The organism is Bacillus sp. CCB-MMP212, assembly GCF_022748145.1.
GTDB lineage: Bacteria > Bacillota > Bacilli > Bacillales > Bacillaceae_G > Bacillus_A > Bacillus_A cereus.
In genome coordinates, this window is the sequence record NZ_JALDQE010000003.1 from 172116 (window position 1) to 633488 (window position 461373).

The following is a 461373-nucleotide window of genomic DNA, read 5'->3' on the forward strand; positions in this document are numbered from 1 at the left end:
ATCTGGAAGCGGGAAGAGTGTAATGGCGAAGTCTGTTATGTCTCTCGTTACGTCACCAGGAAAAGTGAAAGAAGGGGAAATCCTTTTTCATAATGAAAACATACTTTCTAAATCTGAAAAAGAATTGCGTTCTATTAGAGGAAATCAAATTTCACTTATCTCTCAAGACCCAATGTCAGCGCTAAATCCAGTCGTAAAAATTGGGAAACAAATGACGGAAGTAATTATAAGGCATCAAAAAGTGAAAAAGAAAGAAGCTGAGCAAATCGCAGTTAACTTGTTAAAACAAGTCGGCCTTTCGTCGCCAGAAGAAAGGGTAAAACAATATCCGCATGAACTAAGCGGTGGTATGAAGCAGCGGGTTATGATCGCAATGGCTATGTCGTGTAACCCAGACCTTCTCATTGCGGACGAACCGACGACTGCACTTGACGTAACGATACAAGCACAAATACTAGATTTAATGAAAAACTTAAAAAACGAAACGAATATGGCGTTACTTCTTATTACGCACGACTTAGGAATAGTCGCGCAAAACTGTACGCGCGTTATCGTTATGTATGGCGGACTTATTATGGAAGAAGGACCTGTACTTGATATTTTCCAATCGCCGAATCATCCATATACGAAAGGGTTATTAAACTCTTTGCCAAAAATATCGAACGGCGTAAAAGAAAGACTTGCTCCTATTCAAGGTGTAACACCAAACTTATTAAACCCGCCACAAGGTTGCCCATTCGCAGAGCGTTGCCCGCATGCGATGGATATTTGTGAAAAAGAACGTCCACCATATTTTGAAATCGGAAACGAAAGACGTTCCATGTGTTGGTTAAATGATAGGGCGGTAGGTGATTTCCATGCATGAAGAAAACTTAATTGAAGTTCGGAACTTAAAAAAGTATTTTCCTATTAAAAAAGGACTATTTGGTAGAAAAACAGAGCAATTAAAAGCAGTCGATGACCTAAGCTTCACAATTAAAAAGGGTGAAACATTCGGGTTAGTAGGAGAATCAGGTTGCGGAAAATCTACGACAGGAAGAAGCATCATTCGTTTACACGATGTCACTTCAGGTAACGTTTTATTCGACGGAAAAGATATCGCAAGTTTAAAAGAAAGTGAACTAAAAGAATATAGAAAACGAATGCAAATTATTTTCCAAGATCCATACGCATCATTAAACCCGGCAATGAACGTATTCCAAATTATTAGCGAACCGATGAACATTCACGGTTCCTACGAAAAAGAAGAACAAAAAGAAATCATTTTAGACCTTCTGAAAAAGGTAGGATTAAAAGAAGAACATTTATATCGCTACCCGCACGAATTTAGTGGAGGCCAGCGCCAGCGCATTAGCATCGCGCGCGCACTATCTGTAAAACCAGACTTTATCCTATGTGACGAACCAATCTCAGCACTCGATGTCTCAGTCCAAGCACAAGTCGTAAACATGCTGCAAGACATCCAAGAAGAAACAGGCGTCACATATTTATTCATCGCGCATGACCTATCCATGGTAAGACACATATCAGACCGAATCGGAGTCATGTACCTAGGAAACATAGTAGAAATTGCCGATAGTGAAGACCTATACACAAAACCGGCACATCCATACACACAAGCACTACTCTCATCTATGCCAGAACCAGATCCAACAAACACAGGCAAAGAACGGATCATCCTAGAGGGAGAAGTACCAAGCCCACTAAACTCACCATCCGGCTGCAAATTCAGAACGCGCTGCAAATTCGCCACTGAAAAATGCGCACAGGAAGTACCGAAGATGGTTGAGATTGCGAAGGGGCATGAGGTGGCTTGTCATTTGTTTTAGAGGGAGAGCACTAGGGGGACCTGGTGCTTTTTTTCTTTGCAGGTGAACGTGATGTGGGATTGGTTGTTAGTTTAGGAGATAACGCGCTCGAAATTTGTCGGTAAATCGATATGTTGTGTCGAAACGTTGATATATTCGGAGTTACGATCGATATAATCGAATAATCGTTGATATATTTTTTTAAAGAGTGGGATTGGTTGTAGATTAATGTAGAAATTTAATGTTTTCGAAAAAAAGAATTGACTTCTATATTAGTTGTAACTAAAATAGTTACATAAAGATGTAATCAATTTAGTTACAACTAATATCTGCTAAAAATATGATTTATATATTTAATTAAGGATGGTGGTCCATACGTTGCCACCCGGTGTAGAAAGTTACTAACACATTCAAATCAATGCATATTCTAAGCTTTAGTATTTTCTGTTACGGGGCAATAAGGTGCAACGTTATCTTTTGTTAAAAACCTTGGTGGATCTTTCTTTGGAAATATTAGTTTTGGGGAAATCTAGTAAGGTATCTAAAAAAAGAACAAGGTATAAAAAGGTGTACTTATATAAACCAAAAATTTAGTTGAGCTGGATAATAAAAAAAAGGTAGGAGATTTAAATGGAGACGAAACAAGATAACCTTATTTACGTATGGGATGCATATTGTGGATGGTGCTATGGTTTTTCAGAAAGTATTAAAGGATTTTACAAAAACCACACTGAAGTGCCATTAACGGTTTTATGTGGAGGGTTATTTTTAGATAATTTACCAATGAAAAACTTCTCATATATAGAAGAAGGAAATAAAAGAATTAATCAACTTACAGGTGCTGAATTTGGTCCTTCATATCAAAAATTGGTGGAGGAAGGGACTTTTAAAATGAATTCGAAAGATGCTGCAATTGGTTTTTCAGCTTTACGCTCATTAGCGCCAGACCGTTTATTAGAATTCACTTCGGCTATGCAAAAAGCGTTTTATTATGAGGGCCAAAGTCTGAGTGATCCTGAAACATATCGCAAAATTGCAATCGAGCATGGTTTGGACCCTGAACAAGTATTAGAACGTTTAAACGCTCAAGAAACAATAATAGATGTCCAAAATGATTTCAATAAAGTTCGACAGCTTGGTGTTAATAGCTATCCTTCCTTACTTTTACAAAAGGATAATCAAATTATTCCTATTGGTGGTGGCGTAATGACGCCGGATAAAATTGAAGCGCGTTTTAAAAATTTATATTAAGAAAATTTAGGATATAGTAGCAAACATATTATCTTAGGCCACCTGACATTCATCTCCGGAATATTCGCCAGTACTATTACACTTTCAGATGAATGGGAGTGGGAGATTTTATCCCGCTTTAACGGGCAGTAAGACCCCCACCTCAAAATTCAGTGGAAGCAAAGAAGTTAGGTGGGGGATCAATTGTCCGTAAAAGTCCGATTGGTGTGGGCTAATAATCAGTGGGGGATGAACAAAACCCCCACTGATTAAAGTTTCACTTTATCGGAACAAGATAAAAATATGATAATTAGTTAATAACTTTAACAAAAGGAGAATAACATACTATGTTTAAAACAATCGATACAAATCAACAAGATGTGAAATTAACGGTGTTTAGTTCGGATGAAAAAAGCTTTATGGTCACAGCAACATTAGTTGAGAAAGCAGGACATGCATTTTTAATAAACTCAAAATTTACTCAATCTGATTCGAAAGAAATTGTTGAGTATCTGAAAAAAAACGACTTATCTTTAGATAAAATCTTTATTATTCATGGGGATCCAGACTACTACTTTGGATTAGAGAGCATTAAAGCTGTTTACCCAGAAGCTATAGCGTATGCAACAGAGTCCACTGTTGAACATATCGTTCATTCTGTCTTAGGAAAATTAAAAGTTTGGAAAGACGCTCTTGGAGAAAATGCACCAAGTAACGTGGTATTACCTCAAGTGTTTAAAGAAAAAGCGATTGATTTTCAGGGGTTAACATTTGAACTAGTAGGCTTAGATCATTACAGAACTAGCCTATTTAATAAAGAACTAAAAGTATTAATTGGTGGTATTGATGTATTTAACGAAATACATGTATTCTTAGCGGATACTAGCTCAAAAGTGGCTATGGAGGCGTGGATTGAGAACTTGAAAGTATTACAAGCATTACATGCTGACATAATTGTACCTAGCCATGGATCAATCGAAAAATCCCTAAATAATCAAGCACTTACTGCGACAATGGATTATTTAAGAACTGCGATTCAAGCTTCTGAGGAAAGTGGAACTTCAAAAGATTTTGTGGCAAAACTTGAAGCAGCATATCCAGGCTATGCAAATAAAGGTGTATTAGAATTAAGTGCAAAAGTTGTAACAAAAGAAATGCCTTGGGGTTAATGATATGAATAAATATCAAAAACTATTACATGAAACGTATGTGTTAACTGGCGAAGGGAAATTGGATGCGTTCAAAACGTATTTAAGTGAAAATGTATCTTGGACAGAAGCTGTTGGGTTTCCATATGCAGGTACTTATATAGGTCCAGATGAAGTAGTGAAAAACGTACATGAACGTCTTGGCACGGAATGGGATGACTATAGCGCTAAAGATGAAATTTATACTTTTAATAACAATACTGTTATTGTGTATGGAAAATATAGTGGAACATATAAAGCTACAGGTAAGTCATTTGTAGCAGATTTTTGTCATCTTTATAAGTTTGATGAGAACGATAAGGTTAAGAAGTTTATTCAAATTGTGGACAGTGCAACTGTTAATGAGGTATTAAGTTAGAGTTAATCGTTTCTAATATGCTTTGTATAGGGGGAGGTTAGGATAAATGAAATTCCTAACATTACCCCTGACATTACATTTTGGGGAAGGTTTCTCCTTCTTCAAACTTTTTATAGAAGAAAACTTATTTAAGTAGAAGAGGTAGGTATATATGAAATTAGAGAAAAGTTTAATCATAACAATTATTTCTGTATTTATTTTAGGAGTAGTTTCGACTTTGGTATATCAAGCTTCCACCGGTAATAACAAAGGGAACTCAATAAAGAGCGAGAATGTTGCTTCTGTATCAAAAGAAGTGAAAGAAAATGAAAAGAATAAAAAGATGGTAGTTGATTTCTATAATGAAGTTTTTAACAAACATAATATCGATATTATCCCTAAATATGTTAGCGAAGATTATAAGCAACATAATCCTTTTGTTGCTGATGGACGAAAAGCCTTCATGGATTTCTTTAAGGAGGATTTTGTTAAAAATCCTAATTCCTCTGCAGAGATTAAACGTGTAGTAGCTGAAGGGGATACAGTTGCTCTTCATGTACATTCTCGTACTAATTCTCAAGATAAGGGAGTTGCTATAGTGGATATATTTCGTATCAAGGATGGAAAGATTGTCGAACACTGGGATGTAATTCAAGAGATTCCAAGTGAAGCAGCTAATGATAATACGATGTTTTAGATAGAAGATATATTTAATAATTGTCTAATTGATAGTGCGGTATAGAATTTAGAAATTTAGATAATTAGTTATCAAATTTGGAAATCATTTAAAAATAGCATATTAAATGATGGCACAAATTAATACGAAATAGCTCTTTAATAAAAAATCCGACTCATTAAAAAATGAGTCGGATTTTTTATTAAAGAATAGTGCTAATTTTGTGGTTCGGCACCATCTAAATTTGGAAACCATGAAAGTATAGGTACTCTATATCCACGTAAAGTAAAATCGTAATTTTTTCCTTCTTTTATGTTTGCTTGCAGATTCACTGAATTAAACTTCATCATAAGAAGGCTATCCTCATTAGAAATAACTTTTTCGGTTCCATTTTTTTGCTCAACCTAGTACAATCTCACCAGTATAAAAAAGACCACCATTACTGGCAGTCCTTTTTTGGTAGTTTTAGAAATTAAATTATAACATATTAATATACAAATTATAAATGTACTTTTCCCAAAGATACTATAAGTTTTTTATAATTCTTGATTTCTCAATTTTCATTGCATGATGAATTTTTCTATAAGTATTAACAACTAACATTAAAATTATCAATCCGCTAAATTATTAGAAAAAACTGGTTATCTATATAATTATTTGGTAAAATATAGATATAATTAAGAGGGTAAAGTTAATATAGATCAACTAAGTAATGCTAAGAAAATGTTTTATTGCATAAAAAAAGGCTCCATTGCTGGAGCACTCAAAATAAACAAACGAATTAAAACAAGAAACAGACAATTTAACTATATATATAAAACATAAATAAATCCATATATATGTAAAAATGCATATAAAAACTCTATTTATTGATGCTATAATAGGTTTACTCGATGATTGTTATATTTTTTTATGGTTTTTAAGCAATAAATACCTTCTTAACACCAAGTGTACAAGTAAAAGAAGACATCTTAGGCGATGTCTTCTTTTCTTATATAATAACAACACAATAAAATTAAGATGGTTTAAGTCGGAGGAAGGCACCTTTGGGTGTCTTTTCTTTGTCGAATTTGCCTAATAGGGGCAGCACCACATTGCTATCAAGTTCAAACATAATTTTCATCCAAAACAAAAAAACGAGCTGAATTCACATAAATAACTGTAGAGAGCTAACAATTTTATTTTGGGAGTACTTTAAAATATTAGCTTGATGGTGATGGGAGAGTACCCCTAAAATGTGAATTTACTATATTAATTTGTTTCTAGTCTTAAAAATGAATAAATTTAACATCAATAGGGATTTTGAGACAAGTCATACGAGATACTTGTAAGCCTTAGCTGAAGTGTAAAATTAATTAAATATCTATCAATAGAATAAATCATATTGATAGATATTTAATATTGTAAATCTGCAAGTTCTTGATGCTATTTTAGTTTTTTATTAATTTCAATATATTTTAGGTTCATGAGTACTTACTGGGGATATTATTAGAAATATGTATTGAATTAAATACAAAGTGTATCTAGTATATTGTCTTTTTCTACCTTGTTGATACCAATATATTTCAGTGTAATTTGTAGGGTGCTATAATTGAGTATTTCTTGCACCATCGCCATATCTTTTGTTTATAGAACCAATATCCAAAGGTTTTTAAATTATATATTAATAAATTATGCCTTCTTAGATAAAGTAAATCGAGTTCAGAGAAACGAAGAACATAGAATACATAAATTTTAACTAGACTTATTATTAACTAAACTATCCCCACCACCAAGCTCCGCCTCAATCTGCGAAGTTTTAGATGACTCATCCATACGCCAATACGTAATAAAGCTTATAGCGATACATCCAGCTACGTAGAAGTAGAACAGTGATTCCACTCCGATACTCTTTAGCCATAATGCGATGAACTCAGCTGTTCCGCCGAATATCGCAACGGTTAGTGCATATGGTAAACCTACGCCAAGTGCGCGAATTTCAGTTGGGAAGAGTTCTGCTTTTACAATTGCGTTAATGGAAGTGTAACCAGTAACGATAATGAGACCGACCATCATGAGTAAAAATGCTACGATTGGTTCTGTCGTTTTTTCCATGAAGAAGAAGATCGGCGCTGTTAGTAATGTTCCGAGAATACCGAATGCCATTAATAGTGGGCGTCGTCCGATTTTATCGGATAGTAGCCCTGCAATCGGTTGAAGTACGACGAAAATAAGTAGTGCGACAAAGTTAATCCAGCTTACAACTTCTTTCGGAAGGCCGACTGTGTTTACCATGAACTTTTGTAAATATGTTGTGTACGTATAAAATGCAACAGTGCCTCCTAGTGTTAGGCCGACTACTGTTAATACTGCTTTCGGGTGTTTCATAAGTGCACGAACGGTTCCTGCGCTTTCGCGTTTTTGTGATTTTATGTTTGAGAACTGCTCCGACTCATCCATCGTACGGCGAAGCCATAATACAGCTACTGCACCCATCGCTCCAATAATGAATGGAATACGCCATCCCCAAGCTTTCATATCTGGTTCGCTTAGTAATTGCTGAAGAACAATTTGAACTCCTAACGCAACCATCTGTCCGGCAACGAGCGTTACATATTGGAAGCTTGAATAAAAACCACGGCGTCCACTACTAGCCATTTCAGATAAATATGTTGCGGAAGTTCCATATTCTCCGCCGAGTGACAACCCTTGAAGTAACCGAGCAAGAACTAAAATAATTGGCGCCATAATACCGATACTTTCGTAACTCGGTGTACAGGCGATAATTAAAGAACCACCGGCCATAACTGTAATGGAAAGCGTTAAGGCTGCCCGGCGTCCGTGCCGATCCGCATAGCGTCCCATTAATAAACTTCCGATAGGGCGCATTAAAAATCCAACTGCGAAAATAGCTGCTGTGTTCAGTAACTGACTCGTTGGATCTCCTTTAGGAAAGAACTCTGCTGAAAAATAAACAGCGAAAGCAGAGTAAACGTACCAGTCGTACCATTCAATTAAATTGCCGACAGAACCTTTGAAAATATTGCCGGCGACTCGGTTTGATTTTACTTGAGCCATACTAATTCCTCCTCTTGCTTATAAATAAAACAATAATTATGAAAGCGCGTTCATTGTAGTTGAATTGTACTGTTCTTTATTTGAAATCTCAATATTATGACAATTTTATTCTTTTTGTACTTTATGTACATGGATATTTTTAATAGTTGCTTCATTTTCAGTTTTGTCATAATAATAGAAAAAGGAGATTGATAGTTTTGAATATTTTATCAAAGGGTATGGGGTATGAAAAAATCACGCAAAGTGTCATTACAAACGAAAATAGTAAGCTTAATTATCGCGTTAATTTTATTTGTCGTTCTCCTATTAGCGGGAATATTTGTTTACATTCAGTCCGTTGATACGAAGCGCCAAGTAGAACAGTTAGCGCTGCAAACGGCTAAATCTCTTTCTTTTATGCCAGCGATAAAAGAGGCTTTTCAATATAACGAGCATAAAAGTACCATTCAATCCATTGCGGAACAAGTTCGTGAGCAAGCTGTTGCGGATTATGTCATTATAGAAGATCGCTATGGGGTTATGTATTCACATGCTAATTCGGAGTTGATTGGAACAAAGAGTAACAACCCGTATAACTATGAGGCACTTACTTTTGGTGGTTATTATACACTCGAAGGAAATGGTACAAGTGGTCCAGCTTTAATGGCGAAGGCACCTATTATTGTTCATAACGGAGACTACGATCAAGTAGTAGGCGTTGTGACAGTAGAGTTTTCAATAAAAGGTATTGAATCTAACATACTGAGCAGAACGAAAGAAATTATGCTCTTTTCATTAGCAGTATTATTAGTCGGCATTGTTGGTGGCATTCTTTTAGCGCGTAGCATCAGGAAAGATACACTCGGTTTAGAACCGAATGAAATCGCAGCGTTATACCGTGAAAGAAGTGCGATACTACTATCTATAAAAGAAGGAATTATAGCTATTGATCAAAACGGTTTTATTACGATGATGAACACCTCGGCAGAAGAAATGCTTTATGTAAATGGCGATTATATGCAGCAGCACATTTCAAAAGTTTTACCGGAATTTAATATGGAGAGAGTGTTAGAAAGCGATCAAGAAATCGCGTTTCAAGATAAAGTGTTTATTTTAAACATGACGCCGATACTCGAAAATAATAGTACGGTAGGCGTTGTATGTAGTTTTAGAGATAAAACAGAACTGCAAAACTTAGTGAATACGATATCTGAGGTAAGAAAGTATTCAGAGGACTTACGTGCTCAAACGCATGAATTTACAAATAAACTTTTCGTCTTATCAGGATTACTTCAGTTAGGACATTACAAGGAAGCGATTGAATTTATCCAACAAGAATCTAACATTCATCAAAGCCAAAACCATATTTTATTCCATCAAATTCACGATGCGAAAGTACAAGCTATTTTATTAGGAAAAATCGGAACAGCATCTGAGAAGAAAATTGATTTTCATATTGAAGGAGATAGTGCGCTTCATCCGTTACCAGACCATATAAAAGTTTCACACCTTATTACGATCCTTGGAAACATAATCGATAATGCGTTTGATGCGGTGAGTGGGCAAGAGGAGAATAGAGTTTCCTTCTTCGTTACGGATATAGGACACGATATTGTATTTGAAGTGATAGATAGTGGGATAGGAATACCGGTAGAAAAAATTACGACCATTTTTCAAAAAGGATTTTCAACGAAAGGAACTGATCGTGGTTACGGGCTAGCAAACGTGAAAGAAATGGTAGATCTACTAGAAGGAACAGTTGAAATTCAAAACGAGAAAAATGGGGGAGCTATTTTTACAATTTACCTTCCGAAAACATTGAGAGAAAGTACATGACAAACAGGGGGATGGACATATGTTGAAGGTTGCAATTGCAGAAGATGATTTTCGCGTAGCGCAAATTCAGGAAGAGTTTTTATTGAAAATAAAGGATGTAAAAGTGATCGGAAAAGCATTGAACGCGAAAGAAACGATGGAACTACTACAAAAGGAAGAAATTGATTTACTTCTATTAGATAATTACTTACCAGATGGAATTGGAACTGACTTATTACCACAAATTCATGCTGACTTTCCAAGCGTTGACGTCATTATGGTAACGGCGGCGAATGAAAACTATATGCTAGAAAAAGCAATTCGAAACGGAGTAAGCAATTACCTTATAAAACCAGTCACGTTAGAAAAATTTGTTCGCACAATTGAAGACTATAAAAGAAAGAAGCAACTATTACATAGTAACAATGAAGTAAATCAAGCATTCATCGATAACTTCTTCGGGACTTCGCAAACACAAGACATAAAAAACTTACCGACAGGTGTTGATCCGTTAACACTGCAAAAAGTGAAAGGCATTATAAAAGGATTCGAAGAGGGCATTACAATAGAAGAAATGGGAGAACAAATGGGGGCCTCCAGAACAACCGCAAGAAGATATTTAGAATACTTAGTAGCGACCGGCGAATGCACAGTAGAGTACACATACGGCATTATCGGACGACCAGAACGAAAATACCGAATAGGACGAGGGCTATGAAAAAACGATTATTACTATGTATATGGATCATGACAGGAGCAATAACTGGTTGTTCCTCGGAAAAATCCCATACGAATAAAGTGAACATCGACAAAGTAGAAATCGTTGCGCCAAACGTTCCAGGAGCAGGCTGGGACTTAACAGCACGGGCGATGCAAAAAACGCTGGCAGAAGAAAAAATCTTCACAAAACCAATCACAGTCACAAACAAAGTAGGTGGCAGTGGTGATGTCGGATGGAAATATACGAAACAAAAAGGCGGTCACGTACTGGCGATTAACTCAAGCTTACTCATAACAAACAACCTACTAGGCCACAGTAAATTAACATATAAAGACTTCACGCCGCTCGCGACACTTGCATCGGACTGGGAAGTGGTTGTCGTATCAAAAGACTCAAACATAGAAAACGCAAACGAACTAATGAAACAACTAAAACAAAACAAGGAAAACTTCAAAATCGGCGTTGCCCCCGGCTTAGGAAACGACGATCACTTATCCTTCGTACAAGTAAGCAAAGCCTTCGGCATAAACCCTGCCGAACTACAATTCTTCGTCTACGAAAACAAAGAAAAAATCATAAACGCCCTAACGAACAGACAAATAAACGCCGCAACCATGACCCTATCCGAAGCCGAAAAACAATACAAAGCCGGCAAAATAAAAATACTAGCCGTATCAGCACCAAAACGACTAGACCGACTACCAGAAATCCCAACGTGGAAAGAACAAGGGATCGACGTCATCTTCCAGCACTGGAAAGGAATTATGGGGCCAAAGGATATGACGGAGGAAGAGGTTGCTTATTGGGATGGTGTTATTAAGAAGATGGTAGAGAGTGAGAGTTGGAAGGGGATTTTGAGGGAGCGGGGTTGGGAGGGGTTTTATAAGGATAGTGGGGAGAGTAGGGGGTTTTTGGAGGAGAGTAATTTTAGGTATGAAGAGATGGTGAAAAAAGAGGCTTAAGAGGGAAGTATTCAATCATGCTTTATTTTTGTAGTTACTTCTATATAATATAAAAGAGATGAGAGTGTTAGGCTAATTACATTAAAAGGGCTAGATAGGGTTAGATAAAATCTAGCTTACTGATTAAAAATATATTAGTCGTTAAAAGATATAAAAGGCATTTTTCAGTCTATAAAGTGTGGAAACATAAAGTATAGAGTTTCTGTGAGATTTAAGGAGGACATAATGAAGAAAAATATTTATGTTGTTGGAGCAGTAATTGTCCAAGAAGAGAAAGTTTTATGTGCGCAAAGAGGACCATCTAAATCGCTACCTCTTATGTGGGAATTTCCAGGTGGGAAAATAGAAGAGGGAGAAACACCTCAAGAGGCGTTAAAGCGTGAAATTGATGAAGAAATGCATTGTAGCGTGCAGATTGGTGAACAAATTGATTATACAGCCTATGAGTATGATTTTGGTATTGTTCATTTGAAAACTTTTTATTGTAAACTTGTTGAGGGAAGTCCGGTTTTAACTGAGCATGTAGCAATTAAATGGTTACATCCGAATGAGCTATCAGCTTTAGAATGGGCACCTGCGGATATCCCAACTATTGAGAAATTATCAAAAGAATCGATTGTAAAGTAATCTTAAAAAAACTATTCGTTTTATACGGATAGTTTTTTATGTTTGTAATAAATTTGCACTTTAAATCAGTGAGTAATACAATTAATATAAAAAATTGTCATAAATGGTGATCATATGGAGAATTTTATTCAAAAATTAGAGGGGTCTTTATATAAAGGGTTTATTGATCAAAAACATAATCATCCCGGAATATATAAACCTAAGTTATTAGTAAATAATACGAAAAAAAATGAAAATGTTTTAAGCTCATTGTTGGAGGAGCTTGAAAACAGTACATCCTTTATTTTCTCAGTGGCTTTTATTACAGAAAGTGGACTGGCGACTTTAAAATCACATTTCCTTGATCTTAAACAAAAAGGGGTTAAAGGACGTATATTAACATCTACATTTTTAAATTTTAATACACCAAAAGTGTTTAGAGAATTAATGAAACTTGAAAATGTAGAAGTAAGATTAACAAACTTATCTGGTTTTCATTCAAAGGGATACATATTTGATAATAAAACACATTGTTCATTAATTGTCGGTAGTTCAAATCTAACTGCACATGCTTTGAAGGTAAACTATGAATGGAACGTTAAGTTAACATCGCATGAAGATGGAGAGATTGTACAGCATTTTAAAAACCAATTTGAAGAAGTTTGGGAGCATTCTCAAGTATTAACCGAAGAGTTGATTGCAAATTACGAAACAATATATGAGCAAGCTGCAGAAAATAAGTTACTAGATCGAGTTATAGAATTACCTGGTCAATATCACAATTCAATTGAAGAAGCTTTGAAAATTACCCCAAATAAAATGCAACAAGCTGCGTTACAAGAAATACAAGCTATTCGAGACGCCGGAAAAGAAAAAGGCTTAGTTATCTCTGCAACAGGAACGGGGAAGACATATCTTTCAGCATTTGATGTCAGAAATTTTGCACCTAAACGGATGTTATTTATTGTTCACCGAGAGCAAATATTAAATAAAGCGAAATCTGATTTTCAAAAAGTTCTTGGTGGGATAGATGAGGACTTTGGAATTTTATCAGGGTCAAATAAACAAATAAATGCTAAATATTTATTTGCGACGATCCAAACCATTTCAAAAGAAGAAAATTTACAGCAATTTGATCCTGGGTTATTTGATTATATTTTAATAGATGAAGTTCATAAAGCAGGTGCTGGTTCTTATCATAGAGTTATTGATTATTTTAAACCGAAATTTTTAATGGGAATGACCGCTACACCTGAACGTACAGATAATTTTAATATTTATGAGCTATTTGATTACAACATTGCTTATGAAATTCGATTGCAAGAAGCACTTGAAGAAGATATGCTTTGTCCTTTCCATTATTTTGGAGTAACTGATTTTGAATATAATGGTGAAAAGATAGATGACACTACTGTTTTATCTAAACTTGTTACGGAAGAACGAGTAGATCACATAGTTGAAAAAGTAAATATTATGGTTTTTCTGGTGAGAAAGTAACAGGACTAATGTTTTGCAGCCGAAAAGATGAAGCAGAACAATTATCACATGCCTTAAATAATAGAGGTTTTCGCACATTTGCATTAACAGGAGATCATTCCCAAGAGGAAAGAGAATTGCGCGTGAATCAATTAGAAAATGGCATACTTGATTATATTTTAACGGTAGATATATTTAATGAAGGAATTGATATTCCGAGTGTGAATCAAGTTGTTATGTTAAGACAAACTCAATCAAGTATTATCTTTATACAGCAACTGGGGCGTGGACTTCGGAAACATGATTCGAAAGATTTTGTTACGATTATTGATTTCATTGGAAACTATAAAAACAACTATTTAATTCCAATTGCCCTTTCAGGAGATAGATCACAAAATAAAGATAATATACGCAGATATACAAATGACACGAGTTATATTAAAGGTATTTCAACAGTTAACTTTGAGGAGATAGCGAAAAAACAAATCTTTAAAGCTATTAATAATAGTAATTTAACAGCAATGAAAGTATTAAAGGAAGCGTTTGGTGAGTTGAAAAATAGAATAGGAAGAATTCCATATTTATATGACTTTATAGTAAACCATTCTATTGATCCAGTTGTACTTGTAGATGGATATTCGAACTATTATCAGTTCCTATTGAAAATGAAAGAAGATGTGCCTACATTAACAGAGTACGAAAACAAAGTTTTAACAATGCTTTCATTGGAAGTATTAAATGGAAAACGTAAAAACGAAATCGTTTTGTTAGACTTATTATTAAAGAAAGAAAAAGTTGATAAGGATGGGTATGTAAAACAACTTGAACAATCTAATTGCTTAACAGATGATGAAACGATTACTTCAGTACAACGAATTTTTGAATTAGAGTTTTTCTCACAAAACAGTCAAAAGAAATATGGAGAAAAGCCAATTCTCTCTTTACAAAACAATAAGATATATATGTTTAATGATTCTATTCGAAAAAGCTTAGAACAAAATGAATACTTTAAGTATATGGTTATGGACATCGTTAGAAGTTCGAAGGAAAAGGGCAAAAACTATGAGTGTGATAGTAACCTTACTGTATATAAAAAATACTCAAGAAAAGATGTGTGTAAACTTTTAAATTGGCATAATGATGAGAGCTCAACTATGTATGGTTATAAGACAAAATATTATACTTGTCCAATATTTATCACATACCATAAAAATGATGAGGTAGAATCCAGTGTGGACTACGGTGATGAATTCCTTAATCAAGATGTTCTTAAATGGTATACAAGAAGTAATAGAACATTAAAATCGAAGGAAGTTCAAACAATTATTGACGCTAAAGAAAATAATATTGATGTTCATATTTTTGTGAAAAAAGATGATGACGAGGGGAGCGACTTTTACTATTTAGGAAAAGCGAGACCTGATAAAGCAAGTGTAGAACAAACTGAAATGCAAGATAAAAATGGAAAAGAACTACCGGTTGTTACGATGAATATGATTATGGAGAAATCGGTTGATAATAAGCTTTATGATTATTTAAAGGATAGTAATGTTTTGTAGGTAGATTGAATTTTTAATGCTTGTATAGCTCAAAAATGCTTAGTGTGATAGTAGTATTAGTAGATAAGATAAGGCTGTATCAAAATGACATCGTAGTATGTTTTTGATACAGCCTTATTTATTGGATTAAAATGTATGGTTTAAGTAGCTATCCCATGTAAACAGAAAGAAAAGGACTAAATCTTATATGGTATAATTAGAGCATTAAAACCCTAATCCTGGAGGGATTCAAATGCCAACCTACAACAAACTAATCAGAAACAAAATCCCACAAATAATAAAATCCAACGGAAAAACACCCACAACAAGAATCTTACCCGAAGAAGAATACATAAAAGAAATCTGCAACAAAACACAAGAAGAACTAACCGAATACCTAGAAGCAGACACAAAAGAACATAAACTAGAAGAACTATCCGACCTACTAGAACTAATAAACGCCCTAGCCGAACACGAAGGCACAACACTAGAAGAAATCAACAACATCCGTAAAAAGAAAGCAGAAGAACGAGGCGGCTTTTCGGATCGAGTCTTCCTAATCGAAGTAACTGATAACTAGCCCCTCCTAAGCCCCTTACAAGCCCCTACCAAGTAATAAATCACTAAGAAAAAACATAACAAAACAAAAACAACAACAAACACCGTAGTAGTAGTCAAAAAAAATTTAAAATAACACGCCAAAAACCCGACTAACCTCCCATATATATTATGAAGAGGTTTTTATTTTGAACGGAGACGGGAGGAATTAGGATGGCGGTGTATCGTAATGTGCAGGTGAATTTTTGGCAGGATGATTTTGTTTTGGATTTGACGCCGGAGGAGCGGTATTTTTATGTTTACTTATTAACTTGTTCGAAGACGACGCAGTGTGGGATTTTTCCTTTTCCGAAGCGATTAGCTGAGATGGAGACGGGTTATAATCGGGAGACTGTTGATAAGCTTGTGCAGCGCTTTGTTGATTATGGGAAGATTCTGTATGATGTGGATACGCGAGAGTTATTCGTTTTAAATTGGCTTCGTTATAATCCTGTGACGAATATGAATGTGGAGAAGTGTGTACTTCGTGAGCTGAAGGGTGTGAAGAATAAGGAGTTTGTACATATGTTTCTTCAGAAGTGCGTTGAGGAAGAGATGAATGTTCCGATGCTTTTAGCGCATTTCGGTATGCCGAGTGATTTGGCTGTGGATGATGTTGATCCAGTTTGTGAGGAGACAGAGGCGGAAGAAGAGGTTATAGAGGAAGAAACGGGAAGTCGTGTGTTTTCTTTTTATGAGCAACATTTCGGTAGTTTGTCTCCTCATACTGTGGAGGAACTGAGTGCGTGGATGGAAGATTTGTCAGAGGAGCTTGTGCTGAAGGCTCTTCAAATTGCGTTTGAGAATAATAAGCGGACGGTTGCTTATGTGAAGGGGATTTTGAGAGGATGGCACGGGAAAGGATTTACGAAAGTGTGTGAGGTTGAGGCTGATACGGCGAGCTTTAGGAAGAAGGAGTCGTCTGTTAGTACCGGGGAGACGGAGGAGTTTTTGGCGAGGTGTGAGGAGTGGGAGAAGAATGCGCCGTCTGAGGAAGAGTTGCAGCGCTTTTTAGCGGAGCGCGGGTGGCGTCCATGAGTATTCAAAATGTGGAGGCGGAAAAGACGGTATTAGGTTCTCTATTAATTGATGGAGAGCTTATTAAGGAGTGCCGTTTGACGGAGCAGTATTTTTCTCTGTCGGTGCACAAGTCTATATTTCAGTTAATGCGAAAAATGGAAGAAGAGGGGCAACCGATTGATCTTGTGACGTTCATTTCTAGGGTAGATCCGAAGTTTTTAGAGGGGATCGGGGGAATGGAGTATTTTATAGGGTTAATGGATGGTGTGCCTACAATTGCCAACTTCTCTTATTATGAGGGGCTTGTTCGAGGTGCGTGGAAAATGTATCAGGCTGGTGTTCTCGGGCACAAGATGGGAGAGCGTCTTATTGCGGAGAAGAGTGAGAAAGTTATCGGTGAGACGATTACGGCACTTTGTGAATTAGAGGAGAAAGACTCTGTATGTGAGTTTGATTTGAAGGATGCGTTAGTTGATTTGTATGAGGAGCTTCATCAAGATGTGAAAGAGATTACTGGTATTGAGACTGGTTATACATCGTTAAATAAAATGACGTGCGGATTGCAGGAAGGTGATTTTGTCGTTCTTGGTGCGCGTCCTTCTATGGGGAAGACTGCGTTTGCGCTTAATGTTGGATTGCATGCGGCGAAGTCTGGAGTAGCGGTTGGATTGTTTTCGTTAGAGATGAGTAGTAAGCAATTGTTAAAAAGAATGGCATCTTGTGTAGGTGAAGTGTCAGGAGGTAGGCTGAAAAATCCGAAGCATCGTTTTGCGATGGAAGATTGGGAGAAGGTAAGTAAGGCGTTTGCGGAGATTGGTGAGTTGCCATTTGAGATTTACGACAATGCAGGCGTTACGGTGCAAGATATTTGGATGCAAACGCGTAAGTTAAAGAGGAAGCACGGTGATAAAAAGATTTTAATTATTGTAGATTACTTGCAGCTGATTACGGGTGATCCGAAGCATAAGGGAAATCGATTTCAAGAGATTAGTGAGATTTCTCGTACGCTTAAGTTATTAGCACGTGAGTTAAATGTTTGTGTAGTAGCGTTATCGCAATTGTCTCGTTCTGTAGAGTCACGTCAAGATAAACGCCCTCTTTTATCTGATTTAAGAGAAACAGGACAAATTGAGCAAGATGCGGATGTCATTATGCTTATGTATCGCGAGGATTATTACGATAAGGAAACGATGCAGAAAGAGATGACGGAGATTCATGTGGCGAAGCATCGGAATGGGCCTGTGGGGAGTTTTAAGTTGAGGTTTTTGAAGGAGTTTGGGCGGTTTGTGGAGATTGGATGATAAAATAGAAGAAGGCATATAAAAAGGTAAAGGAGTGGTTACGGATGACAAAAGTAGGTCGTTTATATGAACAAGAGAAGCAAGAAGAAATTGATAAAGCACTTTCGGCAGCTGGAATGCTCTTTAAAGGAATGAGTGTAGAAGAAATAGCTAAAAAATTAGATGTAACAATTGAAAAGGTGAAAGAATGGGAGAAGCGTTTATCTCATTAATCGCCGGGGTAATGGCAGCGTCTGTATAAATTTATACAAAAATAGCCGAATATTTACTATATAATAGTCGGCTATTTTTGTACGGAGAAGTTGTTAGGTTTAATACGCAAATCTTTTGGTTTGCTCTTGAATATATTCCTCATTTCCCCATAAAGAAAGATCTTCTCTCTGCAGTAATCCATTGCTGCAAGTCATCTTGGCTACGTCGGACAAGTCGATTTACTAAAACATCATGCCATACATAATCCTCTAATAAGTATATATGAACGGGGTCATCTGTATAAAAAGCAATATTACGCTCTTCAAGTGATGGTCCATAAATCATCTCTTTAGAATCTATCGATAAAATAAACCAATGTTCTGTAGACAAGGTTTCTGTATAAGGTGTTATGCGATGGGCTTCTAGATTTTTAATGGGATTTTCAACATGCAGGGTAATACCTTGTATTGTAACTTTATCAGCTACTTCAGATAGATCTTCTTTTAATGCTTCATACATCTCATCCCACATTGAAATGACAATACGTCGTTCTGCTTTTTTTATTAATGCCTGACAATAGCTAATGATTGTTTGATTGTCTTTTAAAGTAATCACTCGATTATCCGTTTTTTCCTCGGAAGTTTCTAGTGTTTTTAATGAATCACTTATTCCTTCATAAGTAGATTGCCATTCTGATTGCGCCTTCTGTAAAAAGATTTCAACAGGTAGAGGTGAATAGCGAGTGGTGTCATTTATTTCTTCCTTCATGACAATTCCTTTTTCTACAAGGTTACCTAAAATCTCATAAATTCGCGCTCTTGGGACACCCGAATCCTTACTCACTTGGTAGGCTGTGACAGGCCCTTGTTTAACAAGAGATACATAAGATTTAGCTTCATATTCATTGAAACCAATTTTTTTAAGCTGTTGCACTATGTAGTCCACTTTTTTCGTCCTCCGATGTTTGCATTTATATTTCAACGTTACAATAACTGTTTACATTTAGCAAATTATTAGTTACTATTCGAATAGTGACTAAAGGGGAGGTTAATAGTATGGATTTTTATTTAGACCCATCTGTATTAATGATTTTGATTGTTTTTGGATTTGTAGCTGCATTTATTGATTCAGTTGTAGGTGGTGGTGGACTCATTGCTTTACCAGCTTTATTATTTACAGGACTGAATCCAGCAAGTGCAGTAGCTACGAATAAACTAGCGTCGACAATGGGAAGTGCAACTAGTAATATTGTGTTTTATCGTTCTGGTAATCTTGATTTGAAATCGGCGTTTAAATTAGTTCCGCTCACTTTCATAGGTTCCATAATAGGGGCATGGACCGTTCATTTAATGAATCCAGAAGTACTGAAGCCATTGATGTTGATTATGCTTGGTGCGGTCGCTATTTATACGATATTCAAAAAGGATTGGGGTAGTATTTCCACTCATAAGAAATTGTCTGGTCGACACGTCATTATTTTTACCTTTTTTATTTTTGCTATTGGTTTTTATGATGGATTTCTAGGTCCTGGAACAGGTTCGTTTTTAATGTTCTCTCTTTTATTTATTGGGTATGATTTTTTAAAAGCAGCAGGTAATGCGAAGCTTCTTAATTTAGGAAGTAATGTTGGTGCATTGTTGATGTTTATGTATGTAGGGCAAGTAAACTATGCATATGGTTTTATAATGGGGATTGCTCAAATTGCTGGAGGGATTGTTGGCTCCAAATTTGCTATAAAAAAAGGAAGCGGGTATGTTCGTGCCCTTTTCATTACAGTAACTAGTTTATTGTTAGCGAAAAATCTGTATGACTATATTCAGTAAGTAATTAAAGAACGTAGAAAAGGTCAAGTATGCAAACTACATCAAGTATAAGAAGATACTAAGGAGAGATTCCTTTTAACATTTTTTAGATGCTACCTTGTTTGAAGATAGCATCTAAAAAGAAAATCTAAGTGAAGAGAATGAAAATAATATAAACTCATATTTTTCTGGGGTATGTTTATTGATTATATTGAAATGTTTACTCTATATTCTTCTTATAATTAGGCCTCAACAAACTCTTAAAATCCAACTCAGCAATTAACACACTCAATAATATAAGCGTAGCCCCTAAGTATCCTTTTCCTGTCAGCGTTTCACCTGTGAAAACGAAAGCAAAGCCTGCGGAAAAGACAGGTTCTAATGAAAAAATAAGACCTGTATGGGTAGGTGTAGTGTATTGCTGGGCAATTACTTGCACGATGAATGCGACTGCGGTGCAAAATATGCTTAAAGCTAATATGATTAGCCATGAGTCGATCGTGCTAGGAAGTTTTGGTGTTTCTATAATGAATGAGAAAATAAGACTAAATAGGCCGACGAAACCGAGTTGCACTACTCCAAGTGCAATGGAATTCACATGTTTCGTTACGCTTCCAGTAATGATGACGTGGATCGCATAAAACAGGGCAGACAGTATGCAAAATATATCGCCGTTACCGATTTTGAATTCGCTAGTTAATGTTAATAAGCCGATTCCTATTATCGTTAAAATGATTCCTACTATAACTTTCTTTTCTGGAATGTGTTTTAAAAATATAGCTGATAATATCGGAATGAAAATGACTGTGAGACATAGTAAGAAACCAGCATTAGAAACACTTGTATACTTTGTACCGAAAGTCGCGAAAATGTAAACGATAAATAAGACAGAAGCGAGTATAAATGCATATTTTACAGTTTTAAAATCGATCTTAAATAAATGTTTGTAAAATATTAAACCTGATAAAAGAAAAGCGATAATAAATCGTAATGCGATTAAATTATATTCTTCTATGCCATCAAGTCCAAGCTTTGTAAGTAGGATGGATGCACCCCAAAAGAATGTAACTAGTAGTAGCATTAAATCCGCTTTTAATTGCAGTTTCATTTTTATTCCCTCGTTATGTATAAAATTTATAATCCCATACCCCTATCCCCATTTTTTATTTTAATATTAATTCTGAATATTTGTAACTTAAATTTATCGACGTTTTATTTCATTGATTTAATGTTATCCGCCGCGAAAACATTAGCGGAGTTAAATCCAAACATGACGTTCATTTACGTATCTGGTAGCGGAACAGACAGTACAGAATCAAGACGTACGATGTGCGCGGAGTTTCAGCGTATTTTTTGCGGAAGCAACTTCTAGATAAGGACAACAAAAAACCCACTCCGCGCCGTCACAAGCAAAAGGGTGGGTTCCGCAAAAAGAAATAGCTTATAATAACCACCACCCTAAGCGGTAGCAGTTAGGGAAGAGATGTTAGCGCATCTCTTCTTTTTATTATATGCCATTTTATTTGATGTCATACTTATATAGTATTCTACGGAAAATATATCATATTCCTATTTTGTGGTCAATTTGATCCCGCTTTAACGGGCAGTAAGACCCCCACCTCAAAATTCAGTGGAAGCAAAGAAGTTAGGTGGGGGTCGGGCTGTCCGTAAAAGTCCGATTGGTGAGGGCTGATTAAAGTTTCACTTTATTGCATGATTGAAAAGGTGTAGTCTTATTCCTTTTCAAACTGAAAAATATCCCGATTAATAAGTTGGTGGAGATACCTATCCATTTCAGCAGCAGAAACTTTTCTTTCACTTTTAAACCACCATGCGCTTAATGAGGTGATTGCCCCTGAATAAAATTCAATGATTAAATCATTGGGCATCGTATGATTTTTGTGCAGTTGATTTAACGCTTCTATTTCTTGTTTTCTCGTTTCGTGACTTAAATGCTGTGCTCGGTTAATAAATTGTTCATCAGACATTTGCGTTTCTAATATTTTACCGATTTCTTCATGATGTAGAAATTGTTCCATTACTTGAAATGGTTTACTTAATCGATCTGAAACCGGTATTTCAGCAATCATCTTGCCGTATCGTTTAAATCCAAATGCTAATAAAGCATCTTTATCTTCGAAGTGTTTATAAAAGGTTGTTCGGTGTACCATTGCGCGGTCACATATTTGGTTAATCGTGATCGTACTATATTTCTGTTTTGATTGCGTCATTAATTCAAATAAGGAATCCCACAGTAATTTATGTGTACGTCTAATACGTAAATCAAGTTGTTTTTCATTATCATTCATCTACAATTCTCCTTTTTTGTAGATTAAATATACAGTGGCTGAAAATTGATTCTCCCTTTTTAATCTACATATGTATAGTATATTACATGTGTTCTGGTGTATTTAAAGTTTTTTAAGTAAGAAACAGGAGGAGAATCTGTAAATGAATATGACAACTAAGAGCCCTGCAAGTGGCAAAGTTGATACTTCTAATTTGAAACATACCCCCATTTTAATTGCATTACTTTTAGGTGCAATGGTTGCATTATTAAATGAAACATTACTTGGAAATGCGTTAACGGTATTAATGAAAGAATTTGACGTAACGGCTTCAACGATTCAATGGCTTTCTACAGCATACATGTTAGTAGTTGGGGTTTTAGTTCCAATTACAGCATTACTTCAGCAATGGCTCACAACGAGACAAATGTTTTTGATCGCTATGGTAACGTTTTTAGTCGGTACATTAATTGCGGGATTCGCACCGACATTTTCCGTTTTATTAATTGGCCGTATCGTCCAAGCTGTAGCGACGGGGTTAATTACACCGTTATTGATGAATACGATTTTAATCATTTGTCCGCCTGAAAAACGTGGTGCGACAATGGGATTAATCGCACTCGTGATGATGGCAGCTCCGGCAATTGGCCCTACATTATCTGGAGTAATTGTGGATTCATTAAATTGGCGCTGGTTATTCTATATTGTTATTCCTATCGTGATCATTTCCATTATGATTGGGATGAAGTACATTCAAAATGTTTCAGAGTTAACAAGGCCAAAAGTAGATTACCCATCTATCCTTTTATCGACATTAGGATTTGGCGGGCTTGTGTATAGCTTTAGTGCATCGGGTGATTTAGGATGGTCCGATGCAAAAGTATATGGCACTTTAATTGTTGGGCTTATCTCATTATGTATTTTTGCCGTTCGACAATTGAAAATTGAGAATCCAATTTTAGAATTACGAGCATTTAAAGTTCCGATGTTTACATTATCAGTTGGATTAATTGTCATTGTGATGATGTCGTTATTTTCAACGATGACTTTATTACCGATGTTCCTGCAAACCGTTTTACTCGTTACAGCTTTTAAATCAGGAATTATCATGCTTCCGGGAAGTGTTATTAGCGCCATAATGGGACCAATCGCAGGTAAACTATTTGATAAATTTAGTCCGAAAGTTATTATCGTTCCCGGCATTGTCTTAGTAGGAATTGCAATGTTCTTATTTAAAGGCATTACTCCTGATACATCAATGGTACAAATTATTGTCATGCATAGCGTATTAATGGTTGGACTCATGTTTGTCATGACAGCACAAACATACGGTTTAAATCAATTAACACCAGATTTATATCCGCACGGAACAGCACTATTTAGTACGTTGCAACAAGTAGCTGGTGCAATTGGTACAGCTATCTTTATTTCGAAAATGTCTTCAGGAACAACTAAGTATATGGAAAGCTCCGTAAATCCACTGGATCCAGTAGAGAAGTTAAACGGTTTAACGTCAGGGTTCCAAGGTGCATTTGCACTTGGGTTAATCTTTATTATTGTTGCATTTATCGTATCGTTATTCTTAAAAGAAGAGAAAGAAGGAGTAAAGGCAGCGAGGGTTTTACAGAACGAACATTAAGGTTTATATAAAAAAGACATCTTTCCCTAGAAAAGATGTCTTTTTTATATTTTTTTCGTAACACTTGTTTTGGGGTCTTCATACATAAGGATTGGTATGTACAATAATTATCCTTTTTGAGAATAACGATGCAAAGCCGTACTAATAACTAATAGTTCACCAGATGATTTAGTGACATCGTATATAGATCCTGTTATGAGAATAGGCATAGTCATGATTGTGAAGTTGTTATATTTATATTAAGCAATTTATACGGTTTTTATAGTGAAAATTAGAGACACTTCAATAAAAAGGAATTAAATATGGTACTCTTTAGTTAAGATATTTAAACGAAGACAGGGGAAATGAAGATGGACAAAAAGCTAACGTATTGGCTAGCATCTATTATAGGTGTAGTAGTACTTGCAACTGGTATGACTTATGGAATGTTACAGTTTGCTGAAGTCCCGCTTGAGAGTGAGGACCATGTTTTTGCAGAGGTTAATAAAGAAGACACACTATCGAATGAAGCAGAAGTGAAAGGCTCAAATGCACAACTTCACATTACAGTAACTTCTACTGAAGAAGAAGTTATTTCAGCTATGCATAGCATGACTCATCAAAAAGTAAAAGCGTGTGAAGGAAAGGGAGCAACCCCTATGTCCAAAAAGAATGCAGAGAAAGTAAGAAACATTCTAAACGGAAACAATTTCAAGAATAAAGAAGAGCTATTAGCAATTACTGAAAGATGGGCAAACAGAGATTTTAGTAAAATTTTAGAAGAACATAACTATTTTATTAAACTTCAAGGTGGCAAGATAGGTGAAGCTACAGTAATGGATAAGATAGACGAGAAAGTATTCTGTTTCAATACTTTCGGTGATGATGTAACGGCCGCATTAGTTAAATCAGGAGATCTTCAGCCACGTTAAAGTGTCTTTCTCAATTATAAGAAAAGCCTCAAGTATTCATATACTTGAGGCTTTTCCAATGGAAAGATAGGAATGATACGAATTCCTTACATTAAGAACAAAGTGGAATTACTCCTAAACCAATTAATAAAGCTGCAGCAACTGCTGGAATTGGTACAGGAATTTGAATACCTTCTACAAACAAGAAATACTGACCACTTACTATTTTAAAACAAACTAATTGCATGGCTATTCCTCCCTTCTTTTAGAATTAATACATTATATTAATTTATCTATTTATTGTTATAGTTTAATTATTCATTTTTAAAAATATAGTTAATATGTGAATAGTTTTCGAAAGGACCTGCTCAATCAATACGAAAAAACATAAGATGAAACGAATCCATTAAAATACATGAGTGAACCTTAGTTTTCCCCTCTTATCTAAAGGAGGAACTATTATGGGTTATGGTGGTAGTTGTGGCGGTTGTGGCTTCTCGGGAGGCTTTGCTTTATTAGTTGTGTTATTCATTTTATTAATCATCGTTGGAGCTTCTTGCTTCTGCTAAAAACTATTGGAAAAGACACTCATATGGAGTGTCTTTTCTTTCGTGCAAAATGATTCCTGATAATATCCAACTGTATGTAGTATACGGTATATTTTTTCCTCATTAGACATATAAAAATGTTGGAGGGATGTTATGAAACTAGTAGGGAAGCACATTTATATTCGGCTTTATAAAACTGCTGATGCTAACGAGTTAGCTAACTTACATATTAGAAATCGCGAATTTTTTCAACGAGTTTGCCCGTTGCTCCCAGAAGTTTTTTATACAGAAGAACATCAAAAAATACGTCTTGAACAAGCTCTAAAAAAGACAGCTGAAGGGCAAGTATACCCTTTCGGAATCTTTTTAAGAGAAAATGATAAACTGATTGGAGACATTTCATTAACTCAAATTGTTAGGGGAGACCTCCAAAGCTGTTATACGGGATTTACTTTAGATAAGGAGCATAATGCAAAGGGCTATACAACAGAGGCTCTTCAACTTGTTGTAGATTTTGCTTTTAGGGAATTAAAGCTACATAGAATTGAAGCAGGAGCGATGCTTGATAATTTAGCATCTATTCGTGTATTAGAAAAAGTGGGATTTAAAAAAGAAGGTATAGCGAAAGAAAATATAAGGATTAATGGCAAATGGACAGATCATCAAATATTAGCTATCATCAACAGCTTGGATGTGTAAGTTTATTTTGATTCCAATAAAGATAATCATGTAACTCTTCAAACTCTACCAACAGTTTTATAGGGACCTTTACAATTTTTGAATCAGAAACTAACCTTACAAGTCTTGAAATTCCACCTAACTCTACAATTACTCTATTTGAAAATTTTACAACTAACCACACTAAGACTCTTATTTGTTTTAGTTTTAGCTTTGTATTTGCTGCGTTCGTCACATTGACTAGTAGAACATTTAAATCCACAACTCCACAAACAATTAGATTAACACCAGGGAGATACAAGGACTTTCTTATTTGAGGATGTTAAATGCCACTTCAGTTAACGCCTCATCAAGGCCATTATTTATCCAACAAACAACATATATTTTTTGTGATAAACCAAATTCATATTACTGTGAGAATAGTGATTATGGTTATTAGTAGTTATTAAAGAGGGCCTTGGCTCTTTTTTTATTTTCTTTCGACATAATATGACAATATATGAATTAATAGTTTGGTATTATTATCTAGAAATCTTACATTTATCTACAAATTATTATTGTATTTTTAATTTTTTAAATGTAAAATATTTCAATGTAAATACATACCATTTAGGGGGATAAAGAAATTTATGAAAAAATTATTAGCTTCAGCAACAGCGGTAACACTATTAACAGTGGGGTACAGTTCTTCTGCATTTGCAGCTAAGAGTCCTAATGATACAAAAAACTGTGGCCATTTTAAAAGTCAACAAGATGCTCAAGCATTCTGGGATCAAAATGGATATGGTGTTGGAAATGATCCGCACCGTTTAGATAATGATAAAGACGGCATTCCATGTGAAGATTATAAATATCCAAAGAGCACAAATACTACAACAGAAAATAAAGAAACTACTAAACCTCAAGAACAACCTAAACAAGAAAATACTAAACAGGAAAACACTAAACAAGAACCTGTTAAACAAGAAAACACTAAGCAAGAGAATTCAAAACAAAACAACCAAACAACAAATAATAAACAAGAACAAACTAAGCCTCAAACAACTGCAAAAGAAACAAAGAAAAATACTAATACAGTTGTGAAAAAAGAAACAAAAAAACAAGGTGAAAAATTACCTAATACAGCATCAAACGGTGTTACAATGATGCTAGCAAGCTTAGGATTAGCATTAGCTGGATCTGTATTAATGTTCCGTCGTAAAAAGACAAACGCATAAAATAGTTCCTTAAAACGGCAGGAGAAATCCTGTCGTTTTCAAATGGAGTGATAAAAGTGAATAAAAAACAATGGATAGGCTTATGTTTAACTGTTATTGGACTTACTATCTTTTCCTATTATTTTCTGGAATGGTATAGTGCTAGACAATCAGCAGAGTCGTTAACAACTAGCGAGGCTAAACAATATGAGATCTCCACACCTTCTAAAGAAAATGAAACGCAAAACATCAATCAAACAGAGACAGCGATAAAGACTGACACTTCATTACAAGAAGAACCTGTACAAATTCCTGCTTCAAAGGTAAACCATCAGTTAGGAGATAAAGTAGCATATTTAATTATCCCTAAAATACAAAAGAAATACTCTATATATTGGGGAGCTGATGATAAAGTACTAAAAAAGGGTGTAGGTATGTTTGTTAGTGACTTAACTACTACACCATCTGGAAATGGTCATACAGTTTTAAGTGGACATAGAGATACTGTTTTTACCGAGCTTGGTCAATTAAAGGAAAATGACCAACTTATCGTGGAATATGAAAATAAAACATATACATATGAAATTAACAAGCATTGGATAACAGATTCAGAAGATCGAACAGTTATTGTAGAAAAAAGTGAGCCGACATTAACATTAACAACTTGTTATCCTTTTGACTATATAGGAGACGCTCCAGATCGGTACATAATTGAAGCATCTCTACTTTCCATTCATTGATGAGGATGGAAAGTCCAATACACATTAGTAAAATTAAAGTGGTTATCGAGTCGGAGAAAGGCACCTTAGAGTGTCTTTTTTTATGTAATTTAGTTGCCAATATGGAAAGTTTGTTATAGTTTTTTGTTTAGCGTGATTTTTTTCGAAATGCTGGCGGCACCCCATCGCTATCAACCTAACAGAACAGGTTGCTCCCAAAAGTTTTTTATACAAAATAACATCAAAAAATAGGTCTTGAACAAGCGTTAAAAAAGAAAGCTGAAGGGCAAGTATACCCTTTTGGAATCTTTTTAAGAGAAAATGATAAAATGAAGATAATATTAGGGAATTGTGAGGATGATTACGTTGCTTACTTTGATAAAATTTGTAGTTAGTTATGCTGCAAGTCTATTTGCTTTTATTTTTGGATGGTTCTTAATTTCATATATTTTTAACCCTAGCTTTATTCACCCAGACGTTTTACAGGGGTTTATAAAAACTATCGTCACTTATGGTAGTATACCAGCTCTTATAGCTTGCCTAATTGGGGAAGTTTTATATAGGAAAATTAAACGATGTCGAGAGTTTCAATTTGGAATTCCTTTATTTATAGGACTAGCAGTTATCTATACACTTATACCATTTCTTTTTCTTTTTACTTTTACTTTTTCATATTTCTTTGACTTCGTTGCACCTGTTATTATGGGTTCCTTAGCATTTTATTTAGTACGTAGAAAAATATAATTTTCGTTTTGATGCATTATAATAGCTATCTCTGAATCACCAGTTTCAAAAAGCCTTCACGCAATGATAATTGCATGAAGGTTTTTTGATGTTTTCTTATTTTTTTGTCTCGTTAACCCATGTAATAATGTCCTGGATGACGTATTCGGGAACGTTAGCAGGGATTTCGTATTCACTAGGAAGACTTAATTCTCCGTCACCCTCCGTGAAGAAATGATTCAATTTCGGGTATTTTTTGAACTGAACATTCCCGCGGTTTGCAAGCCCTTCTTGCCATTTTGTATATTCATTTTTTACTGTTACTTGATAATCGCGTGCTCCTTGCAAAATGAGTAAAGGCTCTTTTCGTGATTTTGCCTCTTCAACTGGACGCCACCTAGAAACATCATACATAAAATGAGGTGACCCAAAATTGTAGCCAGCTGGAGGATGGTCAGGATTGAAAGTAGGATCCTGAATAAAAGCAGCCTGTCTTTTTAATTCATCGATTTCTTCCTTTGACGCCCCAAGGTATTCATACTGATCAATGGCAATGTCAGTCAAAGGGCGTGCAGGTGGTGCGAGTAAGATACTTCCTCGGACAAGTGAGGAAGGCGCTTTGCTCAGTATACGTGGCATTGTACCGGCTCCTTGACTATGTCCAAGAATGAAAATATTATTTGGATCAATGCCTTCCTGCTGCGCTACGGATTTTGCTGCATAGATAGCATCATCTGTAGTATCACGGTCTAACGTAACGGGTTCTGCACTCATCTTTAATGCATGTTCTAAGGTACGTTTTTCATAGCGCAACACTGCAATTCCGTTGGATGAAAGGCCCACCGCAATGTCTCGTAAGATTTTTGTTCCCATGTATGTGCTGTCGCGATCATGGATGCCAGCACCATGAACAAGAACAACTACGGGCAGCTTTTCACTACGCTTATGTTTCGGAACTGTTAATGTCGCTGGTAACGGATAGGTAGAATTTCCAATGACGATTTCACGTTCTTGATAGGAGTCAGGTTGATCATAGCTAGGATGGGGGATGGTAAAAGATTCCTCGGGTGGCCTTTCTCCAATTTCATCTACTTTCCCGCCAGGTGTGAATTTAAGGAGTAGCGGTATGGTAGTTCCTTCGGTAGCTGCTGGAATTTCTACCGTCTGATGGACCAAGTTTCGTTCTTTTATCACGGGGGTTCCCATGCTTTTTATCCCGCTCCAGCCACTTTTTGTCCACCAGTTTTGTAATGTGGTTGCTGTAAATTTGGATTGAAAAGCAGCAGACGTCAACTGGAGTGCCTCTGCATACTTACCTTGCTGGAGATATTCAAAAAATAATGATGTACGCTCCGTTAAAGAGATTAGTTTCTTTTCAGCAGATTGTTCCTCGCGTGTATCTGCGTGAATAGTTGTTGTAAGCGGGAAAGATGAAATGCCTAAAGAAAAGAGTAGGGTAAAGGTAAGTACTGATCTTTGTATTTTCTTTTTTTTATTCATGTTTTAACCTCCAATATGTGATGGTAAAAAACAGGTATGGTAATTAGAATTCTGGTGCGAAAACTTCAAAATATTTGCAAGCAATCTCCAAAACTTGGACATACTCATATTATTATTCTAAAAAAACGTAGATTTCTTCTCTTGTCACATGCATATTAATCCCAGAAATAATCTTTCTTCCTTCACTTTATATTTTGATTATACGAAACAAAGCTCTCGTTTTTCTTACTTGATACTTACAAATTCCTTAAGTAGAGGATATTTTAAAATCTTAGCTTGATGAATATGTGGCGGTACTCTTATGTTAAGAGATAGCTTAAGGACCGAGGATTGTATTGTTTTTATAAAGAGTTGATGTTATGTTTATTTTGTAACATATGGTGTTTTATGTATGTAGGAGGATTTATTGAAGAAATTATTAATATTGTTTTTATTAGCTACATTTTGTCTACAGATTACAGGATGTTCTAATAAGATGGGTACACTAAGGGAGAAGTCTAAAACTTCAACACCTGTGAAGTCTAAACGCATCAATAAAGGGTGGTACAAACATATGTAATAGTTTGTATCACCCTTTGTTGATGATAGAAGTCATAAAGAAAAGACACCCTAAGGTGCCTTCCTTCGACTTGAACCATCTTAATTTTAATAATATATTGGACTCCCATCCAAATATTATTTTACCATGTTAAATTGTTTTATTCATTGAGAAATATGTTTTAAAACTATATTTTTAAAAATTATATAGATTTGAACAATATGTATACGAGCTACATATCAAAAAAAAGACACTCTCAAGAGTGCCTCTCCTTAGCAGCCGAATCCGCCGCCCCAACAGCTAGCGCCAACGATGATTAATAAGATGAAGAGCACAACAAGTAAGGCAAATCCGCCGCCGAAACCACAGCCTCCACCACAACTACCTCCATAGCCCATATTAACTCCTCCTTCCATAAAGACCATTTATTAATGGATTTAATTTAATTTATGTTTTTCAGGATGAATGGAGCAGGTCCTTAAAAAAATAAAAGGATTTTGGAAGTTAAAAAGAGTTGACGACCTTATTTTTGTCACCGGTATTTCGTCTGCTACATATTGTATTTTATTCTGTGTATTGGGGGAAGGAGGATCTTATGGCTAATTCTGAGATGATTTTACGTTTACTTACGGATTTAAAGATTGAACAACAATTGTTGAAAGAACAGTTAGAGAAAATGCAAACAGCTGTGACTATTCTTGAAGAAAAATCAGTGACGCTTAAAGAAAAACCAGCGACTCTTAAAGAAAAAACAATGACTCCTGAAGAAAAACCATCTGTTACAAAGCAAAGGGCTTTTTCTGGACGCCCAACATCTTTTCGTGATTGGAGAGCATCTAGTCAAAAAAATTAGGGAATGTTATGTGAAATGAAATGATAAAAAAAGTACAGTCTGCTGTAGAAAAGACTGTACTTTTTTATGTCGGTAGAGAATGTTAAGGGAGACGCATTTATTGGCCTATTCCACTTTTAATTGGAGTTCTTTATCTAACTTATCATTATTAATTTTTAAAGTTAATCCTTGCGTGTTTTTCGGTACATCAAATACAATGTTTCCTTCCGAACTTTCATTAGGATTAACAATATTAAATTTGAATGTGGAGATATTTGCAGCTTTAAGTACTGACTGATATTCATTGGAAATGTGATATTCTCTTCCAAATCCATCAATTAATTTAAAGTTGTTAATATCTAGTGTAATGGGTTCTTCTTTACGATTATAAACGGCGATGTCTAATACTTTAAAGACACCTTGTGCTTTAACTTCTCCAGTCCCTAGAACATCTAATGACTCGGCAGATCCCATTGACATGTATACATCAGAGGAATCTACATTGGTAGGAAGTTCTTTTTGCGGATCCTTGCTGCTAAGTTTGTCATTCTCTGTTTTTTTAGAAGTCGCCTGCTCATTTTTCGCAGGCGCATCATGTGAACTGCAAGCTGATACTCCAAACAAGAATGTGCTACATAATAATGATGCTAATAACTTTTTGTTCATCGTTTGTTTCTTCCTTCCAAAATAGAAGCACTTTTAATGAGTGCTATATATATTTGCCTTTATATGTATTACATTTTATATCTTATTATATTAATTTTGGAAGGAAAAGGGAAAGTGTTGTACATTTCTCTGATTCGAATTATTTATCTGTCTAAAAGTTGAAATTAAAATGAGCCCCATAAATGATAAACCATTCCACTAACAAAAAACACTAATCCTAAAAATAAAACAATTAAAGCAAGAATTCCATTTTTATTATGTTCCATAAAATAAGCTCCTTTTTCATTTACTTACATACAAAAAGCCTTTAGTCGTAATTATGGCTAAAGGCCTTAATCTTCATACTTTGTAGTTTATAAAAAAGTTGTACTTCTGTATTAATTTGGAATATGATTATTTAAAGAGAAGGTGATGAGTACATGCAGGAAACAAAACAATTCCCGCTTATATCGGGAAATCTCTCATTAGATTTAGTAAATACAGAGTTAGTTAGGCGTGGACAACGTTATGATTTATTAATAACAGATGAAGATGTATTAGAATGGCTACATGTAATAAAGGTTAATCTTCCTTTTTGGAATGAAAAAACACTTATAGGAATTCAGAAGCGAATGGATCAAGTTACATCTAGCATATTAGAGGTAAGAGAAGTATTGAGAAAACAGTTTGAGGCAATTGCTGATCAGCAAGAAATTTCTAATGATTTTATTACGTATTTAGAAAAACAAATTGAGAAGGCACCATTTACATATAAAATCATTGAACAGCAGCTAGTATCTATCCCAGTTGGAGAAATCGAGGATGTACTCGCATCGTTAATTGCATTTGACGCTTTAACGTTAATAGCAGAAAATAAGCTTATTTCCCTTAAAAGGTGTTCAAATCCTGACTGTGTTTTATTATTTATAGATAAGAGTGGAAAACGAAAATGGTGTTCTATGAAAATATGTGGGAACCGGAAAAAGGTAGCAAAATTTCAGGATCGAAAATTTGAGGAAGTTTAGAGAATCAACTTATAACAGTTGATTCTTTTTTTTTATTTTAAAACTAACCCCTTAAATTAATGTTTACAGGTTAGTTATGTCGGGTTATAATTGTTGGTAAATAAAGGAGGAGAACGATGGATAATATAACAGCAACTAAGCAGAAAGATCCTCAACCAATAAGTGTACGATATTTTACAAAAATGAAAGGGAAAGGAAGAAGTCCATTACAAGTAAATATAAAGGACTCTTTAACAGGACTATTAGGGGGATTTTTAACAATTCTTACCTTAACATATTTAACGAGCATAACCTCTACAGAATTATTAATGGCTCCATTTGGTGCGAGTTGTGTATTAGCGTTTGGAGTTTGGAATGCGCCATTATCTCAGCCGCGTAATATTATTGGAGGACATTTGATTTCAACTTTCATTGGTCTATCAATATATCATTTGTTTGGGAATGAATATTGGACAATTGCTTTAGCGGTGGGGATGGCAATAGCCGTTATGATGTTAACGAGAACGACGCATCCTCCGGCAGGCGCCGATCCGATTATCGTTATTTTAGGGGCAAATAGTTGGAGTTATTTAGTAACACCAGTTTTAATTGGCTCCGTTGTTATTGTAGTTATTGCTTTATTCATTAATAATATGAGTAGTAAAAGAAGCTATCCAACTTTTTGGATGTAGTTTGTGAAGTGAAAAATAATTTAAGTGAGTATTCTATTCTTAATATGTTTTATTTTTTATATAGTAAAAGCCTTAGTCGTAATTGCAGCTAATGACTTGGATCCTCATACTTTGTAGTTCATAAAGAAAAGACACTTTAAAGTGCCTTCTACAGATTTGAATTATTTAATTCATGTAATTAATATTCGTTAGCATAAAACTCTTTTATTAATTTTATTTCATTTGTATCTGGATTAAACTTAAATATTTTAATTTGATTCGATTCATCTTTGTATGCAAATGTATTCTCACCAACTTGGGTCATATTGCTGGTGTTTAAAATAGGATCGCTACCGTGATCAGTAATTTCCACAGTTTTCTCCCGGTCCCAGAATGCAATGACAATAATCAAAATGATAAGACATACCCGTATAAAACGTAATTCTCTTGCAACAGGATGTTCCATCTGTTTGTCTCCTTTACTGTTTGATAGAGTGTGTTTATAAAAGAGATAATTCCTAGGAATATAAATAAAAAAGACACCGTAAAGTGTCTTTTTTATTTTAGTTATGCGCATTACTTAATAAGACGCTAGTTCCTCAGTCTGGCTATGAGTAACTATGTAGGGTGATTTTATTATAACATTTTAACCAGTAATGGGTCTATATGGAATTTAATTGTTTTTATTTTTGATTATTCAGAATGACATACCGAGTATTTGGATGAGGAAAGCAGTGAGACAGAAGCGACTAAACTTGTTTTAGAAGAGTGTCTTCTTTTTTGTATCATTGTGAGTAAAGTGTAGAGTTATATTTCCCTTTACACGAACATAACGATATACTATAGTTAAGTTAATTAAACTTAACTATTTGACAAAACGAAATAAAAGCATGGAGGAATAACGCTATGACTAGAACGTATAAAGAAGTAATTAATGAAATGAACCGAGCTTATAATGAATTCTACATTTTACTATTTCAGGAGTTGAAAGATGAGTTCGGTCTTACAGGACAGCAAGAGAGCATGCTATTTCATATTAATTTAAATGAAAACACGACGGCAAATCACATTGCGACTACTTTTAATGTATCAAAAAGTGCCGTTAGCCAAGTTTTATCGAAATTGGAGAAACAGAAGATGATTTCAAAACAAGTAAACCCTAATAATAAACGGGAGTATTTTCTTACACTTGGTCCAAACGGTAGTAAGTATATAGAGCGGTTGTCTGAGTTAGATGATGTATTAATTGAGAAATATTTTTCTAAAATCGATATAAACGCCCTAGAGCAAATGACAGATACGTTAACGAAAATAAATAAAGTGATATTGGAAGAAAAGCAGAAGGATCTTGATTGTAATGAGTAAGAACGTAGATGAAGCAATTAGTAGAAAGGAGGAGAAGTGCATTATGAGTTTCATACCAAATATGATTACGATAGCAAATTTTGTATGTGGGCTTTTAGCTATTTACGCTGTTTTCGTTCACAATATTTATTTGGGAGCAGTTTTTATTATTACAGGTATGCTGTTTGACTTTTTTGATGGCATGGTTGCTCGGAAACTTGATTCTGTTTCAGAAATTGGTGGAGAGTTGGACTCATTTGCGGATTTAGTTACTTTTGGTGTGGCACCGTCTATTCTTGCATATAGTGCCTCGTTAAAAGATTTGCAGTTTATCGGGATGATATGTGCACTTGCGTACAGTATTTGCGGAATGCTTCGGCTTGCAAGATTTAACACACAGCAAAGCAAACTCCCGACATTTATCGGAATGCCGATTCCATTCGCGGCAATGTGTCTCCTCATTTTATGTTTTTTAAATAATCCAGTTTCCGTGGCGTTTGGTACATGCGTACTCGCTTATTTAATGGTGAGCAAAATCAAATTCCCTCATTTTAAAAAAGATATAGCTGAAAGCTTGAAGCCTGGAAGATTGGATTGATGATACGGAATTACAACGAGAAAGATAAAGGAGAATAACATGATTCGTATGGCATTAAGATCGTTCAACATACAAATGTATTGTTTGCTAGGCGTAATGTTATTGGGATGGTTAATGACACCTTTTTCAGCCCAGTTTGTCGGGATAAGCATTGGCCTTTTGGTGAGTATGTACTGCGCCTGGATTTTAGGAAGGCGTATTGAAAAGTTCGGAGATAGCATTGTAAAAAAAGAAAAAGCACCGATGCTCGGAATGATAAATCGGTTTGCAGCCGCAATACTAGGTGCGATTATTATGTATGAAATTGAACACCATGAATTCATGTGGACATTCGCTGCCGGAATTATGGGCGGGTATTTCTTGGTTATTATTAATTTGGGGTATTACAGTATGAGGGATGCGGAGGAATAAAGTTTCACTTTATTATAAAGAAAAGACACCCATATAAGAGTGTCTTTTCTGATAGTTTTTTAGCAGAAGCAAGAAGCTCCAACGATGATTAATAAAATAAACAGTACAACTAATAAAGCAAATCCTCCAGCAAAACCGCAGCCTTCGCCGCAACTACCACCAAAACCCATAATAGTTCCTCCTTTTAATAAGAGGGGAAAACAAGGGTACACTCATGTATTTTAACGGATTCAAATTACTTTATGTTATTTACGCAATAATTGAGCAGGTCCTTTGGAAAATAAAAAAGACACCCTAAGGTACCTTCTTCCGATTGGAATCATCTTAATTGTATTGCGTCGATATCATATAAGAAAAAAAGACATCAATTAAGATGTCTTTTTTCTTTGTAAAATTGGTGTTAAGAAGGTATAACCTATGAATAATATAACAATCATCGAGTAAGTTTATTATAGCAGCGATAAATAGGATTTTTATATGTAATATTACATATATATAGATTTAATTATGTTTTATTTGTATATTTTAATTGTCTGTTCCTTGTTTTAATTCGTTTAGTTATATTATTTTTTGAGTGCTCCAGCAATGGAGCCTTTTTTTAGTATTCTATTTTGATGATGTTCTATAAGATTAGCACCTTTTAAATTTGTTTTTATATAAAAAGCCTTTAACTTGTATTTATAGCTAAAGGCTCTGAGTGTCATACTTTATAGTTTATAAAATCTTATAAGAAGAATAACCAGTATTTTATATAGAATTTATCCCGCTATTTGCCGGGCTGCCCATAAACACCCGATTGGTGAGAGCTGATTAAAGTTTCACTTTATAATGTTTTTTATCCAATTTGGAACTGAAATGTACTAGCTTGATAATGAAGCTAGGTTATTAGAAGTGAAAAATTTTAGTTTTATTATAATTAATAGAAATGAAAGTAGTGTAAATATAAATCCACTCCAAATAAGTTGGTGAATACCTAAGTTTGAAATGAACCAGCCTCCAATAGTTGTTCCTAGAGTAATTCCGAGATTTGAGAATGAAACGAATAGGCTATTACCAAATTCGGGTGCTTCTCTTGCTTCACTTATTAACCATGTTTGACCAACAATTAATCCACCAGCATGCACGATTCCCCAAATGAATACCATAAAAATCATTGGAACAAGATAAGAACCTAAATAATAAACCAATATGTAAACAATAGAATATAAAATAGGGAACGATATTACTGTATTTACTATGCTTCTTTGCAGAAGACTACCAAATAAATGATTGCCTAAAATCATAACTATACCAAATATGAATAGCATGATACTGATGAGCGATCCATTCATGGAAGTTACTTTTGCAAGGTATTCGGCGAAGTAACTGTATACGGAAAACATGGCTGCAAAAAGGAATGTGACAGTTAAAATATTTAACCATAACCCTGGTTTGCCGAGTATACGAATTTGTTTGCCGAAAGACATTTTTTCTTTAACGGGCATAGAAGGAAGTGAGATTAGTATTCCAATGAATGCAAGGGCGTTAATAAACGCTCCGAATAAGAAAGCAATTTCTAATGAAAATTGATCTGCAAGGTAAGAGGTTAATGGTACACCTAGTGCAAAGCCAACCGTAATTCCCATGAAAACTTTTGTAACCGCTTGACCACTCTTTTCAGGAGGAACAAGTTTAGCAGCAGTTACAAGAGCGATTGAAAAGAAGAGTGGGTGAAGTGCTGCAGGTAAAATACGAAAAATAAGCATGATTTCAAATTGTGTTGTATAAGCGTAGATTATATTTGAAATAACAAAAATAAAGATTGCTATTAATAAAATTATTTTACGATTAATACTAGAGACGAGCAGAATTAAAAACGGACCAGAAATAGCAACGACTAGTGCGAATATACTTACTAAAAATCCTGCCTGTGCAGTTGAAATGTCAAATTTCTGAGTGATTTGTGGTAATACACCGACAATACCCATCTCGGTAGTAATAATTCCAAACACCCCTATTGCTAGTGTAAGAATAAGCAAAGGACTTACTTTTTTCATTTGTAAAACTCTCCATTCTTATTATTATTTTGAAAGTGAAATCGATTTATTAACAAAGAAATGAGCATGATTGGATGTCAATAGTATTAGAATTATGTAATGTTAAACACAAAAACAGATATCTAAATAACTAGATATGATATGTTAAAAAAATGCTCCTTTCTATGTTTCTTTCTTTTATAGGTAGCGAAGTTTTAAAAAGAATGTATTGGGCAGCTATATAAAAGCAGAATGTGTGAAAGCAAATAATCAATTGGTAGGTTGATTATTTGCTTTTACTTTATAATTCATTTTGAACGTATTCAGAAAACGCTTGTATTGTTTTTTCATTTCGACGATAATATGTCCATTTTCCAATTCGGTCAGAGTCTAGTAGTCCTGCCTTTTTCATAGTTAATAAATAACTAGAAATAACCGATTGGGCTAAGCCAGTTTTAAGCTGAATATCTCCTACACACACTCCAATCTGAAAATTAATCCCTTGTTCTAAATAAGGTTTTTCGTCGAAATGGTTTTCTGGATTTTTTAACCATGATAAAATTTGACATCTTGTTTCATTTGACAATGCTTTATAAATTAATGAAGGTTCCATAAGGATATTATATCTACTTTTATAGATTTGTAAATGGGTTTGTGTGATTTTAAGGGAAGAAGGTATAGTTGATCCCCTCGAATAGGAATAAGGTGCTCTTGATCTGTACCCTTTGTAAAGGACATTTTAAAAAAAGTTAGGCAACCTAAAAAAGATGATTTCTGTATGCAAACAGAAGTCATCTTTTTTAAATTCTATTGATAGCAAGAGTGATTATAGTACGTCATATATTTCTTAATTTCATGTTTTAACTGAACAAACGAGTCACATGATTTTATATATGCTTTATCGGTTAAAGTACTACGAGGATTACGTGCAAAAATGATAGTATTGTTAGGTTTAAGCATGTTGTTGCCTAGCTATCAATGGCGGATTCTTAAGAAGAGTAATAATAAAACCAAACTGAAGATTTAAGAAAAATTTTATGTTTACCCCACTCTTTATTTTAAAAGTTTTTCCTATCCTATAAATGAGTTACATCATGAAGGAGACTAAAAAAGACAAAGTCATAGATGAAAATGTAAAGTTAGGGGATTCTACATGGATACAGGAGTTTTGATTAGTTATTTGTATACTTATTTCTTTACTATTATGTTTTGTATTGTGTTTCAAATTGGAGTTTATTTTAAAGCGAAAAGAATTATATCTATTCGGCATTTTTTATGGGTGTATGTTTTTCTATTCTACCTTTCGTTAGTGTATAGGGTGACGCAGATCGCGACTGTATGGGATATAAGTAGATATGAAACGTGGATTCGTGTAAGTCAAATCAATTTGACTCTATTTGATACGGCAGGTAGTACTACGTATCTTTTGAATATTGTACTGTTTATGCCGTTAGGTTTTTTATTACCGATGATTTGGCCGCAGTTTAAAAAAATAAAAAACACCGTATGTGCAGGATTCTTTTTTTCACTGGCAATTGAGTTAAATCAATTACTAAATAATAGAATTACAGATATTGATGATTTATTTACGAATACCCTCGGGGCAGTTATTGGGTATGTATTATATAGAGCTTTTAAAATGATATTAAGAAGAGAGGGGAAAAAGCTTGATACCAACTCTTCTCTAGTTATAAAATACGAGGCTGTTTTTTGTTTAGTGTGTTCATTTGTAGGGGCGATGTTAATTTATCATCCAGCTTTATTTGGAAGACCTGTCATCATTCAGTGAGGTGATTACGAATTTCTTTTGAACGCTCGTGCGATATTTCAATTTGTAAAAAGCCTTTAACTTGTTATAGTTAAAGGCTTTTATCATCATGATTTTTACTTACCAATTACCCACTCTAACATCCGCCTTCAACCACTTCACCCAATCCAAATCCTCTACCTTAAGCAAACTGAGCGAAACACCCTTCATATCTAAAGAAGTTAACAACGTACCAACCTTTACGAATGTAACTTGTAAGCCTTCCAATTCACACAAACGGCGAATGTCATTTGCGAAAATGTATTGTTCCATTAATGGCGTTGCACCTAATCCATTAATGAGGATCGCAAAGTTGTTTCCTTTTCTCCAGCGGTAAATACTTTTTAGTTTGTTCATCAGTTCAATCGCTAATATTTCAGAAGAGGATAGTGCTTCTTTACGGTAACCTTTTTCTCCGTGAATGCCGACGCCATAAAACACTTCATCATCGTTTAATGTGAATGAAGCTTTTCCTTTTACTGGATCGTTGGCAGGGGAAAGGGCAACTCCTAATGTGTGTAAGTTTTTGATGACAGCTTGCCCGATTGTTGTTAGTTCTTCTAAAGAATGTCCACTCTCAGCGGCCGCACCTAATATTTTTTGGACGAAAACAGTGCCAGCTACGCCGCGTCTTCTTTTATTAAACGAAGCATCATCTTCAATTGAAACATCGTCATTTACGATGATATGGTCAACTTTTCTTCCTTCTTCTTGAGCAATTTGCTTTGCTGCTAGAAAGTTTTCTACGTCATCTTTAAAGTTTTTGATGATGAATAGTATACTTTTATCTTTTGGTATGAGGCGAGTTGCCGCCGCAATTTGTTCCACTGTAGGCGGAGTGAAAATATTGCCGTTTACTGCCGCTGTAAGCATACCTTTTCCTACATAACCAATATCAGCAGGTTCATGTCCGCTACCACCGCCGCTTATAATAGCGACGTCTTGCTTCATTTTTTCGATATCTTTTACATAAATGATGTTATTTGTTTCATCGTAATTTACTTTGTCGTTATGTTCAAAATAAAAGCCATGCAGCATATCTTGAACGATATTTTGTACATCATTCATAATCTTTTTCATTGCTTTTGCCACCCTTTAATTACTTTGCTGATTGCTCAAGTAATAGTAGTAATTGATTGTTTATCATATTTTTCATAAGAGAAGACATAACGGATGGATCTACTTCGCACTTGCTTTCAATCCAATCTTTTATCGTTCCAACGAAGCCGTGACTATAAAAGGAGGCAATCGTATTTTTGGTCTCATCAGAAAGGCTGAATCCACAGCTCACAGATAATTCATCAATAATCTTCATATATAAGTTTTTCGTATGCTCAAATAAATAGTGATTAAACGAGTTTTGCTCAATGACTTTAAAAGCATTTCGGTAAAATTTTTGATTTTCATAAAAGTAATCAAATAATAAATCGAAAATGTTTTCCCATTTTTCATAATCGAGAAAGTCTATAATATTTTCTTTCGTTTCTTCTCTATAAATCCAGCTTAATAGTTCAAATTTATCTTTAAAATGATAATAAAAAGTTTGCCTACGCATTTGACAGTGTAACATAATATCGCTCACTGATATTTTATGAAACGACTCTGTTTCCATTAAATATTTCAATGAGTTCGCGATTATCTTTTTAGAAATTATAGAAGAGGTCATCTAAATCATCCCTAGAATGTTATTAATATAAAAATCCTATCTATAAATGAGAGCGGTGTCTTTAGACAGATTGTCCATTTTGTCCGTTTACTATAAAACGCTTTCATTTTAACATGAGTAGTAAGAAGAAGATTTCAAATATATCACAATATATTAAAGGAATTGAGGGAGAACTACAATGAAAAAGATTATAAACAAACCAGAAACATTAGTAATGGAAATGTGTAACGGAATGGTTATGGCTCACCCAGAGCTTGAGCTTTTGAAAAAACATAAAGTAATTAAGAAGAAAGAAATGAACGAAAATAAAGTAACGTTAATTAGCGGCGGCGGTAGTGGTCATGAGCCGGCACATGCAGGATTAGTCGGAAAAGGAATGTTAGATGCGGCAGTGTGCGGAGATGTGTTTGCGTCACCTTCACAAATTCAGGTATATCAAGCAATTAAAGAAACAGCTAGTAAAAAAGGTACGTTATTAATTATTAAAAATTATAGCGGCGATATTATGAATTTCAAAAACGGTGCGCATTTAGCGACGGAAGATGGAATTGAAGTCGACTACGTAAAAGTGGACGATGATATTGCGGTAGAAGATAGCCTATATACAGTAGGACGCCGCGGCGTTGCGGGAGTTATTTTAGTTCATAAAATTGCCGGCGCAGCAGCGGAAGCAGGTATGGATTTAGGAGCGGTGAAAGCTGTAGCAGAAAAAGCAGCGGCTAACGTGCGCACAATCGGTTTAGCGTTAACGTCTTGTACAGTTCCAGCGAGCGGATCACCTACTTTCACACTTGCGGAAGATGAAATGGAATACGGCGTAGGTATTCACGGCGAACCAGGAATTAAGCGTGAAAAAATGCTGTCGGCGGATGAATTAGCTAACCGTATGACAAATGATTTAATGAAAGATTTAGGAGTAAAAGATGGCGAGGAAATCGCACTTCTAGTTAACGGTTTTGGCGGAACACCACTGCAAGAACTTTACTTATTTAACAACGCCGTTACGAGAGAACTAGCAGCTAGAAACATTAAAATTAATAGAGTATTCGTCGGTAACTATATGACAAGTATTGATATGGCTGGTATGTCTTTAACGGTAATGAAGTTAGATGAAGAGCTAAAAACATTACTATCAAAAGAATGTAATACACCTGCGTTTAAAGTAGATGGACCAGTTGAAAGTGTAGAGTACGTGAATGTACTTGAAGAGGCAGAAGAGAAGGAAGTTTCATTTGAAATAGAAACAGCGGAAGAGCACGCTGTTATTAAAAATAATGTCATTACATTAAACAACATGATTTATCTCGTTGATAAAATGAGCGATATTATTATTAAAAATGAAGTACCGTTTTGTGAGTTAGATACACATGCAGGTGACGGCGACTTCGGAATGAGTGTTGCAAAAGGATTTAAGCAATTAAAACGTGAGTGGCATTCTATTGTAGAACAAGAAAACGTAACGATCGGATCATTCCTTGACGGTTGCTCCATGATTATTATGGAACATTGCGGCGGCGCATCTGGTCCAATTTGGGGCGGAGCATTCCGCGCAGCTAGTAAAGCAGCAGGCGAAAAACGTGAGCTAACAGTGAAAGAATTCGCTGAAATGTTACAAGCAGCACTGCAAGGCATACAATCTATCGGTGAAAGATCATTCGGTAGAGGAGCGGTAGTTGGTGACAAAACATTAGTTGACGCACTTGCTCCATGTGTAGATTCTTGGTTAGATAGCGCCTCAAACGAAGTAGACGTAAAAACTGCCTTTGAAAAAGGTGCAGAAGCAGCCGTTAAAGGCGCAGAGTACACGAAAGAAATCGTAGCTCGCATGGGCCGCGCTGGTACAGTTGGCGAAAGAAGTTTAGGATATCCTGATGCAGGTGCACATGCGCTTGGAGTTATCTTTACGGAGATTGCGGGTAGTTTGAAATAGGAATTAGCAAGTCCCTCTGCCTTAAGGTGGAGGGATTTTTATATAGTTGATATGTAGAAGACTTCTTTCGGTTCTTTCTCAGTAAAATATGAGTTTGTTACTGTTTTTGATAAAATCTTATTTCAAAAATACAACTAATATTTCTCAACATTAATATATTGAAAATAGTTAGAATATTTAAGATAATCATTTGTGAAGAAGTAAATTATAAAAAAAGGGGGAATTTATTTTGTTACGTCGTTTATCTATTTGTACAGTACTAACAGCTTTTATATTTACTTTATTTACATTTAACGGCTCTGCTTTCGCGGCTACGAATGCTACTGAAAATGAAAATGTAGTAGCAGCTTGTGCAAAGGGAGGTACGGTAGGTGTATATGGTGCAAAGATGCGCAGTGGTTATACTGTCGATTCACCTGTCTTACATACATTTAATGATGGTACGAAAATTACTGGAACATGGGTAACTGGTGAATATGTTCAAGGTCATTACAGTAATTCTAAACAGTGGTTAAAAGTTACATATAAAGGGATGACAGGTTATGTATCCCATACAACATTATATAACGTTTGCTCATAAAACTATGTACCATAATAGCTTTGGATATATTGAGCTAATCTCTTCTAGAGATTAGTTCTTTTTTATCTCTTAGTTTTTAATGGGGCATTTTTTGAAAAAGACCAACGATTCATTAAATCGATGGTCTTACGTTTATATAGTATTCATTTGTATCTATATCAAATTTTTCATTGCTTTTTGCTTATTTTAGACTTAGTTTGTTTGTGATTGCAGCTTATCAATTTTCCAGTATGTTTGTAGAGGGTCTAAAGAGCTTTCAATATAAAACATATATTCATCTACGGTATGTGGTACTTCAAAAGCTATTTTCAATTCTACCGTTTCATTTGGTTTAACTTGTATATCAGAAGGGTTTTGATCAAGCACCTTTCCTTTATAGATTTTTCCGTCTTTTTCATCTTTTAAGTTATATTTTAATTCTGATAGTCCAATCGTTTGACCTCGTACATTTTTTACAGAGACATTAACAATGACGGAATCGTTGCTAGCATTTAAATATGCACTTTGAACAGCGGCCAAGTAATAGCCTCCCTTAACACTCTCGCCAACTAATAAAATACCTTGTTCCAAGCGGCTCATTTCTTCTTTTTCTTCAAAATTTATTAATTCTTCATTTTCATTTTTTGCGGTTGGTTCTTCTATTGGACCATTTTCAACGGCACTATCTGTTTTATCTTGTGTGCAAGCAGCCGTAACACTGACTAATACTAGAATGAAAGTAAGTAATATAGATAATTTTCTCATAAAATTTATCTGTCTCCTTAAGTTTCTCAATTTTGTGCAGCTATACATATAAGATTAACATAATGTCTCATTATTGGCTCAAAATAGGGGGTCTTTTAGACAACTTATTCTTTTTACTTTTAATATACATTCGATTGGTTCTCGCGATATTTGTTAATCTTTTAAAACATTGGCTTAGTAATACCGAGGGTTATTATAGATATATTAATCATGTAATTTGTCCCTATCAAAATGAACGTCTTTTGCATCTAATATATTGTAAATATATTTTATTTTGAAAGGATGTGATTATATGGCTCATAAATCTACTGGAGTGTTTCGAGTTCCAGTTTCTGAAAATGGGATTATTCCAACTGCTCTCAACATTATGTTAAACAATGATTCACGCTGCCATACTAGTAATGTAACGGTAACTGTTAAGAGAAGTCGAAACACTTTTTTCCCAACTCAAAATGAATTAGTTGAAATCTCTCGTACTTTTGTTTCTTTAGAACCAAACAGAACAACTAAGATTGTGTTATTTACTCCAGAATTCCAAATAGAAGATTTTCTTGATGTCATCATTAGTGGAAATAAAGAGGATGTTAAGGATGTTCTTGTATATTCTTTCTTAGCAGATTCAGTAGGTCATAATCTGCCATCTACTGTTTTCAGAAATGCAGAATACACTTTTGCTTGCTGACACAGTGATGATGTATTCTTTACTGTCGTATATCTGAATTGAAATGTTGCAAACAGCACTTCAAGGCATATAATCTATCGTTGAAAGATCATTCGGCAGAGGAGCGGTAGTTGGTGAAAGAAGTTTAGGATATCCAGATGCAGGGGCACATACGCTTGGGGTTATCTTTACAGAAATTTTAGGTAGTTTGAAATAGAAATTAGAAGATCCCTTCTACCTTAAGGTGGAGGGGGTTTTCTTAATATTGTTTTTTGATATATATTGCTAAATATGTTCCCATAATTCATTCTATTGTATTGAGAATAATGTCATCTACATCAAAAAACGGTTTATAAAAGGAACTAGTATTTGAAGAAGTTCCACCTCAAACATACTCCTATGCATATAAGTATGTTTGAGGTGGATTTATTAAAGAATTTTATATATAGCATGAATGAAAATGGGATAAATAAAACAATGTTTCTTAGTATGTTTTTAAGAATTAATTGAGCAGGTCCTTTTGAAAATAAAAAAAGAAACCCTAAGGTGCCTTCCTCTGAATTGAAACAATAATATGGTTCTAGGTTTAAAAACTATTGGGATTTTTCCTGTGAACTTTATAAGTAGTTTTTAAGAAATTATGAGTGGTTATTTTTGTTTTCAAAATATTCTTCTTTAATTATTTGTAATTTTTTTTCGTTTTTTGTTAATTCAAATATAAATAATGATTTTTGCATGTTATTAGCAACATCTTCTTCATTATATTGTTTAAGCTTTAATAAATTTGAACCTTTTCCATAATATAGTTCACCCAATAAGTAAAAAGTATTTAGATTAATAGCTAATTGGATACCCTTATCAATGTATTTTATTGCTTCTTCGTATTGATATGTGTAACTTAAATTTTTTGCTAAATTATAAATGATTTTCAATTTAATTTCTTTATCTCTAGGAAAATCTAATTTGTTAAAATTATTTAAACATCTTTTAAGGATAGTAATACTTTTTTTGTATTCTTTATTTTCTGCATGAAGTATAGCCATTGTATGTAGAATATCTATTTCTCTCTCTGATAAAAAATCAATATTGGTTACAGTTAGTTTTAGTGCATTATTTAAAAGAGTTAAAGCCACTTTTGTTGAGTTATTCACACAATATATAGCAATTGCTTCATGCCATAGTAGAAATTGTTTATCTTCTTTTGTTTGAAAATTATTTGTGTATTTTTCTCTTGTTACTATTTCATAAAGCTCTTTATATTGATGTTGCCTTATGCAATCCCTCATTACATATTTTACATTTTCTGTATATTTTAATTTCTTGTTTTGAGTTAGTGCAAATATATTATTTGGATCAACACCAAGTCTTTCAGATAATTGATATAATAATATGCTAGATGGATAAATCACACCTTTTTCGATCTTACTAATCTGACTTTGTGAACATATTCCGTGACATAAGTCGGATTGTGATATATTTTTTTTAATTCTAAGTTCTTTAATGGTAATACCCAAATCGTTAAATTCCATTTTCCCCACCTACTATTTAACACTTTATTAGTATGATATTCTCTAACCTTAATGTAATGTAAAATTAATATAGTTGCAATTATTGTTTTAAAGGGCTTATCGTTTCTATAAGATGGTGAGATTTTTTTATGTACAAAAAAAGACACCAAAAGTTCCTTTCGCCGATTTGAACCACATTCATTTAATATAAACCTATCTGTATTTTCACATGCTTTTCTAATCCCTCTATTATCCATTTGATAAAATAAAATCCTAATATTACCAATAATCAAATAAATATTTCTACATATTCAAGATATTTACATAAATTACAAAAGTGATACATTTAAGTTGTAAGCTATATAAACTATTAAAGGGGGATTTATTATGTTCAAGAAATTAGTAGTAGGGGCAGTAGCAACAGGTATTGCATTAACAGGGGGAATTGGTGCAGCTTCAGCTGATACGCAAAAAACTGTGAGCTCTCCGAAGCAAGCAACATGCTCAATTCCTTATGAGTATTCTAATGGTAAATTCAAAAGAACTCTTTATTACTCAAATGGAGTATATGCTAATAGTTTTAATGAAAATGTTTGTGGCGGGACGATTACGTGGTACTTAAAACATGTTCAAAATGGAGTTGCTTTTTACGAAGGTAATTTAAAATAGTGGATTTTTTGAACCTCATTTATTGAGGTTCTTTTATTTTTAGTTTTTAAACTGATTCTTTATAAAAAAGACACCCTAAGGTGCTTTTTGCGATTTGATCCATTGTAATATGGTATTAAATTCCAGTCTGATTATTATTTTACCAAGTTAAGTAGTTTCGGTTATTGAGAAAAAATACAACTCATTGTTTGAATGCAAAAAAGCCCTAGGGGGACTAGGACTTTTTGCTAGAATGAATAAGATTTAAAAAAAGGACTTATATAACGTAACATATGAATGTTTCGTAAATGTATCAAAAAAGTGAACAAAAGCGTTAATTTTAATAAAAAAAGCTCCGCGATAAAAGCTGCGGAGCTTCATAAGGTCGAGTTATGTCGTACTCACAAGGGATTTTAACATGAATGTTGTGGTAAAAATACTGGTAAATTTATCCCATAAAACTCCCGCTGATTAGAGTTTCACTTCATTCGAAGGAATTTATGTTTTATAAATTAGATTATAATAGTTGATATTCTCCATATTGACCAGAAAAGAACTAAAAATTCTAGTGAAATTCCAAGTGTTCGTTTCCTAGTTTTTTGAAATTCTTTTATTAAATAGCCAACAGCACTAATTGCTATAAGAATGAAAAGAATAAGTTCGAGTGTAACTGGCATTTTATCTACCCCTAATACATTAATTTGTTATATAGAGATTATAAGATATTTTTACAGCTAGTAGTGAAAAATTTAATAAAACTATCTCTAATGGAGTTTTGTTTGAACTTCTAAAAGTATTTGTGAAAACCATTGTACGTAAAGTTTCTGCGTATGTTTTTAGGAAACAAATTTTAGAAAAAGATAACAAAAAACCCGCTCCTCGTCGCCGTTGTAAGCAAAAGGGTGGGTTTTGTAAAAAATAAATGAGCCCTAATGGATATAATGTACAAAAGAAAAGAGGCTTTCTTATGAAAGGATAGACTTTCATGTGTCATCACTATTAATAATGATGTGTTATTTTTACATAGAAACGAATAAGGAACAGAACAAGTTATAGTTTAAAGGGGTAAAATGGTGGGATTGTATTGAGAATTTTTTTAAAACAATAATATTCAGAAAATTAAAATTTTCGCTGGAAGATTTTTGTTATTATGTTAGTAATCTATAGACAAAGGAGAAGGGGCTATATGAGTGTACATGTAATAAAAAAGGAAGAAATCAATTTACTTTTATATGAGTGGTATAGAGAAATTCGTTCACAGAATTTCTCTAAGGCAAAGGAATTAAAACAAAGTATTGATACAAAAGTTAATAGTATGGAAGAAGATCGAAAGAATACAGAGTTTTATTCACTTGTAGATTTTAGATTTAAAATGTTAAGTGCAGAGTTTTATCCTCATCAATCTGACATATCTAAGAATGATCTAAGAAAAATGAAGTTAGATGAAGCTCCATCAGATGAATCTTTATTATATTATTACCATTTCTTTAAGGCTTCTCATGCTACAGTAAACGGTGATTTTAAAGTGGCTGAAAAGCATTATGGAATAGCAGAATCTTTTTTGGGAAATATTCAGGATCCAATTGAAAAAGCAGAATTTAACTTTAAGCTATCAAGCTATTATTATCACGTTTGCCAGCCTATTTTAGTAATTCAATATGCAACTAGAGCAAGGAATACATTTGAAGGGCTGTACGGGTATAGCAGGAAGGTGGCAGCATGTGACAATGTTCTGGGTTTAGCATGTGTAAAGCTAAATGAATTTGAACAAGCAGAAGTTTATTTCATGTCGTCTCTGGATATTTTGAAAAAGGATTAATAATTTGTAATGAACTGGAACAAAAAGAATATGAACATCATTTTACAATTCTAAAAGAAATGAATGAGAATGTTTCTGCTGAAGAATTAGAGTTAGCCATTTCTAAAGGAATTTCTTTCTTTAATGAAGTAGGTTTATGGCAATATGTCCAGGAATATGCTGAAAAATTAGCGGTTAAATATCATGAAGAAGGAAATTCAATAAAATCTAGTGAATACTTCTATTTAGGATATAAAGAAAAAGAAAAAGGTTTTCAGAAAGGGGCTTTAAAATGAAAAGGATCATCAGCAGTTCAATTGGATTAATAATTACGGTCATACTATTAAATGGAGTAAATGTTTCAACGGACCAATCAAAGGTCAATACAACAAGTGTTATACAATATACGCATGGAGAGCCGTGGGGCTGAAGAAATATTGAAGTATAAAGAGTTGTTAGATCGAAGGATGATTACCGAAGAAGAGTTCTAAGTGAAGAAAAAGTAACTAATAAGTATATAGATGAAACGCTCAAATGAGCGTTTTTTTATTTATATATTCGCAAGTAAAATAACATAATATCACTATGAATCCTTATAACAATATGAATTTTTGCATATTTTAAAATTCAATATATCCCTTAAAAACTTTTAATTGTATAATATATTTTGTCATATTTTTAGATTTTTCGACATAAACCAACAAAAATAGAGAACGTATTGGGAGAAGACATTATGTATACAAAACTATTAAAATCAATTACATCATTATCACTTATTGGTGGTGCGTTGTTATATACAAATGGTAGCGATGTAAAAGCTGCTGAAGTGGGTGTTTTTTCTGATGTGCCGACATCACATTGGTCATATCCTGCGATTAAAGATTTAGCGAGTAAGAATATTATTTCCGGTTATGGGAATGGGATATTTGGTTTTGGAGATGTTGCGACAAGGGAGCAAGTTGCGGCTTTAATTTATCGAGTGTTAGTACCGAATAAACAAGGGGGTTCGTTTAGTAATGATGGAACTCGTTACGTATTAAAGGATGGGTCTACGTTTAAAAATCCTTACGGTGATATTAATCAAAGTTCTACAATGTTTCCAGAAGAGGTATTAACTTTAACGAATTTAGGAGTTTTTAAAGGTGATGAAAATGGCCAATTTAGACCGAAAGCTTCTGTGAGTCGTGCGGAAATGGCACAAATTCTTACAAATGCTTTCCATCTTGCGGCAAAACAAAAACATACCTTTAAGGATGTTCCAAATCCATTTTGGGCAGAAAACGCAATTAGTGCGGTGCAGTCAAATGGAATCGCAGATGGCACAGGGAACGGGAATTTTGAACCGTATGGCACAGTAACACGTGAACAGTATGCGCAGTTTTTATATAAAACTTTGAAGTATAAAAATGCTGATGTGAAAGACACAGGAGATGCGGCATTATTAACAGCTTTTAAAGAAGAAGTAAAAAAGCGTATTAATACATACGAGACAAATATTACACTTCCATATAAAACGAAAAACAATAATACAAACGAAGTGATGAATACACTTTTTAACGCATATAAAGAAGTTGCAAGTAAAAATGAGTATACAAATAATAATAGATCGAATGTTTCATATGGACTTTCTGGATCACCTGGAAATTATACATTTACGCTTAAGATTACATATCGTGAAACGAAAGAACAGACGGAATATGTCATGAAACAAGCGAAAGCAATCGTTTCTTCTATTACTCAAGTTGGAATGGATGATCACGAAAAAGTGAAGGCGATTCATGATTACGTAGTAAAACATGTTTCTTATGATACGTCTTATAAAGCTTACACAGCATATGAAGCACTAGTAAATCGTTCTGCGGTTTGCCAAGGTTACGCACTATTAACGTATCAATTATTAAAAGAAGCAGGAATTGAAAATCATTTCGTGACAGGAACTGGGGACGGACAACCTCATGCTTGGAATTTAGTGAAAATCGAAAATAAATGGTATCACCTTGATACAACATTCGATGATCCGGTTCCAGATGAACAGGGCCGCGTAACGTATTCGTATTTCAATTTATCAGATGAACAAATCGCAAGAAATCATGAGTGGAACCGCGGAGACTATCCGCAAGCTACAACAAATTATTATAGTACACTGACAAACAAAATTGCGGCAGGTAGTACGAAAACGCCTGCATATCAGCAAATATTAAAAGATACAAAGTTAAACTATTTAGGAACTGAATATATCGCAAACAACTATACCGAATTAAAAAATAAAATGCAGCAGCGCTATAGTGCGAAACCAGAGAAAATTGAAGTGCTGTACAAGCAATCAATGAATGGTGCACTGCAAGATGTGAAAAAGGCAATTGGCGAAATCGATTATCCGCAAGGGGCAAATCGAGTTTCTTATAAAGCGGAGCCTTACAATGCGAAAGAAGGGTATTCTTTAGTGACGATTACGTTTACGTATTAAGAATGAGAAAAAGCATCTGTTTCAGATGCTTTTTTTTATTATATTAATTCGACAAAATATGACAGATGAAAGCGAATTGGTCTGTTATGATAATTTTTGAAATTTTACATTTTGGAGGATTAATCATGGATAAAAAGAAGATTTTTGCTGCGTTAATAGGAATTGTAGCCTTATTTATAATTATTAATGTAGTTGTTACGAAAGAGAAAACGACATCAACCAGTGAAAAAATGTACTCTGAGAAAGAATATAATAAATTAGTAGATGAACATTTTGAAGAAACGCAAAAGTTGAAAAGTGATATGAGTGTGTTAGAAACTGAAAAAAAATCTCTTGATGAGCAAGTGAAGAAGTTAAAAGATGAGTTAGCGAAAAAAGAGCAACAAGTAGTACAGCAGCCGGTTCAGCAAGAACAACCAAAGCAAGAGCCACAACAACCAGCGCAGCAGCCGGAAAAGAAAGAAGAGCCAAAACCGGAACAACCTACTGGAGCATTCGAAAACCCTATGAAAAGCATAAACAAAACAGAGGCAATGAATAAAGTAAAAGAAAAAGCGAAGCAAGATTTCCAAGATGATTATATGACACAAAACTTTGTTGCGGAGGAACAATCAAAAGCATTTGATTTCTTAAACAGTATTGAAATTAAATCACAAGAAGAATTAAATGTAATGAAGAATGCATTGAAAGATTTTTCTAACGACTTTATGACCGCGAAGTTTGTTTATGAAGAGCAAATGAAGGCGAAGAATAAGCAAGGATAAAACAAAAACGCTATCTTTTAAAAAGGTAGCGTTTTTGTTTTGGGTTATAAAGTTATTCCTACATTTGACATATACAGTCTAACTGTATAAAATAAAACTATTCAGTTGAACTATATAGTTTAGCTATATACTTATCGTTACATTGGAGGTCTTTATGAATAGAGATAAAAATTTACCATTAACGGAAACAACGTATTACGTTCTTTTAGCTTTATTAGAACCAGCCCATGGTTATTTAATTATGCAAAAGGTAGAGGAACTGAGTAATCATCAAGTGAAAATCGCAGCGGGTACACTGTATGGCGCGGTTGAAAATTTATTAAAACAAGGATTAATAGAATCGGTAAAAAGCGAAGATAAACGAAGAAAAGTGTATGTCATTACGGAACGCGGGAAAGAAGTATTGCATTTAGACTTTATGAGAATGCAGCACATTATTACAGTTACAAAAAGTTTGTTACACGTATAATTAGGGGGAAACGATGATGTGGAGATTGAAATTCTTTTTAGACTTTGAGAAAGAGGAAAAATGGTTAGAAGAGATGGCTTGGAAAGGCTATCAACTAGAAAGCAATACATTTGGTTATACATTTAGATATACAGAACCGGAAGATGCGACGATTAAAATAGACCATAGAGTATTTAGTAGAAAAAGTGATTTTATTAATTACTGCACATTATTTGAAGATAGTGGCTGGGAGCATATAGCTGGTAATCGGTGGTCAGGTACGCAATATTTTAAAAAGGTAGATGAAGAAAGTGAAGATGACATTTTTTCAGATCCAATGTCACGGGCAGGGAAGTATAAGCGTCTATCTAAAACATTTTTAGAATTAGCGATATGCTCTATACCAATATTAATCCTATTTATGTTTAATAACACGATTAACTTAGGAGCACTTGTAAATCCGAAAGAACTATATTTTACGCCAGGACTATGGGATAAACAAGGCGTAGCATTTTTATGGTCATTTTTATTTGAAACGCCATTCGCATTAATGAGAGGGATTGCATGCTTGTTTATCCCTGTTGCGATTAGTATGTATTTAGTTTTCTCATATAAAGCGAATCTGTTGTATGAAGAGAGAAGATAATAGGAGAAATCCCCTTAAAGTAGATGCTTTGAGGGGGGGGATTTGTAAATGACTCTTTTTAAAATAGATATGAGCTTAGAGAAGGACAATGGTGTATTGGAGGTCACCATATCAAAAAAAGAAAATTGTACGTTTAGACGCATTTTAAATACAAAATAACCGATTCCTTATACGTTAAGAAACCGGTTATTTATTTCCCTACTTCTTTAGAGAGCTTTTTCTTATAATGGTCTTAAATCATAAATAAAAGATAGAGTAAAAACTATATAAGAAATAAATGTCACGAAAACAAGAAAACATATAAACTGAGAATTAGATACATATTGTTCTATTCTTTTTTTCATGTTAATTCGTATTATTTTTCAAATGTGAAGTATCAATTGGAATTTCAGCTTTCCAAGATCCAATTACTTTTCCAATTCTAGTTATATTTACATCTAAAGTAAGGGGCTGTTTAAAATCGTCTTTTCCTCCAGGAACTATAACAAATGTAGCGACACCTTCGGGTTTATCATTATCACGAATGCCCACTTCATTTAATTTTTTACCTGCTGCCATAAGTTCAAAAGGAAGACGATCATCTGAATCATGGATAAATGATAGTCTCCCATCATGCTTAATCTCAGGGTTTTCTTCTTGTTGCCCATTAATTTTACCATCACTTTCGAGATCTAATCCTGATGTATCAAATTCAAATGGTACTAAATTTCCGTCAGCTTTTTCCATTCTATAATGAATTGATATACGTGAATCTGCGATAAATAATTCTTTGAGATGTACAGTAATACCTTGATCTGTAATTTTTTCATCAATAGGAATATATTTACCATTCTTCATCATATCTTGTATGACACCATTTTCATCTCCTATTCCTTCATTTACAACTTTATCATTTGTAATTGCATCAGAAAAATATGAAGCAACATTTGTAGCCGCTACTTGTACTTGTGGAATCATTGCTGTTGTGAAAAGTGCTGCTGCAGCTACTGCTGTATAAATAAAACGTTTTGATTTTTTACTCATGTTTGTAAAAAGTCCCTTCTTTTGTTGTTTTTTGTGATTTATATTAGAAACATTGTCTAACTTGGAACGACTTTCAAATGTTTTCCATGCTTGTTCTATATCAATTTTGATTTCTTGTGGTGAATTTGCAGATTCTTCATCTAGCATTACGTTTTCCCATTGATTTAATTTACTAATTTCTATTAATAAATCTTGGCATGCTTCACATGTATCTAGGTGCTTTGTGAATTCCTTTCTTATATCATGAGAAAGTTCTCCATCAATATATGTTTGAATAAACCCGATATCATAACATTTCATTTGTTATGCCTCCTCCATTTGTTTATAAATCTTGCGAAATTTCATTTTGGCTCGGACCAATAATGTTCCAATAGAAGATATTTCAATTTGAAGTACTTCTGCAATTTCTTTATATTGAAAACCTGAGAATTTCATTAGTAAAAGGGTTCGTTCTCGATCATTCATTTTATTTAATATCGTTTGGACTTTTGTAATTTCTTCTTTTCTTATCCAATCATCGTCTAATGATGAAACATTTTGTACTTCATGGTATTGTATTTCTTTATCAATCTTCGCTTGCTGCCTTTTTTCAGATCGAAAATGGTTATAGGCTACATAAGTAGAAGATTTAATCAACCATCCAGGTATGTTTTCAATTCCTTTCCAATCGCTACGATATAATTGTAAAAATACTTCTTGTGCTAACTCTTCAGCGATAGATTGATCTTTAACGATCCAGATGATTTGTTTCACAGCGTAAGCATAGTACTGCTTAAATAAATCTTCAAAGGTCATATTAGAAGCATGACTTTCTTCATTTTCTATGGTTAACATGTTCGTTTAAACCTCACTTTCAATTTGATACCTGTACTATAGAGAAACCAGAAAAACAGATTTTGTGACAGTTTTTCTGGATATTTTTTTATATTTTTTATTATGTACTAAAAAAAGCATTCATCTGATTAAAAAGATAAATGAAAACATAAAAACTATAACTCTTACAGTAGTTGTTTATTAATGTACAAGAAAACAGTTAGTTTGTTGCCAAATTGTATCTAAACGTACGATTTTCTTTTTTCTAAATGAGAGTCTTGCCTTAAAGAAGATGAAAAGTTAATGGATGATTACCATGAATATATAGATAAAGTTCATCCATATATTTGTAGAAAGGAGGAATTCAAATGAAGAGAGATGATAATAAGATTGGTCACTTTATATCTGAAAAAGGAAAGGAAGATTTTCAAATTGCCTACGATGAATCAATGGCACTCCTTCCAAAACCTAACGAAACGAAAGATATAAAAACTAAATATGGCACAATTCGTGCTTATTACTTTACTAAAGAAGAAAACAAACATAAGGAACCCATACTCTTACTCCCTGGACGCGGTGCATCTACTCCAATGTGGGGCCCAAATTTAGAAGGGCTAAGGGAGAAAAGGCCTGTTTATACGATAGACTTACTCGGTGAACCTGGGATGAGTGTGCAAACGAAGGTGATTGAAAACCAAAAGCAACAAGCAGAATGGCTAAATGAAGTAATTGAAGGATTAGGTTTAGAAAAAGTGCATATCGTGGGTGTCTCCATTGGAGGCTGGACAACAATGAACTTGGCTAGATATAATCCTGAGCATATTGCTACGGCTAGTTTATTAGATCCAGTCTTTGTATTTGCGCAAATATCCATAAAAATGATTCTGGCATCTATTCCAGCTTCCGTTCCTATTGTACCTAAGTTTTTAAGAGAAAAGATGTTAAGCTATGTTTCTGGAGGAGCAGAAGCAAGTGACGATGAGCCTATCGCTAAGTTAATCGAGTCGGGTATGCGTAACTATAAACTGAAAACACCAGCGCCTGATTTATTTAGTAAAGAAGACTTAAAAAGTATTGATATTCCAGTGCTTGCACTTATGGCTGAAAAAAGTACAATGCACAATTCGGTAAAAGCAGTTGAAACTGGAAAAAAATACGTTAAAGATATTGATATAGTTAATTGGAAAAATGCATCTCACGCAATCAATGGTGAGTTCTCTAACGAGGTTAATGCTAGGATCCTTGATTTTGTAGAAAAGCATTCTAAGGATAACTAAATTGAAGGTGGAAAATATGTTGTCATAACAACTTCATCTCTATATAGCTATTTAGGGGGGGGGGTATTTTTGCACATGTTAAAATTTTAGCTTGATGGGCATGGAACATGCCCACAATGTATAGTTTCCTTCTTCTATTTTCATGAATATGTATAATTACATAAAATTTCAGTGAAAAAGAGAGTATACTTTCGTATTGTGTAATAAAGATAAAGCCCGCCTACGGAAATAGGTGGGCTTTTTTTACTTATAAAGAAAAGACAACCTGTAAGGTGTCTTTCTTCGATTTGAAACATTTTACTAGGTTAAGTTTTTGTGATAATGAACTCTTTTAATTGGAATGAACCTACGCAGTACATCACTTTATTCTTAAGCATCATTCTCAACAAAAGTGAAGATTTTCATTATCTTTTTAACTACAAAGGGTAATAATTTAGAAGCTAAAAATGCAAGTACGAAAGCAATTCCCCATGTTTTCATCCATGATTTGAGAAATAAAGCTGTATATCCAACATTCATTGAAACCATGACGAAAGAGATAATACTAGATATACCTAAAATCATAAAGATATTAAAAATTATTGGTTCGAATTTTTTATTGATTTTCAAAATTAACACCTATTTTCTATATATGCTTTGCTACCCGATTTCACCAACATCTAATCTTACAGTTTGAAATCTAGGTTGTCCAGTTTGTTTTACTTTTCTGCGATAGCAATATTATATGGAATAGAGTTTCACCATATTGCTATTAAACTAAAATTTTAAGATTGCACCTAAACGAAATTTATAGTATCGAAGTTCATTATGGAGGGGGATGTAATACTACATCTTACACTTAAACTGCACATTGCGTATTTTTTATGAAGAAAAGACACTCATATAAAAGTGTCTTTTCCGATAGTTTTTTAGCAGAAGCAAGCAGCTCCAACGATGATTAATAAAATGAACAATACAACTAATAAAGCAAATCCTCCAGCGAAGCCACAGCCACCACAACTACCACCAAAGCCCATAACAGTTCCTCCTTTTAATAGGAAGAGAAAACCAAGGGGTCACTCATGTGTTTTAACGGATTCCATTTACTTTATGCTTTTACGAATGAATGGAGCAGGTCCTTTTCAAAATAGATTTATCCCGCTATTTGTCGGGGAGTAAGACCTCGATTGATGAGGGCAGAATATATTCTTAGAAGGAATTCAAAGGCAAAATAGGAGAGTCTATATCATTCTTTAAAAGCGAATAAATGAAAAATAAAATATCCGAAAATATAGATAGAAATCCGCTTTTATACCTTTCAATAAAAGAATACTAGCATTATATATTATAAGGAATACTTGTCCTTAATTGTAAATGAAAGGGGGGAATTGGTATGAGTTATGGCTATGGTCACCCTCCAAAAAAATACTGTGAACATCATAATGAAACTTTATCAACGGGTATATTACGTAGACATTCCGCTACGTTATTTCTTACTGTGGATGCTATGAATGTTGATCCCGACGATACTCGTAGAGTAACTGTTGAAATGTTTGATTGGTCATCTGGTTCTCCGGTATTGTTACCATTAATAGACCCTTCAACGCAAACATTGCCACCTAATCGATATGTTACTTTTCGTTCAGCAGCTCTTCCTCCAGCACTTTTTGCTTATGAAGTAAGAATCATTCGTCCGAAAGATAGAGATGTTGTTACGAATGTTTTTGGTCTTAGTGCAATCGTATTTAACCCACAAGAAGGAAATAATGTTTTACAACATGATTTAGCAAAATTAGACCTTAAATAGCTTTTATAAAAGTCTATTTATTGAGCATGATTAAAAAAAGAGTAGGATGTAATCCTACTCTTTTTTTTACGTTAACTAGAATTTTAAAAGAAATCCTTCATCATTTTAGCATCTTTAATATTCACTATCACACCTTCTACCTTATCTTTCTTCTCATTTTTAGCGATTGTAATTTGTTCCTTATTATCAACCCATACAAGAAATTCTTCTTTTGAGTCATCTTTATATGTAACGGTAATAGTAGAATGTGCAGATTCTCTCTTTTTTTGATCTAAAGTGATTGTTTTAGGTGTTCCATTTTGAACTGCTGAAACGATAGATTTTATCATTTCTTCGTTATCTGTTTGAGATTTGGAAGTAGTATGATTTGTTGTTTTTAGTATTTCAATGTCTGAAATATTTGCGGAGTTTAATTGAAAGGTATGTTGTGTGTGTTCTTGCTTAACTTGTGAAGCTTTATCTGTAGCCGAGGTGCTTGTACAACCTATTAAAGTGAAAGATAGAGCGGTTAGAGCGCATATAGATATGATTTTTTTCATAGTATCCCTCCTTGAATTTAATTATAACAATTTTCTGTTAATTTAGGTAGTTATTGTAAGGGGGAGATGTTTTAAAGTGGTAAATGATGTTGTTCATTTTCTATTAAAATTAAAATTCACATAATTTTTTTCATATTTTATGTTTAACATTTCGAAAATAGGTGTACTACATATAATATAACAAATAATTCATTTTAAAGGAGGAAGTTAAAGATGGAAACGAAGTATAGTAAACCTTTTGTATATGAATTTATTACGGAGAAAGAGGTCATGAATGCGGCGAATGATCTAGTGAAGAAAGGAATAGAACAAAAAGATATTTACGTGTTAACACATGAGAAAGAGAGGACAGATAGAATCGCAGATAATGCAGACGTGAACACGATTGGAATAAAAGAGGAAGGACTTGGGACAAGCATTATTAACGTCTTTCAAAAAACAGGAGATCAGTTAAGAAATAAAATGCAAGAGTTAGGGCTTAATGAGGAAGAAGCGAACTTTTATGAAGAAAAGCTGGATGAAGGAAAAATCTTGTTATTCGTTAAGGATTTAGAAAGAGTCGGTGAATGGTTACAAGAAAGAAGATGCATGTATTCTATTTAATTTTGTACCCTTTACATCTATAAATCTATTACGAAAAGGAGATGGGAAATATGAGTGAGAGCGGGCTGAAAGAACAAATTACTGGTAAAGTTGAAAAGAAAAAAGGGCAATTAAAAGAAGGAATTGGTGAAGTTACAGAAGATAGAGAGTTGAAAAATGAAGGGAAGTGGGAGAAGACGAAGGGAACTATAAAAGAAAAAGTCGGAAAAGTGAAACAAAAGATAAGTGATGGATTGGATAATAAAGAATAATACATGTTTATCAAGCTTTGGTTAAACACCAAAGCTTGATAAATCCATTATAAAAATATATAGGGGGTCTAATTGTGGGACTTATTATTACGTGTATTGTAGGTGGACTTATTGGTGCGTTAGCTGGAATGATTACGGGAAAAGACTTTCCTTTAGGTATAGTTGGTAATGTGATTGCTGGTTTGATTGGATCTTGGGTAGGTAGTGCGTTATTTGGTCATTGGGGTCCTGAATGGGGAAGCATTTTTGTTCTTCCAGCGTTATTAGGTGCAATCGTCTTTATTTTAATCGTTACATTCTTCTCTAGAATGCTACGGAAAGCGTAAGTATGATAATGAATAGTAATCTTAAGTTTATTATATATAACTATAAAGTGAATGAACTGATAAATATACATAAAAAAGCATCCAATTAAACTAATTTGGATGCTTTTTTAATGTAATCTACATAGAAATGAGCGGGGGATGAAGAACCCCCGCTTATTAAAATTACACTTTCTATCATGTATTAAACCATCGTTACTTTTTCACAATTATTTATTCTTACGACTTGCCTCGGTTCTATATGATATAGGTCCTCGCTATTACCTATATCAACTACAATTGTATTTGTTAGTATGTTAATAATGGAACCAACTAACGTTGTAGCATGATCGTGTCGATAAGAAAATTGAACAAAATCTCCCTTTTTAAAGTTGTGCTCTTCCATAGATAGATCCCCCTGAAAATAATGTTTATACATTATACATACACAAATTTATAAGTTTTAAACATTCGGTAGTATTTTTTAGGTGTTAAGCCAAGAAAGGTGTAGAAAATTTATTTATAATGAAAATAAAAAAATATGTTTAAAACTAATTTTTATGGGTAATTAAATAGTAAATGTTTGAGATAAGGGGGCGGAAATGATGAATTTGGAAATAAATATTTTGCAAAATGATGTAGGTTATACGGTACAACTTAATGGTGAGATTGATGCGTATACAGCATCAGATTTAAAAAATAAGGTAATGCCTATTACAAGCGAAAAAGAGGTTCATATCGTAGTAGATTTTCATAACGTAGATTATATGGATAGTACTGGTTTAGGTGTTTTTATAGCGCTATTAAAAGCAGTTAAGAAAAATGATGGAAAACTAGAGTTTATCGGTGTATCTAAAAGATTAAAAAGATTATTCGATATTACAGGGTTAACAGAAATATTAAACTTGAATTCCGATTTTGAAAAAGTAGAAAGAAGGTGACTAGGGATGATGGAGAAATTTGAAAAGATAGAAATGAAAATTCCTGCAAAGGCAGAATATGTGGCTATTATTCGTTTAACAATGGCTGGTGTTGCGAACCGAATGGGCTTTGCTTATGACGATATAGAAGATATGAAAATTGCTATTAGTGAAGCTTGTACAAACATTGTACAACATGCATACAAAGAAGATGTTGGAGAAATTACAATTGTCTTCGGGCTATATGAAGATCGATTAGAAATTATAGTTGCGGATAATGGGGTTAGCTTTGATTTTAATAGCTTAAAAAGGAAAGTTGGTCCGTATGATATTAGTAAACCAGTAGAACATTTGCCGGAAAATGGTTTAGGTTTATATTTAATCAATACATTAATGGATGATATACAAATTATGCATGATGAGGGCATGACAGTTTTAATGACAAAATATATACAAAGAGAGCAGGTGGAGAATGATGGAAATCCAATCTCAACCTACAACTCTTACTAAAGAAGACGTTATTAAGCTAATTGCAGAATTCCAACAAAACCAATGTAATGAAGCGCAGGAAAGGTTAGTTGATCATTATAAAAATCTCGTATATTCCATTGCATATCGCTATTCAAAAGGCGGGCCGATGCATGAGGATATTATACAAGTAGGGATGTTAGGGCTCTTAGGTGCAATAAGAAGGTATGATTATTCGATAGGGAATGCTTTTGAGCCTTTTGCAATACCTACGATAGTAGGGGAAATAAAGAAGTATTTACGCGATAAAACTTGGGGCATTCACGTTCCAAGACGAATTAAAGATTTGGGTGGGAAAATTAAACTTGCGATAGAGGAACTAACAGATCACCTGCAACGTTCACCGAAGATAATAGAAATTGCAAATCATTTAGGACTATCGGAAGAGGAAGTTCTAGAGATTATGGATGCGAAAAATAATTATCGAGTATCTTCCTTAGATGATGTAGTTGAAAATTCATCTGATGGAAGTTCGGTAGCGAGAATTGAATCTGTAGGTGAAGTAGAGCAAGGATATGAAGAGACAGAAAGGCGTCTCGTTTTAAAGGATATTTTTAACGTATTAAATGATACGGAAAAGAGTGTTATTCATTATATATTTGGAGAAAATTTAAATCAAAAAGATACAGGGGAACGGTTAGGTATTTCACAAATGCACGTTTCTCGTATTAAAAGACAAGCGATAAGTAAATTGAAGCAAGCCGCATTTTTAGATACATAAAAATTTAAAATAATTATGTTTAAAACATGAGAAAAGGGGTACTTATTAAGTATAGGAGGAGATATGAAAATGTCACACGATGTGAAAGAACTAATCGAAGGATTGAATGAAGATTTAGCAGGAGAATACTCAGCAATTATTATGTATAACCATAATGCAGCTACAGTTTCTGGTATATATAGACAAGTGTTAAAACCTTTCTTTGAATCTGAAATTAGTGATGAACAAGGACATGCCCTATATTTAGCGGAGAAAATTAAGACGCTAGGTGGTACACCTACTACGATCCCTTTACCAGTGAAACAAGTAGAAGATGTTAGAGAAATGTTAGAATCCGCTAGACAATCAGAATATGAAACAATTAAGCGTTATGAAACGAGAAAAGAACAGGCAGCGAAATTAAATATGACAGAGTTAGTTGTAAAACTAGAAGATATGATTGCAGATGAAACTAATCATATGGAAGAATTAGATCGTCTTTTAAATGATAAAGCAATGGTGTTAAATTAAAAGTAGAAATTTATAGAGTGAAAGAACAAATTCCTATTTCTAGGGGTTTGTTCTTTTGTTGTATAAATATGTTTGAGTAAGAAATTTTCATTTTGTAACTGAGTATGTAATACTAGAAAAATAGAAAATGATAATAGATTTACATTTTAAATAAGAAAAGGGGAAATAACTTGTGTCCATTTTAATTGTTGATGATAATCCGGTTAACATATTTGTAATTGAAAAGATTTTAAAACAAGCCGGATATCATGATCTTGTATCGCTCAATTCTGCACAAGAGCTCTTCGAATACATACAGTTTGGAAAAGATTCTTCCAGGCATAATGAAATTGATTTAATACTATTAGATATTATGATGCCTGAAATTGATGGACTTGAAGTTTGTAGGCGATTACAAAAAGAGGAGAAGTTTAAAGATATCCCTATTATTTTTGTTACAGCTTTAGAGGATGCAAATAAATTGGCCGAAGCTCTTGATATGGGGGCAATGGATTATATTACGAAACCTATAAATAAAGTTGAACTATTAGCACGTATGCGTGTAGCGTTACGCTTGAAATCAGAATTAAATTGGCATAAAGAACAAGAAGAAAATCTTCGGAATGAACTAGATTTAGCTACGCAAGTACAAAGAAACTTATTAAGTAGCCCATTAAGAGAAGATCATATAAAAATTGAAGCAAGTTACTTACCTTCATTTAAACTAGCTGGAGATATGTATTATTGGTATAAAATCGATGAAAATCGCTACGGTATTATATTATTAGATGTGATGGGACATGGTGTATCTGCTTCATTAGTTTGTATGTTTATTTCGTCTGTATTACGTGAAACAATTAAATGTTTAATTGATCCAGAACTCGTTATTAAAGAATTAAATAAATATATGACCCTTTTACATAATGAAAATGATAATATTCCTTATTATTTTACGGCGATATACTTAGTTGTTAATACAGAAGATAGAACAGTTGAATATGTAAATGCAGGGCATCCTTCTGGATATGTTTTAGTTGATGAAACAAATGTAGTTGAACTAGATCGCGGGAGTTGTGCCGTAGGATTTTTTGATGAAATAAAAGTTAAAAAGACAGTTATACCTTTTGAGAAGAACGCTCAAATATTATTGTTTACAGATGGTGTTCTTGAAGCAATTGCAAATGATGAATTTGAGTCTGAAGAGAAATTACGTACTTTTACAGAAAGAAAATGGGGAGATTTAGAAGGCGAGATAGAAGGGTTTTACAAGGAAGAACAAAAGAAAGCGCAATCAGATGATATGTGTCTAATTATGATACAAACGAATGCGAAATAAAAAGCGTATGAAATCCAAACAGAGGATTTCATACGCTTTTTATCCCGCATTAACGGGCAGTAAGACTCCTACCAAAAAAATTAGTCTGAAGCAAAGAAGGTAGGTGGGAGTCAACTGCCCGTAAATGCCCGATTGGTGAGGGCTGATAATCAGTGGGGGATACCCCCACTGATTAAAGTTTCACTTTATTGTATTTTTTGATAAATTTGTTCACTAGGATTAAATTGGGTATAATGCGGCATTATATTTGAAAAACGAAGAGTTTCTTTATTTCCTAAACATAGAAATCCATTGTGACTTAAGCTTTCATAAAATAGTTGCTGCACTTGATTTTGAAGTTTACTTGTAAAGTAAATTAAAACGTTACGACAAAGTATAATATGAAACTCGTTAAAAGATTGATCGGTTACTAAATTATGCTGTGCAAAAATAATGTTTTGTAACAGTGAAGGATTAAAATAAGCAAAACGATTATCTGTTGAATAATAGTTAGAAAATGCTTGTGTACCGCCAGCTTGTAAATAGTTTTTCGTATAAGTTTGCATTTTATTTAAGGGGAGGATGCCTTGTTTTGCTTTTTCTAACACATTTGTATTCATATCTGTTGCGTAAATAACCGACTTTTCACTTAATCCTTCTTCGTGAAGTAAGATGGACATCGATAATACTTCTTCACCAGTTGCGCATCCAGCATGCCAAATTCTAATTTCAGGTTGCTTTTTCAATTCGGGAATAACATGCTCTCTTAGCGCTTTAAAAAAGGCAGGGTTACGGAACATCTCAGTTACATTAATCGAGAAATCATTTAATAATTGTTCTAAAACCCCTTCCTCGTGAATTACTTTTTCAATTAATTTTGAAATGGTTGGGATATTAGAGAGCTGCATTCGATTACAAATCCTTCTATAAATAGATGTGCGAGCATATTGGCGAAAATCAAATCCTGATAGTTTAAATACCGCTTCCAATAGTAATTCAATTTCTAAGTTCGTGCGCTCATCCGTATCTACTGATGGATCAAAATTATAATACTTATTTTCCACTCCAACTAAACCTCACTTATTTTATTAACCATACACTCATTACCGAATAGAGTTGATGTAGGTTTAATGGTTTACTTATATAATCTGAAGCGCCAGCAGATAAACATTTTTCCTTATCATTTGGCATTGCTTTAGCAGTTAATGCGATAATAGGTATTTCATGTAACCCTAAGTTCATTCGGATATTTTCCATCGTTTCATAACCGTCCATATTAGGCATCATAATATCCATTAAAATAAGGTCAATATTTGTATTGCTTTTTAGTATTTCTAAACACTCTATGCCGTTTTGGGCAGTAATAATGTTGGCATTTTGTTTTTTTAATGCATTTTGTAACGCAAATATATTTCGATGATCATCATCGACAATTAAAATGTTTTTCTCTTGGAAGACGTTATTTGTTTCGGTAGTAACGATAGTTTCTTCAACAACTTCAGCAGGAATAACATCTTCTATCGTTGCTGCGACTTCTAAATTGGAGAACTGTATATCATGTAATCCATTTGGAAGGTTAGGAATATATACCGTGAAAGTACTACCTTCTCCTACATTACTCTCTAACGTAATCCAACCACCTAACAATCTAGCAAACTCTTTACAAATAGATAAACCTAGTCCTGTACCACCATACTTTCGAATCGTTGCTCCATCTGCCTGTTGAAAGGCTTCGAAAATAAGTTGATGCTGTTCTTTAGCGATACCAATACCAGTATCTTTTACTGAAATTGTAATCCAATCTTTACTTATAGACTGCATATCATGACTTAAATTGGTTGTTTCTATTGAATCGAAATGTAAAGAAACGGATCCTTTTTCCGTGAATTTAAATGCATTGGATAATAAGTTTTTAATAATTTGCTCAATCCGTTTTGCATCTGTATAAAACAGATCAGGAATCGTATCACTGTCTTCAATAGTAAATTCGACATTTTTTTGTGCATCTATATGTAAAAAGTTTTGATGCATATTGGCTGCCATGTCACTTATGTTCGTTGCTTCAAAAATGATGTCTAGTTTGCCTGCTTCTACTTTAGATAAATCTAGTATGTCATTAATTAAAGTAAGTAAGTCTTTCCCTGATGAATGAATGACGGTTGCTAATTCAATTTCATCGTCGGATAAATTGTTATCATGATTTTCTCTTAACATTTCAGATAATAGTAAAATACTATTTAACGGTGTGCGTAATTCATGTGACATATTTGCTAGGAACTCAGATTTGTATTTTGAGCTGCGTAACAACTCGCTTGCTTTTTCTTCTAATTCTGATTTGGTAATTTGTAAGTCAGCTGTCTTCTGCTCAGCCTCTTCAGTTCTAGACTCTAATTGTTCATTCGTTGTTCGTAATTCTTCTGCTTGCATTTGTAGTTCTTCCGCTTGCGTTTGCAATTCTTCTGATTGAACTTGCAACTCTTCTGTCATTGCTTGTGATTCATGTAAAAGAGTTTGAATTCGCATACGTCCCATAATGCTATGAATTGTTAAACCTAGATTATCAACGGTTTGTTGAATTAAATCTTGATGTAAATCTGAAATCTCAGTTACACTTACTAACTCCATTACTGCGATCACTTCATCCTCAAATAAGATAGGGATGACTAGTAGATTTTTAGGACGTATTTCTAATACTCCACTAGTGACATAACGAAACTCTTCGGGTATGTCACTGAGAATAAAACTTTTCTTTTCTAAGGCAGACTGTCCAATGAAACCTTCACCCATTTTAATGGATTGTTTTCCAATATCAGCACCTTGATCGGCGAAAGAAGCTTTTTTCACATAGTAGACAGTTTCTTCATATTCTTCACGTACATAAAATGCACCGCAAGAAGTTTGCGTTTTTTGTATGATGCCACTAAGAATTTTTTTACCTAACATCTCAATAGAAGATACACCTTGATACATTAAAATTAATTCTGCAAGCTCAGTTTGTAACCACTCTCTTTTTGATATTTCGTCTAGTAGGTGATTTGTTGTATGAGCAAGATCTTTTATTTCATCATGTGTATTTACATGAATTCTTTCCGTAATTTTTTCTTTAGAAGAAATGGATTTAATAGCTTGAATTACATTTTTAATCGTTTTTGTAATGGAATTCGAAATATAGAGTGAAACGATAATAGAAATACAAGAAAGTAAGAACAATAAACTGTATAACCAAATCTCTAATTTATTATTTTCAATATCTAATTGTGCAGCTCTTTTTTTCGTTAGTTGCTCCTCAGTGCTCCGGAAGTTAGTTAGCTGCGACTGTAATGACTGAATTTGAGTCGTGTCAATTGTTTGTACATTATTACTATTATTATTTGTAATGAGTGGGTGAATCTCTTTATTAATCCAACTAGTAATGTTTTCGTTAATCTGTTTTAATTTTTCTTGCTGAGAGGGGTTATCCTCTAATAAAGAAAAAAGATCTTGATAATGTTTTTCGTAATCCTTTTCCGCAGAGTTAAGGGACTGCACGTAATTAGGGTTATTAGAAATGATAAACCCTTTCGCTTTATTTTCAATTGTTAGTAACTCTTTCTCCACTTGATTCGTTAAATTGAGAACTTTAAAATCATGATCAATAATAAAATTACGAGATTTTTGTAAGTTGGAAATCTCATTGTTTAACATAATGAAAGAAACAAGTAAGAACAAAATGATAACTAAATAACCAGCCATAATTTTGTAGCGAATACTAAATTTTGCTTTCGAGTTCATTAAAAATTCCTACCTTCAAGGTTATTAAAACTTTTCTATTTTAAAGAATGAAAAACGTAATATATATTATATCAGTTTTCATAAGGCCAAACTAGAAATCCCCCTATTGTATTAGGGGGTTCTTTTTTTATAGAGGAAATCATTTTGAAATATAAAAACATATATGAAAGGTAGTAAAAGAGGGAATAGAGGATAACAAACATTCTAAGAAGGGAAGAGTGTTCTTAAAGCTCTTTTTGCATCTATTCCTTCAAAAATAAATAATATAAGATCTTTCTTTTTTACAGTAAGGAAAAAGGATACTAGAGTGCTTAAATTTTTGATTGATGTCATTGTTCCATGTTTACTTATAAACAAATTAGCTTGAAATGTTGTCATTAAAGCATAAAAATGATGAATCTGAGTTATTGTAGGTGTTTCATTATAAGAAATAGTAGTAGAGTGAATGGCGTTCATCGTAATATTCCTTTCCATATAGTAAGCATAACAATATAAACATACCCGTTTTAAAAAATGTTAAACATATAAATAAGAAAAAATATAAGTATAGTTTTTTTACGTTTAGAAAAGGTTAGGAAGGGTATACATATACTACAAAGAGATTGACTGAAGATGAATTGTAAGATGTCTATGTTTAGTAGATTAGTCTATCAAAATATACTTTTACTTTAAATAAAAAGGAGCCTGGTATACATGAATGAAATGATGATTGATATTACATTTGATTTAATTTACTTGTTAAGTAGTTCACTTGTAGTGCTTTTACTATTCGCTTTCTTCGTAAATGGTTATGTTAATAAGAAGATTAGTGTATACAGAAATGAAGAAAAATAAAGATACATTATATAAAACTTTAGGAGGTTAATAGTTATGGATTTAGATAGAAAAATAGTAGGTGTTTTTAGAACAATTGATGATGCGGCACTCGTTATTAATGAATTAAATGATAAAGGATACTCAGCAGATAACATTTCAGCTATTGCGAAAGATCAAAAGGAAATTGAACATCTAGAAGAAAAATCGGGTGAAAAAGTGAATAGCGAAACTGCACATAAAGCAGATATCTTTTCAGCGACAGGGCTTGTAGCTGGAGGGGTAGCAGGCGGGCTTGGTGGTTTATTAACAGGTCTTGGTGTACTTGCCGTTTCTGGAATGGGTCCAATCGTAGCAGCAGGACCGATCGCAGCAGCTATTGGAGGAGCCGGTATTGGCGGTGGAGCTGGAAGTTTAATAGGGGCATTTATCGGCTTAGGAATCCCTGAAGACCATGCTAAGAAATATGAAGAGTATATTTACGATGGAAATATATTAATTTTAGTAGATGCAAAATTAGATGATAAGTTAGAAATCTATAAAATATTTGATAAGCATAATGCCTATAACTCTGATTTCTTTAAATAAAATATAAACAAAGTGAATATCGTTTTTTGATCTTACAACTTTGGCGCGGCCGAGGAGTCGTATGACTATAAGAGAGGAAGGGCTTATAGTAAAAGATCAAGTTCTATCATGTTATTTAAAAGGGAAGAGGTGCCTTTTCGTGATTGTAAAAATATTAAAGGATAGCAGTAATAGTTTCCTTTGTACAGTTCAAAACAAAAATGGAGACCAGTATGTGAAAAAATGGTTTAGTAAACATGAAAATAACAAAGAATTAGGGCGACCAACTTTTAAAGAAGTAGAAAAGGATTGGAAAGAAAATAGAGAATCGTTTATGTATCCCAATATTAAAGCACTTTATTAAAATTAAACATAATGCGCGCTTTATTATTACAAAACTGTCACATTCCTGTAAGGTAATTCAATGGATTAGATACTTTTTCCATGTCATAATAAAGACATAAGAAAGCTTATCAAAACTACAACTTATTAGGAGAGTGTCAGTCATGATTGTAACAACAACGTCTGGAATTCAAGGTAAAGAAATTATTGAGTATATCGATATTGTAAATGGTGAAGCTATTATGGGTGCAAATATTGTCCGCGATTTATTCGCTTCAGTTCGTGATGTTGTCGGTGGTCGTGCTGGTTCTTATGAAAGCAAGCTAAAAGAAGCTCGTGATATCGCAATGGATGAAATGAAAGAACTCGCAAAACAAAAAGGTGCGAACGCTATCGTAGGTATTGACGTAGACTACGAAGTTGTTCGTGATGGAATGTTAATGGTTGCTGTAAGCGGTACAGCTGTACGTATATAAGTAAATAAAAAACAGGCTCACCCCTTGAAGTTTATGCTTTGAGGGGTTTTTTTGTTTTTAAGTTGTAGAAGTAAACTCCAGTTGCAAGGGTAAAATGAAAAAGAGACAGTGATGCTACATATATGTAGTGTGAGTGCAAACTTTATAATAAATAATAAAGTTGTTATTTGAGATGATGGAAGAATTAGTGGTATAAATAACTTTATAGATAATAATCAAAATAGAGAAGACAGAATGTTCATGGATGGAATGGTTAAGGGAATTTTCCAATCTGTAATAAAAAACGGAGGTACTGAGAACGTTTTACAGATGTCTACTACATAAAATTTATAATGGATTGGGGGCAATTTTTATGTTTTGGTTAGGATGTTTTTTAGGATACATTGTAGGTTCTATTATTACATGTGCGCTACTTTACTTTGGATATAGATCCAATGAAAATAAAAAAGCGGATATGCAAAAGGTGGAGGAGAGGAAAATCAATAAAAAAGGTGTATAGTAGGCGAAAGGTAAGGTGATAGTGTTGATACAAAAATAAAGGACAGTACATATTGTATATGACTACTATGTACTGTTCCGCTTATTCTTTTTGGATTATGAGAGGTTGTTTCCTGTCTTGCTATAAAATTTATAGGCAAAAAAACCAAATAAATAGCCTATTCCGGATCCTAAACTAATTGAAAGTAGTGAGAAATCTGGGGAAAACATGCCGAAAATCAAACCAATTATACAGCCGACAAGCATTCCTATAGGTATGAAACTGTCTAATAACAGTTGAGCTTTTTGAGATTTTTTCTTACCTAATTTTCCGTTCTTATATTTATGTTCCAATCTTTTAATTACAAATACTACAATTCCACCAACTATTACAACAGGCGCGATTGCCGTGATTAGCCACATGTGAAAATCTCCTTTCACCTTTTAATAGGATTATACCAGATACTTACAATTAGGTGTTCCTAAACGTACTATCTAGTCTATTTAAATGGCCAATCAAAAAGACTCCTTCAATTGTAGTCAATAACCCGTCAAAAAAACTTTCCCTTTCGTTTTCTCCGCAGATTGCACAACATCAACCGCCGTTTTCACATCCACTAAGTCATATGTAGAATGTACTTTCATAAAACGTAATTGCTCATTTTCTACTAGACGAATTAAGTGACGAAAAGTCTCCTGCCATTTATATGCTGACACATCTTTATTCCAATGTCGTAAATGAAATATGTTCGCGTGCACTTTTGCTTTCGTGACAATCTCTGCCCAGTTTACTTGTATTCCTGACAAAAGTCCTATAGTTAAAAAGTGCCCATTGGGACGTAAGGAGAAAGCTAATTCATTTCCATCCGGTCCTCCAATAGAATCAATCGCAGCGTCTGCACCGATCCCGTTTGTTAACTCCATAACTGTTTCATAAAGCGGGGCAGTGGAAGTATCTATTACATGATGAGCGCCAAGCTGAAGTAATTTCTCTGTATGTTTATTATTTCTTGTCACCGCAATGAATCGGAAGTTTAAAATTTGAGATAACTGTGCAAATAGATGGCCAATAGCGGATCCGCAAGCATTTACTAATAAAACGTCATTCCGTTTTAAGTTTAGCGTTTCCGTACATGTAACCCACGCAGTAAGTGGATTAATATACATTTGTGCCGCTGTAAAATCATCAATGGAATCAGGAATAGGGACTACAAAATCAGCTAATGTCTTCACATATTCTTGCCAAGTACCTTCCCCGCGTAAAGGTAACACACGTTTACCGATAAGCTCTCTAGAAACAAAAGCGCCTACATCTTCTACAATACCAACACCTTCATAACCAGGTATGTTAGGCAAAGGGATTCTATGTGCGTATGCTCCAGTGATGGGAATTAAGTCAGATGGATTAATCGGTCTAACTAGCATACGAACGAAAACTTCATTATCTTTCAGTGGTTCTATATTTTTATATTCAACTTGTAATACGTCTTTTGGATTGCCAAACTTATGAAATTGAATGCATGTTCCAAGCAAAGTAATTTGCCCCCTTAGTTTCATTGGGTTTATTATAGCATTTTTGGTTAGGGTGGTTATTTTGTTAGTGATAAATAGGGTTTTTAATTTACGTATTTATCAGAATTTTATAAAATGTGTATATAACTATAAAATGGGGGGGATTTCTTCATGTGTACTAGTTTGACGTTACAAACTAAAAATTTCCAACATCTTTTTGCGAGAACAATGGATTTCACATTAGATATGAATCAAGAAGTAATAATCATTCCTCGGCGTTATCAGTGGAACAATATAACTGGTGAAACGATCCGAGCGAAAAAGGCTGTTGTCGGAATGGGAATTAATTTTGGAGGAAGGGTCATGATGGCGGACGGAGTAAATGAAACTGGTATGACATGTGCAACTCTCTATTTCCCAGGATTTGCTACTTATAGTAATCATATAGATAGCAATAAAACGAATGTAGCGCCATTTGATTTTGTGACTTGGAGCCTCACGCAGTTCAATTCTGTTGAAGAATTAAGAAAATATATTGATAACATTGCCTTTATAGATGTGCCATTACCAGTTTTAGGAATTACGCCACCGCTACATTGGATTTTAGCAGATAAATCGGGAGCGTGTATTGTACTTGAGCCGACAGTTGATGGAATAAAAGTGTATGACAATCCAATAGGAGTAATGACTAATAGTCCGGAGTTTAATTGGCATTTACAAAATTTAAGACAATATATTGGACTTAAATCGCAGCCATTTGCGCCAACTGAGTGGGGAGATGTACCATTAAGTGCTTTTGGCCAAGGTTCAGGAACGATGGGACTTCCTGGAGATTTCACCCCGCCATCAAGATTTGTACGGGCAGCATATGGCAAACAAAACATTCAAAGTATAGAGAACGAAGAAGAGGGGATATCGGCTATTTTTCATATCTTATCAAATTGTGAGGTTCCTAAGGGGGCAGTAATAACAGAAGACGGTATATTAGATAATACGATCTATACAAGTGCAATGTGTATGGAGTCTGGAACATATTATTACCATACTTACGATTGTAGACAAATTATAGCCATTCATTTATTCAATGAAGATTTAGATACAGCTGAGATTAAAACGTATCCGTTCCAGCGGAAGCAAAAAATCTTTTATGAAAACTGATAAAAACACCTCCATTGAATTTGCATACTTAGTATGCGAATTCGGGAGGTGTTTTTCTATTAAGCCGAAGCTTTCTTCATTCTCTCAAGTAAACTAGATAACACATGCGTACGATACGATTCTAGTTTTTTACCTTCATAAGTACGGATACCTAATTTTTTAAGTTCTTTTACATACCAACCTTTGCTTCCGAAATACATGTGATCGCTCCCCTTCAACTTTGTTTTTATTTGTTCTGATTGCATATGGAGGTACAGGTAATATAATGAAGGAAATGAATTTCGCGCGAAAATGGTTAACTTTGTTGCAAAAGACATATATACTAAAGATAGTATACAACGAGGTGGACAAGACGTGATTATAGAGAAGCACGAAATTCAAATTGACCAAATTACTAGCGGTAAAGTGAATATCTTTACTTTCTATAGAAATAGAAAGCAAATTGATGATCATTTTTTACGATTGCAAGAACCATCACTTACAGCAAACTACTTCTTCCATTTTCATTTTGATGCAGAGAGCTTGCATCTACTGCAGGAAGAGTTTCCAGGCGTATATCCGTACGACGGTAGTGAAACGATTCACGACTGGACGGAAAAGATGAAAGCTGAATTGCAACATCAGATCCAAACAGGTAAATGGAATAAACGCGTACGTATTGGTAATCGCATTCTAGATGTGGTGTTTACGTGGTGTGACGAAGATATAGTAGAGTGAAAAAGAAGCGGATGACGCTTCTTTTTTTTAGCGCTGGAATAAAACGAGCTTACCTGCAGTAGATGTACAGCGATGTGTTTTTTCATACAATCCTTTTTCTTGTAAAATAGATTCACCTTTTGCTTTCGCTTCTTTTTCAGTTGCCGCCTCGAATGATTCGTCTAATGCTTTTGAACCATCTTTTTCAAAGACTGTTAGAACGTATACTCCCATGAAAATTCCCTCCAATAATTAAAATCAGAATCTTATAATTATTTTGACATAAAACGCTACAATATGCAAAGAAATATATGACATTGCGTGGTAAAATAGAATGAAACTTTAATCATCGAGAATATTTTCATTCTCGATGATTATTAGTTTTCAGCGATGTTAATTTTAATAAAATGAAACTTTTGAAAGATAGAAAGGATCGTTATTTGTGAAACAAGTAAAGTTTATACATGCGGCTGATTTGCATTTGGATAGTCCGTTTAAAGGAATGGAGATGAATGTTGCGCAGTCTGTTTGGGAGAGAATGAAGCAAAGTACGTTTGAATCATTTGAGCGTATTGTTGATAAAGCGATTCAAGAGCGCGTTGATTTCGTATTACTAGCTGGGGATTTGTATGATGCGGAGACGAGAAGTTTGAGGGCGCAAGTGTTTGTGCGTGAGCAAATGAAGAGACTTTCGCAGTACGATATCCCTGTTTTTATTATTCACGGTAACCATGATCATTTAGGGGGAAGCTGGGCAGCAATTGAGTTTCCGGAAAATGTTCATGTATTTACTGAGCCTTATGTAGAAGAGAAATCATTTTATAAAAATGGTGAGCTATTAGCTTCTATTTATGGGTTTAGTTATTTGCAGCAAGCGGTAACGGATAATATGACAGCGCAGTATACGAAAATGAGTGATGCGCCTTTTCATATTGGCATGCTTCACGGAAGTGTGGAAGGAGATGCAGAGCATAATCGCTATGCACCGTTTCAAATTCGTGAGTTGAAAGAAAAACAGTTTGATTATTGGGCTCTTGGCCATATACATAAACGTGAAATTTTATCAGAAGAGCCATACATTATTTATCCAGGGAACATACAAGGTCGTCATCGTAAGGAAACAGGTGAGAAGGGTGCGTACCTTATTGAACTTACGAAACAAGGAACGCATTGCTCATTTTTCCATACGGCAGATGTTGTATGGGATGAGATCGAAGTTTGTATTGATGGACTTGAAACTGTTGATGAACTTATGACGAGCATGTCAACTGCGCTGAATGAGTGCCGAAGAGAAGAGGAAGGGACGCTTTTAACTGTCGTATTCACAGGGCAGGGCCCACTTTCTCCTTATTTGCGTGACGAAAAGCGTGTGGAAGAGATTTTTCACATTTTAGCATCTGGCGAAGAGCGAAAAGATTTCGTATATGCAATGAAGTGGAAAAATGAGACGGTTTCTTTTGCGGAAATCGAACGTTTGAAAGCGGAAAATCATTTCGTCGGTAGTGTGCTAAAGGAGCTAGAAGCTTTCACAAATATGGACGGCGTGTTGCGCACCATTTGGACATCTCCTGTAGCGCGTAATAGTATTGAATCTTTTACAGAAGACGAGAAGAAAGAGATTCAAAAGGAAGCAGAAAATATTATTTTAGAACAATTATTCCAGCAAGAGAGGGATAAAAAATGAGAATTGAAAAACTCCATATTTATGGGTACGGAAAATTAGAAAATGTGGAAATGGATCTTTCCTTGCTGACGGTGTTATACGGTGAAAATGAAGCGGGGAAATCGACAATTCGCTCGTTTATGAAAAGTATTCTGTTCGGTTTTCCGACGAGAGGACAGCGCCGTTATGAGCCGAAAGAAGGCGGGAAGTATGGCGGTGCGCTGACTGTGCAAACAGAGCAGTACGGCCGTTTGAAAATTGAACGATTGCCAAAGACGGCAACTGGCGAGGTGACCGTTTATTTTGAAGACGGGAAAACGGGCGGCGAGGAAATTTTAAACGATATATTAAGCGGGATGAATGAAAGTTTATTTGAATCGGTCTTTTCATTTGATATGCATGGTCTTCAAAATATTCATCAGCTCGGCGAAGCGGATATTGGCAATTATTTATTTTCAGCAAGTGCAGTCGGAAGCGATGCGCTATTACAGTTAGATAAAAAGCTAGAAAAAGAAATGGATCAGCGTTTTAAACCGAGTGGGCGTAAACCGGAAATTAACGTGTCACTGCAAGAGATGAAGAAGCTTGAAGAGAAGATGAAAGAGTGGCAAGGAAAAATTGGCACGTATGAAAAACAAGTGGAGCAGTTAAAAGAAAGTGAAGAGAAGCTTGCTTCTGTTCGCGTGGAAAAAGAGAATGCAGAAAAGCGAAAGCAAGATTATGAAATATTAGCAGCGCTTGAGCCCCTCGTTATTGAAAAGCGTGCGCATGAGAAAGTGTTAGAAAATGAGAGCGGGCAGTTTCCTGTAAACGGAATGGCGCGCTATGAAGCGATTAAGGCGAAGATGGAGCCGCTTCAGTTACAAGTTGATTCGCTCCATAAGAAAATCGAGACAGTGCAATCGGAAATTGCCTCGATTCAAATAGATGAAGAGTTTTTACAAAAAGAAAGTTATGTAGAAGAACTTCGTATGCAACATATGTCTTACGAAAATGCACGCCAAGAAATGCGTGATATGACAGGAAGTATTGCGAATATAAAAAAAGAAATTGCAGAACTAGAACAGCAAATTGGTGCTACTTTTGAAAAGGAAGCGGTTCTTGCGTTTGACATGAGTTTGGCAACGAAAGAATTAATTACGCAAACCGTGCAAAAGGCACGTGAATTAGAAACGCAAAAAGCACAGCTTGATGATCGTTTTAAAGTAGCGCAAGAGCAATTAGAAGAACAAGAAGAAAATATAAGACAGATTCAGAAACAAATGTTAGTTGATGAAGAGCGAAATACGTTAGTTGAGAAAGAGAAATCGTTCCAAGATGCGGCGTTTATCGGTATGGGCGCAGAGAGAATGAAGCGCAAGTATGAGGAAAAAGCAGGAGTAGCTATGCAAAAGAAAAAGCAGTGGCAAAGAGTTTGTCTTCTGTTACTTCTTATTAACACGCTTGTTTTATTCACAAGCTTATTTATAGACAACCGCCCGCTCTTATTTATTAGTGTTATTGTTTTTGTAGGGATTGTTCTTGCCCTTGTTTTATATAAAGATCCGTCAAGTGGATTACAAGAAGAGCTTCTTACTCTTCAGCAAAGTGCTGGCGGGAGACAAAGTGAAGAAGCGCTGTCTGTGCGCTATCAGTTAGAAAAAGATGAAGAGATTCGTAAGCTATTTGAGCGTGAGTCTTATAAATTGCAGCAAATGGAGCGAGCTTATGATAAAGTCGTTTCATCGTATGAGGAATGGGAGAGAGAAACGTTCCAGGCGGGAGAACAAGTAGATGCATATAAAACGCGCTATATGTTCCCTGATTTTTATACGTATGCGCACATATTGCCGGCGTTTGAGCGTATAGAAAAAATGCAGCAATTATATCGTGAATTAGAGAAGCAAGGCACACGAAAATCTTCATTATATGAAATGATTTCGCAATTTGAACATAAACTAGAAACTGTTATCGGTAGTGCGGAGTATAGTAAGTTGTATGAGGCGCAAAGGCTTATGCAAAATGAGAAAGAGAAGAGACAAACTTGTAAGCAGTTGAAAGAGAAACTAGCTGAATGGCAAGAAGAATATGAGTTCATGCAAGAGCAATTAAAGCAATTGCTAGTAGAACGAGACAGTTTATGGCATATTGCAGAGGCTACAGATGAAGAGATGTTTTTAGAAGCAGGTAAACTAGCGGGAAAACGTGAAGATGCTGAGAAACAAGTAGTGCGTTTATTACCGCAAATTGATCTGTTAGAACAGCGTTTAAAGAGTTTATCATTAGCTGAACATTACGAAGCTGACGGTTATGAAGAGAAATTAAAGAGAGAAATTACAGTCGTGCAAAACTGTCTGGCGCAAGAGAAAGAACTGACAGAGCGCATTGCGAAACATCGTATGGAAATTGTGAATTTAGAAGAAGGTAGTACGTACGGCGATTTAATGCATGAGTGGGAAATGAAAAAAGCGCAAGTACGTGAACAAGTGAAGAAGTGGGCTGCTTATGCGGCCGCAAAAACGGTGTTAACGAAAACGAAGCAATATTATCATGAAGTGCATCTGCCTCGTATTTTACAAAAATCAGAAGAGTATTTCGTCTATTTAACGGGCGGACGCTATAGTAAAATCTTTTCACCGTCAGAGGCGGAGCCGTTCGTTGTTGAACGTAACGACGGTATACGTTTTTACAGTCATGAACTAAGCCAAGCGACAGCGGAGCAGTTATATTTATCGCTGAGATTTGCACTTGCGAAAACATTTGAACACGATTATCCATTTATTATTGATGATAGTTTCGTGCACTTTGATGCGGTAAGGACGGACCGAACGATTGAACTAATAAAGGAAATCGCAAAAGATAGACAAGTCATCTTCTTTACATGTCATGCGCATTTACTCGCGTATTTTACAGAAAAACAGATTGTAAAATTAACACATAAGCGTAAAGAAAATGAGTTGTGATATGCTATACTAAAAGTAACTGATTTGGTGGAGGAATTCGAATGAAAAAGAAAATTGCAGAATATGAAGTTGGTGAACAAGTCGATGTTTTCTTGTTAATTAAAACAGCGACAAAAGGTCTAGCAAGTAATGGAAAGCCATTTTTAACAGTAATCTTACAAGATCCAAGTGGAGATATTGAAGCGAAGCTATGGGACGTATCACCAGAAGTTGAGAAACAATATGTAGCAGAAACAATCGTTAAAGTAGCTGGTGATATTTTAAACTACAAAGGACGTATTCAATTGCGTGTGAAACAAATCCGTGTTGCGAATGAAAATGAAGTAACAGACATCTCGGATTTCGTAGAAAAAGCACCAGTGAAAAAAGAAGATATGGTTGAGAAAATTACACAATACATATTTGAAATGAGAAATCCGAACATTCAACGTCTAACAAGACATTTGTTAAATAAGCATCAAAACGAATTTTTAGAATATCCAGCAGCGACAAAGAACCATCACGAATTCGTATCTGGACTAGCTTATCACGTCGTATCGATGCTAGATTTAGCGAAAGCTATTTCAAATCTATACCCATCATTAGATAAAGACTTACTATATGCAGGCGTTATTTTACATGACCTTGGTAAAGTAATTGAACTATCTGGCCCAATTTCTACAACGTATACGTTAGAAGGAAATTTACTAGGCCACATTTCTATCATGGTGAACGAAATCGGTAAAGCAGCAGACGAATTGCAAATCGATGCAGAAGAAGTATTAATTCTTCAACACATCGTCCTTTCTCATCACGGAAAAGCGGAATGGGGTAGCCCAAAACCACCATTAGTAAAAGAAGCAGAAATTCTGCATTACATCGATAACTTAGATGCAAAAATGAACATGATGGACCGCGCATTAGGACGTACAAAACCAGGTGAATACACAGAGCGTGTCTTCGCACTTGATAATCGTTCGTTCTATAAACCGACGTTCCATAATTAAAAGTGTGAATAAAGTGGCCTCATTAAGTTTTAAAAGCTTAGTGAGGCTGTTTTCTTTATTAAAAATTAAATGAAATAGTTAAGAAGTACGCATGGGATTAACGAAGAACGATTAAAACATATCTCACCACTAGAATGGGAGCATATCAACTTTAATATGGCAGATACTTAGAATCGCTTCAGCCTGTATAACAGGCCTAAAAATAAGAGTTGAAACTTGTTTAGCATCTATTTTTGTTAAAAGGTGGGAGAATTGTGCTATGATGTGGGCAAATATAAAACTATCTAAAGGAGGGATTTACATGCCGCATATTGTGTTTCGTGGAATTACTACTGAACAATTAAAACACATAAGCAAGCCATTAGTAGAAGAGCTCGCAGAGATTTGTGAGTGTGGTACGGATAATTTTACGTTGGAACTACCAAGTTCTACGTTTATATTCAATGGAGAAGAAATAGAAGCGTTTCCTCTTATTGAAGTGAAATGGTTCGAGCGTGGACAGGAAATTCGTAATCGATTTGCCAAGGCCATTACTACATATGTAATGGATTTTGGACTTCCAGAAGTAGAGATTGTATTTACGGTTTTCACAGAATCAGCGTATTATATTAACGGGAAGCATTGTGCAAGTTAGAGCTATTATAAATGTTTTTGTAACATTTATCCCGCATTAACGGGCAGTAAGACCCCGACCTCAAAATTCAGCGGAAGCAAAGAAGTTAGGTGGGGGATCAACTGTCCGTAAAAGCCCGATTGGTGTGGGCTAATAATCAGTGGGGATGAACAAAACCCCCACTGATTAAAGTTTCACTTTATAAGGGATAGAACCACATCGCTATCAAGCTAACTAGACAAAATACCCTCTAAAAAGAGCAAGGCGTTATTCTTTCTGAGAAATCATAGGAAAGGATAACGCCTTTATATCAATTTTAATATAATCGATTCACTTCTTTATAAAAAGTTTGGTTATTTTATTGAAGCTTATTCCACAAACACACCCGTTTGTTCACTTTTTACTGTTTGAAAGCCATACTTTTTATATTGATTCATTTATTGGAAAAACCGAAAGTTTTAAACGCTCTCTATTACATATTTATTTTTGGAAAAATAGCCTAACTCCAAATACTAATAATACTGTGCCAGTAATACCCTCTATTGTACGGTTCACCTTTTCTTTTCTTAAAAAAGTTCTTAATTGACGTATTAGAGAGATATAAAGTAAATACCATATTGCTGTCAAAGTCGTAAATGTGAATCCCAACAAAAGAAATTGGAAGAAATGACTTTGATTACTCACAATAAATTGGGGTAGAAAACTAAGGAAAAATACAGCCGTTTTTGGGTTTAAGATTGCCGTGGTAAATCCTTGTCTAAAACTTTTAACCGTTCCAATATCCTTAGAGTTTATTTCCACTGAACCTGACATCTCTTCTTTTTTAGAAAAGGCACTTTTAATTGACTTTACAGCTAAATAAATTAAATAAAATGCCCCAGCATATTTTATTAATGTAAATAGCATAGCAAATTTCATTAAGATAGCAGAGAGTCCTAGTGTAGCCATTATTGTATGAATCATCATTCCAGATACCGTTCCTAAGACGGTCTTTATCCCACCATTTCTACCATGAGAGATAGTGTTTTTTGTAACTAAAGCAAAACCGGGACCAGGCATCATTATAATAAGGAGTGCTGTAAGGATAAATAACATATAATTTTCCATGTTATGGTATTTCCTTTCTGATTTTTAGTTTCGCTTATAGTATAGCTTTTTTCCTTAAAACATTAAATATAAAAAGTGTGATCAGGATAGTATCATAAACTTTCAAGGAGTTGTAATTGAATTATAGAGGGCTTCACTTAAATAATGTTCTTCTGTAAATGAGCGTTTTTTAATTACTTTTTCTCGGAACACTCTTAATTTTCTTTCGTTTATCGAGGGTATTAGTATCAACTTGACCAAACATTATCCAAAAATTACATTTAACATTTACGAAAGCATATTCGAATAATCATTCATTAAATTTCTTATCAATCACCAAAAATTAATTATCATAAGGAAGAGGTACGTGAACTTTTATTTAAGAAATTACTTATTCTTGAAAAAAATGAATTAACTCCCCATAAATAATTGTAAAGATATAAAATTCTATAATTCCCTCGGAGCAAAAAAGTTGTCTTTTATAGCAACGAAGTTCATTTTTATCGTTTTGGGGTAGTGTATTCTTGTTAGCTTGATGGGCATGGAGAGCTTTGAGTCTTTAGCTTGATAGTGATGTGACGCTATCCAGAAATTAATGATTTTACACCCTAAATGTTATTTAACAAAAAAATCTTGAATTCGAGATTTTTTACTTGCTTTTCAATCACTTGAGGTGTAAAGTGATAGTAACGAAAGCGATTGAGTCATATGAAAAACATATACTCAGTTGTTTTCGATTAAAAAACAAAGTAACTTATACAGTAAAAACTAAGATGAATTTACAAAAACATAATTAAGAATAAATTGAAAAGCTAAAAACCATATTAGTTGTGGGAAATGTTATTTTTTTAGTTATCACTTGACTAGTAAAACGAAACGGAGGAATAACCAATGTATAAAATTAAAGGGCATCATCACATTTCAATGGTTACGAAAAATGCAAATGAAAATAATCACTTTTATAAAAACGTGCTTGGCTTGCGTCGTGTGAAAATGACAGTAAACCAAGATGATCCGTCAATGTACCACTTATTTTATGGAGATAAAACAGGAAGTCCAGGTACGGAATTATCATTTTTTGAAATTCCATTAGTAGGAAGAACATATCGCGGTACGAATGCGATTACTCGAATTGGATTACTTGTTCCTTCAGAGGATAGCTTGCATTACTGGAAAGAACGCTTTGAAAAATTTGATGTGAAACATAGTGAAATGACAACATATGCAAATCGTCCTGCTTTGCAATTTGAGGATGCTGAAGGTCTTCGCTTAGTACTACTCGTTTCAAACGGGGAAAAAGTAGAGCACTGGGAAACTTGGGAGAAATCAGAAGTTCCTGCAGAGCATCAAATTCAAGGAATGGGTTCTGTGGAAATGACCGTTCGTAGACTTGATAAAATGGCGAGTACACTTACAGAAATGTTTGGTTATACAGAGGTTAGCCGTAGCGAAGAGGAAGCAATTTTTCAATCCATTAAAGGAGAGGCTTTTGGAGAAATCGTTGTGAAATATTTAGATGGACCTACTGAAAAGCCGGGCCGAGGGAGCATTCACCATTTAGCAATTCGCGTGAAAAACGATGCAGAGCTTGCCTATTGGGAAGAACAGGTGAAACAAAGAGGCTTCCAGTCTTCAGGAATCATCGACCGTTTCTACTTTAAAAGCTTATATTTCCGTGAATCAAACGGAATCCTTTTTGAAATTGCGACAGATGGACCAGGATTTACAGTTGATGGAGATGTGGAACATTTAGGAGAAAAACTTGATTTACCACCGTTCTTAGAAGATCAGCGTGCAGAGATTGAAGCGAATTTAGCACCTATTGAAGAGAAGTAATAGGAGAGAAAATATAAATTAAAAACTATTGGAGGAATATAAAATGAACCAATTAAAAGGAATTCACCACGTTACAGCGATTACAAGTAGTGCAGAAAAGAACTATGAGTTTTTCACTCACGTTTTAGGAATGCGTTTAGTTAAGAAAACAGTAAACCAAGATGATATTCAAACGTATCATTTATTCTTTGCAGATGATAAAGGGAGTGCAGGAACAGATATGACATTCTTTGATTTCCCAGGTGTTCCGAAAGGAGTACACGGTACAAATGAAATTTCAAAAACTTCATTCCGTGTTCCGACTGATGCAGCATTAGAGTATTGGGTGAAACGATTTGACCGTCTTGAAGTAGAACATACAGGAATTAAAGAGCAATTTGGTAAGAAAACTCTTTCTTTCGTTGACTTTGATGACCAACAATATCAATTAATCTCAGATGAACTTGATAAAGGAATCGAATCAGGTACACCGTGGCAAAACGGGCCAGTACCATTAGAATATGCAATCACTGGTTTAGGACCTGTATTTATCCGTATTGCAAACTTTAGCTTCTTCAAAGAAGTGTTAGAAAAAGTTCTATTATTTAAAGAGGTTGCGCAAGAAGGGGAATTCTATTTATTTGAAGTGAACAAAGGCGGAAACGGTGCATCTGTTATTGTAGAACATAATACAGTTCTTCCTGAAGCACAACAAGGTTTTGGTACAGTGCATCATGCGGCATTCCGCGTAGAAGATCGCGCTGTATTAGAAGAATGGATTGAGAGAATCAGTAGCGTAGGACTTCCTTCATCTGGATATGTAAACCGTCACTTCTTCGAATCATTATATGCAAGAGTTGCACCACAAATTTTATTTGAATTCGCAACAGATGGCCCAGGATTTATGGGAGATGAGCCATACGAAACGCTTGGCGAAAAATTATCTTTACCTCCATTCCTAGAGCCAAAACGTGAAGAAATTGAAAAATTAGTTCGTCCAATTGATACAGTGAGAAGTACGAAGGAATTTATTAAAGAGTAAAAATAGAGATAATAAGTAGGAGAGCAAGTAGTTTTAGCGGAGTGCTGGAATTGCTTGCTTTTTATTTGTCCCGTTAAGTTTTCTGACAATTGTTTCTCAAGTTATTAAAAAGGAAAAGTTTGGTATAATTAATTAAAATATTTAATTTTCTGATAATTATTTTTCAATACATAGAAAAGGAGTGGTAATATACAATTTTGATAATTGTATAAAAATCCTAATTTTGTAATTTTGGAGAAAAGGGGATGCGAGTGTATGGGAGCAGATGTAGTAACGCGGGAGCAAATGAGACATTCTTTAGATGATTGGTATCGTGTAATGTTACAGCAAAATATAGAGAAGGCTACGGAAATGAAAGAGGAGATTGAAAGTAAGATTAGTGGGTTGGATGTGGATCAGGAGTTATCTTTGTATTTTACCTTATTAGATTTTAGATATAAAATGCTGACGGATTGGTTGAGTATAAAAGAAAATAGTTTTGAGAGAATAGAATCTTTTGAAATTCCAACTAAAGGGTTTTTAGCATATTATTATCATTTTTTTAAAGGAATATATTGTACTTCAATGTCTAAATATAGCGATGCAAAGGAAAGTTATGAAAAAGCAAATGAACTACTGAAATACGTTTCGAACTCTTTAGAAAATGCAGAGTTTGATTATCGTATGGGTAATTTTTACTATCAGACATATCAACAAGTTAATGCAATTGATTATTTGAGAAAAGCGAAAGAAGAGTTTAAAAAACATATAGGTTGCGAAATAAATATAGCGCTATGTGAAAATGCTTTTGGTCTGTGTTGTGTAGATTTGAAAAATTATGAACTCGCGGAAGAAAGCTTTAATGCTGCTATGGATATTTTCCAAAAGGTAAATTATGAAAAATATATTTTAATGGTGCGTCATAATTTAGCCTTTTTGTATGCTAGTCAAGATTTATCGGAACTTGCAGTTCGTCATGCATCCGAAGTTACAAAAAAACAGCCGAAATTTTTTAAAGCGCTATTTGTTGAAGCGCGTGAATGTTATAAATTAGGGCAATATCAATTGGTAGCAGATCTGGTTGAAAAAGGTTTGGATATTTGTAAAGAATTAAATAAGGAAGAGTTTCAATATCGTTTTATGATTTTGAAAAGCGTAAACGAAAAATCACCTACATTAAGCTTAGAGCAAGTAGTTTTAGAAGGTATTACTTATTTTGAAAAAGAAGAGCTATGGGAGTGTATACAGGAATACGCTGAAATGTTAGCTCTAAGGTTTTATAAAGAAGAGAATCACAATAAAGCAAGTTATTATTTTTACATGAGTCATAAAGCTCAGAAAAAATTATTAAAAAAAGGGGCGCTAAAATAATGAAAAAGATTCACTTTGGAATGTTAGGGATTGCGCTAGTAGGTGCGTTATCAATTGGAGTTAACAGTGCGTTTACAAATCAAGCATTAAATATAGGAGAAACAGGAGGAGCACCAGCAAGACCAGACTATGTTAGCTTCAATAAAGGCGACGGAGGAGCGCCAGTAAAACCGGACTATACTAGAGGCGACACAGGAGGAGCACCAGCAGATAATAAAGGCGACGGCGGCGGAGTAAGCCAACTATAATAACAAAGAAAGGGACTTCAACATGAAGTCCCTTTTTCTATTTTCAGGCCATGTAGAGAAAAGAATTGACTTACTTTAAATATGTAACTATAATGGTTACAGAATAACCATTAGTAATAGAAATGAGTTATATTTTTTTAGTATAATTGTAACCATTTCAGTTACAATTAAAAAGAGAACATAAAATAACCAAAAAATGTAAAAACTTTTAAATAGCAACAAGAGAAAGGAGACGGGAACTTTGAAACGGTTTAAGTTTTATATGATTAGTGGTATTGTGCTCGTTTTGTTAATTGTTTGTAACTTCGTTGAGAAGCCGATTGCGAAGGTTGGAGAAGTGAAAGATACTGTTATGATGAAGCTGAATACGAAAGAGAGTATGGCGCAAATTGATGGGCAAACGATTTATTTTAAACAAATTGGTGAGGGGAAACCTCCGTTACTTATGTTTCACGGGTTTGGTGGTTCTTCTGATGGGTTTAGTGATATTTATCCAGAACTAGCGCGAGACCATACGATTATAGCGGTTGATATTTTAGGGTTTGGGCGTTCTTCTAAGCCAGTTGATTTTCAGTATTCGTTTCCTGCGCAAGTGAATTTATATTATAAGTTAATGAAGAAGCTCGGATACGATCAGTTTGCGGTGCTCGGCCATTCAATGGGCGGAGAGATGTCCCTTAATTTAGCGTATTTATATCCGGATGCAGTGACGCATCTCATCTTGGCGGATGCTACAGGGATAGAGTCTTTCCAGCAAAAAGAAAGTTATGAAGTACCACCGCTATCGACGGACTTACAAACTGTAACTGAAATTACGAAGTATAATAAAAATGAAGTGAAAAATAGTCGGGATGATAAAGAGCATTATGATCAGCTTACGAAAATGAGAGAGCGCCGCATTGCGATGGAAGCTGATAAAATTAAGGTGCCGACTTTAATTATATGGGGACGACATGATAAAAGTGTTTCTTGGAAAAATGGTGAACTGTATCATGGGCTATTTGCGAATAGTACGTTTCATATTATTGAAAAAGGATACCACGCACCGTTTCGTCAGGAACCAATTGAGTTTATGGAATATGTACAAGCATTTTTCGCGAAGCATCCACAATAAAAATTTTAAGCATAAATCCACTTCTTTCCTCATAAAGTGAAACTAATAAGGCTTGTCTAAGGAAAGGAATGAAGTGATTTGGAAACTTTACCATGGTGGGTTTATCTTGTAATTGTCGGGATTGTACTAAGTGGCTACATGGTTTTATATACTTCGAAAAAAGAGCAAGATATGGATAATGAGTTTATTGAAAAAGAAGGCGAAGTATATATGAAGCGCTTAGAAGAAGAGCGTGAGAAACGTAATCAGGATAGTGATAAAGATTCGGTATTGCTTTAATAGATTACATTTAAAGAAGAGAAATATATTGTATTTCTCTTCTTTTTTATTATGTTAAATATTTGTATAAGAGAAAAGTATAGGTTTCGTTTGTTAGCTGTCATTTTAAAATTGAAGACTTATTAAATGAAAAAATTGATATTTGCTTGAGGGTATTTTATATTTAAAATAATGAATATATAGTTTTATTGTTGTTGGAGGAGATAAGAACTAACATGAATACAAAAAAATTTCAAACCTATGTGGCGTTGTCAACAAAAGACTGGAGTGCTGAAACATTTGTAAGAACCTTAGAAGAGATTGTATCTTCGGCAAAAGAATATGAAAATGATTATATTGAAGTCCATCAAGTACTAGAAATGGTAGTAACAGAAGTTGAAGTTGAGTATGTAATCATTCTAAATCATACGAGAAACTTAGATGATTTGGGGAAATACCTTAAATAATAATTTTTAAATACTGTTTATAAAAAGGAATGCTGTTCTATTTGGATAGAATGGTATTCCTTTTTATCGCTGTTAATAATATAAGGGATTTTGATATGGAATTTTAAAAAGAGAGTGTTAATATTGGCCCTCTAAAAAAGGGTGTAATCAGTATGACAAAGGAAAGACTTTTGGACACTTTACGTAAAAAAAAGAAAACGCCCTCTGTTAATCTTTCTGAAACAGAGGGCGTTTTTTGCATTTTACTTAAAGTCTTTGTTGTCCATCTTCTGTTTTAAATAGTAATGGGTAGTAGACTGTTAGAGCGAAAATTGCCGAATCTATAGTAAAAGTAACCATTCAAAGCCCAATTCATACACTATGATGGAGGATTTTTACTTCATAACCGGATGAAAAAGGAGTGTAATCATGAAGAAACGTACTGTTAATGAAGCAGGAAGGAATGTGCCACAACCAATCCGCAGCGACGGAGCAGGTGCAATTGATTCTGGACCTCGTAATGTTATGCGAGATATTCAAAATCCGAATATGCTTGTTCCACCTATAACGGATGCAGGATTAGTTCCTAACTTGAAGTTTTCATTCTCGGACACTTCTATGATTTTGAAACACGGCGGGTGGTCTCGGGAGATTACTGCTCGGGAACTACCAGTTTCGACGACGATTGCCGGGGTAAATATGAGCTTAACGGCCGGTGGAATACGAGAACTTCATTGGCATAAAGAAGCGGAATGGGCGTATATGCTTTTAGGACGGGCACGCATAACGGCTGTTGATCAAAATGGACGGAATTTTATTGCTGATGTTGGACCAGGTGATCTTTGGTATTTTCCGCCTGGTATTCCGCATTCCATTCAAGGATTGGAACATTGTGAATTTCTACTTGTTTTCGATGATGGACATTTTTCTGATTTATCTACTTTAGCTATTTCTGATTGGTTTGCGCATACGCCAAAAGAAGTGTTGTCGGCTAATTTTGGAGTACCTGAGAGTGCTTTTCATTCTATCCCTTCAGGTCAAGTTTATATTTATCAAGGAGAGGTGCCAGGTTCGCTTGAAAGTCAGGAAGTTCAATCACCGAAAGGGGAAGTTCCTTTAACATTTAAACATGAACTGTTAAAACAAAAGCCAATTAAGACTCCTGGTGGTAGCGTTCGAATTGTAGATTCTACAAATTTCCCTATTTCAAAAACGATCGCAGCAGCGCTCGTTGAGGTTGAGCCTGGTGGAATGAGAGAACTTCATTGGCACCCGAATAATGATGAATGGCAATATTATTTGACAGGGGAAGCGAGAATGAATGTGTTTCTTGGAAATGGTACCGCTCGTACATTTGATTATAGAGCTGGCGATGTCGGATATGTACCGTTTGCGACGGGGCATTATATTCAAAATACAGGTACCGAAACATTATGGTTTTTAGAGATGTTCAGAAGCAATCGTTTTGAAGATGTATCGTTAAATCAATGGATGGCACTGACTCCTAAAGAAATAGTGGAGAGTAATATACATGTTGGCCCGCAAGTAATGGATTCTCTGCGTAAGAAGAAGTGGCCTGTTGTGAAATACCCGGGGTTTTCATATAGTCCGAAAAATGATGAGTAAAAATGAAAATTTGCGTTATTCTTTCTGGAGACTGATAAGAAGGGATGGCGTATTTTTTATGCCTAATCTAGTCTTTATTAGTATCCGTTCTTTGTATTATTGTTCGGGAAATTATTATTGGAGCATAGTATAGGGAAGATCCATATTAAATAGCGCTATTATAAGCTGTAACGCATAAGTTGCGCAGGAAATGCAACGATAACTAGCTTTACTCTTCATCATTTATTTGAACATAATGGGCATAGAGAGGTGATAAACACAGTATGATTTTTAGTGAGCGTTTAAAAGAAGAAAGGGAAAAAAGAAATTGGTCGCAAAATGATTTGGCTGAAAAAATTCATGTAAGTAGGCAATCTGTTTCGAAATGGGAGACGGGAAAGAACTATCCGAGCATTGAAATTATTATTCATTTAAGCGATCTGTTCGGTATTACAATTGATGAACTGCTAAGGAGTGATGAAGAATTGACGCAGAAAATAATTGAAGATAGTAAGCAATTGGCGTATCCAAAATGGAAGGTGTTTTTTGATAGTCTATTTATGATAGGAGTATTTTTGTTTATTGCAAAAATCGTTGTATGGATGCTAAATAAGTTTGCTGGAGCAAGTATTACAATTGTAGCAGATGCGCCATATGTAATGAATCTTTTGCCCCTTGTATTCATGATTATAGGTGGTATAGGTTCCGATAAGTTGAAGAAAATATATAAATAGAGGAAAGATTTGAAAGAAATCCCCAACACTGGCTGTTCTTTTCACTTAAATTGTGTACTATAAAGGATAGGATGACATAAAGAAGGGGACATTTAGAATGGAATTTCATGAACAGAAAATTTTGCCGGCAGTGAGGCAAATTAAAGATTTGGAAAAGCTATTACATAGTTCGTATGAATATATCGTTATTTTAGATATTCATGTCGGCCAATTGAAGAGTGTTATATCACTTGCGAAGCAATATTGTAAAAAGGTGTTTTTACATGTGGATTTAATTCATGGCTTGCAGAGTGATGGGCATGCGACGGAATATTTATGTCAGGAGTTTAGACCGTACGGGTTACTTTCGACAAAGGCGAGCGTTATTATGAAGGCGAAGCAAAAAGGTGTTGTGGCAATACAACGCATCTTTTTAATCGATTCGAGTGCGATGGAGAAGAGCTGCAATCTTTTAGATAAGACAAAACCGGATTATATTGAGGTGCTTCCAGGAGCAATGACGGATATTATCGCTGAAGTGAAAGAGCGTACTGGTGTACCGATTTTAGCAGGTGGTTTTATTCGTACTGTAGAAGATGTGGAAAGAGCTTTAAACGCTGGTGCGACAGCGATTACGACGTCAAAACGCGAACTATGGAAACATTACCAAAAAAAGTGACAAAAATGTGAAAAAATTCTGTTGACACCGCTTTCATAAGAGGTTAACATTATAGACAAGTTAATAAACGTGACGGAGAAAAGAAGAGATCCACATTTCATTGTTTCTATATAAATTTATATAGAAGCATGCAAAGCTGTGGGTCTTTTTCTTTTGACAAAAACGAATGGCCATTCATTTTACCTCTATCACATTTGGAAGCGTTTAAATTGATTGTGGAGGGATACTATGTCAGCATTTTTAGGAGAGTTAATAGGGACTGCGTTGTTAATCGTACTTGGTGGCGGCGTTTGTGCTGGTGTAAGTTTAAAGAAATCGTTTGCGAAAGATTCAGGTTGGATTGTTATTACAATGGGCTGGGGCTTAGCAGTAGCGGTTGCAGCGTATGCGGTTGGATCAATTAGTGGGGCACATTTGAATCCAGCTTTAACGATAGGACTAGCATTTAAGGGAGCGTTCCCATGGAGTGACGTACCAGGTTATATCGTAGCACAAATGATTGGGGCAATTATCGGGGCAGTTATCGTATATTTACATTACTTACCACACTGGAAAGAAACGGAAGATCCAGGAACAAAGTTAGGCGTATTTGCAACAGGTCCAGCAATTCCGAACACATTTGCAAACCTTTTAAGTGAAATGATTGGAACATTCGTTTTAGTATTTGGTATATTAGCAATTGGTGCAAATAAATTTGCAGATGGATTAAATCCATTTATCGTAGGTTTCTTAATTGTAAGTATTGGTTTATCATTAGGTGGGACAACAGGATACGCAATTAACCCAGCACGTGATTTAGGTCCGCGTATCGCACACTTCTTCCTTCCGATTGCAGGAAAAGGCGGTTCAAACTGGAAGTATGCATGGATTCCAGTAGTAGGTCCAATTTTAGGTGGATCACTTGCAGGTTTATTCCATCAAGTTGTATTTGAAGGAAAACAAAATTCAGCACTTATTTATGTGATTATCGCAACTGTGATTGTACTAGCAATCTCTTATATGACAAGTAAAAAAAGCGGAAGCAATACAAATAGTAGAAAAGTAGCATAAGGGGGAAACCGATATGAAAAAATATATTCTTTCATTAGACCAAGGAACAACAAGCTCACGTGCAATTTTATTCAATAAAAAAGGTGAAATTGTTCATTCAGCTCAAAAAGAGTTTACACAACATTTTCCAAAGCCGGGCTGGGTAGAGCATAATGCACAAGAAATTTGGGGATCTATTTTAGCAGTTATCGCAACTTGCTTAAGCGAAGCAGATGTAAAACCAGAACAAATCGCTGGTATCGGTATTACGAACCAACGTGAAACAACGGTTGTATGGGATAAAACAACTAGTAAACCAATTTACAACGCAATCGTATGGCAATCTCGCCAAACAGCTGAAATTTGTGATGAGTTAAAAGAAAAAGGTTATAGCGAAATGGTTCGCGAAAAAACAGGTCTTTTAATTGATGCATACTTCTCTGGAACGAAAGTAAAGTGGATTTTAGATAACGTTGAAGGTGCAAGAGAGAAAGCAGAAAACGGGGATCTATTATTCGGAACAATTGATTCATGGCTTGTATGGAAACTATCTGGTGGTAAAGCACACGTAACAGATTACTCAAACGCATCACGTACGTTAATGTTTAACATTCACGACTTACAGTGGGATGATGAGCTTCTAGACATGTTAACAGTACCAAAGAGTATGCTTCCAGAAGTACGTCCATCATCTGAAATATATGGAGAAACAATTGATTACCACTTCTTCGGTCAAAATGTACCGATTGCAGGTGTAGCTGGTGACCAACAAGCAGCTTTATTTGGACAAGCTTGTTTCGGTGAAGGTATGGCGAAGAACACTTACGGAACTGGTTGCTTTATGTTAATGAACACAGGTGAAAAAGCAGTAGCTTCTGAGCACGGTCTATTAACAACAATTGCATGGGGAATAGATGGTAAAGTGAACTACGCATTAGAAGGAAGTATTTTCGTAGCAGGTTCTGCGATTCAGTGGTTACGTGACGGAATGCGCATGTTTAAAGATGCAAGTGAGAGTGAAGTATATGCCTCTCGCGTTGAATCAACTGACGGTGTATACGTTGTACCAGCATTCGTTGGACTAGGAACACCTTATTGGGATAGTGAAGTACGCGGCGCTATGTTTGGTGTAACACGCGGTACGACGAAAGAGCATTTCATTCGTGCAACGCTAGAATCTTTAGCTTACCAAACGAAAGATGTATTATGCGCAATGGAAGCAGATTCAGGTATTGAACTGAACACATTACGTGTTGATGGCGGAGCGGTTAAAAATAACTTCTTAATGAAGTTCCAAAGTGATATTCTAGATGTTCCTGTAGAGCGTCCAGTGATCAACGAAACAACGGCTCTAGGTGCAGCGTACTTAGCGGGTCTTGCGGTTGGATATTGGAAAAACCAAGATGAAATTAAATCACAGTGGCATATGGACAAACGCTTTGAACCAACGATGGAAGCGGAAACAAGCGAAGAGCTATATGCTGGATGGAAAAAGGCAATTGAAGCAACAAAAGCTTTCAAATAATCATAAACAGTGTTATAATGGTGACAAGTTAATAATTCGGTAGGAGATTTGGAGAGACCACAACGCGCTATAGAGGCGAAATCTATAGCGGAGTTTGTGGTCTCTTTTTTCGTTATCAAAGGGAGGAATTACCATGAAATTTTCAAGTAAACAACGTAAAGACGTATTAAACGGAGTAAATAAACAAGAGTTAGATGTGATCGTAATTGGTGGAGGTATTACTGGTTCTGGTATTGCATTAGATGGAGCAACACGCGGGTTATCAACAATTGTGTTTGAAATGCAGGACTTTGCAGCAGGTACATCAAGTCGTTCAACGAAGCTTGTACACGGTGGTCTACGTTATTTAAAACAACTTGAAGTGAAAATGGTAGCAGAGGTGGGTAAAGAGCGTGCGATCGTATATGAGAACGGTCCCCATGTAACAACACCAGAGTGGATGTTACTTCCGTTCCATACAGGCGGTACGTTCGGATCATTTAGTACATCAATTGGTCTTCGTGTATACGACTTCTTAGCAGGTGTAAAACGAAGCGAGCGCAGAAAGATGTTTAACCGTGAAGAAACGCTAAACAAAGAGCCTCTTGTAAAAAAAGAAGGATTAAAAGGCGGCGGTTACTACGTAGAATATCGTACAGACGATGCGCGTCTTACAATTGAAGTAATGAAAGAAGCAATTGAGCATGGTGCGAAAGCTGTTAACTACGCAAAAGTAGACAGTTTCTTATATAAAGATGGAAAAGTATGCGGTGTACGTGTAATCGATTTACTAGACGGTGAAGTATATGAAGTTTACGGTAAGAAAATTGTAAACGCAGCTGGTCCTTGGGTAGATACACTTCGTGAAAAAGATAACTCGAAAAAAGGAAAAGTACTTCAGTTATCAAAAGGTGTTCACTTAGTAATTGACCAAAAACGTTTCCCACTAGGGCAAGCAATTTACTTCGATACACCAGATAAACGTATGGTGTTCGCGATTCCTCGCGGAGGAAAAACATACGTAGGTACAACAGATACGTTCTATGATAAAGACGCAGCTGTACCACAAATGACAACAGAAGATCGCACATACATCATTAATGCGATTAACTACATGTTCCCAAGCGTGAAAATTACAGAGAAAGACATTGAATCAAGCTGGGCTGGTGTACGTCCGTTAATTTATGAAGAAGGTAAGAATGCATCTGAAATTTCTCGTAAAGATGAAATTTGGACTTCTGAATCTGGTTTAATTACAATCGCAGGTGGTAAATTAACAGGATACCGTAAAATGGCTGAAATGGTAGTAGATTACGTAACGAACTTATTACAAAAAGAAGGTCATAGCGCATATCCGAAGAGCGATACGAAACATATGCCAATCTCTGGTGGACATGTAGATGGTTCACACGGATTCCCAGCATTTGTTGCGAAAAAAGCAGACGAAGGTACAAAATCTGGTTTAACGAAAGTACAAGCAGAAGAGTTCGCGAAATTCTACGGCTCTAACGTTGATGTACTGTTCGACTTAGCGAAAAAACATAAAGAAGAAGCGAAAGAATACAACATGCCGCTTGACGTTCTAATCCCACTTGTATACGCAATGGATTACGAAATGACAGCAAAACCAGTTGACTTCTTCGTACGCCGCAGAGGCGCTGTATTCTTCAACATCCACTGGGTATACGAGTGGAAAGAAGCAGTAATCAACTACATGGCTGCGAAACTAGGCTGGAGCAAAGAAGAACAAATGAAATATACAGCTGAACTAGAAAAAGCACTAACAGACGCTGTAATTCCTGTAGATCAACAAGAACAGGCAGCTGCGTTAGCATAAAATAGAGAACCACCTGAAGGGGAGCCTTTAGGTGGTTTTTTTATGGGTTATTTTTCTAACTATGTTGTATAACGACATATGTTGTTATACTATGTATATAAGGTGGTGGTATTGTTGGACAAAGAAATCTTGAAGGGAAGTATAGATATTTTATTACTTTCTATCATTGCAAAACGTGATACATACGGATACGAAATAGCTCAAAGTTTAAAGGATGCAAGTGAAGATTTGTATAGTATGGGACAGGGAACTTTGTACCCTGCTTTAAAGAGATTAGAGAAAAAGGAGTTTCTTGAATCTTATTGGAATGAATCTGAGAATGGGATGAAAAGGAAATTCTATACTATTACAGATAAAGGGAAAAAAGAATTGCAGAAGAAAGTGAACTCTTGGGAGAGTGTAACAGCATTAATTCAAGCTTGTCAGAAAGGAGTTATTTATGAGTGAATTTGATGAGTATATTAAGTCTATTTTAGCCTATTCAGAACTTAGTGATATTGAACAGGATGAGTTATTTCTAGAAATGTATGATCACTTGAACAGCTTGAAAGAAGAATATATGGAACAAGGTATGAATGAAAAAGAAGCGATTTATAAAGCGATTCAAAGTTTTGGAGAATCAAAAGTTATTGGCGTAGAGATTAATAAATCGGTATACGAAGTTCCTAGGCCATTAAAGGTGTTATCAAAAGTTTTATGTATTCCTTATATAATCATTTGTTTTATTGTCTTTTTAGGAACGTTTATTTCAACTTCTACATTTGACTCTGTTCGCAGTTTGACAGGTGGTGGGACTGTCTATCATCCCATTGAATTTTGGCAGCAATTTTTACATATATCTGATTTAGAAACGTTATTACAACTTTTTGGAATAACACTTTGGCAAGTTAAAGATTTTATTGCACATCCAGGTCCTTGGGGAAACTCAACTTATTGGTTAAGCGTTTTACAACATATAATATTAGTAGTTCCATTCGGATTTTTCGTTCCAGTGCTGATTAATAAAGTGACTAACTATAAGAAAGCTCGTAAGTGGTATGTTATGACCTTTCTTGTTTGGGAGATATTACATTTACTAACTTTGTCTGATGTTTTTGATGTGTGGCGGATTGCTATAAATATGCTCGGTGCGTCGGTAGGATATCTTTTATTTATAATCATAATGCAAATGGATAATAAATTTAGGGTTATGCGAAAGAAGATATTTGAAAATTAGCTCGCTATTCTGTAGTTTAAATTATACAAACTTAATTTGATGGTAATAGAGTATCGCTGAAAACATAGGTACTATATAGTGAGAGGATTTTTTATATTCGTAATAGGTGTTGTTCCTTGTTTAATCCTACTGTTATGAAGCGGGTACATAATCCGTCTTTATTGGTGCTATAAATGATGAGAGCGGCACAGCTGAACTAGAAAAAGTCTAGATCAACAAGAGCAAGCAGCTGCGTTAGCATAAAATAGAGAACCACCTGAAGGAGAGCCTTTAGGTGGTTTTTCTCTTGACTAAAAATAAATAAAATGTGTTACAATGATGATAGAGTATATAGTATGAATTTTGCATAAAATAAAAAAGACAGAAGCCTGAGAAACTTCTGCCTTGTGTAACCTAACTTGCTATTGTGGTGGTAGTAGGTGCGGTTATAAGACAATTACATTAACGTTTTAGCCGAGAACCGCCCTTACCTTTTCCACGAAGTAGGGTGGTTCTCGCTTTTTTGTATACAGAAATTAGCCACGGACCGACGTATCTTCTACCGATGATAACGCCAGTTCCGGTTAGGATACCGTACACTAATTTAATTACAAACATCGCGATCATTTTATCACCTCCCCCCTTTTTTCAAAATGGAAGAGATGATTACCACACCTACTAGTTATAGCTTATTAAGTTACATTTCCATTGTATTATGTTTTAAAATAGGGAACAAGACATATGGATGAAAAGCCCTAGTTTTAAATGGTGGTTGTGTAAATTGTGGTTTATCATATATAACCTGTTTATGAGTTTCCTACAAGTTAAGGTTTTCATGCAATTGCGTTATGTATAGAAGTTTAAATACTACACTTGTATGAAGAATATATTAGTTTTGATATTTTCGATTCATCTTTGTATGGCCATGATATATTAGATTCTTTAAGTGAGCGTTAGAAAGAAGGAGGACTCGATTAAATCGGTTCTCTTTTTAATTTAGCGATGAGGGGAATCTTGATGATATAAAACTAAGACAAAATCCTTATTGTAAACTTAAAGAGCGCCTTGGGAGAAAGACGCTCTTTAGGTGAACGCATTGTAACGACTATTCGGTTTATTATATGTAATTTACTGAGGAAGTGCTTTATAAAAAATGTGATTGCCAATCGTATTTTTTTATACATTTATAAAACTTTTCCATACAGTGCGTCGTCTAATATATGGGAAGGAGGAAATGATGTGGATGAATTAACGATAGAAGCGTTTGAGATAGAAGATAAGGAACTCCTTATCGATGAAATAATGAACAAGTATGGACAAGAAGTCCTGCAGCTTGTGTATTCATATGTAAACAGTAAAGAGATTGCTGAGGATGTAACGCAAGATATATTTGTGAAATGTTATAAATCTCTTCATACATACAAAGGGAAGTCGAATGTGAAAACGTGGTTATGGAGAATTGCGATTAATCAATGTAAGGACTATATAAAAAGTTGGTATAACAAAAAGGTGATCGTGACAGAGGATGAATCTGCTTATATGGGGATTCAAAATGATAGTGTCGAACAAACTGTTATTCAAAATGCGGAGGACCGTGAGCTCGCTTCTGCGGTAATGGATTTACCGATAAAATATCGAGAAGTCATTTATCTATTTTATTATGAAGAATTATCAATTAAAGAGATTGCTACGGTAATAGACGTGAAAGAAAACACGATAAAAACGAGATTGAAAAAAGCGAAGGAGCTTTTGAAGGAAGGATTGGAGGAATAATCAAATGGAAGATCGATTAAAAGGCTTGCGAAAATCAATGGAGAACACAACGTTTAAACATTTGAGTTTTTCTGATCAACATCGAAAGCGGGTACGTGAAAAAATCAATCAATCGTCCGAAAAGGAAGAAGATATCCTTTTAGCGGTGTTGCAACTTCTTATGAATGAAAAAACAGGTTATGAATTGATGCAGTTGCTAAGAGGGAGAGGGATTCAAAAATTCGAAGGTGATGAAGGGTCTCTATACACTTTATTGCATCGTCTAGAACAGAATCGCTTTATCCAATCTAGCTGGGATCATGCGGGAGCTAAATATTATCAATTAAATGATAAAGGAAACAAGATGCTGCGAAAGGCAGAGAAGAATGCTACGAAGGCACGATTTATATTAAAAGGATTAGTACAGGAGTGAGGCGGAATTGAACAAAAAAGGGGAGCGTTTTTTAAAAGAAGTTACGAACCATATTAAATCAAAAGAAGCGATGGATTTGGTGGCGATGGAACTAGACTTTCACTTAAAACAGGCGAAGAATATGTGGATGGATAAAGGATTAAGTGAGGAAGTTGCTGAAGATAAGGCTGTTGAACAAATGGGAAGTCCAATTAAGCTTGGCCAGGAACTGAATAAATTACATAAGCCAAAGGTTGATTGGTTCTTAATTGGTTTATTAGTGGCTGCGATGGGGCTAGGGTTTTTACCAGTTTTAGCTTTTGGATATACGAATGATGTAATAATGAATAAGGTGATATTTGTTATTCTCGGTGTTGTAACAGCTTTTGGGATGATGCTGATTGATTATCGGAAATTAGAGAGAAGGGGAGGGTTGTTTTACACAATCGGAGTACTTATTCTGTTAATGCTATACTGTTTTCCGAACGCTTCGTTGACTGGAGAACCGTTAATAAAAATTGGTCCCATTGAAATTGATTGTTTAATAGCAGTACCGTTCTTTTTTCTAGCGTGGGCTTCTTTTTTCAATAATAGTAGGTTAAAGGTTATACATCTTGTGGTTTTATATTTATTTTCTTTGTATTTATTTTTGATTGTATCAACCCTTTCGTCAATTTTTGTTTATATGACAATGGTATTCGTTATGCTTTGGTGGAGTAAGTTAGGAAAGAAAACGGCGTTGATTATTACGATTGTACCCATTTGTTTATTTATTATCAGGGCATCGGTATCCTGGTCTTCAGGATACCACTTAGATAGAATTTTAGGGTATTTAAATCCGGAGAGTGATGCAGGTGGTGCAGGATTTATGTATATACGTTTAAAAGAGGTAATGTCATCGGCTAGTTGGTTTGGTACATCTGGAGATACAAAATTCATCCCTGCTGCGGATACTGATTTTGTATTTGCAAGTTTGACTTACTATTATGGGTATGTGCTTGCGCTAATTCTGGTTTCTGTTCTTTCTCTTTTTGTAGCAAGATTAGTAATCATATCTTATAAAATAAATGACCGATATGGTAAATTGCTTCTCATTGGAGGAATGACTCTTTTTGTAGTCCAGTTTATTTATAACGTGGGCATGATTTTAGGCTTATTGCCGATTGCTGCTATATCATTACCTTTTATTAGTTATGGATTAACACCGACTGTATTTCATGCGCTTTTAATGGGAATTGTGTTAAGTGTATATCGACGTAAAGATATTCCTTTTAGAATGAGAAAAACACCTTGATAATCATCAAGGTGTTTTCGTTATAAGTTCAAAACTATCCGAATCAGCCCCAAGCACAAAAGGACTAACCTCGCCAACACTATAAAGTTGCAACTCATGCATCGCGCGCGTACAAGCAGTGTAGAACAATCTACGTACGCTCTCATCACTGTATACATCTTCAGAAGCATCATAAATAATAACAGCGTCAAATTCAATACCCTTCGCTAAATAAGCAGGGATCACGACAATACCTTGCTCATACTCGGCTGAGTTACTCTTCACGAGTTTAATATTCTCGATATGACGGAGTGCTTCGTATGCAGCGGCGCTTTCAGTTGCGGATTTACATATAATTGCGATTGTATTGTGATTTTGTTTTTTTAGTTCGGTAACTTTTGTAGTAATATGCTCGTGCAGTTCGCTGTAATCAGCTACTTTCGTTACTGTAGGTTTCTCGCCGTCGCGTTCAAAGGCGTGAATGTTCTTCCCTTCCGGTACGAGAGCACGTGTAAATTCAATAATCGGTTTTGTTGAGCGGTAGCTACGAGTTAAGTTAATACCGTTCGTTTCATCTGGTCCGTATAAGCTAGTAAGTGTATTGAAATTCACTGCCTCACTCGCATGGGCAAATATCGCTTGGTTAAAGTCTCCGAGTACCGTCATTCTTGCAGCAGGGAAGAGACGTTTTAAGAACTCGAACTGAAACGGAGAATAATCTTGCGCTTCATCTACGAGTACGTGTTTAATCGATCTGTTCGTTTGGAAGCCTTCAATTAATTCTTTTAAAAGTAAAAATGGAGTCGCATCCTCGTAATATAGCTTTCCTTCATCAAGCATGTTCACCGTTAGAGAGCAAATGTCATCCCATTCTTTCGGTTTTTCTCCAGTAACCCATGATGCGTCTGTGAAGAGTTGTTTATAGATTCCTGTGAAATTGATGAAGCGCAGTGTTTGAACGCCTTTACGAAGCGGCTTCAATTTTTTGCGGACAATCATACGTCCCAGGACTTTCGTTTCTTTCTCATAGTCATTAAAAGAGTTGTCGTCAAACTCGCCTTTTTTCTGCAAGTATTTATAAGCCTTTTGATATTCATCTTTACTAAGTAATTCAATTTCTTCTTCTACCCAAGGCTTTTTCAGTTCTGCTTTTTCAAGTGCATCTATTTGTTTATTTAGCCAATCCGTTAACTTCTCAATTCGACTATGGAAGCGGAGGGAGGAGTCAGTATTGTAAAATTGCTCTGTAATTTCTTTAGCAGAGGCAATCAGTTTTCCTCTAAATTTCATTCCTCTAAATAGCATGCCTGAAGTTTCAAGAGATTGTCTGTACGCTCTAATCATTTCGAAAAATTGAGTGGATGCTTTAAATCGGATGCTCATATTTCTAATTTTGTAATTTGCGCTATTCGTTTCAGTTAACATATATTCCAATTGCTCATAAGGGTCTTCAACATCAAATGACTTACTTAGTCTATGATTTAAATACTCTTGGAATGTAACTTGCTGCATATTTTCTTCACCGAGTTCAGGTAGTACGTTAGATACGTAGCTATTGAACATAGAGTTTGGGGAGAAGAGAATAATTTGATCCGCTTTTAGCCATTCGCGATATTTATATAGTAAGTAGGCGATTCGCTGCAGGGCAGCTGATGTTTTACCACTACCAGCAGCTCCTTGAACGATAAGGAGTCGGCCTTCATCGTGACGGATAATTTCATTTTGCTCACGCTGAATCGTAGCGACGATGCTCTGCATATGTTTGTTTGTACCTTTTCCGAGCGCTTGTTGCAGAATTTCATCACCGATTGTGAGGCTCGTATCGAACATGGAATCAATCTCGCCATTTTGAATAATGTATTGTAATTTTTTCTCCACATTACCGCGAATTACGCCGCCTGGTGTGTTGTATTCAGCCGGTCCTGGTGGATAGTCGTAATAAACACTTGAAATTGGGGCGCGCCAGTCATAAATAAGAAAGTTTTCTCCGCTTGCATCAGTAAGGGTAGAAACACCGATATAGATTTGTTCTGCGGCAGGTTCGCCTTCTTCAGTAAAATCGATGCGTCCGAAGTAAGGTGCTTTTTGCATACGTCGCAGCGCGGCAAGTCGATTAAAGGTGTGTTTATGGGTGATTTGTGTAACAGCTAGTGACTGAGCTTGTTGTCTTAAGTTGATAACTGTTTCAAGGTAATCATCAAAAGTATCTGTATTCACTTTAACGTCATCCCAGAAGTGTTTACGGATGTTGATTACTTCTGCCCGGCGTCTGCCAGTTTCGTTTTCCAGCTTATCAATTTGCTGCGTAATCGTTTCGATTACGGTATCCAATCGTTTTTGCTCTAGATCAAGTTTTTTGTTCATACGTAAGCACTCCTTTAAAAGTGAAAAATAGAGGTTGACTGAAGAAAGGTTTTGTTGTACAATTAAGATACGGATAAATACGTTCTGTGTATTTTAGAAAACGTGTTTCTGTACTAATTTAACATAGTTTCTTAATTTAATCAATAATGATGAGATAAACCCTTGGTTCCACGCATTGTGAATCAAGGGTTTTTTGTTTTTCTGTAAGAAATAATTGCAATTTTGCCGAGGATGATCTAAGTAAAGTATAGCAACAATCAGGAATAGGGGGATACTGATGCAAAAATATTTTGAGGAAGCACATCGTTTTTGTTCTCGTAATAGAAAGCACTTAGAAAAGGATGTTATATGTGGTTGTTTCTATTGTTTAGAAATTTTTCATCCAGAAAAAATTACAGAGTGGTGGGATGATGATAACACAGCAGTTTGTCCGTATTGTGGGATTGACTCTATTATAGGGGAAAGTTCAGGATTTAGAATCACAGAAATGTTTTTAAGTGAAATGCATAAAAGGTGGTTTTAGTTAAACGAATGACAAAATAAACTTTCGGTAACGAAGATAGTGTAAAACTAGCTAAGATTGTACACTATCCATAAAATGAAAAAGACGTTATCCTTTCTATAGAATCGAAGAGTCAATCATGTAATTTCATTTACCCAATCTGTACACAATTTCCCCCTGGAAGAGGGGATATAAAAAAGCTCGGGCTAAGCCCGAGCTTTTCATTATTTCTTTTCGTCTTTTTTATCGTCAGCTTTTGGCTCTTTGAAAAGATCTTTTAAATCTTTATCGTCAACTTTTACGTCAGCTTTTTTGATTTCTTTCATCATAAGGTCGTTCATGAATTGTCCATCTTGTACTTTTTCTTGAGCTAGTGATTTTTTAATATCAGCTTTTGCTTTATCGAAAGTTGCATCTGCGTGATTATCAGTTACTTTAATAATATGGTAACCAAATTGTGTTTTTACAGGTTCGCTTACTTCACCTTTTTTCAACTTTTGAGCTGCTTCTTCAAATTCTTTTACCATTTTCCCTGGTCCGAAGAATCCTAAGTCGCCACCTTTTTCTTTTGAACCTGTATCTTCAGAGTATTGTTTTGCTAATTCTTCGAAAGATTTACCTTGAGCAAGTTCATCTTTCACTTTTTTAGCAGTTTCTTCATCTTTTACAAGGATATGACTTGCTTTCACTTCTTTTTTATAATCCTCGAATTTTGCTTTTACATCTTTATCGGTAATTGCTTGTTCAATCGCTTTTTCTTGAGCTAATGAGGCACGGATAGTATTTTTAAATGTTTCTTCTTTCATGCCTTGTTGTTTTAATAGTGTATCGAATTGATCACCAACTTGTTTTTTCGTTTCATCAAACTTTTTGTCTACTTCTTTTTCATCTACTTTGTAGTTTTTAATAAGTACTTTTTCCATAACCATGTTATTTAGTGTTTGTTTACCAGTTGGTGAATTTTTCATTTGTTCATAGAACTCTTCTTTTGTAATGTCACCAGCTTTAGATGTAACGATTTTGTCTGATGATGATGTTCCACATGCTGATAATGCGATTACACTTGTTGCGGCTAAGGCAAGCATAGCTTTCTTCATTCGATAAACACTCCTACTATTATGTATTTTTAATTTATCCTACACCGATGAATTTTAAATTCATAAGAGCCCGATTAAGTCTCACTGATACTTTTGCTTTTTTGTATTGGTAAAGCGCGCTTAACAGGGCTTACCGTGGCTGAGGATAAAGTTTTGATGAATGTTTTGTTCTATAGTATAAGCAATATGTACAAAATTTAATATATCATATTTCGACGCGTTTTCATATTGATAAAGAAAAATTAACCAGTACGTGTCAGATTTTGAAAGTGTGCCATATTGGGCGTATGCCGCATATACAGAATAGAGGAGGGGATGGGGATGAATTCTCAACTTATTTTATTACTTGTACTGTTTATTTTATTGGTTATTGTAGGTATAATTTGCTTATAGAGGAAAAAAGTGAGGAAGGGGCTTTCCTTCCTCACTTTCCATGAAATATAATTTCTATATAACTAGAAATTAATAAAATTGTTATACATACATTAATAACCCGAAAGACACCGGGCTGGCGGCTCGCAGCTATTTGTTTTCGTTCACACAGTGTATGTGTCATGAAATTCGTGTAAAATATAACAAGAAGTGCGAATGCGACAAAAACAACTGTTATAAGTGTCATGAGGCGAGACCTCCTTTTGGCTAAAATACATATACATATATTGTATCACACGATATTTTGTTCGTGTTACAAAATTCAGAAATAGAAGACTTTGTGTTAGAAAGTGAGGGAGAAAATGGACGTTGTTAGAAGATTAGAACAAGCTGAATACTACGTAGACCTACTATTTAAAATGATTGATGAAGAGAAGTGTCCATTTTATTCTTTGATCATAAAGAAAAAAGCTCGTAAAAAAGATATTGAACGTATACTAAATCTTTGTGAAAAACTGAACGAGCAATATGTAGTGGAGAAAGCAGAAGGGCTTCTTTTGTTCGATGCGCTGTTAGATAAATTTGAAAAAGCGCTTCCACATCAGCTCGAAGTACACGAAACTGCGGAAGCGCTAGCAAAACAAGGTTTATTTAAGCCGCTTATGAATGAATTCTTAAGCATGATTGCGAAAAAATAAATAGATTATTTCTTAACTAACTTTTGATCGGATTCTGTAAAGTTCTCTTCAATATCTTCTAATGATTTCTCAAAAATATCGATAAAGTCTTGTCCGTAAATATTACGCAGGATTGCAATCAGTTCGATATTTTCTGGGAACTTCCCATAAAAATTACGAAGTGCAAGAGCCCCATTAAACACTGAATTATTTTCAGGATCATACTCCTCCATTAAGCGAAGTAGTAATTCTTCCCCTTTGTCTGTAATTTCAATGTACGTATTTCGTTTATCATCTTCCTTTTTTGAGAATACAAGATAGCCGCGTTCTTCCAGCTTTTTCGAGAAGTTAAACGCCGTTGATACGTGCATAACTCCAAACTTAGCAATCTCAGAAATAGAAGCCCCTTTTAAATGATAAGCGATTGTTAAAATATGATGTTCATTAATATTTAAATCGTAAGGTTTAATCCACTGCTGCCAATCTTTCTCTACACATTTCCATAACGCTTTCGATAATTGAGCAATGCGTTGGCTGAAAATCATCGCTTCTTTTACCGAGTAATCTTTTTCTCCACTTTTCATTTACTCACCCACTTTAACATTCTTTTTCATTACTATCTATTATGCCAGTAAAATAAAAATTAATAAAGTCTTTTTGTAAGAATTGTGAAAATTTTTTAACAAAATGACATTCTATACAAATCATGCATAACTATGGAAGCGTTTTATGAGTCATGAATACATGCGTTGTCCTTACATGTTAATTGATAACATATATTGTAAATGCATAAAAACACGGCATATCTATACGATATGCCGTGTCAAGGTCAATTTATATAAAAAATATTTGTTATATGCAAAAAACTAAGCAGGAATTTGTTTACGCTTTTTCTGGAACAGCTTCTTGCAGTTTCTCAATTGACTTTTGGATGTCCAAAATTTCTTTCTCAATATGGCGCTTGTTTTGAGAAATATCTTGTTTCCAGTTAGAAAGCGTGTCTTGCATGTCATCTTTTAGTTCTTGAAACACTTCTTTACCTTCTGAAGCAGTTTCAACAATTTGACGCTTTAATAATTTCGTATCAGCTGTAATATCAGCTAAAGTCTTTTTAATATCATTTCCTTTTTCTTTTAACTTGCCGCGCATGTCTTTACCAGAAGAAGGAGTTGAGAAAAGAACGGCTAGTCCAGCAACTGCTCCCCCGCAAATAACACCTGTAATAAAGGATTTAGCTTTTGACATAAAAGGAGACCTCCTTATTTTTTGTTCGTATTCATGATGTAAAACAATATGCATATCTTTCTTATATGTGCTATGCACAAAAAAATCATCCCTGAGCATTTTAAGTGAAGAAACAAGCCATGCGGAATTTGATGACTTCAGGGAAGTGGCTTGTTATGTATTACGCCTTCTTATAGTGTCATTATTTCACACTATTTGCAATTGTACTTGCGATGTTTTGTAAATTTTCCATAGTGTATTCATTTTGGTGTGATTTCCAAACAGCACCGAAACCATCTTTTTCACCGTAGCGTGGAATTAAATGAAGGTGGAAGTGGAACACAGTTTGTCCAGCTTTTTCACCGTTATTGTTAAGTAGGTTAAAGCCAACTGGATTAAACTCTGCTTTAATCGCATTTGCGATTTTTGGAACGACAGAAAAAATGTGTGATGCGATTTCTGGCGTTAACGCAAAAATGTCTTGTTTGTGAACTTTCGGAATAACAAGAGTATGTCCTTTTGTTACTTGACTAATATCTAAAAATGCAAGCACATGTTCATCTTCGTATACTTTTGAGCAAGGGATTTGCCCGTCAATGATTTTACAAAAAATACAATTGTCTGCTGTATGATTCATTGATCTCATCCTTTCAAATATCCTTAGCCGTATTTTACCATAATTACATAAGAGAACAAACACGAAAAACAGGAAGCTGACTCAGCTTCCTGTTTTCTGAAGAGGGATTGAAAAAGCATTATCGTAATTTACGTTTCGCAGACACCTCATTTATTTAAGAAATGCACGGTAAATCGGCTAAAGTTTCTGCCGTAGACACCCCATTTTCAAGTGAAATGAATTGCAATCTTTTTTAAAATGAAATTGTTTATTTTTTAAAACAGTATATGCTCTTTCAGAGACACCCCGTTTCGAAAATGAAACAAATAATCTGGTTATGTGTAAATTTCATTGTCCAACATGGACACCCCATTTCATGATGACTTCACTATGTTGTTGTACTCATCAATTGGTGGTTGCTTTTTCAATGTGTTCCTTCTTCACTAATTATGATGTCCGCTTTCGGGAAAATATATGCTAATAAATTTAAAATTTTTTTTTGAGTACATGGATACTATGTAGTACAGCATAATTTTTGGTAAGATGAATATAGAATGAATACTAATGAAGAAAGTGGTGTCGTATGAGCGAGTTATTGCGTGTAGAAAATGTTACAGGAGGATATACGAAACGACCTGTATTAAAAGATGTTTCGTTCTCTGTTAATAAAGGCGAACTTGTCGGCTTAATCGGTTTAAATGGAGCTGGTAAAAGTACGACGATTAAACATATTATCGGTTTAATGGAACCGAAAAAAGGAACTGTCACAATTAATGGGAAAACAATTCGTGATGATATGACAGCGTACCGTTCTAGTTTTTCGTTCATCCCAGAAACACCTGTATTATATGATGAGCTAACGCTAGAAGAACATTTGAAGCTAACAGCGATGGCGTACGGTGTCGATGAAAAACAATATGAAGAACGTGTAGGACAACTATTACAAGAATTTCGCATGAAAAATCGTTTGAAATGGTTTCCGTCTCATTTCTCAAAAGGGATGAAACAAAAAGTAATGATTATGAGTGCATTTTTAGTGGAACCATCTCTTTACATTGTGGACGAACCTTTCGTAGGGCTTGATCCGTTAGCGATTCAATCACTTCTTCAAATGATGGATCAAATGAAAAAGAGTGGAGCCGGTATTTTAATGAGCACACATATTTTAGCGACGGCAGAGCGTTATTGTGATTCGTTCATTATTCTGCATCAAGGTGAAGTAAGAGCGAAGGGAACATTAGCTGAACTACAATCACAGTTTAATATGCCGGGTGCAACGTTAGATGATATTTATATTGCATTAACGAAGGAAGAAGATTATGAATAGCACAGCATTATGGAAAGAACGATTTCGTCACTTTCTAAAAGAAGTTCGTACATATAGTAAATACGTATTTAATGATCATTTGAAATTTATTTTTGTATTCATCATCGGCGCAGGAGCGTATTATTATCAGCAATGGTTACAAACGTTAACACCTTCGTTTCCGGCGGCGCTCGTTATGGCAGTGTTGCTAGGACTCGTATTAACGGCTGGATCAATCCAAACGTTATTAAAAGAAGCGGATCTCGTTTACTTACTGCCAGTTGAACAAAAATTAAAACCATACTTTACAAAGGCATTTCTTTTTACGTTTATGATTCAGTTATACATAATCGCAATCGTAGCGGCAGCGCTTGCCCCGTTATATTTCCAGCAAATGAAACAAACAGGAGCGGCTTACATATGGATTGTGCTCGCGTTTGTCATTGTAAAGGCGTGGAACTTATTCGTCGCGTGGGAAAAGTCATTTTTAACCGATCAAAATATACAAAGAGCAGATTGGTTCATTCGTTTTATTTTAAACGGCTTATTTGTATACTTCCTTGTAGAACGTACTTCCGTTATGTTTATTGGCGGAATCATACTTCTCATGGTGTTATACCTTGGGCTGCTGCATCAAATGGTGAAGGGAAAGCCGCTAAACTGGGAGTATTTAATTTCTGAAGAAGGTAAGAAGATGATGCTGCTGTACCGCATCGCGAACATGTTCGTTGATGTACCAGCATTAAAAGAAAGAGTATCTCGCCGAAAATGGCTGGATTTCATTCTGTCGATAATCGGCGAAAAGCGTACATATTTATACTTATATACGAGAACATTTTTAAGATCAGGTAACTATTTTGGATTATATGTGCGTCTGCTTGCACTTGGCGGAGTTATTCTTTACTTCATTCCGTTTTTATATGGCCGATTTATCGTAAGCCTTATTTTCCTATACTTGATCGGTTATCAGCTATTAACTTTATGGAAGCATCACCGCATGAAGATTTGGCTTGATTTGTATCCAGTAAAGGTAGATGAAAAGAAGAAAGATTTTCTTACTTTATTAAATGCGATTCTAATCATCGGGAGTATAATCTTTACAGTTATATTTGCACTTGCGACGAAAGATTTCATGATGACGGGAATTTTATTAGTCGTAAGCATAATATTTAGTATCGGTTTCGTTTATCAATACGGGGCGAAACGTATTGAGCGTTTAAATTGAAGGGAATGAACCTATGATTACATACGAAGAGAAGGTTATAAAAGAATTGGAGCAGTGGAAAGCTACATTCATGAAAGATTCTTCTATGATGACACGGTTCTCAAAGAAAGTGCAGACGAAAGTACAGCAGCTTATTCCGGCGAAAGTGCAAAAAGTATTAACAGAAACGATTCGGATGATGGTGCAAACGATTAGTGCCGGATCAAACTTTATAAAGCCGAAATTAAAAGAGACGAACTGGTCATTGCAAAGAAGAGACGACGAAGTACGTAAAAAAATGGATGAGTACAAAAAAATAGCAGCGGCAGAAGGAGCAGGGACGGGAGCTGGCGGTATTCTCCTTGGCCTTGCTGACTTTCCGCTGTTGCTCGGCATTAAAATTAAATTTTTATTCGATGCAGCAACATTGTACGGATTTGATACGAGCGATAAAGAAGAGCGCCTTTTTATCCTTCACGTTTTCCAGCTTGCCTTTTCAAGTGACGACCACCGAAAAGAAATATGGAAAGCAATCGAAACGTGGGATACAGAACAAGAAAATCATATGGACTGGGAAAAGTTTCAAACAGAGTACCGAGACTATATCGATTTAGCAAAAATGCTTCAGCTCGTACCCATAATCGGTGCCCCGGTCGGTGCATATGCGAACTATCAATTACTGCAACGACTTGGAGAAGTAACGATGAATTGTTATCGTATGCGATTGCTGAATAAGGATTAACAAGAAAGCATCCTAAATTTGTGATTTAGGATGCTTTTTTGTTTTAATGATTAATACTTCAAAAGAAGAAGGTATAATTCAGATTGTCTTTTCAGTGTTTTAGGCTGAAATTAGTAGTAGAGATAGAACCGATATTATAATCATCCTTATAATCAATTGAAGTAGTAAATTTCTTATTTGTATCATCTTTGATATGACCAGTTATAAAAATAGTTTCGATATCATTAGAAGGAAATCTATGATTCGTAATAGCCACTTCTAAATTCTCTTTTTCTTTAAAATATTGAATTGTAGTTTCTGTTGCTTTATTAACAATTTGTTGTTCCTCATTCTTTTGATCTATAGTACAACCTCCTAAAAGGATAAGTGTAAAAATAAAGAATAATCTTATAGCATATTTTTTCACGAATAATCACTCCGTTAATAGTGCGTTATATTCCTCTTCAATAAATTTTATATTCACTGGACATTGTGTGGTGAAGCATAAAGGAAAGGCAATCTAAAGTGCCCGGATTATTAGTTTTTAAGCTCTAAATTTTTTGAATGAGACATACAGCTTATATGCTAATCTCCTACATCATATTCTTCGTCCATAGAAAAAACCTTATTTTTGTTATCTTTAACATGTCCGTTTATAAAAACTATTTGAACATCATTGGGAGCATATAGGAATGCCTTAGATAAAAATTATGGGAAGTGTTAGTATTTTAATTTTAAACTTTTACTTTTAGAAATTGAACCTATCGTGTATTTCTCCCCGCTATATTTAATAGTTATATTAAATGTTTTGTCTTTATCATCTTTGACATGTCCAGAAATATAAATGGATTGTAAGTCTTTAGGACCAAACTCATGCCCAGTAATTACTACATCCAAATTTTGCTTTTCCTTAAAGTATGTAATGGTTGTCGCTTTTGCTTCTCTTACTACTTGTTCTTCATTGTTTTTTTGATCCATGGTACATCCCTCTAAAGTACTTAAAATAAGTATAAATAATAAACAAAAACTAAATTTTTTAATAATAATATCCATATGTATCCTCCGAAAATGTTATCTTAATTATAAGAATATATCAAATGTTGTAGGAGAAAAATGTTTTGAGTAATAAAAATGAAGTTTTAGATTCTACTTTTTATCAATTAGCAGAAACTACGTAGGAATCTGATAAATATATTGAAGAAGTTGTTATTACCAATAAAGATGGTCGAAGTTTACAAGTATAGGAAAAGGGAGGAACATTCCACGATAAATCGGAATGGACCCAGTGGTCTTTGAATGAGATATAAATGGGAAAAAGCAAGTTATGGTATCTTTCCGAGGGACAGAAGGGAATAAAATTATAGAGAAAAACTCTTTAGGCATTCCGATGAAACCAGGGGAAGGTATGAAGGATTTAAAAACAGATACTAATCATTTTGTTAAGAAAAAATTTCATATGCTAAAGTATTTTACGCAAAAAAGACACCTTAAGGTGTCTTCAATAGACTTGGTAACCAAACTCTATATATTATATTAATCTTAAGTATTATTAAAGTTTTTTAGATTTATTATTAATAATTTAATTTAAAGTTTTCAGAACGAGATATAGAACCGACCCTATAGTCCCCATTACCAAATTCTACATCTACTGAGAATTCTTTACTTTTATCATCTTTAACATAACCATCTATAAATACAGTTTGAAAATCATTTGGAGGAAAGCTATGCCCTGTAATTACTACATCTAAATTATGTTTTTCTTTAAAATATTGAATGGTTGTTTCTTTTGCTTTATTAACAATTTGTTGTTCCTCATTCTTTTGATCTATAGTACATCCTCCTAAAAGGATAAGTGTAAAAATAATGAATAACCTTATACTATATTTTTTCACGAATAATCACTCCGTTAATAGTGCGTTATATTCCTCTGCAATAAATTTTATATTCACTGAACATTGTGTGGTGAAGCATAAAGAAAAGGCACTCTAAAGTGCCCCGATTATTAGTTTTTAAGCTCTAAATTTTGGGTGGTTGAAATAGCGCCGATATGATAATTATTTGCGTATTCAACTGAAGCGGTAAATTCTTTCGTTTTATCATTAGTCACATAGCCTGATATAGAGATAGTTTGAAAGTCTTTTGGTCCAAATTCATGATCAGTAATTGTTACATCTAAGCCCTCTGTTTTTTTGAAATATTGAATGGTTTCTTCTTTTGCTTTATTAATGATTTCTTCCTCGGTATTATTTTCATTATTACAGCCTCCTAAGGTAGTAATAATGAAAACTAAATAAAAAAACAATCTTTTATGCAACATAATTCTCCTCCAATCATTGGTTCCTAAATTAGGGATATATCAAATGTTGCAGAAGAGAAACTTTAAAATGTTTTAATAGGTTCAAATCAATCTAGGTTTTTAAGAATTATTTGAGGGGCTCCTTTTGAAAATAAAAATAGACACCTTATTGTTAGGTGCCCAAAAGTTTGATACATTGCTTCTAAATTTTTAACGTTAGAAGTTGAGCTTATTGAATATTGATATCATCCTTTATATACATATGAAATAATTGGAATTAATATAAAGGGCCAACAAAAATATACTTTATTTTCATATTAATTTCAGTCATCATAACTAATACTTTCAACCTTATTTTTATAATTTATATCTGCAGTTATTTTACGGTTTGGATTATTTGTTACATGACCTGATACAAAAATCACCCAAAAATCTGAGGGGACGAATTCCACTCTTGTCACTGTGACACCTAGCTTTTTATCTTCTTTAAAATGTTGGATTGCGATTTTTTTTGCTTTTTCTTTTAATGCTATTTCCTCATTTTTTTATCCATATTGTATTATTTTTTTAGAGAAAAATTCGTTGAAACAGAACCAACATTATAATTATTATTGTAATCTATTGTAGCAGTGAATTCCTTGCTTTCATCATCTTTGATATGCCCAGTTATGAAGACTGATTCTAGATCATTAGAAGGGAACCTGTAATCAGTAATAGTTACATCTAAATTTTGTTTCTCTTTAAAGTAATTAATTGTTTTTTCTGTTGCTTTATCTACTATTTGTTTTTCTTTATTATTTTCCTGCATATTACATCCCCCAATTATTGTACTTACAAAGATAAAAAAGACAAAAAAGGTAAATTTTCGGATTTTAATTCTCATGTTTACCCTCCGTTAATGTTGTTCTATAATTTAGAATATACTAAATATCCCGAGGAGGGAATACTTTGGATAGCAAAAATACACAAGAAGTGTTAGATTTAAGCTTTTATCGAATGGCTAAAGATGCGTATAAATCAGATAAAGAGTTAAGAAATGAAATTACAGTGAATAATGCGAATGATGATACTTTACAAACATGGAAGGTCCGTGAAACATTCCACGACAAACAAACCGGAATGGATGCAGTAGCCTTTGAACGAGATGTCGATGGGAAAAAGCAAGTTATGGTAGCTTTCCGAGGAACAGAAGGGGATAAAATTATAGAGAAAAACTCTTTAGGCATTCCGATGAAGCCAGGGGAAGGTATGAAGGATTTAAAAACAGATACTAATCATTTTGTATTACGAGAAGGTGTTCATGAACCAGCAGCACCTCCTGTAGCAGGGACTGAGAATGAAGGTTCAAAGAAATATTGGAATGAAGAGAATCAGCGCTGGGAAACACATAATCAATTCGAACAAGCTGAAAGGGTCATGAAACAAGTAACGGATACATACAAGGACAGGGATGATGTAGAGATATATACGACGGGTCATTCGTTAGGGGGAGCTTTAGCGGAGTATGCAGCGGCATCTAATGATAATGTAAGATGTATGTCATGGAATGCGCCGAGTGCAAAACATTTGTTACCGCCTGATTTACAAGAAAGAGCAAATAATGGTGAGTTTAATAATAGAATTGTAAGTGTTGTTCACGGAAATGATTCAATTGGCTATGGACCATTTGGTGCATATGAAAGTCATATAGGCTCTACTTATGCGGTAACCCCACCAATTTCGAAAGAAGAAATGTCAAAGCTATCATTACAGCAAAAGCTTGGGATGGATGTTACTCGATTTTTAAATTCGATAAGTGGCCCTGGTTATCATTATCAAACAGATCAAAACTTCCAATTTGGAGAGAATGGGTCTTTATCAAATAAATACTTGTTAAATGTAGACACGAATGAAAGAGTTTATGATTCACCAGGCGCGTTATTAGGCGGGGGAGAGATTCGTGTAGTGGTAGAGAATTTAGAACAAGCTGTAAGAGATATGAAGCGAAACGCGCAAGAATTTCAAGATAGAGTACCGAGGTTAATTTCTAATATGATGACATTATTAGAAACGGCTGAAAGTAGACGGGTAGAAGCTAAAGTAAATAATATACGTGCACATGTAGAGCATTTAAGTTTTTGGTACATACGAACAGCAACGGAAATTTCAGATTTTATTGAGAAGAAAGCCGATGATTATAAGAAGACGGATCAACAATATTAAGGGAGAAGATTAAGATGCCGAGAATTTACTTAAATGAAGAAGTATTGAGCCAAGCTTTACAACAATTTGACCATATGATTCAAGATTTAAACCATAATAAAAGAGTGGTAAGTACTGTACATGATTTACTCTTATCAAGCTGGTCTCAACTTGGAGTAGGGAAAAAAGCCATTAGCGATTTAGAATCTTTTAAAAAAGATATTGAAAGAAGAATGGAAGAATTAGAGTCTGATAAAAGAGAGTTAAAGGGTGCGATTGATTTATTAAAAGCGCTAGATCAAAGTTATGATTACATGGGGCCTAAATATTAGATTACAAGAAGCACTCACAACGGTGCTTTTTGTGATTTAACTGGATTAAAGATTATTGTAGTAATTATTAAGGAATATGATCCAGATTCATAATATAGATTGAAAAAGTAATATATAGTTTTGAATCAAACTTGCAAACGATAATTTTTTATTTTACAATTTACTTACCGACCGGTAAGTAAAAATAAGTGAGGTACAGTATGACGAAGAATTTACAAACATCGCAGAACATTGTAGAGGCATCATTTAAACTTATGGCAGAACACGGCATTGAGAAGATGAGTCTTTCCATGATTGCGAAAGAGGTAGGTATTTCAAAACCGGCTATTTACTATCATTTTTCTTCTAAAGAAGCGTTAGTTGATTTTTTATTTGAAGAGATTTTTTCTGATTATCATTTTGCAAATTACTTCGATAAAGAGCAGTATACGAAAGAAAACTTTGCCGAAAAGCTAATCGCAGATGGTTTACATATGCTCTCTGAGTATGAAGGGCAAGAAGGAATACTACGCGTTATCAATGAATTTATCGTAACTGCATCGCGAAATGAAAAGTACCAGAAACGTTTATTTGAAATACAAGAGGATTTCTTACATGGTTTCCACGATTTATTGAAGAAAGGCGCGAGACTGGGCGTTGTGTCACAACATGAAACGGAAGAAAATGCTCATACGCTAGCGCTTGTGATCGATAATATGAGCAACTATATGCTCATGGGATTCCATTTAAAGTATAAAGAAATTTGGATTCGAAATGTGAAAAACGTCATGAAGGAGGAGTAAAGATGAAAATGCAAAAAAACTGGTGGCTCGGTTTTCTTGGATTTATTGGGATTTATAAAATACCAGGTATGATTGAAGCTTTTCAAGCGGATGGAAGTTGGCTAAAGTTAATCGGTTTCATTTGGTTACTTTGGTTCGGATATTTTATTCCGGAGAAGAAAGAAGATTAAATTTCAATTTTCTGTAAAGTTATGTAAAATATAGATTGGGAGTATTCATATATTAGATTACTAGATTTGGAGTGGTTACATGGATCCATTGAAAAATGAAATTCACCCTAACATGGTCAAGGTGTGGAAAGTTCGTGCTGTAATTGAAGAAGGGATTGGTATACTCGTCATTTTAGCTTACCTTTTCCTCATGATAAAGTTTGATTGGTGGGCGTGGATTTTGTATGTAATGATTGGGCTAACAGTTGTGTTCGCACCATTTTCGTACTTCTTATTCCCGAAACTACGTCAACGTTATTACAGCTACCAACTAAATGAAGAAGAGCTTGAAATTCAGCATGGTCTTTTTGTCGTAAAGCGCGTATTAGTACCGATGATTCGTGTGCAGCACGTAACGATTGAACAAGGACCAATTATGAGAAAATATTGCTTAGCAGAATTACACATTTCAACAGCAGCAACTTCTCATAGCATCCCAGGCTTAACGATGTATGAAGCAGAAATGTTGAAAACGAAAATCGCAGAATTAGCGAAAGTGAGTGATGAGGATGTATAAGAGGCAGCATCCAATCACGATGTTATTAGAATTAAAAATAACAGATTTTATACCACTCATTATTTTCATGTTTAGCTTAAACGGAAAATTCCCGTTTTGGTATTTAATTCCCGCAGCATTTGGTTTACTCACCGTTTTTTCAGCATTTGAAAAATGGTATTACACAACATATTGGGTTGAAAATAACGTATTACATGTGAAAAAAGGTCTCTTCGTGAAAAAGGAGAGCTACTTAAATAAAGAACGTGTTCAAACGATTAATACAAGTTCTAACGTGCTCTATCAAATGCTCGGTTTAAAGAAAATTCAAATCGAAACAGCTGGTGGGGGCGATGAAGCAGAAGTTAGCTTAGCTGGTATTACGGCAGAAGAAGCGGCGGAGCTTATTACTTTGCTAAATGAGCCAACTCCAGAAGTGAAAGCAGAAGGAACGTTAGACGAAGCAACAGAAAATGTAGTAGAAAAAGAAATTGTTACAGAAGAAAAACAAGCGACAGAATATAAATTAACTTGGAAAGAGATTTTATTAGCATCTGTTACATCTGGTCAATTTGGACTATTATTCTCTTTAATCTTTTTCGTCTATCACCAAGTAGATGAGTACATTCCGAAATGGATAGAGAATGGCGTAAAGTCGTATGTAATGGAACATGATATATATGGCTGGATTTTCATGGTAGCCATGTTACTCGTTCTTTCTTGGATTATATCTACAATCGGTTACGCGTTAAAACATGGCGATTTCACAGTGAATCGAAGAAATGACGAAGTCCGCATTTCGCAAGGATTACTTGAGAAAAAAGAGCTCGTACTAAAATTGCATCGTATTCAAGGTATTACGATAAAAGAAAGTATTTTACGCCAACCATTCGGTTATTGTGCTGTGCAAGTAGAAGTCATTCAAAGTAAAGGAATGGGTGACGAAAAAGAAAAGGTTACACTGCACCCAATCATTCGAAAAAATCGAGTACAACAGTTACTCGCCCATTTACAATTACCATACGAACTGAATGCAAACATTATTGCATTACCAAAAGCAGCATTACGCCGCTATCTCATTGATAGTTTCATTTTCTTCGCAATGCTAGCAATCCCGCTTTTTGGAATAAGTATATACTCTGAAAAGCACTTCATCATGTGGGCATTAATTCCGCTCGCAATCCTTATCTTTACACTTGGATACGCAACATTTAAAACAAATGGTTACAGTGTTAACGGAGAACAAATTACACTTGTCTATCGTAGCGTCGGAAAATATACAGGACTTATTAGAAGAAGACATGTCCAATCAATGGAGAAGACACAATCATATTTCCAGCGCCGAGCGGATTTATGTACGTATAAGTTTTCTAGTGCATCATCTAGTTATAAAATAGAGCATACGAGAGTAGAAGACGCGGAGAGAATGCAGGATTGGTATAAGAAGAGAATGAGTGAGGAATAATTTGAGAAAGCTTGCCTATTCTGAAGGGCAAGCTTTTTTGTTATGGGGAAAAGAGTCGTTTAATCCATATATTAGTACAACTACAGCACACATGTATCAATACGTATGAAAAAAGGTAATATGCTTCTGTTTTAGGAAAATATGTGGAATTTTTGATATAAATGGTATACTAAAATACAAATAGTATTAGGAGGTTATATATGATAAGTCAGTTGAAAAGAGAAGCACTTGATGCATTAAAAGGAAGATGGGGATTAGCGGTAGGGGCAACCTTATTAATTGGAATCCTTATTGGAGCTGTTGAAATGCTAACAACAGGTATTTTCTCGATATTTTGGGGTTGGGAAGAGGCAAGTGATTCACTTACAGTAAGTATTATAGTAATGCTTGTTATTGGTCCATTAACAATAGGTGCCTATTATCTTGTTTTAAATGCAATTCGTGGGACTGATGCTCGCATTGGTCATATATTTAGATGGTTTAGCGATGGAAGTAAGTTGATGAAGTCGTTTTTAACATATTTACTAATGTATGTATACTTGACTCTATGGACATTACTTCTTATTATTCCAGGTATTATTAAATCATTTTCTTATTCTATGACATATTTCATTTTGAATGATCATCCAGAATATACAGCGAATCAAGCGATTACTGAGAGTCGTCATATGATGAATGGACATAAAATGGATTACTTTTTACTATGCTTAAGTTTCTTAGGCTGGTTCATATTAAGTATTCTTACTATAGGAATCGGTTTCTTATGGTTAGCACCGTATTTCTACGCGACATCAGCCGCATTTTATGAAGAGGTTTCAAAAGAATATTATAAAAAAGAAGGCACTACTTTCTAATAACCACTTATCCCCTAAAGAATATAGGGCACAGATAGTTTAGATGTTCTGTTTAGGGGGGATTTCAGGATAAGGTATAGGTTTTTATATAAAAATTATGCCCTCTATGTTTTAGCATAGAGGGCTATTTTTTTTTTGGTGAAAGTAATGAATAATATATGTGAAACAAAAAAAGTGAGGTGAATGAGAGTGAGCAAATTTTTAATACCGTATTCGTTTTCTATATTAAGTTTCTTTATTTCAGTAACGGCACTTGATTTATATGATAGGATGGGAAACAATAGTGAGCTGGTTTCGCCGAACATAATCGGTAAGATAATTCAATCTACTGCGCAAATGGGAGTCCTTACATTATATTTCGGAGTACCTATCATTTTAGGTGGCTGTCTATTTGGTGAGCTATTGTTTAGAGGTATCATTTTACGATTTAAACTAAGCTATATTCTATCTTTATTATTATATTTACTTTTAGCTTTGAGTATTGTTTCTGTAACGGTTGGAATTCCAACTACATATGAGGATTCTAATACTACTTTCATGGTAATAACTATGATTTGCGCTGTTACATTCTTTATGGGCCGGAATATATGGGAGAAAAAAGAAATGAATAATGGAGTAACAGAATGAAATATACATGTCCGTGCTGCGGGTATAGAACAATAGAAGAAGAACCACCAGGTACATATGAAATTTGTAATATATGTTACTGGGAAGATGATGAGGTACAGTTTAACGATCCTGACTTTGAAGGCGGGGCAAATGAAGTCTCGTTAAGACAAGCACAGAAAAACTTCATTGCATTTGGTGCTTGCGAGGAATGTTTTGTGAAATCAGTTAGAAAGCCGACTAGCGAAGATGTGAAGGATACTAGTTGGAAGCAAATTAGTTAAATAGATTTAAATAAAAATGTTATTACTCGATGTAACAAGAGTAATAACATTTTTTTATGTAATGATGAAAGAATTAACGGCGTCTTATAAGGTAAAATAATAAAGATGATAACGTAATAGGTAGGCCTGTTTCCAAAAAGGCTTCTAAATTAAAGGATAGAAAATATCGGTCGTTAAACAACATAAAGAAGAAATGATTGTAGGAAATACCTAACACTATAAATAAAGGAATACCGATTTTTAATTCGTGACTTCCTTTTATTTTTCTATAACAAAATTCGCCTATTAAACAAGCGATAAGAACAGGAATACTTCCAAGAATTGAAAGCATAATAATAGATACCCAAATCGGCCCCCATGAATCCGCATAATTTGGAACGCTTGTATACTGTAAAACATTCACAATGATAGAAAAAACAGTAAGCATATTAAATAACTAATAGAAAATTTTTTCAATGGAATCATCCTTATAAAATTTCACTTTATTTTTATGAAAATATAAACCTCTTTAAATTATAGATTAGATGTATAAGGATAATCAATTTTTATACATTTCGTGTTTATGGATATATTTTCGATGAATATAAAAGTATAGATGTATAGTCAATGTTATGTATTTGATGTTATCATATTGAATGATATGGAAATTTTTAATAGAATAAGTAACTAAAAATTCAAAGGTAATGCAGCTTTTGTTGTATAAAGAAAATACTTAGTAGTAATCAACAATATTAAAAATAAGATTCGTATTTATATAAATTTAGTAGAAATGGGGTTTTAAAAAGGAATGAGTATCAGCATAACGCGGCAAAAGATTTTGGCGGCCGCTTCTCAAATTGTGCAATGTAAAGGGGTTGCTAAATTAACCTTAGAAGCAGTGGCAAAAGAGGCGGGTGTAAGTAAAGGTGGATTATTGTATCACTTTGCAAATAAAGAAGCTTTAATAGAAGGTATGATAGTCAGAGGGATAGAGGATAATGAGGGCGCTATTTACAATAAAGTAGCGGAAGACTCAGAGAGGAAAGGGAGATGGGTTCGCTCTTTTGTAGAGGAAAGATTAAGTAATGAGAGAAGAACAGAAGAGTTGTCTAGTAGTATGATGGCAGCATTCATGTTAAAACCTGAATTACTTGAGCCATTACAACAATCATTTCAGCAACTGCAAAAGAATATAGAAAACGATGAGATAGATTCAGTTTGTGCAACAATTATTAGATTAGCAGCAGATGGATTATGGTATTCGGAATATTTAGGGGTTGGCAGACTAAGCCCCGAGTTAAGAGAAAAAGTGATTCAAGCTCTTATTAGTAATTCATATAAATAGAATATACGAACTATATAATGCGAAAACAATTCACCATTACTTATTTAATGTAGTGGTGAATTGTTTTTTTTATTAGAAAAATAGAACAATTTTATAGAGTATTGAATTATAACCGTCCAGACGGTATAGTAATATTTGGTTTAAGAGGAAAATGAAACAAAAAAAGAATAAAAGATATTTTTAGCACACTATTCGAAAGGATAGGCCGCAAAGCTTAGAGTCTACGGTAATACATATTGGTTACTAAGATCGTCTGGTTGCACATTTTTGATGCAACCGGACGGTCTTTTTTTGTTATATAAATATAAAAAATAGGAGGGAACTATGCAAATGAAAAGTACTAAAAGGCATATTTCAATGGTTTCATTAGTTTTTCTAGTATTATTTTCAGTGCTGAATGTGTGGGCTCCAGTTATTCAAGCTGCTGTGATGAAAAGTCCAGTGGACGAAATTAATATTTCCCGTACTGATGGCACGACATCTGAACCGTATCAAGCCTCAGATGGTATGAAAGTAGAAGTGAAGTGGTCAGCTAAAGAAAGAATAAAAAGTGGAGATCAATTCACAATTGATATGCCAAAAGAGTTTCGAAAAGACCTTATGAATATGAGTTTTCCTTTAAAAGATGCTGAAGGAAAAACAGTTGGTACATGTGAGATGAAAAAGGGTCTATTAACGTGTACTATGGGTGATTACGTAGAAGGAAAGAATAACATTAAAGGTTCTTTATTCGTAGAATTCTACTTTGGTTTAGAAGCATATGATGGTGTTAAAGAAATTCCATTAGAATTTAACGTTGATGGTCAAATCGTTAATAAAGAAGTAAATGTAAGTAATACGACAGAGAGACCGAAGCCACAGCCCAATACAGATAATCTATTGAAATGGGGTTCTTATAATCAAGAAGATCCTTCGATTGCTGATTGGCTTGTATATGTAAATGCAACTGGAACAGAAATGCAAGATCTTAAATTAACAGATACATTAGGACCTGGACATGAGTTAATTACAGACAGCGTAGTATTAGAAGAGGCTGTATTTGAAGATGGTTATGCACCAACAAATATTAAGCCAGCAGATTTATCTAACATTAAAATTAATGCAACAAAGGCTGGATTTACAATTGAGTTTCCAGACAGTTCAAAAGGCTATATTTTAAGATATAAAACAAAGGTTACAAATCCTGCTGCGAAGCCTCATAAAAATACTGTGAAATTAGAAGGTAAAAATATTAAAACTGAAGAAAAAGTAGGACAAGTATTTGTAAGTGGTGGGGGAGGATCCGGTTCAGGTGACAATAATCCACCTAGCATTGAAAAAAATATAGTTGATGAGAATGGCAAGCTTGTAGAGAATGAGCAGTTAACAAAAATGGATCAAGTTATTCAATACCAAGTTGGTACACACATACCGAACGATCCTCCTAAATACACATCTATGGTAATTAGTGATGATTTAGAAGATGTTTTAGAAGTATTAGAGGCAAAAGTGTATGATCAAAATGGCCAAGATATTACTTCTAAAGGAACGTTAAATATAGATAAACAAAGAAGTGAAGTAACATTTACGTTTGGTGAGAGTTTTGACTATAAGTCGTATGAAGACCAGATAATTAATCTCAGTATCAAGGCGAAAATCAAAAATAATGCAGACTTATCTTCTTACGTAGATAAGAAGATTCCTAATAAAGCGGAATTACATTTTGATGATAAAACTTTAACATCAAAAGAAGTAACTATTACGCCGCCTGAAGCTCCAAAAGATGGTACAGTATCGCTTCATAAAATAGATTCTGAGAATCCGAACAAAGGGTTAAAAGCTGCCGAATTTGAAGTCCGAAATAGTGCAAATGAAGTTGTTGCAAAACTGAAAACGGACGAAAAAGGTTTTTCAGTACCTCAAACTTTAGCTCCTGGGACGTATAAAGTATATGAAACAGTAGCACCAGAAGGATATCAAAAATTAACAAGTCCAGTAGAGGTTACACTTCAAGCTGGAGAAACAAAAACAATTGAAATTAAAAATACTATGCAAAAGGGTCAAATTGAAGTAAAGAAAATTGATTCGGAAAATGGTGAGAAACCATTAGCAAATGCAGAGTTTGATATAGTAAAAGACGGTGTAGTAGTCGAACATATTGTTACAGATAAAGATGGTAAGGCAATCTCTAAACCGTTAGCACCAGGAAAATATATTTTAAAAGAAACAAAAGCACCTGAAGGCTACCAATTAAAAGAAACAGAGTTCGAAGTAAATGTAACAGGGGACGGCATATTCCCAATACAAGTGGAAAATGCAATGGTAGACAAAGGTAATATAGAAATTACAAAAGTGGACAAAGAAAACGGGGCAGTATTAGCCGGTGTCGAATTTGAAGTCCAATATGAGAAAGATGGCGTAGTAAGAAAAGTAGTAACAGATAAAGAAGGAAAAGCAAACGTTTCAGATCTATCAGTAGGAAAGTACAAATTAGTAGAGACGAAAAGCTTACCAGGTTACAAAAATCTAGCAGAACCAGTACCATTTGAAATTACAAAAGGTATGACAAAAGCTTTAGTAATAAAAGTAGAAAATGAGCAGTTAGACAAAGGCTCAGTAGAAATTACAAAAATAGATAAAGATAGTCAAAAAGTATTAGAAGGCGTAGTCTTCGAAGTGCAAGATGAGCAAGGAAAAGTAGTAACAGAAGTAAAAACAGATAAAGATGGTAAAGCAAAAATCTCAGATTTATCAGTAGGAAAGTACAAATTAGTAGAGACGAAAAGTTTACCAGGCTACAAAAAGCTAACAGAGCCAGTATCATTCGAAATTAAAAAGGGTATGACAGAAGTCTTATCATTGAAAGTAGAAAATGAACAGTTAGATAAAGGTTCAGTAGAAATTACAAAAGTAGATAAAGACAACAAAAAAGCATTAAAAGGCGTAGTCTTTGAAGTGCAAGATGAAGCTGGAACAGTAGTAAAGGAAGTAAAAACAGATAAAGATGGTAAAGCAAAAATCTCAGATCTATCAGTAGGAAAGTACAAATTAGTAGAGAAAGAAAGTTTACCAGGCTATAAGAAACTAACAGAACCAGTATTATTTGAAATCAAAAAAGGCATGACTGAAGTTCTATCATTAAAAATAGAAAATGAAATGGTAGATACGGGAAATGTAGAGATAACAAAGATAGATAAAGATAATAAAGCACCGTTAGCGGGAGTAATATTCATCATCCAAGATGAAAAGGGTAATGAAGTTACAAAAGTAACGACAGATAAAGATGGAAAAGCAAATGTTTCAGATTTACCTGTAGGAAAGTATGAATTAGTAGAGGTAGAAAGTTTGCCTGGTTATAAAAAACTAGAAAAACCAGTATCATTTGAAATCAAAAAAGGCATGACCGAGGTTCTATCATTAAAAGTAGAAAATGAAATGGTGAATACAGGGAATGTAGAGATAACAAAAATAGATAAAGATAGTAAAGCTCCATTAGAAAATGTTGTATTTGAAGTACGTGATTCAAAAGGAAAAGTAGTTGCGAAAGTAACGACGGATAAAGAAGGAAAAGCAAACGTTTCAGATTTATCTATTGGAAAGTATGAGTTGGTGGAAGTAGAAACACCGGCAGGATACAAACCACTAGAAAAGCCAGTTTCATTCGAAATTGAAAAGGGTAGAGTAACAGCGCTAAAGCTAACAGTAGAAAATGAATTAGTGGATACAGGAAATGTAGAAATTACAAAAGTAGATAAAGAAAATAAAGATGCTTTAGCTGATGCAGTATTTGAGATTCAAGATGCAGCAGGACAAGTAGTCGCTAAAATAACGACAGATAAAAAAGGACAAGCACAAGTTACTAATTTATCAGTCGGCACATACAAGTTAGTAGAAGTAAAGGCACCAAAAGGGTATAAACAATTAGTAGATCCGATTATTTTCCAAATTGAAAAAGGCATGACAAAATCTCTTGCTTTAACAGTAGAAAACGAAATGTTAGACAAGGGAAATGTGGAAGTAACAAAAGTAGATAAAGATAGTCAAAAAGTATTAGAAGGCGTAGTCTTCGAAGTTCAAGACGACAAAGGCAAAGTAGTAACCGAAGTAACGACAGATAAAGATGGAAAAGCAAACGTTTCAGATCTATCAGTAGGAAAATACAAATTAGTAGAGACGAAGAGCTTACCAGGTTATAAAAAATTAACGGAACCAGTATCATTCGAAATCAAAAAAGGTATGACGAAAGTTTTATCATTGAAAGTAGAGAACGAGCTGTTAGATAAAGGTTCAGTAGCGATTACAAAAGTAGACAAAGAAAGTGGCGCAGTATTAGCGGGCGTAACATTCGAAGTGCAAGATGAAAAAGATAAAGTAGTAACAAAAGTAACGACAGATAAAGAAGGAAAAGCAAACGTTTCCGATTTATCAGTAGGGAAATATAAGCTAGTAGAGGTAGAAAGCTTACCAGGATATAAAAAATTAGCAAAACCAGTATCGTTTGAAATTAAAAAAGGCATGACAGAAGTCTTATCACTAAAAGTAGAGAATGAACAGTTAGATAAAGGTTCAGTAGAAATTACAAAAGTGGACAAAGACAGCCAGAAGGCATTAGAAGGCGTAACATTCGAAGTGCAAGATGAAAAAGGCAAAGTAGTAACGAAAGTAACAACAGATAAAGAAGGAAAAGCAACAATTTCAGATCTATCTGTAGGAAGTTACAAACTAGTAGAAGTAGAGAATTTACCAGGCTACAAAAAATTAACAGAGCCAGTATCATTCGAAATTAAAAAGGGTATGACAGAAGTCTTATCATTAAAAGTAGAGAATGAACAGTTAGACAAAGGTTCAGTAGAAATTACAAAAGTAGATAAAGATAGTCAAAAAGTATTAGAAGGCGTAGTCTTCGAAGTACAAGATGAGCAAGGCAAAGTAGTAACGGAAGTAAAAACAGATAAAAATGGTAAAGCAAAAATCTCAGACTTATCTGTAGGAAAGTACAAATTAGTAGAGAAAGAAAGCTTACCAGGCTACAAAAAATTAACAGAGCCAGTATCATTCGAAATCAAAAAAGGCATGACAGAAGTTCTATCATTAAAAATAGAAAATGAAATGGTAGATACGGGAAATGTAGAAATTACAAAAATAGATAAAGATAATAAGGCACCTTTAGCAGGTGTAGTCTTTGAAGTTCAAGACGACAAAGGCAAGGTGGTAACGAAAGTAACGACAGATAAAGCTGGAAAAGCAACAGTTGCAGATTTATCAGTAGGAAAGTACAAGTTAGTAGAAGTAGAGAGTTTACCAGGATACAAAAAATTAGAAAAGCCTGTACCATTTGAAATTAAAAAAGGTATGACAAAATCTTTAACGTTCACTGTAGAAAATGAAATGGTAGATACGGGGAATGTAGAAATTACAAAAATAGATAAAGACAGTAAAGCACCATTAGAAAATGTTGTATTTGAAGTACGTGACTCAAAAGGAAAAGTAGTTGCAAAAGTAACAACGGATAAAGAAGGAAAAGCAAACGTTTCAGATTTATCTATTGGAAAGTATGAGTTAGTAGAAGTAGAAACACCGACAGGATACAAGCCACTAGAAAAGCCAGTTTCATTCGAAATTGAAAAAGGTAGAGTTACAGCATTACAATTGACTGTAGAAAATGAATTAGTGGATACAGGAAATATAGAAATTACAAAAGTAGATAAAGAAAATAAAGATGCTTTAGCTGATGCAGTCTTTGAAATTCAAGATGCAGCAGGACAAGTAGTCGCTAAAATAACGACAGATAAAAAAGGACAAGCACAAGTTACTAATTTATCAGTTGGAACATACAAGTTAGTAGAAGTAAAAGCACCAAAAGGATATAAGCAATTGGTAGATCCGATTACTTTCCAAATTGAAAAAGGCATGACAAAATCTCTTGCTTTAACAGTAGAAAATGAAATGTTAGACAAGGGAAATGTAGAAGTAACAAAAGTAGATAAAGATAGCCAAAAAGTATTAGAAGGCGTAGTCTTCGAAGTACAAGATGAGCAAGGCAAAGTAGTAACAGAAGTAACGACAGATAAAGAAGGAAAGGCAAAAGTTTCAGATCTATCAGTAGGAAAATACAAATTAGTAGAGACGAAGAGCTTACCAGGTTACAAGAAGTTAACGGAACCAGTATCATTCGAAATTAAAAAAGGTATGACAAAAGTCTTATCATTGAAAGTAGAGAATGAAAAGTTAGACAAAGGTTCAGTGGAGATTACAAAAATGGCCGCTGAAAGCAAGGAAGTCTTATCAGGAGCTGTGTTTGAAGTTCATGATGACAAGGGAAAAGTAGTAGTGAAAGTAACAACAGATAAAGATGGAAAGGCAAAAATCGCAGATCTATCTGTAGGTAACTACACACTAGTAGAAGTAGAAGCACCAAAAGGATATGAAAAATTAACTAATCCAATTCCATTTGAAATTACAAATGGAATGATAAATGCAGTTCAATTAGAAGTATTAAACAAATTGAATCATTTAGCACCACCAGGTCCAGAAACACCAGATCCAGAAAAGCCTGGAACACCAGATCCGGAGAAACCTGGAACACCAGATCCAGAAAAGCCTGGAACACCGAATCCAGAAAAGCCTGGAACACCAGATCCAGAGAAACCTGGAACACCGAATCCAGAAAAGCCTGGAACACCGAATCCAGAAAAGCCTGGAACACCAGATCCAGAGAAACCTGGAACACCAAATCCAGAAAAGTCTGAAAAAGAATTACCGAAGACAGGGCAGAAAATGCCTGTGGAACCATATATGGGAGCACTTCTTGTAATGATGAGTTTTGGGTTACTCGTATTAGGTAGAAAACAGCAGAGATAATAAAGGTGAAAAGGTATCCTCAAAGTATTTGAGGATACCTTTTTTATTTGACATAAAAAAGGTATTTAGCAAAAGAACTCGATACAAATAAAAACAAAAAGGAATACAAAGTTTACCCTATTTTCTTAATGTGGCTATATCAAAAAAGTTAGTTATATATATTTAATGTGAAAGTAAAAGATTAAAGGCCTTCTTAATGTTTGGATGAAAAAAGAGTTATCTTTGTAATTAATTTGAGTACTTTAGGAAAGAAGTCTATTTCCTAAAGTACTCAAAGGATGATAGTCCAATAGCAGGTGAGAGATGAAAATCGTTTTAGCACTGTAGTAGCACCTTAAAATGTAGATAGGGGAAAATAATGTAAAAAAAACTATTGTATGTTCAAAAACATTATGTTACATTTGTGTTACAGAAAGATCACTAACGATAACGTATGTTACAGTTTGTTTTCTTTTGTCTTTCGTTATGTTACAAAATGAGGTTCGTATCCGATCAATCGAGAATATGTAAAGTTAAAAAAATAGCAACCTAAAAATAGTTTTTCTATGTGTATAAGAGTGTGTGTAGTAAAGGGCCTGGTGAGATCTTTACGCACATTATTAAAAATCCTTTCTGTCTTACAAGAAGAAGAAACCAACTATTTAGGGGTTTTAAGTAATGATAGTAAATGAAATGTACTTCCTTTCCCACACACAACGTAGTACATATTTACTTTCAGTGTAATTACTACACAGACTTTTATACATATGCTGTTATTGTTTTAGGGATATATAGGAGGAGAGAAAATGAAAAAGTTATTAATGGTAATTGGACTTACGTTTTTAATGTTAGCTGGATGTAGTAATGGTAATTTTGAAAAAGCAATGGATGAAGGAAAGACCGCGTTAACAAATAAAGAATATAAAAATGCCTTATCATCATTTGAACAAGCGCTAGATGAGAAAAAAGATGATTCAGATGCAAAAGTTCTAGTAGAACAAACGAAAGCAATGATTGAAGCTGTAAAGTTAAAAGAAGAAACAAAGATAGAAGAATCAATCAAGTCATTTGAAAAAGTAGAGAACATGAAGAATGGAAATACTACGCTTATAAAACAAGCAAAGGAAGAACGAACAGCATTACTAGCCATCTTAGAACAAAAAAAGAAGTATAGCGAGCAACTGACGAAAAGTGAAGAGTTAATAAGTAAGAAAAATTATGCAGAAGCAAAAGATATATTAAATAAGCTAGTTGCAGAAACAAAAGATAACAAGAAACTTGAAGAATATAATAAAAAAGCGGTAGGATTAGTTACTAAAATTAATGAAGAAGAAAAAAATGCAAAAAGTGAAGCACCAGCGAAGGCACAAAAAAACACTGCAGTAACGACTCAAAAGGTAGCAACAGAAAAGAATCAAAAAGCAGAGACAGAAAAAAATCAAAAGGTAGCGACTGAAAAGAATCAAAAAGCAGAGACAGAAAAAAATCAAAAGGTAGCGACTGAAAAGAACCAAAAAACTGAGACAGAAAAGAATCAGAAGGTAGAGGCAGAAAAAAATCAAAATGCATTTACTTTTGAGAAAGCTAAAGAATATATTAAAAATGAATATAAAGAAGACTATGATTACACGCTAGAGAATACGCAAGTAGAGAATGGAAAGAAATATTATCAAATTAGAGTGCGTACGACATATAAAATAGAAGGCGCAGCTGGACCAGGATTTACTGGAGTATTCAAAGTATTCGAAGATGGTACAATTATTGAACTGCACTAAATTGATGGAAAAGGTATCCTCAAAGTATTTGAGGATACCTTTTTTAGCATAAAAAAAAGCATCTAGCAAAAGTACTAGATGCAAATAAAAACACAAGGGAAGACAAAATTCTTCCCTTTTCCCGTATGTAATTATATCAAAAAATTTATAAAAAACTAGCTATATTTAAAATATAATTTTTAAAAAAATTATATACATAAATAATTGCAATACTCGCAGTTTTATCTTTCTGAAAAATCCATTTCTTTAATTTTGAATATTAAGACTAATGTTGATAAATCTTCAGATAATTAGAAAATATATCCAAAAGGATATATAATATTGCTTAAGAGATAGTGTTAATGGATTACATATATTTCATTTGGTGTATTAATTGAATATCATAATTTTTAATTTTATTAAGCAAGAATCTCGGTTACTTATTGCATTTCTAACATAGGGTGAGATAGAAAAATACAATAGTGTGGAGGTTTTTATAATGACGTTTGTTCTTAGTAAAATGAGTGGATTTAGCATAGAAGAAAAGGTACATGAATTTGAATCTAAAGGATTCCTTGAAATCTCAAATGAAATCTTTTTACAAGAGGAAGAGAATCATCGCTTATTAACACAAGCACAGTTAGATTATTATAATTTGGAAGATGATGCGTACGGTGAATGCCGTGCTAGATCTTATTCAAGGTATATAAAGTATGTTGATTCACCAGATTATATTTTAGATAATAGTAATGATTACTTCCAATCTAAAGAATATAACTATGATGATGGCGGGAAAGTTAGACAGTTTAATAGCATAAATGATAGCTTTTTATATAATCCTTTAATTCAAAATATGGTGCGTTTCGATACTGAATTTGCATTTAAAACAAATATAATAGATACAAGTAAAGACTTAATTATAGGTTTACATCAAGTAAGATATAAAGCTACTAAAGAAAGACCATCTTTTAGTTCACCTATTTGGTTACATAAAGATGATGAACCAGTAGTGTTTTTACACCTTATGAATTTAAGTAATACAGCTATTGGTGGAGATAATTTAATAGCTAATTCTCCTCGGGAAATTAATCAGTTTATAAGTTTGAAGGAGCCGTTAGAAACTTTAGTATTTGGACAAAAGGTCTTCCATGCCGTAACGCCACTTGGAACAGAATGTAGTACGGAGGCTTTTCGTGATATTTTATTAGTAACATTTTCTTATAAGGAGACAAAATGAGAGAGAATAAAATAATTATGATTTCTGGAGCCAATAGCGGTATAGGTCATGCTTGTATAAAATACTTTTTAGAAAAATCATTTCATGTAATAGCTCTTGATATTAATAATAATAACTTAATAGATTATATGAAAACAGATATGCCTTTGAAAGTAGTGCAAATTGATTTAAGTAATAGCGAAGCGATTCATAATCTTTTTACTCAATTAGATTTAGAAAAGCTTTCTCCTGATATATTAATAAATGCAGCTGGTATTCGAGAGATAACACCTGTTTTACATTTATCCGATGATATGTTTAAAAAAGTAATTGATGTAAATTTAGTAGCCCCATTTATCCTTTCTAGGGAAGTAGCTAAGCGATGGTGTGAATCGAAAATAAAAGGTTGTATTGTGAATATAGCATCGGTTTCTGGATTAATGGCTGAACCAGAGCGAGCTGCTTATGTGGCATCAAAGCATGCCTTAATCGGATTGACTAAACAGATGGCTATGGAATTTGGGAAGCAAAATATAAGAGTAAATAGCATTTCTCCCGGTGTTATTAGAACTGAACTTACAGAAGAATACTTTAGTAATAAAGCCTTGATGTCTATGATAAAAAGTAATCAATCTTTAGATACTTGGGGGTTGCCGCAGGATATTGTTTCATGTATTGATTACTTGATTTCTGATCAGGCCCGCTTTATTACTGGTTCTAATTTTGTAATTGATGGTGGTTGGACTGCAGGGAAAAATTTGTAATTGAGTGTTTTTGAGGAAAAGCACCTGTCCTTTTTTAGGCTGGTGTTTTTCTCACTATAAACCGAGTTTTTATTGGAGGGGAATTAATTTGCTTCAAAAAAGTTTTAAGCAAGAGAAAACGGTACCGGCCTTAAAGATGATAGCATCAATGGTTATCTTTGGATCAGTTGGATTTTTTTCTGTTCAAACAAACTTACCTTCGTTTGAATTAGTGTTTGTAAGGTGTATTTTTGCGACAATATTTTTAAGTGTATGTTGGTTGCTTACAGGGCAATATAAACAAGATAAATGGGAACGAAAAGAAGTTATTCAAGTTTTAATATGTGGTTTTTTCTTAGTATTTAATTGGGTTTTCTTATTTAAAGCCTTTGAAAATATGTCAGTTACAATTGCTATCTCAGTTTATCATCTTGCACCAGTAATTGTACTGTTAATTGGAAGTATCGTCTTTAAAGAAAAATTAACATTAATATCTATCATTTCAATAGTTGTGTGTTTTGTGGGAGCTTTATTAATTGCTGGTATCGATGGAAGCTTTTCTTTCGGTTCATTAATGTCTTCAGGTATGATATGGGGATTTCTTGCAGCTCTCTTTTATGCATTTACAACTTTATTTGGTAAAGGGATTAACAAAATGAGTGCGTATGCAATGACATTTTTACAAACATTCTTGGGGATATTTCTTTTAATACCATTTATAGATTTAGATGCTTTTAGTGGCCTCACTCAAAGTAATTGGACATATATTATAGCTACTGGTTTTATTCACACAGGTATAGTGTATTATCTGTTTTTTGATAGTTTACGCCATTTATCTACAAAAACAATCTCAATATTAGTTTTTTTAGATCCGGCAGTGGCAATATTATTAGATACTGTACTTACTGGATTCCGTCCAACTTTAATGCAAATAACAGGAATTCTTTTTATTTTTATTGGCATGACTTTAACATTAAAAAAATCTAAAGATAAAAAACTGAGCCAAAAAGAAAAGCGAATTGAAAGCGATGCTAGTATATCTCAACAATAATGAAATATATTGTGTATAAAACGATAAACCTTGCATGAATCATGCAGGGTTTATTTGGTTCAATATAATTCATATTTATAATATGTAATTTTAAAAACTGAGGTATGTTTTTTAATATGCTTTTGATTCAACTATTTTTATTTGACTATAAATTTACAAAATTGTATATAAAACCTTGTTTTTGATAATATATAAGTAATAAATTCATAGAATTGGAGTGATGAGATGCAGCCGTTAGAAAGGGAGATTCATTCTAATATGCTGAAAGTGTGGAGGATTCACGCTTTAATTGGGGCGGCAGTCATACTAACAGTCGTAATTGCGTATTTCTTTTTTATGATTAACTTTAACTGGTGGGGCTGGTTGTTTGGACTATTAGTAACAGGAGCCATTATATTTATTCCACTTGATTATTTTGTGTTTCCAAATTTACGTCAGCGCTATTATAGTTACAGATTAAATGAAGAAGAGATTGAGATTCAAAAGGGAATGTTCGTTGTAAAACGCGTACTTATTCCGATGATCCGTGTGCAGCACGTAACGATTGAGCAAGGGCCGATTATGAGAAAGTATAATTTAGCAGAATTACACATTTCAACAGCCGCAACTTCTCATAGTATCCCAGGTTTAACGAAAGAAGAAGCAGAACAGCTGAAAAGACAAATTGGAGAACTTGCGAAAGTGAGTGATGAGGATGTATAAGAGGCAACATCCGATCACGATATTGTTAGGTATTAGGGTTGCGAGTTTGTTGCCACTTATTATTCTTGTTTTATTTAAACCTGATGAACAAGTGGAACCTTGGTATTTATTTTATCTTTTTCTTCTGGTTGTTTTATTCATCATGGCTATTTTTTCAGCAATTAAATGGTATTTTAAAGTGTACTGGATTGAGAATAATATTTTACATATAAAGCACGGTGTTTTTGTAAAGAAGGAAAGCTATTTAAATAAAGAGCGTGTACAAAATATTAGTACGTCTTCTAACATCATTTATCAAATGCTCGGACTTATGAAGTTAAATATAGAAGTAGCCGGTGGTGGTAATGAACCAGAAGTGATGTTGGCTGGTATTAAAGAAGACGAGGCAAAACATTTAATTTCTTTATTACATAAGAAAGAAACTACTGTAAAAGAAGAAATAGAAGAGGAAGAAAGCAAGACGGTTTATCAGTTAACAGCGAAAGAGGTTTTAGCCGCAGCGATTACATCTGGTCGGTTCGGACTAGTGTTCTCTGGGCTAGTACTTCTTTACACAAAGTTTGATTTTGTTCTTCCTGAAGGATTCACAAGTAAAGTAGAAGCGTATGTGATGGGAAACGGTGTTTATAAACTAATTGTAATTGCATTAATTTTAATGGCAATTTCGTGGATTATTTCCACGGCTGGATATGTGTTGAAATATGCAAACTTTAAAATTGAGCGAAAAGGGGAAGAGATTCGTATCGTTCAAGGATTATTTGAAAAGAAAGAGTTTGTCTTAAAATTGCACCGCATTCAAGCGATTACTGTAAAAGAAGGTATGCTTCGCCAGCCGTTTGGCTATTGTGCTGTTGAAGTGGAAGCAATTCAAAGTATTGGAGCAGCAAGTAACGAAGTAATGTTGCATCCATTTATGAAGAAAAAAGATGTACAGCACCTGATCACATATTTAGAGTTACCATATGAAATCGAAGCGGAGATCGTTCACTTACCCAAAACAGCGTTGCGTCGTTATTTCATTATGGGCTGGTTAATAAGTATCATACTCACAGTTCTAATTGCCAGCGTGAGTATATATTTTAAACAATATATTGCGTTGTTTGTTATTTTACCGTTATTTATCGTGTTTTCGTTACTTGCGTATGCTAGATATAAAAGTGGCGGTTATGAATTAAGAGAAAATCAACTAACGGTTGTATATCGTAATTTTTCGAAATATACAGGAATAATGCGAAGAAGACATGTTCAAGCAGTAGGTTATAATCAATCGTATTTTCAAAGAAAAGATGAATTATGTACAACTCTTGTAGCGGTAGCTGGGCGCGGTTATGAAGTAAAGCATATGAGAAAAAAAGATTCACTTCGTATATATAATTGGTACAAAGAAAAAGGAAACACCGGTGTGTAATGGTGTTTCCTTTTTGTTATTAAATGGATATCTTTAGTCGAATCGTTGATATATTTCAAGATGTGATAGATATATTCGGAAAATCGTTAATATAATTTCACGTACTGCTAGTGTTGTATTACTTTTTAATTAAACTAACACATCAAAAGTAGTCACAAAAGAAGGACGAGAGAAAATACTCTTTTGCTGTTCCGCATGTGGATGCGCTGGAGCTTGTCCTTCTGCTTGTGTGGGACGTTTTTTATGAGCATTTTCGAATGAACGTGATTCTGTCCAGTCTTTAAAGTTTTGCTCTGTTTCCCACATCGTTAAGATGACATATGTATCGTTACTTAATGGGCGTAAAACACGGATCGCTTGGAATCCTGGTTCGTTTTCAATAAGGCCTGCGCGGTTTTTAAAGCGGTTTTCAAATACTGGGCGACCTTCGTCTGTGACAGAAATGTTGTTACAAACGATATAGCCAGATTGTCCTTTAAATTCACCGACAGCATCTAGTACGTCATACTGAAGTGAGCCTTCTACAGATTCTTCTGTATTTTCTTTATAAAACATATTTTTCTCATCATTTTTTGCAGTGAAATGTGATTGTTCTAGAGGTGTTTCGTATGAAATAATCGCCTTCATTTTAATGCCCCCTTAATAGTTTGTTTCTATTATATCAACTCTCTTAAAAAACTTCGAAGATTATATACATAAAGATACTTCTTTTTCAAATAATAAATGTACCATCATTTGGAAAGAAGGACGATGTATGAAGAAAGTAAAGTGGACTTTATTAGGCGGCGTCGCAACGTTTGTAGTAGCAATTGTACTCTATAAACTTATCGTGTTAGCTGGTGGCTATATGATGGATGAAAAGCAGCTCGTTTTCCACTCTTCATCACGTATTGTTGACCAGAAAGGAAAAGAAATTACGAAATTATACGTAGAAAATAGGGAACTCGTACCAGTCGAGCAAATTCCGAAGTATGTGCAGCAAGCGTTTGTTGCGGTGGAAGATTCCCGTTTTTATGAGCATCAAGGAATTGATTATCCGTCTATATTCCGGGCTCTTTATAAAGATACGTTAGCTGGAGAAAAGGTAGAGGGCGGTAGTACCATTACGCAGCAACTCGCTAAAAATGTCTTTTTAACTCGTGAAAAAACATTTACGCGCAAATTGAAGGAAGTCGCAATTTCTCTTCAATTAGAGCAAAAATATACGAAGCAACAAATTCTTGAAATGTATATGAATCATATTTATTTTGGTCATGGGGCTTACGGTATTCAAGCGGCAGCAAAGTTGTATTTTAATAAAAATGTTGAGGATTTAACAGTAGAGGAAGGGGCAATGCTTGCAGGCCTTCCGAAGTCACCAAACGGATATTCACCGTACTACTCTGCAGAGAAGAGTAAGGAACGCCGCGATCTAGTGTTGTCACTTATGCATAAACAAGGCTATTTGACTGCAGAAGAAAGCGTTCGTTATCAAGGGAAGACAATTGCTCTATATAAAAATTTAGATGAGAATGAGCTTGCATATATGCCGTATATTGATATGGTCATAGATGAAGCCGCCCGTTTATACGGATTGTCTCATCAAGAAGTACTTCGCGGAGGATATACGTTTGTCGTACCTATGGATGAAAAGATTCAAAAGGTAGCATATAACCAGTTTCAAGATGCAAGGAATTTTCCTGGGAAAGAAGAAGGGGCGCAAGGTGCGTTCTTATTAATGGATAATCGTACGGGAGGGATTAAAGCGGCGATTGGGGGAAGAAAGTACGTCCCGAGAGGATTTAATCGTGTTTTTGCCAAAAGGCAGCCCGGATCTGTTTTAAAACCACTTATCGTTTATGCACCAGCACTAGAAACGAAAAAGTATAATCCGTATTCTTTATTAACAAATGAAAGAAATTCTTTTGAAGGGTATGAACCTCGAAATTATAATCATGAGTATTCAAAAGAAATGACGATGTATGATGCGATTTTAGAGTCGGCAAATGTACCGGCAGTTTCTTTATTAAATGAGTTAGGGGTAGAAGAAGGAAAGCAATATTTAGAAAAAGGGAATGTTCATATTGCAGATGCTGGTTTAAGTACAGCGCTTGGCGGATTGAAAAATGGTGTTTCAACATTTGATCTTGTAAAAATGTATCGTTCATTTTTAGCAAATGGAAATATTATCGAGCCGCACGTTATTGATAAAGTATTAAACAGACACGGTGCAGTCATTGGGGAATCTCCAAAAGTAGAGACGAAAATCTTTTCGAAGCAGACAGCATGGTATATGACGAAAATGTTAGAAGGAGTTGTGAAGGAAGGAACAGCGAGAGTTGGTGTATATAGCGGTGCGTTAGCTGGGAAAACAGGTACAACTTCATTGCCAAATGACGATAAGGGAGCAAGAGATATGTGGTTCGTCGGCTATACACCGAACTTAGTAGGCGCTGTTTGGATTGGTTATGACCGCACGGATAAGGAGCATCAGTTGCAAGGAGAAAGTGCATCTGCGACAAAATTATTTAAGAAAATTTTAACGAAGGCTAATGTAGAACATAAAGAGAAGTTTATGAAGCCTGAAGGTGTGGAAACAATCGGTGCTCCGATTCGGCTGCGAAGAATTGAAGATGTAAAAATGAAACTATCATTTAGTCCTTTCGGTTTATTTAAAGCAAAATTAAGCTGGACGCCACTTCCAGATAACAGAATTATGTACCGAATCTATAGAGTGGAGAATGGAATTCATACGCATGTTAGCACTGTAAACGGTGCTGGAGAATATGAGGAAAAGTTCGTTAACATATTTTCAAAACCGAGCTTTTACGTTGTACCATATAACACACAAACGAATCGCGAAGGAGAAAAGTCAAAAGTAGCTAAACCATAGTTTTTCTCTGTGTTATAATAAGAATGTTGTGAAAATAGTAAGCGTTTTTAAGAATGTTTGTGTCAATTTAATGAACAACGTACATAATATTATGCATTTTGTTTTTACAAGCTGTATAGTAAAAAAAGATAAATATCGAGCGTATTCGAAGCATTGGTAAGGAAGGGAGCAACGGTCTTGGTAAGAACTATAAATGAGACATTTTTAAAAGCATGTAGGGGGGAACGTACCGATTATGTACCAGCATGGTATATGCGTCAAGCAGGTCGTTCACAGCCGGAATATAGAAAGATTAAAGAAAAGTATTCTTTATTTGAAATTACACACAATCCAGAGTTATGTGCTTACGTTACAAAATTGCCGGTTGATCAATATAACGTAGACGCAGCAATTCTTTATAAAGATATTATGTCACCACTACCTGCAATTGGTGTGGACGTAGAAATTAAATCAGGTATTGGCCCAGTTATCGATAATCCAATCCGTTCTTTACAAGACGTAGAAAAACTAGGGGAAATCAATCCAGAAGATGACGTACCATACATACTAGATACAATTCGTTTATTAACGACAGAAATGTTAGACGTACCGTTAATCGGTTTTTCAGGAGCTCCATTTACATTAGCGAGCTATATGATTGAAGGCGGTCCATCTCGTAACTACCATAATACGAAAGCGTTCATGTATGCAGAGCCAAAAGCTTGGTTCGCTTTAATGGATAAACTAGCAGATATGGTTATTACATATTTAAAAGCGCAAATTAACGCAGGAGCAAAAGCAGTTCAAATTTTCGATTCTTGGGTTGGAACAGTAAATGTAGCAGATTATCGCGTATTTATTAAACCAGCAATGGAGCGTATTTTTGCAGAAGTTCGTAAGATGGGTGTACCGATGATTATGCACGGCGTAGGAGCTGCACACTTAGTGAATGAGTGGCACGACTTACCGCTTGATGTAGTCGGCTTAGACTGGCGCTTACCGATTGAAGAAGCACGTGCACGTGGCGTTCATAAGGCGGTACAAGGTAATATGGACCCTTCATTCTTACTTGCACCATGGTCTGTTATTGAAGAACATGTAAAAGGTATTTTAGATCAAGGGATGAAACAGCCGGGTTATATCTTTAACCTAGGTCACGGTGTATTCCCAGAAGTAAATCCAGATACATTAAAACGTTTAACTACATTTATTCATGAATACTCTAAAGGGCAGTTAGCGAAGTAAAGGAGCATTGCTGTATGAAAAAGAAAATTGGTTTGCTTGTAATGGCATACGGAACGCCATATAAAGAAGAAGATATTGAACGTTACTATACACATATTCGCAGAGGAAGAAAGCCAAGTCCTGAAATGCTGGAAGATTTAACAGAGCGTTACCGTGCAATTGGTGGTATTTCTCCTTTAGCTACTATTACATTAGAGCAAGCTAAGAAGTTAGAGAAGCGTTTAAATGAAGTACAAGATGAAGTAGAGTACCATATGTATCTTGGCTTAAAACATATTGAACCGTTTATTGAAGATGCGGTGAAAGATATGCATAACGACGGAATACAAGATGCAATCGCACTTGTTCTTGCACCTCACTATTCTACGTTTAGCGTGAAATCATACGTTGGACGAGCACAAGAAGAAGCTGAGAAACTTGGAAACTTAACAATTCACGGCATTGATAGCTGGTATAAAGAGCCGAAATTCATCCAGTACTGGGTTGATGCAGTGAAAGGCATATATAACGGTATGTCAGATGCAGAGCGTGAAAAAGCAGTATTAATCGTATCTGCACATAGCTTACCAGAGAAAATTATTGCAATGGGCGATCCATATCCAGATCAATTAAATGAAACAGCGGATTATATCGCGCGCGGAGCTGAAGTAGCAAACTATGCAGTAGGCTGGCAAAGTGCAGGAAACACACCAGATCCTTGGATTGGTCCAGATGTACAAGATTTAACGAGAGAACTAAATGAAAAGCACGGTTATACTTCATTCGTATATGCACCAGTTGGATTTGTTGCGGAACATTTAGAAGTTTTATATGACAACGACTTTGAGTGTAAAGTTGTAACGGATGAAATTGGTGCGAAATATTATCGTCCAGAAATGCCAAATGCATCGGACGCATTTATTGATTGTTTAACAGATGTTGTATTAAAGAAAAAAGAATCTGTACTGTAAGAAGAAAGGGGGAGCCTGCTTGAGGAAAAAAGTTGTGATCGTCGGCGGAGGCATCACTGGATTAACAGCAATGTATAACTTACAAAAAAATATTCATGAAAAAAACTTGCCGATTGATACATTACTTATAGAAGCATCGGGTAAACTTGGCGGAAAAATTCAAACCGTTCGAAAAGATGGATTTACAATTGAGCGCGGACCAGATTCTTTCTTAGCACGAAAAGAAAGTGCAGCTAGATTAGTGAAAGAATTAGGTCTCGGCGATGAAGTTGTAAATAATCAAGCCGGTCAATCATTTATCCTCGTAAACAATCGGTTACATAAAATGCCGAATGGATCAATGATGGGAATTCCAACGCAAATTACGCCGTTTCTATTTTCCGGGCTGTTCTCCCCAATTGGTAAACTAAGAGCTGGCTTTGATCTATTAATGCCGAGGTCAAAGCCAGTATCTGACCAATCACTCGGACAATTTTTCAGACATCGTCTTGGAAATGAAGTGGTTGAAAACTTAATAGAACCGTTACTATCGGGTATTTATGCAGGGGATATTGATGAAATGAGCTTAATGTCAACATTCCCGCAAATGTATCAAATTGAGCAGAAACATCGCAGTATTTCACTCGGTATGCGTACGCTCGCTCCGAAAGAAGAGAAAGCTGAACCGAAAAAGGGAATGTTCCAAACAGTGAAAACAGGTTTAGAATCTATCGTAAAATCTCTCGAAGCAAAGATGCATGAAGGTACGATAATAAAGGGAACTCGCATTGAAAAAATTGCAAAACAGGGTGATGGTTATACGATTACTCTTAGTAACGGAAAAGAAATAGAAGCGGACGCCATCGTAGTGGCAACTTCGCATAAAGTATTGCCGTCCATGTTTGCTCAGTACAAGCAGTTTCGTTTCTTCCGTAATATTCCATCCACATCCGTTGCGAATGTCGCACTTGCTTTCCAAAAGTCCGCAATCCAGCGCGATATTAATGGTACAGGATTTGTCGTATCACGAAATAGCGATTACACCATTACAGCATGTACGTGGACGCATAAAAAATGGCCACATACAACGCCAGAAGGAAAAACACTCCTTCGCTGTTACGTTGGACGTGCTGGTGATGAAGCGGTTGTAGAACAAACTGAAGAAGAACTCGTTCAGCTTGTACTAGAAGATTTAAGAAAGACGATGGATATTACAGAGGATCCAGAGTTTACAATCGTAAGTCGCTGGAAAGAAGCGATGCCCCAATATACAGTAGGTCATAACGAGCGAATGAAAAAGCTCACAACATTTATGGAGAAAGAGTTACCTGGTATATATTTGGCAGGTAGCTCCTATGCTGGTGCTGGACTTCCAGATTGTATTAATCAAGGTGAGGAAGCTGCAAAGCGTGTATTATCTCATTTGGAGAAAGTAATAGATGCTGAATTAATCGCACAATAAACTATAAGAAACGCCTTCAATCATATTGAAGGCGTTTCATTTATTATATAAAATATTTATTCGCCAATAAACATATATAAGTTATTTGGCTTTATAACGGCATCTCCTGCATAAATAACCCACTCTGTTAAGTTATCAAAATCTAAATGATAACTATTTCCTTCACTCATATCTTTTATAAAATATGGTTCATTAATGAGTATTCCTTGAATGAAATCTTCCGTAATGTTTTGCATTTCAAACCACATATGTTCACTTTTTCCTTCTTCGTAGGAGACACCAAACTTAGTAAGGAAACGAAAATCTTCATTTGATTGTTCAATATGAAAAATGTTGCTGAAATACCCGAAAGTATTTTTCGCATTGTAAGCCATACGAGCCGTTTCACTATTTGTTTTATAGAACATGAGCCCTGTAGCTTCCTCGTGTTCTTTGAAAAAACTTTCAATATATTCTTCTGAAGTATTAAATTTGAATAAGAGAACGGATGGAGATTGATGGTATTCATCTCGGGCATCCATTCCGCCTAAGAATGTATTTTGTGCATCTATTGGTTGTAGTTTCACTTCTTCATCCTCGATTGAAGATAATTGGTCCATACTCGTTTTATGCCCTATATAAGATAATCCTTTTTCCCACGGAACAGCGACTGTATGTATAGAACCTTGCTGACTATGCGCGATAACGATAGGCTCATTCATAGGGACTTGTCCATTCTCAACGGCATTATTAGCAAATGTTTGAAAGAGATCGCCAATGCCGTAGTAGGAAGAAATGCGATTTGGAATAATTAACTCTATTTCAGTTACGCCTGCTCTTAAAAGACCATGTGTATGAAACCAATATTGCGTAGGCTCATCATCTTTATCGTCTTCATAAACAGAATGAATAACGTACAAGTCAGGAATGTCAGGTAATAATTCATTTTCAACGTGATATTCAATATAGCTTCTAGATATCACTTTCATTGCTGCACTTGAATCGATTACAAATAACAAATCTGGGGCGAGATTCCATAAAAACTGTAACTGCTGGAAAAAGCAGTCCAGTACATCGCCTACAAATAGCGTACGAGTGAAAATTTCAGTGCCGAAAGCCACATCTTCAAAATTACGATCTACAATTGTAGAATCTTGTCTATTGTACATTTTATATTCTTCTGGGTCGTTCGCCTCATCAATATGCAGTTCATACGGTATGACTGTTTCACCCATATGTAATTCAACAATAAGGCTTGTCTCATCACTATAAACAATTTTTAACTCATCAACTTTAGTAGCGATAATTTCTAGTCGGTGTTTTAACTGCTCAATTGTAATTCTAGTTGGTATAACAGCAATCATATCTGAAAAATGACGTTCTAATGTTCCATTCATAGCTGCGCGGTATGTTTCTGTTTGCACTTCCATCCAATCACTCCTATTCAAATGAATCCATTTTACATGCCAATCAAATATCGATATTTTCTGTTTTCTCTCTCTAACATTATAGAGTGCATTTGTAGAAGGTGTAAAATTATTATTTTGTATTATAGTTTGAAAGCTTGTAAATTAAATAAATCTTTTGTAAAATTTGTCGAAATATAGTTCTATATAACGAATCATTTGTTATGATAGAAATGCTGAGAAAATATGAAATAGGGAGAGGAAAATGGCTGTGAAGAAATTGTTAAGCGTCTTTTTATCATTCTTGCTATTGCTTTCATTTACTGGAACTTTAGCGCAAGCAGAAGAAACTGCTTCTATGTCAGTAGAAAAAGCAATTCAAGTATTTAAGCAGCAAGGGAAAACGAAGGGGATTGTGGAAGGATATATTGTTGGATATACGCAAAGTTCTTCTAAATATACGAAGGATCCAGCTAAGTTTGATGATACAAACGTAGCAATTGCAGATTCGCCAAACGAAACGAATCCAGACAAAATCATGCCCGTTCAGTTGCCAAAAGGTGATGTGAGAACGGCAGTGAATGTAAAAGATCACCCTGAAAATATCGGGAAGAAAGTTAGTTTGACTGGGACTCTTGAATTATATTTTAGTAACCCAGGTCTAAAATCAGTAACAGCTTATAAGTTTCAAGGTGAAGGACAAAACCGTGTTAGCGATGTAGTAGCTTCACCGAACGGCGGAGAAGTTGCTAAAGGAACAGCGGTAACGTTAACGACGAATACAGAAGGGGCAACAATCTACTATACGTTAGATGGCTCTAATCCTACTAATAAAAGCGTTCGTTATAATGGACAAATTATAGTGAATGAAAATAGTGTAGTGAAAGCAATCGCAGAAAAAGAAGGACTTACTTCTTCAGCAATTTCGACATTTTCATTTATTATCGTAAATAATGAACAGGTTCGTATTCATGACATTCAAGGAAAATCACATATGTCTCCTTACAACAGGAAGAAAGTAAACAATGTGGAAGGCGTTGTCACAGCGCTTGATAAAAACGGCTTTTATATAGAAGATAATCAGCCGGATAATGATCCAGCTACTTCAGAAGGTATTTACGTATATAAAAAAGATGCGAATGTAGCAGTAGGAGATCTTATTCAAGTTGATGGAGTAGTAGAAGAATATGTTGGACCAGGATATGCAGAGCGATTTGAAACAGACTTAACGACGACAGAAATTAAGGCGAGTCGCGTTGCTGTAATCGCAAAAAATCAAACTTTGCCAGCACCGATTGTACTTGGAGAAAACGGTGTGAAAATCCCGGACCAGATTATTGATAATGATGCATTTGGTTTATTTGATCCAAATGAAGATGCAATCGACTTCTATGAAAGTATAGAAGGTATGCGTGTTACGATGCCAACACCAAAAATTATTACACCTCAGAAAAACGGGAATTTATATGTAACAGTAAAAAATGGTGGAGATAAAATAGTAACACAATATGGGACACCTCTATTAGATGAAAATCAATTAAACCCAGAGCGTCTTTCTGTAAAAGTACTTCGCGATTATGTAGCAAAAGTAGGAGATACTTTCACTGGAGATATAACAGGGGTAGTAGGATATGATTACGGTTCTTTCCGTATTTCGCCAATAACAGAACTGCCAGCTGTAGTGGATGGTGGATTTAAGCAAGTAGGCGCAAATATTCAGCCACGTCTTGATAAGTTAACGGTTGCTACATATAACATTGAAAACTTCTCAGCGAATAAAAAAGAAACAACAGATGAAAAGGTAAAAGCGTTAGCGTATTCTATTAAATACAACTTAAAAATGCCAGATATTATCGGTGTAGAGGAAATGCAAGATAATAACGGATCAATTAATGACGGTACAACAGATGCGTCATTAAGCGCAAAACGTATCATTGATGCAGTCCTAGAAATTCGTGGACCGAAGTACGAGTATGTAGAAATCGCTCCAAACAATAATCAAGACGGAGGAGCACCTGGAGCGAATATTCGCGTCGGCTTCTTCTATAATCCATCACGCGTGAAATTAGCGACGGTACCAAAGTTACTTGATAAAAATGTTGTTCGTATTGGAGACGAAAATCCATTATTTGAAAGTACCCGTAAACCGTTAGCGGCAGAATTTACGTTCCAAGGACAAAACATTGTTGTCGTTGCAAATCACTTAAACTCAAAACTAGGAGATGCAACGCCATTTGGAAAAGTGCAGCCGCTCGTATTAAAAAGTGAAGACAAACGAATTCAGTTAGCACAAGAAGTAAATCATTTCGTGCAAGGAATTCAGAAAAAGAATACGAATGCACCAGTTGTCGTGTTAGGTGATATGAACGATTTCGAGTTCTCTAAACCACTAAAAGCACTAGAGGGAACAATCTTAAAAGATATGTTAAACGCAGTGCCAAAAGAGAATCGTTACACTTACATTCACGAAGGAAATGCACAAGTGTTAGATCATATTTTAGTAACAAACAATATCGCACCGCACACAATTGTAGATCCAGTGCACTTAAACTCAAACATAATGAAAGAGCACGGACGTGTAAGCGACCATGACCCAGTACTTGCTCAAATTGATTTGAAGAAAGCTTCTTAAAGAAAGGAACGCTTAGGTGACTAAGCGTTCTTTTTTTTCATTGTTATAGAATAGTATAAAGAGATGATTCCTTTTTTTGTAATCTAATGATAAAATTGATTGAATATTTAGTTTTTTAAAGGGGGACATCAATGCAGTTACAAATAAATGGAAAGTTAATGAATCAGCTTGCAATTTTTTTTAGTACGATCGTCATGCTTCAGTTTGTAGCTGATGTAACAGGACTTACAAGCAATCTAGATATTACGTATAACTTAATTAATATAACAGCTTCTTATATAACATTTAGTTTGGCGGTTATTTTCACTTTAATAGGTGCAAGAAGAGAATTAAGTAAATATGCAATTGTTTCATTATGTTTAGTAGTAGCGATTAAAGCGATTTATTTTGTAGCGGTTGTTATTTTATGGGGATTGGCTGGTACACCGTAAGTGAATAGTAAATAAAACCCTAATTTCCAATATAGTAAGGAAATTAGGGTTTTATTATACTTGAAACGCCTTTCTACACCGCTCTCTTCTTTGCAACCTTCTTCTATATTTTTTTCTATCACGTTTTACTCCTTGTATATACATGATTAAGCTAACGAGGAGGAAGAAGGTACATTGTATTGTCAAAATATATGGCGACATGCCATGCAGCGGCTGCCTTGGATCATATAAATGAATAGGTGCTCCGCCTATTGTAGGGAGTACCGTATTTAGCAGGACGTAAGGAATAGAGGTAGTTGCAAATGGAAATAGAAGCGCCATATAGTCCTTTTGGGACCATGCAGATGCAGCAAGTCCTAAAAGAGCCATCAAACCTGCAAATAAAAAATTAATTCCGATATATACAGCAATGTAAGTGATGGGAGAAGTTTCATATAAGTTTGCGAACATCCCGTTATCATTTATAATGCCTGAACCAGCCGTTGGTACTCCGTCTGGAATGGTTAATTTGCAAAATAATAATGATAAGATGAATGGAAATGTATAAAGAAGTCCGCCGCAAAAAAATGTAACGATATATTTCGTTACTGAATAAGAAAATAAAGAAATTTCTTTACTGACAAACGGTTTAAAACCATCGGACTTATCCGAGTTATAACTTGTACTAAAGGGAAGACTCGCAATAACTGGCATTAATAATAAATAAACATCCATCTCATTACCACGAAATCCAATCCATTTAATATCCGTCGATATAGGTCCATTCGCAGCGTCTCCTAAATAACGAATTACATAATAATAATGATAAATACAAATAAGAACAAATCCACTGAACATAATAATTAAAGAAACACGATTACAAAAAGCTTGCTTTATATTTAAACGAAGCGCACGCATCATGACTGAAAAAGCCTCCACTATTTTGATAAACTTGTCTATTTTCTATATTACTATTAATTGTAAAGATTTTCTTGTTTTTTTATTTGATTATTTGAAAAAGAGGAATTTTGTTGTTGTGAAGTAAGGTTTAGCTGAAATTAATTTTTCTAAAATATGGTTGACAATTAAGTATTACATTTGTAATCTTAATTGTAGATTACAAATGTAATACTTAGGAGTGAAACATACGATGACAAATCAATTACCTAAAATATCTGAAGCGGAATTAGAAATTATGAAAGTACTTTGGTCGAATTCTCCACAAACAGCGAATGAAATTATAGAAGAACTGGAAGATGCAATGGACTGGAAACCGAAAACAATCCGCACATTAATTAATCGATTAGTACAAAAGGAAGCCGTTTCTTACCATCAAGATAAAGGGCGAATGTATGCTTATTATCCGTTAGTATCACAAGATAATTATTTGCAAGTGGAAACGAAATCTTTACTAAAGCGTTTTTGCGGTGCAGCGTTTAAACCGTTACTTGTTAATTTTTTAAAAGAGGAAAAATTGTCTTCAGAAGATATTAATGAATTAAAACGCATTTTAGATGAGAAGACAGAGGAGAATAAGAGGAAGGATCGATAAAAATGATAAACACGCTTATAAATGTACACCTTCCTCATTTTTTTGATTGGCTTATAGAAACGTCACTTATGGCCAGCATATTAGTTGGATTTATTTTATGTATAAAAGTTCTATTTAGAAATAAATTAACACCCCGGTGGCAATATATGCTGTGGATCGTATTAATGATAAGACTCCTTTTACCGTGGTCGCCAGATAGCTCTTATAGCATTTACTCATTACTTTCTTATAGTTCTAGCGTATCGGAAGTTATTCCAAAAAATATGCCGGCTACTGAGAATATAGTGAACATAGAAAGCGATCGAAAAGTGGAATTGGAATCAAATTCTGAAACTGTGACAAAAAATAGTGAACCTGAAGTGAACGCGAGTTCGGAACAACAGACTACATTGTCTTTATACAAAATTGCTTTGTATGTTTGGCTAGCTGGGGTAATCGTATTAGCAGCCATCACGTTTCTTACAAATAGACGTTTATATTCTTACATAAAGAAACAACCGGATATTACGGATGAACAGGCCATTACAGTGTTTAATCGCTGTAAGCAATCTATGAAAACGAAGAAGGCAGTTTCGTTACGTCTAGCGGGAAAGATTGCAAGTCCAACTGTGTTTAGTTTCTTCCGCCCAAAAGTATTACTATCAAAAAAACATATGAAAGTATTAAATGAGCAACAATTACAATATGTCTTTTACCATGAGTTAGCTCATATTAAAAGAAACGACGTAGCTGTAAATTGGATTATGTACAGTTTAATCCTATTAAATTGGTTCAATCCAATTCTTTGGTATGCCTATTTTTGTATGCGAGAAGATCAAGAATTAGCCTGTGATGCATATGCACTTACTTTTATTGATAAAGAGGAGCAAGTTGCATACGGTCATACAATTATTACCCTTTTAGAACATTATTCCTATCAAGTACCAAGCCTAGCAAATTTAAGTAGAAATAAACGAACACTAAAAAGGAGAATCGTTATGATTAAAAAATTCCAAAAGAAATCGTATCGTCTTTCTTTACTTGGGATTATTGCGATAGCAGCTATAGCAGGCGGATTTTTATTAAATGCAAAGATAACTGAGGGAGATGAAAGACAGGAAGAAAAGGTTGTAGAAAAAAAGCAATCTAAAGCAGCTTTTGAAAAAGCGATAGAAACAGTATTAGGTACACCAGAGAATGCAAGTAGAGAATGGGGTATGTCAATAAAGTCATATAAAAGGGATACAGATTTTTTGTATTTGGCAGAAAAGAATTTTACAAAAGAAGAATTTGAGCAGTATGTTCAATTATTTAAAGAAGCTAAAGAAATTCATAAAAAAGCAATGGTTAATAAAAAAGTACCTGAGAATTATGATAGAGATACAAAGGAATTTAAACGTGAACGTTTGAATAAAGCTGATCAAGAAAGATTAGCTAGTATTGAGAAGAAATTAGTTCCACTTTCGGAAAGGGTGGAGAAGTCTTTAACGTATACTATAGAAGAAGCGAAAGAACATGTACCGTATCAAATTAAGCAGCCGACTTATATACCTGAAGGTTATGAATTAAAGAGGGAATGGGCTGACTCATATTTTGGAAGAGATGTAGAATTAGTTGTTAAATCAGAATATACAAATGGAAAATATGGTTTTACAATTTACCAATCAAGGATTTATGCAGGTGGTAATAAGGATCCACTTCACTACATGATGCCTGGAGAAGAGAATCTAGAAAGTTATAATTTAGACGGGAAAGGAATGGTCTATAATAAATCTTCTCATGGAGAGGGTAAGTTAAAAGGGCTCAAAATGTTTGTACCAGAACACGGAAAGAATAGTGAGTATCAGATTGTCATAGTGAATGATATTTTTACAAGAGATACAAAGATATACGAAGAGATAATCGATGATGAGCTAACTAAGAAAGAAATGGAGAAAATATTACTTTCTATGTCAAAATAATAGACAGTGTTCTTAAAACTTTGGTTTTAAGAACACTGTCTATTTTATTAAGTTTCTAGTGGGATCTAGTCAGCAATTATTTACGAATATATTCTAGCTTTCCATACAAGTATACTTTTTGATAAACTATGGACAGTATGATATAACTTGACTGAAATTTTTTTATACTGGAAATAATAAAAAGAGAACTTGTATAGAATGTAAGCGTGTGGTAATATCAAAGATGTACTGATTGACTATATTATCCAATTGGTCATTTTTGGAGGTGACAATGTGGCGATAGATCGAAAACGTTCTATTATTGAAGCTGCAACAAAGTCTTTTTCAGCGTTCGGTTATAAAGCAACAACGATGGATCAAGTAGCGAAGTTAGCGAATGTAGGAAAAGGAACGATTTATACTTTTTTCAAAAATAAAGAAGAGCTATTTGGTGAAATTATTTCTAATTTAATTACAGAAATGAAGCAAGTTGCAGAAAGTGCAATTCGTTCAGATGTTTCATTTTTTGAAAATGTACATAGAGCATTATATAGCATCTTGGAATTTAGAAAAGAACATCAGCTTATGATTAAATTAATTCAAGAAGAGCGCGATATGGGAACGAAAGAAGTACAAGAAGTTATGCAACAAGTTGATGTGGAAATCGTTTCTGTTATTCAATCGTATTTAAAGATTGCGATTGAAAAAGGTGAAATTAGCAAATGTGATCCAGAAATTACAGCATTTATTATGCTTCGTCTATATGTATCGCTTATTTTTGATTGGGAAAAAAATCATGAACCGCTAGAAAAAGAAAAAATTGCAGAGTTATTTGAACTTTATTTACTAAAAGGATTGTCAAACTAAGATAATCCTTTTAATTTTATAAAAAAATGACCGAATGAACAATGTGGTCATATATTTAAGTTAAGGGGGGATATAGAAAAAATATAATCATAATGAGAAAAAGTTGCATAGTAATAAATTCGGGGATAAGGCATATGTATGAACAAGTATAGCCTTTTTGTTTGGGTAAAAATGACTATATGAACATTTTGGTCATTTTATAAAAGGGGGAGAAATTATGAAAGGGAATCAGTTACTTCGGAAAGAGTTCACGGAAATTATAAAAAGTAAAAAAATATTAATTCCAATTATTGCGGTCTTATTCGTACCGATTTTATATGCAGGGATGTTTTTGTGGGCCTTTTGGGATCCGTATAAACAGTTAGATGACTTACCAGTTGCAGTAGTCAATTTAGATAAAGGCGCAGTATTTGATGGGAAACCAATTGAGGTCGGAAAAGGGCTCGTTGATAATTTAAAAGATAATAAAAATTTTAAATGGGAGTTCGTAAGTGAAAAAGAAGCAAAGAAAGGAATGGAAGGTAGAAAGTATTACATGTTAGTGCGCATTCCAGATGACTTCTCAAGTAACGCTACAACGTTACTAAAAGACAATCCAAAGCCATTAAACTTAGAGTACATTCCAAACGAAAGTTTAAACTTCTTATCTTCACAAATTGGAGGAACAGCCATTGAAAAAATTAAAGGTGAAGTAGCAAGTACGTTAACGAAAACATATGCAGAGAAAATGTTTGATTCCATTCAAGACGTCTCAAAAGGATTAGCAGATGGGGCGGAAGGAGCAAATAAACTACACGACGGATCAAGTGAGCTGCATGATGGTTCAAGTAAAGTGACGGATGGCCTTCATACACTTCAAGGGAAATCTGGGGAGATGAAGGATGGAGTTCAGAAATTAGCAGATGGATCTAATAAATTAGTAGATGGATCAGGCAAAGTAACAAATGGTTTAAATACGTTAAATAGCAAAACAGGTGAAATGCAGATAGGTATTGGGAAATTAGTAGATGGGTCAGGCAAAGTAACAGATGGTTTACACGTATTAAATAGCAATGCAGGTATCGGAAAATTAGTAGATGGATCAGGCAAAGTAACAGATGGTTTACATGTATTAAATAGCAATGCAGGTATTGGGAAACTAGTAGATGGATCAGGCAAAGTAACAGATGGTTTACATGCATTAAATAGTAATACAGGTATCGGGAAATTAGTAGACGGCTCGGGCAAAGTAACAGATGGTTTAAATACGTTAAATAGTAAAACGGGTGAATTGCGTGATGGATCTGAGAAAGTGACCGGTGGCTTGAACAAATTAGTAAGTAAATCCGATGAATTAAAAACAGGAACAACTGACCTATCAAATGGTATGGGAAAACTTGTTGAAGGGCAAAGTCAATTAGAAAAAGGGTCTCGAGAAATTCAAAAGGGATTGCAAGATTTAAATAGTAACGTACAAAAGTCTGCTGCAGGCTTAGAGGAAATGCAGTCGAAAGTTCCTTCTATATTGAGTACAGTAAATGAGAAAATAGATGGAGCTGGGGCGAATGTAAATCAGTTAAATGAACTTACACAATCAACAGCAGGAGATGCTAAAAAAGCAGCGCAAGAGGTAGCGAATTTACAAAAGCAAATTGAAAGTTTACCAAAAGAATATCAAGAGCAGTTACAACCATTCATAACAAGTGCTGTAAAAAGTACAGCGACAGTTCAGCAAAAAGCTGCCGGAGTAGCAGGTGGAACAAATAAATTAAATGAAGAAGTAAAACAAGTAAAAGTCGAAATACATCAAACAACAAATGGATTGCAAAACAAATTACCAAACCCAGCAGGGATAAAAACTCTGGCAGGTGGTATTGAGAAACTAACGAACGCACAAAATGAATTTGTTAGTAAGTTTCATGGATTTGGTGAGGGATTAGATAATGCAAAAATAGGTGCCGATAAATTAAAAGATGGATCAGTTCAATTAATTGATGGAGTAACGCAACTCCAAAGCGGATCTGGAAAAGTGACAGCAGGATTAGGCCAATTATCTGCAGGAGTAAATCAATTAGCAGATGGATCTGGTCAAGTAACAGACGGTTTAGGAACATTATCTGTAGGAGTATCCAAATTAGCAGATGGATCTGGTCAAGTAACAGGCGGTTTAGGAACATTATCTGTAGGCGTAACGAAATTAGCGGATGGTTCGGGTCAAGTAACAGGTGGTTTAGGAACATTATCTGTAGGAGTATCCAAATTAGCAGATGGTTCGGGTCAAGTAACAGATGGTTTAGGGACATTATCTGTAGGAGCAAACCAAATGGCAGGTGGCGTAAATCAATTAGCAGATGGATCTGGTCAAGTAACAACGGGCTTAGGTACTCTAAATGGTGGCCTAAATCAAATGTCAAATGGCTCAACCCAGCTAATCGACGGCGTAAATAAACTAGCAGATGGCTCAGGAAAAGTAACAGATGGTCTCGTAAAAGTAAACGATGGTTCAGGTGAACTTGCTGAGAAACTTGGGGAAGGGGCAGAGAAAACTGGGGAAGTAAAAGGGACAGATAAAACGTATGATATGTTTGCAAGTCCTGTAAAAGTGAAGACAGAGAAAATGGCGGAAGTTCCTAACTACGGAACTGGATTTACGCCGTATTTCTTATCACTCGGTTTATTCGTTGGGGCTCTACTATTATCAATCGTATACCCATTACGTGATACAGTAGGCGTTCCAAAATCAGGATTTAGCTGGTTTATTAGTAAGTTCGGTGTTTTATTATCAGTCGGTATTATTCAAGCAATAGTAGCAGATGTCATATTACTGTTCGGATTGGGTGTAGAAGTACAAAGCATTCCATACTTCATACTCTTTAGCATCATTACAAGTTTAGCGTTTATCGCATTAATTCAATGTTTAGTAACAGCTTTTGGTGATGCAGGTCGTTTTATCGCCATCATTACATTAATTATGCAGCTTACAACAAGTGCTGGAACATTCCCGTTAGAGTTGATTCCGAAGTTTTTACAACCATTTCATGCTTGGTTACCGATGACATACTCTGTATCAGGATTTAAAGCAGTCGTATCAAGTGGAGACTTTAACTTCATGTGGCAAAACATAGGAATGCTCATGATCTTTATCGTTGTATTATCACTTGGAACAATCGCCTCCTTAACTTTGATGCACAAACGAAAATTTAAAAATGTGGTTGAAAATCAATCGGTTGAAGCGTAAAAAAAAGCACCTTTTTGGTGCTTTTTTATTTTAATAGAGGGCATTTTTTCCTTAGTTCATCTATAAATCTTTCTAAAAGCTATAGAAACGAAAGAAAAGGAATTACAACAATTTACAGAGAAACATAGGGTAGAGGAGTTGATATGATGAGAGGCAATCTTACTTATTATTTTATCGTAAATCCGCTAATCATCTTTCTTGTTTATGCCCTTTCACCTATATTGTTTGATAAAGAAGTATATACAAGTATGAAAGATGCATTTGGAATACTTACGTTCTACTATGTGTTAATGGGTGGATATTACTTTATTGATATTTTAAGTGAAAAGATAAAGAAAAAAAGTGATGGAGGATAAAAAATGACTGAAAGTGAAATGAAATTCCGCGATACGACCATTCGTAACTTTTTCGATAAAGAGGATCGTTTAAAATCGATTCCAGGTCAAAAGAAGAAAAAACTAGTATTGTTGGAGCATTTAATAAGCAAGTTAAATGCTGAAAATCAATATACAGAAAAAGAAATTAATACATTTATAAAACAATATCATGATGATTTTTGTACAATTAGACGTGAATTTATTGTACAGGGGTTTATGGATAGAGAGGATAATATGTACCGTATAAACGGGAGAGAAGTTTGGACGAAGTGGGAGGAGTTAAAATAATGAATCAGCGAGGGGATCCCCGCTGATTATAAGCCTGTGCTAGTCTTGCTGTTTCTTTGTAGTAAGTCTATGAACGCTTCAACATTCGAACTTGTAATGTATCCAAGCGTTATATATTCATCTTCATAGTAAAATATTATTTTTTTGTCAAAGATTCTTCTCTTCGTTTCTACGGATAATATTTTTTCATAATCAAATTCGGCAATGAATGTGTTTTTATATTGGCTAAAAAAGAGAAGTCTTCTATTAGTAGCAAGTAACATGCCAGGATACGGGACTTTATGCGTAATCATATAGCCAGTAAGTGAACATTTTAAAGTAGATAAAACCTTTTCTTCTTTATGTAATAGTTGTTTTGCAGCTGTTAAGATTGGATTCATTGCATACATTCCTTTTATTTTGATGTATGAATATTGTATCAAGAGTAAAAAGATTCTCAATATGTAATATTGCATATTGGACGTTTTATAGTTTTAATATTATTTTTAAAAAGAAAAAGTACGAGGTGATTCAATGATACGGTTAGTAAAAGCGACTGATGCAGAAGCAATTATGAATATTAGAAAAGAAATTATATTATCGGAAACTACTACAAAATTTTTCATAGTATCCCCAAAGAAGTTACCGAATGATAGTAATGCAGAAAGAGAAAAGATACGGAAAAGCAATGAGAAAGGTAATCTTTATATCGTGTATGAAGTAGATAGGAAGGTAGTTGGCTTTTTACTTTTCACCCGATATGAACTAGAACGGTTACAACACGCAGGCACAATGGGAATGGGGATTAAAGAGGCGTATTGTAATCAAGGCATCGGCACGAAATTAATTGAATTTCTTATTAGTTGGGCTAAAGGGCAGAAAGGTTTAGAGAAAATTTGCTTAGGTGTAGTTTCTGTTAATGATCGGGCAATTAAAGTGTACAAACGTATGGGTTTTGTAGAAGAAGGAAGACAAAGAAAGCAAATAAAGTATGAAGATGGATCATATGGAGATGACGTATTGATGGGGTTTTATATTGAATAAAGGATATATGGTATTAAGAAAAGGAATGTACATAACGTAAATTTCTAAAAGTAGTATATTGCCCCTGTATTAACAGACTTTTTCCTATGTATAATATTAATATAGTAAAATCATAACAACCGATATTGCAGTTTCCAATAATATACTATATAATCAATTTAAGAAAACGTTTTCATGCAAAGGGGGAGAATTTCGTGTCGACTATAGAGGACGTGGCGAAATTAGCGGGGTTATCAAGGACAACGGTTTCTAGGGTGATTAATAATCATCCATATGTTTCAGATGAGAAGAAAAAAAGGGTTCAATTAGCAATGAAGCATTTAGGCTTCGTTCCTAATTCTGCGGCGAGAAGGCTTCGTAAACAAAAAACGGAAACAATTGCGGTGCTAGTTCCAAGGATTACAAATCCTTTCTTCAGTAGATTTATTGAAGCAATCGAGATTGCTGCTTCTGAACATAAATATAAACTGATTATTTGTCAAACAAGATATTTACCGGAAAAAGAGATGGAGTATTTACAATTATTATCTACGAAACAAGTAGATGGGATTATTCTATGTTCACTAGAAAATCCGTGGGAAGATGTAGAGCCATACTTACAGCACGGTCCAATCGTGTTGTGTAATGAATATATTGAGGAAGCAAATATTCCAACAGTGAAGTTTGATCATGCGCAAGGAGCATACATAGCTGCGAAGCATGTGTTAGATCAAGGATATCGTAATCTTATTTTTTGCCGTGGTAACGAAACCAAAGTCGTTAGCCAGCAGCGAAAAATGGGCTTTTTACGTGCAATAACTGAGAAGAGCCGCCAAGTAGAAGCGATTGACTTTCTTGAAAACGCTTTCTCTTGGGAAGATGGAAAACGAATATTCCATGAAGTATTAAAGGACAAAAAAAATCCTACCGCGATTTTGGCAGGAGGCGATGAGGTAGCAGCTGGAATTATCTCAGAGGCGAAGCACCATAACTGGAGCATTCCAGATGATCTCGCTGTTATCGGTTTTGATAATCAAATATTATCGCAGATTACAGAACCAGGTATTACGACAATTGAACAGCCAATTGATGAAATGGCCCGAAAAGTTGTCGACCTGATGATGGATAAAATCCATACGAAAAATTATCGAAAAAAAGAATTGTATGAGTTTGAACTGGAGCTCTTGGTGAAAGGTTCAACGATGAAGGATAAGATGTTATTAGCCTAGTAGACTATGTCTGCTAGGTTTTTTATGTTCACAAACTACTATTCTTCGTGAACGCAATCGTCACATTTGTTATGGTATGCTTCGTGTTGCTCATCAATTTCTTTCCCACAGTGCGCACAAGTTTTCGTCGGTAAATTTCTGAAAAACTCCATTGGTTGATCGATCATGTCAATCCCTCCATTTCCATTTCTTACTATCATTGTATTAGTACAAAAAATAAAAGTCAACAACTGTTTTATAACAAAATTGAAAATTAATGAAAAAGTTTAGGAAATGGATTATAGTTAACAATGTAGGATGTAAGTAAAAAACTTTCTCAAGTACGGAGAAAAACTGCATTCCTACTCGGTTTTAGAAAGGATGGATACATATGAAAATGACTGTTGTCGGCTTTTGGGGCGGCTTTCCAGAAGCGGGAGAAGCAACGTCGGGGTATTTGTTTGAACACGATGGTTTTCGTTTACTTGTAGACTGTGGTAGTGGTGTACTAGCACAGCTTCAAAAATATATAACACCATCTGATATAGATGCAGTTGTACTGTCACACTATCATCACGATCATGTTGCGGACATTGGGGTATTGCAATATGCGAGATTAATTACGAGTGCGACAACAAGGCAACTACCGGAATTACCAATATACGGTCATACGTTTGACGAGAATGGATTCCATTCTTTAACACATGAACCACATACGAAAGGAATCGCGTACAATCCAGAAGAAACACTTCAAGTTGGACCGTTCTCGATTTCGTTCTTAAAAACTGTTCATCCTGTTACATGCTTTGCGATGCGTATTACAGCTGGAGATGATGCTGTAGTATACAGCGCTGATTCAAGTTATATTCCTGAATTCATTCCATTCACAAAAGATGCTGATCTTTTCATTTGTGAGTGTAATATGTATGCACATCAAGAGGTTGCAAAAGCAGGGCATATGAATAGTACAGAAGTAGCAAGTATTGCAAAACATGCGAATGTAAAAGAACTTTTATTAACGCACTTACCGCATACAGGCAACCCATCTGATTTAGTAACAGAAGCAAAACAAATTTTCAGTGGCCATATTACGCTAGCGCATAGTGGCTACGTATGGAACTCATGAGGTGATATGATGTTATTTATTGATAATAAAGGAATTACAGACCCTAGAATAAACTTAGCGATTGAAGAATATTGTGTGAAAAATTTAGATATTAACGAAACATATTTACTGTTCTACATTAACGAACCTTCGATTATCATTGGTAAAAACCAAAACACAGTAGAAGAAATTAATGCAGATTACGTAAAAGAAAAAGGTATTCATGTCGTTCGTCGTCTATCAGGCGGAGGTGCAGTATATCATGATTTAGGAAACTTAAACTTCAGTTTTATTACGAAAGATGATGGAGATAGTTTCAGCAACTTCAAAAAATTCACAGAGCCTGTAACGAAAGCGCTTGGTAAATTAGGTGTAAATGCAGAACTAAGTGGTCGTAACGACATTTTAGCTGAAGGTAGAAAAATTTCAGGTAACGCGCAGTTCTCAACGAAAGGTCGTATGTTCAGCCACGGTACGTTACTATTTGACTCTGAAATCGATCACGTCGTATCAGCGTTAAAAGTAAAAATGGATAAGATTCAATCAAAAGGTATTAAATCAATCCGTAGCCGCGTTGCGAACATTACAGAGTTTCTAAACGAAGAAATGACGACAGAAGAGTTTAGACAACTGCTTCTAGAAACAATTTTCGAAGGAGAAACAGAAATCCCAACGTACGAATTAACAGAAAATGATTGGAAAGAGATCCACAAACTTTCTGAAGAACGTTACCAAAATTGGGATTGGAACTACGGAAAATCACCGAAGTTCAACTTACAACATTCACACCGCTTCCCAGTTGGACAAGTTGATGTGCGTCTTGAAGTGAAAAAAGGAACAGTAACAGAATGTAAAATTTACGGGGACTTCTTTGGTTCACTAGATGTTCATGATATTGAAGAGCGTCTAACAGGCATTCAGTTCGATAAAGATGCATTCACTGCAGCTTTAGAAGGCGTAGATATCGCACGCTACTTCGGTAACATTACAACAGAAGATTTCTTACATTTATTCTTCTAAAAATGAGGGAGGCTGCCATAAAGGCAGCCTCTTTCTTTTTGTAGTTTTGTCGATATAATTCCATTTACCACAAAATGTATACTTACAGGACATCTGCCTCTTATAAAGGAATATATATATGAAAAGGAGGCGGATCGATATGAAAAGGGTCATACACATTGTAATATTGCTCGGATTCGTCATTGGGATTGCAGCGTGTAACAGTGAAACTTCCTCAAGTCGTACCCTTTTATCTATTGGAAAGCCAGCGCGGGATAATGTTATATATTTTACGCATACAGATAACAAACGAAAGATACAGGATATACAGGACAGGTTTCAAAATAAGGAATGGGAAAGAAATGAAACATTCAGCACTGTTAATAAAACGCCAGATGTCGTCTTATCAATAGATGAAGACAATACAGGGTTACCGACATTATATGTTACGGTGTATTTTCATGCAGATGGAGCGGACGCGATCAACTTGTTTGGAGAGCATACAACGTTAAATAAAGAGGAACTTAATAAACTTAGAGAAAAGATGAATGCATATTATCCTAAAATGATTTCTGGTCTAGTTTCATAAATTACTTGCGAATAAAATCCCCTTATTTTTCCAAAGTAAACTAAGAGAAGGTGATCTGTCTATATGCAGTTAATAGAATATCACTTGCTACTTTAATTTTCTTTTAATATAATTAATTTAGAATTTTTAAATATTCTAAATTTTATAAAGGTGGGGTTTTTGTGAATCTCGTTCAATCTTTGGCTGAAACGGCAAAAAAGAAGGGGGATAAACCGGCTTATATATTTATGGATCAGTCGGTCTCATATGACCAATTAAACAAAATGGTCACAAGGTTTTCTAGCAATTTAGCAGAAATGGGCATTGGAAAAGGGGACAATGTCGCATTAGTTGTTGGGAACTCACCACATTTTTTGGTCGGTTTATACGGAACAATGAAAGCTGGAGCAACTGTTATTCCAGTTAATCCAATTTATACAGCAGACGAAATGCATTACATTTTACAAAATGGAGATGTAAAAACAATCATCGTACTCGACGTCCTTCTACCTGTTATACAATCTCTTACAACAAGACTTCCTTCATTAGAAAACATCATCATATGCGAAACCTCATCAGATTTTAACCATACAGAAACCGAAAAAATGAAAACGTTTACTAGTTTTGTGGGGGCTGGAGACTTACAATACGAAGGCCCTGAACTAGATGAAGAAGATGTAGCGGTTATCCTATACACTTCAGGTACAACTGGAAAACCAAAAGGCGCTATGTTAACACATAAAAATTTATATAGTAATGCGAATGATGTTGCGTCTTATTTACAATTTACTGCTGACGATCGCGTCGTTGCGGCACTGCCAATGTTCCATGTGTTCTGTTTAACAGTTGCGGTAAATGCACCGATTGTGAACGGGGCAACAATTTTAATGTTACCGAAATTTAGTCCGAAAGAAGTATTCCGTATTTGTCGCACGTACGAACCAACGATTTTTGCTGGCGTACCGACGATGTACAATTATTTATATTTATTTGAAGAAGCAAGCGCAGAAGATGTGAAGACGCTTCGTCTTTGTATTTCTGGTGGTGCATCGATGCCTGTTGCTCTTCTGCAAAACTTTGAAAAACGTTTTAATGTTATTGTTTCAGAGGGATACGGTTTATCAGAAGCATCACCAGTTACTTGTTTCAATCCGCTAGATCGTCCTCGTAAACCAGGATCAATTGGCACAAATATTTGGCATGTAGAAAATAAAATTGTAAATGAACTTGGGGAAGAAGTACCTGTCGGCGCAGTCGGCGAATTAATCGTTCGTGGACCTAACGTTATGAAAGGATACTATAATGCACCAGAAGATACAGCTGCGACATTGAAAGACGGCTGGCTATATACAGGTGACTTAGCGAAAATGGATGAAGAAGGTTACTTCTATATCGTTGATCGTAAAAAAGATATCGTTTTAGTTGGCGGTTATAACGTATACCCTCGTGAAGTAGAAGAAGTATTATATACGCACGAATCAGTAGCGGAAGTTGTTGTAATCGGTGTTCCTGATGAAAACTTAGGAGAAGCAGTGCGAGCTTACGTCGTTCTGAAACAAACGAACGTAACAGAAGAAGAACTAATGCATTACTGTACGTTACATTTAGCGAAATATAAAGTGCCGAAAAGCATTGAGTTTTTAATAGAATTACCGAAGAATACGACTGGTAAGTTGTTAAGAAGAGCATTGAGAGAGAAAGCGATGCAAGTGTAAAAATGAGGCAACCATCTTTGAAGGTGGTTGCCTCATTTTTTTGTGCATTGATTAAGCTGTGGTGCCATATATTTAAAGCTTCATATGACCAACAAGGAGGAGATATACATAGAACAGAAGGGATTAACGCTTACGGCGAGTGCAATATCTTATTTGTGAAATTATGGATGAACTCTGAAAATGATAAGAACGGTAATTTTAATCAAAATGGAGTAATGAACCGTGAATCAATGGCTACGGTGTTAGTAAATGCATATAAATTAGAATGGAATGGAAATAGTAAGTTACCAAAAGAATTTGCTGATTTGAAAAATCATTGGGCTCGAAGTATGCCAATATTTTAGCTTAGTAAGAAAATCCAAATTCCAAGTTGACACATATGAATTACAGAATTAAAATGAAAAGAAATCGAATACAATACATTAGAAGCTAATCAGATAAACTGAAGGCGCACAATGTTCACGTTTGTGAATATATTGTGTGCCTTTTTCTATTGTATAAACTAGGGGGGCTTAACGATGAAAAAGTGGGGTAAGACAGCGTTTATGAAAAGTACAGGTGTTTTATTATCAGCAGTTGTACTTTTATCAGGGTGTGGTTCGGCAACATCCACTAGTAATTCTGAAGGAAGTGGAGATAAACAAACAGTTGAGCTTTTAAATGTTTCGTATGATCCAACGAGGGAGTTATATCAAGATTTCAATAAAGATTTTGCGAAGTATTGGAAAGAGAAGCATGGGCAAACAGTAAATGTAAAACAATCACACGGGGGATCTGGAAGTCAAGCGCGCTCTGTTATTGATGGCTTAGAAGCAGACGTTGTTACACTAGCACTTGCTTATGATATTGATGCGATTAGTAAGAAAAAACAATTAGCAGAAGATTGGCAGAAGCGACTTGCGAATAATTCCACTCCGTACACGTCAACAATTGTATTTCTTGTTCGAAAAGGAAACCCGAAAGGAATTAAAGACTGGGATGATTTAACGAAAAAAGATGTGTCTGTCATTACACCAAATCCAAAAACATCAGGCGGAGCACGTTGGAACTATTTAGCGGCGTGGGGATACGCATTGAAAAAATATAATAATAGTGAAGATAAGGCGAAAGAGTTTGTTAGCCAAATTTATAAAAACGTAGAAGTATTAGATTCAGGAGCGCGCGGAGCAACGACAACATTTGTTGAAAAAGGAATTGGTGACGTATTAATCGCATGGGAAAATGAAGCGTTATTATCTCAAAAAGAGCTTGGAAAAGATAAATTTGAAATTGTAACCCCTTCTATTAGTGTACTTGCAGAACCACCAGTAGCGGTTGTAGATAAAGTCGTTGATAAAAAAGGAACGAAAAAAGTAGCAGAAGGGTATCTTGAATATTTGTACTCAGAAAAAGGACAGGAAATTGCGGCGAAAAACTTTTATCGTCCGCGCAATGAAAAAGTAGCAGAAAAATATGCATCCCAATTTCCGAAAGTTCAATTATTTACAGTAGATGAACTATTTGGTGGCTGGAAAAAAGCACAAGAAAAACACTTTAATGACGGCGGCGTATTCGATAAAATTTATCAAAAATAATGCACTGCTAAAGGGGGATGAGGTGAAAGAGGATGAGGAAGAAGCGTGTTTTACCAGGGTTTGGATTATCGCTTGGATTTACAATGTTGTACATGAGTTTATTCGTACTTATACCACTTTCTATCGTATTTATTCAAACTTCACAGTTAGGTTGGAAGAAGTTCGCTGGGGTTATAACGAACGAGCGTGTGTTGCATTCCTATCAAGTTAGTTTTACAACTTCATTTGCAGCTGCTATTGTAAATGCCATTTTCGGTTTATTAATAGCTTGGGTGCTCGTACGCTACAAATTTCCAGGGAAACGACTATTAGACGGACTCATTGATTTACCGTTTGCACTTCCGACAGCTGTAGCTGGTATTACACTTACAACGCTTTATGCGGAAAATGGATGGATTGGGAAAATATTTAGTCTGTTTCACATAAAAGTAGCTTTTACACCACTCGGAATTATCGTTGCGCTTACTTTTATCGGTTTACCATTTGTCGTTCGAATGGTGCAACCAGTGCTGCAAAATATTGATAAAGAAGTAGAAGAGGCAGCTTCGAGTTTAGGTGCATCCCGCTTGCAAATATTTGTGAAAATCATTTTACCAGAGATCTTTCCCGCTCTTCTTGCAGGTTTTTCACTCGCATTTGCAAGAGCATTAGGAGAATACGGATCTGTCGTTTTCATCGCAGGTAATATGCCGATGAAAACAGAAATTGCACCACTGATGATTATGACGAAACTAGAACAATATGATTATGCGGGGGCAACAGCTGTAGCGACCGTGATGCTTATTATTTCTCTCCTTTTCCTTCTTCTTATTAATATGATTCAAAGCTGGAGTAGAAGGCATGAACTAAAAAGTGAATAGGAGGAGAGAAGATGGAACCAACAGTATTAGAAAAGAAAATAGTAAAAAGCGTATCAGCTAAAAAAGAATCTAAGCTTGTACCAGGCATATTAATTACGATTACAGTTTTATTTTTATCTCTCTTTCTATTACTGCCACTCATAACTATTTTTCTAAAAGCCTTTGAAAGAGGGATGGATGTATACATTGCCGCTATTACAGATCAAGAAGCATTTTCAGCAATTAGATTAACGCTTCTCGTTGCGTTAATCGTTGTGCCGCTTAATACGATATTTGGGGTAGCGGCCGCATGGCTTATTACAAAGTTTCAGTTTAAAGGAAAACAAGTATTACTCTCTCTTATTGAACTGCCGTTTGCTGTGTCACCAGTTATCGCAGGATTAGTATTCGTTTTACTTTTCACACCGAGGGGTGCTCTTGGCGAATGGTTACTTGAACATGGAGTGAAACTCATTTTCTCTGTACCAGGCATTATTATCGCAACAATCTTTGTAACCTTCCCGTTCGTTGCACGTGAATTAATTCCCATTATGCAGGCGCAAGGGAAAAGTGAAGAAGAGGCAGCTTTATCACTTGGCGCAAGTGGCTGGAAAATGTTTTGGCGCGTTACGCTTCCAAATATAAAATGGGGGCTTTTATACGGCATGATTCTATGTAATGCCCGTGCTATCGGTGAGTTTGGAGCCGTTTCTGTCGTATCAGGTCACGTGCGTGGCATTACAAACACGATGCCGCTTCATATTGAAATTTTGTACAATGAATATCAATTTTCAGCAGCATTTGCAGTAGCGACGTTAATGTCATTAATTGCAGTGTTTACACTCGTTATAAAAAACTGGATTGAATGGCGAATGGAAAAACGACAATAAGAGGGGGATTACGGTGAGTATTCAAATTCAAGGTGTATCAAAGCAATATGGTACATTTCAAGCACTAACAGACATTCATTTGGATATTCCAAAAGGTGAACTTGTTGCCTTATTAGGCCCGTCAGGTTCTGGGAAAACGACGTTATTACGCATTATTGCAGGATTAGAAGAAGCGGATGGAGGCTCTATTTCATTTGATGGGGAAGATCTAACAGACATTCACGTGAAAAACAGGCAAGTCGGTTTCGTCTTCCAGCACTATGCGCTCTTTAAGCATATGAATGTATTTGAGAATGTCGCTTTCGGTTTAAAAGTAAGAAAGAAAAGCTTAAGACCGTCAGCAGAAGCGATAGAAGAAAAGGTAACAGAATTATTAAAGCTCGTAAAAATGGATGGCTTTGCTAAACGTTATCCAGCGCAATTATCTGGTGGACAACGTCAACGTATTGCACTAGCCCGGGCACTTGCAGTCGAACCGAAAATTTTATTACTTGATGAACCGTTCGGTGCACTCGATGCGAAGGTGAGAAAAGAATTACGCAGATGGCTCCGAAAATTACATGACGAATTTCAAATTACGAGCGTATTCGTAACACATGATCAAGAAGAAGCGTTAGACGTTGCAGACCGCATCGTTGTAATGAATGAAGGCTGCATTGAACAAATGGGAACACCGGAAGAAGTATATGAAAACCCAGCAAGTCCGTTTGTATATGACTTTTTAGGAAATGTAAATTTATTTCACGGCCGCGTTCATAAAGGAAAGCTAAATGTAGGATCGATCGAACTAGAAGCACCAGAGCATAAGCACGTTTCCAACGTAGACGGAATAGCCTACGTAAGGCCGCATGACTTATCAATCTCTCGTACGAAACAAAGCGTAGATGCAATCCCGGCAAAAGTATCTTATTCTCACGCAGTCGGACCTGTCGTATATGTAGAATTAAAACGAGATGGAACAGATGAGTACTTAGAAGCAGAAATAAGTAAAGAACAGTTCAAGCATCTCAGCATTCAAGCGGGTGATTTCGTATACGTACAGCCGAAAGAAGTGAAAGTGTTTATTCCGGAGGATTTTGTGATTTAAGAGCGTTAACATTAATTAGAATTAACAATGAAAAACGACTATATTAACAACTTATTAATAACAGAAGGGTGTCTCAAAATATATCTTTTGAGCACCTTTTTTTGTTTGCTGTGATAGCGTAGTCTTATATGAAATATGGTTGAAGGTTTGACGCAGATTCAATCTCTTTCATGGGATAATTCTTTTTTGTTAAATTAGGTTGTGAATACTGATTTTTGGAATGATTTTCTTGTTAATCCATTATTTAATCATAATAAATTAGGTAGATATTACACTTTGTTAATTATTAATCCGTATAATTTGATATTATAATTCATTTTGTCGAATTATGTAATAATAACAAGTTAATTGTTGAAAAAAATTCGTAATTGGTATCTTTTTTGAAAATCTTACATTTTTTCAATTGAGTTTTATTCTAAAATTCATTAGATTCGTTATTGTATAAAATTAACCGATGCGAATCAGGGGTGAATGTATGGAAAAGAAGCAAGTTAAGAAGAAATGGTATAGGTACGTAATCCAACTTATCGTAGTTGCATTAATTGTTACTTCCATACCACTGAATGGATTGGCGGAAACAGCACCACCGTTTACACCATCTCCAAATTCAGAACAAAGTCCGGAAGTGGAAAAGAAAGAGGAAATCGAGCTACCGGATCCACATCCAGATCAATTAAAGAAGAACAAAGCTAGAGTGCAGGCGAGTCCGACTGAGATTGTAGAAGAAAGAACAGAGACAGAGAAAGTTTTTGACAATAATGATGGTACGTATACAAAAAGGGTATATACGGAACCAATTCATATTGAAAAGAATGGAAAGTTAGAAGAGGTTTCACCGAAATTAGTAGAAGCACCTAACGCAAAAATTGTAACGGAAAATACAACATTAGAACCAGAATTCGAGAAAACAGCACAAGATGGAAAGTACGTTCAATTCAAAGTAAAAAATCATAATATTCAGTACAAATTAATAAGTGCAAATGGTGAAAAAGGTGAAGTGAAGCCAGCACCGGTCACTGCGACACATGAAAATAATAAAGTATGGTATAAAGGGATCTTCCCAAATATTGATTTAAAGAGCACGACGTTTAACGAAAATGTAAAAGAAGATTTTGTATTACGTGAATATACAGGACATCATATTTTTACATTTGCATTAGAAACAGATTTAACACCGAGCTTACAGGAAGATGGTTCAATCGACTTCCAAAATGAGAAAAAAGAAAAAGTCTTCACATTACCGAAGCCGTATATGAATGATTCAAATGTGGATCAACAATCAGGTGAGGCTGTAACGTCAGATGCGGTTCGTTACAATATTGAGAAGACAGCTGAAAAAACATTTACATTAACTGTTACTGCAGACCCGCAGTGGTTACAGGCACCAGAGCGGAAATATCCAGTATATGTAGATCCTTCTGTTGAACTAGGTAACTTTGAAAATGCATACGCTGCAAGCGCCTATCCAACTGTCAATTATTCAGGAGGAAAACTGTGGGATTCAGGTCAAAATGCGTATACGTTAAAAGTTGGGTATTATGATGGATCAACTGGAACAAACTTTGCATTTGTTAAACCGAATGTTTCAAATTTAAAAGGTGCAAAGATTGAAGGTGCAACATTCCACGCCTATGCAGCTTGGCATTATTATGGAAATCAACCGAATGGTGTTTGGTTAGATGAAGTAACAGGTGGATGGAATGTTGGTGGAGTGAACTGGAATAATAAACCAGGTTCTAATAACATTGCACAAACTGATGTGGGACGCGGAAAATGGGCCCAGTTCAATGTAACGAATACAGTGAAAGCATGGGTAGATGGCGCGAGACCAAACAACGGTTTTAAGCTACATGCAAATGGAAACGGGCAAAGCCATTGGAAAAAGTTTATTGCAGCTGAAAATGGAGAAAATGCACCGTACTTGGAAGTGAAATATTCCTACGCAAAACCGAATAAGCCAAGAGTACAAGCTTATTCAAATGGGAGTGGGAGTGGTTCAGGTCACTTCAATCTACAATGGGATGCAGTTCCAGGAGCAACAGGTTATAATATTGCCATTTTTAATGGATATGATTATGAATATATTCCTGTTGGGAATGTGACAAGCTGGACGACGAAAGATAAAAAAATATTCCCGACGCCAGAAGAAATTGCACAAGGGCGTTACTGGATACATGATGATGGAAAAGGTGCAGAAGCGCCTACTAACCCAGGACAAATATATAAAAATGCTTACGAGTCAGGAGGTCCGTACGGGGATTATAGCGGAAGAAGTAGCTACTGGATTCGTATTGTAGCAGAGTATCCGTTTGGGGATAGTCCACTTTCAGATGAAATAGTTCCATTTATTCCATTAGAACAAGTGAAAAAGCCAGATGGATCGGCCTACATTAATGCGACAGATAAAGAAACAGGATATGTCACATTAAAGTGGGATGCAGTTCCAGCGGCTGCAGGCTATAAAGTTTGGATTTATAACGGAAAAGATTACGAAGCGTTCGACGTAGGAAATAAAACAAATTGGACAACGCAAAATGAGAAAATTTGGCCAACGAAAGATGAAATTGCAAAGGGTCAATATTTACTTCATCATGATAAAAAAGGTGCAGAATTAGCAGTTGATCCATCACCTGTGTATAAAAATTCTGGCGGAATTTATGCTGGCTTTAAAAATTATTGGTTCCGTGTAACAGCGTATAGTAAAGCCGGACATGCTGAAAGTGAAATTTCGCATGAGTTTGTACCTAAATTTGCTCAAGACTTTGGGTTTATAGGGATGTTTGATTATTGGGCATCAGTTCCGGTACTAAATGGTAAAGTAAATGCTACAAATGGTAACTTTATCATGAGTGAAAAAGATATTACGTTATCAGGGCGCGGACCGGATGTATCAGTAGAAAGAACGTATAATAGCCAAAGTAAAAAAGTAGGTTTATTTGGTACAGGTTGGTCTAGTGGATTAGAAGAAAGAATTTTGGCTGAAGGAAATGGAAACTTACTATTAATTTCTGCCGATGGCGCAAATATTACTTTTACTAGAACGGGAGATAATACGTATCAAGCCCCTACTGGTATATATTTAGAAATTAAACAAGTATCAGGCGGATATGAAATAAAAGATAAAGACCAAACGGTTACTTTCTATAAATCTGGAGATGCACAAGGTCGTATCCAGTATACAAAAGATAAATACGGAAATACGACGACATATGAGTATGATGGTGAATCACGTTTATCAAAAGTGAAAAATGCTTCTGGTAAAGAGTTAGTCGTACAATATGATGGAAATAATAAAAAAGCAGCAAGAGTAATCGGCCCAGATAGCAAGACGATTACATTTAAATATGATGGAGATTTACTCGTTTCTTCTACAACACCAGAAGGAAAAGTATATAAATACGGATATGATAATGGATTACTAACATCTATTTATGATCCGCAACATACAGATGCCAAACCATATAAAACATCATATGCATACGAGAATAATAGGTTAGTAAAAGTAACGGACCCATTAGGGAAAGCTACGACATTAACATATAATACAGATGCGAAAGAAGTTACGTTAACGAATCCTAAAGGGCGTAAAACTGTTTATACGTATAACGATGCTGGAAACCCAGTCAAAACAGTTGAAGATTCTGGGCGTCTAAATTTAACAACAACGTATGAATATAATGCAAATAACCTAGTAAAAACAACAACTCCTAAAAATCAAACAGAAACAGCGACCTATGATGGTAATGGGAATGTAACTTCTGTTACTGATGAAATGGGAACAGAAAAGTTTGAGTACAATAAAGACAACGGGCTTATAAAAGCGACAGATAACGAAAATCGTGAAACAACAGTTGCTTATAAGGCTGCAAATACAGAAGTATCTGAAACAGACCAAGCAGCAAATACATCATCTTTCATGCAGTATGATCAGTTTGGAAATCCAATTGCGACAACTAGAGAGCTGGGAACAGGAGAAAACCTGATTCAAAATCCAAGCTTTGAAATGAACGGTACGGAAAAATGGGTACCAGTAAATGTGAATAATTCCGGATCTATTACAAAAGATGCAACACCAGCACCAGGTGGTCTGGGCGGAGAATCATCACTTAAAATTTCAACAAAAGCAACGAATAATGATTGGGGCTATATTGCTGCAATTCAAGAAGTAACGTTAGAACCAAATACAACGTATACGTTAAGTGGTATGATGAAAACGGATTTAGCCAATGGTGCTGCTTTCTTCAATGTACAGTTATTAAATGAAAACGGTGCTGGTGTAGATGGTGGATGGCATGATACTCGTCACAATAAAGTTCAAGGAACGAGGGATTGGGTTAACCGTCAAGTTACTTTTAAAACAACAGAACAAACGAGAAAAGTACAAATCTATTTACAAGTAGAAAATGGCGGTTCTGCTACGAGTGGTTCTGTCTGGTTTGATAAGATTCAACTAGAAAAAGGTGAAGTTTCTTCTAGCTTTAACCCAATTGAAAATAGTAGTTTAGAAAATATGGCGGGAAATGGCTGTATGCCAGGTTGGATTCGAGGAGATGGAACAAGTTGTGATCCGAAAGATGTTTCTCAGCAAGAGAGCTTTACGGGACATTCATCTATTGTATTAGAGCGTAGCCAATATGGTGGTTCAGATGTAGGATATGGCAAGCATATCACTATAAATCAGAAAAAAGCAGAACCAATTACGCTAACAGGAATGTCTAAATCAGTAAATGTAGAAAATACTGCACCAGACAAACTCTCTCGAGATTACTCTATTTGGGCGGATGTACATTATCAAGATGGTAGTGGGGAAAATTTCCAAGCGAAATTCCCAAGTGGGACAAATGATTGGAATCGTAGTGCGGTTGTAATCCCTGCCACTAAACCAATTAAACGTATGGAAGTTTATCTGCTCTTTAGAAGAGAGAATAAAGGAAAAGTTTGGTTTGATGATATACGCCTATTAGAAGGAAACGCTCTTATAAAAAATGAGTACGACAACGATGGAAATGTTGTTGCTGCGTATGATGAAGAAGGACAGAAAAACACCTTCACATATGATACATCAGGAAATAAAAAGAGCGAGACAGATGAAAAAGGAAATACCAAACTATATGATTACAATAAAGATAATCTATTAACGAAGGTTACTTTGAAAAATGGTACCTCTGTAAATTATCGTTATGATCATAATGGAAATACAACAGAGAAATCTGTCATGTTTGGCGGGAAGACACAGACACACAAATATGAATATGATGTAGATAATAAAAACACGGTGTATATCGATGCGTTAAACCGTCGTATTGAAAATATGTACGATGAAAATGCAAACAAGATTAAAACAACAATGCCAAACGGCTCTATTTTAGAATCTGTATATGATACAGCAGATCGCGTCGTTGGTGAAAAGCGCAACGGAAAAGATTCATTTACATTCGAACGTGACCAAAATGGACAAGTTACGAAAGTAAAAGACCATGTCAACGGGGGAGAACGCACGAAAACATACGACAAGGCAGACCGTGTCACAAGTACAGCAGATAGCCGTGGCGGGAAAATTGACTGGGCATATCACGACAAAGCAAACAGTAAGACAGAAAAGTTAAAAGAACAAACAGTAACGCAAGGTGGATACACAAATAAAGTATCGTATGACTACAACACGCTAGATCAAAACATTCGTGTGACAGACGGTTCTCAAACGTATCGCTTTGATTATGACGATCAAGGAAATGTTCGTACGTATACAGCCGGAAATGGTTCAGGTTCTACCTTTAACTATGACCATGCGAATAAAATTAAAGATTTAGTAGTAGGTACATCGAGTGGTATTATTCTATCGGAACGATATGAATATGACCAAGCGGGTAACCGTACTACAATTAAACATGAGTCTCCAACAACTGGAAGAATAACGCAGACTCAATATGAATATGATGCGAATAATCAGCTGACGAAAGAAGTGTTCCCATTATTAAGGGGAACAAAAACATACACATATGATGGTTTTGGTAACCGTACATCTGTAACAACAAAGAGATTTAACAAAACGACAACAATTGAAGCGCAATTTAACGAGGGGAATCAGCTTGTTAAATTCGGAGAGGAATATCTGACGTATGATGCGAATGGTAATCGTACATCAGACGGAAAGTACAAGTATACATGGAATGAACATGACCAAATTATAGCTATCACAAAACAAGGTGAGAGTGATGCATTCGCAACGTATAAATATGATGAAAATAATCGCCGCATTGAAAAGAATATAAATGGTCAAGTAACACGTTATTTCTATGATGGAGATAGCATTAATCCGTTATATGAGACAGATGGTAGTGGAAATGTACTTCGTCAATATGTATACTCAACAAGTGGCGCGCGTCTAGCAATGAAGTCAAAAGGACAAACGTTATACTATCACTATAACCCTCGTGGTGATGTCGTTGCGATGACAGATCAAAATAGAGAAGTTGTAGCAACATATGAGTACGATTCGTGGGGTAACGTATTAAAGAGCGACACGAAAGGTATCGCAGCAGATAATCCATTTGGATATGCGGGATACATGTATGATAAAGAAATTGGGATGTATTACTTAATTGCGAGATACTATAATCCAGAGCATGGTGTGTTCTTATCGGTGGATCCTGATCCAGGTGATGAAGATGATCCGGTTACAATGAATGGGTATACGTATGCGGATAATAATCCGGTGATGAAAGTGGATCCAGATGGACATTTCCCTCTACCTTGGTGGGCTGTTTCTGGATTGGTAGGTGGCGCTGTTAACGGAGGTTCATATCTCATAGCTTATTATAAAAAGCACAAAACATTAAAAGGTATAAACAAATGGGAGTTAGCTAAAACCACAGGTCGCGGTGTTATTGGAGGAGTTATTGGTGGAACAGGTGGTAGATTAGCGTACGTTGCTGGATTAGGAAGAAAGAGTAAAGCATTCCTTAGTCTACATACAGGGGTTGCTGGGTATGCAGTAGCAAATTCTAGTAGGGATTATAGTGGAAAAGGTCTAGCAAGAGATCTTGCGTATTCTATGACTGGAAATAAAGGTTATATGGCACTAAATTATGCAACTACTTATCATGAAAACAGTTCTAAGAAAAAAAAGGTCCCAAAGAAAAAAACATCTCAAAAAAATCAAAGTTCAAAAAAAAGAAAAAAATAGTTTGGTTTTAAATAGGATTATGGTTCAAATGTTATCAGTTACAGAAGTAGAAAAATTATTTGCAAGTATACTAGATTGATAGTATGGGGGATTTTTTTCGTATAGTTCAACTTGCTAAAAATTTCAATATATAGAAAGGAGATGCTTAATTATAGTGGATTTTATTGTTGATGTATTTATTTTTGTAATGGGTATTCTTTTTATATGGGGAGGATTTAAAATAGATAAAGAGAGTTATAAAGAAAATCGTACGTTTATGGCACTCTTTAGTTTCACAGGCGCATTTTCAATCCTTCTAACTATAAGTTATTATTTATTTAGAGCCTTTATGATAGGAGTAGGTATTGTATTCTTGTATTTATTATTTACTGGGGGATTTGCGTAAAAAACGTGTAGTCTAGAAAAATATAGTTATGCGAGTATAATGCAGAGAAAGTGCATCCAACAATTCGGATGCACTTTTTATGTGTTTTTCCTCATCAATTCCTGAATCGTTGTTTTGGTTGTAGTGTATACAAATATGATGCGTGGAGGAACATATTAAAAAATGACGCAAAAGGTATCGCAACAGGTATCGCAACAGGTAATTCATTTGAATATACGGGATACATGTATGATAAAGAGATTGGAATGAAAATATATTTTGATTTAATGGATAAGGCCCTTTAAAAAATAAAAATAAAGTAGGAGAGATATATGGAAGATATGTTTTTTATGGTATTGTGTTTTTTTATAGCTTGTGGAATTGTAATTTTTGGAATTATAATAGATAAAGAAACTTTTAAAAAGCAGCGTGTTAACTCACTGTTATTTTCTTTATTAACACCATTCCCAATTGTATTGTCTTTCAGTTTTTATTTATTTAAGATATTTTCAATTGGTGTAGGAGCAGCTATATTATATTCGATTTTTTATGATGTATATAGTTATTTTAGATTATAATTTATTATAAGTTAGTGTGTAAGTATTTGAGAGACTCAGAAGAGAATAATTATTGATGATAATATAAGGATTTAAAAAGAAAGAAGAGTTTAAAGAGGCTCTTCTTTCTTTTTGGTTCGTGATTCAATGAATTAAATTTCAAATGAAATCTTACCAAACGAAACAAGTAAATCATACACATATGATGGACTTGGAAACCGTACATCTGTAACAACAAAGAGACTTAACAAAACGACAACAATTGAAGCACAATTTAACGAGGGGAATCAGCTTGTCAAATTCGGAAATGAATCATACACGTATGATGCGAATGGCAATCGTACATCAGATGGAAAGTACAAGTATACATGGAATGAAGATGACCAACTTGTAGCTATCACAAAGCAAGGTGAGAGCAATGCATTTGTGACTTATAAATACGATGAGAATAATCGTCGTATTGAAAAGAGTGTGAATGGTCAAGTAACACGCTACTTCTATTTTAAAGAGTGTATCAAAGAATTATTTATTTTTATAAATTAAATGGTTCAGAATTATTATTCGGATGATGAAAAAGAAGTATTATTATAAAATGCTAGAGAGACGCTTTTTATTAATTTAATTTATTTGAGTTCAATTATATTATGTGGAATAGGAGTGAGAATTTTGTTCCAAACAATAATTTACGATAAAGCTAAATATCATTATGAAGGAGATTTCCCACAAGAATTACCGATGGAGCAAGCATTTGTACATACTGGAATGTTCTTAGGTTGGGTTATTGATAATAATTTATTTAGTGATGAATTTTTAGAAGAGACCGAAGAGGAAATTAATAAATTTAAGCTTAGAAAAATGACTGGAACTCAAGTTTATATGTTCTGGGATGGGGTTTTAAGCGATGACATGTTAGATGATGAAGGGAATCAATTTGCAATAGATTATTTTGATTTTGAAAAAGGTTTATATTTAGATGATTATGATGATGTATTTTTAGAGTGTGATACATTATATCAAGTGCAAGATACTTGGGAAAATTACTTTAAATTAAAAGAAGTGATCGATATTAGGTATACAGAATGGAAAAAACTTAAAAATAACGGGTAAAGAGGACTTTAAGTAATGGAATATTTTTTGTTCCAAATGAAGGTTTATTATATGCTGTAGAAAAGGGGAGAAATAATGAAATTCCCAAAAGATGAAGATGGACAAGTGTTAAATATGTTATACAAGCAAGGGATAGATTTTAATAAAAAACATATACTAGATTTCTTTATTGCAATTCCTGATCAAGGTAATGGAGAAAAAATAATTGGCAGACTACAAGCGCTGGGCTTAAATGGTGAATTAGATTATAATGAAGAATTTGAAGATTGGACATGTACTTGTTCTAAAGAAATGTTCTTAATTTATGAGGATATCGTAGAGATGCAAAAGGAATTGAATAAACTGGGTGAAGAGTTTGGTGGATATACAGATGGTTGGGGTGCATTTGTATAATGTTGAATTTATTTATCGTGATAAAATAAATTAGACGGAGTAAAGAAACTATTTATGGAAAGAAGGGCTTGTATAAGTTCTTCTTTCTTTGTATATATTAAGATATCTTAGTGGTAGAAAGGTATATGATATGTGGGCGGGGGGCTACCGGTAAAAGCCCGATTGGTAAGGACTAATTAAAGTTTCACTTTATATAGGTTTTGAGAGAGTAAGATATAAGATATATTGTTTGTAGTGGAGATCTTGAATGAAGGGAGCGTGTGATAATTGGCAATGACGGATGAACAATTCGAGAATTATCTTGTTATGTGTTATGACAAATTAGAAAGTAAACAGCAAAAATTCATTTCGGATTATAATATCTATAACTTTGATGAGTATTGGTATGATCAAGATCGATGTATATTACAGGTTAAAAAAAATGGTCAAGTGTTACTTGAATTTAGTGTTGTTTTTATAGGGTCTTGGTCTGGAAAGAGTAACAGTTGGATGTGGTCTTGGGCTAATGAGAATGTGGCTGATTATGCAAGAAGTAAGTCTAACTGTTTGAAAGATTTACAAAACATTACAGGAAGTGAGGTTTTTATAAATCCACTTTTTGAATGCGATCAAGAAATGGCGTATGAGCTAGCAGCTTTTTCTATTGAATATTTAGATGCAGAAGGAATGTATATGGCACCAGGTGAGAGAAGTGATGTATTTATGGCTGTTATGTCACCGCGTGCATTGTGAGTAGAGGATATTAAAAATATAGATAAGGTAGAATGAAAAAGGAGTACAGTTTAATAAATTAATAAAAGGTATTATAGTGACCGAATACCATGGTGATAAATGTAAGGGGGATTATATTGCTTGAAGTAAAGTTTTACGATTGGAAAAAAAAACGTCCTAAAAAACATTATTTGCTTGTACATGAAATTAGAATTTTTGAGCTAATTTTCTCAAAGAAAGTTAGCGAGTTTGAGATGGGATTAAGAGAGATTGAAAAAGTAACTGTCTTTTGTTTAGCTAACGAAAACACTGATATTTCATATGAAGTGAATAGAGCTTCGGGTGAAATTCGTATATATGTTCCATATGATTTTATGGACTTTTTAGCATTAAATTTAGTTGAAGAGAAATACAAAGAGTTTTGCAAATTAGTACGCCAATATGTTGTCCCTGGACTTGAAGAAAACTCTACTCTTTCATCATCTGTTGTTAAAGGGTATATAGAGGAATCTTTAGATGAAATTGTGAAGCAAAACTATGAAGGAATATTTTTAGTTGGAAAGACACCTAAGAAAAGTCCAAGCCGTAAGAAGATAGCGATATTAAAAGGAATTCATCGTGTTAAAGGTTTCCAGCTACGATGTGAAGTGTATGATGAAAAGGGATTAAAGATTCGAGATCAACTATTGGTGGAAGAGGTAGGTAACGAAATGGTATATTCTAGATTCTTAGGGACATTAAAATGGGAAAGTGAAAATTTAATAGTAGTCAATTCTAAATCCAGTAGTTGGAAAGAAGAAATCTATCTTTAATAACAAGATAGCATTTTATAAAAAAGAATGTTTTTGTGTTGAAGAGATCGAGGATTTTACTTGTATTTGAAAGGAGTAATAATATGGATATTTATGAGTTGGCTAATGGTGTAGATTCAAAAGAAAAATTAGTAGAATTCCTATTTTATTTTCAAAAAGATTTCAAAGAAAATAAAGATGAGTGGGAGAATATAACATTAGAAGATTATTTAGAATCAAAGGAAGCATGGCTAAATGATTGTGATGGTGCTTTTCAAAATAAAGGTAAAGAGATGCCTAAAAATATATCATGGAATTTCATAGCGACGGTATTACTCGCGGGATCTTATTATGAATAAGTAAAAAAACGAAGAGTCTAAATAGTCCCTTCGTTTTTTTACTTATTTTTTCTCTACTAACTTTTTATTCTTCCAATCTAGTGTAAATGATTTATTAAATGTTTTTTGATCAACGTCTTTTACGTTGTTTCCAACCCAGTTTGCAGTTCCGAATGTGAAGCCTGGACGAAGTTGGTAGTCATCGGCGTGTTTTGTATAAGCGACTTGTAAGTTAGATTGATCTGTATTTTTTTCAGAGATAACAACAGCAATCATACCAGGAGAGAAACCGCTATTTGTTAATGCTGGAAGTTGATCCATCGGTATTAAATTACCTTTTGCATCAGATTCATATAAGTATGTGCGAGAGTACATGAAAAGTTGGTTTCCATATAAAGAATGATAGGAGTCACGTGTGTAAATACCCCAGTTTTGATTGTTATATCCGTTAAAGAATACGTTCCACTTTACGTTTTTGTTTGTTTGGTCAATTAAATTTGTTTTATAACTAGTTTGTTTATAGCTTACAGAGTCAGACCAAGTGACTTGACCAGTTGCACCAGCTTCACCGCTAGGGCCATTAGGCGTTACAGAAGCTTTAACAGAGCCACCAAGTTGATAAGATACGCTAGATGTTACAGTCGTTTCTTCTACAGCATTTGTAGGTGCTACGTTAAAGAAACGAGCGCTGTTATCTTGAAGGTTAAATGCAACATCATATTGTGAAGGATAACGTAATGTTGCACTAGCACCAGGGATTGGGTAGTTATCAATAGGTGCATCACTTATAGTAGGATTTGCTTTTAGAAAACTACCAGTTGTATTAATAACGGCAATCTGTTTATCAGCGCTTGGGTCATCGATAAAAGTTACCTTTAAAGACATTGTCATATTATCAGCTTGATCATTATTAAATGTATTATAGCTCGTATGTGTTTTTGCGTTTTGTCCGATATCTGTTACAACTTGTGATGTTGTTTGAGCATAAGCAGCAGGTGTTGAAAGAGTTACAGCGCTACTAGCAAAAACAGCGGATAATGCTAAACATTTTAAATATGTTTTAGAACGTTTCATACAATCACTTCCTTTTATCTTTGTCGATATATGTCGTATTTCATTCATATCGTAACATAAAAATAAAACGGAATAGATGTATATGCATAATTGCATAGATGAGTTTTGAAGGATAAAGATAATAGAATTTCATCCAACACTTAAGACTCTAAAATGCCCATTACAGCCGTTCCTAAAAATTTTAAGACGATATGTTTACCAATGTTTTTATTGGGAAGATTGAAGTGCTTAATATTTACGTTATAAGTGCATAACAAGTTATAATAGAAGAAATCAATAAGGAGGCTGGCTGTGAAGAATCTTCGTTATCTCAATATATTTACCATATTAATTATATACACACTACTTATGTTTTACATCGGCTGGAACGGATGGGTTTGGCTTCATGCGGTATTTGGCTGGAAATCTTGGGGATATTATGCTTTCATAGTCGCATTTATTTCATATGCGTACATTCTCGTGCAAGTGTTTAAGTTTCTGCCATTTCTGCGAACGATAGGTTCGATTTGGTTTGCGGTTATACAATATGCACTTATGTTGTTGCCATTAGCTGATATTATGGTCTTTCTTTTACAGTTTTCAGTGGAGAAAGAAGCAGCAATTATTTGGACAGGGGCGGCTGTGATAGCTGCATTTATCTTTATCTTTGCGTACGGAGTATTTAATGCGTATAGTCCGGTAGTAAGAAAGTACGAAGTGCACATACCGAAAAAAGTAGAGGGGCGTAAAAGTTTACGCATTGCGATGGCTTCTGATATGCATTTCGGTAAACTGTCTGGCGTTTCACATTTAAAAAGACTTGTTCGTCATGTAAATGAGATGGAACCTGATATTATTTTGCTGCCAGGTGATATTATCGATGATCATCCAGGTGTGTTCATTCAAAAGAATATGGGACCAATCATGAAACAAATGAAAGCACCATTAGGTGTATATGGCGTATTAGGAAACCATGAATACTACGGCAGAGCGGTTCCAGAGTTTTTACAAGAGATGGATAAGATTGATATTCGTATTCTTTTAGATGAAGTAATCACCATTGAAGATGATTTCTATCTCGTTGGAAGAAGAGATAAAACAGAGCGAGATCGCCAAAGCTTTGAAAAACTTATGAGTACAGTGGTTAAATCCATGCCAGTTATCGCAATGGATCATCAGCCATTTGAGTTGAAACAGGCAGCGGATGCTGGTGTAGACTTATTGTTATCCGGTCATACGCACCGCGGACAAATGGCGCCCAATCATATTGTAACGAGAAGAATGTACGAGCTAGACTGGGGATACGCACAAAAAGGCGCGTTCCACGCAATTGTTTCTTCTGGATTTGGATTTTGGGGACCACCGCTTAGACTTGGTAGTAGGTCGGAGATTGTGCAGGTAGAAGTTACGTTTGAATAAGGTTAAATAAAAGGGATTATACATATTAATCATGTATAATCCCTTTTATTTTTTATTTCTCAATCGCGCTCTTTACTTAAATATAATCTCAATTAGTTGTTGTGGATGTGCATTAATTAATCCATGAACAATAATAATTACCCATACCTTACGATAACGCGCCCACAAATATCCAAGGAATAGACCTACGATACCAAGGTTCACAATGACCGTAGCTGTATCAATATCCCAATGACCAGAGCCATGTAATGCGATATGCCAGCTTGCCCATAACAATGATGTAAGAAGAATAGCCGGCCAAGTACCTAGTAATAATTCCAAACGTGTTTGCAACCAAACTCTATAAAAAATCTCTTCAAGTACACTATTTATAAGAAACCCTACAAGTAAAATGGAGATTAAAATCGTCGGTTCCATTTTCATTGAAACAAATGGTGTAGAGAATATAGAAAAGAAGTTGAAGTAACCCCAGATTATAATGACAATAAGTGGTGTAAACTGATGCCATCTAATATCCCCTGTTGATTTTACTTGCTTTGGTCGTTCTTTTTTATAAAACAAAAGCAGCATTAATGGAGTGAATAATAATAAAATAATTTTAAATATCATAAACCACAATTGTAATGCCATTCCTTCAAAGTTCGTGGTGAGAAGACAAATCGTGAAGAGGGAGCCACTTAAGAATAAGATAGCAGTTTGAATTATGATGCGCCTTGGTTCAAATTGTTGAAGGGGATTATAGTTTTTATGATGAAATGGTAGGAAACGGACAAGGAGTATACCGACAATAACAGGGATCCACTTGTACCAAAAAGGGATTGTGCCCTTATGATCTCCACTGTAACGAATGTTCGTTTCTCCAATCCATATAAGCCAAAGAGATGAAAGCAAGATAATAAGCATAATGATACCGCCAATTAACTTCCCCGCTTTTGGAAAATAACTGTCCATAGTTATCCGACCTTTCATATTATAATTGTAAGTCAGTTTCTAATTGACTCTATTCGTTGCTTTTTTCTTTAATAAATATGTATGTATAAATCTATTAAAACAAAAAAGAGGGGGTGTGAAAATATTTTCTTTTTTATGATTGAACTTGATAAGAATAGGAGAACCTGCTTTTTTTATAAAAACAAAACGTTTATATTCAAATTGCAGAATAGTATATTTACGCTTCTTCAAAAAAGAGATAATATAAAAAGACTTTGCTTGAAAAGGGGGATTGTAAGTGATCATATCAGATGTACTATACGGAAAATTTGAAGTGGATGCAGTGCTAGAAGAATTATTTTTAAGTAAGCCTATGCAAAGACTAAAGGGAATTCATCAAGCAGGCGCAAGTTACTTAATGAACGAGAAATGGAATGTAACTCGTTTTGAGCATTCAGTGGGTGTTATGTTATTAGTGAAAAAACTAGGTGGTTCAGTAGAAGAACAGATTGCTGGTTTACTGCATGACATATCACATACTGCTTTTTCCCACGTGATTGATTATGTTTTTGATAATGAAGATGAAAGTTATCATGAAGAGATATTTAGTTCTGTTGTGAAAAACTCAGAAATTCCAGCGATCCTTGCGAAGCATGGTTATAACTATGAAGATATTTTATTAGATGATTCGAAGTGGACGTTACTGGAAAGGTCAGCGCCAGAATTATGCGCAGATCGAGTGGATTATACGTTACGAGATATGTATACATATGGGTATATTTCTTTAGAAGAAGTTCATAGTTTTTTAGAGGATGTCATCGAAGTAGAGGGGAAAATGGTTCTTCAAAATATCGAAATAGCGGAATGGTTTACAGAAACGTATTACAAAGAAGTAATCGATTTCTTTATGGAACCAATGAATATTTACGGAAATGATATGTTAGCGAAAACGTTAAAGGTAGCTCTTCATAAAAGGATTATTCATGCAGATGATTTTCTTCTTGAAGATGAGGAGCTTATTTCGAAATTGCAGCAATGTAATGACCCCGAAGTAGAAGCTTTATTAAGCAAAGTTCATCAAAATGTAAAAGTAAAAGAAGATAGAAATGATTATGATTTACATCAGAAAAATAAAGTGCGTCTTATTGATCCGCTGTTACTTCGTGAAGGGAAAATTGTTCAGTCGTCTGTTGTATCAGAAAAAATAAGACAGATGAGTGATATCGCTTATGAAAAAGCGGTGAGAGGGATGTATGTGAAAGTGATTGCGGATTAGCAAAAAGAAGGTATCATCACATAAGATGATACCTTCTTTTTATTCATCTAATATTTTCCACTCATTTCCCCAGTCCTTCATCGCGTCAAAAATAGGACGGAGTGTTTCGCCTTTTTTTGTTAGTGAATATTCCACGTGAGGTGGCATAGTTGAATAGATTTTTCTCTTTATAATATTTTCTTGTTCAAGTTCTTTTAAGCGAAGAGAGAGTGTGCGTGGGCTAATGCCACTTAGACGTCTTTCAAGCTCAGCAAAACGTTTAGGACTATAGAACAAATCTCTTAAAATTAAGAAAGTCCACTTTCCACCTATTACAGACATTGTTTTTTCAATGGGACATTTCAATAAAATTTCATCGTTTTTATTTTCCATATAAACACTCCTTACTATATAAAAGTATAGGTACTATATAAAAAATCAGTACTTTTATAATTAAAGTACTTTCTTTATTATAGTTCTAAAGGAATATATAGGTAAATTACTAATTTTTGAAAGGGGAGTTAGCAAGTGGGTGGGGTGGCTAGTAGAAATTCAGATGTTCAAACAAAAGAGAAATCGGGTATTATCATTTTATTCGCTTTGGCAATGGGATTTATTATGGCAACGTTAGATGTAACAGTAGTAAATGTTGCAGTGGTGAATATTCAAGAAACATTAGGACTGGCATTGTATAGTTCGACATGGATTGTCGACGGATATATTTTATCTTTTGCGGCATTATTATTGGCTGGGGGGTCATTAGCCAATCGATTTGGAGCAAAAAAAATATATATGATTGGTTTAATTATTTTTGTGTTCGCATCTCTTTTATGTGTGATTGCTACAACTGGGAACATTCTTGTTATGGGGCGGGTAATTCAAGGTGTTGGAGCGGCTTTATTTATGCCAAGTTCACTTAGTTTATTAGTAGTATCATTCCCGGATGAAAAGAAGAGAGCTAAAATGTTTGGTATATGGTCGGCAATTGTATCCATTGCTTCTGGTACGGGTCCTTTTATTGGTGGCCTTTTAGTAAATACATTTGGTTGGCGAAGCATTTTTATTATAAACCTTCCAATTGGGATGATTGGTATTGTAGTGGCTTTTGTAATTATTCCAAATGTTTTACCGGAAAAGGAGAAAATAAATGTAGTGAATCATTTAATCGGTATAATTGCAATAACATTATTGGCGTTTACTCTAATTGAAGGTCCAAGTTATGGATGGTCCTCGTCTCAAATTTTAGGAGGAATAGTAGGGACGGTATTAACCGCAATTCTCTTTGTTTATGCAGAACGAAAGTCAAAAAACTCGGTTGTGCCAAGAGTGTTGTTCCAAAACGAGACGTTTACCTCAGCGAATATAGTTGGGTTTCTAATAAACTTTGCTTTATTTGGCGGAATATTTATGTTTGGACTCTTTTTACAAAAAGCATACGGAGCAAGTCCATTTGTAGCAGGATTACAACTATTGCCGATGATGAGTGTATTTGTTATTGGAAATTTATTATTTGCAAAAATGGTGACTAAGTTTGGATCAAACTTGCTATTATTCATAGCGTTATTTATAGCTAGTATAGGATCTGTATTATTAATGTTTCTAGTGAAAAATGTGAGTTATATAGGAATTGCACTCATTTACAGTGTTGTTAATCTTGGAATCGGTATAGCAGTACCTGCCATGACTACAATTATAATGAAATCTGCCGGTCGTGAAAATGGCAATATGGCTGGAGCAACTTTAAATGTAAATCGTCAAATTGGTGCATTAGTCGGTATAGCGATTATGGGAATCATTTTAAATGAATCATCGAATTGGTACAGAGGGGCAAGCTATAGTTTTTTAGTTATTGGGCTTTCCTATCTATGTGCAGCATTTTTAGTTTGGAAGTTTGTGGAGAGGGAATAAAACAAGTAGAGCATCACTTCTAGATGCTCTACTTGTTTCACATTACTGGTCAAACCAATTCCAAATCTCAATATCTCCAAGAGTCGCATAACGTACGTGCGGGGAGTTTTGTAATTTTAATAACTCTTTCGACGGGCCAGTAATAACAATTCCGTATACTTTTACACCGTTCTCTTTTACATACTCATAACGCTTATCTAAGTTCAGCTCTTTTTCAAGAGTCCAAGTAGTTTTACTTACAGTTTTTTTATGCTCAGAAAGAATGCGCATCATTTCGAGTACTTCATCTTCTTTTGTCTTCGGTCGTTCTGCTTCACTATCAGGGAGGTTTATATGTTCTGGAAATCCGATAACCTCTCCGCCATGTAGGATGAAATCTTCCTCATCTATTCTCTCTTGTCCTGTGTCTAAAGCGTACCATACAGGAGTTGGTGGCATTTCTTGTGCTTCAAATGTGCTATATAGAATAGATTCTAATTCTTGTAAAGTGTAAAGTTTGTCAAAAGATATCGCTACTTCTGCAACGGTTCCCTCATGTACTTTTGCAAGTGTATCCCACACTTTTTTAGATGGTTCTTTCAAATGATCACCTTGCTTTATTTTCGGATGAACAAAGGAAAGTTTAGAGTAATTCAATTTGTTTGCCCAAGATTTATTTGTAACAGTTACAGACGATAAGAAGCTTTTCGTTGTTACTGTACCGAATTGAACTTCTTTTTTGCCGACAGTTTTAACTAAATTCATTTCATTTTCTGTACGGAAAAAGGGTTTGATTTTTGTACTGCCTCCAGTGGAACGAATATTTGGAATTGTTGCTTCTAGTGCGAGTGCTGGAATCTCATTTACTTCAGCTAACTTTTTCATATTATTGAAGTAAAGAGAAGATGAAAAATGATCGGCAAAATAGATTGCTATACAAACCGCAAGAACAAAACTAACAGTTTGCCAACGCTGTTTCCATTTTATTTTCCAAAATGGGACATTAAGATTTTGTGGTGGTAGTCTTTTCTTGATCGGTGCACTCTTCGTAAGCAATTCATCCAAATACACTTCACATTCCTCACAAGTCTCTATATGATTTTCTAATTCTTCTTGTTCATCACGTGTGAGTGTTCCGTTTTCGTACTTCTCCCATAGTGTTTTAAATTCTGCACATCCCATCTGTATCACTCCTCTATGTTTCTCGCTTCTTTCCGTCCGCGGTGTAATTCAATTTTCACTTTCGCTAATGAGAGACCGGTCATTTCTGCTATTTCTTTATACGAGAATCCATAGTAATCTCGTAGTAGTAGGACATTTCGTCTTTCGAGCGGAATAGAAGATAAACTTTCTAACCAACTAGCGATCTCAAATTTTACGAAATATTCATGGTCTGTACTTGGCACGTTTGGTAAATGGAATTCTTCCACTGTAGTTGTTTTATATTTTTTTTCTTTTCGATACCAATCGATAAAGGCGTTGTAGGCTATTGTAAATAACCACGGCCTAATTTCTTCACCTTTATAATAATCAATATGGACGAGCATGCGGTAAAAGGTTTCCTGCATGAGATCTTCAGCAAAATGAGAATCTCCGGTTAGGGAGAGAAGATAGCGAAATAAATCATGCATATGATCTGAATAAATGTCTTCTAATGATTGTTTGCGTTTCACTAATTTCCCTCCCTTCATACATAACAACGAAATACATATAAAAAAGTTACAATTTTTTATGGAATTATAGTAAAAAACGTCAAGAATTGGATTGCGTTCTCTTTTATCATAATACATATAAGGCGGGTGAACAGAGATGGAAAGCTATGAAACACAAATTCAAAGGTCAATTGATTATATTGAGGAAGATGTAATGGAAAAACAAACGCTGCGTAATTTAGCTCGCATGGCAGGTTTTTCTGAGTCGCATTTTCACCGTGTATTTCAGGCATTAGTAGGTGATACAGTAATGGAGTATGTTCGAAAGAGGAGGTTAGCCCGGGCAGCTTATCAACTTTCTCATACGGATGAAAAAGTTATTGATATCGCGTTTGAACATGGCTTTCAATCTCACGAAACGTTCACGAGAGCCTTTAAAAAATTATTTCAAATGACACCGAGTGAATATCGAAAACAAGAAATCGAAACACCGATGTATTACAGAGTGAATGTAAAGCAAAGAAAATTAAATCCGTATTTAGGGGGCATACAAATGGAATATCGTATTGTAAATAAACCAGAATTTTTAGTGGCGGGTTATGAATTGAAGACGACAAGTAAAGAAGGGAAAAACCATCAAGACATTCCAGTATTTTGGCAAGAATATTTACAAAAAAATCTTGGGACAACAATTCCCAACCGTAAAGATACGAGCCAATGGGTAGAGCTTGGATTATGTACTGATTTTAATTTAGAAACAGGGGACTTCACTTACATTATCGGAATGGAAGTTACAGACTTTGAAAATGTACCAAATGAAATTGCGAAGCGTACTTTCCCGGCAGCAACATATGCAGTATTTACAACGCCGAAAGTTCCTCATGAAGAAATGGTATCGTCTATTCACCAAACTTGGAATGCAGTATTCTCAGAATGGTTCCCGCATTCAGGATATGAACATTGCGGTGTTACGGAGTTTGAACTGTACGATGAGCGTTGCCACGAAGATAAGAGTGAGTTTGCACAAGTAGAGCTTTGGATACCGGTGAAGAAAAAATAATAGGGTAAGAGCGAATCGTTGGGAGATGGTTCGCTTTTTCATAAAAGGGGAAATGGGAAAATGTTCAAAAAACTAGAATGTGTATCTATACATACGAAAGATATAGAAAGATCAGTTTCTTTCTATAAAGAAATGGGAATGAAGCAAAACTGGATGATAGAAAGAGAATTAGAAGAAGGGGTTATTTGGACGTTAATAGGATTGAAGTTTCCAGATGAGAAAAGTTCGGAGTTAGTAATAAGCAATCATCCGGATATTAATTTTACGGAAGTCGAAGTATTAGTAGAAGATGTACAACAAACGTATGAAAGTTTAAAAGATAATAAAGATGTAAAATGGATTCGCGAACCATTTCCAACAGAATCAGGACATGTTGCAGTAATGGAAGCACCTGATGAGAATGTGTTTGTGTTAGTAGGGAAATAGCTGAAATATGGAGTGACCTTTCATAGTGAGTTATGAAGGGTTATTTTTAATTTGTATAGTAGTAGAGGAAGTAGGTTAGTATTGTCGTTTTTTTCGGTAAGTCGATATATCTAGAAAATCGCTGATATAATTCGAGTTGCGCTGATATAATTTCATATACCGCTAAAACACCTCAAAAAAACGATCCACATAATTTCAATTACCGAAAAATTCTCCCAGAAAAGAAAAAAAGACGCCACATAGCGTCTTTCCTACGAACGAAACGGAAATACAAGAATAATCGTCGTTCCTTTTCCGAGTGCACTATCAACGGAAATTGTCCCGTTATGAGCATGAACGAGCTGTTTTGTAATGGCTAGGCCAAGTCCAGTTCCGATGTTGCTTTCTTCTGTGTTTGTTCCGCGGTAATATCGTTCAAATAGAAGTTCTTTCGTTTTTTCATCCATTCCTTTTCCGTCATCTGAAATGGAGAGTGTAAAGGAATTAGCGTTTTGTGATAATTTTACGATGACAGTAGTTGTTTCGTTATTATGTTTTACAGCATTTACGAGTAAGTTTTCGATAATACGCTGGAACCATTTTTCTTCAATGAAATATTGAATTTTATTTGAGCTCGGTACGAATTCAATATTTTGATTTTGGAGTGTTGGATTGTTAATAAATTGCAATAATACTTTTTGAACGAACTGATTGATTTCAACGTTTACGTGTTGGGCAGGAAGGCTGTTATTTTTTAATTGATACGTTAAGCTTAAATCATCAATTAATGTCGTCATATATTGAGATTTCTCTTTCATAACACTACCAAATTGCTGAATATCACGATCAGTCCAGTTATATTGATTCGATTCGAGTAATAATGCGTAGCCATATATAGAGCTAAGTGGTGTTTTTAAATCATGCGTTAGACCGGTAATCCATTCTTCTCGTGTTTGCTGAAGTACTTGCCTCATCGCATCGTTTTTTTTGAGTGTAATAGAAAGGTGTTCTAGTGAACTTGTTACATCTCTAAACAAACGGAATGACCATTTTTCTTTACCAGATCGCCGGAACCTGACAGGTTTTCCTTTTTTACTAATGGGTTCTTCATACTTTCCACCAGCGATATTTTTAAGCCAGCGCATCGCATGTAATAACGGTTTCCCGAATTTATTACCGTACCAAATAGAAAGAATGACTAAATAAACAAATACGATAAGAAGGATTAATCCGCATCCGATGAGAAACTTCTTAGTAAATACATCTTCAATTTCGTCATCTGGATAGTAGTGATCATTTTTCGCAGTCACAACGAGAAGGTTGCCACTATTTGCATCGTAAAAGCTAGACGTGTTTTCTTTATGATTCCACGGTTCTTTTTCATTAAGGGCGATTTGTATTGCTGAAAATGTTTTTTTCTTTCCAGCTGGATAGGCAAAAACCTCTTCGCCATTTTGATTAAATATTTGAAGTGCTGCTTTTTCTTTAGACAGTAACTGTTTTTCTTGATCTGTTAATGTAAACGAATCCATCGTTAAAGAGGAGTGATCCTTTTGAATTGCTGTCAGTAACGCATTGCTTTTTAACATACCACCATAAATAACAAGTACTTTCTTTTCTTCTAATTCAATTTCCCAATATGTAAATTTATAATTACTTTCGATATGATGTTGTATATATGCGACTAAAGATGTCTTCGTATAAGCATTCGGAACATCATTTGGTGTATTAAAGTGGTAGAGGATTTTTCCGTTTTCATCTACAACTTGGAGCCAATCATTTTTCTCCTTTATTAAATCTTGCACTTCAGATTGTAACGAAATATGCCCATCTTCTGAAGAGATGTATCTTGAAATTGTAAAACTATCAGAATCTGGAATATTAGGTTCGTATAAAGTACTAGTAAGAAGAAAAATTAAATAAGTAAAAGCAGCAACTACAGCGATAAGTAATGTAACTAAAACAAAAACGTGTTGCATGATAAATTGAATAATAAGTCGTTTATTAAAATTCATATCGTCACCCTACTTTGTAACGAACTTATAACCAAGCCCGCGAACGGTTTTTATATATTCTGGTTTACTTGGATCGTGTTCAATTTTTTCACGTAGTTTTCGAATGTGGACCATAACAGTGTTGTCATCGCCATTATAGGCAGGTGCTCCCCAAACTTTTTCGTATATTTCCTCTTTCGAAAATACGTAGTTTGGATTCTCGCAAAAGAAGAGTAGTAGTTGAAAGAGTTGAGCGGAACATTCGACAATGTGACCATCCACTGTCAGTTCTGCAGAGTGCTGATCAATTTCAAATCTTCCAAATGAAATCGAGTGTGATTTTTGTTCGTGTGGTACGGTTTGTTTCATATGTCTCCGAAGCTGTGCTTTCATACGTGCTACTACTTCTAATGGATTAAAGGGCTTCGTAATATAATCATCCGCACCGTATGAAAATCCGGATATTTTATCTAAATCAGATGCTTTTGCTGATAGGAAGAAAATTGGACAATCTGTTTGTTGGCGAATGATTGGACAAATATCAAAACCGGATTGTCCAGGAAGCATTACATCTAAAATAATTAAATCGTAATTGTTTTGCTTAGTTAGAGATAAAGCTATTTCAGCTGATGTTGCAGTTGTAATATGAGAAAAACCTTCTTTTTCAAGAATGGTAGTTAGTAATTGTAAAATTGCTGTTTCATCATCAACAAGTAAAATATTTGCTTGGTACATAAAAATCCCTCCTAATTTTCTCGAATATCATATCATCATTTTGTAACTTATGGAATTTTTAAGGAAATTTTAAGGTTTTCTTTCGCAAAAAATTAAGAATCAAATGATATGATAAAAGTAACATAGGGGAGGAGATGAGTGTGAATCCGTTTCAAGTGATGCGAGCTAGATATTTTTTAATTGTATTTGCACTATTAATTTTAATAGCGAGAAGTAGTGGCGATTTGCTAACAAGTATATTTCATATACAAAATTCTTCTTTTATAAATATCCTTATATTCTATATCCTTCCGATCGTATGGATTTTTTATGAGTATAGAAAGCATCGCATTTCATTTTCATTGTTTGTTAATAAAAATGAAACATTTAACTTGGTGCAAGTTTTATACATTACGATTATGCTATGCATGTTTAGTTACGGGTATCTTATTTTGTATATGTATAGTTTTGCATGGATTACACCGGACTTTATTATGAATGCCCTGCATGAACCGATTATAGATAGTACTGGGGGATATGTATATCAAGTCATTAGGGTCGTATTCATCGCACCAATTATCGGGGAGTTTGTTTTTCGCGGATTTTTACTTCAACGTTTTGCAACAAAATGGGGAACGAGCATAGCGACCATCGTTGTAGCAATATTGTTTGCGTTGTTACATGTTGATTTCCTCGGTGCAGCCATATTCAGCATCGTATTATCAATCGTATATATTCGTACGAAAAGTTTACTCATGCCAATTGCAATACATATGTTAAACAATGCATTTGTAATGGGTGCGTCTTTTTTAATAAGTAGAGAAAAAATTATGAGTTTTGCCGATTTCTCAAATTACACGACATTCTTTCCTGGACTTATTATTTTTATAACAGGATTAAACTTAGTACTTATCTTTTTATTTGTTAATCGTAAATATTGGAGTAAAGAAGTGCCAGTTATATATGCAGAGCAGGAAAAGAGCTTTTCAGATGTAGTGGGGAGTAAATGAGATGAAGAAGACGGTTGAAAAAATATTAAAAGATATTATAGATGCTACGTCTATTACAGATATGTGTGATAAAAGCGTTTGTCATTGGCTTCAACCTGTAGTAGATACGATTGTGTTTCCAGAGTATTACTTATTTTCTAGTACTGATTTAAAAGAAAATATTATTTCTCTTCTTATTGTGTTCGGGGTTTTACTAATATTTGGTCTAATTGTAGAAGAAATGATGAAGCGCATCTTCAGAAAGAATGAAGAGAAGTATATGTGGATTCATAAAGTATTCGAGAAAGTAATGGTGGCTTTCCTTTTGTTTTATGGTATAAAAACAATCATTTACTTTATAGCTTTGAAACATCATTAATTCGAAATTTGAAAGGGATGTATAAAATTATATGAATGAAACGATATCATCAAATAAGTTTTTTTATTTGATTTTACTTAGTCTAGTGTTAATAACGACAGTGAATGTTATTTTGCGTTGGGAGGAAGCTTATTTTTTCATGTATTTAGCGCTCCATTTGTTGGGGATTTTATGTATAAGTGGTGGAGTCGTTACTGAAAAAAAGAATGAAGAAAGCGTTAACTATATGTGTGTGATCGGTCTTGTTTTACTTTTAGCTGTACAAGGTATTATGAAATATAGTTCTTTCTCTTTACAAGATTTTAGTTTATTAATAGATGTACTTCCTTAAAGAGGCTTTTTATGTTATCTAAAAAGCAAGTAGGGTACGTGTTGGTTTGCAAGTGCGATCCTTATTCCGGATTGTGAACCGAAGAAAGTGTTTAAAGATAGGTAAAACTCTTCTTATGTAGAAGAGTTTTTTTATGTAAATAAAAGGATTTCGAGCAATTCACATAATAAGCTTGTTCTAATTTAGCGTGTACGAACTTACAATAATAATAGACAGGCAGCATAGAGGAGGGAATAGCGTGAGGAAGGTTATTGGTTGGTCGCTTTTTTTGTACGTTGGATTTGCGTTACTTATATATTGGTATTTATTTGGATGGAATCATGAACTTATTCCGGACATGTATAAAGGAACAAGTGCAGATCCAGAAACGTTTATGAGTGCGAGAGAGCTTACGCTAAGCCAAGATTATTCGCGCGTGAAAAATTTACTATACTTTTTAGCGACGCCTCTTGAATGGATTATTTTATTGTTTGTACTTGTGCTAGGTATTTCAAGAAAGTTTGAGAAATGGTCGAAGGAAACGACTAAAATAAGTGTTTTGCAAGTTGCGATTTATTTCTTTTATTTATCATTACTGACAACAGTGCTTGCCTTACCGATGCAATGGATTGGCCGGAAAGTGTCCGTTGATTACGGCATTTCAACGCAAAGCACACAAAGCTGGATTAAAGATCATGTTATCGGTTTTTGGGAAAGTTATGCGACTATGTTAATTGTAGTGACCGTTCTATTATGGCTTATCCGTAAATTTCCGAAGAGATGGTGGCTAGCAGGGTGGGCGCTCTCTGTTCCATTTACAATCTTTTTAACATTCATACAGCCTGTCGTTATTGACCCACTGTATAACGACTTTTCGACGCTGAAAAATAAAGAATTAGAAACGAAAATTTTAGCGATAGCAGACAAAGCGGATATTCCTGCTAAACACGTATATGAAGTAAATATGTCAGAAAAAACGAATGCATTAAATGCTTACGTAACAGGAATTGGCCCTAACGCCCGTATTGTAATGTGGGATACAACGCTTAAGCAGTTAAAAGATAAAGAGATTTTATTTATCATGGCCCATGAAATGGGGCATTATGTTATGAAGCATATATATTTTGGCGTTGCAAGTTATGTATTGCTATCGTTTATAGGTATGTTTTTAATTAGTCGTATTATAAATATGTGTATTCGCAAATGGGGAGATACATTGCAAATTTCAAAAGTGGCATGTTTCTCCATTTTACCTTTATTTTTCTTAATTTCTTCTATACTCTCATTTGCAGTACAACCAGCAACAAACTATGTTTCACGTATAGAAGAAAGAGCGGCAGATCAATATGCTTTAAATATGACGAAGGATGGGAAATCTGGTGTGAAAACTTTTCAATATTTATCAAAAACAAGTTTAAGCCAAGTAAATCCGCCTGCGTTAGTGAAGTTTTTCTTATACACGCATCCACCAATTTTTGAAAGAATTCATGCATTTGAACAATATGAGAAACAAAGAAAAAAGGAGTAGCTATTATGCTACTTTTTTTTATAGAGATATAAGTTTCATATTGGGAATATTTATCATTGCTTTTTATTGCGATTTTGTAAATAATAAGCTATAAAATTCTAAAAATCTATATATAAAGGAATAAAGGTGAAAAAATGTATTTTTTACAAAATTTAAAAGTGAAATATAAATTATTAGCGCTTATTTCATTAGCAGTTTTAGGTATGGTAATTATGAGCAGTGTAGCAATTAATTCCATTAATAAGATTAAGCACGATACAGAGGTTGTAGTAGATGATTATCAAAATTCCGCAATTTTATTAGAAGGAATGCTTCGTACACAAAATTCACTAGAATATAACTTACTAGAATTAATTACGGCGTCACAAAATGAATTGGTAAATAAAGAGGGAATAATTGATAATATTGAAAAGGATCTTAAAAAATATGATTCTTTATTAAAAGAATATGATGATGGCGTTAATTTAAGTAAGCAAGAGGATGAGTTGTTTCAAAAGATGAAGAAATCTTTGCCAAGTTATATGGAGACATACAAGAAGTTGTTTGACAAAGCGAAGGTAACAAATGAATCTCAAATGGTAAACGAATTTCAAAAAAACTTAAAACCAAAGGGAGTAGAGTTAGCTGGTTATGCAGTGGATCTAGAATCGTATGTTTCAAACTTAGCTGATCAAGTGTTTAAAGATTCTCAAAAAATGATTGATCGATCCGTTATTACCTTTATCATTCTTGTAGTAGTTACTACAATCGTTATATGTATAGTAAGTTATATTATTAGTAAGCTTATAGTTGCACCTTTACAAACGGTTAGTCGTATGATGGAAAGAGCGAAAGAAGGAGATTTAACTGTACATGGTGATTATACTGCTAAGGATGAATTAGGTGTATTAGTAAGTAATTTTAATGAGATGATTGCAGGGCTAAGAACAAATATGCAAGAAGTAGAGAATAATATTCAGCTTCTATTCCAATATGCAGACGGAGTAGCATCTGCGTCAGAAGTATCTAGTAGTGCAGCAAAAAAAATCACTATGGATATTGAAGAAGTCGCAAATGGTGCAGAGAGTCAAATGCAAGCAATGGAACAAACTGCGGGTGCGATGGAAGAGTTGACACAAGGAATGCAGAGTATAGTCAATACATCATCCTCTGTAAATGAATTATCTGCTCAATCAGCATTAGATGCAGAGAGTGGTAACAAATTAATGAAACAAATGATTCAACAGATGGATACAATCCAAAATTCGGTACATAGCGGTGTGAAACAAGTAGAGACTATGAAAGAACAATCAGAAGAAATTGTTAAAATCATTGATGTAATGCAAGGTATTACCTCTCAGATTAACTTATTAGCATTAAACGCCGCAATTGAGGCTGCACGTGCTGGTGAAAGTGGTAGAGGATTTGCAATTGTGGCAGATGAAGTGCGGAAATTAGCAGAACAATCTAGTGATTCTGCAAAACAAATTGAGAATCTTATTACTCAAGTTATGGGAACAACGAACCATACGGTACATATGATGGGGAAAGTAGATAATGAGGTACAGGCAGGTACACAAGTAGTAATGCACACAGAAAAAGTATTTGGAACAATTACAGAAAAAGTACAACAAGTATCTGAGCAAATTCAAACGGTATCTATGTCTACAGATGAAATTGCAGCGAGTAGTGAGGAAATCTCGGCTTCTGCAGAAGACATGGCTCAAATTTCCCAAAGATCATCTGACCGAACTGATAGGGTAAAAGAGTCTATTCAACAGCAAGAAAAATCTGTTCAAGAGATTTCGGTTTCAATTGAACATATGCATAACGCAGCAGGAAAATTAAAACAAATAGTTGCCCAATTTACTCTTCAAAAGTAGTAGCATATTTGAGTGTTAATAAATATAAAAAAAGCATCCTCTTTTAATAAAAAAGGATGCTTTTTTTATTGCTACTATTCATAGACTTCGGGCATTTTCAAGGCGATGATTTATACATACTAGATTTGTATATTACTTGTTTTTTGACAGTTTAAGAGGTTTATCGATGAGAATTATTTCTGTATTAGTGTTTTTAGATCCTGCTGTTGCCAAACTATTAGACCGGATTTAGATGCAAGTAATAAGGATTATCCTTATATTTGTAGGGATGGCACTAACTTTTCGCGAGGGAAGAGAAGGCGAGTTATCAGTGAAGGGGAATGCTAACTCTGAAATATAAATCATGAATATAGTAACCTCCATTAGGTATTTCATTTACGCGCCAATAAAGGGAAGTTGTAAAGTGAAAAGGAGTTTATAAAGAGATTGTAGAATGTTTTAGTATATAACACCTTAGAGGTGACAACTTCCTTTTTGAAAAAGAAAGAAGGAGGCATAAAGCAGAAAGGTAGTGGAAATATTTCTTCTAGAAGATTTGCATTTTATCTTACATTCACCAAAAAAGAGTACTCCTGAAACAATGAAATTCATTTTATTTGAATGAAATAGGGAGAGAGGATAATGAAGAAAAAAATATTGGGTGTAATGATGATTGCGACAATGGCAGGAGGTATATTTGCAGGGACGAATGTGACGCCTGTAAAAGCGGAAGAGTATCCACAAATGATTGTGTTTGAAGATGTTCCATACGGATTTTGGGCATATGATGCTATTATGGATTTAGCATATCATAAAATTATATTAGGGTATGGAAACGGAAAGTATGGTGTTGGTGATCTTATAACACGTGAACAAGTAGCTGGGACTATTTACAGAACACTTGAGATAAAAGAAGAAGGGCCAGCAGCGAATCCATATAAAGATGTTTCTGATAGTACAACAACTTTTAAAAAGGAAATTTTGGCGTTAACAAAACGTGGTGTTTTTTCAGGGGATGGCCAAGGGAATTTTAGGCCGAAAGCACCAATCTCTAGAGCGGAAATGGCTGTCATTTTAAAACGAGCATTTAATTTTGAAACGAAACAAAAACATACATTTAAAGATATTCCAAAAGGCCACTGGGCAGAAGAGGCAATTAGTGCGTTACAATCTAATAATGTTGTGAGAGGAACTGGGAATGGCATGTATGAATTAAATCGCCCTGTACCTAGAGAACAATATGCTCAGTTTATTAATAATGCGATTATTAATTATCATTTGAAAGAGGATTGGAAATAGAGTGAAATATGAAAGCACAAATAGAAATATTTGTGCTTTTTTGTTTGTTTAAAAAAGAATTATTATTCGTTTATTTGTATTTTTAATGTTATACATAAGCTTTATAATCAACCCCATAAAAAAGACATGATGTGTAATATGATTCACAAAACCGTCACGAAATGTGTCGAAAAATATATTGTCGCTATACCATTTATTCTGTATATTTTTAAAAAAACATATACATATTGGGGAGATAATTTGATGAGCAAAAAATTATTAAAAACAGCTACAGCATTAACAATTATGGGTGGGGTGTTATTCTCAGCAGAGAGTAACAGTGTAAAAGCGGAAAGTGCACCGTTGCAAAAAACAAATACAATTGTATTTAAAGATGTACCAAAAGGACATTGGGCATATGAGGCAATTCATGAATTAGCGGAACAAGAAATTATTTTGGGATATGGCGATGGAATATTCGGTTTTGGGGATAATGTAACACGTGAGCAAGTTGCAGCTTTAATTTACCGTGTGTTTGATATGGAAGAACAAGATGAATATGAAAACCCATATGGAGATATTGATGAAAATTCAACAAGCTTTATCGAGGAGATATTGGCTTTAACGGAAATGGGAATTTTCCAGGGAGACGAGAATGGAAACTTTAGACCGAAGGCGACGTTAACGCGTGCGGAAATGGCACAAGTTCTTACGAATGCTTTTGACTTACAGGCCAAGGGATCTCATAACTTTAATGATGTTTCAGCAAATTCATGGGCAACGAATGCAATTAGTGCAGTACAAACAAATGGTATTACAATGGGAATCGGAGAAGGTAAATTCGGTCCGTCTATGAAGGTAACGAGAGAACAATACGCACAGTTTTTACATAGAGCAATATTGCATGATATGGAACAAGGGCAGTAATAAAGTTTAACTAGTCAAAGTGAAATTTAAAAATAATACAAAAAGGTCGTTGTTGTATAACAGCAGCCTTTTTTGTATGAAATAAAGCGCGAAAGAATGGCGTTTTGAAAAAAAACGAAATGAATTTTCAAAAAAAACTTCCTTTTCTGAAGATTTGTTATATAATATAAAACATGAAATCAAATCTGTTATAAAACAGTTTAAGAAGGGGATGCTAATATGTCGACGCAAACTTCACGGGTTACACTCGTTGGAGAAATGTTACCAGCGTACAACGAAATATTGACACCTGAGGTGCTTAGTTTTTTGAAGGAACTACATGAGAATTTTAATGAGCGCCGCATAGAACTTTTACAAAAACGTGTAGAAAAACAAAAAAGAATTGATGCAGGGGAGTTTCCGAAGTTTCTAGAAGAAACAAAACACATACGTGAAGCGGATTGGACAATTGCCAAGCTGCCAAAAGACTTAGAGGATCGCCGCGTAGAGATTACTGGACCGGTAGATAGAAAGATGGTCATTAACGCTTTAAATTCAGGAGCGCACCTTTTTATGGCGGATTTTGAAGATTCGAATTCACCAACTTGGGAAAATGCAGTTGAAGGTCAAATCAACTTACGAGATGCAGTAAAGGGAACGATTTCACATAAAAATGATAAAGGGAAAGAATATAGATTAAATGAGAAAACAGCTGTACTCATTGTACGTCCAAGAGGATGGCATTTAGAGGAAAAGCATATGCAAGTTGATGGGAAGAATATGTCGGGTAGCTTAGTAGATTTCGGCTTGTACTTTTTCCATAATGCGAAAGCTCTTTTAGCAAAAGGAAGCGGCCCATACTTTTACTTACCAAAAATGGAAAGTTATTTAGAAGCGAGATTATGGAATGATGTATTCGTATTTGCTCAAAAATATATCGGCATTCCAAATGGAACGATTAAAGCAACTGTGTTACTGGAAACGATTCACGCTTCGTTTGAAATGGATGAAATTTTATATGAGCTAAAAGATCATTCTGCTGGCTTAAACTGCGGAAGATGGGATTATATTTTTAGCTTTTTAAAGAGTTTCCGTAATCATAATAAATTCTTACTACCAGATAGAGCACAAGTCACGATGACGGCGCCATTTATGCGTTCGTATTCTTTGAAAGTAATTCAAACATGTCACCGCCGTAATGCACCAGCAATTGGAGGAATGGCGGCACAAATTCCGATTAAAAATAATCCAGAAGCAAATGAAGCAGCTTTTGAAAAAGTGCGTGCTGATAAGGAACGCGAAGCTTTAGACGGTCATGACGGGACTTGGGTTGCCCACCCTGGACTTGTACCGGTTGCAATGGAAGTGTTTAATCACATTATGAAAACACCGAATCAAATTTTTAGAAAACGTGAAGAAATATGTGTAACAGAAAACGATTTACTAGAGGTACCGGTGGGAACGATTACAGAAGAGGGCCTTCGCATGAATATTAGTGTAGGTATTCAATATATTGCATCTTGGTTAAGCGGACGGGGAGCAGCACCCATTTATAACTTAATGGAAGATGCGGCAACTGCTGAAATTTCAAGAGCACAAGTATGGCAATGGATTCGTCATGAAGGTGGAAAACTAAATGATGGTCGTAATATTACGCTTGAATTAATGGAAGAGCTAAAAGAAGAAGAATTAGCAAAAATAGAAAGAGAGATTGGTAAGGAAGCCTTTAAGAAAGGGAGATTCCAAGAGGCGACAACGTTGTTTACAGATCTCGTTCGAAATGATGAATTCGTACCATTTTTAACATTACCGGGTTATGAAATTTTATAAAAAATGAAAAGGGGATGGAACAAATGAAAAACGAAAGAATCGAGAAGTTACAAGAAAGCTGGGAATTAGATGAGCGTTGGAAAGGGATCACACGTCCATATTCGGCAGAAGATGTAATTCGCCTGCGCGGGTCAATTGATATTGAACATACGTTAGCGCGTCGCGGTGCTGAGAAGCTTTGGACATCGCTTCATACAGAAGACTATATTAACGCACTTGGCGCATTAACAGGAAACCAAGCGATGCAACAAGTAAAAGCTGGGTTACAAGCGATTTACTTAAGTGGTTGGCAAGTAGCAGCTGATGCAAACCTTTCTGGACATATGTATCCAGACCAAAGTTTATATCCAGCGAACAGCGTACCTGCTGTAGTAAAACGAATTAATCAAACGCTTCAACGTGCGGATCAAATTCAGCATATGGAAGGAAGTGATGATACAGACTATTTCGTACCGATTGTAGCAGATGCAGAAGCTGGATTTGGCGGACAATTAAACGTATTCGAACTGATGAAAGGTATGATTGAAGCAGGTGCATCAGGTGTGCATTTTGAAGATCAATTATCTTCAGAGAAAAAATGTGGCCATTTAGGCGGAAAAGTACTACTACCAACGCAAACAGCAGTACGCAATTTAATTTCTGCACGTCTTGCAGCAGATGTAATGGGAGTGCCGACAATTATCGTTGCAAGAACAGATGCGGATGCAGCTGATTTAATTACGAGCGATATCGATCCTGTTGATAAAGCATTTATTACAGGAGAAAGAACACCAGAAGGATTTTACCGTACGAATGCAGGTCTTGATCAAGCAATTGCGCGCGGTTTAGCGTATGCACCGTATGCAGACCTCGTTTGGTGTGAAACGTCAGAACCAAATTTAGAAGATGCAAAACGATTTGCGGACGCAATTCATAAGGAGCATCCAGGAAAGCTACTTGCATATAACTGCTCACCTTCATTCAACTGGAAACAAAAACTAGATGAAAAAACAATTGCAAGCTTCCAAAAGGAAATCGCATCTTATGGTTACAAGTTCCAATTCGTAACACTTGCTGGATTCCATTCATTAAATTACGGTATGTTTGAACTAGCACGTGGCTATAAAGAGCGCGGCATGGCAGCATACTCTGAACTACAACAAGCAGAATTCGCAGCTGAAAAACATGGCTACTCTGCAACACGTCATCAACGCGAAGTAGGAACAGGTTACTTTGATGAAGTTGCACAAGTGATTACAGGCGGAACTTCATCAACGACAGCGTTAAAAGGATCTACGGAAGAAGCACAGTTTACGAAATAAAAGGAAGGGGCACCTTTTTGAAGGGTGCCCCTTGTTATTTTCTAAACGATTCGAAAAGAGAGATTGAGTTGTCGGCAAAAAACGATACTTCCTTTTCTTTATTACTAAATCAACTCCACTCAGCCCTATGATCACGAATAAACTTCATATCTTTCTCATAATGCTCTAGATGTCCTTCATCAATCATTCTTTGGAAATTCAAGTCGCCTTCTTGCGCTTTTCGTTTCATATATGTACATAATCCTTCTAATCGAAGCAACACCATTCCTAAGTAATCTTCATCCATATTTTTATCATAGGACTGAACGAACAAATTCATTCTCTCTTTAATGCGATCTGCATGTTGCGATGAGTCATAATGAACGGCTTCACCGGATTCTGTATAATACACTCTACTTAAAGGCACACAAGTATAGAGTGTATAAGCGATATCCCATAGTCTTGGACCAGGAGCAACAACATCGAAATCAATAATCCCTACTGGCTTCTCATTATTAAAAATAATGTTATATATGGCAAAATCATTGTGACATAAAACCTCAATGTTATTTGGAGTGTGATCCATCGGTTTCCAATCATCTAATAACGGAAAATCACTTACAGCATCATGGTAAAGGCGAAGTATCTTTGCGATTTCTTTTAATACATCATTAGATCGCATATATTCTTTTAAAGGATAATTGCCAGCTTCTCCTTCAATAAAGGATAAAATCTCTCTATCCTTTTCATCTACACCTAAAAACTTTGGAGCATAATGAAATCCTTTGTTTTCTAAATGTTGCAATAGCTTATGAATCTTTTCACCGCCCGGCTTTAACTCTCGCCGAACAGTATTTTCAGAACGATATACGTTTGAGACGTTTCCCCCTGTTAGCCTTTCTTCTTTAGCGTAGTTTGACATGTGAAAATTCCCCCTGTGATTACAAAATCCAATTCCAAATAGTAAATAGACCAACAATGGCAGAAAAGAGAAGGCAAGTAAGGAATGCTAGACAGCCAAAAGGAACTAGCTTATCTTGCCATGTTTCTTTATACTCATAAATTAACTCCTCTGCTACTTTCTTCTGCACTGAAGATAAAGGTTGATCTTTATACAAACCTTTTAAATGGTTAGAATCACCTTTAAACTTTAAAGCACGTGCAATATGATGAGGATTATTTCCCATTGATTTTTCAAATAATAAACATGATTCATGCATAATATCTGTTTTATGCTCCTCTAGATACCAGTAACGTCCAGCCATTTCTGGATATTGTAATGTATAATAAATATCTCCGAGTTTTTTTCGAAGATGTAATTCATTTGGGTATGTAAAGATGAGGCCATGCAATCTATCTCTTGCTTTTCCAAGATTATTATTTTCAATATCCTCTTCAATTCTTTTTAATGTTTTTCTAGGAATTTTATTGGTCATAAACTCCTCCTTATTTGGAATAAAGATAATTATATTTTATAAGAAATACTAAAAATTAGAAATTCTATTTTCGAAAAAGATTGTACATTTTATTTTAATGTGCTATGATGATGTCAGTTGAATAGTTAAATTAAGCAATCCATATGTTATCAAGTGCTGAAAACGAACGAGAAAAAGTATGTGAGAACTAGTTTATGTTTCGTATTTGATAATGTGTGGATTCTTTTTTTAGACAGGAAGACTAAAAAAATTAAATTTGTATTTTCTTAGGAGGAAATAATCATGGCAGTAACAGGACAAGTAAAATGGTTTAACAACGAAAAAGGCTTCGGTTTCATCGAAGTTCCAGGCGAAAACGACGTATTCGTACACTTCTCTGCAATCGAAACTGAAGGTTTCAAATCTCTAGAAGAAGGCCAAAAAGTTAGCTTCGAAATCGAAGAAGGTAACCGTGGACCTCAAGCTAAAAACGTAATCAAACTATAATTTTATAGTTGATGATGGAAAAAAGGATGGCTAATGCCATCCTTTTTTTGTTGTGAGGAAAGTTTTTTCAGAGCCTGTTTTTATATCTAAATCTCTTTTTCTATGTTACAACGGGTGAAAAATTATCTGGAATGCGTATTAGTTTCTGTAGAAGAATTAGTTCAGCAAGAGCATTTGCTGCGTATGATAGTAAATAACTATAAATTTGTATTCTCTGTTGAAATGGGGAAATCTTTTCCAGATGGACCTTAAGTAACATCTTTTTTGTTAGTGTTGTTGTTGGAATTTTGTACGTTTTGAGATGATGTTTCTAACAGTTGTTCTTGTTCCTTACTAGGGGTATTCAGAGCATCTGAGGGGATGCTATTAACCTGCTGGCTTAATAGATTTTCTTTATCCATAGTATACAGCTCCTTTTTGGAATTCGATAAAAAGCAATGTAATTATAAAATGACCACTTATATATATTGTGTTTTTGAATGAAATTATATACAAAACTTATATTATAAAGTTAACTAATTAACGAATTGTTAGTGATGGATAAAGATGTACAAATTTGAATTGTTTAATAAAAATTAAAAGCGAGTAACAAGTACAAATACTATTTCTCATGTTTTAGATAAGGATCATATACAAATCAAAAAAGATGTAGAGAACCTTGGAAGAAAATATAGTTGTTTTTTAGGGTGAAGAAGAATAAATAAAATGATACTACAAATGTAAAAAGGCATTCCATAAAGGAAGGCCTTTTTATTGTTCTTGCCCTGATTTTTTCTTCTCACGTTTTTTACATTCTGGACATTTTGATTTACGAAACGGTTTAGCAAAGAATAGCAGAATGAAAAATAAACCGAATATAATGCTAGCTGAGTTTTTCACGATAATGACGCTGCTATTTTTCATTTGAATCGATGGTTGGATTTCTTTTTCTTCCATAGTAGCCCTCCATATATTGGATTTACATTTTAATTATAGCAAAGTTAGTTGTTGTAATGATGTGAAATGAGGAAGTGATTTCAAATATTTATAGTAGTATAAATGTTTTTTGTGTACATTATTATCTTTTTATTATTATATAGTTAATTTTAAATTTAAAGAATGGTTGATAAATAATAAATCTATGTAAAATAGTGGAATATGCAATCCGTTTTCTTTTCATAGGTGCTAAAATTATATATGCAGCTGCTAATATAAATGGAAAAAAGGAGATAATAGAGCATGGAAAGTAAAGTGGAACGCTATGTCGAAAATTATGTTGTAACGAAAAATACGATGGCCTTACTTCCTGTTATTCTAAGTGAAAAGAAAATTGTTACTCGAGTCGTTGAAATGAATGATTCTTTTTTCGTATTTCAAAAACCTCTAGATATTATAGAAAGAAGTTGCCGCAAGCATGGCTCTAGTTTCTTAGGCAGAAAAGAAGGAACGAAAGAGTTAACTCATATTACACATAAAGCACCGATTGCGATTAGTCCAGCAGATCAACTTTATTTTTTCCCTACCTATTCTTACTCTAGAAAAGAGTGCGCTTGGTTGTCTCATTTTTATATTGAAAGTAATAAAGAATTAAAAGATGGAAATCTTATTATTAGATTTATAAATGGCTTTGCTGTGAAATTAGAGATATCAAAAACTAGTTTTGAAAATCAACAAAATCGTACAGCGAAATTACGTACTGAATATGAAGATCGTAGGAAAAAACAAGGGAATCCTTGTTTTAAAGAGGTTGATAAAAAAGAGGAATCAACATTAAGACCCGCTTATGAGAGTGTGTATTTTGTGAAGGAAGGCGAAGTGTGAAAGGATGGGGGAATCCCCATTCTTTTTTGTTTATCCTGTTATTTGTGGGCAGTAAGACCCCCGCCTCAAAATTCAGCGAAAGCAAAGAAGTTAAGCGGGGGATCAACAAAATCCCCACTGATTAAAGTTTCACTTTATCAGTCTTTGTAGGTAAGGCGATATATTAGAAAAACCGAGTTGTAATTGTTATATTTAGAAAATCATCAGTGTAATTTCATTTAACGATAAAAATCGGAAAACCATCTAAATAACAAAACGAACGACATGTCCTGTCGAATATTGATAGATTATCATAGCTAAATAATGAAGGAATTCTTATGAAAGATATGGAAACTTTAATAAATGCATCTCCATATGTCGTATCTACCATTTCCTCTTTCATATAAGCGATGATACAGTAGGGATAGTATTTAGAGTAAAGGGGTAAAGTGTAGAATGGATTTTCAGACAATCAAAGAGTATTTTTCACCAGAAAATATGGATCATATTGTTGAGAGTTATAAAGCGTTCGGACCACTTCTTGGTATTGGTTTACCGATGATAGAGGCGTTGATTCCAGCATTACCGCTTATCGTATTTGTACTGGCGAATGCTGTTGCATTTGGCTTTTGGCTCGGTTTTCTTTATTCATGGCTTGGATCAGTAATGGGTGCATTACTTGTCTTTTTCATCATCCGCCATTTTGGTCGCAGTCGTTTCTTTTCGTTTGTAAATAAGCATGAGAGAGTACGAAAAGCAATGGGGTGGATTGAAAGGAAAGGATTCGCACCGATTTTTGTTATATTTTGTTTTCCGTTTACACCGTCAGCGCTCATAAATGTTGTCGCTGGTTTATCCCGAATTAGTGTAAAACAGTTTGGTCTAGCGTTAGCATTCGGAAAACTTGTGATGATTTTTATTTTAACGTATATCGGTCATGATTTAATGTCATTTATTCATAACCCGGTGAAATCAGTCATTGTAGCGATTGGTATTTTTATTTTATGGTATGTCGGTAAGAAAATCGAAGTAAAGTTAGAACTACATTAAGAATAGTCTTCTTTGTAAAGGAAAGCTTCAGTATTAAAGGATAAGGGGAGAAGCAGATGAAGAAAACTTTGAAAAAAGAAGGCATAGAGTGGATACGAACAATTTTAATTGGTGTATTATTAGCTGTATTTTTTCGAACGTTTTTCTTTTCAACGTATGTTGTAGAGGGGAAGTCAATGATGCCGACATTGCAAGATGGCAATATGCTCGTTGTAAATAAGGTGAGTTATCAAGTTGGGGACTTGAACAGATTTGATGTTGTGGTGTTTCATGCGAATAAAAAAGAGGACTATGTAAAGCGAATTATCGGTTTACCTGGAGATCATATTGAATATAAGCATGATAAGTTATATATAAATGGACAATTTATTGATGAGCCGTATCTAGAGAAGTATAAGAAAGAGATAAATGGAAGGCAACTAACAGGCGACTTTACATTAGAAGAGTTAACGAAAGAAAAGCTGGTGCCACCCGGGTTTATTTTTGTAGTAGGTGATAACCGGCTCGGGAGCTGGGATAGTAGACACTTTGGCTTTGTAAAAGCTGATACAGTCGTCGGTAAAGTTGATTTGCGATATTGGCCAATTCAAGAGGTACAAACGAATTTTTCAAAAGGTTGATATAATGAAGTAGAAGTATAGAAAAGACAAACAACTCAGTTTGTCTTTTTTCGTGTACTATAATACAATTATAGTAGCAAACTAACGTTCGTTATGTAAGTGAAAGGTGGGGTTACATGTCACTTCGATTTGTGATTGGTAGAGCGGGAAGTGGAAAAAGTACACTTTGTTTACGTGAAGTGCAAGAAGAGTTAAAACAGCGCCCGAGAGGGAAAACAATATTATATCTTGTGCCAGAACAGATGACATTCCAGACGCAGCAGGCGTTAATTGGAAGTGAGGATGTAAGAGGTTCTATTCGGGCACAAGTTTTTAGTTTTTCACGATTAGCGTGGAAGGTGCTGCAAGAAGTTGGCGGAGCGAGTCGTCTTCATATTGATGAAGCTGGTGTACATATGTTACTCCGTAAAATTGTAGAGTCTCGTAAAGATGGATTATCGGTGTTCCAAAAAGCAGCGGAGCAAAATGGTTTCTTTGAACATCTTGGCAGTATGATTGCAGAGTTTAAACGTTACAATGTAACGCCATCTAACGTATATGAAATGTGGCAACAATTAGATGCGCATAGTAGCAGTGCCGAACAAAAGTTACTAGCGAATAAAGTGTATGATTTACAGTTACTATACGATGATTTTGAACGTGCTTTAATTGGAAAATACTTAGATTCAGAAGACTACCTGCAATTGCTAGTGGAAAAGCTTCCGCAGTCTGAATATGTAAATGGTGCGGAAATTTATATAGATGGATTTCATTCATTCTCCCCGCAAGAGTTAGAGATTGTAAGACAGCTTATGATTTGCGGAGCGAGAGTTACGATCACGTTAACGATAGATGAAAAAACGTTAGCACAGCCAGTAAATGAACTCGATTTATTTTATGAAACGACGTTAACGTATGAAAAAATAAAACAAGTAGCGCGTGAAGAGAAAATAGAAATTGAAAAAACAATTCCACTTATGGAACAGCCGCGTTTTCATTCTCCGGCATTAGCGCATTTAGAAGCTCATTATGAAGCGCGTCCGAATGAAAAATTTAACGGTGAAGCGAGTGTAACGATTAGTACAGCTGCGAATTTACGAGCGGAGGTAGAAGGTGTTGCTCGTGAAATTCGTAAACTTGTTGCGGACGAAAAATATCGTTACCGAGATATTGCAGTGCTTCTTCGTAATGGGGAAAGTTATTACGATGTGATGCGAACGTTATTTACAGATTACAATATCCCGCACTTCATCGATGAAAAGCGCCCGATGTCACACCACCCATTGGTAGAATGTATTCGTTCTGCACTCGAGATTATTAGTGGGAATTGGCGTTATGATGCGGTGTTCCGTTGCGTGAAAACAGAGCTTTTATATCCATTAGACGTAAGAAAAGAAGCGATGCGTGAAGAAATGGATGAATTTGAAAATTACTGTTTAGCGTACGGTGTACAAGGAAAGAGATGGACTGCTGAAGATCCATGGATGTATCGCCGTTATCGTTCTCTTGATGATACGAACGGGATGATTACAGACAGTGAACGTGAAATGGAAGAGAAAATAAATAGGCTACGTGACGTTGTAAGAACACCTGTTATTCGCATGCAAAAAAGGTTAAAGCGTGCAGGAACAGTTATGCAAATGTGTGAAGCAGTTTACTTGTTTTTAGAAGAACTGGATGTTCCGAAGAAACTAGAAGAATTACGTATACGTGCAGAAGAAAGTGGAGATTTCTTATTTGCGACAGATCATGAACAAGTATGGGAAGAAGTAATGAACCTTCTTGATACATTTGTAGAGATGCTTGGGGAAGAGAAAATGTCTCTTTCTATGTTTACTGACGTTATGTCGACAGGTCTTGAGGCACTTCAATTTGCTAACATTCCGCCTTCATTAGACCAAGTGTTAATTGCTAATATTGATCACTCCAGATTATCTGATGTGAGAGCAACGTTTATTATAGGTGTAAATGAGGGTGTCATTCCAGCAGCACCTATGGATGAAGGTATGCTTTCTGATGAGGAAAGAGAAGTTCTTGGTGCGGCAGGGATTGAATTAGCGCCAACGACGAGACAAACTTTGTTAGAAGAACAGTTCGTTATGTATCAAATGGTAACGAGAGCATCTGAGAAGTTATACATTTCATGCCCGCTTGCAGATGAAGAAGGAAAGACGTTACTTGCGTCTAGCTTTATTAAGAAAATAAAAAGAATGTTCCCTAATGTGAAAGATTCATTTATTACGAATGACGTAAATGATTTATCACGTTCAGAACAAATTTCATATGTAGCAACGCCAGAAGTAACGTTATCTTACGTTATGCAGCAACTACAAACGTGGAAGCGATACGGATTTGAAGGGAATTTAGACTTTTGGTGGGACGTATATAATTTCTACGTAACTTCAGATGAATGGAAACAAAAAAGTAGCCGCGTCCTATCAAGTTTATTCTACCGAAATCGTGCGAAGAAACTAAGTACAGCAGTAAGTAGAGATTTATACGGAGATATAATTAAAGGAAGCGTCTCTCGTATGGAACTATTTAATCGTTGTGCATACGCTCATTTTGCGCAGCACGGTTTATCGCTTAGAGAGCGTGATATTTTCAAGCTTGATGCGCCAGACATCGGCGAATTATTCCATGCGGCATTAAAGAAAATTGCGGACAAGTTATTGCGTGAAAACCGTACTTGGGCGGATTTATCTATAAAAGAGTGTGAGCATCTTTCTGTTTTAGTAATAGAAGAAATTGCGCCGTTATTACAACGACAAATTTTATTAAGCTCAAACCGTCATTTCTATTTAAAACAAAAACTACAACAAATCATTTTCCGTACGTCAATCATTCTTCGTGAACATGCGAAGTCAAGCGGATTCGTACCAGTTGATTTAGAAGTGCCGTTCGGTATGGGTGGTACAGGATCACTTCCGCCAATGGAATTCTCATTACCAAATGGTGTAAAGATGGAAGTAGTCGGCCGTATTGACCGTGTTGATAAGGCAGAAGATGAAAACGGGACGTTCTTACGTATTATTGATTATAAATCAAGTTCAAAAGCGTTAGATTTAACGGAAGTTTATTACGGATTAGCACTTCAAATGTTAACGTATTTAGATGTTGTTACTTCGAATGCACAGACGTGGATGAAAAAAGGCCACGCAGCATCACCAGCTGGTGTATTGTATTTCCATATTCATAACCCAATCGTTGAGATGAAAGGTGACGCATCTGAAGCTGAAATTGAAAAAGAAATTTTAAAGAAATTTAAAATGAAAGGACTCGTATTAGGAGATGCTGACGTTGTTCGTTTAATGGATAACAAACTTTCAACAGGAAGCTCAGATATTATTTCTGCTGGCCTGAAAAAAGACGGTAGCTTTAGTGCGCGTTCAAGTATTGCAAGTGAGCAAGAGTTTAACGTACTGCAAAAATATGTACACCATACGTTTGAAAATATCGGAAAAGATATTACAGAAGGTGTTATCGATATTGCTCCTTATAAAATGGGAAATAAAGCAGCATGTACGTTCTGTAACTTCAAATCTGTTTGTCAATTTGATGAGTCACTTGAAGATAATCAGTTCCGATCGTTAAAAGATATGAAAGATAGCGAAGCGATGGAGAAAATAAGAGAGGAGGTTGGCGGAGAATGATAGAAAATTGGCCTAAAAAACCAGAAGGTAGTCAATGGACAGATGACCAGTGGAAAGCTGTTGTAGCGAACGGACGTGATATTTTAGTTGCGGCTGCAGCTGGATCAGGTAAAACAGCAGTATTAGTTGAACGTATTATTAAAAAGATTATTAATGAAGAGAACCCAGTCGATGTCGACCGCCTGCTCGTTGTAACATTTACGAATGCAGCAGCACAAGAGATGAAAAACCGAATCGGAGAAGCGTTAGAAAAGGTATTAATTGATGAACCAGGCTCTCAACACGTAAGAAAGCAGCTGAGCCTATTAAATAAAGCTTCCATTTCAACAATTCACTCATTCTGTTTACAAGTAATTAGAGGATATTACTACATGCTTGATGTTGATCCTCGTTTCCGTATTGCGAATCAAACAGAAAATGAATTGTTAAAAGAAGAAGTGCTAGATGACATATTAGAAGAAGAGTATGGCATCGAAGATAATACGATATTCTTTGAACTCGTTGATCGTTATACGAGTGACCGTAGTGATGATGACTTACAACGTATGATTTTAGCGCTTCATACAGAATCAAGAGCGCATCCAAATCCGGAAAAATGGCTTGATAAATTAGTAGAAGCATATGACGTAGAAGGAAAGACAATTGAGGATTTAGTATATGCTTCTTATTTATTAGAAGATGTGAAATTCCAGCTTGAAACAGCGGAACAGCATATTCGTAAGGCAACTGAACTCGCAATGCTTCCTGACGGTCCAGCGCCTCGCATTGAAACCCTGCAAGCAGATGTAGCTTTACTTGGAACGCTATCATCAGCTGCTCGTGAGTCGTGGACAAGTTTGTATGAAGCGATGCAAAACGTATCGTGGCAAACGTTAAAGCGTATTAAGAAAAGTGATTACAATGAAGATGTTGTAAAACAAGTAGACTCTCTTCGTAATAAAGCGAAAGATGAAGTGAAGAAATTACAGGAAGAGTTATTTAGCCGCAAACCTGAAAGTTTCTTACGAGATTTTCAAGATATGCACCCAGTATTAGAAAAGCTTGTTCAACTTGTAAAAGTATTTACAGAGCGTTTCCAAGCGATGAAGCGAGACAAAGGAATGGTCGATTTCACAGATTTAGAGCATTTCTGTTTACAAATTTTAAGTGAACAAAGTGAAAATGGTGAAATGAATCCTTCAGCAGTAGCGCTTCAATATCGTAATAAATTTGCTGAAGTGTTAGTCGATGAATATCAAGATACGAACTTTGTACAGGAATCCATTATTAAATTCGTAACGAAAGATTCTGAGAGTGAAGGAAACTTGTTCATGGTTGGCGACGTAAAGCAGTCAATTTATCGTTTCCGACTAGCCGAACCAGGCTTATTCCTAGGAAAGTATAAACGCTTTACGCAAGAAGGATCGGGCGGCGGAATGAAGATTGACTTAGCGAAAAATTTCCGTAGTCGTCATGAAGTGCTAGCAGGAACGAACTTCATCTTCAAACAAATTATGGGCGAAGAAGTTGGGGAAATCGATTACGATGCTGACGCTGAATTAAAGCTAGGTGCTAGCTATCCAGAAGGTGAAGATGTAGCGGCAGAGCTATTATGTATTCAGCAAACGGAAGAAGAAGTAATAGACGGTGAAGAAGGTGCAGAAGTCGAAAAAGCACAGCTAGAAGCTCGTCTTATGGCGCAGCGTATTAAAGCGATGGTTGATTCAGGTTATGAAGTGTATGATCGTAAAACGGATAGTATGCGCCCTGTACAATACCGTGATTTCGTTATTTTACTCCGCTCGATGCCGTGGGCGCCGCAAATTATGGAAGAGTTAAAATTGCAAGGAATTCCAGTATATGCTGACCTTGCGACTGGTTATTTTGAAGCGACAGAAGTAAATATTATGATGAACGTATTCCGCGTTATTGATAATCCGATGCAAGATATCCCGCTTGCAGCTGTACTTCGTTCACCGATTGTGGGACTAAATGATGAAGACCTTGCGACGCTTCGTGCTCATGGGAAGAAAGGGTCATTTTATGAAGTAATGAGCTCGTTCTTAAAAGGAGCACCGCTTGAAGAAGAGCAAGAACTTCATGATAAATTAGAGTGGTTTTATAATTTACTGCAAGGATGGCGTGAATTTGCCCGTCAACAATCCCTTTCTGATTTAATTTGGAAAGTGTACGGTGAGACAGGTTATTACGACTTCGTTGGCGGTTTACCAGCAGGAAAGCAAAGACAAGCAAACTTACGCGTACTATATGACCGTGCAAGACAATATGAAGCAACATCATTTAGAGGATTATTCCGCTTCTTGCGTTTTATTGAACGTATTTTAGAACGCGGTGATGATATGGGTACGGCAAGAGCTCTCGGTGAACAAGAAGACGTCGTTCGAATTATGACGATTCATAAAAGTAAAGGGCTAGAGTTCCCGGTCGTATTTGTAGCTGGACTCGGTCGTCGTTTTAATACACAAGACTTAATGAAGCGTTTCTTACTGCATAAAGATTTCGGTTTCGGTTCACAATTTATCGATCCGCGTAAACGAATTAAATATACTACATTATCGCAACTTGCAATTAAACGCAAAATGAAAATGGAATTAATCGCGGAAGAAATGCGTGTATTATATGTAGCATTAACGCGTGCGAAAGAGAAGTTAATTTTAATCGGAACAGTTAAGGATGCAAATAAGGAAATGGAAAAATGGCTTGATGCGAGGGAACATAATGAATGGTTATTACCAGATCACATACGTGCCGGAGCGTCTTGTTATTTAGACTGGATTGCACCTTCATTATATAGACATCGTGATAGTGAAATGCTTCTTGAATTAGGACAAGGAAGCATTCCGGATGAAATTTACGGGTATGACACTAGCTGGAAAGTAGAAGTTGTGGACGGTAACACGCTACTTGCACCAGAGCCAGTTCAAGAAGAGAAACAAGAATTGTTAGAAGCGCTTCGTGAGAAAAAGGCTGTTCCCCTGCAAAGTGAACGGAAAGAAGAAGTGTACGACAGATTAATGTGGAAGTACGGATATGAGGATGCGACATCTCATCGTGCGAAGCAATCTGTTACAGAAATAAAGAGAAATTATCAATCTGAAGAAGGTAGCGATAACGCCTTTATTAAAAAACTACGTGCACCAATTAAAACACGTCCGCGCTTTATGGAGAAAAAAGGGTTAACGTACGCAGAGCGTGGAACAGCAGTCCATGCCGTTATGCAGCATGTAGATTTGAAGAAACCGATTACGGCCGAAACGCTACAAGAACAAATCGCAGGAATGGTAAATAAGGAATTATTAACATTCGAGCAGGCGGAAGAAATAGCAATTGAAAAAGTAATTTCATTCTTTGACAGTGACTTAGGTAAAAGGGTATTAGCGGCAAAAAGTGTAGAGCGTGAAGTACCATTTACGATGATGCTTGCAGCAGAAGAAGCATATCAAGATTGGCAAGGGAAGAGTGAAGAAACGATTCTTGTCCAAGGGGTTATCGACTGCATGATTGAAGAGGAAGATGGCATTACGTTAATCGACTTCAAAACAGATACGATTGAAGGGAAATTCCCAGGCGGATTCCAACAAGCAAAACCAATTTTAGAAGATCGATATAAAGTGCAACTTTCGTTATATGCAAAAGCACTCGAGAAAAGCTTACAACATCCTGTCAAAGAGAAATGTTTATACTTCTTTGATGGGAATCACGTTGTAAATATTGAAGGATAGACGACAGAAAGGGGCTATAAAAAATGACAACGTTAAAAACTTGTGAACAGGGACACGAGTACTATAAAAGTAGCGATTGTCCAACTTGCCCAACCTGTGAGAAAGAGAGGAAACCAAAAGAAGGTTTTCTCTCTCTTCTTTCAGCGCCAGCAAGAAGGGCATTAGAACACCATGGAATTCAAACTGTAGAAGAACTCTCAAAATATAGTGAAAAAGAAATTTTAAAACTGCATGGTATGGGACCTGCGTCTTTGCCGAAGCTTAGACAAGCTTTGGAGGAGAGCGGATTATCATTTAAATAAAATGAAATAGTGCCTCTTCACTACTTACTTGTTTATACTACTATTTGTGAACAGTAAAGCTCTTGCTGATTAAAATTTCATTCTAATAATTTGAATTAGATAAAAGAAAAAAGTAGGAGAATATCTCCTACTTTTTTTACGCTGTTCCAATCTGATCTTGATCCGCCACATCAGAATCAAATGTATTTGTTGCACTAACACCGCTAAAAGTATTCACAACAAACCCAACATTGGAAGCTCCAGATCCGTTATAGGCTTTCGTGTTTTCTTTCGGAGACACGTTATAAAAATCTCCTAAGTTGAAAGAGCCGTTACTGTTTTGAACGACGAGATTTCCTACAACCGAAGGCATACCATCCACCTACTTTACTAAGCTTTTTAATTACTATATGAATTATTGTGCGGAAGGTTCATCTGTAATATATTGGCGGATTTGCATAATACGAGAGTTATTAAAAACATAATCAACATTTCCAATTTGAAAGCAACCAGAATTTAAAAGTGTCCGTAATTCAACGTTATTAACTTCAATAAAAGGGCATTCATTTACAATATTTAATTTTACATCTGTCGTTCGTTTTGGAATTGTAATGTGTTCATCTGTAAAGATTTCAAAAGCATCAAAACGACCTTCTCCCCTTATATAACAAGGAATTTCACGGTGGACGGCAAGAGCTCTACTTTTTAATTCCATTTGGTTTGCATCTCCAACTTGCAATACGGCAGTAATCCCTAAAGAAATAATAGAAACATTTTGGACAATGGACACATGATGCAACATAATTTCTCAGTCTCCTTAACCTGGAGTAGGAGGGACATCTGTTACTAATGGTACAAATGGACCCTCTGTAACTGTTTCAAATGGTGTATCGAGAATAGAAGATAGAATGAGGAGATTTGCATCTCCAATTAAAAAGAGTGCGGACGATGATACACCGTTCATTTTAATCTGTCCGACTTTTAACTCACGGTTTACAACGTTAAGGTTCATACATACTTACTCCTTTCGGAAATTTCCCGGTATGTGCTGAATAAAGGAGAGAAAGGCTTTGTCAATATCTTGTTTCATTGCCTGAATAATGATATCTCGTAAATAATCTGGATCTGTTGAAATACCTTCATATGATTGAACTTGTGATAAATAATAAGGGAGTCGATGCTCCATCTGTTTTTTTATGTCATCCACCATCATTTGTCGATACATTTCATCAAGCGGTGTTCTCTCTTCTTGTTCAAAATGTAGAATACGATTATATGCTTCTTCATCTAAGTATCGATGCATTTCTTGAAGGATACCTTGATAAAAGTCTGGGTTTGTTTCGGTTTCAGGATTTACCTTCAATGTTTCTGTATCCACTTGAAAATCTTCAATTTGTTGTCCTTTTGCTGAAAATGGATTTAAACCAATATTTAAAGTACCATTTAAGTTTTCGACTTTTAATTGATCGAATTTGTATTCCACTTTTCCTACAGAAGAGGAGGGGCGATTTTTTAATTCGTTAAGCTCTTCTTGGAGTTGTCGCACTTGATCTTCTAAATTCAGGATGGCTGCTTGTTGTGTTTGAAGAGCTTGTTGGAGTTGGTGTAAGTAAGTATATATATCTTGATTCATTTGTGAAACCTCCTTTTCAATAGGGAGGGTAAAAATATTCCTGCTATATATTTATGACAAGGATGTCTTAAGAAGAACTAGTTGATGGTTTGATAGAAATAATTTGTCCTTTTGCCTGTAATGGGCGAAGTGGCTCCGTAAATCCGCCTGTATTTGAAAATTTAGATAGGGCTTTAATACTTCCGGCAGTACCAATTTGGAATACAGAAGAGGTTGTGATGCTATCAATTTTAATACTGTTGATGATGATACTTTGGTTTACATAAAAATTCAATTCAATTGCCTCCTTTAAGTTGAGCCAATTATCGCTTGATCGATTACATCTGAATCGTTGACAGTCGTTGCACTTTGATAATTGTAGACAGAAACATTATCTCCAACGTTGAAAGAACCGGCCCCGGCGAAAGCACGTGAGTAACTAATAGGCCTAATCGCAAATACATCTCCAATATGAAAAATACCACTTGATCCAATATTGACGATACGAATATGTCCGACCATAGCTGGCATACAAAACACCCTTCGTTTTTAAAATTTTCTTTTCTACTATTGTATGGGCGTTTCCAATAAAATGTGTGTTTTTTTGAAATAAAAGAAACACACGCGTTATTGCGTGTGTGTGTTGAACGTTTGAGTAGGGTGTAAATCCGTATGTACATGACAAATTACATTTAAGAGCCTGTCCAGTTCTTGGCTACAATCCACTGTTCTTTGAGAAGTCATTCCATAGCGTTCAGCAAAATAGATCATTTTTTCACGTTTTTTTTCAATAGCTTGCTCAAACATTGAAATCGGCTCCATCTCTAAATGAAATTTTTAGTATATATGTAGTACATATTATACAAAAAAATCATAAAAAAGAAATGCCTTCGCTAAAAAAAGTAAAATTTCTACATTTTATGCTAAATAATGAATAAGTAACGAATAAGATGCGAGAAGAATATTGTAAAAATTAGCGTGCATGAGAAGGTTTTTTTCTTGCGGATGCGAATACAATTAAAGGGTATGAGTTTTAGGATGGAGAGTGGAAATATTGCGTTTTGTAACGGCGAAGAAAGAAGAAAAGGTATTTGTAGGTATTGTGGATGAAGAAGAAGAAAAGGTATTACACTTAAGAGAAGCGCAAAGACAAAAAGGGGAAAAGGTTACAATCCCTATTACAATGTTAGAGTGTATTGAAAGAGGGACTGAATGTTTTGAGAAAGTATGTGAAATTGTAAATTGGGCAAAAGAGAACGGGGAAGCGGCGTATTATCCGTTAACAGAGGTGAAAATATTAGCGCCGATTCCAAGGCCAAGAAAGAATATTTTGTGCGTTGGAAAAAACTATCGTGAGCATGCGGTAGAAATGGGCGGAGTAGAGTCTATTCCAGAAAATATAATGATCTTTACGAAAGCACCAACAACAGTTATTGGGATAAATGAGCAAATTAATGGTCACCCTCACGCAACGGACGAACTAGATTACGAAGGAGAACTAGCTATCATTATTGGTAAGCGAGGGAAGCAAATTAAAAAAGAAAAAGCGCTTGAGCATGTTTTTGGTTATACGATTATAAATGATGTAACAGCTCGAGACATTCAAAGAAAACATAAACAGTTTTTCCTTGGGAAAAGCTTCGATACATTTTGTCCGATGGGACCGTATTTAATTCATAAATCGGTGGTTGAAACGCCGAATGCATTACACATTGAAACGGTAGTAAATGGAGAAGTAAGGCAAACTTCCAACACAAATAAAATGATTTTTTCAATAGAAGAAATTATTTCAACGATAAGCAAAGGAATGACTTTAGAACCAGGCGATATTATCGCAACAGGAACGCCGGCTGGTGTCGGAAAAGGTTTTACACCACCGAGGTTTTTACATGCTGGTGATGAAGTGGTCATTACAGTGGAAAGAATTGGTACTTTGCGAAATGTAGTGAAATGAGAAAAGAGCTATCTTGTATAAAGATAGCTCTTTTCTATGGTCTCGGATTATAGAGATAATCTATAACGGCAAAAGTGTAAAGACCAATTAATGCAAGTGTACAAATGCCAAATAATATAACCGCAAGTGCGCTTTTTTCTCGTCCAAATCCAATAATAGTAAGAATAACAGCAGTCCAAAATGATGCTTTCAGTAGTGTGAGTGTAGTAGGAGTTGAGTAATGAAGCCATGTTGTGGAAAGTAGGAAACTAAAGAATGTAACTAAAATAAACGCTGTAGCTAAATAGTTAATATGTTTACCATATCTTAGTAGCATATCGCACCTCCTTTATGAATTTAAAATACAGAAAATTACAATTTAATCTTAATATAATTGAATATAAAAAGAAAGAGGTTGTCCCAACATGTTGGACAACCTCTCTATTATTACGATAATACAGCTTTAATTTTTTGGAATGCCCACTCTAAATCTTCTTCAGAGATTACTAGAGGTGGTGCGATACGAATTACGTTTTCGTGTGTTTCTTTACATAGTAGACCAGCTGCTTTTAGTTGTTCACAGTAAGGACGAGCTGGCTCGTTTAATTCGATACCGATGAATAAACCTTTACCGCGAACTTCAGTGATCATTGGGTTATCAATTTCTTTTAATTGCCCAACTAATTTTTCTCCTAATTGAAGAGAACGCTCTGTTAATTTTTCTTCTTCTAAAACTTCAAGAGCTGCGATAGAAACAGCACATGCAAGTGGGTTACCGCCGAATGTAGAACCATGAGAACCTGGCTCAAATACACCTAAAATGTCGCGGTTTGCTGCAACACAAGAGATCGGGAACACACCGCCACCAAGGGCTTTACCAAGTATGTACATGTCAGGAGTTACATCGTCCCAGTCACAAGCGAATACTTTACCAGTACGGCCTAAGCCTGTTTGGATTTCATCTGCTACGAATAAAACGTTTTCTTTTTTACATACTTCAAGAGCTTCTTTTAAGTAACCAGCTGGTGGGATATTAATTCCTGCTTCACCTTGAATTGGCTCTAAAATGAATGCTGCTGTGTTTGGTGTAATTGCGGCTTTTAATGCTTCTAAATCACCGTAAGGAATTACAACGATGCCAGGAAGCATTGGACCAAATCCACGCTTGTACTCTTCATTTGAAGACATAGAAACAGAACCCATTGTACGTCCGTGGAAGTTATCTTCACAAACGATGATTTCAGCACGGTTTGCTTCTACTTTCTTCACATCATAAGCCCAGCGACGAACTGTTTTAATTGCAGTTTCAACAGCTTCAGCACCTGTATTCATTGGAAGTACCATTTCTTTATTAGTTAGTTTCGCAACTTTTTCGTACCAAGGACCTAATTGATCGCTATGGAAAGCACGAGAAGTTAACGTAACACGATTAGCTTGGTCAATTAAAGCGTTAATAATTTTCGGGTGACGATGACCTTGGTTTACTGCAGAATATGCACTTAATAAGTCCATATAGCGGTTTCCTTCAGGATCTTCTACCCAAACACCTTCTGCTTTAGAAATAACGATTGGAAGTGGGTGATAGTTATTTGCTCCGTATGTGTCTGTAAGTTCGATAATATCCTTAGTTTGAATCATGATTGTTCCCCCTTTTGTTATTACAAGAAGTTTGTAAATACTCTAAATATTATAGCATTTAAATGTAAAAAAGCGAAACATTTCCTGAAAATAAATGAACATGTTATCATATAGAGTGAAAAAGTGTGAAAAGAGGAGGTAAGGGATACGATGGTACATATGCATATTACAGCATGGGCGTTAGGTTTAATTTTATTCTTCGTTGCGTATTCACTTTATTCAGCAGGAAGAAAAGGGAAAGGGGTACATATGGGGCTTCGCCTAATGTATATCATTATTATTGTGACAGGCTTCATGTTGTACATGAGTATTGTGAAGACAGCAACAGGTAGCATGCACATGTGGTATGGCTTAAAAATGTTAGCTGGTATTTTAGTTATCGGTGGAATGGAAATGGTTCTTGTGAAAATGAGCAAAAACAAACCAACAGGGGCGGTTTGGGGCTTATTTATTGTTGCGCTAGTAGCAGTATTTTACCTTGGGCTGAAATTACCGATTGGCTGGAAAGTATTCTAATAAAAAATAAAGCCACCTTATAATCTCAAAGACTTGGGAGATTATAAGGTGGTTTTTTACTTTATCCCGTAAACATCAGATTGGTGAAGGCTAATAATCAGTGGGCTCCCCCGCTGATTAAAGTTTCACTTTATATCGCATCGATATGCAACTCTTCTCCATTTACTTTCGTAAAACGGAACATATTTTTATTTGACGTAGTGTGACGGACGAAATGGTGCTGCAGTGTACAGATCATTTCTTCGTTATCAAACAAAAGAATATTTACTCCTTCGCGTGACTCCTCTTGCGGTAAGAAAGATAAATAATTATGACAATACATGCAATCATATAAAGAGTAGTGAAGTGATTGCAATGATTCGGTTAATAATGTGAAGACAGAGTCAGGTAATTCCTCCAGCCATTCATTATAGCTAAGAAGTAACTTTTTTCGAATACGTATCATTTCACCATTTTGCAAATGGTGTTGCTCGTTGGCGATTTGTAATACATCTTGTTCATAGAAACGGGCTGGTAGCCAATTGTTATTATACAAAATTTCAAACCCATCTTCGGCAATATCTTCTAATAAAAACGCTTCATCATTTTCATCATCAAAGAATACCCACTCATTGTTTATATATTCTACATTACCGACTGTATGAGCACGGGGCTGATTATATAAAATATGTTTACGTTGTATCATACACGATTTCTCCTTTATGAAAAGTAGTTATTCCTGTTATAGACAGTTCGTGCATTCTTTATAACTAGACACATATAGACATAGGTGGGCATACAATAAAACACGTTTTACTGAGTGAAAATGCTATTCCATATGTGGATAGTAGGTTATCGTCAAGTTTTTCATTTTTTTGATCCGCACTCTTAGGGTGGGGATTACTGCACGTTCAAGAAAAGAAATAAGATGGAAGGATGATTTATATGTGCGGGATTACAGGATGGGTGGATTATAAACGCTCATTAGAAGGAGAAAGAGATGTCGTTACGAAGATGGCTGAGACGTTAGCGAAACGGGGGCCGGATGATAATAAAGTTTGGATTAAAGGAAATGTCGCATTTGGGCATAAGCGGTTAATCGTTGTGGATCCTGAGGGCGGTAAACAGCCGATGACTTGTTTAAAAGATGAAACGAATTACGCCATTTGCTATAACGGTGAACTTTATAACACAGAAGACATTCGAAAGGAATTATTAAGAAGAGGATATACGTTCAAAGGTCATTCTGATACAGAAGTATTATTAGCTTCTTATATTGAATGGAAAGAAGAATGTGTCGATCATTTAAACGGTATATATGCGTTTGCTGTATGGGATGAACAGAAAGAACAAGTATTTATTGCGCGAGATCGACTAGGTGTAAAACCTCTATTTTATAAATATGATAGTGGGCGATTACTATTTGGTTCAGAGTTAAAAGCGATACTGGCTCATCCAGATGTGAAGGCGGAAGTAACGTTAGAAGGGTTATCCGAAATATTCGGCCTCGGACCGTCAAGAACGCCTGGCCATGGTATTTATGCTGGTATAAAAGAATTACGTCCAGGTCATGCGATGACATTTTCAAAGAACGGTTTATGTATATGGAGATATTGGAATGTAGAAAGTAAAAAACATGAAGACTCTTTTGAAGAAACAGTAGAGAAAACGCGCTTTTTATTACAAGATGCCATTACAAGACAGCTTGTTTCTGATGTGCCACTATGTACTTTTTTATCAGGTGGTGTAGATTCGAGCGCTATTACAGCTATCGCAGCGAAAGAATACGAGAGATCAGGAAAAGGGCAATTACACACGTATTCTATTGATTACGAAGATAATGACAAATACTTTAAAGCGAATGCGTTCCAGCCAAATTCAGATGCTCCGTTTATTAATTTAATGACTGAGACATTTCAAACAACCCATCATCGCTGCGTCATTTCGAATGAAAAATTAGCAGAGTATTTAACTGAAGCAGTACTCGTTCGTGATTTGCCTGGTATGGCAGATATCGATTCGTCATTATTATGGTTTTGCCGCGAAATTAAACAAGATTTTGTCGTCGGTTTATCTGGGGAATGTGCAGATGAAATATTTGGTGGATATCCGTGGTTTTATAGAGAAGATGATTTACAATCGAGTGCCTTTCCGTGGATGCGCTCTACAGAAGCACGTGAACAACTGCTAAAGAAAGAATGGAGAAATAAATTAAATTTACAACAATATGTACAAAGGCGCTATGAAGAGTCGATTCAAGAAGTTCCTATTTTAGAGGGAGAAAGTCCGCTAGAAGCAAAAAGACGCCAATTATTTTATTTAAATATGGTATGGTTTATGACAACATTATTAGACAGAAAAGACCGCATGAGTATGGGGGCAAGTTTAGAAGTACGTGTTCCATTTGCAGATCATCGCCTTGTCGAATATGCGTGGAATATTCCTTGGGAAATGAAAATGTATAAAAACCGCGAAAAAGGTCTATTACGTAAAGCGTTAGAAGATGTACTTCCACATGACATCTTATATAGAAAGAAGAGCCCTTATCCGAAAACGCACAATCCACACTATACAAAAGCAGTAACAGTATGGCTTCAAAATCTATTAACGGATAAAGGTTCAATTTTACACGAATTGTTTGATAAAGAGCAGTTGAACGGATTAATTCAGTCTGGTGGCAGTGCATTTCAAACACCATGGTTTGGTCAATTGATGACTGGGCCACAGCTTTTAGCTCATTTAGCACAAATTCACGTTTGGTTTAAAGAATATGGGGTAAATATTAAGGAATAAGGGAAAAGCGGCTTACAATTATGTAAGTCGCTTTTTATTAAATAAATTGTCATATAAAATTCAAAATCACCTTATAAATAATACTTAATTAGAATTATTATTTTGACGTATTTATTATTGCTTGTTATAATTGGAAACAAACGTTCTGAAAAGGATTCTCATTTATAAAATTGAGGTGTTATATAGATGACAAAGAAAAAAATAGGTTTACTCGTAATGGCGTATGGAACACCAGAATCATTAGACGATGTAGAGGCATATTATACACATATCCGTCACGGGCGTAAGCCGTCAGAAGAAGCGCTTGAAGATTTAATTGGGCGCTATAAAGCGATTGGTGGAATTTCGCCGCTTGCAAAAATTACGAAAGAGCAGGCGCATAAATTAACAGATTCAATGAATAACATATTTACAGAGTATGAATTTACTTGTTACTTAGGTTTAAAACATACTGCGCCATTTATAGAAGATGCTGTAGAGGAAATGAAGCGAGATGGAATTGAGCAGGCGATTAGTATCGTATTAGCGCCGCACTATTCTACATTTAGCATTAAAGCGTATAATGACCGTGCTATTCGTCTTTCAAAAGAAATCGGTGGTCCTGTTATTGAACCAATTGAACAATGGTACGATGAGCCGAAGTTTATTTCGTATTGGGCAGACCAAATAAAAGAAACGTTTACAGAAATTGATGATAAAGAGAAAGCAGTCGTAATTTTCTCAGCGCATAGTTTGCCAGAAAAGATTATTGCAGCAGGAGACCCATATGTAGAACAACTAAAGTATACGGCAGATTTAATTGCAGAAGCTGCAAATATTCAAAACTATACAATTGGTTGGCAAAGTGCTGGGAATACTCCCGATCCATGGATTGGTCCAGATGTGCAAGATTTAACGAAAGATTTATATGAAGAGCATGGGTACGAATCTTTCATATATTGCCCAGTTGGTTTTGTAGCGGAGCATTTAGAAGTTTTATATGACAACGATTATGAATGTAAAGTTGTAACTGATGAATTAAATGCCAAATATTTTAGACCAAATATGCCGAATGCACAATCAGCATTTATCGACTGTTTGGCTGAAATTGTTTCCAAAAAAGTGAAGGAAATAGTTGACAAAGATTTAGTTTTGAATAATAATTAGTTTATAATAATTTTAAATAAATAATAATTACTATTAAAAAAGAGGAGGATCCCCCTAGATGAATCCAAATAATCGCTTAACAACAAACCAAGGTGCTCCAGTTGGAGATAACCAAAATTCTCGTACAGCTGGTCGTCGTGGACCAGTATTATTAGAAGACTATCATTTAGTAGAAAAACTTGCGCACTTTGATCGTGAACGTATTCCGGAGCGTGTTGTGCATGCACGTGGTGCAGGTGCTCACGGTGTATTCGTAACGAAAAATAGTATGAAGCAATATACGAAAGCGGCATTTTTACAAAATGAAGGAACTGAAACGCCTGTATTTGTTCGTTTTTCAACGGTTATTCATGGTCAAGGTTCTCCTGAAACAGCACGTGACCCACGTGGGTTCGCTGTTAAATTTTATACAGAAGAAGGAAACTACGATATCGTAGGTAATCATTTACCGGTTTTCTTCATTCGTGATGCAATTAAATTCCCTGATATGGTACATTCTTTAAAACCAGCACCTGATACGAATATTCAAACGCCAGATCGTTACTGGGATTTCATGACGTTAACTCCAGAATCTACACACATGATGACATGGGTATTTTCTGATTACGGTACACCAGCAAGTTATCGTGAAATGGAAGGTTTCGGCGTCCATTCATTTAAATGGATTAATGAAGAAGGTAAAATTGTTTATATTAAATACCACTGGAAACCACAGCAAGGTGTACGTAACTTAAATGCGAAAGAAGTGCAAGAAGTACAAGGGAAAGACTTCAATCATGCAACTCGTGACTTGTTCGACGCAATCGAAAAAGGAAATCACCCGAAATGGGATTTACACGTACAAGTTATGCAATTAGATGAAATGGACTCTTTAGACTTTGATCCACTAGATCCAACGAAAGTGTGGCCAGAAGATCGCTTCCCATTAATGGAAGTAGGGACAATGACGTTAAATCGTAATCCGAAAAACTTCTTTGCAGAAGTAGAACAAGTAGCGTTCTCTCCAAGTGCAACTGTAAATGGTATTGAGCCATCGGAAGATAAATTATTACAAGGTCGTTTATTCTCTTACCCAGATACACAGCGTTATCGTCTTGGTGCAAATTACTTACAAATTCCTGTAAACTGCCCATACGCAGCTGTTCATAATCAACAACGTGATGGTGCGATGCAAGTGAATCAAAACCCATCTACAATCAACTACGAACCGAGCCGTCATGCAGAGAATTCAGTTGAAGACTCAGCTTACCGCGATTCAACTATGAAAGTAGAAGGCTATGTATCTCGTGAAAAAATCGAGAAACCAAATGACTTCAAACAAGCAGGTGAGCGTTACCGTTCATTCTCTAAAGAAGAGCAAGATAACTTAATTGCAAACTTAACAAATGATCTAAAAGACGTAAATGAACGCACAAAATTATTAGCTGTTTGTAACTTCTTCCGTGCAGATCAAGAATACGGTATGCGTTTAGCGCAGGCATTAAATGTTGATATTACGCAATATGTAGGAAATGCTCCGAAATAAATAGGAAAAGACGACCGTTATGAAACGGTCGTCTTTTTTATGTGTAAAGTTACACGCGGGTATTCTTCAGTTTCGTTATGTCGGAATTTGTTGGTAAATCGATATGTTGTGTCGAAACGTTGATATATTGAAAGAAACAATCGATATATTTGAAAAATCGTTGATATATCCAAAAAACCGTTAATATATTTCCAGTTATACTAGGTGGGGTATGTTGCCCGGTGCGCAAAAAAGAGATGCAATCTATTACTAATAGATTGCATCTCTTTTTTAGTTTGCTCGCTCTGCATGTTCATAAGCTTTCTCACCATGCATCGAAATATCAAGTCCCATATGTTCCTCGTGCTCATCTACCCGAACAGGGAGGAAGAAGTTAATCGCTTTAATAATGGCATACGTCATGATGATCGTGAATGCATATGTTGCGCCAATCGCTATAAGTTGTTTAAACAGTAAAGCGGCATTTCCGTAAAATAATCCGTTCGCACCATCCCCGTTTACGGTAGTAGTTGCAAATAGTCCTGTTGCAATACCGCCCCAAGTTCCACCGATGCCGTGACATCCGAATGCATCGAGTGTATCGTCGTATCCGAATTTTGTTTTTAAGAAAAAGACCGCTCCGAAGCATAATACGCCGCCAATTGCTCCGATAAGAAGAGCTGAGAAAGGTGTAACGAACCCGCAAGCTGGTGTAATAGCGACTAGACCAGCAACAACTCCGCAAGCAGCTCCCATCGCAGTCGGTTTTGATTGGAAGAACCATTCAGAAAGCATCCAAGTTAGAGCGGAGGCAGCAGCGGCTATATTTGTATTAATAAATGCAGTTAAAGCTACGTCGTTTAAGGATAATGCGCTGCCGACGTTAAAACCGAACCAGCCAAACCATAATAAGCCTGCGCCTAACATTGTAAATGGCAAATGGTGAGGAGAAGAACCATTTATGTTTTTTCGTTTTCCAAGGAAAATAGCTAATACAAGACCAGCAACTCCGGAAGTGATGTGAACGACGTTTCCGCCAGCGAAGTCTAGTGCCCCAAGTTCCCTTAGCCACCCGCCGACGCCCCATACCCAATGAGCGACAGGATTGTAAACGATCGTTGTCCATAGAAGGATAAAAATAAGAAAGGCAGAAAATCGCATTCTTTCAGCGAATGCACCTGAAATTAAAGCTGGAGTTAAAATGGCGAACATGAGTTGAAACATCATGAATAAATTGTGAGGAATAGTAGATGAGTAGTCTGGATTTGGTGCGTAGGTAACTCCGTTTAGCCCGAACCAATCAAGTGTACCGATAATCCCGTGCCAATCTGGTCCGAATGATAAAGAATAGCCGATAACAATCCATTGAATCGAAACGATAGCCATTGCGCTATAACTATGCATCGTTGTACTGAGTACATTTTTGCTGCGAACCATACCTCCATAAAAAAGTGCCAATCCTGGTGTCATCAACATGACCATTACTGTCGTCACAAACATAAAAACCGTATCTCCCATATTCATGATTTCCCCTCCTGTAATGTTATAAAAAATAACATCATTTTGTTATGTTTCATATCATATTCGAAATTGAACTAAAAATCAACTAAAAATTCAGAAAAATATATACGTGATGTTAGAAAACCTAACATGTATTATTTTGTGAGGGTTGAAATCGACATATGCGTTTCATTCGGAAAATTGGTATAATATTCTTACAATTAAAAAACTTGGGGGATGCGTGTGGGAAAAATACGGACTAGGAAACTATTCATTTGTTTTTGCTTAGCTGTTGTTTTGTTTGTACCAATACATACTTTTGCAGACGAAAAAAGAGAGTGGCGAGACGAAGTTATCTATTCCATTATGATTGATCGCTTCAATAATGGAGAACCGAAAAATGACAAACAGTTAGAAGTTGGTAATTTAGAAGGGTATCAAGGTGGGGATATAAGAGGAATTATAAAAAGGTTGGATTACATAAACGAAATGGGTTTTACTACCGTTATGCTTTCGCCGCTTTTTGAAAGTGGAAAGTACGATGGAGTAGACGTGCGAAATTTTAAAAAGGTAAATGAACATTTCGGGACAGAAAATGATGTGAAAGAACTTGTAAGAGAAGCTCATGCAAAAGGAATGAAAGTTGTATTTCAATTTCCGCTTGGAGAAAACGAACAACAGGTAATTGATGCAGTGAAATGGTGGATAAAAGAAGTTGATTTAGATGGAAGTTATGTTATACATAGTGAAAAAAAGCCGCGTTCCTTTTGGGATAACGCGCAAAAAGATATGCAAGTGATAAAGAAAGATTTTCGTATTATGACAAAGGAGGATAGTGAATACAACGAAAAAATAGTAGAATCGTTTTCCAAAGCGGATGTATCGGTGAAATCGTTATACGATGTGAGTAAAAAAGAAGGGGAATTTGTTACGTTTTTAGATGATCAAGAAACAAAAAGATATGCGCGTATTGCAAAAGAAAATATGTATTATCCGCCATCACGTTTAAAACTGGCGCTTACATATTTGTTAACATCACCTGGAATTCCGAATTTTTATTACGGAACTGAAATTGCATTAGATGGAGGAAGTGTACCCGATAATAGACGATTAATGGATTTTAAGTCAGACGAAAAATTTATGCAGCACATAACAAAACTAGGTGAACTTAGGCAGGCGAGACCGTCTTTACGACGTGGTACGTTTGAGCTTCTGTATGATAAGAGCGGGATGAGCATACTAACACGAAAATATAAAGATGAAGTAACTTTAGTAGCAATTAATAATACGAAAGAAACACAAAAAGTCTCCTTACCTGCAAGTGCAATTGGTGAAAAAAAAGAGTTAAGAGGATTGTTGCAGGATGAAATTATAAGAGAGGAAAACGGAAAATTTTATCTCGTTTTAAAGCGTGAAGAATCAAATGTGTATAAAGTTAACAGAGAAACAGGTGTGAATTGGTTATTTATCTCCTTAATCGTTGGTGTGAATGTATTATTTATTGCGTTTCTAATTGCAGTTAAAAGGAAGCGTAGATGAGATGAGAAATTATTCGCTCTATGTTCATGTCTTCTTATTGTATTTGTAAGTTTGTTCGGTGGGGCCAGGTTAGGGAGAAAGTTTCTTCCTAACCCGTTTTTGTTTCAATACGGATAGAGAAAGACCTTTGAAACAAACAATAATGTGTAATAAAAGATTGCTTAAAAAACAATATAAAGAACTGTATGGAATAGTGAAAAAAGAGAAAGATGAAAAAAATTTTCAGGCAAAAGAAGATAAACAATTTCTCCTATGGCATGAAGCAATTGCTGTATTTGAGGTGAACAGATCCATAAAAACTGCTTTAAAGCTTTTAAATAATGCATTAAAACTAACTTTAACCAATGTTGATTTTTTATCAGAAAGAGAAATAGATATTATGCAGACAATGTCTATATTTTATGCGGAAAATAAAGAATATGATAAAAGTATTACTATATTAGGAAGATGTTTAACTAATTTTAATAAGTTAGATTTTCCGAGAGATAAAGCGATTAAATTAAAAATCATTTTTAATTTAGCGAAATGTTTAGGTATGACCTATCAATATGAAGAAGCGGTAAAATACATTGATAAGGGCATCAAATTAGCTATTAATCTAAATACTCTATACTTATTAGGTGAACTTTACTATTTAAAAGGATGGAATTTATTAAGATTTAAACAACAGAATGAAGAAGATATTGCAAATAACATGAAAAAAGCATTATTTATATTTGAACTAACAGAAAAAGAAAATCTGATAAAAATGGTTAAAGAAAAATATTTTGAAAACCAAACTGAAAAAAGCCACTCATAATACATTTGGAAATTACTTGAAATATAATAAAACCTACAGGGGAAATCCCTGTAGGTTTTACACTTATAAACTTGCTTCTAAAATATTAGTGTTTAATATAAATTTTTGAATAAGAGTTTACTTAGTGTACTTTTTATTTTGAAGTCTGCATCTTTATTAACAATTTATGCTTCTTTTTAATTACATCCAAATATTGTTAAGATTGAGATGATTCAAGTCGGAGGAAGGCACTTTGAGGTGTCTTTTTTTTATGACCTTTATTATTAACTATTTAATGTTTTTTTAAATGATTACATGACATAGTTTTTTTGTACCAAGCTTTGCTGATACAGTTAGACTTATCCGTTAGTGTATTTGTATTATTAGAACATCCTACAGTATTTAGGGAGAATGTGGCCAATAAAAACCATAGTATTAATTTCTTCATATAACCACTTCTAACTCTTTTTTAATTAACATTTTTTAAGTTCCTTATTAATTTTACATTACATTAAAGGTTGGGAAATATTCTTATACTCATAAATTGTTACGTTTTGACGGGGAGAGGAATTATGAGTTACAGCGATTTTTAAGATGACTTTGGTCTAGGGTGTATTTACTAAGAAAAGTAATTCAAATCGAAGGGGGAAACGTCTTGAGGTGTCTTTTCCTCATTTTCAATTTACTTAGCGATTTTTACCGCACATACCCTTTTTTCTATGGTTTGTTCTTGTAATATTGTCTCTACAAGACAAAAAGAAAACTCCTCTAATTAAGAGGAGTTTTCTTTTTAGCGGTAGTTAATGAACTGTACGTCGATTGGTAAATCAGCGCTACGAACAGCTGCGATTACGGCTTGTAAGTCATCACGGCTTTTCGCTGTAACACGTACTTGATCGTCTTGTACTTGTGTTTTTACTTTTAATTTCATTTCTTTAATGATGTTGTTAATTTTTTTAGCGTTATCTTTATCGATACCTTGTTGAAGTGTTGCACGTTGGCGAACAGTGTTGCCAGTTGCAGCTTCAACTTTTCCGTAATCTAAGTTCTTAATTGGAACGTTACGTTTTACAAGTTTAGAAATTAAAACGTCTTTTACTTGGTCTAATTTGAACTCGTCGTCAGAAGTTAAAACTAGTACTTCTTTTTCTAATTTAATATCACTTTTACTTCCTTTAAAGTCATATCGGTTTTGGATTTCTTTTAATGCGATATTAATTGCGTTTGTTACTTCAGGTAATTCTACTTTCGAAACGATGTCAAAAGAACTATCTTTTGCCATAGTTAGCACCTCCAAATAAATTTCTAATCTTGTTATGTACTGTACATACTAAAGTATAGCTGAAAACGAGTCTAGACTTAAGTGTTTTCGTACTTATATTCATGGAACCTCATTTTATTATAGTGAATTTTGGGCAGTTGGACAAATACAGGAAAAATCATGTTATAATTAACTTTTGTTTGGAATGATAAAAAAGATAATTTTATATATATAGAAGGGAATTAAAAAATATGTATTTGCAAATAGGATCGATTGAACAGGTAACTGTTTTACGCGAAACGGAAATCGGATATATGGTTGGGAATGAAGAAGAAGAAATTTTCCTACATAAAAACGAAGTAGCTGGAGAAATTGAAGAAGGTGATACGATTGATGTATTCTTATACCTTGATCACCAAAATCGTATTTCAGCAACAATGAAGGAACCGATTATTACAACTTATGATTGGAACTGGGTAAAGGTTGTAGAAGTCATTCCTAGTTTAGGTGTGTTTGTTGATATTGGTGTATCAAAAGATATACTAATTCCAGCTGATGAATTCCCAATTTATATGCCGGTATGGCCAGAAGTTGGAGACGAATTATATTGTACGTTAAAATTAACGAATCGTGAGCGTTTAATTGCTCTTCCGGCAAGAGACAGTGATATGCAAGAAATTATCGTAGATGCAACGCCATCTATGCGTAATAAAAACGTAAATGGACGTGTATATCGTTCGCTTCAAGTTGGTTCATTCATACTAACTGATGAGCATTTCCGTGCTTTCTTACACCATACAGAAAGAAAAGAACAAGTCCGCATCGGTGAGCGTGTAACGGGCCGTATTATTGACGTGAAAGATGATGGTACAATTAACATTTCACTTCTTCCTCGTAAAGAAGAAGGAATGGAAGACGATGCTGCAGTAATTTATGCATATATGGAAGAACGAGGCGGAGCAATGCCGTTTTGGGATAAGAGCCATCCGGAAGATATTAAAGAACGCTTTAACATGAGTAAAGCTGCATTTAAGCGCGCACTTGGTAAATTGATGAAAGAAGAAAAAGTTTACCAAGAAGAAGGTTGGACTTACTTTAAGAAATAAAGTAAATGAAAAAAGAACTATTCTTTCTCTGAATTTTTAAGAGAAGGGATAGTTCTTTTTATTTTTAATAATGTATTCGCTCTATAAGGTAGATATTGTGAAAGAAGTAGGCAGGATGGAAACTAAAGTTATAGAAGAGGTATGTTATAAAGTTTTAAAAATATATGGTTAATTATTATATAGTTTTTTAAGTGAGATTTTGATTGTAGTATTTCTTATGTGATTCATTAAAAAGGCTAAAAGAATATAAGAGATTTATCGCAGTGTTTGTACTGCCTATCCTGCTATTTGCCGGGCAGTAAGATCATCACTGATTAAAGTTTCATTTTATGTATAAAATTGTGATAGCTTTTACACTGTGTCTTGAATTTTTACAACGCTGACAGTATTAAAAATATAAAATAATTAGGATGATTATATGCATATTTGGACACTGACAAATTGGCAGAAATATTATAATTTAGAAGACAAGAGCCACCGTACAGGATTAAGATTAAAGTTTGATAAAGATGTTGATCCTGAGGTAAGAAGAGCAATTAAAGAATTTTGTAAATGGTTACGACAAGAGTATTATTTCCCTATTAGAGTACCGATATATGTGAAATCTGCATGTAAAATTAAAGCGATGGATGGAGAGCTAGTCTATGGAACTTTCTTTGAGCCATTTAATCGAAATGATGAGCCATATATTCGTATTTCAACAGGTGATTATTATGAAACGTTAAAAAAAAATGGAAAAGATGATGCATTAGGATATTATCTGGTTACTATTGCTCATGAGCTGACCCATTATTTCCAATGGATTAATGATATTAATTTAACTAAAATTGGATATGAAAGGCAAGCTACTACCTATTCGGGATATATTATTGATGAATATAAAGAAACGAGAGAACACCCTTAATGTTTAAATTGAGAAAAAGGCACTCAGCGGAATCAATGATTGGAAGTACGATGATAGTAAGTAGGGACATAACTTTATGTCCTTACTTACTTATATAGGACGAGATAAATCAAATTGTTGCCTTAATGAGCAAAGGTGAAAAGAACGTAAACGGACAAGTAACCCGTTACTTCTACGATGGTGACAGCATTAACCCGCTATACGAAACAGACGGGAACGGAAAAGTCCTCCGTCAATACGTTTACAACAAAGACGGCGTCCGCCTAGCAATGAAAATCCAAGATCAATCGGTATACTACCACTACAACCCGCGCGGTGACGTAATAGCAATGACCGACAAAGATGGACAAATAGTCGCAAGCTATGAATATGATGCATGGGGTAACGTCTTAAAGAGCGAAGCAAAAGGAATCGCAGCAGACAACCCATTCGGATATGCGGGATACATGTATGATAAAGAGATTGGTATGTATTACTTGATCGCGAGATACTATAACCCAGACCATGGTGTGTTCTTATCGGTGGATCCAGATCCGGGTGATAGTGATGATCCAGTGACGCAGAATGGGTATACGTATGGTGATAATAATCCGGTGATGATGGTGGATCCGGATGGGCATTGGGCATATCGCTTTTGGGGTACGACGCCGATGCCGTATCATAATAATCGGACAGCATATGCACATGTTAAGGGAGTTAAGTCTGGGTTGATTGCGGTAAGAGATAGTTATGCAGGATTTGTTGGGTTTGGAAATGTAATGAATAAGTTGCTAACTTTTGGTGTGGGGGCAAATTATGGATGGAAAACATCTAAAAATAACTCGAAAAAGAAAATTGCAAACTTATCTCCTGGACAGCGTGTTGCAAAACAGCAAATCATAAAAAATACAGTGAAATCAGCGGTTAAAGGAGCATTTTTTGTTGGCAGTAAAGCTGTTGGGGGAATAGGACTGATCCCGGACTTGGTAGTTTATGTAGATGGATATTATAAAGGATATAAAAAAGGGTATACGGAGTATAGACCGAAAAAAACTAATTCTAAGAAAAGAAGGAGATAGATTAGTAAAATGGAGACGACACATATAATAATTGGTATATATAATGTTGTTTTTATTATAGCTGCATCGGTGTTTATGTTAAAAAGGAAAAACTATCGAGCTGTAATAGTGTTAGTAGTATGTCTCATATATACAATTCTAGTAAGTTTTACTTCATATATGTCGTTCTTTGGTTACACAATTAACACGTTAATTGTAATTTTTCTGGGTATTATTTTCTTCTTAGCTAGTATTTTTGAAAAAGAAAAATAAAGTAAAGTTGATTCAGTGTATCTCAAAATTTAAACAGTTAGTTTAATTTTGGGATACACTTTTTTATTTAAAATTACTTATTCTTCTATGACGGTAATAGAAGCAATCCATGAGGAAAAGGGAGTTATGATAATGCAAGATAATGTACTAGAAAAATTAATAAAACGACTTTCCGTATTATCCACTGAAAAAGAACGTGAACTATTAGCGGTGGATTTAAATGATATATATGAGAGTAGTAAAAGTTTTGAAAAATTGCTTGAAAATATTATGAACTCACAACAGTCTAAAGAAGACTTAATAGATGCGCTAATTGAAGTGGAGATAGAATTAGATCACATCAATTGGCATTACAAAAGCTTGAAGAAAAAGTTGGGAATATTGATGGAAGATTAAAAAGCACAACCTTATGTAAAAAGATAAGGTTGTGCTTTTTTAATTTCCTTGCGGTGAAACAAGAGTAAATGTATCTTTCAAATCACCATCATTTATTTTAATATTCGCCTTTTTTAATTCCTCTTGTAATAATTTTTGGCTGAATGCAGGATCAGCAGTACGTTCTTCCTCTAAGTTTTTGCGAATAGAGTTTTTTACCTCATCGTAAGGTTTTAGATCTTTTTTATCAGTTAATTTAATAACGTGATAACCGTTTGATGATTTTACGGGATTGCTAATTTGTCCAACATTTAGTTTGTAGGCAGCGGTTTCGAATTCAGGAGCCATTGTACCTGAATTGAAGTATCCAAGGTCTCCACCTTTATCTTTTGATAGTAGATCTTGTGATTCTTGTTTTGCTAATTCTTCAAATGAAGCACCAGCATCTAATTTACTCTTTATTTCTTTCGCTTCATTTTCGTCACTTACTAAAATGTGACTCGCTTTAATTTCTGGCTTATAGTGATCTTTTACGTCTTTTTCTGTAATGCTTTTCTTAATCGCTTCATTCATAGCAAGTTTGAACTTAATTTGATTTTTGAAATCCTCTTCATCTTTTAAACGATTGTTTTCTAATACTTTTTTGAATTGATCTCCATATTGTTTTTTTACTTTTTCTACTTCTTTATTTACCTCTTCATCAGGTACTTTATATTTTTTTGTGATGACGTCTTGTGCCATCATTTCGTATAGCATGTCTTTTCCGTAACGATCTTTCAATTGTTTTTCGAAGTCGTCCTTCGTAACAGTCGAGTCTGTTGCTGTGGCGACTGTAGCTGAGCCGTTTTTTTGTCCGCAAGCAGATAGCATCAATATACTTATTAGTGCAGTAATAATGAAAATATGTTTCCCTCTCATGCCAACACCTCATCCGAATATGTTATCGCTATTGTAGAATATAGAAGTGAACATGAAGTGAATTTTTAATGTTTTTTCCTTTAAAATGTAAAAAAGTACATCAACATAATTGTTGATGTACGATGGGATCAAAGGTGATCGGTCTTTTTAGAGTATGCACGTTTACCTTGCTGAATATTTTTTTGCTCTTGCTCATTTTTTTGTGTGCGTTTTGCATTATTATCGCGTGCTTTTTTGTCGTTATCACTCGTATGTGGCATATGTATCAACTCCATTTCTAAACGTTGTACGTTTATCATTTCCTTTTTCGTAAAGACTATGTATAGCGGTGCATTTATGAAGGGTAAAGGTGGATTCGAAATGGATTTGAAGTTGAATTATACTGAACTTATAAAGAAGTTAATCGTTGTAATCATCGCAGGTTTATTAAACGCGATTGGGATGAATTTATTTTTAACGCCAGCGAAAGTGTATGCGAGCGGCTTTGCTGGATTGTCTCAATTATTATCACAAATATTAGGTGATTTTTTATCGATTCACATATCTACGGGAGTATTGTTTAGCTTATTTAATATTCCTGTCGTTATTTTAGCGTGGAAAAAGGTTGGAAAGGCCTTCACCTTTTTTAGTTTTCTTTGTGTTATATTTATGACTTTGTTTCTAGAAATCATCCCTGTTAGAGCGGTTTCGAATGATATCATATTAAATGCGATTTTTGGCGGGATTATTTCGGCAATTGGAGTAGGGATTGCTTTAAAGTGGGGTGCTTCTACAGGTGGATTAGATATTATCGCTATGATTTTATCAAAAATAAAAGATAAGCCTGTCGGTACATACTTTTTCTTTTTTAATACAATTATCATTATCGCTGCTGGCTATGTATATGGATGGGAAAAAGCGTTATATACGTTAGTGACTTTATATGTATCGACGAGAATTATTGATGCAATTCATACTCGTCATGTAAAGATTACAGCATTAATTGTTACGAAGAATGGGGCGGACGTAAGAAAGGCGATTCACTCGCGATTAGTAAGAGGAATTACAACGATACCAGCAACAGGTGCTTATACGAATGAAAATAAAGAAATGTTAATGATGGTTATTACCCGTTACGAGTTATACGAATTGGAGAGGATTATTAAACAAGTGGACCCAGGTGCATTTACAAATATACTGCAAACAGTTGGGGTGTTCGGATTGTTTCGGAAAGATTAAAGAGGACCGAAGTTGGTCCTCTTTTTTAATGTACATTCGTAATGTTTTGCAATTGCTCTTGCATTTCACGGAGCTGAACTTTTTCAGCAGTTGAAGAGTTTGCGTAAGCGGATTGCAAAGCATTTTTTGCTCTATATACGAGATCTTGTTGCTCAGTACCGCTTGAACAAGATACGGCATTTTCAACAGCATCTCTAGCTTGTTGGAATAGTAAGTTCCCCATTTAAACCCCTCCAAAAGAAGAGTTACTTCTTGCCTTTTCTGCCTCAGCTAATGTACCTCTGTACGGGAATCTTGCATCATGCTTCATAACAGCATCGGCTCCTTGTTGGATAAAACGCTTTGATTTGTTCTTTTTACCCATTCGAAAAACCCCCTTTATTTAGCTGAAAACAATCGACGCGATGTCTCTTGCGTCTACTTATAGTATGGACATTTGGCAGGAAACTATAAGTAGGGAATTTTTAGATTACAACCCAAGAACCTCTTCTAAATATAAAGCGATACCATCTTCTTCGTTCGTTAACGTCGTATGGTTTGCGAGTGATTTTAATTCAGGGATGGCATTCCCCATTGCGATGCCGTGACCAGCAAATTCAATCATTTCAAAATCATTATCTTCGTCACCGAAAGCGATAATTCGCTCTTGTGGAATGTTGTAATGACTAGAAATTTTTTGTAATCCAACTGCTTTATTTAATCCGCTTTTCACAATTTCAATAATCGGCCAAGGTGCGCCCCATTTTCTATGGTCGATTACTTCCGCATGCATATCGGTTAAATGTTGACGAATTGCAGTAGAATGCTCGTCATGTGCGTCAATTAATAAGCAAGTTGGATGATCGTTTAAAATATTTAATAAGTCTCCCGTAAAAATCTTAGGAGAGCCGAATTCGAAAATATGTTTTTTATCTTCATCAATTTCACGAACATACACATCGTCCATTACTTCCGCGTATATATTTTTTACGCCGAAATCAAAGCAAGCTCGTACAATTTCTTGCGCTGTTGCTAGCTCAAGAGGAGAGTGATGTGTTCCCCAGCTTGAATCAAGAGGATGATGTACGTAAGCACCGTTAAAGTTTACGATAGGTGTGTTAAGAGCAAGTTCTTTATAGTAATCATAACTAGCACGGAATGGACGTCCTGTTGAAATAACAACAATATGTCCCTGTTCCTTTGCTTTTGCAATTGTATATTTCGTTCGAGTGGAAATTATTTTGTTGTCTGTTAATAAAGTACCGTCTAAGTCTAATGCGATTAAATGTTGTTTGTTCATAATTTCACCTCTTATAATAATTTTTTTGTATCTATCTGTATTTCCGTTTTTAATATGCAGAAATAAGAGGTTAGACTCGGTGAAATCACCATAGATGGAAATTTCACTATATATCCATCTTACGTCTCAAAGTGCTGCGGTGTCTACTATTTATCGTTGGAAATTAAGAAAAGTCAACATCTTTTTAGAAAGTTCAAACAATGTTTCTTTCATTATGTACAAATTGTGAAAAGGGTTACATTGCTCGTGTGATGAGACTTATAATGAACATGTAATCTTCTCGTATATGTTTGACTCTCCTTTGAAACTAGCCTAGAGTAGGTTGGTTTCTTTTTTTTTCTACAAGTAGGAAAGAAATCCCTCCTTACGCTTGTATCATTCATATATATGTACAAGGACGAGATGTAGTACTGTTTCCTAAACATGACAGAAAACCTTTCTTTTAAAATGGATATACTAATGAGGCAAAGACGTCATGGAAGGAGAATGAAAATGGGACAAAATCGCAGGTTTCGTTCTGGACAAAAAGCGCCGAATGATGGTATTTATGTAGAAATTGGTGAAACGGGAAGTATGGTGAAAAATCCGCAAATGGTACAATTAACTGCCGGTGAAAAGTTTCCAGATAATACGAATCATAACCGTCAGTGGACATATAAAAGAAAACCGTAACAGAAGCCGCAATCGTTATTGCGGCTTTTTTGTCGTTACACATTATAATTTCATTTACCGTATTTTTAAAACAATATAATGAATGCTTCCTTTTTCTTTTTCCAATAATAAGTTTGAAAATACATAGGCAAAATTATTGTATAAAAAAGTCAGTTGGCGTATAATCAAATCAAAGGTCAAAGAAAGTCAAGCTTTTGGAGGGCTGTAAAGATGGACTTAAATCAAATGACAACAAAAACACAAGAGGCGATTATGAGTGCCCAATCTTTAGCGGTATCTCATCATCACCAAGAGGTGGATACTGTTCATCTATTACTTGCATTATTAGAAGAGCAAGATGGATTAGCAGTACGTATATTTCAAAAAATGAATGTTGATATAGAAGCATTAAAGCAAAGCGCTGAAAGCTTAATTAAAAAGAAACCTTCTGTAACAGGGAGCGGTGCAGAGGTTGGAAAATTGTATGTAACGAGCGCTCTGCAACAATTGCTTGTAAGAGCAGGGAAAGAAGCAGAAAAATTGCAGGATGATTACATTTCAGTCGAACATGTATTGCTTGCTTTTTCCGAAGAAAAAGGCGATATAAATCAATTATTTGCAAGATTGCATATTACGAAAGATAACTTATTACAGTCTTTAATGACAGTTCGGGGGAATCAAAGAGTGACTAGTCAAAATCCAGAAGCAACTTATGAAGCGTTAGAAAAATATGGCCGTGATTTAGTGGCAGAAGTGAGAGCCGGGAAAATTGATCCTGTTATCGGCCGAGATAGTGAAATTCGACGCGTTATCCGCATTCTTTCACGTAAAACGAAAAACAATCCTGTTTTAATTGGTGAGCCAGGTGTTGGTAAAACAGCAATCGTTGAAGGATTAGCACAGCGTATTGTGAAAAAGGATGTACCTGAAGGATTGAAAGATAGAACGATTTTTGCGTTAGATATGAGTGCGCTCGTAGCAGGTGCGAAATTCCGTGGTGAGTTTGAAGAGCGTCTGCAAGCTGTATTAAATGAAATTAAAAAGAGTGAAGGACGCATTTTATTATTCATTGATGAACTTCATACAATCGTTGGAGCTGGTAAAACAGAAGGTGCGATGGATGCAGGAAATATGTTAAAACCGATGCTTGCTCGTGGTGAACTGCATTGTATCGGGGCGACAACATTAGATGAATATCGTAAATATATTGAAAAAGATCCAGCACTAGAAAGACGTTTCCAACAAGTATTAGCAGAAGAACCAACTGTTGAAGATACGATTTCCATATTACGTGGATTAAAAGAACGCTTTGAAATTTATCACGGTGTAAATATTCATGACCGTGCGATTGTAGCAGCGTCAGTTTTATCAGATCGATATATTTCAGATCGCTTCTTACCGGATAAAGCGATTGACCTTGTTGATGAAGCGTGCGCAACAATTCGTACAGAAATCGATTCTATGCCGACAGAATTAGATGAAGTAACGCGTCGTATTATGCAGCTGGAAATTGAAGAAGCGGCTCTTGGAAAAGAAACGGATCGTGGTAGCCAAGAGCGTCTAAAAACATTGCAACGTGAATTATCGGATTTAAAAGAAGTTGCAAGTGGTATGAGAGCGAAATGGGAGAAAGAAAAAGAAGACATTCACAAAGTTCGTGACTTACGTGAACATTTAGAACGTCTGCGCCGTGAATTAGAAGAAGCAGAAGGTAATTACGATTTAAATAAAGCAGCCGAACTTCGTCACGGGAAAATTCCTGCAATCGAAAAAGAATTAAAAGAAGCGGAAGAAATGGGCGCGCATAATAAAGAAGAAAATCGTTTATTACGTGAGGAAGTAAGTGAAGAAGAAATTGCAGATATTGTTTCACGCTGGACTGGTATTCCTGTTGCTAAACTTGTTGAAGGCGAACGTGAGAAATTACTACGCTTAGAGCAAATCTTATCAGAGCGTGTCATCGGACAAGAGGAAGCAGTAAGCCTAGTATCAGACGCGGTTCTTCGTGCACGCGCTGGTATTAAAGACCCGAATCGTCCAATTGGTTCCTTCATTTTCTTAGGCCCTACGGGTGTTGGTAAAACAGAACTTGCAAAAACGTTAGCGCAGTCTTTATTCGATAGTGAAGAGCAAATGATTCGTATTGACATGTCTGAGTATATGGAGAAACACGCTGTGTCACGCTTAATTGGTGCGCCTCCTGGATATGTAGGATATGAAGAGGGCGGTCAATTAACAGAAGCGGTAAGACGTAAACCATATTCAGTTATTTTGTTAGACGAAATCGAAAAAGCACATCCAGAAGTATTCAACATTTTATTACAAATGTTAGATGATGGACGCATTACAGATTCACAAGGAAGAACAGTAGACTTTAAAAACACAGTTATTATTATGACTTCAAATATTGGATCTGCTCATTTACTAGAGGGATTAGAAGAAGATGGTTCGATTAAAGAGGAATCAAGAGACCTTGTAATGGGGCAATTAAGAGGACATTTCCGCCCTGAATTTTTAAACCGTGTTGATGAAATTATTTTATTCAAACCTCTTACAACGAATGAAATTAAAGGCATTGTTGATAAAATTGTAAAAGAACTACAAGGCCGTCTAGCTGACCGTCACATTACAGTAGAATTAACAGATGCAGCAAAAGAATTTGTTGTAGAAGCTGGTTTCGACCCAATGTACGGAGCTCGTCCATTAAAACGATACGTACAACGTCAAGTGGAAACGAAATTAGCAAGAGAATTAATTGCAGGAACAATTACAGACAATAGTCACGTAGTTGTTGATGTAGAAAATAACGAATTAGTCGTTCATGTGAAATGAAAATAAAAAAGAGTTCGGATAAAATCCGGACTCTTTTTTTAGTGTTGTTCTACTGGCTCGTTTGGAATTGCAGCTGAAATTGCGAGTACTAATACAGCAAGAACAACTGAGAAAATAGACGCTTGGTTAAAGTCGTATGTACCGCCAGTCATAGAGCCAATTACGTAGCTCATCATATGTACAAGTAAGAACGACCAAATTAATGCCCAAATGAAACGCATATTTTACACCTCTATTCGTTCAATCTGTCCTTATTGTAACACAATTGAAAAAAGAATATAGAAAAATATTTGTAGATTTTTCAACGCAAATTTGCATTCCGTTCATACATTATAAAAGAGTGGTTTTATATGTTTAGAAAATAAGGCGGGGGAAAAATGAGTATTACGGAACGTTTTTTTTACTTAGAAAAAGAACCATGTGTCATTTATTTACCGGAGAAGCCAAATGGATTTTCTGTTATGCTCCTCGGTGATTATAACTACTTTATTGAGAATGGTACAAGTTTATGGACACAACATGCGGGTAAATCTTATTTCTTACATGGTCTTATTGAGCAAGGCTACACGGTCTTTTCCTCTAATTTATACGGAAGACATTGGGGGAACGATCAATCTGTTCGTCTGGCAAAACGTTTATATGATGTTGTTTTGAGAAAAGAGACGTTAAATGCGAAGATGCACATTATGGCAGATGGTATGGGAGCGCTTGTGGCACTTGAAATGATGAACAAATATCCTGAATGTATTCGTTCTGTTGTTATGTTAAATCCGTGTTTAGATTTACCAGAATATGTGGGTTTTGAGAAAGAGCATAAGTTTTTTTACAAGAGACTCGTGAAGGAATTAAGTTTGGCGTATGATTCCAAAGAAGAAGAATTAGATTTAAAAATAAATAAGAAATCATTTACGCTTCTTCCATCTTGTGTACCTGTTAAAATTTTCGTATCAACACAAGAAAAAAGAGGAAGAAAACAGCAGTTGCGGAGATATGAGAAAATGAGGCAATTAAATCAATGTGATACTTCTGTCTTATTCCATCTGCAAGATGTGAAATATAAAATGGTTAGGCAAACGACCGATTTCTTTAAAAAATATGAAGAAGAATTGTGAAGCTCCCATATACATAAATGAGGAGCTATTTGTTTCAAAGGGAAAGGGTTGGTGGTATGGAACGCGTGCTGATAATAGGTGCACTTACGTTTGTAGGTTATCACCTTGTGAATAAAATGATCGCAGAAGAAGTAGAAGTGTATGGTCTTGATTTTGATGAATTCGATAGTATGACCAAAATTAATGAAGAGAAGTTATTGTTAATTGGGCGAAATGCGTTATTTACGTATTATTCGATAAGAGATGAAGATGGATGGAGATCGGTAGAGGAAGAGAGATTCGATACTGTCTACTTTTGCTTATATGAGCCAAATCAGCAATGTGGATTTCGGAATGAAAGAGTCATATTACAATATTTAAAGCGAATTATAAGAATGTGTGAAGAACAAAAAGTGAAGTTAAATTTAATTTCTTCTATTGAAGTAAGTAGTACAGGTGAATCCGAAAATAAGCGCCTATTTTTGAAAGTAGAAGAAGGATTGAAAAAAGGGAATTTAAAATATAGTGTATTTCGAGTTCCTACATTATATGGACCGTGGCAACCATCCTTTATGATGTATCATCAGCTCATTTTATCAGAATTAGACGAGAAAGAGTGCCGTTGTACGAGTGAGGAAAAAGGAAGTGATTTGCTTTACATTGAAGATGTATGTGAATACTTATGGGAAAATGGAACGAACGGGGCGCATCTTGGTATATACAATTTACTTAGTGGTAAACAGTCATTATGGGAAAAAGGTATGAATCTTTTACGCGCGGATGATAAAGTAAATAAAAATAATAATGAAATAAGAGATGAGGCTATTGAAGTCATTTCGATAAAAAGAAATACTCCGTTAGAATACGGTTTAAATAAGCAACTGGCACACATGAAAAAATATAAAGAGTTATACGAAGAGTAGCACGCGTGTTACACTATTGTATGTGAAAGTTTTAATGGAGAGGAAGAGTATAATATGAACGAAAAAAGCATGCAGTTTTTACAAATCGCAATGAAGCATTTACCGGAAGCGAAGGCAATTTTAGATGATAACGGAATTGCACTTGATATGGAGAAAGCACAGCCGGTGTTAGAGTTGTTAATGAAAGTTATGAACGAAGCTTATGAGCTTGGGAAAGCAGATAAAGAATAAAATCCTTCTTTTTTGATGGAGGAGAGGCTCGAATCGTGAGTGGAAGCGGTTCGGGCCTTTTTATTTGGAATGAAACACGAAAAGGTATGATTCTGTTTCTTTTAATGAAAAATAAAGTGGATAATGCGTTAGCTTTCTGTTTTATGCGAAATATATTCTAGACAAAAATACATTTATGTTTTAAAATTAGTACCAAGTCATAATAATTGATATAAAACGGAGGGCTGCGATGTGAACGTGGGCATTTTAGGGATCGGAAGATATGTGCCAGAAAAAGTAGTCACAAATCACGATTTAGAGAAAATAATGGATACATCCGATGAATGGATTCGTACGAGAACGGGAATTGCAGAAAGACGCATTGCCGATGATACAATAGATACTTCATATATGGCCGTAGAGGCTGCGAAAAAAGCACTTGAAGATGCAGGGGTTAGCGGAGAAGATATCGATCTTATTTTAGTAGCGACAGTAACACCAGATCGTGCGTTTCCAGCAGTAGCTTGTGTCATTCAAGAAGCGATTGGAGCGAAACATGCAGCTGCAATGGATGTAGGTGCAGCATGCGCTGGTTTTATGTACGGAATGATTACAGCGCAGCAATTTATTCAAACTGGGACTTATAAAAACGTATTAGTAGTTGGTAGTGATAAGCTATCTAAAATTGTAGACTGGAATGATCGAAATACAGCGGTATTATTTGGAGACGGAGCCGGTGCTATCGTAATGGGAGCAGTTTCAGAAGGAAGAGGCGTTCTATCTTTCGAATTAGGAGCAGACGGAAGCGGCGGCAAGCATCTATATCAAGACGAGTATGTTATGATGAATGGCAGAGAAGTCTTTAAATTTGCCGTTCGTCAACTTGGTGAATCTTGTCTTCGTGTTTTAGATAAAGCTGGTCTTACGAAAGAAGATGTGGATTTCTTAGTACCGCATCAAGCAAACATTCGTATTATGGAATCTGCAAGAGAGAGGTTAAATTTACCACAAGAAAAAATGAGTATGACAATTGAGAAGTTCGGTAATACATCAGCTTCTTCAATTCCGATTGCAATGGTAGAGGAATTGCAAAACGGACGTATTCAAGACGGTGATTTAATTATACTTGTTGGTTTTGGCGGCGGATTAACATGGGGAGCAGTTGCTCTTCGTTGGGGTAAATAAGGACTGAGAGAAAAAAAGGAGTGTATTTTGTATGGAAAAAAAGAGGGTCGTAATTACAGGACTAGGAGCTGTTACACCGGTCGGAACAGATGTTGAAACAGCATGGGAAAACATTAAAAAGGGTGTATCTGGAATCGGGCGACTTACAAGAATTGATCCAGAACTATTTCCAGCAAAAGTAGCAGCGGAAATTAACGACTTTGAAGTCGAGAAATATATTGATAAAAAAGAAGCGCGCCGTATGGATCGCTTTACACAATATGCAGTAGCAGCAGCGAAAATGGCAGTTGCAGATGCAAAGCTTGAAATTACAGAAGAAAACGGACCTCGAATTGGTGTATGGATTGGATCTGGTATTGGCGGTATGGAAACATACGAAGAACAATTTAAGATTTTTACTGAGAAAGGCCCACGCCGCGTGAGCCCATTCTTCGTGCCGATGATGATTCCAGATATGGCAGCAGGTCAAGTATCAATCGCAACAGGAGCAAAAGGAATTAACACTTGTTCTGTAACGGCTTGTGCATCTGGTGCAAACTCAATTGGCGATGCATTTAAAGCAATTCAGCGTGGTGATGCTGACGCAATGATTACAGGTGGAGCAGAAGCACCGCTAACAAGTATGGCATTCGCAGGATTTAGCTCAGCGAAAGCATTAACATTTAATGAAGACCCAGCAACGGCTTGCCGTCCGTTTGATAAAAACCGTAGCGGTTTCGTAATGGGTGAAGGTTCAGGTATTTTAATTCTTGAAGAATTAGAACACGCATTAGCTCGTGGTGCTCACATTTACGCGGAAATCGCTGGTTACGGTGCAACTGGTGATGCATTCCATATTACAATGCCTGCTCCTGGTGGTGAAGGCGGAGTGCGTGCAATGCGTCAAGCTTTAGCTGATGCAGGCCTACAGCCAGAAGATATTGATTACATTAATGCGCATGGTACAAGTACGGATGCGAATGAAAAATATGAAACGATGGCAATTAAAGAAACTTTCGGTGAGCACGCGTATAAAGTAGCAATTAGCTCAACGAAATCAATGACAGGTCACTTATTAGGAGCAGCTGGTGCTGTTGAAGCGATTTTCTCTATTAAATCAATTACAGACGGAGTAATTCCTCCAACAATTAACTATGAGACACCAGATCCAGAATGTGACTTAGATTACGTACCGAATCAAGCGAGACATCAAGAAGTAAATGCAGTATTAAGTAACTCATTAGGATTCGGTGGTCATAACGCAGTGTTAGTATTTAAATCGTATAAATAATAGATAAAATAAGGAGTTTTTCCGCATTATATTGCGAAAAAACTCCTTATTTATTTTTACGTCTTTTTCTCCTGTAGCATATACATAAGAAAAAGGAGGGATAAAGATGGGGATTGTTGAAACAGCTGAATGGCTACATTTATATTATGGACGGCCAGAAAAACTTTGTGAGAAATTTACGAAGTATATTCCGTTGCCAAAAGAAAGGTTGTATCGCTTTTTAATTTCAAAAGGGATGTATCGCCCGATCATGCGTGGGGAAAAGGAAATTAAAGAATTAGAGGAAAAGGAAATTTGGAAAGAGTTGAGCCTGGAGTATGATAAATTGAAAAATTGGTTGAAAGGTCCGGATGTCCCTGTCTTTATTTTATTATCAGATTCCTATAATCGAACTGTGCAAGAAGAGTATAACGGTAGGGCTGGATTATCTATGCGTCATGTTATTTTCTTATTCGTATGTGGACGGAATTCGGTAGAAGAATTAAAAGTGTTATTGGCGCATGAATACCATCACGTATGCAGGTTACATCAAATTGAGACGAAAGAAACAGAATATACATTACTTGATACAATGATTATGGAAGGGCTAGCTGAGCAAGCAGTGACGGAAAGATATTCAGAAAAAAACAATGCACCGTGGACGGCGTATCTTTCAAAAGAAGAGGCTATTTATTATTGGAAAAATGTTGTACATGAAAGAATAAGTATAAAACGAGGAACAAGGGAACATGACATCTTATTAAATGGCTTTCACTCTTATCCGAAGATGCTTGGCTATGCGCTTGGATTTCATATTGTCAAAGATTGTGTAACTTTGGAAGGAGAAGATACACTTTCTTTATTATCTATAGATGCAAAAGAAATATTGAATAAAGCAAATACATTTCATATATAAAAAAACAGGGGCTCTATTTCCTGTTTTTTTTAGTATTAATAGAAGAAAAAATAATAATTAGAATATATTTCCTCAAGTGGAATAAAGTTAAGCAAAAATGAACATAATGATTGGTACAAACAGTAGTGAAGTGAGGGGTAGTGAATGTTATATCTACATGATGTATGGGTAAATTGGTTTGAAGGTGAAGAGAATGGGTATAACGTTTGTCATTTTTACGAATGGCGGAAAGATGATACGATTGAGCTATTAGATCAAGTGCCATTATTAAAAGTAGATGCCACATTATATCATTACATCGAGAACGAATTGTTAGAGCTTCCGCAAAAAATGCTGGAAGACGTACATCATAAGGCTTATATTCGTAAAAATCATGAACGTTTGCAGCAAGAGTATTGCTTTGTTGTTACAGATGGAAAAGGAATTATTGCAATTGACACAATTGGTTACAATGTACCAATTCGCAAAAGCAGACTTATACCACGCCAAGAGCAGATGGTATATGAGATGGTAGAAAACGTACAAGCAGAAAAGTATGAGTTCCAAGTAGAAGAAACAGAAAAAGAACATCACATTTTATCACCATCGCCTTTCATTATGAATGGCTTGACTCGTAAAGAAAGACAGCTAAAACAATTATTATTTATGGCGTTAGATCAATTACATACAACGAAAAATACAGCAGAGATTCGCTATTGGTACACAGAGTGGGATCCATCAGCATATGGAACGGTTCAACATATGGAGTTCGAGGATATTTGGGCTAGACTGTATGATGAAGCGAAAGCTGGCTGGTCTGAGAAACATGAACAATTATGCGAGCGTCTCGTAAAAGGACAGCCATTTTTTGAAAAGTTATGGGAAATGGAAAATGAGCAAAAGGTAAATTAAAAAACCGCCAATTGGCGGTTTTTTAATTTTGTAGTAATCTAGTTCCAGCGGCAAGAATGTTCGGTGGCCTCGCATTCTAAACTAGCCGCCTCCGCTTTATATGTTACCTACGTTTTCTGCTTAGTCCCATTGCGTTTTCTACTTTGCGTAGTTGTTTGAATGCAACGCGGTTTGCTTTTTCTGCACCTTTGTCTAGAATTTCGTCTAGTTCTGGTGAGTTGATTAGTTCGTTATATTTGTCTTGGATTGGACGAATTGCTTCTACGACTACTTGCGCTAGGTCGCCTTTGAAGTCGCCGTATCCTTTTCCTTCGTACATTGCTTCAATTTCTTCAACTGTTTTTCCAGAGAATGAAGAGTAGATTGTTAATAAGTTAGAGATACCAGGTTTGTTTTCTTTATCAAATTTCACAATACCTTCAGAGTCAGTAACAGCACTCTTAATTTTCTTTTCAATTGTTTTTGGCTCATCAAGCATACTAATCATTGATTTTGGATTCGGATCAGATTTGCTCATTTTTTTCGTAGGTTCTGTTAATGACATAACGCGAGCTCCTACTTTTGGAATACGAATTTCAGGCATTGTAAAGATTTCACGGTAACGTTTGTTGAAACGCTCTGCTAGGTCACGTGTTAATTCGATATGTTGCTTTTGATCATCACCAACCGGCACGATTTCAGTATTGTAAAGTAAAATATCAGCAGCCATTAATGGTGGATACGTAAGTAATCCAGCTGGAACTGAATCTCTACCAGAAGCTTTATCTTTATATTGCGTCATACGCTCTAATTCTCCAACGTAAGCAACAGATTGCATGATCCAACCTAGTTGAGCGTGTGCTGGTACTTCTGATTGTACAAATAAAGTAGCTTTTTCAGGGTCAATGCCACATGCCACATAAAGTGCAGCAAGACTGCGGATGTTTTTACGAAGCCCGACGGGATCTTGAGGTACTGTAATCGCATGTTGGTTTACAATACAGAAATAACAGTCGTGTTCATTTTGAAGCTCTGTAAACTGCTTCATGGCTCCTAAATAGTTTCCAAGTGTAATCGTTCCACTTGGCTGAATACCAGAAAAGATAACTGACATAAGTAATTCCTCCTAAAATTGAATGCGTGATGGGGGAAGAGAAGGCAAACAAAAAAGCCCATTCATCCCAAAAACTATAGGGACGAATGGACCGCGGTACCACCCTAATTATTTCACTACTGTGAAATCTCTCTAATCCATAATAACGTTTGGATATAACGCCAAAGCCTACTACTTTCGGTTCGGTTTGGTGCTCAAAAGCCCATTCCATACTGTACAATTACTTGTTCACACCGACCACAAGCTCTCTGAAATTGCCTCAATATGTACTCTTCTTTATCATCGCATACATATAAATTTATTTATTGTTACTTGAGCTCTTTTAATATGAAAGAACTAAAGTTTTATAACAAAATGTTTTGCTGATTATTATATCATATGGGATAGTGTTTGCAAACTACATCAAAATAGTAAAGCTAATAAGGGTCGAGAACAACCCAAGAACGATACCTGTAATACAAATTGGATATGTCCATTTGAATGAATATGTTTTATAAATACGTTCTTTCTTATCTGTAGGTTCCTTGACTTCTTCAATTAAAGAGTCAATCTTTTTATTCGTACCAAATACTCTTTGGAATGCGTAAATGGTTACATTGAAAAAACCATTTTGAAATATGTATAAAAAACCGCCGATAAGAATAAAAAACAGTGCAATATAAAACAAGATGTTGACAAAATTCAACAAAAATTGCGATGAAATGAGGAATGCGCCAATACTAGAAGCGATTATCGCTATGAAAATTAGTATACAAGTATGAAAAAAAACTTTATTCAAAATGTTCCCCCCCGTCAAAATATTACTAGAATTATTATACTATAAAAGCTATAATATGTACTAGAATTAATTTTTTGAAAATTATACGCAATTAAAGGTCTGATTTCAAGATGATGGTATCAATGTTAACGTATCCCTTTACAAAAAAATAAAAATATAAACATTTTATTAAAAATTTTAACAAAAAAACAAAAAACTATATTCACAATTGTTATATTATATGTATAATGAAAATTGTAGAAACTTGGAGATTATTCTTTCAATTCTACTTTTTAACAAGTGAGGGTACAGGAAGTGCAATTAGGGGAGGCAACACAACATGAAGAAAAAGATACCGTTATTACTTGCATCGACTTTAACTGCAAGTATGTTGCTGAGTGCGTGTAGCTACCAAAAAGATGACGCAAAAGCAAAAGGGAAAGAAAACACTACGAGTAGTAGTAACGGAAAGCAGGTTCTTAATTTAACAGAGTTATCTGAAATTCCGTCAATGGATGCATCGCTAGCATCTGACTCTGCATCTTCTACAGCATTAAATAATACGATGGAAGGTTTATATCGTATCGGCAAAGATCAAAAGAGAGTGCCTGGAATTGCAGAAGATGTTCAAAAGCTAGATGACGGAAAGAAATACATATTTAAATTAAGAAAAGATGCAAAATGGTCGAATGGGGAGCCTGTAACAGCAAAAGACTTTGTGTATTCATGGAAAAGAGCAGTAAATCCAGATACAAAAGCGACGTATTCGTACATTATGTTTGATATTAAAAATGCAGAGAAAATTCATAAAAAAGAATTACCTGCTGACCAATTAGGTGTAAAAGCGATTGATGATTATACATTAGAAGTGGAATTAGACAATCCCGTTCCTTATTTTGTTGATTTAACAGTTTATCCGGTATTTTACCCACTAAATGAAAACTTTGTAAAAGCACAAGGTGATAAGTTTGGGTTAGAGGCAAATACAACATTATATAATGGGCCATTTGTTATGAGTGATTGGAAACATGAGCAAAGCTTCCAGTTTAAGAAGAACCCATCATATTGGGATAATAAAACGGTTAAAATCGAAGAGATTAACTTTAATATTGTAAAAAATACGTCAACTGATGTAAATTTATATGAGACAAACTCGATTGATCGTGCGGCTCTAACTTCAGAATTTGTTGATAAGTTTAGACAAAGCTCAGAATTCCACACAAGAAAAGAAGCAGGGGTTGCTTACCTAAGATTTAATCAAAGTAATCAATACTTAAGTAATAAAAACTTAAGAAAAGCAATTTCAATGTCCTTTGATCGTGATAACATTGCGAAAGTTATTTTAAATAATGGTGCGATTGGAGCTTATGGATTTGTTGGAAAAGATTTCGCTGAAGGTCCGAATAAAAAAGATTTCCGAGCTGAAAATGGAAAGCTAGTTGAAACGAATCCAAAAGAAGCGAAAAAGCTTTGGGAAACAGCGAAGAAAGAGCTTGGCACTGATAAAATCGAACTAGAATTCTTAAACTTTGATAATGAAGATGCAAAAAAGGTTGGTGAATTCTTAAAAGGTGAGATGGAAAAAAACTTACCTGGTTTATCAATTAAAATTAAACAGCAGCCATTTGCACAAAAAAATAAATTAGAAGATTCTCAGCAATATGATATTGCGTTTGGTATTTGGGGCCCAGATTTCCCAGATCCAATCTCATATTTAGATATGTTTGTTACAAATGGTTCTCAAAATAAAACAGGGTATTCTAATCAGAAATATGATGAGTTAATTCTAAAAGCTAAAACAGATACAAAAGATTTACAAGCACGCTGGAACAACCTTTTAGAAGTAGAGAAGATGTTAATTAAAGAGGATGCAGTTATCACTCCAATCTTCCAAAAAGGTTCAGCATATATAGTAAAAGATGCTGTAAAAGATATTATACCAATCAACTATGGTGGTAGATTAACTTACAAATGGGCATCTGTTGAACAAAAATAATCTTTTTTTCCATCGTTTACAGGGGTATATGCCTATGATGGGCATATGCTCTTATTTTAAAAAAATAAAAGTAAGAATATTTTAAACTATCTTATTGCTTTTGAGAAAAACGGGGAGGTGCTTGACTATGGGACGTTATGTATTAAAACGTTTCGTGTACATGGCTTTGACATTATTTTTAATTACTACGCTGACTTTCTTTTTGATGAAATTACTTCCGGGTTCTCCGCTTAAAAACCAGGAGAAGCTATCACCGGCACAAAAAGAAATCATTCTTGAAAAATACGGATTGAATGATCCGGTACCAGTTCAATACGCACGTTATTTAGGTAACTTAGCAAAAGGTGATTTAGGGGTATCATTCCAATATGATAACCGTCCAGTAACAGATATGATTGTGGATCGCATTGGACCATCAGCACAGCTTGGTTTACAAGCGATTATATTAGGAACATTTATCGGTTTAATTTTAGGAATCGTTGCGGCACTTCGTAACAATACGTGGGTCGATTATGGAGCGACAATTATTTCCGTACTCGGGATGTCGGTACCATCATTCGTATTCGCCGCTTTACTACAATATTTCGTAGGGGTAAAACTTGGTTGGTTCCCAGTAGCGTTCTGGAAAGGACCAGAGTTTACAGTAATGCCTACAATTGCTTTATCGATGTCAGTTATCGCAACAATCGCACGTTTCTCTCGTGCAGAATTAATTGAAGTTATGCAAGCCGATTACATTTTAACAGCAAAAGCGAAAGGGATTAGCCAAGGCGTTATCATTGTCAAACACGCACTTCGTAACGCATTAATTCCAGTAGTAACAATTTTAGGACCAATGGTTGCGGCATTAATTACAGGAACACTTGTTATCGAGCAAATTTATGCTGTACCAGGACTAGGGGAACAGTTCGTTAAATCTATTACAGTGAATGACTATACAGTTATTATGGGAACTACGATTTTCTATAGTGCGATCTTCATTTTAGTTATTTTCATTGTCGATATTTTATACGGAATTATTGATCCTCGTATTCGTTTAGCGGGAGGGAAAAAATGATGAAAGATGTACAAAAATTATCTCCAGATTTATTTCAACAAGCCAATCAAAATAATGTTGATAATGAAGTCATTGCCCGTCCAAGCTTAACGTTTTGGCAAGATGTAAGAAGACGTTTGTTCCAACATAAAGGTGCGATGATTGGTTTCGTATTATTAAGCCTTATTATATTACTAGCGATTTTTGGACCGATGGTAAGTAAACACTCGTATAAAGAGCAAGATTTAGGTCGTGCGAAAATGCCACCGAAAATTCCTGTTATTGAAAATGTTCATTGGTTACCATTTGACGGTACAGATCAATATGGTGTTGACCAATATGAAAAACGTGATATTAAAGAGTACTTCTGGTTTGGTACAGATGATCTTGGTCGTGATTTATGGACAAGAACATGGGAAGGTACACGCGTATCATTATATATCGCTCTTTTAGCAGCAGCAATTGACTTAGTAATTGGGGTTGCATACGGAGGTATTTCAGCCTTTTATGGCGGCAGAGTAGATAATATTATGCAACGTATTATGGAGATTATTAACGGTATTCCATACTTAATCATCGTTATCTTAATGGTAATCATTATGGGATCTGGTATATGGTCAATTACACTCGCAATGGCAATTACAGGTTGGATAGGGATGTCGCGTATCGTTCGTGGACAAATCCTGAAATTAAAAAACCAAGAATATGTATTAGCATCTCGTACATTAGGTGCAACAAATACACAATTAATTGTGAAACATTTAATTCCAAACGTAATGGGACCTATTATCGTAATGACAATGTTTACAATTCCATCAGCGGTGTTTGGTGAAGCGTTCTTAAGTTTCATCGGTTTAGGAATTCAGCCACCATTTGCGTCACTAGGTTCTCTTGTAAATGACGGTTATAAATCTATTCAAACGTATCCGCATATGATGTTCATCCCTGCGGTTGTCATCAGTATATTAATTTTAGCGTTTAACTTAATGGCAGACGGATTACGCGACGCGTTAGATCCAAAAATGCGTAAGTAAAAGAGGGGAGAGGCAAAGATGAAAACATTGTTAGAGGTAAAAGATTTACAAGTCTCCTTTGATACACATGCAGGTGAAGTACAAGCTGTACGCGGCGTTACTTTTGATTTGAAAAAAGGAGAGACATTGGCGATTGTAGGAGAATCTGGTTCAGGGAAATCAGTTACTTCTAAAGCGTTAATGGGATTAATTCCGAATCCTCCTGGACGCATTAAAAATGGTGAGATTGTATTTGAAGGTCGTGACTTAACGAAATTAACAGAAAAAGAAATGCAGCAAGTACGTGGTAAAGATATCGCGATGATTTTCCAAGATCCAATGACATCATTAAACCCAACGATGACAATTGGAAATCAAATTATGGAAGGCCTTATTAAACACCAAGGGATGAGTAAAGCAGATGCACGTAAAGTTGCTTTAGAATTAATCGACCTTGTAGGTATTCCAAATCCAGAAGCTCGTTTAAAACAATATCCTCACCAATTCTCAGGTGGTATGAGACAGCGTGTAGTTATTGCAATGGCGTTAGCGTGTAACCCGAAATTATTAATTGCCGATGAGCCGACAACAGCGCTAGACGTTACGATTCAGGCACAAATTTTAGAACTTATGAAAGACATTCAGCAAAAAACAGAAGCGGCAATTATTTTCATTACACATGACTTAGGTGTAGTAGCAAACGTTGCTGACCGAGTGGCAGTTATGTACGCTGGTAAAGTTGTTGAAATTGGAACTGTAGATGAAATTTTCTATAATCCGAAACATCCATATACTTGGGGCTTAATCGCATCTATGCCAAGTTTAGATGGCTCAGAGGAAGAGTTATACGCAATTCCTGGAACGCCTCCGGATTTATTGAAGCCGCCAAAGGGTGATGCTTTTGCACCACGTAATCCACAGGCACTAAAAATTGATTTTGAAATGGACCCACCTTTATTTAAAGTAAGTGATACACACTATGCGGCAACTTGGTTACTTCACGAGCAAGCTCCAGAAGTAAAACCGCCGGCAGTCGTTGAAAAACGTATTCTTCAAATGAAAGCAGGTGAACAACATGACTAAACAACGTGAGAAATTAATTGAAGTAAAAAATGTAAAGCAGCACTTCGACGTGAGTGGTGGTGTTGTCAAAGCGGTTAATGATATTTCATTTGATATTTACCGCGGAGAAACATTTGGTCTTGTAGGAGAATCAGGTTGTGGTAAATCAACTACTGGAAGAACGATTATTCGTTTATATGATGCAACTGCTGGTGAAGTATTGTTCGATGGTGAAAATGTACATGGTAAGAAATCACGCGCAGAATTGAAGAAATTCAACCGTAAAATGCAAATGATTTTCCAAGATCCATACGCATCATTAAATCCTCGTATGACAGTAGGGGATATTATCGCAGAAGGTATTGATATTCACGGATTAGCGAAAAGTAAAAAAGAGCGCATGGACCGTGTTCATGAACTATTAAACACAGTTGGTTTAAATAAAGAGCACGCGAACCGTTTCCCGCACGAATTCTCAGGCGGACAACGTCAGCGTATCGGTATCGCTCGAGCGCTTGCTGTAGAACCAGAATTTATCATTGCGGATGAGCCGATCTCAGCACTTGACGTATCGATTCAGGCGCAAGTTGTAAACTTACTGAAAAAGCTACAAAAAGAAAAAGGTCTAACATACTTATTCATTGCCCATGATTTATCAATGGTAAAATACATTAGTGACCGCATCGGTGTAATGTACCGTGGTCAAATCGTTGAGCTAACAACAAGTGAAGAGTTATATGCGAATCCAGTTCATCCATATACGAAATCACTATTATCAGCAATTCCGCTACCAGATCCAGATTATGAGCGCAATCGTAAACGTATCGTATACGATCCATCGCAGCATGATTACGGTAGCGAAGTGCCAACAATGCGTGAAATTCGCCCAGGACATTTCGTACTATGTTCTGAAGCAGAGTATAAGAAATATAAAGAGATTTATCAATAATAAAAAAAGCCATTCTTCCATTAAGGAAGGATGGCTTTTTTCTATACTATATAAATGAGTTGTCGGTAAGTCGATATAAATTGCATTTATTAATAAATACATCGTGATCAAACAAGTACTACTGTGCCTGAACAGAACCAATCTCGTCTTGCTCTTCTGGTTTCACAAGTGCGTAACGTTCCCACGCCCTGCTTTTCCAGCGGAAGAACATAATAATGGCACGCGTCCATTCGTCGATGGCGATCGCTAGCCAAATACCAACGAGCCCCATATCTAAATGAAAGGCGAAAAAGTAACCTAGTGGTAAACTCATTAACACCATAGAGAATGCACCGATTAAAACAGGATATTTTGCATCACCAGCTGCACGAAGCGAATTAATGATGACGATATTCATCGTACGTCCCGTTTCAAGTAGTACACTTAGTAAAAGAACACTTGCGCCTAACCCGATAATGTGCGGATTATCTGTAAACAGTCCCATTAATTGTGTACGGAATGTAATAACGAGAGCGACCATACATAGAGTTACACCAATCGCCCATTTTACACTTTTCCATAAGCGTTCGTATGCTTCATCCTTTTCGCCACCACCAACAAGGCGGCCAATAATAATGGCTGTTCCCATACCAATCGCAATTGCAAATAAATAAGTGAACATGGAAATGTTAGTAGCGTATTGTCTAGCAGCTAATGATTCCGTTCCTAAGTACGTTGCGTAATAAAGGAAGACGATTTGACAAGCTTGATACATCACTTGTTCAAATGCAGATGGAATACCGATTTTTAAAATTTTCCCAATGTATTCTTTGGATAAAGTGAAGTAATATTGTAATTTCACGCGATATTCCATAACGCGGTATAGTAACCAGAAGAAAACAATAAGTGCGATCAATCGACTGATAGCGGAAGAAATTGCAGCCCCTTGTACACCGAGCTCAGGGAAACCAAATTTCCCGAAAATGAGTACGTAGTTTCCAGCGATATGAATAATATTCATTCCGAGTGAAATAAACATCGCTTGCTTTGTGAAACCGTGTACACGGATAATTGCGGCTAATGAGTTAATGATAGCTTGCAGGAAGATAGCTCCTCCGACGATAGATAAGTAGTTTTGCGCATACGTTAGTACATCGCCTTGTAAGTTCATTGCGAGCATCATATGTTTCGAAAATAAAAGAAAACCAGCGCTTATAACGAGCCCAACTATTAAATTTAATGTGACGGCTAATGCTGATATTTTAGATGCTTCCATAAAGCGTCTGGAACCGAGGTATTGAGATACAACGATAGCAGCGCCGTTCCCGATGACTTCTAATACCAAAATCGCAATATGGAGATATTGATTCGCTGCACCAACCCCAGATACAGCATCGTCTGATAATGCACTTAACATGAAAGTATCAGCGATCCCCATCAACATAAAAAGAAAAACTTCTAGAAAAATAGGCCATGTTAATAAGAATAAACTTAATTTCTCTGTCGGCCCATTTTTTTCCTGAATTGCTGTCATGTCCGTCCCCTCTTTACCGATATCTATTTTTAGCAAAATGTATCGTAACATACTTTCTTATCCTTTGCACTCATTTTAGCCTACATATTTTTAATATGAAGGGACTGCTATTTTATGTTAAAAAGGTTGGGATAATTATACATAAAGTATTATAAAATATAAAATTTATTTTTCTCTGATAATTTAGAAAAATATAAAAATAATTATTTTTGGTACTTTAGTAAAGATAATCAGCAATATAAAACGTTTACAAAGATATATTTTTTTACAGAAAATTTTAATGAAATAGAAATATAAATATACAAAAAATATATTTGTGTGTATAATATGAATTATTAGAACATATATATATTTCTTTCTGTTTGAAAATGAAAGGGCTAACATTTTTTTGGAGGGTGGAAGTATGAAAAAAAAGATACCAGTTTTTGTAGCATCAACAGTAGCGATGAGCATGATGTTAGGGGCATGTAGCTATCAAAAAGATGAACCGCAAGCAAACGCAAAAGGGGATAGCGGGAAAAGCGGTGCGAAGCAAGTTATTAACTTAATTGAAACACAAGAAATTCCAACGATGGACACAGCATTATCAGCTGACGCAGTTTCTTCAAGAGTAATGAACAATGCGATGGAAGGCTTATACAGTTTAGGAAAAGATGATAAGCTAGTTCCAGGTGTAGCGAAGGAATTTAAAAAGTCAGAAGACGGTAAAAAGTATACCTTTAAGTTACGTGAAGACGCGAAATGGTCAAACGGTGAGCCTGTGACAGCGAAAGATTTCGTATACGCATGGCAAAGAGCGATTAATCCAGATACAGCTGCGAAATCAGCTTATATTATGTACGATATAAAAAATGCAGAGAAAATTAATAAAAAAGAGATGAGTCCTGATCAACTAGGTGTAAAAGCAATTGATGATTACACATTAGAAGTTGAATTAGACAATTCCATTCCATATCTTGTAGATTTAATGGTATATCCAATCTTCTATCCTGTGAATGAGAAATTTGTTAAAGAGCAAGGTGCAAAGTTTGGTTTAGAAGCAAATACTACACTTTATAACGGACCATTTACATTAAGCGATTGGCAGCATGAACGTAGCTTTAAAATGACAAAGAACCCATCATATTGGGACAATAAAGAAGTGAAGATTGAAGAAGTAAACTTTAATATTGTAAAAGATACATCTACGCCAATTAACTTATATGAAACAAATGCAATTGATCGAGCGTCGTTATTAGCGGAGTTTATCGATAAATATAAAGGAAAACCAGATTTCCAAACAGTAGAAGATACATCTGTATTCTTCCTACGTTTAAATCAAAAAGATCCAGCTTTAGCAAATAAAAATATTCGTAAAGCAATTTCACTTGCTTTTGACCGTAAGCCATTCGTGGATACATTATTAAACAACGGTTCTAAGCCAGCGACAGGATTAATTCCTGATAACTTCATTAAAGGACCAGATAAAAAAGATTTCCGTGCTGTAAACGGGGATATTGTAAAACCAAACGTGAAAGAAGCGAAGAAATATTGGGAAGCTGGTAAAAAAGAACTTGGTAAAAATGAAATCGAATTAGAATTATTAAATGAAGATGTAGAGTTATCAAAGAAAACTGGTGAATATTTAAAAGGTGAATTAGAAAAGAATTTACCAGGTTTAACAGTAAAAATTAAACAACAACCATTCGCACAAAAACTAAAATTAGAAGATGCGGGTGATTATGTCATGTCATTCTCTGGATGGAGTGCGGACTTCCCAGATCCAATTACATATCTTGATATGTTTGTAACAGATGGGTCACAAAATAAGATGAAGTACTCTAATCCAAAATACGATGAAATCATTATGAAGGCGAAAAAAGATGGAAGCGATGTAAATGCTCGTTGGAAGAACTTATTAGAAGCAGAAAAAATGTTACTTGATGATGCTGCGATCGTTCCAGTATATCAACGTGGTAGAGCATATTTACAAAGAGATTCAATTAAAAATATGTATAACCATAAATATGGCGGCGATTTAAGCTTTAAATGGGCGTCAGTAGAGAAATAAGAAAAAAAGCAGGTGATCGCCTGCTTTTTTTTAATACGTTCGTTTCTTATAAATGCCTTTTCCGCCAACTTGGTTCCAGCCAGATTGTACATCCAAACTTTTGTTAACAAACTTCATTTTTTCTTTTCCACCAAAGAGCTTTTCGCCGATGCTATTTGTAATGACACCAATCAATGCTGTTATTCCGATGATGAGGGCAGCAACCGTAATAAAATCAATAAAAAAAGCAATCATTTGAAAACTCCCCCTTTGCCTGTCTGTATGTTTATTGTATGAGATAAAAAATGAAAAAGAAAGAAATGTCAGAAAAATATTTAATTTACTTTAGAAATCGTGTAGACAGGAGGGAGGATATTTGTTAAAATAAGAACAAATGTTCCTTTTTATTCTCATTTGTATAGTCTTACATTTCTTAATTGATTTATCAAGAAAAAGTAAGAAAACGTTCTCTTTTTCATAGGGAAGATTATAGATAAATAACTATATATTATATGAAAAATCTATGAGAAGTGAGTAGTAAAAGGATTGAAAGTTATTGTTAAAGTACAGCTGAAGTGAGCGTAATCATGTTACATAGCAGTGAAATACACGGAAGAGTTTTCTCAACTAGCAGGAAATTTACTGTATATTTCTTGCAAAATCTATTGTATAATGATTATAGAAGTTACTTATTAAAAGTAATTGTTGTTTATTATAAGTTGTTGCTTACATGAAATGCGATTTTTGTACTTTTCAATAAGACAAGTTATCGCGAAAAATTGCTGAAGTTAGAAATTAAAACTGTATTTAGTACAGAATTTGTACTCTTTAAGGAGAGTGAGCTTTGTATGGTAACATTATATAGTTCTCCAAGCTGTACGTCTTGTAGAAAGGCGAAATTATGGCTAGAGGAAAATCATATTCCCTATACAGAACGTAATATCTTCTCAGATCCATTAACGATTGAGGAAATTAAAGAGATTTTACGTATGACAGAAAGCGGAACGGATGAGATTATTTCTACTCGTTCGAAAGTTTTCCAAGAATTGAATGTAAACTTAGAGTCTTTACCACTTCAAGATTTATATAAGATGATTCGTGACTATCCAGGGATTTTACGTCGTCCAATTATGATTGACGAGAAACGCCTTCAAGTTGGTTACAACGAAGACGAAATTCGTCGTTTCTTACCACGTACAGTAAGAACGTTCCAATTACGTGAAGCACAACGTCTTGTAAATTAATTATAATAATATGAAAACCTTCTACCTATTATATAGTAGAAGGTTTTTTTTAATGTTTCACATTGCGTAATCGAACTTGTTTTACGATAAAGCCGATGCATAAAATAGTGAAAATGAACAAATAAGGAATGCTTGCGGTGAAACTTGGGTTGTTATGAAAAAAGATTGCAAGTCTGTCTTCATGTGTAACCATTTTCCCTGCAGTATAGGCAAGAATTGCTGCACCGCAATAAATGAGGAATGGAAATCGTTCCATAAGTATTAAAATAAGTTTACTGCCCCAAATAATAATAGGGATAGAAATGAGTAAGCCGATTATGACGAGTAAAAATCTCCCGTGAGCTGCACCTGCAATGGCAATAACATTATCAAACCCCATAACGAGATCCGCGAAAACAATTGTCCGCACAGCTTGAAATAAAGTTGTTTTTCCTTGAATGGCAGAAAGGTCATTGCTATCATCAGTTAATAAATTGACTGCAATTAATGTAAGTAAAACCCCGCCAATCAATTGTAGAAATGGAATGTCGAGTAAATAGACAGCTAGTATAGTAAGGACAATTCTTAGTACGATTGCTAAAAGAGTACCGATCAAAATAGCTTTATTTCGTTTCGATTCAGGTAAATTTCGGCTAGCTAGTGCGATGACGATTGCATTGTCACCACCTAATACAACATCGATACCGACAATCATTAGTACGGATGTTAAAAACTCTAAGTCCATTCGTCTGCCTCCATTTATGATGTTTTAATAAGCGAACTGTATGTATGTGATGAAGAAAGTTGTTGTTAAATAATCCCTTCTAATAGAAGTTTCACCTTATTACAGTGTACGGGGGAATGTGGAAATGTATGTCCAAATTTTTTGTAAGTAAGAAATCGCTATAATAATATATTTATGTAGTTGATCGAGTAAAGATAGGCATATAACTATTTTTGTAAAATAAATCGATTTTATTTCCATTCTGGAGAATCTTATCATAAAATGAGAGTACAAGAATCTATTGATTTGTCATATGAGTGGGGAATCCCTTCATAACAATTCTAAGCAGGAAGGGAGAGTTGTATTTTGGATATTGAAAGAATTAATGATCATACGATGAAATTTTTTATTACGTACATTGATATAGAGGATAGAGGATTTAATCGTGAAGAAATTTGGTATGATCGCGAACGAAGTGAAGAGCTCTTTTGGGAGATGATGGACGAAGCTCGTGATCATGACGATTTCTTTATTGATGGGCCGTTATGGATCCAAGTGCAAGCAGTCGATAAAGGGATTGAAGTACTTGTCACGAAAGCAGAGCTTTCAAAGGATGGGCAAAAGCTGGAACTACCGATAGGGGTAGACAAAATTATAGATATTCCTCTAGATGAAGGCATTGAATCATTATTCCAACAAGAGTTAGTCGAAGAGGTAGAAGAACAAACAGGAACAAACTTTAATGAAGATGGTACGTTTGGCTTTTTAATTAAATTTAATGATTTTGAAGATGTCATTTCATTAAGTCATCGTCTTATCTTTGAAGATATAAAAGATGAGCTGTATTCATTTGAGGACCGCTATTATGTATATGTGGAATTCGATGAAGTGCTACATGATGAAGAAGAAATCGATCGTATTTTAAGTATTGTTTTAGAATATGGGGAAGAATCAACTTTAACAATTCATCGTGTAAGTGAGTATGGAAAACAAATTGTGAAAGAGCATGCGCTTGAAACGATTCGCAATAATTTTCCTGCTAAAACGTAGGCCGATTTCTGTAGTATGAAATCGGCTTTTTATATGAAGAATAGGAAAGCTTTCTTAGTTAGGAGGTAAGAGATGAAAAATACGTTAAAGCTGATTTTCTTTATCTTGCTATTGTTCGCATTATTTGTTTCGTTACGTATGTTTATTGATGTAGCATTTTATTCAGATGTGATTGGGATAAAAGATGTTTCGATTTTAGGTATTATTAGTATTTTATTTACAGTATCTGCGTTTTTAATTGGTTGCGTTATTTTCTTAGAAAATCGCCACCCATCTAAAACACTTACATGGTTAATTGTGTTAGGGATTTTTCCTGTATTTGGCTTCTTTGCTTATTTATTATTTGGACAAAATTTTCGGAGAAAAAGAATGTTTCAAAAGAAGGCGTTACTTGATGAACAGGCGTTTTTACAATATAAAGGGCATGAAGATTACGAAGAACGAATTTTACGCAATCATAAGCATCAAGAACTGTTATTTCGTTTAGCGGATCGATTAGGTGCTTTAAATATTTCATTTCAAACTGAAACGAGGACATTAACAAATGGAGATGAAACGTTTCAGGCCATTTTAAATGGGTTAAAACGAGCGAAACATCACATTCATATGGAATATTACATTGTGCGTGATGATAAATTAGGAACAGAAATTAAAGATATTTTAATACAAAAATCAAAAGAGGGCGTTGTTGTTCGCTTTTTGTATGATGCGGTTGGAAGTTTTAAGTTATCGAAATCGTATATTGAAGAATTAAACGATGCAGGTGTAGAAATGATTCCGTTCTTTCCTGTGCGCTTTCCGATTTTAAACGATAAGATTAATTATCGAAATCATAGGAAAATTGTTGTGATTGATGGGAACGAAGGGTTTGTAGGCGGATTAAATATTGGTGATGAGTATTTAGGAAAAAGTAAATATTTTGGCTTTTGGCGAGACACTCATTTGTATTTACGTGGTGAAGCGGTTCAAAGTTTACAGCTTATTTTCCTTCAAGATTGGTTTTATATGACTGGAGAGGCTGTGCTAGCTCCGGAATATCTACAAGCAAAAGCAGTTGAGGGTGATCATTGGGGAGGAGTACAGCTTGTCGCAGGTGGCCCCGATAATAAGTGGGAAACGATTAAGCATTTATATTTCGCAATGATCGCTTCTGCTCGGAAATCTATTTGGATTGCAACGCCGTATTTTATTCCGGATGATGATATTTTATCCGCATTAAAGGTTGCTGCACTTGCTGGTATTGATGTTCGTTTATTAATGCCGAGTAAACCTGATAAGCGCACTGTCTTTTACGCATCGAGATCGTACTTCCCGGAGCTTTTAGACGCAGGAGTAAAGATATATGAATACGAAAAAGGTTTTCTTCATAGTAAAATTGTCATCGTTGATTCTGATTTAGCTTCAATTGGGACAGCTAATATGGATATGAGAAGTTTTCATTTGAATTTTGAAGTAAATGCTTTTTTATATGATACAGATAGCATTAAAAGACTTGTTCAAGACTTTAAAGACGATTTAGAAGAATCCAGTGAAATTCACGTCGATCGTTTTCATAAAAGGCGTCTGCATAGACGAATTGTTGAATCAACGTACCGGTTATTATCGCCATTATTATAAAAAGAGATGTCCGAAATTGGGACATCTCTTTTTTAAAAGGAATTTGTAATAAATTGTAGAATATAAGGAGCTGAAAGGGTGTGATTACGATATTTATCGCTAAAAGAGAAAACGGTGAAAAAATTCATTTACTCTATAATTGTAATGAAGAGCTTTTGCGCCGTATGCGTCAACAAGAACGATTCTTTTGTGTAGCTTGCGGAAAGGAAGTGCAAATGAAATTAGGGAAACAAAAAAGTTGGCATTTTGCTCATAAAAAAGTGGATTCATGTCTTGCCTTTTATGAAGCGGAATCAAAGTATCATATGCATGGTAAAGAATTGTTATATAGATGGTTCAAACGTCAAAACTTTCAGGTGGATATAGAGTACTACCTCCCAGAAATTAAGCAACGACCAGATATTTTTGTAGAGAGGGCGGGCAGAAAAATTGCAATTGAATACCAATGTGCAAACCTTGCTATAGAGCAGCTGTACAAAAGAACCTATTCATATTGGCGAGCTGGTATACAGGTCATTTGGATCGTTGGTGGAAATCAATTGAAAAAGCAATCTGCATATTGGATGAAATTCTCCTCACTTATGGCTTTCTCCTTACAATCTTATCCTCAACCATTTCTTATTTTCTTCTGTTCGAAAGAGAAATCATTTATGAAATGTGCATTTGTCACTCCATTTTCTACAAACATCTTTTTCGCGCATACTGTATATTTACCAATCGATAAAACTACTTTTGAAATGCTTTTTTCTCCCGTTCCTTTCGAGAAAGAGATACTAAGGGAAGAGTGGAAGAAGAGAAAGAACTACTTCCGCAAAAATGCCCTGCCGATTTGGAATTATAATTATAAGTCATTATTACGCCTCTTATATCAATTTAAATGTACCCCAGCGAGCTTTCCTTCTGAAATTGGTGTTCCACTCCCTTCTGGATTTGCTTTTCAAACAAACCCATTTATATGGCAAGCTTTTTTATATATGAAGTGTATAGGGGGGCTTGCAGTAGGAGAGTGTATTTCTCTTCAATATGTGTGTAGTTATGTAAAAAGGTATACGAAAAGGCGGATACTTCCGTACTTTTCACAGCACACATGGAAAGTGGCAGTTACTGAATATATGACATTTTTATGCTATATAGGTGTATTGCATAAAGCGGGAAGTTATACGTACCGAAAAATAAGGGATGTAGTGATGTTAAAAACAGAGGAGGAAATTATGAAACATGATGAGATTTGCTTAATACATGCGCTATCTTTATTTGAGGCAAATTTTAACATGAGAGGAGGAAAAGGGGATATAATAAAGAATGATTGTGAAGGAATTACATAAGAAAAAACGAATTGTACTTAAGTAGAGATATTTAAAGGAGGGCTTAAAGAATGTCTGAACAAAACAAAGCGAAAGCATTACCAGATCGCAACGAGATTGAAGAAGCAAGTACGTGGCGATTAGAAGATATTTTCCAAACGGATGCAGAATGGGAAAAAGAATTCCAGGCTATTAAAGAGCTATTACCGAAGTTAACTGAATTTAAAGGGAAACTTGGTGACTCTGCGGACAATTTACTTGAGGCATTGCAATATGAAGATGAAATTTCAATGCGATTAGGTAAGCTATATACATATGCTCATATGCGTTACGATCAAGATACAACAAACTCTGTATATCAAGCATTAAATGATCGCGCAACAAATTTATATTCACAAGTATCTAGTAGCACAGCGTATATTGTGCCTGAAATTTTATCGATTTCAGAAGATACAATGCAAACATTCTTGAAGGAAAATAGAGATTTAAGTGTATATGAACATGCATTAGAAGAAATTACACGTCAACGCCCGCACGTATTATCAGAAGCTGAGGAGGCTTTATTAGCGGAAGCATCTGAAGTAATGAGTTCATCAAGCAATACATTCGGTATGTTGAATAACGCGGATTTAAAATTCCCATCTATTAAAGGTGAAGACGGAGAAGAAATAGAAATTACACATGGCCGTTACATTCAGTTTTTAGAAAGTGATGATCCTCGTGTTCGCGAAGATGCATTTAAAGCTGTATATGAAACGTATGGGAAATTTAAAAATACATTCGCAAGTACGTTAAGTGGAGCAGTAAAACGTAATAATTTCAATGCGCGTGTTCGTAAATATGATTCTGCTCGCCAAGCTGCACTGAGCAATAATAATATTCCGGAAGCAGTATACGATCAACTCGTTGAAACGGTAAATGACAACTTACATTTATTACACCGTTACATCGATATTCGTAAGCGTGCATTAGGACTTGATGAGCTTCATATGTATGATTTATATACACCACTTGTACCAGAAGTGAAAATGAATGTGAAATACGAAGAAGCACAAGACCTTTTATTAAAATCTTTAAACGTACTTGGTGATGAATATGTTGATATTTTGAAAGAGGCATATGAAAATCGCTGGGTAGATGTGTATGAGAATAAAGGAAAACGAAGCGGGGCATACTCATCTGGTGCATATGGAACAAATCCGTATATTTTAATGAACTGGCATGATAATGTAAATAACTTATTTACACTTGCTCATGAGTTTGGTCATTCGGTGCATAGTTACTATACAAGAAAAACACAACCGCACGTATATGGTGATTATTCCATCTTTGTAGCAGAAGTGGCATCTACTTGTAATGAAGCGCTTCTAAATGATTATTTATTAAAAACGACAGAAGATAAGAAAGAGCGTCTATATTTATTAAATCATTATTTAGAAGGGTTCCGTGGTACTGTATTCCGTCAAACGATGTTTGCAGAGTTTGAACATATTATTCATAAGAAAGTACAAGAAGGACATGCTGTTACGCCAGATATGCTAACGGAAATCTACTATGATTTAAATAAGAAATATTTCGGTGACGCTTTAGTAATCGACGAAGAGATTGGTTTAGAATGGTCTCGTATTCCACACTTCTACTACAACTATTACGTATATCAATACGCAACAGGATTTAGTGCAGCGACTGCTCTATCTAAACAGATTTTAGAAGAAGGACAACCAGCAGTAGAACGTTATATTAACGAGTTCTTAAAAGCAGGAAGCTCTGATTATCCAATTGAAGTGCTGAAAAAAGCAGGAGTAGATATGGCATCTCCTGAACCAGTAAAAGAGGCACTACAAGTATTTGAAGAGAAATTAAATGAATTAGAAGCATTATTATTTGAAGAAAAGTAATGAAAAAAGACGAGGGATTGTATCCTCGTCTTTTTTTTGAATAGATTAAATGTCGATATATGTCGAAAAAACAAGGTGAATTTCTTTGTTTTTTCTAACTGAAAGGATAGTTTTACGGCTGATTTTTGAAATTAAAACCCTTTGAATCGTTTTTTATGATTGAAATAAGAGAGAGTGATAACAATGATTCCGAATAAAAGAGGTAAGGCAATAATTTTAGGAAAAGCTTGTAGTAGAGAGAGGATGTACAAGAAAAAAGAAACGATGACAGCTAGAAAGAGAAGAGCAATATAAGATTTTTTCATAAATAAACCCCCTAAATGACCTTTTTTATAGCTTATTCAAAAATGAAAACGTTTAGAATGTGACAAAAGTGTGAAATTCGACAAAAGGGGTTGTCATCTGACGTCGAATCTTGTAATATAATAAGCGTGAACGAATTCACATACAAACATATACCCCTTTGTTTGAACGTGAAAATTTCTCCCATCCCCTTTAATATTTTTATAAGCCGTAAAGAAGAAGACCTGGTGTTTACACCAGGTCTTTTTCTTTTGCTATCCATTTCCAATAACGTTCGCATTTTACTTCTATCATTTGTACTTTTCGTTTCAGTTGTAATTTTTTAAGTTCGCGCTCAATTTCTTGTTGCGGACAGTCATAAATAAATGCTACTTCTTTTGAAGATATAAATTGTGTTGCTTCTAGTAGCACTTCTAAAGGTGGTAATGGTTCTGGCTCAATTTCACATTTTACAAGTTCTTTCAATAATTGTACGTATACATCGTAGGAATAATTTCCAGCGATTTTAATACCTTCTTCATCTGAGTTCGCATGAAAAAAGACGAGGGAGGGTATTTCTGTAATATGCATTTCATTCGTGAATTTCAAGTCACATTGGAAAGCTTTTTTTGCACTAGCAGAATGTAGATCTTTTTTAAATTCTTCTACATCAATATTGCTATCTTTCGCACATGCAAGTAATAGTTCGCAGTCAGGGCTTGATACATTTTCAAGGAAAATGTATTCTTGGAGTTTTCGCAAAAACTTCGAACCTGCTTTTCGGCCTTGCAACTCCGCTGCTTTAATTGCCATCGAAACTAAATATGGTGTTGACGATGCTTCTTGCATATGTACCTTTCCATCGCATGAAAAACCTTGTAAACTTGTTGTCTTTTCCCACACAAATCGAATATTAGCAGGTTTATTCCATTTGTGTGAGGAAGCGTTCGTTCCATCCACTTTTCCTGTTACGATATGACGAATAGAGAAGTATTTCCCGTATTCAAGCCATAGTTTAATGATAAAAGGCTCAATTTCCCAGCAATCTTTACAAAGTGGATCAATAAATAAATATGCTTCTACAGACTTATGCTCACATGCGGAAGGAGATGGCATATTTATATGCTTTGCTTCCTGCTTATCCATTACACTTCACCTGTTTCGTTTGGAGTATTAACCATATGCTGAGCGGTTAATGCTAAACGTTCAAAGACAAACTCTCTTATATGACCATGCACTCCAGTATCATCCATTGCTTGCTCCATGCATGATAGCCAAGCCTCTGCTCGTTTTGGAGTAATCTCAAACGGAAGATGGCGTGCTCTTAACATAGGATGACCATGTTCTTCAGTGTACAAATTAGGACCACCTAAATATTGTGTTAAAAATTGCTTCTGCTTCCTAGCGGTTTCTGTTAAATCTTCCGGGAAGATGGGAGATAAGTCAGGGTGTTTACTGACATAGGAATAAAATGTATCTACTAATATTGCAATGCATTGTTCACCGCCAATTGCTTCAAATGGTGTCATCGGTTGCTTGCTCATCCTTTATAAACTCCTTTTTCCATGAAATGTATATCTATTGTAGCAATGGAATGTTCGAGAGGGCAAATAAACAGCCTTCTCAAAGATTCTTTGCTTATTCTACGGGTGTAAACTTTTTTAGTGAGATGTATCCACTAGTGAAACATATTCACTAGTGGAATTTTCACTTTAGCGTGCTTTGTTTTGTTTGGCAAGGAAAAAGCGTTTTACTTTGTTATTTGTATGGCGAACAGGTATGTTATGTTGCGTTAATAAATGAATAAATGCAGCTTTTCCTGTTTCTTCATCTTGTACTTCAAATTCAATTTCATAATCATCGTGATTGTAATAGAAACTATGATCAAAGACAAGCGTTCCGCCTTTAAATAATGTTTCTGCTCTTTCTGTTGTTAAACTACCCATATATGTTAAAGCAGAAACAGGAATTTGTAATTTGTGTAATTGATCTACTACTGCTCCTTGAATGATTGTGTTTGATTCCATCATCATTTTTGCTTCGTCTTCTGTTACGACTTGATGCGTTTCTAATAAACCGATTTCTGCAGGTTGTTTCAACGTTAACGTATAAGTTTCTCCTTTATGACGAATACGAAGTGCAGAGCCAGCTTCTTTTAACGAGAAGTCAGGTGTTTCAAAGTAGTGATTCACTTGTTTCGTAAATGCTTCAATAGAAAACGATTTACATAATGTATCGAATTCTTCTTTTGTAACGATATTTTTGAATTCAATTTCAATTTCTTGTGTCATTGTATAATCTCCTTTTGAAAAATAATTCTTTACACATTATCGCTTTTTCATAAATTTGGTTCAATGTTTTATTTGTTTGCGTCCATGTTATGATACAATAATACTGTTAAGTAAGACAGGAAGTTGAGATGGAGGAGTTAGAGCATGCAAAATAAAATCCAAGTTAAGAGCGTAGAAAAGAGAGAGAATGCTCTTATTTTTTGTGCGGAAAATAGTGAAATAGAGGTAAAGGAGTTAAGTGCACGTAATCACGTACTTGTAGACTCAGACAATTTATCATTTTTATATATCTTAGAAAATGAATCATCTTTCATTTATGTAAGTATTCCGCATACATGCTGGGAAGCAATGCATGAAGCGATGAATAACGATGTGGTTATGTTCGTTAGCGTGAATGACATTGAAATGGAATTAGAAGGATTAAAAGAAGAAGTAGAATATTTAGTTGAAAATATTGAAGGTAATGCAAATTACGGAGAAGAATTAGTAACTGCTGTAGAAAAAGTATTTCTATAAGCAAATGGATTGATTTTGGTGGTGGTTGAAATGAATCGAAATTGGGAAGAATTTTTAGCACCTTACCACCAAGCGGTGGCAGAGCTGAAAGTGAAACTAAAAGGAATGCGTACTCAATTTGCAATGTTAACAGAGCATTCTCCAATTGAGTTTGTAACAGGAAGGGTAAAGTCGGTTGCAAGTATTATTGATAAAGCGGAGAAGAGAAATGTACCGCTAGACCGATTGAGAGAAGATATGCAGGATATTGCTGGGCTTAGAATGATGTGTCAATTTGTTGATGAGATTAAGCCTGTTGTAGAATATCTTCGAAAACGAAATGACTTTGAAATCGTGGAAGAACGTGATTATGTCACGCAAAAGAAAGATAGCGGTTATCGTTCTTATCATGTTGTCATTAGTTATCCTGTTCAAACGATTCAGGGTGAACAAAAAGTATTGGTAGAAATCCAAATACGCACGCTAGCAATGAACTTTTGGGCAACAATTGAGCATTCTTTAAATTATAAATATAGTGGACGTTTTCCTGAAGATATTAAAATACGCTTGCAACGTGCAGCTGAAGCGGCGTTTTTATTAGATGAAGAAATGTCTTCTATTCGTCTTGAAATTCAAGAAGCGCAAAAGGCTTTTTCAAGAAAGCAAGAAACGAAAGATTCCGAATCATAAACTAAAGGGTGTTGGGCGATGAAATTTACAATTATGTCAAAGGGAGATCAATCATCAGATACACTGGCAAGCACGATGAAAGAGTACTTGCTAGATTTTGGATTTATAATGGATGAAAAGGAACCCGATATTGTAATTTCTGTTGGGGGAGATGGAACGCTTTTGTATGCGTTTCATCGTTATTATAATCGATTGGATGAAACAGCATTTGTTGGTGTACATACAGGACATTTAGGTTTCTATGCAGATTGGTTACCGACAGAAGTAGAGAAATTAGTAATTGCGATTGCAAAAACACCATTCCAAGTGGTGGAATATCCGCTTTTAGAAGTTATTATTCGCTATGTGAATGGAAGTAAAGAGTCACAGTATTTAGCGATGAATGAGGCGACTGTAAAAAGTGCAGAAGGTACATTAGTAACAGAAGTAGAAATACGCGGAGAATATTTTGAAACATTCCGCGGGGACGGCCTTTGTATTTCTACTCCTTCAGGAAGTACTGCGTATAATAAAGCGCTTGGCGGAGCAATTATTCACCCATCTATTGAAGCGATTCAAATTGCAGAAATGGCGTCCATTAACAATCGTGTGTTTCGTACTGTAGGATCGCCACTCGTATTGCCGAAGCATCATACATGTGTGTTAAAGCCGGCTGCAGGAATGAACTTACAAATTACAGTGGATCATTTAACAATGGTCCATCAAGATGTGAAATCAATCCAGTATCGCGTAGCAAACGAGAAAGTACGATTTGTTCGTTTCCGCCCGTTCCCGTTCTGGAAACGAGTTCGTGACTCGTTTGTTGCAGATAAATAGAAAGGGTTATATATTTGAACAGATTTACATTGAAATGGGATATAGGGCTGACTGAAGAGGGAACTTTAGTTAGGGAATTTTTGAAAACGAAAGGTATTTCTAAAGCCGCTTTAACGGATATAAAGTTTCACGGCGGGGCAATTGAAGTAAATAGTCAACATGCGAGTGTTCGTCATCAGTTGCGCGCTGGTGAAGAATTAAGTGTCTTTTTTCCAGTGGAGGAAAGAAGTGAAGGGATGATGGCAGAAGATATCCCTTTATGCATTGTATATGAAGATGATGCGGTTCTTATCATTGATAAAGAGGCGAACATGTCAACGATTCCGTCTAGAGAACATCCGACAGGGAGTGTTGCCAATGCGATTTTATCTCATTATGATAAGCAGCATCTGGCAAGTACAGTGCACATTGTAACACGGCTAGATCGTGATACTTCAGGGCTTATGCTTATTGCAAAAAATCGTTTCGTGCATCATCTTTTATCTAAGCAGCATCAACAAAAAGCTGTGAAACGAACGTATGAAGCAATTGTTCACGGTGAGATGGTAGAACGAGAAGGAATAATTGATGCACCAATTGGTCGGAAATCTGATAGCATTATTGAGCGAACGGTTTGTGAGGATGGACAAAGGGCGGTTACTCATTTTAAAGTAATTGATAGTACATATGATAAGACACATGTAGCGCTGGGGCTTGAGACAGGAAGAACGCATCAAATTCGTGTGCATATGGCTCATATAGGACATCCATTACTTGGTGATAACTTATATGGAGGAAGAAGGGATGAAATGAAACGGCAAGCACTTCATAGTAAATCTTTGACGTTTTATCATCCTATTTTAGAGAAAGAAATGTCTTTCACTATAAAAATTCCAAGCGATATGCAAGAGCTACTTAGGAATGCTTAAAAAAGGAACAAAATTCTTATATTATAAAGAATTTTGTTCCCTTTTTTCTTAGCGGAATAATATTAAAATTTGGTTTTCACCCGTACGCTTTATAACGAAAAATCCACTTTCGGCTTTTGTAGCAATGCCATTGTCATTTGGACGACAATATCCATGAGTTTCGCAAGTGCTGTCATCACGTACTAACATTTGCCCAATTAATCCGACAGGAAGCCACTCGGCGCGATCTTTTCTTGCTACATATTTGCAAGCTGGATCCCATTCTGTATTTAAAAGAGGTTGTATTTCTTCTGTTTCCGTCCATACATATTGGCGTTTCCCAAAGTTATCTGTTTTATAGCGTTTTTGCCAACTTAAAGCCCCGCTATTTCCTATAAGTGCAGGGGTTGCACTAGATATTCCTAAAATGAACGAATCGTGTGAAGTAGCTATCCGAATTTTTTCTTCGCTACTAAATGTAACGAAATAACCGACATCAATAGGTTTATGACCTTCTGTTTCAAACATTTGTGCAAAATCCGTTCCGCTTGCATTGTAAGACGCGCCCTCAATGTACATTTCTCCATTATGGGCAAGCCATTTAGCACCGATATTATGGTCGGTGTCGTTTACACCATTTGCAATAAACCAAGAATAAGCTTCTTCTGCAGTGCCGAAGCGCCCCATAATATGGCTACCTGCAAAATGAGCTGTTGATGTATGATGACCTTCCGCATGAGAAGAGGATCCGTTAGCGATAGTTGCGGTTCCTTCTGCGTGTGCTGCTTCGCCTAAAGCAATCGTCTGTTTACCCTCCGCATGAGAATAAGCACCGCCTGCTGTCGTTTCACTTCCCTCACTATGCGAACTATGTCCAGTTGCTTTTGAGTTTGATCCTTCTGCATGAGAGAAAGAACCTTTTGCGTGCGTTAATAAGCCTTCCGCATGTGCTGCCATGCCTTCCGCATGAGAGTGAAGCCCCTCCGCATATGCATATCGGCCGCCCCTTTTAACTTTTGTATTTTCAGGTGTAGGTGTCTCAATTATGAGTGGTTTTTCAGTTTGTATATCATTCGATGAAGCTAATGCTTCTTTTATTTTTTTTACTTTGTTTATAATAGCAGCTGGAATTTCTGGTTCCACTTTTTTATTTATTGCTACAGAAATATTTTCTTCCGCCTTTTCTTCTGTTTGGTTAGAATGTAGTACCTGTTCATCTTGATTTGAGAGCTGTTTATTTTTTTGTTGCATCTTTATTTTTTTACGATCGATTATGCGGCTCATCACAGCATTTTCTAAAGAGACATATGTTGGTTTTACTTTGCTTTTTTTTGATGACTCTTGTTCTTCCAGTTCTTCTATCGCTGCAGCTCGAATACTACACCAGTTGTTAATTCCGTACATGGGCAGATATAAAGGGGGAAATTTTCTTTTTTGTTTAGAAGATTTTTTCTTCATTCTGTCACCTCCTGCGACATTATATGTAGGGTAATTAAAAAAAGATGCACTTTATTGCATCTTTTTTTAATTACTTTACCTAGTTTTATATGATATCTGCCTAAATAATGCTAAGTAAGGTAGTTATGAAATTGGACGGAATTTCTCAGCGACAAAAGGTAACGAAGAAGGGACAGAGATAGTCTCCATTTCAGGATAACGTAATCCGGTTAATTTGCCACCAAATACAGCACCAGTATCAATATTGACTGTCTGATTGACGAATCGAGGTTCTGCTACTGGTGTATGTCCATATACAATCCAAGCTTGCCCCTTGTATTCTTGCGCCCAATCACGACGGACAGGTGAGCCATCGGCATGCTTTTCTCCTGTAATATCGCCATATAATACAAAGGTTTGTACTTTTTTATCTCGTCTTCCTATGTAATCTTGCCGAATCCCAGCGTGACATACGATTACTCTTTTTTCATCTAGTATGTGGTAGAGCGGTGATTGTTCATAAAGAGTGGTAAACTTTTCTTTTATAATGTTTTGCTTACGAGAAGGAAGTGCTTCATATTCAGCAACAGTTGTTTCAAGTCCGTGAGCGACTGTTACATTACGTCCAAGGAAAAATCGATATAGTTTATTACAGTGATTTCCAGGAGCGTAATAAGCTTCTTTTTTATGTATGACAAGTTCCCATACAATTTCGATCATACGTAATGAATGAGGACCACGGTCTGTAATATCGCCAACGAATGCAAGTTTACGTTGGTCAGGGTGAACCGGTAGACCGCTACTCCAGTTATATCCTAGCTTCTCTGTTAAATTTTGAAACTCTTGGAAGCATCCATGAATATCTCCTATAATGTCATATTTCATATTTAAACCTCCATCGTATTTTTCATTAGTATATCTAAAAAAGGATAGAGATAAAAATATAGCGTTTTTTTGTTGTTCATTTAAACATAAAGATTTTCGTTCTTGAGCGAACATTTAAAATGAATCCAATCGCAATCATGTATGTAAGTAGTGAACTTCCTCCGTAGCTCATAAGAGGTAATGTTATCCCTGTAATGGGAAGTAATCCGATTGTCATCCCGATATTTTGGAATACTTGGAAAGTAAACATTCCGATTGTACCAGCGCAAATGTAACTACCGAAAGGGTCATTACTTTCTAAAGCGATATGAATCATTCGAAAAATGAGTAAGAAAAAAAGTGAAATAATGACACTTGCGCCTAGAAATCCAAATTGTTCAGCGACATTAGTGAAAATAAAATCTGTATGTGGTTCTGGAAAATATACTTGTCCATTTTCCCACCCTTTTCCTTGCATTTCTCCGGATCCAGTCGCTAAGAATGCTTGTCTTAATTGATAGCCTTGTGCATCATATTTGTAAGGTGCTAACCATCCGTAGAAGCGATTTAGTTGATATTCTTTTAAAATGTGTGCTTTAAAGAAATCTGTGTGAGTAAAAAAAATATATATTAATGTAGATCCAGCGACGAAAGTACCTGAAACTAATCCGAAAATAAAACGCCATCGTATGCCAGAAACTAGTATCATTGCTGCAAGCATCGCTGAAATGACCATTGTGTTTCCTAAATCTGGTTCTTTTGCAATAAGTAGTAGTGGTGGCAAACTTGTCGCAAATATTTTTCCAAGTAATAAAAAATCGTCACGCACTGTTCTGGAAAAATATTTCTCATTATGATTTGCTATAATTCGTCCAATGACGATAATTAAAAATAATTTCATAATTTCAGAAGGCTGAAAATTTCCGATGCCCGAGAGCCTGTACCAAGCAGTAGCGCCTTTAATTGTAACGGCACCTGGTACTTGAAGTTCTAGTCCTATAAGTAGTACCATTGCAAAGCTATACAAATACCAAGCAATTTTTTGATAACGATCGAAATCGATAATCATAATAACACCAATGGCTATAAATCCAATGAAGTACCATTGGATTTGCTTTAGTACAAAATTGACGTTTTGTAAAAATGGTGGTAAAGAGGCTTGCGCACTTGCAATAGCACAGCAACTAACAATCCCAATGGCAAATAAAATAAATAGTAATACGTAGTCTATTTGATATTGAGAATTTGGATCTTTCAATGTAGGTATTCCTTTCTACTGCTCTTTATAGTAATGGATTTTATAGTATGAGAAAGAATGTATGAACTATACGAATGATTCGCATATAGCCCATACACTTTTGATTTTGCAGAGTAGTTTAATTGTTTAACTCTTTAATAATTATATCCAAACAATGGGAAAGACGTACATGTGCATCAGGAAAAATATCTAGTTGATGAAGATAGTATTTTAAGGAACTTTTACACCATTGGTAAGCACTAAGTAGAGCTGCTCTATAGTCCGTAGTATTTTGTAAAAAGCCATATTCTTTTGCTGTTATAACAAGGTGTGTGAAATCTTCACAACCTTGAAGGAGCTTATTGTGTATTTGTTGTCCTGCATGGTAGCGAAATTGACTTAAAGGCTCAGAAATGTATATTGCATTTCCTTTAGAAAGTAAAGAAATCCATGAGGCCATATCAACACTACAAGAATATTGTCGCTCTTTAAGGGTACCAAAAGGATCCGTGAGCAATTCTTTTCGAAACAAAGTAGTTGTAGGCTCACCGATAATGTTGTGCCCGCCCTTTAACATCCAATTACCTAAAAATATTCCGTTTAATGGAGTGTCTTCACTATATAACCTTTGGGTTGGATGGGAATCACCGATTAGATTTCCATGATCATCAATACGTACTCGATAAGAAGTAACAAGAGCAAGATTTTTATTGGAATCTTGCTCAAAATAGTTCATCATTTTTTGTATTTTATGCTTATAAAACACGTCATCGTCCATTAAAAAATTTATATACTCACCATTTGATTTTTCTATGAGCATAAGGTCATTGTGAAATTGTCCTAGAGTAGGGATATTTCGAATGTATGTTATATTTTTATAATTTGGTAAGTATTGTTCGCGTATTAAAGTTTCTGTTTCATCATTTGTGCTGTCATCTCCGATGATGATTTCAATATTTGAATAAGTTTGTGCCAATGCACTTTCTAGAGCGATTTTAAAATAATGAGGCCGATTATAAGTGGGAATAAGGATGGAAACGAGAGGTGGATTTTTTTCATTCATCATACATAACTTCCTTTCAGAAGCTTTTTTTTGTAAGAACAATATCTTGGTAACTTGTATATTCATTTCTGCCGCACCATAAACCGTAATGCGGCTTATTAATTATTTCTAGGCCGTACTTATTCAATAGATTGCAAATATCTGTCTCAGGATAAGCAACTGCGAAATTCGGAATCTCTTTATTTACAACGTAGCAATTTTCGATTCGATGATAAAAACCTAATGTACTTTGTCCTGCATTTAAATAATAGGACGATTCAGGGTTTATAAGAAAGAATGTAATGAAACATCTCCCGTCTTTTTTTAATACACGTAAAATTTCAGATACGTAATGTTCTAATTCTTTTGGGAGAAGATGTGTAAATACAGAAGTTAAAAAGATAAAATCGAATGTTTCGTCTTCATAGGGAAAACGATATTGAGAGGCATCTTCTTTTCCTTCCGGATTATAGAATTGATTGTATATGTCAACATGTTCAAAGTGAAAATTATTACGCATAGTTGAAATGTTATTTTGACACCAAGTAATTCCATCTTTAAACAAATCAAATCCATAATACGCTCCATCATCATTTAAGTAATTCATTAATGGTACAGCCATTCGGCCGACGCCGCAGCCTACATCTAATACTTTTTCATTTGATTTTAAAGCGCCAATTTGAATAAAATGCTTTAGGAACTCTTTTCCAACCTTTTTGAAGTCGCCACCTACATATTGGACGAGTTCAGGAGGGGGGAGTAAAGTCATTTCTTTGTTAAATTCGCTCATGAGTATACCCCTTTCTTATGTGAGAATATGCAGTAACTCTATTAATGAAATTTTCAATTTGTAGTGAGAGAACACAGGAAAACAATTGTTATATGTAAGGAGATTCCACAAAAGAAATACTTAATTGGATTAGAAGTGAGAGAAGGATGAGTAGAAATGGAATCTCCTATAGATTAAATCTTGTTTATTCTTTTCTCCAATAAACGCCAAATACATCAATTTTAGTAATAGGGGCTTTTAAATTTCGTTGCTGTCTAAAGTCTGTCACAGCCTCAGCGCATGGTGGTAGCCCGTAGTCATCGATAATTATATAGCCACCTTTAGAAACTTTATCATATAAGTTCATGAGACCATCCATGGTGGATTCGTACATATCACCATCAAGCCGTGCAATTGCTATTTTTTCAATTGGTGCTGTTGGTAAAGTATCTTTAAACCAACCTTTTAAAAATTTCACTTGATCATTTAGTAAATCATATTTTTTGAAATTCTCTTGTACTTGTTCTAAAGAGACGCGTAAGTAATCGAATGTGTGTAAATAATCACCGTAATCTTTTGGATATTGTTCTAGATTCGGTGCTGGTAAACCTTCAAATGAATCTGCAACCCACACATTACGGTCCGTAATGTTGTTTGCTTGTAAAAAACCATTCATAAAAATGCATGATCCTCCGCGCCATACGCCTGTTTCAATAAAATCACCTTCTATATTTTCACGAACAACGGTTTCCATTGCCTCTTGTAATTGGTTCATACGTTCTCGACCAATCATGCTATGTGCTGCTCTTGGCCAATCCATTCCATCATGACGTTCACTTTTTGAAACATTTGGTTTTACAATTTTTAAGTTATGGTTTTCAGCATATTGCTTAATGAATAAAGGGAGGGGGACTGTAACTGGTTCGAATTCTAGTTCTTTCGAAATATGTAGAGATGCGGGTAAGTATGCCTCATATTCCAACCATATTTCAAATAAAATTGTCTTCTTTAGCAATTCGAGATAAAGCTGAACAGCAGATTTACTTTCCATATTTGTGCCTCCTGCAAAATGTCATACAACAATATGATTATGTAGATAGCGAATGTTTCATGATTGAATTTAAAATTGAAAAAGCAGTAAAACTGATAACAGTTCTACTGCTAAGTAAAAAATTAAGCAACTTTTTCAATAATAATAGATGCATTTGTACCAAGAGCTAATGATAGCCCAAGTCCTGTAACGATTACTTCAACTAATGATGGAGTTGTCGTAATTTGCGTAATTGCTTGAACAACGATAGGTGCTCCAACTGAGATTAAAGTAGCCCCAGTACCTGGTACAGATACCCCATTTACTTGGATTGTAAGCCCCCCTAATACACTTATTGCCGCAGTATATACGATAACAGTGATTTTATAGAATCCAGTTTCAGCAATAACGAAAGTATCAGCATCTAATTGAGAAATTGCTGTACCAAACTGAGATCCAACAGTATTAAATGGTACTGGAGCATTAAGTCCAAGATCTAAAGAAATTCCAGCGGAGTTAAATGCATACAATCCTGCTGGAAGTCCTAGTCCGGATGGTCCAGTCGGTCCAGTCGGTCCAGTAGCCCCAGTTGGCCCGGTAGGTCCAGTAGCTCCAGTGTCACCAGTAGGCCCGGTAGGTCCAGTAGCCCCAGTGTCACCAGTCGGCCCGGTAGGTCCAGTAGCCCCAGTGTCACCAGTCGGCCCGGTAGGTCCAGTAGCCCCAGTGTCACCAGTAGGCCCGGTAGGTCCAGTAGCCCCAGTGTCACCAGTAGTCCCGGTAGGTCCAGTAGTCCCAGTGCCACCAGTAGGTCCAGTAGGTCCAGTAGGCCCAGTAGGTCCAGTAGGCCCAGTAGGTCCAGTAGGCCCGGTAGGTCCAGTAGGCCCCGTAGGTCCGGTAGGTCCAGTAGGCCCGGTCGGCCCAGTCGGAAGGGTAAACGGTGGTATCGGTGGTAATGTTGGTCCTACAAGATTAGGGTCAAATGCACTAGCAGATAAAGATTCATCGGGATTTAATCCATTTGAATAATTATTATTTGACATAAATTCACCTCCATAAAGCGTTCATTATATAGTAGATGCAAAACCGAAAGAAAATGACACGGACATTTGAATTATTGAAAAGAAATCTTAAACTACTTGAACAATTTAAAAAAATGGAAAGTTTAGTATATGTATAACATATGATTGATTTGGAAGAGGGTGATTATGTTGAACAAGCAAGGAATTACAATTAGTTTATGTATGATTGTTCGAGATGAGGAGGAGACAATAGCCCGTTGTTTAGAAACAGTTGAAAAAATTGTGGATGAAATTATAGTAGTTGATACAGGTTCCGTCGATCGAACGAAAGAAATCGTAGAGAAATACACTTCTAACATATATGATTTCCAGTGGATTGATGATTTTGCAGCAGCAAGAAATTTTTCTTTTTCAAAAGCGACGCAAGAGTATATATTGTGGCTAGATGCAGATGACGTCTTATTAGAAGATGCTCAAGAAGCATTGAAATTTTTAAAAAGAGAATTAGATCCTAAAATTGATGCTGTTTCGATGCCTTATCATCTTGCAATGGATTCTAACGGGAAACCTTTATATTGTACAAAAAGAAATCGACTTGTAAAGCGTGAAAAACAATTTCAATGGTTTGGAAAGGTTCATGAGTATTTAGCTATTTCTGGTGAGGTTTTTAGTAGTAATGTTGCTATTACACATAAAAAAGAAAAAAAAGTAACAAATCGTAATTTGAAAATTTTTCAAAATACTGTAGCGGCAGGTGAAGAATTAAGTCCGAGAGATTTATTTTATTACGCAAATGAATCTACGGATAACCAAAAATATGATGATGCAGTTCTTCTATATGAAACATTTCTTAATCAAGACGAAGGATGGTATGAAGAGAAAATTTATGCATGTGGTAAGTTAGGAGATTGCTATGCAAAGCTCGGAATGTGGGAGAAGGCAATCGAATCTTGTGTGAAGTCGTTTCGGTATGACGTCCCTAGAGGAGAGAATTGTACAAGAATAGGATATATATATATGGAACAAGAAAAATATAATGAAGCGATATTTTGGTTTAAACTTGCTACGGAAGTACCAATGGCAACGGAAAGCCCTTTCCATAGTCCAGCTAGCTACACATGGCTACCCTATTTACAAATGTGTATTTGTTATAGCAGGTTAGGGGAGCAGGATAAAGCGTATTATTACAATGAATTAGCAGCTTCTTATGTTCCGAATAATGCTGCAATTGAATATAACCGTAAATATTTTCGGGGAGTTTTTGATAAACCATATAAAGTGTAATAGGTTTCGTTTTTTAGAAATGATTTATCGTTATTCTAACTCTAATAGATTGGTTATATATTAGAGTATCAGTAACGTAACCAATATAAATAAAAGATTTTATACTGCTATTTGCGGGCTAATAATCATTGGGGGATGAAAAAAATCTGCACTTTATAGAATTCATATGAGATTTATATTTCTAATTCAATTTGCATAAGGAGTGTGTGAAATGAATCGCGAAAAAAGTTCTTTATATGAAGAAAAATCCGAGCATTATTATAATGCAGCGAATCCGAATTTATTAAAGCATATAAAAAAGGAATGGAAAGAAGTTCTTGATATTGGTTGCTCGAGTGGTGCATTGGGAGCGGCTATTAAAGAAAATGGTACACGTGTATCAGGAATTGAGGCATTTCCAGAGGCGGCAGAAAAAGCGAAAGAAAGACTAGATCATGTTATTTTAGGGGATATAGAAAAAATAGATCTTCCTTATGAGGAGGGACAATTTGATTGCATCCTATTTGGAGATGTATTAGAGCATTTATTTGATCCGTGGGCTGTGATAGAAAAAGTAAAGCCATATATAAAGAAAAATGGTGTGATTTTAGCAAGTATACCAAACGTTGCTCATATTTCAGTATTAGCTCCCTTACTTGCTGGAAATTGGACGTATACAGAATATGGTTTATTAGATAAAACACATATTCGTTTCTTTACATTCAATGAAATGCTAAGAATGTTTTTAAAAGCAGGATATTCAATTAGTAAAGTAGATCGTGTATATGTTGATCATAAAATGTATGAACCACTTATTGAGGAGTTATATGGAATTTGTAAAAAATATCGTCTTGGAAGTGGCTTCATGGCTGAGACAGTTGTATTTCAGTATATTATTGAAGCTGAAAAATCACAATTATGAGTGCTGCAGACAAAACAATATTATTTGTTACATGTATAAATGATCGGAAATTGTATGCAAACTGCGTGCGACATATATTGCAATTGTTAGTACCGCCAGGATATATTGTCCAATTTATGCCGATTCGAAATGCGAAAAGTATGACGAGTGGATACAATCAAGCCATTTCGCATCCTGCGAAGTATAAAGTTTATTTACATCAAGATGTTTTTATTATAAATAGGGCTTTTTTATACGGATTACTTCAATTATTTGAGGAACATGAACACCTTGGGATGATTGGGATGGTTGGAGCGCAATATGTTCCTCCGACTGGTGTATGGAACGAAGGGCGTGGAATTGTAGGGAAGGTCATTGGTTATATGAATGATTTGTTTTATATGGCAAGTTTAGAACAACCGTATCATGAATCAAAAACATTTATTCCTGTAGAATGTATTGACGGTTTATTAATGGCGACACAATATGATGTTCCGTGGCGAGAAGACATATTTGACGGATTTGATTTTTATGATGTATCTCAATCGTTTGAATTTAAAAAAGCAGGATATACAGTCGGTGTGCCTGTACAGCGCGATGCTTGGTGTATCCATTATCATTTTGATGTGAATATGACGAACTATGAAAAGTATCGAAAAATATTTGTGGAACACTATATGTCAGATGTAAATAAGGAAGAATAAAAGGGGGGACAAAAATGAAAGATCATACAATATTAGTCGTTGTTTGTGTAAATAATGAGGAGCTTTTCAAACAATGTGAGAGCCAAATAAGAAACATTTTTGTTCCCCCTGGTTATGTCGTGCAAATTTTTCCGATACGAGATGCACAAAGTATGGCGAGTGCATACAACCGAGCTCTTTCATATCCAGCGAAATACAAAGTGTATATACATCAAGATACATATCTTATTAATCGAGACATGTTTTCTACACTTATATCTCTTTTTAAAGAAAATGAAAAGCTTGGTTTAATAGGAGTCGCTGGGGCTCAGTTTTTACCGAATAACGGGATATGGTGGGAAGGAAAAAATTTAGTAGGGAAAGTGATTGAGTATAGAAGACAGAATTATCAATTATTAAATTTAGATCAGGTTTTTTATGGTAATCAACCATTTTTGTCAGTTCAGGCAATTGATGGTTTATTCATGGCAACGCAGTATGATATTCCGTGGCGAGAAGATTTGTTTCAAGGGTTTCACTTTTATGATGTGTCACAGTCTTTAGAGTTTCAAAGGGCTGGTTATTTAATCGGTATCCCAAATCAAGCAAATTTATGGTGTATTCATTACAACGGGGATGAGTTTGATGCGGATACATATGAGAAGTACCGGAAAGTGTTTGTAGAACATTACAAAGATATATTATCTCCATCATAAAGGAGAGATGCAAAGTGAAAGGAATTATTTTAGCAGGTGGTACTGGATCGAGATTATATCCAATAACGAAAGTAACGAATAAACATTTACTTCCTGTTGGTCGGTATCCGATGATTTATCATGCGGTATATAAGCTAAAACAATGCGATATTACAGATATTATGATTATTACAGGTAAAGAGCATATGGGGGATGTCGTTAGCTTTTTAGGGAGTGGTCATGAATTTGGAGTGTCCTTTACGTATCGTGTGCAAGATAAAGCGGGCGGGATCGCACAGGCGTTAGGGCTTTGTGAAGATTTCGTCGGGAATGATCGTATGGTAGTTATATTAGGGGATAATATTTTTTCAGATGATATTCTTCCGTATGTTGAAGAGTTTGCAAATCAAAAAGAAGGTGCGAAAGTGCTATTGCAATCTGTAGAAGATCCCGAAAGATTTGGCGTAGCACATATTCAAAACCGAAAAATAGTTGAAATTGAAGAAAAGCCGAAAGAGCCGAAAAGTTCTTATGCGGTTACGGGAATTTATTTGTATGATTCGAAAGTCTTTTCTTATATTAAAGAATTAAAACCTTCTGCACGGGGAGAACTTGAAATTACAGATATAAATAATTGGTATTTAAAACGAGGGGTACTTACTTATAATGAAATGAGCGGCTGGTGGACTGATGCGGGAACTCATGCTTCGCTTCAAAAGGCGAATACGTTAGCACGGGGTATTAATTTTGGGAAACAGTTTAACGGAGAATAGGTGAGAATATGAAAGTTGTAGAAACAAATTTTACCGATGCAAAATTGTTAGAACCGAGGTTGTTTGGAGACGAGCGTGGCTTTTTTTCAGAGAGCTATAATAAGCAGGTGCTAGAAACATTAGGGATAACGTATTCATTTGTACAGGATAACGTATCTTATTCGGCTAAGGCAGGAACGATTCGGGGACTACACTTTCAAAAAAAACCGAAAGCACAAACGAAACTCATTCAAGTTATGCAAGGGGCAATTTATGATGTTATCGTTGATTTACGAAAAAAATCACCAACATTTAAACAATGGAAAGGATATATTTTAAGTGCAGATAACCATCGGCAGTTACTAGTGCCAAAAGGATTTGCGCATGGATTTTGCACGCTTGTCCCGCATACTATCGTTATGTATAAAGTAGATGAATATTATAGCGCAGAGCATGACTCTGGATTACTTTGGGAAGATAAAGATTTAGCAATTCCTTGGCCAGTAACAGATCCTATATTGTCCGATAAGGATCAGATATTGCCATTACTAGAGGAATATGAAGATAGTTTTTAAGTAGGAGAGTTGTTTATGAATATATTAGTAACAGGTGGGGCTGGATTTATTGGAAGTAATTTCGTTCATTACATGCTACAAAGTTATGAATCATATAAAATTATTAATTACGATGCATTAACATATAGCGGGAATTTAAATAACGTAAAATCTCTTCAGAATCACCCGAATTACTCTTTTGTAAAAGGAGAAATTCAAAATGGAGAGCTGTTAGAATACGTTATAAAAGAGCGAGACGTACAAGTGATTGTAAATTTTGCAGCTGAATCACATGTGGACCGTAGTATTGAAAATCCGATTCCTTTTTATGATACAAATGTAATTGGGACGGTCATTTTATTAGAACTAGTTAAAAAATATTCGCATATAAAACTTGTGCAAGTATCAACGGATGAAGTGTATGGCTCTTTAGGGAAAACAGGGAAGTTTACAGAGACAACGCCGTTAGCTCCAAATAGTCCATATTCTTCAAGTAAGGCGAGCGCGGACATGATAGCTTTATCTTACTATAAAACATATCAATTACCGGTTATAGTAACGCGTTGTTCTAACAATTATGGGCCGTACCAGTATCCCGAAAAATTAATTCCGTTAATGGTTACGAATGCACTGGAAGGAAAAAAACTACCGTTGTATGGTGATGGTTTAAATGTAAGAGATTGGTTACATGTAACAGATCATTGCAGTGCGATTGACGTTGTTTTGCATAAGGGACGTGTAGGAGAAGTATATAATATAGGTGGAAATAATGAAAAAACAAATGTAGAAGTTGTGGAACAAATTATTACTCTTTTAGGAAAAACAAAAAAAGACATTGAATATGTAACAGATCGTTTAGGACACGATCGTCGTTATGCGATTGATGCAGAGAAAATGAAGAATGAATTTGATTGGGAACCGAAATATACGTTTGAACAAGGATTACAAGAGACGGTGAAATGGTATGAAAAGAATAAGGAATGGTGGAAACCACTAAAAGACCAGTAAGGGGCATGTTACATGAAAGAGAGGGTTATCATAACAGGAGCAAACGGTCAATTAGGAAAGCAACTATTTGAAGAGTTAAACTCTGAAGAATATGATATATATCCATTTGATAAAAAGTTATTAGATGTGACAAATATATCCCGAATACAACAAGTAGTACAAGAAATAAAACCACATATAATTATTCATTGTGCTGCCTATACGAAAGTAGATCATGCGGAGAAAGAACAGGATCTTGCATATAGAATAAATGCAATCGGAGCTAGAAATGTAGCGGTTGCTTCACAATTAGTAGGGGCGAAGCTAGTTTATATTAGTACTGATTATGTATTTCAAGGCGCTAGACCAGATGGATACGACGAATTTCATAGTCCAGCGCCGATAAATATATATGGAGCCTCTAAGTATGCGGGGGAGCAGTTCGTCAAAGAGTTACATAATAAATATTTTATCGTTCGCACATCGTGGCTATATGGTAAATATGGAAATAATTTCGTGAAAACGATGATGCGATTAGGAAAAGAAAGAGATGAAATATCTGTTGTAGCGGATCAAGTTGGCTCGCCTACGTATGTGGCGGATTTAAATATGGTTATTAATAAGCTCATTCATACTTCTTTATACGGTACATACCACGTATCAAACAGAGGCTCATGCTCTTGGTTTGAATTTGCACAAAAGATATTTTCGTATGCAAATATGAAAGTGAATGTATTACCTGTTTCAACGGAAGAATTCGGGGCTGCAGCTGCGAGGCCCAAATATTCTATTTTTCAACACAACATGCTACGATTAAATGGTTTTTCACAAATGCCTTCTTGGGAAGAAGGATTAGAGCGGTTTTTTATAGAAACCAAAAGTCATTAACAAATTTCTGTTAATGACTTTTTTGTTTGCCTTTAAGCGGTTTTATGGTACTATAATTATAGTATCAGGTACTAATAACAAGTATAAGTATTTCTGGGAGGATATATCATGGAACTATTACAAGGGAAAACATTTGTCGTTATGGGCGTTGCGAACCAAAGAAGTATTGCATGGGGAATTGCTCGCTCTTTGCATAATGCAGGTGCAAAATTAATATTCACATATGCAGGAGAACGTTTAGAAAGAAATGTTCGTGAATTAGCGGACACATTAGAAGGACAAGAATCACTTGTATTACCTTGTGATGTAACGAATGATGAGGAACTTACAGCTTGCTTTGAAACAATTAAACAAGAAGTAGGTACTATTCACGGTGTAGCACATTGTATTGCTTTTGCAAATCGCGATGACTTAAAAGGTGAATTTGTAGATACTTCTCGCGATGGATTTTTACTTGCACAAAATATTAGTGCATTCTCTTTAACAGCTGTAGCAAGAGAAGCGAAGAAAGTAATGACAGAAGGCGGAAATATTTTAACGTTAACATACCTTGGCGGCGAGCGCGTTGTGAAAAATTATAACGTTATGGGTGTTGCGAAAGCTTCATTAGAAGCGAGCGTGAAATATTTAGCGAACGATTTAGGTCAACATGGTATTCGCGTCAACGCTATTTCTGCAGGACCAATTCGTACGTTATCTGCAAAAGGTGTAGGCGATTTCAACTCAATCTTAAGAGAAATTGAGGAGCGCGCACCACTTCGTCGTACAACAACTCCAGAAGAAGTTGGCGATACAGCAGTATTCCTATTCAGTGATTTAGCACGCGGTGTAACAGGAGAAAACATTCACGTTGATTCAGGGTATCATATCCTAGGATAAATATAATATTAATTTTTAAAGGACAATCTCTAAATGCTGAGATTGTCCTTTTTATTTGTTCTGAGAAAGAACGATTTTTAACGAAAGTTCTTACCACGTGATGAATATAACTATAATAGTACACGATTTATTCAGCTACGTATGGAAGTGGGAGGGACGAGTGTGAAGAATAAAAATAAAAGTTCAACAGTTGGAAAACCGTTGTTATATATTGCGCAAGTGAGTTTAGAACTTGCTGCACCGAAAATAAAAAGGATTATCCTGACAAACTTTGAAAATGAAGATCAAAAAGAGCAAAGTAATAGACAAGAAAATATTGTAAGCAGTGCTGTGGAAGAGGTAATAGAGCAAGAACAACAAGAAGAGCAGCAAGTGGAAGAAAAAATAGAAGAAGAGGAAAAAGAAGAACAGACAGAGCAAGAACAGCCAGAACAGCAAGAACCAGTAAGAACTGTCCCGTATAATAAATCATTTAAGGATATGAATAATGATGAAAAAATTCATTTTTTATTAAACCGCCCTCATTACATTCCGAAAGTAAGGTGCAGAATAAAAACAGCTACAGTTTCTTATGTTGGATCGATCATATCGTATCGTAATGGCATTGTATCTATTATGCCGCAAAATAGTATGAGAGATATTAGGTTGTCTATAGATGATATCCAATCGATTAGTATGGCCGGCTTTTAAATATGTAAAGGTGGTAGAATGCTTCTACCACCCCAATAGTTTTTTAGTTTACTTTACGATAGAAACGTCGCGTAAGCATTGAATCGCACAGAAACAGCTTAAATCAACAGTAAGGCAAGTAGTTGTCGATATTAATCTTGCATTTGGTACAGCTAAAAACGTACAAATTGGATCGTCACCAGGTGGTACCGGAGTACCGTCACCTAATACTACAGTTAATACACGTAGCACAGCACAGCTATCATCATCTACGCTTTCCACACGGAAAATTGGAGATCGGCAGCTAGTAAGGCTTGCTGATGGTGCAAATGCTTCAAAAGGTTCTCCAGTTTTTGTGTATAAAATAAAAGGGCGTGTATTTGCTACTGATGCAGTATTATGTGCACCTAAGAATGGGATTTCACAACCAGATCCACATGTTGTTGTAGAACAATCTTGTAATTCATTGATGAATTTTACAACGTCAACTACACAATGAGAAGAGCCATGGTGTTTATTTTCGTTACAACTCATTAATGTCACTCCTTATCTTCTTGTTTGTATTTACATTAATAAGATATTGGAGTCGAGGAGATTTGGTCACAATCTCAAGACCTTTTTTTTTAAATAGGCGAAAGAGGATAAGGGAAGGTGGAATTATGCTGTTTACAAGCTGGCTTTTATTTTTTATTTTTGCGTTAGCTGCTTTTAGGCTCACTCGTTTAATTGTATATGATAAAATAACAGCCTTTTTGCGAAGACCATTTATTGATGAATTAGAGATTACGGAGCCGGATGGAAGTGTATCAACGTTTACAAAAGTAAAAGGTAATGGATTAAGAAAGTGGATTGGCGAATTATTAAGCTGTTATTGGTGTACAGGTGTATGGGTTAGTGCTTTTTTATTAGTTTTATATAATTGGATTCCTATCGTTGCGGAGCCGTTACTTGCATTATTAGCCATTGCAGGAGCAGCAGCAATCATTGAAACAATTACAGGATATTTTATGGGAGAATAATATATTTTCATAATACGAGAAAAAGCGGAGTTTAAAAGAATGAGGGAACGGAAATAAAGAGTTGTTCATATAGTAAATAGACAGAATTGACAGTAGAGGAGATGTTTGCTGTGAGCAATAATCCAAGGCAAAATTCATATGACCTGCAGCAGTGGTATCATATACAGCAACAACACCAAGCACAACAACAGGCATATCAAGAACAATTACAACAACAAGGATTTGTGAAGAAAAAGGGATGCAATTGTGGGAAAAGAAAAACGCAATAAAACAATATGAAGAATGAAACACTCATGCTACTGTGAGTGTTTTTTATTATATATAAAAAGCGGTATTTCTGTATTAGAAATACCGCTTTTTACTAACTAATTTGTGCAACTGTTAATGCTGCTGCGCGGATGTCTACAGTTCCAATTAACTGAACTGGCACAATTTGAATTAAGTCACCAGGATTTAAGTTAATAAGAATAACACCACTGGATACATCTACTTCACCAGTACCAATAACGTTAGAACGAACTGCTGTACCTGATCCAGGAATAATGTTAGCTGGCGTATTTAATGATAAGAAGAAACGACCAGCTTCTGGTGCAACAGGTGAGTTATCAAGACTAATTGTTAATGTATAACTGATTTGATAAATACCAGCTCGTAGAATTCGAATGCCATCTCCGACACTTACTGTATCGTTGATTACAGGAACAGTAATATTTGGATTTGGACTTACGCTAGGTAATAATAGTGGTGTAAATAGTGAAGCAAACTGAGGTGCAGAAGCATTGAAAGCAAAACCAAAGGCAGGTAGTGTACTAGCTGGCTTCGCCTCACAATCGATTTTAGTAAATTCGCAATCAGAAGAGAACATGTTTTTCACTCCTTTATCTGTTTCTACTTTCAGTTAATGAAAAGGACAGGTTCTATGTTCTAGACAAGTTCCCAATTTTAAGAAATTTACATAAGAATACTCTTTAAGCATGGATTGGGTGGCAGATAATTCTGCCACCCAATCCATGCTTAACTCATTATTTAGTTTTAAATAGAAACATCGCGTAAGCATTGAATAGCGCAGAAGCAACTTAAATCAACAGTAATGCAAGTGGAGGTTGATATTAGTCTTGCATTTGGTACAGCTAAAAACGTACAGATTGGGTCGTCACCAGGTGGTACAGCGGTACCATCACCTAAAACTACAGTTAATACACGCAATACAGCACAGTCATCATCATCTATACTTTCTACGCGGAAAATAGGAGATCGGCAACTAGTAAGGCTTGAAGATGGTGCGAATGCTTCAAAAGGTTCTCCAGTTTTTGTGTATAAAATAAAAGGACGTGTATTAGCTACTGATGCATTGTTATGTGCACCTAAAAATGGAACTTCGCAACCAGATCCACATGTTGTCGTTGCACATTCTTGTAGTTCATGTATAAAACGAACAACATTCGATACACAGTTGAAATCACACTCATGTTGATGATCTTCATTACAATTGCAGCTCATTATGTTCACTCCTTCTCGTGAGTTCTGACATACACTATTACAATATGAGTGGGATATGGTTGATATTACGTTAATTCTTATGATAAAAACAAGGAATTTATATAGAAGGGATGTACATAACGCATTATAAAAAAAGACATCCTTATTTAGTGGATGTCTTTTCAGGTAAATCTTTTCGCACAGTATATAAAAAACGAGATATATCTAATTTCTTTCCTCTGAAAAATTGCGGAGAAGAAATGTAAAGTTCTTCTTTCGCACGTGTAATGGCGACATAAAGTAATCGGCGTTCTTCTTCTAACGCTTCAGAAGTTTCCGTAACACGATCATTTGCATCTTTTAAAGAAGAAGTATGCGGCAGGATCCCATCACTCGCTCCAAGTAAAAAGACACACGGAAATTCAAGGCCTTTTGCGTTATGAATTGACATAAGTGAAACGGCATCTTTTTGCGGCATTGTTTTTAATGCTTCCATTTCTTTTTGACCTTGAATCGCTTCGTCAATAAATTGTAAATAAGCTGGAATATCGGTGAAACGAGTTGCAGACTCCATTAATTCTTCCAACATTTCTTCTTGTATGTCTTTATGCATCGTAAAGGAAGAACGATCGTTACTTTGTAAGTACTCTAAATATTTTCCTTTACCATGAATGATTTCTTTTAGTGCTTTTTTCGGTTCTAATTCTTTAATAAATTTAATAAAATCAATACGCTCATTTACCTTTTTCACTTGAAAAGGTTTTAAGCTCGGATTTAATAATAAGAAATGAAGAAGAGAAGGAAAACGGCCTTCACCATATTTCCATTGTTCACGCTCAATAAATGAAATACAATCATCACGTCCGATATACATCGTCGGCAATATGTTTGAAAGTGATTCTAGTCGAAACGGCTCAATCACGAGTCTTAAATGATCTAATACAGGCTTAATTAAAGAATGTTCATAAAATGATTGGCTCGCCCCGTGTTTAATAAACGGGATTTTATGAATGGTAAGCTGATCAAGTAACGAACGGCTTACAGAATGTGTGCGATACAGTAAACAAAAATCTTTATAGTTTCGTTCACCGCTATCCACTTTTTCTTGAATGAGCTGTAAAATTTGATTTGCTTCATCAAGAGTCGTAGCAGGTCTTGCATAAAAAGGTTGTACACCTTCCTCACGAACGGAGTATAGCTCTTTATCAAAACGTTCTTGATTTAATTTTATAACTTCATTTCCAAGCCCGACGATAAAGGGATTGGATCGATAATTCGTATTTAGTGCAATAATTGTTGTGTTATCAAATTCTTTTGGAAAAGATAAAATAATTTGGTGACTTGCCCCTCGCCAGCCATAGATAGCTTGATCATCATCACCTGCGATGAACAAATTATTTCTTGGTGTGGCTAACAATTTTACAATTTCATATTGTGCATACGATGTATCTTGAAACTCATCTACTTCAATGTAGTGAAAACGTTGTTGTAATTGAGTTAGTAAAGGAGCATTATTTTCTAACATATAATATGTTTCCAATAAGATGTCATCGAAATCAATATAATTGTATCGTTGTTTTACTTCTTCAAAACGTTCATATACTTCTTTAAATTCTTGTTCCACTGGTGTTTTCGCTTTTACATCTTTCGGACGATTTAATTTGTTTTTCTCAAGTGAAATCATCGCGAGTATCGTTTCCGCATCATAATCGTCTTTTAAACGCAATTCTTTTAAGATTTTCTTTATCATAATTTGTTTATGTTTTTCATTTGCTAAAATTTGCTGATTATACCCTTGACTACGAAGCAATTTTAAGAAAACAGAGTGGAATGTACCAGCAACCACATAGCTACTTGCTGCATGATTCATACCTGGTAACTTCGCAACACGACTTCGGATTTCTTCAGCTGCTTTTTGTGTAAATGTAAGTAATAAAATATTTCGTGGATGAACTTGTTTTACATTTACTAAATAACCAACGCGAGTTGTTAAAACAGATGTTTTCCCGCTTCCAGCACCAGCTAGTGTGAGAACAGGACCTTCTGTTGTGCGCACGGCTTCTAATTGTTTTTCATTTAAAAAAACATTTTGTTGTTCGAGAGCGCGGAAATAAGCCGCATCTACATCTTCTTCCATAATTAAATGGGTAGATGTTTTCGGAATATGATATGTCGCACGCGGAATATCGGCGTGTGTTAACGATTTTTGTGAAAATTTTTCTTGTGTCATATGTTCACCTTCAAAACTATAGCATCAACATTTAACTTTAGCGGAAGAAAAAGAAAATAGCAATGTAAAAAACAGGAGGGGTCACCTCCTGCTTTCAAATTACAATTCTTTTATCATTACGACGTGCGGGATATTTGCTTCCATAAATACATCAGAACTCGTTACATAGCCAAGTTTTTTATAGAAATCTTCAGCATGTGTTTGAGCATGAAGTTTCAATTTTGGTAGCGAATTTTCTTTTGCATACGCTTCAAGCGCATCCATAACAATTTTTCCGATACCTTTTTTACGATGGGAACCTAGCACGCAAATGCGTTCCATTTTCCCTATACCATCAAGGGTGCGAAAACGTCCAGCACCAACTGGAACATCATTGTCATATATAACAACGTGTGTTGAAGTTTCTTCAAACTCATCGTACTCTTCTTCAGCAGAGACACGTTGTTCATTTACAAACACTTGTTTACGTACAGAGAATGCATCTCTTAGTTGTTCGTCCGTTTGTACAATCTGTGCGTGCAAATTAGTTGTTCCCCTTTCCAAGGTGGAATGTTTCGTGTACAGTCCATGTTCCATTTTCTAATTGATATAGAAGATGGAAACGATCAATTGGTTGTTCATAATAGAAATCTTTCATACGTAATCGGCCCAACACATCAGCATGCTCTGCATCTGATAAGCCTTGTCCGATTGTTAAGTGAGGTACGAAAGCATATTCGCGTTCTTGTGTGAATAACCCGCCATGCATTTCTTCATTTAAGAAAGTAAGTTCAGGTGTTTTTTCTACTTTAAAATAAAGGACGTTATTAACAGGTGCGAATGAACCAACTTTCCCAACATGAAGGGTGAAAGGATTCGTTTTACCTGCGATTGTATGTAGCTCGTTTACAATCGATTCTAATTGTTCATCTTGCGTCTCAAAGGGTGTTTTCAATGTAATATGTGGCGGAACTAATGCGTAGTGCGGGTCATAACGCTTACGCAATCCGTTCGCTTTATCTTGAATCATTTTAGATGGAAAAATTACAATGCCTAATTTCATGTTCCAATTCCTCCCTTTGTAAGTCTAGTTAGATTTTGAGATAAATAAATCTCTTTATCTATTATATCAAATTATTCTGAATACTGCTCTCTATTATTTCATTGATAGAATATGAGAGAAGGCTTTCGGTAAATCAGTTTGCCAATATTTCCAAGTATGATTACCTTCAAACTCCTCGTAATGCGTAATGAAATTTCTATCTGTGAGAAGTGTATTTAACTCACGGTTTGGTTCTACGAAATCAGATACTTGTCCATCAGTACGCTTTACAGCCGTTTCTTCTGTACCAATGACGTGATACAGTTCTAATGCTTGTGGATCTTTGAAGTCTTTTGCTAAGTTCATCACTGTCTCATCCACAAATGGTGATTGCATAACGATTTTACCGAATGTATGCGGATACATAAGTGCAGTCATAAAGGAAACTGTTCCGCCAAGAGAATCACCAATTAAAACACGACCTTTTCCCATTTGGTACGTTGGATAATTTTCATCAATATATGGTGCAAGTTCATGAGCAAGGAAACGAATATATGCAGCATTTTTTACTTCATTTGGGAAATATTTTTCTTTACGATCCTGTACATTTTTATATGGAATACCGACAATAATTGTACGGTCAATTTCTTCAGTTTCACGAAGGCGCTCAATTACACGGTGCGCTTTACCAAGCTGAAAATAATCTCTACCATCTTGTGCAATTACAACTGTATGTTTGTGCAGTGGTGTGTAATTTACTGGCAAATAAACGAGAAGCGTAACGTCTTCTTGAAGTGATGCGCTATAAAATGAAATTTCTTCAATTCTCCCTATTGTTTGACTCATGTAGATCCCCCTAAATAAAAATTTACTGTAACGATTGTAAGAGCGACGCTTGTAGTGAAAAAGGAAATAAATATTCACTAATTGGTGCCTTAATTTCTATTTTACCATAATGGTACGAAGAATCTAAAAAATTAGTATTTAAGTTACGAAAGAAAACGGATATAATGAAGTGGGATTTTTGACAGGTGAGAGGGGAGACAGGATTTGAAACAAGAAAAATCAATCGCACTACCATTGGCTATTTCTATAATTGCTATTTCCTTTGCAGCAGTTTTTGTAAAGATGTCCTCAGCACCATCTTCAATATTAAGTATGTACCGCTTATGGATTATCGTACTTATTATGCTGCCTATCGTATGGAAAAAAAGAGAGGAATTTAATAGGATTCAAATGAAAGATTGGGGCTTTTTAATTGGATCTGGTTTCTTTTTAGCACTTCATTTTCTTTTATGGTTTGAATCTTTAAAGCATACAACAGTTGCTAGTTCAACAATTATTTTGGCACTTCAACCGATCGTATCTTTAGTTGGAGGTTTTTTTCTGTTCAAAGAAAGAACAACATATTCAGCCATTGCAACGATGGGAATCGCTATTCTAGGCGTAATGTGCATTGGTTGGGGAGATTTAGGTTTAAGTAAGCAAGCAATTTATGGAGACATATTATCCTTTCTAAGTGTAATAGCAGTTGTCGGTTATTTATTTATCGGGCAAACGACAGTAAAGAAAGTATCACACTGGATTTATAGCTTTACAGTCTTTGCATTCGCAGGTCTTTTTATGGGGATTTATAATGTCATATTGCAAGTACCCTTTACAGGTTATACGAAGTGGGATTGGACCGTTTTTCTTTTACTTGCGGTTGTGCCGACAGTGTCACATGTAATTAATAACTGGCTATTAAATTATGTAAATGCAACGACAATTTCAATGAGTATTTTAGGAGAACCTGTTGGAGCATCTATACTTGCGTTCTTCTTACTTGGAGAAAAATTAAATGCAATGCAAATTATCGGTAGCATGCTCGTATTGTTTGGTGTATCTGTTTTCTTACTGCAGCAACAAAAGCGAACATCAAAAAATGTCGTAAACGAGCCGGTGTATACACAGGAATTATAGTGTTAGGGGAGAAAAGAGAAGTTGTGATACTTCTCTTTTTTTTTTAGAAATACGAGCGTAGAAGGGGGAGGGAAATGGAGTTTCCATCAAAAAAAGATACATGGTTATATCCAATTTTTTTTATTGTTTTGGGTGCTTGTTTTGCACCAATTTTTGTAGGGAGAGAATATTTTCTTTTGCTTTTTACAATTCCATTAGCAATGTTGTTTAGCTGGAGTTGTTTTTTGGCAAAATATATTGCCCGGGAAGAAATAATTACGATTAGATCGGGTCTCGTTACAAAACGTATTTTTATACGAGATATAAAACAAATTTCAAATACGAAAAATCCAATAGCAGCCCATGCATTATCATTTGACCGACTTGAAATTGTTTACGATACACATAAAACAGAAATTATTTCTCCAAGAAATAAAGAACAATTCATTAATCTTGTAAAAAGTAAAAACTCAAATATTGAAATCAAGTAAAAGAGTGGCTACAAAGCCACTCTTTTACTTTGGATTTGTCATATAAGGTTGTACATGAATGACACATAGGTCACGGAATTTGCCTTCAGCAGTTGTGACAATTACGACTGCTCTACCTGCGCTTTTTCCAGTAATTGTCACGGTGTCGCCTTTTGGATATATGGTGATGATATCAGAATTCATATTTGACCAAATAAGCTCTTTATGCGTTGCTTGTATTGGCAAAATGGAAGCTGATAACACAATGTTTTGTCCCGTTTTTATTTTTAATTTATGTTTTTCCATATGAACACCGATGACTGAAATAACAGAAGGAGCAATTGAAATTTTAGGCGGGTTAGGTTGCATGTTTAAACAAGACGCAGAAGTATTTGTGATAGGTGAAAATTTTCGTGTTTGTTGTTGCTGGAAAGCTGCTAACATGTTGGAGTCCCCTTTCTGTATAAGTGCTGATACTCATACTATAAAGGAGTAGTGTTATGTTAAATTTAACGAAACATAAAGAATTTGTTAAATTTGATAAGAAGATTGTCGAACTGTAAAAAATCTCTGCTGTTACGATAACAGCAGAGATTTTTTTATAAATTATGACGATGTTGTTTTTCGAAATCCTCAAATTGCTCTTCAACTTCTTTTGAAGGTTGTGTTAGTAAACTAACAATTACGATGGCTAGTAAACTAATAGCGAAACCTGGAATCATTTCATATAAGAAATCTTTTAAGAATTTGAATTGAGTCCATATAATAACAGTAGCGGCACCAGAAATCATACCAGCAAGCGCGCCCCATTTCGTCATACGTTTCCAATATAAGCTTAATAAAATAGCAGGTCCAAATGAAGAACCAAAACCAGCCCAAGCGTACCCAACAAGAGCTAAAATCGTATCATTTTGTTTAAACGCTAAAGCGCACCCAACTAAGGCAATAACAAGCACAGCCATACGACCGACAAATACAAGTTCTTTATCAGATGCAGAACGTTTGAAGAATGTACGATATAAGTCTTCCGTTACGGCACTAGAAGTAACGAGTAACTGAGATGAGATTGTACTCATGATCGCTGCTAAAATAGCGGCTAATAAAAATCCAGTAATAAGTGGGTGGAATAAAATTTTTCCAAGTTCAAGGAAAATTGTTTCTGGGTTAGATAATGTTAACTCTTGTTGTGAATAGTAAGCAATACCAATAAGACCAGTAAACATAGCTCCAACAACAGAGAAAATCATCCAGCTCATACCAATTCTTCGTGCACTTTTAAGTTCTTTTACAGAAGAAATTGCCATAAAGCGTACGATAATATGAGGTTGTCCGACATAACCAAGGCCCCATGCGAATAGAGAAATCATTCCTAAAGTAGAGGCACCTTTAAAAATATCTAGACGTGTTGGATCTACAGATCGAATTGTATCAAATGCAGGTCCAAGTCCGTTCGAATTCATAATTGTTACGATAGGAACAAGAATAAGAGCGACTACCATAATGATTCCTTGTACGAAGTCTGTCCAACTTACTGCTAAGAAACCACCAAATAATGTGTAAGCGACAACAACGCCTGCAACAATGAATAATCCAACATGATAGTTCATGCCAAATGAATTTTCAAATAATACAGCGCCTGAAACTAATCCTGAAGCTACATAAAAAGTAAAGAAAATCATAATAACAAGTCCGGATACTAAGCGTAGCATATGAGATTTGTCGTGGAAACGGTGTTCCAAAAATTCTGGAATAGTAATAGAGTTGCTTGCAATTTCTGAGTAGGTACGTAAGCGAGGAGCGACATAAAGCCAGTTTGCATATGCGCCTAGTGTTAGGCCGATCGCAATCCAACTACTACTTAATCCAACGCTAAACATTGCACCGGGTAATCCCATTAAAAGCCAACCACTCATATCGGATGCTCCAGCACTTAATGCTGTTACTGCGGGGCCTAGTGTACGCCCGCCAAGCATATAATCTGTTAAGTTGGACGTTCGTTTGTAGGCGAAATAGCCGATTACTAACATCCCGAGCATGTAAATAGAGATAGAAGTTAAAGTTAACATCTGCGTACTCATGTAGTTCCCCTTTCTTTTGTCAGGTCTTTTGATGCGTTATGCATATTTATCCCGCATTAACGGGCAGTAAAACCCCCACCTTAAAATTGGCTGGGCAAGGAAGTTAGGTGGGAGATCAACTGTCCGAAAATGCCCGATTGGTTCAACTAATAATCAGTGGGGATGAATCCCCTCTACTGATTAAAGTTTCACTTTATAATCTATCATGATTATTCTGAAAAATCCATATAGAAATACGAATTTTCAGAAATGTAAGCGTTTTTTGATGTCATTTTACTTTTTTAATATATAATATTCATACAAAAAACCTTATTTTTAATAGAGTATTTATTATATTTACATAAAAAGAGGTTGTTTTGTCAATATAATATTGAAAGGAAAGAAAAATAAAATTTTTAAAAAAGTATTGACTTGTGAAAAAAGTCAGGTCTATAATGAGTGCAACTTAAAAAAATGCAAGCGTTGATGAAGAAGAGTACACATGATGAACATGTCAGAGAGCTGATGGTTGGTGCGAATCAGTATGGAATTGATGTGGAATGGGCTTCGGAGCTTCCAAACCGAAACGAAAGAAGTAGGCTTTGGCGACATGATCTCATCGATACAAGAGACACGTATTGTTTTTGATACGGTAAAGTGCGTTACATTTGTAACGAATTAAGGTGGCACCACGGGAGTACCCGTCCTTTCTATAGGATGAGTACTCCCTTTTTGTGTATAAAAAATTAAATAAATGAAATCGTTTAAGTAAGAAGAGTACGTATATTGGAGACGTTACAGAGAGCCGGGAATAGGTGGGAGCCCGGTACGGTGCCATATACGGAATGGGCTTACGAGAGGTATGCTGAACAATTATTTTTAGTAGGCAACCCGGGTTCCGCCGTTACAAGGATAAGGTATAAAATTTGTACCTGAACAAAGCGGGATGCTTTTGCATCCAACACGAGGTGGTACCGCGGTATATTTATCGTCCTCTACATATTTTCGATATGTAGGGGACTTTTTTATTTTTCAGAGTGAGGTGAAGGACATGATGACGAAAGAAGAATTTATAAAACAAAAAAGAGAGAGAAAGACATTTTTAGTAATTACTGAAGAAGAAGGAGATAGCATTACGCCAATTTCTTTATATAGACGTATGAAAGGAAAGAAGAAATTTTTATTAGAAAGTTCACAGCTTCATCAAGATAAAGGGCGTTATTCTTACTTAGGATGTAATCCTTATGGAGAAGTAAAAAGCGTTGGTACGGAAGTAGAACGAACGATTTTCGGCCGGGCAGAAAAGTTACAAGGTAACGTACTACAAGTGTTAGAAGAAATAATCGCACCATCACAAGTAGACAGCCCATTTCCATTTTGCGGAGGAGCAGTTGGTTATATTGGATATGATGTCATTCGGCAGTATGAAAACATTGGAGCGGATTTACACGACCCATTAAATATTCCGGAAGTACACCTCTTACTATATCGTGAGTTTATCGTTTACGATCATTTACGCCAAAGGTTGTCGTTTGTATATGTATGCAGGGAAGATGATTCAGCAGATTATGAGGAAGTATACGAAAGGCTACGAGTATACAAAGAGGAAGTGCTACAAGGAGAAGAAACTGAAGTAAATGCAATACAATCCACATTATCATTCACTTCTTCTATAACGGAAAAAGAGTTTTGTGGGATGGTAGAAATGGCGAAAGAACATATAAGAGCTGGAGACATATTCCAAGTCGTACTGTCACAGCGTTTACAAAGTGAATGTATTGGTGATCCATTCGCGTTATACCGAAAACTTCGAATTGCAAATCCATCACCATATATGTTCTATATCGATTTTCAAGATTATGTTGTACTCGGTTCTTCACCGGAAAGTTTGCTATCAGTAAGAGAGAATAAAGTGATGACGAATCCAATTGCTGGTACAAGGCCGAGGGGGAAAACGAAAAGGGAAGATGAGGAAATCGAAAAAGAACTGTTAGGCAATGAGAAAGAGCGAGCAGAACATATGATGCTTGTAGATCTTGGGCGAAACGATATTGGTAGAGTGAGCGAAATCGGCTCGGTTACGATAGATAAATATATGAAAGTAGAAAAATACTCTCACGTTATGCACATTGTATCTGAAGTTTACGGAACATTGCGAAAACAAATGAGTGGATTTGATGCATTAGCGTATTGTCTACCAGCAGGAACAGTGTCGGGAGCTCCGAAAATTAGAGCGATGGAAATTATAAATGAGCTAGAGAATGAAAAAAGAAATGTATACGCGGGTGCAGTTGGATACGTTAGTTTTTCAGGGGATCTTGATATGGCGCTCGCTATTCGAACGATGGTCGTAAAGGGTGAAAAAGCATACGTTCAGGCAGGAGCGGGAATTGTTTATGATTCAGACCCAGTAGCTGAATATGAAGAAACGTTAAATAAAGCGAGAGCACTATTGGAGGTAATGAAATGATTGTACTAATTGATAATTATGATTCATTTACTTATAACTTGTATCAACTGTTAGGTGAATACGAAGAAGATATTGTAGTCGTAAGAAATGATCAAATAACGATAGAACAGCTAGAAGAGATGAATCCAACAAGAATTGTGCTTTCACCAGGACCAGGAAAACCAGAGGATGCTGGTATTTGTATCGAAGTGATTCGTCATTTTTATAAGAACGTTCCCATATTAGGTATTTGCCTTGGTCATCAGGCGATTATATCAGCATTTGGAGGAGGAATTGTTCGAGCGGAGCGTATTAAACATGGGAAAACATCACGCGTGAAACATAATGGAACGTCAATTTTTTCATACGTTACACAGCCGTTAACAGCGATGCGCTACCATTCCCTTGTTGCAGCGCAAACGAGCTTGCCAAAGTGTTTTGACATACTAGCGACAGCGATGGACGATGGAGAAATTATGGCAGTTCGTCACAATTATTATCCGCTCTTCGGATTACAGTTTCATCCGGAATCAATCGCAACAGAAGAAGGCGGAAAGTTAATACTTGCCTTTTTAACAGAAGTAAAAGAGGAGGAAAGAGTATGAATAACTATCTTCGTAAATTAGTGGAGGGTCAACATTTAACAGAAGAGGAAATGTATAAAGCAGGACTACTTTTATTAAGTGAAAACATATTAGAAAGTGAAATTGCAGCTTTCTTAGTCTTACTGAAAGCGAAAGGTGAAACTGCAGAAGAAATATACGGTCTCGTTCGAGCTCTTCGCGAAAAGGCATTGCCGTTTTCGAACCATATACAAGGAGCAATGGACAATTGCGGGACGGGTGGTGACGGTGCTCAAACGTTTAATATTAGCACAACTTCAGCATTCGTACTGGCAGGAGCAGGTGTAAAGGTTGCAAAACATGGTAATCGTGCTGTTTCTAGTAAAACAGGAAGTGCGGACTTATTAGAAGAATTAGGTGTAAATATTAGCAGTACGCCAAGCGAAATTGATTATTTACTAGAGCATGTGGGCATTGCATTTTTATTTGCACCAGCGATGCATCCAGCACTAAGGCGCATTATGAAAATAAGAAAAGAGTTAAACGTGCCGACGATCTTTAATTTAATTGGCCCTTTAACAAATCCAGTGAATTTAGAAACACAATTTGTCGGTATTTATAAACGAGATATGTTATTACCAGTTGCGCAAGTATTACAAAAGTTAGGCCGGAAACAAGCACTTGTCGTAAATGGAAGTGGTTTTTTAGATGAAGCATCATTACAAGGGGAAAATCACGTAGTCCTTTTAAAAGATAATGAAATAGTGGAAATGAGTATTGATCCAGAAAAGTATGGTTTTTCAAGAGTGAAAAATGAAGAAATTAGAGGGGGGAATTCAAAAGAAAATGCAAAGATTACAGTCGGCGTATTGAGCGGAGAAAAGAGTGTTTATCGCGATACCGTTTTATTAAATGCAGGTCTAGCTCTTTTCGCAAATGGAAAAACAGAAACGATTGAAGAAGGAATTAAACTCGCGGCACATAGCATTGACTCTGGAAAAGCATTAGCCAAATTAAACTTATTAATTGTAGCAAGCAACGAAAAATTAGAAAGGGTGAACTAAAGTGGGGACGATTTTAGATAAAATTGTAGAACAGAAGAAAAAGGAAGTTGCGGAGTTATATGAAATATATACACCAGTAAAAACAAAAAGAAAGACACATTCACTTGTAGAAGCGTTACAGCAGTTTACTGTCATTGCAGAAGTAAAGCGAGCATCACCATCAAAAGGAGATATCAATTTACACGTTGACGTACGAAAACAAGTGGGAACATATGAGAAATGTGGTGCAGGAGCAGTATCTGTTTTAACAGATGGTCAATTTTTTAAAGGATCGTTTCACGATTTACAAACAGCAAGAGAAGAAAGTAACATTCCGCTTTTATGTAAAGATTTCATAATCGATAAGATTCAAATCGATAGAGCGTATGAAGCGGGAGCAGATATTATTTTACTAATCGTAGCGGCGTTAACGAAAGAGAAGTTAAAAGAGTTGTATAGCTACGTGTTAGAAAAAGGATTGGAAGCGATTGTTGAAGTTCATGATGAACAGGAATTAGAAACTGCGATTGTATTAAATCCGCACGTTATTGGCATTAATAATCGTAATTTAAAAACGTTCGAAGTAGATTTAAGCCAAACTGAAAAGCTTGGAAAAAGATTGAATGAGGAGAAACTACTTTGGATTAGTGAAAGTGGCATTCATTCAAAAGAGGATATTATTCGTGTTAAAAGAGCTGGAGCCAAAGGTGTATTAGTTGGAGAGGCGCTTATGACATCATCTTCTATTAGTAGTTTTTTTGAAGATTGTAAGGTGAATATATGAAAGTGAAAATTTGCGGCATCACTGATGTGGAAACAGCGAAAAGTGCGTGCGAATATGGCGCAGATGCACTCGGATTTGTTTTTGCAGAAAGTAAACGGAAAATCACTCCAAAGAGAGCGAAAGAAATCATTCAGGAGCTTCCAGCCAACGTGTTAAAAATCGGTGTTTTCGTAAATGAATCAGTAGAAGTGATCCAGAAAATTGCAGATGAGTGTGGGTTAACACATGTACAACTACATGGGGATGAAGACAATCATCAAATTAGAAGATTGAATATTCCGTCTATAAAATCGCTAGGAGTAACTTCAGAGAGTGATATGAAAAACGCCCAAAGGTATGAAGCGGATTATATATTATTTGATAGCCCGAAAGAAAAGTTTCATGGAGGAAATGGAAAGACATTTTCATGGGAACTACTTGGGCATATGCCAAAAGAATTGCAAAAGAAAACGATATTAGCTGGTGGATTAAACGCTCTTAATATAGAAGAAGCAATTCGAACTGTTCGGCCTTATATGGTTGATGTGAGCAGCGGAGTAGAGATAGAAGGAAAAAAAGATGTAGAGAAAATAAAACAATTTATTATAAAAGCGAAGGAGTGTTCCAAATGAACTACGCATATCCAGATGAAAAAGGACATTACGGTATATACGGAGGACGATATGTTCCAGAAACGTTAATGCAATCTGTACTAGAACTAGAAGAAGCATATAAAGAAGCGATGCAAGATGAAGCATTTCAAAAGGAATTAAATCATTATTTAAAAACGTACGTCGGAAGAGAAACACCGCTATATTATGCTGAAAATATGACGAAGTATTGCGGTGGTGCAAAGATTTATTTAAAACGTGAAGATTTGAATCATACAGGAGCTCATAAAATTAACAATACAATCGGTCAGGCACTACTTGCAGTGCGAATGGGCAAGAAAAAAGTTGTCGCTGAAACAGGAGCTGGACAACACGGAGTTGCAACAGCTACTGTATGTGCCCTTCTCGGATTAGAATGCGTCATTTTTATGGGAGAAGAAGATGTAAGACGTCAAAAATTAAATGTGTTCCGAATGGAATTACTCGGAGCGAAAGTAGAAAGTGTAGCGGCAGGTAGCGGTACATTAAAAGATGCGGTAAACGAGGCGCTTCGTTACTGGGTTTCACATGTGCATGATACGCACTACATTATGGGATCTGTTCTCGGACCACATCCATTCCCGCAAATTGTCCGTGATTTCCAAAGTGTAATTGGAAATGAAACTAAAAAACAATATGAGGCGTTAGAAGGAAAGTTACCAGAAGCAGTCGTTGCTTGTATTGGCGGTGGTAGTAATGCGATGGGGATGTTTTATCCGTTCGTACACGATGAAGAAGTTGCTCTTTACGGCGTAGAAGCAGCTGGAAAAGGCGTTCATACAGAAAAGCATGCAGCAACTTTAACGAAAGGAAGCGTTGGCGTTCTCCACGGATCAATGATGTATCTTCTGCAAAACGAAGAAGGACAAATTCAAGAAGCACACTCTATTTCAGCAGGACTTGATTATCCAGGTGTTGGTCCAGAACATAGCTTGCTAAAAGATATTGGCCGCGTTTCTTATCATTCGATAACAGACGAAGAAGCATTAGAAGCATTTCAATTATTAACGAAAAAAGAAGGCATTATCCCGGCGTTAGAAAGCTCGCATGCTGTCGCATACGCATTAAAATTAGCTCCGAAAATGAAGGAAGATGAAGGACTTGTTATTTGTTTATCTGGCCGTGGTGATAAAGATGTAGAGAGTATAAAACGTTATATGGAAGAGGTGTAAAAAATGGGAGTAGAAAAAATTAAAGCAGCGTTTGAAAATGGTAAGAAAGCATTTATTCCGTACGTAATGGGCGGAGATGGTGGCTTTGAAAAATTAAAAGAAAGAATTCGTTTTCTAGATGAGGCTGGAGCGAGCATCGTTGAAATCGGCATTCCGTTTTCGGATCCAGTCGCAGACGGTCCAACGATTCAAAGAGCAGGGAAACGAGCGCTAGATAGCGGTGTAACAGTAAAAGGTATTTTTCAAGCATTAATAGAGGTAAGGAAAGAAGTGCAAATTCCGTTTGTACTCATGACATATTTAAATCCAGTACTCGCATTCGGAAAAGAACGATTTGTAGAGAAGTGCTTAGAGGCCGGTGTGGATGGTATTATCGTTCCAGACTTACCGTATGAAGAACAAAATATTATTGCGCCGTTACTTCGAGAGGCAAACATTGCGCTTATTCCACTCGTTACCGTAACGAGCCCTATTGAAAGAATTGAAAAAATCACGAGTGAATCAGAAGGGTTCGTTTATGCTGTTACAGTAGCGGGCGTAACGGGAGTACGTCAAAACTTTAAAGAGGAGATTCATAGTTACTTAGAAAAAGTAAAATTACACGTCAACTTACCAGTAGTCGCTGGATTTGGCATTTCAACAAAAGAACATGTAGAAGAAATGGTTACAATATGTGACGGTGTTGTCGTTGGAAGTAAAGTGATTGAGCTATTAGAAAATGAAAAACGAGAAGAAATATGTGAATTAATACAGGCAACAAAACAAAAAGAAGAGGCGTAGTCTCTTCTTTTTGTTTTGCGTAATAAATGTTAAAATATACAGAAAATACATATAATTTAGAGGGTGAGAAGGCATGCTAAGACGTAAACTACTATATCTTCTTTTAACTGTACCGCTATACGCTTGGCTCATTAGCATGACGAAAATAGAGTTGATGGCTCTATTTTTAGGATATGTATTTATCTTTTCCAACTTAAATCGCATTCAAGAACAGTCTATTTTAGAAATATGTCTATTTTCGATTAGTATAGAATTATTTAGTATCGTTTCGATTGTATTATTAAACGAATTATTTCTACGGATTCATTCATTTACATTAATGAAATTTTGGAATATTGCATTGCAAGCAATATGTACTTACATTGTGTTTGTTGTGTTGAAAAAAATAATCGGACAGCAGACAGTTTTTCAGGATAATAGAAAATGGGAGTGAATGAAAAGGGGCCGTTTGGCTCCTTTTTTAAATCTGTCTTAAAAACAATTGAAAATTACAACATCTGTTATATAATAGTTAAAAATTGTATTTTAAACGAAATGAGATGATAACATGGCCATATTGTTGGCACTTATCCCAATTATGATGATTTTCATTTGTTTATTTTTATTTAAACAAACGTCATTAAGGTCTTCGTTAATTTCTTATGCTGTGTCTGTTGGAATCGTTTTACTCTCGCCAATGTTTCAATTAGGGATAAGTGAAACTGTGCACGCAACGATTAAAGGATGGTTAATTTGTTTTATTGTCGGGTACGTTTTATTTTTCGGTATTTTTTTATTTCACCTCATGAACAAAATGGGGTACATCGACCAAGTAGCGCGTTTTTTAGAAGAAGTGACGCAAGATCGTTTATTACAAATGCTTCTTATGTGCTTTGGTATTTGCCCACTAATTGAATCGGTAAGTGGATTCGGAATTGGCTTCATGGTTGCAGCACCTATTTTTCTTTCACTAGGATATAAACCATTTCAAGCTGTACTGCTCTCATTTATCGGCTTACTAGCTAGTTCATGGGGCGCAATGGCAACTGGTACGATTATCGGTTCGCAGCTAATAAATATGCCTCTTACAACACTTGGTACAAATACAGCGCTATTAAGTATTCCGATGTTTGCTTACTTTGTTATTCTTTCTTTACACGTTGTTGGCGGCTGGCAAGCGGTTATAGAAAAGTGGAAAGAAGGAGTAGGATTCTTTCTATTATTTTCTCTCGGAATCTATCTTTCTAATGCGTACGTAAGTGTTGAACTAGCCGGGATATTAAGTTCTATCGTAACGATTACATTTGGCTTTCTTATCATTAAATTAAAAGGAAAAAGTGGGCAAAATCTTATAACAGAACATGCGGCTGCAACGGAGAGAGAAGTATCCATTATAAAAATTATTAGCCCTTATATATTTCTAACAGTTTGTATTTTACTTTCTCGCCTCGTTCCAGCATTACATGATTTGTTCAGATCATATGCGGTTCTTGATTTGAAATCATACTCTTACAAACTAGAGTTACTATATTCACCAGGATTTTGGCTCGGTATGACTTGCTTATTTACTATTATTTTCTTCCGCATCCCGTCTAATATTATTAAACAATCACTCTCGCAAACGATCAAACAATGGATTCCTTTTGCGATTACGACGACAATGTTTATCGCCATTTCAGAACTAATGGGTGCATCAGGCATGCATTCATTACTCGCAAAGACAGCTGGTGATACATTTGGAACATTTTTCGTTTTCGTTGCTCCGTTTATTGGCGCTATTGGTGGGTTTTTAACAGGTAGTAACGCAGGATCAAATGCAATGTTTATAAAACTACAAATGCAAACCGCACAAAACGTAGCACTCCCGTGGCAATATGTCACAACACTTCAAAACACCGCATCATCAGTAGCGACAATCGCTTGTCCATCACGGATTACACTAGGTGCTTACTTATGTAATATCCCTTACCGTGAAAATGAACTATTAAAGAAGACGACGATAATGATCTTTGGTGCGGTGTTGCTTGTAGTGGTAGAGGTTATTGTTTGGTATATGTTGAGAAATTAAAAATCCTCCTAACATAGGAGGATTTTTTTTATGAATGGATAATGATTTAAATATGAATAGCTTCTACTCAATGAATAGGAGATGAAATGTATGCCCCTAAAAAACTACGGTGTGTTAAAAGGTACAGTTATACAATCAAAGATTGGAAAAGGGAAGACACCTCATTATCAAGTTCATTTACAGGGCGAGACTGGAGTAGATTATCGTATTGCAATTAACGTAAAGTCGCAAAGTTACCCGTCAGAAGTTTTATATTTTGCGAGTAACGATATTCGGTCAGAGGCGATTCATATTTTACCGACATTACCATTTGGTTTTACGGAAGTAAAAAATAATGAACCGAAAGTAGCTTTAGATTATGTAAGAGGAAATCTATTTGACTCAAAACAAATGATTCCTTTGCCTCCCGAAAAAGCAGGAGCAGATAATGATTTAAACGAAAAAATAGAACGTTATATAAAGCGAGCGATGGAAGAAAAAGCAATTATTTACGCGTTTGGCGAAAGATGGGGACCAGAAGAAAATACACCAGATTCCTATTTTCATTTCAAACCAGGAAACGGTATACATGATATTCACATGAATCAAGGGAATGTAGAGAAATGGAAAGGAGATAATGGTATATGGCAAGACGGAGGAATACTCATTCACTTTGAAGAGGAAGAAGAATGGATTGGTATCTTTCTTGCCTTCCAATCACAGTCATGGTGTACCGATGAAGAGGGGCATGCTCGTGTTCCGGTTGAGCATTGTGATTATAAGGGGAATAATTAATAAGAAGAGGGCGTTCAAAAAGAACGCCCTCTTCTTATTTTATAAAACGAAAAACTAACGAGTGTAGAAAGACAAGAGAACAGCAGTGCCACACTAGAAAACGCAATGAGATACATATTATATTTCATAACCTGTCCAATTAGCTGATTACTGTCGTATTGAAACAGTCCTGCTATTATGTTGAATAAAAATAACACGATAAACATGACGACAACACCGTCTATTGATCCTTTAATGTCTGGTTTACTTAAAGCGATATGTGCGGAAATGCAAATGGCGATAAATAAAAATAACCAAAAGGAAGGATTCAATAAATTGCCGATTGTAAATAAGCTTTTCAATAATACAAACGTCGACAAGAGCATGTTTTGAATCATTTCTACATTAATAGAAGTAGAAGCAATCGTTTTTTCGAGAGTTGTATTAAATAAAAAATATGATTCTGGTACGAAATAGCGCATTAAAAGGATTAATGCAGTAATACCAGAAATAATAGGCCCAATGCCGATAAAGAAATTCCCAATTCGTTGATACACACTTTTTTGATTGTATTGATGTTGTATATAACCTAAGGCCCCTTGACTTGTATCTGTTGGGAAGAACTGAGTCGCCACAATTTTATGACGGAACAGTACGCACATAATGGCATGTCCAAGTTCGTGAATCGGAACACCGATCCAAGCCGTTAATAGGAATCCTTTTCTTCCAAAAGCTCTCGACCAATACATGCGTGTGAGAGATTCTAAATAGCCTAATAGAAATCCAATTACAATGATAACGCCAATTAAAGATAATAATTGGATTACGCTTGTAAGGAGTATTTGAAAAATTGAGTTTACCAATTCCATTTTCTTTCATCCAATCTATTAAAAATATTATTTATTCTGTTTCATAATAGCATTTTTTTTCAAGATTGCTAGCACATATATTTTCTTTCGGAAGAAGGATTTCAGAATCTTTTTCTTGTAGTCATGTTTTATGTACAAATTCATATATTGAACTTGTAACACCCTATAAGGTATATGCTTAAGGAGGGATAAGAGAATGAAATGTCCGTCATGTCATACAGAACATGCAGTAGAGGCAAAGTTTTGCGGGAATTGTGGACATTCGTTAACGGAAGAAGTAGTGGCAAGTAGTGGCCAAGAAGAAGGGCAGGAACAAGCACGTGCGGCACAAGCAAAGGAAGCTCGGCCAAATGAAACGGTAGAACAAGCGAAGCGGTTTGCGAGCGGCTATTTTCAATTTTTTAAACATGCATTACAAGCACCGACAGCGATTATGAAAAGCGGCGCTATTGAAGTGCGAAATGGAATTGTAAGTCTTGTTCTTATTTGTTTTTTAGGAGCATGTATTTTTTATAGAATGATGAGTGCAGCGTCAGCAGTTACGAGAACATTTGCACCAGATATATCTACTCCCACGTTTTTTGGAGAATCTATAACGGTCTTTTTCTTTTTATTAATTTTAACTTTATTTGTCGGATTTATTATTTTTGTAAGTGGTAAGATGATGAAATCATCTTTTTCGTTTCTTGAAGTATTTGGTATATGGGGAACGATAGCGACGCCGGCTATTGTCATATTAGTTCTTTCTTTTCTTTTTAGTTTTTTATTAATCTTTTTCTTACCGATATTATTATCGGTAGTTGCAACTTATATAGGGATTAGTATAACTGTAGCCGTATTAAAACTAGACAATGGCGGATTAGATCTCGTTTACACACTTATTATTGCAAATGTTTTAATTGGAATTGCAACGTTCATTGTACTTTGGTCTTACATTAGCACGATAATTCAAGCCTTAACACAGGGAATAACTGGCTTCTAATGAAAAGGTGGTTGACTGAATGAATGTATGTACAAAGTGCGGAGTTCAGTTTGAAGATGGTGTGCAATTTTGTCAAAACTGCGGGATGAAGAGGGGAAGTCCTGTAGTAAAGAAGAACATGAGCAGTGGTACAAAAGTTGGCATTACACTGTTAGCACTATTTGTTATAGCGATTATTGGATTGTATTTGTACGGATCATCGTATTATACGCAGGTGGCACAAGTAGACCGGATGATTACGATTTTACAAGAGCGGGACGGAGAGAAATTAGCTGAGATCGTTACGGCAGATGATCCATCGGTTATGATAACGAGAGAGAGTTTAACGCCTCTATTTTCATATATAAAAGAAAATCCATCTTACGTAAATGAATTAAAAGGATATTTGAGACAAGGTGAAAAACAACGGGACGGAATAGAAAGAGCTGATTTTTCATTAACGAAAGACGGAAAGTATTTCTTTATATTTGATCGGTATAAATTGAAAGCGAAGACGTACTATACAACTTTGCTTACAAATGAAAAAGGCGTATCGTTAAAAATGAACGGAAAAGAAATTGATAAGACAGATGACAAAAAGTTTGAGAAGCAATATGGACCATTTCTTCCGGGAAATCAAGTGTTTCAATCAGAATATAAAAATGACTATGTAAAACTATCACGTGAGGAAAAGGTTGTACTTATGAAACAAAGCCAAAATAACGTAACGATAGATTTAACGTTGCAAGGTCAATATATTACAGTTCAAACGAACGCGCCTGGTGCAACATTGTACGTAAATCAAAAACCGGTTACAGCGCTGGCAGGAGAAGAAATTACATGGGGGCCTGTAGCGACTGATGGAAGTGCGACGATTTATTTAGAACGAAATGGAGAAAGTGGACGGGAAACGACACAAGTAGAGACGGTAACGGCACTTTTGTCTTATAATCTTCCATTCCAAAAGAAAAATACAGAAAAAACAGTTGTTTATAACGTTACTCCAACGCCCGCGACTGGGTATGTATATAATGGTTTCATCTTTCCTGATAGTGATATTCGAAAATTAACGAGCACAGATTTAACCTATTTATCGAAAGAACAGTTGAAAATTGCTAGAAATGAAATATATGCAAGGCATGGACATATTTTTCAAACGAAAGATATGCAAGCGTATTTTGCAAAACAGTCTTGGTATAGAGAAAATCCTTATTTTACAGGAAAGTTAACAGATATCGAAACTTATAATATTGAACTAATTAAATCAAGAGAATAGAGCGCGGGAAAAAGGTACAGTGTATATTACTGTACCTTTTTATGATTATTTAGCTGGACCAGGATCCCTAGAGAAAAAGATATGAAAGAGAAATGTGACTTTACTTGCTCCCCCTGATGTACTGGCTTGCACATCAGATAAAGAACTAGACGTTAAGGCAGCTTCAGAATGAGGAGGAACGATTATTTTAAGCGCATCGTCTGATTCTGATGATATAGTAACCGTTATAGTATCATCAGAAACATTTACAATTTTAACAGTACCTACGGGGAAGATGGACTTACCAGCGTGTGATGCAGAAGCGAAGCGAGTGGCTTTCCAAATAGTTTGAGAGAAAGTGTCATTGTCTGATAACCAAGCGCGAGCACTGTATAATGTTGCATTAACAGTAAATTCTTGTTCAAGCGGGAGGGCGGCTTTCGGTTCTTTCGGTTCCTCTGGAAACTGAGCGAGAAGACCAGCGCACATGTATATTTCACCTACTTTCAATACTAACTGTTATAGCATATTAAACATGTTGTTTATAAGACACGACAGTTACCTATTCATACATAAGTTTGTGCACCAAATTTGAAGATGAAATTCTCTTTCTTTACAATGGAGTTAGGTGTTATTTCTATAAAATATGGAAAACGTAAAGAGTATGTAAAAAAGAAGGAGTGGTAAAGTGAACTATGTCATTATTGGCGGAGATGCAGCTGGTATGAGTGCAGCTATGCAAATTGTTAGAAACGATGAAAATGCAAATGTTGTAACTTTAGAAAAAGGTGAAATTTATTCATACGCTCAGTGTGGATTACCGTATGTCATTAGTGGTGCTATCGCTTCAACTGAAAAGTTAATCGCGCGCAACGTAAAGACGTTTCGTGAGAAATATGGAATTGATGCGAAAGTGCGTCATGAAGTAACGAAAGTAGATACGGAAAAGAAAATGGTGTACGCAGAGCATACGAAGACGAAGGATGTCTTTGAATTTCCATATGATCGATTATTAATTGCGACTGGAGTGCGTCCTGTTATGCCAGAATGGGAAGGACGGGAATTACAAGGCGTTCATCTTTTAAAAACAATTCCTGATGCTGAGCGCATATTAAAAACGCTAGAAACGAATAAAGTTGAAGATGTAACGATTATTGGCGGTGGTGCCATTGGACTAGAGATGGCAGAAACATTCGTCGAACTTGGTAAGAAAGTAAGAATGATTGAGCGAAATGATCATATCGGTACGATTTATGATGCAGATATGGCAGAGTACATACATAAAGAAGCAGATAAGCATCATATTGAAATTTTAACGAATGAAAATGTAAAAGCATTTAAAGGAAATGAACGAGTAGAAGCAATCGAAACGGATAAAGGTACGTATAAAGCAGATCTTGTTTTAGTGTCGGTTGGAGTGAAGCCAAATACTGATTTTCTTGAAGGGACAAATATACGTAAGAATCATAAAGGAGCAATCGAAGTAAATGCATATATGCAAACAAATGTGCAAGACGTATATGCAGCCGGTGATTGCGCAACACATTACCACGTTATAAAGGAAATTCATGATCATATCCCGCTCGGAACGACTGCCAATAAGCAAGGGCGACTTGCTGGACTGAATATGCTGGATAAACGAAGAGCCTTTAAAGGTACGTTAGGTACAGGTATTATTAAATTTATGGATTTGACGCTTGCAAGAACAGGATTAAATGAAAAAGAAGCGAAAGGGCTACACATCCCGTATAAAACAGTCAAAGTAGATTCGACTAATATGGCGGGCTATTATCCAAATGCGAAACCACTTTACTTGAAATTACTATACCGTTCTGACACGAAACAATTATTAGGCGGACAAGTAATTGGAGAAGAAGGCGTAGATAAACGTATTGATGTAATCGCAATGGCACTCTTCAATAAAATGAGCATTCACGATTTAGAAGATGTCGACTTAAGTTATGCCCCACCATATAACAGCGTTTGGGATCCAATTCAGCAAGCGGCAAGGAGAGCGGAATAGCACTTTTTAAAGTGCTATTTTTTTCGTTAAAGGGGAATAATTATTTTTGGCGAATAAAAAAGGGGGAAATAGTTATAGATAGGGAAGGGGATTTTTTTAATGGTTGTAGCACTTCAAAAAGTTCAAGAATTAGAAAAAGAAATATTACGCAATTTGTACGCATTATATCTTCATGATCTTTCTAAGTTCACTATGAATATAACTATCGGAGCGAACGGATTTTTTGAATACGAAGATTTGCATATGTTTTGGAAAAATGACGGAATCACGCCGTATTTTATAAAAGTTGATCATAGTATTGTAGGATTCTTATTACTACTGGAACGTCCGTTTTTGAAGAAGGAAAATGATTTTGGTATTAATGATATTTTCATATTGAATCAATATAAAGGAAAAGGAATCGGTAAACAAGCTGTTGAGAATTTACTAGAAGAGAAAAGAGGACAATATTTCGTTATCGAACTTCTAAAAAATGTACCAGCAGTGTCGTTTTGGAAGAAAGTATATAAAGAACTAAACATTGAATTTGATGAGAGAGCGCAGCTAATTGATGATGAAGAATGTCTCGTTCAAACGTTTAAATTTTAATGGAATTGGTGTTCCTTTTATATTAATTTGAAATTTAACTTTATCCCGCTATTTGCGGGCAGTAAGACCCCCATCTCAAAATCCAGCGAAAACAAAGAAGTTAGGTGGGTGATCAACTGCCCGTAAAAGCCCGATTGGTTCAACTAATAATCAGTGGGGATGAAGACCCCTATTGATTAAAGTTTCACTTTATTTTGAATATACCGTTCCCCCTTGAAAACATATTACTAATCGCTTATATTTTCATATAGTATTTATTTTTTTAACGAAGCAATGAACGAACCAGGGGGCGCAGTATGGCAATTAATATGAAAACAATCGAAGAATGGATTGTTGAATCAAATACAAGACATGAAGAAGACTTTGGACACGTTGTGGAAGAAATGAAAGAAGTATGTGTCGGACTTGATAACGCGACATTAATTTATACGAAAAATGTATTTTGTTTCGGTAAAAAAGTAGAAGTATTTTTCTTCTTCCAAGACCATGTCGTGATCGGACAAGAAAAAGACGAATATATTGAGATTGAAAAATTAAAGTATGATGATATTACAAATAGTAATTTAAAAACAAATGACAAAAATACAACGTTAGAATTAAAGTTTGCTAACGGACAATCTATTAATTTAGATAGTTTAAATGATAACTACGGTACGAAAAATTGGTTATTTGCTAGACAAATTAAGAGTATTTTTAAGTTAATCTAGTAAAAAGCAGGCCCATAAAGGTCTGCTTTTTTACTTATTTCCTATTACACAAAGGCCCCCTTTTTCTTCATAACATTGCACTTTTGTAAATCCTGTCTTATAAAATAGGTTTATTAATTCTTCATTTGTTTTAAATTTCTCCATATGGTATTGAATTTTGAAAGTTTCAGCCACTAATAAAAAGGAGCCGTCTGGTTTTAAGACGCGAAATACTTCTTTTATATCTTGTTCAATATCAGGCCAAAAATAATGAGTTTGAAAGGCGGTAATGAGATCGAAGAAGTTCGTATGATGTGGAATAGAAGAAACGCTTGCTTGTTGAACAATTACTTTTTGTTTTTGAACATCTTTTGCATTCGTCTGTATAGAATTTTTCACAGCTTGATCGGAGTAATCAATCCCATATATTCCCCCAAGTGGAGTTCGTTTTGAAAGAGTGTGTATGGTTTTGCCTCCACCACAGCCGATGTCTAATACGACTGCATCTGTCTTTATATGTACTTTCTGTAATGCCCAATTTATTAATCTCGTATGTGCAGCGTTCATAATACAAAGCATGGAGGAACCAATTGTTCCGCTAGGATTTTTTGCTTGCTGAATTAATCGTTGTAAAATGCTCAAGTCAAACTCTCCTTTTATGTAAGAATATATACTCATTTCGCTTTTTATAAATTAAGTCCTTTAAAAAAAGCACGCCGTCTACCGGCGTGCTTCTAATTATGCAAAGCCCCTTTTAACCAATTCCGCGCCCGATACGCCCCAACTGGAACTTGAATAAGAGACGTTTCATTCCCAGCATCAATTCCGTACAATTGATCACATGAATTTGTATCAAAACTTAGTAAAGGATGCCCGCCCATCCCCATAGCAGTTGCAGCAAAAACGAGTTTATGAACGAGGATACCAGCTTCCATTTGGTGAATACGGTATCCTCTATAGCTTAATGCACGTGTATAGTAATCTTTCTTTCCGACTACATGTAAGCAAAGTGGTACTTGAAAAAGGTTTACGTTATCCATCGTCATACTAGATTGAAGGAGATAACGAAGGTCCCCATATCGAAGTGGTTGTATGGAATGTGTTTTACTGTTATAAGTGTAAGCACCGTTTTCTATATCTTTTACGTTATAGAAACATCCATATAATGAGACGCGTGCATTTTCATTTACATACTTACCATCAAGGTCGCTGTAATAGGGGAAGGAGAGGCTCGCTTCTTGTAGTAAAGTAGCGAGCTCAGCTGCATCCCATTTCGTTAAATTAAAGTCCGCATCAGGAGAATATCGTTTTTTACAAAGTTGTAGGAAATCATACGATAACCGTTCTACTTTCGGTAGCTGTACAGCGTACGTATTATGTTGATAGTGCTCTTCATGATGTAGTGTTTGGAAGTGTTCTGTCGATTCAATCATAGAAGCTTCATTTATTTTTGTTATCATCGGATGTTCATTTACATGTTTTGAGCGAACGAAATGTTCATGTGCTAACGGCGGAATTTGTTGCAACAACTCATGAGAAGTAACTGTTTTATTTTCACGGTAATCATTGTGAAACCAATTAGTTTCTGGCTCTGTACTTAAAGGAATAACGGCATACACACTTTCTTCACCTTCTAACAATCCGAGTAAATGGTTCAGTGCACGGTCTAGAAATTGAAAGTATACGCCGTTCGTATAACCGAACTGTTTTGCACATTCTAGTAATTGTCCAATGAGAACCCCGCTATCTAATCCTTGAAGGCGATATGAAAAGTTATTGTATTTAAAGAAGTTTTTCCAAAACATAGTGGATACGAATGCGGCACCGAAACAATCATGTATATTACAGCGATTACCGAGTGCGTCTGCTAAATAAGAATCGAAATTTCCTTCGCGAAGTAAAATAAGTCGATGATGCGCGGCGTCATAATGGTAAATGCCGTCTGGATAATCGTCAATCTTTAAATAGATATACAATTCATTCGGATATAAAGCACCGCCTGAAGGAATGGATCTGCGTAATACATTTCTCTCGCTATTTAGCTGACATAATTGTGTTACACCAAATGAATACCAAAGGTAGTGACCAATCTCATTTAGAGTAGGTGTAGTAGAAGAGTTCGATAAAGATAACGGGATTTCTAAGGAGAGCGGGATGGTAGGTACATTTCGATATAATTTATAAGGAAGCGGCGCGTCTTTCCAGTCCACCTCATGATTCGGCATAATTTCATCAATAGAGAAATGGAGATGATGTAAAAAAGTATCTAGCTGCATGAAATCCCTCCTTTACTATGGAAACGGGTGCGGATGTGGATTTAATTGTTCATTTGTTAACGGTTCAGTGCTATATCCAAGTGTCATCGGTACGGTATAGACTCTATCTAATCCTGTAACACGAGTAAGGTGATGGCCGAATGTCATCGGTAACATGCCTGGAATAATGACTTTTACACAGTGTAGTCCGTTCTTTTCTATAAGGGGAACGGTTTGATCTACAACGATTATTTCAAGATTAGATTGATGCAAACGATTTAAAAGTTGGTGGAGATCGGATGTTAAATCCATATCAAATGACTGTGATACATTCATTTCTTGGAACGTTTGCACCGGTGCATCTTCTCGTAAAAGGAAGTGAAGACGTTCTTCCGTTTCTTTCAATCCGTACAGCATACTGTGGTCTTCCATTTTATTAACGAAATAAGGATCTTGTAAGCATTTTTCATAGTATTCTCTTTTGTGCTCGAGCTCATCGTCTGTTATAAGTAACATGCCTGCGATTTCTTGAATGGCACTTTTTAAAGCTCGAATAGGATCTAAATGAGCACCTCCCGCACAAACAACGTTCATTCCATTTTCACGTGTATTTTTTGCAATTACCCATAAGCTCGGGATGCCGTGTTCCATCGTCGCATTAAAAGCGTGTAATTCATATCCGGTAATCGTACGTAACCGCTGAATCATTAATTGTAATTCTGTATCATTTGCTGAACTCAGATCAAGGCGGGGAAGAGGTAATTCGGCATACCAAGTGAGTAAGAAGGCATCACGCTCTACAATTTCTAAAATGCCGTGAAAAATCGCTTCTTCTAAACTACCGCCAATTGCACATCCATTTGATGTTTCATACACGAAAGCATCTCGATGACCGAGGCTATAATAAGCAATTGATTCAGGAACTAAAAGCGGTCTGTTTTGTGATAAAGAATATCCCCATACCCAGTTTTGCTCATAATCAGGATCAAACGGCTTAAATGGAAAATTATCACGATTGTAATGTTCATTTGTATGTACACCGAGTGTGAGGGGATTTAGTGCATGTTCCTCTAAATCATGAAAACTACCATGCACATTTGTCTTTTTCCCGCGAGGCGACATACCGCAATATCGTTCTAAACCTTCTAAAATAGCAGTTGCTTCACTCACTGCAAATGAATGAGTTCGGCCTGCAACACCTTCATTTCCAAACATTAATGGCATGTTTATAATGACGTCAGCGAATGGCAATAAAGAATGCTGCATTTTGCCGTTCAACATACCGATCCGATAATCTAAATAGTCTTTCGTTAAAAATGTGTTTAATTCATGAATGGAACGGCAGCGATACGTTTCGGTGCTTACTTTTAAACTCGGTTGTAAAGAAACTTCCGCCGCATCCGCAGTATCATCAGGTAAATTGCTACATACAGGACAGAGAGGATCTGGAAGAAAAGAATGCCGCGTACATTGTAATGTTTGTAAGTTTAGTAAAATAAGTTCATTTTCTAAAGAAGAATGGTTATGAGTTAATATTTTTTCTGTTTCTGCGCAAATAAGATGGCACATTTGTAACATTCCATTTTGGGTGGCACGTACATCACGCCTCGTTCCATTTTCGGCTTTAAAGGCATATTTCCGCTGTAGTTCCCACATTTCTTTTTGATCAAAGCCAGCGATAAAACGGCGTCCATCAGAACAATGGGAACATCCGGGCGTAAGAGGATGAATGTAAGGACCGATAATACCTTCGCCAAATGAAGTGAAACCACGAAGCCACGGAATATGATTTGAGCGAAAAATAAGTTCGGCATCATGATGAATAGTAGAAGGAGATCCGTCATGTAATACGAGAGCGAGATGAATATTTTCAGGGAGTTTTTCTGTAAGGGTATGTTGACGAATGATGGAATATTGTTCGCATAATTGATCATGTACATAGTCTGCAAGTAGGCCATCTCCTATAAGCAATATATTTTGAATCATAAACCGTCCTCCTTTGCAATTAATACTCCGTACACACCGTCTAAGTTTTCTTTCAAAAATGGTTCAATCGCTAAATCAAATACGAATGGATAAAAATTATGTTCTTCTAAATGTTGTAAGGCGAGTTGTAAAGATTGTACGCTTGGAATTTCTTCTTCCGCTTGTATTTCCACCCTAAAAGAATCAGTGTCATATAAAATAATAGATGAGTCATACAAAATATTAGCTCTGTAAGGAATTTCTTCATTTTGAACGTGAAAGAGTGATAGTTGTAGTGCGTTTCGTAACGCTAACGTCATATTAATATTAGATGCACCGTACCATCTATCATTTATACCAACCCAAACGGCTGGAAAACTGAGAATCTCTTCACTCATTGCGATTTTAGGTGTTTCATGAATTGTAGAGAGAGCTTCGTAATAAAATCTACAATGTTTATCGTGAATATCAGTTAAATCAATCGTTGTAAGTTCTTCTAGCATATGTGACTGCCGCTCATACAATTTATTGTTTAAATGTTGCTGTAGTGCCCGGTAAAATCCTTCTGTCATCGTTTCTCCAGCACCGATACCGATATCGTTATGTTCAGGAATAAGGCGGTGAATGATTTCTGCTACATATGTTTCAATTCCTGTTAAGCCGGCTTCTCGGCGTGCTTCATTATGAGTCAATCCACTGCAAGTCATAAGAGGCAGAAGGTGAGCTGGGCCATCTGATAGTGGAGTGGCTACTTGAATATAGCACTGTGATAACGGTAATTGATATGAATCTTGTTCATCCCATACATGGAATATACCGGCTTCTTTAGAAGTTAATGAGTCAAAAAATCGGAATACATCAGTTGAAGTATGTTGGTTCGACCGATGCTCAAGTTTTTCAGAAAGATTTTCTATCGTATCAATTGTAAAACTTTCATCAGTTGCAAGAGGATGTTTTATAAAAGAATGCCACGTTCCTTCAAGTGTTTCATAGTTTAATAAAAAGAATTGTGCTTCTTTTTCCCGATGTGAATCATCTGCGACATGCTTAAATAATTCAAAAACGATTACATTTGTTAACATTGCAGATGTAATTGGTGAGAAGGAATCAGATGAATTTTCATTTTGTAAATTCGTTTCATGTAGTCGATGCCATGCGGATTCCCAGCATTCATCACGATTTTCCGTTACGACAGGCCCAGCTATACCGAGTGTAGATAAACAAATAGCTGGTATGAAATTCTTTTTCGTTTCTCTACAAATAGTGTGAACTGTTTGTAAACCATCAATGTCTCCATTTTGGGAAACATATAAAATCCAATCAAAAGGTTCGAATACTTCATGCAAGGGACGGTCAATTGTAGTATCGATTTCTTGAAGGAGTACACTGTTATCAACTTCATATGCACGTTCTATTAGCTCATGTATTCTGTCATAGTTTGTTTCATCCCGATCTGTAACGAGGTAATGAAATGTAGGTAAACCAGATTCTAATAAAGAAGAAACTAAAGAAGTAAGCATATCCCCAGAACCAAGTACAAGTACATTTGCCCCGCGGTACGTTTCGAATTTTAAAGCACCTGAATGAGAATCAGCTTCTAAAAATTCAATTTGTGAAGCATATCTGTCGAGTAATGTACTGTTTAATTCATGAGGTGCATCTTGATTTGCATCACGAACGAAACCATTTTCATATAAAACCTCTCCAATTTCAAATACACGATTTTGATAGGGGAGAGGGAGTCCATCAGTTATTTCTGCTAAAGAATAATTACCGTTAAACATTGGCATTAATTTTTCAATCCAGTCATAAATTCCATCACCGTCCATGCGAAATGAACTGGCGTTATTTCGAAAATAGACACCCCCATTTGAATCGGGGAGGAAAAAAGTATCCTTATTTACTTTAAGTTTTGCATGAATTGGAAGGTTATTCATTTTAATCCTCCTTACGTTTAGGCATACATTATTACTTTATGTCATGAAATTTGTCCCGTATGAACACAATAAAAAAAGGCTGTAGAATGATTTATTCTACAGCCTTTGATAGATTTTAATCTATCAACCTTCTAATAATAATGATTTTGGATCTTCAAGCATATCTTTAACAGCAACAAGGAAGCTAACTGCTTCTTTACCATCAACAATACGGTGATCGTAAGATAAAGCAATGTACATCATTGGGCGGTTTTCCATACGCTCGTTATCAATTGCAACTGGGCGTACTTGGATTTTATGCATTCCTAAAATACCAACTTGAGGGCTATTTAGGATTGGTGTTGACATTAGAGAACCGAATACACCACCGTTTGTAATTGTAAATGTACCACCTTGTAGTTCTTTTAATGAAAGTTTGTTATCGCGTGCTTTCATACCTAAATTACGAATTTCACTTTCGATTTCAGCGAAGTTTAATTGGTTAGCATCGCGTACAACTGGAACAACTAATCCATCTGGAGCTGCTACTGCAATACCGATATCATAGAATTTTTTGATGATAAGCTCGTCACCTTGAATTTCAGCATTTAATAATGGGAATTGTTTTAATGCTGCAACAACTGCTTTTGTGAAGAATGACATGAAGCCAAGACGTACATCATGTTTTTTCTCGAAAGCATCTTTGCGTTCTTTACGTAATTCCATGATCGCGCTCATATCAACTTCGTTAAATGTTGTTAACATTGCAGATGTTTGTTGAACTTCTACAAGACGTTTTGCAATTGTTTGACGGCGGCGGGACATTTTCACGCGCTCAACTGGTTTTTCGAATTCAGTTTTTGCAACTGGAGCAGGAGCTGGGCTCTTTGGAGCAGCTGGTGCTTCTTTTGGAGCTGCAGCATGAGCTTGTACATCATGTGGTCTCACGCGTCCAAGTGGATCTGTGCTACGTACGTCGTTTAAGTCGATTCCTAATTCACGAGCCATTTTTCTAGCAGCTGGTGATGCGATAGGACGGTTCGTATTTGGTAAGCCTTGTAGACCCGTAGTTTGTTCAGCATTTGGAGCCGCAGCTTTCGGTGCTTCAGCTGTTTCTTGTTTTGGTTGCTCAGCAGCTGGAGCAGGTGTACTTACTGCAACTGGTGCTCCATTAGCATCTAAAATTGCGATAGTTGCGCCAACTTCAACTGTATCCCCAGGTTCGCCTAGTAACTTCGATACAATACCTGAATCTTCTGCAATGATTTCTACATTGACTTTATCAGTTTCAAGCTCAACAACGCTGCCACCTTTCTCAACTTTGTCGCCTACGTTGATAAGCCATTGTGAAATAGTTCCTTCGGTAATAGATTCTGCAAGCTCAGGTACTTTAATTTCGATCATTTTAAATGTCCTCCCCTTATTTGCCTAACGGTGTGTTTTTTCTTCTTTTGTCTTCGGTAATCTCCATTTGTTAGCCTGGCCTTGGGCAGATATTCTGCCCAAGGAACAAGCTAGAAACCTTCATTGTTACTTTTTAGTTGCTGTAAACTTCAATTTCTTGTTTATCTTGACGGAAGTTATACTTCACATCTAAAGCATGTGCAACAATTAGTTCTTGCTCAGCTTTGTGAGCGAATGGATCGCCTCCAGATGGACTAGAGCGATCAGGACGTCCAATGTAACCTGTTTTCACTTTATCTCCAGCAAGTTCGAACAGAATTGGAGCCATGTAATGCCATGCGCCCATATTACGAGGTTCTTCTTGAACCCAAATGATTTCTTCTAAGTTTTTAAAGCGTTTAATAATAGATTGAACTTTCTCAGCAGGGAATGGGTACAATTGCTCAATACGAACGACATGAACTTCGTCTAAGTTGTACTCATGTTTACCAGACTCGATTTCTGCTGCTAAGTCAATCGCCATTTTACCTGTACTTAAAACAAGACGTTTTACTTTATTTGGTTTCATACCAAGGTTTTCTTGTTCTAAAGCAGGTTGGAATCGTCCTTCGCTTAACTGATTAGCAGTTGAAAGCGTAAGTGGGTGACGTAATAAACTCTTCGGCGTCATCAGTACTAATGGTCGAACAGCTTCTGTTCCTAAGATAGATGCTTGACGACGCAGGATATGGAAGTATTGTGCCGCGCTCGTTAAGTTTGCAACTGTCCAGTTATTCTCAGCAGCTAACTGTAAGAAACGCTCTGGACGTGCACTAGAGTGCTCTGGTCCTTGACCTTCATAACCGTGTGGTAATAGAAGAACTAAACCAGATTTTTGACCCCATTTTGCTCTTCCAGCTGAAACATATTGATCAAATAATGCTTGCGCAGTATTTGAGAAGTCACCATATTGCGCTTCCCACATAACAAGAGTTTCTGGAGCGAATACGTTATAACCATATTCGTAACCAACAACAGCAGCCTCTGATAACGGACTGTTATGAACAGAGAACGAAGCATTAATGTTTGGTAAACGGTGTAATGGTGAATATGTTTCGTTTGTATCAGTATCGTGTAATACGATATGACGGTGTGCGAATGTACCACGCTGTGAATCTTGACCAGTTAAACGAATTGGCGTACCTTCTTGTAAAATAGAAGCGAATGCTAATGATTCAGCAAGTGCCCATTCAATTTTACCGTTCTCTTCAAGAGCATCTTTACGGCGCTCAAGAATTTTCTTCACTTTTGGATATACGTTAAATCCTTCTGGCCAAGATAGTAGACCTTCATTAATTGCACGAAGTGAGTCAAGTTCAATACCAGTATCGATTGGTTGAATACCTTTTGCAACAACATCTGGCACTTTAACGTGAATTGTTGCATCACCCGTATCAGCTGGTGGTACTTGTGCATAGTCGGATTTTAATTGCTCTTGTATAAACTGTGTAATTGTTTCAACTTCATCTGCATTTAGAACACCAGCAGTTTGTAATTGATCTGCGTAAATTGCTCTTACAGTTGGGTGATTTTTAATTTTTTTGTACACTTGTGGTTGCGTAACTGCTGGGTCATCCATTTCGTTATGACCGTAGCGGCGGTAACCAATTAAATCGATTAAGAAGTCTTTTTTGAACAACATGCGATATTGAATCGCAAGGTTAGCAGCAGCAAGACAAGCTTCCGGATCATCAGCGTTTACGTGAACAATTGGAATATCGAAACCTTTTGCAAGGTCACTTGAATATTTCGTAGAACGAGAATCATAGCTATCAGTCGTAAAACCAACTGCATTGTTTGCGATAACATGAATCGTTCCGCCTGTTTGATACGCGTTCAATCTGCTTAAGTTCAACGTTTCAGATACAATACCTTGACCAGGGAATGCAGCATCACCATGAACTAAAATTACGAATGATTTTGAAGTATCTTGATCTGGAAGACCAGATTTTTTACGATTCTCTTGAGCAGCACGTGCGAAACCTTCTACTACAGGATTCACGAACTCAAGATGACTCGGGTTATTTGCTAATGTCACGCGAGTGCTAACTTCTTCGTTACTAACGACTTGTTCTCTACCTAGGTGGTATTTTACGTCGCCAGTCCAGCCAGAATTGGCTACTGCGCCTTCTATTTTTGCATGTTTGAACTCAGCAAACATGTGACTATATGGTTTTTCTAATACGTGAGCAAGTACGCTTAGACGACCGCGGTGAGCCATACCAATCATGACATCCTCTACGCCGTTCTTAGCACCTTCTAGAACAATTTCATCTAAAACAGGTACAAGCATATCAACGCCCTCGATAGAGAAACGTTTTTGCCCAACGAATGTTTTATGCAAGAATTGCTCGAAACCTTCAACAGCTGTTAAACGTTTTAAAAGAGCAGTTCGTTTTTTATTTGATAGTGGTTGACGCAATGAATTTGATTCCACCATTTGATGCAACCACGCGCGTTCTTCACTATCTTGTATATGAGAAAATTCATAAGCTAAAGATTTTGTATAAACGTCTTTTAATCTATGAATTACATCAAGTGCAGTGTGAATACCTTCTGGTGCATCTTGCCATACTGTTTTCGCTGGAATCGCTTTCAAGTCAGCATCGCTCAGTTCACTCATTGCTTTCTCAAGAAGTGATTGTCCATTTGCAGCATCTTCCATCGGGTTAATGTGAGCCAACGTATGCCCGAAAGAACGAATTTGCTCAACAAGTTGAACGACTTTAAGAATCTTTTCAATGTTACCTGTGTTTTGAGGAGAAAAATGTGTTGCTGTGTTGTCCCCTGTTACGACATCATCTTGAAACGAAGGAGCTCCAAAAATTTCAAAAAGCTCTTGTAATTCCGGATCAACAGAATCTGCTCCAGTTACGTAAAGATCATACTGCTCAATAACATAACCAAGGTTCGGACCGTGGAACTTGGCCCAAGGGTTTGTCGTTGTATTCTTCCTCGTCATTTGTTTAAACCTCCCAATGCATATAATCCTTTTCCATACAAAGGTGCATTTTGCTCTTTTTCAATAAGTAATGAATCAATAATCAATGTAAATGTTTTCTTTACTCTTATGATATTACAATAATTTACATAATACCAAACACTATTACTTATCTGTTTTGTAAAAAAACATTCACAATAACTTATCACCCAAGTTAATCTTTCACTTTATAAAGTAATTTTACAGAAAAATGGGGTGGATATATTTGGTATGCCTATACTAATAGCTATAATTGTTGCATTTAAATATAGGTATAATAGTTAGAATGTTTTGATAAAATTTAGTTTGAATTATGTATATTGAAATAATAAGCGCTTTCATAGATATTATACAACAATATAACGGAATATAGTATAAAAAATAAAAAATTATGAATTTAGCGTAAACTTTATTTCGATAGTGTTAACTATCGAAAGGAAAATGAAGGATTTCTACAAAAAAAGTTGTTAAACATAAAAAATGGTTCATAACCCGTTAGTTTCTATAAATATGCCAAAAAACACCGTAAAACCAATAACACATTTCATCTAATAAAGAAGAGAATGAAATATTTTAAAAGGATAAAACAAATATGAAGATATTAAATTTAAAAAAAGGTGAGGAGGAAATATAGTAACGATTACATACAGTGTTCCATGTTTTATTACAAAATAGACGTGCTGAAATCGAACAAGTTTCTTCTATATAAATAGAGTGAAAAATGATTAGGATAAATGTAAAGGAACCTTGACGTAAAGTTTACTTTACATATATACTCGATATATGGGAGGAGGGAGAAATTTCCTTGGAAAATAAAATGGTCGAATACCGAAAGAAATTTGGACTATCTCAAGAAAAACTGGCTGAGAAACTCGGGGTTTCCAGACAAACCATTATCTCAATTGAAAAAGGGAAATACGATCCATCACTTCCGCTAGCATTTGAAATAGCGAAAACATTTCAGACAACGATAGAACATGTATTTATTTATGAAGGAAAAGAAGAGGGGGAATAGGGATGAATTATTCACAAAAGTACTTTGTAATTATGGGTGTTATTTTTCTATTTATGAGTGGATTTATGATATTAACAGGTATAATGACGCATTCTGCACCGCCAAGTCCTACTTATACGTTACTTGCAATGATGGTTATGTGTTTCTGCCTTAGTTACTTACACCCGCAATTTAAAGAAAAAGATGAGCGAATGAAACTCATTCGTTATAAAGGAATGTTCTTCAGCTTTTTTGCGTTAACGGCATATTATCTTCTTTTCTCTATCGGCTTAAACTTAAAAATACTTACACTATCTGCTACTGAATTATTGAATATACTTATGGCACTTACAATGAGTACCGTCTTTATCTCATTTGTTGTTTTGGCAAAAAGATATTAAGATGGAAGAGAGAAAGGAAGATTAACATATGCAAATGATGTATGCTTTTGGCATTGGGCTTGTATTATTTTTAGCGGTATTCTTATTTATTCGTAAAGACGTTCAAGGCGGGACGTTAACGAAACGAGGATTTTATAAAATGATCGGCTGTTTAGTTATTATGTTTATTGCGATTATTGTAATGATTGTTTTAATAAGTCGGTCACTATAGAATGTAAAAACGGAACCTTACTGCGGTAAGGTTTTTCTTTATTATTCAACCTAAAAATTACCACTAAATCCATTTACTATAAATGACTTGTATTATATAATCCAATGAAATGATAGATAAGGAGTGTAGTATATGAATAAAAAAACTATCTTCTATTTATTAACTTGTCTACTACTTGTAGCTAGTACTACTTATATAATATGTAACAAACGAGAACAAGTGCCACCTATGTTAGTATGGGACGAACAAGAATACTATGTTACGAATGAATCTGCCAAAATAGAAGAAGTTGGGCAAAAACTTGGCGAAGTAACAAAGAAAATTAAAACAAGTAAAAAAACTACTAAAAATAAAGAATCTAATACATTACAAGAGAAAACAGAAGTATTCACAATGATTGAGGAAGAAAAAAGTGATTACCCGCCTTTAATCATAAAGGAAGCTTATAGTGATAAATATAGGGTAGTGAGGCCGATGTTGAAGCAAGTATTATGATGAAAAGGAGATTCATATGCAGACAGTAATTTCGTATCCGTGGGTGTTAAGAAAAATATTTGTCTTTTTCCTCCTATCGGTGCTGTTTACATTTTGATGAATAGAGGAGCAATACAAAAGAGAGATTTCATTTTATATTTATTATTTGCTGCTATGAATATATCACTTTGGTTATTGCTTATGATTTTTGATTGGAGTATGTGGATGGTAGTAGGGCATTATTTGTTTGGAGCAGTTGTTATTGTTTTTTCGAATATGAATAAGAGCTAAGCCAGCAACCTTAAAGTTGCTGGTTTTTATTTTGCTATTTATAATGAAGAAACAAATAAATCAATATGTAAAGAAGGAATGGTATAGATAAAAGTAACGCCTGAACGGTTAGAACAGACTGCAAAGACAGTAAATAACATCAGGCACTTCTTAGAATACTTACATAATGACTTATACAATCAAATTAAGAATATCGCTATACAATGGAATGGAGCGAGTAGAGAACAATTTTAACAGAGATTTAACGAAGTAAAACCAAAAATGTTTAATGTTTTAATAGAAGTTAAAAACTACAATGTTTATTAATGAAATCTAGTGGTAGACTTTCATTAATAAACATTGTAGTAAAACAGTTGGAAGATAGATTGAAATATTTGCCCGAAGGTTCAAATCAGACTGTCGTGATAGATGTGAGAGGACCAGATGGAACGAGAGAAACATTGAAGCAAATAAGAGAAGAAATAAATCAAAGAACATTTGGACAGGCAGAAATTATCATTAAAAAGATACAAAAAAGTAGGTTATATTACAGAGTTAGCACAAATGCATAAGTTATAATTTCAAGTGCCATAAGGATAACCCTGAGGAGAAAAAAGACTTCTGATTTTTAAGATTATATAAGATATTCATAGTTGCAAAAACTCTATTGTGGTAAAATATTCTATATAAATATTTAAAAGGGGAATGGCTATGGGGGATATAAAAGTTACTCCTGAACAGTTGCGAAAAGTGGCAGGGACTATTAGATCAACTATCACGAATGCAACTGCAACACAGGAGCGACTAAAACGAGATATTGATATGATTTCTAGTAATTGGTTGGGCTCAACCTATATGAAATTTAATACGGATTTCCGTGATTCATCCTTTAAGATGGCACAATTTATAATCATATTGGAGCCACTTGAGAAGTTTCTTCTTGATTCTGCTAATAAATTTGAACAAGTAGATAACATGGATGTTGCTATTGCGTTGGCTTCCAGTATTTTAACTGGGAAACCTTTTAAAGGGGATTACGAAACTTTAACAGGTGATTTTAAATTAGCAGAAGGAAATCGAGTGGGAATGAAAGCAGAAGGTTCATTGATAAAAGGTGAATATGAGATTTCGAAAGGAACAAAGCTTACTTTTAAAGGGGGAAATGGCTCCTTAGAGACCAGTGTTCCAATGGATGAAAAGACATTTATTAGTGATGTTGCAGGAGGGGGGTTAGTAGGGTTTAAAGTTGGTGCTTCTCTTTTTGAGGACTCAATAGAAAAAGAAATAAATAGCGGTTTTGCAGAAAAAGCAACAGTTACACAAAAGTTTGCAGATGCATCTGCTGTTGTTGGAATAGATGAGTATACTTTTCAGTTAGGAGCGGAAGTTACAGCACAGAAATATGAAGTTTTATTTGAAAAAATTGATATTCCAGACTTTATCCCATTTTTTAAGGATCATGATTTAACAGTTCGTTTAGAATATGGGTTTGGTACTGGAGGGGCTAAAATACACCTCGGTCAAGAGATGGGTGCATACTTTGGTAAAGCTCATGGCGGAGGTTTTTTTGCTAAATTTGAGAAGAATACAAAGGAGTAGTATGATGATAAAAATTGCGAGAATCGTAATGATGATAGCAATTGTAATTGTAATCATTGCAGGGCTAATAGCTCCATTTTCATTAAAAGAAAAAATGGTACATACATTCGGCATGCTTGTTTATGGTGCAATCGGGTTAGGTGGACTTACTTTAATAGACTACATTATTAAAAAGAAAAGAAAAGGAGAATAACTATGAAACTTTTACCAATCGGAACAGTAGTTAAGCTAGAAGATATAGAACAAATTGTAATGATTATTGGAAGAATGGTTGTATCAGCAGATAAACGTGATTTTGATTACGTAGGTGTTCCTTACCCAGTTGGCTATCTTGGGGATGAAAAAGTATTATGTTTTAATCACGATAAGATTGTAGAGGAAATGCATAGAGGGTATATGACTGAGAGTGAATTGATTCTACGTGAGAAATTAGTAGAATTATAAGTTAGTTGGAAAATACATATAGATTTTAAAAATACGATAGGGGAAACAAAATGGGAAAGATAATGAGAGCTATTGTAATCATTGGCATACTTGTTCCTCCAGTGCTGCTGTGGAGTGCACCTGATATTCCGCTAAATGATAAGTTGCTATTTACAAGCATACAACTAACTGTTGGATTCATCACAGTAGTAGCGTTAGAGATTATATTTAGAAATCGGAAAAAGAAGAGGGCGAAATAGATATAAATTGTATAGAATGGCAGATAAGAATATTGGTGGCTAATCTTCTCAATAAAAGCAATTAACAGAAGCAGGGAGAAATCCCTGCTTGATTTTTGTATAGAAGTACTAATTAGGGTATCATTAAATTAGGATGTTCGAGTCGGCCCGGCAGGTATTATCTATTAAACGTATCGTTGTTTACCTCCTCAGTTAATTCGTCTAGATTAAAACTAAGAGTTTCAGAGATTTTTCCAGCTCGTATGCTAACTACAATTGTACGAGGGGGACAGATTAGCGAACTCTTTTTCCTCCTTGAAATTCTTCATAGCAAACTTAAGTAGCATTTTCTTTTCAGTCCTTTCTCAGTTTTATGGAAACAAAAAGAGGACTACCCCTGAGTCAGCTGGTTTGCTGACTAGAAGTAGTCCTCTTTTAACTTGTGGTGTCTGATGGAGACCTCCACAGTTTTAGCTTTTGAGAATACTCTCTCAAGCCTTGATACTATTAGGTTTTATGATCCCGGAGAGGCTCGAACTCACGACCTCCACCCTGTCAAGGTGGCGCTCTCCCTGCTGAGCTACGGGATCCCAACTATAAATGTTACCATCAGCAATGTGTTTTCATTTCATTCGTGTAATCGGAGGATTTGTATAATCTGTTGAATATTGTAACATTTGATGTATTCCTATAATAGCAACAAACTTTAGTAGTGTAAAGATGTAATTTTCTGAATATTATCATTCCAATTTTTATATAAAAAAATAAGCTCCGAAGAGCTTATTTTAATAATAATAATATTACCGCAATTATTAATGATATTATCAAAAATACAATCATAAATAATGGAGCTTGTTCATGAATTATCTTCCTGTAAGTGTCATTGAAGCTGTATAAATTGTATCTACAGAACCGTCAACATTTGTAATTTCAACTTTGTAACGATACTCCCCGTTTTCTGAAAGTTGTCCACCCAAACCAGTTGTATTGGAAAATTCTTCGTTTGTTCCAGCTGGTAATTCGGAGCCAAAATTGAAGTCAGTTTCATAGTAACCCCAGCCACTTGCCCATTTCTTTTCAATAGTTACACGATAGCGCACATCTTCAGCTCTATCATTTGTGATTTTTGCAATCATATTTTGGCCGTAGCTGTACTCTGTAGCGTGTAATTGAATTGTGAAGCCATCCAACGTTTCGCTAGGACCACAAATATAACGACAGAACTCGCTTGCTCCGTCAGCATGTGCCTTCGGTGTTTCAATGTTCATAGCTGTTAAACCGCCTAAAGCTAAAGCTCCTGTTAATAATACTTTACTAAATGTTTTCACTTGAAATTCCCCCTAAGTATATTCTCAATTCGTTCGATAGATATCACATCAAGTAGTTTTATAACATTAATCTAATCGACCGCTTTTTTCCTCGAGTGTATTCGCTATGAATCTTTCATCTTGTAGTAATCTAACCTCTACATAAAATTTCATAGTTTTGATTCTATATATGTATCATGATTTACATAGAACAAATCTGTTAATACGTTTTGGTTATTTACTTATCACACGTCTCTCTATTACCTTTTATTGGTAAAACGTTGGTTTTATTATATACCATTATTATCTATTTACAAGAGAAAATCATACTGTATGCAAAAATGCATAATAAAAAACACTACTTGTATTCTGAATTACAGAATACAAGTAGTGTTGGGTTTCAATTAATATTTGATTGGAACCTAATGCTAATTTTTTATGTTTAACAGTATACATATATCACTGTTTTTTAGTCATAATTGATAAACCTTGTCCAGGGGAAGCTCTTCCTGCTGAGTTACGGGACCTTCAAAAGGGAAAGTATAAGCGATTATGAGAGTAATGTATGAAGGGATAATGATGAGAAGCGAATTTAGTAGAAAGTAGTCTTTGGATGTAGAGGTTATATTATTTCTGATACCAATCTAAAGGACCTTCATCACTCAAATCAACAAGAAAAGGGAACAAGAAGTGTAAAGGTAAGCTTATGAGTTCTGGCATAGCGTTCACTGTTTTCTTTGATAGATATTGCCTCCCAAAACAATACGGACAATCTTTTTCAAATGTCATGAGTATCGACCATACATCTTTTACTTTCCATTTCGTTTTACAATACGTACAACGCGCCATTGAGTTCCTCCTCAGTTTAAGGTGCTTTCTAATATATTCTACTTTATTGTACGAAAGTCATTTGAATTTGATGTGGTAAAATGCAAAACAAGCCTAACCCCATTCTATATTCAGGAAGGGGCTAGGTTTGTTTTAATTCCGTTCAAAGTCTCTTTGTATCAGGCTGTTTATACATTGCCTAGATAGCTTCGTGTTAAATTCGGGAGAATAATTTTTCCATCTTTACTGTATTTTTCGAATAGCTCTGATAGGAGAAAAATAAAATTTTTATACTGTTCGTCATTTTCTTTCGGAGCATAAGATGCTGATAAATTCCTTCCCAAAAACCCTTCATAATCAAAAAGTAAATCATTTTGATATTCTTTAAAATCATACTTTCCATCTTTAAAAAAGTTGTTAAATACTTCTGGAGTTTCATCTATTCCACCGCTAAAGCCTTTAAAGTTTGGACAGGTTTTCTGGCAAATTTCTGCATTCTCTTTAATAAGTGGACTAGTTAAATCTCTACTATTCCAAACAAGTGCAACATTTGCTTTTTGTTTTAAAATTCGTTGGCATTCGATTTTGAAAGCCTCTTTATTAAACCAATGAAATGCTTGGGCAACAGTTACTAAATCTACACTATTTTCTTTTAAAGTAGTATGTTCAGCAGTTGCTTTTATGGATTGAAAACGAGAATATAGTTTTAACGATTGCTCAGCGATCTTCCTCATATCATCATTTGGTTCAACTCCAACAACATGTAAACCACTTTCAAGCAGCTGGTGGCTAAATATCCCCGTACCTGAACCAATATCAGCCACAATCCGATTCCCTTTCAGTTGGTTAGCTGAAAGCAAGTAATCAATATATTCATTAGGATAACTAGGGCGATATTTTGCATATATATCGGCCCTGTCAGTAAAATTTTCTGTTGTTTTCACAGTACTACCTTCTTTCTTACGATATTATGTACAGAAATAGAAATTAAATATGAATTCCGGCATCAGTCTCTAAGTCTACAATTTAAGAGTCCAGCTAAATAGAAAGCCTCAGTTTCTTTATTCAAATATCCTTTATCCGTTTAGTATACTATTTTAGATAATATCTTCCAAAAGACTAGAATGGCTTACTCAATTATGTTTTAAAGTGTATATTTTTATGGATTTATTTAATAATTTATGAGCGATTGTATGTCGTATTACGTTTGCGTAGGTAAGAGATTTTCATTTTTGCTATTTAAATTGGCCAATATATCCTTTTTACAATTTACTGAAAATCATGTATAACAGAGATACATGATTATTTTATCTCGCTATTTGCGGGCAGTAAGATCCCTTACCTCGAAATTTAGCAAAAGTAAAGAAGTTAGGTTGGGATTGGGATGGCCGTAAAAGTCCGATTGGTGAGGGTTGATGAAAGTTTCACTTTATAAATATTCAGAAGTAGAGGGAGAAAAGTTGTAATGGTAAGAAAAACGTTCAAGATGCGCGTGTCTAAAAATAGAACGATTTCGATTAATGGCTCGATTCTTGATGTGGATGTTACACATGATGAATTTTTACAAGAGTTTGTTGAGTGGGTCGATTCTAAAGGTTGGTCGTTTATGGGGATAACCGATGAGATTACGCCCGAGGAAGCTAGTCAAAAGTTAATAGATTCGTTGATAGATGAGAAGGATAAGAAAGAGTAATTCCTTCTTATTTTTATTGTATATTTATGTTCTTTATCGTAAAAATATGATATAGTAAAAAATAGTGAAAATTCTTCCAGTTTAATACAAATTACATATGATTGGTAGATTTCTTATTTTGTTAGAGGAGTAAATGGAAAAGGGAGAGTCATATGGTAAATTTTAAGAAAATTTTGGTTTTTATTACAGTTATTTGTTTGTTTTTGTTGACACCTATGACATTGCGTGCTGAGACGAATATTGGAGTAAATCCAGAACAAGTTGCACCACCACCTGCAGAAGGACCGAATGTTTTTAGTCAGTTTGCAACGACAATTGATGCGAAAACAGGAGATGTTTTGTATGACAAAAACGCATATCACCGAGCATATCCTGCTAGTACGACGAAGGTGTTAACAGCGATTTTACTCATGGAGCATACAAAGCCAGAGGATCAATTTCCATTTTCACAATTAGCATTAGATCAAGAGAAGAGTAATTATCAAATTGAGTTTCAACCTGGAGAGACAATTAATAGAAATACTGCGCTTATGATTTTAATGGTGCTGAGTGCGAATGATGTGTCGTATGCGATTGCGGAGCGGATTGGCGGGAGTGTTGAGAATTTCGCTAATATGATGAATGAGAAAGCGAAGCAATTAGGGGCGAAAGATAGCCACTTTGTAACACCGAATGGACTGCATGATCCGAACCATTATACGACGCCGTATGATATGGCTATGATTACGAAGGGTGTGCAAAAGTATCCTGAAATTTTACAAGCGATGAATACGAAAAGAACGACAGTTACGACGTCTAGGCAGACGGTGTCTATTTTTAATAAATCTAATTTTTTTGAAAATCCATATAGCATTGGCGGTAAGACAGGGTTTACGAATGAAGCGCGTAATACACTTGTTTTATTAAATGAGAAAGATGGAAACCGTATTATAAGCGTAGTAATGGCTTCTCAAAGACCTGAAATTTATGAAGATTTGAAGCAGATGGCGGAATATTCTTTCGGTCAATTTACGAAGCAAATGGTGCTGGATAAACATAATTGGCATCAAAAAACAACATATTTAAATAAAGATGTTAATTCTGAGTTGGAACAAAGTGCGGAGCTTATGCTTAAGAAAGATGAAGGAAAAAATGTGAAAACTATTTTCCGGGCGGCTGCATTAGATAAAGAATCTTTATATCATAAAGGAATACATCGTGGTGAGGTAGTTGGTGCAGTTGATATTACGAAAAATAATCAAACAATTGCGACGGTAAATGTTCTTTCAACAGAAGATGTCACTTTTGCGATGCCTAAGAAAGATACAGTTGCATCTGAGGAAAAAGAGTCAAATGTGAAAGTAATAAGTGTTGGGATAGGCGCAATTGTATTATTTGGAGCCATTTTATATGTAGTGTTACGCCGTAATACAAAAGGGATGAAAACAGAAGAAAAATAACGTAGTAGTAAAAAGACTGTGGAGAGATTTTGTCACAGTCTTTTTTATATGCTAAAAAGATATTTAACTAATAATTGTAAATTTTCTTATTGCAATAACTTAAAGTTCGTTATATCATTTACTTGTGTTCTTGTTAAAGAACGAGAGTAAATGAACATTGCATACTTCAAATAATATAAAACAACGGAGAGGGAGAGAGACGATGAAATTAATATGGAAGATAATTAGCAACGCGATCTCATTTGTTTTATTTGCATTGATGGTTTTTTTAGCTTTTGTAGTTATTTCTTCAAAAGCAAGCGGTGGTGATCCGACAGTGATGGGATATCAATTTAAGAGCGTTCTTTCAGGATCAATGGAGCCGACGTTTTTAACGGGATCAATCATTGCAATAGAACCAAACAAAGATGGTTCTAAATATCAAAAAGGTGATGTTATTACCTTTAAAGAGAAAGATCAAAAAATTATCACTCACCGTATTATCGGTGTGAAAGATACAAATGGAAAAGTAATGTATGAAACAAAAGGGGATAACAACAACGGACCAGATTTAGAGCCAGTACTTGCAGAAAATGTAGTTGGAAAGTATGCAGATATTACAGTTCCGTACGTTGGTTATTTACTGAATTATGCGAATTCAAAAGCGGGAGCAGCATTACTTCTTATTATTCCAGGAGTCTTTTTACTTGGATATTCCGCGATTTCTATTTTTGGGGCTATTCGTAGCATTGACGGAGAAAAGAAAGATAAAAAAGTAGAACAATCCGTCTAGTTCGTTTGGTTATACTTTCCGTTTAGGAAGTTAACAAATATATATATATTAAGGGGATATGGACATGACTTTAAAGAAAAAATTAGGAATGGGTATTACATCAGCAGTACTAGGAGCAGCGTTAGTTGGTGGAGGAACATTTGCATTTTTCAGTGATAAAGAAGTGTCAAACAATACATTTGCGGCTGGGACACTGGATTTAGCATTAAATCCATCAACAGTTGTTAACGTATCGAATTTAAAACCTGGGGATACAATTGAAAAAGAATTTAAACTGGAAAATAAAGGATCTTTAGATATTAAAAAGGTTTTACTGAAAACAGATTATAATGTAGAAGATGTAAAGAAAGATAATAAAGATGATTTTGGTAAACATATTAAAGTAACATTCTTAAAAAATGTAGATAAGCATGAGACAATTGTGAAACAAACTACTTTAGATAAATTAAAAGGTGACACACTTACAGCTGTAGATAATGATTTATCGGCTTGGTTCTGGGATGAAAAAGGTATTTCAGCAGGTAAATCTGATAAATTCAAAGTGAAATTTGAGTTCGTTGATAATGGAAAAGATCAAAATCAATTCCAAGGCGATAAGTTACAATTAAATTGGACGTTTGATGCACAACAAACAGCAGGTGAAGAAAGATAATAACAAAAAGGGCTATCACATGGATAGCCCTTTTTCTATTTTTCTAGTATTTGTCTATCAATTTTAATAGTTCTTTACTATAATATAGATAATGTTCTGTATAAAGAACGTAATGTTCGATGGGAGAGATTAAGATGCTGAAAAGACCGCGTAATTTTAAAAAGATGCTTATATTGCCGTGTATGTGTTCTATTACGTTTTATTTAGGATCTCAAATTATGACTCATACAGAAGCGGCGTTCATTCATGAAACGAAAGTAGAAGCGACGCTTTCTACAGCAATTATATTTCCGAAAACAGTTAATACGTTAAAAGAGCAATCTGAGAAACATAAACAGTTTATTGAGCGTGAGTATGGAACGATGAAGGGAAAATCGAAAGCAACTTCTATTGAAGAAATAAAACAGGCGATTTCTGTATGGCAACAAGGGCGTGAGAAAATTGTTGCTGAGAAGGAAGCTCTGCAAAATGTATATACTGAAATAGAAGCTCCTTACAATCAAATACAAGAAGAATTAAAGGTAAATAAAGATGAGTCGATGCAGCAAGTGTCCGTATATGTAAATGAAGGCTTTCGCAGTATCAAAGAGAAACGTGACTATATTGAGAAAGAAATTAGCTTGAAAGCTATTGATGAGCAAATTCAGGCTCTTCAGCAACAATTAAACGTTGCAATTGAAGCGGAAGGACAAAAGAAAGTAGAAGAACAGAAGAAAGTAGAAGAACAGAAAAAAGTAGAAGAACAGAAGAAAGTAGAAGAACAGAAAAAAGTAGAAGAACAGAAGAAAGTAGAAGAACAGAAGAAAGCAGAAGAACAGAAGAAAGTAGAAGAACAGAAGAAAGCAGAAGAACAAAAGAAAGTAGAAGAACAGAAGAAAGTAGAAGAACAAAAGAAAGTAGAAGAGCAGAAGAAAGCGGAGTAACTGCTTTAGTGAAACAGCCGGAAAACAAGAATGTGGTGTAAGAGGGTGTGAACGAATAAGCAAGACTAGTAATATTTATACGAGTGTGAGGGAAAGTTAGCCCTCACCTCTTTGTTTTGCTTTTTCTTATAGTATTAAATGATTTGAGTGTGAAAAAAGATATAAATTATCATTCGTTTTTCTGAAAAGTCTAAATAATATTGAGCAATAAAAATAACTGAAAATATTAATAAATATGTGTTGTGTTTATATAGGTTTGTTCGTTATAATGAACATAAGGTTTTTAAAAAAGAACACATATTAGCTAAGCTAATATAGTTTTCTTTACATCTCTTATTGAAAAATAAGTGATAAAAATATAAAAAAAAGCTAGGGGGAATTGATTGTGAGTCTGAAAAAGAAATTAGGTATGGGAGTTGCATCAGCAGCATTGGGGTTAGCTTTAATTGGTGGAGGAACATTTGCATTCTTTAGCGATAAAGAAGTATCAAACAATACATTTGCAGCTGGGACGTTAGACCTTACATTAAACCCTAAGACGCTTGTAGATATTAAAGATTTAAAACCAGGGGATTCTGTTAAGAAAGAGTTCTTATTACAAAACAGCGGTTCGTTAACTATTAAAGACGTTAAATTAGCAACAAAGTATACTGTTAAAGATGCAAAAGGTGATAATGCTGGTGAAGACTTTGGTAAGCACGTTAAAGTAAAATTCCTTTGGAACTGGGATAAACAAAGTGAGCCTGTATACGAAACAACTTTAGCAGACTTACAAAATGTGGATCCAGATCTTTTAGCTAAAGACATCTTTGCTCCTGAGTGGGGAGAAAAGGGTGGATTAGCAGCTGGTACAGAGGATTATCTATGGGTGCAATTTGAATTTGTAGATGATGGAAAAGACCAAAATATCTTCCAAGGTGATACATTGAATTTAGAATGGACATTCAATGCTAACCAAGAAGCTGGGGAAGAAAAATAATAAAAAAGCGGGTATTCCCGCTTTTTTTTATAAAGAAAAAGAAGTGCTGGTTGTAAGCACTTCTTTCTATTATTATTTTTGATTTTGCTTCCACTTTGTAAATTCAAGAAATTCACGAAATTGTTCTTTGGAGACACCAGAGTTCATTGCATCTTTAACGAGTTGTGTCCATTCGGAGTCTAGGTTAGTTTCCTTTGTTGTTTCATCATGAAGTAAAGTATCAACTGGAATTTGTAGAACTGCTGCGATTTTTTCAAGAAACTGAATGGAAGGGTTTTTTTGTAAATTTCGTTCTATAGAACTAATGTAAGATTTAGCAACGCCAGCTTTTTCGGCAAGTTCAGTTAATGAAATCCCTTTTTGTAAACGAAGGCGTTTTATACGTTCTCCAATCATATTTGCGCACCTTTCTATCAATATGTAGTTGTCTTATGATGTCATTATTATAACATAAACTTCGTTAAAAAGAACAAACCTATTGAGCCTGACTGGATGGCTTCATACGTTGGAAAAATTGCTCAATGTCTTGCATGGCGATACCAGCATCTAGAGCTTCAAGTATTAAATCAATCCATTCTTGATCCAGTGCGTCTGTCTTATCTTTGTACAAATGTAATTCCTCCCTAATTATCGGTCATAATTGCTGCTACAGAATACATGATAATGCAATCGGATTTTGTGTTTTATATAGTGAATTATCAAATATTTTGTAGATGAAACAAAGATAAAATCCCCATTAAACTCCCTCTATGGAAATTATAAATTGTTCGATAAAAACTTTCAATATTTTCAGAAAACATTGTTGAATTGTGATATATTCGTATGCTAACTATGAAATTTTTACAAATATATTAAAAACATTACATAATATGACTAAATATTGAAAAAATATTGAATTTTTAATAAAATTCAATTTGTAATACATATTATTTATTAGGGGAGGAAATATGGGATGAACAAGAAACCGTTCAAAGTTTTGTCATCAATCGCTTTAACAGCTGTATTAGGCCTTTCATTCGGAGCTGGCACTCAATCTGCATATGCTGAAACACCTGTGAATAAGACAGCTACGAGCCCAGTCGATGATCATTTAATTCCAGAAGAACGTTTAGCAGATGCACTGAAAAAACGTGGGGTAATTGATTCTTCAGCTTCAGAGAAAGAAACAAAGAAAGCTGTTGAAAAGTATGTAGAGAACAAAAAGGGTGAAAATCCTGGGAAAGAAGCAACAAATGGGGATCAACTTACGAAAGAAGCATCTGACTTTTTAAAGAAAGTGAAAGATGCGAAAGCAGACACGAAAGAAAAACTAAATCAGCCAGCAACAGGGACACCTGCAGCGACAGGCCCAGTTAAGGGTGGTCTAAATGGTAAAGTACCAACTTCTCCAGCAAAGGGAAAAGAATATAACGGTGAAGTTCGTAAAGATAAAGTACTCGTTTTACTTGTAGAGTACGCTGACTTTAAACATAACAATATTGATAAAGAACCTGGTTATATGTATACTGACGATTTTAACAAAGAGCATTATGAAAAAATGTTATTTGGTAATGAGCCATTCGCATTAGAGGATGGTAGCAAAATCGAAACGTTTAAACAATATTACGAAGAGCAATCCGGTGGTAGTTACACAGTGGATGGAACAGTTACAAAATGGTTAACAGTTCCTGGTAAAGCTGCTGATTACGGTGCAGATGCTGCTACAGGTCATGATAATAAAGGACCAAAAGGACCACGTGATCTAGTAAAAGATGCATTAAAGGCAGCTGTAGATAGCGGTCTTGATTTATCACAGTTTGATCAGTTCGATCAATACGATGTAAATGGTGATGGAAATCAAAATCAACCTGACGGTTTAATCGATCATTTAATGATTATTCATGCGGGTGTTGGACAAGAAGCTGGCGGTGGTAAATTAGGTGATGATGCAATTTGGTCACATCGCTGGACAGTTGGACCAAAACCATTCGCAATTGAAGGTACACAAGCGAAAGTTCCATATTGGGGCGGAAAGATGGCAGCATTCGACTACACAATTGAACCAGAAGATGGCGCAGTTGGTGTATTCGCGCATGAATATGGTCATGATTTAGGTCTTCCAGATGAGTATGATACAGACTATACGGGTCATGGTGAGCCAATTCAAGCTTGGTCTGTTATGAGTGGCGGCAGCTGGGCGGGTAAAATCGCTGGAACAACACCGACGAGTTTTTCACCACAAAATAAAGAGTTTTTCCAAAAAACAATCGGTGGTAACTGGGCAAATATCGTAGAAGTAGATTACGAGAAATTAAATAAAGGTATCGGTCTAGCAACATATTTAGATCAAAGTGTTACGAAATCTAACCGTCCAGGTATGATTCGTGTTAACTTACCAGATAAAGATGTAAAAACAATTGCACCAGCATTTGGTAAACAGTATTACTACAGTACAAAAGGTGACAATCTTCATACAACGTTAGAAACACCACTGTTCGATTTAACGAATGCAACGAATGCGAAATTTGATTTCAAATCGTTATATGAAATCGAAGCAGAGTATGATTTCCTTGAAGTACATGCTGTAACAGAAGATGGTCAAAAAACGTTAATTGAAAGACTTGGCGAGAAAGCAAATAATGGAAATGCAGATTCGACAAATGGAAAATGGATTGACAAATCATATGATTTAAGTCAATTCAAAGGTAAAAAAGTAAAATTAACGTTTGAGTACATTACGGATGGTGGTTTAGCATTAAATGGTTTCCTACTTGATAATGCTTCATTAACAGTGGATGGTAAAGTAGTATTCTCTGATGATGCAGAAGGTACACCACAATTAAAATTAGATGGTTTCGTTGTATCTAGCGGAACAGAGAAGAAAAAACATAATTACTACGTAGAGTGGAGAAACCATACTGGATCAGATAGCGCATTGAAATTTGCTCGCGGTCCAGAATATAACTCAGGTATGGTTGTATGGTATGCAGACTCAGCTTACGCAGATAACTGGGTTGGTTTACATCCAGGACATGGTTTCCTTGGTGTAGTTGATTCTCATCCAGAAGCAATTGTAGGGACTTTAAATGGTAAACCGACAATTGAAAGTAGTACACGATTCCAAATCGCTGATGCTGCATTCTCATTCGATAAAACGCCAGCTTGGAAAGTTGTATCTCCAACGCGTGGAACGTATACGTATGATGGCTTAGCGGGTGTACCGAAATTTGATGATTCGAAAACGTATATTAATCAACAGATTCCAGATGCAGGACGTATTTTACCGAAGCTTGGTCTGAAGTTTGAAGTAGTAGGACAAGCTGATGATAATTCTGCAGGTGCTGTTCGTTTATATCGTTAATACTGTGAAACTACCGAGAGATTTTCTTTCGGTAGTTTTTTTGTGAGCAATGAATTTTATATAGCTGAAAAAGTCATATATAATGTAACTTTAAGAATAGAAATTTGTTATATATGAAGTCTATATAAATAATGAAAGAATTGGATAAAAATAGTGGGAGAAGGTGAGTGAATGAGTATTACCTCTATTGTAAGTAGGCAAAAGGAATATTTTTTAAAAGGGCATACGAGAAGCATCGAAATGAGAAAGAATAATTTGAAGAAGCTTTATGAAGGCATTCAGCGTTTTGAAGAAGAAATATTTCAGGCATTGAAATTAGATTTAAATAAGTCAGTTCACGAGTCGTTTACAACGGAAGTTGGATATGTATTAAAAGAAATTTCCTTTCAATTGAAACATATGTCATCGTGGAGTAAACCGAAGCGAGTTCGAACAGCACTCACTCATTTTGGATCAAAAGGAAAAGTAGTGCCAGAGCCGTATGGTGTGACGCTTATTATTGCACCGTGGAACTATCCTTTTCAATTAGCAATTGCACCACTTGTAGGAGCACTTGCAGCTGGAAATACAATCGTTTTAAAGCCGTCAGAGTTAACGCCAAGCGTTTCAAAAGTGCTTAAGAGAATGTTAGGTGAATTATTCCCAGAAGAGCTTGTAGCGGTAGTAGAAGGTGGCGTTGAAGAGAGTACATCTTTGCTGAGGGAACCAATTGATTATATTTTCTTTACTGGTAGTGTTGGCGTTGGAAAAGTTGTAATGGAAGCAGCAGCGAAACAGTTGACGCCGCTTACGTTAGAACTTGGCGGGAAAAGTCCTTGTATTGTACATAAAGATGCAAAGATAGAGATGACAGCAAGAAGAATTGTTTGGGGTAAGTTTTTAAATGCAGGGCAGACATGTGTAGCGCCTGATTATATGTACGTGCATTCTTCCGTGAAAGAACAGCTAGTTGAGGCACTGCGACATGAAATCACAGAGCAGTATAGTAAAGAACCTTTGCAAAATGAAAATTACGTGCGTATTGTAAGTGAGCGTCATTTTGAACGATTATGTGGATTTTTACAAGATGGTCAAGTCGTAATTGGTGGAAACTATAAGAAAGATACATTACATATTGAACCGACAGTGCTAGCGGATATTACATGGCAAGATGCTGTTATGGAAGATGAAATTTTTGGCCCGATTTTACCAATCATAGAGTACGACAATATAGAAGAGGTAATTGGCACAATCCAGCAACATCCGAAGCCGTTAGCGTTATATGTATTTTCGGAAGATAAAGAAGTACAAAAGAAAGTGACGAGTAATATTTCATATGGTGGAGGCTGTATTAATGATGTTGTCTACCATCTTGCCACGCCATATTTACCTTTTGGGGGTGTTGGAAGTAGTGGATTAGGGGGTTATCATGGGGAAGAAAGTTTTCGGACTTTTTCACATTATAAAAGCATTTTAGCCCAATCTACAGCATTCGACATGAAAATTCGTTACTCTTCTACAAAAAGTGCTTTAAAATTCATACGAAAGTTGTTAAAATGATGATGGTGTTTATCAGTAGGCGTAGCCGTATGATAATAGCCCCTTCGCGATGGAAGGGGTTTTTCTGTTCGACGTTATGTATCATGCGAAAATGAATCAAACATACTACATAAAGAATAGAAACGAACGCTTGCTAAATAACCATTTTTGTTTGGATCGAAACAAAAAATAGTCTATAGAACATAAATATTTATTCATGAATATAAAAATTTAAAATTTAAGGTAGATAGGACGGGAAAATGAAAAAGATTATTAAAGTTGAAGCAGTTGAAAAACATTTTGGAAATCAAGTGATTATCCCACCTCTTTCTTTAGATATTAAAGAGGGAGAGTTTTTAACAATTTTAGGGCCGAGTGGCTGCGGGAAAACGACTTTACTTCGTATGATCGCAGGATTTGAAACTCCAACTAAAGGGAATCTTTTATTAGATGATGAAAGAATTAACGATTTGCCGCCATATAAGCGTCATATGAACCTAGTGTTCCAACATTACGCACTATTCCCACATATGACAGTAGAGAAGAATATTTGTTTTGGTATGAAAATGCAGAAAGTATCAGCAGCAGAGCAGAAAGAGCGTGCTGAAGAGGCAATGCGTTTAACGCAGTTACTTGAGTTCCGTAATCGTAAACCTGCTAAGCTTTCTGGTGGACAACAGCAGCGTGTTGCAATTGCAAGAGCGATTGTAAATAATCCGCGTGTATTACTATTAGATGAGCCACTTGGAGCGCTTGACTTTAAGTTACGAAAAGACTTGCAACGTGAATTGAAAAACTTACAACGTAATTTAGGAATTACGTTTATATACGTAACGCACGATCAAGAAGAAGCAATGAGCATGAGCGATCGTATCGTCGTTATGAATAAAGGACATATCGAACAAATTGGAACGCCGAAAGAAATTTATAATAAGCCGAAAACATTGTTCGTTGCGACATTCATTGGTGAAAATAATATTGTGAAAAATGGGGAAGGCTATGTAGCAATTCGCCCTGAAAATGTGAAAGTACGTTCGGTTGAAGAACCAATTTTAAAAGAATACCATCTTGGACATATTGAAGATATCGAGTTTGTCGGAAATATGGAGAAGCTTTATGTACGTGATGAGAAAACATCAGAATTACTAATGGCATATCAAACTGCTGAAGAGGCAGCGCAGTGGAGCATTGGAGATAATGTATATGTAGGCTGGGAGCAAGAGGACGAGGTGACCTTAAATTGAAAAAAGGGAAATTACTCGCACTACCTACAGTCGCGTGGCTGTTAATTTTCTTCCTAATCCCGCTCGTATTCGTATTAGGATTTGCCTTCATGCAGCGCGGAGCATACGGGACAGTAGAAATGCAATTTACGCTGGAGAATATATCCCGTGTGTTTGATCCATTGTACTTAGGAACGTTATGGGAAACTGTTAAGATTGCAGTTATTACTACAGTAATATGTTTATTAATTGGTTATCCATTTGCGTATACAATTACAATTGTTGACCGCAAATATCGTTCTATTCTTTTATTATTGGCAACGATCCCGTTTTGGATTAACTTTCTTGTTCGTTCATACGCATGGATTGTTATTTTACGTTCACAAGGTCTTGTGAATACGTTGTTATTAAAACTCGGCATTATTAGTGAACCGTTAAATTTATTATATAATACGCCTTCTGTAATACTCGGAATGGTCTATTCTTTATTACCATTTATGATTTTACCAGTGTATGCAGCAATTGAGCAGCTGGATAAGCGTAAGCTAGAAGCGGCTTATGATTTAGGAGCAACACCAATAAAGGCATTTTGGAATATAACAGTGCCGATGACAATGTCAGGAATTGCGACTGGTTCTATTTTAGTATTCGTTTCTTCTATCGGAATGTTTGTTGTATCAGACGTGATGGGCGGATCGAAAGTAGCATTAATCGGAAACGTTATTCAAAACCAATTCTTAGGTGCACGTGACTGGCCGTTTGGATCTGCGTTATCGATTATCGTTGTTCTATTCTCTGTTCTGTTAATTTACTTATATTATCGTGCAACGAAAGTATATAAATATAATGAGAACGGAGGGGAATAGGCAAAGATGAAGAAGTTTTTAGTTTCTTATTCTTGGTTAATTTTGTTATTCTTGTATTTTCCAATGATGGTTTTAATGGTCTATTCTTTCAACGACTCTCGCATTAATGCGGAGTGGGAAGGTTTTACATTCCATTGGTATACAGATTTATTTCAAAAACAAGATGTTATTGATGCATTTGTAAATAGTATTACGATTGCAGTTATAACAACGATTGTGACAACGGTACTTGGTGTATTCTTTGCGATTGCTTTACATCGTTATAAATATCGTTTCGAAGGGGCTATTAATGGCCTTGTATATTTACCAATTTTAATTCCTGATATTTTAATGGGATTATCTTTACTAATTCTTTTCAGTCAGCTAGGAATGGAACTTGGACAAACAACGATTATTATTGCACATATTACATTTAGTATTTCGTTTGTTGTTGTTATTTTAGCTGCGCGTCTTTCAAGTATGGGACGTGACTTAGAAGAAGCTGCAAATGATTTAGGAGCAACGCCTTGGCAAACGTTTCGTTTTGTAACGTTCCCAGCAATTGCACCGGGAGTTATTTCAGCAGCATTATTAACATTCACATTATCAATTGATGATTTTGTAATTAGTTTCTTCGTATCAGGACCAGGATCAACAACATTGCCATTATACATTTACAGTATGGTTAAGCGCGGAGTATCACCAGAAATTAATGCTCTTTCTACAATTTTAATTGTTGCTATCGTAGGATTAATGGTTCTATCTGAAATCTTCCGTAACAAAGGTGCAGATGGTGAAGAAAACTCTGGAGGACACCTTCCTTTATAATACGAACGATATAGAAAGTACGAGGGGGTAATAAACCGATGAAATTAATGAAAAGAATAGCTGGCGCAGCAATTAGCTTTAGCCTTGTTGCTGGTGTGCTTGCTGGTTGTGGTGAAAAGAAAGAAGAATTAAATATTTATAGCTGGGCTGACAATTTTGATGAGCAAGTGCTAAGAGATTTTGAAAAGAAGTATAATGTGAAAATTAACTATGATAAGTACGCAAGTAACGAAGAAATGCTTGCGAAATTACAAGCTGGTGGCGCAAAGTATGATTTAATTCAACCATCTGATTACATGGTTAAAACAATGGCAAAAATGGATTTATTAGCGCCGTTAGATAAAAAGAATATCCCAAATATCGAAAACATGGTTTCTAATTTCAAAACACCTGCGTTTGATCCAGAGAATAAATATTCTTTAGTGTACACTTGGGGTGTAACAGGGATTGCATACAATAAAAAGTATGTGAAAGAAGCACCTACAAGCTGGGCTGACTTATGGAATGAGAAATATAAAGGACATGTAACGTTATTAAACGATTCTCGTGAAGTATTAGGAGTGGGTCTTAAGAAGCACGGGTTCTCAAACAGTACAAAAGAAGATGCAGAGTTAAAGACAGCAGCAGATGATTTAAAGAAGCTGCTTCCAAACTTATTAGCATTTGATACAGATAACATTAAACAAAAATTCATTACAGAAGATGCTTGGATCGGAACAGTTTGGTCTGGAGATGCAGCATTTATCGCAAAAGATAATAAAGATGTAGAATACGTTGTACCAAAAGAAGGCGGCACAATTTGGGCTGATACGTTAGCAATTCCAAAGGGTGCAAAACATAAAGAGCTTGCTGAGAAGTTTATGAACTACTTACTTGATGAAAAAGTAAGTGTGAAAAACTACGAGTCAATTGGTTACAGTAATCCAAATGAAAAAGCTCATCCTCTTCATAGTAAAGAATACCGTGATAATCACATGATTTTCTTAACGAAAGAAGAGTTAGATCGTACAGAATGGCTTGTTGATGTAGACGATAAGTTAAAAGACTATGATCGTTACTGGACAGAGCTAAAAACAAAAGGTAAATAAGTAAGAAAATGCGGTTTCTAAAGTAGAAATCGCATTTTTTCATAGTAGGAGGAAATCGTTTGAAGAAGAAGTTACATCAGTATGAGGTAATATGTATCGGTTTATTATTTGCTGTATTTAGTATTGTTGCTTGGCGCGTACATGCAGGTGGCGTTACAGTAATGGATACATATGTCCGCGGATTAGTAAAAGGGCTACAAACGGAAAGTTCCCTTACATTTTTCTCGTACTTTACAAAATTGGGGTCAGCAATTGGGATAGCTGCTACGCTCGTTATAAGTTTGCTTGTTTTTTGGAAGAAGCGTTATTATGCTGCGATGATTGTGTATCCAATGGGAATTTTAATAACACATCTTGTGAATAAAGGGATAAAAGAGATTGTAAAGAGAGAACGTCCGTCATTAAATGAAGCGTTAGATGCACTTGGATATAGTTTTCCTAGTGGACATGCAATGCTATCGATTATGACATTTGGATTTCTTGCTTATATCATTGCTGCTAATTTGAAAAGCATAGCTGGGAAATGTGTCATAACGATTTTGATGGGTATAGTAATCCTATCGATTGGATTAAGTAGAGTCATTTTAGATGTACATTACCCAACTGATATTTTAGCTGGTTACTGCGTAGGTGGTATTTTGTTAGTTATCGCTATTTACTATCATCGTTTACTTACTGAGAGATTGGGGCTTAATAAAGAGAGATAGAAAAAACGCCTGGAAAAACTATCATTATAGTGTTCCTAGGCGTTTTTTGTTTGTATAAAGATATGATACAGTATAAGTGACAATTGAATTATTTAAAGTAGGTGAAAATGTGTGAAGACAAATGTTCATAAAGTTGATAAGTGGGGGAAGTTAGGAGCTTTTTTGTATCAATTTCGTTATACAGTAATTGTAGCGTTACTGTTGCTTGCAATCGCACTTGGGATTTTTGCTCCAAAGCTACCGGGAGTATTAGGTGGTGACGGTTTCCAAACGGAAGGAGACTATCAAAAAACAAAAGAAATTTTAGATAAAGATTTTAAGAAGTCTCAAGATACGCTTCTGCTCGTTTTTGAGAAAAATAAAGATGCTTCGCATGAGGAATTTAAAAAGCGAATAGATGAAATTGTAAAGAATGTTCAAGAGAAAGAGAACTATGAATCTTTCCATCACCCAATCCAAAATAAAGAAATGCTACAAGATGACATCGGTTATGCAACAATTTTATTTTCCGGGAAAACAAATAAAGAAAGAATGGAAAAGACATTACAATTTGCTAATGAGATTGAGAAAGAAAGTAATGTAGCATTAAAAGTAACACCTACAGGATTTCCGAAAATTAATCAAGAGATTAATGAAAGAACGCAAAATGATTTAAAAGTAGCAGAAATGATTGGATTACCAATTGCGTTTCTTGTATTACTATTTTCGTTTGGTAGCCTTTTGGCATCAATTTTACCGATTTTGAATGGAGCGCTTAGTGTTATTAGCACGATGGGTATATTGTATTTCATCGGTGTGGATAAAGAACTATCTATTTTCGTGTTAAACGTTGCACCGATGATTGGACTTGCACTATCTATTGATTTTGCGCTATTATTTGTGAACCGTTTTCGAGAGGAAGTTGCTAAACGAACGGTAAAAGAAGCGATAGCAATTACATATCAGACGGCAGGACGTGCAATTGTATTTTCAGGATTATGCGTATTTGTTGGGTTATCCGGTTTGTTTTTCTTTAAGATAGATTATATTCAATCTGTCGCAATTAGCGGAATGATTGTTGTGATTATGAGTATTTTATTCTCACTCACACTTCTTCCAGCGTTATTATCGTTAATCGGTAAAAAAATATTAAAAAAGAATCAAGTAGCACATACGCCGGCAAAAGCATGGCGTAAATTTGCACAATTTGTGATGAAACATCCAATTGCAATGATTGTTGTTGTTACAACATTTATTGTTATTTGCTTATTACCGTTACGTACAGCTAATTTGCAGTTCCCTAGTGTTGAAGCTTTACCTGAAAAGAGTGATACAAGGATTGCGTATGAAAAGTATGAAGAAGCATTTAATAAAACTGTCAAAACACACGCTGATGTTACGTTAGTTGTAGAGACGAAAAAAGATATGAAAGAAAAAGAAAGTCTACAAAAGATAGAAGAAGTCGTTCAAAAGTTAAAAGATGATAAAAAAGTACATGAAGTAAGAAGTTTATACGACGGGTTAACTGGAATGAAAGCAGATCAAGTTGCTGGAATATTGCAGTCGCCAGAAGCAGCAAAACTAACTCCTGTATTTGAAGCATACACAAAAGGGAATAAGACGACGATAGAAGTTTTTTTGAAAACAAAACCACGTACAGAGACTGCAAAACAGTGGGTGCGTGACTTTAAAAAGAACTATAAAGAAACGAATGTTACGTATTATCTAGGCGGAATGACGACGTTTCAACAAGAATTAGAAGATGAAATTAAAGATAAAGTTGTAATTGGTATGTCTGTTATATTTGGATCGACCTTTGTTATATTATTATTTGCATTCCGATCTATACTCATTCCAATTAAGGCAATTATTATGAATATACTTAGTTTGAGTGCAACCATTGGAATTGTTGTTTGGTTATTTGAAGGTGGTCATTTCGGTTTAGAAGCGAGTCCGGTTCTGTTTGTCTTACCAATCTTCATTTTTGGCCTCGTATTTGGGCTTAGTATGGATTATGAAGTATTTCTTATTTCACGTATTCACGAGCTCTATGAAGAAACAGGAGATAACGATCAAGCAACGTTAGAAGGGCTCGTTTCAACAAGTAGAATCATTACATCAGCTGCATTAATTATGATTGTTGTAACGGGTGCATTCGCATTTACTGATATTTTACCAGTAAAGCAGATGGGGCTTGGCGTGGCATTAGCAATATTTCTTGATGCAACAATTATTCGTCTTATGCTCGTTCCAAGCTTAATGAAGTTATTTGGAGACTGGAATTGGTGGTTACCATTTCGAAAAAAACGAGAAAAATCATCGTAAAAAAATGCTCATCATATTGATGAGCATTTTTTTATGAATAGCAAGACCTACATTTTGCAAATAGTATGTGATAAGAACATTACATACAAGTAGGTGAAGGCAATGTTTCGTTATTTTAAGTTTAAGTTAAATGATACAGTACAGTTTGCAGAAAACGATGGGCATATGTATCGCATTGTCGGTTATCGGTTAGAAAAGGGATTTTATCCAAAAGATGAATGGACTCATATCATTTATGAACTACTTAGAGAATTTGACGGGTATACGATGGATGCAGAGGAGGAAGAACTTGTAAAGGTCGTTCAAGTAGAGGATGAGTATTACAAAATACAAGAAGTATCAGGTTATCGTTATCCAGTAAAAATGAAACAAAAACAACAAGTGATGAAAATAGAAAGGATGGACGATTTATTAGATGCTTACAATGACTATAAAAGGTTGGCGGATTTCTTTAAAGATTTATCATATGAACAAAAAGCTGAAGAAGTATTGTTAGAAATGAAAAGACTTAGAGCTTGAGGGGCAGTCTATTATAAGACTGTCCTCTATTTTTGACGGTGCACCAAAGTGTGTTTTCCGTTACAATGAGAGAATCAATAGAAATAAGGTGATAAACAGTATGGAAACAAAGAAAAAGGGCGAATGGTGTGAAATTACCGTTCCAGCTAAATGGAATGGTATAAGTATTGAATCGGTATTAAAAGTAGAATGGGAAATACCGAAAAAGCTATTACATCAGCTTCGTATGGAAAAAGGTGTTACGGTTAACGGAGAACAAAGAAGATGGAACGAGCTTTTAAAAGAGAACGATAAGTTACAAGTTCATATGTTTGCGGAGGAAGAGTACGGTGTGAATCCAGAATATGGTGAATTGCATGTAGTATACGAAGATGATCACGTACTCATCGTAAATAAACCAGAGAAAATGGACACACATCCTGCTGAAAAAGGTGGAACCGGGACGCTTGCAAATCTTGTTGCTTTTCATTTTCAAATGCAAGGTTTAGAGACGAAGGTGCGTCATATTCATCGTTTAGATAAAGATACGACAGGTGGTGTCGTATTTGCTAAGCATAGAATTGCTGGTGCAATTATGGATCGTTTATTAATGGAACGAAAAATTAAAAGGACGTACGCAGCGCTCGTTGAAGGGAAAGTAAAGAAGAAACAAGGAACGATTGATGCTGCTATTGGAAGGGATCGCCATCATGCTACAAGGCGTCGTATTTCTCCAAAAGGTGACCAAGCTATCACATATTATAAAGTAGAAAAGTATTTTAAGAAGCAAAACACGACTTTCGTAACGTTACAATTAGAAACGGGTAGAACGCATCAAATTCGTGTTCATATGAGCCATAATGGTAATCCACTAGTTGGGGATGTATTATATGGTGGACAAACAAAATATATGTCCAGTCAAGCATTGCATGCGATGAAGATAAATTTCTTGCATCCAATTACGAAAGAAGCGATTGAAGTTGATGTGCCGTTTCCTACAAAGTTAGATAATAAAATAAGAGAATTTCAAAAAGAAAATGCGTAAAGTATAAGTTTTAATTTGAAAAAAGTAGATTTTTGCAGGGATTTCTCTAAAAGAAGCGAAGCCGTTAAGAGAAAAGAGAGGTGAGAATCACTTGATCAAATATAAGTATGTACTTGGAATATTTTTCGCTTGTCTTTTAGTTACTCTATGTCTCTATCCCTATTTACCAACTCGTATGGCAGTACATTGGAATGTAAATGGTGAGCCAAACGAGTTTATGAGTAAACAAGTTGTTGTAGCATTTATTCCTTGTTTTATTATTTTTTCATATGGATTTTTGTATATTATTTCACATAATATATTTAAGTTTAATGAAAGAGAGCATGGTATTATAGACGGATTTATAAAGAAAATTACGTTATTTATGTTGTTTATTCATATGCTTATCCTCTTTATTAATTTTGAGGATTTGATATCCTTTCAAACAGGATTAACGATTGGGATTAGTATGTTTCTTTTTATGCTGAGTAAAGAATTTAAGAAAATAAAAGGCAAAGAAAAAGACCCAATTAAATTACAAAAAATTCGTTTAGTAAGTAGACGGATTTTTCAAGTGATGGCATGTGGCATATTGTTTTCATTGTTTTTGAACTTAGAGTGGGGATTTTATGTATTGCTTAGTGTAATAAGCTGTGGATCTATGCTATTTATGTTATATATTTTCTATTCATACATAATAGAAAGTTATGAAACTTAAAAAAGAGTCTTCTCATTATGAGAAGACTCTTTTAATCTATTTACTTTGTAATAAATTGTTGTGTCCAGTAGTTGCCGCTTTCTACATAACCAACACCGATGTGAGTGAAGCCGTTATTTAAGATGTTTGCACGGTGTCCAGCGCTGTTCATCCAAGCTTGTACCACTTCTTCAGGTGTACGTTGGCCTTGAGCGATGTTTTCACCTGCAGATGTATAAGAAATACCAAATTTCTTCATCATGTCAAACGGAGACCCGTATGTAGGGCTGTTATGATCAAAGTAGTTGTTTTTTTGCATGTCTTCAGACTTAATACGTGCTACTTTGCTTAATTCAGTATCGATTTTTAGTGCTGGTAAGCCTTGTTTTGCACGCTCAGCGTTTGTTAATTCAACAACACGTTGTTCGAACTCGCTTAAAGATTTTGCTTCTTCAGCAGGCTTTTGCTCAGCTGGTTTTTGTTCAGCAGGTTTTTGCGTATTGTTGTTTTCAGCAGGCTTTTGAGCTTCTGGTTTTTGAACTTCTTCAGCAGGCTTTTGCTCGGCAGGTTTTTGCTCAGCAGGCTTTTGAGTTTCTGGCTTAGCTGTTGGTTGCTCAGTTACAACATTTTCAGTAGGTTGTTGACCAGGAATGAAGCAGTTTGGTTGGAAGTTTCCTTGTTGCCATTGTGCTAATGATTCAACTCCCATAGATTGTAAGAATGCTTGTAGTTCTTGTTGGCTCATTTGCTTCATCATCACTTTTGAATGCTGAATATTTTGAACCTTTATGTTAGATGGTTGTACTGTTGCAGCTTGTGCATCTAGAGAAGATACTCCTAAAGTAAGAGCTGTTGCAGCAGCTACAGATAATAAAACACGCTTTTTCATGATGTGTGTCCCCCTATATAAAGTTTTAATTTGTTTTCACACGATTTGTTTTTGACAGCCTGTCTGACTGACAAATTCATCGTAGCATACAATTTGCGAGAAAAAAGATGGAAAAAAATTCATAGACTTTAAAATTACCTAATTTATCCTAAGAGAAGAAGGGAGCAAAAATAAGAGAAATATAGAGTATAAAAGGAATTTATAGTGTTTTTATACTTGGTTTTAAGAGGGGGTTTTTGGATAAAGTTACCTAAATAGAAAATGAAGAATCCTATTGTATCAATGGTTTGAGCGATTTTTTGAGGAATATAATGGATTGATTTTTACAAAACTGTAATGTTTCTGTTGTTCTTTTTTATAATAAAGTAACATATTTTTAATGTTGTAGCAGACAAAAAAGCGGCTATCTCTTTACATAGACGAAGGAGATAGCCGTTTTCCTATTATTACGTATGTTACGAGTTATTACGAGTTAGTTTCAATTGCTTCTAATAATAAATCCACAATGTGAATTCCTCTCATTTTATGAGAAAGCCCTTCTCGCTCAATACCCAATTTCATTTGTAATAAACAACCTGGATTTGCAGTAACAATGGTTGCTGCGTCTGTTTCATGCACACGGTCCATTTTGTAATCTAGAAATTCCATTGATAACTCTGAATGAACAATATTGTAAATACCAGCAGAGCCACAGCAGCGGTCCGCATCTTTCATTTCTCGATATGTTGCACCTTGGATAGCCTCTAGTAACATACGAGGTTCAGAAGATGTGCGCATAACATTGCGTAAATGACAAGAGTCTTGATACGTAATAACCTGCGGCGTGAGTCGTAAGTCAGTTCGCTTATGGAAGTCTAGTTCTACTAGTATAGCAGTAATATCTTTAATCTTAGAAACAAACTGCTTAGCACGTTCAGCCCAATCCGGATCATCCTTTAAAAGATAATCATAGTCTACGAGGTAAGCTCCGCAACCTCCTGCATTCGTAATAATATAGTCGATGTTTAAATCTTCGAATGCTTTTATATTTCGCTTTGCTAATTCTTTTGCTCCACTCTTTTCACCAGCATGTCCATGCAATGCACCGCAGCAACTTTGTGTTTTCGGAATAACAATATCACAACCAGCTAATTGAAGAAGTTTCATCGTTGCGTTATTTGTTTCTAAAAACATCGTATCCATTAAACAGCCTGCGAAGAATGCAACTTGTTTTTTCTTTGTACTTTCTGCAGGTAAAAATGAAGGACGATCTTTCATTGCTTTCATTTTAGGGACTTTTGGTAAAACGAGATCCATCGTTGCAAGTGTTTCAGGGAATAACTTCATAATACCTGTTTTATGTGTTAGCGTTTGTAAACCAGAACGTTGATAAAATCCGATTAGTCCGGTTAATGTTCGCATTCGATTTTGATGGGGGAATAATCCTTCAAAAACGACTTTTCGAACAGCTTTCACTGGCATTGAGAATTTTTTATTTTGATTAATAATATCTCGAGCCTCTTCTAATAAATGTCCATAATTTACACCAGATGGACAAACAGGCTCACAAGCACGGCAACCAAGACAAACGTTTAATGTATTTTCAACATCTTCATCTGGTTCGATTAAACCATCAACGACTGCTTTCATTAATGCGATACGTCCGCGTGGTGAATGTGACTCTTTATATCCGGATTGAATGTAGGTAGGACAAGTAGGTAAACAAAAACCGCATCGCATACAGTTAAGTAGCTCATCTTCACTTAATCGTTCTTTAAATTCTTTTTGAATATTTTCTTTATTTAATGTGGTCATCGCTCAACCACCACTCTTTTTCGAGTGTCTTTCGCGAACATTTTTCCAGGGTTCATAATGTTGTTTGGATCGAAAGCTTGCTTTATTCCTTGCATAGCTGCAATACCTTCTTTACCTAATTTCATTTCTAAATATGGAGCTTTCATTGCACCAACACCATGTTCACCAGTAATTGTGCCACCAAGTTCAATTGCTTTCGCAAATATTTCAGCGAAAGCTTGTTCAGCTCGGTGCATTTCTTCTGCATTACGAGCATCTGTCATACAAGTTGGATGTAAGTTACCATCACCAGCGTGTCCAAACGTACAAATAGGAATATTATATTTTTTTGCAATGGCATTAATAGCTTCAACCATTGGAGCGATTTGTGAACGTGGTACAGTCGCATCTTCTAATATTGTAGTAGGTTTTAATCGTGCGAGCGCTGATAGAGCACTACGGCGAGCAGTACGAAGCGCATCTGCTTCTGTTTCATCTTTTGCAATGCGAACATCAACTGCATTCATAGAGCGGCAAACGTTAGCCATGTTTTCAATATCTCGATTGACTACTTCGGGCGGGCCGTCTTGTTCGATTAATAAAATTGCTTTTACGTCAGTTGGTAAACCGATTTGCGCAAACTCTTCTACTACTTCAATTGTCGGTTGGTCTAAGAACTCCAGTGTTGCTGGAATGATTTTATTTGCAATAATAGAAGAAACAGCACGTGCAGCTTCATTAATATCTTCATATAGTGCAAGCATTGTTTTCTTTGTTTCAGGCATAGGAACAAGTTTTAATATAGCTTCTGTTACCACGCCAAGTGTTCCTTCAGAACCGATAAATAACCGAGTTAAATCGTAACCAGCTACATCTTTTGCTAATTTACCACCAGTGCGAATAATATCGCCATTTGGTAAGACAAGTTCAAGCCCCATTACATAATCACGTGTTACGCCGTATTTCAAACCGCGTAATCCACCTGAGTTTTCATTAATATTACCGCCGATTGTAGAAATTTTCATCGAGCTTGGATCTGGTGGATAAAATAAACCTTTTTCTTCTACCGCTTTAATAATATCAAGTGTAATGACACCAGCTTGTACAGTAATTGTTAAGTTTTCTTCATCAATTTCTAAAATATTGTTCATATGGCGGAAAATAAGGACGATACCGCCTTCAAGTGGACATGTTCCTGCGCAAAGATTTGTTCCAGACCCGCGCACATACACAGGAATTTTGTGAGTGTTACATACTTTTAACACTTCAGCTACTTCATTTGTATTACGAGGAGCAATGACTGCATCAGGCATTGCTTGGAAGTTTGGAGTGGCATCATAACTATAAGTTAAACGCCCCATATTGGATGTATCTACATTATCTTCGCCAACAATAGATACGAATGAATGAATAATTTGTTTTTCTAACATTGGAAATCCCCCTCAAACTGTTAACGTGTTTAGTTATAATAAACAACGTGGTAACAGTGCTTTCATTATAATGATAAAAAAGTCGAGGGATTCTTTCTATGTATAATCATCTAAAGATTAATCTGTTTTATCGTTCTTTTTTGTATGATCATCTAATAGGAGGAGTGCGAAGTATAAAACGTTTAAGTCTTTGAATTGTTTTGGATCAAGTCCTGTATGTTCTTCAATCTTTTTTAGCCTGTAATGTAATGTGTTAATGTGTATATGTAATTGTTTAGCCGTCTGTTTATAAGATTGGTTATAATCGATAAATAAGCGCAAAGTATGCATAAGCTCAGGAAATGATAATAAGTTTTCGATGGTACGCTCTAGAAATTGTTCACGCGTTTCGGCAGAAATATCTTGTAAACACATTTCTAAACGTAAATCTTCATTAAATACAATTTTTTTCGTTTCCAATGATACAGAAAGAGCGCGTAATGCTTGTTCGTAACATATGTTCATATTGTTTGAGGTAACTGTTTGTCCAATCCCGATATATAAAGGAATAGAAAATAAAGTTTCGCAGTCTTGTTTTAACCGTTTTAAAAATTGATAAGTTTGCTCTTTGGAGCTCGTTGCTGTAAATAAAATAAAACGATCATTTCCCCAACGAACAAATAGATGCTCTTTTGTTAAAATATTACGTATGTGTTGCCATATTTTACGCTGGAGCATCGTGTCATTTTTGCCAATAGAAAACAAAATAAGTTGTTTTTTCTTATATAAATCAATGCCAAGTGTTTTGGCGCGATCAAGAAAACTCGGGGACCACTCTGTATTTTGAAGCCAATCAAAGACGAAAGCTTCATAAGAACGGTGCTCAAGTTCTAGTTGCTCTAAAAAGTAGTTTTCATGAATTAATAATTCGGTCATCTTACGCAATATTTCTCCGTAGCGTGAAATATTTTCAGGTTCTCCTGTAATTCCAATGACACCAATTACTTCATCATGAAATAATAAAGGAAGATTCATCCCAGCCTTTACACCTTGCAATTGCCTTTCATCTTCTTTTGTAATGATGACGGTTTTCTTTTGTTTGGCGCAGCGGAGTGCACCTTCATGAAATTGACCAATTCTTTCTGTATCTGTACTTGCGATAATAACGCCTTCTATATTAATGATAATAATATTTTCTGTAATTAGTCTGCGTACTTCTCGTACAATTTTATTCGCTAAATCAGGAAATAGCATAATTGACACACCTCAAATTCTATTTGTTGTACATTATATATGTAAATTGAGTAAGAAAGGAAAATTTCACACTTTCCACACATTTATTTGTTATTTTACAATTATAACGAAATCATCCGAAGATGGAGGGAATCTTTTGAGAAAGTATGTTTTTCTTCTCTGTTTTTTATTTCTATTAGTAGGGTGTCAAGGAAGTTCATATACACCAATTGCTAAAGATAAAAATGTTATTATAACAACGAATATAAAAGAAGGCAGTATTAGTTTTATTGATAAAAAAGATAAAAAGTTAATCACGACATGGGAACTAAATGAGCCAATGGCCGGAATCACACTGCTTCCAAATGGTGAGGAAATACTTGTATACGGTAAGCAATTAGAATATATGTATGTATATTCACTAACGGAAGGAAGGCAAGTGGAAAAATATAAAACTGGAAAAGGCATTGTAAATGTGGTCGTATCAGCAGATAAAAAACAATTATTTGCTGCTGATCAAAATGCTCAAAAGGTAAGGTTCTTTACGATAAATGGGAAAGAGACAGGAAATGTTTCAACAGGAAAAGGGCCTATAACGATGGTAGAGTATCATAATCGGTTATCTGTACTAAACTTTTATGATACGAAACTAACGACAATTGATACGAAGAAAAAAGAAGTTATTCAATCCTTTATGATTCCGCCAGCATCAACAGGAGCGACGATTAGTCCTGATGGGAAAGAAATATGGATTGGCGGACATGGTGATGGAAATCAAGTAAATGAGAAAGTGTTAGTGTATTCTTTACAGAGTGGAGAAATGGTGCGTTCTTTACACGCTCCATTTATGCCTGTGAATATAACGAAGGATAGTAAGTACGTATATGCACTCAGTCATGGATCGAATACACTTAGAAAGTTTGATATTAGCACATATAAAGAAATAGCTTCTGTAGAAGTAGGGTCGAATCCATTTGCATTTTTGGAGAGCGGAGCAGAAGGATATGTAGCCAGTTATGATAGTGATGAAGTGTGCGTTATGGATATGAAGAATTTGAAAATAAAACAAACAATTAAAGTCGGAAAAGGACCGTTTCAACTCATAGAGAGGGAAGGGAAGGACAATGAATAAATATAGAGTACTAGTTGTAGATGATGAAAGTGATATGAGGCAGCTTGTTGGAATGTATTTGGATAACTTTGGATATGAGTGGGGAGAAGCTGAGAATGGAAAAGAGGCTCTTAAAAAACTAGAAACGGATCATTATGATTTCGTTGTATTAGATATTATGATGCCAGAAATGGATGGACTTTCAGTTTGTAAAGAAATTAGAAAAACGTCAGATGTACCGATTATATTTTTAACCGCAAAAGGTGAAGAGTGGAATAGGGTGAACGGTTTACGTATGGGAGCAGATGACTATATTGTAAAACCGTTTAGTCCTGGTGAATTGGTTGCCCGTATGGAAGCTGTGTTAAGAAGATATACAAAACAAGAACAGCAAGAAGAAATTCAATTTGGACCAATTCTTATCAATGAAAAAAGTAGAAGAATCGAGGCGGATGGTGAGTCGATTTCTCTTACTGTAAAGGAGTTTGATTTACTATATTTTCTTTGCCAGCATACAGGACAAGTATTTAGCCGGGAGCAATTACTTGAAAAGGTATGGGGATATGATTATGCCGGAAGTACAAGAACAGTAGATACGCACGTGAAAACGATGCGCTTGAAGCTTGGAGAAAGTGGAAACTACATTCAAACTGTTTGGGGTGTAGGCTATAAATTCGAGGTGTAACGTATGTTTACAATGGTACAAAAACTTTGGCTTACAGTAGTATGTGCAGTATGTGTAACAGTGTCCTTTCTTTATTTCGTATCTTTATACTCGTATGAAAAACTATACGTTGATAATTTAAAAGGTTCATTAGTAATGGAAGGAAAAAATCTTGCTGCTCAATATGATAAGCACGAAGGAATATCAACTTTTGAAGAGAAAGTAAGATCGTTTGATCAAATATCTAGTTCAGACGTTATTTTCGTGTCTAATCCGCGTGATTTAAGTGCATGTTTACCTTTTGATGTGCATCATCATTCCCTTATAAGTGAAGGAGATAGGCAAACGCTATTAGATGGGAAAACTGTGACAAAAATAGGATATGAAGAACATTTTGACCGTAATATTATGGGGGTTGTCATCCCTGTATTGGAAAATAAAAAATTAGTCGGAATTGTCTATTCGTATATTCCTTTAAAAAGTATAAAAGATTTAATCTATGATATGGGTCTTATTTTAGCACCGTTAGCAATTGCTATGATTTTAATTACTATATGGGTTGGAAGAAAAATTATAATTGCAATTACGAAGCCACTTTCGCAAATGGAACGGGTTGCAAATCATTTGGCTACGGGAGATTTCTCGGAGCGGATTACAGTTTCTTCAGAGGATGAGATTGGACGACTAGGAAAAGCATTTAATAAAATGGCCAATTCATTAGAAACAGAAGATGTAAAGCGTAAGGAATTTTTAGCAAATGTTTCGCATGAACTTAGAACACCACTTAGTTATATAAAAGGGTATAGCGAGGCTATTTTAGATGGCGTTGCCAAGGGACCGCAGCAGGAAAAAGTAACGCAGCTAATTCATAAAGAAGCAGGTCGTATGCAGCGTCTCGTTCATGACTTGTTAGACTTAGCACAATTAGAAGGTGAGCACTTTCCGTTAAAGAAGCAACCTATCGTTTTTTCACAGCTGATTGAAGACGTATTAGATACGTATGAGATTAAGTTTATAGAAAAGGAACTTCATATTTCAACCAATTTAAATCCAGAGATCATTGTCATGATTGATGAGGATCGTATGCAACAAGTGCTTCATAATGTGTTAGATAATGCGATACGGTATACAAATCAAAACGGAAATATCGTTATAACTTTAGAGCAAATCGATGATTACTGTGAATTGAAAATAAAAGATACAGGAATTGGCATTGATATAGAGCATTTGGAGAATCTTGGGGAACGCTTTTACCGAGTTGATAAAGCGAGAAGTCGTCAACACGGTGGAACAGGTTTAGGCCTTGCTATTGTGAAACAAATTGTTCATATACATGGTGGACAGTGGAAAATTGAAAGTGAAAAAGATAAGGGAACAACGGTTATTATTAAACTGAATGTACAGGATGAGGGGGGCATGTTCTAATTTTTAGGACATGTTCTTTATATTGAAGAAAATATTTATCCCGCTATTTGCCGGACAGTAAGACCCTCACCTCAAAATTCAACGGAAGCAAAGAAGTTAGGTGGAGGCCCTGCTGTCCGTAAAAGCCCGATTGGTGAGGGCTAATAATCAGTGGGGGATGAACAAAACCCCTACTGATTAAAGTTTCACTTTATACGTAAAAATATAAATTAATATGTAATAAATATCGAAAATTTGACTATTTTATGAACAAAACATTTGTACTTCTTATCAATTCGGTCTAAAATAGTTATGATGCAAAGTTCTTATAAATCGTTTCAATTGTTGTTTGGAAGATACTGAGGTGATTTAACTGGAGTACAAATCTATTAAACCGAAAAAAATTTACGAAGAAGTATCTGAAGCTATTTTAACAATGATTAAAAATGGTACGTTAAAACCTGGTGACAAACTACTCCCTGTGCATCAATTAGCTGAGCAGTTTCAAGTTGGTAGATCTGCTGTTCGTGAAGCGCTAAGTGCGCTAAGAGCGATGGGCTTAATTGAGATGAAACAAGGAGAAGGTACATATGTGAAGAACTTCGATTCTTCTTCATTAACGAAATCATTAAACAATAGATTATTAATGAAGAAAGAAGATATTTTGAATTTATTAGAAGTACGAAAGGTGCTTGAAGTGGGGGCAGTTCGAGTAGCGGCGGCAAAACGTACGGAAGATAATTTACAAAATATGAAACATTGGTTAGATGAAATGGCAAAGAGCATTGGAGATGAAAAGGCTGGCGAAAAAGCCGATTTTCAATTCCATATGGGAATTGCAGAGTCTTCGCATAATAACATTTTGCTTGAACTCATGAATCATGTTTCAGAGATGATTGCTGAAACGATTGGTGAATCAAGACGCATTATTTTATATGGTGAACAAACGACATCAGAACGACTTATAGAAGAGCATCAAGTTATATATGATGCGGTGTTAAAACAAGATGTAGAATTAGCGCAGCAAGCAATGCTAGATCATTTAACAAATGTAGAACATATTGTCACAGGTAAAAACGATATAAATTCGTAATTTAATCTTTTAAAAATTTAATTTTCTGATAAAATAGAGAAAGATTAAGTAAGCGTTTTCTTTAGAAGAGGGAGAGGATAGGCCATGGTTGAGCCTATTTCTTCTCTACTCGGTCATCTGATGACCATATGTTTGTTGGCGAAGTTGTAAAAAGGGGGAGTAATAGTTATGAAAGTTACTTTATTTGTTACTTGTTTAGTCGATATGTTCGAAACAAATGTCGGCAAAGCAACAGTTGAAGTGTTGGAGCGTTTAGGTTGTGAAATTGAATTTCCAGAAGCACAAGTTTGTTGTGGCCAGCCTGCTTATAATAGTGGCCATGTAGAAGCAGCAAAAGAAGCGATGAAACATATGATTGAAACTTTCGAAGATGCAGAATATATCGTTACGCCATCTGGTTCGTGTGCGACAATGTTTCATGAGTATCCGCATGTTTTCAAAGATGATCCAAAGTGGGCTAAACGTGCACAAAAAGTTGCTGATAAAACCTATGAATTTACACAGTTTATTGTAGATGTTTTAAAAGTTACAGATGTTGGTGCAAGTTTACCAGGGATAGCTACTATTCATAAATCATGTCATATGACACGTATGCTCGGAATAAAAGAAGCACCAGGAATTTTATTATCAAATGTAAAAGGATTAACTGTGAGAGATTTACCAAACGTGCAAAATTGTTGCGGGTTTGGGGGAACGTTTTCAGTTAAGATGACTCCAATTTCTGAGCAAATGGTAGACGAAAAAGTAGATAGTGTAATGGAAACAGGTGCAGATTATTTAATCGGTGCAGATTGTGGGTGTTTGTTAAACATTGGCGGACGTATTGAGCGTTTAGGAAAAGAAGTAAAAGTAATGCATATTGCTGAGGTACTGAATAGTCGCTCATGAAGGGGGAACATAAGCTATGTCTATGAAAATCAGTGAGAAAAAATTTAATGATCGCGTTGGTGATGGAATTCAAGATTCGTTTATGCGCGGAGCAGTTTCTTCTGCACAAACGCGTTTATATACGAATCGCTTAAAAGCCGCAGATGAATTAGGAAACTGGGAAGAGTGGCGAGAACTAGGTGAACAAATTCGTCAACATACGTTAGAAAATCTTGATTATTATTTAATGCAGTTAAGTGAAAATGTATCAAAAAGAGGCGGACACGTGTACTTTGCGAAGACGAAAGAGGAAGCAGCAAAGTATATTCAAGACGTTGCCAAAAAGAAACAAGCGAAAAAAGTAGTAAAATCAAAGTCGATGGTAACAGAAGAAATCAGTATGAATCATGCGCTTGAAGAGATTGGCTGTGAAGTGTTAGAGAGTGACTTAGGAGAGTATATCTTGCAAGTAGATAACGATCCACCTTCACATATTATTGCACCTGCACTTCATAAAAATAGAACGCAAATTCGCGATGTATTTAAAGAAAAGCTAGGCTATGAAAATTCTGATGACCCGTATGAAATGACAAAGTTTGTTCGTAAACAACTTCGTGAGAAATTTATGGATGCAGAAATTGGTGTAACTGGTTGTAATTTTGCTGTTGCAAATACTGGCTCTCTTTGTTTAGTAACGAATGAAGGTAATGCAGATCTTGTTATGTCAATTCCGAAAACACAAATTGCGGTAATGGGTATGGAACGTATGGTTCCGACAATGGAAGAATTAGATGTTTTAGTTGGTTTACTATGTCGTAGTGCAGTAGGTCAAAAATTAACAAGTTATGTAACAGTAGCAGGACCAATTCAAGAAGAGGAAGTTGATGGACCTGAAGAATTCCATTTAGTTGTTGTTGATAATGGTCGCTCTCAAATTCTGGGATCTGAATTCCGTTCAGTATTACAATGTATTCGTTGCGCTGCTTGTGTTAATGTATGTCCTGTATATCGTCACGTTGGTGGACATTCATATGGATCGATTTACTCAGGACCAATCGGTGCGGTATTAACACCGCTTCTAGGTGGATATGATGATTACAAAGAGCTTCCTTATGCATCTAGTTTATGCGGAGCATGTACAGAAGCTTGTCCAGTAAAAATTCCATTGCATGATTTATTATTAAAACATCGTCAAGTTATTGTTGAGCAAGAAGGTCGTGCACCACTTGCAGAAAAACTAGCGATGAAAATGTTTAGTATGGGTGCTTCTTCAGCTGCTTTATATAAAATGGGGTCAAAAATGGCACCAGCGGCAATGAGTCCATTTACATCTGGTAATCGTGTATCAAAAGGTGTTGGACCACTTAAAAACTGGACGGATATTCGGGAATTCCCAGCTCCAAGTAAAGAGCGATTCCGTGATTGGTATAAAGATCATAAGAAAGGCGGGGATAAATAATGACAGGATTAATTCAAAACCGTGATGCCTTTCTAGATAACATTGCAAAAGAACTTGGGCGCGCGCGTAAAACAGAAGGTGTAGAGCGACCAGTATGGAAAAGTAATGTGAATATAGAAACGTTAAAAGATTGTTCACAAGAAGAATTACTAGAAGTGTTTAAAAAGCAATGTACAAACATTCATACAACTGTAGTAGAAACGACAAATGACCGATTAGGTGAAGACCTTCAAAAAGTAATCATGGAAAACGGCGGTGGACCTATTTTATTATCAGCAGATGAGCGTTTTGATGCATATGGTTTAACATCTTTATTTAAAGAAGAACTTCCAAAGCGAGACGTTGAAGTAAACGTATGGGATCCAGAGAGAAAAGACGAAAATATGCGTTTAGCTGAAAAAGCGAATATTGGTATTGCATTTAGTGATTATACATTAGCTGAATCTGGTACAATTGTTGTACAAAGTCATAAAGGGCAAGGACGTTCTTTACACTTTTTACCGACTGTATATTTTGCTATTATTCCACGTGAAACACTTGTGCCTCGTATTACACAAGCAGTTCAGGATATGAACTTACGCGTAGAAAATGGGGAGACAGCGGCATCTTGTATTAACTTTATTACAGGGCCAAGTAACTCGGCTGACATTGAGATGAATCTTGTTGTCGGAGTACATGGACCATTAAAAGCAGTATATTTCATCGTATAAAAGAGGGGAAAGCAGGCCAGAAAATGGCCTGCTTTTTAGTAGAATAAAGGATAATATGAAGTAGAAGTTCTCTCCTTTTTTTGCTATGTTTTTTGGGAAAGGAGAGGAAGGGATGTTCACTTATTTATATGCACTGTTAGCAGGGATGGTGTTTGGTTCTTTTTTTATGCTAGTTGCGATGAGGGTTCCATTAGGTGCGTCTATTATTACCCCGCGTTCACATTGTTATTATTGTAAATATGTGCTAAGGCCAAAAGAACTAATCCCCATCATTTCATTTTATATACAAAGAGGCTGTTGTACGAATTGTAAGAGGAAAATTCCAATTATGTATGTAGTATTTGAATGTATAACAGGAAGTATATTTCTTCTTACCGTGTATATGATTGGAATAGAACGAGAGCTTATTATCATTTTATCCCTTTTTTCGCTACTTCTTATTATTTCAGTTACAGATTACTTATATATGTTAATTCCTGATTGTATTTTAATTTCGTTTGCCGTTTTACTCATTCTTGAAAGTGTTTTTGTACAATTAGTTACTTGGACAGATAGTATAGTTGGTAGTGGTGTTATATTCATTTTGTTATATTGCATGCAAAAGATATATCCAGAAGGGCTTGGCGGAGGTGATATAAAACTACTTTCGTTACTTGGGTTTATAGTAGGAGTGAAAGGCGTTTTTATCATTTTATTTTTAGCATCTTGTTTCAGTCTTTGTTTCTTTGGGGTGGGTATCGTATTAAAACGTATAGAAGTACGAAAACCAATTCCATTTGGTCCTTTTATTAGTCTTGGGGCAATATGTTATGTATTGGCCGCATATTCAAATTAGAGAGGGAATAGAAAATGAACGTATATATGGATGATCAAAGAAGTTGCCCGTTCGGGTATGTGCCCGCAACTACAGTAGAATGTGCTTTGCAAATGGTTCGGGATTATGATGTGAATATTCTTTCCCTTGATTTTAATATGGGGTGGGGAGCAAAAAATGGACTGGATTTTGTAGAAGCTTTTTGTACAGAGGGGTTATATGTAAATGAAATTCACCTTCATACGAATGATGTCATCGGTATGTACAAGATGAAACAGAGAATGGATAAGGGAAAGGAAGAAGGAGAAATTAATCCTCACCTTGTTGTTAAATACGTGGGAAGCTAAAAACTCCAAAGTAAAACTTTGGAGTTTTTAATGTTTCATATGTGCTTGTAAAGGAATAATCTCTTCTTGTTGAGCTGCTGCGATTTCAGTTTCTTCCTGTTGAACTTCAGGTGTTTTTTTTGTTAAGTAGTGGTATACCATACCGACAAATACTGATCCGCCAATAATGTTACCGATTGTAACAGGAATTAAGTTATGAATAGCACCTGAAAAAGAAATTGTCTCAGGATGTGGTGAAACTAAAGATAAAGCAAAGAGTGACAAGTTTGCAATACTATGTTCGTAACCAGATAAGAAGAATGTGAAAACAAGTAGCATCATGACCATTATTTTTGCCGTGTCGCCTTTAACCTGAGATGGTAAGAAGCAAGCAAGACATACGAGCCAGTTACATAAAATGGCTTTAAAGAATAACTGCATTGTAGGTGTGTTCATCTTTCCTTCAACGACTTTATTCATTAGGTGACCGTGATCAATTGCTTCAAAAATTCCAGTTGCGTAAAATAGTAAGGCAAAGAATAACGCGCCGGCTAAGTTACCTGCATAACAAGCAACCCAGTTACGAAGTGTATCAGAAATCGTTGTTTCTTTTCTTAAAGTTGCTACAGTAAAGTACATTGTGTTTCCAGTAAACAATTCAGCACCGCCATATATAATAAGTACGAGAGCAATCCCGAAAAACATAGAAGCAGCTAAATAAGTTGCTGGTGAATCTGCAACGTGAAAAAAGTTACCTAATTTAAAACATAGTACAATAATAAAACCGATATAAATACCCGCAAGTGCAGCACGAATGAAATATTGCATTGGGTTTGTATCTAGCATTTTCTTTTTGCTTTTAGCCAGTTTGACAACATAATCTAGTCCTTGTTCTAGCATGAGTAATACGCTCCTTTAGTAAATCTTCTATAAATACTCCTTATATGAATAAAGTACATGGAATTGTTCTCACTTTCAATAAGTTTGTGCAATGTTTCACAAAAAGGACATACATACGTTAAGAAAACGTTTACAAAAGATAGTATAATGGAATTTTTTCTGGACATTGAGAGGAAGAAAGGAAAAAGAAAAAGCGCTGTAATTACAGCGCTTTTTCGTCTAAATTCTTTTCTACTTTTACTTCTACTTCTTTTGAGAAGAACCAACCACCAACTGCGATTCCGACTAATACAATCCAGAATGTAAGCTTCCACGGAGTGGATTCTGGGAATGAATGTGGAATTACATTTAATGCAGGGTGTGCTAATGTATAAACTGCTAGCTTCACACCAACCCAACCTACAATTAAGAATGCTGCAGTTTCAAGTCCTGGTTTACGTTTTAAGATTTGTACGAATGCAGTTGCTGCAAATCGCATAATGATTAATCCGATAAGTCCACCTACAAAGATAACAACGAATTGCCCAGTATCTAGACTACCAATTGTACCTAATCCTGTTTTTGGTAAAGTCATTGCTAGTGCAACCGCAGCTAAAATTGAATCAACTGCGAAGGCGATATCAGCAACTTCAACTTTAAATACAGTCCACCAGAAGTTCTCTTGTTTTTTCTTTGCTTCTTTTTCTTCTGTTTCTTCATCTGTATTCTTTTTAACATATGTTTTAAATAAGTGATTACCAGCGATAAACATAAGGTAGATGGCACCGATTGCTTGCACTTGCCATACATCGACTAAGAACGAAATCATAAATAACGATCCAAATCGGAAAACAAATGCCCCCGCTAATCCGTAAAATAGTGCTTTCTTTCGTTTTTCTTCTGGTAAATGTTTTACCATAATTGCAAGAACAAGAGCGTTATCAGCCGCTAAAATCCCTTCAAGTGCAATTAGGATGAGTAATACCCAACCATACTCCAATAATAATGATACATCCATGTACATTCTCCTCTCATCTCTATAAGTTCTAAATAAGTGAAGAATTTCCCCACTATTTAGTTTCCCCATACTCCTGCCTATTAACTTTGGAAGAATTTGGAAATGAATACAAAAAAGACCTCTGCCGTTAATAGGCAAAGGTCTTGCTAGACATATGTAATAAAAATGCCAACAAAGCCGGAAGAACTAAGTTCTACGTAATGACGACTTTGTTTCCAAGAAATATTCTTGGACGCTACTCCCCTTTGGAGATATGTTATTGTATTCTCATTATATGGATAATTGATACGGTTGTCAACCTGTTAAAATATCTTCATTAGGATATTTTATTTTCCGGTTCTTTTTACGAGCAAATGAAAAAGCCAATGTTAAAGGCCCCATTTTCCCAAAAAACATCATAAAGATAATAATAGCTTTTCCGATTATAGTTAAGTGGGGTGTTAAGTTCATACTGAGGCCAACAGTCCCGAATGCTGAAAATACTTCGAAAGCACTCATTAATAGAGGAACTCGCTCAGTAATACTCAAAATTAAAATAGCAAAAAAGATAAATGAAATGGAAATAATAGTAATGGTTAATGATTTGACAATGAGAGTATCTTTAATGGATTTTTTAAATACGACAATATCCTCTTGTTCTTGTAAAAATTTAAATACGCCAAAAAATATGATTAAAAATGTTGTTAACTTAATCCCACCACCCGTTGAAGCACTACCAGCACCAATAAACATAAGGAGCATCATTAATAGAAGGGAAGGTTTTGACAATGTAGAAATATCAACAGTATTAAACCCGGCAGTTCGTGTTGAAATTGCTTGAAAATAAGAGGCCATTCCTTCTTCAAATGGGGTAAAACCTCTCATAGAAAGGGAGTTATGGAACTCGAATATAAAAATAAAAAGGGTAGCAATAATGTTGACGATTAGAGTAGAAGTGAGCATAAGCTTTGAATGTAGTGTAAGGTTTTTAAAGTTTTTCTTTCTTTTTATGTCTACAATTACTGTAAAACCAATTCCACCTAAAATGATGAGAGAGGAAATGACGAAATTGACAAGAATGCTATGAGAATGGGACATTAAATTATCGCTCCACACAGAAAAACCAGCATTGTTAAAGGCTGAGATTGAATGGAAAAAACTATAATAGATCCCTTTGGCAACCCCATATTTGGGTACCCATTCAAAAGAAAGAATTAAAGTAGCGATACATTCGACTGTAAAAGAGAATAAAAATAATGCTTTGGCAAGACGGATAACGCCGCCGATATTCGTTTGATTTAATGCTTGTTGTAATAAAATACGGTTTTGAAGACCGATTTTTCTTCCGAGCATAATAGCAATTAAGACCGCAAAGCTCATAATGCCAAGCCCGCCAACTTGTATAAGCGTTAAAATGACACATTGTCCAAATAAAGTAAACACTTTTCCAGTATCCACAACACCAAGCCCAGTAACAGTACAAGCGGAAACGGTTGTAAATAAGGCATCGAGCCATGAAATGGACGTTGTCGTAGCAATTGGCAGTTTTAATAAGCATGTGCCGACAACTGATAATACAATAAAAGATAAAGTAAGAACGCGGGGAGGGCTCATGCTAATATTAATCCGTTTCATGTCACATATTGCTCCTTTCGTTTTGCTTTGATTAGTATGTGAAAAAGCACTATTATGTATGTTGAAAATAGAAAGAGGCAGATAATATCTGCCTCTAAGCCATATGTTATATAATTATCCATGTAATTGTTGTTGAGCTAAAGCAACAAGACGTTTTGTTACTTCACCGCCAACTGAACCGTTAGAACGAGATGCTGTATTAGAACCTAAGCTTACACCAAATTCTTGTGCAATTTCATATTTAAATTGTTCAAGCGCTTGTTCTGCACCTGGAACTAATAATTTGTTTGTTTTTACCATGTTGATACACATCCTTATGAGTAGTCCAGTTCAGCTAAGTTCTTATCTAAACTGGTAACGTTATTTTATGTGGAAATGACATACTCATACGCGGAAGTAATCGGTGCGATTAGAAGTTCTTGGATAGAAAAAAAGAGTAGCAACTTTGCTACTCTTTTTTTAGTATTGTCGCTGTTCCTTCCACGACAATATCATCTGATTGATTATATATGTTTGTTTGCAACGTAATGATTTTTTTATCGTCACGCTTCTTAATAACCTCTGCCACAACACGAAGTGTATCACCGATTTTGACAGGGGCACGGAATGAAACATTTTGGGATAAATAAATCGTATTTTTGCCTGGGAGTTTCGTTCCAAGGATAGTAGAAATAAAACTCGAAACGAGCATACCGTGAGCAATACGTTCTTTAAACATTGTCGTTTTTGCAAAAGAATCTAAAATGTGAATAGGATTCACATCTCCAGTCAATTTTGCAAAATTGATAACATCTTCATCTGTAATTGTTTTTGTAAGGGATGCTTGATCACCGACTTGAATCTCATCATAACGAAGCTCCGGAACAGTTTGTGCTTCTTGAAATGGATTCATTTTGTCCTCCTTCTTTTCCATATCGAAAAATGTTAGCCATCTTGATGTAGTAGGAGGAAGAAAGAGTTTTGTTTGTGCTGCAGTTAGCTCCCACATTTTTCTTACTTGATGGAAGTAAATAGATTTTTTGAGTTTTCCTCGAACTTTTTTGCGAGTTCCAACTGTTTTGACTTGAACTCTTCCAAAAAACCCTCTAACTGTTTTTGAGCCTCTTCACGTTGTAATTGTTGTTGCTCAATAAATTGTTTTGTTGTTTCTTCAAATTGACCGCTTGTTTGTGTCAGAATTGACAAAGATGTTTTTGTAGGAGAAACAGTAAGCTGATGCATATGAGCAGAAAGTTCTTTCCACTTGTCTTGCCACTCGTTAATTTGATCATTTAAGGAGTTACCAGTTAATTGTTTCACGTAATCTGTATATTGGTTATTGAACTGAGCAGTGATTTGTTGTAGTTCTTTTTCTAGTTCATCTACTCCTGATGTTAATTTATGCAAAGCGTCTTGTTGTTGTTTTAATGTTTCTAAAGTAAGTTGCTCTAATTGTTTCCCAGCTGAAGAAAAAAGGGAAAGTGATTGAGACCAGTTTTTCCAAAATGCATCGACTAATTCGTATGGTTTAGTTTCCATTGTTTGACCCCCAAATGTTTTTTTGCATATTGTGAACGCAGATTACTCTGCTGTACCACCAGGTGAAGATGAAGAATCCTTTTCATCCTTTTCTGGAGAAGTAGAAAATGGAAAGAATGCATTGGTGTATAACGTGAAAAACGTCCGCAACATATTTTGATAATGTTCAAAAGAAGTCGCACATGTTGTTAAATATTGCTCTCCATATTCAGTTAAAGAATAAATTCTTTTTGCCGGCCCTCCATCGCTTGTATCCCAAGTAGAAGAAATAAGGTTTTCTTTTTCTAATTTGCGTAGTGTTCTATAAACATTACCTTGGTCAACAGAAGAAAAGCCGATATCCATTAGCATTTGAATAAGTTTGTAACCATGAAGACTCCAGTCTTTTAGACAGAGAAGTAAGAAGGGAACTAAGAAGTTTTTTGGCATGGAGTTTGGTTGTTTCGCTTGGTTGTTCTCCAAACTTTCGCGTTGTTCTGGTTCATTTTGTAGCATGATTGTGCATCACCTCATGAATCAGTTAGATGGAATTTTTTGCTTATAAGTGCAATTTACACCTATCTGTTTTTAAAGTCAACACATTTGTTAGAAAATAGAAAAAATAAAATATAGACTTGAAGTTTTATTCAGAATATTAGAAAATAGTGAATAGGTTGAATTGTTTCAAAAAAGAAAAAGGGAGTGTAGGTAAAGTGATTGATCAAAAATTCGATCCACTACAAGCATGGAAAAATGCTTATGAACAAACCGAAACATTTTGGGGAAAAGCGCTCAATGAAACAATTAAAACAGAAGAATATTCTGCTTGGATGGGCAGCGTTCTAGATTTGAATTTGTTTTATCAAAAAGCATTAAATGATACGACAAAAAACTATTTAGAACAAGTAAATGTGCCGACGAAAGAGGATATCGCAAGAGTGGCTACGCTTGTTATTAACTTAGAAAATAAAGTAGATAACATTGAGGAGTTTCTAGAGGAGAAAGTAGATTCTTTAGGACAAGCTCCTACATTAAAGCGTGATGTGACAAAAGTGAAACAAGATATTCGTACGCTTGAAACAAAAGTAGATCAAATTTTAGAATTGCTAGAAAAGCAAAATGCAGTACTAGCTAAACTACAAGTACCTGTAAAAGAAGAGATAAAGCCTGCGAATAAGCCGGAAAATAAAAAATGATAAAAGCGTTTGTTTATAACAGGAAAAAGAGAGAGGGAGAATCTCTTTTCACATGTAAACGGCGAAACATAATTATATAGGGACTCTACAGTATGAGTACCAAAATGATTCATAACAATCGTTCACAAATTCATTTAAGGGGGAAAAGAAATGGTTCAATTAAATGGCAAAGTAGCAATCGTAACAGGTGGAGCAAAAGGGATTGGAAAAGCAATTACAGTAGCTTTAGCACAAGAGGGCGCTAAAGTTGTTATTAACTATAATAGCAGTAAAGAAGCAGCTGAAAACTTAGTAAATGAACTAGGAAAAGACGGACATGACGTTTATGCAGTGCAAGCGGATGTTTCAAAAGTAGAAGATGCAAACCGACTTGTAGAAGAAGCTGTGAATCATTTTGGTAAAGTTGATATTCTTGTTAATAATGCTGGTATTACAAGAGATCGTACATTCAAAAAGTTAAATCGTGAAGATTGGGAGCGCGTAATTGACGTGAATTTAAGTAGCGTATTTAATACGACAAGCGCGGTTCTTCCATACATAACGGAAGCGGAAGAAGGAAGAATTATTAGCATTTCTTCTATTATTGGTCAAGCAGGTGGATTTGGCCAAACAAACTACTCAGCAGCAAAAGCGGGTATGTTAGGATTTACAAAATCATTAGCGTTAGAACTTGCAAAAACAAATGTCACTGTAAATGCAATTTGCCCAGGATTTATTGATACTGAAATGGTAGCAGAAGTGCCAGAAGAAGTACGTCAAAAAATCGTTGCAAAAATCCCGAAAAAACGTTTTGGTCAAGCTGATGAAATTGCAAAAGGTGTAGTATACCTATGCCGTGACGGTGCGTATATCACAGGTCAGCAATTAAACATTAACGGCGGATTATATATGTAATGAAGTAAGAAAAAAGTGCATATCCATAGCAGGAATGCACTTCTTTTTTTAAGAAGGAAATCGACCAAAAAGGAGATAAAAAAATGACTACATTCGCAACAGAATGGGAAAAGCAATTAGAGCTATACCCAGAAGAGTACCGAAAAGCATACCGCCGAGTGAAAAGGGCGAGTGAAATTTTATTACGTGAACCAGAGCCGCAAGTAGGATTAACGCCGAAAGAGGTTATTTGGACGAAGAATAAGACGAAGCTTTATCGCTACATTCCAAAACAAGAAAAAACACAAAGAGTTCCAATTCTGTTAATATATGCTCTTATTAATAAACCATATATTATGGATTTAACTCCTGGAAATAGTTTAGTGGAATATCTAGTGGATCGTGGTTTTGATGTGTATATGCTTGATTGGGGCACATTTGGTTTAGAAGATAGTCATTTGAAATTTGATGATTTCGTGTTTGATTATATTGCAAAAGCAGTAAAAAAAGTAATGCGAACTGCAAAATCGGACGAGATTTCTTTACTTGGTTATTGCATGGGTGGAACGCTAACTTCTATTTATGCAGCACTTCATCCGCACATGCCAATTCGTAATTTAATTTTCATGACAAGTCCTTTTGATTTCTCTGAAACAGGATTGTATGGTCCTTTGTTAGATGAGAAATACTTCAATTTAGATAAAGCGGTTGATACATTTGGAAATATTCCGCCAGAAATGATTGATTTCGGAAACAAAATGTTAAAACCAATTACGAACTTTGTCGGTCCATATGTTGCTTTAGTAGATCGTTCTGAGAATGAGCGCTTCGTCGAAAGCTGGAGATTGGTTCAAAAGTGGGTTGGTGATGGTATTCCGTTCCCAGGTGAATCATACAGACAGTGGATTCGTGATTTTTATCAAAATAATAAACTGGTTAAGGGTGAACTCGTTATTCGCGGACAAAAGGTAGACCTTGCAAATATTAAGGCGAATGTCTTAAATATTTCCGGGAAACGTGATCATATCGCTTTGCCATGTCAAGTAGAAGCATTACTAGACCATATTTCTAGCACAGATAAACAATATGTATGTTTACCGACAGGGCATATGTCTATCGTTTACGGTGGAACAGCTGTAAAACAAACATATCCGACGATTGGAAATTGGCTTGAAGAGCGTTCTAATTAAAAATAAAAAATCCAACTAGCCTATGTTAGTTGGATTTTTTTATGGAAAATAACAAAACATAGAAAGGAGAAACTTATATTTTAGGAGTATAATTATGAAACTTATGAACGGTAAGTTGTTTTGGAATACAGGAGTTTCTGTACCTTGTTATCCACTGTTAGAAAATGATATGATATGTGATGTGCTCGTAGTCGGAAGCGGCGAAGCTGGTGCTCATATAGCGCATTCGTTAGCGAAAATTGGCATGAGTGTTACGCTTATTGAAAAAAGAGCAATTGGGTGTGGTAGCACAGCTGCTAATACAGGTTTACTACAATTCCTTCATGATAAATCGTTAACCTCCCTTATCCATACATTTGGTAAAGAAAAAGGGGTACGAGCATATAAGCTTTGTTATGAAGCGCTAAGAACAATGGAAGAGGTTATACCGACTCTTGATATTGATCCCCATTTTATTCCGCGAAATAGTTTATATTATGCAAGTAAAAGTGAGGATGTCTCATTTTTACAAGAGGAATATAATACGTTACAGAATTATGGATTTCCAGTTGAATATTTTACAGAAGCTGATATTAAGAAACGTTATTCTTTTGCAAAACAAGCAGCGTTATATACGCAAGGTGATGCTGAGGTGAATCCGTATTTATTAGCGCATAGTTTTTTGCATAAAGCAAACCAAATAGGAGCTAATATATATGAACATACAGAGGCAATACATATAAAAAAACGCCAAAATGATTTAATTTGTTACACGAAAACAGGAAATCAAATTGTAGCAAAGAATATTATTATGGCGACAGGTTATGAAGCGCTTTTTGGAAAGAAAGAAAAAAATACAACAGTAGAAACTTCTTATGCAATTGTAACAAATGAAATAGATCAGTTTGAAGGCTGGCATGAGCGATCGTTAATTTGGGAAACGGAACGGCCTTACTTATATTTTCGAACGTATCGAAACCGCATTATTGTAGGCGGATTAGATGAAGCGATGCAAATTCAAACAATCGGTGATACGAAATTATTGCATAAGCGTGATATCCTTATTAATATTGTAAAAGAGATGTTCCCGCAGTATAAAAATATACAGGCAGACTACTATTGGGCAGCCGCATTTGGTGGTACTCATGATGGTCTCCCCATTTTAAAAGAAGACGAAAAGATACATAATTTATTTTACGCATTGCCGTATGGAGGTAATGGAACTGTATATGGAATGGTCTTTGCCAAATTATTTGAACAGTTATTTACAAATAAAGAAAGGGAAGATTTTTCTTTATTTAATCGATAGAAAAAAGGTAGCGAAGTGATGGAATGAGAGATATAAAAAAGTTTTTACAAAAATTACGTCCAGTACAACTCATTGTTTTATTTTATTTATTAGCAGTAGTTGTATCGGTAATCTTGCTTAGTTTACCGTTTGTTACGAAACCTGGTGTGAAATGGACATTTATAGATGCCCTTTTTACATCGGTTAGTGCGGTAAGTGTTACGGGGCTGTCTGTTATTACGATTTCAGATACGTTTACTACAGCAGGAATTATTGTTTTAGCCCTTATTTTACAATTAGGCGGCTTAGGAATTATGGCGCTTGGTACATTTGTTTGGATCATTACGGGGAAAAAGATTGGTTTGCAAAGAAGAAGATTAATTATGGCAGACCATAATCAAGGAAATTTATCGGGTCTTGTAGAATTGATGCGTTCTATTTTAATTGTAATTATTTCGATAGAACTTATTGGAGCAATCCTATTAGGTACAAGATTTTTACTTTACTTTCCGACTTGGCAAGAAGCTTATTTTCACGGTTTCTTTGCAGCAGTTAGTGCGACTACGAACGGTGGATTTGATTTAACAGGACAATCGTTAATTCCGTATAAAAAAGATTATATTGTTCAAATGATCCATATGTTACTAATTATTTTAGGAGCGATTGGTTTCCCTGTGCTAATGGAAGTGAAACAATTCCTTAGTAAAAGAGGACAACAATTATTTCGTTTTTCATTATTTACAAAATTGACGACAACAACATTTTTTGCACTCGTTGTTGTTGGTACAATTATGATTTTTTTACTGGAGAGAAATCACTTTTTAGTAGGAAAGTCATGGCATGAAACGGTATTTTATACATTATTCCAATCTGTGACGACGCGAAGTGGTGGACTTGCTACGATGGATATACGTGAATTGTCACAACCGACGCTTTTATTTATGAGTATATTAATGTTTATAGGGGCATCTCCCAGTTCGGTTGGGGGCGGAATACGTACAACTACATTTGCTGTTAGTATATTGTCACTATACACCTTTGCAAGGGGCGGTAGAACAGTTAGAGTCTTCAAACGTCAGCTACATGAAGAGGATGTACTAAAAGCATCTGTCGTTATGACGATGGGGATTTTGTTATGTGCTACTGCGCTATTCATTTTATCTATTACGGAAAATGTACCGCTTATGAGCTTAATTGTTGAAGTTTGTTCTGCTTTCGGAACGACGGGACTATCAACAGGTGTTACGCCTGATTTAACAACTGTTGGGAAACTTGTACTCATTGTGCTTATGTTTATCGGACGCGTTGGTATTTTAACATTTATTTTAGCTAGTGGTGGAAGGGAACAACCACCTCGCTATAAATACCCGAAAGAGCGGATTATTATTGGATAGTATGAAACCATTCTACCTACGTTAGGTAGAATGGTTTTTTAGTCGTTAATGCCAAATTGTGGATGCATAAAAGCTTCATTTTTATTATCCACTTCGTTTTTTAGTAACTCTTGATTTTCTTCTGAAATCCACCCAATATCATTTGTCGGATGGATCCACTCATCGCCAGCCATAATGGCAGGATCTACTTCATCACTCCAATTGTTAAGCGGACTGTTCTCGGAATTATATTTACTGTCTCCAATTACAACATTATATTGATTCACAAAAGGTTGTTGCATCGTTTTTCCTGTTCCTTTAAAAGATGGAAAATTCATTTGATGCGGGAGCGTTTCGTCTAAAATTGGTGATTGAATCTTTTCTTTTTTCTTCAAAATTATCGCTCCTTTTTATAATGATTTCTTCATATGTAGTATTTCCATCTAACGCCCCTTATGTACTTGTTAACACTTGCCAGTAATAATTATTTTAAGTTGTTTCAAACTAGAGTAGAAAGTGATTTCTTGAGAGCAGGTGAATGTATTGGTAAAAAGAAAAGTGAAACAAAATGCGGCAATCAATAATAATAAAACTCCGAAAGAAAGCTTACCAGATGCAGAATTTGCATTAGAGTATGAAGGAGAAAATAGCGCAAAGTATGCTAATCGTAATTCAAAAAAAGGGAAACAAAAATGAGGCGTTTTTTACAAACGCCTCATTTTTTTGTGGGATTATAAAGGTTTTTTTAATTATTTGTAAATTTAGTGTTTTCTATTAGCAGAAAAATGCGAAAAAACATAGAAGTAGCAACGTATTACACAAAAACAAACAACAAACAAAAGATTAATGTTGGTTTAATACTGCTTTTACACTAGTTGTTTATATTTGAGTTGTACATAAGATTTGTAAAAGGAGAGAGAAACAGTGAAAAAAACAATCTTTAAAGCTGTAGCGACTGGAATGGTATTTTCGTTATTAATGGGGTGTGGTGCAAAGAAGGAAGAAAGTGCTGGAGCGAAAGTGAAAGATGACAAATTATCTGGATCATTAACTGTTTACACAGCAATTGAAGAAGAGCTTGTACCAATTTATCTTGATTCCTTTAAAAAGAAATATCCTGATGTGAAATTGAACATTGTACGTGATTCAACAGGAGTTATTACTGCGAAATTGCTAGCTGAAGGGAAAAATACACAAGCAGATGTTGTATGGGGAACTGCGGCATCAAGTCTATTAGCTTTAGATAAAAAAGATATGTTAAAAGGATACTCTCCAAAAGGAGCAGATCGTGTTCTTCCACAATTTAAAGATGATAAGCAACCTGAAAAATGGGTAGGAAATACTGCATTTATGACGGGGATTGCTGTAAATAAAGAAGAGTTAAAGAAGAAAAATTTACCGATGCCAGAATCATATGAAGATTTAACGAAACCAGAGTATAAAGGAACACTTGTTATGCCACATCCAGCATCATCTGGAACAGGATTTTTAACAGTTTCTGCATGGCTACAAATCATGGGTGAAGATAAAGGCTGGGATTACATGAAGAAACTTCATGATAATATGGCAAGTTATACGCATTCAGGATCAAAACCAGCGAAATTAGCAGGAGCAGGTGAATATCCAGTCGGTGTATCAATGGTTTATAGTGCTTTAAAAGAGAAACAAAAAGGTGCACCAGTTGAAGTTGTACTGCCGAAAGAAGGATTAGGGTGGGAAGTAGAAGCGAACGCACTTATTAAGAAAGATAATGCGAAAAATGATAAATTAGCACAAGCATTTTTAGATTGGGCAATTACTGATGATGTAATGAAGTTATACTTTGAGAAAAATGGATTTGCGACAATTAAAAATGATTATAAACTTCCAGAGGGATTCCCGAAAGATGTTACTGAAAAATTATATAAAAAGAATGACTTTAAATGGGCAGCAGAAAATCGTGACAAAATTTTAGAAAAATGGGAAAAAGAGTTTGGCCAAAAAGCAGAACCGAAAAAGTAAGTGAGTGGGAGAGAGAAAAATGAGCGAATATTTATCAATTCAACACATTCAAAAACAGTTTGATGCATTTACAGCGTTAAAAGATATTTCTTTTACTGTGAACAAAAATGAGTTTGTTTGTTTATTAGGCCCGAGTGGCTGTGGGAAAACGACGTTGCTTCGCATTTTAGCGGGACTAGAGGAACCAACGACTGGCAGTATAGCTGTGAATGGAAAAGATATTACAGCATTGCCTCCTGGGAAGAGAAACTTCGGAATGGTTTTCCAATCGTATGCTTTATTTCCGAATTTAACAGCACTTGAAAATATTGAATACGGCTTAAAGACAAAAAAATATGGGAAAGCAGAAGTGAAAGAGAAAGCGCTAGATGCGTTAAAACTTGTAGATTTGCTGAATGTAAAAGATAAATATCCTGCTCAAATGTCTGGTGGACAACAGCAGCGAGTAGCACTTGCACGTGCGCTCGCTCTGTCTCCAGATATTTTATTACTCGATGAGCCGTTATCAGCTTTAGATGCAAAAGTGCGTGAAAAATTACGTAGGGAAATGCGTGATTTGCAAGAGAAAATAGGAATAACGACGATTATGGTAACGCATGATCAAGAAGAGGCATTAACGATGGCTGATAAAATTGTTGTAATGAATCATGCGGAAATTATGCAGATTGGAACACCAGAGGAGATTTATCAAAGACCAGCCAATCCGTTTGTGGCAGATTTTATTGGTTCTATTAATTTCTTTTCGAAAAATAACGAAGAACATGCAATTCGTCCTGAACATGTAACAATTGTACAAAAGGACGGTATTAAAACAGTTGTGGAAAGTATGGAATTTCGCGGATCTGTATATCGGACGGAAGTGCGAGTCGTAGAAGAAAACACACACCTTTATAATGAGAAAATTGTAGTGGATATATTAGCATCAGAAGTAGAAGCAACGGCTATTAGAAAAGGAAAGCCGATTCAAATCTCTTTCTCAGAAAATCATATGTTGTCATATGGAAAGAAGGTCATTGTATAGATGGAGATGTTAGAAAACTATAAGGTAGAAAGTACGAAAAAAAAGATTAAGAGAAGTATAGGGAAAGAGGAATGGATCCAAAGGCTCGTAATTATCGGTATGATTCTTTCCTTCCTTATCATACTTGTATTACCGCTATTACAACTATTTACACAAGCTTTTTATAATAAAGATGGAGTTTTCATTGGTTTAGCGAATTTCAGTAAATATTTCACAACACCAACTTTAGTGCAGTCTTTACAAAATACAGTATGGATTTCGGGCGCAACAACAATTATTTCAGTTGCAATCGCATTCGTTTACGCATATGCAATTGCCCGTACGAATGTTTTTGGAAAGCGCGTATTTCAGTATGTAGCGTTATTACCATTGTTTGCACCAACGATGATGCACGGTATAGCACTTACATATTTATTTGGTAATCAAGGGCTAGTAACGAAAGGAATGTTTGGTTTATTTGAAGGTATACAAATCCCTTTATATGGACCAGTAGGAATTGTAATAGCTGAAGTTATGTATACATTTCCGCAAGCCTTTCTCATATTGCTAATTGCCTTTCAAGGATCTGATTATCGTTTATATGAAGCTTCTAATATGTTAGGAGCCAGTAAAACAAAGCAATTTTTCACGGTTACTTTACCTAGTGTAAAGTACGGATTAATTAGTGCAATGTTTGTTGTGTTTACACTTAGTTTTACTGATTTTGGGGCACCAAAAATTGTTGGTGGGCAATATAATGTGCTTGCTACTGACGTATACAAACAAGTAATTGGACAGCAAAATATGCCGATGGGTGCAACTGTCGGAATGATTTTATTAATCCCAGCTATATTCGCATTTGTAGTTGATCGTATTACGCAAAGAAAGCAGGCGAATTTCTTATCTTCAAAAGCAGTACCATACAGAATAATAGCTAATAAGAAAAGAGATGTAATCTCATTCATATATTGTAGTGTGATTACCCTTATGATCATTCTATTATTTGTTGCAGTTGGTATTGCTGCAAGTGTGAAAGTATGGCCATATAATATGAGTTTTACATTTGAGCATTTTAATTTTTCAAGTTTAACAGGAGATGGACTTGAAGCATTTAAAAATAGCGTAATTGTTTCAGCAGTTACAGCAGTTATTGGGGCGATCTTAACATTTGTATTCGCATATGCAATTGAGAAAATAGACCAGCTACAATTTTTCAGAAAAACAGGTTACTTTTTCTCTATAGTGCCGTTAGCGATACCAGGTTTAGTACTCGGATTAGGATATGTCTTTTTCTTTAGTCAACCAACGATTCAAATTCTTGGACTATCAGTAACGAATCCGTTTCATTCTTTATACGGAACAATTGCTGTATTAGTACTAGTAAATATCATTCATTTTTATTCTGTAACATTTGTTACGGCAACGACTGCCTTAAAGAAATTAGACCGAGAGTTTGAGCTTGTTTCGCAGTCGATGGGTATTCCGTTTTATAAAACATTCTTCCGAGTAACAGTACCAATGTGTTTACTAGCAATTTTAGAAATGGTAATGTACTACTTCGTAAATTCAATGGTAACTGTATCGGCAGTTGTGTTCCTATATGCAGCTGATTTTAAACTAGCTGCCGTATCAATCGTAAATATGGATGATGCAGGAAATGTAGCGCCAGCAGCTGCAATGAGTGTACTTATTGTTGTTACAAATATTGTAGTGAGAGTTGTATATGAATGGGGAACGAAAGCACTTCGTAACCGAACTTCACAATGGCAAAAAAGATAAGTAAGAAGGGTGATGGACAGAATGAAAATTGAAGCAGTTATTTTTGATTGGGCAGGTACGACGGTTGATTACGGATGCTTTGCACCACTAGAAGTATTCATGAAGATTTTTCATAAACGCGGCGTTGAAATTACAGCAGAAGAAGCACGTAAGCCAATGGGATTATTAAAAATAGATCATGTAAGGGCACTAACAGAAATGCCTCGTATTGCGGATGAGTGGAAGCGTGTCTTTGGTCACTTACCAACAGAAGCAGACATTTATGAGATGTATGAAGAGTTTGAAGAAATTCTCTTTTCTATTTTGCCAAATTATGCTAAGCCGATTGATGGGGTAAAAGAAGTAATCGCTTCTTTACGTGAGAGAGGCATTAAAATCGGTTCAACAACTGGTTATACGAGAGAAATGATGGATATTGTAGCAAAGGAAGCAGCGTTACAAGGATATAAACCTGATTTTCTTGTTACGCCAGATGATGTTCCAGCAGGCCGCCCATACCCATGGATGTGCTATAAAAATGCAATGGAACTTGGTGTGTATCCGATGAACCATATGATAAAAGTAGGGGACACAGTATCAGATATGAAAGAAGGTAGAAATGCTGGAATGTGGACAGTTGGTGTAATTCTTGGAAGTAGTGAGCTCGGTTTAACGGAAGAGGAAGTGGAGAGTATGGATTCGGTAGAGCTTCGTGAAAAAATAGAAATAGTTCGTAATCGGTTTGTTGAAAATGGGGCTCATTTTACGATTGAAACGATGCAGGAGCTCGAAAACGTAATGGAACATATCGAGAAACAAGAACTTATTATTTCATAAAAGGGGTACGGGATCATGAATGAAAATCACTACTTATTATTAACACCAGGACCATTAACGACAACAAAATCAGTAAAAGAAGTTATGCTATACGATTGGTGTACGTGGGATGTTGAATATAATACGATGGTGCAAGAAGTAAGAGCTAAACTTGTATCGCTAGCGACGAAGGAAGAAGAGAAATATACAACAGTGTTAATGCAAGGAAGCGGTACGTTTTCAGTTGAAGCGGTAATTGGCTCTGTTATTCCGACAAATGGGAAGCTGCTCGTTTGTACAAATGGTGCGTACGGTAAGCGCATTGTGCAAATGGCAGAGATGTTACAGATTGATGTAGTGGTTAGCCAAACAGAAGAGTGGGAGCCTACTAATATTGTAGAAGTAGAAAAGTTATTGGAAGAAGATAAAGAGATTACGCATATTGCAGTTGTTCATTGTGAAACAACGACAGGCATTATAAATCCAATTGTAGATGTATGTAAATTAGGAAAGCAGTATGGAAAGGTTACAATTGTTGATGCGATGAGTAGTTTCGGTGGGATTGAAATAGACATTGCTGATTTACAAATTGATTTTTTAATTAGTAGTGCGAATAAGTGTATTCAAGGGGTTCCAGGATTCGGATTTGTAATCGCAAAACGTGATGAATTATTGAAGTGTAAAGGGCAAGGACGCTCTTTATCTCTTGATTTATATGATCAATGGGAAACGATGGAAAAACAAAATGGGAAATGGCGTTTTACTTCACCTACACATGTTGTACATGCTTTTTATCAAGCACTACTTGAACTAGAAAAAGAGGGTGGAGTAAGAGCGCGTTACAATCGATATTACAACAATCAAAAACTACTAGTGAATAGAATGGGAGAAATCGGATTTAAGCCACTAGTAGATGAGAAATATCAATCTCCTATTATTACATCTTTCATTTATCCAAAAGGGGAGTTCGAGTTTCAACAGTTATATAACGAATTAAAATGCTATGGATTTGTTATTTACCCTGGGAAAATTTCGAAAGTAGATACGTTCCGGATTGGAAATATAGGTGATGTACATGAAGAAGATATTAATCGCTTAGTTGATAGTATTGCTAAAGGAGCTGTTATTGCGTGAAAGTATTTTGTTTAGGTGGAGCAGGTAAAATTTGTCGTGAAGCTATTTTGGATTTAGTTCAATTTTCATCTTTTGAGACGATTACTGTAGCCGATTTTAACGAGGAAGAAGGCCGTAAAGTAGTAGAATGGCTCAACGATCCTCGTGTTGATTTTGTAAAAGTAGATGTAACGAATCACGAGGATACGGTTGCAAAAATGAAAGGTTATGACATTGTATTGGATGGTACGACGATAAAGCTAAACGGATTGTCGACTCGCTGTATTGCAGAAGCAGGCTGCCACGGTGTGAACTTAAATGGATTTGGTGAAGAAAATGAATCGCATGCTATATTTGTTCAAAATGAAAAAACATGTTTGCCTGGGTTTGGCATGACGCCAGGTGTAACGCAAATGATGGCAATGCATGCAGCAAATCAACTGGATACTGTAGAGTCTGTCCGCGTAAGTCACGGTTCGTATCGTCCGATTGCTTTTTCTGCTTCAATTACAGAGACAACGACATATGAATATGATCCACATTTACCATCGCGTACAGTGTATGAAGATGGTGAATTTAAACAAGTACTTCCGTTTGCGCGTCCGAGAGAAATAGAATTGCCAGCGCCTTATGGTAAGGAAACGCAGTATATCATTCCGCATTCTGAAACGATTACGTTAGCAAAGGCACTAGAAAATAAAGGTGTCAAACTGATAGAGACGAGAGGAACTTGGCCGAAGCAAAATATGCAACTTGTACGTGCTTTATATGATTACGGCATATTGCGTAATGATCAGATTGAAATAAACGGGAAAGAAATAGGCATTATGGATTGTATTTCGCAGTATTTATTGCAATCGAAAGAAGGACAAGAAACAGAGCTTTATGGTTATGCACTTCATGTAGAAGTAATAGGTATGAAAAATAATGAGAAGCAAAGACATGTGTTATATCATACACATCCGTTATCTGATGGTTCTGTTGTAGGATGGGAAAAATTAAGAGCGTATACGAGAAACGTCGGTATTCCATTTGGGATTGCCGTAGAGTTAATTGCAACTGGAAATGTAAATAGGGTGGGTGTTGTTACGCCTGAAGAAGCTTTTGAAAATCCACAATTAATTTTTGATGAGCTAGCAAAGCGCGGTATTCATATTCATGAAGAAGTTTCTACTTACAAAGAAAATTATAACTTTGTATAAGTAAGGAAGTTTATGAGGGAGATATAAATGAGGTGAAGCTATGTCTGTAGTAGGAGAAGAAAGAAAGCGAACCATTCTTGAAAAGGTAGAATTTAAAGGGAAAGTAAAGGTTTCAGAATTAGCGAGAGAATTTGCTGTATCAACAGAAACGATTCGTCGTTATTTAGAAGAATTAGATCGTGAAAAGAAGCTGAAGAAAGTGTATGGTGGAGCTGTTCAACTTCCAGGCGCTGGGGTAGAGGCGCCAATGTTAGAAAGAGAAATGCTACATATAGAAGAGAAGAAAAGAATTGGTTATAAAGCAGCGACATTTGTAGAAGATGGTGATGTCATTGCAATTGATGATGGAAGTACACCGCTTCAAATGGTTCCATACCTTGTTCATCGTAAAAACTTAACGATTGTAACAAGTTCATTTCCAGTCGCAACACAATTAATTTCTTCTATTAATAAAAAGATGTTTCACGGTGAAGTTTTATTTATAGGTGGAAAAGTATCTCCAAAGCATTCGCGTGTATCAGGGTCTATTTCTCAGCAAGTAATACAGCAATTCCATTTTCATAAAGCGTTCGTTTCGATTGATGGGTTATTACCTAGTTTTGGAGTTTCCAGCTTTGAATTAGAGAAAGCGAAATTGTCAGAGGCGATGATGAAATTAGCTGAGAAGACATATATTTTATGTGATCATACGAAGGTAGGCGTGAAAGGGAATTATCGTATAGCAGCATTTTCACGTATTCAACATGTAATTTGTGATAAAAAAATGCCATATAGTTTTGAAGAAGAACTTATGAAGCATAATATTCAGTGGACAGTTTGTTAAATAAAGTGAAAGTACCTAAACTCCCGCCTAATTTTTAGGAGGGAGTTTTATTGTCTGCAAATCGTAAAATAAAAGATTTGCATTTATGCAAAAAGTGGACACATTTTCTCATCTCTTTCATATAATTTACCAATACAAAAAAAGTTGGTCGAAGGAAAGAAGGGAGAACATGTCAGAACGAATATATAATAAACTTGTATTGTACGCGAATATTTTGCAAAAAATTGGTGTCATCAATGAGAAGGAAAAAAGTGAAATTCTTCATACGATAGGTAAAAAAGCCCTTTGAATAAAGGGCTTTATATTTTTTATCTTTAAAAATATAAATTTAATGTAATATTCTCATTGACAATGATAATGATATTCATTATCATTTATTTGTGGATAATTGATAAGGGTTATCAATTATAAAAATTGTATATGATAGGGGATATTATTTTGAAAAAAAATTATATGAAGGCGCTAGTAGTAGCGACAACATTAGCAATTCCATTTGCTACGTATTCTACTCCAGCATTAGCGGCATTAAAAGTTGAAGCAAATCAATCGGTAGCAGCAGCGAGTGATCGCACGTATGATACTGAAATTAAAATATATAAGGACCAAAAAGACGAGCCATCTATGGTTTCTCAATATATAAAAGATCCTAAAGTAACGATTGCAGCTGGTAAAAAAATTGTCACTGTAACAATGCAAGATAGCGATTATTTTCAATATCTTAGAATAGAAGATAGAAACCAGCCTGGTGTATTTCATGATGTGAAGGTTTTGTCAGAAGATAAGAGGAAGAACGGAACGAAAGTAGTCCAATTTGAAATTGGCGAGTTTGAGAAGAAGCACAATATGCAAATGCATATACTTATTCCAGCTATTGGATATGATCACAAATATCAAGTTCAATTTGAAATTAAAGATCCAACTGTAGGTAACAAAGAAACAGAGAAACCAGATGATAACTCTAATTCAGGCAATAGGGAAACGGATAATCCAGTTGATAATCAAAATATGATAACAGATAACAAATTAAGAGAACTTGTGAATAAAAAAGTATTTAATAGAAAAGATTTAAATACACCAATTACGAAAGAAGAGTTATTACAAGTAAAGGATTTATTTTTAAATACAAATGAGATACTTGATTATAGTGCATTAAAATATATGCCAAATTTAAAATCTTTAACAGTTGCGAATGCGAAGATAAAAGACCCGTCGTTCTTTGCGAACTTAAAGCAATTAAATCATTTAGCTTTGCGTGGTAATGAATTTGCAGATGTAACGCCACTTGTTAAGATGGATAATTTAGAATCTCTTGATTTAAGTAATAATAAAATTACAAACGTTGCGCCACTAACTGAAATGAAAAATGTAAAAAGTTTATATCTATCAGGCAACCAAATAGAAGATGTAACAGCATTAGCGAAAATGGAACAACTAGATTACTTGAATTTAGCAAATAATAAAATTACGAACGTTGCTCCATTAAGCGCTTTGAAAAATGTAACATACTTAACTTTAGCAGGTAATCAAATTGAAGATATTAAAGCGTTATATTCATTACCTTTAACAGATTTAGTATTAACACGTAATAAAGTTAAAGATTTATCCGGCATTGAGCAAATGAAGCAATTAGAAGAATTGTGGATCGGGAAAAATGAAATAAAAGATGTTACTCCTCTAAGTAAGATGACACAGTTAAAACAATTACACTTACCTAACAATGAGTTAAAGGATATTACGCCATTATCAAGTCTAGTAAACTTACAAAAGCTTGATTTAGAAGCGAATTATATTTCAGACTTATCACCAGTGAGCAATTTGAAAAAATTAGTATTTCTAAGTTTTGTTGCAAATGAAATCCGTGATGTCCGACCAGTTATAGAACTAAGTAAGACGGCTTATATTAATGTCCAAAATCAAAAAGTATTTTTAGAGGAAACAGAAGTAAATAAAGAAGTAAAAGTACCTATATATGAAAAAGATGGTGAGGTTTCTACGAAAATCCGTCTGAAGAGCGATAACGGTACGTATAGTAATGGTGTAGTGAAATGGAGTACATCAGGTGAGAAAGTATATGAATTTGGTGTGAAAGATCCATTCGCGGATACAGGAATCTTCTTTACAGGATCTGTTATTCAAAATGTAGTAGAAAGTAAAGACGGTAATACATCTAAAGAAGATGAGAAAACAGAAGTGGTAGAATTTAAAGATGTACCAAAAGGACATTGGTCAGAAGAAGCAATTAATTACTTAGCGAAAGAAAAGTTATTTATAGGCTATGGAAATGGTGAATTTGGATTTGGGGATAACATTACTCGTGGACAAGTAGCACTTCTAATACAAAGGTACTTAAAATTAGAAAATAATCTAAAACCAAAAACGACATTTACAGATACGAAAGGAAATATGTATGAAACGGCTATTGATGCAGTAGTTCAAGCTGGGATTATGACAGGGTATGGAAATGATACATTCCGTCCAGATGGAGTATTAACTCGATATGAAATGTCAGTAGTACTACAAAGAGTATTTCAGTTAAAAGAAAATGAAAATAGTGCAGAGAACTTTAAAGATATACCAAATGGCCATTGGGCGAAAGGATATGTGAAAGCTTTAGTAGATAATAAAATATCAAAAGGTGACGGGGAAGGGAACTTTTTAGGAGATAATTTCGTAACACGTGAACAATACGCACAGTTTTTGTATAATGCAATAAAGAAATAAAGTGAAACTTTAATCAGTGGGGGTCTTACTGCCCGGTAAATAGCGGGATAAAAAATGAGGAAAATACGCTATTCTTTAATTAAAGAATAGCGTATTTTTTTATGTGCAAAATGAAATAGGAAATAGATAGGAGTATAGACATATGAATAGCCTATTTTAAAGAAGAACCACGAAACTATATTGACAAAAAAGCGTTCTCATGTGATAATTCAATTAAATTTTTAGAATAATCAAAAAATATTCCTTTTACATAGAAAGGATTCGAACCTTATATCAATATTATGCCGGGGGTGACGAAATGTTATTTTTTCTGAAGAAATGGAATGAATTAAAAGATGTGAAATCTGAATTGGCACTTCGTGATTGGTTTTATGGTACCAAAATTAGTTTATCGCTATGTACGTCAAAAGAGCCGTTAACATTCTTAGTAAATGTTGAGGGAAGAGATAAAGGGCTATTTTCGGAAGAAGATTTTATTGTCGTAAATTGCATGTGCGAGTCAGTATTTGAAAATGAAGAAAAACCAGCTGCAGAGTCATTTATGCATGCAGATATTTATAAAAAAAGTAGTGCAGGATGTATTTTACAAGTGCAGACTGTAGATAGTCATTTAATATCAGAGTTATATGGAGAAGAAGGAGAAGTAACGTTCGATAAACGCAGTGTGGAGCGTGTTTTCGGAAAAGAAGGTATAACAGAAATGACAATTCCAATTGTAGAAGATGAAAAAAAATTCGCTGATTTATTAGAAAGTAATGTTCCGAATTTCATTGAAGGTGGAGGAGTAGTTCTTGTTCATAATTACGGCATGATTGTGTGGGGGAAAACGCCAGAAGAATCGAAAAAATGGCTAGAGGGTATAGAATATTTAATGAACTATCATGTAAAGTTATTAATGATTAAGGGCGCAAGGAGCTCTGTTATATAAAAATGTATGTGATATGGATACAAGTTAATAAATAAATGAAAGCGTTTTAAAAATAATTTCACTCATAAAATATAGGTCTCCTTATTATATATAGATTACATGTTGACATGTAAGGAGGAACATATTTTGCGAGTTAAATATCATTTTCTGCCAAAGCAGCAAGTAACATTTTGCAAAATAAATGATTCTGGTGAAGAGGCACTGCAAATGATGAACGAAACGGGATTTCGAGCCATCCCGGTATTAGCAGAAGATGAGAAGAAATTCACGGGGATTATTTATAAAGTAGATTTATTAGAAAAAAAATGCAATAGCGGATTAGATCATGTAAGTGCAGGAGATATGCTTGACAATTCCAATGCATTTATTTTTGAAAAGGATTCCTTCTTCAGAGCCTTTTATGTAATTCGTCGGCTTCCGTTTTTAGCCGTGCTAAATGATTATAATGAATTTGTCGGTATGTTAACGCATTCGAATATATTTGATGTTATTGAAGATTCATTTGGTATGCGAACAGGTGGTTATATATTAACAATTGCAACACAAGATTGTAAGGGGACGATTAAAGAGCTTGGGACATTGTTAAAAGCATATAATATCGGTGGTTTGTTTACACTCGATAACGGTGATCAATATATCCGTCGGGTTATTGTAAATATATCAGATGAGTTAGATGAAACAAGATTAAAGCAATTAATCGGAAAAATAGAGAAAAAAGGATTCAGAGTGAGTCATGTAGATTATATTTAAGTTAAAAAGAAAAGTACCTATCTGTTATATACAGATAGGTACTTTTTTGTCCCGTTATTTGTGGGCGGTAAGATCCCCACCTCAAAATTCAGTGAAAGCAATGGGGGGCTTCCCGTAAAAGCCCGAGTGGTGAGGGCTGGTTATATGTGAGTAATGAACTTTATTTTGAAACAGGAGGCGGGGATAATGCTAGATCAGATAAAAAAATAAAGTCTGCATGCTCACGAATTTTAGGGATAGAAGTTTCAATAACGCGTGATGTAATTTCACCTGGGGGGCCCACATGCCCGATAGCTACCATAATGGGTTTTTCTTGAATTTTTTTGATGAGTAATTGGGCTTGTTTTGAAATATGTCCTGCTGTATACACATCATCAAAAAATAGTTGGTTTTCAATAATAGGAACTCCTAATTCTTTTCCGATTTTTGGGACGACACTCTTAGGATTCGTTTTACTATCTAAGTAAAATAAACCGTGTTTTTTACAAGCAGCAAGTATAAGGCGAACAATTCTTTCATCCGCTGTTACTTTTGACCCCATATGATTGTTCATTCCAATTGCATGCGGAACTTCTTGAATCGCTTGTTCAAGTCGGTTGTTTATTTCTTCATCGCTTAAATCGGTTGTAATGGCTTTCGGCCCAAGCCATTCTTTTTTACCTTTAATAGGTTCCATTGGCATATGTATAATAACTTCATGGCCTTTCTTATGGGCAGCTATTGCATCTTCTTTTGTGGAAGGAAGAAAAGGCATAACAGCAACAGTTAGTGGAATTGGAAGTGACAACATTTGATTAGTCCCCTTCATATTATTGCCGAAATCATCAATGACAATAGCAACTTTATTCGTATGAGCAGTTGCTTGAATAGGAAATAAGAAGGACGGTAAAAACAAAACAATGATGAATAATGCAATCGTATATTTTCGCATATAAATATTTCCTTTCTCTTGTTATCCCGCTATTTGTGGGTAGTAAGACTCCCACCTCAACATTGGGCTGGATAGGTGGGAGATTCACTGCCAATAAACGCCCGATTGGTGAATGCTAATAATCAGTGGGGCTGAACAAAAAACACTGATGAAAGTTTCACTTTATCAATCATCATTATGTTTTGCTTTTTTATATAAATTAAACAAAAAATGTCGAAGAAAAGTAGGTGGAAAATTAAGAATCCCCGGTTTACGTAGAATTTGTAAAAAAAGAAGATGAAAAAAATGTCTATTATTGCGAATGTATTTACAAAGATAGAATAATTTGTAATAATTCTCAAAGTGAGGGTAAAGATTTGTAAATTACAGGGAGAAAATGTTAAATTTTCTGATTCTTCAAATTTGCATATGATTAAGTAGTTAAAAAAGTCAATGGAGAAGTGAACTTGAGAGCATGGAAGTATAATAAGGGGGATATGGATGTTTACTGTAAAAAGGAAGTACACATTAGAAAAGCTTTCACGTGATATTCATATGAAACGTGAAGAAATGATTCAACTAGGATTAACAAGTGGGCTAAATAGTAAGGAGACAATTCAAGTTAGTCAAGAATTGGACAAGCTTATTTTACAATATCAGTGTTATAAAGAAAAACAAACACCGAAATGGTTTTCAATTATAAAAATACCTATTTTCCAAATCGGGTATGAAGGAAAATCAAATAATTTTTGGCGAATGCTTGTCGCTGGTTTTATGAAATAAGTATAATTACCCTTATAGGATAAGGATAATTATACTATGTGTAACGGAATTTCGATATGAACTGTCGTTCCTTCGTTTTCTGTACTGTCAATAAAAATATGCCCATTATACATCTCTACAATTCGTTTACATATGACAAGTCCAAGACCTGTTCCAGTATCTTTATTAGTAAAGAACGGATGAAAGAGGTGTTTTTGAATATGTTGTGGAATCCCTTTCCCAGTATCTATAATCTGCAATTGTGCATGTGTTTCATTGTTTTTTACTACAATGGTTAGTTTATCACTAGAAGTCATAGCCTCAATTGCATTTTTTGTAATGTTTAAAACCACTTGTTTCATATGGTCTTTCGAACAACGGATATGAACGGGATGGTCTGGCAAATGTAAATGGAATACAATGTTATGTAAATTCGCCTCAGATTGAATAATTAATGCTACCTCATTTAGAATTGTTCTTACATCATATGTTTGTTCGATGATGGCGGTTGGCTTTCCGAGAATAAGAAATTCACTTACAATTTCATTGATTCGCTCTATTTCTTGTTCAATTACGGAAAAGTAGAACTGATCTTGTTCATCTTTATATTTCTCTTTTAATAGAGCAACGAGTCCTTTAATTCCAGTAAGAGGATTACGGATTTCGTGTGCTGTACTTGCTGCAAAAGTTCCAACTAATTCAATTTTCTGTAGTTCGTTTTGTTGTCTTTCAAGTTTTGTTTGACGTTTTAACAACATATATTGAGCAAGTAAAAATAAAATAGACATTAAAAATAAAGTAGCGATACACTCTATTGCAACCCACTGGTATAAGGTTTTCTGATGAATAGGTAATGGAGAAACAGAGACCTTCCAATTTAATCTTTGGAGTGGGGTAGTAAGCATATTAGAATGCGTATCACTTGTGTCGTTATTATCATCGGTTAGAAAAACTACATCATGTTTATCAGTTACCTCAAAATGGTATTGTGGTTTAATGGCATTTAAAGAAGATGAAATGTAATCAAAGCGTAAACTAGCTAATAATAATCCTGAGAGCTCTTTCTGTTTATTGAATATGGGGGTAGCAATCATAATAGCTTTATGTCCAAGAACGCGATCAGTAATGACTGATGATACAGTGGTTTTTTTAGTTTGTAGCACGTCTTGAATATATTTACGGTCTGAAACATCTATAGGCTTTGATTCATCTTCAGATGCGATTGTAATGACCCCTTCTGGTGTAGCGTAATATAAACCAGAAAAGCGTGCATCGTTCCCATCTGTATCATGTACAATTTGTTTAATGCCGTTTATATTACCAGTCTCGGTGCCTACAACTTTTGCAAGCATGTCTAAAGCAGAAATTGCTTCACCAAGATGATGATCTAAATAATCTCTATATAAAAAGAGAACTGTATGAGCGGATAATTTGTTTTCCTGTTTCATTTTATATGTATGATACGAATAAAATGTAGCACCAATCCCTATTGTCGGTAGGATAACAAGCAATATATATATAATTATGCTTTGGAATTTGACTTTCAAATGTGGTACTCCTTCTTTTTTTATTATCATTATATATAAACTATGTTAAAATTGTCATGTTTTTATTCAAGAATGATTCTTAATATATTAGGGGAGAGGAAATGGATGAGTGAATGCTCATTCGGAATTCACATGAAGTATGAAGTGGCATTTTCTTTTTATTGGTGAGAATTTAAGTGAAGGGTTGAAAGTTGTATGACATCAAATAATGAACGAGAAGATATTTCTCAATCTTTAAAAGTATTTATTGCATTATCTCGTGTACATCGTTCTGTTATGGATACTACAAATAAATCTATACAAAGTAACGGGTTAAATCCAACTGAATTTGCTGTATTAGAACTGCTATATCATAAAGGCGGTCAACCACTCCAGCAAATTGGTGAGCGCATTTTAATAGCCAGTGGCAGCATTACATATGTTGTAGATAAGCTGGAGAAAAAGGGATTAGTAAAGAGAATCCCATGTCCGAATGACAGACGTGTTATTTACGCGCAATTAACTGAGTCTGGCGAGAACTTTATTGCTTCTATTTTTCCGGGGCATGAGAAAGTTATACATCAGTCTTTTGAAATGTTAACGAAAGATGAAAAAGATGAATTACTTGATCTATTAAAAAAAATTGGGAAGTATGAAAAATAATAATATGTTCCAAAGGAGCTTTGGATAAATAAATCCAGGGCTTTTTTATTTGCAATGAACTCAGAGTAGTCACTGCCGAATTTTGTTGAAAATTAAGAGGGAATTCGAGAATACGTATTGAATTATAATAAAGGTATGTAATGGAGAGGAGGCTCGTTCATGTCATTTAAAGACTATGAATATAAACGCCCAAATATTGAAGAGTTAAAAGAGAAATTTACTGTTGCTTTGGAGAAGTTTGATAACGCAAAAACTGTAGAAGAACAAAAACAAGTCATTCATTCAATTAATGAAATTCGCAACGATTTTGGTACAATGGGAAACCTTTGTTACATTCGCCATTCTGTTGATACGACGGATACTTTTTATAAGGAGGAGCAGGATTTCTTTGATGAATTCTCTCCAGTTGTACAAGGATATGGTACAAAATATTATAAGGCACTTATTAATTCTCCATTTCGTGAAGAATTAGAGGCGTATTATGGAAAACAATTATTTGCTCTAGCAGAATGTGATTTAAAAACATATTCAGATGAAGTCGTGAAAGATTTACAATTAGAAAATAAATTATCGTCGCAATATACACAGTTATTAGCATCCGCAAAAATTGACTTTGCTGGAGAAGAAAGAACGTTATCGCAATTGATTCCGTTTATGCAAGGAAAAGAAAGAAGCGAACGTAAAGCAGCAAGTGAAGCATACTACGGATTTTTAGCTGGAAATGAGGAAGAACTAGATCGTATTTATGATGAGCTTGTTAAAGTGAGAACGAAAATCGCAAAATCTTTAGGTTTCAAAACCTTTGTTGAACTTGGATATGCAAGAATGTACCGTACAGATTATAATGCGGAGATGGTGGCTAATTACCGTCAGCAAGTGCTGGATTATATCGTTCCCGTTACAACGGAATTAAGAAAGCGACAACAAGCACGTATCGGTGTAGAGAAGTTAGCTTATTACGACGAAAACTTTGAGTTTGCTACAGGTAACCCAACTCCAAAAGGAGATGCGGATTGGATTGTTGATCATGGAAAGACGATGTATAAAGAGTTATCGGCTGAAACAGATGAATTTTTCAATTTCATGCTAGATAACGATTTATTAGATTTAGTTGCGAAAAAAGGAAAAGCTGGTGGCGGATATTGTACATATATTGAGAATTATAAAGCGCCATTTATTTTCTCAAACTTCAATGGAACATCTGGTGACATTGATGTATTAACACATGAAGCAGGTCATGCTTTCCAAGTATATGAAAGTCGTAAATTTGAAATTCCAGAATATAATTGGCCAACATATGAGGCATGTGAAATCCACTCTATGAGTATGGAATTCTTTACATGGCCATGGATGAAGCTATTCTTTGAAGAAGATGCAGATAAATATTACTTCTCTCACTTAAGTTCAGCACTTCTGTTTTTACCTTATGGTGTATCTGTTGATGAATATCAACATTATGTATATGAAAATCCTGAAGCATCACCTGAAGAGCGTAAGACAGCATGGCGTAACATAGAGAAGAAATATTTACCGCATCGTGATTATGAGGATAATGATTATTTAGAGCGCGGTGGTTTTTGGCAACGTCAAGGGCATATTTATAGCTCACCTTTCTATTATATTGATTACACGCTTGCTCAAATTTGTGCGCTACAATTTTGGAAACGTGCAAGAGATAATAGACAAGAGGCATGGGAAGATTATGTGAATCTGTGCCAACAAGGTGGAAGTAAATCGTTCTTAGAATTAGTAGAAGTTGCAAATTTAACATCACCATTTGCTGAAGGCTGTGTGAAAAGTGTTATTACAGAAATTGAAGCATGGTTACATGCGATTGACGACACAAAATTGTAAAAAACATACGCTTTTTTTCACATGTTTAACATCGACATAATGGGAAAATGATGAGATAATAAAAGAAAATTCAGAATACTAAAGAGGTGTTTCTAATAAGGAGCACCTCTTTTCACCAACAAAAAGGGGGGAAAGAAGTATGCTTCAATCTAATATGGATGTGAGTTTAGAAAGTTTAGTAAGCTCATTACAGTCTACTCGAAGCACGCTATTATCAGAAATTGAAATGTTAAATGATACAGAAGTGAATGTAAAGCCACGCCGTGATAAATGGAGTATTATTCAAATTTTACACCACTTGCATTTAGTTGAACAATCTGTCACGTCTGCCCTTGTATATGCTTTACAAAAAAATGAAAGAAACATGACTCCATTTAAAGACCTCCAACTTACGCTTGATCGCACACATAAACGAGAAGCTCCTCAGCAAATGCAACCAACAGAAACTTTAATGAAAAAACAGCAAGGAATTCAATTACTAGAACATTCACGACAAGAACTATTACATGCGCTTCATAGTGTTATAGATGAAAAAGATCTATTTGAAAATGGATTAAAGCATCCTGTTTTTAATGATCTGAATTTGTATCAATGGGTTCAATTTCTTGATTTGCATGAACAAAGACATCTTACGCAATTAAAAGAGGCGAAACATGCAATTTTGCAGCGCTAAAGTGGAAGAAGTGGGAAACCACTTCTTTTTTTGATACGTGCATAGTTTTCTTTCTTATTTTGGAATACTACATGGAGAAAGAAAAGAAGGAGTTGAAAAATATGTCTAAGAAGAAGCGAGAAGAAGAGCGCGCCTGGAAAGCGCGTAAAGAAAATCAACAACCGCACGGAAAAGTGAAAGCTTTTGCTGAATTAGTTGAAGGAACAGAAAAAACGTGATGATTATTTCATCACGTTTTTTGTATGAGTGGAAAAGTTAATAAAAAGGTTGTACCGATTCCTTTTTCACTTATAATATCAATTTTTCCATTCATAGCTTGAACAACACTGAATACGACCATCATTCCAAGTCCAGTGCCTTTTTCTTTCGTTGAATAGAAAGGCGAGCCAAGACGTTTTACTTGTTCTGAATCCATACCGACTCCTGTATCTTTTATATATAACTGAATATGCTTATGGTCAGGAACTAATGTGAAATAAAGGTCACCGCCTTTTGGCATAGCCTCAATGCAATTTTTTAAAATATTTAATAAACATTGATTTAGTTTTTGCTTTTCTCCAGCGATAAAAAAAGAAGTGCTTTGCTTTATATAATGAGTACGTACATTTGTTAAATTAGCAAGCGGTGTAATTAACGACAATGCATGTAGTAATTCTTCTTCTAACTGTAATGTTTGTTCTTTTTCAATGCTTGGTTTAGCAAAGGTTAAATAATCTGTAAGAACATGATTTGCTTGTTCAATGCCGTTAATGGCAATATCGATATATAATTTTCGTTCCTGCTCAGTGCATGTATCTGATTGTAACAGTTGTAAAAACCCTTTTGTTGAAGTTAATGGATTGCGAATTTCATGAGAGATAGACGCTGCCATTTCACCAATTAAATGAAATTTTTCAGCATTTATAAGTTCGTTTTGGAGACGAACTTGAGTTTGTAATATGTGTAGTAAATATAAAATTAGAATCGTACCAAGCATTGAACATAACTCATACACAATAATATGCGGTATATAATCAGTCTTATTTGTAACCTTTGAAAGGAAGAAGGGTATCCAACTAAATCCGTATGTGAGACTGTAGATAATAGCAAGTGTTATTTTTATACGATTAGAAGTTCGATTGAAAAATTTATATGTTAATAGTAGAACAATAAATAGAAGAACAGAACCGATAAGAGATGGGAAAACACCGATCCCACCTAATAATAAGCGATATATGTTTAATACAACTAAGATAGAACCACCAGCAATAGGCCCTCCCGTTAATGTACCGACAATTAATACAATATGGCGCATATCAAATTGAAAACCATTATTTGTTTTTGCTGCAAATGTAATACAGAGTACGGTAGCGAGGCAACAGAGTACAATGAATATAGCTGAATTTAATTTAGGAGAGCGTTTCCCTTTTTGATTCCAAAATAAATGATATACGAGCATTGTAATCAGGATGAATAATATATTTAAAAAGAGATAAATAATAAAGGATTTCAGTGGGATGCCTCCTCTCTTCTTATATTAAATTAATCATACTATAAAATGAAAGAAATGAAATGATAAATAGCGGAAAAATCAGAAATTTTTACGCTAGTATACAATATGTTACAATAAGCTGTGTCAATGAAAGAAGAAATTCCGTGCACCGCGCGGGAGAGGTTCGCGAACTCCCTCTATAAAAAACTATGGAAACAACAATATCCTTAGGTATTGTTTTGTTTTTTTATTGTGACAGTTCAAGAACGTTCTTTCTTCTTATTTATAGTAGAGAAGGAGAATGAGTGAAATGAAAAAAGAAAAAGCAGTTGTTGTTTTTAGTGGAGGACAAGATAGTACGACATGTTTATTTTGGGCAATAGAGCAGTTTGCAGAGGTAGAAGCTGTAACATTTAATTACAATCAACGTCATAAGCTAGAAATTGATTGTGCAGCGGAAATTGCAAAAGAGCTAGGAATAAAGCATACGGTACTAGATATGAGTCTATTAAATCAACTTGCTCCAAATGCGTTAACGAGAACGGATATGGAGATTACACATGAAGAAGGTGAATTGCCATCGACATTTGTAGATGGACGAAATTTACTCTTCCTATCATTTGCTGCTGTATTAGCAAAACAAGTTGGAGCACGTCATATTGTAACAGGTGTATGTGAAACTGATTTCAGTGGTTATCCAGACTGCCGTGACGTGTTTGTGAAATCGTTAAACGTTACTTTAAATTTATCTATGGATTACCCGTTTGTCATTCACACGCCACTTATGTGGATTGATAAAGCTGAAACATGGAAATTATCAGATGAACTTGGAGCATTTGAGTTTGTTCGGGAAAAAACATTAACATGTTATAACGGAATCATTGGTGATGGTTGCGGTGAATGTCCAGCATGTCAACTTCGTAAAGCAGGATTAGATACGTACCTACAGGAACGCGAAGGAGCGAACAACTAATGGATAACTTTTTTGGATTTCGCATCGTAGAGAATTTGCAAAAAATGGACAAGGATATTCAGCGTAAACAACTCAAATACCATAATAAAAGAGTAATGGTCAGCAAGGAATTTACATTTGATGCAGCACACCATTTACACTGTTATGAAGGGAAATGTAAAAACTTACATGGTCACACATATAAAGTTGTATTTGGAATTAGTGGATATGTAAATGAAATAGGTCTTGCAATTGACTTTGGAGATATAAAAGAAATTTGGAAGAATGAAATCGAAATTTATTTAGATCATCGTTATTTAAACGAAACGTTACCTGCAATGAATACGACTGCTGAAAATATGGTCGTTTGGATTTATGAAAAAATGGCAGAAGCACTAACAAAAGAGAATCGAGTGAACGAATATAAAGGAGCTCGCGTTGAATTTGTTCGTCTATTTGAGACGCCGACTAGTTATGCGGAAGTAAGACGGGAGTGGATGCTTGATGAGTAAAATCCCTGTCTTAGAAATATTCGGTCCGACTATTCAAGGTGAAGGAATGGTTGTAGGGCAAAAGACAATGTTTATCCGTACAGCTGGTTGTGATTATAGCTGTGCTTGGTGTGATTCTGCTTTTACGTGGGATGGATCAGCTAAAGATCAAATTAGACAGATGACACCAGAAGATATTTGGGATGAGCTTGTTGCAATTGGAGGAGAAAATTTTTCTCATGTTACGATTTCAGGCGGAAATCCGGCATTACTGAAAAATATTGAGTTTCTTCTTTCAATATTAAAAGAAAATGGAATGCGAACGGCAATTGAAACGCAAGGGAGTAAATGGCAAGATTGGTTACTTCAAATTGATGAGGTAACAATTTCTCCAAAACCACCAAGTTCGACGATGAAAACAGATTTTCAGAAGTTAGATGCTATTATTCAGAAACTAGCAGGAAAAGATATTAGTTTAAAAGTAGTAGTATTCGATGATCATGATTTTGAATATGCAGTTAAGATGCACGAACGTTATCCAGGTGTACCATTTTTCCTGCAAGTAGGAAACGATGATACAAAAACAGTGGATGATGCGATGCTTATTAAAAAATTATTAGATAAGTATGAGTGGCTGATTGATAAAGCTGTAAATTGTAAAGAGATGAATGATGCAAAAGTATTGCCTCAGCTTCATGCGTTAGTATGGGGAAATAAACGCGGCGTATAACGAGAAGGGATGTTTAAAATGACTGGAAGATTAGATGAAGATTTAAAAGATGTAACATTATTAGGAAATCAAAATACAAAATATTTATTTGAATATAGCCCAGAAATATTAGAGGTATTTGATAATAATCATCCAAACCGTGATTATTTTGTAAAATTCAATTGTCCTGAATTTACAAGTTTATGTCCGAAAACAGGACAACCAGATTTTGCAACAATTTATATTAGCTATATTCCAGAGCAAAAAATGGTAGAGAGTAAATCTTTAAAGTTGTATTTATTTAGTTTCCGCAATCATGGTGATTTCCACGAAGATTGCATGAACGTTATTATGAACGATTTAATTAAATTAATGGATCCACGTTACATTGAGGTATGGGGGAAATTCACACCACGTGGTGGCATTTCAATTGATCCATACTGCAACTACGGTCGCCCAGGGACGAAGTATGAACAAATGGCTGACTACCGCATGATGAACCACGATCTATATCCGGAAACAATTGATAATCGTTAATAGAAAGAAAGGGCCTGTATACTATACAGGCCCTTTCTTTCTATTATATTATGCATTTTGATTAATGACAGTATAGTTTTTATGACTTACAACTGTAAGAGGTTCCATATCTAGTTCTCTAAAATTCTTCATAATTGTTATATCAACAATAACAGAGTTTTGATTTACTTTTTGAACACGGCCTTGCATTCCACCTTTAAATTCGATGATATCTCCAGTTTCTGCGATCTGCATAAGCAACTCTCCTTGTTACAGTTTTCCCAAAAAAAGAATAAATTTGGGTTTTTTTTATTTCCTCCTATTTTGAACCATATTTCCTACTTTGTAAATGTTTCCAAAGTAAAAATTCGAAAAATATTCACTTTTTGTAAGAAAATATGTAGAAAATCCATGTTATTTGAAAAAAATAGCAAAAATGCGAGAATCTTTATATCGAGGTATAATGAAAAAGTAGAATAACCTGCTGAAGTGGGAGAAATTAGAGGCGGTAAAATGATGTTTGAATTTGTGGGGAGTGTTATAGCTTTAATTTTATTTTTATTTTCTTATATGCATTTAAAAAAGATTCGTCAATATGATACGAGTACATATTTTGATGGGATGGATGGTATCCATGCTTCGATAACGCATGATAGTGGTGGGGAGATGTAAAGGTATATGACTTTCTTTTCTTGCGTGGTATGATGTTTAGAACTAGTGCATAATAGAGTTCGTAAGTGATGAATGGAGAGTGAAAAGAATGAAGATTTCTTTTATTCGTCATGGTTGTTTAGGTCGTATAAGAGAACCGATGACAATTAATTCATTTCACGAATGGATGAAACAGTATGATTCCGAGTCAATGATACAAAAAGCTAAAATGCCGATAGAAACAATAGAGGCAATTGAAGCAGCGAAATTTGTCTTAACAAGTGATCAAAGGCGTGCTGTACAATCAGCAGCTGAATTAACGGATTCTTTATCTTTTATGCAAAACTCTCTTTTTAGAGAAGCTGAAGTTCCTTCATACTTTTTTGCTCCGAAGTGGTTGAAATGCACAATTAAGGTATGGATGTTCATTGGGCGCACATTATGGATACTTGGCTACCATAAAGATGTTGAGTCTTATAAGGAAGTAAGAGAGAGGGCAAGGCAAGCGGCTTACCTGTTACATCGTTATGCTCTCGTACATGGAAGTATTGCTCTTGTAGGTCATAATTATTTTAATTCGATGATTGGAACGGAGCTGAGGGCAATGGGATGGTCTGGTTCTCCTATTTTGCATAGAAAGCCATGGGGATGTACAACATATACGTTTCACGAGGCGATGGATGGAAATATATTAAATACGAATTTAACATAAAAGCACACGATTTATATAAATCGTGTGCTTTCTTTTTAAGATATAGAAATTTTGACGTTTAATGGTTTTACGAGATGAGCATAAGGTTCGCCTACTAGCATAACAATTTCATCTTTTTTATAACCTAACTTTTCGTATAGTGAATAGGCGCGTGTGTTTTCTAAATTAACAAGTAAAGCGATTTTTTCATGCCCTTTTTCAGTTGCATAGATTTCGGCAGCTTCAATTAATTTAGAACCAATACCTTTTCCACCGTGTGCACTTGAAACTGATAATGTATCAATGTAATACTCATCAAGCTCAGCTTCTTTTTCTAACGTAATCGATTCATCTTTATGTAATTCTCTTAAGTGATGTACAATTGGTGCGTCAAGCTGTGTTGCTTCACTACCGTGATAAGCGACAATAATTCCAACTGCACTCTCGTCTTGTTCATAAATAAAACAGTTTTCGTAGCTCAGACGATTATTTTCTTTTGAGAACCATGTCTCAAGTCCTAGTAATACTTCTGCTTCAACTGTGCTACCTGTGATTTTTTCAGCAATTTCATGCAGAGCATTATACAATAAAGGAGCTATTGCCATTGCATCTGTCTTTTTTGCTTTCCGAATCATAGTATCCCTCCTAGTTCTATTTGTATATTGTAGCATAGTGGTATGGAACTTTGCATAATTGAATGCCGAAATGTTTGATATAGAGAAGTAGCTATGTTAGTATATGATATTTAGTGGACATATAGTAAAACGATATTGTTTGCGAAATAACGAAAATAAAATCATGGCATAACAACAAGATAAAGTGAAATGTTAATCAGTAAGATTTTTTGTTCATTCCACGACTGATTAGTAGTCAACACCAATCGGACTACCCGCAAATAGCGGGATAATTTTACAGTTGTTGACCTATAGAATATACGATAGAATAAAATATTGCAGAGAGGTGAAATACATGGATAAAGAATTAGCAAATACAATTTTAGATCAGCTGAAAAATGGTGAAATAACGGAGTATGTTGTTACGAAAGATGTATTTTATACGTTCAGAGAAGTTGTTGTAAATAGAGAAGACTTTAAGCATTTCATTGGTAACGCACAGCGAGGCGGGCAAGTGATTTATACATATTCAGAAACGCCACGTTCATAAAGGGGAATTTTGATCAGCAGGGCATCCCTCACTGATTAGTAACCTTCACCAACTGGACGTTTAATGTGGGATAAATAAAAGATAAAGGAGAGGGGAATTATGGGCGATTTTAAACAAGGCATTTTACCACATTGGGATTATATGTGGAAAGATAGAGCCGGCAATAGATTTATGGGAATGGTTATGTATCCAGAGAAACGAAAATGTTCAGCAAAAATGCTTCAGAAAATAAAAAGAGCATATGAAGAAGCGATAGAAATTAAAGTAACTGTACAAGTTCAACATACATATCAGTATGTTGAAGGAATGATTGTATACTTTGATGAAGAGGCTCCTGTATGTACAATGCTTGATAAAGATGAAAATCCACATCACATATTTGTAAAAGATATTTTGCGTATTGAGCACTCTGAATAAACTTTTCATAAATAAATTGAAGTTCCATAATAATAATCTTTTTCTATAATAGTTATCTTTTAGTATGTAACGAGAGACGAAAGTATATGTATAATATATTTAATAAGGTAAATTTGATAAATGTAATCGTTTTTTAGAGCAGATTATCGTTTTATATCTGTTCTTTTTTGCGTGATGCTGGAGAAATATATTTCTTCAGCATCTACCGTTTTATGACAAAATATATTGTTAACTTTTTTAAAAATAAGGTTAAATTCGTTGACAACTTTTTTGAAAAGCACTTTATTGACATGAGTTTTAGAATGTTGTTTCATAGTCATTGTATTGAAAAAAAACGGCTATCATGTCGAAAAGTAAAAGTTAAAAAAAGAAAGAATTTATACATATATCTTGTGTCTTATTTTGAAACGTAATACAATATATAGAGAAATCAAGAACAACATATAGAGAATATAGATTTGAGAGGGAGGGTCGGAAATGTTAGTTGCATATGATTCTATGACAGGAAACGTGAAGCGTTTCATTCACAAATTAAATATGCCGGCCGTTCAAATTGATGAAGATCTAGTAATAGATGAAGACTTTATTCTTATTACGTATACAACAGGTTTTGGCAATGTACCAGAACGTGTTTTAGACTTTTTAGAGCGCAATAATGAAAAATTAAAAGGCGTATCTGCAAGCGGCAATCGTAACTGGGGAGACATGTTCGGTGCAAGTGCTGACAAGATTTCTACTAAATATGAAGTGCCTATTGTATCAAAATTTGAGTTATCTGGAACAAATAACGATGTAGAATATTTTAAGGAAAGGGTGCGGGAGATTGCGACACATTGAACTGAATAATGAAATCACGCAAATGCAGGACGGTTTTTATCAGCTTCATAAAGATAAAGAGGCATTAGAAGTCTTTATGGAAGAAGCTAGAGAGAATACCGTTCCTTTTAATAGCGTGGCAGAGCGAATGGAGTATATGAAAGAACATGATTACTATTACAACGTTCTGGACGAGTATAGCTTGGAGGAAGTAGAGGAAGTATATAACATCGCTTATGGTGAAAACTTCGAGTTCCAATCTTATATGGCAGCATCTAAGTTCTACAAAGATTATGCGTTAAAAACGAATGATCAAAAACAATACTTAGAAAGCTATGAAGATCGTGTAGCAATTGTTTCATTATACTTAGGACGCGGTGATGTTTCGAAGGCAAGACAATTCGCAAGCATGATTGTAAAACAAAACTACCAACCAGCGACACCAACCTTTTTAAATGCGGGAAGAAGCAGAAGAGGAGAAATGGTGTCTTGTTTCTTGTTAGAGATGGACGATAGCTTAAATTCGATCGGCTTTAACATTAATACTGCGATGCAATTATCGAAAATCGGCGGGGGAGTAGCTTTAAACTTATCTAAGCTACGCGCACGTGGTGAGCAAATTAAAGGTATCGACAACGCTGCAAGTGGTGTAGTACCTGTTATGAAATTGCTTGAAGATTCGTTTTCATATGCGAATCAACTTGGCCAACGAAAAGGTGCCGGTGCAGTATATTTAAACATTTTCCATTGGGATATTATTGAATTCCTTGATACAAAAAAAATAAATGCCGATGAGAAGAGCCGTATTCAGTCTCTATCAATCGGAATTATCGTTCCAAGTAAGTTCTTTGAGCTTGCTGAGAAAAATGAGCCTTTCCATGTTTTCGCACCTTATACGGTTTATAAAGAATATGGTAAGCATTTAGATGATATTGATATTGATGAAATGTACGATGAATTAATGAGCAATCCGAAAGTGAAGAAGAAGCCACTAGATATTAGTGCACGTGATATGCTTATTAAAATCGCTATGATTCAGCTTGAGTCTGGTTACCCATACTTAATGTTTAAATCAAATGCAAATAATCAACATCCATTGAAGGATATTGGAACTGTGAAGATGTCGAACTTATGTACAGAAATCTTCCAGCTTCAAGAAACTTCAGAAATAAATGATTACGGTACAGATGACATTATCCGTCGTGATATTAACTGTAACTTAGGATCGTTAAATATCGTAAACGTAATGGAAAATAAAGAAATTCGTGAAGCGGTTCATGCAGGAATGGAAGCTTTAACAGCTGTTTCTGATATGACGATCATTCCGAATGCACCAACCGTGAAAAAAGCAAATGACGAGCTTCATTCAGTTGGACTTGGAGCAATGAATTTACACGGGTATTTAGCAAAAAATAAAATCGCTTATGAAAGTGCAGAAGCGAAAGAGTTTGCTCGTACATTCTTTATGATGTTAAATTACTACTCTATTGAGAAAAGTATGGAAATCGCTACAGAAAAAGGCGAGACATTTAAAGACTTCGATAAATCTGATTATGCGAATGGCACATACTTTGAAAAGTATGAAACGACAGATTACAGCCCAGTAACTGAAAAAGTTCAGCAACTATTTGAAGGAATTCATATTCCAACAAAAGAAGATTGGACAAGTTTAAAAGAGCAAGTGCAAAAGAATGGTTTATACAACTCATATCGTCTTGCCATTGCTCCAACACAATCAATCAGTTACGTTCAAAATGCAACTTCAAGCGTAATGCCGATCGTAAGTCAAATCGAATCAAGAACATATGCGAACGCGACAACATATTATCCAATGCCGTATTTATCAAAAGATACGTTCTGGTACTATAAATCTTCTTACGATATGAATCAGTTTAAATTAATTGATTTAATCGCAGAAATTCAAGAACATATTGACCAAGGAATTAGTACAATTCTTTACGTTAATAGTGATATTTCAACACGTGAATTAGCACGTTACTACATCTATGCACATAAAAAAGGCTTAAAGAGTCTGTATTATACGAGAACACGTAAATTAAGCGTGGAAGAGTGTGTGGCTTGTACCGTTTAATATAAAAAGTGAGACATGATGAGCAGGGTTTTCTGAACCCTGCTCATGCTTAGTTATCATATTTAGAGAAGGGGCGATTTAATGCGTGCGGTAAACTGGAACAAAAAAGAAGATGATTTTAGTTTAATGTTTTGGAAGCAAAACATCGCTCAGTTTTGGACAGAAGAAGAAATTGCGGTTTCGTCTGACAAAAATACTTGGGTGCAATTATCGAAAGAAGAGCAAATTGCTTATAAGCGTGTATTAGGTGGTTTAACACTTTTAGATACGAAACAAGGTGGCGAAGGAATGCCACTTGTACTTGTTCATCTTGAAAATTTACAAGCTAAAAGTGTATTAGCTTTCATGGGAGCTATGGAAGAAGTACATGCGAAGAGTTACAGTCATATCTTTACAACGTTAGCTACTGAAGAAGAAATTGATGATATTTTTGACTGGGTAGACAATCATCCATTACTTGAGAAAAAGGCCGGTATTATTACTGGTTACTATCGTCGTTTGTTAAAGCCTGAAGTAACGAAAAAAGAGCTGTATATGGCAATGGTAGCAAGTGTGTTCTTAGAAAGTTATTTATTCTATAGTGGATTCTTCTATCCGCTTTACTTAGCTGGTCAAGGAAAACTAACAGCAAGTGGTGAGATTATTAACTTGATAATTCGTGATGAGTCAATTCACGGCGTATTCGTCGGTATTTTAGCACAACAAATCTTCGCAGAACTTTCTGCAGAAGAGCAACAAGAAGTGCAAAAAGAAACACAAGAGTTATTAATGGAACTATATGAAATTGAAATGGCCTATACAGAAGAAATTTACACTTCTATCGGTCTTGTAGAAGATGTAAATCGTTTCGTTCGTTACAATGCGAATAAAGGGCTTATGAACTTAGGACTTGAGCCGAAGTTTGAAGAAGAAGAAATTAACCCAATCGTTTTAAATGGTTTACGTACAGATACGAAAAACCATGATTTCTTCTCTGTAAAAGGAAATGGTTACGTAAAAGCAACGAACGTTGAAAAGTTAGCTGACGATGACTTCGTGTTTAACTTTTAATATAGGATTATAAAGAAAAGCTGTCTTATTCATTGATAAGACAGCTTTTCTTTATAATTTTGTTTACATAACACTATTATTTCTATATAGCGATTTATGTTTGGGAAGTTCTATTCGGTTAACGGATAGAACTTTTTGTAATTAAATGGGTATTTACAAACTTTTTGTATCAGTGTATTATTTAACTAGTACACCGATACAAAAGGAGGGAAGAAATGAAAATAGAGTTTTCTCCAAATATACCAATTTACATTCAGGTAATGGAATACATAAAAAAAGAGATCGTAACAGGACATTTATTGCCTGGTGATAAAATTCCCTCTGTCCGTGAATTAGCGAGTGAATTACAAGTGAATCCAAATACGATTCAGCGTACATTTCAAGAGCTAGAACGGGATGGAGTTGTTGTAACACGTAGAGGAATGGGACGGTATGTAACGAATGAAGGGGAGAAAATTATGGAGCTGCGAAAAGAGATGGCGAAAGAATTACTTCATTCTTTTATAGATGGAATGGACAATTTAGGTTTTTCAGAAGAAGAAATTCTTACAATTCTTCGTTCTTCATTACATGATAAGAGGGAGGAGAGCCAATGACAGAGCTATTAAAAATAGAAAATTTATGGAAGAGATACGGATTAAAAGCAGTGATCCGTGAATTAAACATAGAGATTACGGAAGGGAAAATCGTTGGGCTTGTTGGAGATAACGGGAGCGGGAAAACGACGTTATTGAAAATGATTGCAGGCTTGCAACACCCTTCTGAAGGTAGTATCACAATAGACGGTAAAAAGGTAGGATTACAGACGAAAGAAATCGTTTCATTTATGTCTGATAAGCCAGTCTTTGATGATTGGATGACTGTAAAAGACGCTTTATTTTTCTACCGAGATTTTTATAAAGACTTCGATATTCAAAAAGCGGTAGATACGATTGCAGAATTTAAAATACCGTTAGAAGAAAAAATTACAGCATTGTCAAAAGGTATGATAGAGAAGCTGCAAATCATTTTAACATTTTCTCGAAAAGCGAAGCTATACGTACTGGATGAGCCATTGGGCGGGATAGATCTTGTTTCTAGAGAACATGTACTTGAGTTAATACTTAAATTTTATCGTGAAGATTGTACGCTACTTATATCGACTCATTTAATAAGAGAAATCGAAAATATATTTGATGAAGTAATCTTTTTGAAAGATGGAGAAATAATATTACATGAAAATGTGGAAGAACTACGATTTCAAAAGGGTAAAGCAGTACATGAGCTGTTTAAGGAGGCCTATGAGAAATGAGTCAGCTTTTTCTTTATCTGTATAATTGTAATAAGAGAAAGATAGCCATTATTTACTTTGGTTTTATTACAGTTTCATTAATTCTTTTATTTAATATGAAAGGAGTTTCAGGAGTTAGAATTTCAGGTAGGCAAGATATAATTATTATTATATTCTTTATCGTACTAGGTATAAATGGATTTGCAATTCTTTTAACAGGTATATCGTCTTTTCGGAAAATGTTAAAAAACTCTATGCTACGTTATACTTCTATTTCAGCAAAAAAGTACATATGTGCAAATATTTTATTCTGTGTACTACTCTTTATGATTTTGCTAGGAATAGGAATCATTTTTCTATACTATTTTTCTTTAAATATTTACAATGGAAAAACTAATTTAGGTATTCAGCAAGCAATACACAGTTTATATAATTATGGAATATTACATCATATGTTATCTATTTTCTTATGGGGACTAGATTTTCTTAATATGCTAGTTTCTATTTATTTTATTATAGTAATTGTAAAACTATTAAATGTGAAATCATCGATGAATAAAGTTGCTTGTTTAGTTTTATTCGTCATTTTTACCGTATTTAATGGAGGAATAACGTATATTTTTCAGCAAATAGAAAAGTATGTGTTTGCTATAAATAATATTGGATTTATAGATCAAAATGGTTTTTTAAATACATCATTTTATTCTGGTACAGAGGTTACAATTTTAAATCTATTTTTTAATTGTTTATTAACAATTATATTACTAGTAGTTACAGGTCACATAGTCGATAAAAAACTAGAAGTCTAAAGGAGGAATCAGCATTGGGAAACGTAGTAGTAAAGTTAGAGAATGTTCGAAAAAGGATTGGTGGAACGGAAATTATTCGTGGTTTATCATTTGAGGTTCGTGAAGGAGAAGTATACGGATTCCTTGGACCGAACGGTAGCGGTAAGACGACGACGATCCGTATGATGACAGGTCTTATTTCAATGACAGAGGGCGATATTACAATTTGTGGACATAGTATTCGCTCGGAGCGTGAAAAGGCACTAGAGCAAATTGGAGCGATTGTAGAAAATCCTGAACTATATGATTATATGACAGGAATGCAAAACTTAAAGCATTTTGCGAACATGGCCATTACTCTAATTAGTAAAGAGCGTATTGCTGAGATTGTAAAGCTTGTTGAATTAGAGCATGCGATTCATAAAAAGGTGAAAACATATTCACTTGGTATGAAACAACGTTTAGGAATTGCACAGGCATTACTTCATCAGCCGAAAATCTTAATTTTAGATGAGCCGACAAATGGATTAGATCCAGCTGGTATTCGCCAAATTCGTGATTATTTACAACGTTTAGCGAAAGAAGAGAATATTGCTGTAATCGTATCAAGTCACTTATTGAGTGAAATTGAATTAATGTGTGATCGCGTTGTTATTATTAAACAAGGTGAGTTTGTACAAGAGTACAACTTACATGAAAAAGTGAAACATGATGAGGCAGTCGTTGTAGCGTTTGAAGTAGATGAAGCTCAGAAAGCGAATGAAATCATTAAAGGTAAAGCAAAAGGGAATGTAATTGTAGCATCTGTAACAAAAGACAACATTCCGCAACTCGTAAAAAAACTTGTGCATGCTGATGTGCTTGTATACGGAGTTACTGTTCAAAATAAAACGTTAGAGGATGAGTTCTTAGCGATTACTGGGGGAGTGAAAGCGTAATGTTTAAATTAATTCAAAATGAATTTTTAAAGTTGCATGCGAAAAAAGGTATGTATATTTTAATTGGTGTCATTGCGGCACTCGAAATTTTAGGTACTTTAGCAATGTTGAAGTGGGGAAAAGGTGATGAGTTTAAGGGATCATATTTAGATTATGCAAACTCAGAGATTGGCTTAATCGTTTTATTTACAACGATTTTTGGGATTACACTTGCTGCCCGTACTATTACTGATGAGTTCCAAAAAGGTACAATTAAGCAATTGTTAATCCGTCCAAGAAAAAGACTTGCAGTTTTATTTTCTAAATATATTACAGTGTTATTAGCAATGTTATTTATCGTATTAGCTGGTATGCTAATTGCAATGATTATTGGCGGTATTGTAATGGATGGTAGTAAAACAGAATTAACGTTAGGAATCGTAATGAAGTCCACTTTATATCAACTACTTTCACCGTTCTTTTTTGCAACACTTGCATTTTTCCTAGCAAATGTCTTTAGAAAGTCTGTATTACCATTAATTATTACGATGTTCCTATTTTTCTTACAAGGTGCAATTAATATGGTATTAATAATGTTTGCAAAAGGTGTAGCGAAGTTTGTAGTATTCAACCATTTGGATTTAAGAGCTTACGATAGCAATAAATTAATCAATGGTGGAATGGAACCAACATTTACAGAATTTACGTTTACAACTTCATTATTACTTGTAGCTGCATACTTTGTTGTGTTACTTGTAGCATCAAGTGCATTATTCCAAAAACGTGACGTATTATAATAAAAGAAATCCCCGCTTGTAAAAACGGGGATTTTTATTACATAAATTTCACTTGGATTGCAACTTGAAGAACAGCGATATGGTATTTTAAGAGCTATGTTGTTTGAAAGTAATTGAGAAAAATAGGAAGAGTTTCAACTATATTCATATTATAATGTAGTTATCCGACCATTTACTTTTACTATCTTTGGAGGTGTTCTATATGCACTATGCATTTTCACGTATAAGGCTACGTAGCTTTTTTGGATGGATGATTATAGGGGTGTTCCTTATAATGATACCATTAGGTCTAGCAAATGTTTCTGAGAATACGATGGAGGTTATTTCACAAATAACTGTATTTTTTGTATTTCCGTTACTTTGGCTATACGTAAAAACAAATAAAAATAATATTGTATTTAACAGTTTTTTTGATAAGCCAGGACGTTTATCTTGGGGATTAATTGTATTAGCAACGATAATGGGGATGATTTTTTCAGTTGGCATATCTCAGATTCAATTTTACATATTAGCACATACGTTACCGAATTTCTTAGTTACTATGCTAGAAGACGGAAATGTTATTAATACGAGTAACGTATATATGACGATATTTACTTTCATTTCAGCATGTGTGTTAGCACCTATTATGGAAGAGGTTATTTTTAGGGGATTTTTCTTACAGCGAATGGCTCATAAATGGGGAATTAAAAAAGCTGTAATTATATCTTCAATTATTTTTGGCCTAGGACATTTTGATGTTATTGGTGCGTTCATGTTTGGTGTCGTTATGTGTCTTTTATACATAAAGACAAAAAATATATGGACGAATATAGCTGTGCACGCTCTAAATAATTTGATTGCAACAAGTATGCAATTTTTCGGTGGAGAAGAAAGTGGTACAATCTCAATTACTGAATTACAAGCGCAAAGTAATTTATGGATTGGTATCGGTCTTACAGTTGTTGGATTACTATGGTTAATTCCGTATGTTTGGAAACAATGGCGTACAGTAAAAGAAGTTGGCGTGCCACCAGTACGTTTTATAAATGAGCAAAAAGTAGTGAATTCATCACAAGAAAATGAAGTGTATAGTCAAGTGATCGTAACCGATAGATTGATGGCCATAGAGTTACCAGATGAGGCTGTAAATAAGCTTCGGTTAGAAGAAAATGATTATGTAACAGTAGCTGTAGAAGAAGATAAAATCGTTATAAAGAAAGCACATAATAGATAATTAAAAAGTAGCTCTTAGGAGCTACTTTTTAATTTGTAATAATTTCTACACGAAAATTATTACCGTTCTTTACATATTTAATATCTGTAACAGTGCGGACTGTCTTTAAAATCTCCACTTTTTCACCAATTCGCGGGATGGTCGGAACATTGTCCCAAATACCAAGCAAGTCATCTAATTGTGCCGTTTTTTCATAAAACCAGATTTTCAATGTAAAGCCCCTTTCTCGAATTTTATGTATTTTAATACATAATATATTATTTTTATTCTTATTGTAAGGGGTTTTTTAATAATTTATGAATAAAAATAAATTAATCTTCTGGGAAGATATGTTCAATATCAGGAGTAAGAGATACTTCTGATAATACGATATGAGAAACTGTCGTTGCATATGAAGAAACATCATTGATAAATTCTTCAAGTTCAACGAGTGAAGGAACAGAAATTTTTACAATGTAGCATAAGCTTCCTGTTACTCGGTAACAAAAACTTGCAGATGGATAAGACTGAATAAACTGTTGCATACGTGTTGTATCACCATTTTTTAAAGTGATTTCTAAAATACAATCTAAAACTAGTCCTGCTTTTTTATAGTCGATATCGATTGTATATTTTTGAATAACGCCTTCACTTTCAAGTTTACGAACACGTTCTGCAGTAGACGGAGCAGATAAGTTTACTCGTTTCGCCAATTCACGCATCGAAAGGCGACTATCATTATATAATTCATTTAAAATTTTTCGATCAACACGGTCTAGTTGCATTTGTAAATATACCTCCAGTAAAATAATGATTTTTGTAAAGGGAAAATATAAATTAAGATTCATATGAAATGTAAAGTGAACGTTATTTATTTTACAATAAAACAGAAGGAAATAGGAGGGGAAATGATGGAGAGAATTTCATTATCAAATGTAGGAGATACAAAGTTTCAAAAGTTATTAGGGCATAATTCGGATATATTACACTCGTGGAGTAAGTTAGAAGATACACTGTACAATAAAGGAACTCTTTCAGCAGAGTTGAAGGAGCAAGTGAGAAGGACATTAGCGTATGGGAATGAATGTCCGTACTGTATGGCAAAGGGAAGACCTGATGATGTGCAAAAGGCAGAGGAGATTGGTGTAGCCGTTACTTTTGCGCATACATTTGTTCATGACCGAAAAGCAATAGATGATACTATGTTTCACGCATTAAAACAATATTGGACAGAAAAAGAAATTGTAGAGCTTTGCGCCTATGTTTGCTTTATTACCGCGTCACAACAACTTGGTTTTCTATTTCAATTACAGCCAAATTAAGGGGGAAATGATGACAAATCAAATAGCACTTATCATAATCGATGTACAAAAGGCATTTCAATTACCAGATTGGGGTGAGAGAAATAATATTTTTGCTGAAGAAAACATGAGAATTTTGTTAGAAGAATGGAGAAAAAGGAAACGACCAGTTTTTCATATTCAACATGTAAATAAAGAAAATGCTCAGTCAATGTTTTATGAGAGAGCGGAAACGGTAAACTTTAAAGAAGAAGTGCAACCACTACTTGGTGAATTGGTTATTCAGAAATTCGTTAACAGCGCGTTCATTGGGACAAATTTAGAAGAGCAATTAAGAAAGAACAAATGTAATGCAGTAGTGGTTGTAGGATTAACGACAAATCATTGCGTGGAAACTACGACACGAATGGCAGGGAATTTAGGATTTACAACATATTTAGTGAGTGATGCAACGGCTACTTTTAACCGTATAGGTTTAGATGGTAAAGAGTATAGTGCAGAAGATATTCACAATATGACACTTGTAAATTTACATGAAGAGTTTGCTACGATTGTGACGACAAAAGAAGTGTTAAAATTATTTTAAGAAAATAATTGCGAATTATGTAGAAAAAAATAAGAATATTTCGTATAATCTAAGTACAATCATTTTGAAAATAGGGGTGGCATCATATGGAGCAAATTTCAGTAAAGAAATTAGAAGAGGTACTTGTTGTAGCAGGGGATGATAAACAGAAGCAAAAGGAATTTTATGAATTGCTCTTATCTACTGAGTTTTATGTTGCTGGTTCACTAGAAGCAGAGGACGGGGCAACAGAAGGAATACTTCGTTTGCGTCATTTCCAAGGAGAAGGTAGATGGATCGTTCCGTTCTTTACACAAATGGAATTTGTAAAAGATGTGTTGCCAGAAGGAACGCCCCTTATTACGATACGTGGGAAAGAGTTATTTGGTAGCATTGAGAAAGATGCTACAGCTGTATTAAATGTTGGCACTGATATAAGTAAAACATTTATTCCAGAAGAAATTGCAGATATCGCATCTGGACGAATTTTTAATTATTATAAGTAAAAGGAAAAGCGTAATCGCTTTTCCTTTTACTTTTTAATTTGAATATGAAGTGGCTATACCAGAAGAAATAGAGACTGTTTTATTATTCGTGTTTATTGTCGCTGTAGCTCCAAGTGGAATACCGATGTTTGGACTTATATGTCCAATTGGTAAATCGAATAGGACAGGTATATGATATGGCGCGAAATATTCATATAATATTGTTTGCAATGATTGAGATGGCTTTGAAGGAGTGCAGTCGTGACAACTTGTGAAAATAACGCCCCTGCATTCATTAAACTTTCCAGATAAAAGTAGCTGATTTAACATACGGTCAATGCGGTATGGTTCTTCACCAATGTCTTCAAGTAATAAAAGTGTATTGTCCGTATTTATCTCGTAGGGCGAACCAATTATACTTGTTAACACAGCTAAATTTCCTCCAACTAACGTACTTGTAACTGTACTGTGAGAGCTAGGTACGATACATTCTGATGCAGATAAAATGGTTGAATACGGATGGAATAGCTGATTAAAAGAGGATAAAGATAGGGAATCAATACCTTTTCCTAGTTCTTCAATCATCGGACCATGAAATGTTATAAGCTTTGCATAACGTGAAAAAGCAGTATGTAAAGCTGTAATGTCGCTATATCCCCAAAAGATTTTTTGATTCTGCCTAATAACTTCATATTGAATGTGAGGAAGAAGACGAGCACTTCCATAACCACCTCGTGCACAAAAAATTGCCTTCACTTCATTATTTGTAAATGCTTCATGTATATCGTCAAGCCGAACTTGATCACTTCCGGCTAAAAATCCATATTTCTCGTAAACACTCTTCCCGATTATTACGGATAACCCCATCTCTTGTAATACATTCACACCTTTTAATACATTTTCGATTGTAGGTGGACCAGATGGTGCAATAATCATTACTGTATCACCTTGTTTTAATGCATTTGGATAAATCATTAAGCTCAGCCTCCTTCTCTTTCAATATATTCGCTTCATTTGAGGTCCAACCCTTGCAAAAGCAGGGGAAAGCTTATCAAATAAAGAAGATATAAAGGAAATAGGAGGGAAAATGATGTTTACAAGTCGAGTAACAGACATATTAAAAATTGAGTATCCCGTCGTTCAAGCCGGTATGGCAGGCACGATTACGACGCCAGAACTTGTTGCAGCAGTAAGTAATAGCGGAGGATTAGGGACGCTTGGAGCGGGCTATATGAGCCCAGAACAAATTCGTGAAGCGATTTATAGAATAAGAGAACTAACAGATAAGCCTTTCGGTGTTAATTTACTTGTAACGAAAGAGATACAAATAGAAGAAGAGAAGATAAATGAGGCGAAAGTATTACTAAGTGGAGTGAATAGAGAATTAGGTATAGAAGTAGAGGGGACGTTAAAGCTTCCAAAAAGCTATAAGGAACAATTACAAGTGCTATTAGATGAAAAAGTACCGGTCGTTAGTTTTGCATTTCAAACGTTAGAAAAAGAAGAAATAAATGCTTTAAAAAGAAGTGGAATAAAAGTTATCGGAACAGCTACCCATGTGAAGGAAGCGAAAGTACTTGCTGAGCTAGGAGTAGATATTATTATCGGACAAGGTAGCGAAGCAGGAGGGCATAGAGGAACGTTTATTGGGAAAGAACGAGATGCTATGATTGGTACTTTTGCGTTAGTACCTCAGTTAGTAGAAGCTGTTCCGCATATCCCAATTGTCGCAGCAGGTGGTGTAATGAACGGACAAGGGCTTGTTGCGGCATTGGCACTAGGAGCAGAAGGTGTTCAAATGGGATCGGCCTTTTTAACAAGTGAAGAGAGTGTTACGCACGATGTGTATAAAGAAGCGGTTTTACATAGTACAGATACGAGCACAACGGTAACTCGTGCGTTTTCCGGGAAATATGCACGGGGTATCCGGAATGAATTTATAGAGAGACATGAAGGAAAAGAAGAAGGGCTTCCGATGTATCCAGTGCAAAACGTATTAACTTCTAAAATACGCCAAGAGGCAGCGAAGCAAAATAAGGAAGAATATATGTCACTTTGGGCAGGACAGGCAGCATCGTTGGCACGAATCGAATCAGCTCAGCATGTAGTGGAGCGAGTTATGAAAGAAGCGGGGAATGCAATCGAGCAATTACAAAATATATACAAAAAGACCACTTGAGTAATTCAAGCGGTCTTTTCATTAGTTTGCTTTATAAAATTGTTGGATGGCTTCGTCGATGTAAACCCAGCCTTTCCAACCTAAGTGCATATGATCTTTTAAGAAGTATTTATCGTATTCATGATTTGAGAAGTCGGCAATTGGATAACCAGCTTTTTCAATTTGCTCATGAACTTTCTTATAGTATGCTTCGCGGCGTTCTTTCGGGAAGCCAGCGTAGTCGTACCAAGGACCTTTTACAGGAACAGAAATGAAGAGTGGTTTTGCACCAGATTGTTTTAATAAATCAAGTACAATTTGTAAATCTTCATATTCTGGCGATTGGTCATAAGAATCATTTTTTAAGTAACCTTCACGTTGCTTTAATTTTTTCTTAATTTTGCTATTGAAATAATCATCTTCAATACCGTATTCATTAGATCCAGATTCTACTGCACCTGTTTGATCCGCATGTTTACGAGCCTCTTCCCAGTTCATTTGTTTTAATGAAGGATCAAGCTTTTCTTTGTGCGGTTTAATATTAAACATAGCTGTAAATAAATCTTTACGATCTAAAATGTTACGATAAATATAAGCGAAAGGTTTAGCAGCAAGTGCTTTTACTTTATACTTCGTATCATCATAAGCGATACCTTCAAGCGAAATTTTTAATAAAGTTTCTTTTTTTACAATCTCAAAGTTTAATAAACGCTGTGCAATTTGTTTTTTCATTTCAGGTTTTAAATCATTGTTGAAAATGAAGTGGTAACCTTGTTGTTTTGAAAAGTTAGGTGCAAAGTGCGTCTCGTCAATACCTTGTGGTACAAACCATTGCGGAGAAAGAACGAATACCATTTTCTTATCTTTCAATTGATCCATTGTAGATGCGAAGTTTAACACATGTACAAGGTCTTGTGTTCCGCCGCGTCCAAGAAGGAATGGCGTAAATCCTTCAGGCTTTACTTTAAAATAATTAGATGGATGGAAAGCATCCATACGTGCGAATTCCGATGAACCGTACATCGGAAGATATTTTGGATCTGCTAACATCTTTTGCTGTAAAATCATACTTTGAATTTTTTCTTCTTTTAAAGAAGTAGCAGCTTGTTCTACTTTTTCATCACTTAAAAGTGGAAGTAGAAAGCGCGTTGGAATAAGTAAGAATACAGCAAAAAGGGCCAATGCTAAAAGCATCGGACCAAATTTTGCTTTGTTCATCGGATTTCTTCCAACTTTTTAATAACCATGTTTGGTGTAGCCCACTCGTCACGGTCAAAATCAGAAATAGAAACTTCAATATCTAAACGCTCTTGGAATTCAACTAATAAAGATACTACAGCGAAAGAATCAAGGATACCTTCTTCAAATAATTGAACATCTAAGTTTTCTTTCACAATATCGTTTTCACATACTTCTTCTAAAATATCTAATACTTGCTCTTTGAATTCTGCCATTTTTAAAATCTCCTTTATATCCGAAATATATTATATGTGCAACTTCTTAATGGAATAAGAAGGGTGCATTAAAAGTATCTGTTAAGGTGTCCAGAGAAGATTAGGAAACCGAAACATACAACGTGGAACGTAATTACAATCGCAAGGATGCGTGTGAATTTATTGTTGGGCCAAAACTTATGCTTCTTGTTTTTTCGTTCGAAAATATCGAATAAAATAAACAGTGCGGCATGATATAGACCATAAATAACATACTGCGCAACAGCGCTTCCTTGGATATGCCAAATTCCCATAATGAAAAAGTTTAAAAATGCACCGATATACGAAATTGTGTAACGGTTCTTAATTAACTTTTTCTTCGTTGCAAAAAAGACGAAACGCATGTAAATAAAATCACGGAACCAGAATGATAAACTCATGTGCCAGCGGTTCCAGAAGTCTTTAATATTACGACTAAGGAATGGCTTATTAAAGTTTTCTGGCGTTTTAATTCCCATCATATAACTTACACCAATTACAAAAGAGCTATAACCAGCAAAATCAAAGAATAGATATAAGCTATAGCTATACATGTAAATCATATTTGAAAAGATTGTATCGTGTTGAGCGAATGCTGGATCCATACAATATTGCTTTATTAAGTAAGCAATAATAAATTTATACAAGAAACCTTGGAAAATACGATTTAGTCCTGTATATAGTAAATTTTGATATTCTTCAGCGCTAGGTGGCTTTTGAATATCTTTTTGGAATCTTCGGTAACGATCGATAGGTCCTGTTGAAATCGCAGGGAAGAATAAAACGAATTCCCAGAAGTTAAAGAAAGAAAGCTCTTTAATTAAACCATCACGAACTTCAAATACCATTTGAACTGCTCTGAATGTTACGTAAGATATACCTAGAAAAACAACAAGTTTTAACTCAGGTAATAACGATGCAAATGGTGCGATTTTTGCCAAAATAAGAGGCAAAATCGATAAAATAACAGCTATGCAAAATGTGAATGTACTATTATTTTGTTTTCTTAAAATTAAATAGCCTTTAATAAGGACATATTGCCAAATAATAAATGCAGCTAACATCATTGCTTGCTTTGGTTTATCTGAGAAGATAATAGCAAGCATGACTAATGTTAAAACGGCATTATATTTACGCAACATTTTACCTTTTAATCCAGCTATGATAGTAGGTATTAATAAAATGCCCACTATAGCGAAAAAATAAAATGATCCATATGCGGTCATGCTGTAACCTCACTCAATAATTTTTTGCGATCTACCTTTCCATTTGGTGTCATTGGAATAGAAGATTGATACATGAATTTACGTGGAATCATGTAGTTTGGTAATCGCTCATTGAGTTCTTTTTTGATTGCAGATGTTAATTTGAATTCTTTTTCAAACGAATGTTCTCCAGGAACAACAACCGCTAATAAATAATCGTATTTCTCACCTTTTTTAATTGGAACGATAACTGCACCTTCTACGTAAGAACACGCACGAAGGTGATGCTCAATTTCTTCTAATTCCATTCGATAACCATGCAGCTTAATTTGGAAATCAAGACGACCATTATAGAATAGAAGACCATTTTCAACATAGCCAGCATCGCCTGTTTTATAGGCGCGCTCACCGTCAATCATAGTAAATGCTTTTTCTGTTAATTCAGGGCTTCCTAAATATCCAACGCTTACGCTTGGACCGACAATTACGATTTCGCCTTTTTCACCATCAGGTGCAATCGTACCATCTTCTTTCATAATAAGAAGGCGACAGTCTGATTTACAGTAGCCAACTGGAAGTGATTTGTATTGATCAAGTACTTCTTCTGTCACGTGAATACCTGTTACAGCGACAGTAGCTTCTGTTGGACCGTACGTATTCATAATTGTTGCATTTGGGAAACGCTCAATTAATTTTCTAGCTACTTCATTTGGTAACACTTCACCGCAGAATAAGAATGTTTTCATGTTTGGTAGCATATTCTCAGAGAAAGATGCTTCCATTAAACACATCTCTGCGAAAGAAGGTGTGGAAGTCCATACTTGTATATCCGATTGCTCTAAAGAAGCAAACAAGTCTTTTGGACGCGCAATCATATCTTTATCGATTGCCCAAAGCGTACCACCTGTTACTAATGATGGGTAAATATCCATAACAGATAAATCGAATGAGAAAGGTGCTTGGTTTAAGAATACTTGCCCTGTTTGTAAGTTGAAATCTTCTACAGCCCATTTTGTAAAGCTAACAAGGCAGTTATAAGTAATCTGAACCCCTTTCGGATTACCTGTGCTTCCTGATGTGTAAATAATGTAGAAGTTCTCATCACCTTTTACCGCATGTTCAGGATTTGGAGTGTTCCCTTTATGAGTAAAGAAAATATCTTTTAAGTTGTCTTCACTTACGATGCGAACTGGTAAATCAGTTACAGTTACTGCTGTTGCCGATAAAAGTAATTTCGCACCAGAATTTTCAGCAATACGTTGTACACGATCAGCTGGGATAGATAAATCTACAGGAATGTAAGCATGTCCAGCTTTTACACATCCTAAAAAGTTAATAATCATTTCAGGTTGCATATGGCCATACACCATAATTGGTGAACGATCGTCTGGATACTCAGAAGAAATCCAATGTGCTAACGCATCAGAATCTTCCTTTAATTGTTTGTACGTAATTTTCGCATCTCGCCAAACAAAAGCGGTTTGATCAGGCGTTTCTGCAGCCCACTTTTCAATTTGTTCTAATAACTTCATAACGTTCCCACCCTAGAATTCATTGTAAATAAATGTACTTGTGTTTGTATCATGGAATCCATACAACCAAAGTAATGCAAATAAAATTGCAAGATAATAAACCGTCTTTGCAACCCATTGTGTGAGTGGTCGAGACCATATCTCTTTTAATCTTTCCATGTCTTTCCCTCTCTTAATGAAATAATAGCTCTTTGTAGGTATCATGTCCTACATTATTGTGAAAAAAACAAAATCCCACATTTTAGGTAAAAATAAGTCAAAAGGCTCTTTTCTGATATTAGCACTAAATACTAAAAAAGAAAATCCCTAACTTAGCAATTATATTACATTCAGCATGAATTTGTAATGGGTTTGACATGTAAATAGAAAGTGGATTGTGTGAATACATAAAAGTGGACTATAAGAATACGTAAAAATGCAGTATTTGTTTTTATTAATCATTTAAGACGGAGTAAAATTTTAAATTTCTAGTTCTTTTGAAAAGGAGGAAATTATCATGAATAGAGTGTGGAAGAGTCTAATTTCGGAAGAAAATATCGTGAAATGGAGAAGGCATTTTCATAAGTATCCGGAATTATCATTTCATGAAAAAGAAACTTCGCAATTTATATATGATACATTATGCTCATTTTCTTCTTTTGAAGTAACGAGACCGACGAAGTATAGTGTACTAGCAATCAAAAGGGGGGTGAAGCAAGGGAAAGTAATTGCGATTCGAGCTGATATAGATGCTTTGCCAATTCAAGAGGAGACAAGTAAATCTTATACATCTGTGAATAAAGGAATGATGCATGCATGTGGGCACGATGCTCACGCAGCTATATTATTAAGTACTGCAGAGGTGCTTAATAATATGAAGGAAGAGTTTGTAGGAGAAATTCGTCTATTCTTTCAGCATGCAGAAGAAGTATACCCTGGTGGTGGACAAGAAATGGTCGAGGCGGGTGTTATGGACGGTGTTGATTATGTAATAGGTTTACATGTTATGTCTGGCTTGGAAAGTGGGAATGTAGGAATTGTATATGGACCGATGATGGCAGCACCAGACGTATTTACAGTTGAGATCCAAGGCAAAGGAGGGCATGCGGCGCGGCCAGAAGAAACGATAGATCCTATCGCTATCGGAGCGCAGATTATTACAAATCTACAACATATCGTATCTAGAAATACAAGTGCTTTCATGCAAAGAGTCCTTTCAGTTACGCAGTTTCATGGGGGAGTGGCTGACAATATTATTCCTAGTACAGCAACTTTAATGGGAACTGTTCGTTCATTTAATCAAGCATTGAGGGTGGAAGCAGAAGGGAAAATCGAAAAAATTGTGAAAGGAATTACAGAAGCACATGGAGGATCGTATACATATACGTATCGATATGGATATGATCCGGTTATTAATGATGAATATATTACGAAAATAGTAGAAGAAAGTGCACTACATTTGTTTGGGAATGAGCGTGTTGTGAAGCTTGAACCTTCTATGGGTGGGGAAGATTTTTCAGCATATTTAAGAAAAGCGCCCGGTTGTTTCATTAAATTAGGAACAGGTAATGAAAATATATATACTTGTTATCCACATCATCATCCGAAATTTGACGTGGATGAATCAGCATTAATTTGTGGAGTGGAGCTATTCTTAGAGACTACTATAAGATTACTAAAATCATAGAAAAACAAAAAAAGGCAACTGCGCTCTATCGCAGTTGCTTTTATTTCTTTCCGTCAGAGAGGGCTGAGAAAGAACTATGCTCATTTATAGTATATGAATAGCTAACGGACAAGCTTGTACATTTTAATCATTTTTTTAAAAATAGTTGTTGACATTGATAATCAATGTCAATTAATCTAAATATAGTTGAAATTGATAATTATTATCAATAGGATGGATGCGACATGTTAATGAGAAAAAAATTTCACCTTCTACGGAGGGGATTAAAAGATAAAAATAAAGATGTTGATCAGCATATGGAATGGCAACGAAATGTAATTCGGTCTGAATATGTAGATGAGAAGAAGAGCATTCAAACAGAAAAAGAGATACAAAGTAAAGGGAGAGGTTCAGTTGAGTAAGTTAGTAATGATTTTTGCAAGTATGAGTGGAAATACAGAGGAAATGGCTGACCATATTGCCGGCGTAATTCGTGAAACAGAAAATGAAATTGAAGTTATTGATATTATGGATTCACCAGAAGCTTCTATATTGGAACAGTATGATGGAATTATTTTAGGTGCATACACATGGGGAGATGGTGATCTTCCTGATGATTTCTTAGATTTTTATGATGCAATGGATTCTATTGATTTAACTGGGAAAAAAGCGGCAGTATTCGGATCATGTGATTCGGCTTATCCGAAATACGGAGTGGCGGTTGATATTTTAATAGAAAAGCTACAAGAGCGAGGAGCAGCAGTTGTGTTAGAAGGACTAAAAGTAGAATTAACGCCAGAAGATGAAGATGTAGAAAAATGTTTACAGTTTGGAGCTGAATTTGTAAAACACCTTTCTTAATGGCAGAAGGGAGCTGAAGAGCAAGTGCATGAGAAAATCTCAATCAAAACGATGACAGATTATCATTTGTATGATTTTATGCGGTGTCCGCATAAATTTTATTTTCGTCATATAAAAAGAAGAGAACCTTCTTCATTTGAATGGCAACAAATAGCGCAAATGATTGTGAATCAAATTATTAACGAGTATTACACGCTACCTGCGGGTCAACAAACGAAAATTGTACTTTTAATATTAATAGAAAAGTATTGGAAAAAAGTAAGGATTAATATGTTTGCTTCGAAGACGGAGTACTATATTGTATTAGCGAAGCTAACGGATCACTTATTACAGTTTGTTGAAAGGGATGATAGTCAGACACCACCATTGTTTTTATACGAGAAGTTTCAAACATATATGGAAGAGTTAGGTGTCCACATGTCATTGACATTTGAAGTTGGTGAGTGGAATGCTGAGTCGTTTGTAATTAAAAAGTATGTTGTCGATGCGGATGAGGAAATGCTTGCTCTTTGTCAGAAGCTAATGACAGTATTCAGTTATAAAGCTTTCGGCGTTCTTCCAGGAAAAATTGAAGTTATTAATTTAATAGAAGGAACTAAGTATGAGTACATTCCGAAACAGGAAGATATTATAACTGGAATGGCTGATTTATCTAGAATGAAAGAAATGTTACAGCAACCTGAGCACTATACAGAGCGTCATTTTCGTTCTGAGTGTATAAGTTGTGCGTTTCGTAGTGAATGCCAAGGGGAAGAAGTAAAGAAAGAAGCGAAACAGAAGAAAAATATAGTTCATTAAAGGATGCAACTTTGCATCCTTTTTTGTTATTGACATGAAAAGCTTTTCATCATTTACGGTATATTTGTAGCAGATTTTAATAAAGTGAAACTTTAATCAGTGGGGGTCAATCGGGCTACCGGCAAATAGCGGGATAAAGGGAGGAATAATCAATGAAAGATGAAACGAAAGTATTTCAATGGTTAAAAGAACAAAATGCTCCTTTTGAAATTCAACTGCAAATCTTACAGGCATTTCAATTGTATAAAGTTATTGTTGAAATGGATAAAAAGTTAATGATGTATGAGGAGAGAGTATATAGGGAGAGAATGTAATCTCATCCCTGTAATATCGTTTTTAGTTGTTCTGTACTTGTAATGAATTCGAGTTCATTCTCTGATTCAAAGTTATAAATAATATTATGTAGTAAAGGACTATATTGATAAAAGGTAGTAATGCGGTGAATGAGTAATGGATCATGATGAGAAATAAGTGTACTGTACTGTTCATATACAGATGTAGTAAACTCATGTCCGAAATCATAATATAGTCCTGCAAAATCAAAAGCAGGATCGCCAATTTGCGCATCACCAAAATCGATAACACCTGAAATGCGTTTGTTCTGCTTGTTAAATAAAATGTGATGATGTGTAAAATCAGCGTGAATGATTGTATTTTGAAATTTAGATGTAGCTAGACAGGCAAAGAAATTCTCGAATAAACGATTTAAGGCTGATTTCTGGAACGAAGTAAGATTGTTAGTAACATACTGATTTAATTTAGTTTGTAGCTCTTTCCAGTAGGTAAGTGTTTTTTCAATAGAGAATCCTAACGCTGTAACACTTTTTAGAGGAATACTATGTAGAGCAGCAAGGAAAGTTGCTAATTGTGTAATAAGTGCTTTTCGTTCTTGTTTTTCTAGTGTAGTAACTATTTCTGTTTTTAAAGGTTTACCATGAATGAGAGTATAGTAACTACAAAGCGGAATAGCATCAGTCTCCTTTTTATAGAATAGGTGATACTTTGGAACTTTAATTTCATGTAGTGAACAAGAGAGAAGTGTGCATAGTTCTTTTTCTAACGGAATTCGAATTGCATATTCCTGTTTTCGCGGGAAACGAAACAGTAGCTCATCATTTACTATAATTGCTACATTATCCCAACCTTCTTCATTTTGTTTATATGAATGTATAGAAAGATTAGGCAAAGCTTCTTTTATATAATGTTTGTAAGAGTCCATAATTGTTCCTCGTTTCTGAGTTAAGTTATTCACACTTTATGATATCAGAATTTTCTTTCTATATGTTAAAATATAGCTATCATTATGAAGAAGGGCGGGAGTATTACGAAAAAAAGACTGTTAATCATTTCTCTATGTATCGCTTTTGTATTGTTTTGGTCATATAAAGAGGAGGTTTTTGCTACCTTTAAACCGATTGATCAGTACGAGTTAAATAAGGAATTAAAGAACAAAAGTATAGAAAATTTAACTCATAATGAAATGAAAAAGGTAGGAGAGCATTTTGTGACCGAGCAACTATCCGTGTTTGAGTTTAATAATAAAGAAGATGTGAAACGAAAAGGTGAAGAACTATTTTTAAATAGAGGGTATGAACAATTAATAGAAAATTATTATCCCAATCGTTTTCAAGATTTAGAGTATAAATTTACAAACGAGGAGATACGTGAAGAGACAGATGAGAGTTTTCTCTATCAAGCTGTAGCGTACGTTGCGGGTACTGAAAATGGTAAGAGAAGCGAAATGAAATTGAATTATGAAGTGAAAATTGTAAAGGTTAATAATATATTTATGGTGCTAGAACAAAAGCAGCGCGTACAATAAAGGAAATTCATTGCTCAATAGATCATTTGGGGGTGTACTACTTAATGCGGAATAAAAAGGCCCTCAAGGAATCAAGGACCTTTAAAGATTTTCATTTTGTTGACCAAGTTCTTTTTGAGCAATATATAAATTTCCTTGCTCCACTTGTTTAAGTGTATGAACAGAATCGCCTGCATATCCTTTTTGTGTTTTAACAGTTCTTTTGGAACGATTGGAATTTTGTTTCTTCATATAATAGGCCACCTTTCATCAAAAATAAACGAAAATGATAAGTATGAGTAATACAGCGGCGAAAATGGTAATGCCCATTAAAAACGAAGTGTTTTTATATTTAGGTGGCTTATGTACATCTTGCCGATATCCAGGTGAAATTTCAGGGGCAAATTCTTCATCGAATGATTGCTTTTTTTCTTTGTCGTCCATATGTACCCACCTTTCTTTTTCATTATATTATACGTTACAAGAAAAAATATGCATAAAGAAAACAGCCGCTTTATTATTAGCGGCTGTTTTGTGTTGTATATTTTCGTTGTACTTGAAAGAGACGGATAAGGAGGAAGGCAGCGCCAAATGCTAGACCGATAATAAGACCGATCCAATAACCTTTTGCGGCCCATTCTGTATATGTTGCTAATATGTAACCTAGTGGTAGACCTATTATCCAATAAGCAATTAAAGTCATAATTAGAGCAACATTTACATCTTTATACCCACGCAGAGCTCCTTGTACAGGGGTTGCAATTGCATCTGAAATTTGAAATAAAATCGCAAAGATAAGAAATTCTTTTGCTAAATGATGAACTTTTGCATCTGTCGTATAAATAGAAGCAATTTGATTATCAAAGAAGTAGAGAAGAATTGAATATAATAAAGCAAAGGCAAGGGCTAATCCAATTCCAATCAGTCCGTATTGTTTTGCATTATCGTAACGTTTTGCTCCAACTTCGAATCCGACTGCAATAGTCATTGCCATTGCTAAACTTAGCGGAGTCATATATAACAAGGAAGCAAAGTTCATAGCTGCTTGGTGAGCTGCAATAGTTGTCGTACTAAAATTACTCATCATGAGCGTTACCGCAGCGAAAATACTCGTTTCAAAAAAGATAGCAAATCCGATAGGAACGCCAAGCTTTAAGAATGTTGTCCAACTCGAAAGAGAAGGGCGATATAATTGTTTGAAAATGTTGAAAGAGGCAAAAGGCTCTTTCGTCTGAATAATAATGACTGTAATAATTAAAATGCACCAATATGTTGCAGTGGAAGCAATTGCTGCTCCGACACCACCAAGCTTTGGGAAACCGAAGTTACCAAAAATTAATAGGTAATTTAATATTACGTTAATTGGTAATGATAGTAATGTAATAATCATCGTTGTGCGAGTTTTTCCTAATGCATCAATAAATCCACGTAAAACAGTGTAAGTGAATAAAGGTATAATTCCTATTGCGATAATACTTAAAAATTGAGCTGCAATTCGTTCCACAGGTTCTTCTAAGCGCATGCCGTTTAAAATAGGTGAAACGATGAAGAAACCGATGAGGATAACAACGAAGCTAGCACAAATTGCTAAATAAACTGCTTGTATGACAACGTGGGGAACGTCCTTTTTTTTCTTGGATCCGACGAGTTGTGCAACAATGGGAGTAGTAGCCATTAAAATTCCTGTTAATCCCGTACTAACTGGAAGCCATATACTTGTTCCAATTGCAACACCTGCTAAATCAGTTGGACTTGCATGTCCTGACATTGTTGTATCAAAAAAACTCATCGCAAATAATGACATTTGCGTTACGAAAATCGGAAAAAATAGTAATACAAATTGCTTTAACTTTTGTGAAAATGAAGTAGTTTCTTTCATAAAATCCCCTTTCCATATAAAAAAACAAACTCTTACTATCATACAATTTAATCAAAGATTAGAAAAGAAATACGCGCCTACAACATATGAAACCAATAAAAAAAGGATGCACTTTGAAAAGGGATAAGGTATTATGATAAGGTGTGAAAAAATTACATATTATTTGTTATTAAGGAGGCACTACTTGTGGCTGATTGGTTAATTGGTTTAATCATGGGTGCTGTTGAAGGGTTAACAGAGTTTCTACCAGTATCATCAACAGGACATATGATTTTAACAGGACATTTAATTGGATTTGACGATGAGAGAGCGAAAGTTTTTGAAGTTGTTATCCAATTGGGATCGATTTTAGCAGTTGTTGTTATATTTTGGAAGCGTCTATGGTCGTTAGTTGGAATAGGTAAAGTAACAGACGGACCATCGTTAAATTTATTACATATTATTATCGGGATGATTCCTGCCGGGATACTTGGCGTATTATTCCATAGCACTATTAAAGAGGTTTTATTTGGTCCAGGACCAGTTGTTATTAGCTTAGTAGCCGGTGGTATTTTAATGATTGTTGCTGAGAAGTTTTCAAAACCAAGTACAGCAAGAACGTTAGATGAAATCACATATAAACAGGCATTTACAATTGGAATGTTTCAATGTTTAGCTCTTTGGCCAGGATTCTCTCGTTCTGGTTCTACAATCAGTGGTGGTTTATTAGCTCGCGTGTCGCATACAGCGGCAGCTGAATATACGTTCATTTTAGCGGTACCGATGATGGTAGCTGCAAGTGGATTAGATTTAATTAAAAGCTGGGATGTATTAAGCTCAGCAGATATAACGCTATTTGTAACAGGATTTGTAACTGCATTCGTTGTTGCGATGCTTGCAATTGTTTCATTCTTGAAATTATTATCTCGTGTGAAATTAACACCGTTCGCTTATTATCGTTTCATTTTAGCTGCGGTATTCTATTTCTTCATTATGTAATAAAAAAACCTGCCGAGCTCGGCAGGTTTTTTATTTTACTATTTTTTCCACCATATTTTCCATTACATGCTCCCAAAGAGAAGTATCATCAGCTAATGTAGCACGGAAATTAGCATACATTTCTTTTTGTTTTTCTTCGAATGTTGGATCTTCTTTTTCAGGTAATGTAGCGCGCATTGAAGTTACTAATTCTTGTACTTTTGGAGCGCGTGGTCCAAAGACGGCTTGTTCATTTCCATCTTTATCAATGAAAATAAAGATTGGAATCGCACGTGCTGTTCCATTTGTTAAATATTGATCCATTAATTCTAAGTTTTCGTCGCGAATTAATAAACTCATTTCAATATTTGCAACTTCAGAAATTCGTTTCATAACAGGTACGCATAAAAGAGCATCGCCACACCAATCAGCAGTTAATACGATAACACGCCAGCCGTCATTTTGACGTTCTTCTAATACAGGAAGTAATTCATTTGGAATTAAAAAGTTATTGTAAATGTGTAGTAGCTCGTATTGGTTTACTTGCATTTCATTCACATATGTATCAAAGGACATACCTTTATCAGCCCATTGTTGTAAGTTCATAATTAACACCTCTTTAGTAAGATTTGCTTTCATTGTACCAATTTTTATATAGAAAAGCTTGTATTCTTACTCTTTCTCGTCACTTAATAATTTATTTAAGAGGAAAAAGAATAGTACGACACATAATTCAGCTATGTTGGACATTTGTACGCTTTCTATCCAATCATCAGCAGTATGAATGACGAACCAATCTAGTGTAATTTCAATGAATGAGAAAAGAGTAATAGAAATCCAATTTGGCATGTTTTGTGTTAGTGGATATAGCAGCGCTTTGAAGAAACTGAAGATGAAAAATGTAATACTGTCTAAGAAAGTGATTAATAAAAAAAAGAGAAGTAACGCAGTACGTGAACTATACTCTATACCTGTAATTTGAAAGATTCCTACATATACAAAAAATATAAATGCAAAAATTATAATGAGAAAAAGAGCGATAATACTAATGATAATCGTTTTATCTTTTAGGCTGAGATTTGAGAATTTCTCCTCCTCATGCATTAAAATACCCCCTTTTTCTGGAAGTTAACTTCATTTTATCATGAAATACATATTAAAAAACTACGAATTATGGGAAAATAAGGTGACAAAAAGTAAGATTTCATGTAAAATTATTAATAAGGTTTTTATTTAACTAAATGAAATAAAAGGAGCTGTCAAAGTTGTCTCAAAATCGAGAGCAATTAATGGAAGAACTATCGACAAATGTGTTTGCTATGTTTCGCACATTGCGTAATGATATCGGAAAAATATTCGGTGGTTACATACCGTGGAATGAATTCATCGTCCTGAGAATATTAAATCGTACGAATAAAGAAATGGTATCGCGTGTAGCAAATGAATTAAATGTGTCGAATAGTCATATTACAGCTGTTACAGAAAAATTAATTAATAAAGGTTTTGTAACTCGTTCACGTTCTACATCAGATCGCCGAGTTGTGTATTTAGAGATTACAGAACAAGGGAAAGATTTAGTTGCGAAAATGGAAGATGCGAAAAAACAATATTTACAAGAAAGATTCTCTACACTTTCAGAAGATGAAATGAATGTAATGATTTCGATTTCCAAAAAACTTATTTAAGTGATTATAAACAAGAAAACGCTTACGTGATGAAAGAGAAGATCTTCCTTATATATGGAAGGTCTTCTTTCGTGTGTAATAGATGTTAAAAAATAAAATGTGTATGAAAAAAGATAGAGCGCCATACTACTAATACAAGGAAGGGAGGGAGAAATATGACGAATCGTAACGGTAGTAAAGGGAGCGGTAATCAAGGATCACCAAAGTCCGGCCAGCTTAATCAGGAATTTAGCACTGAATTTGAAACTGGTAATGATAATAAAGGGAAAGAATATCGTTCTAAAAAAGGGAGTAAATCAAAAAAGGAGTGAATATATTCACTCCTTTTTTGATTTACGATGCTGCCGATTGATCAGTATTATATTTTTCTTCTGATTTTGCGACAATCATTGCGCAAATTGCATCCCCAGAAATGTTTACAGCTGTTCTAGACATATCTAGAATACGGTCAATACCGATAATTAAAGCGATACCTTCTACTGGTAGATTTACTTGATTTAAAACCATTGTAAGCATTACAAGTCCAACACCTGGTACACCAGCAGTACCGATACTAGCTAGTACAGCAGTTAATACGACCATAGCTAATTGCGGTAATGTAAGTTCAACTCCGTATACTTGAGCGATAAATACAGTTGCCACCCCTTGCATAATGGCAGTACCATCCATATTAATAGTTGCCCCTAGTGGTTGTACAAATGAGCTTATCGCTTTTGGAACGCCAAGCTTATCTTGTGCTGTTTTCATTGCAAATGGAAGCGATGCATTAGAGCTAGATGTACTAAATCCAATTGCCATTACTGGTCCGAAATGTTTAAAGAAACGAACAATACTTTCTTTTGCTAATACCTTTAATAAGCCACCATATACAAAGACCCCGTGAATAATGAGTACTAACATAACGACAATCATATACTTGAACATCGCAGCGACGCCTGCAAGCCCCATTTTACCAACGGATGAAGCGAGCAAACCGAATGTTCCAATTGGGGCTAATTTCATAACGAGATTAACGAGATACATCATTAATTCGTTGCCCTGTTCAAGTAATGAATGGATACCTTGAACTCGTTTTCCTAAAATAGCTATACCGAGTCCAATCAATACGGCAAAGGCAATGATTTGTAACATGTTTCCGTCAGCCATCGCTTTTGCTGGGTTATCTGGTACGATATTTAGCAATGTGTCGACGAAAGATGTTTCAGTTTTTGCACCTTCATACTTAAGACCTTCTGTTTTAAAATTACCGCCAGCTCCTGGTTTTATAATAAGTGCAAATGTAACCGCTATAGAGATGGCAACCGCAGTTGTTACGAGAAAGAATGAAATTGATTTTAAACCGATTCTTCCAAGTTGTTTCGGATCTCCAAGGCCGGCAGCACCAAGTACGATAGAAATGAATACAACAGGAACAACTAGCATTTTAATAAGTCGAATAAACAATTGACCAATTGGGTTGAACACATATTGATTTAGTGGCTCAAAGATAGATGGAGCGGCTAAATTTAGAGTGAGTCCAACAACTAGACCTAGAAATAATGCGATTAAGATTGCTTTTGTTTGTTTCAATAAAATCCCCCTTTTGTTTTTGCGAAATTCCTTCCTAAAGTAATTATACCGAAAAAATACCTAATTTGACAATATTTTCTGAATTTTTAGGTTTTTATTTAAGTACAGATAGATTGATTTTGTGTTTGGAAAATAAAAGAGACCATCACATAGGATGGTCAAGGGAAGGGGACAATTTATGTCAATTTAATTAGGGATGGAAGTTGCTTTAAGACACTGGGGAATGTCTTATAAATTAGGGAGGAACAACTTCGATACATATACTATAAAAGATAGGTGTGACTCTCATGTGAACATAGGGTGAAAGAGAGAGGGAGTTTTAAATAAAAGATAGAAAGACAAAAAAATAAGACCATCATTTATAAGATGGTCAAGGAAGGGGACAATTTATGTCAATTTAATTAGGGATGGAAGCTGTTCAAAGACACTGGGGAATGTCTTATAAATTAGGGAGGAACAACTTCGATACATATACTATAAAAGGTAGATGTGACCTCTGTGTGAACATCGAGTGAAAGAGAGAGGAAGTTTTAAATAAAAGATAGAAAGACAAAAAAATAAGACCATCACATAAGATGGTCAAGGGAAGGGGACAATTTATGTCAATTTAATTAGGGATGGAAGCTATTCAAAGACACTGGGGAATGTCTTATAAATTAGGGAGGAACAGCTTCGATATATATACTATAAAAGGTGAATGTGACCTCTATGTGAACATAGAGTGAAAGATATGGGGATTTGAAAAATAGTACATATGAAATTGTTATTGCTAGCAATATTGAGTTAGGATATATAGTTTTCCAGCATAAAAGAAAAAGAAGTCTGAATATAAATAAAAGTTGTAATCTATGAAAAAAAGGATTATGCTCAACTATATTATAAGAATATAAGGTTTGTCCCAATTCTTTAAGGGCTTTTAAAAAGCTTTTTATTTATGAGGGGAAAGCTTCACTTTAATAAGGGAGTTAGTGATATGGAAGTAACAAAAAAACAAGGGCTGTATAATCGTCTTATACGATTAAACCCACCACAAATATTAGCGTTAGGTTTTTTCTGCTTAATTGTGGTTGGCGGTTTGTTATTAAAGTTACCATTCGCAACGAAAGCACATATTAGTTGGGTAGATGCTTTCTTTACAGCAACGTCAGCAGCGACCGTAACTGGTTTGGGAGTAGTGGATACAGCAAGTACATTTACGATGTTTGGCGAAATTGTTATTATGTTTTTAATTCAAACAGGTGGTCTAGGTCTTATGACAATTGCCATTTTAATTGTTTGGGTATTAGGCAAAAAAATCGGATTACGCCATCGTTTATTAATTGGAGAAGCGTTTAATCAAACAAATATAGGTGGTCTTGTAAAATTAGTAAAGCGTGTCTTTATATTTTCGATTTGTATTGAGCTTATTGGGGTCATCTTTTTATCGTTTCGCTTTATTCCAGAGTTTGGTTTTGGAAAAGGTTTATACTATAGTATTTTTCATGTAATTGCATCTTATAATAATGCAGGCTTTGCTTTATGGCCAGATAATTTAACAAGATATGTAGGAGATCCCATTATTAATATTGGGATTTGCTCTTTAATTGTAATAGGTGGACTCGGTTTTACCGTATTAATTGATATATGGTATAGTCGCAGTTTTCGAAAATTATCACTTCACTCAAAAATAATGATTATTGGAACAGTAGTGCTAAATGTTATAGCAATGATTGTAATTTTTGTATTGGAATATAATAATGTGAAGACGTTAGGGAATTTATCTTTAAATGAAAAACTATGGGCTTCCTTCTTTCAAGGTATTACCCCGCGGACAGCTGGATTTAATACGGTTGACTATGGAGGTATGGAAGAATCATCTATATTATTTACGATGATTTTAATGTTTATTGGTGCAGGAAGTGTATCAACAGGTGGAGGAATTAAATTAACAACGTTTGTTATCTTAATTACATCTGTCCTTTCTTTCTTTAGAAAAAAGGAGGAAATTGTTTTATTTCAGCGTACAATTAAAATGTCGACAGTAACGAGGGCCTTAGCGATTGCTGTTGCCAGTCAAATACTTATTTTTGCAGCGGTATTTATATTAATGCTTACAGAAAACTTCAGCTTTATTCAATTATTATTTGAGACAATATCAGCGTTTGGTACAGTCGGATTAACGATGGGAATTACTGCAAAGCTATCGGCATTCGGAAAATGTATTATTATGTTTGTTATGTTCTGCGGATTAATTGGACCATTAACACTTGTGTTCTCTTTAGCGCGACCAGCAAAACAAAAAATAAAATATCCATCGGAAGATGTGTTTACAGGATAAGGTATCCCGCGTTAAGCGAGATACCTTTTTCTTTTTTAGAAAAGGGAGAACAATAAACCAATAAGTGCTACTCGGAATAAAATTGCGATAAGTGCAGCAATCCCACCGACAACTGCAGCGATACCGCCAGTTACAGTAGCTCCGCGATTATAAGCGTAAATACCGAGTAAAACAGAAACAAGACCAAATAGTGTTGGGAATGTAAATAGCGATAAGATAGATAGCGCAAGAGCGATAAAACCAGCAGTTGATCCAGCAGCGGACGATTTTACAACATCTTTATCGTCTTTATCATCGTAATCATAATCAATGCGTTGTGGTGCAACCTCAGCGGCATACTCTTCTTTATAGTCACTATAATCACTATCTATTCTATCTCTTCTTTTATAATCATCAAATTTCTCAGTCAAAGTCATGGCTCCTTTCATAACAAGGTTCAATAGTAGTATGTATCTCTTTTTCTTTTTTATCCCGCATTAACGGGCAGTAATATCTATTAAAAGGAGGAAAATGTTTTCTTGAAATAGGAAAAGTTAGTATGACTTCCTCTATTTTGGAAAGTATAAAAAGGAATAATGAGGAAAGGGTGCAATACATAATGGAACATCCAATTGAAAATTTAATGAAAACGGCAATGACAAATTTAAAAGAGATGGTAGATGTAAATACAATTGTTGGGAGCCCGGTTTCAACAGCTGACGGAAATGTTGTATTAACAGTATCTCAAGTGGCTTTTGGTTTTGGAGCTGGTGGAAGTGATTTTAAAGGGGGGTTCATTACTGAAAAACATAACGGTGGGCAAAATCAGCATAAAGAGAACAAGCAAGGGCATCCATTTGGAGGAGGAAGCGGGGCTGGGGTTTCTATTAGTCCAGTAGCTTTTTTAGTAGTTGGTTCTAATGGGGTGCAAGTATTACATCTCAACAGCAGTACACATTTAATTGAAAAGGCTTTAAGTACTGTACCAAGCACTGTAGATAAATTTGTGAATGGTCGTCAAAAGTGAACTTGCATTTTTTAGGAATTATGATATATTAGAAAAAGTGCGCTTTAGGATGATCGGAATAATTGAAATGTAAATATATATGATGTGTGGAATAAGGGAGAGGAATTTATGATTAATATCAAAAACTTAGTAGTTGGCTTATTTATGTTAGTAAGCGGCTTTGTTGTATATGTAATAAAAGAAAAAGCTCCATTCTAAAACAGACAAACCGTTAATGTCTGTTTTTAATTTGCGGAAAAATATTGACAAGCTATTGTATTGGTGTTAGAATTTTAATTCGTGTCTCGGTTACAGCTAGTGTAAAGTAAATATCTCTTATGAATGCAATACGAAAAGTTTGCGAAAGATCGGGTAATTTTATCAACAACTTTTGTGAACAAACCCTATAAATTGTATTTGTAAGCTATATATGTATACTAGTGAATCAAGGAGCGGTCAGTGGAACCGTAATGATGAGAGAGAGGTAGGGCTTTCATCCAGTATATGTTACTTTCCCGTTAGGTGAATATAAAAAAGAGGACTCCTTTTAAAAGGAGTCCTCTTTCATTTTTTAAGTGCGACTTTCAACTTGTTGACAAATTTCATCCGTTGTTAAACCGTGAGCTGTAATGACTGATCCTTTAATTGATGCATCTGCAATGCCCATCACATTAGAATCTTGCCCAGTTACAACGCAACAATCACACCCTTGTGCATCCTGTTCTGAGTTAAGTGTAACAACTTCATGACCTTGTTGCTGAAGAGCTTGTTGAACGTCTGTTAATGAGTTTTCAACGCCAATTCTAGCCATAATTCTCACCTCCTACCATCTAATTGCTAGTATGCTCAAGTTCACTGCATTTATGAAAAGACGGTAGGAAGTAAATCTTTGTTTAGTCGTTATATACGCCAGTAAGCATTTGACTAACGAATTGATCGTTTAATGTATCTTGGGCAGAAGAAGTATTTGAATGGATGTCGATTGAAGCAATAAAATGATTATGTTCTTGCGTATTTGGTTCTACCTCTACGTAATTATCGAATTTACAAAAACCTTTCGTATCCATTAGATCAAATAATCGCAGCATTTCTACTACCTCTTGTCTCGTTCCTTTAATTTGTACACACGCCATATTTATTTCCTCCTTCATTTTGACAAATTGTTTTTTAAAAATAGGATTATGATTACGAAATGAAAAATATGAATGTTATTTTTAGACAGCGCTATTTTTGTTATTTCCCCCCTTTTTCAGCAAAAGTCGTTATATATTCCCGGATTTATAAAATCGGACGTCCGTTTATTGAATACAATAGATTCGTATCAATTGATGAAAATCCTTCTTTTAAACAAATATTTTTTTTAGTGGAAATTGGCGAAAAAAATTTTTTGACTTTTTGTAAACGTTAACAATGTTGTTAAATCAATATAAGTAAAGAAGTACGTACGATTAAAAATTATAAATTTTCTAAAAATTCACTTGATTTATTTAGAAAGGAGAGTAAACTAGGAAACAATAAAAAATTCATAGAACATAGGAGGCGCTTCTAGTGAATGAGCAATGGATTTTCTTAAATGGAGAATTTGTTCCAAAAGATGAGGCAAAAGTTTCAGTATATGATCATGGCTATTTATATGGCGATGGAGTGTTTGAAGGAATTAGAGTTTATAGCGGTAATGTTTTCCGTTTGAGAGAGCATCTTGTCCGGTTGTATGAATCAGCAAAATCAATCCTTTTAGAAATTCCATATTCATTAGATGAAGTAACAAATATTGTTGTTGAGACGATTCGACAAAATAAATTATCTAATGGATACATTCGCCTTGTTGTATCAAGAGGAGCAGGAAATCTTGGATTGGATCCCGATTCATGTAAGAAGCCGAATGTAGTAGTAATTGCAGAACAATTATCTTTATTCCCACAAGAATATTATGAGAAAGGGATTCCAGTTGTAACAGTTGCAACGCGCCGAAATCGTCCCGATGTTTTATCCCCTCAAGTAAAATCTTTAAATTACTTAAACAATATTTTAGTTCGTATTGAAGCGAAATTAGCTGGAGTACAAGAAGCACTTATGTTAAATGATCAAGGATATGTAGCTGAAGGCTCAGGAGATAACGTGTTTATTGTTAAAGGAAATAAATTAATTACACCACCAAGTTCTGCTGGAGCGTTAGAAGGTATTACACGAAACGCCATTTTAGAAATCGGCGAAAAACTTGGATATGACGTAAGAGAAGAGTTATTTACAAGACATGATGTATATGTAGCTGATGAAGTGTTTTTAACAGGAACAGCTGCTGAAGTTATTGCTGTTACGACAGTAGATGGTAGAACGATTGGCTTAGGGCAAACAGGTCCACATACGAACCGTTTATTAGAAGAGTTTCGTAAGTTAGTTGTAGAAGATGGAGAGAAAATTTACGAAGAAAATAAAGTTGGATAACAACTTTTTTAACATAAGAAAGCGTTGATAGGGAGGAGTAGTTGATTGTGAAGCCTCACAGAGAGTCGGTGGTTGCTGAAAACCGATGGTTCACGTCGACGAACATCGCCCTTGAGTGCTAAGCTAAAGCATTTGTCTAGGCTTAGACGGTAGCTCCGTTATTAGCTAGATCCATTTATGGATCACTGAGGCAAGAGTATTCTTGCAAAGAAGGGTGGTACCGCGAAATCTTTCGTCCCTTCAGCACATAGCTGGAGTGTGGACGTAGGATTTTTTTATTGTATAAAAGTTTGAAAAAGGGGGCTTATAAGAACAATGTCTTCAAAAACGGAAGAGAAACTGGCAACTGGTGCACAGCTATTGTTAGAAGCGCTAGAAAAGGAAGGCGTAAAAGTGATTTTCGGTTATCCGGGTGGTGCCGTTTTACCTCTCTATGATGCACTGTATGATTGTGAAATTCCGCATATTTTAACAAGGCATGAGCAAGGGGCAATTCACGCTGCTGAAGGGTATGCCAGAATTACAGGGAACCCAGGGGTTGTAATTGCAACGAGTGGACCAGGTGCTACAAATGTAATTACGGGTCTAGCGGATGCGATGATTGATTCATTGCCACTTGTTGTATTTACAGGCCAAGTAGCAACAACGTTAATTGGGAGCGATGCTTTTCAAGAGGCGGATATTATGGGACTTACGATGCCAGTGACAAAACATAACTATCAAGTGCGAAAGGCCTCAGATTTACCTCGAATTATTAAAGAAGCATTTCATATTGCTAAAACAGGAAGACCAGGACCAGTCGTTATTGACCTTCCGAAAGATATGGTAGTCGAGAAAGGTGAGCGATGTAGCAATGTACAAATGGATTTACCAGGATATAACCCTAATTATGAACCGAATCTACTTCAAATAAACAAATTACTACAAGCAATTGAAACCGCAAAAAAACCGTTAATTTTAGCTGGAGCAGGTATACTGCATGCGAAAGCTTCGAAAGAATTGACAAGTTTTGCCCGTAAATATGAAATCCCTGTTGTGCATACGTTACTTGGACTTGGTGGTTTTCCGCCAGATGATGGGCTATTTCTAGGGATGGGGGGAATGCACGGTTCTTACACAGCCAATATGGCGTTATATGAATGCGACTTACTCATTAATATAGGTGCGAGATTTGACGATCGTCTTACTGGGAATTTAGCTTTTTTTGCTAAAGGGGCGACTGTTGCACATATCGATATTGATCCAGCAGAAATCGGGAAAAATGTGCCAACAGAGATTCCTATTGTTGCAAGTGCTAAGCGGGCGTTAGAAGTATTGCTTCAATCAGAAGGAAAGAAAGAAAATCATCATGAATGGCTCTCTTTATTAAAGAGTAGAAAAGAAAAGTACCCATTCTCTTATAAACGAAATTCTGAAAGTATTAAACCTCAATACGCGATTGATATGCTATATGAAATCACGAAAGGAGAAGCGATTGTAACAACAGACGTTGGGCAACATCAAATGTGGACAGCACAATACTATCCGTTGAAAAATCCAGATAAATGGGTAACTTCTGGCGGATTAGGAACGATGGGGTTCGGATTTCCAGCAGCAATCGGTGCGCAAATTGCAAAGCCTGAAGAATTAGTTATTGCAATTGTTGGTGATGCTGGGTTTCAAATGACTCTGCAAGAATTAAGTGTATTAAAAGAACACGCTTTACCCGTTAAAGTATTTATTTTAAATAATGAAGCTTTAGGAATGGTAAGACAATGGCAAGATGAATTTTACAATCAAAGATATTCACATTCTTTATTGCCATGCCAACCAGATTTCGTCGCTCTTGCGAATGCGTATGGTATAAAAGGTGTTCGTATTGACGATCCACTTCTTGCAAAGAAGCAAATCCAGCATGCGATCGAATTACAAGAGCCAGTCGTAATCGATTGTCGTGTACTTCAATCAGAGAAGGTTATGCCGATGGTTGCACCAGGAAAAGGTGTTCACCAAATGGAGGGAGTGGAAAAAGGGTGAAGAGAATTGTTACAGCGACAGTTCGAAATCAAAGTGGTGTGTTAAACAGAATTACAGGGGTTATGACACGAAGACATTTTAATATTGAAAGTATTTCAGTAGGTCATACAGAATCATCAGATATATCGCGAATGACGATTGTTGTACACGTTGAAAGTGAACAGCAAGTTGAGCAGTTAATTAAACAACTTCATAAGCAAATCGATGTTCTGAAAGTATCAGATATTACAGAAGAAGCAATGATTGCTAGAGAGCTTGCTCTTATTAAAGTAGCAACTTCTGTAGCGAGGGCAGAATTATATAGTTTAATTGAACCATTTCGAGCCGCTGTAATAGATGTTGGGAAGGATTCCATAGTTGTGCAAGTAACAGGTACGCAAGATAAAGTAGAAGCGTTAATTGAATTACTTCGTCCATACGGTTTAAAAGAAATTGCTAGAACAGGTGTAACAGCATTTACACGTAGTATGAAAAAACAAGATAAGCAAGTTATGTTAATTCAATAATCATTTAAATATAGGGGGAAATGAAAATGGCAAAAGTTTATTATGAGAAAGATGTAACAGTAAATGTATTAAAGGAAAAGAAAGTAGCAATCATCGGATATGGCTCGCAAGGTCATGCGCATGCGCAAAATTTACGTGATAACGGATTTGATGTAGTAGTAGGTTTAAGAAAAGGTAAGTCTTGGGATAAAGCGAATGAAGATGGGTTTTCTGTATATACAGTAGCAGAAGCAGCGGAAAAAGCTGATGTAGTAATGATTCTATTACCTGATGAATTACAACCAGAAGTATATGAAGCTGAAATTGCACCAAATTTACAGGCTGGAAACTCTCTCGTGTTCGCACATGGATTTAATGTTCACTTTGATCAAGTAAAACCACCAGCTAATGTAGATGTATTTCTAGTAGCGCCAAAAGGACCGGGGCATCTCGTACGCCGTACGTTCGCCGAGGGAGGGGCTGTTCCTGCATTATTTGCAGTATATCAAGATGCAACAGGAGTTGCGACTGAAAAAGCACTTTCTTATGCTGACGGAATTGGAGCAACGAGAGCTGGTGTATTAGAAACGACGTTTAAAGAAGAAACAGAAACAGATTTATTTGGAGAGCAAGCTGTACTCTGCGGCGGAGTAACTGCACTTGTAAAAGCAGGATTTGAAACGTTAGTTGATGCGGGATACCAGCCTGAACTTGCATATTTTGAATGTTTACATGAACTGAAGCTAATCGTTGACCTTATGTATGAAGGTGGACTTGAAAATATGAGATATTCAGTTTCAGATACAGCGCAGTGGGGAGACTTCGTATCAGGACCACGCGTTGTTACTGAAGATACGAAGAAAGCGATGGGGGCAGTATTAGCAGAAATTCAAGATGGTACATTTGCAAGAGGCTGGATTGCAGAGCATAAAGCAGGAAGACCAAATTTCCACGCGACAAATGAGAAAGAGAATGAACATGAAATCGAAGTAGTAGGACGTAAATTACGTGAAATGATGCCTTTCGTACAGCCGCGAGTAAAGGTAGGGATTAAATAATATGAAGCAGATTTTGTTCATGGATACAACGCTTCGTGATGGCGAACAATCACCAGGAGTAAATTTAAATGAACAAGAGAAGTTACAAATTGCTAGGCAATTAGAGAGGCTTGGTATTCATGTAATGGAAGCTGGATTCGCGGCAGCTTCCGAAGGTGACTTCCAATCGGTAAAACGCATCGCGAATACAATTCAAAATGCTACGGTTATGAGTTTAGCTAGAGCGAAAGAAAGTGACATTCGAAGAGCATATGAAGCTGTGAAAGGTGCTGTATCTCCTCGTCTACACGTATTTCTAGCCACGAGTGATATTCATATGAAATATAAACTTTGTATGTCAAAAGAAGATGTGTTAAATAGTATTCATCGTTCGGTTACGCTTGGAAAATCATTATTTCCGACAGTACAATTTTCTGCAGAAGATGCGACAAGAACATCGAGAGCATTTTTAGCTGAAGCAGTAGAAACTGCGATTCGCGCAGGAGCGAATGTAATTAATATTCCGGATACAGTTGGATATACGAATCCGGAAGAATATTATTCTCTTTTTAAATACTTACAAGAATCCGTTCCATCATATGAAAAAGCGATTTTTTCTTGTCATTGTCACGACGATCTTGGTATGGCAGTAGCAAATTCGTTAGCTGCGGTTGAAGGCGGAGCATTGCAAGTAGAAGGAACGATTAATGGCATTGGAGAAAGAGCAGGGAATGCAGCGTTAGAAGAAGTTGCGGTTGCTCTTCATATTAGAAAAGATTTTTATAAAGCAGAACCTTCGATGACTTTAAAAGAGATTAAGGCAACGAGTACATTAGTAAGCAGGTTAACGGGTATGGTTGTACCGAAAAATAAAGCAATCGTTGGAGCGAATGCATTTGCTCATGAATCAGGCATCCACCAAGATGGGGTTCTAAAAGAAGTAACAACTTATGAAATTATCGAACCAGCGCTTATAGGAGAATCTCAAAATCTCTTTGTACTTGGGAAACATTCTGGCCGTCATGCGTTTACGGAAAAAATGAAAGAGCTTGGTTATGAATTTACAAATGAAGAGCGAGATGCGGCATTCGAAGCATTTAAAAAATTGGCGGATCGTAAAAAGGAAATTACTGAGGAAGATTTACGCGCAATTATGCTTGGTGAAGCAGCATTTGCAGCCCAGCAATATAACATTACGCAATTACAAGTGCATTTCGTATCAAATAGTACACAATGCGCAACAGTTGTGCTGAAGGATGAGGAAGGAAATGTATATGAAGATGCAGCCACTGGTTCTGGTAGTATTGAAGCGATATACAATGCGATTCAAAGAATTTTAGGATTAGAATGTGAATTGGCAGATTATCGCATACAATCTATTACACAAGGTCAAGATGCACTTGCTCACGTTCATGTTGAATTAAAAGAAGGTAGTCACCAAATATCAGGTTTCGGAGTTGCGCAAGACGTATTGGAAGCGTCGGCGAGAGCTTATGTCCATGCAGCAGGGAAATTAAAATCTCTTATAGCGCTTGTGAAATAAATATTTGATAGGTGAGAGAAGCTTTCCTCACCTATCAAATCAAGGTTCTGAAAATTTAGTTAAAAGGAGTGTTAAAAATGGAAAAACGTATCGTTTGTTTAGCTGGTGATGGTGTTGGTCCAGAAGTTATGGAAAGTGCGAAGGAAGTATTGCATATGGTAGAAAGGCTATATGGACATCATTTTCATTTGCAAGATGAGTACTTTGGTGGTGTTGCTATCGATTTAACTGGGCAACCATTACCACAGCGAACACTTGCCGCCTGTTTAGCGAGTGATGCGGTTTTACTTGGAGCAGTAGGTGGACCAAGGTGGGATAGTGCGAAAGAAAGGCCTGAGAAAGGATTATTAGCATTAAGAAAAGGACTCGGTGTATTTGCGAATGTTCGCCCTGTAACGGTAGAAAGTGCAACTGCACATTTATCACCATTAAAAAATGCTGATGAAATTGATTTCGTTGTCGTTCGTGAATTAACAGGCGGAATTTATTTTTCTTATCCGAAAGAGCGAACGGAAGAAGTGGCGACAGATACACTTACGTATCATCGACATGAAATTGAACGTATCGTTTCGTATGCCTTTCAATTAGCAAATAAGCGGAAGAAAAAAGTAACATCTATTGATAAAGCGAATGTTTTAGAGTCTAGTAAACTATGGAGAAATGTGACAGAAGAAGTAGCACTTCGCTACCCAAATGTGGAAGTAGAACACATTTTAGTAGATGCAGCGGCTATGGAATTAATTCGGAATCCAGGAAGATTTGACGTTATTGTAACGGAAAATTTATTTGGTGATATTTTAAGTGATGAGGCTTCAGTATTAGCTGGATCATTAGGAATGCTTCCATCAGCAAGTCACGCTGAAAAGGGGCCTTCATTATACGAGCCTATTCACGGATCAGCACCGGATATTGCGGGGAAAAATAAGGCGAATCCAATTGCGATGATGCGTTCTGTTGCAATGATGCTTGGGCAATCGTTCGGATTAACGAGAGAAGGATGTGCAATTGAAGAAGCAGTTTCTGCAGTCCTTAAATCTGGAAAATGTACAGCAGATATCGGGGGGACTGAAACGACAACTTCATTTACAAAGGCAGTTATTCAAGAAATGGAAGAGCAAGCGTTAGTAGGGAGAGGAAGATAATGGGGAAAAGGTTACTAGATAAGCTTTGGGAAAGACATGTAGTTGCGACAAATGAAAATGGATTGGATTTATTATATATCGATCTACATCTTGTTCATGAAGTAACGTCACCGCAAGCCTTTGAAGGCTTGCGGCTTACAAATCGAACAGTCCGCAGACCAGATTTAACATTTGCAACGATGGATCATAATATTCCAACGAAAGATGTTTGGAATATTACCGACCGCATTGCGAAGCAGCAACTAGATACACTTCGGGAAAACTGTAAACAATTTCAGGTGCCATTAGCGGATATCGGAGATGAAGAGCAAGGGATCGTTCATGTTATAGGACCAGAACTTGGACTCACACAGCCAGGAAAAACGATTGTTTGTGGTGATAGTCATACAGCAACACACGGTGCTTTTGGCGCACTAGCGTTTGGTATTGGTACGAGTGAAGTGGAACATGTATTGGCAACGCAAACGTTATGGCAACGAAAGCCGAAAGCGATGGGCATTGAGTTAAAAGGAAAGTTACCGCAAGGTGTTTATGCGAAAGATATTATTTTACACCTTCTTTCAAAGTACGGAGTAGCAGTTGGAACAGGTTACGTAATGGAATTTTACGGAGAGACCATTCATGCTATGGATATGGAAGAGAGGATGACGCTTTGCAATATGGCAATTGAAGGGGGAGCAAAGGCTGGCATTATTGCACCAGATGAAAAAACGGTTGCTTACGTAAAAGGGCGTAAATATGCGCCGAAAGACTATGAATCTATTAAGGAAAAATGGTCAGAACTTTATACAGATTTAGATGCAGCTTATGATTTACATATTCTAGTAGATGTTACGGATTTAGCGCCGTACGTTACGTGGGGAACAAATCCTAGTATGGGTGTTCGGATTGATGAGAAATTGCCAGAAAAGCATGATGCAAATGACGAAAGAGCGTTTTCTTATATGGGGTTGAGTCCCGGACAAAGTACGTATGACATTCCAGTTCAACATGTTTTCATTGGATCTTGTACAAATTCTAGGCTTTCTGATTTAGAAATTGCTGCATCTGTCGTGAAAGGTAAAAAAGTAAAAGAAGGTGTGCGAGCACTTGTTGTACCTGGATCTCAAAGGGTAAGAGAAGCAGCGATGCATAAAGGATTACATCGCATATTTGAAGAAGCTGGATTTGAATGGAGAGAGCCCGGATGCTCAATGTGTCTAGGTATGAATCCAGATCAAGTGCCTGAAGGAGAACATTGTGCCTCTACGTCAAATCGCAATTTTGAAGGAAGACAAGGAAAGGGAGCACGAACGCATTTAGTTAGCCCGGCAATGGCGGCAGCGGCTGCGTTACATGGTCATTTTGTTGATATTAGAAAGGAGAGTTATGATGGAGCCATTTCGTATTCATAAAGGTACTGCCGCAGTACTGATGAATGATAACATTGATACAGATCAAATTATTCCGAAGCAATATTTAAAGAGAATTGAAAGAACTGGGTTTGGGAAGTTTTTATTTGATGAGTGGCGATATGATAATAATCGCCAAGAAAACCCTAATTTCCCGCTTAATGCGCAAGAAAGAAAAGGAGCCAGCATATTAATCACAGGTGATAATTTTGGATGTGGCTCTTCTAGAGAACATGCTCCATGGGCGCTTGCTGATTATGGTTTCCGCGTTATTATCGCTGGAGGATTTGCCGATATCTTTTATATGAATTGTATGAAGAATGGCATGTTACCGATTGTAATGGACAAAGATATGCGTGAACAACTTGCAAAAACAGATGCGAGGGAACAAATCACAGTTGATTTAGAAAATGAAATAATTATAACGAATATGCACAGATTCCATTTTACAATCGAGAAAATGTGGAAAGAGAAGTTATTGAATGGTTTAGATGAAATTAGTATTACAATGCAATATGAACAAGAAATAAAAGAGTATGAAAGAAAAGTGGCTTTACATTAAAAAAAGTGACGGAATATTAAAAATGTATTTACATTCAAAATTAACTGTTATATACTATGTGAAAATCAGAGGAGAAAGGGAGTAAGTATTATGAATACAATAAAATCTATTACAATGCTTACACAACTACATCATCATACATGAAACCCTTGAACCTAGCGTGAAAACGTGTAGGTACAAGGGTTATTCCCGTTGTACCTACACTCTACTGAAGAGCCTTGTAGGTATTTTGTCTACAAGGCTCTTTTTATTTTCGGCTTAGGTGAATGAAATAGGCATACATTAGAAGGGGAAAGGTGTGAAAATTTAGATGACAAAATGGAAACGGGCGAACCCGAATGGAACGAGAGATTATTTATTCGAAGAATGTACGTTAATTGAAGAAGTGGAGCAAAAATTAAGGCTTACTTTTTTAGAGAGAGGTTATGAGGAAATAAGAACACCTACAATTGAATTTTATGATGTTTTTGCATTTCAAAATAGACCGATAGATGAAGAGAAGATGTATAAATTTTTTGATGAGAAGGGAAGGATTATCGTTTTACGTCCAGATATGACAATTCCTTTAGCAAGAGTGATTGGAACACAGAGATGGGATACGCCACTTAAAGTGACGTATAGCGGGAATGTATTTCGAGCGAATGAATCCCATTCTGGAAAATATAATGAAATCGTACAAAGTGGTATTGAAGTTATCGGGATTGATAATGTAAGAGCTGAAATTGAATGTGTAATAAGTGTCATTCAAGCACTTCAAAAGTTGAAGGTGCAATCTTTTACAATTGAGATTGGGCAAGTACAGTTATATAAATGTATTGTAAAAAAGCTCTCCATCCATGATGAAGAAGAAAGGGTACTTAGAACGTATATAGAAAGTAAAAATTATGCTGCCCTCTCAAATTTTATCGGAGAAAAGAAATTAGATCGATGCGATGAGACAGTAAGATTACTTGAGAAATTACCAAGGCTATTTGGAAATTTAGAAGTTATTGAGGAGGCAGAAAAGCTTGCTTCAAGTAATGAAATGAAAATGGCAATTGCAAGAGTAAAAGAAATGTATGAAACAATTGAAACGTTAGGATATGGTTCTTACATATCAATTGATTTGGGCATGATTCAACACTTAGATTACTATACAGGTGTTATTTTCAAAGGATATATATATGAAATTGGAGAAGAAATCGTTAGTGGCGGAAGATACGATGAGCTAATTGGGAATTTTGGAGAAATGCTGCCAGCTGTTGGACTCGCGGTACAAGTAAATCAAATTGTGAAGGCGCTGCAAGAGCAGCAAGAACCATATGAACGAAATCAAATTGATATTGTGATTCATTATGAGTTAAATAGATTAGCGGAAGCAGAAAGGTTACGAAATTTACTTCGAAAGGATGGGAAAAATGCTTGGTTATCTCTATTCTCTAATTTAAGCGATACCTTTCAATTTGCAAGAAAAAATAAAATAGGAACGGTCGTTGAGGCAAAGAATGAATATTTAGTGGAATATGTATGGAATGAGAAATGGGTAGTCCAGAAAGAAGGAGAGGCTTCATGCGTAACATTCAAATTGCGTTAACGAAAGGAAGGTTAGAAAAACATGTCATTCCACTTTTTGAGCAGATTGGAATTGATTGTTCCGATCTCAAAAATAAAGGTCGGAAGCTTGTATTTCAAAGTAAAAATACAAATGTTTCATTTATTTTAGTAAAAGCGGTTGATGTTGCTACTTATGTAGAACATGGGGTAGCTGATATTGGGATCGTTGGAAAAGATATTTTAATGGAAAACGAGAAAGATATTTATGAAATGCTGGATTTAGGAGTGGGGATTTGTAAGTTTTGTGTTGCTTCTATTCCTACGTATAATCCGAAGAGTTACCGGAAGAAAAGAATTGCTACGAAATACCCGCATATTACTTCTACTTATTTTCATGATAAGGGAGAGGATGTAGAAATAATTAAAATAGAAGGTTCTGTAGAAATCGCTCCTCTTCTTGGATTGGCAGATGCGATTGTAGATATTGTTGAAACAGGAAAAACATTACAAGAGAATGGACTTATTGTATTTGAGGAAATGCACTCTATATCGGCTCGGATGATTGTAAATAAGGCAGCCTTAAAAACTAAAAAAGACGAAATATTCAGTATTATAAATATGATGGAGCAAGAAATCTTATCAGGGAAATAGGAGGACTTAAAATGAAAATCATTTATGAAGACTTTAAGGAGGCATTATCTAAAGTAAAAGTGCTAAGAGAAAACGCTAATATAATAGAAGAAACTGTTCAAAGAAGTGTAAGAGAAATCATTAGAAATGTAAGGGAAGCGAAAGATGAAGCTTTATCTTTCTATACAAAAAAGTTTGATGGTGTAGAGATGAAAGATTTTCGTGTAAGTGAAGAAGAAATACAGCAAGCGAGTATGTTTGTAACGAATTCATTTTTAGAAGCTTTAAAAGAGGCGAAGAAAAACATTGTTTCGTATCACGAAAAGCAAAAGAAGCACTCAATATTCGATTGTGAAAGTAAAGGCATAATTAGAGGGCAACTCATTCGGCCGTTAGAAAATGTAGGTGTATATGTACCGGGTGGGACAGCCTCATATCCTTCTTCAGTATTAATGAATGTATTGCCGGCGAAACTCGCAGGTGTGAAAAAGATTGTAATGGTAACACCGCCGAGGAAAGGAGGAATTGATCCGCATATATTAGCTGCTGCAAATCTTGCGGGAGTAGATGAAATTTATACGATAGGTGGCGCGCAAGCAATTGCTGCTTTAGCATACGGGACGGAATCGATTCCGAAAGTGGATAAAATAGTTGGACCGGGAAATTTGTATGTCGCTCTAGCGAAGCGAGAAGTATACGGAATAGTAAATATTGATATGATTGCTGGTCCATCAGAAATTGTAGTTGTCGCGGATGAAACAGGTAATGCAAAATATATCGCAGCGGATTTATTATCGCAAGCAGAGCATGATGAGAGAGCAACGGCGATTTGTATTACAACGAATATGGAACTAGCTAAAGAAGTAGAAAACGAGATAGAAAGACAGTTAGAAATGTTACCAAGAAGTGAAATTGCACGTGAATCAATAAATAGAAATGGAGCCATCTTTATCGTTCCTTCTTTAGAGGAGGCACTAAAGTTATCAAATGAAATTGCTCCAGAACATTTAGAGTTACATATAAAAGAACCGATGAATGCTCTAGATTATGTGAAACATGCAGGTTCTATTTTCCTTGGGTCATATGCACCTGAACCGCTCGGGGATTATTTAGCGGGACCGAATCATGTATTACCAACGAGCGGAACGGCAAGATTTTTTTCTCCGTTATCAGTCGATGATTTCGTGAAAAAATCAAGTTTTATTTCTTATACGGAGGAAGCATTAAAAAATGTACAGCATCACATTGTAGAGCTTGCAAATAAAGAAGGATTACATGCACATGCGAGAGCAATCCAAATAAGGTTTGAGGAGGAAAAATAATGCGTCAGTCCAGTCAAGTACGTGAGACGACAGAAACAAAAATTAAATTAAATTTGCAGCTTGATGAAAGTACAAATGTATCTATTCAAACAGGGGTTGGTTTTTTCGATCATATGCTTACTTTATTTGCTAGACATGGAAGATTTGGATTGCAAGTTGAAGCAGAAGGGGATGCATTTGTCGATGCACATCACACCGTTGAAGATGTTGGAATTGTACTCGGAAATTGCTTGAAAGAAGCATTGCAAAACAAAGAGGGAATTAATCGTTACGGTTCAGCGTACGTACCGATGGATGAATCTTTAGGATTTGTCGCAATTGATATAAGTGGACGCTCATATTGTGTATTTCAAGGGGAATTAACAAATCCGAAGCTTGGGGATTTTGATACAGAATTGACGGAAGAATTTTTTAGAGCAGTTGCACATGCTGCCAATATTACATTACATGCGCGCGTTCTATACGGAAGTAATACGCATCACAAAATTGAAGCAGTATTTAAAGCTTTTGGTAGAGCGCTTAGAGAAGCGGTCGAAAAAAATGCCAACATTACTGGTGTAAATTCAACGAAAGGGATGTTGTAATTGATTGCCATTATAGATTATGGAATGGGGAATATTCGCAGTGTAGAGCAAGCGTTAAAATATATTGGGGCAGAGTACATTGTAACGAGTGATAAAGAAGAGATATTGAGAAGCGATGGCGTGATTTTACCGGGAGTAGGTGCATTTCCGAAAGCGATGGACGTATTAGAAGAAAGAGATTTAGTGTGTGTACTAAAAGAGGTTTGTGATATAGGAAAACCTCTCCTCGGTATATGTTTGGGCATGCAGCTTTTATTTGAACGAAGTGAGGAACTAAAAGATTGTAGCGGGTTAGGTTTACTACCAGGGGAAATTCGTAAGTTAAAAGTTTCGTATAAAATTCCTCATATGGGATGGAATGAATTAAGGAAGGAAAGAGAATTTCCGCTTTGGAATGGATTAGTGGATGGTTCTTTCGTTTATTATGTTCACTCATATTACGCGGATTGTCCAGATGAAATTGTATGCGGAGTAAGTGATTATGGAATGCAAGTACCAGGGTTTGTAGCGAAAGGAAATGTATTTGGTGCACAGTTTCATCCAGAAAAAAGTGGTGAAATTGGCATGCAAATATTAAAAAATTTTCAAGGGGTGGTAGAAGCATGGAAATCTTCCCAGCTATCGATTTAAAAGAAGGACGATGCGTTAGACTTTATCAAGGAGAGTTTAGTAAAGAAACGGTGATGAATGAAGATCCGGTAGCGCAGGCAATCATATTTGAAAAGCTTGGAGCGGAAATACTACACATTGTTGATTTAGACGGTGCAATTGCTGGCGAGTCGTTAAATTTGCCCGTCATTGAAAAAATCTGTAAGGCGGTACGTATTCCTGTGCAAGTGGGAGGAGGAATTCGTTCACTTGTAGCGGTGGAGAAGTTATTGTCAGTAGGTGTAGAAAAAGTGATTTTAGGAACAGCAGCTCTTTATGATAAGTCATTTTTAGAGGAAGCAGTTCGTCTATATAAAGAGAAAATCATTGTTGGAATTGATGCGAAAAATGGCTTCGTAGCAACGAGAGGTTGGCTTGATCTGTCTGAAATTTCTTATATTAGTTTAGCGAAACAAATGGAAAGTTTAGATGTTCAAACGATTGTGTTTACAGACATTTCGAAAGACGGGACGCTTGCAGGGCCAAATTTTGAACAATTGGCGTTACTTCAAAAAAGTGTGGGCATTCGTCTCATTGCCTCTGGAGGAGTGGCATCTATTCAAGATGTGAAAAAGTTAAATGATATGAATATATATGGTGTCATAATTGGAAAGGCGCTTTACGAGAAAACGATTGATTTAGAAGAAGTGTTACAGGTAACGAAGTTATGTTAGCGAAACGAATTATTCCATGTCTAGATGTGAAAGAAGGGCGAGTCGTAAAGGGTGTAAATTTTATAGGATTACAAGATGTCGGTGATCCGGTTGAAATAGCTGAAGCATATAACGTGGCAGGGGCAGATGAAATCGTATTTTTAGATATTACAGCGACTCATGAAGGAAGAAAAACGATTATAGATGTTGTAGAAAAAACAGCAGCTAAAGTATTTATTCCTCTTACGGTTGGCGGGGGGATTTCAAGTGTGAAAGATATGTACAATTTACTAAGAGCTGGAGCAGACAAAGTTTCAATAAACTCAGCGGCAGTGCGAAATCCGAAGCTAATCGAAGAGGGCGCAGAACACTTTGGATCACAATGTATTGTCGTGGCAATTGACGCTAGAAAAGTAGCAGAAGATAAATGGAACGTATACGTCAACGGCGGAAGAGTTGACACAGGAATGGATGCCATAGAATGGGCGAAGCGTGTTGTTAAGCTCGGGGCGGGTGAAATTTTGTTAACGAGTATGGATGCAGATGGAACGAAAAGTGGATATGATCTTCGTTTAACAGAAGAAATTTCAAAAAGTGTTTCCATTCCAGTCATCGCATCAGGAGGCTGTGGTCATACGGATCACATTATAGAAGTTTTTCAAAAGACAACAGTTGATGCAGCATTAGCGGCATCCATCTTTCATTATGGTGAGGCGACAGTGCAGAGTGTAAAGCGAAAATTAAGAGATGCAAATGTTGAGGTGCGGTTATGAAACCTAATTTTTCAAAAGGATTAATACCGGCAATTGTCATCGAAGAAGGTACGAAAGAAGTTTTAATGCTAGCTTATATGAATGAAGAAGCATATGAAAAAACGTTAGAGACGAAAAGAACATGGTTTTACTCTCGTTCGAGGCAGTCGTTATGGAATAAGGGAGAAACATCAGGGAATGTTCAATATGTGCAATCTCTATACTTGGATTGTGATCAAGATTCAATTGTTGTGAATGTGAAACAAGTAGGACCTGCTTGTCATACGGGGGAGAAGACATGTTTTCACTATCAAATTATATAGGGGGATACATATGGAAAATGCCTTTAAGTTGCTGTATAAAACAATTGAAGAACGAAAGGAAAGCCCACTTCCTGAATCGTATACAAATTATTTATTTTCAAAAGGAGAAGATAAAATTTTAAAGAAAATTGGTGAAGAGTGTGCTGAAGTAATTATCGCATGTAAAAATAATGATAAAGAAGAAGTAGTGAAAGAAATGGTTGATGTATTTTATCACTGTTTCGTTTTATTAGCTGAAAAAAATATCGCATTGGAAGATGTCATGCGAGAGGTGAAAGAACGAAATGGAAAGCTTTCGAGAGTTGGGGATAGAAGGGAAATAGATACATTATAAGGGGGAATGTATATGAAAGTAGATTATCATCTTCACTTAGAAGAAGGACCGTATTCAATAGGATGGCTTGCTAAAATAAATGAAGCGTTGGAATGTTATGAACCGCTTCAAGAAAGGCATTCTATGGATTGGCTTATGAAAACACAAGAGCGTTTGCAAAAACGTGTGAAGGAAGGGCCATTTACAACAGAATGGATAGATCTATATTTAGAAGAAGCTGTGCGAAAAGGAATAAAAGAAGTGGGAATTGTTGATCATCTATATCGTTTTCATGAAGCGAAAGGATATTATGAAAAATATGTAGATATTAGTGATTCTAAGCTCGGTCGTATACAGAAAGAATGGTTAGATCAAGTAAGGGTAGTTTCACTGTATGATTTTACAAAGGCAATTGAAGAGGCGAAAGAACGATGGAGTAAAAGAGGTGTCACACTTAAACTTGGAATTGAAGCGGATTATTTTATTGGTTGTGAAGGAGAGTTAAAAGAATTATTAGCGCTAGGAGACTTTGATTATGTAATTGGCTCCGTTCATTTTCTAAATGGCTGGGGATTTGATAATCCAGATACGAAAGAATATTTTGAGGTGCATGACCTACGCGCATTATACGATACGTTTTTTAAAACAGTTGAGAGTGCGATTCGTACCGAGTTATTTGATATTATCGCTCATCTAGATAATATAAAGGTATTTAATTATCGATTGGATGAGAATGAACAGCTTTCTTATTATGAGGAAATTGCCTGTGCGTTAGTAGAAACGAATACGGCAACAGAAATAAATGCAGGATTGTACTATCGTTATCCTGTTCGTGAAATGTGCCCAAGTCCACTATATTTACAAGTATTAGCTAAGTATGGTGTTCCAATTACGATTTCTTCGGATGCCCATTATCCAAATGATTTAGGGAACTATGTACAAGAGAATGTACAAACATTACGAGCGCACGGTGTTACTCAGGTTGCAACATTTACGAAGCGAGCAAGAGTAATGAGGTCGCTTGAAGAAGAAGTAACAAATTCAAAATGAAACGCAATTTTTTGATGAAAACCACCCTTTTTGTTCAAAATAAGAAAGAATGAAAAGGAGGGTAAGAAATGGCGAAACAACAAAATAAACAAAATGTACAAGTTGCACAGCAACAAGCTTATACTTCTGAAACGAATGCTGCATCTCAATCGGTTATTGAGGAGCAAATTAGCGATACGGTTGCAGAAGGAACTATTGATGTGAAGCTCGGAAAAGAATCGCAGGAAAAAGCGTAAGAAGAGGGGAGAGTTGCATCTCCTCTTTTTTCATGGAAAAGTGTCGATTTTCAAAACTATAATCAAATTCCTTGGTTTTTATATGTGGATTTCTTACAATGAAATATAAGAGATATCTTATTTTCTATAGAAGAGGTGTTAGTAGTGGCAAAAATATTAGTAGCGGGAAAAATTCCGGAAATTGGATTAGAACTATTAAAAGATCATGATGTAGAAATGTACGATAAAGAGGAATTAATTTCTATAGATGAATTAACAGAGCGTGTAAAAGATAAAGATGCATTGTTAAGTTTACTTTCGACAAAGGTGCCAAAAGAAGTTATTGATGCAGCGTCTCATTTAAAGATTGTTGCAAACTATGGTGCTGGTTACGACAATATTGATTACACGTATGCGGGTGAAAAAGGAATTGCAGTTACGAATACACCGAAAGTATCAACGGAAGCGACTGCAGAATTAACATTTGCACTTCTTTTAGCAGCGGCGCGTAGAATTCCTGAAGGGGATACGTTATGTCGTACGACTGGATTTAACGGATGGGCACCGTTATTTTTCTTAGGACGAGAAGTCCACGGTAAGACAATCGGAATTATTGGTCTTGGAGAAATCGGGAAGGCTGTTGCAAAACGTGCGAAAGCATTTGGAATGGATGTTTTATATACAGGGCCAAATCGTAAGTTTGAAGCTGAAAGTGAACTGGGAGCAACGTATGTGACGTTGGAAAAATTATTACAAACAGCAGATTTTATTACAATTAACTGTGCTTATAATCCGAAATTACATCATATGATTGATGAAGAGCAGTTTAAAATGATGAAGAAAACAGCGTATATTGTAAATGCTTCACGTGGACCAATTATGAATGAAGCAGCACTTGCTTATGCATTAAAAACGAATGAAATTGAAGGGGCAGCTCTTGATGTGTTTGAATTTGAACCGAAAATTACAGAAGAGCTAAAAGAGTTAAAGAATGTAGTACTTGCTCCACACGTAGGGAATGCAACGTTTGAAACTCGTGATGCGATGGCTGAAATGGCTGTCAGAAATATTTTAGCTGTATTAAACGGCGAAGAGCCAGTAACACCTGTAAATCAAAAGGTATTAGTCACAAAATAAAAAGAAACCTTCCGGACTCGGAAGGTTTTCTTATTTTTCTTTATTCGCTTTTTTAGACGGTCTTTGTCTAATGAATTGAGATAACATGTACAAAATATATAGTGGAATGGCAATGAATAAGAAAACAGAAAAATTGCCAAATCCTGTTTGATACATTGTAATAATGATTCCAACTAAAAATAGTGTAATAATGATGCTATATCGTGGAATTGGTACATCTTTTAAACTTGGGATACGAATGCGGCTCACCATTAAAAATGCGAACGTTACAAATACGGTAATAAGAACGATTTTTGGAATGGTATGTGAAAATAATGTTAAGAAAGCAACAAGCCCTCCCGCTGCTGTAATCGGTACTCCAGTGAAATATTTCATTGAAGTAGAAGATGGTGTTACATTAAATCGTGCTAAACGATATGCTCCGAAAAGAGGGAATAATCCCGCTATGTATAATCCGATGATTCCGTAGTTTGAGAAAGATGTGTAATACATTAAAACAGCAGGTGCTGCACCAAATGTTACGACATCTGCAAGCGAGTCGAGCTCTTTTCCCATTTGTGAATCAACACGTAATAAACGAGCAACACGACCATCAAGACTATCTAACATCATCCCGATAAGTACTAAAATAGCAGCTGATTTATAATATCCTAAAGATGCATAGCCGATTGATAAAAATCCGCTATATAAATTTCCGAGCGTAAATAAGTTTGGAATAGCTGCTCTATACAAAATCTGATCCCTTGCTTTCTGTAATAAATTCTTAATTAGTGTATGAAAGTTTACTTATTTTATCATACCATAAATTTATTCCTCATACGAAAGAAATTACCAATTTGTGAAAGATTTCATAGAAGGATGATTTAAAAATTAAGTGAAAATAAAAAGAGGAAGCAACTTGTATAAAGTTGCTTCCTTTACTATTCAAATTTCGTTGTCATCGTTCCAGTTTTATATTGATTATTAGGATCGAAACGTAATAAATCTCCATAAATTAATTTATCGGAGAGTTTTAATTCTGTTTTTGCTTTTTCAATATACGGCTGACATAGCGTCATATCAGCTTCTTCACCCGTACTTCTTTTGTAGCACATATTTTTTGTATAAACATACTCTTCAGAAACAAAGCTACCATCACGCATTACCATAAGCGGGTCTTTTTCTTTAATAAATAAGTCAGTTCCAAATTCAACGGATTTATTTGTTTTAATACCAAGTAAATGAAGGAGCGTTGGTTTAATATCAATTTGACCAGATACTTTAGAAACAACTTTTCCTTCTTGACCAGGCACATGAATAATAAGAGGAACTCGTTGTAATTGCATAGAATCGAATGGTGTAATAGTATCTTTTCCTAGGAACTGTGCCATAGCTGCATTATGGTTTTCGGAAATACCATAATGATCACCATAAATGACAATAACGGAATTATCATACAGTCCTTCTTCTTTTAATTGTTTAATAAATAATTTAAGAGCTTCATCTGTGTAACGAACAGTTGGGAAGTAGCGGTTTACAACACCACTTTCTGAGTTGAATTCATCAACATATTGGTCTTCCGGATTTAGAAGAAACGGAAAATGATTTGTTAATGTAATAAATTTTGTATAGAACGGTTGCGGTAAAGATTTTAACTTTGGAATAGATTGTTCAAAGAACTGTTTATCTTTTAATCCCCAACCGACAGACATTTGTTCCGTTCCTGCGTAATCATTTAAATTAAAGTAACGATCATATCCAAGCGCAGGATACATTACATCCCGATTCCAAAACGTTTTATCATTTGAATGGAAGACGGCAGAAGAATATCCGTATTTCTTTAATTGTTCTGGTGTCGCTGTGTATTCGTTTGTTGCATGAGTAAAGAATACAGAACCACGATCTAGCGGATAAAGTGAGTTTTCAACGATAAATTCAGCATCAGAAGTTTTGCCTTGTCCAGTTTGATGATAGAAGTTATCGAAATAGAAACTATCCTTAATAAATTCATTTAAAAATGGGGTAATTTCTTTTCCATTTATTTTTTTATTAATAACAAAGCTTTGTGTAGATTCCATTGAAATTAAAATTACATTTTTACCTTTTGCAGCTCCAAATAAGTTTTTATCAACTTGTTTGTCTTTTGAGTCTGTATAGTTTTTGATTTCAGAAAATCCATCCCCACTTGCAAATACACGCTCAGCTGAAGACTTGGATTGAAGTGTAATATCAAATAGATGATATGTGTATAAACCTAAATTCTTTACGACAGTTTGACGGTCAAATGAGCGCGAGAACATTTGTGGTTTATAAATAACTGATACAACGATTTGTAGTGCTAATAAAGCTGTTACACCGCTAAAGAAAGTTCGCTTCTCTGAGCGGGAAAGTGGTGTTTTGTCGCCAAATGATGGGAATTTACGCGAAATAAACATTAAAATAATTGCATCTGCAAATAAAAGTAATGTTTTGTACGTAAAGAGTTCTTTTATACTTGTCCCTAAATCAGCCATATTGTTTGTTTGGAATAAAACCGGGAAAGTAACGAAATCGTTATAGAACCCATAAAACATTGCGTTTCCAAATAAAATAAATGACAGTATAAAACTGATTCCAATTATAATTCGGTTTCGGTGCTTAGATGCAAGTAAAGCTAAGCCGAAAAATAAAAGTAACGCAGCTAGTGGATTAATAAAAAGCATGAATTCTTCAAAGAAATTATCAATTTTAATATCAAATGCTAGCTTGTACACAATATATGTTTTAATCCATAGTAAAACGACTGCAACGAGTGCAAATCGCAGTTTTGGAAACAGATGTTGTAGCATAATATACTCCTCTCCTAAAAAGCATGACAGTTCTTGTGAGTCAGTTTGCTTAACGACTCATTTTATATATACGAACAGTCCTTTGTTATTATGATTATTATACTATGAGTATCATTATACGAAAATAAAAGAGAGTTGTGGGCTTTTTTATAATAATCGAGTAGAAAAAGAGTGGTGGGAGACAATAAAACAGAATTTCTATGTATGATAATTATCGTACGCAGAAAGAATCGCGTGATAATACGGAGGTTATAATGCGAAAATTATTATATTTTATAGCATGTAGTAGTGTTATACTTTTTACCTCACCGAGTGTGTCAATAGCTCAATATGATGCACCTCTTATGGAAGATGCACTTTATTCTGTTTTATTTCCAAAAATAAATAAAGCAATTGAAAAACAATATGGAAGTTTGAAACCGTATCAATGTCCTAAAATTATTAGTTTAAAAAAAGTGTATAGCGGTACATATTTATTTCAAGCAAGTATTGAAGTGACAAAGTATGAACGTGTTGCTGGGAAAATTGCTCCCCCATTTGAGAAGGTAACGATTACATTTAATAACGAAGAAGGCGAATGGGAAGTGAAAAAGATTTCAGTAAAGCGCTTACCAAATGATACAAAATTAAACTGTAAAAAAACAATATAAAAAATTGTTTGACAAATAAAATGGTCCTTTGGTATTGTTAATAGCAACAATTAGATGTTTGAAAATTAAATAGACTTACCTCATCTACTCTCAAAGGTAGAGGCCGCGATAGGAAAGAGTAAGCTATGGGAGATTTCATGGAATCTGTGATCATAGGCTGAAAGGGACTATTGCCGAAATATAAGAATAACCATCTTATTCATATATTGGGACTACATTGAATAAATGTAGTACTGTCATAAGATTTATTTTATGGAGAGCTATTTGGAGATGTTGATGCGGTTTCTTATTTTGAGGAGATAACAACTCGTTTATTTTTTCAATATATATTTTTCCTAATAAGAAACGCGTGTGAACATTGTTCCGCGCGTTTTTTGTCTATCTAAAAGCGTGCTGCAATGAATAGAAGATTGGGGTTATGAGTTTTAGAGGAAATAAGGGAGGAATTTAAATGTATTTACACGGCACAAGCCGAATTAATGGGCAAGGACACTTAGAAATTGGAGGGTGCGATACGACGCAGCTAGCAAAGCAATACGGAACACCACTTTATGTATACGATGAAGAGTCTATTCGAGGAAAATGCCGAGCATTTCATCGTGCTTTTAAAGAAAGTGGTTTCTCTTATCAAGTAGCATATGCAAGCAAGGCGTTCTTGTGCATGGAGATGTGCCGAGTAGCTCGTGAAGAGAATATGTCATTAGACGTTGTTTCTGGAGGAGAATTATATACTGCGCTCCAAGCAGGATTTCCAGCATCACGTATTCATTTTCATGGAAATAATAAAACAGAAGAAGAGATAGTGATGGCTCTTCAGGCGAATATCGGTTGTTTTGTCGTAGATAATTTCTTTGAATTAGAAGTTTTACACGATTTAGCGATGCAACATGGAAAGTTTGTGAACATATTAATTCGTGTAACGCCTGGAGTAGAGGCGCACACACATGAATATATTACAACAGGCCAAGATGATTCGAAATTTGGATTTGGCGTTTCAAACGGTCAAGCGATGCAGGCAATTGGATTTGCTTTACAAAAATCCAATTATAATGTGCTAGGGATTCATTCACATATCGGATCGCAAATATTTGAAACAGCTGGCTTTGTTCGAGCGATTGAAGTTCTTCGCCAATTTTTAGAAGAAGTGAGAGAGCAAACAAACTATGTAGTAAAAGTGTTAAATGTAGGCGGGGGATTTGGAATACGCTACACAGAGTCGGATACACCGTTAACTCTTGAGACATATGTGCGAGCTGTAACAAGTGCAGTGAGAGAACAATTTACTGTATGTGAATATCCATTGCCAGAAATATGGATTGAACCAGGCCGTAGCATTGTAGGTGATGCTGGGACAACAATTTATACAGTTGGATCTGTGAAAGATATTCCTGGTATTCGGAAATATGTATCAGTCGATGGTGGAATGACAGATAATTTAAGACCTGCTTTATATAGTGCGCGTTATGAAGCAATGTTAGCGAATCGAGGGAATGATGAGAATGAGGAACTCGTTTCGATTGCGGGGAAATGTTGTGAGAGCGGAGATATGTTGATTTGGGATATTCATTTACCGAAAGTCGCTTCTGCTGATTTACTAGCAGTTTCCTGTACAGGAGCCTACGGGTACTCGATGGCGAATAATTACAATCGGATTCGAAGACCAGCCGTTGTCTTTGCAAAAGGCGGAACATCGCAAGTAGTTGTGGAACGCGAAACATATGAAAATATTATTGGGAACGATCGCATACGTATTAAAGAGCTTGTTTAAATAGAAAAAGGGGTTGTTCGGATGGGCAATTCCTTTTTTGTAAAATAAAATAATTAAAATATATCGGAAAACTAGGATTGAAAAAAATCAGAATTGTGATAAAATACAAATACAAAGCTTATCAAGAGAAGCGGAGGGAACTGGCCCGAAGAAGCTCGGCAACCTGCTTATAGAAAGCAAGGTGCTAAATCCAGCAAAATGGAATCCATTTTGAAAGATAAGGTAAAATATATTACCGAACAGTCTTTTCGAAATGGGAAAGATTTTTTTTATGAATAAAAAGGGGGGCTGTTCGCGTGGGTGTACGGGAACATTTTGATGAAGTATCCGAGAAGATTGAAGCGATGCTTGCTGATATGAAATATGGCTCAATTACAATTGTTGTGCAAGATGGAAAAGTAATTCAGTTAGAGAAAAGTGAAAAAGTACGTTTAAAGTGAAAAGCGCTGACTAGAAAAACTAGAGGCGGTTTTAACCTATTTTCATTAGGTTAAAACCGTCTTTTTGCTTTTACAGGGGGAAAAAACATGTTGACGTATGAAACGTGGGAAGAAAATGTTGTTTCGTTTTCGGAAGAAGATGAAACAAAAGGCGCGTTATCAGTATTAAATTGGGCTTATGAAGAGTATAAAGATGAAATCGTCTACGCATGTAGCTTTGGAGTGGAAGGTATGGTATTGCTGCACCTTATAAACCAAGTAAATCCATCTGCTAAAGTTGTATTTTTGGATACAAATGTTCATTTTCAAGAAACGTATGAATTAATTCAAAGAGTGAGGGAACGATTTCCTTCATTGAATATTATAGAAAAGCAGCCAGAACTTACACTTGATGAACAGGCGAAGTTGCATGGTGAAAAACTGTGGGAGAGCAATCCGAATCTTTGTTGTAAGATTAGAAAAATTTTACCTTTAGAAAAATCATTAGTCGTGGAAAAAGCATGGATATCGGGCTTAAGAAGGGAACAATCAGAAACACGTAAGCATACAAAGTTTATAAATCAAGATCATCGTTTTCAATCTATTAAAGTTTGTCCACTCATTCATTGGACGTGGAAAGAAGTTTGGCGATATGTATACAAACATAGCTTGCCGTATAACCCGTTGCATGATGTTGGCTATCCAAGTATTGGGTGTGAGAAATGTACTTTACCTGTAGGGGATGGTGGCGATTCAAGAGATGGTAGATGGGCTGGGAAAGTGAAAACCGAATGTGGTCTTCATTATCAATAAGATGAATCTTGAAATAAAGCTAAGAGGGGATATAGAAAATGAGCACAGTAAACGAATTAGTAAACCGTATAGATGAGACATATGATATATCACAAATTGAAAAAGAAATTAAATTAGACAACATTGCTTTAAGTGATTTAGAACTATTGGCGACAGGTGGATATAGCCCGCTTACTGGTTTTTTGGGGAAGGAAGATTATGATTCAGTCGTAGAAACGCTTCGTTTAGCAAATGGTAGTGTGTGGAGTATACCAATTACATTACCGGTAACAGAAGAAGTCGCAGAAAGCCTGAAGACCGGAGAGGAAGTAAAGCTTGTCAACAATGGAAATATATATGGTGCTATTAAAATAGAAGATATTTTCGTACCAGATAAAGAAAAAGAAGCGTTACTTGTATATAAAACAACGGATGAGGCTCATCCAGGAGTGAAAAAATTATATGAACGACCAAACGTTTACGTTGGAGGAACTATTATTCTAACAAAACGCTTTGAAAATAATCAATTTCCTTCTTATCATTTAGACCCAATTGAAACGAGAGAAGAATTTAAAAAACGTGGGTGGAAAACAGTAGTCGGATTTCAAACGAGAAACCCGGTACATCGTGCCCATGAGTATATTCAAAAATCTGCTCTTGAAATTGTAGATGGTCTCTTTTTAAATCCACTCGTTGGAGAAACGAAATCGGATGATATTCCTGCTGATGTAAGAATGGAAAGCTATGAAGTACTCCTTCAAAACTATTATCCGAAAAATCGTGTCTTTTTAAGTGTATTTCCTGCTGCAATGCGTTACGCAGGACCAAGAGAAGCGATATTTCATGCGTTAGTAAGAAAGAATTTTGGATGTACCCACTTTATTGTAGGACGTGATCATGCCGGAGTAGGAGATTATTACGGAACATACGAAGCGCAAGAAATCTTCACGAATTTTACGATAGAAGAGTTAGGCATTACACCACTATTCTTTGAACATAGTTTTTACTGCACGAAATGTGAAGCGATGGCTTCAACAAAAACATGTCCGCACGGAAAAGAAGATCATGTTATTTTATCAGGTACGAAAGTAAGAGAATTATTAAGAAACGGTGAGATTCCGCCAAGTACATTTAGTCGTAAAGAAGTAGTAGAAGTGCTAATTAAAGGTTTAAAAAAAGAAGTAGTAACAGAATAGGGAGAGAACGAGATGGATACGAATATTACTTGGCATACAGCTTCGGTTTCAAAAGATGAGAGAAGAGTGAAGAATGGACATCACAGTTTTGTAATTTGGTTTACTGGTTTATCAGCTTCGGGTAAATCTACAGTAGCGAATGCGGTCGCTCGTAAACTGTTTGAAAAGAATATTGGAAATTATGTGCTGGATGGGGATAACATTCGCCACGGTTTAAATAAAGACTTAGGATT

The 461373-nt window shown here is 35.3% G+C and carries 485 protein-coding genes, 1 tRNA gene, 14 pseudogenes, 5 riboswitches and 4 other annotated features (2 of these 509 running past the window's edge); of the genes and pseudogenes, 344 read left to right on the plus strand and 156 right to left on the minus strand.

Annotated elements, in window-relative coordinates; translation table 11 throughout:
* From MRP26_RS09245 to MRP26_RS09270, 6 genes are all read left to right on the plus strand, one after another.
* A protein-coding gene (locus MRP26_RS09245; RefSeq protein ID WP_197241398.1) for an ABC transporter ATP-binding protein crosses the window boundary here: on the plus strand, positions 1-865 show its 3' portion. 128 nt of this gene lie to the left of the window's left edge; the window shows 865 of its 993 coding nt (coding positions 129-993); the start codon falls outside the window, past its left edge; the stop codon is at positions 863-865.
* Complete coding sequence (locus tag MRP26_RS09250; protein ID WP_000544135.1) at positions 858-1829, plus strand: ABC transporter ATP-binding protein; 972 nt, start codon at positions 858-860, stop codon at positions 1827-1829. Before MRP26_RS09245 ends, MRP26_RS09250 begins: the two co-directional genes overlap by 8 nt.
* 609 nt (positions 1830-2438) lie before the next feature.
* Positions 2439-3059, plus strand: a complete 621-nt coding sequence (locus MRP26_RS09255) for a DsbA family protein (RefSeq protein ID WP_000448622.1) — start codon at positions 2439-2441, stop codon at positions 3057-3059.
* Between the two features lie 326 nt (positions 3060-3385).
* Positions 3386-4207, plus strand: coding sequence for an MBL fold metallo-hydrolase (locus tag MRP26_RS09260; protein ID WP_197241397.1), 822 nt, complete (start codon positions 3386-3388; stop codon positions 4205-4207).
* A 4-nt stretch (positions 4208-4211) separates the two neighbouring features.
* On the plus strand, positions 4212-4604 hold the full coding sequence (locus MRP26_RS09265) for a nuclear transport factor 2 family protein (RefSeq protein ID WP_197241396.1): 393 nt from the start codon (positions 4212-4214) through the stop codon (positions 4602-4604).
* Between the two features lie 151 nt (positions 4605-4755).
* Entirely contained in the window at positions 4756-5280 is a 525-nt protein-coding gene (locus tag MRP26_RS09270; RefSeq protein WP_000764214.1) for a nuclear transport factor 2 family protein, read from the plus strand.
* A 1485-nt stretch (positions 5281-6765) separates the two neighbouring features.
* On the opposite strand, the pseudogene MRP26_RS09275 reads toward MRP26_RS09270, so the two are convergent.
* Positions 6766-6908: pseudogene (locus MRP26_RS09275) on the minus strand (tyrosine-type recombinase/integrase); the annotation flags it as partial.
* Between the two features lie 85 nt (positions 6909-6993).
* Positions 6994-8316, minus strand: a complete 1323-nt coding sequence (locus tag MRP26_RS09280; protein WP_197241394.1) for an MFS transporter — start codon at positions 8314-8316, stop codon at positions 6994-6996.
* 225 nt (positions 8317-8541) lie between these two features.
* Between MRP26_RS09280 and MRP26_RS09285 the strand changes: the two genes are divergently transcribed.
* From MRP26_RS09285 to MRP26_RS09325, 9 genes and pseudogenes are all read left to right on the plus strand, one after another.
* Positions 8542-10131, plus strand: a complete 1590-nt coding sequence (locus tag MRP26_RS09285; RefSeq protein ID WP_197241393.1) for an ATP-binding protein — start codon at positions 8542-8544, stop codon at positions 10129-10131.
* Positions 10132-10150: 19 nt separating this feature from the next.
* Positions 10151-10828, plus strand: a complete 678-nt coding sequence (locus MRP26_RS09290) for a response regulator (protein ID WP_197241392.1) — start codon at positions 10151-10153, stop codon at positions 10826-10828.
* Positions 10825-11793: a tripartite tricarboxylate transporter substrate binding protein gene (locus MRP26_RS09295; RefSeq protein WP_197241391.1), complete on the plus strand. Its 969-nt coding sequence runs from the start codon at positions 10825-10827 to the stop codon at positions 11791-11793. The genes MRP26_RS09290 and MRP26_RS09295 overlap by 4 nt, the downstream gene beginning before the upstream one ends.
* Before the next feature lie 225 nt (positions 11794-12018).
* Positions 12019-12420, plus strand: coding sequence for a (deoxy)nucleoside triphosphate pyrophosphohydrolase (locus tag MRP26_RS09300; RefSeq protein WP_098680027.1), 402 nt, complete (start codon positions 12019-12021; stop codon positions 12418-12420).
* Positions 12421-12534: 114 nt separating this feature from the next.
* Positions 12535-15434 (plus strand): annotated as a pseudogene (locus MRP26_RS09305) (DEAD/DEAH box helicase).
* Positions 15435-15666: 232 nt separating this feature from the next.
* The gene (locus MRP26_RS09310) at positions 15667-15993 is read left to right on the plus strand and encodes a nucleoside triphosphate pyrophosphohydrolase (RefSeq protein ID WP_001143680.1); all 327 of its coding nucleotides are present in this window, start codon (positions 15667-15669) and stop codon (positions 15991-15993) included.
* A gap of 191 nt (positions 15994-16184) precedes the next feature.
* Positions 16185-17048, plus strand: coding sequence for a DnaD domain-containing protein (locus MRP26_RS09315; RefSeq protein WP_197241390.1), 864 nt, complete (start codon positions 16185-16187; stop codon positions 17046-17048).
* Entirely contained in the window at positions 17045-18331 is a 1287-nt protein-coding gene (gene dnaB / locus MRP26_RS09320) for a replicative DNA helicase (RefSeq protein WP_197241389.1), read from the plus strand. Before MRP26_RS09315 ends, dnaB begins: the two co-directional genes overlap by 4 nt.
* 44 nt (positions 18332-18375) lie before the next feature.
* Positions 18376-18543, plus strand: a complete 168-nt coding sequence (locus MRP26_RS09325) for a hypothetical protein (protein ID WP_000169783.1) — start codon at positions 18376-18378, stop codon at positions 18541-18543.
* A 139-nt stretch (positions 18544-18682) separates the two neighbouring features.
* On the opposite strand, the gene MRP26_RS09330 is transcribed toward MRP26_RS09325, so the two are convergent.
* Positions 18683-19468, minus strand: a complete 786-nt coding sequence (locus MRP26_RS09330; protein ID WP_242806118.1) for a TrmB family transcriptional regulator — start codon at positions 19466-19468, stop codon at positions 18683-18685.
* 110 nt (positions 19469-19578) lie between these two features.
* On the opposite strand from MRP26_RS09330, the gene MRP26_RS09335 reads away from it, so the two are divergent.
* The gene (locus MRP26_RS09335; RefSeq protein ID WP_197241388.1) at positions 19579-20346 is read left to right on the plus strand and encodes a TSUP family transporter; all 768 of its coding nucleotides are present in this window, start codon (positions 19579-19581) and stop codon (positions 20344-20346) included.
* Positions 20347-20545: 199 nt separating this feature from the next.
* On the opposite strand, the gene MRP26_RS09340 is transcribed toward MRP26_RS09335, so the two are convergent.
* Both MRP26_RS09340 and MRP26_RS09345 read right to left on the minus strand, forming a co-directional pair.
* Positions 20546-21433, minus strand: coding sequence for a DMT family transporter (locus MRP26_RS09340; protein WP_000776058.1), 888 nt, complete (start codon positions 21431-21433; stop codon positions 20546-20548).
* 625 nt (positions 21434-22058) lie between these two features.
* Positions 22059-22634 (minus strand): TetR/AcrR family transcriptional regulator, encoded by a 576-nt coding sequence (locus MRP26_RS09345; protein WP_242806119.1) that lies wholly within the window; start codon positions 22632-22634, stop codon positions 22059-22061.
* A gap of 142 nt (positions 22635-22776) precedes the next feature.
* Between MRP26_RS09345 and MRP26_RS09350 the strand changes: the two genes are divergently transcribed.
* Positions 22777-24252: an MDR family MFS transporter gene (locus tag MRP26_RS09350; RefSeq protein WP_242806120.1), complete on the plus strand. Its 1476-nt coding sequence runs from the start codon at positions 22777-22779 to the stop codon at positions 24250-24252.
* Between the two features lie 350 nt (positions 24253-24602).
* Positions 24603-25163, plus strand: coding sequence for a PRK06770 family protein (locus MRP26_RS09355; RefSeq protein WP_000358716.1), 561 nt, complete (start codon positions 24603-24605; stop codon positions 25161-25163).
* Between the two features lie 91 nt (positions 25164-25254).
* Here the strand turns inward: MRP26_RS09355 and MRP26_RS30765 are convergent, their stop codons facing one another.
* The gene (locus MRP26_RS30765; RefSeq protein ID WP_001177693.1) at positions 25255-25389 is read right to left on the minus strand and encodes a hypothetical protein; all 135 of its coding nucleotides are present in this window, start codon (positions 25387-25389) and stop codon (positions 25255-25257) included.
* A 214-nt stretch (positions 25390-25603) separates the two neighbouring features.
* Here MRP26_RS30765 and MRP26_RS09360 point away from each other — a divergent pair, with 214 nt between their 5' ends.
* The 6 genes and pseudogenes from MRP26_RS09360 to MRP26_RS09385 all read left to right on the plus strand — a co-directional run bounded on the left by MRP26_RS09360 (position 25604) and on the right by MRP26_RS09385 (position 29027).
* Positions 25604-25711 carry a YjcZ family sporulation protein gene (locus MRP26_RS09360; protein ID WP_000540375.1) on the plus strand — a complete coding sequence of 36 codons (108 nt, stop codon included), beginning with the start codon at positions 25604-25606 and terminating at the stop codon, positions 25709-25711.
* A gap of 132 nt (positions 25712-25843) precedes the next feature.
* Positions 25844-26389, plus strand: a complete 546-nt coding sequence (locus tag MRP26_RS09365; RefSeq protein WP_044783246.1) for a GNAT family N-acetyltransferase — start codon at positions 25844-25846, stop codon at positions 26387-26389.
* Positions 26390-26997: 608 nt separating this feature from the next.
* The gene (locus MRP26_RS09370) at positions 26998-27585 is read left to right on the plus strand and encodes an excalibur calcium-binding domain-containing protein (RefSeq protein ID WP_000734536.1); all 588 of its coding nucleotides are present in this window, start codon (positions 26998-27000) and stop codon (positions 27583-27585) included.
* Between the two features lie 56 nt (positions 27586-27641).
* Complete coding sequence (locus tag MRP26_RS09375; RefSeq protein WP_242806121.1) at positions 27642-28304, plus strand: class D sortase; 663 nt, start codon at positions 27642-27644, stop codon at positions 28302-28304.
* 188 nt (positions 28305-28492) lie between these two features.
* A pseudogene (locus MRP26_RS09380) lies at positions 28493-28612 on the plus strand (GNAT family N-acetyltransferase); the annotation flags it as partial.
* Between the two features lie 28 nt (positions 28613-28640).
* Positions 28641-29027, plus strand: coding sequence for a hypothetical protein (locus MRP26_RS09385; RefSeq protein WP_053565118.1), 387 nt, complete (start codon positions 28641-28643; stop codon positions 29025-29027).
* Between the two features lie 96 nt (positions 29028-29123).
* On the opposite strand, the gene MRP26_RS09390 is transcribed toward MRP26_RS09385, so the two are convergent.
* Positions 29124-30506 (minus strand): alpha/beta hydrolase, encoded by a 1383-nt coding sequence (locus tag MRP26_RS09390; protein ID WP_098679563.1) that lies wholly within the window; start codon positions 30504-30506, stop codon positions 29124-29126.
* A gap of 810 nt (positions 30507-31316) precedes the next feature.
* The gene (locus tag MRP26_RS09395; RefSeq protein WP_000540377.1) at positions 31317-31442 is read right to left on the minus strand and encodes a YjcZ family sporulation protein; all 126 of its coding nucleotides are present in this window, start codon (positions 31440-31442) and stop codon (positions 31317-31319) included.
* Positions 31443-31639: 197 nt separating this feature from the next.
* On the opposite strand from MRP26_RS09395, the gene MRP26_RS09400 reads away from it, so the two are divergent.
* Entirely contained in the window at positions 31640-31897 is a 258-nt protein-coding gene (locus tag MRP26_RS09400; RefSeq protein WP_000013694.1) for a hypothetical protein, read from the plus strand.
* Positions 31898-32002: 105 nt separating this feature from the next.
* Here MRP26_RS09400 and MRP26_RS09405 read toward each other — a convergent pair whose 3' ends face one another.
* Complete coding sequence (locus tag MRP26_RS09405; protein WP_001035579.1) at positions 32003-32542, minus strand: DUF4352 domain-containing protein; 540 nt, start codon at positions 32540-32542, stop codon at positions 32003-32005.
* A 419-nt stretch (positions 32543-32961) separates the two neighbouring features.
* Here MRP26_RS09405 and MRP26_RS09410 point away from each other — a divergent pair, with 419 nt between their 5' ends.
* Together MRP26_RS09410 and MRP26_RS09415 are read left to right on the plus strand one after the other, a co-directional pair.
* A complete protein-coding gene (locus MRP26_RS09410; RefSeq protein ID WP_001158435.1) occupies positions 32962-33546 on the plus strand; it encodes a CGNR zinc finger domain-containing protein in 585 nt (194 codons plus the stop codon).
* Between the two features lie 116 nt (positions 33547-33662).
* Entirely contained in the window at positions 33663-34217 is a 555-nt protein-coding gene (locus tag MRP26_RS09415) for an HPP family protein (protein ID WP_000368840.1), read from the plus strand.
* Between the two features lie 178 nt (positions 34218-34395).
* Here MRP26_RS09415 and MRP26_RS09420 read toward each other — a convergent pair whose 3' ends face one another.
* Positions 34396-34662, minus strand: a complete 267-nt coding sequence (locus MRP26_RS09420) for a YmzC family protein (RefSeq protein WP_000400965.1) — start codon at positions 34660-34662, stop codon at positions 34396-34398.
* Positions 34663-35102: 440 nt separating this feature from the next.
* Here MRP26_RS09420 and MRP26_RS09425 point away from each other — a divergent pair, with 440 nt between their 5' ends.
* From MRP26_RS09425 to MRP26_RS09435, 3 genes are read left to right on the plus strand one after another with little or no spacing between them, the layout of a single operon-like run.
* On the plus strand, positions 35103-35561 hold the full coding sequence (locus MRP26_RS09425; RefSeq protein ID WP_000198941.1) for a MarR family winged helix-turn-helix transcriptional regulator: 459 nt from the start codon (positions 35103-35105) through the stop codon (positions 35559-35561).
* Positions 35554-36138 carry a CDP-diacylglycerol--serine O-phosphatidyltransferase gene (gene pssA / locus MRP26_RS09430; protein ID WP_242806122.1) on the plus strand — a complete coding sequence of 195 codons (585 nt, stop codon included), beginning with the start codon at positions 35554-35556 and terminating at the stop codon, positions 36136-36138. Before MRP26_RS09425 ends, pssA (MRP26_RS09430) begins: the two co-directional genes overlap by 8 nt.
* A 39-nt stretch (positions 36139-36177) precedes the next feature.
* Positions 36178-36549: an ATP synthase subunit I gene (locus MRP26_RS09435; RefSeq protein ID WP_064532720.1), complete on the plus strand. Its 372-nt coding sequence runs from the start codon at positions 36178-36180 to the stop codon at positions 36547-36549.
* Positions 36550-36608: 59 nt separating this feature from the next.
* Here the strand turns inward: MRP26_RS09435 and MRP26_RS09440 are convergent, their stop codons facing one another.
* From MRP26_RS09440 to MRP26_RS09455, 4 genes and pseudogenes are all read right to left on the minus strand, one after another.
* Entirely contained in the window at positions 36609-36719 is a 111-nt protein-coding gene (locus MRP26_RS09440; RefSeq protein ID WP_000505669.1) for a YjcZ family sporulation protein, read from the minus strand.
* A 690-nt stretch (positions 36720-37409) separates the two neighbouring features.
* A complete protein-coding gene (locus MRP26_RS09445) occupies positions 37410-38585 on the minus strand; it encodes an MFS transporter (protein ID WP_063246235.1) in 1176 nt (391 codons plus the stop codon).
* Between the two features lie 280 nt (positions 38586-38865).
* Positions 38866-39177 carry an ArsR/SmtB family transcription factor gene (locus tag MRP26_RS09450; protein ID WP_000433732.1) on the minus strand — a complete coding sequence of 104 codons (312 nt, stop codon included), beginning with the start codon at positions 39175-39177 and terminating at the stop codon, positions 38866-38868.
* A 194-nt stretch (positions 39178-39371) separates the two neighbouring features.
* Positions 39372-39473: pseudogene (locus MRP26_RS09455) on the minus strand (TetR family transcriptional regulator); the annotation flags it as partial.
* Positions 39474-39717: 244 nt separating this feature from the next.
* On the opposite strand from MRP26_RS09455, the gene MRP26_RS09460 reads away from it, so the two are divergent.
* Positions 39718-40353 (plus strand): VanZ family protein, encoded by a 636-nt coding sequence (locus MRP26_RS09460; RefSeq protein WP_071731854.1) that lies wholly within the window; start codon positions 39718-39720, stop codon positions 40351-40353.
* A gap of 99 nt (positions 40354-40452) precedes the next feature.
* Here the strand turns inward: MRP26_RS09460 and dhaQ are convergent, their stop codons facing one another.
* Complete coding sequence (dhaQ, locus tag MRP26_RS09465) at positions 40453-41451, minus strand: DhaKLM operon coactivator DhaQ (protein ID WP_098519243.1); 999 nt, start codon at positions 41449-41451, stop codon at positions 40453-40455.
* 19 nt (positions 41452-41470) lie between these two features.
* Positions 41471-42037 (minus strand): dihydroxyacetone kinase transcriptional activator DhaS, encoded by a 567-nt coding sequence (dhaS, locus tag MRP26_RS09470; RefSeq protein ID WP_000204213.1) that lies wholly within the window; start codon positions 42035-42037, stop codon positions 41471-41473.
* Positions 42038-42215: 178 nt separating this feature from the next.
* On the opposite strand from dhaS, the gene dhaK reads away from it, so the two are divergent.
* Positions 42216-43967: a dihydroxyacetone kinase subunit DhaK gene (gene dhaK / locus MRP26_RS09475; RefSeq protein ID WP_242806123.1), complete on the plus strand. Its 1752-nt coding sequence runs from the start codon at positions 42216-42218 to the stop codon at positions 43965-43967.
* A 229-nt stretch (positions 43968-44196) separates the two neighbouring features.
* Positions 44197-44547, plus strand: a complete 351-nt coding sequence (locus MRP26_RS09480; protein WP_000946191.1) for an SH3 domain-containing protein — start codon at positions 44197-44199, stop codon at positions 44545-44547.
* Between the two features lie 192 nt (positions 44548-44739).
* Here MRP26_RS09480 and MRP26_RS09485 read toward each other — a convergent pair whose 3' ends face one another.
* The gene (locus MRP26_RS09485) at positions 44740-45291 is read right to left on the minus strand and encodes a DUF4352 domain-containing protein (protein WP_001228903.1); all 552 of its coding nucleotides are present in this window, start codon (positions 45289-45291) and stop codon (positions 44740-44742) included.
* Between the two features lie 292 nt (positions 45292-45583).
* Here MRP26_RS09485 and MRP26_RS09490 point away from each other — a divergent pair, with 292 nt between their 5' ends.
* Together MRP26_RS09490 and MRP26_RS09495 are read left to right on the plus strand one after the other, a co-directional pair.
* Entirely contained in the window at positions 45584-45973 is a 390-nt protein-coding gene (locus MRP26_RS09490) for a hypothetical protein (protein WP_000940659.1), read from the plus strand.
* Positions 45974-46049: 76 nt separating this feature from the next.
* A complete protein-coding gene (locus tag MRP26_RS09495; RefSeq protein ID WP_071713771.1) occupies positions 46050-46169 on the plus strand; it encodes a DAK2 domain-containing protein in 120 nt (39 codons plus the stop codon).
* A gap of 421 nt (positions 46170-46590) precedes the next feature.
* Here the strand turns inward: MRP26_RS09495 and MRP26_RS09500 are convergent, their stop codons facing one another.
* Positions 46591-47481: a helix-turn-helix domain-containing protein gene (locus MRP26_RS09500; protein ID WP_053565112.1), complete on the minus strand. Its 891-nt coding sequence runs from the start codon at positions 47479-47481 to the stop codon at positions 46591-46593.
* A 366-nt stretch (positions 47482-47847) separates the two neighbouring features.
* Between MRP26_RS09500 and MRP26_RS09505 the strand changes: the two genes are divergently transcribed.
* The 8 genes from MRP26_RS09505 to MRP26_RS09540 all read left to right on the plus strand — a co-directional run bounded on the left by MRP26_RS09505 (position 47848) and on the right by MRP26_RS09540 (position 54231).
* Complete coding sequence (locus MRP26_RS09505; protein ID WP_053565111.1) at positions 47848-48129, plus strand: LCI fold-containing protein; 282 nt, start codon at positions 47848-47850, stop codon at positions 48127-48129.
* A gap of 1165 nt (positions 48130-49294) precedes the next feature.
* A complete protein-coding gene (locus MRP26_RS09510; RefSeq protein ID WP_241754014.1) occupies positions 49295-49927 on the plus strand; it encodes a response regulator aspartate phosphatase in 633 nt (210 codons plus the stop codon).
* Between the two features lie 59 nt (positions 49928-49986).
* Entirely contained in the window at positions 49987-50202 is a 216-nt protein-coding gene (locus tag MRP26_RS09515) for a hypothetical protein (RefSeq protein WP_231690745.1), read from the plus strand.
* Positions 50199-50336: a Phr family secreted Rap phosphatase inhibitor gene (locus MRP26_RS09520; RefSeq protein ID WP_071731857.1), complete on the plus strand. Its 138-nt coding sequence runs from the start codon at positions 50199-50201 to the stop codon at positions 50334-50336. The genes MRP26_RS09515 and MRP26_RS09520 overlap by 4 nt, the downstream gene beginning before the upstream one ends.
* 303 nt (positions 50337-50639) lie before the next feature.
* Positions 50640-52373 (plus strand): S-layer homology domain-containing protein, encoded by a 1734-nt coding sequence (locus MRP26_RS09525; RefSeq protein WP_075717251.1) that lies wholly within the window; start codon positions 50640-50642, stop codon positions 52371-52373.
* Between the two features lie 125 nt (positions 52374-52498).
* The gene (locus MRP26_RS09530) at positions 52499-53137 is read left to right on the plus strand and encodes a hypothetical protein (RefSeq protein WP_141544826.1); all 639 of its coding nucleotides are present in this window, start codon (positions 52499-52501) and stop codon (positions 53135-53137) included.
* Positions 53138-53291: 154 nt separating this feature from the next.
* Positions 53292-53606 carry a PadR family transcriptional regulator gene (locus MRP26_RS09535; RefSeq protein ID WP_001078069.1) on the plus strand — a complete coding sequence of 105 codons (315 nt, stop codon included), beginning with the start codon at positions 53292-53294 and terminating at the stop codon, positions 53604-53606.
* A gap of 13 nt (positions 53607-53619) precedes the next feature.
* On the plus strand, positions 53620-54231 hold the full coding sequence (locus tag MRP26_RS09540) for a DUF2812 domain-containing protein (RefSeq protein WP_023521327.1): 612 nt from the start codon (positions 53620-53622) through the stop codon (positions 54229-54231).
* A 345-nt stretch (positions 54232-54576) separates the two neighbouring features.
* Here the strand turns inward: MRP26_RS09540 and MRP26_RS09545 are convergent, their stop codons facing one another.
* Positions 54577-55554 carry a DUF4179 domain-containing protein gene (locus MRP26_RS09545; protein WP_075720545.1) on the minus strand — a complete coding sequence of 326 codons (978 nt, stop codon included), beginning with the start codon at positions 55552-55554 and terminating at the stop codon, positions 54577-54579.
* Positions 55555-55557: 3 nt separating this feature from the next.
* A complete protein-coding gene (locus tag MRP26_RS09550; protein ID WP_053565106.1) occupies positions 55558-56088 on the minus strand; it encodes an RNA polymerase sigma factor SigX in 531 nt (176 codons plus the stop codon).
* Between the two features lie 347 nt (positions 56089-56435).
* Here MRP26_RS09550 and MRP26_RS09555 point away from each other — a divergent pair, with 347 nt between their 5' ends.
* Positions 56436-57344, plus strand: a complete 909-nt coding sequence (locus MRP26_RS09555; RefSeq protein WP_048565187.1) for an alpha/beta fold hydrolase — start codon at positions 56436-56438, stop codon at positions 57342-57344.
* A 369-nt stretch (positions 57345-57713) separates the two neighbouring features.
* Here the strand turns inward: MRP26_RS09555 and MRP26_RS09560 are convergent, their stop codons facing one another.
* Together MRP26_RS09560 and MRP26_RS09565 are read right to left on the minus strand one after the other, a co-directional pair.
* Positions 57714-57953: a DUF2798 domain-containing protein gene (locus MRP26_RS09560; protein ID WP_000700210.1), complete on the minus strand. Its 240-nt coding sequence runs from the start codon at positions 57951-57953 to the stop codon at positions 57714-57716.
* 299 nt (positions 57954-58252) lie between these two features.
* Positions 58253-58360 (minus strand): YjcZ family sporulation protein, encoded by a 108-nt coding sequence (locus MRP26_RS09565; RefSeq protein ID WP_000505670.1) that lies wholly within the window; start codon positions 58358-58360, stop codon positions 58253-58255.
* A 356-nt stretch (positions 58361-58716) separates the two neighbouring features.
* Between MRP26_RS09565 and MRP26_RS09570 the strand changes: the two genes are divergently transcribed.
* On the plus strand, positions 58717-59130 hold the full coding sequence (locus tag MRP26_RS09570) for a hypothetical protein (RefSeq protein WP_075719446.1): 414 nt from the start codon (positions 58717-58719) through the stop codon (positions 59128-59130).
* 83 nt (positions 59131-59213) lie between these two features.
* On the opposite strand, the gene MRP26_RS09575 is transcribed toward MRP26_RS09570, so the two are convergent.
* Complete coding sequence (locus tag MRP26_RS09575; protein ID WP_053565104.1) at positions 59214-59669, minus strand: hypothetical protein; 456 nt, start codon at positions 59667-59669, stop codon at positions 59214-59216.
* A gap of 213 nt (positions 59670-59882) precedes the next feature.
* On the opposite strand from MRP26_RS09575, the gene MRP26_RS09580 reads away from it, so the two are divergent.
* The 3 genes from MRP26_RS09580 to MRP26_RS09590 all read left to right on the plus strand — a co-directional run bounded on the left by MRP26_RS09580 (position 59883) and on the right by MRP26_RS09590 (position 60849).
* Positions 59883-60272 carry a YflT domain-containing protein gene (locus MRP26_RS09580; RefSeq protein ID WP_053565103.1) on the plus strand — a complete coding sequence of 130 codons (390 nt, stop codon included), beginning with the start codon at positions 59883-59885 and terminating at the stop codon, positions 60270-60272.
* A 50-nt stretch (positions 60273-60322) separates the two neighbouring features.
* Complete coding sequence (locus MRP26_RS09585; RefSeq protein ID WP_053565102.1) at positions 60323-60523, plus strand: CsbD family protein; 201 nt, start codon at positions 60323-60325, stop codon at positions 60521-60523.
* 74 nt (positions 60524-60597) lie between these two features.
* Positions 60598-60849 (plus strand): GlsB/YeaQ/YmgE family stress response membrane protein, encoded by a 252-nt coding sequence (locus tag MRP26_RS09590; RefSeq protein WP_197241379.1) that lies wholly within the window; start codon positions 60598-60600, stop codon positions 60847-60849.
* 181 nt (positions 60850-61030) lie between these two features.
* Here MRP26_RS09590 and MRP26_RS09595 read toward each other — a convergent pair whose 3' ends face one another.
* A complete protein-coding gene (locus MRP26_RS09595; protein ID WP_197241378.1) occupies positions 61031-61231 on the minus strand; it encodes a methyltransferase in 201 nt (66 codons plus the stop codon).
* A gap of 196 nt (positions 61232-61427) precedes the next feature.
* Between MRP26_RS09595 and rsbV the strand changes: the two genes are divergently transcribed.
* The 5 genes from rsbV to MRP26_RS09620 all read left to right on the plus strand — a co-directional run bounded on the left by rsbV (position 61428) and on the right by MRP26_RS09620 (position 64819).
* Positions 61428-61766, plus strand: coding sequence for an anti sigma b factor antagonist RsbV (rsbV, locus tag MRP26_RS09600; protein WP_002106052.1), 339 nt, complete (start codon positions 61428-61430; stop codon positions 61764-61766).
* Between the two features lie 6 nt (positions 61767-61772).
* A complete protein-coding gene (gene rsbW / locus MRP26_RS09605) occupies positions 61773-62255 on the plus strand; it encodes an anti-sigma B factor RsbW (protein ID WP_197241377.1) in 483 nt (160 codons plus the stop codon).
* Positions 62218-62994, plus strand: coding sequence for an RNA polymerase sigma factor SigB (gene sigB, locus MRP26_RS09610; RefSeq protein ID WP_015055091.1), 777 nt, complete (start codon positions 62218-62220; stop codon positions 62992-62994). The genes rsbW and sigB overlap by 38 nt, the downstream gene beginning before the upstream one ends.
* Positions 62995-63063: 69 nt before the next feature.
* Positions 63064-63504, plus strand: a complete 441-nt coding sequence (locus MRP26_RS09615) for a ferritin-like domain-containing protein (RefSeq protein WP_000017755.1) — start codon at positions 63064-63066, stop codon at positions 63502-63504.
* A gap of 172 nt (positions 63505-63676) precedes the next feature.
* Positions 63677-64819 (plus strand): fused response regulator/phosphatase, encoded by a 1143-nt coding sequence (locus tag MRP26_RS09620; RefSeq protein ID WP_029442048.1) that lies wholly within the window; start codon positions 63677-63679, stop codon positions 64817-64819.
* Positions 64820-65004: 185 nt separating this feature from the next.
* On the opposite strand, the gene MRP26_RS09625 is transcribed toward MRP26_RS09620, so the two are convergent.
* From MRP26_RS09625 to MRP26_RS09635, 3 genes are all read right to left on the minus strand, one after another.
* Positions 65005-65862, minus strand: a complete 858-nt coding sequence (locus MRP26_RS09625) for a CheR family methyltransferase (protein WP_000429046.1) — start codon at positions 65860-65862, stop codon at positions 65005-65007.
* 16 nt (positions 65863-65878) lie between these two features.
* A complete protein-coding gene (locus tag MRP26_RS09630; RefSeq protein WP_197241376.1) occupies positions 65879-68569 on the minus strand; it encodes an ATP-binding protein in 2691 nt (896 codons plus the stop codon).
* Between the two features lie 204 nt (positions 68570-68773).
* Complete coding sequence (locus MRP26_RS09635; RefSeq protein ID WP_000991350.1) at positions 68774-69025, minus strand: hypothetical protein; 252 nt, start codon at positions 69023-69025, stop codon at positions 68774-68776.
* Positions 69026-69262: 237 nt separating this feature from the next.
* Between MRP26_RS09635 and MRP26_RS09640 the strand changes: the two genes are divergently transcribed.
* The 5 genes from MRP26_RS09640 (at position 69263) to MRP26_RS09660 (ending at position 71266) form a co-directional block, all read left to right on the plus strand.
* Positions 69263-69403 (plus strand): hypothetical protein, encoded by a 141-nt coding sequence (locus MRP26_RS09640; protein ID WP_001004567.1) that lies wholly within the window; start codon positions 69263-69265, stop codon positions 69401-69403.
* Between the two features lie 36 nt (positions 69404-69439).
* The gene (locus MRP26_RS09645) at positions 69440-69970 is read left to right on the plus strand and encodes a general stress protein (protein WP_197241375.1); all 531 of its coding nucleotides are present in this window, start codon (positions 69440-69442) and stop codon (positions 69968-69970) included.
* Between the two features lie 139 nt (positions 69971-70109).
* A complete protein-coding gene (locus MRP26_RS09650) occupies positions 70110-70313 on the plus strand; it encodes a DUF4028 family protein (RefSeq protein ID WP_000635853.1) in 204 nt (67 codons plus the stop codon).
* Positions 70314-70455: 142 nt separating this feature from the next.
* Positions 70456-70767 (plus strand): YbjQ family protein, encoded by a 312-nt coding sequence (locus tag MRP26_RS09655; protein ID WP_000637510.1) that lies wholly within the window; start codon positions 70456-70458, stop codon positions 70765-70767.
* Positions 70768-71119: 352 nt separating this feature from the next.
* Complete coding sequence (locus MRP26_RS09660) at positions 71120-71266, plus strand: hypothetical protein (RefSeq protein WP_166504393.1); 147 nt, start codon at positions 71120-71122, stop codon at positions 71264-71266.
* A 95-nt stretch (positions 71267-71361) separates the two neighbouring features.
* Here MRP26_RS09660 and MRP26_RS09665 read toward each other — a convergent pair whose 3' ends face one another.
* Both MRP26_RS09665 and MRP26_RS09670 read right to left on the minus strand, forming a co-directional pair.
* Entirely contained in the window at positions 71362-71667 is a 306-nt protein-coding gene (locus MRP26_RS09665; RefSeq protein WP_157418240.1) for a hypothetical protein, read from the minus strand.
* A gap of 117 nt (positions 71668-71784) precedes the next feature.
* A complete protein-coding gene (locus MRP26_RS09670) occupies positions 71785-72777 on the minus strand; it encodes a zinc-dependent alcohol dehydrogenase family protein (RefSeq protein ID WP_197241374.1) in 993 nt (330 codons plus the stop codon).
* A 150-nt stretch (positions 72778-72927) separates the two neighbouring features.
* Here MRP26_RS09670 and bsh point away from each other — a divergent pair, with 150 nt between their 5' ends.
* Entirely contained in the window at positions 72928-73914 is a 987-nt protein-coding gene (bsh, locus tag MRP26_RS09675) for a choloylglycine hydrolase (protein ID WP_071731871.1), read from the plus strand.
* A gap of 59 nt (positions 73915-73973) precedes the next feature.
* Here bsh and MRP26_RS09680 read toward each other — a convergent pair whose 3' ends face one another.
* Positions 73974-74114, minus strand: a complete 141-nt coding sequence (locus tag MRP26_RS09680; RefSeq protein ID WP_000273536.1) for a YflJ family protein — start codon at positions 74112-74114, stop codon at positions 73974-73976.
* Between the two features lie 154 nt (positions 74115-74268).
* On the opposite strand from MRP26_RS09680, the gene MRP26_RS09685 reads away from it, so the two are divergent.
* Positions 74269-74631, plus strand: a complete 363-nt coding sequence (locus tag MRP26_RS09685) for a hypothetical protein (RefSeq protein ID WP_000582776.1) — start codon at positions 74269-74271, stop codon at positions 74629-74631.
* Between the two features lie 27 nt (positions 74632-74658).
* On the opposite strand, the gene MRP26_RS09690 is transcribed toward MRP26_RS09685, so the two are convergent.
* Positions 74659-74844, minus strand: a complete 186-nt coding sequence (locus MRP26_RS09690; protein ID WP_000539552.1) for a YhzD family protein — start codon at positions 74842-74844, stop codon at positions 74659-74661.
* Between the two features lie 208 nt (positions 74845-75052).
* On the opposite strand from MRP26_RS09690, the gene MRP26_RS09695 reads away from it, so the two are divergent.
* The 4 genes from MRP26_RS09695 (at position 75053) to MRP26_RS09710 (ending at position 80835) form a co-directional block, all read left to right on the plus strand.
* Positions 75053-76294, plus strand: coding sequence for a metallophosphoesterase family protein (locus MRP26_RS09695; RefSeq protein WP_182811156.1), 1242 nt, complete (start codon positions 75053-75055; stop codon positions 76292-76294).
* Positions 76291-79215, plus strand: coding sequence for an ATP-binding protein (locus tag MRP26_RS09700; RefSeq protein WP_197241372.1), 2925 nt, complete (start codon positions 76291-76293; stop codon positions 79213-79215). The genes MRP26_RS09695 and MRP26_RS09700 overlap by 4 nt, the downstream gene beginning before the upstream one ends.
* Before the next feature lie 41 nt (positions 79216-79256).
* Positions 79257-80201 carry a 3'-5' exoribonuclease YhaM gene (gene yhaM / locus MRP26_RS09705; RefSeq protein WP_000726652.1) on the plus strand — a complete coding sequence of 315 codons (945 nt, stop codon included), beginning with the start codon at positions 79257-79259 and terminating at the stop codon, positions 80199-80201.
* A gap of 301 nt (positions 80202-80502) precedes the next feature.
* The gene (locus tag MRP26_RS09710; protein WP_053565094.1) at positions 80503-80835 is read left to right on the plus strand and encodes a DUF1904 family protein; all 333 of its coding nucleotides are present in this window, start codon (positions 80503-80505) and stop codon (positions 80833-80835) included.
* A gap of 459 nt (positions 80836-81294) precedes the next feature.
* Here the strand turns inward: MRP26_RS09710 and MRP26_RS09715 are convergent, their stop codons facing one another.
* On the minus strand, positions 81295-81921 hold the full coding sequence (locus MRP26_RS09715; protein WP_053565093.1) for a LysE family translocator: 627 nt from the start codon (positions 81919-81921) through the stop codon (positions 81295-81297).
* An 870-nt stretch (positions 81922-82791) separates the two neighbouring features.
* Between MRP26_RS09715 and MRP26_RS09720 the strand changes: the two genes are divergently transcribed.
* From MRP26_RS09720 to MRP26_RS09790, 15 genes are all read left to right on the plus strand, one after another.
* Positions 82792-83736, plus strand: coding sequence for a ring-cleaving dioxygenase (locus tag MRP26_RS09720; protein ID WP_053565092.1), 945 nt, complete (start codon positions 82792-82794; stop codon positions 83734-83736).
* Positions 83737-83779: 43 nt separating this feature from the next.
* Positions 83780-84757: a ring-cleaving dioxygenase gene (locus tag MRP26_RS09725; protein ID WP_001072581.1), complete on the plus strand. Its 978-nt coding sequence runs from the start codon at positions 83780-83782 to the stop codon at positions 84755-84757.
* 255 nt (positions 84758-85012) lie between these two features.
* Positions 85013-86107, plus strand: coding sequence for a response regulator aspartate phosphatase (locus MRP26_RS09730; RefSeq protein WP_197241371.1), 1095 nt, complete (start codon positions 85013-85015; stop codon positions 86105-86107).
* Entirely contained in the window at positions 86107-86355 is a 249-nt protein-coding gene (locus MRP26_RS09735) for a Phr family secreted Rap phosphatase inhibitor (protein ID WP_197241370.1), read from the plus strand. Before MRP26_RS09730 ends, MRP26_RS09735 begins: the two co-directional genes overlap by 1 nt.
* A gap of 241 nt (positions 86356-86596) precedes the next feature.
* Positions 86597-87469, plus strand: coding sequence for an alpha/beta fold hydrolase (locus MRP26_RS09740; protein ID WP_197241369.1), 873 nt, complete (start codon positions 86597-86599; stop codon positions 87467-87469).
* Between the two features lie 78 nt (positions 87470-87547).
* Positions 87548-87748: a sporulation YhaL family protein gene (locus MRP26_RS09745; protein WP_000449223.1), complete on the plus strand. Its 201-nt coding sequence runs from the start codon at positions 87548-87550 to the stop codon at positions 87746-87748.
* Positions 87749-87963: 215 nt separating this feature from the next.
* Positions 87964-88194, plus strand: coding sequence for a hypothetical protein (locus MRP26_RS09750; RefSeq protein ID WP_001093032.1), 231 nt, complete (start codon positions 87964-87966; stop codon positions 88192-88194).
* Between the two features lie 408 nt (positions 88195-88602).
* Complete coding sequence (locus tag MRP26_RS09755) at positions 88603-89799, plus strand: oxalate decarboxylase family bicupin (protein ID WP_197241368.1); 1197 nt, start codon at positions 88603-88605, stop codon at positions 89797-89799.
* A gap of 263 nt (positions 89800-90062) precedes the next feature.
* Positions 90063-90512 carry a helix-turn-helix domain-containing protein gene (locus MRP26_RS09760; protein WP_078400431.1) on the plus strand — a complete coding sequence of 150 codons (450 nt, stop codon included), beginning with the start codon at positions 90063-90065 and terminating at the stop codon, positions 90510-90512.
* 97 nt (positions 90513-90609) lie between these two features.
* Complete coding sequence (gene glpP, locus MRP26_RS09765) at positions 90610-91170, plus strand: glycerol uptake operon antiterminator GlpP (protein ID WP_000394286.1); 561 nt, start codon at positions 90610-90612, stop codon at positions 91168-91170.
* A 228-nt stretch (positions 91171-91398) separates the two neighbouring features.
* Positions 91399-92220, plus strand: a complete 822-nt coding sequence (glpF, locus tag MRP26_RS09770) for a glycerol uptake facilitator protein GlpF (RefSeq protein WP_001272200.1) — start codon at positions 91399-91401, stop codon at positions 92218-92220.
* 13 nt (positions 92221-92233) lie between these two features.
* Positions 92234-93724, plus strand: a complete 1491-nt coding sequence (gene glpK, locus MRP26_RS09775) for a glycerol kinase GlpK (RefSeq protein ID WP_078400430.1) — start codon at positions 92234-92236, stop codon at positions 93722-93724.
* A gap of 133 nt (positions 93725-93857) precedes the next feature.
* Positions 93858-95540, plus strand: coding sequence for an aerobic glycerol-3-phosphate dehydrogenase (gene glpD, locus MRP26_RS09780; protein ID WP_029442064.1), 1683 nt, complete (start codon positions 93858-93860; stop codon positions 95538-95540).
* A 114-nt stretch (positions 95541-95654) separates the two neighbouring features.
* Entirely contained in the window at positions 95655-95987 is a 333-nt protein-coding gene (locus MRP26_RS09785; protein ID WP_000356630.1) for a PadR family transcriptional regulator, read from the plus strand.
* The gene (locus MRP26_RS09790; protein ID WP_016082602.1) at positions 95980-96756 is read left to right on the plus strand and encodes a VanZ family protein; all 777 of its coding nucleotides are present in this window, start codon (positions 95980-95982) and stop codon (positions 96754-96756) included. The genes MRP26_RS09785 and MRP26_RS09790 overlap by 8 nt, the downstream gene beginning before the upstream one ends.
* A gap of 441 nt (positions 96757-97197) precedes the next feature.
* Here the strand turns inward: MRP26_RS09790 and MRP26_RS09795 are convergent, their stop codons facing one another.
* A complete protein-coding gene (locus tag MRP26_RS09795) occupies positions 97198-97362 on the minus strand; it encodes a hypothetical protein (protein ID WP_048565201.1) in 165 nt (54 codons plus the stop codon).
* Between the two features lie 612 nt (positions 97363-97974).
* On the opposite strand from MRP26_RS09795, the gene MRP26_RS09800 reads away from it, so the two are divergent.
* Genes MRP26_RS09800 through MRP26_RS09810 form a run of 3 tightly spaced genes read left to right on the plus strand, consistent with a single transcriptional unit; the run spans position 97975 to position 100193 of the window.
* Positions 97975-98508, plus strand: coding sequence for a sigma-70 family RNA polymerase sigma factor (locus MRP26_RS09800; RefSeq protein WP_197241367.1), 534 nt, complete (start codon positions 97975-97977; stop codon positions 98506-98508).
* Positions 98509-98512: 4 nt separating this feature from the next.
* Positions 98513-98920: a PadR family transcriptional regulator gene (locus MRP26_RS09805; protein ID WP_002159014.1), complete on the plus strand. Its 408-nt coding sequence runs from the start codon at positions 98513-98515 to the stop codon at positions 98918-98920.
* Between the two features lie 7 nt (positions 98921-98927).
* Positions 98928-100193 carry an FtsW/RodA/SpoVE family cell cycle protein gene (locus MRP26_RS09810; RefSeq protein ID WP_242806124.1) on the plus strand — a complete coding sequence of 422 codons (1266 nt, stop codon included), beginning with the start codon at positions 98928-98930 and terminating at the stop codon, positions 100191-100193.
* 6 nt (positions 100194-100199) lie between these two features.
* On the opposite strand, the gene helD is transcribed toward MRP26_RS09810, so the two are convergent.
* Positions 100200-102536, minus strand: a complete 2337-nt coding sequence (gene helD / locus MRP26_RS09815; protein ID WP_197241365.1) for an RNA polymerase recycling motor HelD — start codon at positions 102534-102536, stop codon at positions 100200-100202.
* Positions 102537-102813: 277 nt separating this feature from the next.
* Between helD and MRP26_RS09820 the strand changes: the two genes are divergently transcribed.
* Positions 102814-103059: a cytoplasmic protein gene (locus MRP26_RS09820; RefSeq protein WP_069355163.1), complete on the plus strand. Its 246-nt coding sequence runs from the start codon at positions 102814-102816 to the stop codon at positions 103057-103059.
* A gap of 203 nt (positions 103060-103262) precedes the next feature.
* On the opposite strand, the gene prsA (MRP26_RS09825) is transcribed toward MRP26_RS09820, so the two are convergent.
* Together prsA (MRP26_RS09825) and MRP26_RS09830 are read right to left on the minus strand one after the other, a co-directional pair.
* Complete coding sequence (gene prsA / locus MRP26_RS09825; protein ID WP_064532786.1) at positions 103263-104135, minus strand: peptidylprolyl isomerase PrsA; 873 nt, start codon at positions 104133-104135, stop codon at positions 103263-103265.
* Positions 104136-104559: 424 nt separating this feature from the next.
* On the minus strand, positions 104560-104754 hold the full coding sequence (locus MRP26_RS09830) for a hypothetical protein (RefSeq protein ID WP_000172690.1): 195 nt from the start codon (positions 104752-104754) through the stop codon (positions 104560-104562).
* 115 nt (positions 104755-104869) lie between these two features.
* Between MRP26_RS09830 and MRP26_RS09835 the strand changes: the two genes are divergently transcribed.
* Positions 104870-105205: a DUF1878 family protein gene (locus tag MRP26_RS09835; protein WP_064532789.1), complete on the plus strand. Its 336-nt coding sequence runs from the start codon at positions 104870-104872 to the stop codon at positions 105203-105205.
* A gap of 5 nt (positions 105206-105210) precedes the next feature.
* On the opposite strand, the gene MRP26_RS09840 is transcribed toward MRP26_RS09835, so the two are convergent.
* From MRP26_RS09840 to MRP26_RS09850, 3 genes are all read right to left on the minus strand, one after another.
* A complete protein-coding gene (locus tag MRP26_RS09840) occupies positions 105211-105768 on the minus strand; it encodes an HTH-type transcriptional regulator Hpr (RefSeq protein ID WP_000834924.1) in 558 nt (185 codons plus the stop codon).
* Between the two features lie 298 nt (positions 105769-106066).
* Positions 106067-106429, minus strand: coding sequence for a YtxH domain-containing protein (locus tag MRP26_RS09845; RefSeq protein WP_000030302.1), 363 nt, complete (start codon positions 106427-106429; stop codon positions 106067-106069).
* A gap of 181 nt (positions 106430-106610) precedes the next feature.
* Positions 106611-107045 carry an HIT family protein gene (locus MRP26_RS09850; protein ID WP_001016835.1) on the minus strand — a complete coding sequence of 145 codons (435 nt, stop codon included), beginning with the start codon at positions 107043-107045 and terminating at the stop codon, positions 106611-106613.
* A gap of 562 nt (positions 107046-107607) precedes the next feature.
* Between MRP26_RS09850 and ecsA the strand changes: the two genes are divergently transcribed.
* Genes ecsA through ecsC form a run of 3 tightly spaced genes read left to right on the plus strand, consistent with a single transcriptional unit; the run spans position 107608 to position 110276 of the window.
* Positions 107608-108351, plus strand: a complete 744-nt coding sequence (gene ecsA / locus MRP26_RS09855; RefSeq protein ID WP_053565078.1) for an ABC transporter ATP-binding protein EcsA — start codon at positions 107608-107610, stop codon at positions 108349-108351.
* A complete protein-coding gene (gene ecsB / locus MRP26_RS09860; RefSeq protein WP_197241364.1) occupies positions 108344-109555 on the plus strand; it encodes an ABC transporter permease EcsB in 1212 nt (403 codons plus the stop codon). The genes ecsA and ecsB overlap by 8 nt, the downstream gene beginning before the upstream one ends.
* 13 nt (positions 109556-109568) lie before the next feature.
* The gene (ecsC, locus tag MRP26_RS09865; RefSeq protein ID WP_000634129.1) at positions 109569-110276 is read left to right on the plus strand and encodes an ecs operon protein EcsC; all 708 of its coding nucleotides are present in this window, start codon (positions 109569-109571) and stop codon (positions 110274-110276) included.
* Positions 110277-110367: 91 nt separating this feature from the next.
* On the opposite strand, the gene MRP26_RS09870 is transcribed toward ecsC, so the two are convergent.
* The gene (locus MRP26_RS09870) at positions 110368-110682 is read right to left on the minus strand and encodes a DUF1433 domain-containing protein (RefSeq protein ID WP_242806125.1); all 315 of its coding nucleotides are present in this window, start codon (positions 110680-110682) and stop codon (positions 110368-110370) included.
* Between the two features lie 293 nt (positions 110683-110975).
* A complete protein-coding gene (locus MRP26_RS09875) occupies positions 110976-111308 on the minus strand; it encodes a hypothetical protein (protein WP_043924631.1) in 333 nt (110 codons plus the stop codon).
* 200 nt (positions 111309-111508) lie between these two features.
* Between MRP26_RS09875 and MRP26_RS31020 the strand changes: the two are divergent.
* Positions 111509-111705 (plus strand): annotated as a pseudogene (locus MRP26_RS31020) (lipase family protein); the annotation flags it as partial.
* A gap of 121 nt (positions 111706-111826) precedes the next feature.
* Here the strand turns inward: MRP26_RS31020 and MRP26_RS09885 are convergent.
* The 3 genes from MRP26_RS09885 to MRP26_RS09895 all read right to left on the minus strand — a co-directional run bounded on the left by MRP26_RS09885 (position 111827) and on the right by MRP26_RS09895 (position 113434).
* Positions 111827-112147 (minus strand): hypothetical protein, encoded by a 321-nt coding sequence (locus MRP26_RS09885; protein WP_063546720.1) that lies wholly within the window; start codon positions 112145-112147, stop codon positions 111827-111829.
* Positions 112148-112257: 110 nt separating this feature from the next.
* A complete protein-coding gene (locus tag MRP26_RS09890) occupies positions 112258-112572 on the minus strand; it encodes a DUF1433 domain-containing protein (protein ID WP_000902681.1) in 315 nt (104 codons plus the stop codon).
* A 538-nt stretch (positions 112573-113110) separates the two neighbouring features.
* The gene (locus tag MRP26_RS09895; RefSeq protein ID WP_001220548.1) at positions 113111-113434 is read right to left on the minus strand and encodes a hypothetical protein; all 324 of its coding nucleotides are present in this window, start codon (positions 113432-113434) and stop codon (positions 113111-113113) included.
* Positions 113435-113547: 113 nt separating this feature from the next.
* Between MRP26_RS09895 and MRP26_RS09900 the strand changes: the two genes are divergently transcribed.
* The 9 genes from MRP26_RS09900 to MRP26_RS09940 all read left to right on the plus strand — a co-directional run bounded on the left by MRP26_RS09900 (position 113548) and on the right by MRP26_RS09940 (position 119760).
* On the plus strand, positions 113548-114753 hold the full coding sequence (locus MRP26_RS09900; protein WP_404221751.1) for a lipase family protein: 1206 nt from the start codon (positions 113548-113550) through the stop codon (positions 114751-114753).
* 14 nt (positions 114754-114767) lie between these two features.
* The gene (locus MRP26_RS09905; protein WP_063546724.1) at positions 114768-115064 is read left to right on the plus strand and encodes a hypothetical protein; all 297 of its coding nucleotides are present in this window, start codon (positions 114768-114770) and stop codon (positions 115062-115064) included.
* Positions 115065-115264: 200 nt separating this feature from the next.
* Positions 115265-115846: a TetR/AcrR family transcriptional regulator gene (locus MRP26_RS09910; protein WP_016082590.1), complete on the plus strand. Its 582-nt coding sequence runs from the start codon at positions 115265-115267 to the stop codon at positions 115844-115846.
* 2 nt (positions 115847-115848) lie between these two features.
* A complete protein-coding gene (locus MRP26_RS09915; protein WP_000783806.1) occupies positions 115849-116016 on the plus strand; it encodes a hypothetical protein in 168 nt (55 codons plus the stop codon).
* 79 nt (positions 116017-116095) lie between these two features.
* The gene (locus MRP26_RS09920; RefSeq protein WP_242806126.1) at positions 116096-116572 is read left to right on the plus strand and encodes a PH domain-containing protein; all 477 of its coding nucleotides are present in this window, start codon (positions 116096-116098) and stop codon (positions 116570-116572) included.
* A complete protein-coding gene (locus MRP26_RS09925; RefSeq protein ID WP_242806127.1) occupies positions 116565-118016 on the plus strand; it encodes a PH domain-containing protein in 1452 nt (483 codons plus the stop codon). Before MRP26_RS09920 ends, MRP26_RS09925 begins: the two co-directional genes overlap by 8 nt.
* A gap of 200 nt (positions 118017-118216) precedes the next feature.
* Positions 118217-118870 carry a DUF975 family protein gene (locus MRP26_RS09930; protein ID WP_053565074.1) on the plus strand — a complete coding sequence of 218 codons (654 nt, stop codon included), beginning with the start codon at positions 118217-118219 and terminating at the stop codon, positions 118868-118870.
* Between the two features lie 183 nt (positions 118871-119053).
* Positions 119054-119497, plus strand: a complete 444-nt coding sequence (locus MRP26_RS09935) for a hypothetical protein (protein ID WP_242806128.1) — start codon at positions 119054-119056, stop codon at positions 119495-119497.
* A complete protein-coding gene (locus MRP26_RS09940) occupies positions 119494-119760 on the plus strand; it encodes a CPCC family cysteine-rich protein (protein ID WP_000877837.1) in 267 nt (88 codons plus the stop codon). Before MRP26_RS09935 ends, MRP26_RS09940 begins: the two co-directional genes overlap by 4 nt.
* Before the next feature lie 73 nt (positions 119761-119833).
* Here MRP26_RS09940 and MRP26_RS09945 read toward each other — a convergent pair.
* Positions 119834-120216: pseudogene (locus MRP26_RS09945) on the minus strand (hypothetical protein).
* A 331-nt stretch (positions 120217-120547) separates the two neighbouring features.
* On the opposite strand from MRP26_RS09945, the gene MRP26_RS09950 reads away from it, so the two are divergent.
* The 8 genes from MRP26_RS09950 to MRP26_RS09985 all read left to right on the plus strand — a co-directional run bounded on the left by MRP26_RS09950 (position 120548) and on the right by MRP26_RS09985 (position 134777).
* Positions 120548-121084, plus strand: a complete 537-nt coding sequence (locus MRP26_RS09950) for a TetR/AcrR family transcriptional regulator (protein WP_000028013.1) — start codon at positions 120548-120550, stop codon at positions 121082-121084.
* Between the two features lie 172 nt (positions 121085-121256).
* Positions 121257-121349, plus strand: a riboswitch (cyclic di-GMP riboswitch).
* Between the two features lie 59 nt (positions 121350-121408).
* Complete coding sequence (locus MRP26_RS09955) at positions 121409-127924, plus strand: SpaA isopeptide-forming pilin-related protein (RefSeq protein WP_242806130.1); 6516 nt, start codon at positions 121409-121411, stop codon at positions 127922-127924.
* A gap of 785 nt (positions 127925-128709) precedes the next feature.
* Positions 128710-129678: a hypothetical protein gene (locus MRP26_RS09960; RefSeq protein ID WP_088022940.1), complete on the plus strand. Its 969-nt coding sequence runs from the start codon at positions 128710-128712 to the stop codon at positions 129676-129678.
* 478 nt (positions 129679-130156) lie between these two features.
* Positions 130157-130894: a 2OG-Fe dioxygenase family protein gene (locus MRP26_RS09965; protein WP_053565070.1), complete on the plus strand. Its 738-nt coding sequence runs from the start codon at positions 130157-130159 to the stop codon at positions 130892-130894.
* On the plus strand, positions 130891-131637 hold the full coding sequence (locus MRP26_RS09970; protein WP_001208939.1) for an SDR family NAD(P)-dependent oxidoreductase: 747 nt from the start codon (positions 130891-130893) through the stop codon (positions 131635-131637). The genes MRP26_RS09965 and MRP26_RS09970 overlap by 4 nt, the downstream gene beginning before the upstream one ends.
* 88 nt (positions 131638-131725) lie before the next feature.
* Positions 131726-132667: a DMT family transporter gene (locus MRP26_RS09975; protein ID WP_000939632.1), complete on the plus strand. Its 942-nt coding sequence runs from the start codon at positions 131726-131728 to the stop codon at positions 132665-132667.
* Positions 132668-132892: 225 nt separating this feature from the next.
* The gene (locus MRP26_RS09980) at positions 132893-133369 is read left to right on the plus strand and encodes a PH domain-containing protein (RefSeq protein WP_001182719.1); all 477 of its coding nucleotides are present in this window, start codon (positions 132893-132895) and stop codon (positions 133367-133369) included.
* A complete protein-coding gene (locus MRP26_RS09985; RefSeq protein WP_063246207.1) occupies positions 133362-134777 on the plus strand; it encodes a PH domain-containing protein in 1416 nt (471 codons plus the stop codon). The genes MRP26_RS09980 and MRP26_RS09985 overlap by 8 nt, the downstream gene beginning before the upstream one ends.
* 129 nt (positions 134778-134906) lie before the next feature.
* Here MRP26_RS09985 and hmoB read toward each other — a convergent pair whose 3' ends face one another.
* Positions 134907-135404: a heme-degrading monooxygenase HmoB gene (gene hmoB, locus MRP26_RS09990; RefSeq protein WP_000644097.1), complete on the minus strand. Its 498-nt coding sequence runs from the start codon at positions 135402-135404 to the stop codon at positions 134907-134909.
* A gap of 127 nt (positions 135405-135531) precedes the next feature.
* Between hmoB and MRP26_RS09995 the strand changes: the two genes are divergently transcribed.
* The 4 genes from MRP26_RS09995 to hemY all read left to right on the plus strand — a co-directional run bounded on the left by MRP26_RS09995 (position 135532) and on the right by hemY (position 141264).
* Positions 135532-137649, plus strand: a complete 2118-nt coding sequence (locus MRP26_RS09995) for a transglycosylase domain-containing protein (protein ID WP_098679517.1) — start codon at positions 135532-135534, stop codon at positions 137647-137649.
* Positions 137650-137826: 177 nt separating this feature from the next.
* Positions 137827-138873: a uroporphyrinogen decarboxylase gene (hemE, locus tag MRP26_RS10000; RefSeq protein ID WP_000252605.1), complete on the plus strand. Its 1047-nt coding sequence runs from the start codon at positions 137827-137829 to the stop codon at positions 138871-138873.
* Between the two features lie 14 nt (positions 138874-138887).
* Positions 138888-139823, plus strand: coding sequence for a ferrochelatase (hemH, locus tag MRP26_RS10005; RefSeq protein WP_000726775.1), 936 nt, complete (start codon positions 138888-138890; stop codon positions 139821-139823).
* Positions 139824-139842: 19 nt separating this feature from the next.
* Positions 139843-141264 (plus strand): protoporphyrinogen oxidase, encoded by a 1422-nt coding sequence (hemY, locus tag MRP26_RS10010; protein ID WP_053565067.1) that lies wholly within the window; start codon positions 139843-139845, stop codon positions 141262-141264.
* Positions 141265-141320: 56 nt separating this feature from the next.
* On the opposite strand, the gene MRP26_RS10015 is transcribed toward hemY, so the two are convergent.
* Positions 141321-142673, minus strand: coding sequence for a DUF4026 domain-containing protein (locus tag MRP26_RS10015; protein WP_053565066.1), 1353 nt, complete (start codon positions 142671-142673; stop codon positions 141321-141323).
* A gap of 241 nt (positions 142674-142914) precedes the next feature.
* On the opposite strand from MRP26_RS10015, the gene MRP26_RS10020 reads away from it, so the two are divergent.
* On the plus strand, positions 142915-145281 hold the full coding sequence (locus MRP26_RS10020) for a DUF6359 domain-containing protein (protein WP_242806131.1): 2367 nt from the start codon (positions 142915-142917) through the stop codon (positions 145279-145281).
* 131 nt (positions 145282-145412) lie between these two features.
* Positions 145413-145712, plus strand: coding sequence for a hypothetical protein (locus MRP26_RS10025; RefSeq protein WP_023521387.1), 300 nt, complete (start codon positions 145413-145415; stop codon positions 145710-145712).
* Between the two features lie 54 nt (positions 145713-145766).
* On the opposite strand, the gene MRP26_RS10030 is transcribed toward MRP26_RS10025, so the two are convergent.
* A complete protein-coding gene (locus MRP26_RS10030; protein WP_053565064.1) occupies positions 145767-146612 on the minus strand; it encodes a hypothetical protein in 846 nt (281 codons plus the stop codon).
* A 229-nt stretch (positions 146613-146841) separates the two neighbouring features.
* On the opposite strand from MRP26_RS10030, the gene MRP26_RS10035 reads away from it, so the two are divergent.
* The 6 genes from MRP26_RS10035 (at position 146842) to MRP26_RS10060 (ending at position 153911) form a co-directional block, all read left to right on the plus strand.
* Complete coding sequence (locus MRP26_RS10035; RefSeq protein ID WP_000184503.1) at positions 146842-147243, plus strand: BlaI/MecI/CopY family transcriptional regulator; 402 nt, start codon at positions 146842-146844, stop codon at positions 147241-147243.
* Positions 147244-147245: 2 nt separating this feature from the next.
* The gene (locus MRP26_RS10040) at positions 147246-149183 is read left to right on the plus strand and encodes a M56 family metallopeptidase (RefSeq protein ID WP_197242064.1); all 1938 of its coding nucleotides are present in this window, start codon (positions 147246-147248) and stop codon (positions 149181-149183) included.
* Positions 149184-149456: 273 nt separating this feature from the next.
* Positions 149457-150029, plus strand: coding sequence for a TetR/AcrR family transcriptional regulator (locus MRP26_RS10045; RefSeq protein WP_000963381.1), 573 nt, complete (start codon positions 149457-149459; stop codon positions 150027-150029).
* Positions 150030-150246: 217 nt separating this feature from the next.
* Complete coding sequence (locus MRP26_RS10050; RefSeq protein WP_197242065.1) at positions 150247-153246, plus strand: YhgE/Pip domain-containing protein; 3000 nt, start codon at positions 150247-150249, stop codon at positions 153244-153246.
* Between the two features lie 143 nt (positions 153247-153389).
* Positions 153390-153602 carry a hypothetical protein gene (locus MRP26_RS10055; protein WP_014481972.1) on the plus strand — a complete coding sequence of 71 codons (213 nt, stop codon included), beginning with the start codon at positions 153390-153392 and terminating at the stop codon, positions 153600-153602.
* Positions 153603-153605: 3 nt separating this feature from the next.
* Positions 153606-153911, plus strand: coding sequence for a DUF2087 domain-containing protein (locus MRP26_RS10060; RefSeq protein WP_000140289.1), 306 nt, complete (start codon positions 153606-153608; stop codon positions 153909-153911).
* A 26-nt stretch (positions 153912-153937) separates the two neighbouring features.
* Here MRP26_RS10060 and MRP26_RS10065 read toward each other — a convergent pair whose 3' ends face one another.
* Entirely contained in the window at positions 153938-154291 is a 354-nt protein-coding gene (locus MRP26_RS10065) for a PH domain-containing protein (RefSeq protein ID WP_053565061.1), read from the minus strand.
* A gap of 133 nt (positions 154292-154424) precedes the next feature.
* Here MRP26_RS10065 and MRP26_RS10070 point away from each other — a divergent pair, with 133 nt between their 5' ends.
* Together MRP26_RS10070 and MRP26_RS10075 are read left to right on the plus strand one after the other, a co-directional pair.
* On the plus strand, positions 154425-154934 hold the full coding sequence (locus MRP26_RS10070) for a GNAT family N-acetyltransferase (protein ID WP_242806132.1): 510 nt from the start codon (positions 154425-154427) through the stop codon (positions 154932-154934).
* A 194-nt stretch (positions 154935-155128) separates the two neighbouring features.
* Positions 155129-156142, plus strand: coding sequence for a LacI family DNA-binding transcriptional regulator (locus MRP26_RS10075; protein WP_064532838.1), 1014 nt, complete (start codon positions 155129-155131; stop codon positions 156140-156142).
* Between the two features lie 38 nt (positions 156143-156180).
* Here the strand turns inward: MRP26_RS10075 and yhfH are convergent, their stop codons facing one another.
* Entirely contained in the window at positions 156181-156309 is a 129-nt protein-coding gene (gene yhfH, locus MRP26_RS10080; protein ID WP_000567010.1) for a protein YhfH, read from the minus strand.
* Positions 156310-156512: 203 nt separating this feature from the next.
* On the opposite strand from yhfH, the gene MRP26_RS10085 reads away from it, so the two are divergent.
* The 18 genes and pseudogenes from MRP26_RS10085 (at position 156513) to MRP26_RS10165 (ending at position 176366) form a co-directional block, all read left to right on the plus strand.
* Entirely contained in the window at positions 156513-157247 is a 735-nt protein-coding gene (locus tag MRP26_RS10085) for an MBL fold metallo-hydrolase (RefSeq protein WP_197242068.1), read from the plus strand.
* 9 nt (positions 157248-157256) lie between these two features.
* Complete coding sequence (lplA, locus tag MRP26_RS10090; RefSeq protein WP_029442085.1) at positions 157257-158246, plus strand: lipoate--protein ligase; 990 nt, start codon at positions 157257-157259, stop codon at positions 158244-158246.
* 139 nt (positions 158247-158385) lie between these two features.
* Complete coding sequence (locus tag MRP26_RS10095; RefSeq protein ID WP_064532842.1) at positions 158386-158814, plus strand: hypothetical protein; 429 nt, start codon at positions 158386-158388, stop codon at positions 158812-158814.
* 161 nt (positions 158815-158975) lie between these two features.
* Complete coding sequence (locus tag MRP26_RS10100) at positions 158976-160508, plus strand: fatty acid--CoA ligase family protein (protein ID WP_053565058.1); 1533 nt, start codon at positions 158976-158978, stop codon at positions 160506-160508.
* 167 nt (positions 160509-160675) lie between these two features.
* Positions 160676-160852, plus strand: a complete 177-nt coding sequence (locus tag MRP26_RS30895; protein WP_002195255.1) for a hypothetical protein — start codon at positions 160676-160678, stop codon at positions 160850-160852.
* 174 nt (positions 160853-161026) lie between these two features.
* Positions 161027-162082, plus strand: coding sequence for a sulfate ABC transporter substrate-binding protein (locus MRP26_RS10110; RefSeq protein WP_098679054.1), 1056 nt, complete (start codon positions 161027-161029; stop codon positions 162080-162082).
* Between the two features lie 32 nt (positions 162083-162114).
* Complete coding sequence (gene cysT, locus MRP26_RS10115) at positions 162115-162942, plus strand: sulfate ABC transporter permease subunit CysT (RefSeq protein WP_001227879.1); 828 nt, start codon at positions 162115-162117, stop codon at positions 162940-162942.
* A gap of 11 nt (positions 162943-162953) precedes the next feature.
* A complete protein-coding gene (cysW, locus tag MRP26_RS10120) occupies positions 162954-163811 on the plus strand; it encodes a sulfate ABC transporter permease subunit CysW (protein WP_000433860.1) in 858 nt (285 codons plus the stop codon).
* A 13-nt stretch (positions 163812-163824) separates the two neighbouring features.
* A complete protein-coding gene (locus MRP26_RS10125) occupies positions 163825-164898 on the plus strand; it encodes a sulfate/molybdate ABC transporter ATP-binding protein (RefSeq protein WP_098251299.1) in 1074 nt (357 codons plus the stop codon).
* Positions 164899-165373: 475 nt separating this feature from the next.
* The gene (locus MRP26_RS10130) at positions 165374-172084 is read left to right on the plus strand and encodes a DNRLRE domain-containing protein (RefSeq protein ID WP_241754039.1); all 6711 of its coding nucleotides are present in this window, start codon (positions 165374-165376) and stop codon (positions 172082-172084) included.
* A 154-nt stretch (positions 172085-172238) separates the two neighbouring features.
* A complete protein-coding gene (locus tag MRP26_RS10135) occupies positions 172239-172469 on the plus strand; it encodes a hypothetical protein (protein ID WP_242806133.1) in 231 nt (76 codons plus the stop codon).
* A 311-nt stretch (positions 172470-172780) separates the two neighbouring features.
* Positions 172781-173026: a protoheme IX farnesyltransferase gene (locus tag MRP26_RS10140; protein WP_197242069.1), complete on the plus strand. Its 246-nt coding sequence runs from the start codon at positions 172781-172783 to the stop codon at positions 173024-173026.
* Positions 173027-173167: 141 nt separating this feature from the next.
* A pseudogene (locus MRP26_RS31025) lies at positions 173168-173533 on the plus strand (type IV secretion protein Rhs); the annotation flags it as partial.
* A gap of 138 nt (positions 173534-173671) precedes the next feature.
* Positions 173672-174112, plus strand: a complete 441-nt coding sequence (locus MRP26_RS10145; RefSeq protein WP_088022527.1) for a DUF7832 domain-containing protein — start codon at positions 173672-173674, stop codon at positions 174110-174112.
* Positions 174113-174187: 75 nt separating this feature from the next.
* Entirely contained in the window at positions 174188-174505 is a 318-nt protein-coding gene (locus tag MRP26_RS10150) for a ribonuclease E inhibitor RraB (RefSeq protein ID WP_197242070.1), read from the plus strand.
* A 267-nt stretch (positions 174506-174772) separates the two neighbouring features.
* The gene (locus MRP26_RS10155; protein ID WP_197242071.1) at positions 174773-175237 is read left to right on the plus strand and encodes a DUF6882 domain-containing protein; all 465 of its coding nucleotides are present in this window, start codon (positions 174773-174775) and stop codon (positions 175235-175237) included.
* A 116-nt stretch (positions 175238-175353) separates the two neighbouring features.
* Entirely contained in the window at positions 175354-176028 is a 675-nt protein-coding gene (locus tag MRP26_RS10160) for a hypothetical protein (protein ID WP_197242072.1), read from the plus strand.
* Positions 176029-176111: 83 nt separating this feature from the next.
* Entirely contained in the window at positions 176112-176366 is a 255-nt protein-coding gene (locus MRP26_RS10165; RefSeq protein ID WP_197242073.1) for a DUF7660 family protein, read from the plus strand.
* Between the two features lie 42 nt (positions 176367-176408).
* On the opposite strand, the gene cytK2 is transcribed toward MRP26_RS10165, so the two are convergent.
* Positions 176409-177419, minus strand: coding sequence for a beta-channel forming cytolysin CytK2 (cytK2, locus tag MRP26_RS10170; RefSeq protein WP_000830628.1), 1011 nt, complete (start codon positions 177417-177419; stop codon positions 176409-176411).
* 143 nt (positions 177420-177562) lie between these two features.
* Positions 177563-177676, minus strand: a pseudogene (locus tag MRP26_RS30900) (TetR family transcriptional regulator); the annotation flags it as partial.
* Between the two features lie 34 nt (positions 177677-177710).
* Here MRP26_RS30900 and MRP26_RS10180 point away from each other — a divergent pair.
* Positions 177711-178817: a metallophosphoesterase gene (locus tag MRP26_RS10180; protein ID WP_242806134.1), complete on the plus strand. Its 1107-nt coding sequence runs from the start codon at positions 177711-177713 to the stop codon at positions 178815-178817.
* A gap of 72 nt (positions 178818-178889) precedes the next feature.
* Here MRP26_RS10180 and MRP26_RS10185 read toward each other — a convergent pair whose 3' ends face one another.
* Entirely contained in the window at positions 178890-179768 is an 879-nt protein-coding gene (locus tag MRP26_RS10185) for a CPBP family intramembrane glutamic endopeptidase (protein ID WP_197242074.1), read from the minus strand.
* Positions 179769-180045: 277 nt separating this feature from the next.
* On the opposite strand from MRP26_RS10185, the gene MRP26_RS10190 reads away from it, so the two are divergent.
* Positions 180046-181023, plus strand: a complete 978-nt coding sequence (locus tag MRP26_RS10190; RefSeq protein WP_197242075.1) for an HD domain-containing protein — start codon at positions 180046-180048, stop codon at positions 181021-181023.
* Between the two features lie 39 nt (positions 181024-181062).
* Here MRP26_RS10190 and MRP26_RS10195 read toward each other — a convergent pair whose 3' ends face one another.
* Positions 181063-181395, minus strand: a complete 333-nt coding sequence (locus MRP26_RS10195; protein ID WP_064532861.1) for a winged helix-turn-helix transcriptional regulator — start codon at positions 181393-181395, stop codon at positions 181063-181065.
* Between the two features lie 135 nt (positions 181396-181530).
* On the opposite strand from MRP26_RS10195, the gene MRP26_RS10200 reads away from it, so the two are divergent.
* Complete coding sequence (locus tag MRP26_RS10200) at positions 181531-182910, plus strand: MFS transporter (protein WP_197242076.1); 1380 nt, start codon at positions 181531-181533, stop codon at positions 182908-182910.
* 42 nt (positions 182911-182952) lie between these two features.
* On the opposite strand, the gene MRP26_RS10205 is transcribed toward MRP26_RS10200, so the two are convergent.
* Together MRP26_RS10205 and MRP26_RS10210 are read right to left on the minus strand one after the other, a co-directional pair.
* A complete protein-coding gene (locus MRP26_RS10205) occupies positions 182953-184071 on the minus strand; it encodes an anti-sigma factor (RefSeq protein WP_064532865.1) in 1119 nt (372 codons plus the stop codon).
* 5 nt (positions 184072-184076) lie between these two features.
* Entirely contained in the window at positions 184077-184580 is a 504-nt protein-coding gene (locus MRP26_RS10210; RefSeq protein WP_242806135.1) for an RNA polymerase sigma factor, read from the minus strand.
* A 118-nt stretch (positions 184581-184698) separates the two neighbouring features.
* Between MRP26_RS10210 and MRP26_RS10215 the strand changes: the two genes are divergently transcribed.
* Both MRP26_RS10215 and MRP26_RS10220 read left to right on the plus strand, forming a co-directional pair.
* Positions 184699-185601: an AraC family transcriptional regulator gene (locus tag MRP26_RS10215; RefSeq protein ID WP_197242077.1), complete on the plus strand. Its 903-nt coding sequence runs from the start codon at positions 184699-184701 to the stop codon at positions 185599-185601.
* Positions 185602-185661: 60 nt separating this feature from the next.
* Positions 185662-186027, plus strand: a complete 366-nt coding sequence (locus tag MRP26_RS10220) for a VOC family protein (protein WP_000473644.1) — start codon at positions 185662-185664, stop codon at positions 186025-186027.
* A 251-nt stretch (positions 186028-186278) separates the two neighbouring features.
* Here the strand turns inward: MRP26_RS10220 and MRP26_RS10225 are convergent, their stop codons facing one another.
* Both MRP26_RS10225 and MRP26_RS10230 read right to left on the minus strand, forming a co-directional pair.
* Entirely contained in the window at positions 186279-188021 is a 1743-nt protein-coding gene (locus MRP26_RS10225) for a sensor histidine kinase (RefSeq protein WP_001010445.1), read from the minus strand.
* Positions 188022-188030: 9 nt separating this feature from the next.
* On the minus strand, positions 188031-188735 hold the full coding sequence (locus tag MRP26_RS10230; protein ID WP_029442109.1) for a response regulator transcription factor: 705 nt from the start codon (positions 188733-188735) through the stop codon (positions 188031-188033).
* A 140-nt stretch (positions 188736-188875) separates the two neighbouring features.
* On the opposite strand from MRP26_RS10230, the gene MRP26_RS10235 reads away from it, so the two are divergent.
* The 11 genes and pseudogenes from MRP26_RS10235 to aceA all read left to right on the plus strand — a co-directional run bounded on the left by MRP26_RS10235 (position 188876) and on the right by aceA (position 199076).
* Positions 188876-189724, plus strand: a complete 849-nt coding sequence (locus tag MRP26_RS10235; RefSeq protein ID WP_197242078.1) for a CPBP family intramembrane glutamic endopeptidase — start codon at positions 188876-188878, stop codon at positions 189722-189724.
* A gap of 1 nt (position 189725) precedes the next feature.
* Positions 189726-190082: a hypothetical protein gene (locus MRP26_RS10240; RefSeq protein ID WP_197242079.1), complete on the plus strand. Its 357-nt coding sequence runs from the start codon at positions 189726-189728 to the stop codon at positions 190080-190082.
* 31 nt (positions 190083-190113) lie between these two features.
* The gene (locus MRP26_RS10245) at positions 190114-190413 is read left to right on the plus strand and encodes a DUF2101 family protein (protein ID WP_001006050.1); all 300 of its coding nucleotides are present in this window, start codon (positions 190114-190116) and stop codon (positions 190411-190413) included.
* Between the two features lie 238 nt (positions 190414-190651).
* On the plus strand, positions 190652-191920 hold the full coding sequence (locus tag MRP26_RS10250; protein WP_001233315.1) for a M48 family metallopeptidase: 1269 nt from the start codon (positions 190652-190654) through the stop codon (positions 191918-191920).
* Positions 191921-192054: 134 nt separating this feature from the next.
* Positions 192055-192834, plus strand: a pseudogene (locus MRP26_RS31030) (MCP four helix bundle domain-containing protein); the annotation flags it as partial.
* A gap of 156 nt (positions 192835-192990) precedes the next feature.
* Entirely contained in the window at positions 192991-193782 is a 792-nt protein-coding gene (locus MRP26_RS31035) for a methyl-accepting chemotaxis protein (RefSeq protein WP_404978265.1), read from the plus strand.
* Positions 193783-193841: 59 nt separating this feature from the next.
* Positions 193842-194122: pseudogene (locus MRP26_RS10260) on the plus strand (EamA family transporter); the annotation flags it as partial.
* Positions 194123-194403: 281 nt separating this feature from the next.
* A complete protein-coding gene (locus tag MRP26_RS10265; RefSeq protein WP_141241104.1) occupies positions 194404-195060 on the plus strand; it encodes an S-layer homology domain-containing protein in 657 nt (218 codons plus the stop codon).
* 138 nt (positions 195061-195198) lie between these two features.
* Positions 195199-195966: an S-layer homology domain-containing protein gene (locus MRP26_RS10270; protein ID WP_141241103.1), complete on the plus strand. Its 768-nt coding sequence runs from the start codon at positions 195199-195201 to the stop codon at positions 195964-195966.
* A gap of 219 nt (positions 195967-196185) precedes the next feature.
* Positions 196186-197775, plus strand: coding sequence for a malate synthase A (gene aceB / locus MRP26_RS10275; protein ID WP_053565044.1), 1590 nt, complete (start codon positions 196186-196188; stop codon positions 197773-197775).
* A 23-nt stretch (positions 197776-197798) separates the two neighbouring features.
* The gene (aceA, locus tag MRP26_RS10280; RefSeq protein ID WP_082188049.1) at positions 197799-199076 is read left to right on the plus strand and encodes an isocitrate lyase; all 1278 of its coding nucleotides are present in this window, start codon (positions 197799-197801) and stop codon (positions 199074-199076) included.
* Positions 199077-199185: 109 nt separating this feature from the next.
* Here aceA and MRP26_RS10285 read toward each other — a convergent pair whose 3' ends face one another.
* Both MRP26_RS10285 and MRP26_RS10290 read right to left on the minus strand, forming a co-directional pair.
* The gene (locus MRP26_RS10285) at positions 199186-199977 is read right to left on the minus strand and encodes a phosphotransferase (protein WP_197242082.1); all 792 of its coding nucleotides are present in this window, start codon (positions 199975-199977) and stop codon (positions 199186-199188) included.
* Positions 199978-199996: 19 nt separating this feature from the next.
* Positions 199997-200491, minus strand: coding sequence for a DUF6584 family protein (locus tag MRP26_RS10290; protein ID WP_197242083.1), 495 nt, complete (start codon positions 200489-200491; stop codon positions 199997-199999).
* A 282-nt stretch (positions 200492-200773) separates the two neighbouring features.
* On the opposite strand from MRP26_RS10290, the gene cspA reads away from it, so the two are divergent.
* Complete coding sequence (gene cspA / locus MRP26_RS10295) at positions 200774-200977, plus strand: RNA chaperone/antiterminator CspA (protein ID WP_000301522.1); 204 nt, start codon at positions 200774-200776, stop codon at positions 200975-200977.
* A gap of 248 nt (positions 200978-201225) precedes the next feature.
* Here the strand turns inward: cspA and MRP26_RS10300 are convergent, their stop codons facing one another.
* Positions 201226-201378 carry a hypothetical protein gene (locus tag MRP26_RS10300; RefSeq protein ID WP_071740672.1) on the minus strand — a complete coding sequence of 51 codons (153 nt, stop codon included), beginning with the start codon at positions 201376-201378 and terminating at the stop codon, positions 201226-201228.
* 349 nt (positions 201379-201727) lie between these two features.
* The gene (locus MRP26_RS10305) at positions 201728-201913 is read right to left on the minus strand and encodes a hypothetical protein (RefSeq protein WP_000391373.1); all 186 of its coding nucleotides are present in this window, start codon (positions 201911-201913) and stop codon (positions 201728-201730) included.
* A 282-nt stretch (positions 201914-202195) separates the two neighbouring features.
* On the opposite strand from MRP26_RS10305, the gene MRP26_RS10310 reads away from it, so the two are divergent.
* From MRP26_RS10310 to MRP26_RS10335, 6 genes are all read left to right on the plus strand, one after another.
* On the plus strand, positions 202196-202777 hold the full coding sequence (locus MRP26_RS10310) for a competence protein ComK (RefSeq protein WP_000444443.1): 582 nt from the start codon (positions 202196-202198) through the stop codon (positions 202775-202777).
* Between the two features lie 435 nt (positions 202778-203212).
* Positions 203213-203806 carry a TVP38/TMEM64 family protein gene (locus tag MRP26_RS10315; protein ID WP_000347517.1) on the plus strand — a complete coding sequence of 198 codons (594 nt, stop codon included), beginning with the start codon at positions 203213-203215 and terminating at the stop codon, positions 203804-203806.
* A gap of 56 nt (positions 203807-203862) precedes the next feature.
* A complete protein-coding gene (gene lepB, locus MRP26_RS10320) occupies positions 203863-204426 on the plus strand; it encodes a signal peptidase I (RefSeq protein ID WP_000751897.1) in 564 nt (187 codons plus the stop codon).
* A 116-nt stretch (positions 204427-204542) separates the two neighbouring features.
* On the plus strand, positions 204543-208058 hold the full coding sequence (addB, locus tag MRP26_RS10325) for a helicase-exonuclease AddAB subunit AddB (protein WP_053565038.1): 3516 nt from the start codon (positions 204543-204545) through the stop codon (positions 208056-208058).
* On the plus strand, positions 208055-211780 hold the full coding sequence (gene addA, locus MRP26_RS10330) for a helicase-exonuclease AddAB subunit AddA (RefSeq protein ID WP_064532884.1): 3726 nt from the start codon (positions 208055-208057) through the stop codon (positions 211778-211780). Before addB ends, addA begins: the two co-directional genes overlap by 4 nt.
* Positions 211781-211803: 23 nt before the next feature.
* Positions 211804-212082 carry an RNA polymerase alpha subunit C-terminal domain-containing protein gene (locus MRP26_RS10335; RefSeq protein ID WP_053565036.1) on the plus strand — a complete coding sequence of 93 codons (279 nt, stop codon included), beginning with the start codon at positions 211804-211806 and terminating at the stop codon, positions 212080-212082.
* A gap of 136 nt (positions 212083-212218) precedes the next feature.
* Here MRP26_RS10335 and gerPF read toward each other — a convergent pair whose 3' ends face one another.
* From gerPF to MRP26_RS10370, 7 genes are all read right to left on the minus strand, one after another.
* Positions 212219-212434 (minus strand): spore germination protein GerPF, encoded by a 216-nt coding sequence (gene gerPF / locus MRP26_RS10340; protein ID WP_001141570.1) that lies wholly within the window; start codon positions 212432-212434, stop codon positions 212219-212221.
* A gap of 42 nt (positions 212435-212476) precedes the next feature.
* Positions 212477-212863: a spore germination protein GerPE gene (locus MRP26_RS10345; protein ID WP_000902329.1), complete on the minus strand. Its 387-nt coding sequence runs from the start codon at positions 212861-212863 to the stop codon at positions 212477-212479.
* A gap of 15 nt (positions 212864-212878) precedes the next feature.
* Complete coding sequence (gerPD, locus tag MRP26_RS10350) at positions 212879-213073, minus strand: spore germination protein GerPD (RefSeq protein ID WP_001052807.1); 195 nt, start codon at positions 213071-213073, stop codon at positions 212879-212881.
* A gap of 6 nt (positions 213074-213079) precedes the next feature.
* Entirely contained in the window at positions 213080-213694 is a 615-nt protein-coding gene (gene gerPC, locus MRP26_RS10355) for a spore germination protein GerPC (protein WP_001070761.1), read from the minus strand.
* 67 nt (positions 213695-213761) lie between these two features.
* On the minus strand, positions 213762-213968 hold the full coding sequence (gerPB, locus tag MRP26_RS10360) for a spore germination protein GerPB (RefSeq protein ID WP_001012508.1): 207 nt from the start codon (positions 213966-213968) through the stop codon (positions 213762-213764).
* A gap of 14 nt (positions 213969-213982) precedes the next feature.
* Positions 213983-214204 carry a spore germination protein GerPA gene (gene gerPA, locus MRP26_RS10365; RefSeq protein WP_001111187.1) on the minus strand — a complete coding sequence of 74 codons (222 nt, stop codon included), beginning with the start codon at positions 214202-214204 and terminating at the stop codon, positions 213983-213985.
* A 96-nt stretch (positions 214205-214300) separates the two neighbouring features.
* Positions 214301-214480, minus strand: coding sequence for an aspartyl-phosphate phosphatase Spo0E family protein (locus tag MRP26_RS10370; protein ID WP_000462857.1), 180 nt, complete (start codon positions 214478-214480; stop codon positions 214301-214303).
* A gap of 247 nt (positions 214481-214727) precedes the next feature.
* Here MRP26_RS10370 and MRP26_RS10375 point away from each other — a divergent pair, with 247 nt between their 5' ends.
* A complete protein-coding gene (locus MRP26_RS10375) occupies positions 214728-215627 on the plus strand; it encodes a fumarylacetoacetate hydrolase family protein (protein ID WP_064532885.1) in 900 nt (299 codons plus the stop codon).
* A gap of 34 nt (positions 215628-215661) precedes the next feature.
* Here MRP26_RS10375 and MRP26_RS10380 read toward each other — a convergent pair whose 3' ends face one another.
* Positions 215662-215943, minus strand: coding sequence for a hypothetical protein (locus tag MRP26_RS10380; RefSeq protein ID WP_000926859.1), 282 nt, complete (start codon positions 215941-215943; stop codon positions 215662-215664).
* A 110-nt stretch (positions 215944-216053) separates the two neighbouring features.
* A complete protein-coding gene (gene rocD / locus MRP26_RS10385) occupies positions 216054-217244 on the minus strand; it encodes an ornithine aminotransferase (protein WP_000616660.1) in 1191 nt (396 codons plus the stop codon).
* Between the two features lie 150 nt (positions 217245-217394).
* Between rocD and MRP26_RS10390 the strand changes: the two genes are divergently transcribed.
* Positions 217395-217760 carry a YisL family protein gene (locus tag MRP26_RS10390; protein WP_000233494.1) on the plus strand — a complete coding sequence of 122 codons (366 nt, stop codon included), beginning with the start codon at positions 217395-217397 and terminating at the stop codon, positions 217758-217760.
* Between the two features lie 130 nt (positions 217761-217890).
* Here MRP26_RS10390 and MRP26_RS10395 read toward each other — a convergent pair whose 3' ends face one another.
* On the minus strand, positions 217891-218445 hold the full coding sequence (locus MRP26_RS10395; RefSeq protein ID WP_000616045.1) for a DUF2777 domain-containing protein: 555 nt from the start codon (positions 218443-218445) through the stop codon (positions 217891-217893).
* A gap of 239 nt (positions 218446-218684) precedes the next feature.
* Between MRP26_RS10395 and asnB the strand changes: the two genes are divergently transcribed.
* The 3 genes from asnB to katB all read left to right on the plus strand — a co-directional run bounded on the left by asnB (position 218685) and on the right by katB (position 223203).
* Positions 218685-220532 carry an asparagine synthase (glutamine-hydrolyzing) gene (gene asnB / locus MRP26_RS10400; RefSeq protein WP_000333991.1) on the plus strand — a complete coding sequence of 616 codons (1848 nt, stop codon included), beginning with the start codon at positions 218685-218687 and terminating at the stop codon, positions 220530-220532.
* A 186-nt stretch (positions 220533-220718) separates the two neighbouring features.
* Complete coding sequence (gene hemH / locus MRP26_RS10405) at positions 220719-221678, plus strand: ferrochelatase (RefSeq protein WP_069355203.1); 960 nt, start codon at positions 220719-220721, stop codon at positions 221676-221678.
* A 58-nt stretch (positions 221679-221736) separates the two neighbouring features.
* Positions 221737-223203, plus strand: coding sequence for a catalase KatB (gene katB / locus MRP26_RS10410; RefSeq protein WP_197242085.1), 1467 nt, complete (start codon positions 221737-221739; stop codon positions 223201-223203).
* A 270-nt stretch (positions 223204-223473) separates the two neighbouring features.
* Here katB and MRP26_RS10415 read toward each other — a convergent pair whose 3' ends face one another.
* Positions 223474-224706, minus strand: a complete 1233-nt coding sequence (locus MRP26_RS10415; RefSeq protein ID WP_197242086.1) for an ammonium transporter — start codon at positions 224704-224706, stop codon at positions 223474-223476.
* Positions 224707-224919: 213 nt separating this feature from the next.
* Here MRP26_RS10415 and MRP26_RS10420 point away from each other — a divergent pair, with 213 nt between their 5' ends.
* Together MRP26_RS10420 and MRP26_RS10425 are read left to right on the plus strand one after the other, a co-directional pair.
* Positions 224920-226221 carry an alpha-amylase family glycosyl hydrolase gene (locus tag MRP26_RS10420; protein ID WP_069355205.1) on the plus strand — a complete coding sequence of 434 codons (1302 nt, stop codon included), beginning with the start codon at positions 224920-224922 and terminating at the stop codon, positions 226219-226221.
* A 163-nt stretch (positions 226222-226384) separates the two neighbouring features.
* Positions 226385-227020, plus strand: a pseudogene (locus tag MRP26_RS10425) (transcriptional regulator); the annotation flags it as partial.
* A 769-nt stretch (positions 227021-227789) separates the two neighbouring features.
* On the opposite strand, the gene MRP26_RS10430 reads toward MRP26_RS10425, so the two are convergent.
* The gene (locus MRP26_RS10430) at positions 227790-228281 is read right to left on the minus strand and encodes a YajQ family cyclic di-GMP-binding protein (protein ID WP_001040146.1); all 492 of its coding nucleotides are present in this window, start codon (positions 228279-228281) and stop codon (positions 227790-227792) included.
* Positions 228282-228511: 230 nt separating this feature from the next.
* Between MRP26_RS10430 and MRP26_RS10435 the strand changes: the two genes are divergently transcribed.
* The 5 genes and pseudogenes from MRP26_RS10435 (at position 228512) to MRP26_RS10455 (ending at position 231976) form a co-directional block, all read left to right on the plus strand.
* Complete coding sequence (locus tag MRP26_RS10435; RefSeq protein ID WP_078400953.1) at positions 228512-229366, plus strand: CvfB family protein; 855 nt, start codon at positions 228512-228514, stop codon at positions 229364-229366.
* 418 nt (positions 229367-229784) lie between these two features.
* The gene (locus MRP26_RS10440; RefSeq protein WP_000548430.1) at positions 229785-230270 is read left to right on the plus strand and encodes a hypothetical protein; all 486 of its coding nucleotides are present in this window, start codon (positions 229785-229787) and stop codon (positions 230268-230270) included.
* 98 nt (positions 230271-230368) lie between these two features.
* Positions 230369-231328 (plus strand): annotated as a pseudogene (locus tag MRP26_RS10445) (RHS repeat domain-containing protein); the annotation flags it as partial.
* A 9-nt stretch (positions 231329-231337) separates the two neighbouring features.
* The gene (locus tag MRP26_RS10450; RefSeq protein ID WP_000450402.1) at positions 231338-231580 is read left to right on the plus strand and encodes a hypothetical protein; all 243 of its coding nucleotides are present in this window, start codon (positions 231338-231340) and stop codon (positions 231578-231580) included.
* Positions 231581-231712: 132 nt separating this feature from the next.
* Complete coding sequence (locus MRP26_RS10455; protein ID WP_053565029.1) at positions 231713-231976, plus strand: hypothetical protein; 264 nt, start codon at positions 231713-231715, stop codon at positions 231974-231976.
* Positions 231977-232015: 39 nt separating this feature from the next.
* Here MRP26_RS10455 and prsA (MRP26_RS10460) read toward each other — a convergent pair whose 3' ends face one another.
* The gene (prsA, locus tag MRP26_RS10460; RefSeq protein WP_069355207.1) at positions 232016-232873 is read right to left on the minus strand and encodes a peptidylprolyl isomerase PrsA; all 858 of its coding nucleotides are present in this window, start codon (positions 232871-232873) and stop codon (positions 232016-232018) included.
* A 128-nt stretch (positions 232874-233001) separates the two neighbouring features.
* A complete protein-coding gene (locus MRP26_RS10465) occupies positions 233002-233133 on the minus strand; it encodes a DUF3941 domain-containing protein (RefSeq protein WP_001120851.1) in 132 nt (43 codons plus the stop codon).
* A gap of 100 nt (positions 233134-233233) precedes the next feature.
* On the opposite strand from MRP26_RS10465, the gene MRP26_RS10470 reads away from it, so the two are divergent.
* On the plus strand, positions 233234-234091 hold the full coding sequence (locus tag MRP26_RS10470; RefSeq protein WP_242806136.1) for a YitT family protein: 858 nt from the start codon (positions 233234-233236) through the stop codon (positions 234089-234091).
* Between the two features lie 25 nt (positions 234092-234116).
* Here the strand turns inward: MRP26_RS10470 and MRP26_RS10475 are convergent, their stop codons facing one another.
* From MRP26_RS10475 to MRP26_RS10485, 3 genes are all read right to left on the minus strand, one after another.
* Positions 234117-234314: a DUF3813 domain-containing protein gene (locus MRP26_RS10475; protein ID WP_000527408.1), complete on the minus strand. Its 198-nt coding sequence runs from the start codon at positions 234312-234314 to the stop codon at positions 234117-234119.
* On the minus strand, positions 234315-234455 hold the full coding sequence (locus tag MRP26_RS10480) for a hypothetical protein (protein WP_000516816.1): 141 nt from the start codon (positions 234453-234455) through the stop codon (positions 234315-234317).
* A gap of 105 nt (positions 234456-234560) precedes the next feature.
* A complete protein-coding gene (locus MRP26_RS10485; protein WP_242806137.1) occupies positions 234561-235370 on the minus strand; it encodes a Cof-type HAD-IIB family hydrolase in 810 nt (269 codons plus the stop codon).
* A gap of 492 nt (positions 235371-235862) precedes the next feature.
* Between MRP26_RS10485 and MRP26_RS10490 the strand changes: the two genes are divergently transcribed.
* Positions 235863-236042 carry a YjzC family protein gene (locus tag MRP26_RS10490; RefSeq protein WP_000531422.1) on the plus strand — a complete coding sequence of 60 codons (180 nt, stop codon included), beginning with the start codon at positions 235863-235865 and terminating at the stop codon, positions 236040-236042.
* Positions 236043-236252: 210 nt separating this feature from the next.
* Positions 236253-238853, plus strand: coding sequence for an ATP-dependent chaperone ClpB (gene clpB, locus MRP26_RS10495; protein WP_064532900.1), 2601 nt, complete (start codon positions 236253-236255; stop codon positions 238851-238853).
* A 38-nt stretch (positions 238854-238891) separates the two neighbouring features.
* Here the strand turns inward: clpB and MRP26_RS10500 are convergent, their stop codons facing one another.
* Positions 238892-239074: a YjzD family protein gene (locus tag MRP26_RS10500; RefSeq protein ID WP_001211116.1), complete on the minus strand. Its 183-nt coding sequence runs from the start codon at positions 239072-239074 to the stop codon at positions 238892-238894.
* Between the two features lie 156 nt (positions 239075-239230).
* Here MRP26_RS10500 and MRP26_RS10505 point away from each other — a divergent pair, with 156 nt between their 5' ends.
* The 7 genes from MRP26_RS10505 to MRP26_RS10535 all read left to right on the plus strand — a co-directional run bounded on the left by MRP26_RS10505 (position 239231) and on the right by MRP26_RS10535 (position 245318).
* The gene (locus tag MRP26_RS10505; protein WP_000028690.1) at positions 239231-239965 is read left to right on the plus strand and encodes a lipase family protein; all 735 of its coding nucleotides are present in this window, start codon (positions 239231-239233) and stop codon (positions 239963-239965) included.
* Between the two features lie 29 nt (positions 239966-239994).
* On the plus strand, positions 239995-240867 hold the full coding sequence (locus MRP26_RS10510; RefSeq protein ID WP_000487723.1) for an NAD-dependent epimerase/dehydratase family protein: 873 nt from the start codon (positions 239995-239997) through the stop codon (positions 240865-240867).
* A 54-nt stretch (positions 240868-240921) separates the two neighbouring features.
* Complete coding sequence (locus MRP26_RS10515) at positions 240922-241098, plus strand: ComZ family protein (protein ID WP_001986215.1); 177 nt, start codon at positions 240922-240924, stop codon at positions 241096-241098.
* Positions 241099-241329: 231 nt separating this feature from the next.
* Positions 241330-242262 (plus strand): beta-ketoacyl-ACP synthase III, encoded by a 933-nt coding sequence (gene fabH / locus MRP26_RS10520; RefSeq protein ID WP_001100533.1) that lies wholly within the window; start codon positions 241330-241332, stop codon positions 242260-242262.
* Between the two features lie 31 nt (positions 242263-242293).
* Positions 242294-243532: a beta-ketoacyl-ACP synthase II gene (fabF, locus tag MRP26_RS10525; RefSeq protein WP_000412656.1), complete on the plus strand. Its 1239-nt coding sequence runs from the start codon at positions 242294-242296 to the stop codon at positions 243530-243532.
* 106 nt (positions 243533-243638) lie between these two features.
* Positions 243639-244427 (plus strand): DUF2268 domain-containing putative Zn-dependent protease, encoded by a 789-nt coding sequence (locus tag MRP26_RS10530; RefSeq protein ID WP_197242087.1) that lies wholly within the window; start codon positions 243639-243641, stop codon positions 244425-244427.
* Positions 244428-244571: 144 nt separating this feature from the next.
* On the plus strand, positions 244572-245318 hold the full coding sequence (locus tag MRP26_RS10535) for a YjbA family protein (protein ID WP_000966129.1): 747 nt from the start codon (positions 244572-244574) through the stop codon (positions 245316-245318).
* A gap of 103 nt (positions 245319-245421) precedes the next feature.
* On the opposite strand, the gene trpS is transcribed toward MRP26_RS10535, so the two are convergent.
* Both trpS and MRP26_RS10545 read right to left on the minus strand, forming a co-directional pair.
* The gene (gene trpS, locus MRP26_RS10540; protein ID WP_000110982.1) at positions 245422-246411 is read right to left on the minus strand and encodes a tryptophan--tRNA ligase; all 990 of its coding nucleotides are present in this window, start codon (positions 246409-246411) and stop codon (positions 245422-245424) included.
* Between the two features lie 75 nt (positions 246412-246486).
* Positions 246487-246703 (minus strand) — a binding site (T-box leader).
* A gap of 105 nt (positions 246704-246808) precedes the next feature.
* Entirely contained in the window at positions 246809-247189 is a 381-nt protein-coding gene (locus MRP26_RS10545; RefSeq protein WP_197242088.1) for a DUF3899 domain-containing protein, read from the minus strand.
* A 319-nt stretch (positions 247190-247508) separates the two neighbouring features.
* On the opposite strand from MRP26_RS10545, the gene MRP26_RS10550 reads away from it, so the two are divergent.
* The 5 genes from MRP26_RS10550 to MRP26_RS10570 all read left to right on the plus strand — a co-directional run bounded on the left by MRP26_RS10550 (position 247509) and on the right by MRP26_RS10570 (position 253224).
* The gene (locus tag MRP26_RS10550; protein WP_064532902.1) at positions 247509-249164 is read left to right on the plus strand and encodes a peptide ABC transporter substrate-binding protein; all 1656 of its coding nucleotides are present in this window, start codon (positions 247509-247511) and stop codon (positions 249162-249164) included.
* A 127-nt stretch (positions 249165-249291) separates the two neighbouring features.
* Positions 249292-250221, plus strand: a complete 930-nt coding sequence (opp3b, locus tag MRP26_RS10555) for an oligopeptide ABC transporter permease (RefSeq protein WP_023521423.1) — start codon at positions 249292-249294, stop codon at positions 250219-250221.
* Complete coding sequence (gene opp3C, locus MRP26_RS10560; RefSeq protein ID WP_000974103.1) at positions 250218-251234, plus strand: oligopeptide ABC transporter permease; 1017 nt, start codon at positions 250218-250220, stop codon at positions 251232-251234. The genes opp3b and opp3C overlap by 4 nt, the downstream gene beginning before the upstream one ends.
* Positions 251235-251252: 18 nt before the next feature.
* Positions 251253-252296, plus strand: coding sequence for an ABC transporter ATP-binding protein (locus MRP26_RS10565; protein WP_000854346.1), 1044 nt, complete (start codon positions 251253-251255; stop codon positions 252294-252296).
* Complete coding sequence (locus MRP26_RS10570; protein WP_016082471.1) at positions 252289-253224, plus strand: ABC transporter ATP-binding protein; 936 nt, start codon at positions 252289-252291, stop codon at positions 253222-253224. The genes MRP26_RS10565 and MRP26_RS10570 overlap by 8 nt, the downstream gene beginning before the upstream one ends.
* A 118-nt stretch (positions 253225-253342) precedes the next feature.
* Here MRP26_RS10570 and MRP26_RS10575 read toward each other — a convergent pair whose 3' ends face one another.
* Positions 253343-254788: an MATE family efflux transporter gene (locus tag MRP26_RS10575; protein ID WP_003291568.1), complete on the minus strand. Its 1446-nt coding sequence runs from the start codon at positions 254786-254788 to the stop codon at positions 253343-253345.
* Positions 254789-255140: 352 nt separating this feature from the next.
* Here MRP26_RS10575 and MRP26_RS10580 point away from each other — a divergent pair, with 352 nt between their 5' ends.
* On the plus strand, positions 255141-256787 hold the full coding sequence (locus MRP26_RS10580) for a peptide ABC transporter substrate-binding protein (RefSeq protein ID WP_242806138.1): 1647 nt from the start codon (positions 255141-255143) through the stop codon (positions 256785-256787).
* Between the two features lie 30 nt (positions 256788-256817).
* Here the strand turns inward: MRP26_RS10580 and MRP26_RS10585 are convergent, their stop codons facing one another.
* Positions 256818-257021: a hypothetical protein gene (locus MRP26_RS10585; protein ID WP_000559971.1), complete on the minus strand. Its 204-nt coding sequence runs from the start codon at positions 257019-257021 to the stop codon at positions 256818-256820.
* 593 nt (positions 257022-257614) lie between these two features.
* Between MRP26_RS10585 and spx the strand changes: the two genes are divergently transcribed.
* The gene (gene spx, locus MRP26_RS10590; protein WP_000258267.1) at positions 257615-258010 is read left to right on the plus strand and encodes a transcriptional regulator Spx; all 396 of its coding nucleotides are present in this window, start codon (positions 257615-257617) and stop codon (positions 258008-258010) included.
* Positions 258011-258059: 49 nt separating this feature from the next.
* Here the strand turns inward: spx and MRP26_RS10595 are convergent, their stop codons facing one another.
* Positions 258060-258734, minus strand: a complete 675-nt coding sequence (locus MRP26_RS10595; protein ID WP_069355211.1) for a TerC family protein — start codon at positions 258732-258734, stop codon at positions 258060-258062.
* Positions 258735-259079: 345 nt separating this feature from the next.
* Between MRP26_RS10595 and mecA the strand changes: the two genes are divergently transcribed.
* The 4 genes from mecA to pepF all read left to right on the plus strand — a co-directional run bounded on the left by mecA (position 259080) and on the right by pepF (position 264582).
* Positions 259080-259763 carry an adaptor protein MecA gene (gene mecA / locus MRP26_RS10600; RefSeq protein WP_000350715.1) on the plus strand — a complete coding sequence of 228 codons (684 nt, stop codon included), beginning with the start codon at positions 259080-259082 and terminating at the stop codon, positions 259761-259763.
* Positions 259764-259835: 72 nt separating this feature from the next.
* Positions 259836-261380, plus strand: coding sequence for a cardiolipin synthase (locus tag MRP26_RS10605; protein ID WP_000799191.1), 1545 nt, complete (start codon positions 259836-259838; stop codon positions 261378-261380).
* A gap of 80 nt (positions 261381-261460) precedes the next feature.
* The gene (locus MRP26_RS10610) at positions 261461-262705 is read left to right on the plus strand and encodes a competence protein CoiA (protein WP_078401506.1); all 1245 of its coding nucleotides are present in this window, start codon (positions 261461-261463) and stop codon (positions 262703-262705) included.
* A 50-nt stretch (positions 262706-262755) separates the two neighbouring features.
* Complete coding sequence (gene pepF, locus MRP26_RS10615) at positions 262756-264582, plus strand: oligoendopeptidase F (RefSeq protein ID WP_089170608.1); 1827 nt, start codon at positions 262756-262758, stop codon at positions 264580-264582.
* Between the two features lie 131 nt (positions 264583-264713).
* On the opposite strand, the gene MRP26_RS10620 is transcribed toward pepF, so the two are convergent.
* From MRP26_RS10620 to MRP26_RS10635, 4 genes are all read right to left on the minus strand, one after another.
* Positions 264714-264887: a hypothetical protein gene (locus MRP26_RS10620; protein ID WP_000750354.1), complete on the minus strand. Its 174-nt coding sequence runs from the start codon at positions 264885-264887 to the stop codon at positions 264714-264716.
* A gap of 229 nt (positions 264888-265116) precedes the next feature.
* Positions 265117-266010, minus strand: coding sequence for a ClpXP adapter SpxH family protein (locus MRP26_RS10625; RefSeq protein WP_053565015.1), 894 nt, complete (start codon positions 266008-266010; stop codon positions 265117-265119).
* Complete coding sequence (locus MRP26_RS10630; protein WP_000043386.1) at positions 266010-266408, minus strand: globin domain-containing protein; 399 nt, start codon at positions 266406-266408, stop codon at positions 266010-266012. The genes MRP26_RS10625 and MRP26_RS10630 overlap by 1 nt, the downstream gene beginning before the upstream one ends.
* A gap of 168 nt (positions 266409-266576) precedes the next feature.
* Positions 266577-267155 carry a CYTH domain-containing protein gene (locus MRP26_RS10635; protein WP_000191118.1) on the minus strand — a complete coding sequence of 193 codons (579 nt, stop codon included), beginning with the start codon at positions 267153-267155 and terminating at the stop codon, positions 266577-266579.
* 144 nt (positions 267156-267299) lie between these two features.
* Between MRP26_RS10635 and MRP26_RS10640 the strand changes: the two genes are divergently transcribed.
* From MRP26_RS10640 to MRP26_RS10655, 4 genes are read left to right on the plus strand one after another with little or no spacing between them, the layout of a single operon-like run.
* Positions 267300-267671, plus strand: coding sequence for a UPF0738 family protein (locus tag MRP26_RS10640; RefSeq protein ID WP_001180005.1), 372 nt, complete (start codon positions 267300-267302; stop codon positions 267669-267671).
* Between the two features lie 30 nt (positions 267672-267701).
* Positions 267702-268340: a GTP diphosphokinase gene (gene yjbM, locus MRP26_RS10645; RefSeq protein ID WP_001081482.1), complete on the plus strand. Its 639-nt coding sequence runs from the start codon at positions 267702-267704 to the stop codon at positions 268338-268340.
* An 18-nt stretch (positions 268341-268358) separates the two neighbouring features.
* Positions 268359-269156 carry an NAD kinase gene (locus MRP26_RS10650; RefSeq protein WP_000673190.1) on the plus strand — a complete coding sequence of 266 codons (798 nt, stop codon included), beginning with the start codon at positions 268359-268361 and terminating at the stop codon, positions 269154-269156.
* Positions 269157-269170: 14 nt separating this feature from the next.
* Positions 269171-270064, plus strand: a complete 894-nt coding sequence (locus tag MRP26_RS10655; RefSeq protein WP_197242089.1) for an RluA family pseudouridine synthase — start codon at positions 269171-269173, stop codon at positions 270062-270064.
* A gap of 48 nt (positions 270065-270112) precedes the next feature.
* Here the strand turns inward: MRP26_RS10655 and MRP26_RS10660 are convergent, their stop codons facing one another.
* The 7 genes from MRP26_RS10660 to MRP26_RS10690 all read right to left on the minus strand — a co-directional run bounded on the left by MRP26_RS10660 (position 270113) and on the right by MRP26_RS10690 (position 277462).
* Positions 270113-271501, minus strand: a complete 1389-nt coding sequence (locus tag MRP26_RS10660) for a peptidase G2 autoproteolytic cleavage domain-containing protein (RefSeq protein WP_075719009.1) — start codon at positions 271499-271501, stop codon at positions 270113-270115.
* A 123-nt stretch (positions 271502-271624) separates the two neighbouring features.
* Positions 271625-272365: a bis(5'-nucleosyl)-tetraphosphatase PrpE gene (prpE, locus tag MRP26_RS10665; protein WP_000872701.1), complete on the minus strand. Its 741-nt coding sequence runs from the start codon at positions 272363-272365 to the stop codon at positions 271625-271627.
* Between the two features lie 76 nt (positions 272366-272441).
* A complete protein-coding gene (locus MRP26_RS10670) occupies positions 272442-273602 on the minus strand; it encodes an FtsW/RodA/SpoVE family cell cycle protein (RefSeq protein WP_053565012.1) in 1161 nt (386 codons plus the stop codon).
* A gap of 118 nt (positions 273603-273720) precedes the next feature.
* Entirely contained in the window at positions 273721-274647 is a 927-nt protein-coding gene (locus MRP26_RS10675) for a glycosyltransferase family 2 protein (protein WP_053565520.1), read from the minus strand.
* 13 nt (positions 274648-274660) lie between these two features.
* On the minus strand, positions 274661-275413 hold the full coding sequence (locus MRP26_RS10680; RefSeq protein ID WP_197242091.1) for a class I SAM-dependent methyltransferase: 753 nt from the start codon (positions 275411-275413) through the stop codon (positions 274661-274663).
* Between the two features lie 184 nt (positions 275414-275597).
* On the minus strand, positions 275598-276443 hold the full coding sequence (locus tag MRP26_RS10685; RefSeq protein ID WP_197242092.1) for a TylF/MycF family methyltransferase: 846 nt from the start codon (positions 276441-276443) through the stop codon (positions 275598-275600).
* A 122-nt stretch (positions 276444-276565) separates the two neighbouring features.
* Positions 276566-277462: a BclA C-terminal domain-containing protein gene (locus MRP26_RS10690; RefSeq protein ID WP_242806139.1), complete on the minus strand. Its 897-nt coding sequence runs from the start codon at positions 277460-277462 to the stop codon at positions 276566-276568.
* Between the two features lie 165 nt (positions 277463-277627).
* Here MRP26_RS10690 and MRP26_RS10695 point away from each other — a divergent pair, with 165 nt between their 5' ends.
* From MRP26_RS10695 to MRP26_RS10740, 10 genes are all read left to right on the plus strand, one after another.
* A complete protein-coding gene (locus MRP26_RS10695; protein WP_075719005.1) occupies positions 277628-278725 on the plus strand; it encodes a glycosyltransferase in 1098 nt (365 codons plus the stop codon).
* Between the two features lie 211 nt (positions 278726-278936).
* Entirely contained in the window at positions 278937-279626 is a 690-nt protein-coding gene (locus tag MRP26_RS10700; protein WP_075719003.1) for a class I SAM-dependent methyltransferase, read from the plus strand.
* Positions 279623-280309 carry a glycosyltransferase family protein gene (locus tag MRP26_RS10705; protein ID WP_063546814.1) on the plus strand — a complete coding sequence of 229 codons (687 nt, stop codon included), beginning with the start codon at positions 279623-279625 and terminating at the stop codon, positions 280307-280309. The genes MRP26_RS10700 and MRP26_RS10705 overlap by 4 nt, the downstream gene beginning before the upstream one ends.
* Positions 280310-280323: 14 nt before the next feature.
* Positions 280324-281004: a glycosyltransferase family protein gene (locus tag MRP26_RS10710; RefSeq protein WP_000651524.1), complete on the plus strand. Its 681-nt coding sequence runs from the start codon at positions 280324-280326 to the stop codon at positions 281002-281004.
* Between the two features lie 14 nt (positions 281005-281018).
* Positions 281019-281756, plus strand: a complete 738-nt coding sequence (locus tag MRP26_RS10715) for a sugar phosphate nucleotidyltransferase (protein WP_053565006.1) — start codon at positions 281019-281021, stop codon at positions 281754-281756.
* A gap of 8 nt (positions 281757-281764) precedes the next feature.
* The gene (gene rfbC, locus MRP26_RS10720) at positions 281765-282310 is read left to right on the plus strand and encodes a dTDP-4-dehydrorhamnose 3,5-epimerase (RefSeq protein WP_000869415.1); all 546 of its coding nucleotides are present in this window, start codon (positions 281765-281767) and stop codon (positions 282308-282310) included.
* A 15-nt stretch (positions 282311-282325) separates the two neighbouring features.
* A complete protein-coding gene (gene rfbB / locus MRP26_RS10725) occupies positions 282326-283297 on the plus strand; it encodes a dTDP-glucose 4,6-dehydratase (protein WP_078401510.1) in 972 nt (323 codons plus the stop codon).
* A 12-nt stretch (positions 283298-283309) separates the two neighbouring features.
* Complete coding sequence (rfbD, locus tag MRP26_RS10730; protein WP_000664659.1) at positions 283310-284164, plus strand: dTDP-4-dehydrorhamnose reductase; 855 nt, start codon at positions 283310-283312, stop codon at positions 284162-284164.
* A gap of 108 nt (positions 284165-284272) precedes the next feature.
* Positions 284273-285043 (plus strand): enoyl-ACP reductase FabI, encoded by a 771-nt coding sequence (gene fabI, locus MRP26_RS10735; RefSeq protein ID WP_000421885.1) that lies wholly within the window; start codon positions 284273-284275, stop codon positions 285041-285043.
* Between the two features lie 141 nt (positions 285044-285184).
* A complete protein-coding gene (locus MRP26_RS10740; protein ID WP_081366311.1) occupies positions 285185-285733 on the plus strand; it encodes a spore coat CotO family protein in 549 nt (182 codons plus the stop codon).
* Positions 285734-285781: 48 nt separating this feature from the next.
* On the opposite strand, the gene exsY is transcribed toward MRP26_RS10740, so the two are convergent.
* Positions 285782-286246, minus strand: coding sequence for an exosporium assembly protein ExsY (gene exsY, locus MRP26_RS10745; protein WP_001277739.1), 465 nt, complete (start codon positions 286244-286246; stop codon positions 285782-285784).
* 125 nt (positions 286247-286371) lie between these two features.
* Here exsY and MRP26_RS10750 point away from each other — a divergent pair, with 125 nt between their 5' ends.
* Entirely contained in the window at positions 286372-286731 is a 360-nt protein-coding gene (locus MRP26_RS10750; protein WP_000899664.1) for a DUF1360 domain-containing protein, read from the plus strand.
* Between the two features lie 101 nt (positions 286732-286832).
* Positions 286833-287017, plus strand: a pseudogene (locus tag MRP26_RS10755) (cytochrome C oxidase subunit III).
* A gap of 75 nt (positions 287018-287092) precedes the next feature.
* Here MRP26_RS10755 and exsF read toward each other — a convergent pair.
* From exsF to MRP26_RS10785, 6 genes are all read right to left on the minus strand, one after another.
* Positions 287093-287596 carry an exosporium protein ExsF gene (exsF, locus tag MRP26_RS10760; RefSeq protein ID WP_000492939.1) on the minus strand — a complete coding sequence of 168 codons (504 nt, stop codon included), beginning with the start codon at positions 287594-287596 and terminating at the stop codon, positions 287093-287095.
* A 167-nt stretch (positions 287597-287763) separates the two neighbouring features.
* On the minus strand, positions 287764-288231 hold the full coding sequence (gene cotY / locus MRP26_RS10765; protein ID WP_001277719.1) for a spore coat protein CotY: 468 nt from the start codon (positions 288229-288231) through the stop codon (positions 287764-287766).
* Between the two features lie 142 nt (positions 288232-288373).
* Entirely contained in the window at positions 288374-290440 is a 2067-nt protein-coding gene (locus tag MRP26_RS10770; protein ID WP_000191194.1) for an ATP-dependent helicase, read from the minus strand.
* 99 nt (positions 290441-290539) lie between these two features.
* Positions 290540-290962, minus strand: a complete 423-nt coding sequence (locus MRP26_RS10775) for a GNAT family N-acetyltransferase (protein WP_000543305.1) — start codon at positions 290960-290962, stop codon at positions 290540-290542.
* Position 290963: 1 nt separating this feature from the next.
* A complete protein-coding gene (locus MRP26_RS10780; RefSeq protein WP_000765871.1) occupies positions 290964-291482 on the minus strand; it encodes a YjcG family protein in 519 nt (172 codons plus the stop codon).
* A gap of 93 nt (positions 291483-291575) precedes the next feature.
* Positions 291576-292307 carry an alpha/beta hydrolase gene (locus tag MRP26_RS10785; protein WP_064532925.1) on the minus strand — a complete coding sequence of 244 codons (732 nt, stop codon included), beginning with the start codon at positions 292305-292307 and terminating at the stop codon, positions 291576-291578.
* A 204-nt stretch (positions 292308-292511) separates the two neighbouring features.
* Between MRP26_RS10785 and MRP26_RS10790 the strand changes: the two genes are divergently transcribed.
* Both MRP26_RS10790 and MRP26_RS10795 read left to right on the plus strand, forming a co-directional pair.
* Complete coding sequence (locus MRP26_RS10790; RefSeq protein ID WP_016082441.1) at positions 292512-293423, plus strand: DMT family transporter; 912 nt, start codon at positions 292512-292514, stop codon at positions 293421-293423.
* A gap of 74 nt (positions 293424-293497) precedes the next feature.
* Complete coding sequence (locus MRP26_RS10795; RefSeq protein ID WP_078401513.1) at positions 293498-293893, plus strand: PH domain-containing protein; 396 nt, start codon at positions 293498-293500, stop codon at positions 293891-293893.
* Positions 293894-293917: 24 nt separating this feature from the next.
* Here the strand turns inward: MRP26_RS10795 and MRP26_RS10800 are convergent, their stop codons facing one another.
* Positions 293918-294316, minus strand: coding sequence for an Ig-like domain-containing protein (locus MRP26_RS10800; RefSeq protein ID WP_075718265.1), 399 nt, complete (start codon positions 294314-294316; stop codon positions 293918-293920).
* A 155-nt stretch (positions 294317-294471) separates the two neighbouring features.
* A complete protein-coding gene (putP, locus tag MRP26_RS10805) occupies positions 294472-295950 on the minus strand; it encodes a sodium/proline symporter PutP (RefSeq protein ID WP_053564997.1) in 1479 nt (492 codons plus the stop codon).
* Positions 295951-296403: 453 nt separating this feature from the next.
* Positions 296404-296641 (plus strand) — a binding site (T-box leader).
* Positions 296642-296683: 42 nt separating this feature from the next.
* Positions 296684-296928: a binding site (T-box leader), on the plus strand.
* A 52-nt stretch (positions 296929-296980) separates the two neighbouring features.
* Between putP and trpE the strand changes: the two genes are divergently transcribed.
* The 10 genes from trpE (at position 296981) to MRP26_RS10855 (ending at position 306170) form a co-directional block, all read left to right on the plus strand.
* Positions 296981-298399, plus strand: a complete 1419-nt coding sequence (gene trpE, locus MRP26_RS10810; protein ID WP_142245233.1) for an anthranilate synthase component I — start codon at positions 296981-296983, stop codon at positions 298397-298399.
* Complete coding sequence (locus MRP26_RS10815; RefSeq protein ID WP_242806141.1) at positions 298396-298983, plus strand: aminodeoxychorismate/anthranilate synthase component II; 588 nt, start codon at positions 298396-298398, stop codon at positions 298981-298983. The genes trpE and MRP26_RS10815 overlap by 4 nt, the downstream gene beginning before the upstream one ends.
* Positions 298980-300005, plus strand: a complete 1026-nt coding sequence (gene trpD, locus MRP26_RS10820) for an anthranilate phosphoribosyltransferase (protein ID WP_001067370.1) — start codon at positions 298980-298982, stop codon at positions 300003-300005. Before MRP26_RS10815 ends, trpD begins: the two co-directional genes overlap by 4 nt.
* Before the next feature lies 1 nt (position 300006).
* Positions 300007-300768: an indole-3-glycerol phosphate synthase TrpC gene (gene trpC / locus MRP26_RS10825; RefSeq protein ID WP_000536699.1), complete on the plus strand. Its 762-nt coding sequence runs from the start codon at positions 300007-300009 to the stop codon at positions 300766-300768.
* On the plus strand, positions 300765-301379 hold the full coding sequence (locus MRP26_RS10830) for a phosphoribosylanthranilate isomerase (RefSeq protein WP_098678818.1): 615 nt from the start codon (positions 300765-300767) through the stop codon (positions 301377-301379). Before trpC ends, MRP26_RS10830 begins: the two co-directional genes overlap by 4 nt.
* The gene (gene trpB / locus MRP26_RS10835; protein WP_001105035.1) at positions 301376-302569 is read left to right on the plus strand and encodes a tryptophan synthase subunit beta; all 1194 of its coding nucleotides are present in this window, start codon (positions 301376-301378) and stop codon (positions 302567-302569) included. The genes MRP26_RS10830 and trpB overlap by 4 nt, the downstream gene beginning before the upstream one ends.
* 3 nt (positions 302570-302572) lie before the next feature.
* A complete protein-coding gene (gene trpA / locus MRP26_RS10840) occupies positions 302573-303349 on the plus strand; it encodes a tryptophan synthase subunit alpha (protein ID WP_063546850.1) in 777 nt (258 codons plus the stop codon).
* Between the two features lie 73 nt (positions 303350-303422).
* A complete protein-coding gene (locus tag MRP26_RS10845; protein ID WP_000946150.1) occupies positions 303423-303782 on the plus strand; it encodes a DUF4029 domain-containing protein in 360 nt (119 codons plus the stop codon).
* Between the two features lie 114 nt (positions 303783-303896).
* On the plus strand, positions 303897-305396 hold the full coding sequence (locus MRP26_RS10850) for an L-lactate permease (protein WP_098235208.1): 1500 nt from the start codon (positions 303897-303899) through the stop codon (positions 305394-305396).
* Between the two features lie 90 nt (positions 305397-305486).
* Positions 305487-306170 (plus strand): DUF2278 family protein, encoded by a 684-nt coding sequence (locus tag MRP26_RS10855; protein WP_200458412.1) that lies wholly within the window; start codon positions 305487-305489, stop codon positions 306168-306170.
* A gap of 14 nt (positions 306171-306184) precedes the next feature.
* On the opposite strand, the gene MRP26_RS10860 is transcribed toward MRP26_RS10855, so the two are convergent.
* A complete protein-coding gene (locus MRP26_RS10860) occupies positions 306185-307018 on the minus strand; it encodes a hypothetical protein (RefSeq protein WP_000424522.1) in 834 nt (277 codons plus the stop codon).
* 196 nt (positions 307019-307214) lie between these two features.
* Between MRP26_RS10860 and MRP26_RS10865 the strand changes: the two genes are divergently transcribed.
* Positions 307215-308000, plus strand: coding sequence for a zinc ribbon domain-containing protein (locus tag MRP26_RS10865; protein WP_069355227.1), 786 nt, complete (start codon positions 307215-307217; stop codon positions 307998-308000).
* Positions 308001-308019: 19 nt separating this feature from the next.
* Positions 308020-309255 (plus strand): TcaA 3rd/4th domain-containing protein, encoded by a 1236-nt coding sequence (locus MRP26_RS10870; protein WP_197242103.1) that lies wholly within the window; start codon positions 308020-308022, stop codon positions 309253-309255.
* Between the two features lie 45 nt (positions 309256-309300).
* Here MRP26_RS10870 and MRP26_RS10875 read toward each other — a convergent pair whose 3' ends face one another.
* Complete coding sequence (locus tag MRP26_RS10875) at positions 309301-309723, minus strand: hypothetical protein (RefSeq protein ID WP_098256697.1); 423 nt, start codon at positions 309721-309723, stop codon at positions 309301-309303.
* Between the two features lie 199 nt (positions 309724-309922).
* On the opposite strand from MRP26_RS10875, the gene MRP26_RS10880 reads away from it, so the two are divergent.
* From MRP26_RS10880 to MRP26_RS10890, 3 genes are all read left to right on the plus strand, one after another.
* Positions 309923-311257, plus strand: coding sequence for a CoA-disulfide reductase (locus MRP26_RS10880; RefSeq protein WP_001110229.1), 1335 nt, complete (start codon positions 309923-309925; stop codon positions 311255-311257).
* 99 nt (positions 311258-311356) lie between these two features.
* The gene (locus tag MRP26_RS10885; protein WP_063546873.1) at positions 311357-311845 is read left to right on the plus strand and encodes a GNAT family N-acetyltransferase; all 489 of its coding nucleotides are present in this window, start codon (positions 311357-311359) and stop codon (positions 311843-311845) included.
* A 296-nt stretch (positions 311846-312141) separates the two neighbouring features.
* On the plus strand, positions 312142-312552 hold the full coding sequence (locus MRP26_RS10890) for a DUF3908 family protein (RefSeq protein ID WP_000996808.1): 411 nt from the start codon (positions 312142-312144) through the stop codon (positions 312550-312552).
* 30 nt (positions 312553-312582) lie between these two features.
* On the opposite strand, the gene MRP26_RS10895 is transcribed toward MRP26_RS10890, so the two are convergent.
* From MRP26_RS10895 to odhA, 6 genes are all read right to left on the minus strand, one after another.
* Complete coding sequence (locus MRP26_RS10895; RefSeq protein ID WP_242806142.1) at positions 312583-313173, minus strand: class I SAM-dependent methyltransferase; 591 nt, start codon at positions 313171-313173, stop codon at positions 312583-312585.
* Positions 313174-313265: 92 nt separating this feature from the next.
* Positions 313266-314807 (minus strand): SagB family peptide dehydrogenase, encoded by a 1542-nt coding sequence (locus MRP26_RS10900; protein ID WP_242806143.1) that lies wholly within the window; start codon positions 314805-314807, stop codon positions 313266-313268.
* Between the two features lie 15 nt (positions 314808-314822).
* Positions 314823-316772: a TOMM precursor leader peptide-binding protein gene (locus MRP26_RS10905; RefSeq protein WP_098852269.1), complete on the minus strand. Its 1950-nt coding sequence runs from the start codon at positions 316770-316772 to the stop codon at positions 314823-314825.
* Positions 316769-318688 (minus strand): putative thiazole-containing bacteriocin maturation protein, encoded by a 1920-nt coding sequence (locus tag MRP26_RS10910; protein WP_089170637.1) that lies wholly within the window; start codon positions 318686-318688, stop codon positions 316769-316771. The genes MRP26_RS10905 and MRP26_RS10910 overlap by 4 nt, the downstream gene beginning before the upstream one ends.
* A gap of 123 nt (positions 318689-318811) precedes the next feature.
* Positions 318812-320071 (minus strand): 2-oxoglutarate dehydrogenase complex dihydrolipoyllysine-residue succinyltransferase, encoded by a 1260-nt coding sequence (gene odhB / locus MRP26_RS10915; protein ID WP_000569893.1) that lies wholly within the window; start codon positions 320069-320071, stop codon positions 318812-318814.
* 133 nt (positions 320072-320204) lie between these two features.
* Positions 320205-323072, minus strand: a complete 2868-nt coding sequence (gene odhA, locus MRP26_RS10920; RefSeq protein WP_242806144.1) for a 2-oxoglutarate dehydrogenase E1 component — start codon at positions 323070-323072, stop codon at positions 320205-320207.
* Positions 323073-323895: 823 nt separating this feature from the next.
* On the opposite strand from odhA, the gene MRP26_RS10925 reads away from it, so the two are divergent.
* The 11 genes and pseudogenes from MRP26_RS10925 (at position 323896) to MRP26_RS10975 (ending at position 327722) form a co-directional block, all read left to right on the plus strand.
* Entirely contained in the window at positions 323896-324105 is a 210-nt protein-coding gene (locus MRP26_RS10925; protein ID WP_000428506.1) for a helix-turn-helix transcriptional regulator, read from the plus strand.
* Between the two features lie 2 nt (positions 324106-324107).
* Entirely contained in the window at positions 324108-324485 is a 378-nt protein-coding gene (locus MRP26_RS10930; protein WP_053564975.1) for a hypothetical protein, read from the plus strand.
* 28 nt (positions 324486-324513) lie between these two features.
* Complete coding sequence (locus tag MRP26_RS10935) at positions 324514-324696, plus strand: DUF3976 domain-containing protein (RefSeq protein WP_001178297.1); 183 nt, start codon at positions 324514-324516, stop codon at positions 324694-324696.
* Positions 324697-324828: 132 nt separating this feature from the next.
* Complete coding sequence (locus MRP26_RS10940; protein ID WP_088024937.1) at positions 324829-325191, plus strand: hypothetical protein; 363 nt, start codon at positions 324829-324831, stop codon at positions 325189-325191.
* A 16-nt stretch (positions 325192-325207) separates the two neighbouring features.
* Positions 325208-325461: pseudogene (locus tag MRP26_RS10945) on the plus strand (hypothetical protein).
* Between the two features lie 87 nt (positions 325462-325548).
* Positions 325549-325695 carry a WXG100 family type VII secretion target gene (locus tag MRP26_RS10950; protein ID WP_080546092.1) on the plus strand — a complete coding sequence of 49 codons (147 nt, stop codon included), beginning with the start codon at positions 325549-325551 and terminating at the stop codon, positions 325693-325695.
* A 131-nt stretch (positions 325696-325826) separates the two neighbouring features.
* The gene (locus tag MRP26_RS10955; protein ID WP_242806145.1) at positions 325827-326012 is read left to right on the plus strand and encodes a hypothetical protein; all 186 of its coding nucleotides are present in this window, start codon (positions 325827-325829) and stop codon (positions 326010-326012) included.
* Positions 326013-326151: 139 nt separating this feature from the next.
* Entirely contained in the window at positions 326152-327039 is an 888-nt protein-coding gene (locus MRP26_RS10960) for a WXG100 family type VII secretion target (protein ID WP_000502309.1), read from the plus strand.
* A gap of 4 nt (positions 327040-327043) precedes the next feature.
* The gene (locus MRP26_RS10965) at positions 327044-327232 is read left to right on the plus strand and encodes a hypothetical protein (RefSeq protein ID WP_000589990.1); all 189 of its coding nucleotides are present in this window, start codon (positions 327044-327046) and stop codon (positions 327230-327232) included.
* A 2-nt stretch (positions 327233-327234) separates the two neighbouring features.
* A complete protein-coding gene (locus tag MRP26_RS10970; protein ID WP_000771619.1) occupies positions 327235-327483 on the plus strand; it encodes a DUF4176 domain-containing protein in 249 nt (82 codons plus the stop codon).
* Between the two features lie 50 nt (positions 327484-327533).
* A complete protein-coding gene (locus MRP26_RS10975; protein WP_000516409.1) occupies positions 327534-327722 on the plus strand; it encodes a hypothetical protein in 189 nt (62 codons plus the stop codon).
* 496 nt (positions 327723-328218) lie between these two features.
* Here the strand turns inward: MRP26_RS10975 and MRP26_RS10980 are convergent.
* From MRP26_RS10980 to MRP26_RS10995, 4 genes are all read right to left on the minus strand, one after another.
* Positions 328219-328291, minus strand: a tRNA-Val gene (locus MRP26_RS10980).
* Positions 328292-328564: 273 nt separating this feature from the next.
* Complete coding sequence (locus tag MRP26_RS10985) at positions 328565-329029, minus strand: hypothetical protein (protein WP_242806146.1); 465 nt, start codon at positions 329027-329029, stop codon at positions 328565-328567.
* A 606-nt stretch (positions 329030-329635) separates the two neighbouring features.
* Positions 329636-329857 (minus strand): hypothetical protein, encoded by a 222-nt coding sequence (locus MRP26_RS10990; RefSeq protein ID WP_242806147.1) that lies wholly within the window; start codon positions 329855-329857, stop codon positions 329636-329638.
* 167 nt (positions 329858-330024) lie between these two features.
* Positions 330025-330780, minus strand: a complete 756-nt coding sequence (locus tag MRP26_RS10995) for a class I SAM-dependent methyltransferase (RefSeq protein WP_242806148.1) — start codon at positions 330778-330780, stop codon at positions 330025-330027.
* 521 nt (positions 330781-331301) lie between these two features.
* On the opposite strand from MRP26_RS10995, the gene MRP26_RS11000 reads away from it, so the two are divergent.
* The 6 genes from MRP26_RS11000 (at position 331302) to calY (ending at position 336294) form a co-directional block, all read left to right on the plus strand.
* Positions 331302-331529, plus strand: a complete 228-nt coding sequence (locus MRP26_RS11000; protein WP_000251856.1) for a hypothetical protein — start codon at positions 331302-331304, stop codon at positions 331527-331529.
* 152 nt (positions 331530-331681) lie between these two features.
* Entirely contained in the window at positions 331682-332968 is a 1287-nt protein-coding gene (locus MRP26_RS11005; protein WP_242806149.1) for a D-alanyl-D-alanine carboxypeptidase family protein, read from the plus strand.
* Positions 332969-333170: 202 nt separating this feature from the next.
* Positions 333171-333740, plus strand: a complete 570-nt coding sequence (gene sipW, locus MRP26_RS11010; protein ID WP_000767792.1) for a signal peptidase I SipW — start codon at positions 333171-333173, stop codon at positions 333738-333740.
* Between the two features lie 64 nt (positions 333741-333804).
* Positions 333805-334392 (plus strand): CalY family protein, encoded by a 588-nt coding sequence (locus MRP26_RS11015; protein WP_000172852.1) that lies wholly within the window; start codon positions 333805-333807, stop codon positions 334390-334392.
* 134 nt (positions 334393-334526) lie between these two features.
* On the plus strand, positions 334527-335315 hold the full coding sequence (locus MRP26_RS11020) for a DUF4047 domain-containing protein (RefSeq protein WP_242806150.1): 789 nt from the start codon (positions 334527-334529) through the stop codon (positions 335313-335315).
* 385 nt (positions 335316-335700) lie between these two features.
* Complete coding sequence (gene calY, locus MRP26_RS11025; protein ID WP_000053715.1) at positions 335701-336294, plus strand: biofilm matrix protein CalY; 594 nt, start codon at positions 335701-335703, stop codon at positions 336292-336294.
* A gap of 72 nt (positions 336295-336366) precedes the next feature.
* Here calY and MRP26_RS11030 read toward each other — a convergent pair whose 3' ends face one another.
* Together MRP26_RS11030 and MRP26_RS11035 are read right to left on the minus strand one after the other, a co-directional pair.
* Positions 336367-336690 carry a helix-turn-helix domain-containing protein gene (locus MRP26_RS11030; protein WP_000578885.1) on the minus strand — a complete coding sequence of 108 codons (324 nt, stop codon included), beginning with the start codon at positions 336688-336690 and terminating at the stop codon, positions 336367-336369.
* A gap of 79 nt (positions 336691-336769) precedes the next feature.
* Complete coding sequence (locus MRP26_RS11035) at positions 336770-336904, minus strand: anti-repressor SinI family protein (protein ID WP_000276219.1); 135 nt, start codon at positions 336902-336904, stop codon at positions 336770-336772.
* Between the two features lie 342 nt (positions 336905-337246).
* Between MRP26_RS11035 and inhA1 the strand changes: the two genes are divergently transcribed.
* The 11 genes from inhA1 (at position 337247) to MRP26_RS11090 (ending at position 350387) form a co-directional block, all read left to right on the plus strand.
* Positions 337247-339634 (plus strand): M6 family metalloprotease immune inhibitor InhA1, encoded by a 2388-nt coding sequence (gene inhA1, locus MRP26_RS11040; protein WP_061660516.1) that lies wholly within the window; start codon positions 337247-337249, stop codon positions 339632-339634.
* Positions 339635-339805: 171 nt separating this feature from the next.
* Complete coding sequence (locus tag MRP26_RS11045) at positions 339806-341173, plus strand: aldehyde dehydrogenase (protein ID WP_242806151.1); 1368 nt, start codon at positions 339806-339808, stop codon at positions 341171-341173.
* A 239-nt stretch (positions 341174-341412) separates the two neighbouring features.
* Positions 341413-342396: a spermidine/putrescine ABC transporter ATP-binding protein PotA gene (potA, locus tag MRP26_RS11050; RefSeq protein WP_000720333.1), complete on the plus strand. Its 984-nt coding sequence runs from the start codon at positions 341413-341415 to the stop codon at positions 342394-342396.
* The gene (gene potB / locus MRP26_RS11055) at positions 342393-343241 is read left to right on the plus strand and encodes a spermidine/putrescine ABC transporter permease PotB (RefSeq protein ID WP_000715500.1); all 849 of its coding nucleotides are present in this window, start codon (positions 342393-342395) and stop codon (positions 343239-343241) included. Before potA ends, potB begins: the two co-directional genes overlap by 4 nt.
* A 6-nt stretch (positions 343242-343247) precedes the next feature.
* A complete protein-coding gene (gene potC / locus MRP26_RS11060) occupies positions 343248-344048 on the plus strand; it encodes a spermidine/putrescine ABC transporter permease PotC (RefSeq protein WP_000714190.1) in 801 nt (266 codons plus the stop codon).
* A 38-nt stretch (positions 344049-344086) separates the two neighbouring features.
* Positions 344087-345136, plus strand: a complete 1050-nt coding sequence (gene potD, locus MRP26_RS11065) for a spermidine/putrescine ABC transporter substrate-binding protein PotD (protein WP_000772490.1) — start codon at positions 344087-344089, stop codon at positions 345134-345136.
* A 59-nt stretch (positions 345137-345195) separates the two neighbouring features.
* Positions 345196-345843, plus strand: a complete 648-nt coding sequence (locus MRP26_RS11070; protein ID WP_000727783.1) for a phosphatase PAP2 family protein — start codon at positions 345196-345198, stop codon at positions 345841-345843.
* A gap of 111 nt (positions 345844-345954) precedes the next feature.
* Complete coding sequence (locus tag MRP26_RS11075) at positions 345955-348147, plus strand: MMPL family transporter (RefSeq protein WP_000856400.1); 2193 nt, start codon at positions 345955-345957, stop codon at positions 348145-348147.
* Between the two features lie 102 nt (positions 348148-348249).
* Positions 348250-348666: a hypothetical protein gene (locus MRP26_RS11080; protein ID WP_000490302.1), complete on the plus strand. Its 417-nt coding sequence runs from the start codon at positions 348250-348252 to the stop codon at positions 348664-348666.
* Positions 348667-348766: 100 nt separating this feature from the next.
* On the plus strand, positions 348767-349690 hold the full coding sequence (locus MRP26_RS11085) for an RluA family pseudouridine synthase (RefSeq protein WP_069355261.1): 924 nt from the start codon (positions 348767-348769) through the stop codon (positions 349688-349690).
* A gap of 91 nt (positions 349691-349781) precedes the next feature.
* A complete protein-coding gene (locus tag MRP26_RS11090) occupies positions 349782-350387 on the plus strand; it encodes a DUF1648 domain-containing protein (RefSeq protein WP_000599010.1) in 606 nt (201 codons plus the stop codon).
* Between the two features lie 40 nt (positions 350388-350427).
* On the opposite strand, the gene MRP26_RS11095 is transcribed toward MRP26_RS11090, so the two are convergent.
* From MRP26_RS11095 to MRP26_RS11110, 4 genes are all read right to left on the minus strand, one after another.
* A complete protein-coding gene (locus tag MRP26_RS11095) occupies positions 350428-351255 on the minus strand; it encodes a CAP domain-containing protein (RefSeq protein WP_016513122.1) in 828 nt (275 codons plus the stop codon).
* A 465-nt stretch (positions 351256-351720) separates the two neighbouring features.
* Entirely contained in the window at positions 351721-353049 is a 1329-nt protein-coding gene (locus MRP26_RS11100) for a (Fe-S)-binding protein (protein ID WP_000209624.1), read from the minus strand.
* Entirely contained in the window at positions 353046-354458 is a 1413-nt protein-coding gene (gene glcD, locus MRP26_RS11105; protein WP_000890756.1) for a glycolate oxidase subunit GlcD, read from the minus strand. Before glcD ends, MRP26_RS11100 begins: the two co-directional genes overlap by 4 nt.
* Positions 354459-354575: 117 nt before the next feature.
* Positions 354576-355691, minus strand: coding sequence for a CdaR family transcriptional regulator (locus MRP26_RS11110; protein ID WP_078401487.1), 1116 nt, complete (start codon positions 355689-355691; stop codon positions 354576-354578).
* Between the two features lie 136 nt (positions 355692-355827).
* Between MRP26_RS11110 and MRP26_RS11115 the strand changes: the two genes are divergently transcribed.
* From MRP26_RS11115 to MRP26_RS11155, 9 genes are all read left to right on the plus strand, one after another.
* Entirely contained in the window at positions 355828-356802 is a 975-nt protein-coding gene (locus MRP26_RS11115; protein ID WP_242806152.1) for a YncE family protein, read from the plus strand.
* Positions 356795-357466 (plus strand): response regulator transcription factor, encoded by a 672-nt coding sequence (locus tag MRP26_RS11120; protein WP_001046397.1) that lies wholly within the window; start codon positions 356795-356797, stop codon positions 357464-357466. Before MRP26_RS11115 ends, MRP26_RS11120 begins: the two co-directional genes overlap by 8 nt.
* Positions 357467-357469: 3 nt before the next feature.
* A complete protein-coding gene (locus MRP26_RS11125) occupies positions 357470-358870 on the plus strand; it encodes a sensor histidine kinase (protein ID WP_053564942.1) in 1401 nt (466 codons plus the stop codon).
* 382 nt (positions 358871-359252) lie between these two features.
* Positions 359253-359942 carry a FadR/GntR family transcriptional regulator gene (locus MRP26_RS11130; protein ID WP_254904515.1) on the plus strand — a complete coding sequence of 230 codons (690 nt, stop codon included), beginning with the start codon at positions 359253-359255 and terminating at the stop codon, positions 359940-359942.
* 168 nt (positions 359943-360110) lie between these two features.
* Positions 360111-360830 carry a (Fe-S)-binding protein gene (locus tag MRP26_RS11135; protein WP_000869147.1) on the plus strand — a complete coding sequence of 240 codons (720 nt, stop codon included), beginning with the start codon at positions 360111-360113 and terminating at the stop codon, positions 360828-360830.
* Between the two features lie 16 nt (positions 360831-360846).
* On the plus strand, positions 360847-362268 hold the full coding sequence (locus MRP26_RS11140; protein WP_000061930.1) for a LutB/LldF family L-lactate oxidation iron-sulfur protein: 1422 nt from the start codon (positions 360847-360849) through the stop codon (positions 362266-362268).
* Positions 362268-362978: a LutC/YkgG family protein gene (locus MRP26_RS11145; RefSeq protein ID WP_000147182.1), complete on the plus strand. Its 711-nt coding sequence runs from the start codon at positions 362268-362270 to the stop codon at positions 362976-362978. Before MRP26_RS11140 ends, MRP26_RS11145 begins: the two co-directional genes overlap by 1 nt.
* A 112-nt stretch (positions 362979-363090) precedes the next feature.
* Positions 363091-363813 carry a prepilin peptidase gene (locus MRP26_RS11150; protein ID WP_242806153.1) on the plus strand — a complete coding sequence of 241 codons (723 nt, stop codon included), beginning with the start codon at positions 363091-363093 and terminating at the stop codon, positions 363811-363813.
* A 14-nt stretch (positions 363814-363827) separates the two neighbouring features.
* Entirely contained in the window at positions 363828-364139 is a 312-nt protein-coding gene (locus MRP26_RS11155) for a cyclic-phosphate processing receiver domain-containing protein (protein ID WP_242806154.1), read from the plus strand.
* Between the two features lie 27 nt (positions 364140-364166).
* Here MRP26_RS11155 and MRP26_RS11160 read toward each other — a convergent pair whose 3' ends face one another.
* The 7 genes from MRP26_RS11160 to phaQ form a co-directional block, all read right to left on the minus strand.
* Entirely contained in the window at positions 364167-365018 is an 852-nt protein-coding gene (locus MRP26_RS11160; RefSeq protein ID WP_098852282.1) for a formate/nitrite transporter family protein, read from the minus strand.
* Positions 365019-365220: 202 nt separating this feature from the next.
* Positions 365221-366015 (minus strand): TerC family protein, encoded by a 795-nt coding sequence (locus MRP26_RS11165; RefSeq protein WP_000383326.1) that lies wholly within the window; start codon positions 366013-366015, stop codon positions 365221-365223.
* 90 nt (positions 366016-366105) lie between these two features.
* Positions 366106-366271, minus strand: a riboswitch (yybP-ykoY riboswitch).
* 38 nt (positions 366272-366309) lie between these two features.
* Positions 366310-367629, minus strand: coding sequence for a TrkH family potassium uptake protein (locus tag MRP26_RS11170; protein WP_000822356.1), 1320 nt, complete (start codon positions 367627-367629; stop codon positions 366310-366312).
* Between the two features lie 114 nt (positions 367630-367743).
* Complete coding sequence (locus tag MRP26_RS11175) at positions 367744-367929, minus strand: alpha/beta-type small acid-soluble spore protein (RefSeq protein ID WP_242806155.1); 186 nt, start codon at positions 367927-367929, stop codon at positions 367744-367746.
* Positions 367930-368077: 148 nt separating this feature from the next.
* Complete coding sequence (locus MRP26_RS11180; protein ID WP_001067916.1) at positions 368078-368521, minus strand: MaoC family dehydratase; 444 nt, start codon at positions 368519-368521, stop codon at positions 368078-368080.
* A 101-nt stretch (positions 368522-368622) separates the two neighbouring features.
* Complete coding sequence (gene phaP / locus MRP26_RS11185) at positions 368623-369147, minus strand: polyhydroxyalkanoic acid inclusion protein PhaP (RefSeq protein ID WP_098852284.1); 525 nt, start codon at positions 369145-369147, stop codon at positions 368623-368625.
* Between the two features lie 42 nt (positions 369148-369189).
* A complete protein-coding gene (gene phaQ, locus MRP26_RS11190) occupies positions 369190-369642 on the minus strand; it encodes a poly-beta-hydroxybutyrate-responsive repressor (RefSeq protein WP_000939954.1) in 453 nt (150 codons plus the stop codon).
* A 197-nt stretch (positions 369643-369839) separates the two neighbouring features.
* Between phaQ and phaR the strand changes: the two genes are divergently transcribed.
* From phaR to MRP26_RS11215, 5 genes are all read left to right on the plus strand, one after another.
* Entirely contained in the window at positions 369840-370322 is a 483-nt protein-coding gene (gene phaR / locus MRP26_RS11195; protein WP_000566941.1) for a polyhydroxyalkanoic acid synthase subunit PhaR, read from the plus strand.
* Between the two features lie 150 nt (positions 370323-370472).
* On the plus strand, positions 370473-371216 hold the full coding sequence (locus tag MRP26_RS11200) for an acetoacetyl-CoA reductase (protein WP_000250407.1): 744 nt from the start codon (positions 370473-370475) through the stop codon (positions 371214-371216).
* A gap of 83 nt (positions 371217-371299) precedes the next feature.
* Positions 371300-372385, plus strand: a complete 1086-nt coding sequence (phaC, locus tag MRP26_RS11205; protein ID WP_000206336.1) for a class III poly(R)-hydroxyalkanoic acid synthase subunit PhaC — start codon at positions 371300-371302, stop codon at positions 372383-372385.
* 94 nt (positions 372386-372479) lie between these two features.
* Positions 372480-373673 (plus strand): NAD(P)/FAD-dependent oxidoreductase, encoded by a 1194-nt coding sequence (locus MRP26_RS11210; protein ID WP_000772526.1) that lies wholly within the window; start codon positions 372480-372482, stop codon positions 373671-373673.
* Between the two features lie 23 nt (positions 373674-373696).
* The gene (locus MRP26_RS11215) at positions 373697-375046 is read left to right on the plus strand and encodes a TrkH family potassium uptake protein (protein ID WP_001204706.1); all 1350 of its coding nucleotides are present in this window, start codon (positions 373697-373699) and stop codon (positions 375044-375046) included.
* A gap of 38 nt (positions 375047-375084) precedes the next feature.
* Here the strand turns inward: MRP26_RS11215 and MRP26_RS11220 are convergent, their stop codons facing one another.
* A complete protein-coding gene (locus MRP26_RS11220; protein WP_000726028.1) occupies positions 375085-375420 on the minus strand; it encodes a DUF3905 domain-containing protein in 336 nt (111 codons plus the stop codon).
* Positions 375421-375568: 148 nt separating this feature from the next.
* Between MRP26_RS11220 and MRP26_RS11225 the strand changes: the two genes are divergently transcribed.
* The 11 genes from MRP26_RS11225 (at position 375569) to cbpA (ending at position 388137) form a co-directional block, all read left to right on the plus strand.
* Positions 375569-375721, plus strand: a complete 153-nt coding sequence (locus tag MRP26_RS11225) for a hypothetical protein (protein WP_000240799.1) — start codon at positions 375569-375571, stop codon at positions 375719-375721.
* Between the two features lie 228 nt (positions 375722-375949).
* A complete protein-coding gene (locus MRP26_RS11230) occupies positions 375950-377026 on the plus strand; it encodes a putative 2-aminoethylphosphonate ABC transporter substrate-binding protein (protein WP_000750893.1) in 1077 nt (358 codons plus the stop codon).
* A gap of 19 nt (positions 377027-377045) precedes the next feature.
* The gene (locus MRP26_RS11235) at positions 377046-378047 is read left to right on the plus strand and encodes a putative 2-aminoethylphosphonate ABC transporter ATP-binding protein (protein ID WP_000006196.1); all 1002 of its coding nucleotides are present in this window, start codon (positions 377046-377048) and stop codon (positions 378045-378047) included.
* The gene (locus MRP26_RS11240; RefSeq protein ID WP_242806156.1) at positions 378048-379805 is read left to right on the plus strand and encodes a putative 2-aminoethylphosphonate ABC transporter permease subunit; all 1758 of its coding nucleotides are present in this window, start codon (positions 378048-378050) and stop codon (positions 379803-379805) included. It abuts the gene before it with no gap.
* Positions 379806-379826: 21 nt separating this feature from the next.
* Positions 379827-380621, plus strand: a complete 795-nt coding sequence (gene phnX / locus MRP26_RS11245; RefSeq protein ID WP_089170666.1) for a phosphonoacetaldehyde hydrolase — start codon at positions 379827-379829, stop codon at positions 380619-380621.
* 15 nt (positions 380622-380636) lie between these two features.
* A complete protein-coding gene (gene phnW, locus MRP26_RS11250; protein ID WP_242806157.1) occupies positions 380637-381734 on the plus strand; it encodes a 2-aminoethylphosphonate--pyruvate transaminase in 1098 nt (365 codons plus the stop codon).
* Entirely contained in the window at positions 381731-382915 is a 1185-nt protein-coding gene (locus MRP26_RS11255) for a saccharopine dehydrogenase family protein (RefSeq protein ID WP_242806158.1), read from the plus strand. The genes phnW and MRP26_RS11255 overlap by 4 nt, the downstream gene beginning before the upstream one ends.
* Positions 382916-382955: 40 nt before the next feature.
* A complete protein-coding gene (locus MRP26_RS11260) occupies positions 382956-383738 on the plus strand; it encodes a DeoR/GlpR family DNA-binding transcription regulator (protein ID WP_000117666.1) in 783 nt (260 codons plus the stop codon).
* 420 nt (positions 383739-384158) lie between these two features.
* Entirely contained in the window at positions 384159-386459 is a 2301-nt protein-coding gene (locus MRP26_RS11265) for an NEAT domain-containing leucine-rich repeat protein (RefSeq protein ID WP_071730704.1), read from the plus strand.
* 298 nt (positions 386460-386757) lie between these two features.
* Positions 386758-387387: a class II aldolase/adducin family protein gene (locus MRP26_RS11270; protein WP_053564937.1), complete on the plus strand. Its 630-nt coding sequence runs from the start codon at positions 386758-386760 to the stop codon at positions 387385-387387.
* Positions 387388-387513: 126 nt separating this feature from the next.
* Positions 387514-388137, plus strand: coding sequence for a cyclic di-AMP binding protein CbpA (gene cbpA, locus MRP26_RS11275; RefSeq protein ID WP_053564936.1), 624 nt, complete (start codon positions 387514-387516; stop codon positions 388135-388137).
* Positions 388138-388297: 160 nt separating this feature from the next.
* Here cbpA and MRP26_RS11280 read toward each other — a convergent pair whose 3' ends face one another.
* Complete coding sequence (locus MRP26_RS11280; protein WP_001234111.1) at positions 388298-389068, minus strand: divergent polysaccharide deacetylase family protein; 771 nt, start codon at positions 389066-389068, stop codon at positions 388298-388300.
* A gap of 480 nt (positions 389069-389548) precedes the next feature.
* On the opposite strand from MRP26_RS11280, the gene MRP26_RS11285 reads away from it, so the two are divergent.
* On the plus strand, positions 389549-389830 hold the full coding sequence (locus MRP26_RS11285; protein WP_000495527.1) for an aspartyl-phosphate phosphatase Spo0E family protein: 282 nt from the start codon (positions 389549-389551) through the stop codon (positions 389828-389830).
* A gap of 29 nt (positions 389831-389859) precedes the next feature.
* On the opposite strand, the gene MRP26_RS11290 is transcribed toward MRP26_RS11285, so the two are convergent.
* Positions 389860-391356, minus strand: coding sequence for a DUF3149 domain-containing protein (locus tag MRP26_RS11290; RefSeq protein ID WP_242806159.1), 1497 nt, complete (start codon positions 391354-391356; stop codon positions 389860-389862).
* A gap of 195 nt (positions 391357-391551) precedes the next feature.
* On the opposite strand from MRP26_RS11290, the gene MRP26_RS11295 reads away from it, so the two are divergent.
* From MRP26_RS11295 to MRP26_RS11310, 4 genes are all read left to right on the plus strand, one after another.
* A complete protein-coding gene (locus MRP26_RS11295; RefSeq protein WP_000203336.1) occupies positions 391552-391998 on the plus strand; it encodes a MarR family winged helix-turn-helix transcriptional regulator in 447 nt (148 codons plus the stop codon).
* A gap of 159 nt (positions 391999-392157) precedes the next feature.
* Positions 392158-393852, plus strand: coding sequence for a M3 family oligoendopeptidase (locus MRP26_RS11300; RefSeq protein WP_063546912.1), 1695 nt, complete (start codon positions 392158-392160; stop codon positions 393850-393852).
* 139 nt (positions 393853-393991) lie between these two features.
* Entirely contained in the window at positions 393992-394525 is a 534-nt protein-coding gene (locus MRP26_RS11305; RefSeq protein WP_000941977.1) for a DinB family protein, read from the plus strand.
* A 101-nt stretch (positions 394526-394626) separates the two neighbouring features.
* The gene (locus MRP26_RS11310) at positions 394627-394743 is read left to right on the plus strand and encodes a DUF6254 family protein (protein WP_000038355.1); all 117 of its coding nucleotides are present in this window, start codon (positions 394627-394629) and stop codon (positions 394741-394743) included.
* 11 nt (positions 394744-394754) lie between these two features.
* Here MRP26_RS11310 and kinB read toward each other — a convergent pair whose 3' ends face one another.
* The gene (kinB, locus tag MRP26_RS11315; RefSeq protein WP_000964151.1) at positions 394755-395963 is read right to left on the minus strand and encodes a sporulation sensor histidine kinase KinB; all 1209 of its coding nucleotides are present in this window, start codon (positions 395961-395963) and stop codon (positions 394755-394757) included.
* A 206-nt stretch (positions 395964-396169) separates the two neighbouring features.
* A riboswitch (PreQ1 riboswitch) is annotated at positions 396170-396213 on the plus strand.
* A 93-nt stretch (positions 396214-396306) separates the two neighbouring features.
* Between kinB and queC the strand changes: the two genes are divergently transcribed.
* The 4 genes from queC to queF are packed head-to-tail and all read left to right on the plus strand — an operon-like array spanning position 396307 to position 398685.
* Complete coding sequence (gene queC, locus MRP26_RS11320; protein ID WP_000711595.1) at positions 396307-396969, plus strand: 7-cyano-7-deazaguanine synthase QueC; 663 nt, start codon at positions 396307-396309, stop codon at positions 396967-396969.
* Entirely contained in the window at positions 396969-397460 is a 492-nt protein-coding gene (queD, locus tag MRP26_RS11325) for a 6-carboxytetrahydropterin synthase QueD (RefSeq protein WP_000368414.1), read from the plus strand. Before queC ends, queD begins: the two co-directional genes overlap by 1 nt.
* Complete coding sequence (gene queE / locus MRP26_RS11330) at positions 397453-398169, plus strand: 7-carboxy-7-deazaguanine synthase QueE (protein ID WP_000036299.1); 717 nt, start codon at positions 397453-397455, stop codon at positions 398167-398169. Before queD ends, queE begins: the two co-directional genes overlap by 8 nt.
* 18 nt (positions 398170-398187) lie before the next feature.
* The gene (queF, locus tag MRP26_RS11335) at positions 398188-398685 is read left to right on the plus strand and encodes a preQ(1) synthase (RefSeq protein WP_001986050.1); all 498 of its coding nucleotides are present in this window, start codon (positions 398188-398190) and stop codon (positions 398683-398685) included.
* 48 nt (positions 398686-398733) lie between these two features.
* Here queF and MRP26_RS11340 read toward each other — a convergent pair whose 3' ends face one another.
* The gene (locus tag MRP26_RS11340; protein ID WP_001165082.1) at positions 398734-398919 is read right to left on the minus strand and encodes a YkvS family protein; all 186 of its coding nucleotides are present in this window, start codon (positions 398917-398919) and stop codon (positions 398734-398736) included.
* A 261-nt stretch (positions 398920-399180) separates the two neighbouring features.
* On the opposite strand from MRP26_RS11340, the gene MRP26_RS11345 reads away from it, so the two are divergent.
* Positions 399181-399336: a hypothetical protein gene (locus MRP26_RS11345; protein ID WP_000461432.1), complete on the plus strand. Its 156-nt coding sequence runs from the start codon at positions 399181-399183 to the stop codon at positions 399334-399336.
* Between the two features lie 88 nt (positions 399337-399424).
* Positions 399425-400027, plus strand: coding sequence for a hypothetical protein (locus MRP26_RS11350; protein ID WP_000703093.1), 603 nt, complete (start codon positions 399425-399427; stop codon positions 400025-400027).
* 35 nt (positions 400028-400062) lie between these two features.
* On the opposite strand, the gene MRP26_RS11355 is transcribed toward MRP26_RS11350, so the two are convergent.
* The gene (locus tag MRP26_RS11355) at positions 400063-400641 is read right to left on the minus strand and encodes a GNAT family N-acetyltransferase (protein ID WP_000619547.1); all 579 of its coding nucleotides are present in this window, start codon (positions 400639-400641) and stop codon (positions 400063-400065) included.
* Positions 400642-400975: 334 nt separating this feature from the next.
* On the opposite strand from MRP26_RS11355, the gene MRP26_RS11360 reads away from it, so the two are divergent.
* The 11 genes from MRP26_RS11360 (at position 400976) to MRP26_RS11410 (ending at position 410533) form a co-directional block, all read left to right on the plus strand.
* Complete coding sequence (locus tag MRP26_RS11360; protein WP_000356686.1) at positions 400976-401170, plus strand: hypothetical protein; 195 nt, start codon at positions 400976-400978, stop codon at positions 401168-401170.
* Positions 401171-401269: 99 nt separating this feature from the next.
* Complete coding sequence (locus tag MRP26_RS11365; protein WP_000502199.1) at positions 401270-401587, plus strand: hypothetical protein; 318 nt, start codon at positions 401270-401272, stop codon at positions 401585-401587.
* A 477-nt stretch (positions 401588-402064) separates the two neighbouring features.
* Positions 402065-402424 carry a class Ib ribonucleoside-diphosphate reductase assembly flavoprotein NrdI gene (gene nrdI / locus MRP26_RS11370; RefSeq protein WP_000959447.1) on the plus strand — a complete coding sequence of 120 codons (360 nt, stop codon included), beginning with the start codon at positions 402065-402067 and terminating at the stop codon, positions 402422-402424.
* Complete coding sequence (nrdE, locus tag MRP26_RS11375; protein ID WP_001215839.1) at positions 402411-404495, plus strand: class 1b ribonucleoside-diphosphate reductase subunit alpha; 2085 nt, start codon at positions 402411-402413, stop codon at positions 404493-404495. The genes nrdI and nrdE overlap by 14 nt, the downstream gene beginning before the upstream one ends.
* An 81-nt stretch (positions 404496-404576) precedes the next feature.
* Positions 404577-405545, plus strand: coding sequence for a class 1b ribonucleoside-diphosphate reductase subunit beta (gene nrdF / locus MRP26_RS11380; protein ID WP_001203025.1), 969 nt, complete (start codon positions 404577-404579; stop codon positions 405543-405545).
* Between the two features lie 215 nt (positions 405546-405760).
* Positions 405761-406141, plus strand: a complete 381-nt coding sequence (locus MRP26_RS11385) for a GntR family transcriptional regulator (protein ID WP_000687503.1) — start codon at positions 405761-405763, stop codon at positions 406139-406141.
* On the plus strand, positions 406138-406836 hold the full coding sequence (locus tag MRP26_RS11390; RefSeq protein WP_000137746.1) for an ABC transporter ATP-binding protein: 699 nt from the start codon (positions 406138-406140) through the stop codon (positions 406834-406836). The genes MRP26_RS11385 and MRP26_RS11390 overlap by 4 nt, the downstream gene beginning before the upstream one ends.
* The gene (locus tag MRP26_RS11395; protein WP_242806160.1) at positions 406833-407624 is read left to right on the plus strand and encodes an ABC transporter permease; all 792 of its coding nucleotides are present in this window, start codon (positions 406833-406835) and stop codon (positions 407622-407624) included. The genes MRP26_RS11390 and MRP26_RS11395 overlap by 4 nt, the downstream gene beginning before the upstream one ends.
* Before the next feature lie 14 nt (positions 407625-407638).
* Positions 407639-408541 (plus strand): ABC transporter ATP-binding protein, encoded by a 903-nt coding sequence (locus MRP26_RS11400; protein WP_242806161.1) that lies wholly within the window; start codon positions 407639-407641, stop codon positions 408539-408541.
* Complete coding sequence (locus MRP26_RS11405; protein ID WP_016082360.1) at positions 408541-409317, plus strand: ABC transporter permease; 777 nt, start codon at positions 408541-408543, stop codon at positions 409315-409317. The genes MRP26_RS11400 and MRP26_RS11405 overlap by 1 nt, the downstream gene beginning before the upstream one ends.
* Positions 409318-409519: 202 nt before the next feature.
* On the plus strand, positions 409520-410533 hold the full coding sequence (locus MRP26_RS11410; protein WP_000558808.1) for a CPBP family intramembrane glutamic endopeptidase: 1014 nt from the start codon (positions 409520-409522) through the stop codon (positions 410531-410533).
* Between the two features lie 28 nt (positions 410534-410561).
* Here MRP26_RS11410 and MRP26_RS11415 read toward each other — a convergent pair whose 3' ends face one another.
* Together MRP26_RS11415 and MRP26_RS11420 are read right to left on the minus strand one after the other, a co-directional pair.
* A complete protein-coding gene (locus MRP26_RS11415; RefSeq protein WP_000707107.1) occupies positions 410562-410744 on the minus strand; it encodes a DUF3913 family protein in 183 nt (60 codons plus the stop codon).
* Positions 410745-410844: 100 nt separating this feature from the next.
* Positions 410845-411297 (minus strand): Lrp/AsnC family transcriptional regulator, encoded by a 453-nt coding sequence (locus tag MRP26_RS11420; RefSeq protein WP_001175498.1) that lies wholly within the window; start codon positions 411295-411297, stop codon positions 410845-410847.
* A gap of 126 nt (positions 411298-411423) precedes the next feature.
* On the opposite strand from MRP26_RS11420, the gene MRP26_RS11425 reads away from it, so the two are divergent.
* The 3 genes from MRP26_RS11425 to MRP26_RS11435 all read left to right on the plus strand — a co-directional run bounded on the left by MRP26_RS11425 (position 411424) and on the right by MRP26_RS11435 (position 412884).
* Positions 411424-411834: a carboxymuconolactone decarboxylase family protein gene (locus MRP26_RS11425; protein ID WP_016082359.1), complete on the plus strand. Its 411-nt coding sequence runs from the start codon at positions 411424-411426 to the stop codon at positions 411832-411834.
* 10 nt (positions 411835-411844) lie between these two features.
* Complete coding sequence (locus tag MRP26_RS11430; protein ID WP_069355282.1) at positions 411845-412399, plus strand: cysteine hydrolase family protein; 555 nt, start codon at positions 411845-411847, stop codon at positions 412397-412399.
* A gap of 86 nt (positions 412400-412485) precedes the next feature.
* Entirely contained in the window at positions 412486-412884 is a 399-nt protein-coding gene (locus tag MRP26_RS11435) for an SseB family protein (RefSeq protein WP_000435265.1), read from the plus strand.
* A 33-nt stretch (positions 412885-412917) separates the two neighbouring features.
* On the opposite strand, the gene MRP26_RS11440 is transcribed toward MRP26_RS11435, so the two are convergent.
* Complete coding sequence (locus tag MRP26_RS11440) at positions 412918-413838, minus strand: S66 peptidase family protein (protein ID WP_098680115.1); 921 nt, start codon at positions 413836-413838, stop codon at positions 412918-412920.
* A 115-nt stretch (positions 413839-413953) separates the two neighbouring features.
* On the opposite strand from MRP26_RS11440, the gene MRP26_RS11445 reads away from it, so the two are divergent.
* Positions 413954-415042, plus strand: coding sequence for an NAD(P)H-dependent flavin oxidoreductase (locus MRP26_RS11445; protein WP_069355284.1), 1089 nt, complete (start codon positions 413954-413956; stop codon positions 415040-415042).
* A gap of 21 nt (positions 415043-415063) precedes the next feature.
* On the opposite strand, the gene dltD is transcribed toward MRP26_RS11445, so the two are convergent.
* The 5 genes from dltD to MRP26_RS11470 form a co-directional block, all read right to left on the minus strand.
* A complete protein-coding gene (dltD, locus tag MRP26_RS11450) occupies positions 415064-416239 on the minus strand; it encodes a D-alanyl-lipoteichoic acid biosynthesis protein DltD (protein WP_098680113.1) in 1176 nt (391 codons plus the stop codon).
* Positions 416236-416475: a D-alanine--poly(phosphoribitol) ligase subunit DltC gene (gene dltC, locus MRP26_RS11455; RefSeq protein ID WP_000807310.1), complete on the minus strand. Its 240-nt coding sequence runs from the start codon at positions 416473-416475 to the stop codon at positions 416236-416238. Before dltC ends, dltD begins: the two co-directional genes overlap by 4 nt.
* Positions 416476-416543: 68 nt before the next feature.
* Positions 416544-417719, minus strand: a complete 1176-nt coding sequence (gene dltB / locus MRP26_RS11460; RefSeq protein WP_089170677.1) for a D-alanyl-lipoteichoic acid biosynthesis protein DltB — start codon at positions 417717-417719, stop codon at positions 416544-416546.
* A complete protein-coding gene (gene dltA, locus MRP26_RS11465) occupies positions 417716-419230 on the minus strand; it encodes a D-alanine--poly(phosphoribitol) ligase subunit DltA (RefSeq protein ID WP_053564928.1) in 1515 nt (504 codons plus the stop codon). Before dltA ends, dltB begins: the two co-directional genes overlap by 4 nt.
* 12 nt (positions 419231-419242) lie before the next feature.
* Complete coding sequence (locus MRP26_RS11470; protein ID WP_000440293.1) at positions 419243-419389, minus strand: teichoic acid D-Ala incorporation-associated protein DltX; 147 nt, start codon at positions 419387-419389, stop codon at positions 419243-419245.
* Positions 419390-419726: 337 nt separating this feature from the next.
* Here MRP26_RS11470 and MRP26_RS11475 point away from each other — a divergent pair, with 337 nt between their 5' ends.
* The 5 genes from MRP26_RS11475 to MRP26_RS11495 all read left to right on the plus strand — a co-directional run bounded on the left by MRP26_RS11475 (position 419727) and on the right by MRP26_RS11495 (position 422848).
* Positions 419727-420896, plus strand: coding sequence for an amidohydrolase (locus tag MRP26_RS11475; RefSeq protein ID WP_053564927.1), 1170 nt, complete (start codon positions 419727-419729; stop codon positions 420894-420896).
* 224 nt (positions 420897-421120) lie between these two features.
* On the plus strand, positions 421121-421297 hold the full coding sequence (locus tag MRP26_RS11480) for a hypothetical protein (protein WP_000929009.1): 177 nt from the start codon (positions 421121-421123) through the stop codon (positions 421295-421297).
* Complete coding sequence (locus MRP26_RS11485) at positions 421290-421736, plus strand: flavodoxin (protein WP_000041153.1); 447 nt, start codon at positions 421290-421292, stop codon at positions 421734-421736. Before MRP26_RS11480 ends, MRP26_RS11485 begins: the two co-directional genes overlap by 8 nt.
* A gap of 24 nt (positions 421737-421760) precedes the next feature.
* A complete protein-coding gene (locus MRP26_RS11490; protein ID WP_000544579.1) occupies positions 421761-422534 on the plus strand; it encodes a hypothetical protein in 774 nt (257 codons plus the stop codon).
* Between the two features lie 152 nt (positions 422535-422686).
* Positions 422687-422848: a hypothetical protein gene (locus MRP26_RS11495; protein WP_000651086.1), complete on the plus strand. Its 162-nt coding sequence runs from the start codon at positions 422687-422689 to the stop codon at positions 422846-422848.
* A gap of 2 nt (positions 422849-422850) precedes the next feature.
* Here the strand turns inward: MRP26_RS11495 and MRP26_RS11500 are convergent, their stop codons facing one another.
* On the minus strand, positions 422851-423753 hold the full coding sequence (locus MRP26_RS11500; RefSeq protein ID WP_242806162.1) for an aminoglycoside phosphotransferase family protein: 903 nt from the start codon (positions 423751-423753) through the stop codon (positions 422851-422853).
* An 84-nt stretch (positions 423754-423837) separates the two neighbouring features.
* On the opposite strand from MRP26_RS11500, the gene MRP26_RS11505 reads away from it, so the two are divergent.
* Positions 423838-424356 carry a hypothetical protein gene (locus MRP26_RS11505; RefSeq protein ID WP_029441798.1) on the plus strand — a complete coding sequence of 173 codons (519 nt, stop codon included), beginning with the start codon at positions 423838-423840 and terminating at the stop codon, positions 424354-424356.
* Between the two features lie 81 nt (positions 424357-424437).
* On the opposite strand, the gene MRP26_RS11510 is transcribed toward MRP26_RS11505, so the two are convergent.
* The 3 genes from MRP26_RS11510 to MRP26_RS11520 all read right to left on the minus strand — a co-directional run bounded on the left by MRP26_RS11510 (position 424438) and on the right by MRP26_RS11520 (position 426214).
* Positions 424438-424587: a hypothetical protein gene (locus MRP26_RS11510; protein WP_000744623.1), complete on the minus strand. Its 150-nt coding sequence runs from the start codon at positions 424585-424587 to the stop codon at positions 424438-424440.
* Positions 424588-424605: 18 nt separating this feature from the next.
* Positions 424606-424779: a hypothetical protein gene (locus MRP26_RS11515; protein WP_000341062.1), complete on the minus strand. Its 174-nt coding sequence runs from the start codon at positions 424777-424779 to the stop codon at positions 424606-424608.
* 76 nt (positions 424780-424855) lie between these two features.
* Positions 424856-426214, minus strand: coding sequence for an MATE family efflux transporter (locus tag MRP26_RS11520; protein WP_098672300.1), 1359 nt, complete (start codon positions 426212-426214; stop codon positions 424856-424858).
* 186 nt (positions 426215-426400) lie between these two features.
* Between MRP26_RS11520 and uppP the strand changes: the two genes are divergently transcribed.
* Entirely contained in the window at positions 426401-427192 is a 792-nt protein-coding gene (gene uppP, locus MRP26_RS11525) for a bacitracin resistance undecaprenyl-diphosphatase (protein WP_000796253.1), read from the plus strand.
* A gap of 30 nt (positions 427193-427222) precedes the next feature.
* On the opposite strand, the gene MRP26_RS11530 is transcribed toward uppP, so the two are convergent.
* The gene (locus tag MRP26_RS11530) at positions 427223-427810 is read right to left on the minus strand and encodes a thioredoxin family protein (RefSeq protein ID WP_002040836.1); all 588 of its coding nucleotides are present in this window, start codon (positions 427808-427810) and stop codon (positions 427223-427225) included.
* A 33-nt stretch (positions 427811-427843) separates the two neighbouring features.
* Positions 427844-428275 (minus strand): YrvL family regulatory protein, encoded by a 432-nt coding sequence (locus tag MRP26_RS11535; RefSeq protein ID WP_000544072.1) that lies wholly within the window; start codon positions 428273-428275, stop codon positions 427844-427846.
* 161 nt (positions 428276-428436) lie between these two features.
* Between MRP26_RS11535 and MRP26_RS11540 the strand changes: the two genes are divergently transcribed.
* A complete protein-coding gene (locus tag MRP26_RS11540; protein WP_000081434.1) occupies positions 428437-428856 on the plus strand; it encodes a MarR family winged helix-turn-helix transcriptional regulator in 420 nt (139 codons plus the stop codon).
* A 155-nt stretch (positions 428857-429011) separates the two neighbouring features.
* The gene (locus MRP26_RS11545; RefSeq protein WP_242806163.1) at positions 429012-429167 is read left to right on the plus strand and encodes an imidazoleglycerol-phosphate dehydratase; all 156 of its coding nucleotides are present in this window, start codon (positions 429012-429014) and stop codon (positions 429165-429167) included.
* Positions 429168-429189: 22 nt separating this feature from the next.
* Here MRP26_RS11545 and MRP26_RS11550 read toward each other — a convergent pair whose 3' ends face one another.
* Positions 429190-430425 carry a dicarboxylate/amino acid:cation symporter gene (locus tag MRP26_RS11550; protein ID WP_000814809.1) on the minus strand — a complete coding sequence of 412 codons (1236 nt, stop codon included), beginning with the start codon at positions 430423-430425 and terminating at the stop codon, positions 429190-429192.
* 973 nt (positions 430426-431398) lie between these two features.
* On the opposite strand from MRP26_RS11550, the gene MRP26_RS11555 reads away from it, so the two are divergent.
* A complete protein-coding gene (locus MRP26_RS11555) occupies positions 431399-432742 on the plus strand; it encodes a TrkH family potassium uptake protein (protein WP_000454115.1) in 1344 nt (447 codons plus the stop codon).
* A 35-nt stretch (positions 432743-432777) separates the two neighbouring features.
* Here MRP26_RS11555 and MRP26_RS11560 read toward each other — a convergent pair whose 3' ends face one another.
* Positions 432778-433152, minus strand: a complete 375-nt coding sequence (locus MRP26_RS11560) for a hypothetical protein (protein ID WP_000136546.1) — start codon at positions 433150-433152, stop codon at positions 432778-432780.
* Between the two features lie 128 nt (positions 433153-433280).
* On the opposite strand from MRP26_RS11560, the gene ytfJ reads away from it, so the two are divergent.
* Positions 433281-433748, plus strand: a complete 468-nt coding sequence (gene ytfJ, locus MRP26_RS11565; protein WP_069355290.1) for a GerW family sporulation protein — start codon at positions 433281-433283, stop codon at positions 433746-433748.
* Between the two features lie 108 nt (positions 433749-433856).
* Positions 433857-433946 carry a hypothetical protein gene (locus MRP26_RS11570; protein WP_000608227.1) on the plus strand — a complete coding sequence of 30 codons (90 nt, stop codon included), beginning with the start codon at positions 433857-433859 and terminating at the stop codon, positions 433944-433946.
* Positions 433947-434298: 352 nt separating this feature from the next.
* On the opposite strand, the gene MRP26_RS11575 is transcribed toward MRP26_RS11570, so the two are convergent.
* Positions 434299-434538, minus strand: a complete 240-nt coding sequence (locus MRP26_RS11575) for a YkuS family protein (protein WP_000101021.1) — start codon at positions 434536-434538, stop codon at positions 434299-434301.
* 82 nt (positions 434539-434620) lie between these two features.
* On the minus strand, positions 434621-434860 hold the full coding sequence (locus tag MRP26_RS11580; RefSeq protein WP_242806164.1) for a DUF3911 family protein: 240 nt from the start codon (positions 434858-434860) through the stop codon (positions 434621-434623).
* A 59-nt stretch (positions 434861-434919) separates the two neighbouring features.
* Here MRP26_RS11580 and MRP26_RS30905 point away from each other — a divergent pair, with 59 nt between their 5' ends.
* The 21 genes from MRP26_RS30905 to MRP26_RS11680 all read left to right on the plus strand — a co-directional run bounded on the left by MRP26_RS30905 (position 434920) and on the right by MRP26_RS11680 (position 453508).
* Positions 434920-435135: a hypothetical protein gene (locus MRP26_RS30905; protein ID WP_340784436.1), complete on the plus strand. Its 216-nt coding sequence runs from the start codon at positions 434920-434922 to the stop codon at positions 435133-435135.
* A 140-nt stretch (positions 435136-435275) separates the two neighbouring features.
* Positions 435276-436172, plus strand: coding sequence for a branched-chain-amino-acid transaminase (ilvE, locus tag MRP26_RS11585; protein ID WP_001005486.1), 897 nt, complete (start codon positions 435276-435278; stop codon positions 436170-436172).
* Between the two features lie 15 nt (positions 436173-436187).
* Positions 436188-436415: a binding site (T-box leader), on the plus strand.
* A gap of 72 nt (positions 436416-436487) precedes the next feature.
* Positions 436488-438188 carry an acetolactate synthase large subunit gene (gene ilvB / locus MRP26_RS11590; RefSeq protein ID WP_197235781.1) on the plus strand — a complete coding sequence of 567 codons (1701 nt, stop codon included), beginning with the start codon at positions 436488-436490 and terminating at the stop codon, positions 438186-438188.
* Positions 438185-438694 carry an acetolactate synthase small subunit gene (gene ilvN / locus MRP26_RS11595; RefSeq protein WP_000822952.1) on the plus strand — a complete coding sequence of 170 codons (510 nt, stop codon included), beginning with the start codon at positions 438185-438187 and terminating at the stop codon, positions 438692-438694. Before ilvB ends, ilvN begins: the two co-directional genes overlap by 4 nt.
* A 26-nt stretch (positions 438695-438720) precedes the next feature.
* A complete protein-coding gene (gene ilvC / locus MRP26_RS11600; RefSeq protein WP_001151740.1) occupies positions 438721-439731 on the plus strand; it encodes a ketol-acid reductoisomerase in 1011 nt (336 codons plus the stop codon).
* Between the two features lies 1 nt (position 439732).
* Positions 439733-441253, plus strand: a complete 1521-nt coding sequence (gene leuA / locus MRP26_RS11605) for a 2-isopropylmalate synthase (protein WP_000809593.1) — start codon at positions 439733-439735, stop codon at positions 441251-441253.
* Between the two features lie 77 nt (positions 441254-441330).
* Positions 441331-442395, plus strand: coding sequence for a 3-isopropylmalate dehydrogenase (leuB, locus tag MRP26_RS11610; protein ID WP_053564917.1), 1065 nt, complete (start codon positions 441331-441333; stop codon positions 442393-442395).
* On the plus strand, positions 442395-443789 hold the full coding sequence (leuC, locus tag MRP26_RS11615) for a 3-isopropylmalate dehydratase large subunit (RefSeq protein ID WP_064531914.1): 1395 nt from the start codon (positions 442395-442397) through the stop codon (positions 443787-443789). Before leuB ends, leuC begins: the two co-directional genes overlap by 1 nt.
* Positions 443767-444348, plus strand: a complete 582-nt coding sequence (leuD, locus tag MRP26_RS11620) for a 3-isopropylmalate dehydratase small subunit (RefSeq protein WP_000433187.1) — start codon at positions 443767-443769, stop codon at positions 444346-444348. Before leuC ends, leuD begins: the two co-directional genes overlap by 23 nt.
* A 310-nt stretch (positions 444349-444658) precedes the next feature.
* Positions 444659-445921 carry an ATP phosphoribosyltransferase regulatory subunit gene (locus tag MRP26_RS11625; RefSeq protein ID WP_000170292.1) on the plus strand — a complete coding sequence of 421 codons (1263 nt, stop codon included), beginning with the start codon at positions 444659-444661 and terminating at the stop codon, positions 445919-445921.
* A complete protein-coding gene (gene hisG / locus MRP26_RS11630) occupies positions 445897-446532 on the plus strand; it encodes an ATP phosphoribosyltransferase (RefSeq protein WP_029441809.1) in 636 nt (211 codons plus the stop codon). The genes MRP26_RS11625 and hisG overlap by 25 nt, the downstream gene beginning before the upstream one ends.
* Positions 446533-446543: 11 nt before the next feature.
* Complete coding sequence (hisD, locus tag MRP26_RS11635) at positions 446544-447833, plus strand: histidinol dehydrogenase (protein ID WP_242806165.1); 1290 nt, start codon at positions 446544-446546, stop codon at positions 447831-447833.
* Positions 447833-448417 (plus strand): imidazoleglycerol-phosphate dehydratase HisB, encoded by a 585-nt coding sequence (hisB, locus tag MRP26_RS11640; RefSeq protein WP_053564914.1) that lies wholly within the window; start codon positions 447833-447835, stop codon positions 448415-448417. Before hisD ends, hisB begins: the two co-directional genes overlap by 1 nt.
* Positions 448418-449047, plus strand: a complete 630-nt coding sequence (gene hisH / locus MRP26_RS11645) for an imidazole glycerol phosphate synthase subunit HisH (RefSeq protein ID WP_053564913.1) — start codon at positions 448418-448420, stop codon at positions 449045-449047.
* On the plus strand, positions 449020-449739 hold the full coding sequence (hisA, locus tag MRP26_RS11650) for a 1-(5-phosphoribosyl)-5-[(5-phosphoribosylamino)methylideneamino]imidazole-4-carboxamide isomerase (RefSeq protein ID WP_000402295.1): 720 nt from the start codon (positions 449020-449022) through the stop codon (positions 449737-449739). Before hisH ends, hisA begins: the two co-directional genes overlap by 28 nt.
* On the plus strand, positions 449733-450491 hold the full coding sequence (hisF, locus tag MRP26_RS11655; RefSeq protein ID WP_023521478.1) for an imidazoleglycerol phosphate synthase cyclase subunit: 759 nt from the start codon (positions 449733-449735) through the stop codon (positions 450489-450491). The genes hisA and hisF overlap by 7 nt, the downstream gene beginning before the upstream one ends.
* On the plus strand, positions 450488-450793 hold the full coding sequence (gene hisI / locus MRP26_RS11660; RefSeq protein ID WP_000803964.1) for a phosphoribosyl-AMP cyclohydrolase: 306 nt from the start codon (positions 450488-450490) through the stop codon (positions 450791-450793). Before hisF ends, hisI begins: the two co-directional genes overlap by 4 nt.
* A gap of 10 nt (positions 450794-450803) precedes the next feature.
* On the plus strand, positions 450804-451127 hold the full coding sequence (gene hisE / locus MRP26_RS11665; RefSeq protein WP_000426355.1) for a phosphoribosyl-ATP diphosphatase: 324 nt from the start codon (positions 450804-450806) through the stop codon (positions 451125-451127).
* 12 nt (positions 451128-451139) lie between these two features.
* Complete coding sequence (locus MRP26_RS11670) at positions 451140-452156, plus strand: histidinol phosphate phosphatase domain-containing protein (RefSeq protein WP_000861843.1); 1017 nt, start codon at positions 451140-451142, stop codon at positions 452154-452156.
* Between the two features lie 68 nt (positions 452157-452224).
* The gene (locus MRP26_RS11675; protein WP_001118893.1) at positions 452225-452392 is read left to right on the plus strand and encodes a DUF4025 domain-containing protein; all 168 of its coding nucleotides are present in this window, start codon (positions 452225-452227) and stop codon (positions 452390-452392) included.
* A gap of 144 nt (positions 452393-452536) precedes the next feature.
* Positions 452537-453508 carry an NAD(P)-dependent oxidoreductase gene (locus tag MRP26_RS11680; RefSeq protein ID WP_053564912.1) on the plus strand — a complete coding sequence of 324 codons (972 nt, stop codon included), beginning with the start codon at positions 452537-452539 and terminating at the stop codon, positions 453506-453508.
* A gap of 30 nt (positions 453509-453538) precedes the next feature.
* On the opposite strand, the gene pssA (MRP26_RS11685) is transcribed toward MRP26_RS11680, so the two are convergent.
* Both pssA (MRP26_RS11685) and MRP26_RS11690 read right to left on the minus strand, forming a co-directional pair.
* The gene (gene pssA, locus MRP26_RS11685) at positions 453539-454240 is read right to left on the minus strand and encodes a CDP-diacylglycerol--serine O-phosphatidyltransferase (RefSeq protein WP_000285417.1); all 702 of its coding nucleotides are present in this window, start codon (positions 454238-454240) and stop codon (positions 453539-453541) included.
* Positions 454241-454428: 188 nt separating this feature from the next.
* Positions 454429-456315, minus strand: a complete 1887-nt coding sequence (locus tag MRP26_RS11690) for an LTA synthase family protein (protein WP_000939084.1) — start codon at positions 456313-456315, stop codon at positions 454429-454431.
* Positions 456316-456569: 254 nt separating this feature from the next.
* Between MRP26_RS11690 and MRP26_RS11695 the strand changes: the two genes are divergently transcribed.
* The 6 genes from MRP26_RS11695 to cysC all read left to right on the plus strand — a co-directional run.
* Positions 456570-456965, plus strand: coding sequence for a DUF3888 domain-containing protein (locus MRP26_RS11695; RefSeq protein ID WP_064531938.1), 396 nt, complete (start codon positions 456570-456572; stop codon positions 456963-456965).
* An 89-nt stretch (positions 456966-457054) separates the two neighbouring features.
* Positions 457055-457236, plus strand: a riboswitch (Lysine riboswitch).
* Positions 457237-457416: 180 nt separating this feature from the next.
* A complete protein-coding gene (lysA, locus tag MRP26_RS11700; RefSeq protein ID WP_000280643.1) occupies positions 457417-458733 on the plus strand; it encodes a diaminopimelate decarboxylase in 1317 nt (438 codons plus the stop codon).
* A gap of 115 nt (positions 458734-458848) precedes the next feature.
* Positions 458849-458957: riboswitch (SAM riboswitch) on the plus strand.
* A 72-nt stretch (positions 458958-459029) separates the two neighbouring features.
* The gene (locus tag MRP26_RS11705) at positions 459030-459173 is read left to right on the plus strand and encodes a YezD family protein (RefSeq protein ID WP_000538896.1); all 144 of its coding nucleotides are present in this window, start codon (positions 459030-459032) and stop codon (positions 459171-459173) included.
* 87 nt (positions 459174-459260) lie between these two features.
* Entirely contained in the window at positions 459261-459965 is a 705-nt protein-coding gene (locus MRP26_RS11710) for a phosphoadenylyl-sulfate reductase (RefSeq protein WP_000959018.1), read from the plus strand.
* A gap of 38 nt (positions 459966-460003) precedes the next feature.
* Positions 460004-461140: a sulfate adenylyltransferase gene (gene sat / locus MRP26_RS11715; protein ID WP_064531921.1), complete on the plus strand. Its 1137-nt coding sequence runs from the start codon at positions 460004-460006 to the stop codon at positions 461138-461140.
* Between the two features lie 12 nt (positions 461141-461152).
* Positions 461153-461373: the 5' end (the start) of an adenylyl-sulfate kinase gene (gene cysC / locus MRP26_RS11720; RefSeq protein ID WP_029441817.1), read on the plus strand. Its footprint extends 391 nt past the window's final position; 221 of the gene's 612 nt are visible here — the first part of the coding sequence; it begins with the start codon at positions 461153-461155; its stop codon lies off the right edge, out of view.

What these genes read in the sequence shown, in the direction of transcription:
- MRP26_RS09250 (WP_000544135.1), top strand. Translation starts at nt 858, where the DNA reads ATGCATGAAGAAAACTTAATTGAAGTTCGGAACTTAAAAAAGTATTTT.
- MRP26_RS09255 (WP_000448622.1), top strand. Translation starts at nt 2,439, where the DNA reads ATGGAGACGAAACAAGATAACCTTATTTACGTATGGGATGCATATTGT.
- MRP26_RS09260 (WP_197241397.1), top strand. Translation starts at nt 3,386, where the DNA reads ATGTTTAAAACAATCGATACAAATCAACAAGATGTGAAATTAACGGTG.
- MRP26_RS09265 (WP_197241396.1), top strand. Translation starts at nt 4,212, where the DNA reads ATGAATAAATATCAAAAACTATTACATGAAACGTATGTGTTAACTGGC.
- MRP26_RS09270 (WP_000764214.1), top strand. Translation starts at nt 4,756, where the DNA reads ATGAAATTAGAGAAAAGTTTAATCATAACAATTATTTCTGTATTTATT.
- MRP26_RS09280 (WP_197241394.1), bottom strand. Translation starts at nt 8,316, where the DNA reads ATGGCTCAAGTAAAATCAAACCGAGTCGCCGGCAATATTTTCAAAGGT.
- MRP26_RS09285 (WP_197241393.1), top strand. Translation starts at nt 8,542, where the DNA reads ATGAAAAAATCACGCAAAGTGTCATTACAAACGAAAATAGTAAGCTTA.
- MRP26_RS09290 (WP_197241392.1), top strand. Translation starts at nt 10,151, where the DNA reads ATGTTGAAGGTTGCAATTGCAGAAGATGATTTTCGCGTAGCGCAAATT.
- MRP26_RS09295 (WP_197241391.1), top strand. Translation starts at nt 10,825, where the DNA reads ATGAAAAAACGATTATTACTATGTATATGGATCATGACAGGAGCAATA.
- MRP26_RS09300 (WP_098680027.1), top strand. Translation starts at nt 12,019, where the DNA reads ATGAAGAAAAATATTTATGTTGTTGGAGCAGTAATTGTCCAAGAAGAG.
- MRP26_RS09310 (WP_001143680.1), top strand. Translation starts at nt 15,667, where the DNA reads ATGCCAACCTACAACAAACTAATCAGAAACAAAATCCCACAAATAATA.
- MRP26_RS09315 (WP_197241390.1), top strand. Translation starts at nt 16,185, where the DNA reads ATGGCGGTGTATCGTAATGTGCAGGTGAATTTTTGGCAGGATGATTTT.
- dnaB (WP_197241389.1), top strand. Translation starts at nt 17,045, where the DNA reads ATGAGTATTCAAAATGTGGAGGCGGAAAAGACGGTATTAGGTTCTCTA.
- MRP26_RS09325 (WP_000169783.1), top strand. Translation starts at nt 18,376, where the DNA reads ATGACAAAAGTAGGTCGTTTATATGAACAAGAGAAGCAAGAAGAAATT.
- MRP26_RS09335 (WP_197241388.1), top strand. Translation starts at nt 19,579, where the DNA reads ATGGATTTTTATTTAGACCCATCTGTATTAATGATTTTGATTGTTTTT.
- MRP26_RS09340 (WP_000776058.1), bottom strand. Translation starts at nt 21,433, where the DNA reads ATGAAACTGCAATTAAAAGCGGATTTAATGCTACTACTAGTTACATTC.
- MRP26_RS09345 (WP_242806119.1), bottom strand. Translation starts at nt 22,634, where the DNA reads ATGAATGATAATGAAAAACAACTTGATTTACGTATTAGACGTACACAT.
- MRP26_RS09350 (WP_242806120.1), top strand. Translation starts at nt 22,777, where the DNA reads ATGAATATGACAACTAAGAGCCCTGCAAGTGGCAAAGTTGATACTTCT.
- MRP26_RS09355 (WP_000358716.1), top strand. Translation starts at nt 24,603, where the DNA reads ATGGACAAAAAGCTAACGTATTGGCTAGCATCTATTATAGGTGTAGTA.
- MRP26_RS30765 (WP_001177693.1), bottom strand. Translation starts at nt 25,389, where the DNA reads ATGCAATTAGTTTGTTTTAAAATAGTAAGTGGTCAGTATTTCTTGTTT.
- MRP26_RS09360 (WP_000540375.1), top strand. Translation starts at nt 25,604, where the DNA reads ATGGGTTATGGTGGTAGTTGTGGCGGTTGTGGCTTCTCGGGAGGCTTT.
- MRP26_RS09365 (WP_044783246.1), top strand. Translation starts at nt 25,844, where the DNA reads ATGAAACTAGTAGGGAAGCACATTTATATTCGGCTTTATAAAACTGCT.
- MRP26_RS09370 (WP_000734536.1), top strand. Translation starts at nt 26,998, where the DNA reads ATGAAAAAATTATTAGCTTCAGCAACAGCGGTAACACTATTAACAGTG.
- MRP26_RS09385 (WP_053565118.1), top strand. Translation starts at nt 28,641, where the DNA reads ATGATTACGTTGCTTACTTTGATAAAATTTGTAGTTAGTTATGCTGCA.
- MRP26_RS09390 (WP_098679563.1), bottom strand. Translation starts at nt 30,506, where the DNA reads ATGAATAAAAAAAAGAAAATACAAAGATCAGTACTTACCTTTACCCTA.
- MRP26_RS09395 (WP_000540377.1), bottom strand. Translation starts at nt 31,442, where the DNA reads ATGGGCTATGGAGGTAGTTGTGGTGGAGGCTGTGGTTTCGGCGGCGGA.
- MRP26_RS09400 (WP_000013694.1), top strand. Translation starts at nt 31,640, where the DNA reads ATGGCTAATTCTGAGATGATTTTACGTTTACTTACGGATTTAAAGATT.
- MRP26_RS09405 (WP_001035579.1), bottom strand. Translation starts at nt 32,542, where the DNA reads ATGAACAAAAAGTTATTAGCATCATTATTATGTAGCACATTCTTGTTT.
- MRP26_RS09410 (WP_001158435.1), top strand. Translation starts at nt 32,962, where the DNA reads ATGCAGGAAACAAAACAATTCCCGCTTATATCGGGAAATCTCTCATTA.
- MRP26_RS09415 (WP_000368840.1), top strand. Translation starts at nt 33,663, where the DNA reads ATGGATAATATAACAGCAACTAAGCAGAAAGATCCTCAACCAATAAGT.
- MRP26_RS09420 (WP_000400965.1), bottom strand. Translation starts at nt 34,662, where the DNA reads ATGGAACATCCTGTTGCAAGAGAATTACGTTTTATACGGGTATGTCTT.
- MRP26_RS09425 (WP_000198941.1), top strand. Translation starts at nt 35,103, where the DNA reads ATGACTAGAACGTATAAAGAAGTAATTAATGAAATGAACCGAGCTTAT.
- pssA (WP_242806122.1), top strand. Translation starts at nt 35,554, where the DNA reads ATGAGTAAGAACGTAGATGAAGCAATTAGTAGAAAGGAGGAGAAGTGC.
- MRP26_RS09435 (WP_064532720.1), top strand. Translation starts at nt 36,178, where the DNA reads ATGATTCGTATGGCATTAAGATCGTTCAACATACAAATGTATTGTTTG.
- MRP26_RS09440 (WP_000505669.1), bottom strand. Translation starts at nt 36,719, where the DNA reads ATGGGTTTTGGTGGTAGTTGCGGCGAAGGCTGCGGTTTTGCTGGAGGA.
- MRP26_RS09445 (WP_063246235.1), bottom strand. Translation starts at nt 38,585, where the DNA reads ATGAAAAAAGTAAGTCCTTTGCTTATTCTTACACTAGCAATAGGGGTG.
- MRP26_RS09450 (WP_000433732.1), bottom strand. Translation starts at nt 39,177, where the DNA reads ATGGAACCTTCATTAATTTATAAAGCATTGTCAAATGAAACAAGATGT.
- MRP26_RS09460 (WP_071731854.1), top strand. Translation starts at nt 39,718, where the DNA reads ATGGATACAGGAGTTTTGATTAGTTATTTGTATACTTATTTCTTTACT.
- dhaQ (WP_098519243.1), bottom strand. Translation starts at nt 41,451, where the DNA reads ATGAAAAAGATTATGAATGATGTACAAAATATCGTTCAAGATATGCTG.
- dhaS (WP_000204213.1), bottom strand. Translation starts at nt 42,037, where the DNA reads ATGACCTCTTCTATAATTTCTAAAAAGATAATCGCGAACTCATTGAAA.
- dhaK (WP_242806123.1), top strand. Translation starts at nt 42,216, where the DNA reads ATGAAAAAGATTATAAACAAACCAGAAACATTAGTAATGGAAATGTGT.
- MRP26_RS09485 (WP_001228903.1), bottom strand. Translation starts at nt 45,291, where the DNA reads ATGAGAAAATTATCTATATTACTTACTTTCATTCTAGTATTAGTCAGT.
- MRP26_RS09490 (WP_000940659.1), top strand. Translation starts at nt 45,584, where the DNA reads ATGGCTCATAAATCTACTGGAGTGTTTCGAGTTCCAGTTTCTGAAAAT.
- MRP26_RS09500 (WP_053565112.1), bottom strand. Translation starts at nt 47,481, where the DNA reads ATGGAATTTAACGATTTGGGTATTACCATTAAAGAACTTAGAATTAAA.
- MRP26_RS09505 (WP_053565111.1), top strand. Translation starts at nt 47,848, where the DNA reads ATGTTCAAGAAATTAGTAGTAGGGGCAGTAGCAACAGGTATTGCATTA.
- MRP26_RS09510 (WP_241754014.1), top strand. Translation starts at nt 49,295, where the DNA reads ATGAGTGTACATGTAATAAAAAAGGAAGAAATCAATTTACTTTTATAT.
- MRP26_RS09515 (WP_231690745.1), top strand. Translation starts at nt 49,987, where the DNA reads ATGAATGAGAATGTTTCTGCTGAAGAATTAGAGTTAGCCATTTCTAAA.
- MRP26_RS09520 (WP_071731857.1), top strand. Translation starts at nt 50,199, where the DNA reads ATGAAAAGGATCATCAGCAGTTCAATTGGATTAATAATTACGGTCATA.
- MRP26_RS09525 (WP_075717251.1), top strand. Translation starts at nt 50,640, where the DNA reads ATGTATACAAAACTATTAAAATCAATTACATCATTATCACTTATTGGT.
- MRP26_RS09530 (WP_141544826.1), top strand. Translation starts at nt 52,499, where the DNA reads ATGGATAAAAAGAAGATTTTTGCTGCGTTAATAGGAATTGTAGCCTTA.
- MRP26_RS09535 (WP_001078069.1), top strand. Translation starts at nt 53,292, where the DNA reads ATGAATAGAGATAAAAATTTACCATTAACGGAAACAACGTATTACGTT.
- MRP26_RS09540 (WP_023521327.1), top strand. Translation starts at nt 53,620, where the DNA reads ATGATGTGGAGATTGAAATTCTTTTTAGACTTTGAGAAAGAGGAAAAA.
- MRP26_RS09545 (WP_075720545.1), bottom strand. Translation starts at nt 55,554, where the DNA reads ATGAAATGTTATGATATCGGGTTTATTCAAACATATATTGATGGAGAA.
- MRP26_RS09550 (WP_053565106.1), bottom strand. Translation starts at nt 56,088, where the DNA reads ATGTTAACCATAGAAAATGAAGAAAGTCATGCTTCTAATATGACCTTT.
- MRP26_RS09555 (WP_048565187.1), top strand. Translation starts at nt 56,436, where the DNA reads ATGAAGAGAGATGATAATAAGATTGGTCACTTTATATCTGAAAAAGGA.
- MRP26_RS09565 (WP_000505670.1), bottom strand. Translation starts at nt 58,360, where the DNA reads ATGGGCTTTGGTGGTAGTTGTGGTGGCTGTGGCTTCGCTGGAGGATTT.
- MRP26_RS09570 (WP_075719446.1), top strand. Translation starts at nt 58,717, where the DNA reads ATGAGTTATGGCTATGGTCACCCTCCAAAAAAATACTGTGAACATCAT.
- MRP26_RS09575 (WP_053565104.1), bottom strand. Translation starts at nt 59,669, where the DNA reads ATGAAAAAAATCATATCTATATGCGCTCTAACCGCTCTATCTTTCACT.
- MRP26_RS09580 (WP_053565103.1), top strand. Translation starts at nt 59,883, where the DNA reads ATGGAAACGAAGTATAGTAAACCTTTTGTATATGAATTTATTACGGAG.
- MRP26_RS09585 (WP_053565102.1), top strand. Translation starts at nt 60,323, where the DNA reads ATGAGTGAGAGCGGGCTGAAAGAACAAATTACTGGTAAAGTTGAAAAG.
- MRP26_RS09595 (WP_197241378.1), bottom strand. Translation starts at nt 61,231, where the DNA reads ATGGAAGAGCACAACTTTAAAAAGGGAGATTTTGTTCAATTTTCTTAT.
- rsbV (WP_002106052.1), top strand. Translation starts at nt 61,428, where the DNA reads ATGATGAATTTGGAAATAAATATTTTGCAAAATGATGTAGGTTATACG.
- rsbW (WP_197241377.1), top strand. Translation starts at nt 61,773, where the DNA reads ATGATGGAGAAATTTGAAAAGATAGAAATGAAAATTCCTGCAAAGGCA.
- sigB (WP_015055091.1), top strand. Translation starts at nt 62,218, where the DNA reads ATGATGGAAATCCAATCTCAACCTACAACTCTTACTAAAGAAGACGTT.
- MRP26_RS09615 (WP_000017755.1), top strand. Translation starts at nt 63,064, where the DNA reads ATGTCACACGATGTGAAAGAACTAATCGAAGGATTGAATGAAGATTTA.
- MRP26_RS09630 (WP_197241376.1), bottom strand. Translation starts at nt 68,569, where the DNA reads ATGAACTCGAAAGCAAAATTTAGTATTCGCTACAAAATTATGGCTGGT.
- MRP26_RS09635 (WP_000991350.1), bottom strand. Translation starts at nt 69,025, where the DNA reads ATGAACGCCATTCACTCTACTACTATTTCTTATAATGAAACACCTACA.
- MRP26_RS09640 (WP_001004567.1), top strand. Translation starts at nt 69,263, where the DNA reads ATGAATGAAATGATGATTGATATTACATTTGATTTAATTTACTTGTTA.
- MRP26_RS09645 (WP_197241375.1), top strand. Translation starts at nt 69,440, where the DNA reads ATGGATTTAGATAGAAAAATAGTAGGTGTTTTTAGAACAATTGATGAT.
- MRP26_RS09655 (WP_000637510.1), top strand. Translation starts at nt 70,456, where the DNA reads ATGATTGTAACAACAACGTCTGGAATTCAAGGTAAAGAAATTATTGAG.
- MRP26_RS09660 (WP_166504393.1), top strand. Translation starts at nt 71,120, where the DNA reads ATGTTTTGGTTAGGATGTTTTTTAGGATACATTGTAGGTTCTATTATT.
- MRP26_RS09665 (WP_157418240.1), bottom strand. Translation starts at nt 71,667, where the DNA reads ATGTGGCTAATCACGGCAATCGCGCCTGTTGTAATAGTTGGTGGAATT.
- bsh (WP_071731871.1), top strand. Translation starts at nt 72,928, where the DNA reads ATGTGTACTAGTTTGACGTTACAAACTAAAAATTTCCAACATCTTTTT.
- MRP26_RS09680 (WP_000273536.1), bottom strand. Translation starts at nt 74,114, where the DNA reads ATGTATTTCGGAAGCAAAGGTTGGTATGTAAAAGAACTTAAAAAATTA.
- MRP26_RS09690 (WP_000539552.1), bottom strand. Translation starts at nt 74,844, where the DNA reads ATGGGAGTATACGTTCTAACAGTCTTTGAAAAAGATGGTTCAAAAGCA.
- MRP26_RS09700 (WP_197241372.1), top strand. Translation starts at nt 76,291, where the DNA reads ATGAGAATTGAAAAACTCCATATTTATGGGTACGGAAAATTAGAAAAT.
- yhaM (WP_000726652.1), top strand. Translation starts at nt 79,257, where the DNA reads ATGAAAAAGAAAATTGCAGAATATGAAGTTGGTGAACAAGTCGATGTT.
- MRP26_RS09710 (WP_053565094.1), top strand. Translation starts at nt 80,503, where the DNA reads ATGCCGCATATTGTGTTTCGTGGAATTACTACTGAACAATTAAAACAC.
- MRP26_RS09715 (WP_053565093.1), bottom strand. Translation starts at nt 81,921, where the DNA reads ATGGAAAATTATATGTTATTTATCCTTACAGCACTCCTTATTATAATG.
- MRP26_RS09720 (WP_053565092.1), top strand. Translation starts at nt 82,792, where the DNA reads ATGTATAAAATTAAAGGGCATCATCACATTTCAATGGTTACGAAAAAT.
- MRP26_RS09725 (WP_001072581.1), top strand. Translation starts at nt 83,780, where the DNA reads ATGAACCAATTAAAAGGAATTCACCACGTTACAGCGATTACAAGTAGT.
- MRP26_RS09730 (WP_197241371.1), top strand. Translation starts at nt 85,013, where the DNA reads ATGGGAGCAGATGTAGTAACGCGGGAGCAAATGAGACATTCTTTAGAT.
- MRP26_RS09735 (WP_197241370.1), top strand. Translation starts at nt 86,107, where the DNA reads ATGAAAAAGATTCACTTTGGAATGTTAGGGATTGCGCTAGTAGGTGCG.
- MRP26_RS09750 (WP_001093032.1), top strand. Translation starts at nt 87,964, where the DNA reads ATGAATACAAAAAAATTTCAAACCTATGTGGCGTTGTCAACAAAAGAC.
- MRP26_RS09755 (WP_197241368.1), top strand. Translation starts at nt 88,603, where the DNA reads ATGAAGAAACGTACTGTTAATGAAGCAGGAAGGAATGTGCCACAACCA.
- MRP26_RS09760 (WP_078400431.1), top strand. Translation starts at nt 90,063, where the DNA reads ATGATTTTTAGTGAGCGTTTAAAAGAAGAAAGGGAAAAAAGAAATTGG.
- glpP (WP_000394286.1), top strand. Translation starts at nt 90,610, where the DNA reads ATGGAATTTCATGAACAGAAAATTTTGCCGGCAGTGAGGCAAATTAAA.
- glpF (WP_001272200.1), top strand. Translation starts at nt 91,399, where the DNA reads ATGTCAGCATTTTTAGGAGAGTTAATAGGGACTGCGTTGTTAATCGTA.
- glpK (WP_078400430.1), top strand. Translation starts at nt 92,234, where the DNA reads ATGAAAAAATATATTCTTTCATTAGACCAAGGAACAACAAGCTCACGT.
- glpD (WP_029442064.1), top strand. Translation starts at nt 93,858, where the DNA reads ATGAAATTTTCAAGTAAACAACGTAAAGACGTATTAAACGGAGTAAAT.
- MRP26_RS09790 (WP_016082602.1), top strand. Translation starts at nt 95,980, where the DNA reads ATGAGTGAATTTGATGAGTATATTAAGTCTATTTTAGCCTATTCAGAA.
- MRP26_RS09795 (WP_048565201.1), bottom strand. Translation starts at nt 97,362, where the DNA reads ATGATCGCGATGTTTGTAATTAAATTAGTGTACGGTATCCTAACCGGA.
- MRP26_RS09805 (WP_002159014.1), top strand. Translation starts at nt 98,513, where the DNA reads ATGGAAGATCGATTAAAAGGCTTGCGAAAATCAATGGAGAACACAACG.
- helD (WP_197241365.1), bottom strand. Translation starts at nt 102,536, where the DNA reads ATGAACAAAAAACTTGATCTAGAGCAAAAACGATTGGATACCGTAATC.
- MRP26_RS09820 (WP_069355163.1), top strand. Translation starts at nt 102,814, where the DNA reads ATGCAAAAATATTTTGAGGAAGCACATCGTTTTTGTTCTCGTAATAGA.
- prsA (WP_064532786.1), bottom strand. Translation starts at nt 104,135, where the DNA reads ATGAAGAAAGCTATGCTTGCCTTAGCCGCAACAAGTGTAATCGCATTA.
- MRP26_RS09830 (WP_000172690.1), bottom strand. Translation starts at nt 104,754, where the DNA reads ATGACACTTATAACAGTTGTTTTTGTCGCATTCGCACTTCTTGTTATA.
- MRP26_RS09835 (WP_064532789.1), top strand. Translation starts at nt 104,870, where the DNA reads ATGGACGTTGTTAGAAGATTAGAACAAGCTGAATACTACGTAGACCTA.
- MRP26_RS09840 (WP_000834924.1), bottom strand. Translation starts at nt 105,768, where the DNA reads ATGAAAAGTGGAGAAAAAGATTACTCGGTAAAAGAAGCGATGATTTTC.
- MRP26_RS09845 (WP_000030302.1), bottom strand. Translation starts at nt 106,429, where the DNA reads ATGTCAAAAGCTAAATCCTTTATTACAGGTGTTATTTGCGGGGGAGCA.
- MRP26_RS09850 (WP_001016835.1), bottom strand. Translation starts at nt 107,045, where the DNA reads ATGAATCATACAGCAGACAATTGTATTTTTTGTAAAATCATTGACGGG.
- ecsA (WP_053565078.1), top strand. Translation starts at nt 107,608, where the DNA reads ATGAGCGAGTTATTGCGTGTAGAAAATGTTACAGGAGGATATACGAAA.
- ecsB (WP_197241364.1), top strand. Translation starts at nt 108,344, where the DNA reads ATGAATAGCACAGCATTATGGAAAGAACGATTTCGTCACTTTCTAAAA.
- ecsC (WP_000634129.1), top strand. Translation starts at nt 109,569, where the DNA reads ATGATTACATACGAAGAGAAGGTTATAAAAGAATTGGAGCAGTGGAAA.
- MRP26_RS09875 (WP_043924631.1), bottom strand. Translation starts at nt 111,308, where the DNA reads ATGGATATTATTATTAAAAAATTTAGTTTTTGTTTATTATTTATACTT.
- MRP26_RS09890 (WP_000902681.1), bottom strand. Translation starts at nt 112,572, where the DNA reads ATGTTGCATAAAAGATTGTTTTTTTATTTAGTTTTCATTATTACTACC.
- MRP26_RS09895 (WP_001220548.1), bottom strand. Translation starts at nt 113,434, where the DNA reads ATGAGAATTAAAATCCGAAAATTTACCTTTTTTGTCTTTTTTATCTTT.
- MRP26_RS09900 (WP_404221751.1), top strand. Translation starts at nt 113,548, where the DNA reads ATGGCTAAAGATGCGTATAAATCAGATAAAGAGTTAAGAAATGAAATT.
- MRP26_RS09905 (WP_063546724.1), top strand. Translation starts at nt 114,768, where the DNA reads ATGCCGAGAATTTACTTAAATGAAGAAGTATTGAGCCAAGCTTTACAA.
- MRP26_RS09910 (WP_016082590.1), top strand. Translation starts at nt 115,265, where the DNA reads ATGACGAAGAATTTACAAACATCGCAGAACATTGTAGAGGCATCATTT.
- MRP26_RS09915 (WP_000783806.1), top strand. Translation starts at nt 115,849, where the DNA reads ATGAAAATGCAAAAAAACTGGTGGCTCGGTTTTCTTGGATTTATTGGG.
- MRP26_RS09920 (WP_242806126.1), top strand. Translation starts at nt 116,096, where the DNA reads ATGGATCCATTGAAAAATGAAATTCACCCTAACATGGTCAAGGTGTGG.
- MRP26_RS09925 (WP_242806127.1), top strand. Translation starts at nt 116,565, where the DNA reads ATGTATAAGAGGCAGCATCCAATCACGATGTTATTAGAATTAAAAATA.
- MRP26_RS09930 (WP_053565074.1), top strand. Translation starts at nt 118,217, where the DNA reads ATGATAAGTCAGTTGAAAAGAGAAGCACTTGATGCATTAAAAGGAAGA.
- MRP26_RS09935 (WP_242806128.1), top strand. Translation starts at nt 119,054, where the DNA reads ATGAGAGTGAGCAAATTTTTAATACCGTATTCGTTTTCTATATTAAGT.
- MRP26_RS09940 (WP_000877837.1), top strand. Translation starts at nt 119,494, where the DNA reads ATGAAATATACATGTCCGTGCTGCGGGTATAGAACAATAGAAGAAGAA.
- MRP26_RS09950 (WP_000028013.1), top strand. Translation starts at nt 120,548, where the DNA reads ATGAGTATCAGCATAACGCGGCAAAAGATTTTGGCGGCCGCTTCTCAA.
- MRP26_RS09955 (WP_242806130.1), top strand. Translation starts at nt 121,409, where the DNA reads ATGCAAATGAAAAGTACTAAAAGGCATATTTCAATGGTTTCATTAGTT.
- MRP26_RS09960 (WP_088022940.1), top strand. Translation starts at nt 128,710, where the DNA reads ATGAAAAAGTTATTAATGGTAATTGGACTTACGTTTTTAATGTTAGCT.
- MRP26_RS09965 (WP_053565070.1), top strand. Translation starts at nt 130,157, where the DNA reads ATGACGTTTGTTCTTAGTAAAATGAGTGGATTTAGCATAGAAGAAAAG.
- MRP26_RS09970 (WP_001208939.1), top strand. Translation starts at nt 130,891, where the DNA reads ATGAGAGAGAATAAAATAATTATGATTTCTGGAGCCAATAGCGGTATA.
- MRP26_RS09980 (WP_001182719.1), top strand. Translation starts at nt 132,893, where the DNA reads ATGCAGCCGTTAGAAAGGGAGATTCATTCTAATATGCTGAAAGTGTGG.
- MRP26_RS09985 (WP_063246207.1), top strand. Translation starts at nt 133,362, where the DNA reads ATGTATAAGAGGCAACATCCGATCACGATATTGTTAGGTATTAGGGTT.
- hmoB (WP_000644097.1), bottom strand. Translation starts at nt 135,404, where the DNA reads ATGAAGGCGATTATTTCATACGAAACACCTCTAGAACAATCACATTTC.
- MRP26_RS09995 (WP_098679517.1), top strand. Translation starts at nt 135,532, where the DNA reads ATGAAGAAAGTAAAGTGGACTTTATTAGGCGGCGTCGCAACGTTTGTA.
- hemH (WP_000726775.1), top strand. Translation starts at nt 138,888, where the DNA reads ATGAAAAAGAAAATTGGTTTGCTTGTAATGGCATACGGAACGCCATAT.
- MRP26_RS10015 (WP_053565066.1), bottom strand. Translation starts at nt 142,673, where the DNA reads ATGGAAGTGCAAACAGAAACATACCGCGCAGCTATGAATGGAACATTA.
- MRP26_RS10020 (WP_242806131.1), top strand. Translation starts at nt 142,915, where the DNA reads ATGGCTGTGAAGAAATTGTTAAGCGTCTTTTTATCATTCTTGCTATTG.
- MRP26_RS10025 (WP_023521387.1), top strand. Translation starts at nt 145,413, where the DNA reads ATGCAGTTACAAATAAATGGAAAGTTAATGAATCAGCTTGCAATTTTT.
- MRP26_RS10030 (WP_053565064.1), bottom strand. Translation starts at nt 146,612, where the DNA reads ATGATGCGTGCGCTTCGTTTAAATATAAAGCAAGCTTTTTGTAATCGT.
- MRP26_RS10035 (WP_000184503.1), top strand. Translation starts at nt 146,842, where the DNA reads ATGACAAATCAATTACCTAAAATATCTGAAGCGGAATTAGAAATTATG.
- MRP26_RS10040 (WP_197242064.1), top strand. Translation starts at nt 147,246, where the DNA reads ATGATAAACACGCTTATAAATGTACACCTTCCTCATTTTTTTGATTGG.
- MRP26_RS10050 (WP_197242065.1), top strand. Translation starts at nt 150,247, where the DNA reads ATGAAAGGGAATCAGTTACTTCGGAAAGAGTTCACGGAAATTATAAAA.
- MRP26_RS10055 (WP_014481972.1), top strand. Translation starts at nt 153,390, where the DNA reads ATGATGAGAGGCAATCTTACTTATTATTTTATCGTAAATCCGCTAATC.
- MRP26_RS10060 (WP_000140289.1), top strand. Translation starts at nt 153,606, where the DNA reads ATGACTGAAAGTGAAATGAAATTCCGCGATACGACCATTCGTAACTTT.
- MRP26_RS10065 (WP_053565061.1), bottom strand. Translation starts at nt 154,291, where the DNA reads ATGAATCCAATCTTAACAGCTGCAAAACAACTATTACATAAAGAAGAA.
- MRP26_RS10070 (WP_242806132.1), top strand. Translation starts at nt 154,425, where the DNA reads ATGATACGGTTAGTAAAAGCGACTGATGCAGAAGCAATTATGAATATT.
- yhfH (WP_000567010.1), bottom strand. Translation starts at nt 156,309, where the DNA reads ATGATCGATCAACCAATGGAGTTTTTCAGAAATTTACCGACGAAAACT.
- MRP26_RS10085 (WP_197242068.1), top strand. Translation starts at nt 156,513, where the DNA reads ATGAAAATGACTGTTGTCGGCTTTTGGGGCGGCTTTCCAGAAGCGGGA.
- lplA (WP_029442085.1), top strand. Translation starts at nt 157,257, where the DNA reads ATGTTATTTATTGATAATAAAGGAATTACAGACCCTAGAATAAACTTA.
- MRP26_RS10095 (WP_064532842.1), top strand. Translation starts at nt 158,386, where the DNA reads ATGAAAAGGGTCATACACATTGTAATATTGCTCGGATTCGTCATTGGG.
- MRP26_RS30895 (WP_002195255.1), top strand. Translation starts at nt 160,676, where the DNA reads ATGAACTCTGAAAATGATAAGAACGGTAATTTTAATCAAAATGGAGTA.
- MRP26_RS10110 (WP_098679054.1), top strand. Translation starts at nt 161,027, where the DNA reads ATGAAAAAGTGGGGTAAGACAGCGTTTATGAAAAGTACAGGTGTTTTA.
- cysT (WP_001227879.1), top strand. Translation starts at nt 162,115, where the DNA reads ATGAGGAAGAAGCGTGTTTTACCAGGGTTTGGATTATCGCTTGGATTT.
- cysW (WP_000433860.1), top strand. Translation starts at nt 162,954, where the DNA reads ATGGAACCAACAGTATTAGAAAAGAAAATAGTAAAAAGCGTATCAGCT.
- MRP26_RS10130 (WP_241754039.1), top strand. Translation starts at nt 165,374, where the DNA reads ATGGAAAAGAAGCAAGTTAAGAAGAAATGGTATAGGTACGTAATCCAA.
- MRP26_RS10140 (WP_197242069.1), top strand. Translation starts at nt 172,781, where the DNA reads ATGGAAGATATGTTTTTTATGGTATTGTGTTTTTTTATAGCTTGTGGA.
- MRP26_RS10150 (WP_197242070.1), top strand. Translation starts at nt 174,188, where the DNA reads ATGAAATTCCCAAAAGATGAAGATGGACAAGTGTTAAATATGTTATAC.
- MRP26_RS10165 (WP_197242073.1), top strand. Translation starts at nt 176,112, where the DNA reads ATGGATATTTATGAGTTGGCTAATGGTGTAGATTCAAAAGAAAAATTA.
- cytK2 (WP_000830628.1), bottom strand. Translation starts at nt 177,419, where the DNA reads ATGAAACGTTCTAAAACATATTTAAAATGTTTAGCATTATCCGCTGTT.
- MRP26_RS10185 (WP_197242074.1), bottom strand. Translation starts at nt 179,768, where the DNA reads ATGGACAGTTATTTTCCAAAAGCGGGGAAGTTAATTGGCGGTATCATT.
- MRP26_RS10195 (WP_064532861.1), bottom strand. Translation starts at nt 181,395, where the DNA reads ATGGAAAATAAAAACGATGAAATTTTATTGAAATGTCCCATTGAAAAA.
- MRP26_RS10205 (WP_064532865.1), bottom strand. Translation starts at nt 184,071, where the DNA reads ATGGGATGTGCAGAATTTAAAACACTATGGGAGAAGTACGAAAACGGA.
- MRP26_RS10210 (WP_242806135.1), bottom strand. Translation starts at nt 184,580, where the DNA reads ATGAAGGGAGGGAAATTAGTGAAACGCAAACAATCATTAGAAGACATT.
- MRP26_RS10215 (WP_197242077.1), top strand. Translation starts at nt 184,699, where the DNA reads ATGGAAAGCTATGAAACACAAATTCAAAGGTCAATTGATTATATTGAG.
- MRP26_RS10220 (WP_000473644.1), top strand. Translation starts at nt 185,662, where the DNA reads ATGTTCAAAAAACTAGAATGTGTATCTATACATACGAAAGATATAGAA.
- MRP26_RS10225 (WP_001010445.1), bottom strand. Translation starts at nt 188,021, where the DNA reads ATGAATTTTAATAAACGACTTATTATTCAATTTATCATGCAACACGTT.
- MRP26_RS10230 (WP_029442109.1), bottom strand. Translation starts at nt 188,735, where the DNA reads ATGTACCAAGCAAATATTTTACTTGTTGATGATGAAACAGCAATTTTA.
- MRP26_RS10240 (WP_197242079.1), top strand. Translation starts at nt 189,726, where the DNA reads ATGAAGAAGACGGTTGAAAAAATATTAAAAGATATTATAGATGCTACG.
- MRP26_RS10245 (WP_001006050.1), top strand. Translation starts at nt 190,114, where the DNA reads ATGAATGAAACGATATCATCAAATAAGTTTTTTTATTTGATTTTACTT.
- MRP26_RS31035 (WP_404978265.1), top strand. Translation starts at nt 192,991, where the DNA reads ATGCAAGCAATGGAACAAACTGCGGGTGCGATGGAAGAGTTGACACAA.
- MRP26_RS10265 (WP_141241104.1), top strand. Translation starts at nt 194,404, where the DNA reads ATGAAGAAAAAAATATTGGGTGTAATGATGATTGCGACAATGGCAGGA.
- MRP26_RS10270 (WP_141241103.1), top strand. Translation starts at nt 195,199, where the DNA reads ATGATTCACAAAACCGTCACGAAATGTGTCGAAAAATATATTGTCGCT.
- aceB (WP_053565044.1), top strand. Translation starts at nt 196,186, where the DNA reads ATGTCGACGCAAACTTCACGGGTTACACTCGTTGGAGAAATGTTACCA.
- aceA (WP_082188049.1), top strand. Translation starts at nt 197,799, where the DNA reads ATGAAAAACGAAAGAATCGAGAAGTTACAAGAAAGCTGGGAATTAGAT.
- MRP26_RS10285 (WP_197242082.1), bottom strand. Translation starts at nt 199,977, where the DNA reads ATGTCAAACTACGCTAAAGAAGAAAGGCTAACAGGGGGAAACGTCTCA.
- MRP26_RS10290 (WP_197242083.1), bottom strand. Translation starts at nt 200,491, where the DNA reads ATGACCAATAAAATTCCTAGAAAAACATTAAAAAGAATTGAAGAGGAT.
- cspA (WP_000301522.1), top strand. Translation starts at nt 200,774, where the DNA reads ATGGCAGTAACAGGACAAGTAAAATGGTTTAACAACGAAAAAGGCTTC.
- MRP26_RS10300 (WP_071740672.1), bottom strand. Translation starts at nt 201,378, where the DNA reads ATGGATAAAGAAAATCTATTAAGCCAGCAGGTTAATAGCATCCCCTCA.
- MRP26_RS10305 (WP_000391373.1), bottom strand. Translation starts at nt 201,913, where the DNA reads ATGGAAGAAAAAGAAATCCAACCATCGATTCAAATGAAAAATAGCAGC.
- MRP26_RS10310 (WP_000444443.1), top strand. Translation starts at nt 202,196, where the DNA reads ATGGAAAGTAAAGTGGAACGCTATGTCGAAAATTATGTTGTAACGAAA.
- MRP26_RS10315 (WP_000347517.1), top strand. Translation starts at nt 203,213, where the DNA reads ATGGATTTTCAGACAATCAAAGAGTATTTTTCACCAGAAAATATGGAT.
- lepB (WP_000751897.1), top strand. Translation starts at nt 203,863, where the DNA reads ATGAAGAAAACTTTGAAAAAAGAAGGCATAGAGTGGATACGAACAATT.
- addB (WP_053565038.1), top strand. Translation starts at nt 204,543, where the DNA reads ATGTCACTTCGATTTGTGATTGGTAGAGCGGGAAGTGGAAAAAGTACA.
- addA (WP_064532884.1), top strand. Translation starts at nt 208,055, where the DNA reads ATGATAGAAAATTGGCCTAAAAAACCAGAAGGTAGTCAATGGACAGAT.
- MRP26_RS10335 (WP_053565036.1), top strand. Translation starts at nt 211,804, where the DNA reads ATGACAACGTTAAAAACTTGTGAACAGGGACACGAGTACTATAAAAGT.
- gerPF (WP_001141570.1), bottom strand. Translation starts at nt 212,434, where the DNA reads ATGCCTTCGGTTGTAGGAAATCTCGTCGTTCAAAACAGTAACGGCTCT.
- MRP26_RS10345 (WP_000902329.1), bottom strand. Translation starts at nt 212,863, where the DNA reads ATGTTGCATCATGTGTCCATTGTCCAAAATGTTTCTATTATTTCTTTA.
- gerPD (WP_001052807.1), bottom strand. Translation starts at nt 213,073, where the DNA reads ATGAACCTTAACGTTGTAAACCGTGAGTTAAAAGTCGGACAGATTAAA.
- gerPC (WP_001070761.1), bottom strand. Translation starts at nt 213,694, where the DNA reads ATGAATCAAGATATATATACTTACTTACACCAACTCCAACAAGCTCTT.
- gerPA (WP_001111187.1), bottom strand. Translation starts at nt 214,204, where the DNA reads ATGCCAGCTATGGTCGGACATATTCGTATCGTCAATATTGGATCAAGT.
- MRP26_RS10370 (WP_000462857.1), bottom strand. Translation starts at nt 214,480, where the DNA reads ATGTTTGAGCAAGCTATTGAAAAAAAACGTGAAAAAATGATCTATTTT.
- MRP26_RS10380 (WP_000926859.1), bottom strand. Translation starts at nt 215,943, where the DNA reads ATGCTACTAAGATATGGTAAACATATTAACTATTTAGCTACAGCGTTT.
- rocD (WP_000616660.1), bottom strand. Translation starts at nt 217,244, where the DNA reads ATGATTCAAACTAAGGATATTATCGAACTTACAGACACATACGGAGCA.
- MRP26_RS10390 (WP_000233494.1), top strand. Translation starts at nt 217,395, where the DNA reads ATGGTACATATGCATATTACAGCATGGGCGTTAGGTTTAATTTTATTC.
- MRP26_RS10395 (WP_000616045.1), bottom strand. Translation starts at nt 218,445, where the DNA reads ATGATACAACGTAAACATATTTTATATAATCAGCCCCGTGCTCATACA.
- asnB (WP_000333991.1), top strand. Translation starts at nt 218,685, where the DNA reads ATGTGCGGGATTACAGGATGGGTGGATTATAAACGCTCATTAGAAGGA.
- hemH (WP_069355203.1), top strand. Translation starts at nt 220,719, where the DNA reads ATGACAAAGAAAAAAATAGGTTTACTCGTAATGGCGTATGGAACACCA.
- katB (WP_197242085.1), top strand. Translation starts at nt 221,737, where the DNA reads ATGAATCCAAATAATCGCTTAACAACAAACCAAGGTGCTCCAGTTGGA.
- MRP26_RS10415 (WP_197242086.1), bottom strand. Translation starts at nt 224,706, where the DNA reads ATGAATATGGGAGATACGGTTTTTATGTTTGTGACGACAGTAATGGTC.
- MRP26_RS10420 (WP_069355205.1), top strand. Translation starts at nt 224,920, where the DNA reads ATGCGTGTGGGAAAAATACGGACTAGGAAACTATTCATTTGTTTTTGC.
- MRP26_RS10430 (WP_001040146.1), bottom strand. Translation starts at nt 228,281, where the DNA reads ATGGCAAAAGATAGTTCTTTTGACATCGTTTCGAAAGTAGAATTACCT.
- MRP26_RS10435 (WP_078400953.1), top strand. Translation starts at nt 228,512, where the DNA reads ATGTATTTGCAAATAGGATCGATTGAACAGGTAACTGTTTTACGCGAA.
- MRP26_RS10440 (WP_000548430.1), top strand. Translation starts at nt 229,785, where the DNA reads ATGCATATTTGGACACTGACAAATTGGCAGAAATATTATAATTTAGAA.
- MRP26_RS10450 (WP_000450402.1), top strand. Translation starts at nt 231,338, where the DNA reads ATGGAGACGACACATATAATAATTGGTATATATAATGTTGTTTTTATT.
- MRP26_RS10455 (WP_053565029.1), top strand. Translation starts at nt 231,713, where the DNA reads ATGCAAGATAATGTACTAGAAAAATTAATAAAACGACTTTCCGTATTA.
- prsA (WP_069355207.1), bottom strand. Translation starts at nt 232,873, where the DNA reads ATGAGAGGGAAACATATTTTCATTATTACTGCACTAATAAGTATATTG.
- MRP26_RS10465 (WP_001120851.1), bottom strand. Translation starts at nt 233,133, where the DNA reads ATGCCACATACGAGTGATAACGACAAAAAAGCACGCGATAATAATGCA.
- MRP26_RS10470 (WP_242806136.1), top strand. Translation starts at nt 233,234, where the DNA reads ATGGATTTGAAGTTGAATTATACTGAACTTATAAAGAAGTTAATCGTT.
- MRP26_RS10475 (WP_000527408.1), bottom strand. Translation starts at nt 234,314, where the DNA reads ATGGGGAACTTACTATTCCAACAAGCTAGAGATGCTGTTGAAAATGCC.
- MRP26_RS10480 (WP_000516816.1), bottom strand. Translation starts at nt 234,455, where the DNA reads ATGGGTAAAAAGAACAAATCAAAGCGTTTTATCCAACAAGGAGCCGAT.
- MRP26_RS10485 (WP_242806137.1), bottom strand. Translation starts at nt 235,370, where the DNA reads ATGAACAAACAACATTTAATCGCATTAGACTTAGACGGTACTTTATTA.
- MRP26_RS10490 (WP_000531422.1), top strand. Translation starts at nt 235,863, where the DNA reads ATGGGACAAAATCGCAGGTTTCGTTCTGGACAAAAAGCGCCGAATGAT.
- clpB (WP_064532900.1), top strand. Translation starts at nt 236,253, where the DNA reads ATGGACTTAAATCAAATGACAACAAAAACACAAGAGGCGATTATGAGT.
- MRP26_RS10500 (WP_001211116.1), bottom strand. Translation starts at nt 239,074, where the DNA reads ATGCGTTTCATTTGGGCATTAATTTGGTCGTTCTTACTTGTACATATG.
- MRP26_RS10505 (WP_000028690.1), top strand. Translation starts at nt 239,231, where the DNA reads ATGAGTATTACGGAACGTTTTTTTTACTTAGAAAAAGAACCATGTGTC.
- MRP26_RS10515 (WP_001986215.1), top strand. Translation starts at nt 240,922, where the DNA reads ATGAACGAAAAAAGCATGCAGTTTTTACAAATCGCAATGAAGCATTTA.
- fabF (WP_000412656.1), top strand. Translation starts at nt 242,294, where the DNA reads ATGGAAAAAAAGAGGGTCGTAATTACAGGACTAGGAGCTGTTACACCG.
- MRP26_RS10530 (WP_197242087.1), top strand. Translation starts at nt 243,639, where the DNA reads ATGGGGATTGTTGAAACAGCTGAATGGCTACATTTATATTATGGACGG.
- MRP26_RS10535 (WP_000966129.1), top strand. Translation starts at nt 244,572, where the DNA reads ATGTTATATCTACATGATGTATGGGTAAATTGGTTTGAAGGTGAAGAG.
- trpS (WP_000110982.1), bottom strand. Translation starts at nt 246,411, where the DNA reads ATGTCAGTTATCTTTTCTGGTATTCAGCCAAGTGGAACGATTACACTT.
- MRP26_RS10550 (WP_064532902.1), top strand. Translation starts at nt 247,509, where the DNA reads ATGAAGAAAAAGATACCGTTATTACTTGCATCGACTTTAACTGCAAGT.
- opp3b (WP_023521423.1), top strand. Translation starts at nt 249,292, where the DNA reads ATGGGACGTTATGTATTAAAACGTTTCGTGTACATGGCTTTGACATTA.
- opp3C (WP_000974103.1), top strand. Translation starts at nt 250,218, where the DNA reads ATGATGAAAGATGTACAAAAATTATCTCCAGATTTATTTCAACAAGCC.
- MRP26_RS10565 (WP_000854346.1), top strand. Translation starts at nt 251,253, where the DNA reads ATGAAAACATTGTTAGAGGTAAAAGATTTACAAGTCTCCTTTGATACA.
- MRP26_RS10570 (WP_016082471.1), top strand. Translation starts at nt 252,289, where the DNA reads ATGACTAAACAACGTGAGAAATTAATTGAAGTAAAAAATGTAAAGCAG.
- MRP26_RS10575 (WP_003291568.1), bottom strand. Translation starts at nt 254,788, where the DNA reads ATGTTACGATACATTTTGCTAAAAATAGATATCGGTAAAGAGGGGACG.
- MRP26_RS10580 (WP_242806138.1), top strand. Translation starts at nt 255,141, where the DNA reads ATGAAAAAAAAGATACCAGTTTTTGTAGCATCAACAGTAGCGATGAGC.
- MRP26_RS10585 (WP_000559971.1), bottom strand. Translation starts at nt 257,021, where the DNA reads ATGATTGCTTTTTTTATTGATTTTATTACGGTTGCTGCCCTCATCATC.
- spx (WP_000258267.1), top strand. Translation starts at nt 257,615, where the DNA reads ATGGTAACATTATATAGTTCTCCAAGCTGTACGTCTTGTAGAAAGGCG.
- MRP26_RS10595 (WP_069355211.1), bottom strand. Translation starts at nt 258,734, where the DNA reads ATGGACTTAGAGTTTTTAACATCCGTACTAATGATTGTCGGTATCGAT.
- MRP26_RS10605 (WP_000799191.1), top strand. Translation starts at nt 259,836, where the DNA reads ATGAAAAATACGTTAAAGCTGATTTTCTTTATCTTGCTATTGTTCGCA.
- pepF (WP_089170608.1), top strand. Translation starts at nt 262,756, where the DNA reads ATGTCTGAACAAAACAAAGCGAAAGCATTACCAGATCGCAACGAGATT.
- MRP26_RS10620 (WP_000750354.1), bottom strand. Translation starts at nt 264,887, where the DNA reads ATGAAAAAATCTTATATTGCTCTTCTCTTTCTAGCTGTCATCGTTTCT.
- MRP26_RS10625 (WP_053565015.1), bottom strand. Translation starts at nt 266,010, where the DNA reads ATGGATAAGCAGGAAGCAAAGCATATAAATATGCCATCTCCTTCCGCA.
- MRP26_RS10630 (WP_000043386.1), bottom strand. Translation starts at nt 266,408, where the DNA reads ATGAGCAAGCAACCGATGACACCATTTGAAGCAATTGGCGGTGAACAA.
- MRP26_RS10635 (WP_000191118.1), bottom strand. Translation starts at nt 267,155, where the DNA reads ATGACACAAGAAATTGAAATTGAATTCAAAAATATCGTTACAAAAGAA.
- MRP26_RS10640 (WP_001180005.1), top strand. Translation starts at nt 267,300, where the DNA reads ATGCAAAATAAAATCCAAGTTAAGAGCGTAGAAAAGAGAGAGAATGCT.
- yjbM (WP_001081482.1), top strand. Translation starts at nt 267,702, where the DNA reads ATGAATCGAAATTGGGAAGAATTTTTAGCACCTTACCACCAAGCGGTG.
- MRP26_RS10650 (WP_000673190.1), top strand. Translation starts at nt 268,359, where the DNA reads ATGAAATTTACAATTATGTCAAAGGGAGATCAATCATCAGATACACTG.
- MRP26_RS10660 (WP_075719009.1), bottom strand. Translation starts at nt 271,501, where the DNA reads ATGAAGAAAAAATCTTCTAAACAAAAAAGAAAATTTCCCCCTTTATAT.
- prpE (WP_000872701.1), bottom strand. Translation starts at nt 272,365, where the DNA reads ATGAAATATGACATTATAGGAGATATTCATGGATGCTTCCAAGAGTTT.
- MRP26_RS10675 (WP_053565520.1), bottom strand. Translation starts at nt 274,647, where the DNA reads ATGATGAATGAAAAAAATCCACCTCTCGTTTCCATCCTTATTCCCACT.
- MRP26_RS10680 (WP_197242091.1), bottom strand. Translation starts at nt 275,413, where the DNA reads ATGAGCGAATTTAACAAAGAAATGACTTTACTCCCCCCTCCTGAACTC.
- MRP26_RS10685 (WP_197242092.1), bottom strand. Translation starts at nt 276,443, where the DNA reads ATGGAAAGTAAATCTGCTGTTCAGCTTTATCTCGAATTGCTAAAGAAG.
- MRP26_RS10690 (WP_242806139.1), bottom strand. Translation starts at nt 277,462, where the DNA reads ATGTCAAATAATAATTATTCAAATGGATTAAATCCCGATGAATCTTTA.
- MRP26_RS10695 (WP_075719005.1), top strand. Translation starts at nt 277,628, where the DNA reads ATGTTGAACAAGCAAGGAATTACAATTAGTTTATGTATGATTGTTCGA.
- MRP26_RS10700 (WP_075719003.1), top strand. Translation starts at nt 278,937, where the DNA reads ATGAATCGCGAAAAAAGTTCTTTATATGAAGAAAAATCCGAGCATTAT.
- MRP26_RS10705 (WP_063546814.1), top strand. Translation starts at nt 279,623, where the DNA reads ATGAGTGCTGCAGACAAAACAATATTATTTGTTACATGTATAAATGAT.
- MRP26_RS10710 (WP_000651524.1), top strand. Translation starts at nt 280,324, where the DNA reads ATGAAAGATCATACAATATTAGTCGTTGTTTGTGTAAATAATGAGGAG.
- rfbC (WP_000869415.1), top strand. Translation starts at nt 281,765, where the DNA reads ATGAAAGTTGTAGAAACAAATTTTACCGATGCAAAATTGTTAGAACCG.
- rfbB (WP_078401510.1), top strand. Translation starts at nt 282,326, where the DNA reads ATGAATATATTAGTAACAGGTGGGGCTGGATTTATTGGAAGTAATTTC.
- rfbD (WP_000664659.1), top strand. Translation starts at nt 283,310, where the DNA reads ATGAAAGAGAGGGTTATCATAACAGGAGCAAACGGTCAATTAGGAAAG.
- fabI (WP_000421885.1), top strand. Translation starts at nt 284,273, where the DNA reads ATGGAACTATTACAAGGGAAAACATTTGTCGTTATGGGCGTTGCGAAC.
- MRP26_RS10740 (WP_081366311.1), top strand. Translation starts at nt 285,185, where the DNA reads ATGGAAGTGGGAGGGACGAGTGTGAAGAATAAAAATAAAAGTTCAACA.
- exsY (WP_001277739.1), bottom strand. Translation starts at nt 286,246, where the DNA reads ATGAGTTGTAACGAAAATAAACACCATGGCTCTTCTCATTGTGTAGTT.
- MRP26_RS10750 (WP_000899664.1), top strand. Translation starts at nt 286,372, where the DNA reads ATGCTGTTTACAAGCTGGCTTTTATTTTTTATTTTTGCGTTAGCTGCT.
- exsF (WP_000492939.1), bottom strand. Translation starts at nt 287,596, where the DNA reads ATGTTCTCTTCTGATTGCGAATTTACTAAAATCGATTGTGAGGCGAAG.
- cotY (WP_001277719.1), bottom strand. Translation starts at nt 288,231, where the DNA reads ATGAGCTGCAATTGTAATGAAGATCATCAACATGAGTGTGATTTCAAC.
- MRP26_RS10770 (WP_000191194.1), bottom strand. Translation starts at nt 290,440, where the DNA reads ATGACACAAGAAAAATTTTCACAAAAATCGTTAACACACGCCGATATT.
- MRP26_RS10780 (WP_000765871.1), bottom strand. Translation starts at nt 291,482, where the DNA reads ATGAAATTAGGCATTGTAATTTTTCCATCTAAAATGATTCAAGATAAA.
- MRP26_RS10785 (WP_064532925.1), bottom strand. Translation starts at nt 292,307, where the DNA reads ATGAGTCAAACAATAGGGAGAATTGAAGAAATTTCATTTTATAGCGCA.
- MRP26_RS10795 (WP_078401513.1), top strand. Translation starts at nt 293,498, where the DNA reads ATGGAGTTTCCATCAAAAAAAGATACATGGTTATATCCAATTTTTTTT.
- MRP26_RS10800 (WP_075718265.1), bottom strand. Translation starts at nt 294,316, where the DNA reads ATGTTAGCAGCTTTCCAGCAACAACAAACACGAAAATTTTCACCTATC.
- putP (WP_053564997.1), bottom strand. Translation starts at nt 295,950, where the DNA reads ATGAGTACGCAGATGTTAACTTTAACTTCTATCTCTATTTACATGCTC.
- trpE (WP_142245233.1), top strand. Translation starts at nt 296,981, where the DNA reads ATGATGACGAAAGAAGAATTTATAAAACAAAAAAGAGAGAGAAAGACA.
- MRP26_RS10815 (WP_242806141.1), top strand. Translation starts at nt 298,396, where the DNA reads ATGATTGTACTAATTGATAATTATGATTCATTTACTTATAACTTGTAT.
- trpD (WP_001067370.1), top strand. Translation starts at nt 298,980, where the DNA reads ATGAATAACTATCTTCGTAAATTAGTGGAGGGTCAACATTTAACAGAA.
- MRP26_RS10830 (WP_098678818.1), top strand. Translation starts at nt 300,765, where the DNA reads ATGAAAGTGAAAATTTGCGGCATCACTGATGTGGAAACAGCGAAAAGT.
- trpB (WP_001105035.1), top strand. Translation starts at nt 301,376, where the DNA reads ATGAACTACGCATATCCAGATGAAAAAGGACATTACGGTATATACGGA.
- trpA (WP_063546850.1), top strand. Translation starts at nt 302,573, where the DNA reads ATGGGAGTAGAAAAAATTAAAGCAGCGTTTGAAAATGGTAAGAAAGCA.
- MRP26_RS10845 (WP_000946150.1), top strand. Translation starts at nt 303,423, where the DNA reads ATGCTAAGACGTAAACTACTATATCTTCTTTTAACTGTACCGCTATAC.
- MRP26_RS10850 (WP_098235208.1), top strand. Translation starts at nt 303,897, where the DNA reads ATGGCCATATTGTTGGCACTTATCCCAATTATGATGATTTTCATTTGT.
- MRP26_RS10855 (WP_200458412.1), top strand. Translation starts at nt 305,487, where the DNA reads ATGCCCCTAAAAAACTACGGTGTGTTAAAAGGTACAGTTATACAATCA.
- MRP26_RS10860 (WP_000424522.1), bottom strand. Translation starts at nt 307,018, where the DNA reads ATGGAATTGGTAAACTCAATTTTTCAAATACTCCTTACAAGCGTAATC.
- MRP26_RS10865 (WP_069355227.1), top strand. Translation starts at nt 307,215, where the DNA reads ATGAAATGTCCGTCATGTCATACAGAACATGCAGTAGAGGCAAAGTTT.
- MRP26_RS10870 (WP_197242103.1), top strand. Translation starts at nt 308,020, where the DNA reads ATGAATGTATGTACAAAGTGCGGAGTTCAGTTTGAAGATGGTGTGCAA.
- MRP26_RS10875 (WP_098256697.1), bottom strand. Translation starts at nt 309,723, where the DNA reads ATGTGCGCTGGTCTTCTCGCTCAGTTTCCAGAGGAACCGAAAGAACCG.
- MRP26_RS10885 (WP_063546873.1), top strand. Translation starts at nt 311,357, where the DNA reads ATGGTTGTAGCACTTCAAAAAGTTCAAGAATTAGAAAAAGAAATATTA.
- MRP26_RS10890 (WP_000996808.1), top strand. Translation starts at nt 312,142, where the DNA reads ATGGCAATTAATATGAAAACAATCGAAGAATGGATTGTTGAATCAAAT.
- MRP26_RS10900 (WP_242806143.1), bottom strand. Translation starts at nt 314,807, where the DNA reads ATGCAGCTAGATACTTTTTTACATCATCTCCATTTCTCTATTGATGAA.
- MRP26_RS10905 (WP_098852269.1), bottom strand. Translation starts at nt 316,772, where the DNA reads ATGATTCAAAATATATTGCTTATAGGAGATGGCCTACTTGCAGACTAT.
- MRP26_RS10910 (WP_089170637.1), bottom strand. Translation starts at nt 318,688, where the DNA reads ATGAATAACCTTCCAATTCATGCAAAACTTAAAGTAAATAAGGATACT.
- odhB (WP_000569893.1), bottom strand. Translation starts at nt 320,071, where the DNA reads ATGATCGAAATTAAAGTACCTGAGCTTGCAGAATCTATTACCGAAGGA.
- odhA (WP_242806144.1), bottom strand. Translation starts at nt 323,072, where the DNA reads ATGACGAGGAAGAATACAACGACAAACCCTTGGGCCAAGTTCCACGGT.
- MRP26_RS10930 (WP_053564975.1), top strand. Translation starts at nt 324,108, where the DNA reads ATGAATTATTCACAAAAGTACTTTGTAATTATGGGTGTTATTTTTCTA.
- MRP26_RS10935 (WP_001178297.1), top strand. Translation starts at nt 324,514, where the DNA reads ATGCAAATGATGTATGCTTTTGGCATTGGGCTTGTATTATTTTTAGCG.
- MRP26_RS10940 (WP_088024937.1), top strand. Translation starts at nt 324,829, where the DNA reads ATGAATAAAAAAACTATCTTCTATTTATTAACTTGTCTACTACTTGTA.
- MRP26_RS10960 (WP_000502309.1), top strand. Translation starts at nt 326,152, where the DNA reads ATGGGGGATATAAAAGTTACTCCTGAACAGTTGCGAAAAGTGGCAGGG.
- MRP26_RS10965 (WP_000589990.1), top strand. Translation starts at nt 327,044, where the DNA reads ATGATAAAAATTGCGAGAATCGTAATGATGATAGCAATTGTAATTGTA.
- MRP26_RS10970 (WP_000771619.1), top strand. Translation starts at nt 327,235, where the DNA reads ATGAAACTTTTACCAATCGGAACAGTAGTTAAGCTAGAAGATATAGAA.
- MRP26_RS10975 (WP_000516409.1), top strand. Translation starts at nt 327,534, where the DNA reads ATGGGAAAGATAATGAGAGCTATTGTAATCATTGGCATACTTGTTCCT.
- MRP26_RS10990 (WP_242806147.1), bottom strand. Translation starts at nt 329,857, where the DNA reads ATGGCGCGTTGTACGTATTGTAAAACGAAATGGAAAGTAAAAGATGTA.
- MRP26_RS11000 (WP_000251856.1), top strand. Translation starts at nt 331,302, where the DNA reads ATGGTAAGAAAAACGTTCAAGATGCGCGTGTCTAAAAATAGAACGATT.
- MRP26_RS11005 (WP_242806149.1), top strand. Translation starts at nt 331,682, where the DNA reads ATGGTAAATTTTAAGAAAATTTTGGTTTTTATTACAGTTATTTGTTTG.
- sipW (WP_000767792.1), top strand. Translation starts at nt 333,171, where the DNA reads ATGAAATTAATATGGAAGATAATTAGCAACGCGATCTCATTTGTTTTA.
- MRP26_RS11015 (WP_000172852.1), top strand. Translation starts at nt 333,805, where the DNA reads ATGACTTTAAAGAAAAAATTAGGAATGGGTATTACATCAGCAGTACTA.
- MRP26_RS11020 (WP_242806150.1), top strand. Translation starts at nt 334,527, where the DNA reads ATGCTGAAAAGACCGCGTAATTTTAAAAAGATGCTTATATTGCCGTGT.
- MRP26_RS11030 (WP_000578885.1), bottom strand. Translation starts at nt 336,690, where the DNA reads ATGATTGGAGAACGTATAAAACGCCTTCGTTTACAAAAAGGGATTTCA.
- inhA1 (WP_061660516.1), top strand. Translation starts at nt 337,247, where the DNA reads ATGAACAAGAAACCGTTCAAAGTTTTGTCATCAATCGCTTTAACAGCT.
- MRP26_RS11045 (WP_242806151.1), top strand. Translation starts at nt 339,806, where the DNA reads ATGAGTATTACCTCTATTGTAAGTAGGCAAAAGGAATATTTTTTAAAA.
- potA (WP_000720333.1), top strand. Translation starts at nt 341,413, where the DNA reads ATGAAAAAGATTATTAAAGTTGAAGCAGTTGAAAAACATTTTGGAAAT.
- potC (WP_000714190.1), top strand. Translation starts at nt 343,248, where the DNA reads ATGAAGAAGTTTTTAGTTTCTTATTCTTGGTTAATTTTGTTATTCTTG.
- potD (WP_000772490.1), top strand. Translation starts at nt 344,087, where the DNA reads ATGAAATTAATGAAAAGAATAGCTGGCGCAGCAATTAGCTTTAGCCTT.
- MRP26_RS11080 (WP_000490302.1), top strand. Translation starts at nt 348,250, where the DNA reads ATGTTTCGTTATTTTAAGTTTAAGTTAAATGATACAGTACAGTTTGCA.
- MRP26_RS11085 (WP_069355261.1), top strand. Translation starts at nt 348,767, where the DNA reads ATGGAAACAAAGAAAAAGGGCGAATGGTGTGAAATTACCGTTCCAGCT.
- MRP26_RS11095 (WP_016513122.1), bottom strand. Translation starts at nt 351,255, where the DNA reads ATGAAAAAGCGTGTTTTATTATCTGTAGCTGCTGCAACAGCTCTTACT.
- MRP26_RS11100 (WP_000209624.1), bottom strand. Translation starts at nt 353,049, where the DNA reads ATGACCACATTAAATAAAGAAAATATTCAAAAAGAATTTAAAGAACGA.
- glcD (WP_000890756.1), bottom strand. Translation starts at nt 354,458, where the DNA reads ATGTTAGAAAAACAAATTATTCATTCATTCGTATCTATTGTTGGCGAA.
- MRP26_RS11110 (WP_078401487.1), bottom strand. Translation starts at nt 355,691, where the DNA reads ATGCTATTTCCTGATTTAGCGAATAAAATTGTACGAGAAGTACGCAGA.
- MRP26_RS11120 (WP_001046397.1), top strand. Translation starts at nt 356,795, where the DNA reads ATGAATAAATATAGAGTACTAGTTGTAGATGATGAAAGTGATATGAGG.
- MRP26_RS11125 (WP_053564942.1), top strand. Translation starts at nt 357,470, where the DNA reads ATGTTTACAATGGTACAAAAACTTTGGCTTACAGTAGTATGTGCAGTA.
- MRP26_RS11135 (WP_000869147.1), top strand. Translation starts at nt 360,111, where the DNA reads ATGAAAGTTACTTTATTTGTTACTTGTTTAGTCGATATGTTCGAAACA.
- MRP26_RS11140 (WP_000061930.1), top strand. Translation starts at nt 360,847, where the DNA reads ATGTCTATGAAAATCAGTGAGAAAAAATTTAATGATCGCGTTGGTGAT.
- MRP26_RS11145 (WP_000147182.1), top strand. Translation starts at nt 362,268, where the DNA reads ATGACAGGATTAATTCAAAACCGTGATGCCTTTCTAGATAACATTGCA.
- MRP26_RS11150 (WP_242806153.1), top strand. Translation starts at nt 363,091, where the DNA reads ATGTTCACTTATTTATATGCACTGTTAGCAGGGATGGTGTTTGGTTCT.
- MRP26_RS11155 (WP_242806154.1), top strand. Translation starts at nt 363,828, where the DNA reads ATGAACGTATATATGGATGATCAAAGAAGTTGCCCGTTCGGGTATGTG.
- MRP26_RS11160 (WP_098852282.1), bottom strand. Translation starts at nt 365,018, where the DNA reads ATGCTAGAACAAGGACTAGATTATGTTGTCAAACTGGCTAAAAGCAAA.
- MRP26_RS11165 (WP_000383326.1), bottom strand. Translation starts at nt 366,015, where the DNA reads ATGGATGTATCATTATTATTGGAGTATGGTTGGGTATTACTCATCCTA.
- MRP26_RS11170 (WP_000822356.1), bottom strand. Translation starts at nt 367,629, where the DNA reads ATGAAACGGATTAATATTAGCATGAGCCCTCCCCGCGTTCTTACTTTA.
- MRP26_RS11175 (WP_242806155.1), bottom strand. Translation starts at nt 367,929, where the DNA reads ATGGTAAAAACAAACAAATTATTAGTTCCAGGTGCAGAACAAGCGCTT.
- MRP26_RS11180 (WP_001067916.1), bottom strand. Translation starts at nt 368,521, where the DNA reads ATGAATCCATTTCAAGAAGCACAAACTGTTCCGGAGCTTCGTTATGAT.
- phaP (WP_098852284.1), bottom strand. Translation starts at nt 369,147, where the DNA reads ATGGAAACTAAACCATACGAATTAGTCGATGCATTTTGGAAAAACTGG.
- phaQ (WP_000939954.1), bottom strand. Translation starts at nt 369,642, where the DNA reads ATGCTACAAAATGAACCAGAACAACGCGAAAGTTTGGAGAACAACCAA.
- MRP26_RS11200 (WP_000250407.1), top strand. Translation starts at nt 370,473, where the DNA reads ATGGTTCAATTAAATGGCAAAGTAGCAATCGTAACAGGTGGAGCAAAA.
- phaC (WP_000206336.1), top strand. Translation starts at nt 371,300, where the DNA reads ATGACTACATTCGCAACAGAATGGGAAAAGCAATTAGAGCTATACCCA.
- MRP26_RS11210 (WP_000772526.1), top strand. Translation starts at nt 372,480, where the DNA reads ATGAAACTTATGAACGGTAAGTTGTTTTGGAATACAGGAGTTTCTGTA.
- MRP26_RS11215 (WP_001204706.1), top strand. Translation starts at nt 373,697, where the DNA reads ATGAGAGATATAAAAAAGTTTTTACAAAAATTACGTCCAGTACAACTC.
- MRP26_RS11235 (WP_000006196.1), top strand. Translation starts at nt 377,046, where the DNA reads ATGAGCGAATATTTATCAATTCAACACATTCAAAAACAGTTTGATGCA.
- MRP26_RS11240 (WP_242806156.1), top strand. Translation starts at nt 378,048, where the DNA reads ATGGAGATGTTAGAAAACTATAAGGTAGAAAGTACGAAAAAAAAGATT.
- phnX (WP_089170666.1), top strand. Translation starts at nt 379,827, where the DNA reads ATGAAAATTGAAGCAGTTATTTTTGATTGGGCAGGTACGACGGTTGAT.
- phnW (WP_242806157.1), top strand. Translation starts at nt 380,637, where the DNA reads ATGAATGAAAATCACTACTTATTATTAACACCAGGACCATTAACGACA.
- MRP26_RS11260 (WP_000117666.1), top strand. Translation starts at nt 382,956, where the DNA reads ATGTCTGTAGTAGGAGAAGAAAGAAAGCGAACCATTCTTGAAAAGGTA.
- MRP26_RS11265 (WP_071730704.1), top strand. Translation starts at nt 384,159, where the DNA reads ATGATAGGGGATATTATTTTGAAAAAAAATTATATGAAGGCGCTAGTA.
- MRP26_RS11270 (WP_053564937.1), top strand. Translation starts at nt 386,758, where the DNA reads ATGTTATTTTTTCTGAAGAAATGGAATGAATTAAAAGATGTGAAATCT.
- MRP26_RS11280 (WP_001234111.1), bottom strand. Translation starts at nt 389,068, where the DNA reads ATGCGAAAATATACGATTGCATTATTCATCATTGTTTTGTTTTTACCG.
- MRP26_RS11285 (WP_000495527.1), top strand. Translation starts at nt 389,549, where the DNA reads ATGTTTACTGTAAAAAGGAAGTACACATTAGAAAAGCTTTCACGTGAT.
- MRP26_RS11295 (WP_000203336.1), top strand. Translation starts at nt 391,552, where the DNA reads ATGACATCAAATAATGAACGAGAAGATATTTCTCAATCTTTAAAAGTA.
- MRP26_RS11300 (WP_063546912.1), top strand. Translation starts at nt 392,158, where the DNA reads ATGTCATTTAAAGACTATGAATATAAACGCCCAAATATTGAAGAGTTA.
- MRP26_RS11305 (WP_000941977.1), top strand. Translation starts at nt 393,992, where the DNA reads ATGCTTCAATCTAATATGGATGTGAGTTTAGAAAGTTTAGTAAGCTCA.
- MRP26_RS11310 (WP_000038355.1), top strand. Translation starts at nt 394,627, where the DNA reads ATGTCTAAGAAGAAGCGAGAAGAAGAGCGCGCCTGGAAAGCGCGTAAA.
- kinB (WP_000964151.1), bottom strand. Translation starts at nt 395,963, where the DNA reads ATGCTCGTATATCATTTATTTTGGAATCAAAAAGGGAAACGCTCTCCT.
- queC (WP_000711595.1), top strand. Translation starts at nt 396,307, where the DNA reads ATGAAAAAAGAAAAAGCAGTTGTTGTTTTTAGTGGAGGACAAGATAGT.
- queD (WP_000368414.1), top strand. Translation starts at nt 396,969, where the DNA reads ATGGATAACTTTTTTGGATTTCGCATCGTAGAGAATTTGCAAAAAATG.
- queE (WP_000036299.1), top strand. Translation starts at nt 397,453, where the DNA reads ATGAGTAAAATCCCTGTCTTAGAAATATTCGGTCCGACTATTCAAGGT.
- queF (WP_001986050.1), top strand. Translation starts at nt 398,188, where the DNA reads ATGACTGGAAGATTAGATGAAGATTTAAAAGATGTAACATTATTAGGA.
- MRP26_RS11340 (WP_001165082.1), bottom strand. Translation starts at nt 398,919, where the DNA reads ATGCAGATCGCAGAAACTGGAGATATCATCGAATTTAAAGGTGGAATG.
- MRP26_RS11345 (WP_000461432.1), top strand. Translation starts at nt 399,181, where the DNA reads ATGTTTGAATTTGTGGGGAGTGTTATAGCTTTAATTTTATTTTTATTT.
- MRP26_RS11350 (WP_000703093.1), top strand. Translation starts at nt 399,425, where the DNA reads ATGAAGATTTCTTTTATTCGTCATGGTTGTTTAGGTCGTATAAGAGAA.
- MRP26_RS11355 (WP_000619547.1), bottom strand. Translation starts at nt 400,641, where the DNA reads ATGATTCGGAAAGCAAAAAAGACAGATGCAATGGCAATAGCTCCTTTA.
- MRP26_RS11360 (WP_000356686.1), top strand. Translation starts at nt 400,976, where the DNA reads ATGGATAAAGAATTAGCAAATACAATTTTAGATCAGCTGAAAAATGGT.
- MRP26_RS11365 (WP_000502199.1), top strand. Translation starts at nt 401,270, where the DNA reads ATGGGCGATTTTAAACAAGGCATTTTACCACATTGGGATTATATGTGG.
- nrdI (WP_000959447.1), top strand. Translation starts at nt 402,065, where the DNA reads ATGTTAGTTGCATATGATTCTATGACAGGAAACGTGAAGCGTTTCATT.
- nrdF (WP_001203025.1), top strand. Translation starts at nt 404,577, where the DNA reads ATGCGTGCGGTAAACTGGAACAAAAAAGAAGATGATTTTAGTTTAATG.
- MRP26_RS11385 (WP_000687503.1), top strand. Translation starts at nt 405,761, where the DNA reads ATGAAAATAGAGTTTTCTCCAAATATACCAATTTACATTCAGGTAATG.
- MRP26_RS11390 (WP_000137746.1), top strand. Translation starts at nt 406,138, where the DNA reads ATGACAGAGCTATTAAAAATAGAAAATTTATGGAAGAGATACGGATTA.
- MRP26_RS11395 (WP_242806160.1), top strand. Translation starts at nt 406,833, where the DNA reads ATGAGTCAGCTTTTTCTTTATCTGTATAATTGTAATAAGAGAAAGATA.
- MRP26_RS11405 (WP_016082360.1), top strand. Translation starts at nt 408,541, where the DNA reads ATGTTTAAATTAATTCAAAATGAATTTTTAAAGTTGCATGCGAAAAAA.
- MRP26_RS11410 (WP_000558808.1), top strand. Translation starts at nt 409,520, where the DNA reads ATGCACTATGCATTTTCACGTATAAGGCTACGTAGCTTTTTTGGATGG.
- MRP26_RS11420 (WP_001175498.1), bottom strand. Translation starts at nt 411,297, where the DNA reads ATGCAACTAGACCGTGTTGATCGAAAAATTTTAAATGAATTATATAAT.
- MRP26_RS11425 (WP_016082359.1), top strand. Translation starts at nt 411,424, where the DNA reads ATGGAGAGAATTTCATTATCAAATGTAGGAGATACAAAGTTTCAAAAG.
- MRP26_RS11430 (WP_069355282.1), top strand. Translation starts at nt 411,845, where the DNA reads ATGACAAATCAAATAGCACTTATCATAATCGATGTACAAAAGGCATTT.
- MRP26_RS11435 (WP_000435265.1), top strand. Translation starts at nt 412,486, where the DNA reads ATGGAGCAAATTTCAGTAAAGAAATTAGAAGAGGTACTTGTTGTAGCA.
- MRP26_RS11440 (WP_098680115.1), bottom strand. Translation starts at nt 413,838, where the DNA reads ATGATTTATCCAAATGCATTAAAACAAGGTGATACAGTAATGATTATT.
- MRP26_RS11445 (WP_069355284.1), top strand. Translation starts at nt 413,954, where the DNA reads ATGTTTACAAGTCGAGTAACAGACATATTAAAAATTGAGTATCCCGTC.
- dltD (WP_098680113.1), bottom strand. Translation starts at nt 416,239, where the DNA reads ATGAACAAAGCAAAATTTGGTCCGATGCTTTTAGCATTGGCCCTTTTT.
- dltC (WP_000807310.1), bottom strand. Translation starts at nt 416,475, where the DNA reads ATGGCAGAATTCAAAGAGCAAGTATTAGATATTTTAGAAGAAGTATGT.
- dltB (WP_089170677.1), bottom strand. Translation starts at nt 417,719, where the DNA reads ATGACCGCATATGGATCATTTTATTTTTTCGCTATAGTGGGCATTTTA.
- dltA (WP_053564928.1), bottom strand. Translation starts at nt 419,230, where the DNA reads ATGAAGTTATTAGAACAAATTGAAAAGTGGGCTGCAGAAACGCCTGAT.
- MRP26_RS11470 (WP_000440293.1), bottom strand. Translation starts at nt 419,389, where the DNA reads ATGGAAAGATTAAAAGAGATATGGTCTCGACCACTCACACAATGGGTT.
- MRP26_RS11475 (WP_053564927.1), top strand. Translation starts at nt 419,727, where the DNA reads ATGAATAGAGTGTGGAAGAGTCTAATTTCGGAAGAAAATATCGTGAAA.
- MRP26_RS11480 (WP_000929009.1), top strand. Translation starts at nt 421,121, where the DNA reads ATGTTAATGAGAAAAAAATTTCACCTTCTACGGAGGGGATTAAAAGAT.
- MRP26_RS11495 (WP_000651086.1), top strand. Translation starts at nt 422,687, where the DNA reads ATGAAAGATGAAACGAAAGTATTTCAATGGTTAAAAGAACAAAATGCT.
- MRP26_RS11500 (WP_242806162.1), bottom strand. Translation starts at nt 423,753, where the DNA reads ATGGACTCTTACAAACATTATATAAAAGAAGCTTTGCCTAATCTTTCT.
- MRP26_RS11505 (WP_029441798.1), top strand. Translation starts at nt 423,838, where the DNA reads ATGAAGAAGGGCGGGAGTATTACGAAAAAAAGACTGTTAATCATTTCT.
- MRP26_RS11510 (WP_000744623.1), bottom strand. Translation starts at nt 424,587, where the DNA reads ATGAAGAAACAAAATTCCAATCGTTCCAAAAGAACTGTTAAAACACAA.
- MRP26_RS11515 (WP_000341062.1), bottom strand. Translation starts at nt 424,779, where the DNA reads ATGGACGACAAAGAAAAAAAGCAATCATTCGATGAAGAATTTGCCCCT.
- MRP26_RS11520 (WP_098672300.1), bottom strand. Translation starts at nt 426,214, where the DNA reads ATGAAAGAAACTACTTCATTTTCACAAAAGTTAAAGCAATTTGTATTA.
- MRP26_RS11530 (WP_002040836.1), bottom strand. Translation starts at nt 427,810, where the DNA reads ATGAAAGCAAATCTTACTAAAGAGGTGTTAATTATGAACTTACAACAA.
- MRP26_RS11535 (WP_000544072.1), bottom strand. Translation starts at nt 428,275, where the DNA reads ATGCATGAGGAGGAGAAATTCTCAAATCTCAGCCTAAAAGATAAAACG.
- MRP26_RS11545 (WP_242806163.1), top strand. Translation starts at nt 429,012, where the DNA reads ATGACGAATCGTAACGGTAGTAAAGGGAGCGGTAATCAAGGATCACCA.
- MRP26_RS11555 (WP_000454115.1), top strand. Translation starts at nt 431,399, where the DNA reads ATGGAAGTAACAAAAAAACAAGGGCTGTATAATCGTCTTATACGATTA.
- ytfJ (WP_069355290.1), top strand. Translation starts at nt 433,281, where the DNA reads ATGACTTCCTCTATTTTGGAAAGTATAAAAAGGAATAATGAGGAAAGG.
- MRP26_RS11570 (WP_000608227.1), top strand. Translation starts at nt 433,857, where the DNA reads ATGATTAATATCAAAAACTTAGTAGTTGGCTTATTTATGTTAGTAAGC.
- MRP26_RS11575 (WP_000101021.1), bottom strand. Translation starts at nt 434,538, where the DNA reads ATGGCTAGAATTGGCGTTGAAAACTCATTAACAGACGTTCAACAAGCT.
- MRP26_RS11580 (WP_242806164.1), bottom strand. Translation starts at nt 434,860, where the DNA reads ATGGCGTGTGTACAAATTAAAGGAACGAGACAAGAGGTAGTAGAAATG.
- MRP26_RS30905 (WP_340784436.1), top strand. Translation starts at nt 434,920, where the DNA reads ATGAAAAATATGAATGTTATTTTTAGACAGCGCTATTTTTGTTATTTC.
- ilvB (WP_197235781.1), top strand. Translation starts at nt 436,488, where the DNA reads ATGTCTTCAAAAACGGAAGAGAAACTGGCAACTGGTGCACAGCTATTG.
- ilvC (WP_001151740.1), top strand. Translation starts at nt 438,721, where the DNA reads ATGGCAAAAGTTTATTATGAGAAAGATGTAACAGTAAATGTATTAAAG.
- leuA (WP_000809593.1), top strand. Translation starts at nt 439,733, where the DNA reads ATGAAGCAGATTTTGTTCATGGATACAACGCTTCGTGATGGCGAACAA.
- leuB (WP_053564917.1), top strand. Translation starts at nt 441,331, where the DNA reads ATGGAAAAACGTATCGTTTGTTTAGCTGGTGATGGTGTTGGTCCAGAA.
- leuC (WP_064531914.1), top strand. Translation starts at nt 442,395, where the DNA reads ATGGGGAAAAGGTTACTAGATAAGCTTTGGGAAAGACATGTAGTTGCG.
- leuD (WP_000433187.1), top strand. Translation starts at nt 443,767, where the DNA reads ATGGAGCCATTTCGTATTCATAAAGGTACTGCCGCAGTACTGATGAAT.
- MRP26_RS11625 (WP_000170292.1), top strand. Translation starts at nt 444,659, where the DNA reads ATGACAAAATGGAAACGGGCGAACCCGAATGGAACGAGAGATTATTTA.
- hisG (WP_029441809.1), top strand. Translation starts at nt 445,897, where the DNA reads ATGCGTAACATTCAAATTGCGTTAACGAAAGGAAGGTTAGAAAAACAT.
- hisD (WP_242806165.1), top strand. Translation starts at nt 446,544, where the DNA reads ATGAAAATCATTTATGAAGACTTTAAGGAGGCATTATCTAAAGTAAAA.
- hisB (WP_053564914.1), top strand. Translation starts at nt 447,833, where the DNA reads ATGCGTCAGTCCAGTCAAGTACGTGAGACGACAGAAACAAAAATTAAA.
- hisA (WP_000402295.1), top strand. Translation starts at nt 449,020, where the DNA reads ATGGAAATCTTCCCAGCTATCGATTTAAAAGAAGGACGATGCGTTAGA.
- hisF (WP_023521478.1), top strand. Translation starts at nt 449,733, where the DNA reads ATGTTAGCGAAACGAATTATTCCATGTCTAGATGTGAAAGAAGGGCGA.
- hisI (WP_000803964.1), top strand. Translation starts at nt 450,488, where the DNA reads ATGAAACCTAATTTTTCAAAAGGATTAATACCGGCAATTGTCATCGAA.
- hisE (WP_000426355.1), top strand. Translation starts at nt 450,804, where the DNA reads ATGGAAAATGCCTTTAAGTTGCTGTATAAAACAATTGAAGAACGAAAG.
- MRP26_RS11670 (WP_000861843.1), top strand. Translation starts at nt 451,140, where the DNA reads ATGAAAGTAGATTATCATCTTCACTTAGAAGAAGGACCGTATTCAATA.
- MRP26_RS11675 (WP_001118893.1), top strand. Translation starts at nt 452,225, where the DNA reads ATGGCGAAACAACAAAATAAACAAAATGTACAAGTTGCACAGCAACAA.
- MRP26_RS11690 (WP_000939084.1), bottom strand. Translation starts at nt 456,315, where the DNA reads ATGCTACAACATCTGTTTCCAAAACTGCGATTTGCACTCGTTGCAGTC.
- MRP26_RS11695 (WP_064531938.1), top strand. Translation starts at nt 456,570, where the DNA reads ATGCGAAAATTATTATATTTTATAGCATGTAGTAGTGTTATACTTTTT.
- lysA (WP_000280643.1), top strand. Translation starts at nt 457,417, where the DNA reads ATGTATTTACACGGCACAAGCCGAATTAATGGGCAAGGACACTTAGAA.
- MRP26_RS11710 (WP_000959018.1), top strand. Translation starts at nt 459,261, where the DNA reads ATGTTGACGTATGAAACGTGGGAAGAAAATGTTGTTTCGTTTTCGGAA.
- sat (WP_064531921.1), top strand. Translation starts at nt 460,004, where the DNA reads ATGAGCACAGTAAACGAATTAGTAAACCGTATAGATGAGACATATGAT.